At 66.8% G+C, this 450,090-nt stretch carries 426 protein-coding genes, 5 pseudogenes and 2 riboswitches (1 of these 433 only partly in view); of the genes and pseudogenes, 193 read left to right on the forward strand and 238 right to left on the reverse strand.

The features are described 5' to 3' along the window. Nucleotides 1–760 carry the 3' portion of a glycosyltransferase family 2 protein gene (locus ACIBCN_RS21420; RefSeq protein WP_396993371.1) on the forward strand. Its footprint begins 80 nt before the window's first position, so only the last 760 of its 840 coding nucleotides appear in the window; its start codon lies off the left edge, out of view; the stop codon is at nt 758–760. 61 nt (nt 761–821) lie between these two features. Here the strand turns inward: ACIBCN_RS21420 and ACIBCN_RS21425 are convergent, their stop codons facing one another. Beyond that, complete coding sequence (locus ACIBCN_RS21425; RefSeq protein ID WP_396993372.1) at nt 822–1,421, reverse strand: MspA family porin; 600 nt, start codon at nt 1,419–1,421, stop codon at nt 822–824. Nucleotides 1,422–1,655: 234 nt separating this feature from the next. After that, complete coding sequence (locus tag ACIBCN_RS21430) at nt 1,656–2,693, reverse strand: methyltransferase domain-containing protein (RefSeq protein ID WP_396993920.1); 1,038 nt, start codon at nt 2,691–2,693, stop codon at nt 1,656–1,658. Between the two features lie 130 nt (nt 2,694–2,823). Here ACIBCN_RS21430 and ACIBCN_RS21435 point away from each other — a divergent pair, with 130 nt between their 5' ends. Further along, nucleotides 2,824–3,375 carry a dTDP-4-dehydrorhamnose 3,5-epimerase family protein gene (locus ACIBCN_RS21435; protein WP_396993373.1) on the forward strand — a complete coding sequence of 184 codons (552 nt, stop codon included), beginning with the start codon at nt 2,824–2,826 and terminating at the stop codon, nt 3,373–3,375. 13 nt (nt 3,376–3,388) lie between these two features. Here ACIBCN_RS21435 and ACIBCN_RS21440 read toward each other — a convergent pair whose 3' ends face one another. The 4 genes from ACIBCN_RS21440 to ACIBCN_RS21455 are packed head-to-tail and all read right to left on the reverse strand — an operon-like array spanning nt 3,389 to nt 7,144. After that, a complete protein-coding gene (locus tag ACIBCN_RS21440; RefSeq protein WP_396993374.1) occupies nt 3,389–4,435 on the reverse strand; it encodes an NAD-dependent epimerase/dehydratase family protein in 1,047 nt (348 codons plus the stop codon). 2 nt (nt 4,436–4,437) lie between these two features. Then, nucleotides 4,438–5,088 (reverse strand): PIG-L deacetylase family protein, encoded by a 651-nt coding sequence (locus tag ACIBCN_RS21445; protein WP_396993375.1) that lies wholly within the window; start codon nt 5,086–5,088, stop codon nt 4,438–4,440. Next, on the reverse strand, nt 5,085–5,861 hold the full coding sequence (locus tag ACIBCN_RS21450) for a glucose-1-phosphate cytidylyltransferase (protein ID WP_396993376.1): 777 nt from the start codon (nt 5,859–5,861) through the stop codon (nt 5,085–5,087). Before ACIBCN_RS21450 ends, ACIBCN_RS21445 begins: the two co-directional genes overlap by 4 nt. Then, nucleotides 5,858–7,144: a class I SAM-dependent methyltransferase gene (locus tag ACIBCN_RS21455; protein ID WP_396993377.1), complete on the reverse strand. Its 1,287-nt coding sequence runs from the start codon at nt 7,142–7,144 to the stop codon at nt 5,858–5,860. The genes ACIBCN_RS21450 and ACIBCN_RS21455 overlap by 4 nt, the downstream gene beginning before the upstream one ends. 494 nt (nt 7,145–7,638) lie before the next feature. Here ACIBCN_RS21455 and ACIBCN_RS21460 point away from each other — a divergent pair, with 494 nt between their 5' ends. Further along, a complete protein-coding gene (locus ACIBCN_RS21460; RefSeq protein WP_396993378.1) occupies nt 7,639–9,150 on the forward strand; it encodes a sugar transferase in 1,512 nt (503 codons plus the stop codon). Here ACIBCN_RS21460 and ACIBCN_RS21465 read toward each other — a convergent pair. The 3 genes from ACIBCN_RS21465 to ACIBCN_RS21475 all read right to left on the reverse strand — a co-directional run bounded on the left by ACIBCN_RS21465 (nt 9,144) and on the right by ACIBCN_RS21475 (nt 13,203). Then, nucleotides 9,144–9,800 (reverse strand): heme oxygenase (biliverdin-producing), encoded by a 657-nt coding sequence (locus ACIBCN_RS21465; RefSeq protein ID WP_396993379.1) that lies wholly within the window; start codon nt 9,798–9,800, stop codon nt 9,144–9,146. The genes ACIBCN_RS21460 and ACIBCN_RS21465 overlap by 7 nt on opposite strands. A gap of 107 nt (nt 9,801–9,907) precedes the next feature. Next, nucleotides 9,908–11,434 (reverse strand): threonine/serine exporter ThrE family protein, encoded by a 1,527-nt coding sequence (locus tag ACIBCN_RS21470; protein ID WP_396993380.1) that lies wholly within the window; start codon nt 11,432–11,434, stop codon nt 9,908–9,910. Nucleotides 11,435–11,565: 131 nt separating this feature from the next. Next, the gene (locus ACIBCN_RS21475) at nt 11,566–13,203 is read right to left on the reverse strand and encodes an FAD-dependent oxidoreductase (protein ID WP_396993381.1); all 1,638 of its coding nucleotides are present in this window, start codon (nt 13,201–13,203) and stop codon (nt 11,566–11,568) included. Between the two features lie 126 nt (nt 13,204–13,329). Here ACIBCN_RS21475 and ACIBCN_RS21480 point away from each other — a divergent pair, with 126 nt between their 5' ends. Further along, nucleotides 13,330–13,962: a TetR/AcrR family transcriptional regulator gene (locus ACIBCN_RS21480; RefSeq protein ID WP_396993382.1), complete on the forward strand. Its 633-nt coding sequence runs from the start codon at nt 13,330–13,332 to the stop codon at nt 13,960–13,962. Nucleotides 13,963–13,974: 12 nt separating this feature from the next. On the opposite strand, the gene ACIBCN_RS21485 is transcribed toward ACIBCN_RS21480, so the two are convergent. Then, complete coding sequence (locus ACIBCN_RS21485; protein WP_396993383.1) at nt 13,975–15,324, reverse strand: LVIVD repeat-containing protein; 1,350 nt, start codon at nt 15,322–15,324, stop codon at nt 13,975–13,977. A gap of 256 nt (nt 15,325–15,580) precedes the next feature. Here ACIBCN_RS21485 and ACIBCN_RS21490 point away from each other — a divergent pair, with 256 nt between their 5' ends. From ACIBCN_RS21490 to ACIBCN_RS21500, 3 genes are all read left to right on the forward strand, one after another. Next, complete coding sequence (locus tag ACIBCN_RS21490) at nt 15,581–17,059, forward strand: ABC transporter substrate-binding protein (RefSeq protein ID WP_396993384.1); 1,479 nt, start codon at nt 15,581–15,583, stop codon at nt 17,057–17,059. 113 nt (nt 17,060–17,172) lie between these two features. Next, nucleotides 17,173–17,415 carry a hypothetical protein gene (locus ACIBCN_RS21495; protein ID WP_396993385.1) on the forward strand — a complete coding sequence of 81 codons (243 nt, stop codon included), beginning with the start codon at nt 17,173–17,175 and terminating at the stop codon, nt 17,413–17,415. A gap of 143 nt (nt 17,416–17,558) precedes the next feature. Then, nucleotides 17,559–18,917 (forward strand): MFS transporter, encoded by a 1,359-nt coding sequence (locus ACIBCN_RS21500; RefSeq protein WP_396993386.1) that lies wholly within the window; start codon nt 17,559–17,561, stop codon nt 18,915–18,917. 113 nt (nt 18,918–19,030) lie between these two features. Here the strand turns inward: ACIBCN_RS21500 and ACIBCN_RS21505 are convergent, their stop codons facing one another. Further along, nucleotides 19,031–20,962, reverse strand: coding sequence for an acyl-CoA dehydrogenase (locus ACIBCN_RS21505; RefSeq protein WP_396993387.1), 1,932 nt, complete (start codon nt 20,960–20,962; stop codon nt 19,031–19,033). Nucleotides 20,963–21,068: 106 nt separating this feature from the next. Between ACIBCN_RS21505 and ACIBCN_RS21510 the strand changes: the two genes are divergently transcribed. The 3 genes from ACIBCN_RS21510 to ACIBCN_RS21520 all read left to right on the forward strand — a co-directional run bounded on the left by ACIBCN_RS21510 (nt 21,069) and on the right by ACIBCN_RS21520 (nt 24,362). After that, entirely contained in the window at nt 21,069–21,722 is a 654-nt protein-coding gene (locus ACIBCN_RS21510; protein WP_396993389.1) for a TetR family transcriptional regulator, read from the forward strand. After that, nucleotides 21,722–22,654 carry an ATP-binding cassette domain-containing protein gene (locus tag ACIBCN_RS21515; RefSeq protein ID WP_396993390.1) on the forward strand — a complete coding sequence of 311 codons (933 nt, stop codon included), beginning with the start codon at nt 21,722–21,724 and terminating at the stop codon, nt 22,652–22,654. The genes ACIBCN_RS21510 and ACIBCN_RS21515 overlap by 1 nt, the downstream gene beginning before the upstream one ends. 73 nt (nt 22,655–22,727) lie before the next feature. Then, complete coding sequence (locus ACIBCN_RS21520; RefSeq protein ID WP_396993391.1) at nt 22,728–24,362, forward strand: ABC transporter permease; 1,635 nt, start codon at nt 22,728–22,730, stop codon at nt 24,360–24,362. 60 nt (nt 24,363–24,422) lie between these two features. Here ACIBCN_RS21520 and ACIBCN_RS21525 read toward each other — a convergent pair whose 3' ends face one another. Together ACIBCN_RS21525 and ACIBCN_RS21530 are read right to left on the reverse strand one after the other, a co-directional pair. Continuing rightward, nucleotides 24,423–25,271, reverse strand: a complete 849-nt coding sequence (locus ACIBCN_RS21525; RefSeq protein WP_396993921.1) for an LLM class F420-dependent oxidoreductase — start codon at nt 25,269–25,271, stop codon at nt 24,423–24,425. Nucleotides 25,272–25,343: 72 nt separating this feature from the next. Then, a complete protein-coding gene (locus ACIBCN_RS21530; RefSeq protein ID WP_396993392.1) occupies nt 25,344–25,973 on the reverse strand; it encodes a phosphatase PAP2 family protein in 630 nt (209 codons plus the stop codon). A 300-nt stretch (nt 25,974–26,273) separates the two neighbouring features. On the opposite strand from ACIBCN_RS21530, the gene ACIBCN_RS21535 reads away from it, so the two are divergent. Continuing rightward, a complete protein-coding gene (locus tag ACIBCN_RS21535) occupies nt 26,274–28,673 on the forward strand; it encodes an ATP-binding protein (RefSeq protein ID WP_396993393.1) in 2,400 nt (799 codons plus the stop codon). Between the two features lie 6 nt (nt 28,674–28,679). Here ACIBCN_RS21535 and ACIBCN_RS21540 read toward each other — a convergent pair whose 3' ends face one another. The 3 genes from ACIBCN_RS21540 to ACIBCN_RS21550 all read right to left on the reverse strand — a co-directional run bounded on the left by ACIBCN_RS21540 (nt 28,680) and on the right by ACIBCN_RS21550 (nt 32,853). Beyond that, nucleotides 28,680–29,561, reverse strand: a complete 882-nt coding sequence (locus ACIBCN_RS21540) for a nuclease-related domain-containing protein (RefSeq protein ID WP_396993394.1) — start codon at nt 29,559–29,561, stop codon at nt 28,680–28,682. Nucleotides 29,562–29,675: 114 nt separating this feature from the next. Then, the gene (locus ACIBCN_RS21545) at nt 29,676–31,073 is read right to left on the reverse strand and encodes a DUF2252 domain-containing protein (protein ID WP_396993395.1); all 1,398 of its coding nucleotides are present in this window, start codon (nt 31,071–31,073) and stop codon (nt 29,676–29,678) included. 85 nt (nt 31,074–31,158) lie between these two features. Next, nucleotides 31,159–32,853, reverse strand: coding sequence for a GMC oxidoreductase (locus ACIBCN_RS21550; protein ID WP_396993396.1), 1,695 nt, complete (start codon nt 32,851–32,853; stop codon nt 31,159–31,161). Nucleotides 32,854–33,018: 165 nt separating this feature from the next. On the opposite strand from ACIBCN_RS21550, the gene ACIBCN_RS21555 reads away from it, so the two are divergent. The 7 genes from ACIBCN_RS21555 (at nt 33,019) to gcvP (ending at nt 40,562) form a co-directional block, all read left to right on the forward strand. Continuing rightward, nucleotides 33,019–33,657 carry a CDP-alcohol phosphatidyltransferase family protein gene (locus ACIBCN_RS21555; protein WP_396993397.1) on the forward strand — a complete coding sequence of 213 codons (639 nt, stop codon included), beginning with the start codon at nt 33,019–33,021 and terminating at the stop codon, nt 33,655–33,657. Nucleotides 33,658–33,737: 80 nt separating this feature from the next. Then, nucleotides 33,738–34,136 (forward strand): glycine cleavage system protein GcvH, encoded by a 399-nt coding sequence (gene gcvH, locus ACIBCN_RS21560; protein WP_396993398.1) that lies wholly within the window; start codon nt 33,738–33,740, stop codon nt 34,134–34,136. Between the two features lie 168 nt (nt 34,137–34,304). Further along, nucleotides 34,305–34,790: an FHA domain-containing protein gene (locus tag ACIBCN_RS21565; RefSeq protein ID WP_040734653.1), complete on the forward strand. Its 486-nt coding sequence runs from the start codon at nt 34,305–34,307 to the stop codon at nt 34,788–34,790. Nucleotides 34,791–34,902: 112 nt separating this feature from the next. Further along, nucleotides 34,903–35,697: a MerR family transcriptional regulator gene (locus tag ACIBCN_RS21570; RefSeq protein ID WP_396993399.1), complete on the forward strand. Its 795-nt coding sequence runs from the start codon at nt 34,903–34,905 to the stop codon at nt 35,695–35,697. A gap of 263 nt (nt 35,698–35,960) precedes the next feature. Then, nucleotides 35,961–36,434 carry a bifunctional nuclease family protein gene (locus ACIBCN_RS21575; RefSeq protein WP_069160942.1) on the forward strand — a complete coding sequence of 158 codons (474 nt, stop codon included), beginning with the start codon at nt 35,961–35,963 and terminating at the stop codon, nt 36,432–36,434. A 206-nt stretch (nt 36,435–36,640) separates the two neighbouring features. Next, nucleotides 36,641–37,234, forward strand: coding sequence for a MerR family transcriptional regulator (locus ACIBCN_RS21580; protein ID WP_107656386.1), 594 nt, complete (start codon nt 36,641–36,643; stop codon nt 37,232–37,234). Nucleotides 37,235–37,489: 255 nt separating this feature from the next. Then, a riboswitch (glycine riboswitch) is annotated at nt 37,490–37,589 on the forward strand. Between the two features lie 150 nt (nt 37,590–37,739). Next, the gene (gene gcvP / locus ACIBCN_RS21585) at nt 37,740–40,562 is read left to right on the forward strand and encodes an aminomethyl-transferring glycine dehydrogenase (protein WP_396993400.1); all 2,823 of its coding nucleotides are present in this window, start codon (nt 37,740–37,742) and stop codon (nt 40,560–40,562) included. Nucleotides 40,563–40,687: 125 nt separating this feature from the next. On the opposite strand, the gene ACIBCN_RS21590 is transcribed toward gcvP, so the two are convergent. The 6 genes from ACIBCN_RS21590 to ACIBCN_RS21615 all read right to left on the reverse strand — a co-directional run bounded on the left by ACIBCN_RS21590 (nt 40,688) and on the right by ACIBCN_RS21615 (nt 44,998). Further along, the gene (locus ACIBCN_RS21590; RefSeq protein ID WP_396993401.1) at nt 40,688–42,355 is read right to left on the reverse strand and encodes a VWA domain-containing protein; all 1,668 of its coding nucleotides are present in this window, start codon (nt 42,353–42,355) and stop codon (nt 40,688–40,690) included. A gap of 110 nt (nt 42,356–42,465) precedes the next feature. After that, nucleotides 42,466–42,741 carry a WhiB family transcriptional regulator gene (locus ACIBCN_RS21595; RefSeq protein ID WP_396993402.1) on the reverse strand — a complete coding sequence of 92 codons (276 nt, stop codon included), beginning with the start codon at nt 42,739–42,741 and terminating at the stop codon, nt 42,466–42,468. Between the two features lie 25 nt (nt 42,742–42,766). Continuing rightward, nucleotides 42,767–43,312 carry an HNH endonuclease gene (locus ACIBCN_RS21600; protein WP_396993403.1) on the reverse strand — a complete coding sequence of 182 codons (546 nt, stop codon included), beginning with the start codon at nt 43,310–43,312 and terminating at the stop codon, nt 42,767–42,769. A 49-nt stretch (nt 43,313–43,361) separates the two neighbouring features. Further along, nucleotides 43,362–43,487 (reverse strand): hypothetical protein, encoded by a 126-nt coding sequence (locus ACIBCN_RS21605; RefSeq protein ID WP_396993405.1) that lies wholly within the window; start codon nt 43,485–43,487, stop codon nt 43,362–43,364. 98 nt (nt 43,488–43,585) lie between these two features. After that, nucleotides 43,586–43,819, reverse strand: coding sequence for a DM13 domain-containing protein (locus tag ACIBCN_RS21610; protein ID WP_396993922.1), 234 nt, complete (start codon nt 43,817–43,819; stop codon nt 43,586–43,588). Between the two features lie 48 nt (nt 43,820–43,867). Beyond that, nucleotides 43,868–44,998 carry an acyl-CoA dehydrogenase family protein gene (locus ACIBCN_RS21615; protein WP_396993406.1) on the reverse strand — a complete coding sequence of 377 codons (1,131 nt, stop codon included), beginning with the start codon at nt 44,996–44,998 and terminating at the stop codon, nt 43,868–43,870. Between the two features lie 90 nt (nt 44,999–45,088). Between ACIBCN_RS21615 and ACIBCN_RS21620 the strand changes: the two genes are divergently transcribed. Then, nucleotides 45,089–45,778, forward strand: coding sequence for a winged helix-turn-helix transcriptional regulator (locus ACIBCN_RS21620; RefSeq protein ID WP_396993407.1), 690 nt, complete (start codon nt 45,089–45,091; stop codon nt 45,776–45,778). A gap of 28 nt (nt 45,779–45,806) precedes the next feature. Here ACIBCN_RS21620 and ACIBCN_RS21625 read toward each other — a convergent pair whose 3' ends face one another. Genes ACIBCN_RS21625 through ACIBCN_RS21640 form a run of 4 tightly spaced genes read right to left on the reverse strand, consistent with a single transcriptional unit; the run spans nt 45,807 to nt 49,550 of the window. Continuing rightward, nucleotides 45,807–47,096 (reverse strand): acyl-CoA dehydrogenase family protein, encoded by a 1,290-nt coding sequence (locus tag ACIBCN_RS21625; protein WP_396993408.1) that lies wholly within the window; start codon nt 47,094–47,096, stop codon nt 45,807–45,809. Between the two features lie 2 nt (nt 47,097–47,098). Then, nucleotides 47,099–47,767, reverse strand: a complete 669-nt coding sequence (locus tag ACIBCN_RS21630; protein WP_396993409.1) for a TetR/AcrR family transcriptional regulator — start codon at nt 47,765–47,767, stop codon at nt 47,099–47,101. After that, nucleotides 47,764–48,813 (reverse strand): alcohol dehydrogenase catalytic domain-containing protein, encoded by a 1,050-nt coding sequence (locus tag ACIBCN_RS21635; protein ID WP_396993410.1) that lies wholly within the window; start codon nt 48,811–48,813, stop codon nt 47,764–47,766. The genes ACIBCN_RS21630 and ACIBCN_RS21635 overlap by 4 nt, the downstream gene beginning before the upstream one ends. Then, on the reverse strand, nt 48,810–49,550 hold the full coding sequence (locus ACIBCN_RS21640) for an SDR family NAD(P)-dependent oxidoreductase (protein ID WP_396993411.1): 741 nt from the start codon (nt 49,548–49,550) through the stop codon (nt 48,810–48,812). The genes ACIBCN_RS21635 and ACIBCN_RS21640 overlap by 4 nt, the downstream gene beginning before the upstream one ends. A 170-nt stretch (nt 49,551–49,720) precedes the next feature. Between ACIBCN_RS21640 and ACIBCN_RS21645 the strand changes: the two genes are divergently transcribed. The 4 genes from ACIBCN_RS21645 (at nt 49,721) to ACIBCN_RS21660 (ending at nt 55,097) form a co-directional block, all read left to right on the forward strand. Further along, complete coding sequence (locus ACIBCN_RS21645) at nt 49,721–51,898, forward strand: malate synthase G (RefSeq protein WP_396993412.1); 2,178 nt, start codon at nt 49,721–49,723, stop codon at nt 51,896–51,898. Nucleotides 51,899–52,817: 919 nt separating this feature from the next. Then, on the forward strand, nt 52,818–53,369 hold the full coding sequence (locus ACIBCN_RS21650; RefSeq protein WP_396993413.1) for a Chromate resistance protein ChrB: 552 nt from the start codon (nt 52,818–52,820) through the stop codon (nt 53,367–53,369). A 25-nt stretch (nt 53,370–53,394) separates the two neighbouring features. Next, entirely contained in the window at nt 53,395–53,895 is a 501-nt protein-coding gene (locus tag ACIBCN_RS21655) for a UDP-diphosphatase (protein WP_396993414.1), read from the forward strand. Next, on the forward strand, nt 53,892–55,097 hold the full coding sequence (locus ACIBCN_RS21660; RefSeq protein ID WP_396993415.1) for an MFS transporter: 1,206 nt from the start codon (nt 53,892–53,894) through the stop codon (nt 55,095–55,097). Before ACIBCN_RS21655 ends, ACIBCN_RS21660 begins: the two co-directional genes overlap by 4 nt. A 295-nt stretch (nt 55,098–55,392) precedes the next feature. On the opposite strand, the gene ACIBCN_RS21665 is transcribed toward ACIBCN_RS21660, so the two are convergent. Further along, the gene (locus ACIBCN_RS21665) at nt 55,393–55,908 is read right to left on the reverse strand and encodes a barstar family protein (RefSeq protein WP_396993416.1); all 516 of its coding nucleotides are present in this window, start codon (nt 55,906–55,908) and stop codon (nt 55,393–55,395) included. A gap of 158 nt (nt 55,909–56,066) precedes the next feature. Here ACIBCN_RS21665 and mug point away from each other — a divergent pair, with 158 nt between their 5' ends. Further along, entirely contained in the window at nt 56,067–56,630 is a 564-nt protein-coding gene (gene mug / locus ACIBCN_RS21670) for a G/U mismatch-specific DNA glycosylase (protein ID WP_396993417.1), read from the forward strand. Nucleotides 56,631–56,857: 227 nt separating this feature from the next. Here the strand turns inward: mug and ACIBCN_RS21675 are convergent, their stop codons facing one another. Further along, the gene (locus tag ACIBCN_RS21675) at nt 56,858–57,034 is read right to left on the reverse strand and encodes a hypothetical protein (protein ID WP_396993418.1); all 177 of its coding nucleotides are present in this window, start codon (nt 57,032–57,034) and stop codon (nt 56,858–56,860) included. A gap of 25 nt (nt 57,035–57,059) precedes the next feature. On the opposite strand from ACIBCN_RS21675, the gene ACIBCN_RS21680 reads away from it, so the two are divergent. Together ACIBCN_RS21680 and ACIBCN_RS21685 are read left to right on the forward strand one after the other, a co-directional pair. Continuing rightward, nucleotides 57,060–57,290, forward strand: a complete 231-nt coding sequence (locus tag ACIBCN_RS21680; protein WP_396993419.1) for a hypothetical protein — start codon at nt 57,060–57,062, stop codon at nt 57,288–57,290. Between the two features lie 375 nt (nt 57,291–57,665). Then, nucleotides 57,666–58,730, forward strand: a complete 1,065-nt coding sequence (locus ACIBCN_RS21685) for an IS110 family transposase (RefSeq protein WP_396993923.1) — start codon at nt 57,666–57,668, stop codon at nt 58,728–58,730. Nucleotides 58,731–58,811: 81 nt separating this feature from the next. On the opposite strand, the gene ACIBCN_RS21690 is transcribed toward ACIBCN_RS21685, so the two are convergent. Together ACIBCN_RS21690 and ACIBCN_RS21695 are read right to left on the reverse strand one after the other, a co-directional pair. Next, nucleotides 58,812–59,726: a hypothetical protein gene (locus ACIBCN_RS21690; RefSeq protein ID WP_396993420.1), complete on the reverse strand. Its 915-nt coding sequence runs from the start codon at nt 59,724–59,726 to the stop codon at nt 58,812–58,814. A 1-nt stretch (nt 59,727) separates the two neighbouring features. Then, nucleotides 59,728–60,081, reverse strand: coding sequence for a hypothetical protein (locus ACIBCN_RS21695; protein ID WP_396993421.1), 354 nt, complete (start codon nt 60,079–60,081; stop codon nt 59,728–59,730). A 113-nt stretch (nt 60,082–60,194) separates the two neighbouring features. On the opposite strand from ACIBCN_RS21695, the gene ACIBCN_RS21700 reads away from it, so the two are divergent. Continuing rightward, complete coding sequence (locus tag ACIBCN_RS21700) at nt 60,195–63,770, forward strand: CHAT domain-containing protein (RefSeq protein ID WP_396993422.1); 3,576 nt, start codon at nt 60,195–60,197, stop codon at nt 63,768–63,770. Here the strand turns inward: ACIBCN_RS21700 and ACIBCN_RS21705 are convergent. Continuing rightward, entirely contained in the window at nt 63,755–64,234 is a 480-nt protein-coding gene (locus tag ACIBCN_RS21705) for a hypothetical protein (RefSeq protein WP_396993423.1), read from the reverse strand. The two genes, ACIBCN_RS21700 and ACIBCN_RS21705, sit on opposite strands and share 16 nt — an antisense overlap. 1,008 nt (nt 64,235–65,242) lie before the next feature. Between ACIBCN_RS21705 and ACIBCN_RS21710 the strand changes: the two genes are divergently transcribed. The 7 genes from ACIBCN_RS21710 to ACIBCN_RS21740 all read left to right on the forward strand — a co-directional run bounded on the left by ACIBCN_RS21710 (nt 65,243) and on the right by ACIBCN_RS21740 (nt 72,153). Further along, a complete protein-coding gene (locus ACIBCN_RS21710; protein ID WP_396993424.1) occupies nt 65,243–65,890 on the forward strand; it encodes a hypothetical protein in 648 nt (215 codons plus the stop codon). Between the two features lie 2 nt (nt 65,891–65,892). Next, nucleotides 65,893–66,063, forward strand: coding sequence for a hypothetical protein (locus ACIBCN_RS21715; protein WP_396993425.1), 171 nt, complete (start codon nt 65,893–65,895; stop codon nt 66,061–66,063). Nucleotides 66,064–66,065: 2 nt separating this feature from the next. Then, nucleotides 66,066–66,380, forward strand: a complete 315-nt coding sequence (locus tag ACIBCN_RS21720; protein WP_396993426.1) for a threonine/serine exporter family protein — start codon at nt 66,066–66,068, stop codon at nt 66,378–66,380. Between the two features lie 26 nt (nt 66,381–66,406). Beyond that, the gene (locus tag ACIBCN_RS21725) at nt 66,407–66,679 is read left to right on the forward strand and encodes a WD40 repeat domain-containing protein (RefSeq protein WP_396993427.1); all 273 of its coding nucleotides are present in this window, start codon (nt 66,407–66,409) and stop codon (nt 66,677–66,679) included. A gap of 227 nt (nt 66,680–66,906) precedes the next feature. Further along, on the forward strand, nt 66,907–69,408 hold the full coding sequence (locus ACIBCN_RS21730) for a molybdopterin-dependent oxidoreductase (RefSeq protein ID WP_396993428.1): 2,502 nt from the start codon (nt 66,907–66,909) through the stop codon (nt 69,406–69,408). A gap of 127 nt (nt 69,409–69,535) precedes the next feature. Continuing rightward, on the forward strand, nt 69,536–70,213 hold the full coding sequence (locus ACIBCN_RS21735) for an ATP-binding cassette domain-containing protein (protein WP_396993429.1): 678 nt from the start codon (nt 69,536–69,538) through the stop codon (nt 70,211–70,213). Beyond that, nucleotides 70,210–72,153 (forward strand): YhgE/Pip family protein, encoded by a 1,944-nt coding sequence (locus ACIBCN_RS21740; RefSeq protein ID WP_396993430.1) that lies wholly within the window; start codon nt 70,210–70,212, stop codon nt 72,151–72,153. The genes ACIBCN_RS21735 and ACIBCN_RS21740 overlap by 4 nt, the downstream gene beginning before the upstream one ends. Before the next feature lie 16 nt (nt 72,154–72,169). Here ACIBCN_RS21740 and ACIBCN_RS21745 read toward each other — a convergent pair whose 3' ends face one another. Then, nucleotides 72,170–72,991 carry a phytanoyl-CoA dioxygenase family protein gene (locus ACIBCN_RS21745; RefSeq protein ID WP_396993431.1) on the reverse strand — a complete coding sequence of 274 codons (822 nt, stop codon included), beginning with the start codon at nt 72,989–72,991 and terminating at the stop codon, nt 72,170–72,172. A gap of 729 nt (nt 72,992–73,720) precedes the next feature. On the opposite strand from ACIBCN_RS21745, the gene ACIBCN_RS21750 reads away from it, so the two are divergent. Next, entirely contained in the window at nt 73,721–75,133 is a 1,413-nt protein-coding gene (locus ACIBCN_RS21750; protein ID WP_396993432.1) for a threonine/serine exporter ThrE family protein, read from the forward strand. A 55-nt stretch (nt 75,134–75,188) separates the two neighbouring features. Here the strand turns inward: ACIBCN_RS21750 and ACIBCN_RS21755 are convergent, their stop codons facing one another. Further along, on the reverse strand, nt 75,189–76,088 hold the full coding sequence (locus ACIBCN_RS21755) for a YihY/virulence factor BrkB family protein (RefSeq protein WP_396993433.1): 900 nt from the start codon (nt 76,086–76,088) through the stop codon (nt 75,189–75,191). A gap of 296 nt (nt 76,089–76,384) precedes the next feature. Here ACIBCN_RS21755 and ACIBCN_RS21760 point away from each other — a divergent pair, with 296 nt between their 5' ends. Then, on the forward strand, nt 76,385–79,285 hold the full coding sequence (locus ACIBCN_RS21760; RefSeq protein WP_396993434.1) for an ATP-binding protein: 2,901 nt from the start codon (nt 76,385–76,387) through the stop codon (nt 79,283–79,285). Between the two features lie 57 nt (nt 79,286–79,342). Beyond that, on the forward strand, nt 79,343–79,858 hold the full coding sequence (locus ACIBCN_RS21765; RefSeq protein WP_396993435.1) for a hypothetical protein: 516 nt from the start codon (nt 79,343–79,345) through the stop codon (nt 79,856–79,858). 284 nt (nt 79,859–80,142) lie between these two features. Here the strand turns inward: ACIBCN_RS21765 and ACIBCN_RS21770 are convergent, their stop codons facing one another. After that, nucleotides 80,143–80,334, reverse strand: coding sequence for a hypothetical protein (locus tag ACIBCN_RS21770; protein WP_396993436.1), 192 nt, complete (start codon nt 80,332–80,334; stop codon nt 80,143–80,145). 109 nt (nt 80,335–80,443) lie between these two features. On the opposite strand from ACIBCN_RS21770, the gene ACIBCN_RS21775 reads away from it, so the two are divergent. Beyond that, nucleotides 80,444–80,773, forward strand: coding sequence for a plasmid stabilization protein (locus tag ACIBCN_RS21775; protein ID WP_396993437.1), 330 nt, complete (start codon nt 80,444–80,446; stop codon nt 80,771–80,773). A gap of 62 nt (nt 80,774–80,835) precedes the next feature. Here the strand turns inward: ACIBCN_RS21775 and ACIBCN_RS21780 are convergent, their stop codons facing one another. Together ACIBCN_RS21780 and ACIBCN_RS21785 are read right to left on the reverse strand one after the other, a co-directional pair. Beyond that, entirely contained in the window at nt 80,836–81,141 is a 306-nt protein-coding gene (locus ACIBCN_RS21780; protein ID WP_396993438.1) for a hypothetical protein, read from the reverse strand. A gap of 193 nt (nt 81,142–81,334) precedes the next feature. Then, nucleotides 81,335–81,472 carry a hypothetical protein gene (locus ACIBCN_RS21785; RefSeq protein WP_396993439.1) on the reverse strand — a complete coding sequence of 46 codons (138 nt, stop codon included), beginning with the start codon at nt 81,470–81,472 and terminating at the stop codon, nt 81,335–81,337. Nucleotides 81,473–81,615: 143 nt separating this feature from the next. On the opposite strand from ACIBCN_RS21785, the gene ACIBCN_RS21790 reads away from it, so the two are divergent. The 3 genes from ACIBCN_RS21790 to ACIBCN_RS21800 all read left to right on the forward strand — a co-directional run bounded on the left by ACIBCN_RS21790 (nt 81,616) and on the right by ACIBCN_RS21800 (nt 86,840). Continuing rightward, complete coding sequence (locus ACIBCN_RS21790) at nt 81,616–82,032, forward strand: Fur family transcriptional regulator (RefSeq protein ID WP_396993924.1); 417 nt, start codon at nt 81,616–81,618, stop codon at nt 82,030–82,032. A 35-nt stretch (nt 82,033–82,067) separates the two neighbouring features. Further along, nucleotides 82,068–84,296 (forward strand): catalase/peroxidase HPI, encoded by a 2,229-nt coding sequence (gene katG, locus ACIBCN_RS21795; RefSeq protein WP_396993440.1) that lies wholly within the window; start codon nt 82,068–82,070, stop codon nt 84,294–84,296. Between the two features lie 105 nt (nt 84,297–84,401). Further along, nucleotides 84,402–86,840, forward strand: coding sequence for a molybdopterin oxidoreductase family protein (locus ACIBCN_RS21800; RefSeq protein WP_396993441.1), 2,439 nt, complete (start codon nt 84,402–84,404; stop codon nt 86,838–86,840). Between the two features lie 4 nt (nt 86,841–86,844). On the opposite strand, the gene ACIBCN_RS21805 is transcribed toward ACIBCN_RS21800, so the two are convergent. The 4 genes from ACIBCN_RS21805 to ACIBCN_RS21820 are packed head-to-tail and all read right to left on the reverse strand — an operon-like array spanning nt 86,845 to nt 90,882. Beyond that, nucleotides 86,845–87,669, reverse strand: coding sequence for a glycosyltransferase family 2 protein (locus ACIBCN_RS21805; RefSeq protein ID WP_396993925.1), 825 nt, complete (start codon nt 87,667–87,669; stop codon nt 86,845–86,847). After that, entirely contained in the window at nt 87,666–88,682 is a 1,017-nt protein-coding gene (locus ACIBCN_RS21810) for a glycosyltransferase (protein ID WP_396993442.1), read from the reverse strand. Before ACIBCN_RS21810 ends, ACIBCN_RS21805 begins: the two co-directional genes overlap by 4 nt. Then, the gene (locus ACIBCN_RS21815; protein WP_396993443.1) at nt 88,679–89,791 is read right to left on the reverse strand and encodes a glycosyltransferase; all 1,113 of its coding nucleotides are present in this window, start codon (nt 89,789–89,791) and stop codon (nt 88,679–88,681) included. The genes ACIBCN_RS21810 and ACIBCN_RS21815 overlap by 4 nt, the downstream gene beginning before the upstream one ends. Continuing rightward, the gene (locus ACIBCN_RS21820) at nt 89,788–90,882 is read right to left on the reverse strand and encodes a glycosyltransferase family 1 protein (protein ID WP_396993444.1); all 1,095 of its coding nucleotides are present in this window, start codon (nt 90,880–90,882) and stop codon (nt 89,788–89,790) included. Before ACIBCN_RS21820 ends, ACIBCN_RS21815 begins: the two co-directional genes overlap by 4 nt. A 442-nt stretch (nt 90,883–91,324) precedes the next feature. Between ACIBCN_RS21820 and ACIBCN_RS21825 the strand changes: the two genes are divergently transcribed. Next, complete coding sequence (locus ACIBCN_RS21825; RefSeq protein WP_396993445.1) at nt 91,325–92,164, forward strand: SDR family oxidoreductase; 840 nt, start codon at nt 91,325–91,327, stop codon at nt 92,162–92,164. A 42-nt stretch (nt 92,165–92,206) separates the two neighbouring features. After that, nucleotides 92,207–92,818, forward strand: coding sequence for a flavodoxin family protein (locus ACIBCN_RS21830; protein WP_396993446.1), 612 nt, complete (start codon nt 92,207–92,209; stop codon nt 92,816–92,818). 60 nt (nt 92,819–92,878) lie between these two features. Here the strand turns inward: ACIBCN_RS21830 and ACIBCN_RS21835 are convergent, their stop codons facing one another. The 5 genes from ACIBCN_RS21835 to ACIBCN_RS21855 all read right to left on the reverse strand — a co-directional run bounded on the left by ACIBCN_RS21835 (nt 92,879) and on the right by ACIBCN_RS21855 (nt 98,347). Beyond that, nucleotides 92,879–94,183, reverse strand: a complete 1,305-nt coding sequence (locus tag ACIBCN_RS21835) for an APC family permease (RefSeq protein ID WP_396993447.1) — start codon at nt 94,181–94,183, stop codon at nt 92,879–92,881. Between the two features lie 49 nt (nt 94,184–94,232). After that, the gene (locus ACIBCN_RS21840; RefSeq protein ID WP_396993448.1) at nt 94,233–94,442 is read right to left on the reverse strand and encodes a CDGSH iron-sulfur domain-containing protein; all 210 of its coding nucleotides are present in this window, start codon (nt 94,440–94,442) and stop codon (nt 94,233–94,235) included. Beyond that, nucleotides 94,420–95,073, reverse strand: coding sequence for a HemK2/MTQ2 family protein methyltransferase (locus ACIBCN_RS21845; protein ID WP_396993926.1), 654 nt, complete (start codon nt 95,071–95,073; stop codon nt 94,420–94,422). Before ACIBCN_RS21845 ends, ACIBCN_RS21840 begins: the two co-directional genes overlap by 23 nt. A gap of 31 nt (nt 95,074–95,104) precedes the next feature. Then, nucleotides 95,105–96,106, reverse strand: coding sequence for an iron-containing redox enzyme family protein (locus ACIBCN_RS21850; RefSeq protein WP_396993449.1), 1,002 nt, complete (start codon nt 96,104–96,106; stop codon nt 95,105–95,107). A gap of 69 nt (nt 96,107–96,175) precedes the next feature. After that, nucleotides 96,176–98,347: a catalase gene (locus ACIBCN_RS21855; protein ID WP_396993450.1), complete on the reverse strand. Its 2,172-nt coding sequence runs from the start codon at nt 98,345–98,347 to the stop codon at nt 96,176–96,178. Between the two features lie 347 nt (nt 98,348–98,694). On the opposite strand from ACIBCN_RS21855, the gene ACIBCN_RS21860 reads away from it, so the two are divergent. Both ACIBCN_RS21860 and ACIBCN_RS21865 read left to right on the forward strand, forming a co-directional pair. After that, on the forward strand, nt 98,695–99,162 hold the full coding sequence (locus tag ACIBCN_RS21860; RefSeq protein WP_396993451.1) for an SRPBCC family protein: 468 nt from the start codon (nt 98,695–98,697) through the stop codon (nt 99,160–99,162). A gap of 207 nt (nt 99,163–99,369) precedes the next feature. Continuing rightward, nucleotides 99,370–99,759: an ATP-binding protein gene (locus ACIBCN_RS21865; RefSeq protein ID WP_396993452.1), complete on the forward strand. Its 390-nt coding sequence runs from the start codon at nt 99,370–99,372 to the stop codon at nt 99,757–99,759. Nucleotides 99,760–99,913: 154 nt separating this feature from the next. Here ACIBCN_RS21865 and ACIBCN_RS21870 read toward each other — a convergent pair whose 3' ends face one another. Continuing rightward, a complete protein-coding gene (locus ACIBCN_RS21870) occupies nt 99,914–100,876 on the reverse strand; it encodes a ferritin-like domain-containing protein (RefSeq protein ID WP_396993453.1) in 963 nt (320 codons plus the stop codon). Nucleotides 100,877–101,044: 168 nt separating this feature from the next. Between ACIBCN_RS21870 and ACIBCN_RS21875 the strand changes: the two genes are divergently transcribed. Together ACIBCN_RS21875 and ACIBCN_RS21880 are read left to right on the forward strand one after the other, a co-directional pair. Then, entirely contained in the window at nt 101,045–101,605 is a 561-nt protein-coding gene (locus ACIBCN_RS21875; RefSeq protein WP_396993454.1) for an STAS domain-containing protein, read from the forward strand. A 160-nt stretch (nt 101,606–101,765) separates the two neighbouring features. Continuing rightward, a complete protein-coding gene (locus ACIBCN_RS21880; RefSeq protein ID WP_396993455.1) occupies nt 101,766–101,954 on the forward strand; it encodes a hypothetical protein in 189 nt (62 codons plus the stop codon). 345 nt (nt 101,955–102,299) lie between these two features. On the opposite strand, the gene ACIBCN_RS21885 is transcribed toward ACIBCN_RS21880, so the two are convergent. Beyond that, entirely contained in the window at nt 102,300–102,980 is a 681-nt protein-coding gene (locus ACIBCN_RS21885) for a dienelactone hydrolase family protein (protein WP_396993456.1), read from the reverse strand. Between the two features lie 281 nt (nt 102,981–103,261). Further along, nucleotides 103,262–104,170, reverse strand: a complete 909-nt coding sequence (locus ACIBCN_RS21890; RefSeq protein ID WP_396993457.1) for a LysR family transcriptional regulator — start codon at nt 104,168–104,170, stop codon at nt 103,262–103,264. A gap of 71 nt (nt 104,171–104,241) precedes the next feature. Between ACIBCN_RS21890 and ACIBCN_RS21895 the strand changes: the two genes are divergently transcribed. From ACIBCN_RS21895 to ACIBCN_RS21905, 3 genes are all read left to right on the forward strand, one after another. Continuing rightward, the gene (locus ACIBCN_RS21895; RefSeq protein ID WP_396993458.1) at nt 104,242–104,853 is read left to right on the forward strand and encodes a carboxymuconolactone decarboxylase family protein; all 612 of its coding nucleotides are present in this window, start codon (nt 104,242–104,244) and stop codon (nt 104,851–104,853) included. A gap of 40 nt (nt 104,854–104,893) precedes the next feature. After that, nucleotides 104,894–105,313, forward strand: coding sequence for a tautomerase family protein (locus ACIBCN_RS21900; RefSeq protein ID WP_396993459.1), 420 nt, complete (start codon nt 104,894–104,896; stop codon nt 105,311–105,313). A gap of 1,031 nt (nt 105,314–106,344) precedes the next feature. Next, nucleotides 106,345–106,857 (forward strand): hypothetical protein, encoded by a 513-nt coding sequence (locus ACIBCN_RS21905; protein ID WP_396993460.1) that lies wholly within the window; start codon nt 106,345–106,347, stop codon nt 106,855–106,857. Between the two features lie 216 nt (nt 106,858–107,073). Here the strand turns inward: ACIBCN_RS21905 and ACIBCN_RS21910 are convergent, their stop codons facing one another. Further along, nucleotides 107,074–107,832 carry an SDR family NAD(P)-dependent oxidoreductase gene (locus tag ACIBCN_RS21910; protein WP_396993461.1) on the reverse strand — a complete coding sequence of 253 codons (759 nt, stop codon included), beginning with the start codon at nt 107,830–107,832 and terminating at the stop codon, nt 107,074–107,076. 731 nt (nt 107,833–108,563) lie between these two features. On the opposite strand from ACIBCN_RS21910, the gene ACIBCN_RS21915 reads away from it, so the two are divergent. Beyond that, nucleotides 108,564–109,322: an NAD(P)H-dependent oxidoreductase gene (locus tag ACIBCN_RS21915; protein WP_396993462.1), complete on the forward strand. Its 759-nt coding sequence runs from the start codon at nt 108,564–108,566 to the stop codon at nt 109,320–109,322. A gap of 4 nt (nt 109,323–109,326) precedes the next feature. On the opposite strand, the gene ACIBCN_RS21920 is transcribed toward ACIBCN_RS21915, so the two are convergent. The 13 genes from ACIBCN_RS21920 to ACIBCN_RS21980 all read right to left on the reverse strand — a co-directional run bounded on the left by ACIBCN_RS21920 (nt 109,327) and on the right by ACIBCN_RS21980 (nt 124,468). Then, entirely contained in the window at nt 109,327–109,980 is a 654-nt protein-coding gene (locus ACIBCN_RS21920; RefSeq protein ID WP_396993463.1) for a DUF305 domain-containing protein, read from the reverse strand. Nucleotides 109,981–109,982: 2 nt separating this feature from the next. Further along, a complete protein-coding gene (locus ACIBCN_RS21925) occupies nt 109,983–111,557 on the reverse strand; it encodes an LVIVD repeat-containing protein (RefSeq protein WP_396993464.1) in 1,575 nt (524 codons plus the stop codon). Nucleotides 111,558–111,725: 168 nt separating this feature from the next. Next, a complete protein-coding gene (locus ACIBCN_RS21930) occupies nt 111,726–112,688 on the reverse strand; it encodes a 3-methyladenine DNA glycosylase (protein WP_396993465.1) in 963 nt (320 codons plus the stop codon). After that, nucleotides 112,685–113,749: a hemolysin family protein gene (locus tag ACIBCN_RS21935; protein ID WP_396993466.1), complete on the reverse strand. Its 1,065-nt coding sequence runs from the start codon at nt 113,747–113,749 to the stop codon at nt 112,685–112,687. Before ACIBCN_RS21935 ends, ACIBCN_RS21930 begins: the two co-directional genes overlap by 4 nt. Then, the gene (locus ACIBCN_RS21940) at nt 113,742–115,148 is read right to left on the reverse strand and encodes a hemolysin family protein (RefSeq protein WP_396993467.1); all 1,407 of its coding nucleotides are present in this window, start codon (nt 115,146–115,148) and stop codon (nt 113,742–113,744) included. Before ACIBCN_RS21940 ends, ACIBCN_RS21935 begins: the two co-directional genes overlap by 8 nt. A gap of 329 nt (nt 115,149–115,477) precedes the next feature. Next, nucleotides 115,478–116,917 carry a GuaB1 family IMP dehydrogenase-related protein gene (locus ACIBCN_RS21945; RefSeq protein ID WP_396993468.1) on the reverse strand — a complete coding sequence of 480 codons (1,440 nt, stop codon included), beginning with the start codon at nt 116,915–116,917 and terminating at the stop codon, nt 115,478–115,480. Between the two features lie 503 nt (nt 116,918–117,420). Beyond that, on the reverse strand, nt 117,421–118,266 hold the full coding sequence (locus ACIBCN_RS21950; protein WP_396993470.1) for a DMT family transporter: 846 nt from the start codon (nt 118,264–118,266) through the stop codon (nt 117,421–117,423). 5 nt (nt 118,267–118,271) lie between these two features. Further along, nucleotides 118,272–119,843, reverse strand: a complete 1,572-nt coding sequence (locus ACIBCN_RS21955) for a DEAD/DEAH box helicase (protein WP_396993927.1) — start codon at nt 119,841–119,843, stop codon at nt 118,272–118,274. 195 nt (nt 119,844–120,038) lie between these two features. Next, entirely contained in the window at nt 120,039–120,977 is a 939-nt protein-coding gene (locus ACIBCN_RS21960; RefSeq protein ID WP_396993471.1) for a M56 family metallopeptidase, read from the reverse strand. Between the two features lie 40 nt (nt 120,978–121,017). Next, complete coding sequence (locus ACIBCN_RS21965; protein ID WP_150401655.1) at nt 121,018–121,407, reverse strand: BlaI/MecI/CopY family transcriptional regulator; 390 nt, start codon at nt 121,405–121,407, stop codon at nt 121,018–121,020. A 78-nt stretch (nt 121,408–121,485) separates the two neighbouring features. Further along, nucleotides 121,486–122,340 carry an ABC transporter ATP-binding protein gene (locus ACIBCN_RS21970; protein ID WP_396993472.1) on the reverse strand — a complete coding sequence of 285 codons (855 nt, stop codon included), beginning with the start codon at nt 122,338–122,340 and terminating at the stop codon, nt 121,486–121,488. Then, nucleotides 122,337–123,425: a FecCD family ABC transporter permease gene (locus ACIBCN_RS21975; protein WP_396993473.1), complete on the reverse strand. Its 1,089-nt coding sequence runs from the start codon at nt 123,423–123,425 to the stop codon at nt 122,337–122,339. The genes ACIBCN_RS21970 and ACIBCN_RS21975 overlap by 4 nt, the downstream gene beginning before the upstream one ends. Next, a complete protein-coding gene (locus ACIBCN_RS21980; protein WP_396993474.1) occupies nt 123,422–124,468 on the reverse strand; it encodes a FecCD family ABC transporter permease in 1,047 nt (348 codons plus the stop codon). Before ACIBCN_RS21980 ends, ACIBCN_RS21975 begins: the two co-directional genes overlap by 4 nt. Before the next feature lie 107 nt (nt 124,469–124,575). Between ACIBCN_RS21980 and ACIBCN_RS21985 the strand changes: the two genes are divergently transcribed. From ACIBCN_RS21985 to ACIBCN_RS22005, 5 genes are all read left to right on the forward strand, one after another. Continuing rightward, nucleotides 124,576–125,286 (forward strand): hypothetical protein, encoded by a 711-nt coding sequence (locus tag ACIBCN_RS21985; RefSeq protein WP_396993475.1) that lies wholly within the window; start codon nt 124,576–124,578, stop codon nt 125,284–125,286. Between the two features lie 200 nt (nt 125,287–125,486). Beyond that, the gene (locus ACIBCN_RS21990; protein ID WP_396993476.1) at nt 125,487–125,933 is read left to right on the forward strand and encodes a PaaI family thioesterase; all 447 of its coding nucleotides are present in this window, start codon (nt 125,487–125,489) and stop codon (nt 125,931–125,933) included. A 98-nt stretch (nt 125,934–126,031) separates the two neighbouring features. Then, nucleotides 126,032–126,334, forward strand: a complete 303-nt coding sequence (locus tag ACIBCN_RS21995) for an urease subunit gamma (RefSeq protein WP_396993477.1) — start codon at nt 126,032–126,034, stop codon at nt 126,332–126,334. Nucleotides 126,335–126,395: 61 nt separating this feature from the next. After that, the gene (locus tag ACIBCN_RS22000) at nt 126,396–126,713 is read left to right on the forward strand and encodes an urease subunit beta (RefSeq protein ID WP_396993478.1); all 318 of its coding nucleotides are present in this window, start codon (nt 126,396–126,398) and stop codon (nt 126,711–126,713) included. Nucleotides 126,714–126,744: 31 nt separating this feature from the next. Then, nucleotides 126,745–128,466: an urease subunit alpha gene (locus ACIBCN_RS22005; protein ID WP_396993479.1), complete on the forward strand. Its 1,722-nt coding sequence runs from the start codon at nt 126,745–126,747 to the stop codon at nt 128,464–128,466. Nucleotides 128,467–128,469: 3 nt separating this feature from the next. Here ACIBCN_RS22005 and ACIBCN_RS22010 read toward each other — a convergent pair whose 3' ends face one another. Both ACIBCN_RS22010 and ACIBCN_RS22015 read right to left on the reverse strand, forming a co-directional pair. After that, complete coding sequence (locus ACIBCN_RS22010) at nt 128,470–129,000, reverse strand: DUF3558 family protein (protein ID WP_396993480.1); 531 nt, start codon at nt 128,998–129,000, stop codon at nt 128,470–128,472. Between the two features lie 110 nt (nt 129,001–129,110). Beyond that, nucleotides 129,111–129,452: an ArsR/SmtB family transcription factor gene (locus ACIBCN_RS22015; protein WP_396993481.1), complete on the reverse strand. Its 342-nt coding sequence runs from the start codon at nt 129,450–129,452 to the stop codon at nt 129,111–129,113. A gap of 560 nt (nt 129,453–130,012) precedes the next feature. On the opposite strand from ACIBCN_RS22015, the gene ACIBCN_RS22020 reads away from it, so the two are divergent. From ACIBCN_RS22020 to ACIBCN_RS22030, 3 genes are read left to right on the forward strand one after another with little or no spacing between them, the layout of a single operon-like run. Beyond that, entirely contained in the window at nt 130,013–130,201 is a 189-nt protein-coding gene (locus tag ACIBCN_RS22020; RefSeq protein ID WP_396993482.1) for a hypothetical protein, read from the forward strand. A 2-nt stretch (nt 130,202–130,203) separates the two neighbouring features. Then, a complete protein-coding gene (locus ACIBCN_RS22025) occupies nt 130,204–131,148 on the forward strand; it encodes a CorA family divalent cation transporter (RefSeq protein ID WP_396993483.1) in 945 nt (314 codons plus the stop codon). Between the two features lie 55 nt (nt 131,149–131,203). Continuing rightward, complete coding sequence (locus ACIBCN_RS22030) at nt 131,204–131,923, forward strand: TetR/AcrR family transcriptional regulator (protein ID WP_396993484.1); 720 nt, start codon at nt 131,204–131,206, stop codon at nt 131,921–131,923. Here ACIBCN_RS22030 and ACIBCN_RS22035 read toward each other — a convergent pair whose 3' ends face one another. The 6 genes from ACIBCN_RS22035 to ACIBCN_RS22060 form a co-directional block, all read right to left on the reverse strand. Then, entirely contained in the window at nt 131,924–132,973 is a 1,050-nt protein-coding gene (locus ACIBCN_RS22035; protein ID WP_396993485.1) for a 2Fe-2S iron-sulfur cluster-binding protein, read from the reverse strand. It lies immediately after the preceding gene. Between the two features lie 4 nt (nt 132,974–132,977). Then, nucleotides 132,978–133,925, reverse strand: a complete 948-nt coding sequence (locus tag ACIBCN_RS22040) for an SDR family NAD(P)-dependent oxidoreductase (protein ID WP_396993486.1) — start codon at nt 133,923–133,925, stop codon at nt 132,978–132,980. Further along, nucleotides 133,922–135,496 carry a flavin-containing monooxygenase gene (locus tag ACIBCN_RS22045; protein ID WP_396993487.1) on the reverse strand — a complete coding sequence of 525 codons (1,575 nt, stop codon included), beginning with the start codon at nt 135,494–135,496 and terminating at the stop codon, nt 133,922–133,924. Before ACIBCN_RS22045 ends, ACIBCN_RS22040 begins: the two co-directional genes overlap by 4 nt. After that, nucleotides 135,493–136,350, reverse strand: a complete 858-nt coding sequence (locus tag ACIBCN_RS22050) for a metal-dependent hydrolase (RefSeq protein ID WP_396993488.1) — start codon at nt 136,348–136,350, stop codon at nt 135,493–135,495. Before ACIBCN_RS22050 ends, ACIBCN_RS22045 begins: the two co-directional genes overlap by 4 nt. A 44-nt stretch (nt 136,351–136,394) precedes the next feature. Next, nucleotides 136,395–137,273, reverse strand: coding sequence for a metal-dependent hydrolase (locus ACIBCN_RS22055; RefSeq protein ID WP_396993489.1), 879 nt, complete (start codon nt 137,271–137,273; stop codon nt 136,395–136,397). 124 nt (nt 137,274–137,397) lie between these two features. Further along, on the reverse strand, nt 137,398–138,222 hold the full coding sequence (locus ACIBCN_RS22060) for an amino acid-binding protein (RefSeq protein ID WP_396993490.1): 825 nt from the start codon (nt 138,220–138,222) through the stop codon (nt 137,398–137,400). A 418-nt stretch (nt 138,223–138,640) separates the two neighbouring features. Between ACIBCN_RS22060 and ACIBCN_RS22065 the strand changes: the two genes are divergently transcribed. Beyond that, a complete protein-coding gene (locus tag ACIBCN_RS22065) occupies nt 138,641–138,928 on the forward strand; it encodes a hypothetical protein (RefSeq protein WP_396993491.1) in 288 nt (95 codons plus the stop codon). Nucleotides 138,929–139,062: 134 nt separating this feature from the next. After that, a complete protein-coding gene (locus ACIBCN_RS22070) occupies nt 139,063–139,965 on the forward strand; it encodes a S1C family serine protease (RefSeq protein ID WP_396993928.1) in 903 nt (300 codons plus the stop codon). Between the two features lie 2 nt (nt 139,966–139,967). On the opposite strand, the gene ACIBCN_RS22075 is transcribed toward ACIBCN_RS22070, so the two are convergent. Then, nucleotides 139,968–140,648 carry a TVP38/TMEM64 family protein gene (locus tag ACIBCN_RS22075; protein WP_396993493.1) on the reverse strand — a complete coding sequence of 227 codons (681 nt, stop codon included), beginning with the start codon at nt 140,646–140,648 and terminating at the stop codon, nt 139,968–139,970. Nucleotides 140,649–140,830: 182 nt separating this feature from the next. Here ACIBCN_RS22075 and ACIBCN_RS22080 point away from each other — a divergent pair, with 182 nt between their 5' ends. The 3 genes from ACIBCN_RS22080 to meaB are packed head-to-tail and all read left to right on the forward strand — an operon-like array spanning nt 140,831 to nt 146,086. Beyond that, a complete protein-coding gene (locus ACIBCN_RS22080; RefSeq protein WP_396993494.1) occupies nt 140,831–142,708 on the forward strand; it encodes a methylmalonyl-CoA mutase family protein in 1,878 nt (625 codons plus the stop codon). Nucleotide 142,709: 1 nt separating this feature from the next. Next, complete coding sequence (scpA, locus tag ACIBCN_RS22085; RefSeq protein ID WP_396993495.1) at nt 142,710–145,022, forward strand: methylmalonyl-CoA mutase; 2,313 nt, start codon at nt 142,710–142,712, stop codon at nt 145,020–145,022. Continuing rightward, entirely contained in the window at nt 145,019–146,086 is a 1,068-nt protein-coding gene (gene meaB, locus ACIBCN_RS22090) for a methylmalonyl Co-A mutase-associated GTPase MeaB (RefSeq protein WP_396993496.1), read from the forward strand. The genes scpA and meaB overlap by 4 nt, the downstream gene beginning before the upstream one ends. Here the strand turns inward: meaB and ACIBCN_RS22095 are convergent. Continuing rightward, nucleotides 146,083–146,496, reverse strand: a complete 414-nt coding sequence (locus ACIBCN_RS22095; protein ID WP_396993497.1) for a type II toxin-antitoxin system VapC family toxin — start codon at nt 146,494–146,496, stop codon at nt 146,083–146,085. The two genes, meaB and ACIBCN_RS22095, sit on opposite strands and share 4 nt — an antisense overlap. 91 nt (nt 146,497–146,587) lie before the next feature. Then, complete coding sequence (locus tag ACIBCN_RS22100) at nt 146,588–146,911, reverse strand: type II toxin-antitoxin system Phd/YefM family antitoxin (protein WP_396993498.1); 324 nt, start codon at nt 146,909–146,911, stop codon at nt 146,588–146,590. Between the two features lie 307 nt (nt 146,912–147,218). On the opposite strand from ACIBCN_RS22100, the gene ACIBCN_RS22105 reads away from it, so the two are divergent. Beyond that, nucleotides 147,219–147,893 carry an L-2-amino-thiazoline-4-carboxylic acid hydrolase gene (locus ACIBCN_RS22105; RefSeq protein ID WP_396993499.1) on the forward strand — a complete coding sequence of 225 codons (675 nt, stop codon included), beginning with the start codon at nt 147,219–147,221 and terminating at the stop codon, nt 147,891–147,893. A 231-nt stretch (nt 147,894–148,124) separates the two neighbouring features. Continuing rightward, nucleotides 148,125–148,589: a hypothetical protein gene (locus ACIBCN_RS22110; RefSeq protein WP_396993500.1), complete on the forward strand. Its 465-nt coding sequence runs from the start codon at nt 148,125–148,127 to the stop codon at nt 148,587–148,589. 68 nt (nt 148,590–148,657) lie between these two features. Here ACIBCN_RS22110 and ACIBCN_RS22115 read toward each other — a convergent pair whose 3' ends face one another. Further along, nucleotides 148,658–149,152 carry a MarR family winged helix-turn-helix transcriptional regulator gene (locus ACIBCN_RS22115; protein ID WP_396993501.1) on the reverse strand — a complete coding sequence of 165 codons (495 nt, stop codon included), beginning with the start codon at nt 149,150–149,152 and terminating at the stop codon, nt 148,658–148,660. A gap of 114 nt (nt 149,153–149,266) precedes the next feature. Here ACIBCN_RS22115 and ACIBCN_RS22120 point away from each other — a divergent pair, with 114 nt between their 5' ends. After that, nucleotides 149,267–149,908, forward strand: a complete 642-nt coding sequence (locus tag ACIBCN_RS22120; RefSeq protein ID WP_396993502.1) for an NAD(P)-dependent oxidoreductase — start codon at nt 149,267–149,269, stop codon at nt 149,906–149,908. A gap of 15 nt (nt 149,909–149,923) precedes the next feature. Here ACIBCN_RS22120 and ACIBCN_RS22125 read toward each other — a convergent pair whose 3' ends face one another. The 3 genes from ACIBCN_RS22125 to ACIBCN_RS22135 form a co-directional block, all read right to left on the reverse strand. After that, nucleotides 149,924–150,832 carry an amidohydrolase family protein gene (locus tag ACIBCN_RS22125; protein ID WP_396993503.1) on the reverse strand — a complete coding sequence of 303 codons (909 nt, stop codon included), beginning with the start codon at nt 150,830–150,832 and terminating at the stop codon, nt 149,924–149,926. Next, the gene (locus ACIBCN_RS22130; RefSeq protein ID WP_396993504.1) at nt 150,825–151,865 is read right to left on the reverse strand and encodes a nucleoside hydrolase; all 1,041 of its coding nucleotides are present in this window, start codon (nt 151,863–151,865) and stop codon (nt 150,825–150,827) included. The genes ACIBCN_RS22125 and ACIBCN_RS22130 overlap by 8 nt, the downstream gene beginning before the upstream one ends. Nucleotides 151,866–151,945: 80 nt before the next feature. Further along, entirely contained in the window at nt 151,946–153,292 is a 1,347-nt protein-coding gene (locus ACIBCN_RS22135) for a CoA transferase (protein ID WP_396993505.1), read from the reverse strand. A 40-nt stretch (nt 153,293–153,332) separates the two neighbouring features. Here ACIBCN_RS22135 and ACIBCN_RS22140 point away from each other — a divergent pair, with 40 nt between their 5' ends. Further along, entirely contained in the window at nt 153,333–154,106 is a 774-nt protein-coding gene (locus ACIBCN_RS22140) for a thioesterase II family protein (RefSeq protein ID WP_396993506.1), read from the forward strand. A gap of 34 nt (nt 154,107–154,140) precedes the next feature. On the opposite strand, the gene ACIBCN_RS22145 is transcribed toward ACIBCN_RS22140, so the two are convergent. The 7 genes from ACIBCN_RS22145 to ACIBCN_RS22175 all read right to left on the reverse strand — a co-directional run bounded on the left by ACIBCN_RS22145 (nt 154,141) and on the right by ACIBCN_RS22175 (nt 160,444). Next, nucleotides 154,141–154,530, reverse strand: coding sequence for a DUF2784 domain-containing protein (locus tag ACIBCN_RS22145; protein ID WP_396993507.1), 390 nt, complete (start codon nt 154,528–154,530; stop codon nt 154,141–154,143). A 16-nt stretch (nt 154,531–154,546) separates the two neighbouring features. Next, on the reverse strand, nt 154,547–155,326 hold the full coding sequence (locus ACIBCN_RS22150) for an O-methyltransferase (protein WP_396993508.1): 780 nt from the start codon (nt 155,324–155,326) through the stop codon (nt 154,547–154,549). 54 nt (nt 155,327–155,380) lie between these two features. Then, nucleotides 155,381–156,811 (reverse strand): SDR family NAD(P)-dependent oxidoreductase, encoded by a 1,431-nt coding sequence (locus ACIBCN_RS22155; protein ID WP_396993509.1) that lies wholly within the window; start codon nt 156,809–156,811, stop codon nt 155,381–155,383. 95 nt (nt 156,812–156,906) lie between these two features. Continuing rightward, nucleotides 156,907–157,698: a hypothetical protein gene (locus ACIBCN_RS22160; protein ID WP_396993510.1), complete on the reverse strand. Its 792-nt coding sequence runs from the start codon at nt 157,696–157,698 to the stop codon at nt 156,907–156,909. Nucleotides 157,699–157,743: 45 nt separating this feature from the next. Beyond that, complete coding sequence (locus tag ACIBCN_RS22165) at nt 157,744–159,267, reverse strand: hypothetical protein (RefSeq protein ID WP_396993511.1); 1,524 nt, start codon at nt 159,265–159,267, stop codon at nt 157,744–157,746. After that, the gene (locus ACIBCN_RS22170) at nt 159,264–159,479 is read right to left on the reverse strand and encodes a hypothetical protein (RefSeq protein WP_396993512.1); all 216 of its coding nucleotides are present in this window, start codon (nt 159,477–159,479) and stop codon (nt 159,264–159,266) included. The genes ACIBCN_RS22165 and ACIBCN_RS22170 overlap by 4 nt, the downstream gene beginning before the upstream one ends. 35 nt (nt 159,480–159,514) lie before the next feature. Beyond that, a complete protein-coding gene (locus tag ACIBCN_RS22175; RefSeq protein WP_396993513.1) occupies nt 159,515–160,444 on the reverse strand; it encodes an alpha/beta fold hydrolase in 930 nt (309 codons plus the stop codon). A gap of 223 nt (nt 160,445–160,667) precedes the next feature. Between ACIBCN_RS22175 and ACIBCN_RS22180 the strand changes: the two genes are divergently transcribed. The 3 genes from ACIBCN_RS22180 (at nt 160,668) to ACIBCN_RS22190 (ending at nt 163,357) form a co-directional block, all read left to right on the forward strand. Beyond that, on the forward strand, nt 160,668–161,357 hold the full coding sequence (locus ACIBCN_RS22180; protein WP_396993514.1) for a TetR/AcrR family transcriptional regulator: 690 nt from the start codon (nt 160,668–160,670) through the stop codon (nt 161,355–161,357). Nucleotides 161,358–161,550: 193 nt separating this feature from the next. Then, complete coding sequence (locus ACIBCN_RS22185) at nt 161,551–162,696, forward strand: acyl-CoA dehydrogenase family protein (protein WP_396993515.1); 1,146 nt, start codon at nt 161,551–161,553, stop codon at nt 162,694–162,696. Next, on the forward strand, nt 162,680–163,357 hold the full coding sequence (locus ACIBCN_RS22190) for a TetR/AcrR family transcriptional regulator (RefSeq protein WP_396993516.1): 678 nt from the start codon (nt 162,680–162,682) through the stop codon (nt 163,355–163,357). Before ACIBCN_RS22185 ends, ACIBCN_RS22190 begins: the two co-directional genes overlap by 17 nt. 21 nt (nt 163,358–163,378) lie before the next feature. Here ACIBCN_RS22190 and ACIBCN_RS22195 read toward each other — a convergent pair whose 3' ends face one another. Then, complete coding sequence (locus ACIBCN_RS22195) at nt 163,379–163,732, reverse strand: hypothetical protein (protein ID WP_396993517.1); 354 nt, start codon at nt 163,730–163,732, stop codon at nt 163,379–163,381. Between the two features lie 196 nt (nt 163,733–163,928). On the opposite strand from ACIBCN_RS22195, the gene ACIBCN_RS22200 reads away from it, so the two are divergent. Then, nucleotides 163,929–164,690, forward strand: coding sequence for a DUF4190 domain-containing protein (locus tag ACIBCN_RS22200; RefSeq protein ID WP_396993518.1), 762 nt, complete (start codon nt 163,929–163,931; stop codon nt 164,688–164,690). Between the two features lie 9 nt (nt 164,691–164,699). On the opposite strand, the gene ligD (ACIBCN_RS22205) is transcribed toward ACIBCN_RS22200, so the two are convergent. The 5 genes from ligD (ACIBCN_RS22205) to ACIBCN_RS22225 all read right to left on the reverse strand — a co-directional run bounded on the left by ligD (ACIBCN_RS22205) (nt 164,700) and on the right by ACIBCN_RS22225 (nt 168,705). Next, complete coding sequence (gene ligD / locus ACIBCN_RS22205; RefSeq protein ID WP_396993519.1) at nt 164,700–165,701, reverse strand: non-homologous end-joining DNA ligase; 1,002 nt, start codon at nt 165,699–165,701, stop codon at nt 164,700–164,702. Further along, the gene (locus ACIBCN_RS22210) at nt 165,698–166,777 is read right to left on the reverse strand and encodes an ATP-dependent DNA ligase (RefSeq protein ID WP_396993520.1); all 1,080 of its coding nucleotides are present in this window, start codon (nt 166,775–166,777) and stop codon (nt 165,698–165,700) included. Before ACIBCN_RS22210 ends, ligD (ACIBCN_RS22205) begins: the two co-directional genes overlap by 4 nt. Before the next feature lie 135 nt (nt 166,778–166,912). Beyond that, nucleotides 166,913–167,317 (reverse strand): cold-shock protein, encoded by a 405-nt coding sequence (locus tag ACIBCN_RS22215; RefSeq protein WP_396993521.1) that lies wholly within the window; start codon nt 167,315–167,317, stop codon nt 166,913–166,915. 34 nt (nt 167,318–167,351) lie between these two features. Then, nucleotides 167,352–168,452 carry an SPFH domain-containing protein gene (locus tag ACIBCN_RS22220; RefSeq protein WP_396993522.1) on the reverse strand — a complete coding sequence of 367 codons (1,101 nt, stop codon included), beginning with the start codon at nt 168,450–168,452 and terminating at the stop codon, nt 167,352–167,354. Nucleotides 168,453–168,471: 19 nt separating this feature from the next. Further along, complete coding sequence (locus tag ACIBCN_RS22225; protein ID WP_396993523.1) at nt 168,472–168,705, reverse strand: hypothetical protein; 234 nt, start codon at nt 168,703–168,705, stop codon at nt 168,472–168,474. A 166-nt stretch (nt 168,706–168,871) separates the two neighbouring features. Here ACIBCN_RS22225 and ACIBCN_RS22230 point away from each other — a divergent pair, with 166 nt between their 5' ends. Then, nucleotides 168,872–171,901, forward strand: coding sequence for a tetratricopeptide repeat protein (locus ACIBCN_RS22230; RefSeq protein ID WP_396993524.1), 3,030 nt, complete (start codon nt 168,872–168,874; stop codon nt 171,899–171,901). 19 nt (nt 171,902–171,920) lie between these two features. After that, nucleotides 171,921–175,247 (forward strand): tetratricopeptide repeat protein, encoded by a 3,327-nt coding sequence (locus tag ACIBCN_RS22235; protein WP_396993525.1) that lies wholly within the window; start codon nt 171,921–171,923, stop codon nt 175,245–175,247. A gap of 18 nt (nt 175,248–175,265) precedes the next feature. Here ACIBCN_RS22235 and ACIBCN_RS22240 read toward each other — a convergent pair whose 3' ends face one another. Next, entirely contained in the window at nt 175,266–175,982 is a 717-nt protein-coding gene (locus ACIBCN_RS22240; protein WP_396993526.1) for an SDR family oxidoreductase, read from the reverse strand. Between the two features lie 86 nt (nt 175,983–176,068). Between ACIBCN_RS22240 and ACIBCN_RS22245 the strand changes: the two genes are divergently transcribed. Then, a complete protein-coding gene (locus ACIBCN_RS22245; protein WP_396993527.1) occupies nt 176,069–176,950 on the forward strand; it encodes a LysR family transcriptional regulator in 882 nt (293 codons plus the stop codon). 3 nt (nt 176,951–176,953) lie between these two features. Here the strand turns inward: ACIBCN_RS22245 and ACIBCN_RS22250 are convergent, their stop codons facing one another. From ACIBCN_RS22250 to ACIBCN_RS22285, 8 genes are all read right to left on the reverse strand, one after another. Then, nucleotides 176,954–177,349 (reverse strand): hypothetical protein, encoded by a 396-nt coding sequence (locus ACIBCN_RS22250; protein ID WP_396993528.1) that lies wholly within the window; start codon nt 177,347–177,349, stop codon nt 176,954–176,956. 82 nt (nt 177,350–177,431) lie between these two features. After that, nucleotides 177,432–177,809: a hypothetical protein gene (locus ACIBCN_RS22255; protein WP_396993529.1), complete on the reverse strand. Its 378-nt coding sequence runs from the start codon at nt 177,807–177,809 to the stop codon at nt 177,432–177,434. Between the two features lie 378 nt (nt 177,810–178,187). Next, nucleotides 178,188–179,084 (reverse strand): hypothetical protein, encoded by an 897-nt coding sequence (locus ACIBCN_RS22260; protein WP_396993530.1) that lies wholly within the window; start codon nt 179,082–179,084, stop codon nt 178,188–178,190. Further along, the gene (locus tag ACIBCN_RS22265) at nt 179,084–179,425 is read right to left on the reverse strand and encodes a type VII secretion target (RefSeq protein WP_396993531.1); all 342 of its coding nucleotides are present in this window, start codon (nt 179,423–179,425) and stop codon (nt 179,084–179,086) included. Before ACIBCN_RS22265 ends, ACIBCN_RS22260 begins: the two co-directional genes overlap by 1 nt. Nucleotides 179,426–179,427: 2 nt before the next feature. Further along, a complete protein-coding gene (locus ACIBCN_RS22270; protein ID WP_396993532.1) occupies nt 179,428–179,892 on the reverse strand; it encodes a YbaB/EbfC family nucleoid-associated protein in 465 nt (154 codons plus the stop codon). Nucleotides 179,893–180,082: 190 nt separating this feature from the next. After that, on the reverse strand, nt 180,083–181,429 hold the full coding sequence (locus ACIBCN_RS22275; RefSeq protein WP_396993533.1) for an AAA-associated domain-containing protein: 1,347 nt from the start codon (nt 181,427–181,429) through the stop codon (nt 180,083–180,085). A 40-nt stretch (nt 181,430–181,469) separates the two neighbouring features. Continuing rightward, nucleotides 181,470–183,206 carry an ABC transporter permease gene (locus ACIBCN_RS22280; RefSeq protein ID WP_396993534.1) on the reverse strand — a complete coding sequence of 579 codons (1,737 nt, stop codon included), beginning with the start codon at nt 183,204–183,206 and terminating at the stop codon, nt 181,470–181,472. Further along, on the reverse strand, nt 183,203–183,919 hold the full coding sequence (locus tag ACIBCN_RS22285) for an MgtC/SapB family protein (RefSeq protein WP_396993535.1): 717 nt from the start codon (nt 183,917–183,919) through the stop codon (nt 183,203–183,205). Before ACIBCN_RS22285 ends, ACIBCN_RS22280 begins: the two co-directional genes overlap by 4 nt. Between ACIBCN_RS22285 and ACIBCN_RS22290 the strand changes: the two genes are divergently transcribed. Further along, nucleotides 183,918–184,136: a hypothetical protein gene (locus ACIBCN_RS22290; protein ID WP_396993536.1), complete on the forward strand. Its 219-nt coding sequence runs from the start codon at nt 183,918–183,920 to the stop codon at nt 184,134–184,136. The genes ACIBCN_RS22285 and ACIBCN_RS22290 overlap by 2 nt on opposite strands. Nucleotides 184,137–184,179: 43 nt before the next feature. Continuing rightward, a riboswitch (M-box (ykoK) riboswitch) is annotated at nt 184,180–184,349 on the reverse strand. A gap of 107 nt (nt 184,350–184,456) precedes the next feature. On the opposite strand, the gene ACIBCN_RS22295 is transcribed toward ACIBCN_RS22290, so the two are convergent. The 6 genes from ACIBCN_RS22295 to ACIBCN_RS22320 all read right to left on the reverse strand — a co-directional run bounded on the left by ACIBCN_RS22295 (nt 184,457) and on the right by ACIBCN_RS22320 (nt 191,077). Continuing rightward, entirely contained in the window at nt 184,457–185,086 is a 630-nt protein-coding gene (locus ACIBCN_RS22295) for a TetR/AcrR family transcriptional regulator (RefSeq protein ID WP_396993537.1), read from the reverse strand. An 80-nt stretch (nt 185,087–185,166) separates the two neighbouring features. After that, a complete protein-coding gene (locus ACIBCN_RS22300; RefSeq protein WP_396993538.1) occupies nt 185,167–185,574 on the reverse strand; it encodes a hypothetical protein in 408 nt (135 codons plus the stop codon). A gap of 112 nt (nt 185,575–185,686) precedes the next feature. Further along, on the reverse strand, nt 185,687–187,003 hold the full coding sequence (locus tag ACIBCN_RS22305; protein ID WP_396993539.1) for a pyridoxal-phosphate dependent enzyme: 1,317 nt from the start codon (nt 187,001–187,003) through the stop codon (nt 185,687–185,689). Next, nucleotides 187,003–188,487, reverse strand: coding sequence for an alanine racemase (locus tag ACIBCN_RS22310; RefSeq protein ID WP_396993540.1), 1,485 nt, complete (start codon nt 188,485–188,487; stop codon nt 187,003–187,005). Before ACIBCN_RS22310 ends, ACIBCN_RS22305 begins: the two co-directional genes overlap by 1 nt. Further along, on the reverse strand, nt 188,484–189,764 hold the full coding sequence (locus ACIBCN_RS22315; protein ID WP_396993541.1) for a heavy metal-associated domain-containing protein: 1,281 nt from the start codon (nt 189,762–189,764) through the stop codon (nt 188,484–188,486). Before ACIBCN_RS22315 ends, ACIBCN_RS22310 begins: the two co-directional genes overlap by 4 nt. Next, nucleotides 189,761–191,077 carry an aminotransferase class V-fold PLP-dependent enzyme gene (locus ACIBCN_RS22320; protein ID WP_396993542.1) on the reverse strand — a complete coding sequence of 439 codons (1,317 nt, stop codon included), beginning with the start codon at nt 191,075–191,077 and terminating at the stop codon, nt 189,761–189,763. Before ACIBCN_RS22320 ends, ACIBCN_RS22315 begins: the two co-directional genes overlap by 4 nt. A gap of 123 nt (nt 191,078–191,200) precedes the next feature. Between ACIBCN_RS22320 and ACIBCN_RS22325 the strand changes: the two genes are divergently transcribed. Beyond that, a complete protein-coding gene (locus ACIBCN_RS22325; protein ID WP_396993543.1) occupies nt 191,201–191,623 on the forward strand; it encodes a pyridoxamine 5'-phosphate oxidase family protein in 423 nt (140 codons plus the stop codon). 14 nt (nt 191,624–191,637) lie between these two features. On the opposite strand, the gene ACIBCN_RS22330 is transcribed toward ACIBCN_RS22325, so the two are convergent. The 4 genes from ACIBCN_RS22330 to ACIBCN_RS22345 form a co-directional block, all read right to left on the reverse strand. Further along, nucleotides 191,638–192,072 (reverse strand): CBS domain-containing protein, encoded by a 435-nt coding sequence (locus ACIBCN_RS22330; RefSeq protein WP_396993929.1) that lies wholly within the window; start codon nt 192,070–192,072, stop codon nt 191,638–191,640. 78 nt (nt 192,073–192,150) lie between these two features. Continuing rightward, complete coding sequence (locus ACIBCN_RS22335) at nt 192,151–193,413, reverse strand: PucR family transcriptional regulator (protein WP_396993544.1); 1,263 nt, start codon at nt 193,411–193,413, stop codon at nt 192,151–192,153. Nucleotides 193,414–193,651: 238 nt separating this feature from the next. Continuing rightward, nucleotides 193,652–193,882, reverse strand: a complete 231-nt coding sequence (locus tag ACIBCN_RS22340; RefSeq protein ID WP_357388460.1) for a hypothetical protein — start codon at nt 193,880–193,882, stop codon at nt 193,652–193,654. 211 nt (nt 193,883–194,093) lie between these two features. Beyond that, nucleotides 194,094–194,228, reverse strand: a complete 135-nt coding sequence (locus tag ACIBCN_RS22345; RefSeq protein ID WP_396993930.1) for an SAM-dependent methyltransferase — start codon at nt 194,226–194,228, stop codon at nt 194,094–194,096. 729 nt (nt 194,229–194,957) lie between these two features. Between ACIBCN_RS22345 and ACIBCN_RS22350 the strand changes: the two genes are divergently transcribed. Together ACIBCN_RS22350 and ACIBCN_RS22355 are read left to right on the forward strand one after the other, a co-directional pair. Then, nucleotides 194,958–195,179, forward strand: coding sequence for a DUF397 domain-containing protein (locus ACIBCN_RS22350; protein WP_396993545.1), 222 nt, complete (start codon nt 194,958–194,960; stop codon nt 195,177–195,179). Nucleotides 195,180–195,268: 89 nt separating this feature from the next. Further along, nucleotides 195,269–196,162, forward strand: coding sequence for a helix-turn-helix domain-containing protein (locus ACIBCN_RS22355; protein ID WP_396993546.1), 894 nt, complete (start codon nt 195,269–195,271; stop codon nt 196,160–196,162). A 742-nt stretch (nt 196,163–196,904) separates the two neighbouring features. Here the strand turns inward: ACIBCN_RS22355 and ACIBCN_RS22360 are convergent. The 4 genes from ACIBCN_RS22360 to ACIBCN_RS22375 all read right to left on the reverse strand — a co-directional run bounded on the left by ACIBCN_RS22360 (nt 196,905) and on the right by ACIBCN_RS22375 (nt 198,928). After that, the gene (locus ACIBCN_RS22360) at nt 196,905–197,132 is read right to left on the reverse strand and encodes a hypothetical protein (RefSeq protein WP_396993547.1); all 228 of its coding nucleotides are present in this window, start codon (nt 197,130–197,132) and stop codon (nt 196,905–196,907) included. 296 nt (nt 197,133–197,428) lie between these two features. Next, entirely contained in the window at nt 197,429–197,728 is a 300-nt protein-coding gene (locus tag ACIBCN_RS22365; RefSeq protein ID WP_396993548.1) for a putative quinol monooxygenase, read from the reverse strand. A gap of 30 nt (nt 197,729–197,758) precedes the next feature. Then, complete coding sequence (locus ACIBCN_RS22370) at nt 197,759–198,454, reverse strand: SDR family oxidoreductase (protein WP_396993549.1); 696 nt, start codon at nt 198,452–198,454, stop codon at nt 197,759–197,761. Nucleotides 198,455–198,487: 33 nt separating this feature from the next. Then, nucleotides 198,488–198,928, reverse strand: a complete 441-nt coding sequence (locus tag ACIBCN_RS22375; RefSeq protein WP_396993550.1) for a DUF2599 domain-containing protein — start codon at nt 198,926–198,928, stop codon at nt 198,488–198,490. Nucleotides 198,929–199,204: 276 nt separating this feature from the next. On the opposite strand from ACIBCN_RS22375, the gene ACIBCN_RS22380 reads away from it, so the two are divergent. Continuing rightward, complete coding sequence (locus ACIBCN_RS22380) at nt 199,205–200,332, forward strand: lipase family protein (RefSeq protein ID WP_396993551.1); 1,128 nt, start codon at nt 199,205–199,207, stop codon at nt 200,330–200,332. A 98-nt stretch (nt 200,333–200,430) separates the two neighbouring features. On the opposite strand, the gene ACIBCN_RS22385 is transcribed toward ACIBCN_RS22380, so the two are convergent. Then, nucleotides 200,431–200,754, reverse strand: a complete 324-nt coding sequence (locus ACIBCN_RS22385) for a hypothetical protein (protein WP_396993552.1) — start codon at nt 200,752–200,754, stop codon at nt 200,431–200,433. 220 nt (nt 200,755–200,974) lie between these two features. Between ACIBCN_RS22385 and ACIBCN_RS22390 the strand changes: the two genes are divergently transcribed. The 6 genes from ACIBCN_RS22390 to ACIBCN_RS22415 all read left to right on the forward strand — a co-directional run bounded on the left by ACIBCN_RS22390 (nt 200,975) and on the right by ACIBCN_RS22415 (nt 207,569). Next, entirely contained in the window at nt 200,975–202,198 is a 1,224-nt protein-coding gene (locus ACIBCN_RS22390) for a lipase family protein (RefSeq protein ID WP_396993553.1), read from the forward strand. A 192-nt stretch (nt 202,199–202,390) separates the two neighbouring features. After that, nucleotides 202,391–203,824: a lipase family protein gene (locus tag ACIBCN_RS22395; protein WP_396993554.1), complete on the forward strand. Its 1,434-nt coding sequence runs from the start codon at nt 202,391–202,393 to the stop codon at nt 203,822–203,824. 211 nt (nt 203,825–204,035) lie between these two features. Continuing rightward, nucleotides 204,036–205,103: a fused (3R)-hydroxyacyl-ACP dehydratase subunits HadA/HadB gene (locus ACIBCN_RS22400; protein ID WP_396993555.1), complete on the forward strand. Its 1,068-nt coding sequence runs from the start codon at nt 204,036–204,038 to the stop codon at nt 205,101–205,103. 205 nt (nt 205,104–205,308) lie between these two features. Continuing rightward, nucleotides 205,309–206,172, forward strand: coding sequence for a helix-turn-helix domain-containing protein (locus ACIBCN_RS22405; protein WP_396993931.1), 864 nt, complete (start codon nt 205,309–205,311; stop codon nt 206,170–206,172). Nucleotides 206,173–206,343: 171 nt separating this feature from the next. Continuing rightward, complete coding sequence (locus ACIBCN_RS22410; RefSeq protein ID WP_396993556.1) at nt 206,344–206,988, forward strand: TetR family transcriptional regulator; 645 nt, start codon at nt 206,344–206,346, stop codon at nt 206,986–206,988. After that, on the forward strand, nt 206,985–207,569 hold the full coding sequence (locus ACIBCN_RS22415) for a hypothetical protein (RefSeq protein ID WP_396993557.1): 585 nt from the start codon (nt 206,985–206,987) through the stop codon (nt 207,567–207,569). Before ACIBCN_RS22410 ends, ACIBCN_RS22415 begins: the two co-directional genes overlap by 4 nt. A gap of 205 nt (nt 207,570–207,774) precedes the next feature. Here the strand turns inward: ACIBCN_RS22415 and ACIBCN_RS22420 are convergent, their stop codons facing one another. Then, complete coding sequence (locus ACIBCN_RS22420) at nt 207,775–209,340, reverse strand: acyl-CoA carboxylase subunit beta (protein ID WP_396993558.1); 1,566 nt, start codon at nt 209,338–209,340, stop codon at nt 207,775–207,777. A 552-nt stretch (nt 209,341–209,892) separates the two neighbouring features. Between ACIBCN_RS22420 and ACIBCN_RS22425 the strand changes: the two genes are divergently transcribed. The 4 genes from ACIBCN_RS22425 to ACIBCN_RS22440 are packed head-to-tail and all read left to right on the forward strand — an operon-like array spanning nt 209,893 to nt 213,872. Then, nucleotides 209,893–210,810 carry a transcriptional regulator gene (locus ACIBCN_RS22425; protein ID WP_396993559.1) on the forward strand — a complete coding sequence of 306 codons (918 nt, stop codon included), beginning with the start codon at nt 209,893–209,895 and terminating at the stop codon, nt 210,808–210,810. Continuing rightward, nucleotides 210,807–211,757, forward strand: coding sequence for an acyl-ACP desaturase (locus ACIBCN_RS22430; RefSeq protein WP_396993560.1), 951 nt, complete (start codon nt 210,807–210,809; stop codon nt 211,755–211,757). The genes ACIBCN_RS22425 and ACIBCN_RS22430 overlap by 4 nt, the downstream gene beginning before the upstream one ends. A gap of 29 nt (nt 211,758–211,786) precedes the next feature. Then, nucleotides 211,787–212,785 (forward strand): alpha/beta hydrolase, encoded by a 999-nt coding sequence (locus ACIBCN_RS22435; RefSeq protein ID WP_396993932.1) that lies wholly within the window; start codon nt 211,787–211,789, stop codon nt 212,783–212,785. Nucleotides 212,786–212,834: 49 nt separating this feature from the next. Continuing rightward, the gene (locus tag ACIBCN_RS22440) at nt 212,835–213,872 is read left to right on the forward strand and encodes an LLM class flavin-dependent oxidoreductase (protein WP_396993561.1); all 1,038 of its coding nucleotides are present in this window, start codon (nt 212,835–212,837) and stop codon (nt 213,870–213,872) included. Nucleotide 213,873: 1 nt separating this feature from the next. Here the strand turns inward: ACIBCN_RS22440 and ACIBCN_RS22445 are convergent, their stop codons facing one another. Beyond that, a complete protein-coding gene (locus ACIBCN_RS22445) occupies nt 213,874–214,923 on the reverse strand; it encodes a fused (3R)-hydroxyacyl-ACP dehydratase subunits HadA/HadB (protein ID WP_396993562.1) in 1,050 nt (349 codons plus the stop codon). A gap of 11 nt (nt 214,924–214,934) precedes the next feature. Further along, nucleotides 214,935–215,579 (reverse strand): YdcF family protein, encoded by a 645-nt coding sequence (locus ACIBCN_RS22450; protein WP_396993563.1) that lies wholly within the window; start codon nt 215,577–215,579, stop codon nt 214,935–214,937. A gap of 396 nt (nt 215,580–215,975) precedes the next feature. Between ACIBCN_RS22450 and ACIBCN_RS22455 the strand changes: the two genes are divergently transcribed. Both ACIBCN_RS22455 and ACIBCN_RS22460 read left to right on the forward strand, forming a co-directional pair. Beyond that, entirely contained in the window at nt 215,976–217,175 is a 1,200-nt protein-coding gene (locus ACIBCN_RS22455) for an esterase/lipase family protein (protein ID WP_396993564.1), read from the forward strand. Between the two features lie 408 nt (nt 217,176–217,583). After that, nucleotides 217,584–218,702 carry an alpha/beta fold hydrolase gene (locus ACIBCN_RS22460; protein WP_396993565.1) on the forward strand — a complete coding sequence of 373 codons (1,119 nt, stop codon included), beginning with the start codon at nt 217,584–217,586 and terminating at the stop codon, nt 218,700–218,702. 8 nt (nt 218,703–218,710) lie between these two features. Here the strand turns inward: ACIBCN_RS22460 and ACIBCN_RS22465 are convergent, their stop codons facing one another. The 5 genes from ACIBCN_RS22465 to ACIBCN_RS22485 all read right to left on the reverse strand — a co-directional run bounded on the left by ACIBCN_RS22465 (nt 218,711) and on the right by ACIBCN_RS22485 (nt 222,830). Further along, nucleotides 218,711–219,148 carry a hypothetical protein gene (locus tag ACIBCN_RS22465; protein WP_396993566.1) on the reverse strand — a complete coding sequence of 146 codons (438 nt, stop codon included), beginning with the start codon at nt 219,146–219,148 and terminating at the stop codon, nt 218,711–218,713. A gap of 315 nt (nt 219,149–219,463) precedes the next feature. Continuing rightward, on the reverse strand, nt 219,464–219,745 hold the full coding sequence (locus ACIBCN_RS22470; protein ID WP_396993567.1) for a response regulator transcription factor: 282 nt from the start codon (nt 219,743–219,745) through the stop codon (nt 219,464–219,466). Between the two features lie 126 nt (nt 219,746–219,871). After that, the gene (locus tag ACIBCN_RS22475) at nt 219,872–220,954 is read right to left on the reverse strand and encodes a hypothetical protein (RefSeq protein WP_396993568.1); all 1,083 of its coding nucleotides are present in this window, start codon (nt 220,952–220,954) and stop codon (nt 219,872–219,874) included. Next, the gene (locus ACIBCN_RS22480; protein WP_396993570.1) at nt 220,951–222,138 is read right to left on the reverse strand and encodes an ATP-binding protein; all 1,188 of its coding nucleotides are present in this window, start codon (nt 222,136–222,138) and stop codon (nt 220,951–220,953) included. The genes ACIBCN_RS22475 and ACIBCN_RS22480 overlap by 4 nt, the downstream gene beginning before the upstream one ends. Then, nucleotides 222,135–222,830, reverse strand: coding sequence for a response regulator transcription factor (locus ACIBCN_RS22485; RefSeq protein ID WP_396993933.1), 696 nt, complete (start codon nt 222,828–222,830; stop codon nt 222,135–222,137). Before ACIBCN_RS22485 ends, ACIBCN_RS22480 begins: the two co-directional genes overlap by 4 nt. Nucleotides 222,831–223,341: 511 nt before the next feature. On the opposite strand from ACIBCN_RS22485, the gene ACIBCN_RS22490 reads away from it, so the two are divergent. Further along, on the forward strand, nt 223,342–223,968 hold the full coding sequence (locus tag ACIBCN_RS22490; RefSeq protein ID WP_396993571.1) for a 4Fe-4S cluster-binding domain-containing protein: 627 nt from the start codon (nt 223,342–223,344) through the stop codon (nt 223,966–223,968). Here ACIBCN_RS22490 and ACIBCN_RS22495 read toward each other — a convergent pair. Beyond that, the gene (locus ACIBCN_RS22495) at nt 223,886–225,106 is read right to left on the reverse strand and encodes a PucR family transcriptional regulator (RefSeq protein WP_396993572.1); all 1,221 of its coding nucleotides are present in this window, start codon (nt 225,104–225,106) and stop codon (nt 223,886–223,888) included. The genes ACIBCN_RS22490 and ACIBCN_RS22495 overlap by 83 nt on opposite strands. 261 nt (nt 225,107–225,367) lie before the next feature. Continuing rightward, complete coding sequence (locus tag ACIBCN_RS22500) at nt 225,368–226,246, reverse strand: sigma-70 family RNA polymerase sigma factor (protein ID WP_396993573.1); 879 nt, start codon at nt 226,244–226,246, stop codon at nt 225,368–225,370. A gap of 107 nt (nt 226,247–226,353) precedes the next feature. Between ACIBCN_RS22500 and ACIBCN_RS22505 the strand changes: the two genes are divergently transcribed. After that, a complete protein-coding gene (locus ACIBCN_RS22505) occupies nt 226,354–226,701 on the forward strand; it encodes a DoxX family protein (protein ID WP_396993574.1) in 348 nt (115 codons plus the stop codon). Between the two features lie 8 nt (nt 226,702–226,709). Here ACIBCN_RS22505 and ACIBCN_RS22510 read toward each other — a convergent pair whose 3' ends face one another. Beyond that, nucleotides 226,710–228,296 (reverse strand): GMC family oxidoreductase, encoded by a 1,587-nt coding sequence (locus ACIBCN_RS22510; protein ID WP_396993575.1) that lies wholly within the window; start codon nt 228,294–228,296, stop codon nt 226,710–226,712. A gap of 202 nt (nt 228,297–228,498) precedes the next feature. On the opposite strand from ACIBCN_RS22510, the gene ACIBCN_RS22515 reads away from it, so the two are divergent. After that, the gene (locus tag ACIBCN_RS22515) at nt 228,499–228,942 is read left to right on the forward strand and encodes a nuclear transport factor 2 family protein (protein ID WP_396993934.1); all 444 of its coding nucleotides are present in this window, start codon (nt 228,499–228,501) and stop codon (nt 228,940–228,942) included. 51 nt (nt 228,943–228,993) lie between these two features. Here ACIBCN_RS22515 and ACIBCN_RS22520 read toward each other — a convergent pair whose 3' ends face one another. From ACIBCN_RS22520 to ACIBCN_RS22545, 6 genes are read right to left on the reverse strand one after another with little or no spacing between them, the layout of a single operon-like run. After that, nucleotides 228,994–229,572: a TetR/AcrR family transcriptional regulator gene (locus ACIBCN_RS22520; RefSeq protein WP_396993576.1), complete on the reverse strand. Its 579-nt coding sequence runs from the start codon at nt 229,570–229,572 to the stop codon at nt 228,994–228,996. Nucleotides 229,573–229,587: 15 nt separating this feature from the next. Then, nucleotides 229,588–231,057: an FAD-dependent oxidoreductase gene (locus tag ACIBCN_RS22525; RefSeq protein WP_396993577.1), complete on the reverse strand. Its 1,470-nt coding sequence runs from the start codon at nt 231,055–231,057 to the stop codon at nt 229,588–229,590. A gap of 12 nt (nt 231,058–231,069) precedes the next feature. Next, entirely contained in the window at nt 231,070–231,474 is a 405-nt protein-coding gene (locus ACIBCN_RS22530) for a carboxymuconolactone decarboxylase family protein (protein WP_396993578.1), read from the reverse strand. Continuing rightward, complete coding sequence (locus ACIBCN_RS22535) at nt 231,471–232,340, reverse strand: NAD(P)-dependent oxidoreductase (protein ID WP_396993579.1); 870 nt, start codon at nt 232,338–232,340, stop codon at nt 231,471–231,473. Before ACIBCN_RS22535 ends, ACIBCN_RS22530 begins: the two co-directional genes overlap by 4 nt. Beyond that, on the reverse strand, nt 232,337–233,086 hold the full coding sequence (locus ACIBCN_RS22540) for an SDR family oxidoreductase (RefSeq protein ID WP_396993580.1): 750 nt from the start codon (nt 233,084–233,086) through the stop codon (nt 232,337–232,339). Before ACIBCN_RS22540 ends, ACIBCN_RS22535 begins: the two co-directional genes overlap by 4 nt. Nucleotides 233,087–233,101: 15 nt before the next feature. Continuing rightward, a complete protein-coding gene (locus ACIBCN_RS22545; RefSeq protein WP_396993581.1) occupies nt 233,102–234,571 on the reverse strand; it encodes an aldehyde dehydrogenase in 1,470 nt (489 codons plus the stop codon). A gap of 300 nt (nt 234,572–234,871) precedes the next feature. On the opposite strand from ACIBCN_RS22545, the gene ACIBCN_RS22550 reads away from it, so the two are divergent. From ACIBCN_RS22550 to ACIBCN_RS22595, 10 genes are all read left to right on the forward strand, one after another. Further along, entirely contained in the window at nt 234,872–236,074 is a 1,203-nt protein-coding gene (locus ACIBCN_RS22550) for a cytochrome P450 (RefSeq protein WP_396993582.1), read from the forward strand. Then, complete coding sequence (locus tag ACIBCN_RS22555) at nt 236,074–236,880, forward strand: SDR family oxidoreductase (protein WP_396993583.1); 807 nt, start codon at nt 236,074–236,076, stop codon at nt 236,878–236,880. Before ACIBCN_RS22550 ends, ACIBCN_RS22555 begins: the two co-directional genes overlap by 1 nt. Then, nucleotides 236,877–237,083: a ferredoxin gene (locus ACIBCN_RS22560; RefSeq protein ID WP_396993584.1), complete on the forward strand. Its 207-nt coding sequence runs from the start codon at nt 236,877–236,879 to the stop codon at nt 237,081–237,083. Before ACIBCN_RS22555 ends, ACIBCN_RS22560 begins: the two co-directional genes overlap by 4 nt. Next, a complete protein-coding gene (locus ACIBCN_RS22565) occupies nt 237,083–237,631 on the forward strand; it encodes a nuclear transport factor 2 family protein (protein WP_396993585.1) in 549 nt (182 codons plus the stop codon). The genes ACIBCN_RS22560 and ACIBCN_RS22565 overlap by 1 nt, the downstream gene beginning before the upstream one ends. Before the next feature lie 5 nt (nt 237,632–237,636). Next, nucleotides 237,637–238,881, forward strand: a complete 1,245-nt coding sequence (locus ACIBCN_RS22570; RefSeq protein ID WP_396993586.1) for a hypothetical protein — start codon at nt 237,637–237,639, stop codon at nt 238,879–238,881. Between the two features lie 24 nt (nt 238,882–238,905). After that, nucleotides 238,906–240,510, forward strand: a complete 1,605-nt coding sequence (locus tag ACIBCN_RS22575; protein ID WP_396993587.1) for an acyl-CoA synthetase — start codon at nt 238,906–238,908, stop codon at nt 240,508–240,510. A 186-nt stretch (nt 240,511–240,696) separates the two neighbouring features. Then, on the forward strand, nt 240,697–242,283 hold the full coding sequence (locus tag ACIBCN_RS22580; protein ID WP_396993588.1) for a succinic semialdehyde dehydrogenase: 1,587 nt from the start codon (nt 240,697–240,699) through the stop codon (nt 242,281–242,283). A 35-nt stretch (nt 242,284–242,318) separates the two neighbouring features. After that, nucleotides 242,319–243,545, forward strand: coding sequence for a cytochrome P450 (locus ACIBCN_RS22585; protein WP_396993589.1), 1,227 nt, complete (start codon nt 242,319–242,321; stop codon nt 243,543–243,545). Further along, nucleotides 243,542–244,027 carry a glutathione peroxidase gene (locus ACIBCN_RS22590; protein ID WP_396993590.1) on the forward strand — a complete coding sequence of 162 codons (486 nt, stop codon included), beginning with the start codon at nt 243,542–243,544 and terminating at the stop codon, nt 244,025–244,027. Before ACIBCN_RS22585 ends, ACIBCN_RS22590 begins: the two co-directional genes overlap by 4 nt. A gap of 116 nt (nt 244,028–244,143) precedes the next feature. Further along, nucleotides 244,144–244,647 (forward strand): GNAT family N-acetyltransferase, encoded by a 504-nt coding sequence (locus ACIBCN_RS22595; RefSeq protein ID WP_396993591.1) that lies wholly within the window; start codon nt 244,144–244,146, stop codon nt 244,645–244,647. Between the two features lie 134 nt (nt 244,648–244,781). On the opposite strand, the gene ACIBCN_RS22600 is transcribed toward ACIBCN_RS22595, so the two are convergent. After that, on the reverse strand, nt 244,782–246,233 hold the full coding sequence (locus tag ACIBCN_RS22600) for an MFS transporter (RefSeq protein WP_396993592.1): 1,452 nt from the start codon (nt 246,231–246,233) through the stop codon (nt 244,782–244,784). Nucleotides 246,234–246,476: 243 nt separating this feature from the next. Between ACIBCN_RS22600 and car the strand changes: the two genes are divergently transcribed. Then, a complete protein-coding gene (car, locus tag ACIBCN_RS22605; protein ID WP_396993593.1) occupies nt 246,477–249,983 on the forward strand; it encodes a carboxylic acid reductase in 3,507 nt (1,168 codons plus the stop codon). Here the strand turns inward: car and ACIBCN_RS22610 are convergent. The 3 genes from ACIBCN_RS22610 to ACIBCN_RS22620 all read right to left on the reverse strand — a co-directional run bounded on the left by ACIBCN_RS22610 (nt 249,980) and on the right by ACIBCN_RS22620 (nt 253,023). Then, nucleotides 249,980–250,723, reverse strand: a complete 744-nt coding sequence (locus ACIBCN_RS22610; RefSeq protein ID WP_396993594.1) for a nucleotidyltransferase domain-containing protein — start codon at nt 250,721–250,723, stop codon at nt 249,980–249,982. The genes car and ACIBCN_RS22610 overlap by 4 nt on opposite strands. Further along, nucleotides 250,720–251,886 carry a glycosyltransferase 87 family protein gene (locus tag ACIBCN_RS22615; RefSeq protein ID WP_396993595.1) on the reverse strand — a complete coding sequence of 389 codons (1,167 nt, stop codon included), beginning with the start codon at nt 251,884–251,886 and terminating at the stop codon, nt 250,720–250,722. Before ACIBCN_RS22615 ends, ACIBCN_RS22610 begins: the two co-directional genes overlap by 4 nt. 201 nt (nt 251,887–252,087) lie before the next feature. Continuing rightward, on the reverse strand, nt 252,088–253,023 hold the full coding sequence (locus ACIBCN_RS22620; RefSeq protein WP_396993596.1) for a DUF1295 domain-containing protein: 936 nt from the start codon (nt 253,021–253,023) through the stop codon (nt 252,088–252,090). 86 nt (nt 253,024–253,109) lie between these two features. Here ACIBCN_RS22620 and ACIBCN_RS22625 point away from each other — a divergent pair, with 86 nt between their 5' ends. Both ACIBCN_RS22625 and ACIBCN_RS22630 read left to right on the forward strand, forming a co-directional pair. Then, the gene (locus ACIBCN_RS22625; protein ID WP_396993597.1) at nt 253,110–253,739 is read left to right on the forward strand and encodes a TetR/AcrR family transcriptional regulator; all 630 of its coding nucleotides are present in this window, start codon (nt 253,110–253,112) and stop codon (nt 253,737–253,739) included. A 54-nt stretch (nt 253,740–253,793) separates the two neighbouring features. Continuing rightward, complete coding sequence (locus tag ACIBCN_RS22630; RefSeq protein WP_396993598.1) at nt 253,794–254,702, forward strand: helix-turn-helix transcriptional regulator; 909 nt, start codon at nt 253,794–253,796, stop codon at nt 254,700–254,702. Between the two features lie 22 nt (nt 254,703–254,724). On the opposite strand, the gene ACIBCN_RS22635 is transcribed toward ACIBCN_RS22630, so the two are convergent. Continuing rightward, on the reverse strand, nt 254,725–256,296 hold the full coding sequence (locus tag ACIBCN_RS22635; protein WP_396993599.1) for a S10 family peptidase: 1,572 nt from the start codon (nt 256,294–256,296) through the stop codon (nt 254,725–254,727). 295 nt (nt 256,297–256,591) lie between these two features. Between ACIBCN_RS22635 and ACIBCN_RS22640 the strand changes: the two genes are divergently transcribed. Then, a complete protein-coding gene (locus tag ACIBCN_RS22640) occupies nt 256,592–257,284 on the forward strand; it encodes an aquaporin (RefSeq protein ID WP_396993600.1) in 693 nt (230 codons plus the stop codon). 110 nt (nt 257,285–257,394) lie between these two features. On the opposite strand, the gene ACIBCN_RS22645 is transcribed toward ACIBCN_RS22640, so the two are convergent. Next, nucleotides 257,395–259,116 carry a GMC oxidoreductase gene (locus ACIBCN_RS22645; protein ID WP_396993601.1) on the reverse strand — a complete coding sequence of 574 codons (1,722 nt, stop codon included), beginning with the start codon at nt 259,114–259,116 and terminating at the stop codon, nt 257,395–257,397. Nucleotides 259,117–259,319: 203 nt separating this feature from the next. Here ACIBCN_RS22645 and ACIBCN_RS22650 point away from each other — a divergent pair, with 203 nt between their 5' ends. Continuing rightward, nucleotides 259,320–260,018 carry a TetR/AcrR family transcriptional regulator gene (locus ACIBCN_RS22650; protein WP_396993602.1) on the forward strand — a complete coding sequence of 233 codons (699 nt, stop codon included), beginning with the start codon at nt 259,320–259,322 and terminating at the stop codon, nt 260,016–260,018. A 36-nt stretch (nt 260,019–260,054) separates the two neighbouring features. Here the strand turns inward: ACIBCN_RS22650 and ACIBCN_RS22655 are convergent, their stop codons facing one another. The 5 genes from ACIBCN_RS22655 to ACIBCN_RS22675 all read right to left on the reverse strand — a co-directional run bounded on the left by ACIBCN_RS22655 (nt 260,055) and on the right by ACIBCN_RS22675 (nt 265,870). Continuing rightward, nucleotides 260,055–260,267, reverse strand: coding sequence for a hypothetical protein (locus ACIBCN_RS22655; protein WP_396993603.1), 213 nt, complete (start codon nt 260,265–260,267; stop codon nt 260,055–260,057). Then, nucleotides 260,264–261,592, reverse strand: coding sequence for a family 1 glycosylhydrolase (locus ACIBCN_RS22660; protein ID WP_396993604.1), 1,329 nt, complete (start codon nt 261,590–261,592; stop codon nt 260,264–260,266). The genes ACIBCN_RS22655 and ACIBCN_RS22660 overlap by 4 nt, the downstream gene beginning before the upstream one ends. A 382-nt stretch (nt 261,593–261,974) precedes the next feature. Then, nucleotides 261,975–262,913: a TIGR03621 family F420-dependent LLM class oxidoreductase gene (locus ACIBCN_RS22665; protein ID WP_396993605.1), complete on the reverse strand. Its 939-nt coding sequence runs from the start codon at nt 262,911–262,913 to the stop codon at nt 261,975–261,977. 80 nt (nt 262,914–262,993) lie between these two features. Then, nucleotides 262,994–265,273, reverse strand: coding sequence for an MMPL family transporter (locus ACIBCN_RS22670; RefSeq protein WP_396993606.1), 2,280 nt, complete (start codon nt 265,271–265,273; stop codon nt 262,994–262,996). A gap of 153 nt (nt 265,274–265,426) precedes the next feature. After that, a complete protein-coding gene (locus ACIBCN_RS22675; RefSeq protein ID WP_396993607.1) occupies nt 265,427–265,870 on the reverse strand; it encodes a MarR family winged helix-turn-helix transcriptional regulator in 444 nt (147 codons plus the stop codon). A gap of 85 nt (nt 265,871–265,955) precedes the next feature. Here ACIBCN_RS22675 and ACIBCN_RS22680 point away from each other — a divergent pair, with 85 nt between their 5' ends. Then, nucleotides 265,956–266,285: a rhodanese-like domain-containing protein gene (locus tag ACIBCN_RS22680; protein WP_396993608.1), complete on the forward strand. Its 330-nt coding sequence runs from the start codon at nt 265,956–265,958 to the stop codon at nt 266,283–266,285. 83 nt (nt 266,286–266,368) lie between these two features. Here ACIBCN_RS22680 and ACIBCN_RS22685 read toward each other — a convergent pair whose 3' ends face one another. Then, nucleotides 266,369–266,938, reverse strand: a complete 570-nt coding sequence (locus ACIBCN_RS22685; RefSeq protein WP_396993609.1) for a nitroreductase family deazaflavin-dependent oxidoreductase — start codon at nt 266,936–266,938, stop codon at nt 266,369–266,371. Nucleotides 266,939–267,100: 162 nt separating this feature from the next. Here ACIBCN_RS22685 and ACIBCN_RS22690 point away from each other — a divergent pair, with 162 nt between their 5' ends. The 3 genes from ACIBCN_RS22690 (at nt 267,101) to ACIBCN_RS22700 (ending at nt 270,491) form a co-directional block, all read left to right on the forward strand. Continuing rightward, on the forward strand, nt 267,101–267,577 hold the full coding sequence (locus ACIBCN_RS22690) for a nitroreductase family deazaflavin-dependent oxidoreductase (protein WP_396993610.1): 477 nt from the start codon (nt 267,101–267,103) through the stop codon (nt 267,575–267,577). A gap of 87 nt (nt 267,578–267,664) precedes the next feature. Then, nucleotides 267,665–269,959 carry a molybdopterin guanine dinucleotide-containing S/N-oxide reductase gene (locus tag ACIBCN_RS22695; RefSeq protein ID WP_396993611.1) on the forward strand — a complete coding sequence of 765 codons (2,295 nt, stop codon included), beginning with the start codon at nt 267,665–267,667 and terminating at the stop codon, nt 269,957–269,959. Further along, a complete protein-coding gene (locus ACIBCN_RS22700) occupies nt 269,937–270,491 on the forward strand; it encodes an HIT family protein (RefSeq protein ID WP_396993612.1) in 555 nt (184 codons plus the stop codon). Before ACIBCN_RS22695 ends, ACIBCN_RS22700 begins: the two co-directional genes overlap by 23 nt. A 63-nt stretch (nt 270,492–270,554) precedes the next feature. Here the strand turns inward: ACIBCN_RS22700 and ACIBCN_RS22705 are convergent, their stop codons facing one another. The 5 genes from ACIBCN_RS22705 to ACIBCN_RS22725 form a co-directional block, all read right to left on the reverse strand. Then, a complete protein-coding gene (locus ACIBCN_RS22705; protein WP_396993614.1) occupies nt 270,555–271,175 on the reverse strand; it encodes a response regulator in 621 nt (206 codons plus the stop codon). After that, nucleotides 271,172–272,341, reverse strand: coding sequence for a sensor histidine kinase (locus ACIBCN_RS22710; protein ID WP_396993615.1), 1,170 nt, complete (start codon nt 272,339–272,341; stop codon nt 271,172–271,174). Before ACIBCN_RS22710 ends, ACIBCN_RS22705 begins: the two co-directional genes overlap by 4 nt. Further along, nucleotides 272,338–273,150, reverse strand: coding sequence for an ABC transporter permease (locus ACIBCN_RS22715; RefSeq protein ID WP_396993616.1), 813 nt, complete (start codon nt 273,148–273,150; stop codon nt 272,338–272,340). Before ACIBCN_RS22715 ends, ACIBCN_RS22710 begins: the two co-directional genes overlap by 4 nt. Further along, entirely contained in the window at nt 273,147–273,983 is an 837-nt protein-coding gene (locus tag ACIBCN_RS22720; protein ID WP_396993617.1) for an ABC transporter ATP-binding protein, read from the reverse strand. The genes ACIBCN_RS22715 and ACIBCN_RS22720 overlap by 4 nt, the downstream gene beginning before the upstream one ends. 161 nt (nt 273,984–274,144) lie before the next feature. Beyond that, nucleotides 274,145–274,894 (reverse strand): alpha/beta fold hydrolase, encoded by a 750-nt coding sequence (locus ACIBCN_RS22725; protein WP_396993618.1) that lies wholly within the window; start codon nt 274,892–274,894, stop codon nt 274,145–274,147. A 154-nt stretch (nt 274,895–275,048) separates the two neighbouring features. Between ACIBCN_RS22725 and ACIBCN_RS22730 the strand changes: the two genes are divergently transcribed. The 8 genes and pseudogenes from ACIBCN_RS22730 to ACIBCN_RS22765 all read left to right on the forward strand — a co-directional run bounded on the left by ACIBCN_RS22730 (nt 275,049) and on the right by ACIBCN_RS22765 (nt 280,678). Continuing rightward, a complete protein-coding gene (locus tag ACIBCN_RS22730; RefSeq protein ID WP_396993619.1) occupies nt 275,049–275,630 on the forward strand; it encodes a PadR family transcriptional regulator in 582 nt (193 codons plus the stop codon). An 11-nt stretch (nt 275,631–275,641) separates the two neighbouring features. Further along, nucleotides 275,642–276,148, forward strand: a pseudogene (locus tag ACIBCN_RS22735) (FAD-dependent oxidoreductase); the annotation flags it as partial. Nucleotides 276,149–276,425: 277 nt separating this feature from the next. Then, nucleotides 276,426–276,578: pseudogene (locus tag ACIBCN_RS22740) on the forward strand (FAD-dependent monooxygenase); the annotation flags it as partial. 165 nt (nt 276,579–276,743) lie between these two features. After that, nucleotides 276,744–277,124, forward strand: a complete 381-nt coding sequence (locus ACIBCN_RS22745; protein WP_396993620.1) for a hypothetical protein — start codon at nt 276,744–276,746, stop codon at nt 277,122–277,124. 186 nt (nt 277,125–277,310) lie between these two features. Further along, nucleotides 277,311–277,703 (forward strand): VOC family protein, encoded by a 393-nt coding sequence (locus ACIBCN_RS22750; RefSeq protein ID WP_396993621.1) that lies wholly within the window; start codon nt 277,311–277,313, stop codon nt 277,701–277,703. 68 nt (nt 277,704–277,771) lie between these two features. Then, nucleotides 277,772–278,422 carry a transcriptional repressor LexA gene (lexA, locus tag ACIBCN_RS22755; RefSeq protein WP_396993622.1) on the forward strand — a complete coding sequence of 217 codons (651 nt, stop codon included), beginning with the start codon at nt 277,772–277,774 and terminating at the stop codon, nt 278,420–278,422. A gap of 24 nt (nt 278,423–278,446) precedes the next feature. Continuing rightward, nucleotides 278,447–279,310: an NAD-dependent protein deacetylase gene (locus ACIBCN_RS22760; RefSeq protein ID WP_396993623.1), complete on the forward strand. Its 864-nt coding sequence runs from the start codon at nt 278,447–278,449 to the stop codon at nt 279,308–279,310. A 351-nt stretch (nt 279,311–279,661) separates the two neighbouring features. Beyond that, a complete protein-coding gene (locus tag ACIBCN_RS22765; RefSeq protein WP_396993624.1) occupies nt 279,662–280,678 on the forward strand; it encodes an alpha/beta fold hydrolase in 1,017 nt (338 codons plus the stop codon). 64 nt (nt 280,679–280,742) lie between these two features. Here ACIBCN_RS22765 and ACIBCN_RS22770 read toward each other — a convergent pair whose 3' ends face one another. Continuing rightward, a complete protein-coding gene (locus ACIBCN_RS22770) occupies nt 280,743–282,290 on the reverse strand; it encodes an MFS transporter (RefSeq protein ID WP_396993625.1) in 1,548 nt (515 codons plus the stop codon). Between the two features lie 86 nt (nt 282,291–282,376). Here ACIBCN_RS22770 and ACIBCN_RS22775 point away from each other — a divergent pair, with 86 nt between their 5' ends. Both ACIBCN_RS22775 and ACIBCN_RS22780 read left to right on the forward strand, forming a co-directional pair. Beyond that, nucleotides 282,377–282,808 (forward strand): MarR family winged helix-turn-helix transcriptional regulator, encoded by a 432-nt coding sequence (locus tag ACIBCN_RS22775; RefSeq protein ID WP_396993626.1) that lies wholly within the window; start codon nt 282,377–282,379, stop codon nt 282,806–282,808. Between the two features lie 355 nt (nt 282,809–283,163). After that, entirely contained in the window at nt 283,164–284,156 is a 993-nt protein-coding gene (locus ACIBCN_RS22780) for an aldo/keto reductase (protein ID WP_396993627.1), read from the forward strand. Here ACIBCN_RS22780 and ACIBCN_RS22785 read toward each other — a convergent pair. Both ACIBCN_RS22785 and helR read right to left on the reverse strand, forming a co-directional pair. After that, on the reverse strand, nt 284,153–284,488 hold the full coding sequence (locus ACIBCN_RS22785; protein ID WP_396993628.1) for a hypothetical protein: 336 nt from the start codon (nt 284,486–284,488) through the stop codon (nt 284,153–284,155). The genes ACIBCN_RS22780 and ACIBCN_RS22785 overlap by 4 nt on opposite strands. 61 nt (nt 284,489–284,549) lie before the next feature. Then, the gene (helR, locus tag ACIBCN_RS22790) at nt 284,550–286,745 is read right to left on the reverse strand and encodes an RNA polymerase recycling motor ATPase HelR (protein ID WP_396993629.1); all 2,196 of its coding nucleotides are present in this window, start codon (nt 286,743–286,745) and stop codon (nt 284,550–284,552) included. Nucleotides 286,746–287,383: 638 nt separating this feature from the next. Between helR and ACIBCN_RS22795 the strand changes: the two genes are divergently transcribed. Continuing rightward, nucleotides 287,384–289,273: a S9 family peptidase gene (locus tag ACIBCN_RS22795; protein ID WP_396993630.1), complete on the forward strand. Its 1,890-nt coding sequence runs from the start codon at nt 287,384–287,386 to the stop codon at nt 289,271–289,273. Between the two features lie 286 nt (nt 289,274–289,559). On the opposite strand, the gene ACIBCN_RS22800 is transcribed toward ACIBCN_RS22795, so the two are convergent. Then, complete coding sequence (locus ACIBCN_RS22800) at nt 289,560–289,808, reverse strand: helix-turn-helix domain-containing protein (RefSeq protein WP_396993631.1); 249 nt, start codon at nt 289,806–289,808, stop codon at nt 289,560–289,562. On the opposite strand from ACIBCN_RS22800, the gene ACIBCN_RS22805 reads away from it, so the two are divergent. Continuing rightward, nucleotides 289,807–289,935, forward strand: a complete 129-nt coding sequence (locus ACIBCN_RS22805) for a hypothetical protein (protein WP_396993632.1) — start codon at nt 289,807–289,809, stop codon at nt 289,933–289,935. The genes ACIBCN_RS22800 and ACIBCN_RS22805 overlap by 2 nt on opposite strands. Nucleotides 289,936–290,227: 292 nt before the next feature. On the opposite strand, the gene ACIBCN_RS22810 is transcribed toward ACIBCN_RS22805, so the two are convergent. Beyond that, nucleotides 290,228–290,647, reverse strand: a complete 420-nt coding sequence (locus ACIBCN_RS22810) for a heme-binding protein (RefSeq protein ID WP_396993633.1) — start codon at nt 290,645–290,647, stop codon at nt 290,228–290,230. A gap of 96 nt (nt 290,648–290,743) precedes the next feature. Between ACIBCN_RS22810 and ACIBCN_RS22815 the strand changes: the two genes are divergently transcribed. Next, complete coding sequence (locus ACIBCN_RS22815) at nt 290,744–291,175, forward strand: MarR family winged helix-turn-helix transcriptional regulator (RefSeq protein ID WP_396993634.1); 432 nt, start codon at nt 290,744–290,746, stop codon at nt 291,173–291,175. Nucleotides 291,176–291,396: 221 nt separating this feature from the next. Then, nucleotides 291,397–291,942: a Tn3 family transposase gene (locus tag ACIBCN_RS22820; RefSeq protein WP_396993635.1), complete on the forward strand. Its 546-nt coding sequence runs from the start codon at nt 291,397–291,399 to the stop codon at nt 291,940–291,942. A gap of 76 nt (nt 291,943–292,018) precedes the next feature. Here the strand turns inward: ACIBCN_RS22820 and fdxA are convergent, their stop codons facing one another. After that, complete coding sequence (fdxA, locus tag ACIBCN_RS22825) at nt 292,019–292,354, reverse strand: ferredoxin (protein WP_396993636.1); 336 nt, start codon at nt 292,352–292,354, stop codon at nt 292,019–292,021. A gap of 109 nt (nt 292,355–292,463) precedes the next feature. Between fdxA and ACIBCN_RS22830 the strand changes: the two genes are divergently transcribed. Next, nucleotides 292,464–293,402 (forward strand): LysR family transcriptional regulator, encoded by a 939-nt coding sequence (locus ACIBCN_RS22830; RefSeq protein WP_396993637.1) that lies wholly within the window; start codon nt 292,464–292,466, stop codon nt 293,400–293,402. A 136-nt stretch (nt 293,403–293,538) separates the two neighbouring features. On the opposite strand, the gene fabG1 is transcribed toward ACIBCN_RS22830, so the two are convergent. Further along, a complete protein-coding gene (fabG1, locus tag ACIBCN_RS22835) occupies nt 293,539–294,258 on the reverse strand; it encodes a 3-oxoacyl-ACP reductase FabG1 (protein WP_396993638.1) in 720 nt (239 codons plus the stop codon). Nucleotides 294,259–294,583: 325 nt separating this feature from the next. After that, the gene (ligD, locus tag ACIBCN_RS22840) at nt 294,584–295,534 is read right to left on the reverse strand and encodes a non-homologous end-joining DNA ligase (protein ID WP_396993935.1); all 951 of its coding nucleotides are present in this window, start codon (nt 295,532–295,534) and stop codon (nt 294,584–294,586) included. A 250-nt stretch (nt 295,535–295,784) separates the two neighbouring features. Here ligD (ACIBCN_RS22840) and ACIBCN_RS22845 point away from each other — a divergent pair, with 250 nt between their 5' ends. Both ACIBCN_RS22845 and ACIBCN_RS22850 read left to right on the forward strand, forming a co-directional pair. Further along, complete coding sequence (locus ACIBCN_RS22845; RefSeq protein ID WP_396993639.1) at nt 295,785–296,717, forward strand: LLM class flavin-dependent oxidoreductase; 933 nt, start codon at nt 295,785–295,787, stop codon at nt 296,715–296,717. Between the two features lie 187 nt (nt 296,718–296,904). Next, nucleotides 296,905–297,765 (forward strand): hypothetical protein, encoded by an 861-nt coding sequence (locus tag ACIBCN_RS22850; RefSeq protein ID WP_396993640.1) that lies wholly within the window; start codon nt 296,905–296,907, stop codon nt 297,763–297,765. Between the two features lie 179 nt (nt 297,766–297,944). Here the strand turns inward: ACIBCN_RS22850 and ACIBCN_RS22855 are convergent, their stop codons facing one another. The 4 genes from ACIBCN_RS22855 to ACIBCN_RS22870 all read right to left on the reverse strand — a co-directional run bounded on the left by ACIBCN_RS22855 (nt 297,945) and on the right by ACIBCN_RS22870 (nt 302,324). Continuing rightward, entirely contained in the window at nt 297,945–298,838 is an 894-nt protein-coding gene (locus ACIBCN_RS22855; protein ID WP_396993641.1) for a helix-turn-helix transcriptional regulator, read from the reverse strand. 103 nt (nt 298,839–298,941) lie between these two features. After that, entirely contained in the window at nt 298,942–299,748 is an 807-nt protein-coding gene (locus tag ACIBCN_RS22860; RefSeq protein ID WP_396993642.1) for an SDR family oxidoreductase, read from the reverse strand. Nucleotides 299,749–300,134: 386 nt separating this feature from the next. Next, complete coding sequence (locus ACIBCN_RS22865) at nt 300,135–301,340, reverse strand: site-specific integrase (RefSeq protein ID WP_396993643.1); 1,206 nt, start codon at nt 301,338–301,340, stop codon at nt 300,135–300,137. A gap of 369 nt (nt 301,341–301,709) precedes the next feature. After that, nucleotides 301,710–302,324 carry a histidine phosphatase family protein gene (locus tag ACIBCN_RS22870; protein ID WP_396993644.1) on the reverse strand — a complete coding sequence of 205 codons (615 nt, stop codon included), beginning with the start codon at nt 302,322–302,324 and terminating at the stop codon, nt 301,710–301,712. Between the two features lie 274 nt (nt 302,325–302,598). Between ACIBCN_RS22870 and ACIBCN_RS22875 the strand changes: the two genes are divergently transcribed. After that, nucleotides 302,599–303,063 (forward strand): GNAT family N-acetyltransferase, encoded by a 465-nt coding sequence (locus ACIBCN_RS22875; protein ID WP_396993645.1) that lies wholly within the window; start codon nt 302,599–302,601, stop codon nt 303,061–303,063. 30 nt (nt 303,064–303,093) lie between these two features. On the opposite strand, the gene ACIBCN_RS22880 is transcribed toward ACIBCN_RS22875, so the two are convergent. Further along, entirely contained in the window at nt 303,094–304,278 is a 1,185-nt protein-coding gene (locus tag ACIBCN_RS22880; protein WP_396993646.1) for a citrate synthase, read from the reverse strand. 87 nt (nt 304,279–304,365) lie between these two features. On the opposite strand from ACIBCN_RS22880, the gene ACIBCN_RS22885 reads away from it, so the two are divergent. After that, nucleotides 304,366–305,547, forward strand: coding sequence for a citrate synthase (locus ACIBCN_RS22885; RefSeq protein ID WP_396993647.1), 1,182 nt, complete (start codon nt 304,366–304,368; stop codon nt 305,545–305,547). On the opposite strand, the gene ACIBCN_RS22890 is transcribed toward ACIBCN_RS22885, so the two are convergent. Next, nucleotides 305,535–307,013, reverse strand: a complete 1,479-nt coding sequence (locus tag ACIBCN_RS22890; RefSeq protein WP_396993648.1) for a carboxylesterase/lipase family protein — start codon at nt 307,011–307,013, stop codon at nt 305,535–305,537. The two genes, ACIBCN_RS22885 and ACIBCN_RS22890, sit on opposite strands and share 13 nt — an antisense overlap. 496 nt (nt 307,014–307,509) lie before the next feature. Between ACIBCN_RS22890 and ACIBCN_RS22895 the strand changes: the two genes are divergently transcribed. The 3 genes from ACIBCN_RS22895 to ACIBCN_RS22905 all read left to right on the forward strand — a co-directional run bounded on the left by ACIBCN_RS22895 (nt 307,510) and on the right by ACIBCN_RS22905 (nt 310,262). Then, a complete protein-coding gene (locus ACIBCN_RS22895; protein ID WP_396993649.1) occupies nt 307,510–308,466 on the forward strand; it encodes a hypothetical protein in 957 nt (318 codons plus the stop codon). 300 nt (nt 308,467–308,766) lie between these two features. Continuing rightward, a complete protein-coding gene (locus ACIBCN_RS22900) occupies nt 308,767–309,438 on the forward strand; it encodes a 1,4-alpha-glucan branching protein (protein WP_396993650.1) in 672 nt (223 codons plus the stop codon). 263 nt (nt 309,439–309,701) lie between these two features. Further along, nucleotides 309,702–310,262: a DUF4232 domain-containing protein gene (locus ACIBCN_RS22905; RefSeq protein WP_396993651.1), complete on the forward strand. Its 561-nt coding sequence runs from the start codon at nt 309,702–309,704 to the stop codon at nt 310,260–310,262. Between the two features lie 2 nt (nt 310,263–310,264). Here the strand turns inward: ACIBCN_RS22905 and ACIBCN_RS22910 are convergent, their stop codons facing one another. The 3 genes from ACIBCN_RS22910 to ACIBCN_RS22920 are packed head-to-tail and all read right to left on the reverse strand — an operon-like array spanning nt 310,265 to nt 312,385. Beyond that, entirely contained in the window at nt 310,265–311,428 is a 1,164-nt protein-coding gene (locus tag ACIBCN_RS22910) for an RNA polymerase sigma factor (RefSeq protein WP_396993652.1), read from the reverse strand. Continuing rightward, complete coding sequence (locus tag ACIBCN_RS22915; RefSeq protein ID WP_396993653.1) at nt 311,425–311,832, reverse strand: YciI family protein; 408 nt, start codon at nt 311,830–311,832, stop codon at nt 311,425–311,427. Before ACIBCN_RS22915 ends, ACIBCN_RS22910 begins: the two co-directional genes overlap by 4 nt. Before the next feature lie 55 nt (nt 311,833–311,887). Further along, nucleotides 311,888–312,385 (reverse strand): pyridoxamine 5'-phosphate oxidase family protein, encoded by a 498-nt coding sequence (locus ACIBCN_RS22920; protein ID WP_396993654.1) that lies wholly within the window; start codon nt 312,383–312,385, stop codon nt 311,888–311,890. 286 nt (nt 312,386–312,671) lie between these two features. Here ACIBCN_RS22920 and ACIBCN_RS22925 point away from each other — a divergent pair, with 286 nt between their 5' ends. From ACIBCN_RS22925 to ACIBCN_RS22940, 4 genes are all read left to right on the forward strand, one after another. Further along, nucleotides 312,672–313,274: a DUF308 domain-containing protein gene (locus tag ACIBCN_RS22925; protein WP_396993655.1), complete on the forward strand. Its 603-nt coding sequence runs from the start codon at nt 312,672–312,674 to the stop codon at nt 313,272–313,274. A gap of 88 nt (nt 313,275–313,362) precedes the next feature. Continuing rightward, a complete protein-coding gene (locus ACIBCN_RS22930) occupies nt 313,363–314,778 on the forward strand; it encodes a S8 family serine peptidase (protein ID WP_396993656.1) in 1,416 nt (471 codons plus the stop codon). Nucleotides 314,779–315,136: 358 nt separating this feature from the next. Then, nucleotides 315,137–315,898, forward strand: a complete 762-nt coding sequence (locus ACIBCN_RS22935) for a hypothetical protein (protein WP_396993657.1) — start codon at nt 315,137–315,139, stop codon at nt 315,896–315,898. 118 nt (nt 315,899–316,016) lie between these two features. Continuing rightward, complete coding sequence (locus ACIBCN_RS22940; RefSeq protein ID WP_396993658.1) at nt 316,017–317,234, forward strand: DUF418 domain-containing protein; 1,218 nt, start codon at nt 316,017–316,019, stop codon at nt 317,232–317,234. A 69-nt stretch (nt 317,235–317,303) separates the two neighbouring features. On the opposite strand, the gene ACIBCN_RS22945 is transcribed toward ACIBCN_RS22940, so the two are convergent. The 4 genes from ACIBCN_RS22945 to rox form a co-directional block, all read right to left on the reverse strand. Beyond that, nucleotides 317,304–319,217, reverse strand: a complete 1,914-nt coding sequence (locus tag ACIBCN_RS22945; RefSeq protein WP_396993659.1) for a M61 family metallopeptidase — start codon at nt 319,215–319,217, stop codon at nt 317,304–317,306. A 477-nt stretch (nt 319,218–319,694) separates the two neighbouring features. Continuing rightward, nucleotides 319,695–320,534, reverse strand: coding sequence for an alpha/beta fold hydrolase (locus ACIBCN_RS22950; protein WP_396993660.1), 840 nt, complete (start codon nt 320,532–320,534; stop codon nt 319,695–319,697). Next, nucleotides 320,531–321,115: a TetR/AcrR family transcriptional regulator gene (locus ACIBCN_RS22955; protein WP_396993661.1), complete on the reverse strand. Its 585-nt coding sequence runs from the start codon at nt 321,113–321,115 to the stop codon at nt 320,531–320,533. The genes ACIBCN_RS22950 and ACIBCN_RS22955 overlap by 4 nt, the downstream gene beginning before the upstream one ends. Before the next feature lie 211 nt (nt 321,116–321,326). Further along, nucleotides 321,327–322,751: a rifampin monooxygenase gene (gene rox, locus ACIBCN_RS22960; protein ID WP_396993662.1), complete on the reverse strand. Its 1,425-nt coding sequence runs from the start codon at nt 322,749–322,751 to the stop codon at nt 321,327–321,329. A gap of 363 nt (nt 322,752–323,114) precedes the next feature. Here rox and ACIBCN_RS22965 point away from each other — a divergent pair, with 363 nt between their 5' ends. Beyond that, complete coding sequence (locus tag ACIBCN_RS22965; RefSeq protein ID WP_396993663.1) at nt 323,115–323,936, forward strand: alpha/beta fold hydrolase; 822 nt, start codon at nt 323,115–323,117, stop codon at nt 323,934–323,936. 165 nt (nt 323,937–324,101) lie between these two features. Here the strand turns inward: ACIBCN_RS22965 and ACIBCN_RS22970 are convergent, their stop codons facing one another. Next, a complete protein-coding gene (locus ACIBCN_RS22970) occupies nt 324,102–325,826 on the reverse strand; it encodes a hypothetical protein (RefSeq protein WP_396993664.1) in 1,725 nt (574 codons plus the stop codon). Nucleotides 325,827–326,096: 270 nt separating this feature from the next. Between ACIBCN_RS22970 and ACIBCN_RS22975 the strand changes: the two genes are divergently transcribed. Both ACIBCN_RS22975 and ACIBCN_RS22980 read left to right on the forward strand, forming a co-directional pair. Continuing rightward, a complete protein-coding gene (locus ACIBCN_RS22975; RefSeq protein ID WP_396993665.1) occupies nt 326,097–327,071 on the forward strand; it encodes an alpha/beta fold hydrolase in 975 nt (324 codons plus the stop codon). A gap of 41 nt (nt 327,072–327,112) precedes the next feature. Then, nucleotides 327,113–328,549 (forward strand): alpha-amylase family protein, encoded by a 1,437-nt coding sequence (locus ACIBCN_RS22980; RefSeq protein WP_396993666.1) that lies wholly within the window; start codon nt 327,113–327,115, stop codon nt 328,547–328,549. Nucleotides 328,550–328,684: 135 nt separating this feature from the next. Here ACIBCN_RS22980 and nuoN read toward each other — a convergent pair whose 3' ends face one another. From nuoN to ACIBCN_RS23055, 15 genes and pseudogenes are all read right to left on the reverse strand, one after another. Then, nucleotides 328,685–330,310, reverse strand: coding sequence for an NADH-quinone oxidoreductase subunit NuoN (gene nuoN, locus ACIBCN_RS22985; RefSeq protein WP_396993936.1), 1,626 nt, complete (start codon nt 330,308–330,310; stop codon nt 328,685–328,687). Between the two features lie 92 nt (nt 330,311–330,402). Continuing rightward, nucleotides 330,403–332,028, reverse strand: coding sequence for an NADH-quinone oxidoreductase subunit M (locus ACIBCN_RS22990; RefSeq protein WP_396993667.1), 1,626 nt, complete (start codon nt 332,026–332,028; stop codon nt 330,403–330,405). Next, on the reverse strand, nt 332,025–333,911 hold the full coding sequence (gene nuoL, locus ACIBCN_RS22995) for an NADH-quinone oxidoreductase subunit L (protein WP_396993668.1): 1,887 nt from the start codon (nt 333,909–333,911) through the stop codon (nt 332,025–332,027). The genes ACIBCN_RS22990 and nuoL overlap by 4 nt, the downstream gene beginning before the upstream one ends. Nucleotide 333,912: 1 nt before the next feature. After that, entirely contained in the window at nt 333,913–334,212 is a 300-nt protein-coding gene (nuoK, locus tag ACIBCN_RS23000; protein ID WP_357388746.1) for an NADH-quinone oxidoreductase subunit NuoK, read from the reverse strand. Next, entirely contained in the window at nt 334,209–335,045 is an 837-nt protein-coding gene (locus tag ACIBCN_RS23005) for an NADH-quinone oxidoreductase subunit J (RefSeq protein WP_396993669.1), read from the reverse strand. The genes nuoK and ACIBCN_RS23005 overlap by 4 nt, the downstream gene beginning before the upstream one ends. Beyond that, nucleotides 335,042–335,665, reverse strand: coding sequence for an NADH-quinone oxidoreductase subunit NuoI (gene nuoI, locus ACIBCN_RS23010; protein WP_396993937.1), 624 nt, complete (start codon nt 335,663–335,665; stop codon nt 335,042–335,044). Before nuoI ends, ACIBCN_RS23005 begins: the two co-directional genes overlap by 4 nt. Then, a pseudogene (nuoH, locus tag ACIBCN_RS23015) lies at nt 335,654–336,877 on the reverse strand (NADH-quinone oxidoreductase subunit NuoH); the annotation flags it as partial. The gene nuoI and the pseudogene nuoH, both read right to left, overlap by 12 nt. A gap of 69 nt (nt 336,878–336,946) precedes the next feature. Continuing rightward, nucleotides 336,947–339,457, reverse strand: a complete 2,511-nt coding sequence (locus ACIBCN_RS23020) for an NADH-quinone oxidoreductase subunit G (RefSeq protein ID WP_396993938.1) — start codon at nt 339,455–339,457, stop codon at nt 336,947–336,949. Nucleotides 339,458–339,464: 7 nt separating this feature from the next. Continuing rightward, nucleotides 339,465–340,835, reverse strand: coding sequence for an NADH-quinone oxidoreductase subunit NuoF (gene nuoF / locus ACIBCN_RS23025; RefSeq protein WP_396993670.1), 1,371 nt, complete (start codon nt 340,833–340,835; stop codon nt 339,465–339,467). Beyond that, nucleotides 340,836–341,549, reverse strand: a complete 714-nt coding sequence (gene nuoE, locus ACIBCN_RS23030; RefSeq protein ID WP_396993671.1) for an NADH-quinone oxidoreductase subunit NuoE — start codon at nt 341,547–341,549, stop codon at nt 340,836–340,838. After that, nucleotides 341,546–342,934, reverse strand: coding sequence for an NADH dehydrogenase (quinone) subunit D (nuoD, locus tag ACIBCN_RS23035; RefSeq protein ID WP_396993672.1), 1,389 nt, complete (start codon nt 342,932–342,934; stop codon nt 341,546–341,548). The genes nuoE and nuoD overlap by 4 nt, the downstream gene beginning before the upstream one ends. Continuing rightward, nucleotides 342,934–343,710: an NADH-quinone oxidoreductase subunit C gene (locus tag ACIBCN_RS23040; protein WP_396993673.1), complete on the reverse strand. Its 777-nt coding sequence runs from the start codon at nt 343,708–343,710 to the stop codon at nt 342,934–342,936. The genes nuoD and ACIBCN_RS23040 overlap by 1 nt, the downstream gene beginning before the upstream one ends. Then, nucleotides 343,707–344,261, reverse strand: coding sequence for a NuoB/complex I 20 kDa subunit family protein (locus ACIBCN_RS23045; protein WP_396970174.1), 555 nt, complete (start codon nt 344,259–344,261; stop codon nt 343,707–343,709). Before ACIBCN_RS23045 ends, ACIBCN_RS23040 begins: the two co-directional genes overlap by 4 nt. A 50-nt stretch (nt 344,262–344,311) precedes the next feature. After that, complete coding sequence (locus tag ACIBCN_RS23050; protein WP_396993674.1) at nt 344,312–344,680, reverse strand: NADH-quinone oxidoreductase subunit A; 369 nt, start codon at nt 344,678–344,680, stop codon at nt 344,312–344,314. Between the two features lie 538 nt (nt 344,681–345,218). Next, on the reverse strand, nt 345,219–345,629 hold the full coding sequence (locus tag ACIBCN_RS23055) for a hypothetical protein (RefSeq protein ID WP_396993675.1): 411 nt from the start codon (nt 345,627–345,629) through the stop codon (nt 345,219–345,221). 161 nt (nt 345,630–345,790) lie between these two features. Here ACIBCN_RS23055 and ACIBCN_RS23060 point away from each other — a divergent pair, with 161 nt between their 5' ends. The 4 genes from ACIBCN_RS23060 to ACIBCN_RS23075 all read left to right on the forward strand — a co-directional run bounded on the left by ACIBCN_RS23060 (nt 345,791) and on the right by ACIBCN_RS23075 (nt 352,984). After that, nucleotides 345,791–347,332, forward strand: coding sequence for a hypothetical protein (locus tag ACIBCN_RS23060; protein ID WP_396993676.1), 1,542 nt, complete (start codon nt 345,791–345,793; stop codon nt 347,330–347,332). Between the two features lie 4 nt (nt 347,333–347,336). Continuing rightward, entirely contained in the window at nt 347,337–347,780 is a 444-nt protein-coding gene (locus ACIBCN_RS23065; RefSeq protein ID WP_396993677.1) for a hypothetical protein, read from the forward strand. A 3,128-nt stretch (nt 347,781–350,908) separates the two neighbouring features. Further along, nucleotides 350,909–351,493, forward strand: coding sequence for an FHA domain-containing protein (locus ACIBCN_RS23070; RefSeq protein WP_396993678.1), 585 nt, complete (start codon nt 350,909–350,911; stop codon nt 351,491–351,493). A gap of 450 nt (nt 351,494–351,943) precedes the next feature. Continuing rightward, nucleotides 351,944–352,984: a chitinase gene (locus ACIBCN_RS23075; protein ID WP_396993679.1), complete on the forward strand. Its 1,041-nt coding sequence runs from the start codon at nt 351,944–351,946 to the stop codon at nt 352,982–352,984. Between the two features lie 328 nt (nt 352,985–353,312). Here the strand turns inward: ACIBCN_RS23075 and ACIBCN_RS23080 are convergent, their stop codons facing one another. Then, nucleotides 353,313–354,557, reverse strand: a complete 1,245-nt coding sequence (locus ACIBCN_RS23080) for a helix-turn-helix domain-containing protein (protein WP_396993680.1) — start codon at nt 354,555–354,557, stop codon at nt 353,313–353,315. Nucleotides 354,558–355,099: 542 nt separating this feature from the next. Between ACIBCN_RS23080 and ACIBCN_RS23085 the strand changes: the two genes are divergently transcribed. Beyond that, entirely contained in the window at nt 355,100–355,309 is a 210-nt protein-coding gene (locus ACIBCN_RS23085; protein ID WP_396993681.1) for a hypothetical protein, read from the forward strand. 81 nt (nt 355,310–355,390) lie between these two features. On the opposite strand, the gene ACIBCN_RS23090 is transcribed toward ACIBCN_RS23085, so the two are convergent. Continuing rightward, complete coding sequence (locus tag ACIBCN_RS23090) at nt 355,391–356,260, reverse strand: LysR family transcriptional regulator (RefSeq protein ID WP_396993682.1); 870 nt, start codon at nt 356,258–356,260, stop codon at nt 355,391–355,393. A gap of 387 nt (nt 356,261–356,647) precedes the next feature. Here ACIBCN_RS23090 and ACIBCN_RS23095 point away from each other — a divergent pair, with 387 nt between their 5' ends. The 7 genes from ACIBCN_RS23095 to ACIBCN_RS23125 all read left to right on the forward strand — a co-directional run bounded on the left by ACIBCN_RS23095 (nt 356,648) and on the right by ACIBCN_RS23125 (nt 362,857). Further along, entirely contained in the window at nt 356,648–358,090 is a 1,443-nt protein-coding gene (locus ACIBCN_RS23095; protein ID WP_396993683.1) for a form I ribulose bisphosphate carboxylase large subunit, read from the forward strand. 20 nt (nt 358,091–358,110) lie between these two features. After that, complete coding sequence (locus ACIBCN_RS23100) at nt 358,111–358,533, forward strand: ribulose bisphosphate carboxylase small subunit (protein ID WP_396993684.1); 423 nt, start codon at nt 358,111–358,113, stop codon at nt 358,531–358,533. Continuing rightward, on the forward strand, nt 358,523–359,536 hold the full coding sequence (locus tag ACIBCN_RS23105; protein WP_396993685.1) for an AAA family ATPase: 1,014 nt from the start codon (nt 358,523–358,525) through the stop codon (nt 359,534–359,536). The genes ACIBCN_RS23100 and ACIBCN_RS23105 overlap by 11 nt, the downstream gene beginning before the upstream one ends. A 16-nt stretch (nt 359,537–359,552) precedes the next feature. Further along, on the forward strand, nt 359,553–360,758 hold the full coding sequence (locus ACIBCN_RS23110; protein ID WP_396993686.1) for a class 1 fructose-bisphosphatase: 1,206 nt from the start codon (nt 359,553–359,555) through the stop codon (nt 360,756–360,758). A 27-nt stretch (nt 360,759–360,785) separates the two neighbouring features. Further along, a complete protein-coding gene (locus ACIBCN_RS23115) occupies nt 360,786–361,664 on the forward strand; it encodes a phosphoribulokinase (RefSeq protein ID WP_396993687.1) in 879 nt (292 codons plus the stop codon). 97 nt (nt 361,665–361,761) lie between these two features. Continuing rightward, nucleotides 361,762–362,175, forward strand: a complete 414-nt coding sequence (locus ACIBCN_RS23120; protein ID WP_396993688.1) for a nuclear transport factor 2 family protein — start codon at nt 361,762–361,764, stop codon at nt 362,173–362,175. Nucleotides 362,176–362,305: 130 nt separating this feature from the next. Then, on the forward strand, nt 362,306–362,857 hold the full coding sequence (locus ACIBCN_RS23125; RefSeq protein ID WP_396993939.1) for a Uma2 family endonuclease: 552 nt from the start codon (nt 362,306–362,308) through the stop codon (nt 362,855–362,857). 4 nt (nt 362,858–362,861) lie between these two features. On the opposite strand, the gene dinB is transcribed toward ACIBCN_RS23125, so the two are convergent. Further along, on the reverse strand, nt 362,862–364,094 hold the full coding sequence (gene dinB, locus ACIBCN_RS23130) for a DNA polymerase IV (protein ID WP_396993940.1): 1,233 nt from the start codon (nt 364,092–364,094) through the stop codon (nt 362,862–362,864). A 142-nt stretch (nt 364,095–364,236) separates the two neighbouring features. Between dinB and ACIBCN_RS23135 the strand changes: the two genes are divergently transcribed. The 3 genes from ACIBCN_RS23135 to ACIBCN_RS23145 are packed head-to-tail and all read left to right on the forward strand — an operon-like array spanning nt 364,237 to nt 366,702. Beyond that, on the forward strand, nt 364,237–364,632 hold the full coding sequence (locus ACIBCN_RS23135) for a BlaI/MecI/CopY family transcriptional regulator (protein WP_396993689.1): 396 nt from the start codon (nt 364,237–364,239) through the stop codon (nt 364,630–364,632). Beyond that, the gene (locus tag ACIBCN_RS23140) at nt 364,629–365,579 is read left to right on the forward strand and encodes a M56 family metallopeptidase (RefSeq protein WP_396993690.1); all 951 of its coding nucleotides are present in this window, start codon (nt 364,629–364,631) and stop codon (nt 365,577–365,579) included. Before ACIBCN_RS23135 ends, ACIBCN_RS23140 begins: the two co-directional genes overlap by 4 nt. A 16-nt stretch (nt 365,580–365,595) precedes the next feature. Next, nucleotides 365,596–366,702 carry a winged helix DNA-binding domain-containing protein gene (locus ACIBCN_RS23145; protein ID WP_396993691.1) on the forward strand — a complete coding sequence of 369 codons (1,107 nt, stop codon included), beginning with the start codon at nt 365,596–365,598 and terminating at the stop codon, nt 366,700–366,702. A gap of 175 nt (nt 366,703–366,877) precedes the next feature. Here the strand turns inward: ACIBCN_RS23145 and ACIBCN_RS23150 are convergent, their stop codons facing one another. From ACIBCN_RS23150 to ACIBCN_RS23170, 5 genes and pseudogenes are all read right to left on the reverse strand, one after another. Then, nucleotides 366,878–367,507: a recombinase family protein gene (locus ACIBCN_RS23150; protein WP_396993692.1), complete on the reverse strand. Its 630-nt coding sequence runs from the start codon at nt 367,505–367,507 to the stop codon at nt 366,878–366,880. A gap of 207 nt (nt 367,508–367,714) precedes the next feature. Beyond that, nucleotides 367,715–367,833: pseudogene (locus ACIBCN_RS23155) on the reverse strand (transcriptional regulator); the annotation flags it as partial. A 232-nt stretch (nt 367,834–368,065) separates the two neighbouring features. Continuing rightward, nucleotides 368,066–369,058, reverse strand: coding sequence for a zinc-binding dehydrogenase (locus tag ACIBCN_RS23160; RefSeq protein ID WP_396993693.1), 993 nt, complete (start codon nt 369,056–369,058; stop codon nt 368,066–368,068). Between the two features lie 51 nt (nt 369,059–369,109). Beyond that, nucleotides 369,110–369,478, reverse strand: a complete 369-nt coding sequence (locus ACIBCN_RS23165) for an MmcQ/YjbR family DNA-binding protein (RefSeq protein WP_396993694.1) — start codon at nt 369,476–369,478, stop codon at nt 369,110–369,112. Beyond that, on the reverse strand, nt 369,475–369,870 hold the full coding sequence (locus tag ACIBCN_RS23170; protein ID WP_396993695.1) for an MmcQ/YjbR family DNA-binding protein: 396 nt from the start codon (nt 369,868–369,870) through the stop codon (nt 369,475–369,477). Before ACIBCN_RS23170 ends, ACIBCN_RS23165 begins: the two co-directional genes overlap by 4 nt. A gap of 148 nt (nt 369,871–370,018) precedes the next feature. On the opposite strand from ACIBCN_RS23170, the gene ACIBCN_RS23175 reads away from it, so the two are divergent. Together ACIBCN_RS23175 and ACIBCN_RS23180 are read left to right on the forward strand one after the other, a co-directional pair. After that, nucleotides 370,019–370,963 carry a helix-turn-helix domain-containing protein gene (locus tag ACIBCN_RS23175; RefSeq protein ID WP_396993696.1) on the forward strand — a complete coding sequence of 315 codons (945 nt, stop codon included), beginning with the start codon at nt 370,019–370,021 and terminating at the stop codon, nt 370,961–370,963. Between the two features lie 252 nt (nt 370,964–371,215). Next, nucleotides 371,216–372,652, forward strand: coding sequence for a carboxylesterase family protein (locus tag ACIBCN_RS23180; protein WP_396993697.1), 1,437 nt, complete (start codon nt 371,216–371,218; stop codon nt 372,650–372,652). 261 nt (nt 372,653–372,913) lie between these two features. Here the strand turns inward: ACIBCN_RS23180 and ACIBCN_RS23185 are convergent, their stop codons facing one another. Continuing rightward, nucleotides 372,914–375,928: a Tn3 family transposase gene (locus ACIBCN_RS23185; protein ID WP_396993698.1), complete on the reverse strand. Its 3,015-nt coding sequence runs from the start codon at nt 375,926–375,928 to the stop codon at nt 372,914–372,916. 263 nt (nt 375,929–376,191) lie between these two features. Here ACIBCN_RS23185 and ACIBCN_RS23190 point away from each other — a divergent pair, with 263 nt between their 5' ends. Together ACIBCN_RS23190 and ACIBCN_RS23195 are read left to right on the forward strand one after the other, a co-directional pair. Then, nucleotides 376,192–376,587, forward strand: a complete 396-nt coding sequence (locus ACIBCN_RS23190; RefSeq protein WP_396993699.1) for an NUDIX domain-containing protein — start codon at nt 376,192–376,194, stop codon at nt 376,585–376,587. 31 nt (nt 376,588–376,618) lie between these two features. Further along, on the forward strand, nt 376,619–377,113 hold the full coding sequence (locus tag ACIBCN_RS23195) for a hypothetical protein (RefSeq protein WP_396993700.1): 495 nt from the start codon (nt 376,619–376,621) through the stop codon (nt 377,111–377,113). Between the two features lie 2 nt (nt 377,114–377,115). Here the strand turns inward: ACIBCN_RS23195 and ACIBCN_RS23200 are convergent, their stop codons facing one another. The 5 genes from ACIBCN_RS23200 to ACIBCN_RS23220 all read right to left on the reverse strand — a co-directional run bounded on the left by ACIBCN_RS23200 (nt 377,116) and on the right by ACIBCN_RS23220 (nt 381,130). After that, a complete protein-coding gene (locus ACIBCN_RS23200; RefSeq protein WP_396993701.1) occupies nt 377,116–377,325 on the reverse strand; it encodes a hypothetical protein in 210 nt (69 codons plus the stop codon). A gap of 62 nt (nt 377,326–377,387) precedes the next feature. Next, complete coding sequence (locus ACIBCN_RS23205; protein ID WP_396993702.1) at nt 377,388–377,987, reverse strand: GTP-binding protein; 600 nt, start codon at nt 377,985–377,987, stop codon at nt 377,388–377,390. Then, nucleotides 377,968–378,342, reverse strand: a complete 375-nt coding sequence (locus tag ACIBCN_RS23210) for a DUF742 domain-containing protein (RefSeq protein WP_396993703.1) — start codon at nt 378,340–378,342, stop codon at nt 377,968–377,970. Before ACIBCN_RS23210 ends, ACIBCN_RS23205 begins: the two co-directional genes overlap by 20 nt. After that, on the reverse strand, nt 378,339–378,764 hold the full coding sequence (locus ACIBCN_RS23215) for a roadblock/LC7 domain-containing protein (protein WP_357388808.1): 426 nt from the start codon (nt 378,762–378,764) through the stop codon (nt 378,339–378,341). The genes ACIBCN_RS23210 and ACIBCN_RS23215 overlap by 4 nt, the downstream gene beginning before the upstream one ends. A gap of 2 nt (nt 378,765–378,766) precedes the next feature. After that, nucleotides 378,767–381,130, reverse strand: coding sequence for a nitrate- and nitrite sensing domain-containing protein (locus ACIBCN_RS23220; RefSeq protein ID WP_396993704.1), 2,364 nt, complete (start codon nt 381,128–381,130; stop codon nt 378,767–378,769). A 193-nt stretch (nt 381,131–381,323) separates the two neighbouring features. Between ACIBCN_RS23220 and ACIBCN_RS23225 the strand changes: the two genes are divergently transcribed. Next, nucleotides 381,324–382,913 (forward strand): succinic semialdehyde dehydrogenase, encoded by a 1,590-nt coding sequence (locus tag ACIBCN_RS23225; protein WP_396993705.1) that lies wholly within the window; start codon nt 381,324–381,326, stop codon nt 382,911–382,913. A gap of 169 nt (nt 382,914–383,082) precedes the next feature. On the opposite strand, the gene ACIBCN_RS23230 is transcribed toward ACIBCN_RS23225, so the two are convergent. From ACIBCN_RS23230 to ACIBCN_RS23240, 3 genes are all read right to left on the reverse strand, one after another. Then, on the reverse strand, nt 383,083–383,481 hold the full coding sequence (locus ACIBCN_RS23230) for a DUF779 domain-containing protein (protein WP_396993706.1): 399 nt from the start codon (nt 383,479–383,481) through the stop codon (nt 383,083–383,085). Continuing rightward, nucleotides 383,481–384,998, reverse strand: coding sequence for an aldehyde dehydrogenase family protein (locus ACIBCN_RS23235; RefSeq protein ID WP_396993707.1), 1,518 nt, complete (start codon nt 384,996–384,998; stop codon nt 383,481–383,483). Before ACIBCN_RS23235 ends, ACIBCN_RS23230 begins: the two co-directional genes overlap by 1 nt. Nucleotides 384,999–385,175: 177 nt before the next feature. Beyond that, the gene (locus ACIBCN_RS23240) at nt 385,176–386,408 is read right to left on the reverse strand and encodes a transcriptional regulator (RefSeq protein ID WP_396993708.1); all 1,233 of its coding nucleotides are present in this window, start codon (nt 386,406–386,408) and stop codon (nt 385,176–385,178) included. Between the two features lie 289 nt (nt 386,409–386,697). Between ACIBCN_RS23240 and ACIBCN_RS23245 the strand changes: the two genes are divergently transcribed. Then, nucleotides 386,698–387,123, forward strand: coding sequence for an MmcQ/YjbR family DNA-binding protein (locus ACIBCN_RS23245; RefSeq protein WP_396993709.1), 426 nt, complete (start codon nt 386,698–386,700; stop codon nt 387,121–387,123). 228 nt (nt 387,124–387,351) lie between these two features. On the opposite strand, the gene ACIBCN_RS23250 is transcribed toward ACIBCN_RS23245, so the two are convergent. From ACIBCN_RS23250 to ACIBCN_RS23260, 3 genes are all read right to left on the reverse strand, one after another. Further along, nucleotides 387,352–387,675, reverse strand: a complete 324-nt coding sequence (locus ACIBCN_RS23250; RefSeq protein WP_396993710.1) for a hypothetical protein — start codon at nt 387,673–387,675, stop codon at nt 387,352–387,354. Nucleotides 387,676–387,962: 287 nt separating this feature from the next. Next, on the reverse strand, nt 387,963–389,105 hold the full coding sequence (locus tag ACIBCN_RS23255) for an alkaline phosphatase family protein (RefSeq protein WP_396993711.1): 1,143 nt from the start codon (nt 389,103–389,105) through the stop codon (nt 387,963–387,965). Nucleotides 389,106–389,518: 413 nt separating this feature from the next. Further along, nucleotides 389,519–389,827 (reverse strand): nuclear transport factor 2 family protein, encoded by a 309-nt coding sequence (locus ACIBCN_RS23260; protein ID WP_396993712.1) that lies wholly within the window; start codon nt 389,825–389,827, stop codon nt 389,519–389,521. Between the two features lie 140 nt (nt 389,828–389,967). Between ACIBCN_RS23260 and ACIBCN_RS23265 the strand changes: the two genes are divergently transcribed. Together ACIBCN_RS23265 and ACIBCN_RS23270 are read left to right on the forward strand one after the other, a co-directional pair. Further along, nucleotides 389,968–390,852, forward strand: a complete 885-nt coding sequence (locus ACIBCN_RS23265; protein ID WP_396993713.1) for an LLM class F420-dependent oxidoreductase — start codon at nt 389,968–389,970, stop codon at nt 390,850–390,852. A 48-nt stretch (nt 390,853–390,900) separates the two neighbouring features. Beyond that, nucleotides 390,901–391,077, forward strand: a complete 177-nt coding sequence (locus ACIBCN_RS23270; RefSeq protein WP_396993714.1) for a hypothetical protein — start codon at nt 390,901–390,903, stop codon at nt 391,075–391,077. A gap of 115 nt (nt 391,078–391,192) precedes the next feature. Here ACIBCN_RS23270 and ACIBCN_RS23275 read toward each other — a convergent pair whose 3' ends face one another. From ACIBCN_RS23275 to ACIBCN_RS23285, 3 genes are read right to left on the reverse strand one after another with little or no spacing between them, the layout of a single operon-like run. Further along, the gene (locus tag ACIBCN_RS23275) at nt 391,193–391,600 is read right to left on the reverse strand and encodes a hypothetical protein (RefSeq protein ID WP_396993715.1); all 408 of its coding nucleotides are present in this window, start codon (nt 391,598–391,600) and stop codon (nt 391,193–391,195) included. Further along, complete coding sequence (locus ACIBCN_RS23280; protein ID WP_396993716.1) at nt 391,597–391,884, reverse strand: hypothetical protein; 288 nt, start codon at nt 391,882–391,884, stop codon at nt 391,597–391,599. Before ACIBCN_RS23280 ends, ACIBCN_RS23275 begins: the two co-directional genes overlap by 4 nt. 42 nt (nt 391,885–391,926) lie before the next feature. Continuing rightward, nucleotides 391,927–392,505, reverse strand: a complete 579-nt coding sequence (locus tag ACIBCN_RS23285) for a class I SAM-dependent methyltransferase (protein WP_396993717.1) — start codon at nt 392,503–392,505, stop codon at nt 391,927–391,929. Between the two features lie 83 nt (nt 392,506–392,588). Here ACIBCN_RS23285 and ACIBCN_RS23290 point away from each other — a divergent pair, with 83 nt between their 5' ends. Further along, nucleotides 392,589–394,901: an ATP-binding cassette domain-containing protein gene (locus tag ACIBCN_RS23290; protein WP_396993718.1), complete on the forward strand. Its 2,313-nt coding sequence runs from the start codon at nt 392,589–392,591 to the stop codon at nt 394,899–394,901. Between the two features lie 471 nt (nt 394,902–395,372). Here the strand turns inward: ACIBCN_RS23290 and ACIBCN_RS23295 are convergent, their stop codons facing one another. Both ACIBCN_RS23295 and ACIBCN_RS23300 read right to left on the reverse strand, forming a co-directional pair. Continuing rightward, the gene (locus ACIBCN_RS23295) at nt 395,373–396,827 is read right to left on the reverse strand and encodes an MFS transporter (protein ID WP_396993719.1); all 1,455 of its coding nucleotides are present in this window, start codon (nt 396,825–396,827) and stop codon (nt 395,373–395,375) included. A gap of 11 nt (nt 396,828–396,838) precedes the next feature. Beyond that, nucleotides 396,839–397,465, reverse strand: a complete 627-nt coding sequence (locus ACIBCN_RS23300) for an ArsR/SmtB family transcription factor (protein ID WP_396993720.1) — start codon at nt 397,463–397,465, stop codon at nt 396,839–396,841. Between the two features lie 188 nt (nt 397,466–397,653). Here ACIBCN_RS23300 and ACIBCN_RS23305 point away from each other — a divergent pair, with 188 nt between their 5' ends. The 3 genes from ACIBCN_RS23305 to ACIBCN_RS23315 are packed head-to-tail and all read left to right on the forward strand — an operon-like array spanning nt 397,654 to nt 401,019. Then, entirely contained in the window at nt 397,654–398,301 is a 648-nt protein-coding gene (locus tag ACIBCN_RS23305; RefSeq protein WP_396993721.1) for a TetR/AcrR family transcriptional regulator, read from the forward strand. 48 nt (nt 398,302–398,349) lie between these two features. Continuing rightward, on the forward strand, nt 398,350–399,201 hold the full coding sequence (locus ACIBCN_RS23310; protein ID WP_396993722.1) for a 3-hydroxyacyl-CoA dehydrogenase: 852 nt from the start codon (nt 398,350–398,352) through the stop codon (nt 399,199–399,201). A gap of 48 nt (nt 399,202–399,249) precedes the next feature. Continuing rightward, nucleotides 399,250–401,019, forward strand: a complete 1,770-nt coding sequence (locus ACIBCN_RS23315) for an oleate hydratase (RefSeq protein WP_396993723.1) — start codon at nt 399,250–399,252, stop codon at nt 401,017–401,019. A 562-nt stretch (nt 401,020–401,581) separates the two neighbouring features. On the opposite strand, the gene ACIBCN_RS23320 is transcribed toward ACIBCN_RS23315, so the two are convergent. Continuing rightward, nucleotides 401,582–402,430, reverse strand: a complete 849-nt coding sequence (locus tag ACIBCN_RS23320) for a helix-turn-helix transcriptional regulator (RefSeq protein ID WP_396993724.1) — start codon at nt 402,428–402,430, stop codon at nt 401,582–401,584. Between the two features lie 100 nt (nt 402,431–402,530). Between ACIBCN_RS23320 and ACIBCN_RS23325 the strand changes: the two genes are divergently transcribed. Further along, the gene (locus ACIBCN_RS23325; RefSeq protein WP_396993725.1) at nt 402,531–403,250 is read left to right on the forward strand and encodes an SDR family oxidoreductase; all 720 of its coding nucleotides are present in this window, start codon (nt 402,531–402,533) and stop codon (nt 403,248–403,250) included. 170 nt (nt 403,251–403,420) lie between these two features. Here ACIBCN_RS23325 and ACIBCN_RS23330 read toward each other — a convergent pair whose 3' ends face one another. Both ACIBCN_RS23330 and ACIBCN_RS23335 read right to left on the reverse strand, forming a co-directional pair. Continuing rightward, nucleotides 403,421–404,173, reverse strand: a complete 753-nt coding sequence (locus ACIBCN_RS23330) for a beta-ketoacyl-ACP reductase (RefSeq protein ID WP_396993726.1) — start codon at nt 404,171–404,173, stop codon at nt 403,421–403,423. A gap of 309 nt (nt 404,174–404,482) precedes the next feature. Then, on the reverse strand, nt 404,483–405,106 hold the full coding sequence (locus ACIBCN_RS23335) for an HAD family hydrolase (protein WP_396993727.1): 624 nt from the start codon (nt 405,104–405,106) through the stop codon (nt 404,483–404,485). 307 nt (nt 405,107–405,413) lie between these two features. On the opposite strand from ACIBCN_RS23335, the gene ACIBCN_RS23340 reads away from it, so the two are divergent. The 4 genes and pseudogenes from ACIBCN_RS23340 to ACIBCN_RS23355 all read left to right on the forward strand — a co-directional run. Further along, entirely contained in the window at nt 405,414–405,881 is a 468-nt protein-coding gene (locus ACIBCN_RS23340; RefSeq protein WP_396993728.1) for an SRPBCC family protein, read from the forward strand. A gap of 1,064 nt (nt 405,882–406,945) precedes the next feature. Next, the gene (locus ACIBCN_RS23345; protein ID WP_396993729.1) at nt 406,946–407,332 is read left to right on the forward strand and encodes a hypothetical protein; all 387 of its coding nucleotides are present in this window, start codon (nt 406,946–406,948) and stop codon (nt 407,330–407,332) included. 103 nt (nt 407,333–407,435) lie between these two features. Beyond that, complete coding sequence (locus tag ACIBCN_RS23350; RefSeq protein WP_396993941.1) at nt 407,436–408,065, forward strand: histidine phosphatase family protein; 630 nt, start codon at nt 407,436–407,438, stop codon at nt 408,063–408,065. A 133-nt stretch (nt 408,066–408,198) separates the two neighbouring features. After that, nucleotides 408,199–408,327, forward strand: a pseudogene (locus ACIBCN_RS23355) (ATP-binding cassette domain-containing protein); the annotation flags it as partial. A 51-nt stretch (nt 408,328–408,378) separates the two neighbouring features. On the opposite strand, the gene ACIBCN_RS23360 reads toward ACIBCN_RS23355, so the two are convergent. Then, nucleotides 408,379–410,592, reverse strand: coding sequence for a molybdopterin oxidoreductase family protein (locus ACIBCN_RS23360; protein ID WP_396993730.1), 2,214 nt, complete (start codon nt 410,590–410,592; stop codon nt 408,379–408,381). Between the two features lie 485 nt (nt 410,593–411,077). Between ACIBCN_RS23360 and ACIBCN_RS23365 the strand changes: the two genes are divergently transcribed. Beyond that, complete coding sequence (locus ACIBCN_RS23365) at nt 411,078–411,416, forward strand: hypothetical protein (protein ID WP_396993731.1); 339 nt, start codon at nt 411,078–411,080, stop codon at nt 411,414–411,416. Between the two features lie 61 nt (nt 411,417–411,477). Here the strand turns inward: ACIBCN_RS23365 and ACIBCN_RS23370 are convergent, their stop codons facing one another. After that, nucleotides 411,478–412,359, reverse strand: coding sequence for an SGNH/GDSL hydrolase family protein (locus ACIBCN_RS23370; protein ID WP_396993732.1), 882 nt, complete (start codon nt 412,357–412,359; stop codon nt 411,478–411,480). Nucleotides 412,360–412,455: 96 nt separating this feature from the next. On the opposite strand from ACIBCN_RS23370, the gene ACIBCN_RS23375 reads away from it, so the two are divergent. Next, nucleotides 412,456–413,118 (forward strand): hypothetical protein, encoded by a 663-nt coding sequence (locus ACIBCN_RS23375; protein WP_396993733.1) that lies wholly within the window; start codon nt 412,456–412,458, stop codon nt 413,116–413,118. Further along, the gene (locus ACIBCN_RS23380) at nt 413,115–413,540 is read left to right on the forward strand and encodes a hypothetical protein (RefSeq protein ID WP_396993734.1); all 426 of its coding nucleotides are present in this window, start codon (nt 413,115–413,117) and stop codon (nt 413,538–413,540) included. The genes ACIBCN_RS23375 and ACIBCN_RS23380 overlap by 4 nt, the downstream gene beginning before the upstream one ends. A 239-nt stretch (nt 413,541–413,779) precedes the next feature. On the opposite strand, the gene ACIBCN_RS23385 is transcribed toward ACIBCN_RS23380, so the two are convergent. Continuing rightward, nucleotides 413,780–414,409, reverse strand: a complete 630-nt coding sequence (locus ACIBCN_RS23385; protein WP_396993735.1) for a YitT family protein — start codon at nt 414,407–414,409, stop codon at nt 413,780–413,782. A 220-nt stretch (nt 414,410–414,629) separates the two neighbouring features. Here ACIBCN_RS23385 and ACIBCN_RS23390 point away from each other — a divergent pair, with 220 nt between their 5' ends. Together ACIBCN_RS23390 and ACIBCN_RS23395 are read left to right on the forward strand one after the other, a co-directional pair. Continuing rightward, entirely contained in the window at nt 414,630–414,782 is a 153-nt protein-coding gene (locus ACIBCN_RS23390; protein ID WP_396993736.1) for a hypothetical protein, read from the forward strand. 622 nt (nt 414,783–415,404) lie between these two features. Beyond that, entirely contained in the window at nt 415,405–415,746 is a 342-nt protein-coding gene (locus tag ACIBCN_RS23395) for an endonuclease VII domain-containing protein (RefSeq protein ID WP_396993737.1), read from the forward strand. Here ACIBCN_RS23395 and ACIBCN_RS23400 read toward each other — a convergent pair. The 3 genes from ACIBCN_RS23400 to ACIBCN_RS23410 are packed head-to-tail and all read right to left on the reverse strand — an operon-like array spanning nt 415,730 to nt 416,985. After that, nucleotides 415,730–416,173, reverse strand: a complete 444-nt coding sequence (locus tag ACIBCN_RS23400) for an SRPBCC domain-containing protein (RefSeq protein WP_396993738.1) — start codon at nt 416,171–416,173, stop codon at nt 415,730–415,732. The two genes, ACIBCN_RS23395 and ACIBCN_RS23400, sit on opposite strands and share 17 nt — an antisense overlap. Nucleotides 416,174–416,191: 18 nt before the next feature. Then, complete coding sequence (locus ACIBCN_RS23405; protein ID WP_396993739.1) at nt 416,192–416,530, reverse strand: ArsR/SmtB family transcription factor; 339 nt, start codon at nt 416,528–416,530, stop codon at nt 416,192–416,194. After that, on the reverse strand, nt 416,527–416,985 hold the full coding sequence (locus tag ACIBCN_RS23410) for an SRPBCC domain-containing protein (RefSeq protein WP_396993740.1): 459 nt from the start codon (nt 416,983–416,985) through the stop codon (nt 416,527–416,529). The genes ACIBCN_RS23405 and ACIBCN_RS23410 overlap by 4 nt, the downstream gene beginning before the upstream one ends. Nucleotides 416,986–417,198: 213 nt before the next feature. Between ACIBCN_RS23410 and ACIBCN_RS23415 the strand changes: the two genes are divergently transcribed. The 4 genes from ACIBCN_RS23415 (at nt 417,199) to ACIBCN_RS23430 (ending at nt 423,653) form a co-directional block, all read left to right on the forward strand. Further along, on the forward strand, nt 417,199–419,436 hold the full coding sequence (locus tag ACIBCN_RS23415; protein WP_396993942.1) for a serine/threonine-protein kinase: 2,238 nt from the start codon (nt 417,199–417,201) through the stop codon (nt 419,434–419,436). A 720-nt stretch (nt 419,437–420,156) separates the two neighbouring features. Further along, nucleotides 420,157–420,873, forward strand: coding sequence for a metal-dependent hydrolase (locus ACIBCN_RS23420; protein ID WP_396993741.1), 717 nt, complete (start codon nt 420,157–420,159; stop codon nt 420,871–420,873). 502 nt (nt 420,874–421,375) lie between these two features. Then, the gene (locus tag ACIBCN_RS23425; protein WP_396993943.1) at nt 421,376–422,359 is read left to right on the forward strand and encodes an SMP-30/gluconolactonase/LRE family protein; all 984 of its coding nucleotides are present in this window, start codon (nt 421,376–421,378) and stop codon (nt 422,357–422,359) included. A 49-nt stretch (nt 422,360–422,408) separates the two neighbouring features. Beyond that, on the forward strand, nt 422,409–423,653 hold the full coding sequence (locus tag ACIBCN_RS23430) for a lipase family alpha/beta hydrolase (protein WP_396993742.1): 1,245 nt from the start codon (nt 422,409–422,411) through the stop codon (nt 423,651–423,653). A 148-nt stretch (nt 423,654–423,801) separates the two neighbouring features. On the opposite strand, the gene ACIBCN_RS23435 is transcribed toward ACIBCN_RS23430, so the two are convergent. Beyond that, nucleotides 423,802–424,893, reverse strand: a complete 1,092-nt coding sequence (locus ACIBCN_RS23435) for a hypothetical protein (protein WP_396993743.1) — start codon at nt 424,891–424,893, stop codon at nt 423,802–423,804. A gap of 144 nt (nt 424,894–425,037) precedes the next feature. Here ACIBCN_RS23435 and ACIBCN_RS23440 point away from each other — a divergent pair, with 144 nt between their 5' ends. After that, nucleotides 425,038–425,847, forward strand: a complete 810-nt coding sequence (locus ACIBCN_RS23440; RefSeq protein ID WP_396993744.1) for a HugZ family protein — start codon at nt 425,038–425,040, stop codon at nt 425,845–425,847. Here the strand turns inward: ACIBCN_RS23440 and ACIBCN_RS23445 are convergent. Both ACIBCN_RS23445 and ACIBCN_RS23450 read right to left on the reverse strand, forming a co-directional pair. Further along, nucleotides 425,835–426,221, reverse strand: a complete 387-nt coding sequence (locus tag ACIBCN_RS23445; RefSeq protein ID WP_396993745.1) for a VOC family protein — start codon at nt 426,219–426,221, stop codon at nt 425,835–425,837. The two genes, ACIBCN_RS23440 and ACIBCN_RS23445, sit on opposite strands and share 13 nt — an antisense overlap. A gap of 334 nt (nt 426,222–426,555) precedes the next feature. Further along, entirely contained in the window at nt 426,556–427,191 is a 636-nt protein-coding gene (locus ACIBCN_RS23450; RefSeq protein WP_396993746.1) for a TetR/AcrR family transcriptional regulator, read from the reverse strand. A gap of 182 nt (nt 427,192–427,373) precedes the next feature. On the opposite strand from ACIBCN_RS23450, the gene ACIBCN_RS23455 reads away from it, so the two are divergent. Then, nucleotides 427,374–427,877 carry a VOC family protein gene (locus ACIBCN_RS23455; protein WP_396993747.1) on the forward strand — a complete coding sequence of 168 codons (504 nt, stop codon included), beginning with the start codon at nt 427,374–427,376 and terminating at the stop codon, nt 427,875–427,877. 278 nt (nt 427,878–428,155) lie between these two features. On the opposite strand, the gene ACIBCN_RS23460 is transcribed toward ACIBCN_RS23455, so the two are convergent. Beyond that, on the reverse strand, nt 428,156–428,320 hold the full coding sequence (locus ACIBCN_RS23460; protein ID WP_396993748.1) for a hypothetical protein: 165 nt from the start codon (nt 428,318–428,320) through the stop codon (nt 428,156–428,158). Nucleotides 428,321–428,362: 42 nt separating this feature from the next. Between ACIBCN_RS23460 and ACIBCN_RS23465 the strand changes: the two genes are divergently transcribed. After that, nucleotides 428,363–429,238 carry a TIGR03619 family F420-dependent LLM class oxidoreductase gene (locus ACIBCN_RS23465; RefSeq protein ID WP_396993749.1) on the forward strand — a complete coding sequence of 292 codons (876 nt, stop codon included), beginning with the start codon at nt 428,363–428,365 and terminating at the stop codon, nt 429,236–429,238. Nucleotides 429,239–429,537: 299 nt separating this feature from the next. Here ACIBCN_RS23465 and ACIBCN_RS23470 read toward each other — a convergent pair whose 3' ends face one another. The 7 genes from ACIBCN_RS23470 to ACIBCN_RS23500 form a co-directional block, all read right to left on the reverse strand. After that, a complete protein-coding gene (locus ACIBCN_RS23470; RefSeq protein ID WP_396993750.1) occupies nt 429,538–430,389 on the reverse strand; it encodes a fructosamine kinase family protein in 852 nt (283 codons plus the stop codon). After that, a complete protein-coding gene (locus ACIBCN_RS23475; protein ID WP_396993751.1) occupies nt 430,386–431,165 on the reverse strand; it encodes a helix-turn-helix domain-containing protein in 780 nt (259 codons plus the stop codon). Before ACIBCN_RS23475 ends, ACIBCN_RS23470 begins: the two co-directional genes overlap by 4 nt. A gap of 67 nt (nt 431,166–431,232) precedes the next feature. Further along, a complete protein-coding gene (locus ACIBCN_RS23480) occupies nt 431,233–432,918 on the reverse strand; it encodes a molybdopterin-dependent oxidoreductase (protein WP_396993752.1) in 1,686 nt (561 codons plus the stop codon). Between the two features lie 63 nt (nt 432,919–432,981). Next, nucleotides 432,982–433,713 (reverse strand): anti-sigma factor domain-containing protein, encoded by a 732-nt coding sequence (locus tag ACIBCN_RS23485; RefSeq protein WP_396993753.1) that lies wholly within the window; start codon nt 433,711–433,713, stop codon nt 432,982–432,984. Next, nucleotides 433,710–434,375 (reverse strand): ECF RNA polymerase sigma factor SigK, encoded by a 666-nt coding sequence (gene sigK / locus ACIBCN_RS23490; protein WP_396993754.1) that lies wholly within the window; start codon nt 434,373–434,375, stop codon nt 433,710–433,712. The genes ACIBCN_RS23485 and sigK overlap by 4 nt, the downstream gene beginning before the upstream one ends. Before the next feature lie 115 nt (nt 434,376–434,490). Then, entirely contained in the window at nt 434,491–435,126 is a 636-nt protein-coding gene (locus tag ACIBCN_RS23495) for a fasciclin domain-containing protein (protein ID WP_396993755.1), read from the reverse strand. 111 nt (nt 435,127–435,237) lie between these two features. Then, nucleotides 435,238–435,432, reverse strand: coding sequence for a hypothetical protein (locus ACIBCN_RS23500; RefSeq protein WP_379291285.1), 195 nt, complete (start codon nt 435,430–435,432; stop codon nt 435,238–435,240). A 170-nt stretch (nt 435,433–435,602) separates the two neighbouring features. Here ACIBCN_RS23500 and ACIBCN_RS23505 point away from each other — a divergent pair, with 170 nt between their 5' ends. Then, a complete protein-coding gene (locus ACIBCN_RS23505; RefSeq protein ID WP_396993756.1) occupies nt 435,603–436,406 on the forward strand; it encodes a thioesterase family protein in 804 nt (267 codons plus the stop codon). A 20-nt stretch (nt 436,407–436,426) separates the two neighbouring features. Here ACIBCN_RS23505 and ACIBCN_RS23510 read toward each other — a convergent pair whose 3' ends face one another. Continuing rightward, entirely contained in the window at nt 436,427–437,056 is a 630-nt protein-coding gene (locus ACIBCN_RS23510) for a hypothetical protein (protein WP_396993757.1), read from the reverse strand. A 577-nt stretch (nt 437,057–437,633) separates the two neighbouring features. Further along, complete coding sequence (locus tag ACIBCN_RS23515; protein ID WP_396993758.1) at nt 437,634–438,275, reverse strand: FMN-dependent NADH-azoreductase; 642 nt, start codon at nt 438,273–438,275, stop codon at nt 437,634–437,636. A 242-nt stretch (nt 438,276–438,517) separates the two neighbouring features. Between ACIBCN_RS23515 and ACIBCN_RS23520 the strand changes: the two genes are divergently transcribed. Together ACIBCN_RS23520 and ACIBCN_RS23525 are read left to right on the forward strand one after the other, a co-directional pair. Next, on the forward strand, nt 438,518–438,847 hold the full coding sequence (locus ACIBCN_RS23520; protein ID WP_396993944.1) for a winged helix-turn-helix transcriptional regulator: 330 nt from the start codon (nt 438,518–438,520) through the stop codon (nt 438,845–438,847). A gap of 714 nt (nt 438,848–439,561) precedes the next feature. Then, nucleotides 439,562–440,983 (forward strand): alpha/beta fold hydrolase, encoded by a 1,422-nt coding sequence (locus tag ACIBCN_RS23525; RefSeq protein ID WP_396993759.1) that lies wholly within the window; start codon nt 439,562–439,564, stop codon nt 440,981–440,983. Between the two features lie 9 nt (nt 440,984–440,992). On the opposite strand, the gene ACIBCN_RS23530 is transcribed toward ACIBCN_RS23525, so the two are convergent. Beyond that, complete coding sequence (locus ACIBCN_RS23530; RefSeq protein WP_396993760.1) at nt 440,993–441,964, reverse strand: helix-turn-helix transcriptional regulator; 972 nt, start codon at nt 441,962–441,964, stop codon at nt 440,993–440,995. Between the two features lie 62 nt (nt 441,965–442,026). On the opposite strand from ACIBCN_RS23530, the gene ACIBCN_RS23535 reads away from it, so the two are divergent. Then, the gene (locus ACIBCN_RS23535) at nt 442,027–442,614 is read left to right on the forward strand and encodes a DinB family protein (RefSeq protein ID WP_396993761.1); all 588 of its coding nucleotides are present in this window, start codon (nt 442,027–442,029) and stop codon (nt 442,612–442,614) included. Continuing rightward, entirely contained in the window at nt 442,611–443,072 is a 462-nt protein-coding gene (locus ACIBCN_RS23540) for a VOC family protein (protein ID WP_396993762.1), read from the forward strand. Before ACIBCN_RS23535 ends, ACIBCN_RS23540 begins: the two co-directional genes overlap by 4 nt. 220 nt (nt 443,073–443,292) lie before the next feature. On the opposite strand, the gene ACIBCN_RS23545 is transcribed toward ACIBCN_RS23540, so the two are convergent. Further along, nucleotides 443,293–443,898, reverse strand: coding sequence for a nuclear transport factor 2 family protein (locus tag ACIBCN_RS23545; protein WP_396993763.1), 606 nt, complete (start codon nt 443,896–443,898; stop codon nt 443,293–443,295). 102 nt (nt 443,899–444,000) lie between these two features. Between ACIBCN_RS23545 and ACIBCN_RS23550 the strand changes: the two genes are divergently transcribed. Beyond that, complete coding sequence (locus tag ACIBCN_RS23550) at nt 444,001–445,191, forward strand: amidohydrolase family protein (RefSeq protein WP_396993764.1); 1,191 nt, start codon at nt 444,001–444,003, stop codon at nt 445,189–445,191. Here the strand turns inward: ACIBCN_RS23550 and ACIBCN_RS23555 are convergent. From ACIBCN_RS23555 to ACIBCN_RS23570, 4 genes are all read right to left on the reverse strand, one after another. Next, nucleotides 445,151–445,666 (reverse strand): MarR family winged helix-turn-helix transcriptional regulator, encoded by a 516-nt coding sequence (locus tag ACIBCN_RS23555; RefSeq protein ID WP_396993765.1) that lies wholly within the window; start codon nt 445,664–445,666, stop codon nt 445,151–445,153. The two genes, ACIBCN_RS23550 and ACIBCN_RS23555, sit on opposite strands and share 41 nt — an antisense overlap. 144 nt (nt 445,667–445,810) lie before the next feature. Then, on the reverse strand, nt 445,811–448,081 hold the full coding sequence (locus ACIBCN_RS23560; protein ID WP_396993766.1) for a DUF4153 domain-containing protein: 2,271 nt from the start codon (nt 448,079–448,081) through the stop codon (nt 445,811–445,813). 72 nt (nt 448,082–448,153) lie between these two features. After that, complete coding sequence (locus ACIBCN_RS23565; RefSeq protein WP_396993768.1) at nt 448,154–449,254, reverse strand: ATP-binding protein; 1,101 nt, start codon at nt 449,252–449,254, stop codon at nt 448,154–448,156. Then, on the reverse strand, nt 449,251–449,952 hold the full coding sequence (locus tag ACIBCN_RS23570) for a response regulator (protein ID WP_396993769.1): 702 nt from the start codon (nt 449,950–449,952) through the stop codon (nt 449,251–449,253). Before ACIBCN_RS23570 ends, ACIBCN_RS23565 begins: the two co-directional genes overlap by 4 nt. Nucleotides 449,953–450,090: the final 138 nt, after the last annotated feature.

A 450,090-nucleotide genomic window follows, 5' to 3' on the forward strand; every position in this document is an offset into this window, starting at 1 on the left:
GGACGTGGACTTCGAACTCGTGGTGCTCGACAACGCGAGCACCGACGAGACCGGCGCCATCGCGCACGCGATCGACGACCCGCGAATTCGGGTGCTGCGTAACGACTCCGTGCTACCGATCGGCGACAACTGGAACAAGGTGATCGCCGCGTCCACCGGCGATCTGATCAAGGTCGTCTGCGCCGACGACGTGCTACGCCCCGGCGCGCTGGCCACGCAGCTCGCGGTGATGGCCGACGACCCGACCATCGCCATCTCGTCGAGTCGCTTCGAGGTGATCGACGAGGACGGCGCGCTACTGGAGAGCGGGCTCGGGCTGGCCGGACTGCTCGGCAGGCAGAGCGCGCGGGCGCTGGCCAGAGTCATCGTGCGGCGCGGGCCCGCCGATTTCGGGCCGACCGCGGCGGCGATGTTCTACCGCAAGCACTTCGACCTGGTCGGTGGCTTGCGCGGCGACCTGGTGTTCCCGATGGACGTCGACCTTTTCGCGAGGGTCTCCTCGTTCGGGGTGTTCTTCGGCATGCCGGAAATCCTTGCCGCCTGGCGCAATTCGTCGTTCAACCTGTGCAGCCGCACCTCGACGGTGAGCAAGCTGACCGACATGTACCGCTTCCATCACCGCATCGCGGGCGACTACCCGCACCTGGTGAGCCGCGGCGACGTGCTGGCCGGCGATACCCGGTTGGCGCGGGCGGCGCTGTACCGGCTACGGGTTCGCACGGTAGCGACCGTGCGGAACCGCCCGGATCTGCTGGTCTGACCGCACAGACACCGAAGCCGCCCGGACAGTGTCCGGGCGGCTTCGGTGCGTTGGACGGGCTTCAGATGGTCCAGAGCCGCCCGTAGGTGTACACCGTGTCACCGTTGCCGCTGACGACCTTGACGAACGGCCGGATGGTGGTCTGGCCGATCACGCCCGTGACGGTGCCGTGGAAGCCGCCGATCCGGATCAGGCCCCCGGTGCCGGAGACGTCGCCGCCCGCGAATTCGATGGTCTGGATGCCGGGACCGAGGCCGACCTCCAATTCGATGCCCGCGCGCGGAATCAGCCCGTTCAGCTTGAGCAGCGCACCGCTGTCGCCGCCGAGATCCAGCCCGAGATCCGGTGTCGAGTAGCCGAACTTCAACCGTCCGCTCAGCGTCGCCGGATAGCCGACCTGATAGCCGACGGTGATGTGCCCGCGCCAGTCGCTCGCGTTCGGGCCCGCGACCTTGAACGACGCCTCGCCGGTGTGAAACCACTCGCGGGTGAACGGATTTCCGTCCAGCGGCGGCACGAAATCGATCCTCGTGTCGGACTGGATGGCCTCGATCGAACGTTCCTGCTGATCGATGACCTGGTTACTGCTGTCGACGACCGCTCCCGCGGTGCCGGCTCCGAAGGCCAGTCCCGACGCCAACACCGTGGCGATCGCGAACATTCGGACACTTCGGCCGCATTGCTGCGTGTTTTCCCTCATCAGGTTGTCCCCTCTGCACACACACCTGGCCGAGCGTGGTAGTTCGCTCGACGCCCGCTCCCCAACACACGGGAGCGAAGAACTTCATCGATCATCGGGGGCTGTCAGGTGTTCGGTAAACGAAATCATGTCAGAACAAGCGCATAGAGCAAACGGACAACAAACGCGCTGGAGGACAGCGAATTCGAGGCAACTTCATCCTCCCTTGACGGTCGAGTCGGCCGGGTCGTCGACGATCCAGCAACCGTCGAGTTCCGGATAGCGGGCGCGGACCTCGGGCAGCAGATCGGGCAGCGTGAGCAGCACGAGATCCGGTCGGGCCGCGACGAGTTCGGCGGGCGCGATGATGGGCACGTCGGTGCCCGGCATCCGGCGTCCTTGCTTGGCAGGCGAGGCGTCGGCGACGGCGGTGATCAGCCCGCGATCGACACCCGCCAGGCTGAACAACGCTACCGCGCGGGACGCCGCACCGTACGCGAAGACCCGATCACCTTGCGCCGCATGCCTGGTGAGCCAGCGGCGCAACACCTCGGCATGCCCGTCCGCGGCCTGCTGCAGGGTGCGCACGGCGGCGTGCTCGGTATATTCGCTTTCCCGCGTGCGGATCTCGCGCGCCGCGGCATCGGGTTGATGGGTGCCGTGCCGCGCGGCGACGAGCACGGTGCCGCCGTACAGGTCGAACTGCCACGCGGTGGTGACACTCATGCCCGCGGCGGCCAGCAATCGGCTCAGCGCGGACAGCGAGTAGTAGGCGAAGTGGCCGTGCCGCAGCGCGTTCCACTGACTCGCCGCGACGATGGTTGCCAGCGAATGGAACTGGATCAGCAGCAGGCCGTCCGGTGCCGTCGCAGCGGCCCGCTCGGCGAACGCCGCGCGCTGATCCGGCTCGTGCATCAGGCCGAAGCAGTCGAGCACCACGTCGGCGACACCGTCGGTCGGGGAGTAGCCGCGGTCGGTCAGCAACGGCACCCAGGTGCCGCCGTGCGGGCTGCCGAACTCGCGCACCGTGTTGCCCTGCAGCAGACCGGCTTTCGCGACCCTGGCGACCGCGTCGGCGGCCTGGTCGCGCAGCGCCGCCGGTTCGATGCCGCGTGGCTCCTCGGCTCGGGTGTCGTCCTCGGCCAATTGGGCGAGACCGCAAGGGCCGCACCGGTCCATCCGGAGTGGATGGGCGGTCTCGGCGAGGCCGACCGGGGAGGTGGCCGGTGGAAAGTAGTCGGCGGCGGGGACCATGCCGAGATCGAGCACCGGGCTGAGATCGATGCTCGCGCAGCCGCGGCAGCGGCGTGCGTTATCGGAGGGAAGCACGGCAGGCCCCTCCGTTGGGCACCGGAGACGCGGGTGCCCGTGGCACCATGGCGTGGTGCGCATCGAGCAGACCGAGCTTGCCGACGTCCTCGCGTTGATCCCCGAACCGGTCCGCGACGATCGCGGCCTGTTCACCAGAACCTTCGACGCGGCGGAGTTCGACTCCTATCTCGGCGCCGCGGGTGCCGCGGCCGCGTTCCAGCAGGATTCCCAATCCCGTTCCGCCGCAGGCGTTGTCCGCGGCATGCACGGACGCTCCGGGCGCGGTGAGGCGAAGCTGGTGCGCTGTGCGCACGGCGCGGTGCACGACGTGCTGATCGACCTGCGGCGTGGCTCGCCGACGTTCGGCAGGCAGCAGGCGTTCCTGCTCGACGACGTGACGTTCCGGCACCTGTACGTGCCGCCCGGATTCTTGCACGGCTTCCAGGCGCTCACCGACAGCGCCGACGTCTGCTACCGCATCGATCGCCCGCACGACCCCGCCGAGGACATCGGCGTCGCCTATCACGATCCCGACCTGGCCATCGCCTGGCCGCGGCCGGTGACCCTGGTGTCCGCCCGCGACGCCGCCGCGGGCAGTTGGCAGCAGCTGCTCGCGGCGTTGTGACGGCGGCCGGTGCCTAAGTAGCCGGAACACGGGCGGTGCCTGGCTGCACCCGGCGCATCGACTCGTCGAGCACGCCGGAGTCGCGCAGCCTTTCCAGCTGCGGCAACCGGGTGAACTTCTGAAAGAAGTCGTCGTAGGTGAGGCCACGCGCGGTGTACTCCTGGAACAGCTCGTCCGCCCCGGCCTGCACGGTCCACAGCGCGCGAAACCCGATGGCGGCGCGGGCCGCCGAGAAGTCGACTCGATAGGAGCGCGGATCGGCCCCGCTCTCGCCGGTGATGTTCAGCCGCGAGCCGGGCACCGCCTCCACCACCGCGCGGGCGATGTCGGCGACGGTCAGGTTGTTGGCCTCGGTGCCGATGTTGAAGGCGCGGCAGTGAATTGCGGCGGGCGGCGCGGTGAGGCAGTTGGCGAACGCCCACGCGATATCGCGGGCGTGCACCAGCGGCCGCCACGGGGTGCCGTCGGAGAGCACCTTCACCTCGCCGGTCAGCGCGGCATACCCGACCAGGTTGTTGAGCACGATGTCCGCTCGCAAACGTGGTGAGAAGCCGAAAGCCGTTGCGTTGCGCAGGAATACGGGAGTGAAGCCGGAGTCTGCCAGCGCGGCGACGTCGTCCTCGACCCGCACCTTGCTCTCCGCGTACGGGGTGATCGGACGCAGCGGCGCGTCCTCGGTGACGAGGTCCGCGCCTGCGGCGCCGTAGACCGAGCAGGTGGAGGCGTAGAGGAATCGCCGCACGCCCGCCTCCTTGGCGAGCTGGGCCAGCCGCACGGACGCGTGATGATTGATGGCGTAGGTGATTTCAGGCGCCAGCGCGCCGAGCGGATCGTTGGACAGCGCGGCGAGATGGATGACCGCGTCGAAGCCGCGCAGCTCCTCGACAGTCACGTCACGCAGATCCATGGTCAGGCCGGGCGGATCGCCGGGCAGCTCGCCGAGCACGCAGTCGGCGAAGAAGCCTGCGTCGAGCCCGACCACCTCGTGCGCGTTGGCGCGCAGGATCGGCGCCATGACGGTGCCGAGGTACCCCTGGTGACCGGTGAGCAGAACCCGCATGGCTAGGAACCTCCGAAATCGATGACAGCCTTGTCGAGCACGAACGCCTCGGCGTGCCCGCTGTGACACTGCACGCCGCGTAGCCGGGTCAGGGCGCTGAAGGCCTGCTCGTCGAACCAGTCCCGGTGTGCCTGGGACGGATAGTGTTTCAGCAGTAGCCGCGACTTCTCCTCGGCGAGTGCCGCGCTGAGCCGGTGGTACGCGCTGGGCGCGGGAGTGTCGCTCTCCCACTTGAGAATCTCGTAGCCGAGCACCAGATGATCGCGGAACTCGGTCGGCACCAGCTCGGCGAGCAGCCGGTGATCCTGATGCGCGTCACCGCGTTGCGGCGCGAAGACCAGGTCGGGATCGATGCGGGCACGAAAGGTGTTGAGTTCGTTCTTGATTCGATCCCAGTGCGCGGGAGCCCTGCCGTCGGGCAGGTCGAGCACGGTGAGGTCGACCTCGGCGCCGGGGCAGAACGCGTCCAACGCGCCGCTTTCCTCGTCCGCGCGCGCGGTGCCGCCACCGGACAGCACCAGGGCGCGCACCCGCAGCCCCCGGTGCGCGCGGGCCAGGGTCAGCAGCGTGGCCCCCATCCCGATGGCGATGTCGTCGCAATGCGCACCGAGCACGGCGATCTCGGCGACCGCCCCGACGTTGAGCCGGATCACGCGTTTTCCCAGACCATCCACGGCCGGGTGCCGGACTGGTAGCCCGCGTCGAGTTCGGCCCGCTCCTTGAAGGTGTCGGCGGGCTTCCAGAATCCGAGGTGCTGGTAGCCGAAGAGCCGTCCCTGCCCGGCTAGCGTGCCGCACGCGTCGGCGACCAGATCGCCGCCCGGCGGCAGCAGGTCGAAGATCTCCTGGTTGAGCACGAAGTAGCCGCCGTTCTCCCACAGTGGCATTCGCGACACCGGCATGATCTCCTTGACCTCACCGGTGGGTTTCATGTCGACGCAGTGGAATGAGGACTGCGGCGGCACCACCATCATCGAGGCCGCCGCGCCGGAAGCGGTGAACTTGTCGATCATTTCATCCAGGGGTGCGTCGGTGAGTACGTCGGCGTAGTTGGCCAGGAACGTCTCATCGCCCGCGACGTGCTCGCGGACCCGGCGCAGCCGCTCGCCGATGGGCGATTCCCGGCCGGTGTCGACAAAGGTGATCTGCCAGTCGCTGATGTCGGAGCTCAGCATCTCGACCTGGCCGTCCCGGATGACGAAATCGTTGGACACCGACTCCTGGTAGGTCAGGAAGAAGTTCTTGATGTGCAGGCCGCCGTAGCCGAGGCACAGGATGAATTCCTTGTGGCCGTAGTGTGCGTAGTAGCGCATCACGTGCCACAGCAGCGGCCGTGGGCCGACCAGCTGCATGGGTTTCGGGATCATGTCATCGGTGCCATCACGCATCCGCATGCCGTATCCGCCGCAGAACAGCACAACCTTCATCGCGCTCCCCTCCCTGTCATTTCCTTATGTCGTGCGCTGTTCACGTCGTTGTGACTGGTGAGGTCGGCACTGTGCAGTGCCGGGAGCGGGTAGACCAATCGGCCGCCCCACGAGGCGATGTGGCGGAGCTGCTCGGTGATCTCGGTTTCGAGATTCCACGGCAGCACCAGCACGACGTCGGGTTGATCCAGGTCGATCCGGTCGGGCGGGTAGATCGGGATCCGGGTGCCCGGGGTGAATCGTCCGTGCTTGTAAGGGTTTCGGTCGACGGTGTATTCGAGCAGGTCGCTACGGATGCCGCAGTAGTTGAGCAGGGTGTTGCCCTTGCCCGGCGCGCCGTAGCCGACGACGCGCTTGCCCGCGGCGCGCTGGTCGAGCAGGAACCGGAGGAGGTCGTGCCGGACGGCCTCGGTGCGTGGACGCAGCTGGCGATAGCCCTCGACCTGATGCAAGCCGGCTTCCTGTTCCAGTCGGAGCACTTCGTCGACTCGAGTACTGGGGACCGCGCCCACTTCGGTCGGCCTGGCCCACAGCCGGATCGAGCCGCCGTGCGTGTCCAGCAGTTCTACGTCGACGACGGAAAGATTCGCCGCCGCGAGCGCCCGCTGCGCGGAGTGCACGGTGTAGTACTGGAAGTGTTCGTGGTAGATGGTGTCGAACTGGCCGAGCCGCAGCAGGTTCAGCGCGTGGTGCACCTCGATGGAGAGCCAGCCGTCGTCGGCCAGCAGCGTGCGCAGCGAACGGGTGAAGCCGCGGAGGTCGGGCACGTGGGCATAGACGTTGTTGGCCACCACCAGGTCGGCCGGGCGGTGCGTCGCGCGGATCTTCGCCGCGGATTCCTCGTCGAGGAAGGCGGTTTCGGTGGGCACGCCCGCCGCCCGGGCGGCGTTGCCGACGTTCACCGACGGCTCTACACCGAGGCAGGGGATGCCCGCCGCCACCGCGTGCCGAAGCAGGTAGCCGTCGTTGCTGGCCACCTCGACCACGAACGAGTCCGCGCCGAGGTCGAGTCGCTGGATCGCCTGTGCGACAAAGGTTTCGGCGTGCCGGACCCAGCTGTCGGAGTAGGACGAGAAGTACGCGTACTCGGTGAACGTCTCCGCCGGGGTGATCAACGCCGGAATTTGCAGCAGCAGGCAGTCCGCACACAGCCGAAGATGTAGCGGGTACGTTGATTCCGGAAGATCGAGTTCGGCTGCCGTGAGGAACTTCTCGCACGGTGGCGTCGCCCCCAAGTCGAGCACACTGATCAATCGTTCGGAATCACACAGTCGACATAACAACGCAGCCCACCATTCTGCCTAGAGTCGTACCTCCGGCGCATTGCCGGCGCACCCCTGACGTCGACCCGATCCAGTGAGACGTTACAACGAAAGCCCCGCGTGTCGTAGCCGAAAGCGGCTGGCCGGGAAGTAATTTCCGGTACTTTTCAACCGTTTCCGGCGAGTAGCTTCCACGCCGCTACCTAGGTGCTTAGTGGATCGGCCCGCATGGGACGAATTCGCCTGCGGGTAGCGAAAGTTCGCGACCTGGCCTCATATGCGCGCGAGCACCGAAAACATACCGGGGCGGCAAACCGACCGTTCCCTTATCCGCTACCGCGTGGAACACTTTGCCGCTCGGATGATTCGACATGTGAAACGGATTGTGTTCTGTAACAATCGGCTTCTGGGTGCCGACGGATGTGACACCCGACGCGGTCAGGATGGTGCCGCGGGGACCGATCGATGTGGATCGGGGGGCTTCTTTCTTCACTCCCGTGGGTAGGTGCGTTTCCATGAGCTTTGAGCTCGCCGACGACGACGATCTGGACTATCGCCGATCGCCGATCACCCTGCCGCGCTCCGAGCGCGAGCGTTGGCAGGCCGAGTATGTAAGGCGCTTAGGCGCAACGGATTGCGGTGTGATCGTGGCGGCCATGGTGCTCGCCCAGATCATCCGTTTCGGCGGACCCGCCGCGCCACCGCTGGCGTGGCATCTGCCCTATGAAGTCGGGTACACGGTGGTCTCCGGCGCGCTAGCGCTCGCCTGGGCCGCCTTCCTCGCGATCGGTCACACCCGATCGCCGCAGGTGGTCGGCAGCGGCACCGAGGAGTACCGGCGGCTGGTCTCGGCGACGCTGCGATTATTCGGCGTGCTGGCGATCCTGTCGCTGGTCTTCCAGATCGAGTTCGCTCGTGGCTATTTGGCGATTGCGCTACCGCTCGGTCTGTTCGGTTTGATGCTGAGCAGATGGCTCTGGCGGATCTACGCACGACAGCTACGCGGGCGAGGGGAGTACCGGACCTCGGTGCTCGTCGTCGGCTGCGCGGAGGCGGCCCAGGCGATGGCCAATGCCTTCGCGGGCGACCCGGCCTCGGGATACCGGGTGGTCGGTGTGTGTATCCCCAACGGGCTCAACGAGATCACCGAGTACATCCGGGAACCCTCGGGGCACACGTTCTCCGTGGTCGGCAGCGACCGCACCGTGCTCGACGCGGTGCGCCGCAGCGGAGCCGACACGGTCGCGGTGACCGCGACGGATCATCTCGGTCCGATCGAATTGCGCCGGATGGCCTGGGAACTCGACCCGCTCGGCGTCGAGCTGATCGTGGCACCCGGCGTGGTGGATATCGCGGGTACCCGGTTGACGAATCGATTCGTCGCAGGCGTGCCGATGCTGCACATCGCCAAACCGCAATACGATCGCGCCAAGTCGACCGGCAAGGCGGTGTTCGACATGTGCTTCGCGGCCGCGGTGCTGGTGGCGATCGCGCCGACCATGCTGGCCATCGCGATGGCGGTGAAGCTCACCAGTCCGGGTCCGGTGTTCTATCTGTCGGAGCGAATCGGGCGCGGCGGCAAGCCTTTCCGGATGATCAAGTTCCGCAGCATGTACCCCGAGGCGGAGGCGGGCGCCGACGCGCTCATCGTGGGCAACGGGGGCAACCCGGTCTTCTTCAAGATGAAGGACGACCCGCGAATCACGCCCATCGGCAAGGTGATCCGCAAGTTCAGCCTGGATGAGCTGCCACAGTTCTTCAACGTGCTGCGCGGTGAGATGAGCGTGGTCGGCCCGCGCCCGCAGGTGCAGCGCGAAGTCGACAGCTACGACGGCGAGATGCGGCGCAGGCTGCTGGTGAAGCCGGGAGTCACCGGGCTGTGGCAGGTCAGCGGCCGATCGGACCTGTCGCTGGAAGACTCGGTGCGACTTGATCTTTCCTACGTGGAGAACTGGTCCATGGTGCTGGATCTGCTACTCATCGCCAGGACGATCGGGGCGGTGACGCGCGGGGCAGGCGCCTACTGAGCCGCCGGAAATTCCTGAGCCAGTTCCATGAACACCGCGGTGTTCATGGAATAGGCGCGCTGACCTTCGTCGAGCACACGGCGGCGTTCGAGATCGTCGAGCGGCAGCACGTCGAGCATGGCGCGGTATTCGCGCTTGAACGCGGCCGGGTTGGCGACGGCGTCGAAGACGTAGAAGCGGACACCGTCGCCGCGGTGCGGCAGGTTCCACAGCCGCTCGGCGGTGTCGCGGACGATCTGCCCGCCGGACAGGTCGCCCATGTAGCGGGTGTAGTGGTGGGCGATGTAACCGGCGGGCCAGTCGCGGGCGCACTCGTCGATGCGCGCGGTGTAGGCCACGGTCGCGGGCAGTGGCTCGAGCTCGTCGCGCCACCGCGGACCGATGAGGTGGGCGAGGTCGCGCTCGAGCTCGGCGGTGCGGGCCAGCTCGGTGCGGATGAACGGCCCGGCGACCGGGTCGGCGGCGAGGCTGTCCCAGCGGGCCTCGAGCGCGCAATAGACGAACCAGAGTTGGCCGGTGTAGCGCTGATACGAGTCGATGCCGAGCGCGCCGCCGAGCATGTCGGTGATGAATCGCGAGCTCCGCGCGTCGGCGTGCTGCTCCTCGGTGGCACTGCGGATCTGCTTCGAGAACGGTGCTGCCTCTGACATGCCCGAACCACCTCACCTGTCTCGCCTGCGGGCAGCCAGCAAGTATGGCTACCCTAACTAACCTGTCTGACGATACAGGTTTCGAGTGCGGGACGCACCCGCTTGGTTCACTGAATGGGCGGCGGCCTGCGCCAACCCCTCGGCCGGATCCGCCGTACGGTCGGGCGGCGCAGCGAACCGAAGCGACGCATGATGCGCGGCCGCCGAACGGTACGGTCGAACCATTCTCCGAGGGTGACGCCGGCGGCCAGCGCGCAGCCGACGCCGAACGCGGCGAGCAACTGGTTTGCACCGATCACCAACTGATCGTTGAGTAGTGCGTTGAGGCCGCGGTACAGCTTGAGACCGGGCAGCAGCGGCGTGATGCCGGCGACCGCGACGACCAGCGGCGGAGTCAACGCCCGTCGGGCCATCAGGCCACCGGCCATGCCGATCACCGTCGCCGCGACGCCGGAGGACAGCACCGGGCCGAAGCCCGCCTGCTGCACCATCAGGAAACAGATCGTGCCCGCCGCGCCGCTGCCCGCCGCCGCGGCGAGCGCCCGCCGCTCCGCGTAACAGGCCAGCGCGAACGCGAGCGCCGCGACGGCACCGGCGACGATCTTGACGGGCAGGTCGTTCATGGCGCGCGTCGTCAACAGGAACGGCGGCACGGTGGCGCCGAGCATCGAGCCGACACGCAGCGCGATCGCGATGCCCGCGATGATGCCGCCGGTCATCATCATGACCTCGAGCATGCGCGCGGTCGCGGTGATCGGCGCACCGGTTATGCCGTCCTGGACCGCGCCGACTAGTTGTAATCCACTGAGCAGCACGGTGATTCCGGCCGCGATGATCAGTGACGGATCCACGTCGATGCCGAGTGGGCCCGCCAGCGTGGCCAGCACGACGGCGGGCGTCGCGGCGATCACGCCACCCACCATGTGCTGGAAGAAGAACGGCAGGCCGTAGCGATTGAGCACCCGATTCGACCGGTCGATGGCCAGCGTGGTGCCGAAACTGACTGCCGCGACGACGGTTCCGCCGCCGAGCAGCGCGGCGATCGCCGCGGCGAGCAGCGACCAGCCGAAGGTGGCCGTCCAGCGGTGGTAGGGATGCGGCGCCTTGGTGATGGTGTCCAGCGCAGCGCGCGCGTCCTCCGGTGCGACCACCTCGTTGCGGATGCGCCGGGTCAGCCGGTCGACGGCGGCGAGCCGGGTGAAGTCCAGCGATCGGTAGCGCACGATGCGCATGCTGCTGGCCGGCGACAGCCTCGGTCCGCGATCGGTCCAGATCCTGATGGTGTCGTAGGTGACGTCGACGTCACAGCGGACCAGTCCGTAGGTGGCGGCGATGAAGCGGACCTGGGTGGTCGTATCGATCACGCCGGTCCCCGAGGCGAGCACCACCTCGCCGACCCGCACCGCGAGATCCAGCACCTCGGCAACCGCCGCGTCGTCGGTGAGGTCGATCGGTTGCAGCGGTGAGGGTGCCGCGACGATCGTGTCCGCGGTCGCCGGACGATCGGCCACCAGCTTTCCGACCGCTTGACTCACCACCGGGATTCGTCGTCCGCGTCGGAACAGCCGTCGCCGACCGAGATGATCGACCCGCGTCTCCGTGCTGTCGCCTCCCTGCAGCGTGCTTGAATCCATGCACGCGAACGTAGTCACCTTTCGGCGACCTTCGCATCCGGGCTGGCACAACGGCCCGCCGGTCGCGTGTCGAACGCCCGAGCCGACGGTGCGCCCGGACGACGAAGGGCCGCCGTCCGGGCCGGGATCGATCAGACCCGGGCGTCTTCGCGGGCGAGCAATCCGGTCAGTGCGAGCCGCAGTTCGTGCTCCGGCTGCTCGGGCAGATCGGTGGCGCGCCAGGCGACGAATCCGTCCGGCCGGATGAGGCTCGCGCCGGTGGCGGTGATGCCGTATGCCGGGTGGAACCGGTCGTCGACATCGTCGAAATCGGTGCCGATGCGGTAGACGCCGAGATCGAGATCCATTGCGGCGGAGACTTTTTCCGCCGCTGCAAGCCATTCGCTCCCGGCCGCGCCGAGCAGCAGGGTGAACGTGCCGTCGAACAGATCGAGGGTGGACAGCGTCGTCTCGTCCTGGCGCAACCAGAGGTGCGGAGCGCGGACGCCGGGGCGACCGCTGGGGTGGCGGGGGTCTTCGACGGGCTCGTCCGGGGTGCTGGTTTCGGAGTGGATCGCGGCGGAGCGGTACCGATAGCCGAGGATCATGGTGAGGTCGTCGATGGTGGCCGCGTCGTCGCCGGTGCCGCTGTGCCTGCCCTGCAGTCGCTGCATCGCCTGATCCAGTGTGACGAATGCGACAGGACGGCGTTCGTCCTGATAGCTATCCAGAAGCGACTGGCCTGCTTGGCCTTTGAGGACCGCGGCGAGTTTCCAGGCGAGGTTGCCTGCGTCGGCGATGCCGGTGTTCGCACCGAAGGATCCGGTGGGCGGGACGACGTGGGCGGCGTCGCCGACGAAGAAGACGCGCCCGGCCCGGTAGCGGTCCGCGACCCAACCGCCGATTCGTGTGGTGGCGACCTTTCGGTTCGATCCGGCCATCAGCGGCACGAGGGTGAGTTCGAGGTGCGGGTCGCCGATCGCGCGGCGGGCCAATTCGACGCAGCGCTGCTCGGTGAACTCGGCAGCGCTCTGGCCTGTCTCGGGGCTGAAGGGGATGCCGAGTGACCAGCGGCCGAATTCGCGGCCTGGCACGAGCGCGGTGCCCTTCGTCGGCTGGTCGAAATAGCCGAGCAGGAATCGGCGGTCGCGCAGCGCGGCGCCGAGGTCGGCGTCGAAGACGAAGCTGGCGGCGTTGATCAGTTCGCCGGGTCCTTCGGCGCCGATGCCGAGTTGGGTGCGGATGCCCGCGCGATTTCCGTCGGCCGCCACCAGGTAGTCCGCGTGGATCTGCCGCTCGGCGCCGGTCGCGAGATCGCGGACCACGGCGGTGACGCCGTCCGGCGTGGCGTCGAAGGAGATCAGCTCGGTGCCGAATCGGATGTCCGCGCCGTAGTTTTCGGCGTCGGCGCGCACGACGCGCTCGAGTTCGTCCTGGTCGATCATGGCCCAGTCGGTGGGGCTGAGGGTGGCGGGCGGGCGGACCTGGGTGAGGATGTCGACGCGGAAGCGTTCCTGGCCGGCCAGGGTGTCCGCGCCGATCATCTCGGGGAAGTCGGCCAGGATCGACGTCCGGTCGCGGATCGCCTGTTCGAGTCCGAGGGCCCGGTAGATCTCCATCGAGCGCGGGTTGAACGCCCGGGCCTGCGGTTGCAGTGCGGTGGACGAGTGTCGTTCGACAAGGGTGGGGCGGATTCCGGATCTGGCGAGGAACAGTGCGGTGGACAGGCCGGTGATGCCGCCTCCGACGATGAGGACCTTGGTCTGCTGGACATCTGAGGGTGTGTGCACGGCGAGCTTCTCCTGAGCGACGGAACGGTTCGCTCATCATTCAATCGATTGAACTTCTATGTCAACTGTTTGATTGATCAACTCGCTTGGATGACTGAAACTGCTATGCGTATGTAGAATGACGTCGTGCCGTCGCCGAAACCCCGCAGGTCGCCCAAGCCGCAGGAGCGCCAGCGCGACCCCGAACGCACCCGCCAGCTCATCCTGGACGCGGCCGAGGCCGAGTTCGCCGCCCACGGATTCCAGGGCGCGCGGACCGCCGCGATCGCCACCCGCGCCGGGGTCAACCAGCAGCTGATCTCCTACTACTTCGAGGGGAAGGAAGGCCTGTACCAGGCCATGTCGCAGCGCTGGCAAGCGCGCCAGCGCGACCTCGTCCCCCCGGAAACCCCGCTGTCCGAACAGTTACGCCGCTACGCGCTCGAAGCGACACACAACCCCGACGGCGTCCGATTGATGGCCTGGGGTGGACTCCAATACAGCGGCCCCGACAGCGACCCGGACCACGCGCCGCGCGCGAAAATGCTCGAACGCAGCGTCGAGGAATTGCGCACCATGCAGGCCGCGGGCCGACTCCCCGCCGAACTCGACCCGGCCACCCTGCTGGTCATGCTGATGGCCGCCGCCATGGCCCCGACCACGCTGCCGCACGTCATCGAGGGCGTCTGCGGAACCGACCCGCGCACATCGGAATTCATCGACCATTTCGCCGACCAGGTCGCGCTACTCGTCCAAATGCTCGGGCGGGCAAGCGAATAACGCTTCGACGGGTCAGGCCGTGAGCTTCAGGATGTCGATGCCCCGGTTGTTGTCGGCTACGTAGGCGAAACCGCGGTGCCAGTACGGCGCCCAGGCGGCCGCGTCGGCCGGGCGGTAGTAGGCGATTTGCTTGGGGTTGGTCGGGTCGCTGACGTCCAGGAACCGGGTGCCCTGCGCGTAGAACGACTGGACCAGGACCTTGTCCTGAACGTCGAAGTAGTGCGCGGAGCAGTCGGCGGAGGCGGGGTCGCTGCCCTCCTGGCCCGCGACGCCCCAGGTGCCAACGGTGTTGAGGCGGTACGGTTTTTGCGGGGTCGAGCGCCAGCCCTCGCCGCCGTAGGAGCCTTCGAGGGAGGCGATGACCAGGACGCCGTCGCCCGCGCAGCCGTCGACGAAGCTTTCCTCGGTGGCGTAGATGAGATTGCCGTTGTCCCAATGTCCGCTGCCGCCACCGTCTTTCGAGCGGCCACCGACCGGACGGAAGCTATTGTGCATGAACTTGGACGGTGCGGCCGTCTCCTTGATGCCGCCGCCCGCGTAGGGGACCGGTTCGTTCGGTGTCGCCAGCCGCAGTTTGCCGGTCACCGGATCCTTGTGCATACCCGCGGTCCAGTAGCCGCGCACGCCGCCGCGGCCGGAGGCCCAGGCGACGCCGGACTCGTCCACCTGAACGTCGTGCACGTAGTCGGTCTGACCGTCGTTGCGCGCCAACTCGATCGGGTTGGGGGAGACCTTCGGCTTGCGCGGGTCCCTGACGTCGGTGACCCAGATCGGGCGGCCGCCCCAGTCGGCGGGCATATTGTCCGCCTTGGCCGGGCCGCCGGTCCACAGGTACTGGCAGTCGTTGATGCAGGTGGTGGTGTGGCCCGCGGGGACCTTGACGTAGCTGAGCACGGTCGGCTTCTCCGGCTTGGCCAGGTCGACCACGTAGATGCCGGACTCGCCGTTGTGCACATTGCCGCCGAACGCGCGTGGGTCGCGGGACAGGAAGACCCGCTTGCGCACCGGGTCGACCTCGGTGTCCTCGGTTTCCCACATGCCGGGCATGTTGAGCTGGCCGATCAGCTTCGGCGCCGCCGGGTTGGCGGTGAGGTCATAGGTCTTCAGCCCGAACTCGCCAGAGACAACCATGACGTCCCTGGGGCCGTACTGCAGGAACCGCAGCGAAATCGCGCCCTGCGCGTCGGGGACATTGCCGACCGCCTTGACGTTCTTCTCCGCACCGGGCGTCCCGGTGAGTTGCGGAGCCGCGCCGTGCGGGCCGTCCTCCTCCCCGCAGGCAGCGGCGGGCAGCACGGTGGCGGCGAGAGTCGCCGTGACGGTGATCAACAGCAAGGACGACCGGAGCAACAAGCGGCGCACAACTACCTCCCGGCGAGACGCGATCGCTATGTGACCAGGGATTCCTGGTCGTCGAGTTGACCTCACTGTAAGTGCGATGCGGGTGCGCACGATCCCCATATCGCGATAAGTCGAACTGGGGAACAACTTTCGCGTGGTGGGCCGGGAAATACCGGGTATGGCGGTGTTTTTCACGCCACGGAAAGTTAATGATGTTGGTATGCAGGGTGTGCCGCGCCACGAGTCATGGTCAGCTGTCCTTACGCGGTGGAGCCGAATGACCGGTAACACAGTGCCGCGCCTTGTTGTCGTGTTCGCGATGCTCTTGCTCGGCAGCACCGGCTGCGGCGAATCGTCAGCACCCGCACAAGCTGGCGTGCTGACGGTCGGTGTTCGCGAACCGGCCAGCCTGCTTCCCGCGGACTTGCGCGACCAAGCGGGCCGGATGGTGGTCGGCGCGCTGTGGACCCCGCTGGTCGACTACGACGCGGCCAGCGGGAAGAGCACGCCGCGGGCGGCGGAATCGGTGTCCAGTACGGACCAGACGACGTGGGAGATCAAGCTACGCGCGGACGGCCGGTTTCACGACGGGACACCGGTCACCGCGAAATCCTATGTGGACACCTGGCATACGCTCGCGGACGAGCGGTGGGCGGGCGCTGGCGCGCTCACCGAGGTACTGCGGCCCGTGGCGGTCTCCGCGCCGGACGACCACACCGTGCGGATCGTGCTCGATCGACCCTTCGGTCAGGTGCCCGCGGTGCTGGCTTCGCCTGCGCTGCTTCCCCTTCCGGCATCGGTACTGGCCTCCCGGGACTGGGCGGGCTTCGCAGCCAACCCGATCGGCAATGGCCCGTTCCGGATGGCGGAGTCGTGGCGGCCGGGCTCGGGCGGCCGGCTTGTCCGAGTCGCCGAAGCGGCCGGTAAGGCACGCGAGATCCAGTTCCGGGTGGGTGATTCCGCCGCGCAATACGACCAGGTGAAGTCGGGCAAGCTCGACCTGGCCAGCGAGGTGCCCGGCGATCGGCACGACGCCATGCATCACGATTTCGCCGATCGGCACGCGATGTGGGCGCTGCCGGAAGTCAGCTACCTCGCATTCCCCGTGTCCGATAAGCGATTCGACGACGCGCCGGTGCGCTATGCCTTCGCCATGGCGGTGGACCGCGAGGCTATGGCGGCGGATCCCCTTGCACACCAGGTCGATCCGGCGCGCGCGATACTGCCACCCGGCGTGGCCCCTGGCGAACGCTCCGGCCCCTGCCGACCATGCGTGCACGACCAGGCCGCCGCGAAGTCGTTGCTCGGTCAGGTCACCTTCGCCGGCCCGGTCGCGTTGTACTTCGATGCCGGACAAGAGCAATGGGGACGGACACTCGCCGACCAGATCGGCATCGGGCTCGCGGTCGAGGTGACCGCGAAACAGCGCGGCGACGAGACGACGCCACCCGGCGACGGTCCCTTCCTGGTGACCCGTTCGCTGAACACGTCGAGCCCGCACGAACCGCTTGCCGCACTCGCGAAGGCGGTCGGGTACGCCGACGACGGCTTCGCACAGCTGTTGGCCGCCGCCGATTCCGTTGGCGCATCGGCGGACAGCGGTCAGCTGTACCGGCTCGCCGAAAACCAGTTGCTCCGCGATCTTCCGGCAGCGCCGCTGTGGTCCGGCCACGGTCATGCGGTCTGGGCATCGCGCGTGCGTGACGTGGCGGCGATGCCGCTGCGGGGGATAGACCTCGCCTCGATCTCCATGTGAATCGGTCTCGTCTCGGCTGTGATGCAGGCCACATTTGATCTTCGGTGGAACCGTACGCGGTCTCGAGCGTCTAATCCGATGACAGACAACGTCATTCGAAGAGGGGAATTCATATGAGACTTCGCACGGCCGTCGCGTTCGGTTTCGCGGCGATCATGGGCGCGAGCCTGATTGGCGCCGGAGCGGCGGCGGCGAACCCGCCGGTGCCGTCCGACGTGCAGGTATCGGAGAACGGGTGCCCGATTCCGCCGCGAGGTCTGGACGGCAAGCCGCTGCCGCCACCGGCCGGACCGGATGGCAGGCCGCTGCCGCCCCCGTCCGACTACGACGGCAACCCCTGCCCGCCGCCTTCCTGACGGAGGTCGATGGGTAGGCGGGCCCGGACGCGGGGATCCGGGCCCGCCTACGGGGGTGCGTCCCTGGCGAAAACGTCCGATCATGGGCTGTCCCTGCGCGATAGTCGTACCGGGCAATTCGGTACGAGCAAAGGGATACGACGATGGGCAACCCGGACACCCCCACCGGCACGCGTTTCGCGCGGATCGTCGCTGCCAGTGTGGCCGGGACGACGATCGAGTTCTACGACTTCTTCCTCTATGGGCTGGCCGCGGCGCTGGTCTTCAACAAGGTCTTCTTTCCGGTAAGTGATCCGCTGACCGGTGTGCTGCTGGCGATGGTCACCTACGCGGTCGGCTTCCTCGCGCGCCCGCTCGGCGGCGTGCTGTTCGGGCACCTCGGAGATCGGCTCGGGCGGCGTCGCACGCTGTCTGTCACGTTGCTGCTGATGGGCGGCGCGACCGTGGCCATCGGTCTCATACCGTCCTATGCCAGCATCGGGATCGCCGCGCCGATCCTGTTGGTGCTGCTGCGATTGGTGCAGGGCCTCGCGCTCGGCGGGGAATGGGGCGGCGCGGTGCTGCTGGTCGCCGAGCACGGCTCGGCGGCGCACCGCGGGTTCTGGAGCAGTTGGCCGCAGACGGGTGGACCGCTGGGGAACCTGCTGGCCACCGGCGTGCTCGCCGCCCTCGGTCTCGGCGTCTCCACTACCGAATTTCAGGACTGGGGCTGGCGGATCCCGTTCCTGCTCTCGATAGTGCTTGTCGCGGTAGGGATCTGGCTGCGGCACGCGGTGGAAGAATCCCCGATCTTCCTGGAGGCGCAGCGGCGCAACGCAACCCGGGACGGCCAAGCGCCGGTACGGATCGTAGTGCGTCGCTACCGCAAACAGGTGCTGATGGCCGCGCTCGCCGACGTGGGGGAGAAGGCGACGTATTACACGTTCAGCATTTTCCTGCTCGCCTACCTCACTCAAGTCGTGCACGTGCCGAAATCCACGGCACTGACCGCGATTACGATCGCGTCCGTCTTCCAGGCCATCGCCATCGTGCTCGGCGGCGCGGTCGGCGACCGGTACGGACGACGAGTGTCCAGCGTGTTCTTGGCCGTACTGACGGGAGCGTGGGCACTCGCCGCACTACCCTCGGTCAACAGCGGCAATGCGGTGAAAATCACCGTCGTCGTCACCATCGGCCTCACCCTGCACGGCCTGCTGACGGGCGCGCAGGCCCCGTTCTTCGCCGAGCTGTTCCCCAGCGAAGTCCGCTACACCGGAGCATCATTGGGCTACCAACTCGCGACCATCGTCGGCGGCTCACTGACCCCGATCATCGGCGTCGCACTGCTGCACCGTTTTCCGTCGACCGTCCCGATCACGCTGCTCCTCTGCCTGATGCTGGCCTGCACGGCAACCGCATTCCTCTGGGCAGGCGAAACCCGCAACCGCGACTTGCGCACTGTCACACCAGATTCGACGGACAGCGCACCAACCGCCCAGCACCGATCAACACCCGCGCCCTGAGCTTGCCAACCGAGGACTTCGCGCGGTGGTGGCGGAGGGGTGTGGCTCGACTAGTGAGCCTCCGTCAACAGGCGGAGGCTCACTAATATCGAGCTGGCACAACGAGTTTGGAACTACCCGCGCTCGAACACGCTCGCGTCGTCCAGCATGGCCGCGCGCAGCATGGATTCCGGGACACCCATGCCCTCGACGAGGGTGAGGGCCTCCGGGCGGAGGCGGTCGACGAGTTCGTTGACGCCGCGGCGCACCGCCTTGGCCCGCTCGACCGACATGAACCGGTGCATGATGTACCAGTCCAGGTTCTCCTCCAGCGTGGCGTATACGTAGAGGTCGCAGACGGTTTCGGCGAGCTCGCGGGCCTCCTGATCCTGAATGCCCTCGATGCCTTCGATGAACGCTTCCAAGACCAGCCGGTCGATGTGCGCGGTGCCTGCGGTGAGGATGTGGTCCTGGGCGTTGTTGAACGCCTCGAACGGGGTGGTGTCCTTCGCGCGGGCGCGCAGCCGATGACCGGCGGTGCGCACCAGGTATTCCTCGCGGTCGGCGAACAGCTGCAGCTGCACGGCGCGCCGGGCGAGGTCGCCCTCGTCGACGGAGTCGTTCGAACCGTCCCGCAGCCGTTGGATCAGCTGACGTACGCCGGTCACCTTGCGGACCTCGTCGCCGGCCATGGTGGCGGCGAACTTCACCCAGCCCAGCGCGTCGAGGTCGCGCACCTCGTCGGAGTACGCGGTGAGCAGTTCCTTGGCGACCAGCTGGGTGAGCACCACATTGTCGCCCTCGAAGGTGGTGAACACGTCGGTGTCCGCCTTGAGGGTGACGAGCCGGTTCTCGGTCAAATAGCCTGCGCCGCCGCATGCTTCGCGGCATTCCTGGATGCCGCGGGTGGCATGGCGGGTCTGCGCGACCTTCAGGCCTGCGGCCCGCTTCTCCAGTGCCCGTTGCGAACTCGGGTTCAGATCCTGGCCGGTCTGCACGAGGTGCATCCGGCGCACCAGATCGTTCTGCGCGAAGGCCAGCGCGTAGGTCTTGGCGACGAGCGGGAGTAGCCGGCGCTGGTGGCTGCGGTAGTCGAGCAGGACGGTTTCCTGCCCGCTGTCCGGGTCGGAGAACTGCCTGCGCTTCAACGCGTATCGAACGGCGATGCTCAGCGCGACCCTGGTGCCCGCCGCGGCGGCGCCGCCGACGCTGACCCGCCCGCGCACCAGGGTGCCGAGCGTGGTGAAGAAGCGGCGGCTCGGGTTCTCGATCTCGGAGGTGTATGTCCCGTCCGGTTCGACGTCGGCGTACCGGTTGAGCAGGTTCTCCCGCGGGATGCGCACCTGATCGAACACGATGCGCCCGTTGTCGACGCCGGGCAGGCCGCCCTTGAGGCCGTCGTCGAAGGTGGTGACGCCGGGCAGGTCGGCGCCGTTCTCGTCGCGGATCGGCACCAGCAGACAGTGCACGCCACGGCCCTCGCCCTGGGTGATCAACTGCGCGAAAACCGCTGCCATCCTTGCGTGTTCGGCGGCACCGCCGATGTAGTCCTTGCGCGCCGACGGCGTCGGGGAGTGGATCACGAACTCCTGCGTGTCCGGGTCGTAGGTCGCGGTGGTCTCGAGGTGGGCGACATCGCTGCCGTGCCCGGACTCGGTCATCGCGAAACAGCCGAGCAGATCGAGCGAGATCAGCCGCTTGATGTACTCGCGATGCCGCTCGGTGCCGAGGTTTTCCACCGCGCCGCCGAACAAGCCCCACTGCACGCCCGCCTTGACCCACAGCGACAGGTCCGCGTACGCGAGCATCTCCAGCCCGGTCACCGCGGCGCCCGGCTCGCTGGTCCCGCCGTTTTCCCTGCGGAAGCCGCGCTCGGCGTAGCCCATGGTGGCGATGGCCCGCATCTGGTCGAGCACCCGCGCGCGGGCGGCCTTGTAGTCGAGGTAGGAGTCGCCGGCGAAGGTGTCGCCCGCGAGCTGGGTTCGGGCCTGCTCCCGGATCTCGCCCCACGGTCCGTCCAGTGCCGCGCGTAGGTGATCCGCCGTCGTTGCGATGCCGGTTGTCATAACTCGACATTAGCCCGCGCCACGACGGCCAAACCGTGACTGTTGACACGACATTCCGGACGGGGCTCTTGTGGCCGATTGAACGAGTGTTTAGTATATTGAACATGTGTTTAACGAACAGCCCGTACCGCAAGGACCCGCCACGGATCTGACCACGGCAGCGCGAATACGCGACGCCGCCATCGAGGTCTTCGGCGACGAGGGTTTCCAGGTCGGCGTGCGTGCCATCGCGAAGGCGGCGGGCGTCTCACCGGGTCTGGTGAATCATCACTTCGGCTCCAAGGACGGCCTGCGTGCCGCCTGCGACACGCGGGTGCTGCAGCTGATCCGCGACGAGAAGCTCAAGGCCCTCACCGCCAGCAGTGTCGCGAAGGGCATGCTGGCCGCCCTCGCCGAGATCGAAGCGTATGGACCGCTGGTCGGCTACATGGTGCGCAGCCTGCAGGCGGGCGGTCCGATGGCACGGTCGCTGTTCGATCACCTGGCCGAAGACGCCGAGGTCTACATCCAGCAGGGTGTCGACGCCGGTTCGATCAAGCCGAGCCGTGACCCGGCCGCGCGTGCCAGATACCTGATGACGCTCAACGTCGGTGCGACGCTGCTCTGGATGCAGATGCATCAGCAACCCGGCGAAAGGCTCGATTTCCGTAAGGCAATCCGTGAGTTGACCGAAGAGCTCACGGCTCCCGCTCTGGAGTTCTACACCCAGGGCATTCTCACCGACTCCACGCTTTTGGACGCCTTCATCAAGGAGCAATGATGTCCGAGGTCATTCAAATCGAAGATCTCCGTAAGACATTCGGCCACGTCGCCGCACTGGACGGGTTGAATCTCACTGTCAGAGAAGGGGAGATCCACGGCTTCCTTGGACCCAACGGGGCAGGTAAGTCGACGACCATCCGGGTGCTGCTCGGCATCCTGCGCGCCACCTCCGGCCGGCCCGAACTGTTCGGCCGCGACCCGTGGGCCGACGCGGTCGCCCTGCATCACGAACTCGCCTATGTGCCAGGCGATGTCACGCTGTGGCCGTCGCTGTCCGGCGGCGAGACGATCGATCTGCTGGCCAGGATGCGCGGCGGCATCAACAAGGAGCGTCGCGAGGAGCTGATCCAGCGCTTCGATCTGGACCCGCGCAAGAAGGCGCGCACCTACTCGAAGGGCAACCGCCAGAAGGTCGCGCTGATCTCGGCGCTCGCCTCGGACGTGCGGCTGCTGCTGCTCGACGAGCCGACCTCGGGCCTGGATCCGTTGATGGAACAGGTCTTTCGGGAATGCGTCGAGGAGGCCAAGCAGCGCGGCACCACGGTGCTGCTGTCGAGCCACATCCTGTCCGAGGTGGAGGTGCTGTGCGATCGGGTGACCATCATCCGGGCCGGACGTACCGTGGAGAGCGGCTCGCTGTCCGAGATGCGGCACCTGTCGCGAACCTCGATCACCGCCGAATTGGTCGGTGACCCAGGCGATCTCGGCCGGATCGACGGTGTCGACGACATCCAGTGGGACGGTACGACGCTGCGCTGCCAGGTGGACAGCGGACATCTCGGCGAGCTGATCCGGGTGCTCGGCGACACCGGCGTGCGCAGCCTGACCAGTGCGCCGCCTACCCTGGAAGAACTGTTCCTGCGGCACTACCACGTCGACGGCGACGCCTCGGCGCGCGCGGCGAAGAGCGGGGAGAAGGTGCGCGCATGAGCGAGCGAAGCGAGCCATTGAACACAGCACCCCCGGGGGGCATGCCGGAGCCGAGCGTCAGCGAGGCGCAGGCATGACTACCATTGCCGCGGGCCGACACTACGCCGCCCCCGCCGTGCGCGGCGCGGCCGACTTCGCGGGGACCGGCCAACTACTGCGCCTTTACCTGCGCCGCGACCGAATAATCTTGCCGCTGTGGGTGATCGCGTTCGGCATGCTGCCCGCCTTTTACGTCGCGAGCACCAAGAAGGTGTACGGCACACCGGCCGATCTCGCGAACTACGCGAAGACCATCACCGACAGTCCCGCACTCGTCGCCATGTACGGACCGGTGTTCAGCACGGATATCGGCTCCATGGCGTTGTGGAAGGCGGGACCGTACTTCGCGATGATCGGGATCGCGACGATTCTCACGGTGATCCGGCATACCCGGGTCGAGGAGGAGACCGGGCGGGCCGAACTGGTCGGCGCCACCAGCATCGGTCGCTTCGCGGGGCTCACCGCGGCGCTGCTGATGACGGCGACGGGCTGTGTGCTCGTCGGAATCCTTTCTACCGCAATGCTGTACAGCAACGACCTGCCGATCGCCGGTTCGGCGGCGTTCTCCGTGGCGCTCGCCTGTTCCGGCCTGGCGTGGGCCGGGGTCGCCGCGGTGGCCGCCCAGGTGAGCACCGGCGCGCGGATCGCCCGCGGCGTCGCGCTCGGCGCCCTCGCCGCCGCTTTCGCCGTGCGGGCGATCGGTGACGCGGGAAACGGTGTGCTGACCTGGTTTTCGCCGCTCGGCTGGTGTATTCAGATGCGGGCGTTCGCGCAGGAACACTGGTGGGTGCTGATTCCCTTGCTGGCACTCGCGGTGCTCACCGTTGGTGCCGCGTACGGGTTGCTCACCCGGCGCGATACCGGGTCCGGGCTGCTCGCCGAACGGCCTGGCCCACCGGCCGCGGCCGCCGGGCTGTCCGGCCCGACCGGGTTGGCCTGGCGCTTGCAGCGCGGCTCGCTGCTGATCTGGGCCATCGGATTCCTGCTGTACGGGCTGCTGATGGGTGGGGCGATAAAGAGCGTCGGCGACATGCTGGACAACAATTCGTCGATCAAGGACATGCTCACCCGGATGGGTGGATCAGACATGTTGCAGGATTCGTTCGTCACCTTCGCGCTGTCGCTGCTCGCCATGGGCGCGGCCGCGTACTCGCTCTCGGCGACGCTGCGACTGCACGACGAGGAAGCCGGCCAGCGCGCCGAGTCGACGCTGGCCGGTTCGGTCAGCCGGGAGCGATATGCGTTGAGCCACATCGGCTTCGCGCTGCTCGGTCCCGCGCTGCTGCTCCTGCTCGCCGGTCTGGCGATCGGTATCGTCTACGGCGCGACCGATGGTGACCTGGCGGGTAAGTTGGCCGACTCGTTGGGTGCCGCGGCGGTTCAGGTGCCCGCGGTGTGGGTGTTCACCGGCATCGCGGTGGCGATCTATGGGATCGCGCCCCGCTTCACCCCCGTCGTCTGGGGCATTCTCAGCGTCATGCTCGTGATCTTCTTCGCGGGCTCGCTGGACGGGCTGCCGCAGTGGATCGTCGACGTGGTGCCGTTCGTGCATCCGCCGAAGGTGCCCGGCGCGGAATTCCAGGTGGCTCCGGTGCTCTGGCTGCTGGTGATCGCCGCGGCGCTGCTTGCGATAGGCATCGGTGCGTTCCGCAGGCGAGACCTGCGCTAGCGGTGCGAGAGCGGCCCGCGCGTGCTGGGTGCGCGCGGGCCGCTGTCGCGTCCGTATCGCTCAGGCGGTGATGCCGAGCTTTCCGGCGAGCCGGTCGAGGTAGGCGCGCACTTCGTCTGTTGATCGGTCGGGCATGCCGAAAACGGCCTCGGTGACGCCGGCCTCGGCCCACTGCGCCAACTGCGCCGGGTTCGGTTTGCCTGCGAGGGCGATGACCTCGGGCGTGCCTTCGCGGCCTTGCTCGCGCCAGATACGGTGCAGCAGTGCGATCTTGGTGTCCACGCCGTCTTCGGTGGGAGTGGTGATCCAGCCGTCCGCGTTCTTGGCCAGCCAGGTGAACGACTTCTCGGTGCCCGCCGCGCCGAGATGCACCGGGATTCGCTTCTGGATCGGCTTGGGCCATGACCAGCTGGCGCCGAAGTTCACGAACTCGCCTGCGAAGCTGGCCTCCTCGTCGGTCCAGATGGCGCGCATCGCGTCCAGGTGCTCGCGCAGCACCGTGCGGCGTTTGGCCGGGGGCACCCCGTGATGGGCGAGTTCATCGGTGTTCCAACCGAATCCGACGCCGAGGCTGACTCGGCCGCCGGACAGGTGGTCCAGCGAGGCGATGGTTTTCGCGAGGGTGATCGGGTGGTGTTCGGCGGGCAGCGCGACCGCCGTGGACAGGCCGATCCGGCTCGTGACAGCGGCCACGGTCGCCAACGCCACCCACGGATCTAGCGTGCGCAGATACCGGTCGTCCGGCAGGCTCGCGTCACCGGTCTGCGGATGCGCCGCCGCGCGCACCACCGGGATATGCGTGTGCTCCGGCACGTAGAACGTGTCGAAACCGGCACCCTCGGCGGCTACCGCCGCGTCCTGGGGCGTGATGCCTCGATCGCTGGTGAACAACACAATCCCGTACCGCACCGTACGCGCTCCCATCCAGTAAACTAGAACAAGTTCTACCATCTTTCTCGACCGGTACCAAGGGCTTGCGGTTCATCGGCCTGCCGCGTTCGTGTTATCGATGAGTAGTTGAGCCGCCCAGCAGAGCGCGAGCACCATCGCGATGGCCACGGCGGCACCCCCGATGATGTCGGTGGGCAGGTGATAGTCGAGTCCCACCATTCCGACCGCCGCCGCGAGCAGCGCCACCACCGCCACCGCGAACGTGCTGACCCGAGCCCGAACCGAATCGACGAGCAGAATGAACGTGGTCGCGATCGCGACCAGATGCACGGTGTGCCCGCTGGGATAGGCGAGGTAGTCGTGCAGGTGCCGATCCCAGAGCGGCTTCCACAGCGCGGCGTTGAGGCCGGCGGCGAGTTCGGGAACCGCCACCATGATCGCGGCGCGCCGCCAGTGGCCGCGGTAGCCGAACCACGCGCCCGCGAGCAGCAGCAGTGGCACGAGAATGTAGGCGTTGCTGGGAATCACCAGCGCCTGGTAGATGCCGGGCCGGGTGTCGAGTGCCGCGTGGATCGGTGCGGCGAGCGCGCGATCGAACGCCGTCGGGCCGCCGTCGGGCGGGAACGTCAACGGCACCAGCGCCGTGACGGCGCCGCCCAGCGCGATGCCCCCGAGCCGGAGCAAGCCCTCGAGGCTGGTGTCTTGCCGTAGTCCGAACACCGGTCGACGATAGCTACTGACGCGTTCTTGTTATCCGACCGAGGGTCGGCGGAGCAGTCGATGGTCATCCGGCAGCGCACGGTCGGATCGGGGGTGACCTTCGAAATCTTCGCGGCCCCAGGTCAACTCGGAGATTCGGTTAACGCCTCGCGACGCTGCGGGGACTTGGTATCGTCGTATTCGATCGATGAACATTCGGGTTCGTCAATCGAAATTCTCGGCTCGGTCGGCCTGGATGCAACGTGGCTCGGGCGTATTTCGTGCCGTTGTCGCAGCCGTGGCTGTGACTGAGAGGTACCCATGGGCGATGACGTCCGGCCTTCATTGGCCGGAACATATCGGCTACCGGCCATCGTCGGCCGGACCGCCGAGCTGACCGAGCTCGGTCGATTACTCGTCGATCCTCGGGTCCGGCTGCTCACGCTCACCGGAACCGCCGGGGTGGGTAAATCCAGGCTAGCTCGAGAAGCGCTGTCGGACAGCGCATTCCATGGAGAACGTGTCGTCTTTGCCGATCTAGGCGTGGGCACCGATCGAGCAGGCGCGTGGAACGCGGTGCTGGAGAAGGTAAACCGGCGCCCGCTCGCCACCGCACCCCCATGCCTCGACCCGGTCGAAGCATGGGACGCTGTGGCCGACACATTCGGTACCGGCCGGACAATGCTGTTGCTGGACAACTGCGATCGAGTGGTCGAGCGGATTACCGCCGATGTGGCCCGGCTGTTGGAGCACTGCCCGCACCTGGTCCTCGTGGCGACCAGCCGCGTCCCGTTCCACCTGTATCGCGAATGCGTGGTGTGCGTGCGCCCGTTGCGCACCGGCCGCGACGGCGGTGACTATTACGCAGGCTCCGCACCCGCCGCCCAGCTGCTGCTCGACAGCATCGACAGCCATTACCGCGGCACGGCCGCGATGGCCGATCGGCCGGTGCTCGACGAGATCGTGCGGCAACTCGACGGCGTGCCGCTGGCCATCGAGCTCGCGGCGGGTTCGATCGCCAGGATCGGCCCGGTACGCACCCTGGATCGCATCCGGGCGGGCGCGGACCTGCGCTCGCTGTCCTATGTGGATGTGCCCGAGCGGCACCGGACCCTGCACGGCGCGGTCGAGTGGGGCCTGGACGACGTCACCCCCGAGGTGCTCGACCTCCTGCTGCGACTGTCGCTGTACGAGGCGGTGATCGATACCGACATCGCCTGCCTCGCGTCCGGGACGAGCGAGGAGGCGGCGGTCACCGCGATGGCGGAGCTGGTCCAGCGCAGCCTGCTCGAGCACACGTCCAGCGGAACGCATGGACACGGCTATCGGCTCTTCGCCACCGTTCGCGCCTACTGCCGCCAGGTACTCGCCGCTGACCCGTTGCGCGCCACCGCGATCCGTGACGATCACGTGGACCGGCTGTGTCAGCTGGCCGAGGCCATCCGTCCCCGATTCGACCAGCGCGAGCATCGGGCCGCGGCGCTGGCGGCGGCGGGCAAGCAGCTGGCGGACTTCCGCTGGGCGGTGCACCATCTGATCGACATGGGCCGGCCGGAACGGGCCGTGCGCCTCGCTGCCGACCTGGAGTCGGCGTGGATCCAGCACGGCTACCAGGCCGAGCTGGAGTCGGTACTGGCCAAGGCGCTGGAGATGAGCGACCGTGGCACCCGGTCGCACGGCGTGACGGCACCGCTGTGCCTGGAGGTGCTCGGCACCTGGGCGGCCCGGTCGGGGCGGTTACCGCGGGCGACCGAACTGCTGACGAATTCGATTGCGGCGTATCGCCGTTTCGACAGGCACGCGGACGCGACCCGGGTGAGCGTGGTGCTCGCCGCGGTGTTGATCTCGCTAGGAGACCGGGTGGCCGTCAAGGAACTGCTGGACACGGCGGTGCGGTATGCCGACGAGCTCAGTGGGCCGTGGCCGAGCCGACTGCAGGGCGCGCTGATGCTGCTGCGCATCCCGGATCCGCCGACGCGCGACGCCGAGCTTTTGGCCAAGCTGCGCGATCGTGCCAGGTGGCTGGACAGCACGGCGCGGTTGATCGGCCTGAACGCGTTGGCGCGCACGCAGATCGGACGCCGGACCGCGGATCGGGCCCAGTCACTCTACCGCGAGAACTTGGCCGACGCCGATCTGGAAACCCAAGTGCTGCAAGCGATCATCGCGCTGGAGGGCTGCGCGCTGGCGTACGACGCGGCGGGTGCCGAGTTCGCCGAACCGACGCTGACGTTGCTGCTCGCGGCTCGGCGGCTGCGGGTCGCGCACGGCATACCGCCGCTGGGTGGCGGTGATCGGGCACCCCGCGAGTCAGAGCACCGAAACACTGTCGGTGAGAGCAAGTTTCGCGAGATCGTGCGGCGGGCCGGGGAGATGACGATGGCCGACGCGGTGGCCTATGCCAGTACCGGCCCGACGCTGCCCAACCCGGACGTGTCCCCGCTTGCCGCACTGACCAACCGGCAGCGCGAGATCGCCAGACTGGTCGCCACCGGCATGACCAACCGGATGATCGCCACCGAGTTGGGCATCTCGGAGTGGACCGTCGTCAATCACGTGCGTCAGGTGATGCTCAAGCTCGGCTGTCCCTCGCGGCTGCACGTCGCGCTGCTGGTGGAACGCGACTCGCAGCCCGCGCCGGACGACACCGTCCGCGCCGAACCGGTGCTCGACGAGCCGACCACCGAGCTGCCCCGAATCACCGTGGCGCGCAAGGCATGAGGCGGCTCAGGGGCCATAAGTCAAGATCGCGCTGATGACGAACCACAGCATCCAGGCGAAGGCGATCAGCATGCCGATCGCCAGGGTGATCCGCATGAAGGCGCGACCGAAATCCATGTCCCTGGTTTCCCGCGGATACAGCTTCCACGGGCTGTACCAGGGCGCCTCGACCGCGTAGACCGGCCGGTGCGCCTCGCGCTCGGCGTGTGCCAGCTCCTCCGCGTAGGCCTCGGCCTGCGCCTGGTTCGGGCCGCCGTGCCACAGCGTGATGTCGATCGGGCCGAGGAAACCCTCGTTCAGCAGTTCCTGCGGGGCGGGCAGGTAGGGCAGGATGCCGAGGCCGCGGAAGGCGATGGCGACATCGTTGGCCGTCCACAGGTGCTTTTCCTGCTCGGCGAGCGCGTCGAAGTAGTGCCGGAGTGTGCCGGGATCGTCGCCGAGGATCACGTCGAAGCTGGGGTCGCTCCATGCCTGCTTGATCTTCAGCTCGGCACCGCGCAGCGGGACGACCAGCGCGAGCCCGTGCACCGCGCGCTGACCGAGGCCGCGCGCGGCCAGCCAGTTCTGCAGCGCGAAGGTGTGCTCGCGGGACTTCTCCAACGGGGTGCGCCGGTCCCGGCCCTCCATCACGGCGGGGTCGCCGTTGATCGTCCACTGGCCGTTGAGCGGGATCTCCAGCACGCCGTCCTGCCGGGCAACAAGCGCCTCGGCCTCGATCACCACGCAGCTGGTCGGCGTCCACACCACCGCGTCGAACTGGTGCAGCCGATCCTTGTGGAACAGACTGCAGTTGATCGTGGCGACGCCCTTCGGACTGCCCGCGTCTTTCCAGGTGCGTAACCAATCGATCAGCGCCCGCTCGGCATTGGTGCCTGCGGCGTTCTGCACTCGCACGAGCATTAACGACCGCCCTTCACGTCGACACTCGACAGTGCCAAGGATACGAGGTGTGCGGGCGAATTCGCCGCGCTCATGGCAACAGTCGGCGTGTTGGTATCGAGATCACTCCGGTTGTTCGGCCGCGATCTTGCCCGCCTCGACCGCCTCGACCAGTGCGGCGTGGTCGGATTCGGTGCGGTCGGCATAGCGGACCGCGAAATCGGCGACCGCGTCGTCGAACCGCTCGTCGTCGCCGAGATAGCCCGCGAGCAGGCGTGGGTCGAGCGAGCGCGCATGCGCGCGGGCCAGCAGCGCGCCGGCCAGCCTGCCATAGTCGTCGAGGTCGGCGGCGGACAGGCCGGCCGGGTCGATGCTGCCCTTCAGATTGCGGAATTGCCGGACGATGAACGGCAATTCGATGCCGTCGCCGGTCGGGTCGACGCTGGTCCAGCCGAGCAGGATGTCGCTCTCCGACTGAACGAGCCTGGCGCCCCGCACGATTCGCTTGCCCTCGTGCTTCGGCGGCGGCGCGGGCAGGTACGGCGCGAGCGCGGACGGGTTGGCCTGCTTGATCTGCAGGACCAGCGCCTCACCCTCGTTGCCGTGCAGCAGCGCGACATAGGTGTGCAGGCCGACGCTGCCGGTGCCGACGATGCGGAAGGCGATGTCGGACACCGCGAATCGGGCGAGCAGGTGGCGCCGCGACCGCCGCAGCGTATCGGCGTAGCGCTGCAGCCCGTCGGTGATCGCGTTCGTGACGTGTTCGTCGACCGGGGTGAGAATCGGTGGGTCGCTGATGAATCGGTGCTTCTTGATGCCGGTGTTGTGGTCCTCGAGGTGTTCGGTCCACTTGGCGACCACCTTGGCGCTGGTGTTCTTGCGCGCCTTCTTCGCGGCCTTCTTGAAGTCGTCGATCAGGTCGTGCGCCGCGGCCTGGTCGAGCACCGACTCGTCGGGCAGCGCGCTCCACGATTCCAGGAACGGCTGCTCGGCGAGCTGGTCGGCCGCGAGGCGGTAGGCGCGGGCCGCGTCGTGCGCGGCCGCGCGGCAGTCGTCCTCGCCCGCACCGCTTTCCCGGCCCGCCAGTACCAGGCTGGCCGCCAACCGGTCCAGATCCCATTCCCACGGCCCGGCGATGGTCTCGTCGAAATCATTGATGTCCATGATGATTTCGCCGCGCGGCGTGCCGTACAGGCCGAAATTCGCGGCATGCGCGTCGCCGCAGAGTTGCGCGGTGAGTCCGGTGTCCGGTCCGCCGGCCAGATCGGCGGCCATCAGCCCGGCCGCGCCGCGGTAGAAGGTGAACGGGGACGCCATCATCCGGCCGATCCGCAGCGGCACCAGGTGCGGGAGACGGCCCGCGTTGCTCGCCTCGATGAAGTCGAGCACCTCGGGCCGCCGCGCTCCCTCGGCCGCCCGATCGCGAGCGGTGACCGGGACTCGGTCGCGCAGCGCCTTGCCGCGGGCGCGCACCTCCGCCGCGGGGACATAGGAGCGTAGATCGAGAGGACTGTCTGACACGATGCTGACGCTAGCGGGTGCCAGCGCCTGGCACGGTGTCGGTTTCGCCACGTTCGACGCTTACCGGGCATGCCGCCCGGGTGTCTCAGTTCGCGGGCACCGGCGGATCCACCGGGCTGATCGGCAGGCGCAGCGCGCCGGGTGCGGCGGAGGGCACCGTCGGCTGCTTCGGCAGCACGGGGGCGATGCGCTGGTACGCGGCGCCGAGCTCCGGGCGCGGGTCGGCCTCGTTCTTGTTGGGCCAGAACGCCATTGCCCGCTCCGCCTGCGCGGTGATGGTGAGCGACGGATTGACGCCGAGGTTGGCGGTCACCGCCGATCCGTCCGCCACGTGCAGCCCTGGATGGCCGAACACCCGCTGATACGGGTCGACCACACCGGTTTCCGGGGTGTCGCCGATGACACAGCCGCCGATGTAGTGCGCGGTCGCCGGGATGTTGAACACGTCCATCACCAGCCCGTGTGTATCGCCGCGCACCTTCTCGCCGAAGCGGCGTCCGATGTCGTGTGCCATCGGGATCCAGGTCGGGTTCGGCTCGCCGGTGCCCTGTTTCGTCTTGAGCAGCCCGCGCCTGCGGAACGAGGTGAGCGAATTGTCCAGCGACTGCATGACCAGCAGGATCACCGACTTCTCCGACGCGTGCCTGGCATTGAGGCTGCGCAGGAACACCAACGGATGCAACACCATCGCCAGCAAGAAGCGCAGGAACCGGAACGCGCCACCGTCCACGATCGGCACCGACATCGGGAACAGCGCGTTCTGTCCCTTGCCGTAGTGGCATACCTCGATGTGGGTGTCCTCGGCCGGATGGATCGAGGAGGTGATCGCGATGCCTTCGGCGAAGTCGCGGCGCGCGCGGCTCACCACATTGAGGATCGCCTCGGAGTTACTGCGGGTGAGCTCGCCGAGTCGCGGCGACAACTGCGGCAGCACCGCGTCGTCGCGCATCTTGTGCAGCAGCTTCTGGGTGCCGAGCGCGGCACCGGCGAACACCACCTGCTCGGCGGTGAAGGTCTTGCGCTGCTTGCGGATCCACCGGTCCGAGCGTTGCGTCTCGACCGCGTAGCCGCCGTCCGGCAGCGGTCGCACCACTGTCGCGGTGGTCAGCGGGTGCACCTCGGCCCCCGCCTGCTCGGCGAGGTAGAGGTAGTTCGTGGTGGTGGTGTTCTTGGCGTTGTTCGGGCAGCCGGTGAAACACCGCGCGCAGTGCACGCAACCGCGCCTGCGCGGGCCGACTCCGCCGAAATAGGGGTCGTCGACCTCGGTGCCCGGATCGCTCTCGTTGAAGAACACCCCGACATTGGTGGGATGGAAGGTGTCGGCGACGCCGAGGTCGTCGGCGATCTCGCGGATCACCTCGTCGGCCGGGGTCAGCCGCGGGTTCGGCGCGACGCCGAGCATCCGCTGCGCCTGGTCGTAATACGGCGCCAGCTCGGCCCGCCAATCGGTGATGTGCGCCCACTGCTTGTCGGTATAGAAGTTCGACAGGGGCTCATAGAGGGTGTTGCCGTAGATGAGTGAGCCGCCGCCGACGCCGGCACCGGAGAACACCGCGCACTTGCCGAGCACGCTGATCCGTTGTGGCCCGGTCAAACCCAGTCGCGGCGCCCAAATCGACTTACGCACATTCCAATTGGAGCTCGGGATGTCGTCGGCATGCCACCGCCTGCCCGCCTCGAGCACGCCGACCCGATATCCCTTCTCGGTCAACCGGAGCGCGCTCACGCTGCCGCCGAATCCGGAACCGATCACCACCACGTCGTAGTCGAATGCGGGCATGACTTCCTCTCGCTCACCGGACGTTCACCGTACCGACAGATGAGATAATTTCATACTCATTCTGTCACCGCCGGCCTGTGGTGCAAACCATCCTTACCCGTGGATATCGGGAAAACCGGCGTGCCCGGATGGCGTCGACCGGGGTCGGTGCGGTAAGCACGGGGCGTGACAACCGAATCGGGCACTACGGAGCCGGGGGAGCGCGCCGACACCGGCGGCGTCTTCGACGACCGCATCCTCACCGTCCCGAATGTCCTGAGTTTCGTGCGCCTGCTGGGTGTTCCGCTGTTCCTGTGGCTGCTGCTGGTCGAGCACGCCTACGGCTGGGCGTTCGTGCTGGCGTTCGCCAGCGGTCTGACCGACTTCCTGGACGGCAAGCTGGCCCGCCTGCTCGATCAGTCCTCGCGCCTCGGTGCCCTGCTCGACCCGTTCGTGGACCGGCTGTACCTGGTGACGACCCTGGTGGCGTTCGTGATCCGCGGCCTGATCCCGTGGTGGGTCGCGGTACTGCTTGTCGGTCGCGATCTGGTCCTCACCCTCACGCTTTCGGTCTACAAGCGGCGCGATCTGCCGCCGCCCGAGGTCATCTATCTGGGCAAGGCGGCGACCTTCGCGTTGATGTCCGCGTTCGTCTGGCTGCTGGCCGGGGAGATGGATTGGGCGCTCGACGGTTTCGGACGGGCGTTCGGCGGGGCATTACTGGTCTGGGGCACGGCGGTGTATGTATGGACCGGCTTGCTCTACACCGGTAAGGCGATCGCCATCGCTCGCTCGATACCGGCTGTGCCACACCGGACGACCTGACCGGCGGTCGAGTCGAACATTGTCGCAACCCTCGCATAGAGTTGCGCGCACACGATCACAACGGAAAGGACGGACGGCCTGTGACCCAGACCCCCGAAGATCTGCGCTACACCGAAGAGCACGAGTGGGTGCAGCGGATCGGCCCGACCCGGGTTCGGGTGGGCATCACCGACTACGCCCAGTCCCAACTCGGTGACGTGGTGTTCGTGCAGCTGCCCGAGACGGAGAAGGACGTCGCCGTCGGAGACAGCATCGCGGAGGTCGAGTCGACCAAGAGCGTGTCCGACATCTACGCGCCGATCGCGGCGAAAGTTGTTGCGGTGAACGAGGTTCTGGTGCAGGAGCCGGAGACGTTGAACACCGATCCGTACAGTGACGGATGGCTGTTCGAACTCGAGGTCGCGGACGCCGCCGGCCTCGACAAGACCCTTGATGAACTGTTGGATGCGGCAGGTTATCAAGGAGTTATCGGGGGCTGAATCAGCCTTCCCGGTTCTACCTGCACGGGCACGCCCTGGCAGGGTACGGTCAATGCCAACAGATGCGCCGACAGTCATTGTCGGAAATCTAGGGACTCGACGGCAGGTCGTGGTGCCACAGGTATCACCTGCTTGCATGGATAATCAGGTTCGAGGAGGAGAGAAACGGTGAGCGAGAACAAAGACCCGGGTTACGGGGAGACCGCGGCCGAGACGACGTCGGTCTTCCGCGCGGATTTCCTGAACGAGGTCGACGCGTCGCGCTCCGGAGAGCCGACCGGTGAACAGCCGGTCCAAGGGGTCGAGGGTCTGCCCGTTGGTGCGGCCCTCCTGGTCGTCAAGCGCGGCCCGAACGCGGGCTCGCGGTTCCTGCTGGATCAGCCGACTACGTCGGCGGGCCGCCACCCCGACAGTGACATCTTTCTCGACGACGTCACCGTCAGCCGTCGGCATGCCGAGTTCCGTCAGGACGACGATTCGTTCCAGGTTGTCGATGTCGGCAGCCTGAACGGCACCTATGTGAATCGGGAGCCGGTGGACTCCTCGGAACTCCAGAACGGCGACGAGGTACAGATCGGTAAGTTCCGTCTCGTGTTCCTCACCGGACCGCGGGCCCAGGTCAACGAGCCATCTGCGGGTGCAGGGAGCCTATGAGCACGCGGCGCTGGGTTCTTTCTCGACACGAAGGGCTCGGGGTCATGAAGGAGCTCGGTCTGTCGAGGGGCTCGGCGCTGTGACCGGCGCGGCGCAGTGGGCACGCGGAGGCATGTCGATCGGCTCCGTGCTCGACCTGCTGCGCCCGGATTTTCCGGACGTCACCATCTCGAAGATCCGCTTCCTCGAAGCGGAGGGCCTCATTCGGCCGGAGCGCACGCCCTCGGGCTACCGCAGATTCTCCATCGCCGATTGTGAACGGCTTCGGTTCGTGCTGACCGCGCAACGCGATCAGTACCTGCCGCTGAAGGTGATCAAGGAACAACTCGAAGCGATCGACAGCGGTGCGGCGACGCTCGGCGTGCGGGAAGCCCGCGCTCGGGCGCACTCCGGCCGTACGGATGCCTCGGAGTCGGCGGTCGCCGACTCCGAGCACCCGGCCGCGTCTGGCGGGAACCGGAACGGCGCCGCGGTGCCGAGGAGGCTCGGCGTGGTGCCCAGCGAGATTTCCCCCGACGATCTGCGGTTCGACCACGAAATCCGGCTCACCCGCGCGGATCTGCTCGCGCAGGCCGAGATCGATGAGGCGTTCCTCAACGATCTGATCCGGGCCAACCTGATCACCCCCGGCGCCGCCGGATTCTTCGACGGCGACGCCGTGACGCTAGCCAAGACCGCCAAGGCGATGGCCGAATTCGGTTTGGAGGCACGGCATTTGCGTGCGTTCAAGCTGGCCGCCGATCGCGAGGCCGCGCTGGTCGCGCAGATCGCCGCCCCGATCGCGAAGAGCCGCGACGCCGGTGCGCGCGCCAGGGCAGAGGAAACGGTGCGCGAACTCGCGGCGCTGTCGCTGACGTTGCACGCCTGCCTGGTGAAGTCGTCGGTACGGACGTCGCTGGGCGGCTGAACATCCCGTTGAACCGCTGACACGGGATCCGCGTCATGTTTCGGTCATCCAACACGCCGATTTCGGCTGTGCACACGGACCGCTGCACTCGCGCGGGTTCGCCTAGACTCGTGGTACGGCGAGCTCTGCGGTGGTCGTGCCGGGCGGCCGGCGTGCGGCTGGTGTGAAGTAATGGGAGGCAGTGCGATGAGTGAGCGAAGCGAACGAATCATGTCACAGCGTGCATCGCGCATGCCGGAGCCGAGCGTTAGCGAGGCGCAGGCATGAGTGAAATGCGTGTGATCGGCATTCGTGTCGAGCAGCCACAGAATCAGCCCGTGCTGTTGCTCCGTGAGGTTTCGGGGGATCGGTACCTACCAATCTGGATCGGGCAGGCCGAGGCGACCGCGATCGTGCTGGAGCAGGAGGGGGTGACCCCGATTCGCCCGCTGACCCACGATCTGATCAAGATCCTGATCACCGAGCTCGGGCACACCCTCAAGGAAGTGCGCATCGTCGATCTGCAGGAGGGCACCTTCTACGCCGATCTGGTGTTCGAGAACGATCTGCACATCTCGGCGCGGCCGTCCGATTCGGTAGCGATCGCGTTGCGGGTGGGTTGCCCGATCTACGCCGAGGAGCCGGTGCTCGAGGAGGCCGGGCTGGTGATGCCGGACGAGCGCGAGGACGAGGTGGAGAAGTTCAAGGAATTCTTGGAGTCGGTCTCACCCGACGACTTCAAGGCCACAGATAGCTGAACAGGATCTTTCCGGCAATCCGGCGTTTTCGCGGGATGACCGGGGGCTCAGCCCTTAACCAGAGCTTGAGAGTTTAACCGCGCGTCGCGTTTGGCCTGACGATGGTGCTCCCTGGACAATCAGGGGGAGTAATCTCGATAGTTGGGCCACGTCCGTTTTGGCCAGGTCGTCAGCACAGCAGTGGTCGAAACGGAGCCGGGTCATCGATGAGGCTAGCCGTCGGCGAAGCAAGGGAGTGGTCAGTGGCAGAGCAATCGCAGGATGTGGTACAGCCAGGCCTGTTCCCGGACGACTCGGTTCCCGACGATCTGGTCGGCTACCGGGTTCCCAGTGCATGCCAGGTGGCCGGGATCACCTACCGGCAGCTCGACTACTGGGCGCGCACCGGATTGGTCGTGCCCTCCATCCGCAGCGCCGCGGGCTCGGGGAGTCAGCGGCTGTACTCGTTCAAGGACATCCTGGTCCTGAAGATCGTGAAGCGGCTGCTCGACGCGGGCATCTCGCTGCAGAACATCCGGATCGCGGTCGACCATCTACGCAGCAGGGGAGTGCAGGATCTCGCCGGGATCACGCTGTTCTCCGACGGCACCTCGGTGTACGAGTGCACCTCGGCCGAGGAGGTAGTCGATTTACTGCAGGGCGGGCAGGGCGTTTTCGGTATCGCCATCAGCGGTGCCATGCACGAACTCACCGGCGCTATCGCCAATTTCCCCGCCGAACGCGCGTCCGCGGTGACGGAACGGCCGGAGGACGAGCTGTCCTACCGGCGTAAGGCGCGGATGAGCCGCAAGACCGGTTAAAAGTAGACAACTGACATAGCACCCCGCCTCCCCGACATGTCGAGGGTAGCGGGGTGTTGTGCTGGGTGGCACCTGGTTTTCGAGTGCGGGACGGCTTGGTTTGAAACGTATCAAAAACATTGTGTTAAGTAGATATGCGCATCTATATATGTTCCTAGCTGACAGCCCGGCGCACGAGCGTGACCAGCACGACACCCGCAAGGGCGGGACCAGTGACACGTTCCGGCGTGTCGTCGGCTTAAACTGGTGGCGCGCCAACGCCGTGCGGGAGAGTCCCGGGTTCGACAGAGTCCGGGCGCCGAAGGAGCAGCACCTCCCCGTCAATCTCTCAGGCATCAGGGACCGTGCGGGCTTGGGCGCCTCTGGAAAGCGGTGGCTTCGGGCCGCCCGCCCATGGGGAAAGGGGCTCGACCTTCATTACGGTCGCGCGCCCGAATCTCTCAGGCAACACGACAGAGGGGGAGGGCTGGTACCCGTCGACCGCCCGTCGACCCGCCCGACCCACATGGGAGCTGCCGTGACTCGTTCATTCGCCGACCGCCATATCGGACCCGATCGGGGCGAAATCGCCCGGATCCTGGACGTCGTCGGCGTCGACTCGCTCGACGAGCTAGCCACGAAGGCCCTGCCCGCCACCATCATCGACGGATCCGGACTAGCCGGATTGCCGCCTGCCGCAACCGAACACGAGGTGCTGGCCGAACTCGCCGGGCTGGCCCACTCGAACACCGTGGCCACCTCGATGATCGGGCTCGGCTACTACGACACGCTGACCCCGCCGGTGCTGGTGCGCAACCTGCTGGAGAACCCGGCCTGGTACACGGCCTACACGCCGTACCAGCCGGAGATCAGCCAAGGCAGGCTCGAGGCGCTGCTCAACTTCCAGACCATGGTGTCGGAGCTGACCGGCATGGACGTGGCCAACGCGTCCATGCTCGACGAGGCCACCGCGGCCGCCGAGGCGATGACGCTGCTGCAGCGGGCCAGCCGGTCCAAGTCGGCGCGGCTGGTCATCGACACCGACCTGTTCCCGCAGACCAAGACCGTGCTCACCACTCGGGCCTATCCGCTCGGGATCGAACTGGTGCCCGCGGATCTGTCCGCCGGTGAGCTGCCCGAAGGTGAATTCTTCGGTGTGCTCGTGCAGACGCCCGGTGCGTCCGGCCGCGTGGTGGACTGGACGTCGCTGATCGGCGCGGCGCACGAGCGTGGCGCGTTGGTCGCGGTGGGCGCGGACCTGCTGGCGCTGACGCTGATCGCTTCGCCGGGTGACCAGGGCGCGGACGTGTGCTTCGGCACCACCCAGCGTTTCGGTGTTCCGCTCGGGTTCGGCGGCCCGCACGCCGGGTATCTGGCAGTGCGCACGGCGTATGCCAGGCAGCTGCCGGGCAGGCTGGTCGGGGTGTCGGTGGACGCGGACGGCGATGTCGCCTACCGGCTGGCGCTGCAGACTCGTGAGCAGCACATCCGCCGGGAGAAGGCCACCTCCAACATCTGTACCGCGCAGGTGCTGCTCGCCATCGTCGCGGCGATGTACGCGAGCTACCACGGTGCCGACGGCCTGCGCGAGATCGCTCGTCGCGTGCATCGGCATGCCGCCGCCATCGCTGCCGGTCTCGATGGTGCGGTCGTGCACGATACGTTCTTCGACACCGTGCTGGCGCACGTGCCCGGCGGTGCGGAAGCCGTTGTCGCGAAGGCGAAGTCGCGGGGGATCAACCTGCGCCTGGTCGACGCCGATCATGTCGGTATCGCGTGCGACGAAGCGACGACGGAGTCGCACGTCGCGGCCGTGCTCGAATCCTTCGGCACCGCACTGTCTTCCGAGCAGTCCGCACCGGCGCCCGCCGTCGCGATCGAGAACCGGACCTCGGAGTTCCTCGATCACCCGGCGTTCACCAAGTACCACACCGAAACGGCCATGCTGCGCTACCTGCGGTCGCTGTCCGACAAGGACATCGCGTTGGACCGCAGCATGATTCCGCTCGGCTCCTGCACCATGAAGCTCAACGCGACCGCCGAGATGGAGGCCATCACCTGGCCCGGCTTCGCCCGCGTGCACCCGTACGCGCCGGTTGAGGACGCGCCGGGCCTGCTGCAGGTGATCCACGATTTGGAGCGGTGGCTGTCCGACATCACCGGCTACGACTCGGTGAGCCTGCAGCCGAACGCGGGCAGCCAGGGCGAGTACGCCGGCCTGCTGGCGATCCGGCGCTACCACCTGGATCGTGGTGACACACACCGGGATACCTGCCTGATCCCGTCCAGCGCGCACGGCACCAACGCGGCCTCGGCGGCGATGGCCGGGCTGCGCGTCGAGGTGGTCAAGTGCCGCGAGAACGGCGACGTCGACCTGGACGACCTGCGTGCCAAGATCGCCGACCACGCGGATCGGCTGGCCTGCATCATGATCACCTACCCGTCCACGCACGGCGTCTACGAGCACGAGGTCGCCGAACTGTGCGCGCTGGTGCACGACGCGGGTGGTCAGGTGTACGTCGACGGCGCGAACCTGAATGCCCTTGTCGGGCTTGCTCGTCCGGGTCGGTTCGGCGGCGACGTCAGCCACCTGAACCTGCACAAGACGTTCTGCATCCCGCACGGCGGCGGCGGTCCGGGTGTCGGCCCGGTCGCGGTCCGTTCGCACCTGGCGCCCTACCTGCCGGGCGACCCGCTGGTGACCGACTCGCACGCGGTGTCGGCCGCCAACTACGGCTCCGCCTCGATCCTGCCGATCACCTGGGCCTACATCCGGATGATGGGCGCGGACGGCCTGCGCGACGCCACCCTGACGGCCATCGCCTCGGCCAACTACATCGCACGCAAGCTCGATGAATACTTCCCGGTGCTCTACACCGGTGAGCACGGCATGGTCGCGCACGAGTGCATCCTGGATCTGCGGGAGATCACCAAGCGGACCGGCGTGACCGTCGACGATGTCGCGAAGCGGCTGGCGGACTACGGTTTCCACGCGCCGACCATGAGCTTCCCGGTCGCGGGCACGCTGATGGTCGAGCCGACCGAGAGCGAAAACCTGGCCGAGCTGGACGATTTCATCGAGGCGATGATCGCGATCCGCAAGGAGATCGATCAGGTCGCGGCCGGCGTCTGGCCGGTCACCGACAACCCGCTGCGCGGCGCGCCGCACACCGCGGCCTGCCTGGTCGGTGAGTGGGACCACCCGTACACCCGCGAAACCGCCGTGTACCCACGCGGTCTCGGCCACGCACGCGCCAAGGTCTGGCCCCCCGTCCGCCGCATCGACGGCGCGTACGGCGACCGCAACCTGGTCTGCTCCTGCCCCCCGCTGGAGGCGTACGCCGACTGACCAACCCGACCGAAGACGCCCGTCAGCCCCCAACACCGACTGACTGCGCCCTTCGGTCCAGTGGCAACCCGGCATCGACCGAAGGCGCCCTTCATCGGCTGAGGCCGGGCGAGGGGCGCCTTCGGTCAGGGGGTGGTCAGGGATTGGACGATCGCGGAGCCGAAGGCGATGTCGTCGGAGGTGGCGAGGCGGGTGTAGGTGCCGCCGGTCTGCTCGGAGATGCTCTTCAGCGTCTGCGTGCCTTGGCCGCCGATTACGATGATGTCGACTCGGACGGGGTGGTCCTTGTCGATCGCGGCCGCCATGTCGCTGGCGAGTTTGGCGCCGGTGACCGTCGAGTCGTCCTCGGGTCCGTCGGTGATGAGCAGTACCGAATTCGTCCGGCCCGCCGTGTATCCGTTGATGGCGCTCTTGTACGCGGCGATCAGGGTCGGGTACGCCTGATCGGATCGTAGGTCGCTGGCCTTGACGGCTTCGAGTGCGTTGCCGAGTTTCGTGCGCTGATCGTTGGAGAGTGCGGCGGTGGCGGCCTGTACCTTGTAAGGCGATGTGCCATCGAGGTTCTTGCCGTAGGTCCAGAGGCCGAGGCCGAAGTCGGGTGGCATCACGGTCAGCGTGGAGTTCAGTGCGGCAAGGACATTCGCGAGCCGGGTCATCGAACCGTCGGAGGTCGCCATGGACGCCGAGACATCCACCAGGACAGTGGATTGCACACCGAGCACCGGATGGGCCAGGGTGGCACGGACTTTGTCGAGTGCGGCGCGCGGCGGCGCCGGGGTGGCGGCGGGCGCGGTGGTGAAGCCGGCCGCGGTGAAGGCCTGGGCCTGCTCGGGGGCGCGCAGGTAATCGGCGAAGAGGCCGCCGATCAGATTCTGTGTCTTGTCGACCCACGGTCCCGACATCAGCGCGGCCGGGTGATCGGCGGTCGGTGCGGCACCGCCCGGGTGGAAGACGGCAAGTCCCGCTTGGCTTTTCACCTGCTGCTCGGTGGTGGCGACGGCGTGCACGGCGGCGGACTGCGGTGTGCCCGCGATGATGCCGAAGGCCGCGGTGGTATCGGCGGCGTCCGGTGCGTTGGCGGCGAGCCCGGAGACGGCGGAGACGGCCTGCCCGGAATTGGCGGCCTGCTCGCTGAGCGGTTCGGCGCCCGACACCGCGGAGCCGACCGCGACGGCGGCGGCCAGTGCGGAGTCGCCGGGCGGCAGTGCCATGCGCAAGCCGCCCCAGCCTGACAGTCCGACGTCGTTGAGCGAACCTTGTTGCAGGCGTGGCAGATCCGCCCAGGTGGTCTTGGCTTGTTCCAGCGCGCCGCGCAATTCGTCCGGCACCGCGAGCACGATCGGGCTCGCCGCGATAGGCGCGGGCGTGCCTTCGATCAGGCCGGGCACCCGCATGGACTCGATGGAGCGCGTCGAATCGGGGATCCACAGCACCGGCTGCGGGCCGAGGTTCTGATCCCACGGCTTGCCGTCGGTGAACGCGGCGACGATCGCGGCCGACGGCTGCGCGGTCACCACCACCTGCGCGCAGTGGTCACGCACCTTCGGTTTGGTCGCGTTGTACCGGTCCGCCGCGCCGCGGACCTGCGCGGCGATGTCCGGGTCGGCGGTCACATAGAGCGTCGCGGGTCCAGAAACACATTCCGCCGCGGCGGCGCTGTCCTCGTCGGCCGCTCGGTCGCGTAGCTGAAACCACGCGACGACGCCGAGGACCAGCAGCACGATGGCCACCACTGCGATAACCGGACCTTTGCTGACGCCCCGGGTTTTGGTTCCGCTGCGATGAGTACCCACGCCGCACAGTCTATGTTCACCTGCGGTTTGCAGGCTCGGTGAGTCTTGCCTTCGGCGGCGAGCCGTAGCAAAGTTCGCCGCCGTGTCCCGGCGGGACACCGCGGCGGTGCTCACGGGCGGATCAGCTGCCCGCGGTCGAACTCGTGGCCGCCCCACACCCCGGACTGGCCGGTGCGGGCGGCGAACTCGCCGCAGGCCGCGCGGATCGGGCAGTCCGCGCAGATGCCGCGCGCGTAGGCGAAGTCCTGCGACGGGTACGGGAACCACGCCTCGTGATGCGGGTCACCCCGGCAGGCGGCCCGATGCCACTCTCGGGAGTCCGAGAGTGGGAGCAGCTCGGCCAGGGTCAGCTCCACGACCGCGGTGGTCTCGGTGCGAACGGTCATCGCGATCCTCTCCTTTCTCGGATGTTCAGGTTGCCGCGAGCTGCTTCCAGATCCGCCGCTGTTGCTTGGCCTGGTGGTTGGGTGCCTTGGGCTGCCAGAGCAACCGCATGCCCGCTTCCTCGGGGGTGCGGTCGGCCTTGGTCGTATTGCACGGTCCGCAGCAGGCCACGAGGTTGCTCCAGGTGTTCGGGCCACCCCGGCTGCGCGGCCGAATGTGGTCGACGGTGCGGGCCCAGTCGGCGCAGTAGCCGCACCGGTGGGCGTCTCGGCGCAGCACACCGGCCAGGGTGGCCCGGCTCTCGTCGTGTACGCGCGTGGTGTGCTCGAGGTAGACGTAGCGGTGCAGCCGGATGGTTTCGGGCAGCAGTAGCTCGGAGTGCTGGGAGCGGATCGAGAAGTGCGGGGTGCGGTCGGCGATCGACTCCGCCGCGCCTGCCATGAGCAGCACGATGGCCCGGTCAGCGCTGATCTGGGTGAGGGCCTCGTAGGAGGCGTTCAGTACCAGCACTCCGGCGTGTATCCAGTTGTCGGCGGTTAGTGCCGCGGGGTCGGCGGCATGGCGGAATGTCATGGGAATCACCATGTTTCGGGAGGAGTCGAGCGAGGAGGTGGCGGGGCGGTCAGCGACCGGCCGGGAGGTGGCCGTCTTCGCGTCCGCCGCACAGCTGTCGATCGACAGCGGGTTTCCGGGTCGACAATCGTTGTGCCGCCTCGATGTTCGCCCGCATCGGGTTCTTGGGAATCATCGCCACCTCCTCCTTTCCTCGTGCTCGTGGATCACCGCTACCTGGTGATCATCGTCGAATCCCATGGTGACATAACCGACCTACCGCTGTCGGGTCATTTATTTCGTGGTCAGCCGGGCGGCGCCGAAGGAGACGTGGAACCGCTGGCACCAGATGGTGACGCTGGTGAGTGCGGTCAGGTCGGTTCGGAGGACGCGGCCGCCGTCGGGAGCTGCAGGATGCGTACGGTTCCGGAGGTGTCGTGAAGGCCTGTTGCCGGGTGTAGAACTGTGACCAAACGCTGACGGATGTCGTAGGTTTCCGGAGCGAGCGCCGGTGGTGTGTGTGCCGATTCCGCCGTTCCCGAAAGGGTTTCGCCCGCATCGGGGCCGCGGGCGATATCAGCCGATCGGCGTGTGTCCGAGCAGAACTCGGCCGGTGAAGCGGGTCTGCTTGGCGCGCGGCAGCGGGTGGAACAGGCAGCCGTGTATGTCGCGGTAGCGCATCTCCAGCTCGCAGGCGCGCGAAAAGCCGAGCCCGCCAACGGTTTCGATGGCCAGGCGGACGGTATTGATGAGCGCGTCGGCGGCCGCCGTCTTGCGGCTGAGGGTCTTGCTGGCGTGGCTGTCGGTGTTGTCGAAGTGCAGGTTGTCGGAGCCGGTGAACATGGCCTCGATCAGGTCGGCGGCGGTGGTGTGCGCGTTGACCATTTCGCCCGCGAGCTGGAAGGTCGGTGCGTCGGCGCGGTCGGCGACCAGAGCGGTGGCCAGGTCTACCGCACCGTCGGCGATGCCGAGGTAGGCGGCCATGACCAGCGGCATCGCCGCGCCCATCACGACATTCAGCACCGGCGGCCAGGTGTCGGCGCGGCGGAGCAGCGAGACGGCGGCGTCGGGGACGAAGACATCCTCGAATATCACGGTGTGCGATCCGCTCGCCCGCAATCCGAGTGTGTCCCAGGTCGTTTCGATGCGCACGCCGGGAGTGTTCACCGGGATGGCGCAGTGCAGGACGTGCGGGCCGTCGGGTGCGTCATCCCAGCGAATGCTGGTGACCAGCACGGTGCCCGCCTCGACGCCGCTGGCCGGTGCCTTGCGCGCGTGCACCCGGTAGCCGCCGTCGACCTTCTCGGCCCTACCGCTGGAGCCGACCCAGTCGGCCGCGCCGGTGCTGATCAGGATCGCCCCGTCGACCACCTTGCGGAACAGCGGTGTCGCGTCGATGCCGTGCTGGTGCCGCCACACCTGCGCGGCGACGAGATGGGTGTGCATCGCGAACGCGACGGCGGTCGAGGGATCGTGGCGGCCGAGTTCGCGCAGAATCGTGCCCATCTCGCGGTGGGTCGCGCCGCCGCCACCGAATTCGGCGGGCACCATGGCGGCCGAAAGCCCGGTGACGCGCAGTATTTCGAACGCGGTGCGGGAGAATTCGCCGCTGCGGTCGCGGTCGGCGACCTCGGGGCTCAGGGCTTCGCCGACGGTGCGCGCGAGGGTGAGCCAGTCGATGGTGGTGTCAGGGGAGATTGTCGTCATGTTTCGAAGGTAGGAACGGCCGCGATAACCGCATAGTCCAGAAAGTGGACTCTGCCGGTCCACAAAGTGGACCCCGACCACGAGGTGACCATGACGACACCGGGCTACGGCCAATATTGTCCGATCTCGCGGGCGCTCGACGTGCTCGGCGAGCGCTGGTCGCTGCTGATCGTGCGTGATCTGTTCCTGGGCACAACACGTTTCAACGATCTCGCACGCGGTCTACCAGGCTTGTCGCGCAGCCTGCTCGCCAAACGGCTGCGCCAGTTCGAACGGGCGGGGCTGGTCGACAAGATCGGCTCCGAGTACCTGCTCACCGAGGCGGGTCAGGAACTCGAGCCGATCCTGTTCGGCCTCGGCGAGTGGGGCGCCCGCTGGACCTTCGGCGACCCGCAACCGGAGGAGCTCGACCCGGCGGTGCTGGTGTGGTGGATGCACACTCGCCTCGACACCTCATCGTTCCCGGGTAAGCGCCAGGTCCTGGCCGTGCGGTTTTCCGATGTGCCGGACCGATTTTGGATCGTCATCGAATCCGGCGTGCCGTCGGTCTGCGCCGCCGACCCCGGCTACTCGGTCGACGTGGCCATCATTTCCGACGTCAGCTCGCTGTACCTGATTTGGCTCGGCAGATTGTCACTGGCACAAGCGCTTCGGACGGGCAGGTTGAGCTTTTCCGGGCCCTCCGCCCTGACCCGCCGCATGCCGTCGGTGCTTCGACTCAGCCCGATGGCGCCGTACACGAACCCGATCTCGGCTGACTTCGCTACTCGCGCTTCGTGATCGAAGTGGAACCTATCTGTCGCTTGGTCTAGAGGTTGCCGACGATGTGTTCGAGGCGGTCCGCGACGAGCTCGCGGGCCTTTTCGCGGAGTGCGGGGCGGTAGCCACTGGGGTAGACGGGGTCGCCGGGTGCGTAGTCCTTGAGGACTTCCTTGGCGAGGGTGATCTTGTGGACCTCGGTGGGGCCGTCGGCGATCGCCATTACCTCGGCGTAGTTCATCATGTCGACGAAGGGGAGGTCGGTGCTGACGCCGATGGCGCCGTGCAGGTGCAGGGCGCGCTGGGCTATGTCGTGCATGACCTTGGGCATGGCGACCTTGATGGCGGCGATGTCCTTGCGCACCTTGAGGTAGTCCTGTTCCTTGTCGATGCGCCATGCGGTGCGCAGGACCAGCAGGCGGAACTGTTCCATCTCGATCCAGCTGTCCGCGATGCGTTCCTGGGTCATCTGCAGGCCGGCCAGGGGGCCCTTGCGCATCGGACGGGAGACGACGCGTTCGGCCATCATGTCGAAGGCCTTGCGTACCAAGGCGACTGTGCGCATGGCGTGGTGCACGCGGCCGCCACCGAGGCGGGTCTGCGCGACGATGAAGCCCTGGCCCTCGGCGCCGAGCAGGTGGTCGGCGGGTACCCGGACGTTGGTGAAGCGCAGGTGTCCCTCGTGCTCGCTGAAGCCATGCACGTGGAAGTTCTTGACGATCTCGAGGCCGGGGGTGTCGGCGGGCACGATGAACATCGACATGCCCTGGTACGCACTGACATCGGGGTTGGTGACCACCATGACGATGTGGAAGCTGGCGAACTGCGCGTTGGAGTTGAACCACTTCTCGCCGTTGATCACCCAGTGGTCGCCGTCGCGGACCGCGCGCGTTTTGAACGTCGTCGGATCCGAGCCGCCGGTGGGTTCGGTCATCACGTAACAGGAGCCGATCTCACCGGCCAGCAGCGGCGCGAGGTACTCGGCCTTCTGCTCGTCGGTCCCGTAATGCGCGAGAATCTCGGCATTGCCGGAATCCGGTGCCTGGCAACCGAATACCGACGGCGCCCAGAACGACGTGCCGAGTACCTCGTTGAGCAGGGCCAGCTTCATCTGCCCGTAGCCCTGGCCGCCGAGCTCGGGACCGAGGTGGCAGGCCCACAGTCCCTGCTCCTTGACCTGCTCCTTGAGCGGGCGCATCAGCGCCATCGCCTCTTTGTCGGTGCGGTCGTACGGGTTCGGGTAGAGCAGGTCGAGCGGCTCCACCTCGGTGCGGACGAATTCCGCCGCCCAGTCCAGCTTCTGCTGGAAGTCCGGGTCGGTCTCGAAATCCCAAGCCATGGTCAGCCTTTCGTGTGGTTGTCGGTGGTGGTCACCACGCCGTCGAGGAACGTGGTCGCGAGTATGTCGGCGATCTCGGCGGGGGAGTGCCCGCCGTGCGGTCGGTACCAGAAGGTCACCATGTTCAGCATGCCGAGCACGCTGTTGGTGACCACGTGGTCGTCGGTGCGCAGCAGTCCGGCGGCGTGGCCCGCGTCGATCACCCGCTGCCAGCAGTGTTGCACGCGATCACGCAATTGCTGCAGCTGCGCGCCGCGCTCGCCGCTCAGCGCGGTGACATCGCGCAGCTGGATGGCGACCTCGCGGCGGTGGTCGATGATCAAGCCGACGTGACTGTGGATCAGCTTGCGCAGCTTGGTGATCGGGTCGTCGGCGCTTGCCGCGATCTGTTCGGCGTCGACCAGCATCAGCTGAATGTAGTCGTGCAGGATCTGCCAGAGCAGTTCCTCCTTGGAGCCGATGTGGTAGTAGAGCGCGCCGCGCTGGACGTCGGCGCGGTCGCCGATCTCCGCGACACCGGTGCCGTGGAATCCCTTCTCCGCGAACAGCTCCACCGCGGCCCGCACGATCCGCTCGCGGGTGTCGCCCGCCGTGGATTCGGAGGCTGGTGGGCGGCCGCGCCTGCGGGTGGGCGCGATGTCGCCCCGCAGTGAATCACTGCGGGTACTCATCGGGCCGGATCCAGCACTACCTTGCTCACGCCGTCCGCGCGCTCGGCGAACAGCTGGTAGGCGTTCGCACCGTCGGACATCGGGAAGGGATGGGTGACAACGATTTCCGGGCGTAAGCGGCCTGCCGCGGTCAGTTTCAGCAAGGTCGGCAGCTCGTATTGGATCGAGCACAGCCCGATGTGGAATTCGAGCTCCTTGACCTGGGCCAGCGGCATATGGAACGGGTACGCGCGGTTCTGGTTGACGCCGATGACGCTCACCCGCCCGCGATGCCCGACCGCGCTGATGGCCAACTTGATGGTGGCATCGGCGCCGACCGCTTCGATCGCGACATCCGCACCGCCGCCGAGCATGTCGCGGATCGCGAGCTTCGGGTCGTCCGCCTCGATCGGCTCGGCGCCGAGCACGGCGGCCTGCTTGCGTCGTTCGGCGATCAGGTCGACGCCGAGCACCCGCGCCGCACCCATCGCGAACGCCGACTGGATCGCCATCAGGCCGACGGGGCCGAGGCCGATCACCACCACGGTCTCGCCGGGCGCGATACGGGCGCGTCGAGCGCCGTACCAGGCGGTGGGGGCGTTGTCGGTGAGCACGACCGCGGCTTCGTCGCTGACACCCTCGGGTAGGCGAATCAGGTTTCCCTCGGCGTGCGGGACGGCGAGCAGCTGGGCTTGGCCGCCGGGCAGCGAGCCGCCGAGGCCGTAGCAGGCGTCGATCGGTGCGGGCGTCCGCTCGCAGGCGGCGACGATGCCCACCCGGCATTGCGCGCATCGATCGCACCCTGCCGACGCCGACACCAGCACCCGGTCGCCGATCGAGAGACGGCGCACCTCGGGGCCGAGTTCGACGATCTCTCCGACGGCCTCGTGCCCGACGCTGTAACCGACCTTGTCGCTGAACCCGTGTCCGCCGTAGATATGCAGGTCGCTGCCGCAGATGCCGCTCGCGGTGACCCGGATGATCGCGCTGTCCGGCGCGGTGAGTATCGGGTCGGGCACGTCGGAGTACGAGATCTGCCGCGGGCCTTGGTAAGTCAGTGCCTTCATCGCCAGCCGCCGTCCAGTGCGAGGGTGGCGCCGGTGCAGAAGGCAGCGGCGTCGGTGGCGAAGAATAGCGCGGCGCCGACGATCTCGTCGGGTGTGCCGACGCGGCGTTGTGCGTTGAGACTGCTGATCTGGGTGCGCATTTCGTCGGTCCATGCCTTGGAGATGTCGGTGGCGAAGGCGCCGCACTGAATCGTGTTGACCCGCACCGTCGGTCCGAAACTCTGCGCCAGACCCACGGTGAGCGTGTTCAATCCGGCTTTCGCTGCCGCGTAGGGCAGCGCGAACGGCGCGGGGCGGACCGCCTCGATCGAGGAGATGTTGATGATCGAACCGCCGCCGTCGGCGGCCATCCGGGTGCCGATCAGGGCCGAAAGCCGGAACGGCCCTTTGAGATTCACGCCGATCACCTTGTCGAACAAGGCTTCTGATACCTGATCCAGGCTGGGGTAGAGCGGCGAGAGACCGGCGTTGTTCACCAGCACGTCGACCCGGCCGAACTCCGCGTACACCGTCTCCACCAGTGCATCGCACTGCGTCCAGTCGCTGACATTGCATTCCACCGGCAGTGCGCGCCGGCCGTGCGTGTTCTTCACCTCGTCTGCCAGCGCCACGCACCCGTCGAGTTTGCGGCTGGCGATCACCACGTCCGCGCCCGCCGCGGCGAACGCGAGCACCATCTCCTTGCCGAGTCCCCGGCTGCCGCCGGTGACCACGACGACCTTGTCCGTGAGCGACACGCACACTCCTGTCGATGAGAAATGTTCCGATCAGTACATTAATTCCCCACGCCGATAGAATCAAGGAGTTGTCCGGCCGACGCGTTTGACCCGCTACAGGGTGGTATCACTACCCACGGGTAACATGTACGCGTCTTTCCCACCCGGCTTTCTCAGAAGTGAGGCAGTAGATGACAGAGCGGATTCAGGTCGGCGGGCTTGCGGTGGCCAGCGTTCTTCACGAGTTCATCGAGAACGAGGCGCTCCCCGGAACCGGCGTAGATTCCGCCGCGTTCTGGGCCGGAGCCGAGCAGATCATCAACGATCTCGCGCCGCGCAACCGCGCGTTGCTCGCCGAGCGCGACGAGATCCAGGGCAAGGTCGATGCCTGGCATGCCGAACACCCCGGCGCCAACTACGACAAGGCCGCCTACAAGAGCTTCCTCGGCGAAATCGGCTACCTCCGTCCGGAGCCCGCCGATTTCCAGATATCCACCCAGAACGTGGACACCGAGATCGCCACCACCGCGGGCCCGCAGCTCGTGGTGCCGGTGATGAACGCCCGCTTCGCGATCAACGCCGCCAACGCGCGCTGGGGTTCGCTCTACGACGCGCTCTACGGCACCGACGCCATCTCCGAGGCCAACGGCGCGGAAAAGGGCAAGGGCTACAACAAGGTTCGCGGCGACAAGGTCATCGAGTGGGCGCGTAACTTCCTCGACGACTCCGCGACGCTGATCACCGGCTCGCACATCGGCTCGACCGCGTACAAGATCGTCGACGGCGAGCTCGAGGTCGGCCTGGAGGACGGCACCGAGATCGGCCTGGCCGATCCGTCGCAGCTCGTTGGCTACCTCGGTGATCCGGCGTCGCCGACCTCGGTGCTGTTGCGGCACAACGGTTTACACATCGAGATCCAGATCGACCCGTCCTCGCCGGTCGGCAGCACCGACACCGCGGGCGTGAAAGATCTGGTGCTGGAGTCCGCGATCACCACGATCATGGACTTCGAGGACTCGGTCGCCGCGGTGGACGCCGAGGACAAGGTCCTCTGCTACCACAATTGGCTCGGCCTGATGAAGGGCGATCTCACCGAGAAGGTGAGCAAGGGCGACAAGACCTTCACCCGCACCATGAACCCGGACCGCGTCTACACCGCGCTCGACGGCAGTGACCTTGTGCTGCACGGTCGTTCGCTGCTGTTCGTGCGCAACGTCGGTCATCTGATGACCAGCGACGCGATCATCGACAAGGACGGCAACGAGATCCCCGAGGGCATCCTCGACGGCCTCGTCACCTCGCTCATCGCCACCCACGCGCTGCGCGGTGACACCGAACTGAAGAACAGCCGCACCGGCTCGGTCTACATCGTGAAGCCGAAGATGCACGGCCCGGACGAGGTCGCGTTCACCAGCGAGCTGTTCGGCCGGATCGAGGACGTGCTCGGCGTGCCGCGCAACACCCTCAAGGTCGGCATCATGGACGAGGAGCGCCGCACCACGGTGAACCTCAAGGCCTGTATCCAGGCCGCCGCCGAGCGCGTCGTGTTCATCAACACCGGCTTCCTCGACCGCACCGGCGACGAGATCCACACCTCGATGGAGGCCGGGCCGATGGTCCGCAAGGCCGACATGAAGGCCCAGCAGTGGATCAAGTCCTACGAGGACTGGAACGTCGACACCGGCCTGGCCACCGGGCTGCCGGGCAAGGCGCAGATCGGCAAGGGCATGTGGGCCATGCCGGATCTGATGGCCGACATGCTGGTGCAGAAGATCGGCCACCCCAAGGCCGGCGCGAACACCGCCTGGGTGCCGTCGCCGACCGCCGCCACCCTGCACGCGACGCACTACCACCAGGTCAACGTGCTGGAGCGGCAGCAGGAGATCCTGAAGGGCGGCCGCCGCGCCACCGTTGATCAGATCCTGGAGATCCCCCTCGCCGCGACCCCGAACTGGACCGCCGAGGAGAAGAAGCAGGAGCTGGACAACAGCGCGCAGTCGATTCTCGGCTACGTGGTGCGCTGGATCGACCAGGGTGTCGGCTGCTCCAAGGTGCCCGACATCGAGGATGTCGCGTTGATGGAAGACCGTGCCACCCTGCGCATTTCGAGCCAGCTGGTGGCCAACTGGCTGCGCCACGGCATCGTCTCCGCCGACGAAGTGGTGCAGAGCCTGGAGCGGATGGCGCCGGTGGTGGATCGGCAGAACGCGGGCGACGCGAGCTACCGGCCGCTGGCGCCGGACTTCGCGGGCAGCATCGCCTTCCAAGCGGCCAAGGAGCTGATCCTGGAAGGCACCAAGCAGCCCAACGGATACACCGAGCCGATTTTGCATCGGCGTCGGCGGGAAGCGAAGGCGGCCTGCAAGTAGCGTGCCGTTCAGTGCTTGAAAAGTAGCTCCTAGCAGCTCTTTTCGGCTTGAGGCCCCGCACCGGAGACAGCCGGAGCGGGGCCTCTTTCATTACTGGAGATCAGCACGAATAACGGTCCGTCACGCTCAAACGGTCACAAAAGGAGTGCGTAGCCTCAGCTGGCGAAGCCTGCCTACCAGCGGATTTGCGCCCATAGTTGGGTCGCCTCTGTCGGAGAGGCATGCTCTTCACCCCAGACCATCGAGCTGCGGATTCGTAGCTGGTGTCCCCGGGCAGCGATACCCGATGCCTCTACTGCTGCAGTCACAGCAGATGGCCGCTGGATGTCCAGCTTCAGTTTGTTCGGAAAAACGTTCGCAGCGACCCGGGTCTCCGGCGTGTCGTTCAGCGACGCGCCGGAGAAGTTTTTGGACCGGCAACTCTTCAGCGAATGCTTCGAACAAGCAGCAGCAATCCACCAGCGTGGATCGTTCTTCGCGTGCCGTAGCCTCGGGCGGAAAACACCGGGTGACAGATGCCCCCACGATTGGTCCACTGGCCGCGATGCCCCTCGCAACTGGTCACGAAGGTCGGCTTCAAGCCCCTCCTGGTGGGCGGCTTCGTGCTCCTCATCCTCGCCCTGCTCTGGCTCGCTCAGATCGACCTCGCCCGGCTTCGCTCTCCTCGGGTTCCTAACCGCCGCCCTGGTCACAACCAGTACTGCTGGCCAGGCCCTCAACGAAGCGCAACAGATGGCGCGGCATTGGCCAAGCACACGTCCCGCCGGAGGAGAACGCCGAGGCCCCCGCCAGCCCCGCCACACCACTGTGTGGCGAAGCTTCATCCCGAGACAGGCCCGATAGTTACACCTTTAGTTATCTGGACAGTCGCCCTAATCTTGCTACCACGCGAGAGGTAACAGCTGTTACATTTTCCGCCGTGTCAGGAACGCGGAGTGTGGTGCGGTGGCTGGTGCTGGTCGTGCGGATTCCGGCCGAGCCGTCGCGGCATCGGGTGGCGGTGTGGCGGGAGCTGCGCCGGGTCGGGGCGTTGCAGATCGGTCAGGGCGTGTGGGTGGTGCCCGATGTCGCGGTGTTTGCCGACGGGGTCGCCCGGGTCATCGAGCTGGCGCGCCGTGGGGAGGGCGATGTGCTGGTCCTGGACGCGGCGGGGCGCGCTGAGGGCGACGCAGACCGGTTGGAGGGGTTGTTCACCGCCGAGCGTGGCGAGGAGTGGGCGGAGTTCCTCACCGAGTGCTCCCGCTTCGACGCCGAGATCGACAAGGAGATCAGCACCGCCAAGTTCACGATGGCCGAGCTGGAGGAGGAGGAACACAGCCTGGAACGGCTGCGCCGCTGGCATCGCGATATCAAGGCCCGCGACGTCTTCGGTGCCCCGGCCGCCGCCGACGCCGCTGCCCAGCTCGAACACTGTGTCGGCCGGTTGGCCGACTACACCGAACGGGTCTTTGCGGCCCTGCACCAGATGTGACCGCCGAGAGACCAGGAACCAGCCGATGAACCTCGATACGCGAATCTTCCTCGATATCAACGACTTCGCCCGCAACACACCGTGGCTGCACCCGATCATGTCCGGCTACGCGAACTACGGCGTCGCGCTCTTCGCCGGATTGCTGCTGGCCGGGTGGTGGGTCGCCCGTCGGCAGGCGAGCGTGGAGCACATGGTCGCGGCCGTGTGGGCGCCGATCGGTGCGCTCGCCGCGCTGGCGATCAACCAGCCGATCTCGGGCGCGGTGAACGAGACCCGCCCGTGCATCGCGCTGCACGAGATCGTGGTGTTGCACTGCAACAACGACGGGTCGTTCCCCAGCGACCACGCGATAATGGCCGGCGCCGTCGCAACCGGTCTGGTGTTGGGCGCGGTCGTGAGCCTGGCCGGGTTCTGGTTGGCGCGGCCCGCGCTGGGATGGTTGCTCACGCAGATCGCGCGCACTCCGCTGCAGAACCTGGTCACCGCGCCTGCGCAATCGACTGCCGCGCAGGGTAACTCACGATGAGCATGCCCCCGGCGGTGCAGGCTGTCGTGCCACGGGCACGGCTGCTGCCGCTGTATGCGGCTGGGTTCGTCACCGCGTTCGGCGCGCACAGCATCGCAGCCAGTCTCGGCGGCTACACCCGCTCCGAGCATTCGAGCCTGTTGACACTTGGCCTGCTGCTGGCTGTTTACGACGGCGCGGAAGTGCTGCTCAAACCCGCATTCGGCACGTTGGCCGACCGCATCGGCCCGCGCCCGGTATTGCTGGGCGGCCTCATCGCTTTCGCGGTCGCCTCGGCGGCGTTCGTACTGGCAGGCAACCCTGCCCTAGTCGGGTTCGCCCGGTTCGGTCAAGGTGCCGCCGCGGCGGCGTTCTCCCCGGCGGCGGGCGCGATGGTGGCGCGGCTGACCCGCAGCGGCGGTCTCGGCCGCGCGTTCGGCGGGTACGGCGCTTGGAAAGGGCTCGGCTACACCCTGGGCCCCCTCCTCGGCGGTGCCGCGATCACGATGGGCGGCTACAACCTGCTGTTCGCCGTCCTCGCCGTCCTCGCCGTCGTGGTCGCGGGCTGGGCGGCGATCGCCGTTCCCACCGTCCCCGCCCTGCCACGCCCCCGCCAGACCGTGCTGGATCTGGCGCGGCGCCTGGGCAGCGCAAACTTCCTGCGTCCCACCGTCGCCCTCGCCGGAGCGACCGCGGCCCTGGCGGTCGGGATCGGGTTCCTTCCCGTCATCGGGGCCGGTCACGGCCTCGGTCCACTGGCCACCGGTGCGGCAGTATCGTTGCTGGCCGCCACCGCCGCGCTCGTCCAGCCCCGCGTCGGCCGGGCCCGCGACGCCGGAGGGCTGCGCGACGGCGCGACCATGGCGACCGGACTGGTCCTGGCCGGAATCGGCATCGCCGCGGCCACCGTCGTTCCCGGGATCGCGGGAATGATGATGGCGGCGTTCGTGATCGGCGCGGGGACCGGACTGGTGACCCCGATCGGATTCGCGTACCTGGCCGCCACCACGGCACCGGAACGGCTCGGCCAGACCATGGGAGCCGCCGAAATCGGCCGCGAACTCGGTGACGCCGGTGGCCCGCTGCTCGTGGGCGCGATCGCCGTGGCAGCCACCCTCAACGCCGGACTCCTCACACTCGCCGCCCTGCTGGCACTCCTGGCCGTCCTCGTCGCCGTCGCGCTCACACCACCGGACGACCGGAAAACAGACGCCGCAGAATGAACCAGAATCCGTACTGCCACAGTCCTATTGGTGACTGTTCCTCGGGAGGCTGTCGCGTTCGAGGTTGCGGTAGATGGTTTCCCGGGACACGGGGGGTCGAGGAGCATCCAGGAGGAAAGTCACACTCAGCAGACAGGGCAATCCTGTTGTTGTGCTGATGATTTAATGTCGACGTGACTGATGAGGGTAGCCCGGTTCCGGGCGTTTCGGTGTGTTGGCTCGGGGGCCGCCAGTGCCCACTGCTATTGAAAAGGCGAGCGGCGGAACAGAACTCGAAGGCAGACCTTAGACATGCCTAGCTGGGCGGAGCTAGCTTGGTCAGGCGGGCTCCGGCGCGAGTCCAGCAGGCGGCCAGCCGACTCTGCGCGTCGGGTTCGCAATGAAGCATCACCTGAAACCCTCTCGGCGTCGGTGAGACAACACCTGTCTCGGTGGAAACCAGCCCTGACGGCTCCGCTAATTCTTCCTGAATGAACTCCAGGCTTCGAATGAGTGTTTCCAACGCTGTCTTCTCGTTGCACAAGACGGTGTCGGCGTTCCACACTGCTACGGCATATCCCTGCTGGCCCGCCGGCAGCCATTCGTCGAGATCTCTCATGCATTCATCGAAGGCAGCCCAATTATTCCCGAAGTACCAGGGGAACTGGAATGCCGCAGCGAGCTCGGCAAACAGTTCCGATGTAGTGCGCATACGCTGACCTCGGACGTGCACGACCCGGTATCCCGAGTTCAGCCGTTGGATCTCTGCGCGGCCGAAGTCCTTGAGGCTGGAAGCCACCACGTCGAAGCGCAGTCCTTGGGTCTGGTCCATGTGTCGGCTACCTCATCCGTTCGAAGGCAGTCGGGCGTAATGCGCGGCGGCGCGAATAGTCTGGGGTCGAGTGCACGTCAGGTCGGTGCGCACCTGTCGGTACCCGTGCGCCGAGCCCTGCAGCAGATGGTCGCCCGGGCACCCGGCAGACTGAGGGAATGGGTTCTGGTTCGTCAGCTCGGCCGTCGCCCCTGGATCTGGCCGCGGCGCAGGACAAGACTATTCCCGATGTGATCGGGCCCGGCTTGCATGTGCTGTTTTGCGGAATCAATCCGGGCCTGTGGTCCGGGGCCACCGGATATCACTTTGCTCGTCCGGGAAATCGGTTCTGGCCGGCATTGCATCGATCCGGCTTCACGCCGCGCCTACTGCGGCCCGACGAACAGCGAGAACTGCTCGCGCTGAGCTTGGGGATAACGAATGTGGCCGTACGCACGACCGCCAAAGCCGAGCAGCTGACCGCCGACGAACTGCGCGCCGGCGGGCGCGCCCTGGTCGATCGGGTCGAGCAGTATCAACCCCGAGTGCTGGCAGTACTCGGTATCGGTGCCTACCGCACGGCTTTCGGTCGTCCGCGCACCACCATCGGCCCCCAACCCGAGCGGGTCGGTGCTACCGCGGTGTGGGTGCTGCCCAACCCTAGCGGGCTCAACGCCCACTACACACTCGACGCCCTCGCCTCGGAATTCCGCGCGCTGCGTGAAGTGGTCGAAACCGGCTGACCTATTTCCGCGCGAATTCGCGCAGGTGCAGGGCTATTTCGTCGATCGCGTGCTTGGCCTGGGGGAACATGGCGGGGCGAGCCTGGGAGGCATCGATCTGGACAAGGACGGCGGGTGGGGTGGGTGGCCGAAGGACATCCGTGACTCGAGTTGGGTGCGCCGATATTGATGGCCGGGATGATCTCGGATGCGGCGGGACTTCTACAGTGCCGTACACGTGAACGTCCTCATCCGGCCGATTCCACCACACGCCGAAGGAGAGCCAGCGTGGTGCGGCCGTCCGCACCTGCCCTGGTGGCGTTGACGGCGATGGTGATCACCACGTCGGCCTGCGGGCCAGATTCCGCTCCGATTGCTGCGGCCGAGATGACCAAGGTGCCGAGCGAGGCGATCGCCGTGGTCACGGTCGGGCCGTCACAACCTCCGATCATGACCAAGATCGATCACACCTCGGCCTTCGCCATCGACGCCAACGGCAACCTCGTCGGCAAGCTCGAGGGTGGCGCCATCGACTCGGCAAGCATTGTCGGCTGGAACCGCGGATTCACTTTTGCCACAGCTGATTCGGTGACAACCGTCGGTCGATCCGCCCGCACCGTGCTCGCGAACGACGAGGAAGGTGGTGCGGTCAACGGAAGTTTCCGGCTGGTTTCATCATGATGCGCTGCGTCGTATCGAGGACCTTCGTCACGACGAATTCGGCGGTCGTTCCGACCCTTGGCGGATGGTCCGTCCATGTGATCCTGCTCCAGGCTTCGCCGAAGGTGACTGTGTACCAACGGTTTCCTGGAGAAATGCTGGTAACGGTAGCCGTCACCAGCGATCCGACCTGATAGCGCGCCTTGATGGTCGGCCACGCCTCATCGCTGAACCCCCAGTGTGTGGAGATGGGATTTCGGAATCGGGGTTCCAAGGGTCAGAGCCTGACTTGACACACGCCGTCGCGTCGACGGGATATCGTGCCGGAGAACCTCGAACATGGTCACGGAATTGATCAGAAGCCTGCCCGACCCCGTGGCCGCGGGGTCGTGGCCCATTACAGGCCTGCCTCGAAGTACTCCGTCCGGGCCGACGCCGTCCAACGACGTCGCCCAGCACGCGCTATCGGTTGTGGCCACCGCGACTGGTGCCGCCCTCGACCAGGCAAGCTTCCCTGCGAGCACGGCCGGGCTGGATCGAGCCCGAACATGGATCACACGCAGGGCTGGTGAACGAGCCACCCTCGTGGTCATCGAGGGCATCGGCTCCTACGGCGCTGGACTGGCAGAACGCCTGCTCGCGGCGGGGGTGGCGGTGGTCGAACCCTCCGCGATGGCGGCCGCAGACCAGCGTGGAACCGGCAAGACCGACGCGCTCGACGCCGTGCGCATCGCCAGATCGGTGGTGTCCGTCGATGTCGGGCGACTGCGCCGACCACGAGCAGACGGACCCCGTGTCGCTATGCGCGTTCTCGTGATCGCCCGCGAACAGATGACATCCGAACGCACGCGCGCCGTCACTGCGTTGACCGCTCTGGTCCGCACCGTCGAGCTAGGTATCGACGCCCGGAAACCGTTGACGGGCAAGCAGATCGAAGCCATCGCGGCGTGGCGCACGCGCTCCTCCGATGACGTCACTGCTCGGACGTGCCGGGCCGAGGCGGTGCGGATGGCAACCAGAATCCGGGTACTCGACGCCGAGCTGCGTGACAACCGCAAAGCCCTCGACGCGCTCGTCGAAGCCACCGTGCCGACGCTGATCGCGGTGCCAGGCGTCGGTGCCGTCGTCGCTGCGTCCGTCCTGATCGCATGGTCACACCCGGGACGAGTACGTTCCGAGGCCGCGTTCGCGGCACTTGCTGGAACGTGCCCGATCCCTGCACCATCGGGAAACACGGTGCGCCACAGGCTAAACCGCGGTGGCGACCGCCGCCTGAACCGTGCACTGACCACCGTCGTCATCGTGCGGATGCGCATCGACCCTGCCACCCGCGCCTATGTCGCGCGTCGACGATCCCAGGGGCGTACGACCAAGGAGATCATGCGAAGCCTGAAACGCTACATCACCAGGCAACTCTTCCGGACCCTCACCGCAGCCCATCAATCACCGAGTGCGCCTTGACAAATATAGAAGCATCCCGACTTTCCGGCCGGCCGGAAAGTCGGGACGGTACACGCAAACACCGGTGCCTGGCTTTGGCGTTCACCGTCCCTTGCGTACCAGGGCGGTGACTTCGAAACCCTCCGTGAGAGTCAGTGGGCCGGTGCTTTGTTCGCCTGCGACGCCAAGGGCTTTTGCCAGCAGTCGGGCGTGCAGGTCGAGTGCGGATTCGGAGAGTGTGGTCAGGTCGGCCACCGCACTGCGCCCGTGCGCACGCCCGACGAGGGACACGACGACGCCGATCAAGATGGCAGGCCACCAACGTATTCCGAGGAAAAGGTACGGCCAAGCCCAGGTTCCGGTCGCCACTGCCGCGGCGAAAGCTCCATGCGTGGTGGCGATCTCGGTGCGGGTCGCGTCGGGGAGCACCAACCACAGGCGGGGCCAGGTGAACGGGAGGTCGAGTCCATAACGGTTGAGCGCGACGCGTTCGACGGCATGGATCCGGTCGCCCATCCAGGTGGGCCTGCCGGGTTCGGCCATCGCAATTCTGTTCGCGCGACCGGCTGCTACGTCTATCGCATCTTGCTGTTCGGTCGTGCGGGTCGGTCGTGGTGCCGCCTGCTCCAACCGCTGCCGTCGCTGGACATGGCCATGCCAGCGGTGCCGTCGGCGGCGAATCCGCCAGCGCTGCCATGGTGCCAGTACCCGCGGCCACTGTCCGAGCCAGATCAGTCGTGTCCACCCGGCCAGCGCCTGCGTCGCCGCACCGGCACCGGTAGCCGCCAGCAATACCGCGACCACGAGAACAGCCTGGGTTCCCGGTGATTGGCGCGAGATCGACGCCGCCGTTGTGGACACGATGCCGTTCAACCGGGACCAGTCCAGCGCGTGCCGTTGTCCCAATCTGCTACCCGCCCAGGCAATCATCACAAACAGCGCACCCGGCAACATCAGCAGGACAGCCCAGCGTTCGGCCAATTTCTTGGCCAATTCCTGGAAGAAGTTTCCCACCACGTCAGAGCCGCCGCCGCATCGGCTCGCCGGTCAGTGGGCATCGTGGGACCGGGCCCGCTGGCAGTGCGTGACACATCCGGTCACATGCGCCGTCGGAGCAGCCGAAGCGTTCCTCGTCGGCTTGCCCGTGGCTCGACCCCGGCAGGCCTGCGCTCAACACTCGGGCCGTCTCCTCCTGGACTCCGCCGAGCAGCTCACGCAGCAGACCGAGCACAGGGCGCCGGGCGCGCGCCTCGATCTCTATGCGCGTGAGCAGATTTTGGCGCTCCTCGTTTTGGAGCGCGCATTCCGCGCGGAGTTCGGTGATTTCACCGCACAGCACGGTGAGAGCGTGTCGTTCCCTCGCTTCCACCATTCCTCATCTCCGGGCAAGTTTCGTGGGAGTCGATCGGCAACCGTTGACGCTACTCGGGATCGGTCCCGCGTAAATTGAAGTTACCCATCATGATTGGAAACCGAGGTCGAAGGATGCGATTCTGGCGGCGCGCCCCGGAGCCTGCACCGGTCGACCCTGACGAGGATCGGCAGCGCAGCCGCACCGCGGAACAATGGTTCGAGGACGGCAAGAAGAAGTTCAGCGATGAACGCTACGCGCAGGCCGCCCAGGCGTTCGAACGCTCGACCGCGCTGGCTCCGGACACGCCCAATGGCCAATATCTGTTGGGCGCCAGCCATTTCAAACTCGGCGACTACCACCGTGCTTTGCTTCCTATCGCCTACTGTCTCAGTCTCGCGCCCGATCATGTCGACGCCCAGCACGTCTTCGGGGTGACATTGATTCGGCTCGGGCATCACGATCGGGGATACCTGCACCTGGCCAGGGCCGCCTTCCTCGGGCATTGGCAGGCTCGGCAGATGCTGTCCGACGCCGACACCGATTTCTGCAGACAATGCGGCACCGCGGTACTGGCCTCGAACCACGACGAGCCCGTGCAATGCGCATCCTGCGGTGGCACGGGTGTCGTGCTGCGCTGGCGCCAAGCGGCTCAGCACACGCGGACCACCGATCCGGCCCGATTCGGTACCCGGGGCGCGCTGCACGAACTCCGCTCCGTCATCATCGACAGCACCGATCACACCGCGTTCGACGCAACGATCAGCATGTACCAGGTGGTGCTCGACGGCTCGGCCGGGCATCCCGACGAACACCTCCTGCACGCGGATCTCGGCCGAACTTATCTGTTGCGCCACCGTCGCACCGGTGTGCGAACCGATCTGGACGAGGCGATAACTCATCTGGAACACGCGGCGGCTGCGGCAGCCGAGGGCTCCACCGAGCAGGCGCTGACCTCGAGCGATCTCGGCATCGCCTATCGAGAGCGCCATCGACAGACGGGGGCGATCGCCGACCTCGACCGGGCCATCCAGTACCACGAGCAGCGACTGCGCGGTGTCGCACTCGGATCCTCGGACGGCGTCCGGAACTCGAGCAACCTCGGTATGGCGCTACTGAGCCGATACTTGCACGGTGGTGCGGAGGCAGACCTGAGCAGCGCCATCGGTCATCTCGAGCAGGCGGTCATGGGCGCCGAGGATGACGACGTCGCATCGATCTCGGCCAATCTCGGCAGCGCGTACCTGGCACGCTACGAACGATTCGGCGCCGCGAAGGATCTGGATCAGTGCATCGCCCTCCTGGAGCGAGCAGTCGCCGCAACCACTCCCGCCGACGTCATGTACGCGACGCGATCGACGAATTTGGGCAACGCCCTTCGCAGGCGCTTTCAGATCGGCGCGGCAACCGACGACCTCGACCGGGCCACCGACTGCTACCAGCGGGCAGTGGCGGCGACCCCGCACCGACACCACGCACGGCCGATCCGGCTCGCCAACCTCGCCGTCGTCCATCGTGACCGCTTCGGCGTCAGCGGCCTACTCGCCGACCTCGACCAGGCGATCGACTACCACCAGCAGGCGCTCACCGCCATGCCGGACATCCACGCCGAACGCCATGGTTTGCTGTTGTCGCTCGGACACGCCAGACAATCCCGTTTCCATGCGTCCGCTGCACCGGGCGATCTGCGGGCGGCGATCGAAAACTATCGGGAAGCCCGCACTCTGCTGCCCGAGGACCATCCGCACCGATTCGGCGTGACGAACGATCTGGGCAACGCGTACCTCGACCTCTTCAACGCCACCGGAGGATCGGCGACCCAGGTGCTGCGGCAGGCGATCGACCTGCTCGAGAACTCGGTCGCTACCGGCCCCGACGGACACCCGGCCCTCGCGTCGGTGCTGTGCAACCTCGGCTCCGCCTACACCATGCGTTTCGACCACGGCGGTTCGATTGACGATCTGCGGCAAGCGATCTCGATCCTCGAGCGAGCGGCCCGCGACACCGGACCCGGCGGTCCGCGCACTGTGGTGATCGGCAACCTGGCCAGCTCCTACCGGCTCGCCATCGATACCGGCCTATCCATCGGCTCCGACCGATTGCGGGCACTGGTCGATCAACTCGCCGTAGTGAACGAGCTACCGCAGGACCGTGTCCGAGCCCACCGGTCGGTGGGTGTCCTCGCCGATATGCTGAGCGAACACGAGATCGCGGTGAACCAGTTCGACGCGGCGGTCCGGCTGCTGCCATCCGTCATCCCGAAGGCAGCGCCACGGGCAGACCAAGAGCAGCGGTTCCGCCAGCACCTCGGACTGAACCTCGACCTGACCAGTGAGGCGGTCGCCGCGCACTGTGCACTCGACGATCCCATCGGCGCCGTGGAAGCCGCTGAACAAAGCCGTGGCATCCTGCTCGGGAGCGCGCTCGACGCGCGCACCGATCTGTTCGGCCTCGACCGCGATCGCCCGGAACTCGCGGCCGAATTGCGGCGCATCCTCGACTTGGTGAACAGCCCCGACCCGCCTGCGGATACCGCACCGGTCGATGTCATCCAACGCAGCCGGACACGCCAGCGATGGTGGGTCGACCTCGAGGCGCTGCTCGTCGAAATCCGCGGCTATCCAGGCTTGGAACGATTCCTGCTACCGCCCGAACTGACCGAGTTGCGCTGTGCCGCGGCCGGTGGTGCTGTTGTCCTTGTCAATTCGGGTCGGCGACGAAGCGATGCCATCATCGTGCCCGCCGACTCTGACCCCATCCTGATTCCATTGCCCGCGCTCACCGCCGCGGACGTCCGCTCCTATGCGATCGACTTGCACGACGCGACCACCGCGGGTGCGCACGCCGGGCTCACCCGTAGCTTGCGTCGACAGCGCGTCGTCTCAGAGATCTTGGGCTGGCTCTGGGACACGGTCGTCGAACCCATCTCGGCCGTGCTCGCGACGCAATTCGAAGCGGGACAACAGAAGCCACGCGTGTGGTGGTTGCCCACCGGCCTGCTCGGCCTGTTCCCGTTGCATGCCGCCGGTCACGTCGGCGGCGCCTGCGCACTCGACCACTGCGTGTCCTCCTACACGCCGACGCTGCGCGCCCTCGCTCATATCCGATCCCGGCCGCCGTCGAACTACCGGCGGCAACTCACCGTCGCACTCGAACGCACACCCGGCCTGCCCGACCTGCCCGGAACCGTTGCCGAAATCACCCAGCTACTGGCGGGAGACGCCGGCGCGTCGGCGCTGATCGACCAGGACGCCACAATCGGTGGAGTGGTCACCGCGCTGCACACCGTCGACTGGGTCCATTTCGCCTGTCACGCCTACGCCGATCTGACCACCCCATCGCTGAGCGGGCTGCTGCTGCAGGATGGAACTCTTACGGTGACAGACATCAGCAGACTGCGGCTCGACGGTGCCGAACTGGCATATCTGTCGGCCTGCTCCACCGCACATCGGGGCTGGGACCACGTCGAGGAGTCGATTCATTTGGCATCGGCGTTTCATCTGGCGGGGTTCCGGCATGTCGTGGCCAGCCTTTGGCCACTCGATGACGCCGTCGCCGCGCAGGCCGCCACCGACTTCTACCGCCACCTACCGCCTCCCGCCGACGCCACCGAGACCGCAGATGTCCTGAATCGAGTGACCCGCGAGCTACGCGAACGCTTTCCCAACCGGCCGGACATGTGGGCGTCTCTGATTCACAGTGGTCCGTGATCGGTCGGCTCATCCATACCGAGCGAATAGCCGAGCCGATGAGATCGGGCACCCAACCCGGCAAAGCAGGACCGGCAGCACAGCCAACCGCCGATATCGGAGCGCGGCAATGGTTCGGGATTGCACTCGAGAATCCCGTGATCACGGCAGGCCGAAACCACGGCCAACGGCAAGGTCGCCGACAATTCGAAGGACCGAATCGGCTTCCGGCACAGGTCACACCGATCGAGCACCGCGAGCTCGACAAACCCGGACGGCCAGCTACCGTGAACTCGCTGCCATGCTGCGGCCGCGTATCCGGCCGCGAGCGGCACGGTGGCTGGACCGGTGCCGAGTGGGCGCGTGTTCTCGACAGCGTGCTTGCGCGCCAGGTCTCGGTCGAAGACAAACAGCTCGCTGCACTCCTCGCAGATACACCACGGCGTGCGATCATCAATGACGACCCGCACATCATCCTCGAACATCGAAGAGTCGGATTCGACTGAACCGCCGGTTAATTCGGAGAAGGCCGCGCTCATCGCGGCAATCGACCGGAACCGCTTCACCCAATACCCTTCGGATTGCACCACTTCACTGGTCGTCAGGAAATAGCCTGCGACACGCTCGAGGCGGATGCCGCACGAATCGCATACACAGATGACCGCCGCACCGGGCCACTGCCGACGAAAAAGCCTGTCTCGCAACCAGCCCACAGTTCGTCCTCCTCACGGCTGTCATCCCGTCGCGCAGTGCACTGTGGTCAGGAAGTGAGGGCCGAGTCGCACGGATACTCGGCGCGACTCACCGGCACCGCGTCAGTCGCGGCCGAACAGCCACCACCGACGGCGCCTTGGCGCGCTGTCGATGCCGAGCGTCGCGAAAATACTCTGCTGGCTCTGCAGTCTTTTCCGCCGGTAGTCGTCGACGGTGCCCGTGATGAAATCCCAACCGGTGGCCGGACCGCACGTCGGGCATTCCGGTAGCGGGGTGCCCGCCTTGAACCGACCTACACTTTCCTTGTCGGACAGAGGTGTCTTTGCGTTCGGTTTTCCGGAAAGACCCCGCGTGCCGCGAACCAGAGTTTCCCCGAGTCCCCCTGGGCCGCAGTACCCACACACATAAGTACCATCGGCCGGAGCCGGTGTGCCCGGTTGAAGGTTCTCGCGCCCGCCCACGAGCGTCATGGTAGCAGGGCTCGCACCAGCATCGGATGCATTCAGCCAGACTGCACAGGCAGTCGGTCGACGACGAATCCGCCAGCGGGCCAGCGAAATTCAACGAGCGCGCGTCTGACGAACAGCGCGGCGAGTTCCTCCACGGTGCCGATTCGCGGACTGCGCGACCTGGTGGGGGACTCGGTTCGAGGATGTTCCGCCAGTGCGGCAGTTCTCGAGTTTCACGGGACAGAAAGTCTTTCCGGGTCTCCTGCCGCAACGGCCGCTAGTTCGCCCGGATGTGTTGCATTCCAGCGCAACGCTATTGAGAATAAGAGGATGCGGTGGCCGTGGACTGCTCGACGCGAGGCACGAGCGGCGTTGAAGGAGGAACGTCAGCGCCACGAAGTCAAGCGAAACCGCCGTCTCGACGAGGCTCACGCCAAGCTGCTGGCAGAGTTCCTGCGTTCGGTGGAGCCCGGAGAAGAGTTGATCCTCAACATCGAAAACGCTCGATACGTTAGACGGCTGGCCGTCCTCGCCGCGCGGAGCTTGGACGATGCCCTCGAGCCGCTTGCCCGCGAAGCGGCCGAAGCCCTCCGGACCCTCGAGGGTGACAGCGGGCTCTGGAGCCTCGGCGACCCCATCTCCACCGCAGCTGGACTGATGGGACAGTCGCCCAAGCCAACGCCGGATCAGCAGGAGATCGTCGACCGGCTGGCTGACATCAAGGACTCCCTCGGACAGGCCGGTGGCTGGCAGTTGCAGATGTTGGTATCCAAGCGAGCCCGCAACATCGGCAACTACCACGGCGTTAACGGCACAATGTTCGCACCGAACTTCTGGGACGCCATCCAGGCTAGGCAGTTGAAGATCGATGACCCATGGTTGGACGACGAGGCTGTCAGGCACTGGAACACCGACGTGTTGTCCGGGAAGGTCCCCAGTAACGTCGATATCGTCGGTCTCCCGCCATACCCTCATTGACGATGGACGACCACGATGTAGGGGGCGGCGCACGGATTGTGGTGCACTCGGCGAAGGACATCGGGTGGCGCAATGTCGATGTCAATGGTGAACACGCGGAAACCGCGAGCGTCGGCGTCGAAGCCCTGACCGTAGGCGCTGTCACCTGGCTCGCACCACCGGCCGAGCGGTAGAGATGAAAGATCAGCGCCTCGACAAGATCCGTCGCAGGCCGGCTCGCGTGCCGAGATGGGTCACCGACCTCGCCGGGCTGCTGGTCGGTGTGGGGCTGTGCCTATACCTGCAACCGGTGCTGGCCAGTATCATCGTCGCCGGTATCGGCTCGCTGATCGTGATGGCGCTGACCATCGCCGCGCGTCGCAGCGGGCCCCTGCGGGCGCTACTACCGGTCACGTCCAGTTTTCTGGTGGCGGTGATGGTGTTGCTGGCCATCAAGGCGTCGCTGCTCGACGGCGCGTTACGCACCGTCCTGAGTTTCGGTGGCTGCTGACCGGGCACACCGACACCGTCAAATCGGTGGCGTTCAGCCCTGACGGCCACAGGCTAGCTACCGCAAGTTCCGACCACGACGTGCGGCTATGGGACATCATCGCACCGGAACGGAGCCTTCAGGCTCGTATCCTGGCCGGGCACACCGATATCGTGTACGCGGTGGCGTTCAGCCCCGACGGCCGCACCCTTGCCTCAGCCAGCGCAGTCCGCCGCATCTGCGCCACGGTGTCCCCACCCATCAGCGGCGAGGAATGGCACCGGCAAATCCCCGAACTCACCCGCAATCCCCCCTGCTGACCCGAGTCCGCAACCCGCTCGAGTTCGAGGAACGGTCGCCCGCGCGCCGGACCGATCCCACCAAGCGCACCGACCCACGCCAACGCACTGGCAGTGCCGGCGCCACCCGCGTGGACGTCGATCAGCCATGTTATGGTCCCTCTCATAATTAAGAGGTATGGCATAACCCATATCTTGGTTGATGAGATGCCCTCGTAGGCAGCATCAGGCAGGTCACGGAGGTTTCGATGCCCGAGGCAGAGTCCAAGAACACCGCGTGCGTGTTGTGTGAGTGCAACTGCGGCATCTCCGTCGAGCTCGAGGGTCGCCGGTTCGCGAAGATTCGCGGCGACAAGACCCATCCAGCCTCGGCGGGCTATACCTGCGAGAAGGCCATGCGGCTGGACCTCTATCAGAACGGCCCGCATCGACTCACCTCCCCGCTCAAGCGGGCTGCCGATGGCGCCTATGTCGAAATAGATTGGGACACAGCGCTCGACGAGATCGCCGCCAAACTTCTCGACATCAAGACTCGACACGGTGGAGACAAGATCTTCTTCTACGGTGGTGGCGGTCAGGGCAATCACCTGGGGAACGCGAATCAACTCGCTCTGCGCGGTGCGCTGGGATCGGTGTACCAGTCCAATGCGCTCGCACAGGAGAAGACCGGGGAGATGTGGGTCGACGGGCGACTCTACGGCGGTCATACCAAGGGCGACTTCGAACATGCCGAAGTGCTGGTATTCGTCGGCAAGAACCCCTGGCAGTCGCACAGTTTCCCCCGCGCCCGGCCGGTCCTCAAGCAGGTCGCCGCCGACCCGGAGCGGTCCATCATCGTAGTGGATCCGCGGGTGAGCGAGACCGCGGCAATGGCCGATCACCACCTCCAGGTCACCCCGGGCGGCGACGCCTGGCTCATGGCGGCACTGGTCGCGGTTCTGGTGCAGGAGGGCCTCGTCGACCGAGACTTCCTCTCGTCGCATACCGAGGGATACGCCGAGGTGGCTGCCGCGTTCGCGGCCGTAGATATCGCGGCGTTTGCGCACACCAGTGGTGTCCCGGAGCCGCAAATCCGTTCGGCGGCAAGAAGAATCGCTACTGCGGCGAGCGTGTGCGTGTATGAGGATCTAGGAATCCAACAGGCGCCCAACAGCACTTTGGTGTCCTATTTGAACAAATTGCTGTGGATCCTCACCGGCAATTTCGGCCGTCCCGGAACGATGTTCCTGCACTCCTCCTTCGTCGCGCTCGCCACCGGTGGGGCGGGGCAGGCTTCGGGCCCGCGCAAACCGCCGAACGCGTTCGCCAGGGCACGTACCAAGGCTGCGGCACGGGCCTTGCGGACCGGCGCGACCGTCCTGAGCAGGGCATTGCCTGCGGTCGCGAGTATTGCTGCGTTGCGGCCCGCCGTTGCCGCGGGTACTCGACTGACGCTCGAAGCGTTGACCCCTTTCATGGGCGGTGCGCTCGGCGGAATGAACAGCGGCATGCGCGGTGACGGTGGCGGGCGAACCACGCCGGTCACCGGGGCGAAGATCATCGCCGGATTGGTCCCGTGCAATTCCATCGCCGACGAGGTCCTCACCGACCACCCTGATCGATTCCGGGCAATGTGGATCGACAGCTCCAATCCAGCGCATTCACTGGCAGATTCCAAACGGTTCCGCGCCGCTATGCGCGCCCTGGAACTGTCGGTCGTGATCGATGTGGCGTTCACTGAAACCGCCCGCCAAGCCGACTACGTCCTGCCCGCGTCGAGCCAGTTCGAGAAACCGGAAGCCACCTTCTTCAATTTCGAGTTCCCGCGCAATGTGTTCCATCTACGCAAACCCGTTCTCGACCCACTACGGGGGACGCTGTCCGAGCCGGAGATATACGCGCAGTTGCTACGCCGCATGGAAGCCGTCGATCAAGCCACTCTCGACCGGCTCCGGCGGGCCGCACGGGGCGGCCGCGATACCTTCGGTGTCAGTATGTTCGCCGCCGTGGCGGCTCGCCCGGCCCTCGCGAAACTACTGCCCTACCTGCTCTATGAGACCCTCGGCGAAACGCTGCCCCCACGCATGCGCGGTGCTGCGGTGTTGTGGGGTGCCGCGCAGTTGTGCGCGATGGGGAATCCGAAGGCTGTTGCGCGGGCGGGGTTCGGCGGGAAGGGACTCGCGCCGGGCAACAAACTGTTCGACGCGATCCTCGACGCCGATACCGGTGTGGTGTTCACCGAGGACACCTGGGACGACGTCTGGCATTACGTCAAGGGGCGGGATCGCAGGTTCACCATCGCCATCGATCCCCTCCTCGAGCAGGTCCGCGGGTTGGATACCGCCCAATCGGTATGGACCAGCGATGAATTCCCTCTCGTGCTCGCCGCCGGTGAGCGCCGTTCGTTCACCGCCAACGCCATCTTCCGCAACCCTGATTGGCGACGCCGCGACCGCGACGGCCACCTACGCATCAACGGCGAAGATGCCCAGCGCCTGCACATCGCCGACGGGGCTCAGGCCCGCCTGACAACCCATGGGGGCTCGGCACTCGTCACGGTGGAAGTCAGCGACATGATGCGCCCCGGCAATATCGCGTTGCCGAACGGCCTCGGCCTGGACTTCCCCACCGAAGACGGCGGGGTGATCACGGCAGGCATCGCGCCCAACGAATTGACCAGCACACACTTCAAAGACGACTTCGCTGGCACACCCTGGCACAAGTACGTGCCTGCCCGCTTGGAGCCCACCCCGGCCGATACCGCGACGTAGCGCATCGGGGTTCACTGCCCCAGACATTGTCCGGTGGATGCGCCCCTCGAATCGCGGAACCACCGTTGGAATCGCCGGGGTGCGGCATTGCCCCTCGGCGTACGGAACGGTCTCTATGCTCGGTCGGGTGACATGGGTGGGTGTTGATGTCGTTGCCGGCAACCTCGCTGCTCGCGGGTCGGCGGGGTGTGCCTTCGAGAACGTTGACCTCGAGATCGCCGCCGGTGAACTCGCCGTGGTGGTCGGGTCGGCGGGCTCGGGGCGCACGTCACTGCTGTGGGCGCTGGCGGGCCGCTTGCGGCTGGTGACCGGTCGCCTTCTCGTCGGCGGTCGGCGTTACGACGAACAGCCGCGCGCGATCCAGGATCTCGTTGCGGTCGCGCGGCTCGATCCCGGCTGTGCGCTCGATCCGCGGCTTCGGGTCGGCGAGGTGATCGACGAGCGCGTGCTGATCGGGGGACCGCGGTTCACCGAGCCGGACTTGGCCGCGTCCTACGCCGCGATGGGTGCGCCCATGCCCGCCGCGCGGTTGCTGATAGGTGAGCTGGCGCCGGGCGAACAGGTGGTGCTTGCCGTGGCGTTGGCGGCCGCGCAGCAGCCGGGCGTGGTGGTCGTCGACGATGTCGGCGAGGGCTGCACGAGCGGTGAGGCGCGGTGGGTCTGGGAGTGCTTGCGCGCCTTGGCCGAACACGGCTGCACCGTGATCGCCGCCGCGTCGGAGCCGCCACCGCTGGATGGCGTCACCGTGATCACCCTCGCCCACCCCCGCGATGCCGAGTTGCCCGACCTCCAGGAGAATGTGTGAAGGCACTACGTCTGGCGCTGCTCGAATTCCGGCGATTCCGCGGTCCGCTGTTGCGCAGGCTCGTTCCGGTGGGACTCGCGCTGGTGCCGCTGCTGTACGGGTCGCTGTATCTGTGGTCGAACTGGGATCCCTACGGTAAGACCGACCAGATTCCGGTCGCCGTGGTCGTGGAGGACCAGCCGGTCACCGCGAACGGTCAGGTCGTCGACGCGGGCAAACAGTTCGAGCAGCAACTGCGCGCCACCCCGAAGTTCCAGTGGCACTTCGTCGATCGGCACCAGGCCCGGGACGGACTCGTGCACGGACGGTTCTACTTCACCATCACCGTCCCGCCGGATTTCAGTCGGAAACTGATCAGCGCGGAGCACCCGATCCCCGAACGGGCCACTCTCGGAATCACTCTCAATGATGCGAACAACTTCATCGTCGGTGTGGTCGCCGACGTCGCGCGCTCCGAACTGCAGAACCAGGTGAACAGTGCCGCGCACGCGGCCTACGCCAAAGCCATCTACGGCGACCTCACCCTGGTCAAACAACAACTCGATGTCGCGGCGACCGGCGTGCACGCCCTGGTCGACTCGTCGGTGCTCGCGCAGCAGGGCACCACCGCGCTGGCCGCGGGATTGGACGGGTCGACCGCCGGAGCGGCCCAAATCACCGACGGCGTACAGCAACTCGCGCAGGCGAGCAACGAGGTGGACGTCGCGGTGAATCAGCTCGTCGACACCGGCACCGCGACGCTGCCGACGGCGGCCGGGGCGCTGTCGAACGCGACCGGCGCCGCCGCGCAGTCGCTCGAACTCGTCACGGGCGGTGTCGATCTGGTGCGCCAGCAAGCCGGCCAGGGCAACGCCGAGCTGCGTCAACTCGCGGTCGCGCACCCGGAATTACTGGCCGACCCGGTATTCCGGCAAGCGCTCGACCATGCGCAGACGATCGCGACGACCGCGGGCAACGCGGCGGACACGGCCAGGCAGGCCCATGACGCCGCTGTTCAGGCCAGCGACAAGGCCGGCCAGCTCGCGGGCAATGTCGATGTCGTGCAGCAGAATCTGCGTGCCGCCGCGGCGCCACTGCACGCGCTCACCGCGGGTGCCACGGTCGTCTCCGGTGGTGCCGTGCAGATCACCAACAGCCTCGCGTCGTTGCAAGCGAGCAGTCGGACGTTGCAGACCGGTGCGGACCAATTGCATTCCGGCGCAACCAAAGTCGCCGACACCGTCGACATGGCCGTGGCCAAGATTCCCGATACCAGCCCCGAACAGACCGCCGCCGCGGCCGATGTGCTCGGCTCGCCCGTCGGCATCGTCAGCCACAATCTCAACCCGGCCGGGTTGTACGGGCGCGGTTTGACGCCGTTCTTCTTCGCGATCGCGCTGTGGGTCCTCGGACTGCTGGCGTACCTGTTCATTCAACCGCTCAATCAGCGCGCCGTGGCCAGCCGGATCAGCCCGCTGACCGTGGCCGTCGCGGGCTGGCTCCCGGTGGCCGGGCTTGCCGTCGCGGGCGGACTCATCCTCTACGGCGTCGTCCAGGTCGGGTTGCGGCTCAATCCCGTGCACCCGATATGGACGGCTGGATTGATGATCCTCGCGGCCGCCGCGTTCGTCGCGATCGACCACTTCCTGCGGGTCGCGTTCGGCGTTGTCGGAGAGGGCCTTTCGCTGGTATTGCTGATTCTGCAACTGACCTCGTGCGGCGGCCTCTATCCGGTCGAAACGACACCCGCGCCGTTCCGCATGCTGCACCCGCTCTTGCCGATGACCTACCTCGTCGACGGCCTGCGAGTCACCGTCTCCGGCGGACTCACCGGCAATCTGTTGCGCGACATCGCGATTCTGCTCGCCTTCCTGTTGGTGTCCCTCGGCTGCACGACGTTCGCCGTGTACCGGCAACGAATCTGGACCCTCGACCGCCTCCATCCCGCCGTCGAGATCTGAGTGCCTTGCCTTGGGATCAGCCTGTTTGTCGGGTACCGCTCTCGGAGTGGGAAGCGGCCATGTTGACGCCGAGTCCTAGTCTGATGGCTTCCTCGACAGGTGAGTATGCACCGTCGAGGCGATCGAGTTCCAGTGGCACGACCGGTTCCAGGGTGGGGGTCCCCATGAAGCGCGGCGTGGTTCCCCGGTGTGCTTGGGCGGCGTGGATCAGGAACGGGTGACACAGGTAGACATCACCCGCGGCGCCGGTGGCTTGGGTGACCGGCAGTTCGGCGGTCGCCTCGAGGACTCCGGTTTCATCGATCCGGGTAGCGTCGATGCCCTCGTCGCCATAGCGGAGTAGGCGAGGTGGCACGGCCAGATGGGAGCCGACGCGAATTCGGGTGGGCGCGTCGAGGTCGGTGACGTCGGTGAGCAGAACAAACATGAATAGGGCGCGAGCGCGGGAGCGGTAGTTGGTGAACGAGTGACCTGTCCATCCCTCGGGTAGGTAGCTGCCCTCGAAGTGCCAATAGTCATCGCGCGGCGGGTCAGCGTGCGGAAAGCGAACCACGATGGCACCGATGCCGGACCTGCGCACCCACCGGCCGGGCCCGACCAATTGGTCGAAAGCCTGTTCCAGCACTGGCATCTGGGCTGCTGTACGGAACGGCTCGGTGTCGTAGCCGGGCAATCGGATCATGGGCGTTATCCAGCCGGCCCGATCGTCGGGGTCACATCCGGTGTCGGGCCACATGATCTCCAAGCACTGCTGCGCGATCTCACGCGAGAAAACCCCCTCGATGCGGACAAAACCGTCCTCGATGAATCTGCTGATCTGTCCACGATCGAGTGTCACCTTGCCCACCTTTCGCCTGGTGCGGACCGGCGTTCTCTTCCATTCAACGGGTAACTGATTGTTGAAACTGATTTCCTGTTGTCGGGCGGTTGGCGCTGCCTCTATGGTCCAGTCTCCGCGCGATGAGGGGAAGCGCGCGAACCGTCTGACCTTCGGTGACGAGGGAGATTCCGTTTACGGCGGTACCTGTCGTGGGTGTTGGTGACGCCGGACTCCGTCCGGTTGTGATGGGCTATTTGGCTGCCGCTCGGATCGTTGAGCCCTGGTTAGTGTCGTCACAGTTCGAGGTACTTCCATTGCAGAGGGGCAATTCGACGGTAATGCTGGGGACACGCGCGTGGGGCCACTGCTGTCGGGGTTTGGCGCGAGCGGCCGGGTACCCTCGCGGCATCGTCGCTGGTTTCGCCATCGCATCCGTCCAGGCGTGGATTGGAGATCATGCCCAGCGCTATTGATGTGTACCGGGAAATTCGCGCATGCCGTAGCGCAGTCGACGATGGGCAGATCATCGACCACGCTGTGTCGGTAGGCGCACCGAGGCGACGGCGCGGGGCATACGGACGGGCCGAGTAGGCCGGTATGGGACGCATCCGTTTCGGACGCTTTCTTAAACCAGCCGACCGCGTCGAGAACGACGGTCGCGGCTCGGCACGCGCGATAGCACCGGGGCTGCGGCCTCGCAAATCGGTCGCCAAGCACCCTGATGACGTGCGGCAGCGTCGGCCACGGGTGGTGACGGCCGAGCAGCGGCGCGATATCGCGTTGCTGCTGCGTGGGAGCATCTATTCGGATGTCTCGCCTTCACCGACCGCGACCGGGGAAGAATATTCGGCCCGCCAGGTCATCGACTTCTGTCTGGATCTGGGGGAGGTGATGTTGTCGTCGGGAGCTGACGCGCGAAGCGTCGAGGTGGCTATCGTGGCGGTGTCGGCAACCTGGAATCTGGCAGCCGTGGAACTCGACTTTCCCGGCTCATCGATCCATATGGTGTATGCCGTGCCCAATGAGCCGACCATCACCGGATTGCGGGTTGTGCGTGACGCGGGCGCCGACCTACATCGGCTCAATAATGTATACGGGGTTGTCGACGATATTGTCGGCCATGAAACCGATATGACCCAGGCCAGCCAGCGATTGGTCGAGGAGATTCGGTCGGCTCCGCGATGGCCGCCTCGAGTTGTCGCCAGCGCTATGGGAGTTCTCGGTGTTGTCGTCGCACTGCAGGCGGGCGGAACCTACTGGTCGGCCGCTGGCGCATTTGTGCTGATGGTCGTGCTGATGTATGTCGGCAAGGTGCTGGGCAGACGTTATCTTCCGGCATTTTTCGTCGCCGTTGTGCAGATGGCGCTGGCGACGATGGCAGGCAGCCTGGCGATGGCTTACAGCCCGTTCGATCCGGGCGAGGCAGCAAGTATGGTCGCCGCGTGTGTGGTGCTGCTCCTGCCGCATCCGTCGATCGTCGCGACGGCGCAGGACGCAATTTCCGGATTTCGGAGCCTGGCCTTGATACGCGGCCTCGGCATCGGCCTGGTGGTGCTCGGAATGGTCACGGGTATTCAGACGGGCCTGATTTCGACCCGGTGGGCGCACCTCGAGGTCGTTCCGTCGGCGATCCATTTGACCGGCCTGACGCTGTGGTGGGCGCTATTCGCCTCGGCGATCGCTGCCGCAGCGAATGCCTTCGCCCAGGGAGCCACCGCGCGGGTGGTGCCGATTTCTATGGTGGCAGCGATATTCACCCAGATTGTTGTGCAGTTATGTGCACATGCACATATCAATCTGCAGTTGTCTTTGATGCTCGGCGCGGCGATGCTCGGCGCGGTCAGTACGTGGACGGCGGCGCGTATGCGGATTTCGCCGGCGTCGATAGTTGTGCCGGCATTCTGTGGTGCACTACTGCCGTCGCTGACGGTTGCCCATTCGCTACTGCAGTTCATCGGACATGCACCAGGATCAGGGGTTTCGTTCGCGATTTCGGTGCTCACCACGTTGGCGATAGGCGCGGGACTGGTATTGGGCGATATCGTTGCGACCGGCGGGGCGCGTCGTGCGGTCAGCACGCGAACTCGGATACGTTCGGCGAGTCTCGACACCGAGCCTCGCCGGACTGCGTCGGGGCACGACGGGCAGCCGGACTCGTAATTCTCGTCCCCGGAGATCAGCAACTTGCCGTAAGCAGCGATCGACCGTTGCGGACTTACTGCTCGGGAGGCTGGTCGAAGGTGACGGTGATGTCCTCGATGTCCTTGTTGCGCTGGGCCTGTGCCTGGTCGGTGTAGGTGCGTCGGTCCCCGGTGGTGAGGCTGACACTTTCGGTGAACGGCGACAGCAGTGCCCGGGGATAGAGCTTGTCGACCCGAACGACGTTGATCTCCACACACAACACGACGCAGAACGAGGCCAGGTAGAGAAAGCCGAGCAGACCGAGCACCACCGCGAACACGCCGTTGGTGTCCGAGGATTGGTTCACCACCCGGCCGACATAGAGAGCGCCGAACCGCTGCAGCAACTGCCATGCGACGGCGGCGACCACCGCGCCGGGCGCGACCTGCCGCCAGCTCAAGGGGCGCACGGTGGCCCATTTGAACGCCATCGCGAATAACCCCGCGTTGAACATGACCGAGGCCAGCACCAGCAGCCAGGCGAACCCGAAGCCGATCTGCCACGCGGCGCCGATCTGTGACAACACCGTCGATCCGAGGATCAGGGGACCGAGGACGAGCAGTCCGATCAGCCCGCGAACGCGGACCATGAACGGATTCGGACGTTGGTTGACCGGCACCGCCCAGACGACGTTCATCGCGTTCTGCACGGCTACCGATACGCCGAGACCACCGAATGCCGCGACGGTGATTCCGGTAATCAGACCCGCGGTGCCGCCGCTCAGCCGCTCCGGGCGGCTGATCTGGCCGCCGATCACCGGGAATTGGCTCAACGCCGAGTCGAGAATGCGCTGCTGAAGATGCGGGTCGGCCTCGAGGAGCACGCTGAGTACGGTCGTCAGAATCAGCAGCAGCGGAAACAGTGATACGAACGCGTAGTAGGTGATCAGGGCAGCGAGGTACCCGCCCTGATCGTCGACGAACTTATAGATCACTGCCAGCGCAAACCCCGACCCGCGGTGGCGTCGCTGGAACCGATCGACTCTGGCGACCAATTCGGCTACTCATCTCTCGCTCGGCTATTCCAGGGCTCGTGCGGCCTACATAGGAACGCAGGCGTGCGGCGAGTATTGCTGGGATGCTTGGTGTTCGAGCTGATCGATGATGGTATCGGCGTCGAGGCCGGTCTATGCGGCGTTCGCCACGCCTGGTCGGGATCCGGTTGCGGTGTTCCTGCGGACCGTTTCCGGGGCCCCGACCCCAGCAACCGCATCGCAGCCCACTTCGACTCGTGCTGCTCAGCCGTATCCGCATCCCGATGTCGCGGCACCGATATCCTGACGATGTGCTGTCCTGCCGGATCCTCGGCCCGGTGGTAGTCGGGATCGACGGTACCGTCGTGGATCTGGGCGGTCCCACGGGTCGTCGTATGCTGGCAGCCCTGTCATTCGGTGACGGCGCACCGGTCAACGACGGCCGCCTGGCCGAACTGGTGTGGGGAGACGACCAGCCCCAGCACATGGCCAAAGCGTTGAGTGTCGTCATCTCCCGGCTTCGTCTCGCGCTCGGTCCGATCGGGCGGCGATACCTGGAACGCACGACCGCCGGTTACGCGCTGGTGATCCCGCCGGACTGGACCGACCGCGGTCAATTCGTCGCCGCGGTGGCGACGGGGTTGCGACAGCTGGCCGAGGATGACGCGGCCGCCGCGGTACAGACCTTCGAGTCGGCACTGACATTGTGGCGCGGCGATCCGTGGTGCGACCTCGGCGATTCAGTGGCACTGGCGGGCGCCCGGGCCAAGCTTGTCGAACTTCGTGAGGTCGCCGTCGAGGAGCTGCAGGCGGCGCGGTTGGCCTGCGGTGATATCGCCGGGGCGGTCGCGTCGTTGAGCGAGGCGGTCACCGAGGCGCCCTATCGGGAGCGGCGGTGGGAGTTGCTGGCGCTGGGCCTTTATCGCAGTGGGAGACAAAGTCAAGCGCTGGCCGAGCTGCGTCGCGTGCGGGAACTGCTCATCAACGAACTAGGCATCGAGCCGGGGCCGGTGCTGCGCTCGCTGGAACAGCAAATGCTGGCTCATGAACCGCGCCTGCTGGCCGTCGGATCGCCGAAACCGCCACCGGCGCGGCCCGAGTCCGCCACCCCGGCGGTCACCAAGCCGCTGTCGACGTTGATCGGCCGATCACGTGAGCTGCAACGGCTGGCCGAGTCGGTGGCGGAAAGCCGGATGGTGACCCTGCTCGGCCCCGCGGGCGTCGGCAAGACCCGGCTCGCGGTGGAGCACGCCGCTAATTCCGATCGCGAGGTGTGGTTCGTGCGACTGGCCGACGTGCGCACCGCCGAGGCGGTCATCGCTGCCACGGCGGAGGCCGTCGGGGTGGTCCACATCGATGACGCAGCCGTCTCGCAGCTGCGCAGGGTGCTGGAAAACCGCACGGGCCTAATGATTTTCGACAACTGCGAGCACGTCGTCGACGCCGCGGCGCAGCTGGTCCTGCCATTGTTGAACGGCTGTCCCGGGCTACGTATCCTGACCACCAGCCGGCGCGTGCTCGGCGTCGACGGCGAGCACATCATGCCCCTCGACCCCTTACCGATAGTCGACGAGCACGGCGGCGATGGCGCGGCGGTCGAACTGTTCCTCGATCGGGTACGGTCCAACCGCGCACGGTGCGACCTCGCGCCGGTCGAGCTCGACGCGATCCGCGAAATCTGCGGCTTGCTCGATGGTCTCCCGTTGGCGATCGAACTCGCGGCCTCGCGCGCACGAGCCTTCGGACCGCGCGACATCCGCACGCATTTGCGCGATCGCCTCGACGTCCTCGGCGCCACTCCGCTCGGATCGATCTCGCCGCACGCGAGTTTGACCGCCGCGATCAGCTGGAGCGTCGATCGGCTCGCGGCCGCGGACCGGGCATTCTTGTTGCGGCTGTGGCCGTTCGAGGGTGGGTTCACCTGGCAGGCCGCGATGGCGGTGCAGCCACCGGAGCACCGCGATCGCGCCGTCCTCGCGGTGCTTGCCGCACTGGTCGATTGCTCGGTCATCGGCGCCGACGTGACCACTCGGCCGACCCGATATCGCATGCTGGAGACCGTCCGGCGTTACTGCCACGACATCGACAAGGACCCGGCCGCCACCGAAGCCGCACACGCCGCCTGGGTGCGCCGCCTGATCGCCGGGTTCGTCGCGGAGGGGCCGTTTCTGCGGGTCGGCTCGGCGTTCCCGGCCTTGAGCGCCGAGCTGGCCAATATCCGCGTGGGCATCGAATACGACATCGAGCACGACCCGGTCGCGGCAATGTGGACCGCTTCCTCGGTCGAATGGGTCGAGATGGGTCTCGATGCGTTGCCGGGCGGAAAGCACTTGCTCGAGACAGCGCTGACAGCATGCCCGAGTTCCGCCGTCGTGGCGCGGGCTCGCGGGCTGATCGCACTGTCGTCCATCTGCTTCGAACGCGGGTACTCAGCCGAGGCTGTTCGCTTCGCCGATATGGCCATCGTCGAGTTGGGCGACGATCCGGCCGGTGATGAAGCGGGCCGAGTGCTGCTCGTCGCGCTGCTGAGGCGAGTCGGCGGCGCCTTGGTGCTCCGGGATGCGCGGCTCGCGCGAGCCACCGTCGACTGGTTCAAGGCCGAGAGCGCCGATAGGCCTATCGATCCCTGGATGCGGGCGAGTGCGATGCTCTGCGAAGGCTCGACGCTGCTGCTGGAGCGCAAACAGGCCGACGGTGAGGCGATGCTCAGCGCGGCGCGGGAGCACGCCGCGAAATGCGGGTTCACCTGGGTTCAGGGAACCGCCGACGTGGTGCTCGCGCGCAATCTGCTGCGCGCCGACCCGGACCCGGCCCTGGCCAGGACCGCCCTGCTCGCCATCGAACGCGCATGGACGGTCTTCGCGAAGCGAGGCAACGCCTTCGACTTGCTCGGCGTCATCTACGCCGGCGCCCACGCGTTGGCGACGCTGGAGCTGCGCGAACCCGCGATCGCGTTGCGCGCGTGGGTAATCGACCAAGCCATCCGGATCGGCGACGACCCGCAACGGTATGCCCACCTCGCCGGTCACGCGGGCGAGGAGCTTATGCGGTCCCTGCAGCAGGAGCAACACGGCTCCCCGGCCGAGCGAATGGGCCGCGCGTCGACCGCGGCCGAGCTCCACCAGATGTTCAGCGAAGCGGTGCGCAGCGTGCGCTGATTACGACCCGCTGTGGCGTCGGTGCGCATCAACTCTGATGGTGGCATTGTGGATTGGGTGAGCAGCTTGCCCTTTACCACTGACAACGACTTTCGCGTTTGGCGATACGGGGTCGGTCATAGCGAATTACTGTTACGCAGCAATGCCTTTGGGGATCTCGAGTACCGGGATGAGATCTTTTTCGAACGTGTAGAGCGGATGGAACTGGACTGTAATTTCACCGGCGGGTTGACTATCGCGCCCGTGCCCAGCCACGGTGACCTGGATGACGGTGCCGCTGTGCCCTTGTTGCTGCTGGAGCTGATAGGCGGCGTGTTCGGATCCGGTTTCGTCGCAAGTTCCAAGGTCACTGTTCGGCGCTTCCGGCGGGAAGGTGATGACGTCGTGTCCGACAGCGAGCTGTTCTCGGAGTATGCCAGTAACTCGGTGCACGGCGTGGGTGGCCTACCTCCCCGCCCAGGGGAGAAAGTTTTCGGTGTACCGGTGCTACGCAGGTTCGCACCGGAAAAACGCACGACAGCCCGGTACCCGCCGCCGCGGAACGGTCGAGGTCACGAGCCGCATGTCAGCTGAATCGTTCGCCGCCCCGGCTTCGTCGTGCTGCCGCGCCGCTGGTTGGTGGAACGCTCGCTGGCTTGGATCGGCCTGCGCCGCAGATGCATTCGCTACTACCAACGACTTCCCGAACATCCCGAAGAGCTGCCCCGCCCGGCACGCAACACATCGGCGTGGTCGATGCGGTCGGCCCCGGCCGGCATCGCGCTGATCGGCGCGGTCGGCTTGCCGTCCGGCCGAGTGCTCGGCGCAGGACGACCGATCGGAGCAGCATGATCTGACCGTCCCCATGGAATTGCTGGTCAGGAGTGGATGCGGGTCGCGACCGCTAGTCGGAGGTTGGCGCGCTGCAATGCGGCTCGGGCGGCGGCATTTTCGCGATCGGTCGTCAGGCGCTGTGCCGCGTCGGACTGTGCCGCGCGGGCCCTGGTCACATCGATGCGATCGGCGAACTCCAAGGCGTCGGCCAGCAGGCGGACCTCGTCGTCTCGCACTCGCACAATTCCACCAGTTCCGCGGCGGATATCCAGGCGTTTCGGATGCCGCGCCGGGGAAGATTGTGATGAGTTCGCCAGGGTATTCGTGGTCGAGGAGGTGATCGACATGCCGAAAGAATGGACAGCGAAACAGGATCGGCAGTACGAGCACATCAAGGATTCGGAGAAGGAGCAGGGCGCGTCCACCAAGCGGGCGAAGGAGATCGCCGCGCGCACCGTGAACAAGAATCGAGCCCAGGCTGGGCAGACCAAAACAGCCAGCCGCTCCTCGGTGCAAGACAAATCGCCGCAGCAGCGCGGTGGCGAGCGGTCGGGCACGAACAAGCCGAAAGGCCCGACTCGGGACCAGCTCTACAACGAAGCGAAAAAGAAGAACATCGACGGCCGTTCGAAAATGTCGAAGGCGGACTTGGCCCGCGCACTCGGCCGAAACTGAGTGACACACCATCGTCGGCGTACGGAGCCACCCGACGGGCGGCTCCGTACCGATGGGGTAACTCAGTCCGGCGGTTCCTGTACGTCCTCGGGGATGGACCCGGGAATGTTCGCGGCCAAATCATCGCTCCCGTCATAGCTACCGGGACCGAGGTCGCCGGCCGCGCGGCGGACCCCGTCGGGTGGTTGTGGTGCGGCACCGGTACCTGCGAGATCAGGTGACGCGCCGGGGCCGGGATCGGCGTTGTCGATCGCATCGATCGCTGCGCTGAGTTCATCGCGCAGGCGATCGGCCGTCGGCTCGTCTCCGGCGTCGGCGGCGGTGGTGATGTCTTGGCGTAGCTGGGCGATGACGTCGTGGGAAACCATGATGCTCCTCGCTTGTGGGCCTTCGTGGACAGGGGACCTGCCCGCGTCGGCTTCGGACGCGTGCTCATCGGATCGATGAATCCCGATCAGCCGCAGTTACGCGCTACCCACCGCGCTCAGGGGTAACCGGAGGGTCGCGGGAAAGTGGTGTGATCGTCCTCATGGACCAGGCGTGCACGTCCGACCAAGGCGATCAGATCTTGTCGTTACCTTCGTTGGCCGAAGGGTTGCCGGTGGAGAGCGACGTGCCACGCCGTTTGCCCCACCGTTTGCGCGACACCACTACCGCCACGACGAGCACCACCAAGGCGATGATCACGAGTATTTCCATGAGATGGCCCTACCCCGCACACCCATAGTTATTCATTGGGCAACGCCGATCATCGAGGGCGACGTACGCGTGGCGCATGCTTGACTCATTCCAGAACGCGGACAAGACTTTCGTGCGTGCCCACGGCCACGGAATTCCAGCAGATGCTCCGGGGGGTTTCACTGCGCGTCACCGCGCCTCGTGTCGCGGTGCTCAGCGCCGTGCACGAAAACCCGCACGCTGACACGGATTCGATCATCCACGCCGTGCGAGCCCGCCTGTCGGCGGTGTCGCATCAGGCGGTGTACGACTCGTTGCACACCCTCACCGCCGCTGGCCTGCTCCGATGCATCCAGCCGTCCGGCTCGGTATCCCGCTACGAGACGCGGGTCGGCGACAATCACCACCATGTCGTCTGCCGCGCGTGCGGCGTGATCGCCGACGTGGATTGCGCCGTCGGCGAGGCCCCGTGCTTGTCCGCGTCCGACGACAGTGGCTTCACGATCGACGAGGCCGAGGTCATCTACTGGGGTTTTTGCCCCGCCTGCGCGGCAGCACGTGCCGCCCCCACCGCTCCCTGACCACAGCCCGCACCACCCATGTAGGAAGGAATGCCGTGCCATCCGACAGCCGCCCACCCACTCCTGACACCGACACTCGAAGCGCAAGCGAGAGTGAGAATCCGGCGATCCCGTCTCCGACACCGCAGACCGACCATCGCCCCCGCACCAACAAAGACTGGTGGCCCGAGCAGATCGATGTCTCGGTCCTGCATGCTCATTCGTCCAAGTCGAACCCGCTCGGTGCGGACTTCGACTACGCCGCGGAGTTCGGCAAGCTCGACGTCGACGCGCTGAAGGCCGACGTGGCGGCGGTCCTGACCAACTCGCAGGACTGGTGGCCCGCCGACTACGGAAACTACGGCGGCCTGTTCATCCGGATGAGCTGGCACGCGGCGGGCACCTACCGGATGGCCGACGGACGCGGCGGCGGCGGTCAGGGCGCACAGCGCTTCGCACCGCTCAACAGCTGGCCGGACAACGCCAACCTGGACAAGGCGCGCCGCCTGCTGTGGCCGGTCAAGCAGAAATACGGCAACAAGATCTCCTGGGCCGACCTGCTGGTGTTCGCCGGCAACGTAGCCCTCGACTCCATGGGGTTCCAGACCTTCGGCTTCGGCTTCGGCCGCCCCGACATCTGGGAGCCGGAAGAGGTCTTCTGGGGTCCCGAGGACACCTGGCTCGGCGACGAACGCTACAGCGGTGACCGGGAATTGTCCGGCTCGCTCGGTGCCGTCCAGATGGGCTTGATCTATGTGAATCCGGAGGGACCGAACGGCAGGCCGGACCCGGTCGCGTCCGCACGGGATATCCGAGAGACGTTCGGCCGCATGGCGATGAACGACGAGGAGACGGCCGCGCTGATCGTCGGTGGTCACAGCTTCGGTAAGACCCACGGTGCGGGTGACGCCGATCTGGTCGGCGCCGAGCCCGAGGCCGCGCCCATCGAGCAGCAGGGTCTCGGCTGGAAGAGCGGCCACGGCACGGGCAAGGGTAAAGACGCCATCACCAGCGGTCTGGAGGTCGTCTGGACCGCCACCCCGACGCAGTGGAGCAACGGCTTCCTGCAGAACCTGTACGGCTACGAATGGGAGCTGACCAAGAGCCCCGCCGGTGCGTGGCAGTGGCAGCCGAAGGAGGGCGCGGGCGCGGGCACCATCCCGGATCCGTTCGGCGGCCCCGGGCGGGTACCCACCATGCTGACCTCGGACCTCGCGCTGCGCGAGGACCCGATCTACCGCGAGATCACCCACCGCTGGCTGGATCATCCCGAGGAACTGTCCGTGGCGTTCGCCAAGGCCTGGTACAAGTTGCTGCACCGCGACATGGGTCCGGTCAGCCGCTACCTCGGTCCGTGGGTCCCCGAACCGCAGCTGTGGCAGGACCCGGTTCCCGCCGTCGATCACGAACTGATCGACGAACAGGACACCGCGGCGCTGAAGAGCAAGGTGCTCGAGTCCGGCTTGTCGATCTCGCAGCTGGTGAAGACCGCGTGGTCGGCCGCGTCGAGCTTCCGCAGCACCGACAAGCGTGGCGGGGCCAACGGCGCCCGGATCCGCCTGGAGCCCCAAAAGAGCTGGGAGGTCAACGAACCCACCGAGCTCGCCAAGGTGCTGCCGGTCTTGGAGCAGATCCAGCAGGACTTCAACAGCTCGGCGGGCGGCGGGAAGAAGGTGTCGTTGGCGGACTTGATCATCCTCGCGGGATCCGCCGCGGTCGAGAAGGCGGCCAAGGACGCGGGGCACGACGTCACGGTGCCGTTCGCGCCCGGACGCACCGATGCCTCGCAGGAGAGCACCGATGTGGAGTCGTTCGCGGTACTCGAGCCGCGGGCCGACGGGTTCCGCAACTATGTGCGGGCCGGCGAGAAGGCGCCGCTGGAGCGCCTGCTGCTCGAACGGGCATACCTGCTCGACGTGACGGCTCCGGAGCTGACGGTACTGATCGGCGGCCTGCGTGCCCTCGGTGCCAACCACGGCGGCACCGAGCACGGCGTCTTCACCGACCGGCCTGGCACGTTGACCAACGACTTCTTCGTGAACCTGCTCGACCAGAACACCGAATGGAAGGCGTCCGAGTCGGCGGAGAACGTCTATCAGGGTTTCGATCGGTCCGGTAAGTCCACCTGGACCGCCACCGCCAATGACCTTCTCTTCGGGGCACATTCGCAATTGCGTGCTATTTCGGAGGTCTACGCGCAGCAGGACGCCGGCGCGAGGTTCGTGAACGACTTCGTTGCCGCCTGGGTCAAGGTGGTCAACAGCGATCGGTTCGACCTCGCCTGAGCATCGCGACAAGTACCGGGCCGGTCCTTCAGGGCCGGCCCGGTCTCGTTCCGATCAGGCCTGACGTGCGCGATTGCCAGATAGCGGGCCGGGTAAGCGGCGGGTATGGAGCGGCGAGATCGGATAGCGGAGCCTTGGGGTAAGCGCACGCCGTACGGTGCGGGCGACAGCTGGCCTGCCCGTGTGGATTTGTACCTCGCCGCTGGCGTGGACGCTGCCGCTGTTCGGTGGGTGCAGTCGGCATCGGTGTTGCATTCCAACGGTGACGGCTTGGATATCGCGGTCCAGGACGGCGCGATCGTCGGGGTTCGTGGCCGCGTGGCCGATCGGGTGAATCGCGGTCGATTGGGCCCGAAGGATCTGTTCGGCTGGCAGGCGAACGCCGCACCCGATCGCCTTACCCGTCCGCTGATCCGCCGGGACGGCGAACTGGTGGAAACCGATTGGGACACCGCGATGGACCAGATCGTGCGGCGGAGCACCGCGCTATTGGCCGAACGCGGAGCCGAGGCGATCGGTTTCTACACCTCCGGACAGTTGTTCCTCGAGGAGTACTACACCTTGGGCGTGATCGCGCGCGGCGGTATCGGCACCAACCACCTAGACGGCAATACTCGACTGTGCACGGCGACCGCGGCCGAAGCGCTGAAGGAGTCCTTCGGCAGTGACGGCCAGCCCGGCTCCTACTCCGACATCGACCACGCCGACGTGATCGCGTTGTACGGCCACAACGTGGCCGAAACCCAAACTGTGCTCTGGTCGCGAATGCTGGACCGGCTCGCCGGACCGAACCCGCCGCGCCTGATCTGCGTGGATCCGCGGCCGACGCCGGTCGCCGCCCACGCGACGGTGCATCTCGCGCCCTTGCCTGGTACGAACGTGGCGCTGATGAACGGGCTGCTGCACGAGCTACTCGCCAATCACTGGATCGATGACGACTACATCGCCGCGCACACGGTCGGGTTCGCTGAATTGCGCTCGTGCGTGGCGGATTACCCGCCGGAGGCGGTGGCGCGGATCTGTGGCGTCGAAGCCGCCGCACTGCGCGAGGCGGCCCAGATACTCGGTACCGCAAGGCGTCTGCTGTCCACCGTGCTGCAAGGGTTCTATCAGTCGCACCAGGCGACGGCAGCGTCGGTGCAGGTCAACAACATTCATCTGGTTCGGGGGATGCTCGGCAGGCCTGGTTGCGGAGTGCTGCAGATGAACGGCCAGCCGACCGCGCAGAACACCCGTGAGTGCGGCGCCGACGGCGACCTCGCCGGTTTTCGTAACTGGGCCAACGATGCTCACGTCGCCGAGCTGGCCGAGCTGTGGAATGTCGATCGTGCGCACCTGGCCCACGACGAACCGCCGACCCACGCGATGAAAATCTTCGGCAAAGCCGAGGACGGCAGCCTCGGGATGCTGTGGGTCAGCGCGACCAATCCGGCGGTGTCGCTGCCCGAATTGGCCAGGGTCCGTGCGATTCTCGCGAAGGAAAGCCTGTTCCTGGTGGTGCAGGACATCTTCCTGACCGAGACGGCCGAGCTGGCGGACGTGGTCTTGCCCGCAGCGGCCTGGGGTGAGAAAACCGGGACGTTCACCAACGCCGATCGCACAGTTCACCTGTCCGACAAGGCCATCGAACCACCGGGGGAGGCCAGATCCGACCTCGACATCCTGCTGGACTACGCACGCCGGATGGAATTCCGGGACAAGGATGGCGACCCGTTGCCGGCCTGGCACGATCCGGAGTCGGCGTTCGAAGCATGGAAGAAATGTTCGGCGGGGCGGCCGTGTGACTACACCGGGCTGACCTACGCCCTGCTGCGCGGCGGATCGGGCATCCAATGGCCGTGCACGACAGCGCATCCCGAAGGAACCGAGCGTCTGTACGCGGATGGGAAATTCTGGAGTGCGCCGGACTACTGCGAGACCTATGGGAAAGACGTTGTCACCGGCACACCACTGGACGCCGAGGAATACCGTGCGCTGAATCCGGACGCGAAAGCGATAATCAAGGCGGCCGAATACCATCCGGCCAAGGAACGTCCGGGCGCCGAGTTCCCGCTGGCGTTGATCACCGGCCGCACTCTCTATCACTTCCACACCCGCACCAAGACCGCCCGCGCACCGCAGCTCGAGGCCGCCGCTCCGGAAGTGTGGGTGGAGATCTCACGCCACGACGCGGACGAACTCGGCATCGGCGAAGGCGACCTCGTCGAGGTGTCGTCGCCGCGTGGCAGCCTGCACGCCAAGGCGCGGCTCAGCGGGATCCGCCGGGGCGTGCTGTTCGTCCCGTTCCACTACGGCTATTGGGACGGCGATGGCTCCGGCCATCATCGTGCGGCCAACGAACTCACCCCGACGCTGTGGGATCCGGCGTCGAAGCAACCGCTCTTCAAGACCAGCGTGGCCCGCGCGCGACGACTCGAACGTGCCGCCGGGCCGTCGCCGGCGCCGACCACCGCGGCATCGGCGCCGCTCGACCCCGCGATCCCAGCGACCGTAGGCGGCTCGGCCGCCGCGGTTTACGAGGCCTTCCCGGCTGCTGCGCGATAAGCCACTATCGCGGGGCGCCGACCAGGTCCCATCGCTGAGCCGCGTGGTCATAGCTGATGTGCCCGGCCGTGGCGAAATCGTCGAGCCAGCCGCGCATCGGCCAGCGACCCCAGCGGCGATGGAAAGTTGTTGCGTTGGTGAGGATGTCGGCGAGGTGCTCGATCGGCGGGTCGGAGACGGGGTGGTGCTGGTGATAGGCGTCCGCGCCGCCGACCCAGCGCAGGCGTGCGCCCACGGCGGCGGCCTTGTAGGCGAAGTCGGTGTCCTCACCGCCGTAACCGTGATAGCGGGTGCAGAAGCCGCCGATGCGGCGCCAGGTGTCGGCGGTGACGGCGAACGACAGCGACCAGAAGAGGTCGAAATCGGTGCTGTCGCTGTGCGTATGCGGCGGTGGGTCCGGCCGCGCCGGATGTGGGGCCCGCTGACGGCGCAGCGTCGAAAGGTCGTAACCGCCGAGCGGAGCGGGCGGCAGATAGGTCACCGGTCCGCACAGCAGTAGCGATTCGGCGGCCGCGGCGGCCTGGTAGCGGTCGATCAGGCCGGGGTCGGGGATGCAGTCGACGTCGAGGAAGACGAGGAGTTCGGCGCCGCCCCCGATCGCGGTCGTGGCACCCAGGTTGCGGGCTTGCGCCAGCGGCAGTCGCGGTGGCCGCGCGTCCATCCAGACGCCGTGCGCGGCGTGCCGCCGGCAGAGGTCGAGGACTTCGGGATCACCCATGGCGACCACGATGTGCCGAAGCGGCGTCGTCGTGCTCTGGGCGAGCCCGCGGAATTGGTTGCGCAGGTGGTTGATTCGGCCCGACGCCAGGGTGATGACCGTGGTTTTCACGCGACCGGTGCGCACGCGGTGGGCTGGGCACCGGCGCGGGCCACCTGTTCGATGACGGCGGCCGCTCGGGCTGCGGCACCCTGCGTGCGCCACTCGCACCAACGTCGCGCGTCCAGGCGCAGCGCGGATTCGATGAGCGCGGGCCACTCGTGCGGCGCGGGCCATGCGTCGACCGTGACCGCGAGGCCCGCGTCGGCGAGAGCTGTCGCGGTGGCGTGCTGTTCGCCGAAGGGCCGGTCCGCGGGAATGAGGACCGCGGGTTTGGCGGCGGCCGCGATATCGGCGACCGCACCCTGCCCCGCGTGCGCGATGACCACGTCGGCGACACAAAGGCGCGGCCAGAGATCGTCTACCCAGTTGTCCAACCCGGCTGTGCGCCAACGATATTGCGGATGGCGGTCGGCGCATTCGCGAACACTGGCGGCGGTGAAACGGCTCCCGCCGGCGCCGGCGAGGACCAGCACGGTCGGCCGCGCGGGGCGAGCGCGCCGCGCGCTCGGTTGCCGCGCCGCGAATCGGCTGACGCCGCCGAGGTAGTGGGTTTTGTCCGCGTAGGCGTGCAGCCAGGACGGGTCGTAAAGCGCTCGTGGCCAGGCGGCCAGTAGCGCGTCGGCGATGTCGTGCACAAGGTTGTGCGGGGCGTCGGTGCGGGTACCCGGCAGGACCATGGTGATCACGGGCACGCCGTGCAGCCTGGCCAGCAGCGCGACTTCGACAGACACGTCGACCACGATGGCGGCGGGCCGTTCGGCGGCGATCCAGTCCGAGATGGTGGTCATCCGATCACGCAGTCCCGCATCGCCTTTGGGAACCCAGTGCAGGCGGTCGGCGGCGGTGGGGTCCAGCACGTCGGCCGCCGCGTCGTCCGCTGGTAGCACGACGGTCCGAGCGAAAGCCGAGTCGTCGATCGATCGGGACGTGAGGGCGGTGACGGGCGCCGCGAGTTCGGCGCAGATGGTGCGAGCGCGGATGTGATGGCCGGCGCCGTGATGATGGATGTAGTAGCCGATCATGCTGCCCCCTCGCGGGTTTCGCTGTAGTCCGGGGTGGCGATGAGTTGGTGGTAGTGCTGCAGGTAGGTGTCGACCATGGCGGTGATGCCGCACGATGCTTCGGCTCGGTCGCGTGCGTCGGCGCGCGCGAGCGTCGCGGCCTGTGCCGCGCCCGCGGCCAGGGCGTCGATGTCGCCGGGCGCGACGAGCCTGCCGCAGTCCGAATCCACGATCTCCGGAATCCCGCCGCGCTCGAACGCGACGACCGGCGTGCCGCAGGCGAGCGCCTCCGCGACGACCAGGCCGTACGGCTCGTCCCACAGCGGGGTGACGAGCGCGGCAGCGCACGATCCGACCAGACGGGCGAGCGCGGCCTGGTCGAGATGACCGTGATAGCGCGTGTTTTCGTCGAGCTCGGGCTCGATGGTGTCGCGGAAATACCGGGCATCGCTGATCGGGCCTGCCAGGTGCAGCCGCCGCCCGGCCCGGCGCGCCGCGGCGACCGCGAGGTGGGCGCCCTTCTCCGGGGTGAGCCTGCCGAACCACACCAGGTCGACGCCACCGGAACCCATCGGCCACGCGCGCAGGTCGATCCCGTTGGGCACGACGCCGGCGACCCGCACGACCTGGCGCCACGCTTGCGCGGTGTGCTTGCTGACGGCGACGAAAGCCGAGCCGAGCCCTTTGCTGACATCGAGTGCCGATTCCAGCCAGGGTGTCGGCGGCGTATGCAGGGTGGTCAGCATCGGGACGCCCAGCGTGGGGGCCATCGCGACCGGCAGATAGTGCAGGCTGTGGTTGTGGATGACGTCGAACGACGTCGGCCCGATCGCGCTGAGCTCGGTCATCACCGTCAGATAGGCGTGGTGGTCGGCGAGAAACTGTCTCGGCGGCATCGACGAATCGGCGGCCGCGGCGGCACTCGGGCTGAACGCGCGCACCCGCAACGCCGAATCCGCGGCCGCGCCATCGCTGCCGTCGGCGGCGAACAGGGTCACCCGGTGACCGCGCGCCTGCAAGGCGCGGGCCAGGTGCCACACGTGCGCTTCGAGCCCACCGGCGAAGGGTTGCTTGATCGGGTGCCGGTTGGAGGCGAGCAGCGCGACGGACAGACCGCTGGCCGCCGTCATCGGGCCAGTGCCTGTTCATAGATGGCGCGGTGCGCGGCGGCCAACTCGGTACGCTCGGCTCGGCGTGTCGGCCAGTCGGCACGGTCGGCGCTGCCCTCGTACACCGCACGGACCGCGCGCTCCAGCGAACGGGCGTCGAACTGGGCCTCGTCGAAATCGAAGACCGCACAAGGCCGTTGCTCGGCATAGCAGCCGCAGCTCGGCGCGATGACCGCGGTGCCGAGGTCGTAGCAGGCCTCCAGCCACCCCGAATGGGTGCCGAAACGGTACGGCAGCAGAGACGCGGTCAGCGACGAAAGATACTGCCACAGTTGATCATCGGTGAAGTATTCGTGGATGCGGACCTCGACTCCGGTCCGACGGCCGACATCGACGATGGCCGCGCCCGCGTCCGGGTCGTACCAGTGGTTGCCCGGATCGAAGAGTTCGTCGTGCAGGTCGACGCGCAGCACCGCGCCGGGCAGTGTGGCGATGGTGTCGGCGAGCACGTCCAGGATCGGCAGTGGATCCATATTGGCGCGAAGGCTTTTCGCGTGCACGCCGAGCACGAAGGGCTGGGCCGGCCGGGGCAGCTCGACGAGTTCCTGCCGCACGACGTGCGGATGGCGCAGCACGTCCGGTCGCCGACCCCATTGCCGCTCGATCTGCGCCGCCGCGGTAGGGGTGAGGGTGATGATCCGGTCGGCGGCCGGAATGAGCACGTCCAGCTGTTCTCGATGGCCGCGCGGATCGGGTTGGTGCGGGTTGCGGAGGTCGTGCGCGGTGTAGATCAGCGGCTTGCCGTGATCGCGCAATTCGCCGACGATGTCGGCGAGCATCTCGGTCTCGACCGAGTCGAAGCCGAAGTGCACGTGGAACACATCGAAGCTGCGGTGATTGCGGCGGATCCACTGCGGGTCGAGCATGACCGGTGGCCACCAGCCGCCCGGAACCGTGCGGCCGTCGGCCGGTCGCGGATCGGGCAGCCGCACCACGCCGTCGTGCCCGTCGACGGGCGACAGATGCCGGACGTAGACGTGCGACGCGGGCACCGACGCGACCCGCAGTGTCGTAGTGCGCGCGTGCGGTTGCGCGCTGGCGACGGCGGTCATCCCGACAACGATTCGGCGAGAACGACATCGGACTTCCACGGAGCACCGGTGTCGATAGTGGGCCGTTCATCTTCGAGGATCGGCATGGCTTCGCACCCCTTTCCGGATGATCGTGTGGCTCGTTTGCCGCGAGGTTGATCTAGGTGCGCCATTCCACCCTGCCGGGGTGGTTAAACCGTCGAACCGTTTGCGGTGCCGGATGTGTTCGCGCTACGCCGGTGACGGTCCGGGAGGAGCCAGGGCTTGTCCACGTAGCGAGCTCAGGATGCTCCGGGTGCATTTCCGCGGCGGCGGGCCGAGTCATCGAGGGGATCCCTTTTTCGGACTTCGCCGAACCGGCGGTTTGTCGCACTGACACACAAACCCTGGCCTGGTTGGAGCGGCGATCACCGGGTAGGCGGTGCGGGAACAGGAATTGTCTGCCGTCAGGAGGAGATCGACCATGGGTTTTCCCGAACAGCAACAGGAAGTTCCGGGCGTGCAGTCGCGGATGTCGCCCCCGCCGGACTGCGGCGAGGCGAGTTACCGGGGTAGTGGGAAATTGACCGGTAAGGCAACGGTGATCACCGGGGCCGACAGCGGTATCGGCCGTGCGGTTGCCATCGCGTTCGCGCGGGAAGGTGCCGACGTATTGATTTCCTATCTCAATGAGGACGGGGATGCCAAGGAGGTCGCCGAGCTCGTGGAGCAAGCCGGTCGCAAAGCGGTACTGGTCCCCGGTGACATCTCCGATCCCGGCCACTGCCGGGAGGTGGTCGCCCGGGCCGTCGCGGAATTCGGTCGCATCGATGTACTGGTCAGCAATGCCGCCTACCAGATGACGCACGAGACGCTCGAGGAGATCCCGGACGAAGAATTCGACTACACGTTCAAGGTCAACGTGGGGGCCTACTTCTATCTGGTGAAGGCGGCCTTGCCGCACATGGCGTCCGGCGCGTCGATCATCGGTAGCTCGTCGGTGAATTCGGACATGCCCTCGCCGACCTTGGCGCCGTACGCGGCCACCAAGGCGGCCATCGCCAACTTCTCGGCAAGTCTCGCTCAACTGCTGGGGGACAAGGGCATTCGGGTCAACAGTGTCGCGCCCGGGCCGATCTGGACGCCGCTGATTCCGTCGACGATGCCGGTGGAGAAGGTGACCCAGTTCGGCGACGACACGCCCCTCGGACGCGCGGGCCAGCCCGCCGAGCTCGCCCCGGCATACGTGCTGCTGGCCTCGGACGACGGCAGCTACATCTCCGGCGCGCGGATCGCCGTCACTGGCGGCCGCCCGATTCTTTGATCAGTGCATTTCCCCGATCACCCAGTCAGGAGACCGAATATCATGACAAATCCGACCGCCCTCGCGTTGGTGTGTACGTTGCAGAAGTCGCCCGCGGAATCCAGTAGCGACCTCATCGCCCGGCACGCGCTGGACGCGCTGGCCGAGAGCGATATCAAGGGTGAGATCGTGCGCGTGGTGGACTACGACGTGCACCCGGGGGTCCGCACCGACGAAGGTTCCGGCGACCAGTGGCCCGACATCAGGGCACGCATTCTGTCCGCGGACATTCTGCTCATCTCGACGCCGACGTGGGTGGGGCACATGTCGTCGGTCGCCCAGCGGGTGCTCGAACGGCTGGACGCGGAATTATCCGAAACCGGGGACGCGGGAAGGCCTTCCATGGTCGGCAAGGTCGGCATCGCCGCGGTGGTCGGTAACGAGGACGGGGCGCACAAGATCGTCGGCGACCTGTTCCAGGCCCTCAACGACATCGGATTCTCCGTTCCTGCCCAGGGATGTACCTACTGGAACGGGGAAGCGATGGGCGGCACCGATTATCGAGACCTCGACCCGGTGCCGGACCGGATCGTGTCGGCGACAAAAGCCATGGCGCGCAACGCCGCTCATCTCGCACGGCTGCTGGGCGCGGGGGTTTACCCCGCCTACGAATAGCAGTCGCCGATGCCGCTGCGGGGAGGGGTTTTCGGGCCGACACTTCCGCCGGAGGTCGGCTCAACCGACTTCGATCGCGCTCTCCCGCCGGGCGCGCGCCGCGTTCACGACCGCGAGCACGCCGCCCAGGGCGACCAAGATGAGTCCGCGCAGCCAGACTCCGCCGTCGATTCGAGTGAACAGGAAGAGGCAGGAAGCCAAGCCGAGCCACGGAACGACGGTCGGGATCCGGAAGTGGCCGGGTTCGCCCGCTTCGCGACGCAGCACGAGCACCGCCGCGTTGACGCCGGTGAAAACGAACAGCAGCAACAGCACCAAGGTGGCGGCCAGCGAGTCGACCTGTCCGGTCAGCGCCAGGATCAGCGACAGGGTGGCGGTCGTGAGGATCGCCACCCATGGTGTTTGTCGCCGGGGCAAGATTCGCCCGAGGACCGGCGGCAGCAGGCCGTCGTTGGCCATGCCGTACGCCAACCGCGAGGACATGATGCCGGTGAGCAGCGCACCGTTGGCTACAGCAACCAAGGCGATCACGCTGAACAACCATTCCGGTACCGCACCGGCGATCCGGACGACCTCCAAAAGGGGCCCGCTGGACCGGGTCAACTGTTCGGTAGGTACGCAGGCACTGGCGACAACACCGATCAGCACATACGCCGTACCGGCGGTGAGTAGCGCGCCGAACAGCGCGATCGGATAGGACCGCCGTGGATCTTTGACTTCTTCGGCCAGGTTCACCGAGGTCTCGAACCCGACGAACGAATAGAACGCCAATACTGTGCCGGCCAGCACCGCGCCGACCGCGCCGTGCTCCGCGGTGCCCACCTGGGCGAGCCGATCCAGATCGGCGTCGCCTCGCAGTATCACCCACGCACCGAGTCCGATGATCAGGACCAGGCCACTGAGTTCCACCAGCGTGGCCGCCACGTTGGCGCCCAGGGACTCTTTGATGCCGCGGATGTTGAGCGCGGCGAGCAACACCAGGAAGACCACGATGACGACCAGGGTCGGCAACGTGACCAGCTCCTGGAGGTAGTCCCCGGCGAAGGCCCTGGTCAGCGCGCCTACCGAGACGATGCCTGCGGCGAGCATACAGAAACCGATGAAGGAGCCCGCCGCGGGACCGAACGCGGTGGTGACATAGTGCGCCGAGCCGCCCGCCCGCGGATATTTAGTGGCCAGCTCGGCGTAGGAACCGGCGGTGAGCGTGGCCAGCCCGAGGGCGACGAGCAACGGCAGCCAGACCGCGCCACCCGATTCGCGGGCGATCGATCCGACCAGTACGTACACCCCGGCTCCGAGGACGTCCCCGAGAATGAAGAAGTACAGCAGGGGAGTGGTCACCGCGCGCTTCAACCCGACAGTCATGCGGTGTCAATACCCAGCAGTTCTCCGTCGAAGCTGAAACGGCAGCGGATCATTCGCTGCCGCGACTGCGTCGACGGTGACTGGTGTCGCAGAGCGGGTAGTTCTTCGAACGTTTGCACAGGCACAAGGCGACCTGGAATCGGTCGCAGGTCATTCGGGTGCCGTCCGCGCGAATCACTTCGACCGGGCCTTCGATGAGCGCGGGCCCGTCGTCGGTGAATGTTATTCGCCGCCGGTCATTTTCGGGTCTTGTCGGCACGGATCACCACCAATTCCTCGTACTCTTGCCCGGTCTGGATCAGCCCCGACGCGAGCAGGTGGTTCGAGCACCGGCGCATCACCGGTCCGAACGGGATGGTCGCGCGGGCGACCGCGGCGGCTTTCAGCCCGCCGTCGCGCAGTTGGGAAATGGTCAGGTCAGGGTCGGAGACCGTGGAGTGCACGATCAGTGCGGTGCCGTTCGCGGACAGCAGTGTGGGAGTCAGGGCGCAGAGCCGGTCGAGAATCGACCTGCCGTCCTGGCCGGCATGCCAGGCCCGGGTGCGTCCCCGCACCGGCTCTCGATGGTGCGCGGGAACGTAGGGCGGGTTGGCAAGTAATACGTCGAATCGGCGGTGTGCCAAGGTCTTTTCGAAGTCACCGCAGAGTATTTCGGCTTTGATGCCGTGCAGGCGGCAGTTGAGCCAGGTGGCGGCGGCCGCTGCGTGCGAGATATCGACCGCGGTGACCGAGCTCGCCCCGGCCAGGCCGGCGTGCACCGCTAGTGCGCCGGTCCCGGAGCAGATATCCACGGCCCGGCCGCCGCGGGGCAGCGCCGCTTCGGCCAGCGCCTCCGCGAGCAGCCAGGTGTCCGACTGGGGCCGGTAAACGTTTGGGGTGCGGATCAACATCACCTGGCGGAAATGCCCTGACGTTCGAGGTCTAATCACGGTCCCCGAGCGATGTCAGCAATGAGGTGCCGTCCGCGCGCCATCGGCCGAGCACATGATCGGCGAAACGGTCCTCGAGCAGGTTGGTCACCTGAATTCCGAAGACCACGGAGGCCCGCAGCTCGGGTTCGCGAGCCAACAGGTCGTCGATCACGGCGCGCATCACCTGCTCGTGCACCGCGTCGGCTTCGACGTGTTCGTGATAGAACAGCGCGCAGGCCGGGTCGGCGTCCCAGCGGCCCAGTGCCTGGGCCATCCGGGCGGCACCGGGCGGGGAGGTGATCTCGACGGTCGCGAAATGCCCGACCAGCGCGCCCCGCCAGGCGCGATGCAGACCGAACAACGACATCATGTCGACCAGCGCGAGCATCGGCGCTGGCACGATATCGAGATAGTGCAGATAGCCGGGGTGCAGCCCGGCGCCGGCCAGCAGGTCGGCGTAGAGCTGGGCATGTACGCGCTCGCCGCGCCCGCCGCCGAACTCGTCGAACTCCACCGCGACCAGCGATGCTTTGGCTTGACCACGCAACCGGGGAATCACCCACGCGTACGGATCGGCTTCTTTGTGATGGTAGATCGACCGATGCACGAAATACTCACGCAGCTGCCATAGTTCGCCCTCGTCGCGCAGGAACACGCTGAGCCCGGTTTCCTCGGCCGGGACCGTGAGCAATTGCTCGAGCTCGGCGTGCAGGTCGGTCCCGCCGACGACGTCGTCGTGCAACGCGCGCAGATAGTGCTGCTCCATGGCCGCACGCAACGCGAGCAATCCCGGATCCCACTCCCAGCCCTCATCGACCGCGCCGTAGCCGTGGTAATGCAGCTCATAGCAGGTGTGCAGAGCCAGCTGGAAGTCCTCGCCGTAAGGGTCCAGGTCGGGCAGTGGCGGCGGAGTGCTGCCGGGAGCCCGGGACAACACATCGATGACCCCTGCGGACAGCTCACCACGTGGTGCGGGCAAGGTACCGATCTCGGTGACGTGGGAGGTAGTCATAGCGTCGGCGTACCCCAGCGCAGGCGTTCGACGCGGCGAACTCCTGAGACCTTGCCCGCATCCGCGGGATCAGTCGCCGTATTCGGCGGCCCTTGCCCAGACTCGATGCTCCGGCAGGAGAGCGGACAAGGCATCGAAGGCGGTGGCGACGGTGTCGGCCGCTTCGACACCGGCGGAGCCGTCCGCGATCCCGGCGGCGCGTACCGCGTCGGCACCGGCCGGGGTGTAGGCGATGCCCTTGAGGTGGCGGTGTGCCTCCTGAAGGAGCAGGGCCAGCCGAGGGTCGCCGACGGTGCTCGCGATCACGAGCGAGTCGAATTCGACGGAGCGGGCGGTGTCGAGGGTGCGCGACACCACTACCTGCTGTTTGCCCTTCACGAGTTCACCACCGTGCGAGGCGATGACCAACGGTGTCATCGACTGACCGGCGATGGTGACGAGCGTGTCGGACAGGTCCGCGAGGTCGGTGCCTGCGTCGGCGAAAATGCCGATGATCCGGCCCTCGCTCGGCCAGGTGCCACCGATCTGGGAGAGCGCGGGCGAGACCGCCACCTTGATCTTTTTGCCTGCCTTTCCCGGCAGTGGCAGGCCTAGACCCGCTGCCACGGTCTGGGCAAGCTGCTCGTCGATCTGGCGCAGCACGGTCACCGCTCGCTGTTTGATCGCCTTCTCGTAGCATTTGCCCAATTCGAAGGTGTAGGCCTTGGCGACGTGCGCTTGTTCGATTGATGTCAGGCTGGCGTAGAACATTCGAGCCGAGCTGAAGTGGTCGTCGAAACTCTCGGGAGCTTCGCGCACCTTCTTTCCCGCGACCGCTTCGGGATATTCGATCAGCGCGGCGTCCTTGTTGCCTGCCAGGAACGGGCAGCCCCCGTCGAGACTGTTGGGGCGGTACGGCGCGACGCCGGAATGCACTGCGGTCTGGTGCATTCCGTCGCGGAACATGTCGTTGGTGCCGACGTGCGGCCGGTTGATCGGGAGTTGCGCGAAGTTGGGCCCGCCGAGGCGCGAGATCTGGGTGTCGAGATAAGAGAACAGGCGACCTTGCAGCAGTGGGTCGTCGGTGTGGTCGATACCGCGCACGAGGTGGCCCGGGTGAAATGCGACCTGTTCGGTCTGCGCGAAGTAGTTGGCCGGGTTGGCGTTCAGCGTCATCGTGCCGATCACCTGCACCGGCGCCAGCTCTTCCGGGACGAGCTTGGTGGGATCGAGCAGGTCGATCCCCTCGAAGGTCTGCTCCTCGTTGTCGGGAAACACCTGGACGCCCAGATCCCACTGCGGGAACGCGCCGGATTCGATGGCGTCGGCGAGATCGCGGCGGTGCATGTCCGGATCGACGCCCGCGGCGATCTGGGCTTCTTCCCACAGCAAGGAGTGCACGCCCAGTTTCGGCTTCCAGTGGAACTTCACCAGGACGGTCTTGCCCCGGGCGTTGATGAGGCGGAAGGTGTGGACCCCGAAGCCCTCCATCATGCGATACGAGCGCGGGATCCCGCGGTCGGACATGTTCCACAGGGTGTGCGCGGTGGCCTCGGTATGCAGCGTGACGAAATCCCAGAAGGTGTCGTGGGCGCTCTGCGCCTGCGGGATCTCGCGGTCCGGATGCGGTTTCGCCGCATGCACGATGTCGGGGAACTTGATGCCGTCCTGGATGAAGAACACCGGGATGTTGTTGCCGACGAGGTCGAAGACGCCCTCGTCGGTGTAGAACTTGGTCGCGAAGCCGCGGGTGTCGCGTACCGTGTCGGCCGAACCACGGGATCCGAGCACCGTGGAGAAACGCACGAAAACCGGTGTCTCCTTGCCCTTTTCGAAGAGCGAGGCGCAACAGATCTTCGCCGCGGCACCGTTGGCGGTGAACACTCCGTGCGCCGCCGCGCCCCTGGCATGCACGACCCGCTCGGGGATGCGCTCATGATCGAAGTGGGTGATCTTCTCGCGCAAATGGTGATCTTGCAGCAGCAGCGGCCCGCGCGGGCCTGCCTTCAACGAATGATCGGTGTCGGTCAGTCGCGCACCCTGCGCTGTGGTCAGGAAGGCGCCTTGCTGACCCATCGCCTCGGCCGGCGCGTCGACCGGCGCGCCCGTGGGGGTGCTCGGTCGGGGAGCCGCCTGGTCGGGTTTCGGCGGCAACGGCTCGCGGGGCTTGGTCGGCTCGGTGGCCTGCGCCGCCTCGCCGGCAGGTACGCCTGGGGCAAGGGGCTGCGGAGCGGCCTTCGACGGGCGGGTGGATCCGGGCATGTGCTGACACCTCCTGTGCAGAACGGGCTGAAAGGCTCTCATCGGCGGTCGCGAACTCGGCGTACGCAGTCCTGACTGCCGGACCGGCTATGCCCTTCCAGGTGGAAAACAAACAGCTGCGTGCCCGGACAACGACTCTCGGACTTGCATCGTTTTCTCATCGTTTTGTCGCGGCATCGACGGGTATGCACGTAACGTCCACGGCCGCAACACCTCACAACTCGGGCCGTAGTGGTCCCAGACCCCGGCCACACGCCCGCTATGGCGGCGAGCAAATTCCGCGCCGCCGCACGAACGATCAGCTGGATCGTTCACCGGCCGACAATCCGATGCATGGGAGTTGCCTGATGAGCACTATTACCGAATCCGTCGATGTGAAGGCCACCGTCTCCACGGTCTACAACCAGTGGACCCAGTTCGAGTCGTTCCCGCGCTTCATGGAGGGGGTCGAGGAGATCCGCCAGCTCGATGACACCCACACCCACTGGAAGATCAATATCGCTGGCGTGCAGAAGGAATTCGACGCGACGATCACCGAACAGAACCCCGACGAACGGGTCGCGTGGGCGTCGGACACCGGTCCTACGCACGCCGGGGTGATCACCTTTCATCGGCTCGACAACGACACCACCCGGGTAACCGCCCAGCTGGATATCGACCCGGACGGGTTCGTGGAGAACGTCGCGGACAAGCTCGGCATCCTCGACCACCGGGTGAAGGGCGATATGAAGCGATTCAAGACGTTTATCGAGAACCGCGACGGTCACGAGACCGGCGCGTGGCGTGGCGACGTAGGCCGGCCCGCCCAGAACTGAGCACCGTGGTTCGGCCCGTGCACGGCGGGCCGAACCGCCCACGTCAGAAGAGTTTTCGCGATGGCCCGCCAGTCCGGGCGGACGCTGTCGCCCGGTATCGAGCGAATTGATAGTTCACCGTTTTTTCCCAGGTGCGCAAGGGTATTCCGTCAGTAAGCGGATGTGTCTGCGGCAAGGCGGTATTCGGCGAGCGAACGGAGGGTGACGGTGCACGCTGTTACAGGGAGCCCGGCGCACGTGGACAAGCTGGAGTTCGACCTCGAGACAGTAGGTTTGCGGGAGGTCCGGGCGGCGGCGCGGCGCCTGCTGTCCGGTTGTCCCGGTGTAGTGGTCGAGGACGCGGTGCAGGTGTGTGACGAATTGGCCTGCAACGCACTGCGGCACGCCCGCCCCGCCGGCGCCTGCCGGTTACTCATGACCGGCGCCGCGCGGTTCCGGGTGGAAGTCGACGACGCCTCGCCCGTGCGGCCGTGGATCCGCAGGCCCGATCACACGGGTGGTCGCGGGTTGCTCCTGGTCGAGCGGTTGGCCGCGTGCTGGGGTGTCGACTATCACGGCGACGGTAAGACCATGTGGGCCGAACTCGGGGACCGGTGAGCCGCTCGATTATCCGGCTCGCTCGTCGGGAGTCGCTTCGTGAGCGGGCTTTCCGTATGCCTCGGCGATACCCGCTCGACGGCAAATGATGCAGTAGTGATGCGTACGAAGGTGCGGCGTTCGGCGCGCGGACCGCGCGCCGAACGCCTTTCGATCAGTTGAGTCCGGTGACTTCCTGGGCGATCGCCGCGAGCCTGGTCTGCGCGGCCGAGACGACACCCTGCCGGTTCTTGTTCGCCTCCTCATAGGCGAGGATCGCGCGCACCTCGCCGGGATCGGTCAACTCCTTGATCGCGGCCACCGCCGCCGCGACGTTCAGCTCGTCGTAGTCGTCGACCGGCAACTCCCTCGACTCGAGGGTGCCGGTGGCGGTTCGGAAGGAATGCAAGGCGTCGGCGGCGGTGCCTGCCCCTTCGCGGCGGGTGACCTGCTCGGCCCGCTCGAGCGCCGCGTCGCGGGACGCGGTGAGCGTCTTGACGGCGACATCGCCGAGCTGGGCGCCCCGGTCGAGCAGTTCGCCGAGCGCGGGCGGCGCGGCGCGGAACACGTCAAATGCCCGATCCAGGCCGCGCGCGGTCCAGGTGACCGGGATGGTGGCGAACTTGACCACCGTCCCGGTGGCCGTCTGAAATGGCGTGTGGCGCAGGGCAGCCGGGCCGCCGAGCGCCTCCTCAGCCAATACGGTGGTCAGCCAGGCCACGGTCGCCGAGTGCGCGGTGATCAACCGCTCGGCCAGGTCCACCACCTCGGGGCGCTGGGCGGTGGTCGCCAGCGCCTTGATGTAGCGGGCCCGATCGAGCAGCTGATGCTCGAGCGTGAGATCGCCGAGCAGGGCTTCGTCGAAGGGTTGGGCCTGCTCACCTACCGCCTTGACCGCGGCGGCGGCCCGCCCGAGCAGGGGGCCGACCAGCGCGGGGACGGCGCCGAGCTCGCGGACGGCCGCCTCGATGGCTTCGGCCCTGACGCGGGCGTTGTCCGCGTTTTCGGACAGCTCGCGCCGCACGGCCTCGGTCCTGGCCTGGGCGATTCGAGTCTCGGCGATCTGGATTTCGGTGTTGGTCAGATCGCGGACGGCGCGCAATTGCGCCAGCAATGTAGCGGTTTCGGGTGTACTCATGGGGATCTCATCCTTGAATCGACACATCGGATTGATCGGCGCAACAGTGCACCGTTAAAGGTCTACCCAGTGCTGCTGTCTGAAACCTTGCGGCTCAGACAGTTTGGTTGTCGAGGGGCTGAGCGTGCCGCGCAGGCGAGTTGGCGGGGGCGCCGCATCCGTCGTTGCGTGGACCAGCGCCTGCCGCACCATGTTCAGACGTTCCGCGAGAATCGGGGTCGATTGCGCGGGTTGGCCGGGCGGATCGCCGGCACATCGAATATTGTTGATCGGCGCGACGGTCGCCCTCTAAAAGCGCAGGGGTCCGACCCGGCCGCGGCTAGGAATAAGGACGTATTGCGCATGACTTGCGACTACTCCAACGATGCCCGTGCGGTGCGGGCATATTTGCGCGAGGTCGACTTCGCGGCGGTGCTCACGGTCGACGGCGAGGTGGATGCGGCATCGGCGCCGCTGCTGCGGAACGCGATCGACAACGCGCTGGGTAACACACCGTCGGTGCTGGTGGTGGATCTGTCCGGAGTGCGATTTTTCGGTTCTGCCGGGCTGAGCGTGTTGCTGGCCGGGGCGGCGGCAACGGGGGGCGGGTTGCGTGTGGTGGCTTCACCGCCGGTGCGGCGGCCGATCGAGGTGACCGGACTCGGCACTGTCCTCAATGTGTTCGATGACCTAGCGCAAGCGTTGGGGACGCATGACGAGTCGGACGCCCCTTCCGAGGCTGCGATTTAGCCGGGTACGCGTTCGACGATATCTATGCCAGTTGGCATAGGTTATCTGACCGTTTAGAATAAGAACTGTTCGTCGGATTATTTCCGTCGACGGGTGATCCGGGTCGTTCCGGGCTCACCCGGTCTTCGCAGGCCTCGACCATCTGAGGGAGGACACCGTAATGACAACCATCCCGGCCGGCAGCGCCCTCGACCGCGCCGGACAGCGCATGCTCGCCGACGACCGCGATGCCGGGTCGGCCGCCACGCACCAGTTGGCCGAACCCGCACCTACCGGGTTCGCCGATCGCATCGACCAGGTGTGGCTCCCGCCGCCCGGCGATGACGACTACTACTGCCTCGCTTACTGATCACCTCGACCCGCCCGCCCGACCGGCGTCGATGCCCTGCAAGCAGTGCGGACATGGCGCTTGGTCGCATAGTAAAGATCGGAGATTTTCGTGACAACGCCCGACCTCGCCAGCCGTCCGAATCGCGATTCCCGGGCTCCGATAACCCGCCAGAAGTCCACAGCCACAACCGATCCGGCGGACCCGGTCGTGGTGCACTGGCCCGAACCCAGCCACCTGGAGTCGTGGTGGAACAGTGTCATGAAATCCCCCCGCCCCCTCGCCGGTTAGCGATCGGTCGTCGAGCGGGCACTCGTTGCCGCCGTTGACAATTCGAGATCGGCCGGTCGCTGTGAATGCGGCAGGCTATCTCTTGCCGGTCGGTGCCCTCGCCCCGGATTCGAGTTCGTCGAGAAACTCGATAACGCGGTGCCATGTCAATTCGCTGGCCGCGTGGTCGTAGTCCGGCAGGGTGTCGTCGGTGTAGAAATGTCCGGCACCGGGATAGGTGTGGACTGTCGCTGCGGCACCCTTACGGTGAGCGGCATCTTGCCAGGTAGTCAGTTGCTCGGCCGGTGTGAGCGAGTCGGGTGCGGCGATGTGCCCTCGCACCGGCAGACCTGGTCGCGCTCCGGTAGGAAGGTCGGCGAGTGCGTGGAGCAACAGCACGGCCGCCGTGTCCGGTCGAGACGGCAGCAGGTCGTGAATGACCCCGCAGCCCATGGACAAACCAGCCAAGACCGCGGTGCCAGGAAGCTCGGCCAGCACCTGGCCCGCACGACCGGCGACGGTATCCCAGCCTATCCGGTCCTTCAGCGCGAACCCTGCTTCGAGTATCGCCGCGGTCTGCCCCGCATACAGATCCGGAATATGTACTTCATGGCCGAACGCCCGAAGTCGCTGCGCGGCCTGTCTCTCGACCTTCCGCAGACCATAGACGGAACGAAACAGCACGATCATCACCACCCCATCATCGCCGATCAGGACCTGCGGGTCGGATACCCGACGACCGCACCCGCCGCCGAGCGCGCCGCCATCCAGAATCATTGGCCGACAACCCTTCGCACCGCCTGAACCCGCACCGCTGAACGGACGTTCCCGTCGACAGACCCCTGACCGCAACCGCTTCAATCGGACGCCTGCGCCGCCGAGCCCACGAGGCGCTGTTGGTCGGGCGATCACGGGGAACTGGTGTCAGTATCGGTCGAGAGGGCTGTGCCATCAGTTCCTCGTGAGCGACTGTCCAGCAGTACATTTCGGATGTCGTCAGCCGGATGTGCGCACAGTCGATGGGCCCGCACCAGGATGTGCTGAAGGGTGCCCGTGGGTTATTCGGCGAGGTCGGCGGCTTGTTGGCGAAGGGCGTGGATGAGGGCGTCGGTCGCCGCCGTGGTGGGGCCCGGCAGGCGGGCCAGGCTGACGCGGCGCCGCTCCTCGGGGACGCCGTCGATGGCGATGAGGCGGACGCCGGACGGGACCGCGGGCAGGAGCGTCGAGGGCACGGTGGTGATCCCGGCTCCGGCGGCGACCAGGCGCAGTTTGCTCAGCCAGTCGCGGGCCGTGTGCTGAACGCGGGGTCGGCCGGGCAGGCCCGGCCAGATGCCGAGCAGGGGCTCATCAACTCCCGCCGGACTGGCGATCCACGCCTCGCCGGCGAGGTCCTCAGCGGTGAGGTTCGGGCGATCGGCGAGCCGGCTACCGGTCGGCACCGCCAGGACCAGGCGGTCGTCCAGCAGCGGCTCCACGTGCAGGGGTGGATCGTCGGTGTCCGGTGAGCGATGCGGCGGTCGAGAGGTCAACACGGCGAGGTCGAGGGCGCCGGTGCGCAGCGTCCTGACCAGGGACGGGGTGGGCGCCTCCCTGGTGAAAACCTGGACGCGAGGGCGTTCCCGCCGCAGGGTTTCCAGGGCAAGGGCCACCAGGACCGCGCCGGCGACGGGGATGAAACCGAGCCGGACACGCCCGTCGCCGTCCGGTGCGCCGCGCAGTTCCTGGTCGGCCGCCTCCAGCGCGTCGAGCGCGATGACGGCATGGCTCAGTAGAGCGTGTCCCGCGGTGGTCAGCCGGACTCCGCTGGGGTGGCGATCGAACAGCCGGACGCCGGTGGCCTGTTCCAGCGTGGCCATCTGACGGGAGACCGCCGACTGTGTGTAGCCGAGCGCATCCGCCGCGGCCGTGAACGTGCCACGCTCGGCCACTTCGCGCAAGACCCGTAGTCCCACGAGCGTGAAGTCCATGAGTATTCATCATATCGGGTATGCGAGCCATTCGCTGGCCAAATGTCTTGGGCGCTCCTTACGTTGGACCTATGCACGAGCAGACCACCACTGACGATTCCGGCTTGGGTGGCCGGTTACCGCTACTTCCGCCCGCTGTGCTGGATCAGGAGCAAAAGGCGATACACGACGGCCTGCGAGCCACCCGGGTCCGCACCGCGGCCAGCCTCGGCTACCCGGCGATGTTGCCGGACGGGCAGCTCATCGGCCCGTTCAATGTCATGCTGCGCGCACCGCAAATCGCCGGCCCCCTGCTGGAGTGGGCACAGGCCCTCTCCCGGTCCGGCATTCCGAAGGACGTCCGCGAGGTCGTCATTCTCACCGTTGCCGCGCACTGGCGCGCCAAGTACATGTTGTTCGCACATACGGCGGCCGCCGAGCGAATCGGTTTGTCCGAGAGTGTGATTGCGGCACTTCGACAGGGCGAGCCATCGAGCGACCTACGCGCCGAGGCTGATGTCGCGCGCCGTTTGACGCTCGCCTTGGTCCGCGACCGGTCCGTGCCGACCACCCTCTATGACGAGGCCGTCTCGGCATTCGGCGTCGAAATGCTTGTCGCGCTTGTCAATCTCATCGGCCAATACGTCAACACCGCAGCGCTGTTGACCTGTTTCCGGGTACCGGCCCCGCACGGCGCCGCGTAAACCCGACACCACCTCGCAACGCGCCAGAAAGGGAAAGATCATGCCGTTGATCAATATTTACCTGCGCCAGGGAACCACCCCAGAATATCGTCACCTCGTCTCCGAGGCACTGCACAAGTCCATGGTGGACGTGCTGAAGATCCCTCAGGACGATCAGTTCCACGTCTTTCACGAAGTTGCGCCTGGCAACCTCGTCACTCAGCCGGTCGTATTCGGCCTGCGGCGCAGCGAGCGCATCATGTTCATCCAACTGTCTTTCAACCAGCGCACACCGGAGCAGAAGAACGACCTGTTCCAGGCGATCGTGGCCAACCTGCGGCTGTTCGCCGATGTCCCCGAGGAAGATCTCATGCTGGTGATTTTCGAGACAGCCCGCGAAAACTGGTGGGGCGCCGGCCGTGTCGTCAATCCCGACACCGGCTATGACGAACGCATGACCGAGGTCGTTACCGCACCCTGACCGACTGGTGCGAGCCCGCGTGATTCGCCACCGTCGCACTTGCTCACCGATTGTCCCGCCGAGCTCGCTCGAATTCATGTCCACTCGAAGCGGATTCGTCATACAGGGCCAAGGGCATCGACCGGGGCGGTGAGGTGCGGCGATAGCGCGCTGTCGTGCTTGCCAAGCTCTAGAGCTGTCCAGCTGGCGGCCCTCCTGGATTTTGCCGCTGCATGGTGGATAGAACAACCATGGAGCCGTCGCGCCCAAGGAAATGCCATCAGGCGGGGGAGACATGGTGAGGGAGGTGCGGCTGAACCGGCCACACGGCGCGGTATTTCGCGTGACCGCGCAGGTCAGAGGTTTGCGCCGAGTCGATCTTGCGCCGACGGGAGGCCGAGGCGCCCGACCACCTGTGCTGGGTAGTGCGTTAGGCGGCAGAGAATCCGCTGGTCAGCAGGAGCGGATCAAGGGGATCGTCGTCCGCGCCGAGGTCGATGAAATGCCGATCGACTACCCTGGGCGCTGCACTGGAGATTGTCGGATGTGAGGAAGATTTATGGGAAGCGTTGTCCTAGACGTTGTCGCGTTGCTCGCCAATCGTGCGGCGATGTTCTGGAATTGGATGGCCACCGGGTCGTCCGGGTTTCCGCCGCTGTAATGCCGCGATGAAGTGTGCGAACGCCCTGGTCTTCCGGCCGGGGCGTTCGTGTATTCGCCGGGCTTGTCGCACTTTCCAGCGCGGGTGGGCGTCGATGACTACCGTGTTGTCCGACAGCGATGTGTCTGATTGTTAGGAAGATCGATGGGAAGCACCGCCCTCGACGTCGTCAACCTGATCATTCTGCGGGCCGCGGCCTTCTGGAACTGGATGTACACCGGTTCCGCCGGGTTCCCGCCACTGTAGATCCTCGGCTCCGCGCGGCCCGGCGGCTCCTGATCGCAGTCGGGTTAGGGGTTTTCACTGTCGATCGGGGTATGTCCCCCGTATGTTGACCACCGTGAGAACCGCCGGTACTACGCGCCGCACCCCAGGTTGGTTCGTTCTTTGGATGGGCCTGCTGACTGCCCTGATCGTGTTGTGCTGCCTAGGATTATTCTGGCAGTTGGCGGCCGAGGGCACCTTCCCGATCCAGGTCATCCTGTGGGTGGCCATCGGTGTGCTCGGCGCGATCGCGCTGCTCTTCGCGCTGCTCGGCCTGTTCCGCTACCACTCCTTCTTCTACAGCCTCATCGGCCCCCTCGTGATCGGCGTCTTCGTCGTCCTCGTCTGGCAGAACGTCCCCGAAACCACCGGCTGGAAAGTCTCCCGCAACATCCTGCAAAACCAAGCCGCCGACTGCGCCAACCCCGGCCACCGCACCCGCCTCGGCATCTACACCATCACCTACATCACCCGCCGAGACGGCGGCTGCCTCTTCTACACCCAAGGCGGCGAATCGAATTCGTCCCGAGGTTTCGCCTACTTCCCCGACGCCGCCCCGCCCTACATAGGCACCCCAACCTCCGGCATCGGCTACGAGCCCTTCCACGGAAACTGGTACCGCTTCACCGAAGAGTCCTGAGCGGCACCAACATTCACCCGCGTGCTCGGCCGTCGCCACCCAGGCAACGGCCGAGTGCCCGCTTGACCTGAAGCGTCGCTTCTCCACAACCCGCACCCCGACTTGACGTGCGTTGCGTGTCTTGACTGATGTTGCAGCGTGACGTATGTTCCCTGCTCTTGACGCAGGTTGCAGCGTGCGTCAAGAGCAGGGAACGTACGTCAAGTGTGCTTGAGGCTAGGTGGCTAGCATGCCGCCATCTATGGTGATGATTTCGCCGGTTACCCAGGAGTTGGTGGGGTTGGCCAGGTGGGTTATCCAGGGGGTTATGTCGGCGGGGTGGCCTATGCGGGCGGCGGGGGCTTTGGTGGCGTAGTTGGTGCGCCATTGGGTTATTTTTTCGGGGGAGAGGCCGCCGGTGGCGAGGATGGGGGTTTGGACGTTGCCGGGGGCTACGCCGTTTACGCGGATGCCCTTGGGGCCGAGTTCTACTGCGGCGCTTCGGATGAAGCTGTCGATGGCGGCTTTGCTTGCCGCGTATGCGGATTGGTGCGGGGCGGCTAGGCGGGCGGAGATGCTGGAGACTACGACGATGTTGCCGCCGGGGGAGCGTAGGTGCGGAAGTAGTTTGGCGGTCAACAGGATTGGGCCGAAGACGTTGACTTCGAATTGGCGGCGGACGTCGGCCGGGTCGAGGTCGTCGAGTGGCGTGAGGCCGAAGACGCCGGCGTTGTGGACGAGGACGTCGAGTGTGCCGCCGCGCGCTTGGACGGCCGCGGCGATGGCGTCGGTGCCCGCGTCGGTGGCGACATCGGCGACCACCGGGATCACCGCCGGGTGCAGCGCGGCGACCTCGTCGAGTGGTTCGCTGCGCCGCCCGGTGATGGTCACGCTGGCCGCGCCCTGTTCCGCGAACGCCAGTGCTGCCGCCCTGCCGATTCCGGTGCCGCCGCCGGTGACGACAATGTGCTGCTCCGCGAACGTTTTATCGGACAACGCCGTACCTCCCTGTCGCCAATCGGTCAGCCGCGCCGACCCTCGTTGTTGGCAACACGACGTCGTCGCCGCGCATTCCGGGGCACAGATACTCCCCGGTCTCGGGCGGACGGGTGACGAATCATGATCAGATCGTCGTGCGGCCACTCGGACGATGCCGCTTTGTCTCGTTGATCATGAGATGTGTCCGGCGACAGGCCTCTCCGGTCGGTGGGTGACCGGACGATCGCGGACCGAGCGAATCACCATGCCTTGGCGATCAAGTGAACACGGTGGTGACGACGGCCTGCCTCGTCCGGTGCGTGACCGGATCGCGGGTCGCGAATGGCGGGCGGCCGAATCATCAAGCCTTGGTAATCAAGTGGCCGTGGTGGCGACAGGCTCGCCCATCCGGTGCGTGGCCGGATCGCGAATGCGGACGGTCGAATCACCACCCTGGCGATTAAAGGGAAGTGGTGGGGCCCTCATCCTGTCTCGTCGATAACGAATGGGATGTGGTGCCGTGGGTTGCCCGGCGAAGCGCCGAGCGTGCGCGTTGCCGAAAGGTGACGACCCAGACGATGAGCATCGTCGTGCTGATTCAGCAAGGCCACGGTGAGTAGATGGGGCGGGTTGTAGTGGACGGCAAGCCCGCACAGCGCGAGTTCGATACCGGCGGAGTGCCTGGTTGCGGGTGGGTTGGAATGTTGCTGGGTGGTGGCGTGTTGGCAGGGAGTGTGACGAAAGCTGGAATGAACGTACTTGTCGTGTACGCGCACCCGAAGCCCGACTCACTGACCGGGGCGTTGAAAGACGTTGCGGTGGAACAGTTGCGGGCTGACGGGCATCAGGTGCGGATCACGGATCTGTATGCGATGGGGTGGAAGGCGCACGCGGATATCGATGACTTCGGTGCGGTCGAGGAGCCGAATTTCATGTTGGCCTCCGGCGAGGCCTATCGCGAGGGGACGCTCAGCCCCGATATCCGTGCCGAGCAGGAGAAGCTGCTGTGGGCCGACACCGTGCTGCTGCACTTTCCGCTGTGGTGGTTCAGCATGCCCGCGATCATGAAGGGGTGGGTTGATCGGGTCCTCACCTGCGGATTCGCTTACGGGGCAGGCGGGGACGCGATACCGCGATACGGCGCGGGTGTGCTCGCGGGCCGCCGAGCCATGCTGGTGGTGTCGATCGGCGGCAAGGCGCCGTCCTACTCCGATCGCGGCGTCAACGGCCCGGTCGAGGACCTGCTGTTCCCGATCCAGCACGGCATCCTTTACTACCCGGGCATGGACGTGCTGCCGCCGTTTCTGGTGCACGGCACGATCAGGCTCGGCTCCGAGCGCTTCGACGAGGTCGCCGACGACCTGCGCGAACGCCTGTCGAATCTGGAAAAGATCGAGCCGATCCGGTATCGACCGCAGGGTGGCGGCGACTACGACCGCAGCCTGCGACTGGAACCCGGCCGGGAGTCGGTGGACGCGACCGGCTTCGGATTACACGTCACCGGTTGAGGTTTCAGGGCAGCGGTACCGCGCCGCGTTGCGTGAGCAGCACGCCCATCAGCCCCGCCTCTTGCCCTTGCGCGTGGATCATCGAACGCGCCGTCTCCTTCACCGGCCCCGAAGGTAAGAGTTCGTCGGCGGCCTGAGCCATCGCGATCCCACCCTGATGGTGCCGAAACATGAGCTGCAGGAACAGGATTTCGGCATCGCGGCCGTGCGCGGCGGCGAGCGCGTCGAGTTCGGCCATCGTCGCCATTCCCGGCATCAGCGGGTCCTTCTGCTGATCCGACATCGCGACCGGCGCCGAATGCTGATGTGGCAGAGCCTCATCCGTGTGCATCCAGGCCATCGGGTGCGTCGGCACCGGAGACGCGTTCGCCAGTCGTAACCAGCCGAGCATGGTGCCGATCTCGAGGCGCTGCGTGTCGTCGAGCTGATCGGCCAGGCGCACGATCACGGGATCGACGGAACGGTCGAGGCGCTGCACCATGGTCAGCGCCTGCTGATGGTGTGCGGTCATGTCCTGCACGAAGCCGATCTCGACCGCGCTGAGAATCGGTGTGGCCGTGTGTGTTTCCGGCAGCACGAGGGGGCGCAGCGCCGCGCCGAGCACCAGCAGGGCGAAGGCCAGCGAGGTGAGTGCGGCACCGCGCATCCAGGGTGGCATCGTCAGGACCCAACGATCGATTCTTGGTCCGCCGGCGGCGAATACACGTCGTTGTCGAGCTGCAGCACCATGAATCCGTTGTCGGAGCAGGTGACATACAGTTGCGAGCCACGCCATTCCGGCGGCGAGAGGCACCAGTCGGTGGAGACGTCACCGAAGGCAAGCCTGCCGGTGCGCGGGGTGAGCGCGTCCAACGGATTGAACTGTCCCTCCAGCACCGAGCGAATCACCGGCGGCGTGCTCATCAACGGCACGCCGATGATCGACGCGAGCGCGTGCGGCGAATTCCACAGGCTCAGGTTCTGACCCGTGCGGGCGGGCGGGTTGTAGTACGCGATCTCATGGATGTTGAACGGGTCGCGCACATCGAAAACCCTGATGCCGGAGGAGATCCAGCCGCACGCGAGCGCCGTCGGATTGTCCCTGCGGTCGGCGGTGCAGTAATGCGATTCGTAGGCGAAGGCCGAACCACCCATGGACGAACCGATATTGCTGTCGATGTTCTGCGGCAGGTTGATTTCCAGCTTGATCTTCGCGGCGACCTTCGGCTGGGTGTCGTCGGCGATATCGATGAGTTTCACACCGCCGGAACCACCTTCGTCGACGGTGTAGAGGTAGGGCTTGCCGTCGTAGGTGACCGGGATGCTGTGCTGGGTGGCCCAGCCGTCGGTCCAGAAGACCCGTCCGATGTGCAGCACCTGCGGGTTCGGGTCGCGGCGCTGCACCGCGCTGACGTCGAGCACGGTGAAACCGCCGAGCGCGGACAGATACATCCGGTTACCGTCCGCGCTGACGCCGAAGCCGTGCGCCTCGATGCCGGTCAGACCCTGCCACACGACGTGCGGATTGGCCGGGTCGGTGAGATCGACGGCGCTGACGAAACCGGGCGCGATGCCCGAGGCCCAGTAGGTGTTGCCGTCGGGCGAGAAGCCGCCCTCGTGTGTCGTAATCGGCAGGGGCATCAGCATATTCGTGCCAGCACCAGGATTGAGCAGGCGTGGATGCGCGCAGTCGGAGATGTCGTAGACCGACAGGTAGCCGACGCCGGTGCCGACCGGAACCCCGGTGCCGACCAGCAGCTTGCGCGCGGTGTTGACCTTCAGGCTCTCCCAGGTGCCCGCGAGCATGGCGGGTTCGGTGAGGGTGGCGGTCGGTCGCGGGTTGGCCGGGTCCGACACGTCGAGGACCTGCACGCCGCGGCCCTCGCTGATCAGGTCGCCGGGGAAGAAGGAGCCCATGTAGGAGCAGTGCTCGAAGCTGGTGGAGGTGATGCCCGCGCCGCGACCGGCGAAGCCGCCGACGAACGACATATTGCAGCGGTAACCCTGGGTGCTGCGGCCACTGTCCCGGTCGGCGGCCGTGACGTCGCCCTGCATGCCGTTCTCCGGCGACGAGCCTGGCCCGCACTCGGCCCGGGGGACCGCGGTGCGGCCGACGTCCAGGAATTCCTGGACGGCGTTCTGGAGGTCGGACTGTAGATCCGCCGATGCGCTGCTGGGCAGCATCAGCACGGCGGCGAGGCCGACCGTGACCAGGGCCAGCGGCTTGAAACGGCGCAAGCTCGTCAGTGAGCGCATCGGCGGTTACCCAACCTTCATCATTCATTGATCCGTCATCCCTCGGCTGACTGGGACAGCTGAGGAAACTGACTGAATGGTAGTAACTGCCGTTAACTTATGTGAAGGGTTTCGCGGAAATCCGGCAAAGTGGCTGGTCGGCGCGCGTTGTCGTGGTCGCCAGCGTGGTTAGTTGGTAGGTAGTTGCGCGAGGTCGTAGACGAGGAGCTCATCGCAAGCGGCCAGTAGAATCTGGCGTAACCGCGCCGAGCGTTCGGCTAGCGCGGACTGGGTCCGCACGTATTCCGCGCGTCCGGCGGGTGTTTCGATCCGCACCGGTTCGTACCCGTAGTCGGAAAGATCGTAGGGGCTGGCTCGCATATCGAGTTCGCGTGCGGCACAGGCGAGTTCGAAGCAGTCCAGGACCAGCGCCGACGAGATCAGCGGGACCAGTTTGAAAACCCACTTGTACAGGTCCATATTCGCGTGCAGGCAGCCGGGTTGTTCCCGGCTGACCTGGTCGTCGCGGGTCAGCGGCTCGATATTGCGGCCGACCGCCTCAGGGGTGAAGAAGCGGAACGCGTCGAAATGGGTGCAGCGCAGCGACATCGACTCGACGACCGCATCGGTGCCCGACCGACCCAGACGTAGCGGCACCTGCTGATGCCGAACGTCCTCGGTCCGATAGACCATCGCCCATTCGTGCAGCCCGAAGCAGGACAGCTGCGCAGGCCGTGACGCGGTGGCGCGCAACAGTTTCGCGATGAACTCGATGGTGTCGCGGCGACGCGACAGGTAGGCGGGGTCCGCCGTGCAGACGATGGTGGGCTGCTGGTGTGGACCAGAATCCGCACCGGGTGAGATCCGGTGGTACCCGCGCGCCCCGTCGTATTCGCGAGCACCAGCCATCCCGACGCCGAACCCCGGATGCCAGCGCCGCAACTGAGCGGGCTTATGCCCGTAGTAGGTGAACAAAAAGTCGATCACCGGATGCGACGAACCCGCCGCCCGCCGTTCGACATACGGACCGACCAGCCGATCCACCCGAAGAAGGTGGCCCGCCGCCTCCGCGCGCCACTGCTCTTCGGCCAGCACCGCCACCTTCCGCCCGCTCACGCGGATTTCGGGCAGCCGGTTCCCCCGCACGCTCATTCGATGATCCGGTGCGTCCCGTCGCGGACCGTGCCGACGAACTCTTCCACCAGATCTTCCAGCGCCACAATGCCCGTGGTGTTGCCGCGGGTGTCCACGACCCGGCCCAGGTGACTGTTGGTGCGGCGCAGCCTGGCGAGCGCTTCGTACAGCGGGGTGTGCATGCTCACCGTCGGCAGCGGGCGAATGTCGGTGCGCGGGATCGGCGTTCCCGGTCCGGCACTCTCATCGGCGACCTTGTCCAGCACGTCCTTGACGTGCAGGTAGCCGACCAGCGAGCCGTCGCTCGCCTGCACCGGGTAGCGGGAGAAACCCGTTTCGGCGACGGCGGTTTCGATGTCGCCGAGGGTAGTTCCGTTGCCGCGCAACGGAACTGTCCTGGTGGTGTCCAGCGACACCATCACGTCGGCGACCACGCGGTCGCTGGTGCCGAGCGCCTGGGTGAGCCTGCGGTGTTCCTCCTCGTCGAGCAGGCCCTCGGAGCGCGACTCGCCGATCATCTCAGCGAGTTCCACCGAGGAGACGGTGGCCTGCAGTTCGTCCTTCGGCTCGATCCGCAGCAGTCGCAGCGTGAGGTTCGCGGCCAGGTTGTAGAGGGCGATGAGCGGGCGAGCCAGCCGCAACCACATCAGGTGCACCGGAACAAGCAGCAGCGCACTGCGTTCCGGCCCGGCCAGCGCGATGTTCTTCGGGATCATCTCGCCGAACAGGATGTGCAGGACCACCACGATGGCGAGCGCGAGCGCGAACGACACCGGATGCAGCAGCTGTTCGGGCATGCCGAGGACATCGAACGGCCCTGCCAGCAGATGCGCCACCGCGGGTTCGGCGACCCGGCCGAGCAGGATCGAGCAGATGGTGATGCCGAGCTGTGCGGCGGCCAGCATCATCGACAGGTTCTCGCCCGCGCGAATCACCAGGTCGGCGTTGCGCTTTCCCTGCGCGGCCAAGGCCTCGAGGCGGTCGCGGCGAGCCGAGATCAGCGCGAATTCGGCGGCGACGAAGAACGCGTTGCTCAGCAGCAACACCACGGTGAGCAACACGCCGAAGAGGTCACCCATGGCTGTGCTCCTGCTCGGGTTCGACCTGCAGCTGGCGGAACGCGAGATCGTCGGGGGCGACCGGGATCAGGCGAACCCGGTCGATCCGGCGTCCGTCCATCCGGTCCACCCGCGCGATCCAGCCGCCGGTGCTCGGTTGTTCGTTCGAAGACCATTGCTGCGAGCGCGGATTCGGCAGGACGACCTCATCGCCGGCCACCGGGATGCGTCCCAGGCGGGTGAGCACGAGGCCACCGAGCGTCTCGTATTCGCCTTCGGGGGCGTCGTATCCGGTGGCCCTGGAGACCTCGTCGATGCGCAGCAGGCCGGAGCAATCCCAGCCGTCCGAGACCCGGCGCACGTCGAGTTCTTCCTCGTCGTGCTCGTCGCGGACGTCACCGAGGATCTCCTCGATGATGTCCTCCATGGTGACGATGCCCGCGGTGCCGCCGTATTCGTCGACGACCAGCGCGACCTGCATGCCGTCGGCCCTGATTCGCTCGAGTACCTCGTCGCCGTCCAAGCTGGCGGGGACGATCGGCACCGGATGGGCGAGCATCTGCAGCGGGATGGTGCGGCGCACGTTCGCGGGATGGGTGAACGCCTGCTTGATGTGCACCACGCCGAGGGTGTTGTCGAGGTCGCCGTCGATCACCGGGAACCGGGAGTAGCCGGTGCGCCGGGCGGCGTCGATCAGGTCGGCGATGGTGTCGAGCTTGTCGAGCGCCTCGATCTTCACCCGCGGGGTCATCAGTTCCTCGGCACTGCGCTCGCCGAACTGTAGCGACCGATCGATCACCAGGGCGGTGCGCTGGTCGAGCGCGCCGCGCAGCGCGGACGTACGCACCAGCGACCCGAGTTCCTGCGGTGACCGCGCGGAACGCAGTTCCTCGGCCGGTTCCACGCCGAGCCTGCGGACGACCCAGTTGGCGGTGTTGTTGAGGAAGTGGATCAGCCACTTGAAGACGACCGAGAACGCGACCATCGGGGGAGCCGTGGTGCGCGCGGTCGCCAGCGGCTTCGCGATGGCGATGTTCTTCGGCACCAACTCGCCGTAGATCATCGACAGCGACGTGGCCAGTACCAGGGCGAGGGCCAGTGAGATGCCCTGCGCGGCGCCGTCGCTGAGGCCGAGGCCGCTGAACAGTGGGTCCAGCAGCCTGGCCAGCACGGGCTCGGCGATGTAACCGGTGATCAGGGTGGTGATGGTGATGCCGAGCTGGGCGCCGGAGAGCTGGAACGACAGCGTCCGATGCGCTTGCCGCACCATTCTGGCGCGGACGTCACCGTCGCGCGCGTGCGCTTCTACGGTGCTGCGTTCCAGCGCGGTGAGGGAGAATTCGGCGGCGACGAAGAGGGCGGTGCCTGCCGTGAGAGCGACGAATCCCAGCAGGCTGAGCACCGTGAGTGTGACCGACATCGTCAGCACCCGCCGAACGGTACTGGGAACTGGCCGGTGGGATGTGGGGCTGGGGGAAGGAGGACGCCGGGTTTGTCACCCGGCTCGGTAGAGGAGCCCTCCTGTGCTGCGCCCTCGGACGCGGGTGACAACTGGATCCTTTCGCAAGCCGGAGATGTTGGGCCGGAGACCGGCAACCCCTATGCTACCGGCCCACGCGTCGGGTCGCGTGGGCCGGTGGTCGTGCCGTCATGGGCGTGTCGGACGACGATCACTCATGCGGCCGGGGTGTATCGCAGATCGAAGTACCGTCTTGCCGCGAACTCGCAAGTGCGGCAATTGGTTACAGATCACCAACCGCTGGGCAGCGGGCGACCCTCGGCGAAACCGGCAGCCGACTGCACGCCGAGCACGGCCTTGTCGTGCAACTCGGCCAGGCTGCGCGCACCCGCGTAGGTGCACGCGCTGCGCACGCCAGAGCAGATGTGGTCTATGAGGTCCTCGACGCCGGGGCGTTCCGGATCGAGCCGCATGCGCGAGCTGGAGATGCCCTCCTCGAACAGGGCCTTGCGGGCCCGGTCGAAGGCGCTGTCGGTGGCGGTGCGGGCGGCGACGGCGCGCTTGGACGCCATGCCGAAGCTCTCCTTGTAGGCGTTGCCGTCGCGGTCGGTGCGCAGGTCACCGGGGGATTCGTAGGTGCCGGCGAACCACGAGCCGATCATCACGTTGGACGCACCGGCGGCCAGCGCGAGTGCGACGTCGCGCGGGTGCCGCACGCCGCCGTCGGCCCAGATGTGCACGCCGAGTTCCTTGGCCGCGGCGGCGCATTCGGCGACCGCGGAGAACTGCGGGCGGCCGACGCCGGTCATCATCCGGGTGGTGCACATGGCGCCGGGGCCGACGCCGACCTTGATGATGTCGGCGCCCGCGGCGGCCAGGTCGCGAGTGCCCTGCGCGGACACCACATTGCCCGCGACGAGCGGCAGGCCGAGTCCGAGATCGCGGACGGCGCTGAGGGATTCGAGCATCTTGGCCTGGTGGCCGTGCGCGGTGTCCATGACGAGGACGTCGGCGCCCGCGTCGGCGAGGGCCTTGGCCTTGGCGACCACGTCGCCGTTGATGCCGACGGCCGCGGCCACGCGCAACTGGTTCTGATCGTCGACGGCAGGCTGGTAGATCCCGGCGCGGACCGACCCGGTGCGGGTCATCACGCCGGCCAGCGTGCCGTCCTCGGCGGTGAGCACCGCCAGCTGGGTGTGCTTGGCCTCGAGCAGTTCGAAGATGTCGCGCGGCGAGGTGCTGGCGGGGGCCTGCACGAAATCGGTGATCGCGACGTCACGCAGCCGGGCGAACCGGTCGACATCGGTGCACGACGCCTCGGTGACCACACCGATCGGCCGGCCGCCGTCATCCACCACCACAACGGCACCGTGGGCGCGCTTGTGCATCAGGGCGACGGCCTCGGACACCGAGTGCTCCGGGCCGAGAATGACCGGGGTGTCGGCGGTGAGCGAGCGGCTCTTGACGAACGCGATGGTGTCGGCGGCCGCGCTGATCGGCAGATCCTGCGGGAGCACCACGAGGCCACCACGACGGGCGACCGTCTCGGCCATCCGGCGACCCGCGACCGCGGTCATATTGGCCACGACGATGGGAATGGTGGTGCCGGACCCGTCGACGGTGGCGAGGTCGACGTCGAACCTCGAGGCGACATCCGTCCGATTAGGGACGAGGAAGAGGTCGTCGTAGGTCAGGTCATACGGCGGCTGATGGCCAGGGAGAAACTGCACTTAACCGATGATAACCAAGTCCGCCCGGTACCGCGCAATTCTCCAGCACTCAGCGGAGACGAACTTCACAGCCGACCACGACCCCGCTGGCAGCGACAACACCGCCTTCCGGCCCGTCAGTGGACCTTCCGTCCGCAGCTACCATCCGCCGCGCACGAATCCTCCGACGCGCGCAAACCTGCCAGCAATCCGTGCGCAGCGGGCAATTAGGTGCGCGTCGGTAGCCAACCGCATGGCCGCTCGCCAGCGGGCGACGCCGGGCTGCGGATCGGTCGCCGTGCTTGGATTCGCTCGCTGCGCACGAATCTGCCAGCAATTTCATGCGCGGCGGGCAGGTTGGTGCGCGGCGGGTGAGGAGGTGCGCGGCGGGCGATGAGGCGCGCGGCGGGCGATGAGGCGCGCGGCGGGCGATGAGGCGCGCGGCGGGCGATGAGGCGCGCGGCGGGACAGGAGGTTTGCGGCGGGACAGGAGGTTTGCGGCGGGCGAGGAGGCGCGACGTGGATCAGGGGGTGGCTTGGGTGCGGGAGAGGCGGATTGTGGTGGCGCACATGATGATTACCGCGAGGGCGGTTATTGCCAGGCCGAAGGTGTTGGTGCGGAAGCGTTCGTCCAGGACGGTTACGCCGATGAAGGCCGCGGCGAGGGGTTCGGCGATGGTGACGGCGGGTAGGGATGCCGAGAGTGGGCCTGCTTGGAATGCTCGCTGTTGCAGGTAGACGCCGGTGATTCCGGCGACGACCAGTGCCCAGGTTTGCCAACTGCTGAGTACTTCGCCGATGCCGTGGTCGAACAGGGAGGTGACGTAGGAGGTGAGGGCGGCGGCCAGTCCATAGAGCGAACCGCTTGCGGTGCCGAGGAGCAGGGCGCGGCGGCCGGGGTCGGCGCTGCTGATGCCGATGATCGTGGCCGCGCCGATGAGAGCGACCAGGATGATCAGGGGGAGTAGCCAATCACGCAGTGGCGCAGTGGTGTTGCCCTCGGACGGATTGCCGACGAGCAGGAAGCAGACGAGTGCCGCGGTGAGTGCGAGTGCCGTCGCCCAGGTGCGGGCGGTGATGCTGCGGCCGTTGAGCCTTGCGGCAAGGGGGAGCGCGAATACCAACGCGCTCACCAAGATCGGCTGAACCAGTAGGACCGCGCCTAGGGCGAGCGCGGCGACCTGCATCGCGTAGCCGCCGATATCGCCGACGATGCCTGCCCACCAGCGTGGATTGCGGAGCAGCGCGCGGACGAGCGAATCACCCTCGGGAACCGCGGCCGCCGCGCGTTGTTGCGCGACCGCCGCCACCGCGAAGAACAGCGCTGCCAGCAGTGCGCAGGCAATAGCGCCCACTGGATGATTGGACACGACCGTCAGTTTGCCCCACGATTGCGGGTCCCCGGCGCGCGCTCCGGGCGGACGGCGCGTCGACGTGCACTCCCGGGCGTGTCGCCGCTGGCGTTGCGCCCCGAGCCCGACCCGCCCGAGCCACGACCGCCGCCCGCGCCTGTCGCCGTGCTCGATCCGCGAGTGGTGCCCGTCCCGCCCTTCGCTGAACCCGCTCCGCGCGCGCCCGCCGCAGACCGACTCGACGAGCCCGCATCACGCGACGACCCCTTGATGGACCCATCCTTACGACGTTCACTCGCCGAAGCTTCGGCCCGCACCGGAGCACCACCCCCGCGAGTCTCCGTGGTCCGCCGCCCCGAACCACCACGCCGCCGACCGGTCCCCGTCTTCGAACCACTGTCCGCCACCGGCTGTTTCGGCGGCGCCGGCGCCGCGACCGGTATCCCCGACGGTTGCCGCGCCCCGGTGATCTCGATCAACCGACGATCCCCCGGACGCACCTCGACCCCGACGATCTCGACGCCCGCCTTGCGCGTCATCGCCTCGACCTCGCGCCGCTCCTCGTCCATCACCAGCGTGACGACCACACCGTCCTCGCCGGCCCGCGCGGTCCGTCCGGCACGGTGCAGGTACGCCTTGGACTCCGCGGGCGGATCGACGTGCACCACAAGGGAAATGTTGTCCACGTGAATACCGCGCGCCGCGACATCGGTGGTGACCAGCACCGGAATCGATCCATCGGCGAACGCCGCGAGCGTGCGCGTCCGGTTGTTCTGCGCCTTGCCGCCGTGCAGCGCGCCCGTCGCGATTCCCGCGCCGCGCAACTGCTTTGCCAATCGGTCGGCACCGTGCTTGGTGCGCACGAACATGATGGTGAGCCCGTCGCGTGCGGCGATCTCGGCCGCCACGGTCCGCTTCGCCATCTTGTCGCGCACGAAGAGCAGGTGGTGCGTCATCGTCGCGACCGACGCGGACGCGGGCGCGGTGGAATGGGTGACGGGGGAGCGCAGGTAGCGCTTGACGAGCTTGTCCACCTCGCCGTCGAGCGTGGCCGAGAACAGCAGCCGCTGACCATCTTTCGGCGTCTGATCGAGCAACTTGGTGACCTGCGGCAGGAACCCCATGTCGGCCATATGATCGGCCTCGTCCAGCGCGGTGATCCGCACATCGTCCAGCGCCGCCGACCCCTGTGCGATCAGATCGGCGAGTCGTCCTGGCGTGGCGATCAGCAGATCGACGCCACGCGCGAGCCGCTCGGCCTGCCGCCGAATGGGCGCGCCGCCGACCACGGACGCGACCCGCAAACCCATCGCGAGCGCGGGTGTGTCCAGTGCGCGTTCGATCTGCGCGGCCAGTTCGCGAGTGGGCACCAGCACCAAACCCCGTGGCCGGCCGGGCTTCGTCGCGCCGCTGGCCAGCCGGGTCAGCATCGGCAGACCGAAAGCCAGGGTCTTCCCGGATCCGGTCGGCCCGCGCCCGAGCACGTCCTTACCCGCGAGGGCATCGGGCACCGCAGCCGCCTGAATCGGGAACGGTGCCTCGATGCCGTCGTTCCGCAGTGCTTGCACGAGCACGGCGGGCAGGCCGAGGTCCATGAAGGTCACGGGCGCAGCGGCGACGGGGGTCGAGGGGGTCACGGGTGGTGTGTGCCTTTCGTAAGACGACGCGCTCGGGCTCGCGAAACGCGCTGTGCGTTGGATCGGGGCGGCGACCGGTTCGGTGCAGCGCGAAAAAGGCTATGTGGCCGACCGGGTGGCAGGCCAAGTGTTCAGGATACGTCCTACGACTGTCTAGCCGCGGAAGAGTCGGCCCAGCTCAACCAGCCACGGCACCGCGACGGCCATCGTCGGAACGACAAGGATGGCGGCCGAGCCGAGGTAGGCGGCGCTGGCGACCCGAACGTCACCGATCTGCCCGGTGAGGCGTTGGATGCGAATCAGGGTGGTCGGCCCGCCCGCGGCGAGCGCACCCTGTGGCGCGGTGGATTTCGAGCACGCGACGAGCGCGCGGGCCAGCGGCTTGGGCCCGGTCACCTTCACGGCGGAATCGTCGGCGAGCAATTCGATGAGCAGCTTCACCGAGCCGAGCGCGGCCTTGCTACGCACGAATCGCGGAAACGCTTCGTGCACAGCGGTAAACGCCTCGAGCACGAGGTCGTGCCTGGCCCGCAGGTGCGAGCGTTCGTGGCTGACGATCGCGGTGATCTCGGCGTCGTCGAGGTTGGTCAGCGTGCCCTCGCTGATCACCACGCGCTGCCGCAGGCCGGGTAGGCAATACGCGATCGGCTCGGTCGCGGCGAGCACCCGGATGTCGGAGGCGCGGCGGCGCGGCCCGCTTTGATCGAGCAGGTCGACCAGCATCCGATGCCTGGCGCGTCGCCGCCGCGTGTGCACCCCGACCCGGACGATCGCGTAACAGAGCCGCGCTCCGACCAGCAGCGTCAGCGCGAACACAAAGACATACGCCGACCACAGCGGTAGCCCGAGCGCGTCGATCTCGCGGGTGGGTTGGGTGGTCGGCCGGCCGTCGAGGCCGGGCACCAGCAGTTCGGCGGCGATGGCCAGACCGGACCCGAACGCACTGAGCACAGCCGCAAGCGCGATGGCCTGCCAGAGCACAAGTGCGGCGCGGGGCGTCCGGTATGTCCAGGTCGCCCGGCTGAGCAGGGCCGGGGCCGGTCCCGCGAGAAGCAATGCGAGTCCGGCGAATACCGGCGCGGTTGCGTTCATCGACTCAGCTCACTGCGTTGGGGGCAAGGTCGCGAGGAGTCTACTGCGGGGGCGGTGTGTCCTCGGTTGCTTCGAGCTTAGCGAGTGCCTCCCGCAGCGCGTCAGCCTCATCCTTACCGACCTGTTCCACGAAGTGCACCAGCGCGGCGGCGCGGCTGCCCGCGGCGTCGGCCTGTTGCAGTGCGTCCACCATGAGGCTGGCGACCAATTCGTCCCGGGTGTGCACCGGCGCGTAGCGATGAGCACGGTCGTCACGCTGCTGGACCACGAGGTTCTTCTTCGCGAGTCGTTGCAGCACTGTCATCACCGTGGTGTACGCGAGCTCGCGGCGTGCGGCCAATGCCTCGTGCACCTGCCGGACTGTCTGCGGTTCATCGGTCGACCACAACTGGTCCATGACCGCCTTCTCGAGTTCACCAAGTCCTGCCATTCCCTGATTTTACGGACTCAACGACGCGCATGCGTACTACAGGGTGTCGTAACTATGGAATAGCTGGTGTGTCATTTGTCATACGGCGGTGGATTCGGGCATGACGGGCCCGCCTGCTTTGCCGACAACGTGCCGCGTTCCGATGGGAACCACCATCGGCCGGCCGGAGACCGGATCCTCCAGAACCGAGGCGTCGAGGTCGAAAACTTCGCGCAGCAGCTCGACGGTGACGATGTCGGCGGGACGGCCCTGCGCGACGATGCGTCCCTCGCGCATGACGATCAGTTCGTCGCTGTAGCGGATCGCCAGATTGAGGTCGTGCAGCACCATCACCACGGTGCGGCCGAGCTCGGCGTGCAGCCGGTCGACCAGGTCGAGCACGTCCACCGCGTGCGCGAGGTCGAGGTAGGTGGTCGGCTCGTCGAGCAGCAGGATGTCGGTGCCCTGCGCCAGCGCCATGGAGATCCAGGCGCGCTGGCGTTGGCCGCCGGACAGTTCGTCGAGCGCGCGGTCGGCCAGGTCGGCGATCCCGGTCTGCGCGAGCGCGTCCAGCACCTCGTCCTCGTCGGTGGCCGACCACTGCCGGAACCAGGTCTGATGCGGATGACGCCCGCGCGCGACGAGATCGGCGACGGTGAGCCCCTCCGGCGCGACCGGCGACTGCGGCAGCATGCCGATCACCCTGGCCACGTCCTTGGTCTTCATCGTCGAAATGGCCTTGCCGTCCAACAACACTCGTCCACGCTGCGGGCGCAGCAGGCGACCGAGCGAGCGCAGCAGCGTGGACTTACCGCAGCCGTTCGGGCCGATCACGGTGGTGATCACGCCGGGGGCGATGTCGAGGGTGAGCCCGTCGATGATGACCCGGTCCCCGTAGGCGAGCGTGACGTCGTCGGCGGCGAGCCGCGTCGGCTCCGCCTTGGTCGCAGTCATGACAGTGTCGCCTTCCGATTCATTCGCACGAGCAGATAGAGCAGGAACGGTCCGCCGAATGCCGCGGTGACGATGCCGACCGGCAGCTCCGCCGGAAACACCGTGCGCGACGCGACATCCGCCCCGGCAACCAGGATGGCACCGATGAGCGCCGACCCGATCAACGGTTCGCCGGGGGTGCGCAGCAGTCGTCGCGCGATCTGCGGCGCCGCCAGCGCGACGAAACCCACCGGGCCGACGGCCGCGGTCGCCACCGAGGCGCCCACCACCGCGGCGCCGATCAAGATCGCCTGCTGGCTTTGGATCCGCACGCCGAGCGAGCGGGTGGTGTCGGCGCCGAGCCGCAGCGCGGCCAGCGTGCGCGCCGAACCGAGCGCGACCAGCACCACGACGGCCAGCGCGAATGCCGCGGGCAGCAAACCGGATCGACTGGCGTTGTTGAGCGACCCGTTGAGCCACAACTGCGCTCGCTGAGCGTCGAGCAGCGTGGCCCGGGTGAGCAGCCAGCTGATGCCCGCGACCAGCACCGCGTTCACTCCGACGCCGATCAGGACCAGTCGCAAGCCGGTGACGCCCCGATCCCCGGTCGGGCTGCGTCCCCAAGCCAGCAGGTAGATCGCCGCGGCCGTGAGCAGACCACCCGCCAGCGCGGCCAGCGGTGCGCCGAACGTCGCGAGCACGCCGGTGGTCCCGCCGGCGCCGACCACCACCGCGACCGCGCCGAGGCTGGCACCGGAGGTGATGCCGAGCATGTCCGGCGCGGCGAGCGGGTTGTGCAGGATGGACTGGGTGATCGCCCCCGAGAGTCCGAGCGCCGCGCCGACCACCACCGCGGTGAGCGCCCTCGGCAGCCGGGAGTCGAGCACGATGAACCGCTGTGAGCGCGTTCCGCCGCCGGTCAGCACGTCGAGCACCCGACCGAGCGGGATGTGCGATTCGCCGGTAGCCACGTCCAGGCAGAAGCACAGCAGCAGCAGCGCGACCAGGGCGATCACGATCGTCACCATTACCGGCCGGAATACCACCGAGGCGGGCCCGATCCGCAGCGCGGGCCGAACGCCGTCGGTCTTCAGCGACACGGTCACAGGCTCACCAACTTCCGGCGACGGACGAACGCGATGAAGAACGGCGCACCGAGTACGGCCAGCATCACACCCACCTGCAGTTCGCCGGGGCGGGCCACGACGCGGCCGATGATGTCGGCGATCAGCAGCAGCAACCCGCCGATCAAGCCGGAATACGGGACCAGCCAGCGATAGTCCGGCCCAGTGATCACGCGCGCGAGATGCGGCACCACCAGCCCGAGGAACGCGATCGGCCCGACGGCCGCGGTCGACGCACCGGACAGCAGCACGATCGCGGCCAGCCCGAGCGCGCGACTGCGCCCGATGTTCACCCCGAGCCCGCGCGCCACGTCGTCACCGAGGCTCAGCAGGTTCAGTCCGGGCGAGGCGATGAGCGCGAGCAGCACCCCGAACGCCAGGAATGGCAGTACCTGCCAGAACACCGCGGCATCGCGGCCCGCGACCGTGCCGACGACCCAGAACCGGTAGGTGTCCAGCGACGCGGGGTCCAGCAGCACAATGGCATTCGTCATCGCCTGCAAAAATGCGGTGACTGCCGCGCCGGCCAGTACCAGGCTCAGCGGACTCGCCTTGCCGCCGCCGATCGCCGACGCCCCGAACACCACGACGCCCGCGATCAACGCGCCCGCGAACGCGAACCAGATGTACTGCTCCGGCGCGCTGAACGCGAACAGGTAGATGCTCAGCGCCGCAAGGAATGCCGCGCCCGCGTTCAAGCCGAGCAGTCCCGCGTCGGCGAGCGGATTGCGCGTGTAGCCCTGGATCAGCGCGCCCGCCATGCCCAGCGCGATTCCGGTGACCAGCCCCAGCGCCGTGCGCGGTAGCCGAAGTCCACGTACGATCTCCTCGGCGGTGGATCCGGCTGCGCAGCTGAACGGCCCGCCCGCACAGGCGATCGCGTGGTGCACGGCGTCGTAGACGGTGCCCGGCGCCAGCGACCTGGTACCGATCGCGACACTGGCGAGCACGGTGAGCAGGAGCAGAACCGTCAGCGCGAGCAGGCCGGAGAGGCGTCGCCGCCGGGTGTTGCCGAGCATGGTCACGGTGACGAAATACTCCTGAGATTCGTTGTAGCAGAGAACCGATTGGTCTGGTAAGCCTAACCTATCTTGCGGTGTGCACCGCTATGGCCAATCCTCGAGGAGGTTCAATGCCCGAGCTCATGACCACCTGCCCGCCGCGCCATGCCCACATGGCGTTCGATCGCACATGTGACAGGTTGCGTGCACTGCAACCTGAGCATCCGCGTGTGTACGCGGTGGCGGCGATGGTCGAGCAGGGCAAGCGTCGATGGTGGCGGCTCGCCGACGGGGTGCGCGAGGGTCGCATCGAACGGATGTATCGCAGGCATGCCGCGGAGATGATTCGCGCCGACGTCGCCGCGGAGGTGGTGGCCACCGCGTTGATCCACGCGGTGGTCGGCCGGGTGATCGCGCTGCTGGTGGCCGAGGGGCGGGCCTGGGATCCGGGCCTGGAGAACCTGTGGATCCACACCGACAACGACGGCGGCATCGACTGGGCCGGCTTGGGCGACACCACCATTCGCGTGCTCGACGGCGACCCGCTGGCCGACGAGTCCGGTGCGGTGAGCCTGCCGTGCGAGGGCGCGATGTACGTCTGGCTCGCGCATCGCTGCGAGCCCTCGCTGACGCTGATCCAGTCGAGCATGGCCCGCTACTCGGGTCTGAGCGCGCGCCGATTCTGGCTGCTGGTCGGCGAATCCATCGCGGGCGCGTCCACCTACGTGCCCGACCTGGCGGGCACCGACGCGGAGATCGGCACCCGCCGTGGTCAAGGACTCTTGGCGGCGCTCGAGCAGCGTGGATTACCGGTTCGTCGCGCGACGGCCTTGCTAAGTTAGGTAAGCCTGACCTATAGTAATAACCGGCGTTAGGATTGGTCGAGAGTCCCGAGGGCTGCGGTGACCCCCGATCCATTGCCGCGATGGGCTCCACGTCTAGCCGTGGAGCCCATCGCTTTATCTTCTTGCGGCACAAGACGCGACCGGCCGCGCCGAGCCAGCGGTAATCGGGTCCCGGCCACTGTGCAAAAGTGGACCGCATGACAGATCAGGAGACCCGGGCGGCGGATTGGCTCGTGACCATCACGCCGGAGCAGATGACGAAGGTCAGCGAAGGCACGTTCACCGACCTGATCGGCCTGCGCTACACCGAAACGACCGCGGACCGGGTGCGCGGTGAGTGGACCGTCAAGCCGCACCTGTACCAGCCCGCCGGCATCCAGAACGGTGGCGTCTACAGCACCGTCATCGAAACGCTGGCCAGCGTCGCGGGCGGGATCTGGTATGGCGCCAGGGGGACGGTCGTCGGAGTGAACAACAACACCGATTTCCTGCGTGCGGTCCGCGACGGCGATCTCCTCGGTGAGGCGACGCCGATCCATCGGGGCAGGTTGCAGCAGTTGTGGCAGGTGGTGATCACCGATGCGGAGAATCGGGTGGTCGCGCGCGGCCAGGTTCGCCTGCAGAACCTGCCGGCCAGGAACTGACCCGACGGCCCGCCCGGCCAGGCGCTCGTTCCGCGTCGCCGGAACGGGCGTGCCAGAATGACCGTCACCCATCAACCCCGACCCGGTGAGGAGCCCGGATGCGACTGTCGCCGCATGAGCAGGAACGGCTGCTGCTGAGCTACGCGGCCGAGCTGGCCCGGCGCAGGCAGGCGCGCGGACTCAAACTCAACCACCCGGAGGCCGTGGCGCTGATCAGCGATCACGTGCTCGAGGGCGCGCGCGACGGGCGCTCGGTCGCCGAGCTGATGTCTTCTGGGCGAACGGTTCTCGCGCGCGCCGACGTGATGGAGGGCGTGCCGGAGATGATCCATGATGTCCAGATCGAGGCCACCTTTCCGGATGGCACCAAGCTGGTCACCGTCCACCATCCGATCGGTTAGGGGACCGGATGAGAGATCGCTTGGACCGGGTGCGTGCCGATTTCAAGGGGACGTGCGCGGCATGATTCCCGGTGAATACCGCTGTGCCGAGGGCACTATCGAGCTCAACGCGGGTGCGCGGCGGATCGAACTCGACGTCGTCAACACCGGTGATCGTCCCGTGCAGGTCGGCAGCCACGTGCATTTCCCGCAGTCCAATGCCGCGCTGCGCTTCGACCGCGCCGCCGCGCACGGCCACCGGCTCGATATCCCCGCGGGCACCGCGGTCCGCTTCGAACCCGGCCTGGGGCAACGAGTTTCGCTGGTCCCGCTCGGCGGCACCCGCGAGGTGTACGGCATCAGCCTGCCGCCGCCCGGCCACCTGGACAAGACGCAGTGAGTAAGACCAGCGGCCTGCCCGGAGGGACACCATGACTGAGTTGAGCCGCGCCCGTTACGCGGAACTGTTCGGACCGACGACCGGCGACCGAATCCGGCTGGCCGACACCGATCTCTTCGTCGAGATCACCGAGGACCGCAGCGGCGGACCGGGACTCGCGGGCGACGAGGCGGTCTTCGGCGGCGGCAAGGTGCTGCGCGAATCGATGGGCCAGTCCCGCGCAACCCGCGCCGACGGCGCCCCCGACACCGTGATCACCGGTGCGGTGATCATCGACCACTGGGGAATCATCAAGGCCGACATCGGCATTCGCGACGGCCGCATCTGCGCCATCGGCAAGGCGGGCAACCCCGACACCATGAACGGGATCCACCCCGACCTGGTGGTCGGCCCGTCCACCGAGATCATCGCGGGCAACGGCCGCATCCTCACCGCGGGCGCCATCGACTGTCACGTGCACTTCATCTGCCCGCAGCTGATGGACGAGGCGCTCGGTGGCGGCATCACCACCCTGATCGGCGGCGGCACCGGCCCCGCCGAGGGCAGCAAGGCGACCACCGTCACGCCGGGCTCCTGGCACCTGGCCCGCATGCTCGAGGCCACCGACGGCTGGCCGATGAACATCGTGCTGCTCGGCAAGGGCAACACGGTCAGCGCCGAGTCGATGTGGGAACAATTGCGTGCTGGCGCGGCGGGTTTCAAGCTGCACGAGGATTGGGGTTCCACCCCGGCGGCGATCGACGCCTGCCTCACCGTCGCCGACGCGGCGGGCGTCCAGGTGGCGCTGCACTCGGACACGTTGAACGAGGCCGGTTTCGTCGAGGACACCCTCGGCGCCATCGCGGGCCGCGGCATCCACGCCTATCACACCGAGGGCGCGGGCGGCGGCCACGCGCCCGACATCATCACTGTCGCAGCACATCTCAACGTGCTGCCCAGTTCGACCAACCCGACCCGCCCGCACACCGTCAACACCCTCGACGAGCACCTCGACATGCTCATGGTGTGCCACCACCTCAGCGCGGCCATCCCGGAGGACCTCGCGTTCGCGGAGAGCCGGATCCGACCGTCCACCATCGCGGCCGAGGACCTGCTGCACGACCTCGGCGCGATCTCGATGATCGGCAGCGACTCCCAGGCCATGGGCCGCATCGGCGAGGTGGTCATGCGTACCTGGCAGACCGCGCACGTGATGAAGCGCCGGCGCGGCGCGCTGCCCGGCGACGGCGCCGCCGACAACGCCAGGGTCCAGCGTTACATCGCGAAATACACCATCTGCCCGGCCGTCGCGCACGGCCTGGACCACGAGATCGGTTCGGTCGAGGTCGGTAAGCTCGCCGACCTGGTGCTGTGGGAGCCCGCCTTCTTCGGCGTCCGCCCGCACGCGGTGCTCAAGGGCGGCGCCATCGCCTGGGCCGCGATGGGCGACGCCAACGCCTCCATCCCCACCCCGCAGCCGGTGCTGCCCCGCCCCATGTTCGGCGCGGCCCCGCTGGTCGCGGCCGCCACCTCGCTGCACTTCGTGGCCGAGCAAGCCATCGACGACGGCCTCGCCGATCGTCTGCGGATCAACCGAAAACTGGCCCCCGTCAAGAACGTTCGCGACCGCAAGAAGACCGACATGCCGCACAACGACGCCATGCCGCGTATCGAAGTCGACCCCGACACCTTCACCGTCCGCATCGACGGCGAGGTCTGGACCGAACAGCCCGCCACCGAACTCCCGATGGCCCAGCGCTATTTCCTGTTCTGAGGGCTAGGGGGACAGGTCGACCATCATGGTTGCCAGGTCCAGTGCGGCCGCGCAGGGGTCGAGTGTGGTTGTGTGCGAACGCTTCTGGACGCGCCAGGTGATGGCGCCGTTGGCGGCGGCGGTGACGGCGCAGTCGCTGGTGTCGTGTGGGTTGCGGATGTAGAACGCGGTCGCGGTGACCGTGCCGAGGGCGTGCTTGGTGATCACCATGTGCTCGGTCTGGAAGCCATCGGATCTGGCGCGGTCCCACAGCTGCTGCAGCGAGTCCTGCGCGGAGTAGGTGAAGCTGACGGTCGCGTCGCCGTCGCCGACCTGCGCCTCCCAGTAGCAGACCTGCGGCGAGTGGTGCGTGGTGAGGCTGTCCGCCTGGACGGCGTCGCTGATCTGCTGGTTGGTCAGTGGCGCACAGTCGGCGAACGGGTTCGCGGGCGCCGCGGGGGCGGCGTCCGGCGTGCTGGCGGTGCTACATCCCGTCACCAATCCGGCCAGGGCGATAACGGCAAGTCCGGCATTACGGACAGAGAACGGGTTCATCACCGCTCCCTTTCTGGATCATCAACGGGTCAGACCAGGTCACGGTACCCAGCGATCCGCCGACACGCGACCTGAGCAGGCGCGATCTTGCTCTCAGTCGGCCAGGCCGTTCAGTCGCCCAGGCCCTCGGGCAGCTGCCCGCCGTGCAGCCGGTGATGCCGGAAGGCGAGCCGGACGATGTCGGCGATGCCGGGATCGGCGATCGTGTAGACATTGCGCCGACCCTCTTTGCGCATGTGGACCAGACCGGCCAGTTTGAGTTTGGCGAGGTGCTGGCTGACCGCGGGCACGGTTTGGCCGATATCGGTGGCCAGTGTGCCGACATCGCGTTCGCCCTGACCGAGCAGCCAGAGGATCTGCAGCCGGGCGGTGGCCGCGAGCATACCGAAAACCGCTGCCGCGTCCTGTAGTTGAGCCGCCGGGAGGGGGCCCGGTTCGCTGTGCTCGGTCACGTCCGCCTCCAACCGGGAGCGCTGGCGAGCGCGAATTCGCCAGGCCGCTGGGAAGGCTCGCGGAGCGAAGGCGCGAGGCCGCTGGGAGCGAATGCGCGAGGCCGCGTGTCCGTAGCGTGGCACGCAGTCGAATACTTGCGCAACTGATTGACGAACGTACGGCGGCGGGTTTCTAATAATGGGTGCGCAATTCTGCGTAGCTGAACAACCAACGAAGCGGGGTGAGCGGCTGATGCCGGTTGACAGTATCGACGTCTCTAGCCGGACCGCCTTAGCGAAACGGGTTGTGCCGGTTCGTCGTTGATCTGCCCGCGCGATCCGTGGCCGAGCTGAGCGGCCGCCCGATCGCCTGACGCGGCACCAATTCTCAACATCGTTCGACCCGAAGGGCGGCGCGCACGGCGTCGGCCCGGGTAAGTCGGTGCGACCGTCCCGTGACGGCCGTACAGAGCGCTTGCGAAAGCGTGCAGCCGCACCGATCTTCGGGCGCGGCCACGTGCTGCGCCCGTGTGGTAGCGGGCGCTGTCACCACCAGACCTACGAAGCATTGGAGTTCCGCCATGGCGATCATGTTCAAGAGGGCCGAAACATCGCACCGCGCACCGAATTTGGAGCGCCAGTCGATCTGGTTCACGATCGGTCTCTACCTGTTCATCAGCGCGGGACTGCTGACCATGCATTACGCCCATCATCAGGCACCGGTCGGCTCGTCGTCGGTCTCGCCCGCGCACTCGTCCTACGGTCAGTAGCGATGCGCGCACTCACCAGCGCCGTGCCCGGCGACCGGTTCGACACCGAAGTCCTGCAACAACATTGGATTCCGCTGGCGGCCGGCGACGCCGACACCGCCGCGGTGCTTCGCGAGCGGCTCGGCGTCGACTTCGCCGCCGCCCGCAACCGGGTCTGGGAGACCGACAATTTCCTCTACCTGCCGGTCGTGGCCAACTACAAGCGCGGCGACGCCATCGAACGCGAAACCATCGTCTTCGCGCTGGGCGCCGAATTCCTGGTGACGTTGCAGCCGGACGAGCACTTCATCCCGTTCGACAAGGCGATCGCGAAGATGCGCCGCACCCCGACCCTCACCGGTTCCTCGCACGGCGTGATGTACGCGCTGCTCTGGGCGCTGAACGAGGCATCGGAGCGGGTCATCTACTACGCCAGCGACGCGCTGGAGCCGATGAACGACGAGATCGAGATGGCCACCAACGGCTACGACCAGCGCGGCCGCGAGATCGGCGTCGCCGACATGCGCGGCACCATGTCGCGGATGAACGCGGCCGAGGAGATCGTCTCGCGCACCCAGGAGACCCAGCTCCAATTGGCCCGTGCCGCAAGACATCTGATGGCCGACATCACCGTGCGCAGCGCCGAGATGGAGAGCCTGCTCGCCATCCTGATCGCCGACATCGACGGGGTGAAACAGCACGCGGGCTTCGAGCACGACAAGGTCCGCTACCTGCAGCAGTCGGTGATGACCTGGCTCGACGTCAAACAGAATCAGATCGTCAAGGTGTTCACCATCATCACCGCGGTCTTCCTGCCGCCCACCCTGATCGCCACCTTCTACGGCATGAACTTCACCTGGATGCCGGAACTGGAATGGCAGCACGGGTTTCTGGCCACCACCCTCATGACGCTGGTGGCCGCCGTGATCCCGCTCGCCTACATCAAACGGAAGGGCTGGCTGCGCTGAGCGAGGAGCGGCCCGAACGGCGTGGCCGAGGTCGCCATTCAATACCATGACAAGTATGACGGCCGCCGGTAGCAGCTCGCCCGACGCGCCGCGTCCGGATGCCAGGACCGAACGATGGCGTGCGCATCGGGAGCAGGTGCGCGGCGAATTCGTCGACGCCGCCTTCCGCGCGCTCGCCGAGCACGGGCCCGACGTGAGCATGGACGACATCGCGCGCGCCGCGGGCTGCGCCAAGCCCAAGCTGTACCGGCATTTCGCGGACAAGACCGATCTGTACCTGGCGATCCTCGAGCGGGTGCAGAGCGTGCTGTGGGAGCGGGTACTGGCGAAGATCAGTCTGACCACCGATTCGGTGGCCGAGCTGATCCGCACCGCCATCGCGGAGTACGTCGCCGTGGTGGAGGAGCAGCCCGACGTGTTCCGCTTTCTGGTACACAGCAGGCTGGCGCAGCAGGCCGAGCAACCCGAACGCGCCATCGAGGTGGCGCAACGGTCGGCGCTGCTGGCGGCGCAGATGGTCGAGGAGCGGCTCGAAGGACAGAACGTTGACACCGGCAGCCTGGAGTTGACCGCCTACGCCATCTTCGGCGCGGTCGGCTCGGCCACCGACTGGTGGCTCGGCGCGAACCGGGCCAGGGCCGAGGTGATGTCGACCGAGCGGTTCGCCCAGCATGTGAGCATCATCGCCAGGAACATGCTCGACGGGGTCGCCGAGCTCAACAATCTGCCGCTCGACGTGCACAAGCCGGCGCACCTGGCCTTCGAGCCGGAGTAATCACTGGTCGAAGGCGACGTGGATTCGGGGTGACTCCGGGAGGGTTTGGCAGGCGAGGGTCAAACCGAGGGCGAGCTCGTCATCGATGAGTGCCTCGTTCTGCCGCATCCGGGTGCGTCCCTGCTTCACCGAACAGACGCAGGTGCCGCAAGCGGATTCACGGCAGACGTACGGGGCGTCGATTCCGTTGTCCAGCAACACATCCAGTAGGGGAGTGTGTGTGGGCCAGTCCAGGACATGGGTTTCGCCGTCGATGTCCACTTCGACAACGGCCGCGTCACCGAGTGGGGTTGCGGCGGGCGGGCTTGCGTCGACTGTCTCGAATGGATTCGACTGCAGAGACCGGTATTCCTCAGTGTGGATGCGGGATATCGGCACGTGCAGTGCGGTAGCCGCGGCACCGGCCACGTTCATGAATCCAGCTGGCCCGCATAGAAACCAGTCACGGTCGGAATACGGTCGCACCAGTTCCGCGACCGCATCCGAGGTGGGTAGCCCACGCTCCGATTCGAGCCAGTGCAACACCTGTAACCGGCCGGGGTAGCGGTGTGTCCAGTCGTCGAGGGTGTCCGCGAAGATCACCGACCGCCGATCCCGGTTGGCATACAGCACAACGACATTCCCGCCGCCGACCATCATGGATTTGATGATCGACAGGACCGGTGTGATGCCGCTGCCCGCCGCGCACAGCAGCACCTCGGTGTTCAGATCGCGCGGCCCGAACGCGCCGGACGGCTCCAGCACCGTGATCAGGTGACCGACCGCGACGGTGTCGCAGATGAGGTTCGAGGCATAGCCGTCCGCGATCCGCTTGACCGTCACCGCGATCCGATCATCGCAGTGCGGGCTGCTGCACAACGAATAACACCTGGCCACCGAGCCGGTACGCGCGCTGGGCACCCGCAGGGTGAGGAACTGGCCGGGACGGTATCGGAAACGCTCGGTCAGCTCGGCGGGCACCTCGAAAACCACCGTGCGGGCATCGTCGGTCTCCTCGATCACCGCGCCGACCTTCAGCACGTGCCCGCGCGCCCCGCTGTCTTCGCTCAACGTGCTACCTCGGCGCCTCGACCGGCACCGAAACAGGCTGCGCCGCTGCGGGAGTGGCCGACACCGGATCGGTCAGCCGGAGCACCCGACGACCGAGCCGTTCGATTCGCTCGACATCGAACGGCTGGGTGATCCGTCGATTCACGCCCGGCGCGATCCGCAACATGAAGTAGCCAAGCCATGCCTCGGCCCGCACCGGCACGACGGCAAGGTCGTAACGCACCGCGCGCTGTGCCGCCCGTGCCACCAGATCCGGACTCATCGGCGAGAACGGCAGTTTCGCCGCGACGTCCTGCACTCGACGCGCCAGCTCTTTGCCGCGCGCGATCAACTCTTGATCGACACCGACCGTGACGGCGTGCTCGCCGATATTGGTGTTGATCACCCCGGGACAGATCGCGCTGACCCCGATGCCCTTGGGCCCGAACTCGAGTCGCAGGCACTCGGTGAGCATCTTCACCCCGGCCTTGGACACCGAATACGCCGACATCACCGGCGTCGGCGTAAAGGCCGCCGCCGACGCAATATTCACGATGTGGCCGCGCTTGCCGTCGTCGATCATCTGCTGCCCGAACACCCGGCAGCCGTGCACCACGCCGAGCAGGTTGACGCTCAGCTGGCGATCCCAGTCGGCCGGTGTGAGATCCACGAAGGCGCCGCTGACCAGCATGCCGGCATTGTTGACCAGCACATCCGGCACGCCGTAATCCGCGCGCACGTCCCGGCCGAACGCTTCCCACGCGGCCGGATCGGTGACGTCGAGCCGGGCCGCGGCGGCGCGCCGACCGCGCGCGTGGATCATCGCCTCGGTCGCCAGGGCGGAATCCAGATCCAGATCGGAAACCACCACGTGCGCACCCGCCGTGGCGAACCGGATGGCGATGGCCCGGCCGATGCCGCTGCCCGCACCGGTCACCACCACGAGTTCGGGGTGAATATTGGTGAGTTTCATACGGATTCCTCGAGGATCGCGCCGGTCCGCGGTGCGGGCACGGGCTGACGGTAGTGGTAGTCGTCGAGATCGAAATGCCGGTTCTGCCAGTACATCTCGCCGTGCGTCGAGGGACGGAACGGCGAATCACCGTGACTGTTGATGTAATAGGTGTTCGACCCGTCGCAGGCGGAGGTGAACAGGAAGTTCTTCTCCTGGCGGCGCAGGCATTTGGCGAAGTACTCGTCGTGCGCGTGCTGGCTGATCTCGCACACGGTCGCACCGCGCCGCTTGGTCTCGGCGATGGCCCGGCTCAGGTGCGCGGCCGTGGCCTCGATCATCCAGATGTAGGAACCGAGCACGAAACCGTAGGGCCCGGTGATGGTGAACATATTCGGGAACCCGGGCACCGAGACGCCGTGATAGGCCTGGAATCTCTTGCTGTCCCAGAACTCTCCGAGATCGAGCCCGTCGCGGCCGGTCACCGGGAACGGCGGTATCGAATCCTTCTCCCACAGCTTGAATCCGGTAGCGCAGATCAGCACATCGACCGGATGCCGCACCCCGTCCTCGGTGGTGATGTCGTGCTCGCCGATGCGGCCGATCGGCTCGGTGATCAGGCTGACATCCGGCCGATTGAACGTCGACAAATAGTCGTTCGACATCGACGGCCGCTTGCAACCGAGCCCATAGGCCGGAATCAGCTTCTCGCGGATGGCCGGATCGTGTACCTGGGCCCGCATCCACCGCCGCGCCGGAATCTCCGCCAGCCGACGGCCCGCGTCACTGAGCCAGGCGGGACCGGCCACCATGCCGCCCATGCCGATCTCGGTCGCGAGGGTGCCCAGCATCCGGATACCGGAGCGCACCCAGGGCCGCTCCAGCACCGCGCGGCCGAACGGTCCCACGACCGCGTCGGATTTCGGGAACACCCAGATCGGCGTCCGCTGAAACACATTCAGGTGCGCCACTTGGTCCACGATGGCGGGCACCAGCTGCAACGCGGTCGCACCCGTCCCGATCACCGCGACCCGCTTGCCCGTCAGCGCGACATCGTCGTCCCACAGCGCCGTGTGCATCAGGGTGCCCTTGAAGTCTTGCAGGCCCGGAATGTCGGGCATCTTCGGTCGTTCCAGCCCGCCGATCGCCATCACGACATAGCGCGCGGTGAGCGTGCGGCCGCCATCGGTGCCAAGCAGCCAGAGGCTGTTCTCGGCGTCGAACACCGCCGAGACGATCGTCGTGTTCAACCGCAGTTTCGGCCGAAGGCCGTACTTGTCGACCATCCCCTCGGCGTAATCGCGCAACTCGGTGCCTGGCGCGAAGATTCGCGACCAGTCACCGCGCTGCTCATAGGAGAAGCTGTAGATGAACGACGGGATGTCCACGGCGACACCGGGGTAGGTGTTCGCGTGCCAGGTGCCGCCGACGCGATCCCACTTGTCCACGATGACGAAGTCGTGGATGCCCTTGCGTTGCAAGGCGATCGCGGCGCCGATGCCGCCGAACCCCGCCCCGATCACGATCACCTCGTGCGGCCGCGCGCTGTCGCGACTCGCCCGCGTGCCATGGTCGGGCTGTGCCGCGCTCATCGGACGCGATCCACGAGCGCGCCCTGGGCGCCGAATAATTCGGTCTGCCACCGCTGAAGCAGGGCCGCGGTGTCCACCTGGTCCGGGTGGAAGCCCGGCTTCAGGTACACCTGGATCTCGCCGAGCAGGCCGCGCACGATCGGTCCGCGAATCAGCCGGTAGGACTGCCTGGCGACCGTGATCGGCTGCCAGGCAGGGGGATCGGCGATGATCGAGGCGAGCACCCCGAGCCCGACCACCGGAATCGTGAAGAGATACATCACCGACATGATCGCGATCCGCAGCCACTCCGGGCCGTCGATCGATCGATAGACGTCGAAGGTCACCGATTTGTGTTCGAGCTCTTCGAGCGCGTGCCAGTTGAGCAGGTTGCGCACCTCGGGATCGCCCGCGAGGGACTGGATTTCGGGGCTGGACAGCACCCGGGCCGCCAGCACGGCGGTGTAGTGCTCGGCGGCGGCCGTGATGGCGAGATGGGCGGCGGGTGGCGCCAGCCGTTCGGCCCGGCGCACGAGTTCGCCCTGCCTGCTCACGAATCGCGGCAGGGGATAGCCGAGCGCGAACAGCTGCTCGTTCAAGCTGCTGTGCTGCTGACCGTGGACGGCCTCCTGGCCGATGAACGCCGCGACCCGCTTCTTGAGCACCGGATCGGTGATCTGGTCGGCGAATCGGCGCACCGATCGGATGAACGATTCCTCGCCGGGTGGGAAGGCGGCCGAGAGCAGCGCGACCAAGTGGCTGAGCACGATGTCGTCGCCCGCGTAGTACTTGGTCATCGGTTCCGGGTCGCCGAAGCGGAATTTCATCCGGCGCACCTTCGGGTAGCCGCCGGATTTCTGCACACTGGTGGTCATGTGAATCTCCGTTGATTCCAGGGTTGTTCGGGTGAGGGGATCGGCTACTTCAGGTGATCGACGAGGGCGCCTTCGGCGCCGAAGAGCTCTTTCTGCCAGCGCTCCAGCAACTCTCGCGAGTCGATGTCGTCGGGATGGAAGTTGGGCCGTAGATACAGCACCAGCTCGCGGCCGAGGCCGCGGAACACCGGCCCGCGGAACAGCGTGAAGGCTTCCCTGACCAGGCTCAGCGGGTAACGCCGCGCGTCCGGGTCGCGGCTGAGCGACGCGGTGAGTGTGACGGCCGTGAGCGGGAGGGTGAGTGCGACCAACGTCGCCATCGTGAGGATGCGCATCGTCTCCGTGCCGCCGACCGCGCGGTACACGTCGAACGCGACCGACTTGTGCTCGAGTTCCTCGAAAGCATGCCAGTTCAACAGGTTTCGCACTTCTTCGTCACCGGCCAGCGCCTGGATCTCGGGGCTGGACAGCACGCGTTCGGCCAGCACCGCCGTGTAGTGCTCGGCCGCCGCGGTGGCCGCCAGGTGCAGTCGCGCGGGGATGCGCTGTTCGAAACGCTGCTGCCGTTCGACGGCCGCAGGCGCGTCCAGCCATTCGATGGCGTAGCCCATCTCGATCAGCTTCTCGTTGAGGCGCCGGTGTTCCTGGCCGTGCATCGCCTCCTGGCCGATGAAACCGGCGACCCGCTTCTTGAGCACCGGATCGGTGATCTGGTCGGCGAAGCGGCGCACCGATCGGATGAACGACTCCTCGCCGGGCGGGAACGCCGCGGACAGTCCGGCGATGAAATGGCTGAACACCATGTCGCCGCCCGCGTAGTACTTCGACATGGGCACCGGCTCGCCGAAGCGGAATCTGATTCGCCTCGCCCTCGGGTATCCGTTGCCCGTGCGGTCCTTCGTTCGCACACTTTGCTCGGTCATCTCGCACCTCATTGAGCTCGGTACCGTCAGTATGCGGTACTACTAGTACGATACCGTCTCAGACGGATAGGGCAAGGGGTGTTCGAGTTGACGTAGGTAGACGGAATTCTGTTGCGACTGTGGGTCAGCCGTGTCTGGTAACGCTGCGGGCCAGGTCGGTCAATCGATTCGCGCGGGCGTTCTCGGCCGGGGTGAAGGGTTCGTCGGGGCGGACGAAGAGAAGTGGGCGGTCCGGCTGCCATGGCACCACCAGGGTGGTCCCGTCGAACGTGAGGTCGCGGTGAGCGAAGGTGCCGGGGGTCAGGTAGCGGGCGCCGAGCAGTTCGGCGATGGCGAGGGGGAGTTCGTCCGGGTCGGACGCGACGCGGGTCGCGATGCCGAGCGCCTTGGTCTGGCCGTCGATCAGGGCGAATGCCGAGGCGGGCCAGACGCGGACCGCGGATCCGCCCGCGTGTGCGACCGTCGACGACAGGGTATCCGAGGTGATTCCCGCGGGCGCGGCGATGACCAGTTCGTTGAGCACACCCGATTCGAGTTGGTGCACATGGACATTCAAGATGTTGGCACCGCGGCGAGCCAGGTGTCTGGCGAGCGCCTCGAGCCGGCCGGGGCGATCGTCGACGCGGACGCGAATGCGCCACAGGGTAGGGGCGCGGTCGACGTCGTCGCGGCTGCGTAGCTCGGGGCCGTGCAGCCACGCGCCGAGCATGCGCGTTGCCGAGGGCTCGACGACCCAGATGATGAGGGTCGTCGTGCTGATCGTCAGCAGGGCAACGGTGAGCAAATAGGGCGGGTCGAAGTGGACGACAAGCGCGTGCAGCGCCAGTTCCACCGGAAATACCGCGGCCAGCTTGGCCAGCGTCAATCGTGCCCGGCGCGGGTGCGGCAAGCGGCCGCATACCTCACACGCCAGCACATGTACGCGATGTCGAGCACGCATCGGACGCATGCGCACAGCGTCCGGCTCGAACATTTCCGTTCCCGTGCCGAATGTGTAACGCGGCGGTGAAATCGGACGGGAAAGCCGTTGAGCGGCAGGGGTTTCCGTGGTGATGCTGAGCACAGGCGGCGGGGTGCGTGTTCGAGCGCACAGTTACCGGATAAGTCGGCCGACTTCGCGGGTGGCGACCGAGCGCCACCCCGGCTCAATAGTCCGAGCGGACCGGCTGGCGTGGCCCGCAGAGTTGAACCCCGAGCGACCGCCTCGTGACTAAATGTTTGCTCAAATGTTGCGGAGTTGCGCGTGTCGGGCTACGTTCATAGCGAACGGATAGTCGTAAGTGCCCTGCCTGTTGAGTAATACCGGGAGCGTCCGATGAGGAACCGACTTGTAGCTGCAACATTGCTTGTACCGGGTCGTGCGTGACATGACCATGATCATCACCCCCGCCGACGACCTGCTGGCCACCAACGAATTCCTCCGGGACGGCGTCCGAATGAGCGTCGTGATCGGCCGCCCCCAGCCCTATCCCACCGGCACAGGCTGGCGCTGCCGCGTCCGCATCGAATGCGGCACCACCCGCATCGAACAATCCCAGGTCGTAGCCCCCACCGCCCAAGAAGTCCTCCGCCTAGCCCTCGAACTGATCACCAGCCGCCTAGGCATGACCGAATCACAATTCTTCGAAGGCGCCACCATGAGCCCCGCCGCCTAACCCCCCAAGACCCAGTTGATTGTTTGTGCCCCTGGTGAACACGGTGCGCCCTGGGCGGAGTGCGGGCATGCTGGAGGGGGGTTGGTGTGAACGTGTAATCAGGGGTGGTGGTCGACGTGGACGATGACGCTGCGATGGATGCCTATTCGCGCACGGTGACCAGGGTTGCCGCGTCGGTTACGCCGCATGTGGCCAGCGTGCGAACCAGACGGGGTAGCGGGTCGGCGGTTGTGTTCACCGACGACGGTTTCATGCTGACGAACGCGCACGTCGTCGGGTCGGCCAGCGGCGGCGACGTGGTGTTCGCTGATGGGGTGGAAGCCAAGTTCGACGTTGTCGGCGTCGATCCGCTGTCGGATCTCGCGGTGCTGCGCTCCCGTAACGGCGCGCCGGGGGCGGTCACCCTCGGCGACGCGGACGACCTCGTCGTCGGCCAACTGGTCGTCGCCGTCGGTAGCCCGCTCGGTCTTGCTGGTTCGGTCACCGCGGGCGTGGTGAGCGCCCTGGGCCGAGCGGTACCGGTCGCCTCCCGCCGCGCGGGGCGAGTAATCGAGGACGTGATCCAAACCGATGCCGCTCTGAACCCCGGCAATTCCGGTGGCGCCCTGTCGGATTCGGCGGGCCGGGTAGTCGGCATCAACACCGCCGTCGCGGGCATCGGCCTCGGCCTCGCGATCCCGATCAACGCCACCACCCGCCGCATCATCGGCACCCTGCACACCGACGGTCGCGTCCGCCGCGCCTACCTCGGGCTGGTCGGTATGCCCGCCCCGCTGCCCACCACTGTCGCCGCCCGCACCGGTCAGGCCGCCGGGGTCCGCATCATGGAAGTAGTGCGCGGCGGCCCAGCCGAGGCGGCCGGCCTGCGCCGTGGCGACCTGGTGCTCAGCGTCGCCCGCGCCGAAGTCCGTGACGCCCAAGGCATTCAACGCCAACTGTTCGCCGACGCCATCGGCATCCAGCTCCCGGTAACCGTGCTGCGCAACGGGGCGATGGTCGACGTCATCGCCGTCCCCATCGAACTGACCGTGGACTGACGCTATTTGGAGACGATCGCCGGTTCCTCGGTGCGGGGGACGGCGTCGGTACCCCAGCGCGCGTCGACCACCAAGCCGATCACTCCGACGGCGATCAGGACAGCCGAGAAGACGATCAACGCGGGGTGGGTGGTGCCGGTGAGGGCGTCGCCGAGGATGACGGTCCCGATGGTGCCGGGGAGGACGCCGAGGAGGGTGGCGATCATGTACGGCCAGAAGCGGATCGAGGACAGGCCGCAGCAGTAGTTGATCACCGAGAAGGGGACCGCGGCGATCAGCCGCAGTGACCCGACGGCCAGCCACCCGCGACGCTGGAGTCGATCGTCGACGGCGCGCACGGCGGGATGGGTCAGGCGGGACGCGACCTGCTCGCGATCGAGCGCGCGCACCACCAGGATGGCAAGCGCGGCACTGATCGTCGTCGCGCCGACGGCGAGCGCGATGCCGAGCACCGGCCCGAACAGCAGCCCGGCACTCACCGTGAACACCGTCCGCGGAATCGGCGCGACCGTCACCAGCGCGTGCACCACGAAAAACAGCACCGGAAAGATCGGCCCGACGGAGGTCGCCCAGTCTTGGATCTGCCGCGGGCTGGGTAGCGGGACCAGCATCGCCGCCACGAACAACGCGACGACACCCACGATCAACGCGAGCACACGCGGGTCACGGATCAGCCTGGTCACCGGGGCCAGATTACCGGGTGGTAGTGGTACTAGGGGACAACGCGTTGCAGTGTTGCCGCTAGCATCAGAGGAAACGGGACGAATGCTCGTTAACCAAAGTACTCGCTGAACTGGGCGAATACGGCGGTTTCGGCACACAATCACGGGTGCGCCTGCAGTCGAGTGGAAGAGGAAAGCAAGCTATGCCGATTGCTTCAGAGCCCGGACCGGGATCGGCGCCCACGGGCGTGGATCCGGTGCCGCAGTTCGCCGCGTGGCGCAAGGGTGTGGCCGGGGTGCTGGCGAAGGTCCGGCGGGTCGAGATCGCCGAACTGCCGGACGAACCAGAGCACCTGCTCGATGAAACGACCTACGACGGGCTCACCATCGCCCCGCTGTACACCCGGCAGGACGAGCTGCCCGAGCAGCCGCTGCCCGGCGCGTATCCGTTCGTCCGGGGCAGTGACGCCACCCGCGACGTGCACCGTGGCTGGCACGTGAGCGCCCACTTCGGCGGGCCCGACGCCGCCGCGGTCAACCGGGAGATCATGGCTGGTCTCGGCAACGGCATCAGCGCCGTATGGCTCGGCGTCGGCGAGCGCGGTGTGCCCGCGGCCGAGCTGCCCGCCGCGCTGTCCGGTCTGCTGTTCGATCTCGCGCCGCTGACCCTGGACGCGGGCACCGCGACGGCCGACGCGGCCGCGCACCTGTACACCGTGCTCGACGGCTATGACGCGGCCTCCCGCAAGGACATTCAGGTCTGCCTCGGCGCGGCACCGCTCACCAGTAGGTTCGCCGGAACCGCCGACATCGAACTCGCGGAAACGGTGACCGTGGCCGCCACCGCGGTCGCGCGTGCCGAGGCGGTGCGCGCGATCACCGTGGACGGCACCGTATTCCACAACGCGGGCGCCTCCGACGCCCAGGAACTCGGTGCCGCCGTCGCGGCGGGCCTGGCCTACCTGCGCGCCCTCACCGAGGGCCTGGACATCGCGGACGCGTTGGCGCAGCTGACCTTCCGGTTCGCCGCCACCGACGACCAATTCGCCACGATCGCCAAATTCCGTGCCGCCCGCCAACTCTGGGCCCGCGTCGCGCATGCGTGCGGCGCACCGAATTTCGGTGGCGCGCCGCAGCACGCGGTGACCTCCGCGGCCATGATGACCCAGCGCGATCCGTGGGTGAACCTGCTGCGCACCACCCTCGCGGCGTTCGGCGCCGGTGTCGGCGGAGCGGACGCGGTCACCGTGCTGACCTTCGATTCGGCGCTGCCCGCCGGTGAACTCGGCGTCTCGAAATCGTTCGCGGACCGGATGGCGCGCAATACCCAGCTGCTGCTGCTCGAGGAATCCCACCTCGGCTTCGTGCAGGACCCGGGTGCCGGCTCCTGGTACGTCGAGGACCTGACCGGCGCGCTGGCCGCGAAGGCGTGGGCGTTCATGCAGGAAATCGAGGCGGCCGGTGGTTATCTGGCCGCGCTGGATTCCGGGCTGCTGGCCGAGCGCATCGCGGAGACCAAGGCGGCGCGGGATTCCGATGTCGCGCACCGCAAGACGTCCGTCACCGGGGTCAACGAGTTCCCGAACCTGGCCGAGCGCCCGCTGTCCGAGGCGGCGCGCCAGGACGATCGGGTGGCTCGTTACGGTGCCACGTTCGAGGCGCTGCGCAACCGGTCCGACGCCTACCTGGCCGAGCACGGCGCGCGGCCGAAAGCGCTACTGGTGCCGCTCGGTTCGGTCGCCGAACACAACGTTCGAGTGACCTTCATCGCGAACCTGCTGGCCTCCGGTGGTATCGAATCCATCAATCCCGGACCATTGGAGGTGGGCGCGATCGCCACGGCGGCAACCGAATCGGGTGCGCCGATCGCGGTGCTGTGTGGTTCGGACAAGCGGTACGGCGTGGAAGCCGGTGCGGCGGTGGCGCAGTTGCGGGCCGCCGGAGTGGAGACGGTGTTGCTGGCCGGTGCCGCCAAGGCGGTCGCCGAGCTCGATGACGCGCAGCGTCCGGACGGATATCTCGCGGCGAAGATCGATGCGGTCGCCGCGTTGTCCGCCCTGCTGGAGAAGGTGGGAGCCTGAGATGACACTGAGTCATACGCAAAAACAGGGTGAAATCAAGCACGTCATCGGCAGTTTCGCCGAGGTGCCGCTGACCGAGCACGCGCCGGAACCTGCCGCGGTGGACTCCGCGCAGGTCGACGCCTACATCGGCGAGGCCGCGAAGGCCAACCACTACGCCCCCGAACAGCTGATGTGGTCGACACCCGAAGGCATCGACGTGCCACCGGTGTTCACCAAGGCCGATCGGGATGGCGTGGTGGCCGAGGGCTATCCGCTCGACAGCGTGCCCGGTGTCGCGCCGTTCGTGCGCGGCCCGTACCCGACGATGTATGTCAACCAGCCGTGGACCATCCGCCAGTACGCGGGCTTCTCCACCGCCGCGGACTCGAATGCCTTCTACCGGCGCAATCTTCAGGCCGGGCAGAAGGGCCTTTCGGTCGCCTTCGACCTTGCCACCCACCGCGGCTACGACTCCGACCATCCGCGCGTGCAGGGTGACGTCGGGATGGCCGGTGTCGCCATCGATTCCATCCTCGACATGCGCCAGCTGTTCGACCACATCCCGCTCGACCAGGTCAGCGTGTCGATGACGATGAACGGCGCGGTGCTGCCGATCCTGGCGCTGTATGTCGTTGCGGCAGAAGAACAAGGCGTCGGACCGGAGCTGCTGGCCGGAACTATTCAGAACGACATTCTGAAGGAGTTCATGGTCCGCAACACCTACATCTATCCGCCGAAGCCCTCGATGCGGATCATCTCCGACATCTTCGCCTACACCAGCGCCAAGATGCCGAAGTTCAACTCGATCTCCATCTCCGGCTACCACATTCAGGAAGCGGGCGCGACCGCCGACCTGGAGCTGGCCTACACCCTCGCCGACGGCGTCGAGTACATCCGGGCCGGTATCGACGCGGGCATGGAGGTGGACAAGTTCGCGCCGCGGCTGTCGTTCTTCTGGGCCATCGGCATGAACTTCTTCATGGAGGTTGCCAAGCTGCGCGCGGGGCGGCTGCTGTGGAGCGAGCTGGTCGCGAAGTTCGAGCCGAAGAGCTCGAAATCGCTGTCGCTGCGCACTCATTCGCAGACCTCCGGGTGGTCGCTCACCGCGCAGGACGCCTACAATAACGTCGCGCGCACCTGCATCGAGGCGATGGCCGCGACTCAGGGGCATACCCAGTCGCTGCACACCAACGCGCTGGATGAGGCGCTCGCGCTGCCGACGGACTTCTCCGCCCGCATCGCGCGCAATACCCAGCTGCTCATCCAGCAGGAGTCGAAGACCACCCGCCCCGTAGATCCTTGGGGCGGTTCGTATTACGTCGAATGGCTGACCCATCAGCTGGCCAATAGGGCCCGCGCGCATATCGCCGAGGTGGAAGCCCACGGCGGGATGGCGCAGGCGATCGGCGAGGGCATCCCGAAGCTGCGCATCGAGGAGGCCGCCGCGCGCACCCAAGCGCGAATCGACACCGGGCAGCAGCCGGTGATCGGTATCAACAAGTATCAGGCCGAAGAGGACCAGCAGGTCGAGGTCCTCAAGGTCGAGAACTCGCGGGTGCGCGCCGAGCAGATCGAGAAGCTGCGGCAGCTGCGGGCCGACCGTGATTCGGCCGAGGTCGAACGCGCGCTGGCCGAATTGACCCGTGCCGCAAACTCTTCCGCGGGCGGCATGGAGAACAACCTGCTGGCCCTCGCCATCGACGCCGCGCGCGCCAAGGCGACCGTCGGTGAGATCTCCGACGCGCTGGAGCAGGTCTACGGTCGGCATCAGGCCGAGATCCGTACCCTCTCCGGTGTGTACCGCGACGAGGCAGGGAAGGTCAGCAACATCACCAAGGCGAGCGAGCTCGTCGAGGAGTTCGGCGAGGCGGAAGGTCGTCGCCCGCGTATCCTCGTCGCGAAAATGGGGCAGGACGGTCATGACCGCGGCCAGAAGGTGATCGCCACCGCCTTCGCCGACCTCGGCTTCGACGTCGACGTGGGCCCGCTGTTCCAGACCCCCGAAGAGGTGGCGCAGCAGGCGGCGGACAACGACGTGCACGTCGTCGGCGTGTCCTCGCTGGCGGCCGGCCACCTCACGCTGGTGCCCGCCCTGCGGCAGGCACTGGCCGATGCGGGTCGGCCCGACATCATGGTGATCGTCGGCGGCGTCATCCCGCCCGGCGATTTCGACGCGCTCTACGAGGCCGGTGCCTCGGCGATCTTCCCGCCGGGAACCGTCATCGCCGACGCCGCGATCGACCTGCTGAAGAAGCTCGCCACCGAACTCGGCCACCCCGGGCTTGGTTCGGAAAGCGGTAGCGGCGCCGAGGGTTCCGCCGAGGGCGAATGAGCGAGCACAACGCCGCAGGGTCGGTGTCGCGGGCTGACCGTGCACCTCGGTCGGCGGGGCGGAGTCGGACGATCGACGTCGAGGCGATGGCGATGGCGGTGCGGGCGGGGGAGCGGGCCGCCTTGGCGAGGGCGATCACCCTCGTGGAGTCGACGCGTGCCGATCATCGGGAGTCGGCGCAGCAGTTGTTGCTGCGGCTGACGCCGGACAAGCACAGTTCCGAGACCGCGGTGGTGTCGAATCGTGTTGGCATCACCGGTGTTCCGGGTGTCGGCAAGTCGACGTTCATCGATGCGCTCGGGATGGATTTGATCGGGCAGGGGCATCGGGTCGCGGTGCTCGCGGTCGATCCGTCGTCCACCCGGACCGGCGGTTCGATTCTCGGCGACAAGACCCGGATGGCGCGACTGTCGGTGGAGCGCAACGCCTATATCCGTCCGTCGCCGACCGCGGGCACCCTCGGTGGGGTGGCCAAGGCGACCCGCGAGACCATCGTGCTGCTCGAAGCCGCCGGGTATGACGTGATCCTGGTGGAGACCGTCGGCGTCGGCCAATCCGAGGTCACCGTCGCCAATATGGTCGACGTCTTCTGCTTCCTCACGCTGGCGCGCACCGGAGATCAGTTGCAGGGCATCAAGAAAGGCGTGCTGGAACTCGCCGACCTGGTCGCGGTCAACAAGGCCGACGGCAAACACGAACTGGAAGCCAAGTCGGCCGCCCGCGAACTCGCGGGCGCGCTGCGCCTGATCCACCCGCACGACGCCCTGTGGCGCCCACCGGTGCTCACCATGAGCGGCTTGGAAGGCGTTGGCCTCGACAAATTCTGGGCCACCGTCCTCGAACACCGCCGCGTCCTCACCGACGCGGGCGAATTCGACGAGAAACGCCGCCGCCAGCAAATCAACTGGACCTGGACCATGGTGCACGACCAACTGCTGCGCCGCCTAGCCGACAACCCCGACGTGAAAGCCATTCGCGCCCAAGTGGAAAGCCAGGTCCGCGACGGAACCCTCACCGCCGCCCTGGCCGCCGAAGAACTCCTCCGCGCCTTCGACACCCACTAACCCGCACCGAAGGGGTTGATGACCGCGGCCCCGGTCTCCTCGAAGTGCTTCACATTCCGGGTGACCACGGCGAGGCCATGCGTCAACGCGGTCGCCGCGATGAGCCCATCCGCTATGTCGATCGAGTGCACGCTGATGCGCGCCCAGGCCCGGACGACCTCGGTGGTGACCGGGAGTATCCGATCCCCGTGCCTGCTTTCGATGTCGGCGATCGCCTGCTCGAACTTCTCCGCCCGCGCTATCCCGCCTCGATGCCGCAGCAGTGCGACGCCGCGGCGAAGCTCGCCGATCGTGACCACGCTCAGCCACTGGTCGGCGAGGCGAGCCCGCGTGAACCAATCGAGGACCGCGGGCGCGGGCTTGGGCCGCATCACTTCGGACAAGACATTGGTGTCGATGAGGTAGCTCACGACTCCGCCTCGCTAGCGCTCGGCTCCGTCGTGCGCTCCGGCGCGCTGTGTATTTGGTTCGCTCGCTGACGCTCGCTCACGACTCCGCCCGCTACCCTGCGGCGTCGTCGAACAGATCGACATCGCGCGGCAGGCTGTGCTGTCGCTCGCTCTCGACCTCGTCTAGCACGTCGGCGACTTCATCGCCGAGCCCGGAGAACGTCACAAGGAGATGGTCGACAAAGCTGATGTCCGGTCGGGTCAGCCTGCGGTACTCCTCGATATCGATGACCACCGCCACCGCATCGCCGTGCCGGGTGATGGTCTGCGGGCCGTCGGACTCCGCCGCGCGGAGCACCTCCGAGAACCGTTGCTTGGCCTCCTGAACCTGCCATTGCACCGTGTCCGCCTCCTGCTTTACCTGTGGCATCCCCATCTGGACAGTCTAGACAGAATTTCCTGCGGTGTCGACCGTCTGATCGTGGCTGTCCGCCGTGCTGACCAGCTCGCGCCCATCGGACTCGGAGTCACGAAAGAAGCTCGGTGCCAGGACTATTGGACAGGGTGCCGCATGCGTGGGATGCTGCGAATGTTCCGCAGCCGCGGGACTATCCAGGAATATCGTCAGCGCCAGGTAGGTCGGTGGAGCGCGTTGGCGTGCTCGTCGGTGGCGGGCACGGCCGACTCTCCGCTGTGTGGGTTGTGCTGTGTTCGAGACCGGCGATGTCTCGAAGGGACGCAGTATGAACACCGACCGTTTCGGCCTTGCCGGAGACGATTATGTTCCCGATGTGGCGGGCGACTCGACGGCGATCGTCGAGGCCTTTTTCGACCATCTCGCGAGGAGTTTGCGGGACGCGGCCCTGCCCGGTGGTCTGTTCAGCGGTATGCGTGCGTCGCTCGTCGAGCTGACCGCCGCTGATGCGGAGCGCTGCGTGGATGAGCCCGCGCGCTACAACCTGGAAATGACGCTCGCCTTGGTGGTCGCCTACCGGGCGTTGCAACCTCGGCTCGGGCGGGAGGTCACCATCGCCGCGCTGCGGGCGGCCTTCGTCGAACCTCTCGGGGAGGCTGTTCAGGCCGGCACGAGGGCGATGCTCGATGCCGCCGAGGATCCGTTCGCCGCGCTGGTCGCGGTGTCGAAGACCCGCGAGAAGTATGCCTTCGGTGCGGGATTCGGCTTCGCGCGCACGGTGGACGATGCCGAGAGCTACCACCTCGATATCGTGCGCTGCTTCTATCATGAAGTGCTGGTTGCGCATTCGGCGGCCGAGCTGACGCCGGTGATGTGTGAGTTCGACGCGAATTGGATCGGCGCGATTGATCCGGCGAAGCACGGGTTCCGGTTCGATCGAGCTACCACGATCGGACTCGGCGGGACGCACTGTCCGTTCCATTGGGATCGCACCGAGAGCTGATCGGTCGCTGACCTATCGAGTCGGTGGCCTGCCCGCCGCCTCGGTAGGTCGGTCTACCTGCGTAAACATCGCGTCCGATGGATATTTGCGGAAGATCTGCTAGTTGTCGAGCCGTATTGACGAGTAGTAGATTGGAAGGTTCCTCAGCTGGCGATGACGCGGCGACGAGGACTCGCCAGCCGATGTGATGCGGGGGGATCCTGCCCTCCGCAGGGCGAAGGAGGTGCGGCGATGTCCGATGAAGCGATTGCCCGACCGTCCGAACCGCGTTTGGTTCGGCCACAGTGGATTTCCGGGCCGGAACCGCCTCCGCCGCAGTGGAATTCGTTCACGCCGTTGCCGGTTCTGGTGACCGTCGGCGATATCGGGTGCACGGCGACCCAGGTCATGACGCCCTCTGGGCAGCATCCGCTGGCCGGGACCACGTGGATTGTCACCAACCAGACCAGCGTCAACCAGCGCATCCCGTCGTACGCGATCGTGCTCGCGGTGCTGCTGATGGTCTTCTGCCTGCTCGGCCTGTTGTTCCTGGCCGTCAAGGAGGACAAGATCCAGGGCTTTGTGCAGGTCAGTGTTCAGGGGCCCGGTTTCTACTACGCGACCCAGGTCAAGATCGCCGACCGCGCGCAGGTCTTCGACACCGAGCAGCGCGTCAACTACATCCGCGGCCTGGTCGCCGCACTGCCAGCCGCCTGATCCGCGCACCGATCGGCCCGGCGCGCGCCGCACAACTAACGATTTCATGCGCCTCGTGCGACGGCGGATCAGGTTGCGTCGCCGAGGGATTCGAGCAACGTGCGCAACGCGTCGGCGAGTGCGGCGCGCTGTTTCGGGGTGAGTGGACTGAGTAGTCGTTCCTCGGTGGCGACATGATCGGGAAGTGCGGCATCGATGAGCTTGTGCCCGGCGTCGGTGAGGGCGACGTGGATGCCGCGACCATCGGATTCGCTGCGGGACCGGCGCACCAGGCCGCGTTCCTCGAGACGATCCAGGCGCTGGGTGATCGCGCCGGAGGTGACCATCGCCGAACGCATCAGCTCGGTGGGGGTCAGGCTGTGCGGCGGTTCGCCGCGCCGCAACGTGGCCAGCACGTCGAAGGACGCGGCGTCGAGGCCGTGCGCGGCAAAGGTCTTGCGCAGTTCGGCGCCGCTGAGTTGCGTCAGCCTGGACAGCCGCCCGAGCACGGCCATGGGGGAGACGTCCAGGTCGGGGCGCTGGTCCTGCCACTGCGCGAGAACGTGGTCGACGTGATCGGTCACCCACGCACTCTAGCGAATATCTCAACGGTGAGGTATCTCATCCGGGAATTACTCAGCGCTAAGGTAAGTTGCTTAGAGCTAAGCAATCGAAAACGGCACGGAGGAGGACGAATCATGCGCATCACGGTGTTCGGTGCGACAGGTGAGGTGGGTAGCCGGGTGGTGGCGGAGGCGTTGTCGCGCGGCCATGAGGTCGTCGCCGTGATGCGGAACCCGGCCGGTGCGGCCGCCGTGCCGCTCGCGGCCGAGGTCAGGATCGGTGACGCGATGAATCTCGACGACGTCGTATCGCTAAGCGCCGGACAGGATCTCGTGATCACCGCGACCCGGCCCGCGACCGGTCAGGAACGCGAACTGCCCGAGATGACGTCTGTCCTATTGAAAGTGCTGGCGCACAATGGTGTTCGCCTGCTGGTAGTCGGCGGTGCGTCGACGCTTCTGGTGCCGGGCGCCGATGGCATGACGCTGCATGAAACCCCCGACTTTCCCACGGAATTGCGCTCGATCGCGCAGGCATGCGCCGACCAGCTGGCACTGTGCCGGGCCGAAACCGTCGCGGACTGGACTTATCTGAGCCCGCCTGCGCTGCTGGAACCAGGGGAGCGCACCGGCACCTACCAGACCGGCGTCGATGAACTGCTCGCAGGCCCCGACGGCGAATCGGCCATCTCGATGGAGGACTTCGCCGTCGCCCTGCTCGACGAGGCAGAGCGGCCCGCACATCGTCGCACCCGGTTCACCGTCGCGTCGGCGTGAATGCCCCGCAGCGGCCTACTCGATACCGAACAGATCCGCCGCATTGCGGTAGCAGACCTTGCGCAACCATTCGTCGCCGAGCTCTAGACGTTCCAGTGCGAAGACGGCGTGCCCGTAGGTGTAAGGGATGTTCGGGAAGTCGCTGCCGAACAGGATGCGGTCACCGAGGGAACGCAACCTGTCGCGTTCCGCGTCGGGGAACGGATCGACTTCCTCGAAGAAGTCGGTGAACGTCATGGTGGTGTCGAAGCGGATGGCCGGGTATCGCTCGGCCAGGTCGAAGAATTCGGTGTACTCGGGCGCGCCCATGTGCGCGACGATCAACCGCAGGCGGGGAAAGCGCCGCAGCAGTGCGGCAATGGGCCCCGGCCCGGTGAATTCGCCTGCTACGGGACCGGATCCGCAGTGGATCACCACCGGGATGCCCGCGTCCTGAATCGACCCCCAGGCGGGGTCGAGCAGCGGATCGCCGGGATCGAAGCCGCCGACCTGGATATGCACCTTGAACAGCTGGGCGCCGCGCTGAATCGCGGCAGCCACATAGGTTCCGGCGTCCGGCTCCGGATAGAACGTGGCGGTGTGCAGGCAATCCGGTGTGCGCGCGGCGAATTCGGCGGTCCATTCATTCAGCCACGCCGCCATCTCCGGCTTGTGCGGATAGACGAGGGCGCTGAAGGCGCGAACACCGAAGCCGCGCAACGTCTTCAACCTGACCTGCTCGTCCGCCCGGTAAGCGATGGGCCAGGCGCGGGCGGTGAGCGGACCGGCCGAGTCGAAGTAGGCCCATACCTTCCGCATCACCGGCTCCGGCATGAAATGTGTGTGGACGTCGATAATTCCCGGCAGTCCGAGCCGGTCGCGGAACTCGGTGAGATAGGCGTTGTCGTCCTTGTCGCCGAGCACGGCGTCTCCTGTCTCACACATTCGGCGGGTACACCGTCCGCGCGAAATCGCCGATCCTGGTGATCAGCCGGTCGAAGAACAGCTGCTGATCGGTGCCGATCACGATGTCCGCGTTGGGTTCTCGGCCCCACATGCCCGCCCAGTCGGCCACGGTCGTCGCGCGCGTCAAGGTTCCGGTGAGCTCGACGTCGACCGTCGCCGGACGCGTGACGGCCAGGGCCGGGTCGAGCGCCACCGCCGCCGCGAACGGATCGTGCATGTGTGCGAGGTAGCCGAGGTCGTAGAGCTGGTGGAAGTCGAAGTAGAACCGCACCGCGTCGGTGGCATGCCGGACAATGGGATTGCTCGCCGCCGACCTGGCCTCGGGCGGATCGGTCTCCGAAACCGTCTCCACCGGAACGCTGCCCGCGCGTTCGGCCAGTAGTGACAGGTGCTTCGGCCGCATCTCGATGGTCTCGGTGATGTCGAGCGCGCAGACGATCGGCCTGCGATCCGGCGGCGCGGCGGAGAAGGCGTCGAAGACCTCCTTGGCGGCCTCCGGATCCACGTGCACGTTCCACTCGTTGGTGGGTGTGGTGTTGCCGGGATGATTGAACGCGCCACCCATGATCACCAGCCTGCGCAACAGCGTCGGCAGCGCGGGCTCGAGCCGGACTGCCAGGGCTAGATTGGTCAGCGGCCCGGTGCACAACCCGACGATCTCGCCGGGATGCGCGCGCACCAGATCGACCCACATCTGCGCGGCCGACCGCGGCGAAAGGACGCGCGCCGAGAGCGGCAGCTCGGCATACCCGACCCCCTGCGGCCCATGCGTGTCCTCGGTGGTGCGCAACGGAATCGCCAGCGGCTCGGCGGCACCGAGCGCGACCTCGATCTCCGGCGCCGCACACACGTCGAGCCACGCGAGGTTGTTCGCCGCCACCTGCGGCGCGGGCACGTTCCCCGCCGTCGACGCGATCCCGACGATCTCCGCCTCCGGCGACGCCAGCAGGTAGAGCAGCGCAAGAGAATCATCGACCCCGGTATCGACATCCATAATGATCTTCTGCCGCACCCAACGAGACTAACCGCCGGTCTCGCATCGGTTCCGCGCGCACCGTTCGCCATGCCCGCGGCTCACTATGGGCGCGGCGGTCAGTGGGTCTTCAGGGGCCAGGCGGGGCGATCACCGCCGAAGGTGGGGGCGGGCCAGGCGTAGGCGGGATATTCGGCGATGGCGGGGGTGGCGGTGATGACGTCGCCGTGCGACACGACCTCGGTGGGGTCGGGCAGGGCGGCGGGTGGGTGACGGGGGGTGCGGTCGGGGGCGGCGAGGAGCCAGGAGGCGGTGCGCGCCAAGGAGACTCGCACGTCACGGCCGATGCCGTCGGACGCCCGAGCGGCCAGCGCATCGATAACGCCTGCGGCGAGTAGGTAACCGGAGGCGTGGTCGAGCGCTTGTGCGGGCAGCGCGCTCGGCACCGACGGCGCACCCTCGGCGATCGAAATCCCGGACGCCGCTTGCACAATGCTGTCGAAACCACGCCGCTCGGCCCACGGTCCGGCCTCGCCCCAGGCGCTCACCCGACCGTGCACCATTCCCGGCCGCATCGCGGCGGTGAGACCCGCGCGCTCCAGCGAACCCGGCCGATATCCGGTGACCAGCACGTCGGCCGAGGCCAGCAGATCCCGGACCAGCGGCAGTTGCGCCCACAGATCCACCAGCGTCGACCGCTTACCCTGCCCGGTATCCGCGTACTGCCAGGAGATTTCCGGCAGGTGCGGCGGATCCACCCGCAGCACATCCGCGCCGAGCAACGCCAGCGTCCGCGTCGCCACCGGACCGGCGATCACGCGCGTCAAATCGAGCACCCGCAACCCACGCAACGGCTGAAAAGGCGCGGCACCGACCGGCAATCCGGGCTCCCCGCGATCGGCTCGCCGGTCGATCGCGACCAGCGGCCCCATCGTGGCGGCCCACCCCTCGGCGCTACCCAGCCACTCCTGCTCGGTCCGCACCCGCACCGCGATCGCCCCGTGCGCGGCGGCATGATCCTCGATGTCGGCCGCGCGACTCATCGCCATGTGCGCGACAGCGAGATCGAACGGCGCGTCGAGCGGCAGCCCGAGCGCGGTGAGCAGCCGATCACGGTGGTGCGGATAGTTGGCGTGCGTGCGCACCCACCCGTCGAAGGTGGGGAAGAATCCGGAGAGGTCGCCGAACATCGTCGCGGGGCGACCGCCGATGCTGAGTAACCGTTCACTACAGAACGCGGCGGTGATGCGCGCGGGGTCGATGCGGTGCGCGACCGGGTCGAGCCCGCGGACGCCGCGGATCCGGTTGGCGGCGGCGATCAGTGCGGCGACCGACCCGGCCGACAGCGACCAGACCGGCAGTGTCGCAGCCAGATTGCTGCCGGGATCGGGTGCGGGCGTAATGGCAGAGGGGGTGACACCGATTCCGGCTTCGTAGTCGTGGACCAGCCGTGTGTGCGCGTTCACGCGAAAGAGCGTAATAGTTCCGTCTGAGGAGGAGTTATACATGGGCAGATCCATCGAGTCCGGTGACTGGCTGCGGAGCCTGCGTCCCGACGCGACTCCCCGGCACCACCTGCTGTGTTTCCCGCCGGGTGGTGGTCCCGCGACCGCCTATCGAGATTTGGCGAAGCAGTTCGGTGCGGGCATCGCGGTGTCCTCAGTGCAGTATCCCGGACGGCAGGATCGACTCGGCGAGGCGCCGATCACCGAACTCGATACGCTCGCCGAGCGGATTGCCGGGGAAGTGCTGAAGCTCGGAATCATTGACAGGCTAGCGCTATTCGGTCATAGCATGGGTGCAACACTGGCGTTCGAAACCGCGCGTCGGCTGGAGCGCGAGGGGCAGGCGTTGACGGCATTGTTCGTCTCCGGCCGTCCCGCACCGACTTTCGTGGAGACTCAGCGCGTCCATCTCGGCTCCGACAGCGACCTGATCGCCGAGCTGGAGCGGTTGGCCGCCGACCCCGTGCCGATCCAAATGCTGCGCGACGAACCAAGTCTCGCGGAATTGGTGCTACCCGCCGTGCGCGGCGACTACCAGGCCGTCGAGACCTATCGGTACACCCCGGGCGCCCCGCTGGCCGCCGACATCGTCGCGCTCGTCAGCACCCAAGATCCGACGATGACCCCGGACCAAGCGGACGAGTGGCGCGAGTTCACCACCGGAACCTTCGACCGCGCGACGTTCCCCGGCGGTCACTTCTATTTGGACGAGCGCCCCGCCGAGGTGGCGAAGGTCGTCGCCGAGCAGCTCGCGCACAATCGATCGGGTATGTGAAAGCGGCTGTCGGCCAATCTATTCGGATGTGTAACTAGTGGGATGCCGAAAGGCGGGTGGTCGACCCGGCCGCCCGCCGCCGCAGCCACCCATAGCCAACCCACGACACCGCGACACACACCGCGACGAGCACCCGAACCAGCCCGAGCGCGTTCTCCGGATAGATCACGCCGGTGATGTAGTGGTCGATGAACCCGCTCGACGGCAGCCCGGCCTCGCCGGCTCGATGCCGCGCCCAATTCTCCAAATACGTCAGCGGACAATCCAACCCGAACAGCACCGTGCTGAATCCCCAGCCGAACGCGATCAGGTGTAGCCAGATGCCGCGCGGCCAGCGCCACGCCAGGAAACCGCCGACGACCACGTACGCCACGAACACGAAATGCACCGCGGCGGTGGCGTCGGCCAGCAGCCGATACAGCATCCTCCCAGCGTAACCGTCAGCCGAGGTATTCGGATTCGAGTACGAGATCGGCGACCAGGGATTGGTATTCGAGGTGCGTCTTGTGCTCGGTGGTGCGCCAGTTCGTCCCTTCGTGCTCGCGCATGTACCGGCGGTACCCGGGAGCTCCCGGAATTCGGACGTTGTCGGCGACCACGATCGTCCCCGGATGCAGCCAACTCGCGTCCAGCATCGACTTCAGATCCGGCAGATACGCGGTCTTCAGATGGTCGATGAACACGAAATCCAGTGCGCCGGGCCCGAAGTCGTGCTCGATGGCGAGGTGCCGCATGGTCGCGCCGCCGTCGCCGATCTTGCCGATCACCACGCTGATGCGGTCGGCAAGGCCCGCGTGCTCGATCACCGCTCGCGCGATCTCGGCGTTGTCGGGGCTCGCCTCGACCGACACCAGTCGCGCGCTCGACGGCATCGTCCGGCCGGTGCGCACCGCGCTGTACCCGCAGTAGGCGCCCAGTTCGAGCAGCAGCGTCGGCTCGGCCCGCTTGATGGCGTTGTCCAGAAGCAGGCCCTTTTCGTCGCCGATGTTCATCAGCAGGCTGCGATTACGGGCGAAATCGTCGATCGCGGCGAGCACACTGTCCGGATCGCCCGCCGTGGCGGTGGCTCGAACGTGCTCGAGCAGGGCCCGCTCGCGACCGTCACCCACCTGCCCGGTGCGCAGGACGTTGCCCATGCCGAGCCCCATCCGGATAGTCGACCAGCGCAGGAATGGCAGCCGATCGCGCATCCTCGCGCCGAGCCCAGTCTGATTCACCATGCAGCCCCTTAAGCAGGTCGGATTGCGGCCGATTCTGCCCGGGGAGCCGCCGGATTACCAGGGCGAAGGCCGGTAATCCTTCAGGAAGCAGCCGTACAGGTCGGTGCCGTGCTCACCCTGAACGATGGGGTCGTAGACGCGGGCCGCCCCGTCGACCAGGTCGAGCGGCGCGTGGAAGCCCTCCTCGGCGAGCCGGACCTTCGTGTAATGCGGCCGCTCGTCGGTGATCCAGCCGGTGTCCACGGCGGTCATCAAAATGCCGTCGGCTTCGAGCATTTCGCCAGCGCTGGTGCGGGTCAGCATGTTCAGCGCGGCCTTGGCCATGTTGGTGTGCGGGTGCCCCGGTCCCTTGTAGGCGCGGGCGAACTGGCCCTCCATCGCCGACACGTTGACGATGTACTTGCGCCGCGCCGCGGCGGCGGCCATGGCCGGGCGGAGCCGCGATACCAGGATGAACGGCGCGACCGAATTGCACAGCTGCACTTCGAGCAGCTCGGTCGGGTCGACCTCGGCGACGGTCTGCACCCAGCTGTTGGTGTGCGCCAGATCCGGCACCAGGCCGCCGGCATCGATCGCCACGCCACGCGAAATGCGTTCGGGGGTAGCCGATCCCGCGACGAGCGCGAGCTCGGCGACGTCGGCGGCGGTCAGCGTCGGCGTGAGCGAGGCGGTGAGCGCGGTGGGGTGCGCCTGCATCGTCTTACCGAAGGTCACCACATCGGGCAGCGCACCGGCGGGCAGCGCACCGGACTCGGCGTCGACCAGCGCGCTGTACGCACCGGGGGAGCGGCGGACCGTCTGTGCCGCGTTGTTGATCAGGATGTCGAGCGGACCCTGCGCCGCGACGTCGTCCGCGAGGGCGACCACCTGCGCCGGATCGCGCAGGTCGATGCCGACGACGCGCAGCCGGTGCAGCCACTGCGCGCTGTCGTCCATGGCGGCGAACCGGCGGATGGCGTCGTTCGGGAAGCGGGTGGTGATGGTGGTGTGCGCGCCGTCGCGCAGCAGCCGCAGCGCGATGTACATGCCGATCTTGGCGCGCCCGCCGGTCAGCAGCGCGCGCCGGCCCGTCAGATCGGTACGGGCGTCCCGCTTGGTGTGGCTGCGCGCGGCACACTCGGGGCACAGTTGGTGATAGAAGGCGTCGACCTGCGTGTACGGCTGCTTGCAGATGTAGCAGGGACGCGCCCGGATCAGCGTGCCCGCGGTGGCGCCGCGCGCGTTCGAGGCGAGCGGGATGCCCGCGGTCTCGTCATCGATCCGCTGCGGCGATCCGGTGGCCGTCGCGGCGATGACCTCGCGGTCGGCATCGGCCACCGCCGTCCTGGCCTCGATCCGGCGCCGCTGCTTGAGCATCTTGAACATGTGGCCGACCGCGCGCTGCACCGCCACCGAGTCGGGATGTTCTTTCTCCAGCTGTCCGGCCTGGTCCAGTACCCGCAGACAGGTCGCGAGCTCGTCCGGATCGATCATGCTTTCGGCCATCGGTGGTACAGGCATCCTTCGGTGAGCTGGGAAATCGACCGGACCATTGTCGCAAACTCCGCGACCAGGTTGCCGCCCGGTTGCCTCTCGATGGCCTACGCGCGAAGCAGCGCCATCGTGGTGGCGGCGGTTCGCTTCAGTAATTCGATGACCTCCGGCACTTTGATATCGGTGGTCGTGACCACCGAAGGCGGGTGTAACCAGCTGATATCGAAGGTGGTCCAGCCGTCGCGGACGGCCAGGGTGACCCCCGTGTTCGGCGCGTGCTCGGTCTGCTTGCGGACGAGGTACGCCTCGTCGCCGAGACCGCCGATCTTGGTGACGTCGTCGTGCGCGGCGAGGTCGGCCTGCGTCCAGGTCTCGAACCGCGCGGTGAACTCGGGACCGGGATCGGCTCGCTTGTGCACCAACGCGTTGACCACCAGCGTGGTGTCGTCGGCCCGCTCTCTGGATCCCGGCGAAGCGAGACGGATGGTGCACGTCATCGAGTCGAGCGCGGGGTGCAGGCGGGTTTGGTGCAGCGGATACTTCAGCGTCGCCGAACTCGACGGCGCCAAGACGAATCCGGCGTGCAGGTAGGGCGCGGTATCGGTAATCGCGCAGAGATTGTCGACGTAGTGGTAGCCCCGCAGGTCGGGCACCGGATCGGCGGGCCTGCTGTCGGATACCCCGAGCACGCCGACCACCACCAGCGTCGAGACGCCGATTGCGGCGCCGAGCAACCACCATCGCCCCCGGTGACCGCCCGGCTGCCGCCATCGGCCGAGCGGCTGCGGCGGCACCGGGCCGTCCGGGTACGGCCGCATCGCCCCGATCGGCGTCAACGGCTCGTGCAGCCATCCGGCGTTGCTGAGGCTAGGAGGCCTCTGACCAGCCGGTCCCATCATGGGGCGAAAGTATCACTTCACCGGTGGCGCCGCCGGTCGTTCGCGTCAGGCTGGATCCGCGCGCAGGCCGTCGGCGACGGCGGTACGCCCGCAGTGCCGCGCGCGGTCGGCCAGCCGAATGCGCAGCGCGGCGGGGATTTCCGCGTGCACTTCGATCAAGCCCTGCCACACCACCGCTGGCGTGTCCGGCGTCAGCGCGGCGAGGAACTCGTCGAGATCGTCCATCCCGTCGATGATCTCGAGCACTCGGGCCCGGCCCTCGGCGTCCTGCGCGAGCGCGATATCGACGAGGGTGTCGATGTTGTCACTGCGCGTGGCGACGAGCACGGCGGCCAGCATCTGGTCCGTGCTGAGATCGCCGATACACGAGGCCAGGATCGGCGTCGCGGAGTCGGGCAGCGCGTCCACCAAAGGCAGTGCCTGCGACCAGAGTTCGTGCTCGGCGGTGGTGTTGATCACCGCGCGCAGCACGTCCGGGTCCCGCATGATCGGCAGACCGGCCATCCGGCGACGATCGGTCTCGGTCATCGCCAGCGCGATCGGCAACATGGCGCTCCACAGGCCCGCCGTATCCGCTTGGGCGACAAGGTCACCGAGCTCCTCGTCGGACTTGTCGGCCAGGCGCGCGGCGAGAATGGCGAGCTGCGACGGCTGCAGATGCACAACGAGCGGCAGCAGGTCGAGCCAAAACCCTTTGTTCAGCGCGGCATTCATGATCGCGGCGAGCACCGATTCCTCCTGTACCGCAGGCCGTTCGGCGAACGCGCGCAAGCTGTCCGCGTTCATCGCGGCGGTCACCGGGAGCAGTGAGTCCCAGGCGTCGAGCGTCCGGACCGTCTCGATCAGGCCGTCGAGTACCTCGCCACCGAGCCCGGCGGCGATGTCGCCGAGTGCGGCCCGATTCTCGGGTCCGACACTGTCGAGCAGGTCGAGTCCCTCGGCCCACAGGTCTTGTTCGTGCGCGGCGCGGATGACCCCGGCGAGCCGGTCGGTGACCAGGCCCATCAGCCGGTCCAGCGCGGACTTGTCCTCCATCAGGAACCCGACGCGCAGCAGATCCGCGTCCCCGAGCGCGGGCGCCGCGGCCCGCATCGACTCCTCGGGCACCACGCCGACGAAACGGCTCATCGTCACGTGATCGTCCCGGCGCAGCAGCTCGCGGGCCACCTCGACGACCAGCCGCGGCGGCACCGCGGCGATGATGTCGGCGGTGCGCCGCGGGTCGAGCTGAATCGCGGTCTCGGCGAGGAAGCGGGCGGGCAGCGCCTTGGCGATGTCCACCGCGCGGGCGGGTTCGACCGAACCCGCGACGGCCGCGCACAACACCGGGCCGAACGCGCGCTCGGCGGCCTTGGCGCTGATCGCGGCCGGCACCAATTTCGTCGCCGCGGCAACGCGTTTCATGCGGGCGGCGTCGCCGTTGAACAGCAGATCGGTGGCCCGCTCGCGGAATTCCCGAATCGCTTCCGGCGAAAGGCCGTTGAGGAAGTCGAGCTCTGCCGGATCGGAAATGTCAAGCAGGCGGGCGAGTTTGGTGGTCTCGGCACGAGCCATCAGTTGAGCGCTCATAAGCCGAGCGCCCGCTTCACGGTCGGTCGCATCAGCCGGGGAATGAGCTGGAGCGAGGACTCGACCGCCGCGGCGAGGCGCTCGCCGCGCGCGGTGACGGCGTTGCGCAGCAGGCGGTCCAGTTCGGCGAGATCGGAGTCGGTGAGCCGGTCGAATTCGTCGGGCAGTGGGGCGCCAAGGGTGCGGATCAGCGGCTGGGCTGCGTCCGGCATGGGATCTCCGTATCGATGTCGAGTTATCAGGTAGGTCAGCTGCTGCGCGGGGTGATCGCGGCGTGGTCGGCCCGCATGTCGTCGACGAAATTGGCGATCGCCTCGGCGACCAGCAGCGGCTCGGTGACCGGCAGCCAGTGGTCGGCCGGCACGGCACAGCGCCACAGCCGGTCCACCCAGCGCGTCGAGGTGTCGTAGATGGAGGCGGGCACGAACGGGTCGGTGGTGTCGACGAGCAACTGCACCGGCACCGCGGTGCGCCGAACCCTCGGCCGCTGTAGGTGATGCAGCAGGTTGGCCTGCGCGATGCGGGCGCCCGCGAGCAGATCCGTGCGCCAGGTGCGCGCGATCCTGGCCGGCACCGGCGAGAGGCCGCCCAGTCGTTCCACCAGCAGCGTGCGCACCCTCGGCGGATACAGCCTGCGAGCGACGGGCACCGGGCTCAGCGTCCAGCGCGCCCCGCTCAACCACCAGCCGAGATCGCCCGCGTGCAGCCGGGCGTGCGGCGCCATGGCGCGCAACCACAGACCGAGGTGATCGAGATTCGGGCCGGAAATGGCGGTGAACGAGGCGATTCGGGTGTTCGCCCGCGGATCGCAGACCGCCTCCCACAGCTGCACCGCGCCCCAGCCGTGCCCGCAGGTGTGCACCGGTCGCTTCGGGCTCGCCGCGTCGATCACCGCGAAGAAGTCGGCGGCGAGCCGGTCCAGGCGGAAGCCGGAAAGCAGTGGCGGAGTGGCCGATCGACCGTGGCCGCGCACGTCGTAGGTGATCACCCGGAATCCGTCGGTCAGCAGCGCGGCGACGGTGGCCCACACGCGGTGGGTGTCGGTGAGACCGTGCACCAAGACCAGCGGTGCGGCGGCGGGGTCCCCCCATTCGAAGACGGCGAGTTCGGTGCCGTCGGTGGTCACCGTCCACTCTCGATCCGGGCGGGGCGTATCGGTGTCGAGCTCGTTGGTCATTCTTCTTGCCTCGTTCGGGTGCGGGCTGCCGGACGGTCATGCGGTGGTCGGCCGGGCACTGGACACTGGCGACTGCATGCAGTTCGCTGGAACCGGCCCGTACCGGTAGTACGTTTTCCGATACTGACAGTACGAAGAAAACTCCCGGAACGGGAGAGCTAACCGCATAGTATGGCGTACCTCACGCTAATTAACGTACCGCCGGTACGTGTATGCTGCGGTCGTGCCACGTCCCAGCGTCCATGCGACGACCTCCCGTGCGGAGATCGTCGATGCCGCGATCCGGGTGATCGACCGGGACGGGCCGCGGCCGAGCATGGACGACATCGCCCGCGAGGCGGGCATCACCAAGCCCCGCCTGTATCGGCAGTTCGCCGACAAGGCCGATCTCTACACTGAGATCGGCCACCGGATGGCCAAGGCCGCCGCGGCCGCCGCAGGCAACGATCTGACGCTCATGCTGCAACCGCCACGGACCGCGCTGCGGCGGGTGCTCACCGGCTACGCCGACAGTATCCTGCAGCATCCCAACGTTTTTCGCTTCCTGGGCCAGGCGCAGGTGACCCAGCAGTCCGACGGAACGGTGCTGCAGTTCGACCTCGGCCGCGCCGCCTCGGACCGCTTCGCCAGGCAGGCGCGCGACATCGCCGAGTCCATTCCGATCGACACCGCGGGCATCGACTATCTGTCCCGCGCGGTGGTCGGCGTCGTCGTCTCCATCACCGACCTGTGGCTCGCCGATTCGACGCTGCCGCACCCGGATCGCACCGCCGAATTCATCGACCAGGCCACCGAATTCGTCTGGGGCCTGATCGACGGTTTCCTGCGCAGGCAGGGCATCTCGGCCGATCCGGAAACGCCGATCTTCACCTCGCTGGCCGCCGTCAACCAGGCGCAACAACCCGCAAGCTGACCACCGCGGGCGCGGAGTAGGTGTCACGCGTGCCAGGCTTGTTGACAAGCTGCCAATAGTGCGAGAATCTGATGGCGATGACCGGCGTCGACGCCGGAGCGGCGCGAACGGGTCCTGGCGGCGGCAGCTTGCGTCACCACGGACGACCCGGGAGCGCCGACATCAGGCACAGCAGCGAGCAAAGGATCCGATGATGGCACGCGCCGCATGGAGTGACGACGAGGTCGAGGCGGTACGCGACCTGGCGAAGGCGTTCTTCGAGAAGGAGGTCGTCCCGCACGAGGAGAAATTCGTCGCGCAGGGCCACCCCGATCGCGCGCTGTACCACCGGGCCGGCGAGCTCGGCCTGCTCTGCACCGCCATCCCCACTGAATTCGGCGGTGGCGGCGGCACTTTCGCGCATGAGGCCGCCATCATCGAGGAACAGTCCCGGGCGGGCGACGGCTCGATGGGCATGCCGGTGCACACCTCGATCATCGCGCCCTACATCAAGGAGTTCGGTGCCGCGGAACTGAAGCAGCGCGTGCTGCCCAAGGCGGCCAGCGGCGAGATGGTGCTCTCGATCGGCATGACCGAACCGGGCACCGGCTCCGACCTGCAGAACATCAAGACCCGCGCGGTCCGCGAGGGCGACGAGTACGTCATCACCGGCTCGAAGATCTTCATCACCAACGGCTGGCTCTGCGACGGCATCATCATCGCCGCCAAAACCGACCCGACCAAGGGTGCGTCCGGCGTCTCGCTGATCTTCGCCGACGTCTCCGACGACACCCCCGGCTTCAAGCGCGGCCGCATCCTGAACAAGATCGGCGGCAAGGCCCAGGACACCGCCGAGCTGTTCTTCGACGGACTGCGGGTGCCCGCGTCGAACCTGCTCGGCGAGGCCGAGGGCCTCGGCTTCTATCAGATGATGCAGATGCTGGCCCAGGAACGCCTGGTCACCGGCATTATCGCGGTCGCGATGATGGAAAAGGCCGTGCAGCTGACCATCGACTACACCAAGGGCCGCGAAGCCTTCGGCAAGCCGCTGTTCGCGATGCAGAACACCAAATTCGAGCTGGCCGAGTGCGCCACCATCGCGAAGGTCAGCCGCACCTTCCTGGACAACTGCATCATCGAACACCTGCGCGGTGAGCTCGACATTCCCACCGCGGCGATGTCGAAGTACTGGCTCACCGACCAGCTGGGTATCGTGGTTGACCGCTGCCTGCAACTGTTCGGCGGCTACGGCTACATGACGGAGTATCCGATTTCGCAGCTTTACACCGGCGCCCGCGTCTTGCGCATCCTGGCGGGTAGCAACGAGGTGATGAAGGATCTCATTGCCCGGTCTCTCTGATACGACAAGCGAGACCGGCGCGCCGGACGCGCCCGCGCCGCCGGCCGATGCCGCGCCGTCGCGCCGCCGTCGGCTGGAACCCGACGAGCGGCGGGCCGAGATCCTGGCGTGCGCGATCGACATGTTCGGCGAGCGCCCGTACGCGGCGGTCTCGACCGCCGAGCTGGCCCAGCGCGCCGGGGTGGCCCGCGGTCTGATCAACCATTACTTCGGCAACAAGCGCGATCTATACCTCGTGGTGGTGCGCCGGATGGTCACCCTGCCCAGGCTCGACGACATGATCGTGCCCACCGGCACCGAGCGCGAACGTGTCGATGCCAGTGTGCACTGGCTGTTGGATACCATCGCCGAGCACGGCAGCACCTGGGTGAAGGTGACCAGCCACGAGGGCGTCGGCAACGACCCCGAGGTGCAGCAGATCCTCGACCAGGCCGACGACGCGGCCGCCGAACGGCTGCTGCTGATGGTCGGCCTGGCCGATTCCGCACGCAGTGCGGCATTGCGCGCGATGGTCCGCGCCTACGGCGGGCTGGTGAAAGTCGCGGGCCGGGAATGGATCACCCGCGGCACACTGACCCGCCCGCAGGTGCACGAGCTGCTCGCCGACATGCTGATGACACTGGTCACCGAGTCGCTACCGAGGGTGGACCGCCGCCACTGAGCGAGCGGCGGTCCCCGTTCGCTAGGTGAGCGCGTCGGGTGCGGTGTCGCCCGGTTCCATGCTGTAGCGCACCGGCCGCCGATGGCCCGGAGCGTGGCCGAGCCTGCCGTGCTTCAGCTCGATCACTTCCTCGCGGCGATGCTCGACCAGCAGGGCGCCGATGCCGAGAATCCAGAGCGCGGCCGTGACGATCGCGCCGGTCTGGGTCCAGTCGTGGAAGCCGTAGCCCGCGGCGGTGAGCGTGCACGCCAGCGCGACGATGCCGAGCGCACACAAAATGAGGCCGGGAACGTTGTAATTGTCGCCGAGCAGATCGCCGGCCTGAGCGTGCCACGGCCGATTGTCCCGGCCGTCGGAGTTGGTGCTACCGAACATGGATCCTCCTGTGGAGTCAGCGCAAGATCAGTGACACTTTCCGATCATCATGGACCTCCAGCGGGGAAAACGGCTAGTAATTGGACGTTTCAGATGATGTCGCGCCGTTGGGCCCCTATTGTGGGTCGGGATATCGGGGCGGGTCCGGGCAGTCCGAGGTTCCTGCACGGTTTGTTGGTGTGGAGAGGGACCTGGCATGGCACGGGCGGAACGCCGTGAAAGTGAACGTTGGCCTGCGGCAGGGCAGGACGACCGGTGGCCTGCGGCAGGCGAAGAGGAACAGTGGGCCGATCCGGAGCCCGAGGAGCGGTGGCAGGAACCGGTGCCTGCGCGGCGTCGGACCGGTCGGTTGCGGGTGGAGATTCCGCCCATTGTGAATCCGTACGCGATTGTCGCCCTGGTGGCCGCGCTGGTCGGGTTGTTCCCGGTGGCCATTGTTTTCGGCTTCATCGCGTTCTCGCATCCCCGCGGCCGGGTGATGGCGATGTTCGCGCTGCTGATCGGCGTCGCGGAGGTGACGGCGCTGGCCGGGGTCATCGTGGTGTCGGGAAATATGTTGCCGGACTCGCTGACTCGCGCGAACAAGCCCGCAGCGAGCGTCACGGCACCGACGACCGTGGACCAGCTGCCGCAGCCGACGGTCACGGCCGCGCCGCCGGTGGCAACCACGACGGCCAGCCCGTCGACGGCGAATCAGAGCAACCTGAAAAAGGGCGCATCCTGCACCGAGAGCCAGGTCGGGCAGATCGGCAGCGCCGCGGACGGCGGCACGCTGATCTGCCTCGGCGCGGGGAGCACCTATCAGTGGGCGGGCCCGTACACCGTGGCCACGGCGGTCCAGCAGGCCGGGGCGAAATGCGATGGCACTACGGCGAAGACAGGCCGCACCGCGGATGGCCGCGCGCTGGTGTGCGAACCTGCGAGTCGCAGCGGCACCTGGGTGTTATGGACGGAGTAGCCGGGTCGACTACTCCTCTTTCTTGGCACGGCTCGGCTGAACGCGCGGCGGCTCGTTCGGCATCTTCGGATATTGCGGCGGCCACGGCGCGTCCATGAGACCCGACGCCATATCGCGTTCCGACATTTCCAGCAGTGGCGCAATGGATTGCGGTGCGCGATCGGCCCACGGGTCGCCAAGCTCGGCCAGCCGGGCGGGCACGGTGGCGATGGTCAGCTCCTCGGGGGCGACGTTGTCCAATTCGGACCAGGCGATCGGCGTCGACACCTGCGCGCCCACCTTCGGGCGCACACACCACGCCCCGAAAACCGTTTTGTGCGGGGCGTTTTGGTTGAAGTCGACGAACACGCGGTTGCCGCGTTCTTCCTTCCACCACTGCGCGGTGATCTCCTCGGGATGGCGGCGCTCCAGCTCGCGCGCCAGCGCGACGGAGGCGGCGCGCACCTGGTAGCCATCCCAATTCGGTTCCAGCGCAACGTAGATGTGCAGGCCGCGGGAGCCGGAGGTCTTGATCCGCGACTCGATACCCAACTCGACGAACAACTCTCGGGTGAGCACGGCGGCGTGCTCGAGGTCGTCGAATGTGATGCCGGGGGAGGGATCGAGGTCGATGCGCAGTTCGTCGGCGATCTTCAGGTTGTCCGCCCGGTTGGGCCACACGTGAAAACCCAAGCAGCCCTGGTTCACCGCCCACAGAATGTGCGCGAGATCGTGTGCGACCAGCGCGTCGGCGGTGGTGCCGTTCGGGGTGGACACCTCGACGGTGTGCAGCCAGTCCGGCGCCGATTTCGGCACCCGTTTCTGGAACCACGACTTACCGGAGGCGCCGTCGGGATAACGCTCCAGCAGTAGCGGCCTGCCGCCGACCACATTCAGGAACGGTTCGGCCACCGCCTGGTAGTAATGCACGAGGTCGAGTTTCGTGTCGCCGCGCTTGGTGAAATACACCTTGTCGGGATTGCTGATGGTGACGGTCCGGCCGTCGGTCTCGATATCGACTGACGCGGTCACTGTGCCTCACTGAAGATCGCACTCAATTCCGCGGGCGGTGCCTCGTCGAGTTGAGCGTAGGTACACGATTCGGGGGTGCGGTCGGAGCGGAAGCGAACCAGCCTCCCGCCGTGGCGGAGCCGCCCGGACTGCACGTGCTCGTAGCGGACCTCCGCGACCAGTTCGGTGCGCAGCGCCACCCAGGACAGGTCCTTGCCGCCGGTCCAGCGGCTGACCCCGCCGGGCATCTTGCCGTCGGCCTTGGCCTGCGCGGCGGCGTCGGCCCATTCCCGCCACGGATGGTTTTCCAGCGCGTTCTCGCGCAGCGGTGCCAGTTCGTCGACCAGTTCCTTGCGCCGGGCCGCGGTGAAGCTGCTCGCGACGCCGACGTGGTGCAGGTGGCCTTCGTCGTCGAAGAGCCCGAGCAGCAGCGATCCGACGCCCACGCCGTCCTTGTGCCAGCGGAATCCGGCGACCACGCAGTCGGCGGTGCGCTCGTGTTTGACCTTGAGCATCACCCGTTTGTCCTGCAGGTAGGCCAGGCCGTTGGCCTTGACCATGACCCCGTCGAAGCCGGCACCCTCGAACCGGGTGAACCAGTCCTCGGCGACCTCGGGATCCTGGGTGATCGGGGTGAGGTGCACCCGCGCGAGCTCGGTGTCGAGGATGGTTTCCAGCAGTCGCCTGCGTTCGGCGAACGGTTCCTCGGTCAGATCCTGGTCGCCGAGGGCGAGTAGATCGAAGGCGACGAAGCTGGCGGGCGTCTCCACGGCCAGCTTGTTGACCCGGGAGGCGGCCGGATGCAGCCGATTTTGCAGGGTGTCGAAGTCGAGGCCCTCGTCGGTGACCACGACGATCTCGCCGTCCACCACGCACCGCTGCGGCAGCGCCTTCTTCAGTAGCTCGGCGACCTCGGGAAAATACCTGGTCAGCGGACGATCGTTGCGGGAGCCGAGCTCCACCTCGTCGCCATCGCGGAAGACAATGCAGCGGAAGCCGTCCCACTTGGGCTCATAACTCAGCCCGCCCTCGTGTGGCACCCCGGACGTGGTTTTGGCCAGCATCGGTTTAACGGGTGGCATCACCGGTAGGTCCACGTGATCCTCCTCGGATTCGGTTCTCACCGGTACCGACGGACTGACCACGCAGAACTCATCGGTACTTGCCGATGATCGTAAGCGCCGCATCCGACAAGATCATCGAACTCGCGGATGCGGCGGCACGAGGACCGCCTATTCGTCCAGCCAGCCGTGTTGTTCGGCGAAGACGGTCAGCCGGTCGCGGATGGTGAGGATCTCGCCCGCGGTGAGTGCCGGGCTCGCGTCGAGGAGCAGCTCGGTGATCAGTCGTTTGTGCTCGGTGGCGTTGAGCTGACCCGAGTTCGACCTGTGCTTGGTTTTGTGCGGCACCGGCGGCGGACTGGGCTGGCCACCGACCACGCTCAGATTGACCGCCTTCGGCCCACGATCACCCTCTGTCATGTCGAATTCGAACACCCGCCCCTGCCGCAACTCGTCTTCATCCAGACCGATGTCGTTGACGTGCACGAATACGTCCGGCCCGCCGTCCTCCGGTCGAATGAACCCGAATCCCCGAGAGCTATCGAACGACACCAATTTCCCGATGGACACCAACACCCGCTCCTCGTCGCGCCGTCGCTACCCGGCCACCTTAGCCCGCGTTATCGTCACTGTTGGACGAAAGCGCCTTTTGCAATGAATTGAAAACGGTGAGTCCCTGACCCACCATTCCGTTGACGAGTTCGCTCACCCCGTCCGGGCCGTTCAGTACGGTCAGATTCGCGTTCGCCAGCCCGTTCGAGGCCTGCTTGACGATTTCCGGAAGTTGTTCGATCAACAACTGGTCCAACGCGATCCGGTTGTTGGACGCGGCCGCGGCGGCCTGAATCCTGGTGCGGTCGGCCTCGGCCTCGGCCAGGATGCGCACCCGTTCCGCTTCTGCCTGAGCGGGTTTCACCACTTCGGTCTGCAGCTGTTGCTCGCGCAGCTCCGCCGTTTTGCGGGCCTGCTCGGCCTGTGCGGTGAGCACCTCCTGCAGCGCCATCGCCTCGGCGAGCGGACCCGCCTGTGCCGCTTCGGCATTCGCCTTGTCGATGTCGTGCTGATACTGCGCGCGCAGGATCGCGGTCTCCCGCTGATACTCCGCCTGCCTGCGCAGCGACTCCTGCTCGGCCTGCGCGGACAGCTGCGCCGCTTGCGATTGCGCGATCTGCGCGTCGCGCTGGACGGTGGCATTGTGCGGCGCGGCGAGTGCCTGAATGTAGCCGAGGTTGCCGTCGTCGATCGACTGGATCTGGAAGGAATCCACCCAGAGTCCGATATTGCCCATCTCGACTTTCGAGGCGACGAGCACTTCATCGGCCAGTTTCTGGCGTTCCCGGATGATCTCCTCGACCGTCATCGAACCGACGATCGAGCGCAGATGGCCGGAAAAAATGCGGCCGGTCAGGACCGACATCTCCTTTTCCTGCTCGGACAGGAAGCGTTGCGCGGCATTCACGATCGAGGTGGTGTCGTTGGCGACCTTGAACGCGATCACCGCGCGTACCTCGAGCTGGATCGCCTGCTTGGTGACGCAGCGCTCCTTGATCTCGGCCTCGAACATGGCCAGCGAAAGGTAGCTGACCTTGCGGAACAGCGGCACGGCCCAGGTGCCGCGTCCGATCACCACCTTGAACGGCGCGTTGTCTTTGGTCTTGGCGCCGCTGATCAGCATCGCCTCGTCCGGGTCTGGTACGTGGTAGCCCAGCACGGTTGTCTCCCTTACTTTTTCAAATGGTTTCGGCCGGATCCGGCGTCAGCGGTATCCAGGGCACCACATCGACGATGCGTCCCGGACTGACGGCGATGACCAACACGGTGGTGCCCGCTGGGATCGCTTCGACGGCACGTGCGATGTACAGCTCGGTCCCCCCTCGAATTGCCACCAGGACTTCCCCGAGCAGCCCCGCGCCTCGGATCGGCGAGGTGAGCGTACCCGTCAGGCCGACCACGGGGTCGCTCATCGCAACGATCTCCTCCCACTCGTATCCAGGCCCGCCACACTACGTCTCGGATAGCACGTTTCGATATAGGAACGGCTCGGCGAACGTGACGCGATCGTTGTGACGACGGTATGCCCAGGTTGCGGGTGTGTGATCCGTTTCGGTAGCACGCGGGTATGTTGCTTGCATGGGAGGACGACTCGCTTTGGTTGTCGGGTCCGAGTGTGCGGCGCTGGGGGAACTGGGGTTCACCGGCGAACTCGCGACGGGGTTGTACGCGAGTTTGACCGAGGCGGGCGGGTGGCGCTCCGCGACGGAAGACGACGGCCCGGTGCTGAATCCGACTGCGGCGCAGCTGGTCACGGCGGTCGACGCGGCATTCGAGGCGGCCGGGCAGCGGCAGGCGACCTTGCTGCTCGCGTTCATCGGACACGGCGTCGCGACCAACGCCGAGGACTTCTATCTGCTCGGGTATGACTCGCCCGCGGTGCCCAACTCGCACAACGCCTTTCACCTCACTCAGGAGATCAGGGAGCGACTGGATCAGTCGGCCGTCGACGGCCTGGTGGTGCTGGTCGACGCCTGCGAGACCGGGCAGGGGGTGATCGGTGCGGCGCGCCGGTGGACCGATCTGCTCGCGCAGTCGGCGGGCCGGATGGAGATGCTGGTCGCGGCGGGGGACGGGCCCGCGTTCTCCGGGTGCTTCACCAGGACCATGCTGTCCACCTTCGATGACGGGTTGCCGCTGCGTGGTGAGAACCTGCTGCCTGCGGATCTGGTCGACCCGATCGCCGGTGAATGCGTTCATCAACAGCCGCAATACCTTTCGTTCACCTCGGGCGAGGCGTCGGCGGCGCACGGTGCGGATCCGGGACTTTGGCTGGTGCCCAACACCGCTCGGCATCGCGATGCCGTAAGTGGGCGCTCCGCAGCGGGTTTCGTCGACCAGCTGACCCGTGGGCTGCTGGTGACGCCCGATGTCCGTGAGCATCTGGACACGATCGTGGACGCGGGCAGTAATCGCCTGCGGGTGGTGATCGGCCCGGCCGGTGCGGGCAAGTCCACCCTGCTCGCTATGCTGATCCGGCCGAGCCTGGTGGAGGGCCTGGCGGTGACCCCCGAATACATCACCGCCGCAGTGTTTCTCACCGCCGCCAGCTCGATCGAGGCGGTCGCGGCCGAGCTCGCCGCGCAGTTGAGCGCGCGGGTACCCGGTTTCGCGGAGGCGGCGCAGGCGGTGCACGCGCATCTGGCTCGAGACGAGTTCGACATCTTCGACCTGTCGGTGCGGCATCCGCTGGCGCGGCTGTCGACCTCTGGTCGCCGGGTGACGCTCGTGCTGGACGGATTGAACCAGCCGCAGGAAGGCACCAGACGCCTGCTGATCTCGGCCATCGCCGATCTCACCCGCCGCCACGACCTGCGGCATGTGCGGGTCATCGTCGGCATCCGGGACGGCACCGGCATAGAGGACGATCCCGCGCTGGCCCACATGTACCGGATCGACGTGGGCGAACCCGCCGCCGACGACATCGCCACCGTCGTCGGTTCGGCGCGCGGCAGCGGTGCGCCCGCCGATCCGGCGGACTGGGTGAACTGGATCCAGTCGTTGCTCACCGAAACGCCGACGGACGCCGAGGGCCCGCACGTCGTCTCCGGCGGCTGGCTGCTGGCCAGGATGCTGCTGGAGGTGGCGTCGAGCATCACCGACGGCGCGGTGGCGGCCGGTATCGGGCTCGATCGGATCGTCGCGCTGCGGGTCGATGCGGGACTGCGCGGGATGTATCCCGAAACGGCCGGTGCGACAGGCACTTTCCTCAGCATTATGGTCGCGGCCGGTGTCGGGCCGGTGCTGCCGATCGAGCTCCTCGACGCGGCGTTGACGGCGCGCGGATTCGATCTGCACATCGCTCGAATCCGGGACATGACAGTGGCGCTCGGCGCGCTGGTGACCCGCAGCCGTCCCGGCACGCCGCGCGAGTCGCTCGGCGTGACCCACAGCGCCGTCCTACCCGGACTGCGTGCCGAATGCGGAAAGCTGGGCGCGGAACTCGAAGACGCGCACCGGGCCATCGTGACGGCCATCAAGCAGAGTCCCGGTGACCGTGCAGCTGACTATGCACGCGGATCAGCCGTGCGCCATTGCCTCGCGTATCGGGACTCGGCCAGCGCCCTGCATTTCCTCGAATTGCTGCAAACCACGAGAGCCGCGGACAACCGGGATCTGTGGGCCGCCTGGGTGCCCGCCTTCGTCGAAACCCTCGGTCCCGACCACCCCGATACGCTGACCACGCGCAGCCGCGAGGCATACCATCGCGCCGAAAGCGGCGACCTGGTCGGCGCTATCAGCGACTTCGAGCTGTTGCTGGCCGACCGGCTGCGCATCCTCGGCCCCGACCATCCGAAAACCCTTGGCACGCGCACGAATCTGGCCACCTACCGGGCCCGCTGCGGCGATTACATCGGTGCCAGAAGCGAATACAAGCGACTGGTCTCCGACCAGCGCCGCCTCCTCGGCCCGGACGACCCCGATACCCTCCGTACCCGAAATGACCTGGCGTCCAACCGTGCCGACCTCGGCGACCTCGCCGGTGCCATCGCCGACTTCGAACATCTACGCCTCGACCGCTGCCGGGTGCTCGGCGCCGACGACCCGCAGACCCTGCGCACCCGCAACAGCCTGGCCTACTGGCGCGGCGAAAACGGCGATGTCACCGGCGCCCGAACCGAATTCGAACAACTCCTCGCCGACAGCCTGCGCATCTTCGGCCCCGACCACCCGGCCACCCTCGCCGCCCGCAACAGCCTGGCCGCGTTCCGCGCCCGCAGCGGCGACCTCGCGGGCGCCGCCACCGAATTCACCCACCTCCTCGCCGACCGCCTACGCGTCCTTGGCCCCGACCACCCCGACACCCTCACCACCCGAAGCACCCTCGCCGACTACCACGCCGACACCGGCAACCTGCCCGACGCCATCGCCGAACTCGAACAACTCCTGGCCGACCGCCTACGCGTCCTTGGCCCCGACCACCCCGACACCTTCGCCACCCGCAACGACCTGGCCACCCGCCAAGCCGAAAACGGCGACATTTCCCGAGCGATAGCCGACCTGGAAGTCCTGCTGGTAGCCGAACTCCGCGCCCTCGGCCCCACCCACGCCGCCACCATCCGCACCCAAACCACCCTCGCCCACTGGCGAGCCCAACTCGTCAAGTAGGCGCGAGTATCTTTCTTGCATGGGAGGACGGCTCGCGCTGGTGGTGGGATCGGAGTGTGCGGCGCTCGGCGAGCTCGGGTTCACCGACTCGCTGGCCACCGGTCTGTACGCCGGGCTACGGGATAGCGGAGGGTGGGAGTCGGCGACAACGACCGATGGCCCGGTGCTCGATCCGACTGCCGCACAGTTGGTTACGGCGATCGACGAGGCGTTCGACCGTGCGGACGAACAGCGGGCTACCCTGCTGATCGCGTTCGTCGGTCACGGAACTGCCACGAATTCGGGTGATTTCTATCTGATGGCCAGCGATTCGCCGTTGCTGCCCCGCTCGGACAACGCTTTTCACCTGACGCAGGGCATCAGGGAGCGGCTCAACACCTCTGCGCTGGACGGATTGATCGTGCTGATCGACGCCTGCGACACCGAACAAGGTCTCCGAGGCGCGGCCCGCCTGTGGACCGGACCGCTCGCCCGCGCGGCCGGGCGGATGGAGCTGCTCGTGGCCGCGAGTGATGGACCCGCGTATGCGGGATGCTTCACCCGCACAATGCTTTCCACCTTCGGCACCGGCTTGCCCCGGCGCGGTGAGAATCTGTTGCCGTATGACCTGGTCGATCCCGTTGCTCGTGGCTGCACCTTGCAGCAGCCGCTGCATTTGTCCTTCACCGCGGGCTCGGTGTCGACGAGTCCGAGCGGTGACGCCGGACTATGGCTGGTGCCCAATGTGGCTCGGCGCCGGGACGCGCTGACCGGTCGTCCCGCCGCCGGTTTCGTCGATCAGCTGACGCGGCGACTGCTGCTGACCGACCCGATGCGGGTGTGTCTCGCCGAGGTGATCGATGCGGGTGGTCAGCGGTTGCGGGCGGTTGTCGGCCCGCCCGGCTGCGGTAAGTCGACGCTCATGGCATTACTCATTCGTCCGAGCGTGGTCGACGGCCTGTCCATCGCGTCCGAATACGTCACCGCGGCAATATTTCTCACGGTGAGTAGTTCGGTCGAGTCGGTCGCGGCGGAATTGTCCGCCCAGCTGGTCGAGCGGGTCCCCGGCTACGCCAAGGCGCTGCGCGCTGCCCAGGATCGCACCGACGCCGCTGACCTGGACGTCTTCGACATCTATGTTCGGCAACCGCTGGCCGACTTGTCGAGGCCGGGCAGTCGGATCACCCTCGTCTTGGACGGACTGGACCAACCGGAAGCCGGTAGCCGAAAGCTGTTGGTCGCCGCGGTCGCCGAGCTCACTCGTCGCGATGACCTGCGACATGTGCGCGTCATCGCCGGAATCCGCGCGGGCTCCGGCACCGACGAGAGCCCGGATCTCGCCCACATGTACCGCGTCGAACTGTCCGAACCGACCGCTGCGGACATCGCCGCGCTCGTTGGTGCCGGGTACCGCGAACTGGTTCGGCTCGGCCCGCCGACGGATCCTGGCTGGGGCGGTCCAGCGCCGACCGGGCCCAAGCGCAGGCCGAGGCGCGTGCGCGGGATCCCTAAGTGGCTGAGCAATCCGGGGGCAGGCGAGCCGGCGGAAGATCTCGTCGTCGTGGCCGGGGGTTGGCTGCTGGCGCGGTTGCAGAGCGAAGTGGCCCCATTTCTCGTCGAGCGTTCAGTGGTCGGCAAGGAACTGGAGTCCGTTGTTGCCCAGCGTATTCGAACAGCGATGTACGCCGCCGGATCCGCTACCGCGGACGCGATCGGTCCCTTGCTGGCCATCCTCGTCGCGGCAGGTGCGGGACCGGTACTGCCCATCGAGCTGGTCGACGCCGCGATGTCGTTATTTCGGGAGAACATGAGCCAGGTCCGGATTCGCGATATCGCGGTGAGTTTGGGCGCGCTCATCACCCGTAACCGTCCCGGCACCGCCCAAGAATCGCTGGGCATCGCCCACAACGCGCTGCTGCCGGTCCTCACGACCCAGCTCGACCTCGATGTCAAAGACGCGCATCAAGCGATCATCGCGGCCACGATGCGCAGCACCAGCGCCAGGGTGGCCGAGTACGCACGCGGATCGACCGCCCGCCACTATCTCGAATGCGGCGAGAGCGGGCGCGCGGTTGCCTTTCTCGCCACCCTCGAGAGCTCGCGGGCCGCCGACAACCGCGATCTGTGGTCCGCGTGGTTGCCCTCCATCGTGGCAGCGGTCGGTGCGGACCATCCGGATGCGTTGCACGCCAGGGAATACCTCGCGGTACGGCGGATGGAGAGCGGCGATCCGCGCGGTGCGCTCGCCGAGTACGCACGCCTGCTCGACGACCAGATCGGCCTGCTCGGCCCGGACCACCTGAACACCCTCGCAACGCGGCATAATCTCGCCGTATGTCGTGGTGAGACAGGCGATCTGGCGGGCGCCACGACAGAACTGGCCGGCGTGCTCACCGACCTGCGCCGCGTCCTTGGCTCCGAGCACGAGGCGACGCTGGCGACTCGGAGCAGGCTCGTGTCGCTCCAAGCGCTGCGGGGCGACCTGTCCGGTGCGATCGCGTCGGCACAGCATTTGCTGGCTGACCGGCGTCGCATCCTGGGCGCCGACCACGCCGACACATTGGCGACACGCAGCAATCTCGCGGGCTACCGCAGCGATAGCGGGGACCTGTCCGGTGCCATCGCGGATCTGGAAGAGCTACTCGCGCACCAACTGCTGGTGCTCGGCCCAGACGATCGGCGGGTGCTGTTCAATCGGGTGAAGCTCGCGTCCATCCGGGCGCGTAGCGGCGACATCGCGGGGGCGATCGCCGAGTCCGAACCGCTGCTTGCCGATCAGGTTCGCGTGCTCGGTCCCGACGACCCGAGCACGCTGCGCGCGCGCGCGGATCTCGCGGCATTTCGGGCGCACGCGGGCGACCTCGAGCGTGCGCTGATCGACCTGTCCGGCGCACTGGACGACCGAATTCGGGTGCAGGGGCCGGACCATCGCGAAATCCTGTACAACAGAGGCAATCTCGCCTTCTTCCGGGCGCGCGACGGTGACTTGCCCGGCGCGATCGCCGAGGCCGAACAAGTCCTCGCCGATCAGCTACGGGTACTCGGCCAGGACCATCCGGACGCACTGATCACCCGAGGCAACCTCACCTCGTACCGCGAGCAGGCAGGCGACACCACCCGCGCCGTCCGCGAGACCGAGGACCTGCTCACCGACCGCCTGCGGATCCTCGGCCCCGACCACCCCGACACCCTGCTCACCCGCAACAACCTCGCGGCCTACCGCGCCAATTCCGGCGATATATCCACCGCCGTAACCGAATTCGCGCAATTACTCACCGACCGCGAGCGGATCCTCGGCCCGGACCACCCCGACACCACCGTCACCCGAAATCACCTCGCCCACTGGCGCGCCGAGCTCAGCGAGTAGGACCGTGACTGTCCGGGCTCACCACGGGACGACGCCCTCGTCGTCGAAGAAACCGCCGCGTGGGCCGTCGTCCGGCAGGGTGGCGAGTTGGATGGCGATCGCGGCACCTTGGTCGGGGGTGCGCGGTGAGTTGAAGCCGGTGAAGTCGGTCGCGACATAGCCTGGGCAGCAGGCGTTCACGATGATGTTTGTGTCCGAGAGCTGGCGGGCGTACTGGGTCGTGAGGCTGTTGAGCATGGTCTTCGAGGACGCGTAGGCGGCCAGGATCGGGCCGGTCTGCAGGGTCAGTGAGCCCATGTTGCTGGAGATGTTGACTATGCGTGGTGCGGGTGCACGGCGGAGCATCGGGATCATGGCGTTGGTCACCCGGACGGCACCGAAAACGTTGGTGTCGAGGACGGTTCGGACGACGTCGAGGTCGAGCGTGGTCGGATCCTGTGCGCCGCCGTCGATTCGACCGGCGATGCCTGCGTTGTTGACGAGTACGTCGAGTCGTCCTGCCGTCTGCTCGATGGTTGTGACTGCGGCGGTGACGCTGTCGTCCGAGGTGACGTCGAGGGCGACGCCGATCGCGTCGATGCCTGCGGCGCGCAGACGGTCGACGGCTTCCTTGCGCCTGATGTCGTCGCGAGCGCCCACCGCGACTGTGTAGCCGATCGCTCCGAGGCCCTGTGCGATGGCGAAACCGATTCCCTTGTTCGCGCCGGTGATCAGCGCGATCTTCGTGTCGTTCACGCGATCCATCCTCGGCGCGCTCCGTGCTCGGCGTCCAAGACCGACTCAGTACGCCGTGATACTCGAGGGGTATTAGCGTTGGCTCCGTGCCTGATCTCGAGACCCGTGAGCTCCGATACTTCGTCGCCGTCGCCGAGGAGTTGCACTTCGGCCGCGCCGCCGTCCGGCTCGGGATCGCGCAACCGCCACTCTCGCGGGCGATCAGCCAGTTGGAGCGGCGGCTCGGTGTCCAGCTGCTGGACCGGGACCGGCGAGGGGTGGCGCTTACCGAGGCGGGCCGGGTGCTGCTTCGAGAAGCCGGGGCGGCTCTCGACGCGGTTGCGACTGCCGCGCGTCGGACGCAGCGGGCCGGAGATCCGCAGCGGCCGCTGGTGCTGGTGACGAAGGCCGGGGCTTCACACGAACTATTGCGACGCCTCCTCGATGCGCTCGCTAGCGAACCCGATGCCGCGCCGGTCGAAATCCTCCTGTGTGAGGTCGGCGAGCAGGCACACCGGCTGCGCGACGGGCGCGCCGACGTCGCACTCATGCATCGCCCGTACGACGACCTAGCCGGGTTCGACACCGAGGACCTCTACGTCGAAGGCCAGATCGCGCTCCTGCCCGCGGCCCATCCGCTCGCGGCACGCGATCGGCTCACCCTGGCGGAAGTCAGCGATGTGCCGGGCCTGCCGATCGCGCGATGGCCCCGGCTCGACGGCTCCTACCCGGACGGTCCAGGACCGGAGGTGCGGACCCAGTCGCAGCTCGCCCAACTTGTGGCGCTCGGCAAAACACTGCTCGTCATCCCCGCCTCCAGCCGTGCCTGGCAGTGGCCTGAACACGTCGCGGTGCCGGTCGTCGACGCGCCGGCCGTCACCACGGTGATCGCCTGGCCCCCAGGCACACATTCCCCGGCGGTAGCCGCACTCGTCCGCTCGGCATCCGGGCTTCGCGACACCGCGCTGCCTTCGCGCGTACCCCGCTAGCGACTACCGCAGATCGAGGTAGAGCCGTGCCGCGCCGACAGCCATGTAGCCGCCGGTGAATGTCGCCAGCGCGACCGCCGTCGCGCGCGGGACGTCACCACGGGCGACATGAGCGGCCCCGTGGACGGTGTCGATGACGTCGACCATCAGCCCCACCCGCTGCCACCGGGGACGCTCATCGGCGGGAGCCGTCAAATATCCGAGCCCGAGCGCGATCGCCCGGGCTCCGAAAATCCGTGTCAGGTAGGTCAATTCGGGCGTGGAGCGGGTACCGAATGCAGTGATGATAGTCCGCGGCACCGCGATGGCCGCGGCACCCAACACGATTCGCCCAACAGCTAGACCGCGCAGCGCACCGGCCAGCGGGGGATGTGTTGGTGGCGTGATATTGGTTGCCATGGGTCTCAGGCTTCCCGAAATACGATGCTGCGTCGATTACCTCCGAGGTAATAGGTGGGTGGGCACGGGGCGTCGAAATGACCTACCGCCCTGCAATGTTCGAGATGATGGCGTACAGCATGAACCCGACGAACACGGCGAATATCGCCGCGACGATATAGAACCAGCGCATGCCCGGCGACTGCTGCGGTTGTGGGTCGAGCGCTCCGGGCAACATGGCGACGATCGGGGAACGGTAGTAGGTCCGGGTGCTGTGCTCGTGCGGCACGGGGATGAATGCATCGGTAAAGCCGAAGTCGTTGCTCAGCCGCTGCAGGCCGAGGAACTTGGCCCAGCGCAACCCTGCCGTGTACACATGCACGCGATAGATGCCGGGAGCAAGGGGGATGACCGTGTCACCCCAGCGGGCATCAGGCACTTCCTGCCCATTGATGAAGATCCTCGGTCCGGTGAACCCCAACAGATCCACCGGTAGATACATTCGAAAATGGGAAGCAGTAACCGTAATTCCAGTCGGCCCAGGTTCCGGCCGATACCGAGGCATAGGGGCTTGCGGATCGCGACCGCCCCACGGAATACAGAAGTCCGCGGGCAAGTCGACCATGCTGTACGGCGGCAGATCCCCCGACTGAAATGGGTTGGCCAGCAACACCTCAGGCGGTATCAGCGCCGGCCGCCCCGAATGCGCGGGATTCGCCTGCGGCGGGTACCTCTGGGGAGAATACGGCTGCGGCGGATACTGCCGACTGTCGGGCCGAGGTGTCCCTTGCTGGCCGCCGAAAGAATTACTCACGGATCTACCTTCATCTCGAATTGGACAGTCCCGCCCGGTTCCGCGCTAGGCGGGGGCCTCCTCCTTCGGCGCGAGGAGCTTCAGAATCACACCGCCGATCTGCTGGACGTACGGCATCAGGTCAGCGAGAGCGCTGCGGAGCTTGGCGAGCAGCTGAGTGATCTTGAGACCGTCGCGACCGATGCGCTGCAAGACCTGTGCCGCCACCAAAGGCCCTGCGGCGCCGAGGGATAGCGCGAGCTCGAGGGTGTAGGCGATCAATGCGCCCGCGAGGCTGGCCAGAATGTCGCCGACCAGGCCGCGGATGGCGCCCACGATCTCTTTCGCCTTCGCGATGAGCTCGGACATGCTTGCCGCGACACCGCCTGCGGCGCTGATGTGGTCGGTCATTTCGGTGGCTCGGTTGCGATAGGCGGTAGCGGCCGCGCCGGTCCACTTCGCGGTATCGGTCTGCACCGCGGTCTGCCAGTCGGTGCTCACTCCGGTCAATGCCTTGGAGATGTTGGCCCAGGAATCGGCGTAGGCCTTGACCATGTCGGCGTTGCCGGCCAATCCATCGAGCACTTTCCGATACGGCTCGACGTGCTCCAGCATCCATCCGGCGATCTGGCTGCCAACGTAGCCGAAGGGATCGGTGAACATTTCCCAGACGTCGAGCCCGACTCCGCCGGCACCGAGCAGCCCGTCGAGCAGATTCGCGCCGTTCAGGTCCGCGTAGGTCTGCCAGGCGTCACCGGCGGTCGTGCCCTTCAATACCTCGGGTACTCCACTGTCGTCCGTCGACAAGCCGATGTGGTGGTACGGAAACAGCGTTTCCTGGAAGTATTCATCGCGGAAATCGGTGCCATCGGCGATGAGGTCGTTGTCTGCCGGCTTCGCGTCGTCATCCAGTCCGACACCGAGCATGTTCTCGTTGATGTACTTGCCGATTTGCGTGCTCATCAGCGCCCCTGGTGCGTGCGGTCGATGGTGGCGCGCAGCTCGGCGAGTGTGCGAGCCCACGTCTGATCCCATAGGTCGAACTTGTCGGCGCTGGTGCCGAGTTTGCCGGGAAGTTCGGCGGTCTCGCCCGCGGCTTTGCTGATCGCCTCCACCGCGCCCCGATTGTTGTCGTCCGTCAGCGAATGGACCACCGAGCGGATCATCCAGCCGTAGCCGTCGTCGACATTCCCGAGGTACGAGGCGGCTTCGACGGTCTTCGTCAAAGTCCCCATCAGCCCCTGAATGGTCGAGGCGTGTCGGCGTAGGTCATCGGTGATAACCTGAATTTCCGGATTGGTCATCGCTACTCCAGCCAGGTCTTGTTGCGGTAGTACTCGTCCTCGGCTGCGGGATCCATCGGTTCGGCCGGCCGGGACCGCGGATCGGGGGCGACCGAGTCCGACTCACTATCCGGGAAGCGAGCGGTGTACTGCGTCAAGACGCTTGCGCCGATTTCGTCGTCGCCCACAATGTCGTGTACCAGCGCGGTCACCTCGCGGCGCAGCTTTGCCTGGGCCTGTCGCATAGTCGCCATCAGCTCCGCCGACACCTCTGTCGGGTCCATTCCCTTTGTCGCACCGGACAGTTGGATGGCGGTCGGAACGCCGTTGCTGTCGACGGTCACGCTGATGCGGTTACCGTCGGAGGTCGCGGTGACGGTCGTCGCGTCCATCCGGCTCTGCAAGGTCCGGTAGCGCTGTGCCTTGCGTTCCAGATCTTCCGACCATTGAGTGAGGCCGCTGATGGTGCTGTCTAAGGCGTCGGTCATCCATCCCCCTTCGGGCATAACAGTTTTCGCGGTGGCAGTCGAGCACTCTACCCAGGGCGACATTCGCTGCGCCGCAGCTGGTCGTCCTTCGCTACAACTAGATTTGTCCTTCACTCAATCCGACGCACCAACCGACGGATCGGTTCCATCGAGTTCCGGGTTCGCGAATCTTCGTCCACGGCGCTGCGGGCTACGCCGTCCACTTCCCCCGCACACCCGCGAAGACCTGGGCCGCTGGATCGGCGGTGATCTTGTCGGAATCCGTGTCGTAGTCGTACAACTCGGCGTATCGGCCCCAGTCGATGGCGATATCGAGTTGGCGGCGGGCGTCTTCGGGGCCGAAGCCGCGGCGGAGCAGGTCGAGGAAGAAGCCGGCGCGCAGGCTGCCGTCCGAGCTGCCGGTGAGGCCCTTGCAGATGGTGCGGACCAGGGGGGCGCGGTGGCGGGCCTGTTCGGCGAAGATGCGCTTGCTTTCCTGGATGTCGGCGGTGGTGAAGCGGGTGCCGACGTCGGTGAGCAGTACGTCGCCGTCCTCGACGGTGATGAAGCCGAGCATTTCGGCGGCGTCGACGAGCGGGAGCAGGTCGTCGATTTCGAAGTTGAGCTCGTCGGCGATGTCGGGGAGGTCGGCGCGGCCGCCGTTGGCGTAGACGAGCTCGACCAGCCCGGCCAGGCCGCCGACGGAGGCGTCGGGCAGCGGCTGGGCGGTGGGGGTGGCCTTATCTGGTTCGGGGGCAACGGGTTCGGTGTCGCGGCCGGTGAGCAAGCCGTAGATCTCGTCGACCGTGGCCTCGAACCACGGTGTGCGCCGGTCGCGCGGGCGCGGTTGCGGCACTTGGATTTCGGCGATGATGCGACCGGGGTTGGAGCCGAGGACCAAAACGCGGTCGGCCAGCTGCACGGCCTCCTCGATGTTGTGGGTGACGACGCAGATCGCTTTGGTGGGGAAACCATCGGTGGCCCAAAGGTTCACCAGCTCGGTGCGCAGGTTCTCCGCGGTGAGCACGTCGAGCGCCGAGAACGGCTCGTCCATCAACAGCAGGTCCGGTTCGAGCACCAGCGCGCGGGCGAAGCCGACCCGCTGGCGCATGCCGCCGGAAAGCTCCTTGGGGTAGGCGGTTTCGAAGCCGTCCAGGCCGATCATGTCGATGGCGGCCAGTGCTCGCTGCCGCCGCTCGGCGGGCGCCACATTGCGGGCGGCGAGCCCGAGCTCGACATTGTCCTGCACGGTGAGCCACGGCATCAGCGCGAACGACTGAAACACCAGCGCGGCACCGGGATTGCTGCCGTTGAGCGGGGTGCCCCGGTAGGTCACCTCGCCGTCGGAGGGCGCGATGAGCCCGGCGATGATGCGCAGCAGGGTGGATTTGCCGGAGCCGGAACGCCCGAGCAGGGCCACGATTTCGCCGCTGCGCAACTGCAGATCGATACCGTCGAGTACCCGCAACTCGTCGCCCGCGGCGCCGATGAATCGCTTGCCGACTCCCGAGATGTTCAGCAGCACATCGCGGTTGGTCTCGGTGGTGGTCACGGTCATGATCGGTCTCCCGTCGAACGAGTGGAGCAGAAGCGGGCGTTCACAGCGAGTACCGCCGTTCGGCCAGTGCGTAGAGCCGCCGCCAGAACAGCCGGTTGATGCCGACCACGTAGATGCTCATGACCAGCACGCCGATCAGAATCCGTGGTGAGTCACCGACTTTGGTCGCCTCGTGGATGTAGGAGCCGAGCCCCGCCGCCACCAGCGTGATCGATCCGTAGTCGACGACCTCCGAGACGATGGACGCGTTCCACGCGCCACCGGCCGCGGTGATTCCGCCGGTCACATAGCTGGGGAAGATGGCGGGCAGAATCAGCCTGCGCCACCACAGTTTTCGCGGCAGTTGCAGGTTGGCCGCGGCCTCGCGCAGGTCGGTGGGTACCGCGCTGGCACCGGCGATCACGTTGAACAGGATGTACCACTGCGCGCCGAGCGCCATCAGGATGGTGCCCGCCCAGTTCAGGCTGGCTCCACTCCACACGAGCACCGCGGTGATGAACGGGAACAGGAAGTTGGCCGGGAAGCTGGCCAGCACCTGCACCACGGGCTGCGCGAGCCGGGACACCTTGGGGTTCAATCCGATCCACACGCCGATGGGCACCCACACGATGGTCGCGAAGACCAGCAGCACGACCACCCGCAGCAGCGTCAGGAAGCCGAGCCCGAACGCGTGCCCGACCTCGCCGAAGCCTGCGGTGGATTCGATGTAGCCCGCCACGCGATACCCGCCGTAGGCGACCGCCGCCGAGACCACCGCGGCGAACACGAGGTCGCCCGCGCGACGCCGAACCGGCGAAGCGTGCAGCGGGTACTCGGCCAGTCCGAACACGCTCATCAGCCGATCGAGCGGGGACACCAGCGGACCGAGCACCCTGCCGAGCAACAGCGGAATGTGCGAGCGCCGCAACAGATTCAGCACCACGCTGCGCGGCGCGTCGGCCGCCCCGGTGTCCTCCACCCGGAACCGCTCAGCCCACGCGGTGAGGGGCCGCCAGAACAGGAAGTTCACCCCGACGACCATCACGATCATCACGCCGATCGCGACGAACACCTTGCCGAGATCGCCGTCGCCGGTGGCCGTCGCGACGTAGGACCCGATGCCGGGCAACGCGTATTCGTGGTTGTTCACACTGATCGCCTCGGACGCGACCAGGAAGAACCAGCCGCCGCCGAAGCTCATCATCCCGTTCCAGACCAGCGGGATCATGCCGCTCGGCACGTCGACGCGCCAGAACCGTTGCCAGCGTGACAGTCTCAGGTTGCGTGCCGCCTCGTCCAGCTCGCGCGGCTGCGCGGCCAGGCTGTGGTAGAACGCGAACGCCATGTTCCACGCCTGCGAGGTGAAAATCGCGAAGATGGAAGCACTTTCGAGGCCGAGTTGCGAGCCGGGGAACAGCGCGATGAACCCGGCGACGGTGATCGACAGGAATCCGAGGATCGGCACCGACTGCAGGATGTCGAGCAGCGGCAGCAGCACCGTGCGCGCCCGGCGCAGCCGCGCGGCGGCCGTCGCGTAGACGAAGGTGAACAGGATCGACAGCGCGAGCGCGGCGAACATCCGCAGCAGCGACCGCGCCGCATAGTAGGGCAGCTGTGCCGGATCGGTGGACACGGTGGCGGGCGCGTCGGCCTGGTCGAACGGCACGTTCGCACTGGCCGACACCCGCACGACCAGCCAGATCAACACCGCCGCGCCGACGAACACGACGACGTCGGCGAACCGATTGCGCGGCCGGTCGAGCGCACTGCCCGCAGGGTAGGAACGAAGCTGAATCATGCCTGCGGGCCCTTCACATCCGTGGTGGCGATGTGCCAACCGACGCTGGTCACCGACGGTTCCAGGCTGAGCCTGCTCACCGCCGACTCCATCTGGCGATCGTCGCGCTGGTCGCCGAACAGTTCCGCGCGCACCTCGACCCGGCCCGGCGTGCCTGCGTTCGCGCTGGAGATCGAGATCAGCTGAAAGTCGGTGCGGGTCAACGCTTGTACGAGCAGGGCACGCACGTGCGCCTCGTTGTCGTCGTTGGTGACGGCGGCGAACGTGTAGGAGGCGGGCTGTTCGTGGCCGGCCTCGGGCTGCTTGTCCACGGCGCGTCCCGCGGCCCGCAGCGCGACATTGACGCCGACCACCGCGACGGTTCCCGCGGCCGCCGTGCTGTACATGCCCGCCCCGGCGAGCGCGCCGACCGCGGCCGCGCACCACAGGGTGGCCGCGGTGTTGAGGCCGCGCACGTTGAGCCCGTCGCGGATGATCACGCCCGCACCGAGGAAGCCGATGCCGGACACGATCTGTGCCGCGACGCGGGTGGGGTCGGCGTCGCCGCCGGAGAAGCCGTGTGCCGACAACAGCACGAACAGTGTCGCCCCGGCCGCGACGAGCGCGTTGGTGCGCAGGCCCGCCATTCGGGCCCGGTATTGCCGCTCGAAGCCGATGGCCGCGCCGAAGCCGACCCCGGCGAGCAGCCGGAGGATCATTTCCACTGTTGTCATGACCGCACTCCCTGAACTTGTCAGCGCACCGTCGAAAACAGCAGGTTACGGGGTTTTTCCCGAGGTGAAATCAGCTGTTGAGGTGCCGCCGGGTGAATACTTGGCAAACGGGGGATACGGACTATTACCGCCGGGCATCCGGCTCACCTCCTTCGTCCATCAGCGCACGGCGAATACCGCGCGGTACGTACTTGATCGTTGCAGAGCGCAGCAGTGAAATCCGACGCTGGGTCCTCTTTCGTGGAAAGAAAACGCCGGTGAGCACTTCTCCTCGTAAGACCTTTGGCACTTCACGGCGTAAACCCGGGGGCCGGGAGCCAATCGGGATCACCCCTTAAGCCGGGGAGATCTGTCCTGACCCGGGGCGTCTCTCGACGTTCGGGGTCGCTGGCCTGTTTCCGTGAAGGAGCCTCAGCGAACGATCGGCACCTTGCGCTGGTCAGTTAACACCCAGACGGAAACATTGGCAACCCGGATGTGATCGCGATCGCAGCCGGGTTGCGAATTCCGTTGTGCCAGAGCGCAGCACGCGGTGCGTCAGGACCTGTACAGCGAGCGGTACGCGGTGATCACCGCGACGCAGTGGTCGATGATCTCGTCGCGGGTGGCCCGCAGCGAACCGTTGAGCCAGGCGGAGAACATGCCCGCGTTGCCGCTGGCCATGGTCACCGCGGCCAGCCTGCGCTTGACCGGATCGTCGATGTGCGAGAACAGGTGGTCCTGCATCAGCCGGGTGAACACCGGCATCACCGAGATGGTGGTCTGGCCGAGGCCGGTGCTGGAGTACGGCTCGACCAGGAACAGCCGGGATTTGCGCGGGTCGTCGAGCACCTTGTCGACCAGGATCTTGGCCAGTTCGCGGTCGCGGGTCGGCTCGTCGGTCGCGGCGAACGCGGTCATCGGCTGCAGGAACTCCTCGGCCACCTGCCGGTAGAGCACATCGAGGAGCTCGTCGCGGCTGGTGAAGCTCTCATAGAAGTAGCGGTCGGTGAGGTTGGCCCGGCGACAGACCGCGCGCATGGTGACACCGCTGGCGCCCGCCTCGCCGATCAGGTCCAGCGCGGCCTCGAGTAGCGCGGTGCGGCGCGCCTCCCTGCGTTCGGTGAGGGTCGTGCCGCCCCAGATCCGTGGGCCCGCGTCGTCGTCTGAATCCTGGCCTGAGTGCACCGCACCAGACTAGTGCCTGGTGGGCGGTGAGCCCGACGACCTACGGCCGACGGGCCGCTCGGTCTGCCGATGGTTGCCGCTCAGGGCAATACGAGGCAGACCGGGCCGAGGTTGACGCCGTTGCCGACGGTGGCCGCCGTGGAGACGAACGCGCCCGAATTGTGTACCGCGAAGACGGTGTGATTGCCGGGGAGCCGTGGCGTCCACTTCGCGGTTACCGTGCCGGAGCTGGGCACGGTGAGCCAGCCGCCGGGGTCGAAGGTGCCGGTGGCGTCGAAGAATCCGACTACGTCGCCGGGTGCCGCAGTGGCCGTCGCGATGTAGGTGCAGTTCGTGCCGAACGAGGTGGAGCTGCCGAAACTGAGCCCGGGCGCCACGCCGACGGCGGAGACCGCGGCCGGTGCGGCCGGCGCGGTGAGCACCAGGGCCGCGCTGATGGCACCGAACGAGGTCAGTGCGGCGGCGACGGATTTCTTCGACCGGTACATGAGGAATCATCTCTTTCGGGCGTTGACGGACAGCGCTGGGTTGCGCGCTTCGTGTGTAGTCTCCGCGCGACGCGAAAGAGACACGCGCGAAATGGCGGATGGCCCGCGCGCGTCACCCGCCGCTTTCCAGCGGCAGGCCCGCATCCCGCCAGGCGACGATGCCGCCGGCCAGGCTGCTCGCGTCGTAACCCGCCTGCTTGGCCAGGGTGGCGAAGCGCAGCGACAGCTCGCCCACCGGGCAGACGAACACCACCGGCCGGGAGCGGGGGAACGGGATGCCCTGGGCGAACATGTCATCGAGCTGGTCGTCGCGAATGTTGAGCGCGCCGGGCACATGCCCGATCCGGTAGGCCATCGAGCCTCGGGTGTCCACGATGGTCGGCTTGCCGGTGCGCTCCAGCTCGGCCAGCTCGCCGGGTGAAAGGGTCGGCGTGGCAGCCTGTTCCGTGGCGGTCGGCCGCGGCCTGCGGTCGGCGCGGTCGAACAGGTCGGGCCTGCGCTTCTTGATGTAGGACAGGTACGGTTCCAGCCGGTCGCAGACGATGAACACCGCGACTATCGGATCATCCGTAATATCCGACGCGGCAAGGGTTTCCAACGCGGCCGCGTAACTGGCGCCGCTGGTCGGTCCGGCCAGGATGCCGTAACCGGTGGCGAGGCGCAGGGTGGCGTCCACCGCGTGCCCGGCCTCGACGGTCACGATGTCGTCGTAGAAGTCGGCTTGGAACAGGCCGACATCCCACATCTCGCTCTCCGAACGGATCCCGGGAATGAAGTCGGTGCGGTCGGAAACCACGGCGACGGCACGTAATTCGGGATTGTGCTTGCGCAGATAGGTGGCGGTTCCCCTGGTCGACCCCGTCGTCCCGAGGCCGCCGATCAGGTAGTCGACCCGGTTGATGCCGTCGGCGGCGAGGTCCTCGTGGATCTCCCGGCCGGTGCCGTGGTAATGCGCCTCGATGTTCTTCTCGTTGGTGTACTGCGACGGGTGCGCGTAGGCGCCCGGCTGCTGTGCCATCGTCGCCTCGATCACCGAGTACACGTCGTTCGGCGTGGTCGGATCGGGGCACTCGGAAAGGCCGGGCAGCTCGACGATCTCGGTCGCCAGGAGCTGCAACAGATCTCGCACCTCGGCGACCTTGATCCGGTTGGTCACCGCACGCAGCCCGACGCCGTGCATCGCGCCGAGGATCCGCAGCGCCTTGGCGGTATTGCCGCTCGATGCCTCGATGAACGTCTGCCCGTTGGCCACGATGCCGTCGAGTTCGTCGCGGATCATGCCCCAGGCCACCCGGTCCTTGACCGAGCCGAAGGGGTTGCAGGACTCCAGTTTCGCGTACAGCTCGACATTGCGCAGGCCGTGCACCGCGGGGTCGAGTCGCAGCAGGGGAGTGTTGCCGATGAGTTCGGTGATGTGGTCGTAGCGCATCAGGGCGCCTCAGTGGGTATGCGCGGCGAACGCCGCGGCGCGATGTGGTGCGGTGGTGGCCCGAGGGGCAGATCCGGTTCGTAGTCGGCGTCGAGACAGACCTGGAAGTCGCCACCGCGATGCGCGACCGCCAGTTTGATCGGCGGCGGCCGCATCGAGGCCGTGGCCGCGGACAGATCCATGTGGTAGGCACCGGTATTCGGGAACACCACCAGATCGCCGGGACGCGGTCGCTTCGACAGCCACACTTTGTGATTGGTGATCAGATCGCGCTCCAGACAGAGTCGTCCGGCGAAATACACACCGACAGGGGCGGTTTCGGCGTTACCCTGCCGCGGCAGGATGACCGGATCGACCATGACCTCTTGGTCGGCCGGTGTCACCGCGTCACGGCTGAGATCGAGGTTGACCAGCACGGTGCCGTCGGCGACCTCCTTGACGAACTCGACCATGGCCACCGTCACCCCCGCGTGATCGAGCAGCGCCTTGCCCGGCTCCAGCCACATATCGAGGAGATTGTCCGAGACCACCTCGGCGACGGTGCGCCCACCGTGCCGATCCAGCGGCGCGGTGCACAGGTCGGCGAGCATGGTGGTCGCCGGAATCGTGTTGGCGTACTTGTGGAACACCGGTATCCCGTGCACCGCGCCGCCGGCGACGTGATAGCCGAAGGTGTTGCTGCCCCAGCTCATCGGCTCGCCGCGGCCGAGTAGCGATTCGCGCAGCGCGTGCACGTAGCCGTCGAATCGATCGGCGTCGGCGGTGAAGACCTGACGGTAGCCGCCGCCGATATTCAGCACCGAGGGCGCCAGCCCGTACCCGTAGGCCTGCTCGACCAGCGCCAGGCAGGCGTCGATCGCCCGGATCCGCTCGCCCGTGTCACCGGAGTCGAGATGAAACGCGAAGCCTAGGAAGGTGATTCGGTCGCGGTGCGCCGACAGCAGGTCGAAGGCGCGCTCGATCTGCCCGAGCGGCACCCCGAAACGGCTCACCTGTCCCTCGTCGAACCCGGAAACCCGAAGCAGCACCGGCACTTTCGTGCGCTCACCGGCCAGCTCGGGGATGCGCGCCAACTCCCACAGGTTGTCCACGTTGATCGTGATGCCCCGATCGATCAGATCACGCAGGAAAACCTCACCTTTCGGCCCGGTCACCTCGATGCGCCGCGGTCCGAACCCGGCGGCGACCGCGCTGGCCACCTCCTGCGGCGACGCGGCATCGATGGCGATCCCGGCCCTCGCCGCCGTACGGACCACCGACTGAGATTGATTCGCCTTGTGCGCGTAGCAGATTCGGTGCCGCGCCAGCAGGCGATCGAGCACCGCGCGGAACTGCGCGAGGTTCTCCGCGAATACCTGCGGGAACACCAGGTGCACCGGCGAACCGAACCGGTCCAGCGCCGCCGCCACGGCGCCTGGGGTATCGAGGAAGGCGCGCACCAGCGGATCGATCTTCGCGGGCAGCGCCGGAATCGGTGCCGTCATACCGCGGATTCCGACGGCACGGCGCCCTCGGCCGCCACCGCGGGCCGGTCGGCGACCGGGTTGTAGCCGCCGTCCCGAATGGCCTCGAAGGCCCTGGCGCGGTTGCGCGGACTGCGGAACTCGGCGATCACCCGCTTGCTGATCAAATCGATCTCGACCACCCGGATATCCATCGACTCCAGCACCCCACCGATCGTCCGCACACAGTGCTTGCACGTCATATCCGGCACATAGAACACCTGATCCTCGGCGGTGGCCGCTCGATCGGCGGTGTCGCCATCGAGTTCGGCACTCACCTCGACGAGCTCGCACCGCCCGGCGACCTGGGCGAACACCGCGACGAACTGATCGACCAGCAGCGGCAGAATGCTGTAGTGCCCGCCGCCGAGGTGATGCGGCATCGCGGCCAGACAGGCCGGCCTGGTCCCCGCGGGCAGCAGCGCGTACTGGCGGGAGATGAGGTCGAGTTCCTCGTGATACTTGGCCAGCGCCGCCGGAATGCTGAGACCCTCCACGTGGGTGGCCCGGCGCATCACCGTGTGCGCGTCGGCGATGGTGGCGTCCTTCATCGCCCGCAGCGTCGCCACGGTCTCGGCGGAGTAGCGCACGGTGCCGTCGGGCTGCGCGATGAGGGTCACCGGGATCATGCCGCGCCGATAGGTCGAGGCCTGCAGTTCCCAATACCAGCGGGTGGCGACGGCGGCGAACAGCCCGGATTCGTGCATGCCGAGGGCGAATTCGGCGGCGCTGCGATACGGCGTCTGCCTGGCGAGCAACGCGTGCTGCGCCAGCGCCCGCCCCGCGGCCTCGATGCCGACCCGGAAGATATCCATCGGGTCGTGGTCGGTAGTTGTGCCTTCCAACATCGCGTGGTCACGCGGGCCGAGCGCGGAAACCCGTTCGGCGAACGCGGTATTCGCGTCCAGCGCGTGCCACAGCGCCAGCACCGTCTCACGCATCGCGATCGGCACCAGCGGGCCGAGGCCGTCGGCGCGATAGTGTCCGGTGTTGGGGATGCCGTCGCTGTCGGTCCAGGTGATCCGGTGGGTGGCGCTGGTGACCTGATACGACCGGCACGGTCGCATGAAGCGCTCGAGGTACAGCCGCTGGGAGTAGGTGAGGTGACTGTTCGGCTCGGTATGCAGTGCGGTGCAGGTGAATTCGATCCTGCGGCGGCCGGGGGCGGGCACCGGCGCCGCGAACAGACCCGGCTGCGCCAGCCCGGCGAGTACCCGGGACGCGGCCCGCCGGTCGTAGCGCGGAGTGTCCATGGTCATCTGACCTCCTCGGCAATCGTCGTGACGCACTGGGTGAATCGGTCGATCTCGTCGATGGTGTTGTAGATGTGGGTGCTGACGCGCACTGAATCGTCGGCGTCGGCGAGCCGGTGATCGAACGCGCTGTCCTTGACGGCGACGGTGCAGTGCAGGCCGGTGCGGACCAGGAAACCCAGCTCGCTCAGCACGAATCCGAGGTCGGTCGCGGAGATGCCGTCGAGGGTGAAGGAGACGATGCCGTAGCCGTCCGCGCCCGGCGCATGCGCTGGGCCAGGCAGGAATTCGAGCCCGCAGATGGGGCGAAGACCGTCGATGAGCCGCGCGGTGAGCTCTCGATTGTGCGCGGCGATGGCGCCGATATCGAACGACTCCAGCACCTCCAGCGCGCTGCCGAGCGCGAGGATGCCCGGGACATTGTGGGTGCCGCCCTCCAAGAGCGCGGGCATCGCCGCAGGCACCAATCCAGCCTCGCTCACCAGCACCCCCGAGTTACCGCCAGGTAGGAATGGCACCAGCGTATCGTGGACTCGCCTGTGGCAGTACAGGATTCCGGTTCCCGGTGCGCCGAACATCTTGTGCGCGGCGAAGATCGCGAAATCGGCGCCGAGCTCGGTCACGTCCACCGGCACGTGCCCACCGCTCTGGCTGCAGTCGAAGCACAGCAGAATCGACGGGTCGAGCAGGCCGCGCAGCGCGGCGAGCGTAGTCAGGCCGCCGTACACATGATGCAGATGGCTGGTGGTGATCAACCGGGTGCGCGGGGTGACCTTGGCGAGGATGTCGGCGGTGTCGGCCTCGCCGGTGCCGGTCACTCGGTAGGGGACCAGCTCGATCCGGCGCCCGAACCGCGCGAGCAGGCCGCGCAGGTGGTACCAGGGGTGTACATTCGACGCGTGATCGGCTGGGCTGTAAAGGATTTCGTCGCCGTCCTCCAGCACGGCCAACCCCCAGGACAGGGTGACGGCGTTGAGCGCCGCGGTCGCGCCACCGGTGAAAACCACCTCGTCGGGATACTCGGCGCCGATGAAGGCCGCGGTGCGATCCCGGATTCTGCTCAATCGGGTGGTCAGGCTGGTCGCCCACGGGTAGGTCCCACGCCCGGCATTGGCGGTTCGTGAGCTGTGATAACGATGAATGGTCTCGATGACCGGCAGCGGCTTCTGCGTGGTCGCGGCGCTGTCCAGGTAGATTTCGGTGGATTCGGCCAGGGCGGGAAAGAGCTTCCGAATGCCGGCTGGAGTCTGCGTCGACGCTGCCGATAATCGAGCGGCCGATGGCCGCGCGACATGCGACCTCGAGGCATGGGATCGCAACGTGACGCTCCCTCCGCAAAACCCGTTCACAAGCTGCGTTGGACGCCACCCACGATACGCACTTTTGGTAGCGTCTTCGAAGGTTATCGAGGGCAACGGCTTTCACACGCTAAGGTGGAGACCATGGCTTTGACCTTGAAAGAGCGTCAAGAGTTCCTCGCGCAGCCGCATATCGCGGCGTTGTCCGTGGCAGGTGGACCCGGTCGGGGCCCGCTGTCCGTCCCCATCTGGTACCAGTACGAGCCCGGATCCGAGCCGTGGGTGACGACCGGGGCCGACTCGCAAAAAATCCGGTTGATCAAAGAGGCCGGGCGGTTCACCCTGATGGTGCAGCGCACCGAACCGACCACTCGGTACGTCTCGGTGGAGGGCTCGGTGTCCAAGATCGTGCCGCTGACCGACGAACTGCATATAGAGATGGTCAAGCGCTATCTGAGCGGCGACGCCGTCGACAATTACCTGAAGCAGGCGGCAGACTTCGGCGATCAGGTCGCGGTGTACCTGCGGCCCGAGCACTGGCTGTCCGCGGACCTCGGCAGTCTCTGAGGGCCGCGGCAGGCTCAGTACTTACCCTGTAGGTACTCGACCAGGTGCTGCTTCTCGGTGGCCAGCTCGGAGATCGCGCTCTTCACGACATCGCCGATGCTGACGATGCCGATCAACCTGCCCTGATCCACCACCGGCAGGTGCCGAATCCGGTGCTCGGTCATGGTGTTTCGCAGCCCGTCGACCTCGTCGTCGGGCGCACAGGTACGCACGTCGGTGGTCATGATCTCCGATATCGGCGTGTCGAGCAGCTCCGCGCCGCGCGCGTGCAGGTTGCGCACCACGTCGCGTTCGGAGATTATTCCGACGATCCCTTCGCCGTCACGTGACACGACAACAGCACCGATATTGTGCTCGGCCAACGTGGCCAACAGGCTTCGTATTGTCGTGTCGGGTGCGACCGTGGCGACGTCGCTGCCCTTCCTGCGTAAGATCTCGGCTATTCGCATTTTCACCATCCAGATGTCCGCGGCAGTTTCAGGATCCCAAGGTTCCGCTCTGGTGGCTAGTGCCCTGTCACACGACTGTCACAGGCGACGGGTGACGCTGTTGTCCAAATCGCGGGCGAGCAGGGCGATGGCCGCCTGCGAAATCCCGGCCGAAGTGGCCAGGTCGATGGTGGTGAGCTGCGCGATCCGGCGCAGCCGGTAATCGACGGTATTCGGGTGCACATACAGCTGACGGGCGGTGAGCTGGCGATTCATGTCGTTGCCGAGGTAGGCGCGCATGGTCTCGAACAGTTCGGCATGCGCCTCTAGCGGGTCGAGGATGGTGGCGATCCGCCGGGTCGCCGGGCCGCCGCGGGTCAGTTGATATTCCACCGCCAGGTCGGCCATGTGATAGAGGCCAGGGGGCTTGCCACCCACCCGCACCAGATTGAGCAATTCGTGTGCCTGGTCGGCGGATTCGGGAACTTCGTCGGTGCCGCTGGCGACGACCGTCGCGGTGAGCGGCACCTCGGCGGCCTCGGCTAGTCGGGTCAGTGTCTCGGCGGTCATTGTGGTGTCGTCGCTGTCGCCCGCCGGAATGAGCATCGTGCCGCCCTTGGTGCTGAGCAGCGCGAGCGCGCGCGAGGCGAACACGGTGGCCAGCGCGGATTGCAGCCTGCGCAGCTTGCGGCGGGCCGCGACGTGCGCGTCGACCCGCGAATCGCGTTCGTCCGGGTGTTCCGAAAGGGACAGGGCCACCACCTGATACGCGTCGGCGATCGGGATACCAGCCTGCCTGGCGAGCGCCGAACTACCGCGTCCGCTCAACAGCGCGGAGGCCAGGGTCTGCGCCGCGGTCTGGTGTTCCTTGGCGACCAGATGTTGTTCGTCGACGTAGGCATCGGCCACGGCGGCGGTGACCGCCTCCAGCAGTTCCAGCATGAGATCGGTCGCGACCAGCAGTTCGTCGAGGTCATCGGCCCTGGCAGGCGCGGTGACCAGGCCGAACGCGATGCGCACCCCTTCGTGGTAGCCGCGCAGAATGGTGCTGAGCGGCACGCCTTCTCGGGCCCACTGGGCCGCGGCCTCGCGGACCTCGCCGAATTGTTCGTCGCCGGGAACGGTGCGCCGGTCGAACATCTCGGCGACCAAACCCAGGCAGCTGCGGGTGAGTTTGGTGACGTCGCCGCGTAATTGTTCGCCGGGAAGAGAGCGGCACGGTGCCATGCAGGTGGCGAAATATCCCACCATTCGCGAGGCAACTCGGTCGGTGTTCTGCAGGGGCACCGAAGCCGGCTGGCCACCGATTTCGAGCGCCGTGTCGGACGAATCGGCGGGAAGATGCAGCGCGGAGAAGGTCATTCGGTCGCTCCATTGCCACGTCGGGCGTAATAGAACTGTGCCCGAATCGTTCGGCTCACTATACGAAAGGGTGCTGCGCCGGGGGAGTTATCGGCGAGATCCATTGGGAGCCTACGGCATTATGGGGTAATCCGTTCGTGACATCCCACGGTGCCGGGACATCGGCGCGCGCGCACGCTATGCTGCGTGCAATGTTCGGCTGGCTCGAACATCGATGTGTGCCAAAGGGTTCGAACGACTATTCGTCGTCGAGGCCGGCGGAGAGGTAAGCCGCCGCGGCGAGCCACTGCCTGCACTGCGGGCCGTGTACCTCGTGGGCGGACAGGATGTCGCGCGCCAGCCGGTAGGTAAGGCCGGGTGGTTCGACACCGCAGTCGGAGACCTGGACCGGAGCGGGACACTGCCGCAAAGTCTCGACGCCGGTGCCGATGACGGCAACCCGGCGGGGAGTCCGGAATGGCTGGCTCATTCGACCGCCCCTCGCGTGTGGCGTGTGGGAAAGTTGCTGTGTAGGCGCCGCCGGCTCGAATCTCCCTGCGTACCTCCCCGATATGGGTCCGATTCTATGCCGCCGTAGCTTACAGATGCAAGTACATTTGCACAGACGGCCACGATGAACGTGGGCCGACATCGATCGGAACGGCAGTCGTCGCCGGCCACCGTTCGCGTCTCGGATCGAGCTACGCCTTGCGAGCTACTGCGCAGTAGGCAGAGATCGGCCTGGTCAGGGCCTTGTAAGTAGCGTCGGTCAGCCACTGGGTGATCGAAACGGCGCCGGGCTCAACGAGTTCCAGCCCGTCGAAGAAACCGCGGATCTATCGTTCGGGGCGCGAAACATACGGCGCGTCGCCGGGTTCCGGAGTAGTTCTCGCACAGCCTGCACGTACTCGGCGCTGTCGTCCGACCGGCGAGGTAGCTGCCGGATGGCATGGCGTCCATTACCGTCCGCGCGATGCGCGTCGGCTCCGATGCGCGTCGGCTCCGATGCGCATCGGCTCCGATGGGCCGCGGCGTGGCCGAGCACGCCCATGAGCATCGCGCCGATCCGCTTGTCGAGGTCGCGCACGTGCTGCGCCGAGGCAGCGATGCGCTCGGGATCGTTGTAGTCGGCCTTTATATAGGTGGTCGCGCCTTCCCCGTGGTGTTGGTCGGCGATGTCCGCGACTGGACAAGCGCCGCCGGATCTTGCGGGATCACGGGGCTGTTGTCCTCGTCAGGCATGGGGTTCGGCCCCGCAGGACGCCTGTGCGGCGCGTGCCGGAGGTGCGCACCGGGGTGATGTCGCGAATGACTGTTACTTCCAATTCGCTTTGTGACAGTACAAGATTCACCTATGTAGGAAGGTCCCGAACGGCCTCCTGACCAGTCGGTTCTTTGGGCGAAACACTGGCGCCTCAGATCCCGGACCGGATGGTCCGAAATAGTAGAGGCGCGGTGGCGAACTTCGTGCTATCGTCCAAACTGTTGGTGCAAATGCAAGAACGTTTGAGCGTGCAGATGCACGAACCAAATGACCCGAACGGCGTAACCGAGGAGTGGGGAACATGTCGGATACATCCATCAACAAGATCACTGGCACCTGGCGCAAGAGCACCTACAGCAACCCGAGCGGTAACTGCGTCGAGGTCGCCGAGGCGTCCAACGGCGAGGTAGCTATGCGGAACTCGCGCGATCCCGAAGGTGGGACGCTGTTCTATACCCGTCCTGAAATCGATGCGTTCGTTCGCGGCGCGAAGGCCGGGGAGTTCGACTATCTGACGAGTTGAGCGGTAACATAGGCGATCGGTGCGGTGTGTTTCGCGACAGGTGGTTGTGACACACTGTGGGCAACCCCCGAGTATCGGAGACGAACTCAATGATCGCTGAACCCGACGACGATGGTCAGGTGCATCCCGTTGTCGCGGAACGTGGTCCGACAGTGCTTCGCATCGCACTGGGCGGCCAGTTGCGCAGGCTGCGAGAGGCCAAAGGAATCACCCGAGAGGCCGCGGGCGATGCCATTCGTGGCTCGCACGCCAAGATCAGTCGTCTCGAGTTGGGCCGCACCGGTTTCAAGGAACGCGATATCCGGGACCTGCTGTCGCTATACGGCGTCAATGACACCGACGAGCGCGAGCGGTTCCTCGATCTGGCCAGGCAGGCGAACGAGCCCGGTTGGTGGCATCGCTACAGCGACCTGCTGCCGCAGTGGTTCGGCACCTACCTCGGTCTCGAACAGGCAGCGAGCAAGATTCGCACCTACGAGGCGCATCTTGTTCCCGGACTACTGCAAACCCCCGAATACGCCAGGGCGGTAGTGGCGCTCGGGTACGAGGATGCCGACACCGATCGGCGGGTCCAGGTACGTCAACGCAGGCAAGAGATTCTGCATCGCTCGGATCCGCCGATCGTGTGGGCGGTAATCGATGAGGCGGCGTTGCATCGGCCGGTCGGTGGGCCACGGGTGCATCGCGAGCAGATGGAGCACCTGATCCAGCTCGCCGCACTGCCGACGGTCACCGTGCAGGTGTTGCCTTACTCGGCGGGTGAACATGCCGCCGCGGGAAGCTCATTCAGCATTTTGCGCTTCGCTGAGTCCGAGCTACCCGACATCGTGTATCTCGAACACCTGACCAGTGCGCTGTATCTCGATCGGCGGCAAGACCTCGCGCTGTACCTGTCGGTGATGGACCGGCTCAGCGTGCAGGCCGAGCGGCCGGAGAAGTCGGTGGAAATCCTTCGGAAGTATGCCGAGGGTTACGGTAGCTGATCGCCCGCGAGGGGATCATTGTGAAGCGCGTCAGTACAGATAGACCAGAATGCCACGCGTCACGAAGCTGGCCGTGGTGGTCTGGTCTGAGTGCTGTTCGGGGCCAGCTATCGTGCAGGCGTCAGACGGCTGCGTGCGATTCTGCGCGACAAAGACATTCGCCAGACGCACTGCGCTATCCGGCGTGCGCTACGCGGCCATACGCGCGATCAGCCATCAAGAATAGACGGTTACGCGTCACTACACCGTCGCCCGACCGGGCGATGAGCGCCGGTGGCGCAGGGCGATTCGGTGGGGGAGACCGACGCGGTTGTGCGCCCGGCGATTTCATGCCGACACCGACCAATTGCAGGTGGGCACAGTGCCATTCACCGTGGACGCGGCATCATGAGCTGCGGGCGCGGTGTAGCTCAACGCAGGTGCGACGCGATTCTGTACGAAGGCCTCGGAATTCGGCACGGGCGTCTCGGAAATTGGCACGAGTGCCTCGCAATGCGACACGGGCACAATATAATTCGAACTGGGCGCCTGGCAGCTCGTTACCGGCGCGAAGTAATTCTACCCGGGCGCATCATCATGCGGCGCGTGCGTCGTCTGATGGCTCGATCCGGCTCCGCGCCCAATTGTCTTGTGCCGCAAACCCTGCGCCCGAGGGTAGATCATCGCCAGTGGAGCATGTTGGCTCAGCGCTTGCGGTACAAGGCAATTCGGCGTCCGCCGGACATCGGGATGCCCGGAAGTCTTACAGCCTGATGAAGCTGGAGGCAATCCGCCAGAACGTCGAGGGCTGCATGGTGTGGAAGTCCCAGTCGTCGACCACGTCGTGCGCGGTGGTGACGATCCGGTCGATGTCGAAATCGTGCCGGGTGGCCGCACCCTTGGACTCGACGGCATCGATGACGAACGCGACGGCGGTTTCCCGCGAGTACGCGGTGTTCCTTTGGCCGCTACGGGCCGAGGGTGTGCTCATTTTTGTACCGTTCGCTGGCTTGTCGACCAGTGCGGCGGCGGCTATTCCGAGCCGAGCGCCGGAAAGTGGTTGGTTCATTCGAACGCCCCTGACGTTTGGCGGCGGCGGACCCACGGCGATTTCGGCCTTCGGCTCGACCATCCGGCCTCCCCTGGTTGTCCCCTGTAAAGCGTTGCGCGACTGAGTTTAGGTCGCTGCACCTTTCATATGCAAGTACATCTGCACGATCGATTTGCAAGCGCACATGCGGGTTTAGGCGTCTGCAAGTTTGCTGACACGGTGTAGCAATAAGACGGTCAGTTGGCAAAAAGGACGTCTGTGCTGTAGTGAATCTGCGTTCCGGGTTCCACGTACTTGTCCGCGGCGGCCCGCATCGCCAGGAAATGTTCGGTGAAGCGGTGCGCCTCGGCGGCCTCGTCATCGGTATAGAGCTGGTAGAGGAAGAATCGATGCGGGTCGAGGCGGTCGGCGCAGACATCGAAGCGTAGACAACCCGGCTCGTCTCGCAGCGAGGAGACGGCGCTGCGCGAGATGGCGTCGAGGAAGTCGGCGCGCGATCCCTCCCGGATTTTCATGGATACGATGCGGCTGAACAAGGTTGCTCACTCCTAACGAGAAGGTGAACGTCAATCGGTAAGGGGGGCGGCACCCGCGGAATTGGTACCGTCCGCCAGCGCCGCCACCGCCCGGTCGATCGCCGTGTCGCCGGAGACGAGCTCGAGTGTCGCGCCCGCGGTGTGCGTCGCGGGGAGCAGTTCGGCGAGTACGGCGGCAACGTCGGCGCGGGCTATGTCGCCACGCGAAACCGGCGGCGTGGCAAGGGTGACCAGACCGGTAGCCGAGGTATCGACCAGGCGGCCGGGCCGCAGGATCGTCCAATCCAGCGCGCGCTTGCGCAGGTCGTCCTCGGCCTGCGTCTTGGCGTCGATATAGGCGGCCCAGATGTCGTCGCTCCCGGGTGTGGGAGGTTGACCGGCGCCCATCGTGGAGATCTGCACGAAACGCCGTACGCCCGCCCGTTCGGCGGTGTCGGCCAGCCGGACGGAGCCGTCCCGGTCGACAGTGTACTTCCGTTCGGCACTACTGCCCGGTCCCGCGCCCGCCGCGAAAACCACTGCGTCCGAGCCACGCAGCGTGCTGAGCAGGTCCGCCGCGTCGGCGTGTTCCAGGTCGAGCACGGCGGGTTCGGCGCCGACGGCGGTTATGTCGGCGGCCTGATCCGGATTGCGGATGAGCGACACCACCTGGTCGCCGCGGCGGGTCAGCAGTTCGGCGAGCAGCAGCGCGATCTTTCCGTGTCCGCCTGCGATGACAGTGCGCATGGGTCGGTCCTTCCGATCGGGGGTGGTCCGGACTCAGCGTTCGGGGCCACCCGGGTTGCAGCGCGCATCGACGGTGGCCTGGTAGCCGACCGCCGGACGCCAGGGTTCCAGATTCCAACTCGGTTTGTCCGGTTGGACCAGCCGCGCCCAGGTCCAATGGCAGACGAACTGGTCGCGCATGCCGGGGGTGTCCGCGTCCGGTGCTTGTTCGAGCACTTCTTGCCAGGCGCGTTCGTCGGTGCCGGGGAAGCTGGTCTGCCGTCCGGCGGGTGTGGGGTAGACGAGCAGCCGCGGGCCGTCGACGGCTTCGGTCCAGTCGGCGTGGTCGATGAGCGGTAGGCCGGCGAAGGGGTCGACGGTGGGCGCGGTGCGCGGTGCCGCGGACGTCGGCATCGGTGTCGCGGAAATCGTTGTGGTCACGGCGGATACGGCGGCGGGTTCGCTCGACCCGCAGGCCGCCGCCGTCGGCAGCATTGCGGCACAGAGTAGTACGGTCGTTCGGGCGTGGAGTACAACAGGCATGCGAGTCGGCCGGTTCGGGTGTCGCACTCCGGCTCCTTTCGCGTTGGGCTGGGTCGCCCGGCGCTGTCCTTCGAGCCTAGCGACCGGCCGGTACCTTTGACAGTTTTCCTACCCGCAGCCAGCCTAGCTATACCCTGCGGCAGCTACGGAAACGTCGTGCCTGCCCGCCGCATAGGCCACCGATTGTGGTGGCTTGCCCCAAGATCGTGCGGTCGGGATAGTCGGTCGATGATGTGTGCACGGATCATGGCGGGGGCGGCCGGGGTCGTGATCTCGGTGGGTGTCGCATTGGCGCCACCGGCGGTGGCGGGTACGGGCGAGGCACCGGGGACGGTGACGAATCAGGTGGAACTGGCCGGGCGTTTCCGGGTGGACGGCGCCGCGACCGCGGCGCGGCTGACCTACTGGTCGCGCGGGCCACGCGGGCCGATGCAGAGCACCGGAGTCGTCTACGTGCCGCCGGGCCCGGCGCCGGCGGGCGGCTGGCCGATCGTCGCCTATGCGCACGGCACCACCGGCATCGCCGATCAGTGCGCGTTCACCCTGGAACCCCGCGTGTACTACCTGGATTCGCTGTACCCCGAGCTGCTGCGGGCCGGGTACGCGGTGGTGATCTCGGACTACGTCGGGCTCGGCACGCCGGGCACGCATCCCTATCTGGACGGACCTTCGCAGGCGCGCAGCGTGATCGACGGTGTCCGGGCCGCCAGGGCGGTCGCGCCGGAGTTGAGTACCCGATGGGCGGTGCTCGGCCAGTCGCAGGGCGCGCAGGCCGCGCTGTTCACGGCGCACCTCGGGCCCGTCGACGCGCCGGAACTGCAGCTGCGCGGCGCGGCGGCCACCGGCCCGCCGTCGAACCTGGATCTGCTGCTCCCGCTGGCCGGGCCGTGGATTCCGCGCCTGCCGCTGGAGAAGACCCCCGCCTACGTCGCCATGCTGCTGGCGGGATTGCGGGCCAGCGCACCGGAACTCGATGTGGACAGCTACCTGACGCCGATCGGCGAGGACGCGCTGCGGGTGGTGGAGACGGAGTGCGTCACCGAGGCCAACGCCCGTCTTGCCGACGTCCCGATCGGCGCGATGCTGGCCAGATCGCTGAATGATCCGGCGCTGACGTCGGCGGCCAGGGAGATGATGCGAATACCGACCGACGGGTACACGATTCCGCTCTTCGTCGGTCAGGGCGTGACCGACATGGAGGTGCCGCCGCCGCTGACCGCGAAATTGGTCGCCGAGCTGACCGCGTCGGGCACCGACCTCGAAACCCATCTGTACCCGGGCGATCACCTCGGTGCCGCGCGGGCGGCGCTGCCCGACGCGGTTGCCTTCCTACGTCGCGTCCTCGATCCCGTTTAGGTCGTCGGAATGGCACTCGCTGCCGACTGGCGTGCGGTGCTGCTGCGCAGAATGCGCTGAAACGTGGCGACTCTCGCCGCATGTCCGACGAAACCCGCTCAGTGCCAGAGCGATCGGCACGGGAGTCGGCGCAACCCTGGGCGCAGCATGCCGTCCACCGTGACCGTGAGTCCGGCATGCATGGCGGCGGAGGTGAATTCCCATGCCTCGGTGCTGCTTGCCGCGTACTCGAGGACCATCGCGTCGTCGGGGGTCGGGCCGTCGAAGTAGACGGTGACGCGTCGCGTGGGTACCTGGTCGATATCCTCGCGGTAAGCGAGTTTGCGCGCAGTGCCGTCCATGCCACCGTCTCCTTCCGGGCCGGGCGCGGCATCCGCGCCGGTTACCTGTGAAAGGTAGAGCCGCGACATGGAGGAGAACATGTTCCGTCTCGTTGGCTGGACATGTCACAGGGCGGGCTCGCGACGGTGGGGCGGTGTCACGAGCGAATGCGCCGAATCATCACAGACTGGTCGCTCCAAACTTGTGAGTTCTCAACATGATCGCCACGCGATCTGCCGCTCGGTGCCGAAATTGTCGAGGATGAGTCACAACGTTGGACCATTCGAGAGGCACCTATCGATGAGTCAGGCCCTACGTTCGATGAGCAGGGCAGCGACCCGCACACGATTGGCTCGCGCGTTCGGCGCGATGGCGGCCGGGCTGGTGCTCGTCGCCACGATGGCCGGACCAGGCCACAGCGCACCCCTGTATCCCGCACCGGACCCGGATCCCTTCTATGCGACACCGGCGGATATCGCGGACAAGAAGCCGGGCGATGTCCTCGCGACCCGCGTGATGCCGCCGCTGCTGATCTTCCCGGACACCACGGTCACCGTGGTCCGGTTCCGCTCCACCAGCTCCGAGAACCAGCCGATCGCGGCGACCACCACCGTGCTCACCCCGCGGGTGCATGCGAAGGACAGCCCGCTGCTGTCCTTTCAGCACATCATCAACGGACTCGGTGCCGAATGTTCGGTCTCCAAGGTCCTTTACACCGGCGACCCGAACCTGATCGTCCGTGAGGCGCCGGGCTGGAATGTGCTGCTGCAGCGCGGCTGGACCGTCGCACTGCCCGATCATCTCGGCCCGAATTTCGCCTACGGTGCCGCCAAGCTCGGCGGCCAGATTACCCTCGACGGCATCCGCGCGGTCAAACAGGTGGCCGAGCTCGAGGTGGCGAAGAGCAAGGTGGCGATGGTCGGCTACTCCGGCGGCGGCATGGCCACCGCCTGGGCCGCGGCGCTGCAACCGACTTACGCGCCGGATCTGGACATCGCGGGCGCGGCCATGGGTGGCGTGCCGATGAATCTGGTGAAGATGCTGGAGTCGCTCGGCCTCGGTTCGCATCCGGTGTTCGGGTTGGCGCTGGCCGCCGGTCTCGGACTGGAACGCGAGTATCCCGACCGCTTCCCGCTCAGCGAGCAGCTGAATGATCGTGGCCTCGCCGCCCGCGCGCAGATGGCCAACAGCTGCACCAACGACATCCTCTCCGCGGGCGCCGGGCACGGCGCGCTCGACTTCGCGAAGACGACGTCGATGATCAACGACGGCACCGCACGCGGCGTGGTGGAGGAGAACAGCCTCGAGCTCTACGACGGGGTACCGAAAATGCCGGTATTCGAATGGCATTCGCCGATCGACGGGCTGATCCCGGTCGACGCGGTGGTGAATACCGACAAGCGCTGGTGCACCGCCGGTGCGAGGGTGCAGACCGAACAGATCCCGGTGCCCGATCACCTCACCGCTGCGGTGCTCGGCATTCCGGACGCGCTGAATTGGCTCGACGCCCGCTTCCGAGGGGAGGCCGCGCCAAGCAACTGCTGAACGCGAGACGGGGCATTCGGCTCGGTTGTTGCGGTTCGGCCACGTGTCACACACAACTCGGTCGTTTCATCGCGTCGTGGCGGGTACGGCGGGTTAGCCTGACTGTCTGGTACAACAGGGGGCACTTTCGGGGAAAGCCGCATCGTCCTGGGTGCCAGGTGAACCTGACGTCCGCACCCAAAGGCGTGTGCCATGAGATGCTTTCCTGCCATTGCCGTGGCACTCTTGATCATCTGCCCGACAGTGACGGGGCGGGCGGTTGCCGAGCCGCTGCCCGGGCCACCCGCGCTACCGGAACTGCCCGCGCTGCCGCAGTTTCCGGGTCTGTTCCCGCCGCCACCGGACGGCGGTTCGCTGCTACCCGGCCTGCAGAATCTGATCGATCAGGTGATCCCGCCCCCGCCGATCGCGTCCGCGCCGCAGGAGCCGTCGCCGATGTGGGAGGCGGCCAGCATGCCGCCGCCGCTGATCGCGCTGCGCGACGCGGCGCTGCCGGGGAACATCGGTGATCCGATGTTCGATGCCTGGCCGGCGAACCTCGCGGACTTCGCCGAGGGCCAGGTCATAGAGTCACGTGACATTACGGCGACGACCGCGCCACTCATGCTGCTGCCGATCCAGCGCGCGCAGCTGCTGAAATTCCGGACCACCGACGCGCACGGCGAACCGTCCTATGCCACTGCGACACTGGTGGTTCCGGCCGCGGCCTGGCCTGGCGAGGGCCCACGCCCGGTCGTGGTCAACAACCTGCCTATCGACGCGCTCGGCCGCACCTGCACCCCCAGTTACACGCTGTCGCACGGATTCAACCCGGACACCAGCGCCACCGATTTCATTCCGCCCACCACCTACGTCGCGGCGTTGCGCGGATACGCGGTGCTCATTCCGGATCATGAGGGCCCCTGGATGGCCTATGCGGAGCCATACGTCGCCGGGCACGCGGTACTCGATTCGATCCGCGCGGTGCGCGGCCTGCTCCCGGCGGAGTTCGGCGCGAGCAAATTCGGCATGACCGGTTACTCGGGCGGCGCCATCGCCACACACGGTGCGGTGAAACTGATCGATAGTTACGCACCGGAATTGGCGGACGTGATCGTCGGTGCGGCGCTGGGCGGCGTGCCCGCGGACTACGAGATCCTGGCGCGCAGCATGAACGGCAACCTTGCCTCGGCGGTGTTCATGGCGGCGGTCTTCGGCATCGGCCGGGAACGCCCGGAGATCCTGGCTCGGATGAACAATCTGGCCCAGTGGGTGGTGACCTCGCCGGCGAAGGACCTGTGCGGCAGCACCTACGGATTGATCGGAGTGCTCATGCTGCCGATCGATATCGCCGCGAACATCCCCGACCCGCTGCACTCCGGGGTGGCCGACGAGATATTCCGGATAACCAAGATGGCGGATATGAAATCTGGTACGCCCCTCTATATCTATAACGGCGAGCAGGAATTCTGGATCCCGGCCGAGGGCGCTCGCAATCTCTACCTCGAGCAATGCAGGCTCGGCGTGCCCTCGGTATATCGCAGCGTGCTCGGCGAGCACCTTATCGCGGGCGGCCTCGGCTATCCCGAGGCGATGCTGTGGTTGGATCAACGGCTGCAGGGTGTGCCCGCGCCGAATGAGTGCTGACCGTTTGCCATTCACCGGTGTGTCGTCAAGTCCGCTAGATAATTGGTGTTAGCGTTTGCCGCGTTTGCCGCGATCTATCACGGACGACCCTTCTCCCCGATGTCGGTCGGGCCAAGTCCGGACCTGCCGCCCCGGCGGTGCGACTCTGCCGCGTTTCGGTATTGTGGGCCGGTCCGGGCGAGCTCGACGCCAGGATTCGCGAAAGAGGCACATGAACGACATCACGACCACCGCGTCCGAACAGGCACTGGCCTTGGTGGGCCGGCAGTACCGGATGACCGAGCACTACGAGGTAGGGCGCGAGAAGATCCGGGAATTCGCCCGTGCGGTGCACGAGCGGCATCCGGCGCACTGGCACGAGGACGCCGCCGCCGAGCTGGGGTACGACGCCCTGCTCGCGCCGCTGACCTTCACCTCGATCGTGCTGATGTTGATGCAGCGCAACATGTTCGAGTCCGTGCTCACCGCCTACGACATTGGCCAGGTGCTGCAGACCGAACAGTCGATCCAGGTGCACCGCCCGGTGCTGGCCGGCGATCAGCTGCATTGCGTTTCCTACATCGAGTCGTTCCGGCAGTTCGGTGACAAAGACTTCATGGTGACCAAGAACCTGCTCACCAATCAGCACAAGGAACTGCTGCAGACCGCGACCTCCACCGCGGTCGCGCAAACCGGCGTGGATATCGCCACCGACCTGCGGGCCGCGGTCGACGGCGTGATCATGAGCGGGCAGTCGACGGCCGACCGCACCGACGTCGCGACCCAGCGGGTCACCCTCGGCGCGGAGGCGGGCGTTGTCGAGTGCTTCGACGCACCCGCGCAGGCCGACCCGCTCGATCACCGACGGACACCGCGTACCGTGCCGAGCTTCGACGAGCTCGCCGTCGGCATGGAACTGCCCGTGCGTTCGATGCCGTTGTCCCGCGGCGATTTGGTGAATTACGCGGGCGTGTCCGGTGATTCGAATCCGATCCACTTCAGTGATGTGGTCGCCCGCAGCGCGGGCCTGCCCGATGTCGTCTCGCACGGTCTGCTCACCATGGGCCTTGGCGCGGGCTACCTGACCTCGTGGCTGGGCGATCCCGCCGCCGTCACCGGCTACGGCGTGCGGTTCGCCGGTTTCGCGCCGGTCGCGGCGACCAAGGCGAGCGAGATCGAATTCCGGGGCAAGATCAAGTCGCTCGACCCCGAGCGGCGCATGGCTACCGTCGCGCTCACCGCGACCTGCGACGGCAGGAAGCTGTTCGGGCGCGCGACGGCGGATGTCGCGCTGCGCTGACGCGGACCGGTGCTTCCGCCCAGATTTCGCGTTCTGGGCGGGCAGTGGACTCGCGGCCCGATTTCGGCACAGAGTCTTTGGTCAGTAGAAACAGACAAGGTTCGCATGGCAAACTTTAGGAATGCGTCATTTGGCGGCTCGACAACCGGCTGATTCCCCGATAGCCCACGGGGTGAGTCCGGCAGGCGGGCCGACCGTGCTGCGGATGGTGCTCGGCGGCAGGCTGCGCAAACTTCGCGAGAACTGCGGGATGACCCGTGAGGACGCGGGCGAGGCCATTCGCGGCTCGCATTCGAAGATCAGCAGGCTGGAGCTCGGCCGCACCGGATTCCGGGTGCGCGATCTGGTTGATCTGCTCGACCTCTACCAGGTCACCGATCCGATCGAGCGCGAGGAATACCTGGAACTGGCGCGGCAAGGCAACGCGTCGGGCTGGTGGCATCGCGACAACGACTGGCTGCCCAAGTGGTACGACACCTACCTCGGCCTGGAGCAGGCGGCCACGCTGGTGCGCGCCTACGAACCGCGGGCGGTGCCCGAGCTGCTGCAAACCCCCGATTATGCTCGGGCGCTGCTGTCGTTGGCCCACTCCGGCGAGCCGCAACCCTCGATCGAGCGGCGGGTCGCGCTGCGCATGCGCCGCCAGGAGATCCTCGACCGGCCGAACCCGCCGCAACTGTGGGTGGTCGTCGAGGAGGCGGCGCTGTCGCGCCCGATCGGCGGCTCCACCGTGTGGAACGAGCAGATCGATCACCTGCTGCGCGTCGTCGACAAGAAGAACGTCATCGTCCAGGTGCTGGCCGACCATGTCGGCGGGCCCGCGCTCGCCGATGGCGCGTTCACCATCCTGCGCTTCGCCGAGGCCGATCTGCCCGACATCGTCTATTTGCAGCAGCTCACCAGTGCGCTGTATCTGGACAAGCAGGCCGACTTGGACGCGTATCGCGCTGTGGCGAACCAGCTTTCGGTGCACGCCGCGCCGCCGGAATACACCATCTCGCTGCTGAAAGCGCTGCGCCGCCGTCAGCCGCCGATCCTCGATCAGCCGTCGAGCGGCCACCGGGTCTGACTTCCGCTGCGCCACCATGATTCGGCTCGGCCGAATTGGGCATGTGACAGATGAGACGAATGCTCGTATCGCGCTGAGTGCGGGCCCGCCCCGGCTTTGGTAACCCCGACTCGGTCAGCACTGGGCGCGAAGTATTGTCCCAATGGGACAATAAGGTGGTAAACTGAGCACATGAGCGACGATGGTGTCGATCTGGATGGCCGTCGGCTGCGCACCAGGCGCAGCCGGGAAGCGTTGTCGCGCGCGGCCTTCGACCTGCTCACCGAGCGAGGGTTCGGCGCGGTGGCCGTCGAGGACATCGCGGTGCGGGCCGGGGTAACCCGGCGCACCTTCAGCCGCCACTTCACGTCCATCGCGGAGGCGGTCCTCGGCGATGTCGACCAGGACGTCCACCTGTTCAACGAGGCGCTGTGCCGCCGCCCGTCGCACGAATCGCCGCTGCTCGCCTACCGCAACGCCGTCCACGACTGGTTCGCGGTCGAATACGGCGGCGAACGCGCCACGCTGCTCGCCCGGCGCTGGACGCTGTTCCAGCGTTTCGAGGACGAACCCGAACTTTTCGCCGGATATCAGCGTATCCGCATCGAAGGTCAGCGAGAATCGGTGCGGATCATTGCCGCCCGGCTCGACGTCGACCCGGAGCGGGACCTGCGCCCGGCCGCCGCGGTAGCCGCGGGCGCGGGACTGCTCATCTCGGCGCTGCAATCCTGGGCCGCCGGTGACGATCCGAGCGCCCTACCCGACCTCATCGAGGACTATTTCGCCACACTCGTCGCACTCACCACCGAATTCCGGACCGAGGAGTCACCGTCATGACCACAGCGTCGGTGAATATGTATCGCAGGACGTGCCGCCGCGTCGGACTGGACCGAAATCCGATGCGCCGCAGAGAAGATCGCGTGCAGACCATGGTCGCCGCGGCATTGGCGCTGGTGTTCCTGATCATCGTGCCGGTGCTGGTGCTCGTCGTCGGCGTCCGGGTCTATCACACCGAAACCGCTGTGGTGCAAGCGAAAACGGCGCAGCTGCACCAGGTGGACGCGACGGTGACCGAGACCGGTAAGGCGCCGCTGTACGCGCCGATCATGCCGACCAAGGTGCAGTGGAAAGACGCCGACGGCGTCGCGCACCTCGCCGACTATCAATCGACGACCGTGGTGCAACCCGGTCAGTCCGTGACCATTTGGCTGAACGGCGCCGACAAGATCGTCGAGCCGCCGTCGCAAACCCAGGCGCTCAGCAAGGCGGTGCTGCTCACCTCTGGCGCGCTGCTCGGCGTGCTGATCATGGTGGGCGCCTGCTACTTCGCGCTGCGCCGCAGCCTCGACCGTAAGCGCCTGCGGATGTGGGAAATGGAGTGGGCCACCGCGGATCTGCGGTGGGGTAGCCACAGCTGATCGAGAGTGCGACGCACCCGCCGGGCGAGGGTAGGGTTCAGGCCTGGCGGGCACGTCGCGTGCCCGGGTCGCGGCGAACGACGTCCGGGCACGGTCTCGACGTTAAGGTACCGCGCCCGAAGTTGTTCGGCGAGAACGCCGATCACCGGATACGCCACGATCGGTGCCCGGTCGCGTTGTGACTCGGCACAACCGGGCGAGTGGATCAGACCGGCAGCAGGCTGTGCTTGCGCGGATTCGCCTTGGCGGTGTCCTTGTCGCGCAGCAGGCGCAGCGCCTTACGGATCTCCAGACGGGTCTGTGCCGGCTCGATGACCGCATCGACGTAACCGCGCTCGGCCGCGATCCACGGGGTGGCCATGGTCGCGTTGTAGAAGTCGATCATCTGCTGGCGCACCGCGGCCCGCTGATCGACGGGGGTGGCCTCGAGCTGCTTGCGGCCGATGATGCCGACCATGCTCTCCGCGCCCATCACCGCGATGCGCGCGGTCGGCCAGGCGAAGCTGATGTCGGCGCCGAGCTGCTTGCAGCCCATCACCGCGTAGCCGCCGCCGTAGGCCTTGCGGGTCACGATCGTCACGATCGGCACCGTCGCCTCGATCACCGCGCGGAAGAATCGGCCGCCGCGCTTGATCACGCCGTTGCGTTCCTCCTCGATACCGGGCAGCACGCCGGGGGTGTCCACCACGAAGATGATCGGCAGCCCGTAGGCATCGCACAGCCGGATGAAGTGGGTCGCCTTGTCCGAGCACTGCGCGTCGAGCGCGCCGCCGAGCACCTGCGGCTGGTTGGCGACCGCCCCGACGCTGCGGCCGTCCACCCTGGCGAAACCGGTGATCAGGTTCTGCGCGGTGGCCGCGGCCAGCTCGTGGAAGTCGCCGTCGTCGAAGATCCGGAGCAGGATCTCGTGCATGTCGTAGCCGACCTTGTCCGAATCCGGAATGATCGAATTCAGTTCCAGGTCATGGCTGGTCACCTCGGGCTCGAGGCCGGGGTTGACGACCGGCGGCTGCTCCAGGCAGCTGGTGGGCAGGTAGCCGAGATAGTCGCGTACCCAGTCGAAGGCGGCCTGCTCGTCGCGGGCCACATGGTGCAGCGTGCCGTTGCGGGCCTGCACGGCCGCGCCGCCGAGCTCCTCGGCGCTCACCACCTCGCCGGTCACCGCCTTGATCACCTCGGGGCCGGTGACGAACATGTACGACTTGTCCGTCGCGACCAGCACATCCATATTGACCGGGGCGTATACCGATCCGGCCGCGCACTTGCCGAGCATGATCGCCACCTGCGGCACGAAGCCGGACAGATCCTCCTGACGCCGGCACATCAACGCGTACCAGGCCAGCGAGGTCACCGCGTCCTGGATGCGGGCGCCGCCGGAGTCGTTGATCGCCACCACCGGGCAGGCGTTCTCGTAGGCGAACTCCATCGCGGCGGCGACCTTGCGGCCGAACATCTCGCCGACCGAGCCACCGTGCACGGTCTGGTCGTGCGCGATCACCACCACGGGCCTGCCATTGATGTGGCCGCGACCGGTGACCACGCCGTCGCCGTACATCGCGTTGTTCGCGCCGGGCTGCCGGACGAGCGCGCCGATCTCCACGAAGCTGCCCGGGTCGAGCAGGGCGCGTACGCGTTGCCGCGCGCTCGGTATGCCCTTGGCTTTGCGCTTCGCGATGCCGACTTCGCCTGCGGGTTCCGCGGCGAGCTCCAGGATCCCCCGCAGCTCCTCGAGCTTCTCTCGCGACGTGCTTCGCTCACTTCGTTCGTTCATTGTGGTGTGTTGTGCCCTTCGAAACTCTGCCGCGTCGCCGTACGGGGGCGCAGCGCTCGATGTTAACCGTGGTGAGAGCTACTGCACAGTTGTTCGTCACATCCGATGGAACAGCTCACAGGTTTGGGCGTGGCGCTCGTGGTCTAACAGGAGAGCCTGTGTTGCCTGCGAAGGAGCTTGGTTTTTGTGCAACTCAACAGTCGGCCCGCCACGCGCCGATGACAGATCCACAGGATCGCGGAGATGTCTGTTCGAGGGCTGCCAGCTGGCGTTAAGGTGGCCTCGACGCAGCGCCGGAATGCGCGGTCGGCGCTGCGTCACACATTATTTGGGGCCGGGGAACCATGTCGAAGTGACAATCATTGTGCAAGGAATTGCCTCGCCGCCGGAATATTTCTCGTATGGGGCGGTTGACGTAACGAAACTCACTCGGGTGCTTGTGATTTCGCCCAACGAGTGTCCTGATCGCTGATGACTTACCCGATTTCGCGATCGCATCCCGATTTCATCACGATTCGTCGCTAGCCTTTGTGAGTCATGACGGCTATGCGGATGAGTTCGAGTTCCGAGATACTGGCGTCGAAACTTCTCGACTACCTGGCGCCACGGGCGGGTAGCGCGCCGCCCGGTGATGTCGTGACCACCACGCGGGATTGCGTGGCGGCGGCCGTCGAGTCGCTCGCGCCGCGCACGCCGCCGCGGGCCGTCCAGCCACCCGAAATCGCCGGTGCCGCAACGCGATGGGCGCGCGAGGGGGTGTCGCTGGAAACCGTGCTCGCCGCCTATCACGACGAAATTCGGTCCGGCCTGGAATTCGTTGCGGCACATACCGAAGGCGACGATGTGGTCGCCGGTGCGCAGCTGATGCTGCGGGTGCTGGAAATGGTGACCCTCACCTCGTCGACCGCGTATGTCGACGAACATCGCCTGGTCGCACGGGAGCACCAGACCGCGGCGCAGACGCTGGTGTCCGCACTGCTCGGCGGCCACGCGGTGGGTGAGCTGGTGAGCGAGACCGGGATCGCCGTCGCACCGGCGTATCAGGTGGTGGCGCTGAGCATTCCGGCCCATCCCGACGAGCGAAGACCGGGTGCGGGCGCCGCGGCGGCCCGGCGCAAGCTGCGCAGGGTGCAGGCCGCGCTGGCCGATCCGCTCGGCTCGCGCGCGTTGTCGCTGCTGTCCGCCGCGGGCGGCACCGTGCTGGTGCCCACCGACGTGCGGCCTGCGCGCATCGGCGCACCGGCGATGACCGCCGAGGTGCTCGCCATGCTGACCGACGCCGCGGCGGTGCCGCTGACCGCCGTGCTGGCCACCGGGACCACCCCGCGCATCCCGGAACTCGCCGCCCGCACCCACGATCTGCTGGACCGCATCCGCGCCGCGGGCAGGCCTGCCGGTCTCTACCGGGTGGACGAATCGTCGTGTCGAATTCGCCGAGCTGCCCGCGCCGAGCAAAAGGAGCACGTGTGACCACCGCGCTGACCGATCGCGATATTCTCCGCGAACTCGAGCCTGTCGCAGAACGTTTGCTCAACGACCACCTGCGCAAGGCCAAGGCATGGCACCCGCACGACTATGTGCCATGGGACGACGGCCGCAATTTCGCCGCGATGGGCGGAATAGATTGGGAGCCCGGTCAATCGAAGCTCACCGAGGTGGCCAGGACCGCGATGGTGACCAACCTGCTCACCGAGGACAATCTGCCGTCCTATCACCGCGAGATCTCGGAATCGTTCTCCCTGGACGGTGTGTGGGGCGCCTGGGTCGGCCGCTGGACCGCCGAGGAAAACCGCCACGCCATCGTCATGCGCGACTATTTGGTGGTCACCCGCGCGGTCGATCCGGTGCTGCTGGAACAGGCCAGGATGGCGCATATGACCACGGGTGTCGCGAAACCTGTGAAAGGACCGCAGTTTCTGCGTTCGGTCAGCTATGTGACCCTGCAAGAATTGGCCACTAGAATCAGTCATCGGAACACCGGAACAGCGTGCGACGAACCGATCGCCGAGCGTATGCTCCAACGGATCGCCGCCGACGAGAACTTGCACATGATCTTTTATCGCACCCTCGGTGCCGCCGCTCTGGACCTGATGCCGAACGAGACGCTGCGTGCCATCACCGACATCGTCACGCGCTTCCAGATGCCAGGTCTCACCCAGCCGAACTTCCGCCGCAACGCGGTCGTGCTCGCCAAACACGGCATCTACGACCTGCGCCAGCATCTCGATGTGGTGGTGCGGCCGGTGCTGCGGGCCTGGAATGTGTTCGAGCGCACCGATCTATCCGGCGAGGGCGAACGCGCCCGCGACAAGCTCAGCGCCTACGTCGACGAGTTAGCCGAGAAGGCAACCAGATTCGAGGAACAGCGGGATCGGGTGGCGGCCAGGCAGGCAGAACGAGCCGCTGCGGCGCAATGAGATTCCGGGGATCGATCTCAGTGGCGGCGATGACGGTGATCGCCGCGACGGTCGCGGTGCCCGCGGTGGCGGACACCCCCGACGTGCCGAGTGCGCCGCCCGCCGTCGACCCGGCGATGACGCGCACCGGGCTGATCTCGATCGATAGCGTCGACCCGCACCGCGATCACCTGCGGATCGCCTCCGCGGCGATGCGGCGGATCATCGAGGTCGACGTGCTGCGCGGCACCGGTTCGGGACCTCGCCCGACGCTGTATCTGCTCGACGGTGTCGACGGCGAAACTACCTCGGGCTGGCTCAGCAAGGGCGGCGCGGCGGAGTTCTTCGCGGACAAGCCGGTGGACGTGGTGCTTACCAGCGGCGGTACCGGCAGCATGTACAGCGACTGGGACCGGCACGACGCCACCCTCGGCCTCAACCGGTGGGAAACCTTCCTCACCGAGGAGCTGCCGCCGATCGTCGAATCGCTGCTGAAATCGAGCGGGCGGCGCGCCATCGCGGGGGTTTCGATGGGCGCGCAGGCGGCGATGATGCTGGCTCAACGGCATCCGGGACGTTACCGCGCGGTGGCAGGCATGAGCGGGTGCTATTCCACCGCCGACCCGCTCGGTCACGCCGTCACCACGATCACCGTCGCCTCGCGCGGCGGCAATGTCGAAAACCTCTGGGGCCCACCGACTTCGCCGGAATGGACGGAGCACGACAGCCTGCTCGGCGCGGCGGACCTGCGCGGCACCGCGATCTATCTCTCGGCCGCCACCGGCGTGCCGACCGGCGCCGACCTGGTCGCCATCGCGCAGTCGCCGACGGTCGTCGACGCGCTGCGGCTGGCAGGCGGCGGCGCGGCGCTGGAAGCGGGTGCCCGCTCGTGCACCGAACGGTTCGCCGGGCGGCTGACCGAGCTGAACATTCCCGCCACCGTGGAATACGACGCGGCGGGCATGCACTCCTGGCCCGACTTCGAGGCAGAGCTGCCACGAGCCTGGGCCGTGCTCTCGAAGGCGCTGGAGCTGCCCTCCCCGAAGTGACCGTGCCCGCACCGCGGAATCACCGGACGTTCGCCGCGTTGACACAGGTATGACCTCGGCACTTCCCTCCGTCCGGTTGTCCATCCTCGACCGCTCCCGCGTGCGGCGCGGCCAGAGTCATCCTTCGGCGTTGCGCGAGACCGTCGAGTTCGCGCGGCTCGCCGAGGAGTGGGGTTATCACCGGTTCTGGGTGTCCGAGCATCACAGCGTGCCCGGCGTGGCGGGGTCCGCGCCGACGGTGCTCGCCGCGGCCGCCGCCGCGGCGACCGAGCGCATCCGGATCGGGACCGGCGGGGTGATGCTGCCCAACCATCAGCCGTTGATCGTCGCCGAACAGTTCGGCGTGCTGGAATCGCTGTATCCGGGCCGGATCGACATGGGTCTCGGCCGCTCGGTCGGCTTCACCGACGGGGTGCGCCGCGCGCTCGGTCACGACAAGCGGGCCGCCGAGGACTTCGACGCCCAGCTCACCGAACTGCTCGACTACTTCGACCACGGCCGCAACGGCGTGCACGGCTGGCCCGCCGAGGGACTGCGGATTCCGGCGTTTCTGCTGGCGACCGGTTCGGGTGCGGAGCGGGCGGCGCGGTTCGGGCTGCCGTTGGTCATCGCCGCGGTGGGCGGCCAGGACCGGATGATCGAGGCGATCGAGCGTTACCGTGCCGAGTTCACCGTCACGGCGTGGGGTGCCGAACCCTATGTCGTGGTGTCCGGCTCGGTGGTGATCGCCGAGACCACCGAGGAGGCGCACCGGCTGCTGTGGCCGGAGGCCTGGTCGAACGCGTATTCGCGGACCCGCGGCGAGTTTCCGACGTTGCTCCCGCCCGCGGAGATCGAGGCGCTGACCATGACCGATCGGGAGCGCCGGATCTTCGAGGAGTCGCTACGCGGTCACCTGCACGGCACCGAGGACGAGGTCGCCGAGCAGTTGGAGCGATGGGTGACCAGCACCGGCGCGGACGAAATCCTGGTGCACACCAGCACTTACGACCGTGCGGCACGGCTGGACTCGCACCGTCGGCTGGCCCGAGTGGCCGGCCTGCTCGACGCCGCGGGTGCGAGTCGTGCCGCCGCGGGCCGGCGATAGGTCAATCGGCAAGGGGGAAGCGGACTTCCGCCGCGGCGTAGCCGAAGAGCCTGCGGCCGTCCGATCGTGCGTCGATCGCGACGGTGGCGCGGCGACGGCGCGGATCGAGCGAGGTCACCCGGCCGTTGAACTCGATCGCGCTGGTCGCGAGCGGCGGGATCCGCAGGTAGTGCGTGTAATGCGCGAACTGCGCGCGAAACCTGGTGACCGCGGCCGGATCGCCCAGCCGGGAACTCAGAAACGCCGCGGCCATACCGAGTTTCAGCATTCCGGGCGCGACCGCCGACGGTAGCCCGTTCGCCGTCGCGCCATCGTCCTCGCACCGGGCCGGATCGGCATCGCCCACCACCGCGGCGTAATTCACCAGGTCCCCGCGCGACAGCCGCACCGTTCGCCGCAGCAGCTCGGTGCCCACTGCGAGCGAGTCGAAAGCGACTGTCGTGCGCGGCATCCGGCTGCCACACAGTGGTTCGACCCGGCCAGAATCCGCGACGGCGAGTTGGCCGGACCTCGGGCGTGGCCGGGTAGGGGAGTAGCCCGCAATGGCGATGGTGCGGACAGTCTCGGCAAGCTGCGGATCCGCGAGGCCGGTTCTGGCGAGCAGGGCGGTTGAGCCGGTCTGTACCGTTTCGCCGCGCTGATCGATGAGCACGCTCTTGATCGCCAGCACGTCGTAATCGGCGAAATGGCGAAAGGATTCGAAATAGATATCGCAGGTCAGCCGGTCGCCCGCGACTACGGGCCTGCCGATGTCGAGTACTTGATCGGCGTGCAGAATCCGGGTGGATCGATAGCCGGTGAGCACGGTGTCCAGTATTTCCCGCTGCACCCGGTTCAGGATGATAGAGGAGAAGGTGGCCGGTGCGACCAGCCCGGCGAAACCGAGATCGGCGGCCGCGCCCTCGCTCCAATGCGCCGGATGATAATCCTGGACGGCGCGGGCGAATTCGCGAATTTTGCCTCGGCTCACTTCATACGGCGTGGTAGAGCGATACCGGCGATCGACCAATGCTTTGACCTGATCGGACGGATTGACGGAAATGTCGCGCATGATTGCTCCTTTTACCTACCGGGCCCGAATTGCCACACGAGCCGTGGCACCCGATCGGGCGTGACCGCGCCGACCACATCCACCCCGGCATCGATGAAGGTGCCGACGGCCCGGTCGATATGGTCGGCCGAGGTGACCACCACCGCGTCCCGCGCGCCGATCGCCCGCATGATCCGCGCGGAGCGCTCGGCGTTCTGCACGGTCGAGTCGGCGTCCGGTTCCAGATGGATCCGTTCGGCCGGAATGCCGTGCTGGACAAGCCAGTCCGCCATCGCCCTGGCCTCGGTGACCCCGTTGTGCGGGTTGCCGCCGGTGACGATGATCGGCGACGCCGGCGCCAGCAGTGCCTGCACGAATCCGGCGTGCAGGCGATCGATCAGCTCCGGGCGCATCGTGCCGTCGGGCAGCAGGCCGTAGCCGAGCACCACGATCGCGGTGGCCGGACCGTGCAGCGCCGGAAGGGGTTCCGGTGCCTGCGGGACCAGGGTCCGCAGCGCGTCCGGGAACGCGCGGTCGGCCGAGCCGGTGCCCTCGGCGAGGGCGGCCGGTAAATGGACGAGGGTCATCGCGACGGCGACGGCGCCGAAAACGGTGCGGGCTGTGCGCCTTACCGTGCACGCGGTGCCCCGGTAATTCGAAAACAAGGTGGCGAACATGGCGATCTCCGATGGTTAGCCATCGCGTTGTCGCCGATGGCTGGAAAGGATTCACTCATGGTCGGCCACGCCGCTTATTCGCTCCATAATTCCGCCATTTATCTGTAGACCTCACCGTCCGGCCCGCTCGCTGTCTAGTGGAAGACACGTGCCATTGGACGCCGCCCGAAAACCCGGCGATCGCACTGTGACTATTCCTCACCGAGTTGTTCTCCGGCGCCGGACTGTGCCGTTTAACTAACCGCGACAGCGGCTTTGGTGAGCTGTCCAGAAAGCGCGTCGACCGATGGGTTGCCCGGCCGCCCGGTTTTAGCGTTGGCGCAGTTTCAGTGCCGTCTACCTCGCATACCTCGGCACTGTCTCTCGAAATCTGTGCTCGACGTAGGAAGGCATGCAATGAAACGAAGTACCCTCGGCCGGTCGTCGCTCGCGGCGGCGGTGATGACGGGCGTCTCGGTGCTGGTCATGGGCATCGCCGGGCCCGGCGCGAACGCTGACCCCGCGCCGACCGAGCAGACCCTGGCCGACTACATCGCCGCGGGCCGCACGGCGGCACCGGTCGCCGATTCCGGCAGCGCGTCCGGCTCCGCCTGCAATTCGGGCAGCGGCGCCGGGTCGGGCAACGGCTCCGGCGACTGCTACGGCGGTTCCGGCAGCAGTTCCGGGCTGTCCGGCGGATACGCCAGCGACACAGTCGGTTACGGCCCGCCGATGACCTCCTGGCTGGCCGCCTTCGGTTACGGCCTGATGAATCCCGATGTGGCGCCGCCCGGCGCCAACGATTGGAACTGCAAGCCGACCGCCGCGCATCCGCGCCCGGTGGTGCTGCTGCACGGCACCTGGATGAACGCCTACAACGGTTACGCGTTCATGGGCCAGCCGATCAAGGACGCCGGTTTCTGCACCTTCACCTTCAATTACGGCCGGTCCAACCTGATTCAGGGCGGCGGCCTCGGTTCGGTGCTGCCCGGCGTGATGGGCACCGGCTACATCCAGGACTCCGCCGCGCAACTGGCCACCTTCGTCGACCGGGTGCTCGCGGCCACCGGCGCACCGGAGGTCGACATCGTGGCGCACTCGCAGGGTGGCGCGATGGCCAACTGGTACACCAAGTTCAACGGCGGCGCGGACAAGGTGAAGAACCTGGTCACCCTCGGCGCCACGAACCACGGCACGTCGCTGGATGGCATCGGCGCGCTCGGCCGGGCGATCAACAACTTCGGTATCGACATCCTCGGCTTCATCGAGATCTTCGTCGGCCACGCCGGTATCCAGCAGACCATCGGCTCCGATTTCGTCAACAAGCTGAATGCCAATGGCGACACCATTTCCGGTGTCGATTACACGATTGTCGGCACCCGCTATGACGAAGTCACCAATCCCTACGACCTGACATTCCTCAAGCCGGGACCGGGTGCGTCGGTGCAGAACATCACCCTGCAGGACGGCTGCGAACAAGACGTTTCGGACCATTTGACGATGATGTACTCGCCCCGCGCCCTGTCCATCGCGCTGCGCGCCCTCGACCCGGTCGGACACCCCAACCTGGAGTGCACATTCAACCCGTGGGTGATCGGCGGCGGCGGCGGGCTGTAGCACCCGAGAAGAACGTGCATCTCCGCAAACAGGCGAAACCCTAACTCTCCAAGCCTGTTTCGGCGGATGCACCGCTCGCCACGTGATCGGTGCGCAGAACGGGACCTCAACCCCGCCCACTGTTCTGCCGCACCGGGTCCGAGCCGTGGCGAGAGTGCCCACCGGGCCGCGACCGCACGCGTCGCCCGGTGGGCACTGCGCTTTTCACCGAATCTGTAAGAGGTTTACCGCGTCTGGATGAAATTTACGCGCCATTGGCCGCATGGTTATATCCGCTCCATGATGCGCTGTTTGCCTGTAGGTCGTACCGTCCGGCACGGGTTTGTGCGGAGGAGCCTCACCTCCGAACCTGCCCGTGCCGGACGGTGCCGTTTCCGTATATCCCGAACGCCGCCGGAAGGCATATCAATGAAACCAAGGACCTCCAGCCGATCGATGGCAGCGGTGCTGGTCGGCGTCGCGGCGCTGGTCCTCGGCGTCGCGGGCACGGGCGCGAGTGCCGCGCCGCCGGACGAGTCGATCGAGCAGCTCATCGCGGACCGCATCAACGTGGCCGGGCGGGGTGCCGCAGTCGCCGATTACGGCTTCAGCGCGGGACTGTCCGGTGGATTCGCCAGCGACACAGCGGGTTCCGGACCCGTACTGCCTGCGTGGCTGGCCGCTTTCGGCTACGGATTGCTGAACCCGGATGCCGCACCGCCCGGCGCGAACGACTGGAACTGCAAGCCGACCGCCGCGCACCCGCGTCCGGTGGTGCTGCTGCACGGCACCTGGATGAACGCCTACAACAGCTTCGCCTTCATGGGCCAGCCGATCAAGGACGCGGGTTTCTGCACCTTCGCGTTCAACTACGGCCGGTCCGGCCCGGTGCAGGGCGGCGGCCTCCCGCCGGTGCTGCCGGGAGTCATGGGTACCGGCAACATCGAGGATTCGGCCAAGCAGCTCGGCACGTTCGTCGACCGGGTACTCGCGGCGACCGGTGCCCCTGCTGTCGACATCATCGGCTACTCGCAGGGTGGCGCGATGGCGAACTGGTACACCAAGTTCGAGGGCGGCGCGGACAAGGTGCAGCACCTGATCACCTTCGGCGCGACGCATCACGGGTCCACCATCGACGGCATCGCCGCATTGGGCCGGGCCATCAACAACATCGGCGTCGACGTGGTCGGTGCCAGCTCGATCGTGGTCGGGCACGCCGTCGCCGAGCAAACCATCGGCTCGGACTTCGTCAACCGGCTCAACGCCAACGGCGACACCATCCCGGGCATCGACTACACGGTCGTCGGCACCCGCTACGACGAGATCATGACCCCGTACAACCTGACCTTCCTACGGCAAGGCCGGGGCGCCTCCGTCGAGAACGTCACCCTCCAGGACGGCTGCGAACTGGACCTGTCCGACCATCAGACGCTGATGTACTCACCGCGTGCCCTCTCCATCGCGCTGCGTGCCCTCGACCCCGCCGGCCACCCGAACCTCGCGTGCACCTTCAACCCGTGGCTGATCGGCGGCGGTGGGCACCTGTAACGAGCGGTTCAGTCGGTGGTGCTCGCGCAACCGCACGACACACTGGTCGTGACACCGGTGGCGGCGAGCGTCTCCGACGTTTTGCTGACGAGATACTCGGCCCAGGACGTCTCCTGCGTCATGGCGATCTCGGAATTCGGTGTCGCACAGTAGAACTGGGCGCAGGCCAGGGCGCCGTCGAGCGCGAAGATCACGTCGACGGCGACACGGTGGTGCAGCGTGACGGTGATCGCCGCGATGACGCGGCGCTCGACCACATGCTTGGTCTGCACGGTGGCCAGCGCGAGGTCACGCACCCGCGGCGCGCTGATGCCGACGACGTTGCCGAACCGCCACCGGCGCGGCGACCGCCCACCCGTCTGTCCCGCGGCCTCGTGCACCGCCAGTATGAGGTCGTCCAGCGCCGGGGTCGGGACGGTCACCTCATAGGCATATCGACGGTTCACGATCCGTGCCCACACCTTCCGTGTGCGGTCGCGACGTGTCGTATCGGCGACCGAGTCCAGAACAAGCAATGCCCAAGAAACTCGTGGGCGCAACCGATCTGCACGACGGCGGGGTGCTCGCCTAGTGTCGTGGTCTGTTTCGTCCGCGAAATCTGACGATGTCACGATTTCGCATCGTTGTCTGTCGGTCAAATGTCCGACACTGCTGCGCCCGACAGTGGGTCACGCTCGATTCACATCCGTCGTTCGAATGATTTCGGTACTGCTACCACGATGTTAGCGTCGAATCGAGAGAAAGACAGCGGCGCAATGCGACTACAACTCGTCCAGCGTGATCACGCCATCCTGCAGGGCACGGGCCACCAGCGCGGCCTTGGTGTTGGCCGCCCGATCGACCGCCGCGTACTTGGCGCGAATGCGGGTGATGTGGGTGTTGACGGTGCCGATCGACAGGTACAGCTGCATGCCGACCTGCGTTTTCGAATCGCATTTGACCCAGGCGACAAGTACTTCGAGCTCCCGCGCCGACAGGTGGGGGTCGCGCCACAACGGGATCGGGTTCGGTTGTGGTCGGGGATCCGGAACGATCGCAGTCATCAGTTTTTCCCGCTTCATGCAGTGTCAGTCGGCTCCGGTGCCGCACCTCCCCGAAGGTTGCAGACCAATAACCGATGTGCCCACTGAATATATGTTCCGTTTACGGCGCTGGGAATTCCCCAGTGTTCAGCCCGCAGGTCTGGGGTCTTGCTTCGCTTCGCGAACATCTTGCCGACCGTCCAGGTCGGAGCGCACCGCGCCGGACGCCTCGACCTCGATCCGGAGCTCGCCGTTGTCGCGCAGCAGAATCGACGCCAGCGTACCGCGCCCAGGCGGCAGGATCCTGGCGGTGATGGTGCCGCCGTCGGCGTAGTCGAGCGCGTCGCGCAAGACAGTGCGCACCAGCTGCCGTAGGTCGGCGTCGACCTCGTCGAGGCCGCCGCCGTCATCGAGCACCACGGCGACCCCGCGTTGCCGGGCGCAGCGCGCGGCGGCGCCGACCGACGCGTCGATCATCAGTCCGCCGAGAATGTCGTCGCGCAACTCCGACTCGACGAGCCGGCATTCGTTCTGTTCCCGCGCGGTGAGCGGGCGGCCGGAGGCGATGATCTCGAGCAGCGGCCGCGCGGCGCTGCCGAGCCGGGCGACGCGTTCGTCGCGCTCCTGCTGGGCGGCTTGTGCGGCGGCCTCAGCCGCGGCGCGGTCGGTATCTTGTTGGCGCAGCGCGAGAATCGAATGCGCGAGCGGGCGGACCACCCTGGCGAAGAACGTCGCCATGAGCAGCGGGGTCAGGTTGATGAACGAGAAGCCGACCCCGGTGCGCCAGCCCTGACCGGTATGCGTCGTCCACCAGGTGCTGACGACGATCTGGCCGAGCACGCCGGTCCAGGCCCACAGCGGTGCGCCGCGCACGCACAAGAAGTTCAGATACGCCGATCCCGCGCCGAGAAACCAGATTTGGGTGGAGTTGGCCATCGGGACGGGCAGCTGCGAGATGGCCAGCACGGCGGCGAGCGGGGCGGCTACGGCGGCGGGCGCCGCGAACCGAGCGGGCAGCGGATCGCCCGGCGCGAGCAGCATGGCGGATCCGGCGCCGAGGATGAGCAGCACCGCGAGCGCGGTGAACCGGATGTCGCGGATCCCGTCGTCGGCCGCGAACGCCATCGAGCTGATCGCGACGGCGAACAGACCGGACACCAGCCAGGCCGCCCTGGTCCGCATGCCGAGAATGTCGCGTACGTCGTCGCGCACGGTCCGGTTCGCCATCATCGCGCCACCCACCCGGTGCTGACCCGGCAGCCGCGGCCAGGCGCGGCGTCGATGACGGACCACCCGCCGGGCAACTCGGCGAGCCGGTCGGTGATGCTGGCGCGCAGGCCGATTCGGTCCGGCGGGACGGTCGCGGGATCGAATCCGACGCCGTCGTCGACGACATCTACCTGTACCGAGTCCGCGTCGGCGGTGACCAGCACCTCGCAGACCGCTTCGCGGGTGCCCGAACCGGCGTGCCGCTGCCAGTTACGCAATGCCTCGCCGACCGCCGCGGCCAGCGCGGTCGCCACCTCGCTCGGCACCGCGAGGGCGGCGCCCTCGACATGGTCGGTGCGCAGTCGCACCGAGTCGTCGACCTCGGCCGCGGTCGCCCGGATGCTCGCCACCACCTGGTCGAGATCGAGGTTGTCCCGCAGCGGCATGCCGGAGCTCAACCGTTCGAGGTCGCGCAGCGTCACGTCCGCGTGGTGGGTCAGCACGGGGGAGTTGGGTGCGCGCGAGGCCTCGAGCAGTGTCGCGATGACCCAGTCGTGGGCCAGCGCGTCGAAGCGGCGGCGTTCGAAGCGGCGCGCCTCGGCCGCGGCGGCGGTGGTCGCCTTCGCGCGGACCTCGTGTGAGGTCTGATCCAGCACCTGCCCGACCCGCACCAGAACGACGCACGCCGCGCAGGGGAGGGCCGAATAGGCAACGGCGAACAGGAAATCCGGCAGCACCGGGTTGTGCGCGTCCGGTCCACGGGCGTAGGCCGCGTCGATCTGCGCGAGCGCCGCGGCGAGGACGAGATAGGCGAAAGGTATGCGGCGCCAGAAGATACAGAGCGCCACCGCGGGCAGCCCGGGAATCCAGGTGATCCACAACGACTGTTCGGGCGGCACGACGGCATCGGCCCGCACGGCCAGCCAGCTGGCCGCGGCGAACAGATAGCCGAACGCGAAAGTCAGTACCGCGTACCGGGTCAGGTCGAAACGCCAGCGCAGCGCGGCGGCGGCGATGAGCGGCGTGGGCAGATAGATCACGGTGAGCGACAACGGAGTCCACCACGGCGCCGCCAGCGACGACTGGGTCAGCGCGGTCGGCACGGTGAGTGCCGCGTAGAAGAGGCCGCCGGACCCGACGAAAAGGCCCGCGCCGCGGACGAGGCGAGATTCGGCGCTGCGCCGAGGCGCGGCCGCTTCGATCATCGGGGCCGTGGATCGCCGCCGAGGAAACCGTCCCGCTTGGCCTCACGGTAGAGGTCGACCCGCGACCGGACCGGCCGGCCCGCCTCGGCGTACCGGCGGCGAATCCGGCTCAGGTAATCGTTGACCGTGTGCTCGGACAGGCCGAGCTTGTGCGCCACCGAGGCCGCGGTCTCGCCGTTCGCGTAGTGCTCCAACACGTCTCGCTGCCGGGGCGGCAGATCGATGTTGGTCAGCGCCGGGTCGCTGTCGATGGCCGAGGCCCAGGCCATCGTCGCCACCTGCCTGCCCGAGGCGGCCGCGCGGATCATCGCGGTGGTGCGCTCGGCCGGGTCGCTTTTCAGCGCGACGCCGAGCACGCCTGCGCGCGCGGCCGAACGGATCAGGTCGCGCCAATCGCCGGTGGTGTAGACGAGGCAGGGGATGTCGAGGTTGTGCAGCCGCTCGACGTTCTCGCGCGGACTGGAACCGTCGGGCAGGCGCAGATCGAGTACGGCCAGATCGAGATCCGTTGCCTGCTTCAGCAACTCGGGGACGGTGGGCGCGATCGCGACGACGGTGAGGTCCGGCTGGTCGGACAGGATCGCGGCCAGACCGACCGCGACCGCCTGGTGGTCCTCGACGATGCCGATCCGGCGCACCGTGCCCGGCTTGGCGTACGGGCCGGGCAGGTCGGTGACGGCCACCCCCGCCATAGTGAGCAGTCGACGGATCACCATGAATGGAATTAAATCACTCGGTAACGAACGTGCCAAGTCGGCCCCTTCGGTTATTCGAGATTTTGCGCCTGTCCGGGCTGGATCGAATGATGATCGAATGGTGGTCCTGGACAGTGTAAATCGGTATCGACCGGTCGGTTTTATGACTGAAGGCGCGAATCAGGTTGCGGCACTGGTGATCAGCGGCCGGAGCCACCGGGTGACAGAGTGGCGTCGCGGTGTGTGAAACTGCACAGCGTCCCATTGTGAATTTCCGTGCGAAAATATTACGTTAGTTGACGTGATCGGAGTGGCCGCATTATTTCGTGGAAGTTCGTCGAATTACCTATTTTGACTTCGCTGACGCCGGAATGGATGTCGGCGAAATCCTCGATCATGGAGTGGTGTCGTGTGTTCAGCGGACAGACAGCGGGCATCGGCGCCACGAAGCTCATCACTAGGTGAGGACGCGGGGCGCGGCCCCGCCTGGCGGCAAGGCTCAGGAGAGATGGACGTGCACTCGAGTCGGCACCCGGACAGCGCCACGATGCTGTTGTCGCGCCCGCGTTTTCCGGTGGCGAACATCGGATTCGGAATTCGAGCAGGCATGTGGTTGCCGGGCTGCCGGATCTTCTGCCGCGGCTGCCTCGCCGAAAACACCTGGGTATTCGATGAATCGACGCGCTGCGGTGTCGCGGCGATACTCGGCTGGCTGCAGGAGCTGCCCGTCGACCTGATCGACGGCGTCACCATCTATGGCCGCGAGCCGACCGGCCGGCCTGCGGCGCTGCGTGCCCTGCTCGACGGCATCAGCGGGTGGCGCGCGCGGCTCGCCCGCCCCGCCGACATCCTGCTCTACTCCGGTCGCTCGGCCGCCGTGCTGGACGACCGGTTCCCCTGGCTGCGCGCCTCGGTGGACGCACTGGTCACCGAACATCCGGTGGCCGAGGACGGGCGCGATATCGCGCTGCGCGGGGTGGCGAATCGGGAGGTTGTCGCGAGCTCGGCGCTCGGCATCCGACGTTATGCCGCAGCGGAATTCGGCAGCGACCTCATATCGTGCGATAGCTGCGCGCGACCAAGGCCGATCGCAGATACCACAGCCCGGACGGTTGGGACGGGTCGAAGCCGGTGAGCTGACCGATTCGCTTGAGCCGGTAGTCCACGGTGTTGGTGTGCACGTGCAGGACTCGGGCGGTGCGCTGACGGTTGAGGTTGTTGGCGATGTGGCGCTGCAGAGTTTCCAGCAGTTCGGGGTGCTCGTCGAGCGGGTCGAGCAGCTGGCCGAGATATTCACGGCCGGGGCCGGGGCGGGTGAGCTGGTATTCGAGCGCGAGTTCATCGAAGCGGTACAGCCCGGCCACCGCCTCCAGCCGCTGCACCATGTCGAGCAACTCGTGCGCCTGGTCGGCGGCATTGGGAATCTGCTCGGGGGTGGCCTCGACCATGGTCGCGGTGATGCCGACCTGCGCGGCGTGCGACAGCTGGGTCACCAGGGCGTCGTAGCCCGCGTTGTCGAAGGTGGCCGCCGGGATCAGCACGGTGCCGCCGTCGACGCTGAGCAGCGACAGCGCGATGTCGCCGCAGCGGGTGGCGAGTTCGGCCTGCACCCGTCTGAGCTTGCGGCGCGCGACCACCTGACTGTCCAGCATCGGATTGTGCTCCTCCCGATGCGGCGGAATCGCCACGGCGAGCACGGCATACGAGGTCGCGATGGCGATGCCGCATTCGCGCGCCATGGTGGAGGTGCTGTGCCCGCCGAGCAGGGCGGAGGTCAGGGTGTGCACGGCCGTGTGGTGTTCGCTGACCACCGAGCGCAGTTCCCGGATGTAGGCCACCGAGATGGCCGAGCTGATCATGTCCAGCATCTCCAGCACCATCTTGGCGCCGTCGACCAGGCTGTCGTAGTCCTTGATGGACGCGTCCGAGACCACCAGATCCAGGCCCATCTTGAAGCCTTCGTGGATGGAGTGATGGATGGTGTCGATCGGCACGCCCTCGCGGGCCCAGCTCGACGCGGCGTCCTGCAGGCGCTGCAACTTGCCGGGGATGTCCTGCCCGTCCAGCATGCTGACCGCGAATTCGAGACAGACCCTGGTGATGGTGGTGACGTCGCCGGAGATCGCGTCCGCGGGCAAGGTGCCACACGGGATGACGTTTTCGACGAAGTGCCCCACCATCTGGCGCGATAACGCGCGAACGTCCTTGAGTGGGGACGACATCGGCTTGCCTGCCAGAGTCAGGCTTTGCCGTGCAGAGTTGTCGATCGACATTGACGACTTCCTTCCGCCCCCGGGAGATAGCTGTACAGCGCATTCACACTAATCGTTCGATACCCGTCGCGGATCGATTCGCCCGGTTCTGTAGCGGGCATCAGAGACTGGTCGGTTGGTGGTTGTGTTGCGTCACAGCGGTTCCGTGACCGAATGCGACACCGCCGGTCGGGTTCGCCCGGGTGCCCGCGCTATAGCACCGGCCCGCTGCCCGCACACCGTTCGGACGGTGCGCGGGCACGTTTGCGTTGCTGCCAAGAATTATTGCGAGAGTACCGCGAGGTCGAGTTCGCGCAGCCGGGCGGGATCGGCGATCACCTCGTAACCGGCGACCCGATCGTCGCGCACCGTCACCGTGATGGCGAGCAGCAGTGTGCCGCGCGGCGCGACGAGGATGCCGACCGAGCCGTTCACCAGCGCCAGCGTCGCGGCCCGCGAACGGCGTTGCAGCAGTACGGTTTCCTTGGCCACCCTGGTTGCGCCCCGTGCCACCGCCGACAGGCCCGCGGGCAGCACGGCAGGGTCGGCGACCCGGACCACGTCGGGGGCGAGCACGGCGAGCAGGGCGGTGAGATCGCCGCCGCGAGCGGCCGTCAGGAACGCCTCCACGACGTGTCGCTGTTCGGCGAGTTCGGTTGCTGTCGCGGTTGTTTCACCCTGAACCCGATGACGGGCGCGGCTCGCGAGTTTCTTCGTGGTCGCCGTGCTCCGCCCGACGATCGGCGCGATCTGCTCGAACGGCAGGGCGAACAGATCGTGCAGCACGAACGCCACCCGCTCGTCGGGACCGAGCGTATCGAGGACCACCAGTAGGGCCCGGCCGACCGAATCGATCAGGACCGCTTCGTGTTCCGGGTCGCTGTCGAAAGCGGCGTTGCCGAGCTCGGCGAGCAGATCGAGTGGATCCTCGCGCCGCGTCGCGCGAGTCCGCAGCATGTCCAGGCAGATTCGAGACACCACCGTGGTCAACCAGCCGACCAGATTCGCCACGTCGTCGGTGTCGTGTCGCGCGAGCCGGAGCCAGGCCTCCTGCACCGCGTCGTCGGCCTCGCTGACGGATCCGAGCATCCGGTACGCGACCGCCCGCAGGTGGCCGCGATGTGTCTCGAAACGTCGCGCCAGCAGGTCTTGGGCGTGCATCGGTCACCTTTCCGTTCCGTCATCCGTCACACCGTCGACAGATGGCCGATCGGCGTCCGCACACCATCGCAGACCGGCCGCACCACGAAACAGGAGGGTGTTACCCCATGTCCACCGCTTACGTCATCGTCACCGTCGCCGCCGCGGCCGCCGTGCTGATCGCCTCGGGAGTCGATGTGTTCCGTGCGCAATGGGTGCGCGACAACATGAAGAGTTACGGCATACCGGACTGGACGCTGTACCCCCTGGCCGTCATCAAGGCGGCCGGGGCCTTCGGCCTACTCGTCGGCTTGGCGATTCCGCCGCTGGGGTTGGCCGCCGCGATCTGCCTCGTCCTCTACTTCCTCGGCGCGATCATCGCGATCGTCCGAGCCCGCGGCTACGGCGACCTCGCCTATCCCATGCCCTACCTGGGACTGGCCGCCGCGTCGCTAGCCCTGTTCGTCGCGACCTGAACTCGGCGTTACCCGCGCTGGATGAACGTGGCCGCCTGCTCGCCGATGAAAACGGCGGCCGCGTGCGTGTGGCCGCGAACGAGCAGCGGCATCACCGACGCATCGGCCACTCGAAGCCCTTGCACGCCACGGACTTCCAGCTTCGGCGTGACGACGCTGGCCACGTCGGTGCCCATCCGGCAGGTGCCGACCGGGTGATACAGCGTGTGCGAGTAGCCGTTCAGGGTGAGCTCGAGGGTGGCTTCCAATTGCGACGGTGCCTGCGGCGGGTAGATGATCGGACCGAGTACGGCTTGCATGGCCGGCGTCGCCGCAATGTCGGTGCAGGTGCGTAGGCCCGACATCAGGGCGGCCCGGTCGATGCCCGCGCTGTCGGACAGGTAACGCGGGTCGATCAGCGGCTTGGCGGCCGGGTCCGCGGACGCCAGCGCGATGCGGCCGCGGCTGTGCGGGCGCAGCAGCACCGTCGCGAGGATGACGCCGTGTTCGGTCGGATCGACCAGGCCCTCGTAGTAGAACGGCGCGGGGGCGAAGATCATCTCGAGGTCGGGCAGGTCCAGCTCGGGCCTGCTGCGCACGAATCCGTACGCCTCGCCGACATTGGAGGTGAGCATGCCGCGATGCCGGACCAGGTAGTCGAGCAGCTGGCGCGGCTTCTCGGCCGCGAACAACGAGTCGGCGGCCACGCCGTAGCCGATGCCGGTGACCAGATGGTCCTGCAGGTTCGCGCCCACCTCGGGCGCGTGCCGTAGGGCACGAATGCCGTGGCGCGCCAATTCGTCTCGATCGCCGATGCCCGAAAGCATGAGCAGCTGCGGGCTGTTGATCGCGCCACCGCACAGCACCACCTCGCGCCGCGCGGTGACCGTGTGCGGGCCGCCGCCCTGGTGGTATTCGACGCCGACCGCCCGCGTTCCCTCGAACAGCACGCGGGTGGCCAGCGCTTCGCTGCGGATCGTCAGGTTCGGCCGCCGCATCGCGGGCCGCAGGTACCCGTCCGCGGTGCTCCAGCGCTTGCCGCCGTGCTGGGTGACCATGGTCTCGCTGAAGCCTTCCGGCTCCGGCCGATTCGGCGGCTCGACCTGGAAACCCGCCTCCCGCACCGCGGTCAGGTAGGCGGCGGTCAGCGCGCGCGGGCTGCGTTGCCGCGAGATGTGCAAAGGCCCGTTGGCGCCCTCGTCCGGATACTGTGCGTCCTCGACGTTTTCGATCCGCCGGAACTGTTCGACGGCGGCCGCGAAACCCCACTCCTGGCCGGCCAGCAACGCCCACTCGTCGTAGTCGGCGCGGAAACCGCGCACCCACATCATCGCGTTCATCGACGAGGAGCCGCCGAACATCTTGCCGCGCGGCCAATAGATCTGCCGGTTCTTGAGTTCCGGCTGCGGCTCGGTGAGATAATCCCAATCCACCTCGGAGCGGAAGAGTTTCGCGAATCCGGCGGGAATATGCGCGAATTTGTTCTTGTCGGCCGGTCCTGCCTCCAGCAGCACCACCGAGGTATTCGGATCGGCACTGAGCCGATTCGCCAGCACCGCTCCCGCGGATCCGGCGCCGACGATCACGTAGTCCGCGGTAAGGCCACCTGGTTGCACAGTCCCACTCCGATCTATGACGCCTACGGCAAAGATACGAGGCGTGAGTGGGCCGGGGTTCGATTTCGGCGCAACCGGGAAAAGTCGCGGACGGCCGATAGGGCGGCGAATGAGTGGTACCAGTCACAAGACGATCGGTCGGTCGTATTTATTTGGTAGCCTCTATTGAGACCATTCGGTTCCCTTTGATCGAGAGGCTGTGATGGATATGAACGACGAGGGCCGCGAGCGCAAGATCGCGATGATCGAGCAGTTCTACGGGTTCATCTCGGCGACGGAGTACGAGAAGTTGTACGAACTGTGTACCGACGACGTGCGGATGTCGATTCCGTATCAGCTGCCGGGATTCCCGAATCATGGTGCGGGCAAGGAGAATCTGCGCCAATTGAACGGGGCGATGGATCGGTACAGCTCCACCGCGCAAACGGTGGTCAAGGTCGAGCCGATGCTGAATCCGGACAGTTTCCTGGTGCAGGTCAAGGGCGACATGGTCGTTCGGGACACCGGCAGGCCGTACCGCAACGACTATCTCAATATCTTCCGGTTCCGCGACGGCAAGATCGCCGAGTGGGTCAGCTACCACGATCCGGTGCGTCAGCTCGTCGCGTTCGGCTTCACCGAACTGCCGGTACCCGCCGAGCCCTGATCGTCCGACCCGAAGCGGGATGGCGAGGTGCCGTAGCGGTGTCAACTGTGGCTAGTTCAGGATGAGCAGCGCGGACTTCTCGATGCGGTCGGCGATCTCCGAGTAGGACGCGTAGCCCATGCCTGCCCGCACGAGGGCGCCCGCGTAGAGCAACTCGAGTGACTCGACGACATCCGGGTCCGCGTCGGTGCCGAGGGCGCGGATGAGGCGCTTGCGGATCTCGGCGCCGATACGGCCGCGCAGGTGTACGACATCGGGATCGCGGCCGAGCAGTGCGCTGGTCACCGCGCCGGAGAGTTCCTGTTCGTCGGCCACCAGCATGGCGATGGTCCGCAGTTCGGCGACCACCCGCACGGTCGGGTCCGCGTCCTCGCTGACCGGGGACGGCGCGGAAATCAAACGCCGCCAGAAGATCTCGGCGACCAGGTGCTCCTTCGAGGAGAAATAGGTGTACGCGGTCGCCGCGCCGACCCCCGCCGCGGCCGCGACCATCCGGATCGTCAGGCCCGCGAACCCTTCGCGGGCAAGCACTTCCACCGCCGACCTGGTGAGCTTGTCGACGGTGTCGGCCTGTTTCCCGGACAGCCTGCGGCGGGTCGCCTCGAGAATGACGGAATCGGGTTCGGACATGTGTCTGGATACTACTCAGTTCTTCGCCGCGGCGAGGCCGGCCCGTCGGCCGTAGAAGCTGCCGTCACCCAGCGATGCCCCGCTCACGTACCCGCCCGCGCACAGCCCGGAGGTGCAGCGCCCGGCGGCGAACAGGCCGGGGATGGGCTCGCCGGACACGTGCAGTACCCGCGAATCCAGGTCGGTGCGCAGCCCGCCGAGCGTGAAACCCGCGGTGAATCCGCGCATGTCGAACGCTGCCAGGGAACCCCGCAGCGGCCGAACCCATTCCGGCTTCTTGCCGAGCAGCGGGTCCTTGCCGTCGGCGGCGTGCAGGTTGTAGCAGTCGACGGTGGCCTGCAGCGCGAGAGTGGGCAGGCCCATGTCGCTTTCGAGTTCGGCCACCGTTTCGGCGGCCCAGGTGGGTGGCTGCCGGAAGAACGGAGTGGAGGTCTCGGTGGCCAGCCCGGCTTCGTAGGACGCCTCGTCGATGACGAGAAAGGCCTGGTTCTCCTGTTGGATGAGGGTCGCCTGGCCGATGCGGCCCGGGTAGGTGTCCTCGGCGATGAATCGCTGGCCGCGCCCGTTGACCAGGATGCCGCGCGCCAGCAGCTGCGGGTCGCCGAAGAAGGCCACCTCGGTCGCGTCCATGTGCGCCAGCTCCGCGCCGAGGGCCTGCGCGACGCGGATGCCGATGCCGTCGTGTTCCTCGATCGCGGCCGCGGGCCTGCCGATCAGGCGCGGTGCGTAACCCTCGATCATCTGCTGGTGGTAGGCGAAACTGCCGGTGGCCAAGACGATGCCGCGGTCGGCGCGGATCGCCACCTCCTTGCCGTAGCGCTTGGCGATCACCCCGACGACGCGATCGTCGTCGTCCACCACGAGCCGGCCGAGCCGCAGGTCGTATTCGACTCGGACACCGAGGGATTCGGCGGTTTCGGCGAGTGGCTTCATCAGCATGTAGCCGCCGCTCTTACGGCCGATCTTCTTGTCCGCCATCTGCGGAACATGGCCGCGCGGTGCCGGTTTCGCGATCGTGTTGAACGGCGCGGCGTTCTCGCCGCCGGAGTACATCAGCCCCTCGTCGTGCGGCGGCTCCCAGCCGGGCTCGCCCCAGAAGGCCTCGCGGAACGGCACGCCGTTGGCGACGAGCCAGTTGTAGTGTTCGACGCTGCCGCGGGCGTAGTCGCTGATCTTGGCCTTGTCCACGCCGGGGCCGAGGGCGGCCAGGAGGAAGGTCTCCATGTTCTCCGGCGTGTCTTCGAAGCCGAGCGCCTGTTGGAGCGGGGTGCCGCCGCCGAGGTAGATGAAGCCGCCCGCCATCGCGGCCGCGCCGCCCCAGCCGCCGGTGCGTTCCAGGATCAGCACGTCGGCGCCCGCGCGGGCCGCCTCGATCGCGGCGCACACACCGGCGATGCCGTAACCGGCGACGACGACGTCGGCCTGGTGGTCCCACGCGGTGACGCTGCTCGCGCGCAGCGGGCGAAGGGTATTGGCATCAGACATGTTTCGGGTCCTTCACTCGGTGCGATCGGATTGTTGCCCGCGGGCCGCCTTCTTTTGCTGCGCCACAATGGTGCCAACCAAGAGGTCGAGTTTGGTGCCGTTCGGCCAACCTACGTAGTGGCAGAGGAAAACCGCGATCTCGTGCAGCTGCTCCTCGGTCAGTTCCTCGTTGCGCAGCGCGGCGCCGATCTGGATGCCCGCGGTGTCGATGGCGCCCTGGGCGGTGAGCGCGCCGAGCAGGATCAGCCGCCGGTCCCGGATCGTCAGGGCGGGACGCGACCAGATGTCGGCGAAGAGGTGATCGGCAGTGACGGCGAAGTGGCTGCCGGGGTAGTCCTGGAACTCGGTGCCGTACACCTCGGCCATCTTGGCGAGGCCGCGCTCGCGCACGGAATCGGCGGAACCGTTGTCGGTCATGAGTTTTGCCTTTCGGAGGCGCCGACGCCGAGCCCCGGCCCGAGGTGTTCGAGCGCGAGTTCGGCCAGCGGGAGTGCGATGTCGAGCCGGGCGCCGAGGTCGAGGGCCAGGCTCAGGTCCTTTTCGCCGAGGTCACGCACGTGCCGCAGGATCGGCAGCCAGAAGTCGCCCTCCTCGATCGGCGCGGTGCGGTCGCGCAGCATGATGGCGCCGGGACCGCCGGTGACGGCGTCGGAATGGCGGACCACCTTGCCGAGCAGCGTGATATCGAGTCCGGCGGCCTCGGCCAGCCGTTGTGCTTCGGTCGTCGCGGTGAACGCGATGAAGTGGACCAGGTTGCGCGCCAGCTTCATTCGGGTTCCGGCGCCGACCGGTCCGGCGTGCACGACCAGATCGGCGAAGCAGCCGAACGGTGGCCGAACCTGCTCGAACGCTGGGTCGCTGCCGCCGACCATGACCGCCAGGGTGCCTTTTTTCGCGCCCGGCGCGCCGCCGCTGATCGGTGCGTCGACGAATTCGACGCCGTGCGTTGTGCATTCGGCGGCCAGCTGCTCGGCGGTCCGGTCGCTGATCGTCGAGTGCACCGCGACCACGGTTCCCGGTGCGGCGCTGCGCAATAGACCTTCGGGTCCGGTGAGGACGTCGCGCACCTGGGCGTCGTTCACCACCGCGACCGAGATGATCGTGGCGTGTTCGGCGACCTCGGCCGGGGAGGCGGCGGCATCGGCACCGGCTTCGGTATAGCGCTGCATCGCCTCCGCTCGCACGTCACACACCGTCAGGCCGCCCGGCCAGTCGAGCAGGCGTTTGGCCATCGGCGCGCCCATGGCGCCCAGTCCGATGAAGCCGATTCTCGGTTCGGTCATGAGCGGAACACCTGGCCGCCGTCGACATTGAAGATCTGCCCGGTGACCCAGCTCGCCTCGTCGGAGAGCAGGTACAGGCACGCGCCGACCAGGTCGGCCGGTGTCCCCATCCGTTTGAGCGGCAACCGGTTCACCATGTCCTCCACGATGGCAGGCGGCGTCACCGCCTTGGTGGCGTCGGTGTCGATGGGACCCGGTGCGATGGCGTTGATTCGGATGTTGGAGCCGCCGAGCTCGAACGCCAGCTGCTGGGTCAGGCCGTTGATGCCCACTTTGGCCAGGCCGTAGAAGCTGGCGTAGGTCCATGCGGCGGTGGACGATTGGTTGACGATCGAGCCGCCGGCCTTGCGCATGTGCGGCCAGACGGCGCGGGTCATGGTCAACGCGCCGTCCATGTTCACGCTCATGAACTTCTTGTAGTAGTCCCACGGCACGGTGAGCAGCAGGTTGAGCTTCATCTCGCCGTAGATGGCGGCGTTGTTGACGAGGTGGTCGATGCCGCCGAACTCGGCGACCGTCAATTCGGCCAGCGCCGAGGCGGATTCGGGCTCGGACACGTCGACCTGTCCGAACAGCGCGGTGCCGCCGTCGGCGTTGATCTTCGCCACCGTCGCCTGCCCACCCTCGGTATTCTTGTCGGCGACAACGACTTTCGCGCCCTCGGCGGCCAGCGCGGCGGCGTACGCGGCACCGATGCCCTGTGCGGCACCGGTGACGATGACGGATCTTCCCGCGAAACGGGCCATGACGGTGTGCTCCTCTTATCCAGCGGTCGCGATCAGCTTGGTTTCCAGGTATTCCTCGAACCCGGCGATGCCCATCTCCCGGCCGATGCCGGACTGCTTGTAGCCGCCGAAGGGGGCGTCGGCGGCGTACCAGACGCCGCCGTTGACGCTCAACGTCCCGGTGCGGACGCCGTTGGTGACGTGGCGGATTCGCTCAGGGTCGGTGCCCCAGACCGAGCCGGACAGGCCGTAGGGGGAGTCGTTGGCGAGCCGGATGGCGTCGTCGTCGCCGTCGTGGGGGATGACGACCAGTACGGGGCCGAAGATCTCCTCGCGGGCGACGGTGGCGGTGTTGGGCACGTCCGCGATCAGCGTCGGCTCGACGAAGAAGCCGCGCTCCAGGTTCTTCGGCCTACCGCCCCCGACCACGATGCGGCCACCTTCGGACCGCGCGATATCCAGGTAGCGCAGCACCCTGGCACGCTGGCGTTCGGAGATGAGTGGCCCGCACACCGTGCGCGAGCCGGCCGGATCGCCCGGCTTGATCCCGGCGATAGTCGCGGCGGCGGCCTGCACCGCCTCGTCGTAGGCCGCTCGGGGGACGAGCAGCCTGGTGCTGATCGCGCAGCCCTGTCCGGCGTGCACGCACACCGAAAACGCCGCCACCGCACAGGCTCCCGCGATATTCGCGTCGTCGAGCACGATGAAGGCCGACTTGCCACCCAGTTCCAGGAAAGCCTTCTTGAGTGTCGTTGCGGCTCCACGCATCACCGCGCGACCGGTCTGTGTCGAACCCGTGAAGCTGATCAGGTCGACCAGGGGATGCTCGGCGAGTTGGGCACCGAGCCCATGGTCGGCGGAGGTCACGATGTTCACCACACCGGCCGGGATGTCGGTCTCCTCGGCAAGGATCGCGCCCACGGCCGCCGCGCACCACGGTGTATCGGGAGCGGGCTTGAGCACCACCGTGTTTCCGGCCGCCAGCGCGGGTCCGAGCTTGGCGAAGGTGATCTGGTGCGGGAAGTTCCACGGGGTGATCGCCCCGACCACCCCGACGGGCTCGCGGCGCAGCACCCGGCGGGTCTTGATGCCCATCGGCTCCGCGACCCCGAGATCGGTTTCCCAGCTGTAGGTTTCGGCCAGCGCGGCGGAGTACGCGAGGTCGGCTATCGGGCCTTCCAGCTGCGGACCCCTGGTGAACATGGCGGGCGCGCCCGCCTCGGTGATGGTGAGCTCGCGCAGCTCCTCGGTGTGGGATTGCAGTGCGGCGCGCAGCTGTTCGAGGCAGTGCGCGCGGAAGGCGTGGTCGCGGGACCAGTCGGTCGCGTCGAACGCGGTGCGGGCGGCGGCGACGGCCGCGTCCATGTCGGCGGCGTTCGCGTTCGCGGCGTGCCCGAGGACCTCCTCGGTCGCCGGATTCACGGTGGCGAAGACCCCGTCCCCGCCCGCGACGAGCTTGCCGCCGATGAGCAGGCGCGCGCCGTCGGCGGGCAGGAGGTTGGTCATGCGGTTCTCCGATGCTGTCTGGACACGTGTACGGAATATAGTCGCGGGCCGTGATCTATCGCAAGAACAGGTTCTAACTCTGTCAGTTCGAGTGAGCTGCCGCGCGGTCGTGGCGGAATCTCCGTGGTTTCCGGGCGCGTCGGCCGGATTGTCCGCAATGGTGTTGGTAGTCCACTGGAAACGTTGTCGGAGGTGGGTGCCGATGGTACTGTCCAGACACATGTCCAGCTATCTGTCGCCCCCTGGTTCGGTAGGCGTTGTCGCTCGGGGGAACTTGTTCTCGAATGCGGGGTGGGTGCGGTGACGGCCGCGTTGGAACCCTTGACGTTCGATCCCTATGACTATCGGTTCCACGAGGACCCGTATCCGACGTATCACCGGTTACGCACCGAAGCGCCGCTGTACTACAACGCCGACCTGGATTTCTGGGCGTTGTCCCGGCACGCCGACGTCACCAACGGATTCCGGGACAGCGCGAGGCTGTCGAGCGCCAACGGCGTTTCCCTCGATCCGGCGGCGTGGGGTCCGCATGCGCACCGGGTGATGTCGTTCCTCGCCATGGACGATCCGCGGCACCTGCGCATGCGCAGGCTGGTCTACAAGGGGTTCACGCCGAAGCGGGTAGCCGAAATGCAGGGCCGAATCACGGAATTGACCCTGTCCTACCTCGAACCCGCCATCGCCACCGGATCTTTCGACTGGATCGACGAGGTCGCGGGCAAGCTGCCGATGGACGTGATCTCCGAGCTGATGGGCGTGCCCGCGAGCGACCGCGTCGAAATCCGCAGGCTCGCCGACCTTGTCGTGCACCGGGACGACGGGGTGCTCGACATCCCGCAGGCGGCCATCGAGGCGTCGATCAAGCTGCTCACCTACTACACCGAGATGGTGGCCGAGCGCAGGCGCGCGCCGAGCGCCGACCTGACCTCGGCGCTGCTGGACGCCGAAGTCGACGGCGACACACTGTCCGACGAGGAGATCATCGGCTTCCTGTTCCTGATGGTGGTCGCGGGCAACGAGACCACGACGAAGCTGCTCGGCAACGCGCTGTACTGGGGCGCGCGGAATCCGGGGGAGTACGCCAAGGTCGCGGTGGAGCCCGCCCACGTGTCGGATTGGGTGGAGGAGACGCTGCGCTACGACACCTCGAGCCAAGTGATCGCGCGCTCCGCCACCGTCGACCTCGACTATTACGGCGACACCGTGCCCGCGGGCGCCAAGGTGCTGCTGCTGATCGGCTCGGCGAACCGCGATCCCGCCGTGTTCGACGACGGCGACAGCTTCCGGATCGACCGCGCCGACAAGGCCGGGCTGGCGAGTTTCGGTGCGGGCGTGCACTACTGCCTCGGCGCGCACCTGGCTCGGCTGGAGGCCGCGGTCGCGTTGCGCGAATTCGCCTGCCGGGTCCGGTCGTACGCCGTGGTCGAGACGGGCATCGTGCGCGTGCACTCGTCGAACGTGCGCGGCTTTGCCAAGCTGCCGATCGTTGTGGAGGCGAAATAGTGCCCCGATTCGCACCCCATCCGGCCCGCCGGCCCGTGCTGGTCGCCGGCGCGTCGTCGGGCATCGGCGCCGCCACCGCGGCCGCACTGGCCGAACTCGGGTATCCGGTCGCGCTGGGCGCGCGCCGGGCCGATCAGTGCGCGGAACTGGCCGACAAGATTCGCGCCGACGGTGGCGAGGCTTTCGCGCACCGGTTGGATGTCACCGACGCGGCGTCGATCGATGAATTCGTCACCGCGGCAGAAGATGCGCTCGGCCCCATCGAGATTCTGGTCTCCAGTGCCGGGGACATCGAGTTCTCGCCGGTGCACGAGATGGATCCGGAGCGGTTCCTGAATCAGGTTCAGGTGCATCTGGTCGGTGCGCATCGGCTGGTGCACCGGGTGCTGCCGGGCATGCTCGACCGGCAGCGCGGTGACGTCGTGCTGATCAGCTCGGACTGCGCGCCCGAGCCGCGGCCGCGTACCGGTGCCTACAGCGCGGCCAAAGCCGGCCTGGAGGCCATGGCGCTGCAGATGCGAATGGAATTGGAAGGCAGCGGGATCCGGGCCTCCCTGGTGCGTCCCGGCCCGACGCTGACCGGCATGGGGATGAACTCCACCCCCGAGGTCGTCGGGCCGCTGCTGGAGTCGTGGAAAGACTGGGGATTCGCCCGGCATCCGAACATGCTGCGCCCGTCGGACCTTGCCGCCGCGGTGGCCGCGGTGGTGTCCACACCACGCGGCGCGCATCTCGTGCTCGTCGAGGTCCAGCCGGAGGCCCAGGTGCGGGATCGGTCGAAAGAACAAGGCGGGAGCCAACAGTGAGAGTGGTGGCGGATCTGGACCTGTGCCAGGGGCATGCCGTGTGTCAGGACGAGGCGCCGGACGCGTTCCGAGTGCCCAAGCGAGGCAAGGTGGAAATCCTGGTCGACGCGCCGGACCCGGCGAACCGGGCCGACATCGACCGGGCCATCCATTACTGCCCGACGCAAGCACTGTCGATCTCTCCCACGGAAGGTGTCCGGTGATGACAGGTTTCGCGCGTGACGAGCTGGACGAGATGGTCCGGCGCTGGCTGATCGAGAATCAGCGCTGCGAGGAGAAGGGCGACTGGACACCCTTGGCGCAGATGTACACCGAGGACGCCACCTACGGCTGGAACTACGGTCCGACCCAGGAATTCATGGCCGTCGGCCGCGACGAGATCCGCGACCTCGCCCTCGGCCAGGAGATGCGGGGGCTCGACGGGTGGACCTATCCGTACCAGGAGTTCGTCATCGATGACCGCCAAGGCACCGTGATCGGCTTCTGGAAGCAGGTGTCGGAGGTGAAACGGCCGGACGGACGGCACTATTCGCCCGAGGGCATCGGTGGCAGTTGGTTCCGCTACGGCGGCGACTTCCAATGGTCTTGGCAGCGTGACTTTTTCGACTTCGGCAATGTGTCGCACATGTTCATGGAGATGATCACCGGCAAGGTACTGCCCAAGGGCATGCGGCAGCGCATCGAACGGTCGGTCGCCGGGCCGCTGCCGGGATGGTATTCGGTCGGGGAAGCGCCGGCCTCGCTGTGGTGAAAGCCATGTCGGGGAGCAACTTCGGGCAGTTGACGCGGGCACAACTCGCCACACTGCTGCCCGAACTGCTGCTGTGCGGGCACTTGATCGACCGGTCCGGCATGGCGCACACCATCGCGGCGTTCGGCCGCGAAGGGATGACGGCCGTCGCCATCGAGGAGTGGCAGCTCGCCAGTCCGGTCTACACCCGGCGCATGCAGCGGGCGTTCGGGTTCACCGGCGACGACGTGGTCACCATCTTCAAGGGATTGCAGCTGGATATCGGTGCCCCACCGCAATTCATGGACTTCCGGTTCCGCGTCGAGGATCGTGACCACGGCGAATTCTGGCTCGACCACTGCGGCGCGCTCCGCGATGTGGAGCCGATGGGCGACGATTTCGTGGTCGCGATGTGCCACGACATCGAGGATCCGACCTTCGACGCCACCGCCCTGGCCACCAACCCGCACGCGCAGGTCCGGCCGATTCATCGGCCGCCGCGCCGACCGGCGGACCGGAAGCCGATGTGCGCGTGGACGGTCACCATCGACGCGGCGCACGTCCCGCCGCCGGTGCCGCCGAACTCCGGCGCGATGGCGGCTACCGCGGCCGCGCGGCTGGTGCTCGCCGACATCGACCCGGCCGAGGACGGTCAGCACGACTACGCGGGACCGCTACTGAGCGACCTTCGGTTCGCGGACTTCTCGAAGTCGGCGCTGGTGCGGATGGCGGACGAGGTGTGCCTGCAACACCATCTGCTGACGCTCGGTTTCCTGATCGCGCTGGGTTCCCGGCTAGATCCGGCCGCGGCGATCAAGGTGGGCCGCAAGCAATTCGCGGGCATTGCGGGGCTAACCGCCGAACGGCTGTGCAAGGCACTGAAGCTCGGCGATGACATGGCCGCGCTGGCCACTGTGCTTCGCCTGCATCCGGCCTGGAACCCGTTGGCCTACACGGGCATCGGCGTCCTCGAAACCGAGGGCAACGTCCAGCTGACGATCGCCCGCGACAGCGGTGCCGAGTCCGACGGTTCCTGGCCCGCGCTGATCGATGCCGATCACCTCGCGCCCATCGACGCGATGGCCCGCGCGGTGAACCCTCGATTCGCCGCCCACACAGTCGATTCCACCGACGAACAGCTGACCATCGAGATCGGCCGCGCGGAGCAGCCCTTCCGTGAGTCGAACGAGGTCGCACTGACCCGATTCAGCACCGGTGCCGCCTTTGCCTTCACCGACCGCGGCATCCCCCTGCCGCTGACGGTGGTGTGAGAAGCATCGAGAGAGTGAATTACCGTGGCACGTAACTTCGCCGACCTGTTCGAGCATTCCGTCGACGCGATGCCCGACCGCGTGGCACTGCTCGCTGGCGAGCGCCGCCTGAGCTTCGCGGAGGTCGACGCACGCGCGAATCGGCTGGCCGCGCACCTGACGGCCGCGGGTATTCGAGCAGGCTCCCACGTCGGATTTCAGATGCACAACGGCATCGAGACCATGGAGACGCTGCTCGCCTGCTTCAAGGTGCGGGCGGTCCCCATCAATATCAACTATCGCTACGGCGCCGAGGAACTGCGCTATGTCTACGACAACGCCGACCTGCGGGCGCTGATCTACCACGCCGCCTACGCGCCCGCGGTGCACGAGGCGGCGGCGCAGATTCGGTCGTTGCGGCACCGGATCGTGGTGCACGACGACCTCGCCGACATCGAATCGCCGGTCGACGCCGTGCATTACGAGGACGCGCTCGCCGCGGGTTCTCCCGAGCGCGACTTTCCGCGGCGCAGCGCCGACGACCTGTTCATGATGTACACCGGCGGCACCACGGGCCTGCCGAAGGGCGTGATGTGGCGCCAGGAAGACATGTGGCGGGTGCTCGGCGGTGGCATCGACTTCTACACCGGAGTGCCGGTGTCCGACGAATACGAGCAGTCCCGCGTCGGCGCGCAAGGGGCGCAGAGCACCTGGTTCGTGCTGCCGCCGCTGATCCACGCGGCCGCCATGATGCCGACGTTCGCCGCGCTGTGGTCGGGCAATGCGGTGCTGTTCGAGCCGCGATTCGACGCGAATCGGGTGTGGCAGGCGGTGGTTCGGCACCGGCCGCAGGTCATGGTCATCACCGGCGACGCCATGGCGCGGCCGCTGCTCGACGCCTACCGGGCCGCGCCGGTCGATGCCTCGGGGCTGCTCGCCATCGGCTCGGGCGCCGCGCTGCTGTCGCAACCGGTGAAGAACGAACTGCTGGAGCTGTTTCCGTCGGTGGTCGTCACCGACTCGATCGGCTCGTCGGAAACCGGTTTCGGCGGAATGGGTTTCGCGCAGAAAGACGACAACCCCGGTCGCGGGCCCCGGGTGCAGACCGGGCGCGGTTCGATCGTGGTGGACGACGACGGACGGCCGGTGCGGCCCGGCGAGGAAGGGTGGCTGGCGAAGAACGGATCGGTGCCGCTCGGCTACTACAAGGACCCGGTCAAGACCGGCAAGCTGTTCAAGACGGTCGACGGTGTGCGCATCGTGGTCACCGACGATCGCGCGCGGATCGAGCGGGACGGGTCGGTGACGCTGCTCGGTCGCGGCAATATGGTCGTCAATACCGGCGGCGAAAAGGTGTTCGTCGAAGAGGTCGAGGGCGTGGTGAAGGCCCACGACGGGATCTACGACGCGGTGGTGGTCGGCGTCCCGCACGAGCGGTGGGGCTGGCAGGTCGCCGCCGTGGTCTCGGTGGTCGAGCCGATCGATTTCGCGGCTTTGGACAGGCACGTGCGCAAGCATCTCGCCGGGTACAAGGTTCCCAAGCAGGTCTGGCTGGCCGATGTCATCGCCCGAGCGCCCAGCGGCAAACCGGACTATCGCTGGGCCAAGGATTACACGGCGCGGCGTGCGCCGGACTATCACGCGGACTGACCCATGAGACTGCGCGAACGGCCACGCCGGGCAATAGGAACGTGTTCTAATTCGATGCGAGCACCCGGCCCGATACCTGCGGCGATTCCGCACGTCATGGAGGAGTCCCATGCGAGAGCGAAGCGAACCAATCCTGTGCCTGCGTGCGGTGCGCGTGCCGGAACCGAGCATGAGCGAGGGGCGGGCATGAGCACGGAGACCGCGAAAAGTCCGGTGCTGCCCGCGCGGATCACCGGCGCACTGATCGAACGGCTGACCGGACTGATCGCCGCCGACGGGTCCGTCGCACCGTATCCGATGACGGAGGTCTACACCGGCGCTCCGGTCGGCGAGCTCCCGCAGTCGGCGCCGGACGACGTCGTCGCGGCGGTCGCGACTGCCCGTGCGGCCCAACAGGAATGGGCCGCGATGCCGATCCGTGAGCGGCTGCGGGTCTTCGAGCGGATGCACGAATTGGTCCTCACCGAGGTCGAGACCATCGCCGATCTCATCCAGGTCGGCTGCGGCAAGACCCGCCGGATGGCCGTCGAGGAATCGTGCGACGTGCCGATGGTCATCAGCCACTACCTGAAAACCGCACGCCGCGTGCTGCGGTCGAAGCGGCGCGGCGGCGCGATGCCGATCGTGACCACCTCGACCGAGGAACACCGGCCCAAGGGCCTGGTGGCGGTGATCGCGCCGTGGAACTTCCCGTTCGCGATCGCGCTGTCCGACGCGATGCCCGCGCTGATGGCGGGCAACGGGGTAATTCTCAAGCCGGACAACAAGACCGCGCTGTGCGTCCTCTACGGCGTCGAGCTGCTGCATCGTGCCGGGCTGCCGCGCGGGCTGGTGCAGGTGGTATGCGGCGAGGGGCCCGACATCGGCCCCAGCCTGATCGACAACGTGGACTTCGTCATGTTCACCGGCTCGACCGCCACCGGGCGCGTGGTCGGTGAACAGGCTGGGCGCAACCTGATCAGCTGCAGCCTGGAGCTCGGCGGCAAGAATCCGATGCTTGTGCTGGCGGACGCGAACCTGGACGAAGCGATCGCCGGGGCGGCGTTCGCGGTGTTCGCCAACTCGGGGCAGGCGTGTATGCACATCGAGCGGATCTATGTGCAGCGCAGTCGCTTCGACGAGTTCGTGCGCGGATTGGTCGCTGCCGCTGACGAATTGAACAGCAAGATCGGTGCCGCCTACGACTACACGCCGGAATTCGGTTCGCTGGTGTCGGTGCAGCACCGGGATCGGGTCGCCGCGCACGTCGATGACGCCCGCGCCAAGGGTGCCACCGTGCTGACCGGCGGCAAGGTGCGACCCGACATCGGTCCCGCGTTCTACGAGGCCACCGTGCTCACCGGCGTCACTCCGGAGATGACGCACGCGACCCTGGAGACCTTCGGCCCGGTGGTGAGCGTCTACCCGTTCGACGACGAGCAGGAAGCCATCCGGCTCGCCAACGACACCGACTACGGCCTGAACGCGAGCGTGTGGAGCCGAGACCTGGCCCGCGCCAACCGCGTTGCCGCCCAGCTGCAGGCGGGCAATATCAACATCAACGACGGCTTCGTGGCGACCTACGCGGCAAAGGGCACGCCGTCGGGTGGGGTGAAGCAGTCCGGGGTCGGGACGCGGCACGGCGATCAGGGCCTGCTCAAGTACACCGACACGGTCAACGTCGGCGTGCTCAAGCGTCAGGTGATGTCGGCCCGCTCCGGGCAGCCGTACGAGAAGCAATTGAAGATCACGCTGATGTCCCTGCGGCTGATGCGCCGAACAAGGCTGCGCTGAGGCGCGGTTCGCAGTACCCATCTGAGGAGGTAGCCGTGGCGACACCGTCGTTGCCGGCCGGATTCGACTTCACCGATCCGGCGCTCTGGGAGACGCGAAGGCCCATCGAGGAATTCGCGATGCTGCGCCGGACCGCGCCGGTCTGGTGGAACCCGCAGGCCGATGAGCACTCCGGTGGGTTCAGGGACGGCGGCTACTGGGTGGTGAGCACCCTCGCCGACGTCAAGGAGGTCTCGCGCAATTCGGAGCTGTTCTCCTCCGAGCGGAAAGGCTCGATCATCCGGCCGTCCGACGCGACCACGCCGGAGCAGTCCGCGGCGGCGAGCGTGCTGCTGGTGAATATGGATCCGCCGAAGCACTCGAAATTCCGGAAGATCATCACGAAGGGTTTTACGCCGCGCGCGGTCGAAGGACTGCGCGCGGCATTGACCGAACGAGCGCATGCCATTGTGCACGAAGCGAAAAAATCGGGCGGCGGAAACTTCGTCGAACAGGTCGCGTGCGAGCTGCCATTACAGGCGATCGCCGAGCTCATCGGCGTGCCACAGGCCGACCGGCGCAAGCTGTTCGACTGGTCGAATCAGATGCTCAGCTACGACGACCCGGATTACGGCGATCCCGCGCTCGCCTCCGCCGAAATCCTGGGCTACGCCTGGAATATGGCCGAGCAGCGGCGCGGTGCCCCCGCGGGGGATATCGTGTCCGAACTCGTGCACGCCGACGTCGACGGCGAGTCGCTAGGCTCCGACGAATTCGGCTTCTTCGTGATCCTGCTTTCGGTGGCGGGCAACGAAACAACACGCAATGCCATCACGCACGGCATGAAAGCCTTCGTGGACAATCCGGAGCAGTGGGAGCTGTATCAGCAGCGGCGCCCGTGCACCGCGCCCGACGAGATCGTCCGATGGGCCACGCCGGTGACCGCGTTCCAGCGCACCGCCACCGCCGATACCGAGCTCGGCGGCACCCAAATCCGGCAGGGTGAGCGGGTCGGACTGTTCTACGGCTCGGCCAACTTCGACGACGACGCGTTCACCGATCCGTTCACCTTCGACATCGCGCGCGACCCCAACCCGCATGTCGGTTTCGGCGGCACCGGCGCGCACTACTGCGTCGGCGCGAACCTGGCCCGCCTCGAAATCGACCTCATGTTCAACGCCATCGCCGACGCCATGCCCAAGATCACCCAGGTGGCCGATCCGGTACGGTTGCGATCGGGGTGGATCAACGGAATCAAGAATTGGCAGGTCCGATACGAATGAATCTTCGAGACGTACCGCTGCAGACACTGAGCGGCGAATCCGCGACGCTGTCCGAGCTGGTCGGCGACAAGGTAGTACTGCTGGTCAACGTGGCCTCCAAATGTGGGCTGACGCCGCAGTACACCGGACTCGTCGAATTGCAGAAGTCCTACGGCCCGCGCGGTTTCAGCGTGGTCGGCGTGCCGAGTAACCAGTTCATGGGCCAGGAACCCGGCACCGCCGAGGAGATCCAGGAATTCTGCTCGACCACCTACGGCGTCGACTTCCCGCTGCTGGAGAAGACCGATGTCAACGGCGAAAACCAGCACCCGCTGTATGAAACCCTGGTCGAAACCGCCGACGCCGACGGCGCGGCAGGCGACGTCCAATGGAACTTCGAGAAGTTCCTGATCGACCGCGACGGCAAGGTGGCAGGCCGCTTCCGCCCCACCGTCACCCCCGACGCGGCCGCACTCGTCACAGCCATCGAATCTTTGCTCTGAGTGCACACTTTCGAGGCCCGTCCACTCGGACGGGCCTCGAACCATGTTCGGGGCGCTCGAATTCGCCGCGACGGCATGCTGTGCGGGTTTGCACTATGTGCATGCATGATCGAGTCGTGGGGCAGTTGACATTAAGGACCGAAAGACTGACGGTGGTGCCGCTGCGCGCCGAGCACACCGAGGCGGTAGTCGAGGTGTTCGCGCACAAGAGCATGAGCACCTACATCGATATCGACTTCAGCGATCCGGACAACGCGCGCGAGATGGTGCGCGGACGGCTCGCCTTCGATGGTCCGGCGGGAATGGGCCACTGGGCCTTCCTGGAAGGCGACACGGTGGTAGGAATCGGCCACCTTCGCCCGTCCTGGGAGCTCCCCGGCGACCTCCCCGAAATCGGCTGGTACGTGAGCCCGATTTACGGGGGACGTGGACTGGCCACCGAGGCCGCGACCGCCCTACTCCAGCACGGCCTCACCAACCTGGGCTTGTCCTCGGTATGGGCTCTGGTCCACGCCGAGAACAAACCCAGCCTCAACCTCGCCGCGCGCCTGGGCTTCCTGCTCGTCGGCACCGGCTTCCATTACGGCGCCGACCACCGCGTCCACGTAGCCCTGCCCTGACCTCCGGGCCCCATAGAGCGCCCATACCTCTCACAAGGGGTGAACTCTTGTGAAAAGTATGCAGGCTCTGTGAAACCCCCTCGCACAGCACTGATCCCGGGCCAGCGAGGGTCCCGGGATCGGTGTTGTGAGCGCTAGCGCGCGGCGCGGGCCGACAGGGCTGCCGCGACGAGCACCGTCACCCCTTCGGCGATGGCGGTACCGCCGAGCGCGTGCGACGCGGACAGTGCCGTACTGCCCGCGAGACCGAGGAACAGCGTGCCGAAGGAGGCGATGCCGACCACGATGCCGAGCTGCACATTGGTGACCAGGATTCCGCTGGCGTCCGCGGCCAGGCTCATCGGGACCTTGGCCAGTGTCCGCGTCATCAGCGGGCTGAACGCGAGTCCGTTGCCGATTCCGCAGAGCCCGAGCAGTACGAGAACGAGCGGGCCCACGTCCGCACCGTCGCGCAGCAGCGCGCCGATGGCAACCATGCTCATCGCGGCCAGCACGAGGCCGAGCGGAATCATCTTGGCGTGGAAGCGATGTGGGATGCGCTCCCAGTTCAGACCGGCGATCGCGAATGTCACGCCCAACGGGATGAACATCAGACCCGCGTGCAGCGCGCTGTAGCCGAGCGTGCTCTGCAGATGGATGGCCATCACGAACATCCAGCCACCGAACGTCGCCATCACCACGAACAGCGTCGCCGCGGCCAGCAGCAGCCCCGGCGCGGCCAGCACCCGGTGCGAGAACAACGGCTCACCGTCGCGCGCCGCCACCGCCCGCTCGATGCCGACGAACGCCGCGAAGGCGAGCACGCAGGCGCCCAGCGAAATCCAGGACCACACCGGCCAATTCAGCTCCCGGCCGAGCACCAGCGGCAGCACGAGTGCCAGTACCGCCGCCGTCAGCATGGTGAGCCCGGCCAGGTCGAGCTTGCGGTCGAAGCGCTGGGTCACCTTGGGCAGCACCCGCGGCGCGACCACCAGCAAGGCCAGGCCGATCGGCACATTCACCAGGAACACCCCGCGCCAGCTGCTGCCGCCCACGTCGGCGCTGACAATGAGCCCGCCGAGCACCTGCCCGGCGACCATGCCGCCGGAGATGATCGCGGAGTACACGCTGAGCGCCTTGGCCCGCGCGTTACCGGTGAAATTCCGCTGGATGAGCGTCATGATCTGCGGCACCATCGCCGCAGCGCCGACGCCCTGGGCGAATCGGAACACGATGAGCGATATTTCGTTCCACGCCAGTCCGCAGATCAGCGAGGCGAGGGTGAACAGCGCCAGGCCGGCGATGAACATCCGCCGCTGACTGAATCGGTCGCCCAGCCGGGCGCCGGTCACCAGCAAAACGGCGTAGGCGATCACATAACCGGCCACGATCAGCTGCAAAGCCGCGCCGGAGGTGTGCAGGGAACTGCGAATCGAGGGAATCGCGACATTGACGATGGAGGCGTCGAGCACGGCCATGAACTGGCCGGTGAGGATCACTGCGAGGATGGCAAGGGTGCGCCGCGCACCGTACGCGGCGGGTGGAGCTGCCGGGGGCGCGGTAACCGGCTGTGCGGCTGCCGAATCCGGCGACAAGGTCTGCGTCATGCACTGATCTTGCGGGCATTCCGACACCAGTAACAGGAGCCCATTAAAACTGGTATCGGCAACACCTGGATAAGCGCGGGGTTAGTGAGGAATGTCCGCTATACGGCATATTATTCCTGTCAGGTGTGGCGAAGGCCACCGGATTCGTCGCTGGAGCACGCCCTTTTCCGAAATACTTAGGCAGGCTAACCTGTTTTAGAAAGTTACAGGCGTTTCTAACTTTCTCAGCGAGGGAGATTTGCCATGGCGGTTGGGTCACGGGACGAGCGGCTGAAGAGCCGTATCGCGCAGTTGTTCGCCGAAGACGAACAGGTCAAGGCCGCACGACCCCTAGACGCGGTGTCGGACGCGGCGCGGGAACCCGGATTGCGGGTGGCGCAGGTGATCGCCACGGTGATGCAGGGTTACGCGGACCGTCCCGCCCTCGGGCAGCGTGCCATCGAGCTCGTCGCCGACGACGCGACCGGCGCCAAGTCGGTGCGAGTGCTGCCCAGGCTCGAGACCATCACCTACCGCGAGCTGTGGCGGCGAGCCGGGGCGGTGTCCACCGCTTGGCAGCGCGACCCTGAAAACCCTTTGCGCGCTGGCGATTTCGTTGCCCTCCTCGGTTTCACGAGCATCGACTACACGACGCTCGATCTGGCCACCGTCCATCTCGGCGCGGTCACCGTGCCGTTGCAGGCGAGTGCGGCGGTGCCGCAGCTGATGGCGATCCTCACCGAGACTTCGCCGCGGCTGCTCGCCTCGACGCCGGACTACCTGGAGACGGCCGTCGACTGCCTGCTCGCGGGCGCTTCGCCGGAGCGGCTGGTCGTGTTCGATTACCACCCCGAGGATGACGCGCAGCGCGCCGCGTTCGACGCCGCCCGTCAGCGCCTCGCCGACGCGGGCAGCGCGGTGACCGTCGAGACGTTCGGCGACGTGCTCGAACGGGGCAGCGCACAGCCGCAAGCGCCGTTGTTCGTCCCCGCCGACGACGACGATCCGCTGGCGCTGCTCATCTACACCTCGGGCAGCACGGGCACGCCGAAGGGCGCGATGTACACCGAGCGGCTGACGCGGGTGATGTGGCAGGGCCTGCGCGACGGCGTCGGCATCAACCTCAACTACATGCCGATGAGTCACATCGCCGGACGCTTGTCGATGATCGGCGTGCTCGCCCGCGGTGGCACCGCGTATTTCGCGGCGAAGAGCGACATGTCGACGCTGTTCGAGGACATCGCGCTGGTGCGGCCCACCGAGATATTCTTCGTTCCGCGCGTGTGCGACATGATCTTTCAGCGCTATCGCAGCGAGATGGACCGGCGTTCGGTCCCCGGCGTGGACCCGGCGGCGCTCGATCAAGAAGTGAAAGCCGAACTGCGACAGAACTTCCTGGGCGGCCGCTTCCTTGGCGCGATCGTCGGTAGCGCGCCGCTGTCCGCGGAGATGCGCGCGTTCATGGAGTCCGTCCTCGACGTACAACTACACGATGGATACGGCTCGACCGAGGCGGGCGCGGGCATCCTGCTGGACAACCGGGTGCAGCGGCCGCCGGTGACCGATTACAAGCTCGTCGATGTGCCCGAGCTCGGCTACTTCCGCACCGATCAGCCGCATCCGCGCGGTGAGCTGCTGGTGAAGGCGGCGACCCAGATTCCCGGGTACTACAAGCGGCCCGAGGTCACCGCCGAGATCTTCGACGAGGACGGCTTCTACAAGACCGGAGACATCGTGGCCGAGCTCGGTCCCGATGAGCTGGTGTACGTCGACCGTCGCAACAATGTGCTCAAGTTGTCGCAGGGCGAGTTCGTCACCGTCGCCCACCTCGAGGCCGTGTTCGCCAGCAGCCCGTTGATCCGGCAGATCTTCATCTACGGCAGCAGCGAACGCGCTTACCTGGTCGCGGTGATCGTGCCCACCGAGGCCGCGCTGCGCGACTACGACACCGAGGCTTTGAAATCGGCGCTGGCCGAGTCGATTCAGCAGCTGGCCAAGGACGCGGACCTACAGTCCTACGAGATTCCCCGCGACTTCCTGCTCGAATCCGAGCCGTTCACGATGGAGAACGGTCTGCTCTCCGGTATCGCGAAGTTGTTGCGCCCCAAGCTGAAGGAACGCTACGGGGAGCGCCTCGAACAGATCTACGTCGATCACGCCACCCGGCAAAGCGACGAGATGCTGGCGTTGCGGCGCGAAGCCGCCGAACGTCCCGTGCTTGACACGGTGAGTCACGCGGCGCGCGCGATGCTCGGCATCGCCGCCAGTGAGTTGCGCCCCGACGCGCACTTCACCGATCTCGGCGGCGATTCGCTGTCGGCACTGTCGTTTTCGAACCTGCTCAAGGAGACCTTCGGGGTCGAGGTGCCGGTCGGCGTCATCATCAGCCCGGCGAACAACCTCCGCGAGATCGCGAAATACATCGAGGCGGAACGTGATTCGGGCGCGAAGCGGCCCACTGTCACCTCGGTGCACGGTGCCGGATCGCAGATCCGTGCCGCCGATCTCACGCTGGACAAGTTCATCGACGACCGAACCCTGGCCGCCGCCAATACGATTCCGCACGCGCCGGTGCCCGCGCGGACCGTCCTGCTGACCGGCGCGAACGGCTACCTCGGACGCTTCCTCTGCCTGGAATGGCTGGAGCGACTGGACAAGTCGGGCGGCAAGCTGATCTGCATCGTGCGCGGCAGCGACGCGGCCGCGGCACGCAAGCGGCTCGACGCGGCGTTCGACAGCGGCGACCCGAAGCTGGTCACGCACTACCAGGAACTGGCCGACAGGAGCCTGGAAGTGCTCGCGGGCGACATTGGCGATCCGGATCTCGGGCTGGACGAAGCGACATGGCAGCGGCTTGCCGAGACCGTCGACCTGATCATTCATCCGGCCGCGCTGGTCAATCATGTGCTGCCGTACAGCCAGCTGTTCGGCCCGAATGTCGTTGGTACCGCGGAGATCATCCGCCTTGCCATCACCTCGCGGCGCAAGCCGGTCACCTACCTGTCGACCGTGGGGGTGGCCGATCAGATCGATCCGGCGGCTTTCCAGGAGGACAGCGATATCCGTGAGATGAGTGCCGTGCGCGTCGTGCGCGCGGGGTACGCCAACGGCTACGGCAACAGCAAGTGGGCGGGCGAGGTCCTGCTGCGCGAGGCGCATGATCTGTGCGGCCTGCCGGTCGCGGTGTTCCGTTCGGACATGATCCTCGCCGATCGCCGGTACGCCGGTCAGCTCAACGTGTCCGACGTGTTCACCCGGCTCATCCTGAGCCTGGTCGCCACCGGCATCGCGCCGTACTCGTTCTACCGGACCGACGCCGACGGACACCGGCAGCGGGCCCACTACGACGGTCTCCCCGCCGATTTCACCGCCGAGGCGATCACCACCCTCGGCATCCAAGCCATCGAGGGGTTCCAGACCTACGACGTGCTCAACCCGCACGACGACGGCATCTCCATGGACGAATTCGTCGACTGGCTCATCGCATCCGGTCGCCCGATCCAGCGGATCGCCGACTTTGCGGACTGGTTCAGCCGTTTCGAGACAGCGATCCGCGGTTTGCCCGAAAAGCAGCGCCAAGCCTCGGTCCTCCCGTTGCTCGATGCCTACCGGAGCCAGCGGCCGCCGATTCGGGGATCGGTGTTGCCGGCCAAGAAGTTCCAGGCGGCGGTGCAGGCCGCGAGCATCGGCGCGGACAAGGACATTCCGCATTTGACGGAGACGTTGATCGAGAAGTACGTCAGCGATCTGGAACTGCTCCGACTGCTCTAGTACGACAACAGAACTCGAAGCCCGTCCGAGACCAGTCCATGCACTGACTTGGCCCGGCGGACCCGCGACAGCGGCGAGATAGGCACGATGTGCCCGTCTCGTCGCTGTCGTATCTGTTCGATCAGTTCGGCCGGGACATGGAAGCGGTCCAGCCGCGTCAACGCTTCTCGTTTGGTGATCAATTCGTTGGTCGCCAAGGTGACTTCGGCGCGAGCCAGTGTGAACAGGCTGAGGTCGATGTAGGAGTCGCGGAACCAGATCGACGGCCGCCGGAGCGCGGGAACCCAGTATCCGCTGAGGTCGCCGCGGACCGCCGCCGCCAACTCGGCCGCGGTGACCGGAGGAATCACGGCCTCCGGTGGTTCTCCGAATACGGCAAACCCGAAGCGCAACAGCTCTGCTCGGGCGATCCCGGTGAGCGGTCGCTCGAACATCATCTGCGCGGCCCAGGTGACATGCGGCGTCTCGACCTCGTCGAGGTCGTCCACCGGCACGTAGACACAATGCAGTTTGGTGGCTTCGGGATGTCGGCTGATGAACGCACGGTGCAGCTGCGCGACGAGTCGTCGCTGATCATCGGTCAACGGTCGTTCGATCAACGCCACCAGGTCGAAATCGCTTACGCCGGGCTGGAAGTCACCGGTCGCCAGCGAGCCGCCCACCAACAGCGCGACCACGCCGGCAGCGGGTTCGATCTCCGCCGCGAACGCCTCGAGCACGGCTGCTGGCGGCAAGCTCATACCGACGCTCGCGCCTCGTCGCCGACCTCGGCACCCTGGCGCCGGAGTCGAACCAGGACCAGTCCCGCGCTGACGAGCACGATGGCGTACACGATGACGAAACTGTTGATCAGGATCTGGGCGCCCGGCCACCACGGCGGGAACAGGAAGAGGCCGACGACCACGTAATTCGGGTCGTACTCCCAGGTCCACGCGCCGATCGAGGCGAAAAGGGCCGCGGCGACGAGCCACCAGCCCCACCGCCATTGCGCCTTGTGCACCAGGTAGACGAACAGCGGTACGAACCAGACCCAGTGGTGATCCCAGGAGAACGGCGACACCGCGCAGGCGGTGAGACCGGCCAGCGTCACCGCGAGCAGCCGCTCGCCGCGCCGGAACAGGCCTGCGGTGATCGCCAGGCTCACCAGCGTGACAGCGCCCGCGATGAGCAGCCACAGCCATAGCGGCGCTGGCCGATGCGTCAGGTGTGCGATCGCGCCGCGAATCGATTGATTCGACGGGTGCATGTCGTCGGCGATCCGATTGGACTGGAAGAACGTCGACGTCCAGTACTGCTTGGAGTCGGCGGGCAGCACGATCCAGGCGAGCACGATCGAGGTGACGAAGGCCGCGACCGCGGTGACGGCCGACCGCCACTGGCGCAGCACGAGGAACTGCACGACGAAGTAGGCCGGGACGAGTTTGATGCCCGCGGCCAGTCCGACGCCGATGCCGCGCAGCTTGCTCCGGTCGGAGCGGGAGAAGTCCCACAGCACCAGCAGCATCAGCATGAGGTTGATCTGGCCGTAGAACAGCGTGGTGCGGACGGGCTCGATGAACGCCAGGGTGATCGCCAATAACGCGCTGACCGCGGTGAGTTGGGCATTGATCCGATACCCGAGGATGCGCCAGCTCAGCAGTACGCACCCGCAGAGCACGAGCAGGTTCAACACCAGCCAGGTGTCGGCGACCCACGACCACGGGATCGCCACGATGGGTATGAAGGCGATCGTCGAGAAGGGGGTGTAGGTGTACAGGAGCCCAGCAATGGTCGGCTCGGTATAGAGCGGCAGTCCGTGCAGGATGCGCCAGGCGCCGTCCCGATATACGTGCACGTCCAGCCCGCCGTCCAGGATGCCTGCCCGGTCCAGCCACGGATCGACCGTGGTGAACAGCAGGATCACCGCCAGAGCGGCACTTGCGGCCAGTATGAAAAGTGTTGGGCCCGTGCGTGGAGACTCCAGCATCCGGGACTTGGGCACAAGTGATCAACTTACCGAATAACACGAGCAGGAGCACGCCCCGAACTCTCGGGTGCCGGTGCGGTGCTCGAATTGTTACCGCTACCAGGGGATTTGTCCGAGTGTGCGACATGCCACGCCGGCCTATACCCGGGCCGGGCCGGGGAAGAACCGGTTGGTGCGTGCCTGATAGTCGCGGTAGTCGGGACGTTTCTGGACGCTGTAGTACTCGGCGGGGACGGCACCGGTGTAGAAGACCAGGCACCAGTACATGGTCGCCGAGCATCCGACCAGTCCGATGACCAGCCAGACCGCGCTGTACACGTTCGTCCGGCCGAGATGATCGATGAGTTCGGGCAGGCACATGATCGCCACGGCATTCCACTGCATCCATTGGAAGAAGTAGTTCGGGTGGCGGCTGTACTTCCATAGCCCGACATCGCAGCTGCGCTTGAGGCCTGCTCGTTTCGAGGCCGCGCCGAATCGCAGCTTCTGCATGTCCGCAGTGGATTCCAGAATCCAGGAACCCGCCCAGACGACCAGCCCGACGATGGTGAGCGCGCCGAAAGCCGGATGGTCGGTGGAGACGGCGAGCGCGGCGGGCACCGCGAGCACCGTGCAGTTCGCCCAGCCTTGCACGAGGACCTCGGCGACCAGGTCGACGCGTTCGCTGCCGAGCGACGTGCGCCGCCAGCGCAACCGCTGGAATCGATACCGGGGCAGTTCCTTGTCGAATTCGCCGGTGCGCCAGAGGGTCACCGCAGCGAGCCCCATCCGGGCTCCGACGACGAGGTAGAAGCAGGCGATCGCCCCGGCGAACGGCGAAAGGTCGCCGAGTGTCAGGACTTCCACGCCGAGCACGACCAGGCCCCACGGCCAGGCGATGTCGACGTAGGTCATCCGTCGGGTTCGCCACGCCGGAACGCACGCGACGGCGATGAACAACACGAGCTGTGCGACCGCGTTGACGATCGCGAAAGTGCGGATGTTCTCGTCGACCAGCATCGCGATGAACAACGGGACGGCGAACACGGAGGAAAGGAACCGCCGGATCGGTTGTTGGGTCGGGGTGTCGGCCACGGAGCCTCCTGGTTCGGGTGCCCCAGAGGTTATTCCAAGTCGACCGACTTAACAAGTCGGTCGACGGGTTTTGCTATAGTGGGCCGGTGAGCAGTGCGAAACGGACACAAGCGGAACGGCGAGCGGGCACGGTCGCCGCGCTGCTCGACGCCACCGTCGCCAGCCTGATCGAGGTCGGCTACGCGGGCACCTCTACTCGCAGCGTCGCCGAGCGGGCCGGCGTCAGCCAGGGGGCGCAGCAGCACTACTTTCCGTCCAAGGCGACGCTGGTCGACGCGGCCATGGCGCGGCTCGGGGAGCAGATGTTCGGCGAGTTCGTCACCACGCCCGCGCCGGGGGCGAGTGAGCGCGAGATCGCCGTGGTGATGCTGGATCGCCTGTGGCGGTTGCATTGCCTACCCATCACGCCCGCGGTGTTCGAGCTGTTCAACGTGGCCCGCACCGACAGCGAAATCGCGCGCAGCGCAGTCGAATTGACGACCGTCGGGATGGACAGCCTGCGCAGGCAGGCCAGGACGCTGCTGCCCACGTATGCCGCGGCGCCGGGCTTCGACAGCCTGTTGGACATGGCCGTGGCCACCGTTCGCGGCGTGGCACTCGTGGGCGCGATTCCCGGCGCGGCGCCGGAATGGTCCGACTGGACCGCGATTCGCGCGCATCTCATGAACGGCCTCGACGCACTCGTCGAACCGGCCAAAGGAGAACCCTTGGGCTAAAACGGGTACTAGCAGCACCTGGATACCGCTACCGATTTCAGGCACGATCAGTGGATGACCGATGTGCTCGATGTCCGGGCGGTGCGCAAAGCGCGCCGTGCGGAGCTGGGAACCTTCTTGAAGTCGCGGCGGGCCAAGATCTCACCGGACGACGTCGGGTTGCCACCCGGGCCGCGCCGTCGCACGCCTGGCCTGCGCCGCGAGGAGGTCGCGCAGCTGTCCGGCATCGGGGTCACGTGGTACACGTGGCTCGAGCAGGGCCGTCAGATCAACGTCAGCGTGCAGGTACTCGACGCGGTGGCCAGAACGCTGGCGCTCGACGATGCCGAGCGTGGTCACCTCTATCGGCTCGCCGGTGTGCCGACCGTGCCGAGCCCGCACTCGAACAGCGCCCTGCCCGAAGAGATGCAGACCATCCTCGATCATCTGACGCCCCTGCCCGCCGCGGTGCTGAGCGGGCGATACGACGTGTTGGCGTTCAACGACTCCTACGCGGCCCTGTGCCCGGGATTCCTGATGGGGGAGCGCAACGTCGTGCGGCGCGTGTTCCTGACGCCGCCGTGCTGCAACACCTACCGCAGCAGCATGGACGATCTGCGGCGTATGGTCGCCTACCTGCGCGGCGCCTACGCGAAGAACCTCGACGACCCGACCTGGCAGCGATTCATCGAGGAAATGTGCACCGACAGCGCCGATTTCGCCGCGCTATGGGCCCACAACGACGTCGCGGTCCCGTCGAATCGGATCAAACAGCTCCGCAATCTGGCCATCGGCGAACTCGAAATGTTCATCACCAGCATGTCGTTGCCCGCCGTCGCCGGCGCCTGGGTACAGATCTACACCCCGACCGACGAAACCCAGTGGGCCCAACTGCGGCGACTGCTCGCGATGAGCCCGGAGGAGCAGCACGAACCCTGGGACGAGCACCGACGGCAGTACCACGCGGTGCCGACGGCGGTGTGAAATCGACTCGTGCCGTTCGGGTTCAGCCCTTGCTCTGCCACAAGGTGAGTATGCGGCTCATCGCCGCTCTGTCGCTGGTCACTACGTCGTACAGCTGGACAAGATCCTGTTTGAGTGCGGTGCGCGAATGGCCGTCCAGATACACCATGTGGCCTGACTGGTAGAAGCGGATCGACAGGTTCTGCCGAATCGCCGGATCGTCCAGCGGCATCTGTTGCAAGTCGAGCACTGTTTGAAACTGCGGCGTGACGAAATCGTAGTAGCCGTTGGCCGACAGCACTTTCAGATCGACATTGATCGCCATCACCGCGGCCAAATCGCCTGCCGTGTAGAACGAGTCGGGCCCCTGCTTCGCGCCGGTCGGATCGACGTGGCTGTAATCCCAGTGCAGGAACACCTGGTCATTCAGATCGGTGAACGCCGAGTCCGAGGTGAACTGGAGCTGTTCCTCGAGGTACCAATTCCACATCGCCGTGTAGACACCGGAGACGGCCGCCATGGTCGGATCGTTGCCGCCGGAGTTCGGGTCCACCTTGCCCGCGATTCCGGAATCGATCCCGGTGACCCGGCCGTCGTACGCGCCGACCGCGCGGTTGCGATCCTGCAGCAGGGTCGTCAAGAACGGCCAGCCGATGTACAGGCTCCACGAGGTCAAAACGATCTTATCGATACCGGTATACGCCGCGAGCTTGTCGAGCACGGCCGGATCGAACTTCGGAAACGCTTGCAGCGCAGTCAAATAGTCGCCGACGGCGAACTCCTCGACCTCCGCCATGAACGTGTCCAGATCGGCAGGGGGCGGGGTGATCCCGAGACGTTTGTGGTACCACGCGTCGGCGGCGGCCGTCGGCAACAAGCCGATCGGGTTGCCCGACTGCCGGTAGTCAAGGATCGACGACAACAGTGTGACGCCGTTCAGATCGACGCCGTCCTCGTGCAGCTTGTAGGCGAGAACGCAACTGCGCGCGGTGCCATACGATTCGCCGAACAGGAATTTCGGCGAGTTCCACCGGTGGGTCTTCGTCAAGTATCGCTTGATGAACTGCTTCAGCGACTCGGCGTCCTGATCGACACCCCAGAAATCGCGATTCTTGTGTGGCGCGACCGCTGCCGAGTAGCCCGTACCGACGGGATTGACGAATACCAGATCGCTGGTGTCGATCAAGCTATCGGGATTGTCCTCCATGGAATACGGTGCGGGCGGTGTGAAGTCGGGCATCTTGGTCTTGATGCGGCGCGGCGCGAACGAACCGAGCAGCACGAATACCGCCGAGGACCCCGGACCGCCGTTGTAGAAGAACGTGACCGGTCGCGTCTCCTCTTGCTGTGCGTCTTTCGTGAACGCCACATAGAACATCTTCGCGTTCGGCAGCGAGGTGCTCGGATCGACCGTGACCAGGTGACCCGCCGTCGCCGTATACGGGATGTCGTTGCCGTCGATGGTGATCGTGTGATGGGTGACGGCCGCGGTTTCGGCGGTGTCGGTGACGTTGTCATCGGGCCCGTTGCCATACACCACGGGATCGAAGAACGGCTGATCGCTGCCCTCGGCTGGGCTGGTCGAATCGCCACCGGAAACGGAATGCATGCTCATCGTAATTCTCCCCAAGCTTGGACAGCTTGCGATTAACGATACAAGTGGGGCGCCGCCGCCGGACGCGAAACGTTCCGTGTGGCGGAACGCCGACTCTGCCGAAGATCTTCGGCGGCAGAATCTCGTGCCGGGCTGAACCATTGTGGCGGGCAATACGTTTCAACAGGCAGGCGATATCGACCCGATCGGCCGATACCGCGCGCGGACCATGATCGGTGAACGGATCAGCCATGGCCGACGCGTGCGCATAGTTGCCGGAGAACGGCAACCGATGGTTGGAAAATGGAGACAGAGTATGACTACCTCAGCCCCGGATAAGACGGCCGCGCCTACGGCCCTCGATCCACCCCGCTGGAATACCGCTCGCAAGCTCACCGTCGAAGGGATCGGAACGTTCTTTCTTGTCTTCACCGTCGGATCGGCGGTGCGCAGCGGGAGTTCGCTCGCACCGCTGGCCATCGGTGCGGTGCTCATGGTCATGGTCTACGCGGGCGGCCACATTTCCGGCGCGCACTACAATCCTGCGGTGACGTTGGCGGCGCTGGTCCGTGGTCGAATCAAACCCCTTGCGGCCGTTGGCTACTGGATCATCCAGCTAGTGGCAGGCGTGGTCGCGGCGGTGGTCGTCCGCCTCGTCGTCGGCGTCGCACCGGGTCGAGCATTGAGCCCGACGGGTCATCTCCTGGTCGACGCGCTCGTCGCCGAGCTCCTCTTCACCTTCGCCCTCGCTTACGTTGTGCTCAATGTGGCGACCAGCGCCGACCATCCGAACAACTCGTTCTACGGGCTGGCCATCGGATTCACCGTCGCGGCCGGAGCTGTCGCGGTCGGCGGAATATCCGGTGGCGCGTTCAACCCGGCCGTACTGTTCGGCGGCATGGCGATGGGCATCTTCGGCACCTCGACAGTGTTCTACCTGATCGTCGAGTTGCTGGGCGCCGCCGCGGCGGGTTTGGTGTTCCGGATGCTCAACCCCGCGGACGCATAGCCGACGCGCGGAGCGTAGTGGGCACCCCGGTGGCTGGACTGCGCTGCGGATGGAGCGGACGGTTCTGTCCCGCGACCAGCTCAGTATGGTAACCGCTGGGCCAGCGCTGCTCAGCCCGCGGCGGGAGTCTTCCTGATCTCGACGATCGGAAGCACCAGTGCGGCAGGCGCGTTCGCGGGTACCACGGGGGTGACCGGTGCGACTGGTGCGATCTGCTGGTAGGTGGCGCCGAGCGGGGGCCGGGTGTCCACCTCGCCCTTGTTCGGCCAGTAGGCGGCGGCGCGTTCGGCCTGCGCGGTGATGGTGAGGGAGGGGTTCACGCCGAGGTTGGCCGAGACCGCCGCGCCGTCGACGACGCTGAGCGTGGGATAGCCGAAAACGCGGTGGTAGCCGTCGATTACGCCGTGCTCGGGGTCGGCGCCGATGACCGCGCCGCCGAGGAAGTGCGCGGTGAGCGGGATATTGAAGATCTCGCCCCAGCTGCCGCCCGCGATGCCGCCGATCTTGGCGGCCACCCGCCGGGTGACGTCGTTGCCGACCGGGATCCAGGTCGGGTTCGGTTCGCCGTGCCCCTGTTTGCTGGTCAGCTTGCGGCCGAAGAGCCCGCGCTTGGTGTAGGTGGTGATCGAATTGTCCAGGTGCTGCATGACCAGCGAGATGATGGTGCGCTCGCTCCAGTCCTTGGTGCTCAGGAAGCTGAGCAGGTCCATCGGGCGGCGCAGCAGGATGCCGAGGAAACGCAGCCAGCGCGGAATGCGACCGCCGCCGTCCACCATCAGCGTCTGCAGCAGCCCCATGGCGTTGGAGCCCTTGCCGTAGCGGACCGGCTCGATGTGTGTGTCCGGCGTGGGGTGGATGGACGAGGTGATCGCCACGCCCTTGGTGAAATCGACACCGGGCGTGACCTTTTTGGTCGCGGCACCGACGATCGATTCGGAGTTGGTGCGGGTCAGCTGGCCGAGGCGTTCCGAGAGCTCCGGCAGCGCGCCCTTGTCCTTCATCGCGAACAGCAGCTGCTGGGTGCCTCGGGTGCCTGCCGCGAGCACGACGTTCGCCGCGGTGTAGGTCTTGGGCTGCTTACGTAGCCAGGCGCCGGTGCGCGCCGTGGACACGTCCCAGGTGCCATCCGGGTGCGGGCGCAGGCCGGTGACGGTGGTCATCGGAATGACTTGCGCCCCGGCCTGTTCCGCGAGGTAGAGGTAGTTCTTCACGAGCGTGTTCTTGGCGCCGAACTTGCAGCCGACCATGCAGTCACCGCACTCGACGCAGCCGGTGCGCTCGGGCCCGACGCCGCCGAAGTACGGGTCCGCCACCGTCTTTCCCGGCTCGCCGAAGAACACGCCGACGGGGGTCTGCACGAAGGTATCGCCGACGCCGAGGTCGTCGGCGACCTGCTTGAACACCTCGTCGGCCGGGGTCATGTGCGGGTTGCGCACCACGCCGAGCATCTTCTGCGCGCGCTCGTAGTAGGGCGCGAGCTCGGTCTGCCAGTCGGTGATGTCGCGCCACTGCGCGTCCCGGAAGAACGGCTCCGGCGGCACGTACAGCGTGTTGGCGTAGTTCAGCGAGCCGCCGCCGACACCGGCGCCGCCGAGGATGAGGACATCGCGCAGCAGGTGGATGCGCTGGATGCCGTAGCAGCCGAGCTTCGGCGCCCAGAGGAACTTCTTCAGCTCCCAGCTGGTCTTGGGCAACTCGTCGTCGGCGAACCGCTGGCCCGCTTCGAGCACGCCTACCTTGTAGCCCTTCTCGACCAACCGCAGCGCGGTGACGCTGCCACCGAACCCAGAACCGACGATGAGGACGTCGAAATCCGTTGCTCGCTGGTCCATAGGAAGCTCCTCAATAGTGTCGCCAGTGACTCGGGTAACACTACTACCGAGTAGGTTGTGCGCCGAACCAGGGCGGGTGGCGCGGACTTGTGCCGACGCCATTCGGTTTCCCGGTCAGGGTGGCGACTTCCGAGGTGCAGATCCCTTGGAGAGCAATGCTCACTCTTGTTGACAACGCTCTCTCAATATTGCACGGTGGAGGCATGCCGACTACGCCGCGCGCCCGAGCAAGGGCCCAGACCATGGCCGACATAGTCCGCATCGGCCGCGAACATCTGGCCACCGACGGTGCCGCGGCACTGTCGCTGCGCGCGGTCGCCCGTGATCTCGGCGTCGTCTCCTCGGCGGTCTACCGCTACGTCAGCAGTCGCGACGAACTACTCACCCTGCTGGTCATCGACGGATACAACGCGCTCGGCGACGCGGTCGACGCCGCACTCGCCGACGCACCCGACGATCCGATCGAGCAAATGCGCGTGCTGGCCCGCACTGTCCGGCGCTGGGCCACCGCCGAACCCGCCCGGTACGGCCTGCTTTTCGGCACCCCGGTCCCCGGCTACGACGCCCCAGCCGACCAAACCATGGCCCCCGGCACCCGCGTGATCATCGCCCTGCAATCCCTCTTCGCCCGCGCCTACCAGTCCGGCCTACTCTGCGCACCCTCTACTGACCCGCGTATATCTCTCCCTCTCGCAACAAGTTTCGCCGAGATCCGCAACGAAGCCCACATCGATATCCCCGACTGGCTCATCACCCGCGGCGTCACCTTCTGGGCGAGCCTCTTCGGTGCGGTGACCGCCGACGTCTTCGACATGTACGGCACCGAAACCTTCGCCGACCGCGACGAACTCTTCGAACTCCAACTCGACGCCCTGCTGGACATGCTGGGATACCGGCCCTGACTTACCTTGCGGGAGTGGTCATCCCGGCCTTCAATGTCAGTCTTCGTTGCTGAGCCGCTCGCCAAGGAACTGAAGGAGCGCGGGGTCGTCGGAGGTGAAGCGGTCGACTTCCTGGCCGCCGGTGCATTCGTAGAGGCCGATGGTGACGCGGTCCGATCTGCGGGAGAGGACGCGCCAGATGGCGCCGGAGTCCTGCCAGCGTTGCAGAATCGCGGTGGCGCTGGGGGTTCCGGGTTGGGGTGCTGTCATCGCGGCACCGTGACGGGATCGAGGCAGCTGGCCGCGGCGTCTACGAACGAGCATGGCTGCGGTGGCCGGGTGGGGCGATAGTCGGAGGCGACGCCGCCGGCCTGGGTGATCGCGGTGTAGGCGGGGACTGCGTCGGTGGGTTTGCGGGTGAGGGTCGGGTCGGTCAGTACATCCACTGTGTAGAGGCCGAAACGTGGGGTGTAAGAGCCCCATTCGTAATTATCGGTGAGGCTCCAGTAGTTGTAGCCGATGACGTTCATGCCGTCGGATTTGGCGCGCTGTAGCCAGTAGATGGTGTCGCGGAGGTTGTCGGCGCGGGTGTAGCCGTCGGCTCGGGGCGCGCCGTTTTCGGTAGGCGTGCCGTTTTCGACTATGTAGAGCGGCTTTTCGGGGAACTGGCGGGCGTAATGCTGCAGGGCGTAGTAGAGGCCTTCGGGCTGAAGGGGTTGGGTCCATAGCCTTTCGAAGTCGGGCGGACCCGCCAGCAGGGATTCGGGGGAGAGGCCGTAGTAGTAGTCGATGCCGATGTAGTCGAGCCGGGTGCGGATCTTGTCGAGCAGTGGTTTGTTGACGATGTCCTCGCCGGTGGGGATGTAGGCGACGTTGCTCGTGACCAGCGCGCCGGGCTGGACGGCGTGGATGTAGTCGTAGATGCTGTTGTGCGCCTGGGCGATTCGATCGTGCATGGCGGGGATGTCGACGGGGGAGATGCCGCCCTTCCGCAGTTCGTTCACGAGGTAGAACGTCGGCTCGTTGAAGGTGACCCACAGCGGGTCGGCGGGGGCGTAGCGGTCGGCGACGGTGCGGGCGTTGGCGAGCCAGTCCTCGACGATGCTCGCGTTGCGCCAGCCGCCACGGTCCACCTCCCAACCCGGATAGACCCAGTGGTCGATGGTGAGCATTGGTCGCATGCCTGCCGCGGTGATCGCGGCGATGACGTTGTCGTAGAAGCGGAGTCCGTTCTCGTCCCACTCGCCGGGCCTCGGCTGTATTCGTGCCCACTCGAGGCCGATACGATAGACCTTGACGCCGAGCTGGGCGGCCAGCGCGATGTCCGAGCGGTATCGCGTGCAGAAGTCGATCGAATCGCCGTATGGGTCAGGGGTTTTCCCGGCTGCGACGTAGCGAGACCAGTTGCTGTCGGGTGCGTGGCCCTCCGACTGGTATCCGGATGCGGCGACACCCCAGAGAAAATCCGCACCCAGTGGTGCGACCTGCGCGGGAGGTGCTGGACGCGCAGCGGCGATGGTTGTGCTGCCGGCGATCAACGCGGCGGTGGTGGCCGCGAGGGTGAGCAAGACGTGGCGACGGCGCTGTGCTCGCATCGGACTCCTGTTCAGCGGATGACCGGGGCCATGGACCTGGGGGACAGCGTAACTGGTCGTATGTCCGTTTCTGGTGGATCTGGGGCGGTGCGTTGTTCCGGCGATAGGGGAGTCGAGCTTTACCGGTGGGGTAGGGGATCGGTCGCGCCTAGCCGGGGAGTCGGGTTGGGGGACTGCCGTTTCCGGAGTTGCGACGGCTCGAGGTGGAGGTCAGGTGAAGTCGATGGAAGGTATCAATACAGAAAAGACATCTAGTTACGTAGATATGCGCACCTACGCATGCAGAACCATCCACTTAAAACTCACCCACAAATCACCAATCCGAAATCCAACCGTCCCAGCCCTCTCATCAGCCAAGACGAGGAGGGCGGGGCGGCGGGTGCTACTTGTCCGATGCGGCGAGTGCCTCGAGGAGCTCGGCGCCTGCCGCACGGGCCGGGGCGCGCATGACGAATCGGTCGAACCCCCAACGCTTCTGGTGCGCGCGCAGCTCGGCGACCAGCTCGTCCACCGTGCCGATCAATACGTACGGCGCGCTGAGCAACTCGGCGACGCTGGTGGTGGGGATGTCCTCGGCGAAGCGCGCACAGGCGGCTTCGGCGTCGTCGGTGATCTCCACGTGCTGCACGAGCGCCTCGAACGTGGGTGTACGGCCTGCCTGTTGTGCCGCGTCGCGCGCGATCTCGACGTGCGCGTCGATCTGCTCGCGACTCCACCGGGTTTCATGACTGTGCCCGTCGGGCAGGGTCCGGCCGAGTCCGGAGAATCCGACGATATCCGCGGTCGCGGCGGCGTACCGCAGCACGCGAGTCCCGTTGCCGCCGACGAGAAGTGGTATCGGCTCCTGGACGGGCCGCGGTCTGGTCAGCATCGCCTCTCGGAGTTGTACATGCGCACCCGCGAAGGTCACGGTCTCGCCGGCGAGCAACCGCCGCGTGGTATCGGTGACCTCGACCATCCGGTCGACCCGTGCGGCTGCTGACGGATGCTCGCGCCCCTGCATCGTCCACTCGGCAGGAGTGTGCCCGGCGCCGATCCCGAACAGCGCACGCCCACCGGACACGACATCGAGCGTGGCGACCTCGCCCGCGAGCAGGAACGGTTCCCACATCCCGGCGTTCACCACGTTGGTGCCGAGGCGGATCGTCTCGGTGGCCGTCGCGGCCGCGGCGAGGGCCACGAAGGGGGAGACGAACGACCCTGGATGGTCGGGGACCATGAGGGTGTCGAAACCCTCCCGCTCGCACCCTCGGGCGAAGTCCGGCCAGGTGCCGACCTCGATCACATTGGCGGTCATCGAGAACTTGATCGGAGCGTTCATGCTCGCCTCCCTTCGAGCTGCCCACGCTAATTCGGGTCGGCCGTGCGGCGTAAGTGATTCCGCTGAGGGCGAATTCGGCGTCAGCGCCGTGCTTGATCCACGGTGACGACGGGCAGTCGCAGGGTCACCGGATCGGTGACGGGGGTGGTTTCGACGAGGTCGGTCATGTCGCGGGTGGCGTGGTGCTCGTCGGCGAGGATCGGTTCGCTGAGGCCGATGCGTTCGTGCAGGCGTTTCATCCAGGCCGGTGCCCACCAGCAGTCGTCGCCGAGGAGTTTCATGACCGCGGGTACCAGCAGCATGCGCAGGATGGTCGCGTCGATGATCAGTGCGGCGATCATGCCGTAGGCGATGTATTGCATCATCACCAGTTTGGAGAACGCGAACGCGCCGGTGACCACGAGCAGGATGAGGGCGGCGGCGGTGATGATGCGGCCGGTGTGTGCGGTGCCGATCCGAATCGCCTCGGTGGTGGTCGCGCCTTTGGAGCGGGCTTCGACCATGCGAGACAACAGGAATACCTCGTAGTCGGTGGAGAGGCCGTAGATGATGGCGATGATCAGCACGAGAATCGCCGCTTGGATCGGCTGCGGGGTGAAGTTGAGTAGTCCTGAGCCGTTTCCGTCGACGAAGATCCAGGTGAGGATGCCTAGGGTGGAGCCGAGTCCGAGTGCGCTCATCAGGGCGGCCTTGATCGGCAGGATGAGGGAGCCGAAGGTCAGGAACATCAGCATCGTGGTGAGGAAGAGAACCACGGCGACCATGAAGGGGATGCGGCCCAAAAGACCGTCGATCGAATCCTTTTGAATCGCTGGTGTACCGCCGACGAGCATGGTCACGTCGGCGGGTAACTGGATCGAGCGCAGATAGTCGACGGTGGTGTTGGCGTTCTTGACGGCGAGCGCCGCTTCCGTGCGATATACGCCGGGGAGTTTCGTCGAGGAGCTCGGCGTGGCGAAGGGGCCGGTTCCACCCGGCGGAGTGAGCAGACCCGGCGCTCGATTGGCTTGCTTCACGACATCGCCGATGGCGCTCGTGTTGTTGGAAATGAACAGGAGCTGCACGGGGTCGGCTTTGCGGATGGGAAAGGTGGTGTCGAATTCTTGTTGGGCGATCCTGGTCGGGTCGTTCGGTGGCAGATACGTTTCGCTGAATCCGCCGAAGGCGATGTTTTTCACCGGAATGATCAACAGCAGTAGGCCGAGGCAGATCGGGACGGCGATCCGTTTCGGGTGCTGCATCACCCATCGGGTGGAGCGGCCCCAGAAACTGTTCTCCACTTCTTCCGCGGTCTTGGTCTTGCCGAAACGCTTGAGTCCGAGCATGTCCACGCGCGGGCCGAGGACGCTCAGCAGCGCGGGCAGGATGGTGAGTGCCGTCAACGCGGCGAGGGAGACCGATGCGATCGAGGCGTAGGCCATCGATCGGAGGAAGCCCTGCGGGAACATCAGCATGCCGCCGAGGCTGACGATGATCATGGTTGCCGAGAACACCACGGTACGGCCCGCGGTCATCACCGCGCGGCGGACCGCGGTCTTGGTGTCGTAGCCCTCGGCGAGTTCCTCGCGGAATCGGCTCACGATGAACAGGCCGTAGTCGATGGCCAGGCCCACGCCGATCATCGAGACGACGCCGGAGACAAAGGAATTGACGTCGGTGAATTCGGTGAAGGCACGAATGATGCCATTGGCGCCGATGACGGTGAGTCCGCCGACGATCAACGGGAGCGCGGCGGCGACCAATCCGCCGAAGATGAAGAACAGCAGCACGGCCACCACGGGGAAGGCGACCATTTCCATCAGGTGGATGTCCTCGTCGAGCGAGGAGGTCAGTGTTCCCGCGACAGGTTGGAGTCCGGCGACCTGGACGTCGACGCCCGGAATGTAGAAGGCGTCCTTCACTTTCCGGAAGTTGTTCACCATCTCGGTGTCGGTGTTGCCTTTGATGGCGATCGAGGCGAAGGCTCGATTCAGGTCCGCTCGGCCGAACGCGCTTGGTTGCTGTTGGCCGGTCTCGGTCTTCCAATAGGAGCCGTTGACCTTGTCGATTTCGTCGGGGTGCTGGCGTTGCAGGCTGTTCAGGTTGTCGACGATCTGGGCGCTGAACGCCGGATCGTCGAGCGATACCCCCTCGGGGGCGGTGTAGAGCACCAGGACGTCGGCGCGGTGGTCGCGCGCGAATGCCTGGTCGGATAAGCGGGCGGCTTTCGCGGATTCCGAGGTGGGGTCGTCCAACCCGCCGGAGGCCAGATGGTGTGACAGGTCGGATCCGTACCCGCCGAGTGCGAGCAGTGCCGCCCCGACGACGCCGATGACGAGGAATCGGAACCGGTAAACGAAATCTCCCCAGCGCGCGAACATCAGGCGGCTCTTCGGAGGTGCGGACAGGTCGGTCGTGCGGGCAGCGGCCTGAGGGCACCGATCATCAAGAGATTGCTTCCTTCCGGTGGTCGCGCCCGATATGCGCGCTACCCAAAGTACCGGTGCGCCGGAGGGGTCTTCCTGAGAGTTTTGCTAGGAAATATCCGTTGGCCCAAGGATTTTGCCGAGTGTTCGGGTGAGTGTCCGCAGTTCGTCGGGGTCGAGTTTGCCTGCGAAGCGTTGTTCGATGCCCGCGAGGTAGCGCGGGGCGGCCTCGCGGAGGCGGGTGCGTCCGGTCTCGGTGATGGTGACGAAGGCGGACCTGCCGTCGTCGGGGTTGGCTTCGCGGGTGACCAGGCCCGCGGTCTCCAGTTCGGTGACGAGGCGGCTTACCCGGGTGCGGCTGAGGACGACGCGGGCACCGAGGTCGGTCATCCGCAGGGGAGGCACGCCGTCGAGTTCCAGCAGGACGTCGTACCAGGCGAGGGGGAGTCCGACTGAGGTGCGCAGGTCCGCGTCGAGTTGGGGCACCAGCTTGGCGTGCACGCGCAGGAACGCGGACCAGGCGTTGGCTGCCGCGCGGTGGTTGTCGGTCACGGTGCGAGCTTACCCACTTGTGTGCGCCCGCACACATGTAGTAGCGTGCACACGCACATAAATTGTGTTCGAGAAAGGAAATCTCATGACCGATGTCATTGCCCGGGCGGAGCTGGCTGCTGCTATCGAGGCGGGTTCGGTAACGGTGCTCGACACGCTCGGGGCCGGCTATTACGAGAAGGCGCATCTGCCCGGCGCGCGGGTCCTGGTCGAATCCGACGTGGAATCGATTGCCGGACAACTGCTTCCGGATCGCGATGCGGCGATTGTGACCTACTGCGCGAACGAAGCGTGCCGCAACAGTGAGAATGTCGCGGTCAAGCTGCGCGGGCTGGGGTACACGAATGTGCGCGCGTATCGAGCGGGGATTCAGGATTGGGCGGAGGCCGGGCTTCCGGTGGAGGAGGGGGCCTGAGGTGATCGCGTCCCTGGCGCGGTGATCGCGCCGGTGTGAGGTCGCGGCATTGTGCGGTCGATATGGATCGATCGCACAACTCCCTACGGCGCGACCTCGATGACAAGCGGATTGCCGGTGTCGAACCAATAGCGGTGTAGTTCTTGAACTTTGGCTCGGCTCGGTCGCCCGCGCAGGTGCAACACGCATTCGCCGTAGTCCATAGGTGTGACTGTTTCACACAGGATGGTGCGTGCGATCGCGCGTTCGGTGGGGTCGGTGATCTCGCGGGCGGTGCCGTCGAAAGTGCCGTCCGGCAGGCGGATTCGGACGTGGGGGTCGGCGCGGATGTTGAGCAGCCATCCGCTGGCGGCCGCGGGCCTGGTGATCGCGAGGTGCGGTGGGACCAGTTGGACGAGGTAGGCGCGGTTGTCGCGGCGGATCACCCGGACGCATTTCTGGCGCTTCTTGCCGGTCTTTCGGCCGGTGGTGGTGATCACGCCGTAGCCGTCGGGGGCTCGGACCCGGAACCACGGCAGCATCGCGGCGCTGACGATGCGACCGGCCCGCTCGGTGCGGACCAGGCGGGTGTGTTTCTCGGCTTCGGCCGCGGCGGCGATCCGGATCTTGCGCAGTCGTTCGCTGGTCGGCTCGGCGGGCGCTGAGTCCTGCATAGCGTCCATGGTCCGCCGCGCGGGCTTGTGGCGGAACGTTTCGTCGTTTGTGGCGTTGTCTGTCAACGACTTTGCGCGCTCCGCGTGCGTTTCGATGTGACATGCCCCTCGGTCCCGGCCTGGCGGTGCCGCTGACGAACGGCGACGTGTCAGGATTCTGAGATGGTGTCGAATCCGCTGCCGCCGATTGCTCGCAAGCTGGCCCAACAGCGCTGGGTCATGCGCACGGCGCCGGTCGTCATTCCGGTCGAGCGCGTCGTTCGGCGCTGGACCGACGGCCGCAGGGGCGTGCTGGATCTGGTCGGGCTGCCCTCGATCGAGGTCACCGTCGCGGGCCGCAAGACCGGTATCGCGCGAACCACGTCGCTGCTGTACGTGCCGCGCGGTGACGGCTTCCTGGTGCTCGGCTCGAACTGGGGCAGCCCGAAGCATCCGGTGTGGTCGGCCAATTTGCGTGCCGCCGATACCGCGACCGTTCGGCACCGGGGCGAGCAGTTCACGGTGTCGGTGACCGAGCTCACCGGTGTCGATCGCAAATCCGCCTGGGACTTGGCCGTCGAGTTCTGGCCTGGATACGAGATGGAGTACGAGCTGTCCGGCGGGCGTCAGTTCCGGATGTTCGAGCTGCGCCGGGTGTGAGGTTGCGCGAAATGTGTTCGTGGCGGGGATGAGTCGCGCTTTCGAGGTGGCCGCCCGTTTGTCGGAGGTCCGGGTTACGGTGTGGAGATGACCACGCATCTGACGCATTGGGGTGCCTTCGAGGCCGACAGCGATGGTGAGCGGCTGACCGCTGTTCGCCCATGGCGCGGCGATCCGGAACCGATGCGGCTGATCGAGAATGTGGCGTCCGCGCAGCATCATCCGACCCGGATCGATCAGCCTTATGTTCGGCAAGGCTGGTTGGAGCGCGGGCCGGGCGCGACCGGGCGCGGGACAGATCCGTTCGTGCCGGTGTCGTGGGAGACCGTGCTGGATCTGCTGGCCGGTGAGCTGGGGCGGGTGTATCGCGAGCACGGTGCCGAGGCGGTGTTCGGCGGGTCCTATGGGTGGGCGAGCGCGGGGCGTTTTCATCACGCGCAGAGCCAGACGCATCGGTTCCTCAACTGCCTCGGCGGGTATGTGCGGCACGTCAACAGTTACAGCCTCGGGGTGTCGCAGGTATTGATGCCGCATGTGCTCGGTCATCTCGGTTTCGTTATCGAGCGGGCGACGGCGAAGACGGTGCTGGCCCGGCATACGGAGTTGGTGGTGGCGTTCGGCGGGTTGTCGCCGAAGAACTCGGCGGTGTCGCCGGGTGGCGTGTCCCGGCACAACACCCGGGGCTGGATCGGTGCGGCGCGGGCGCGGGGTTGCCGGTTCGTGTCGATCTCGCCGTTGCGTGACGACATTCCGGCCGCGGCCGAGGCGGAGTGGCTCGCGCCGCGGCCGGGCAGCGATACGGCGTTGATGCTGGCGTTGGCGCAGGTGCTGGACGCGGAAGGGTTGGCGGACAAGACATTCCTGGACAAGTGCACCGTCGGCTATGAGCGATTCATCGGCTACGTGCGCGGCTCGACGGATGGGATCGTCAAGTCCCCGGAGTGGGCCGCGGCGCTCACCGGCTTGCCCGCCGAACGGATCCGGGCGCTGGCACGCGAGATGGCGACGGCACGGACCTTTGTGACGGTGAGCTGGTCGTTGCAGCGCGCGCAGTACGGTGAGCAGCCGCTGTGGCTGGGGGTGGTGCTCGCGGCGATGCTCGGCCAGATCGGGTTGCCCGGTGGTGGGTTCGGGCACGGCTACGGGTCGGCGGCGAGCGTGGGTGAGCCCGCGCGGGAATTCTCGCCGCCGCGATTGCCGCAGGGTCTCAACGGAGTCGACACCTTCATTCCGGTCGCGCGCATCGCCGACATGCTGCTCAATCCAGGTCAGTCCTTCGAATACAACGGGCAGCAGCTGATCTACCCCGATATTCGGCTGGTCTACTGGGCCGGCGGGAATCCCTTTCACCACCATCAGGATCTGGCCCGGCTGCGCGCGGCGTTCGCCCGGCCCGAGACGGTGGTGGTGCACGATCCGTTCTGGTCCTCGACCGCCCGGCATGCCGACTTCGTGCTCCCCGCCACCATGACCATCGAACGTGACGACTACGGCGCGGGCGAGAACGACCGCGTGCTGTTCCCGATGAAGGCGATCACCCGCCCGCACGGCAGCGCGCGCGACGACTACGCCATCTTCGGCGAGCTGGCCGAGCGCCTCGGGGTCGGCAAGGAATTCACCGAGGGCCGCACCGCCGACGAGTGGCTGCGCTACCTCTACGAGGAATGGCGAGTCCACCAGGCCGGCCACGAGCTGCCGGACTTCGACACGTTCTGGGCCAGCGAGCACATCGAACTCCCGATCCTCGACGAGGATCAGATCCTCGCTGCCGACTTCCGCGGCGACCCGGACCGCTTTCCGCTCACCACCCCCAGCGGCAAGATCGAGATATTCTCCGAAACCATCGACAGCTTCGGCTACCCGGACTGTCCCGGCCACCCGACGTGGTTCGAACCCGAGGAATGGTTGGGCGCCCCGGCCGCGGCCGAATTCCCGCTGCAGTTGGTCGCCAACCAGCCACGCGCCAAGCTACACAGCCAACTCGACGTCGGCGCCTACAGTCAATCCACCAAAATCGCCGGACGCGAACCGGTGCGCCTGCACCCCACCGACGCCGCCGCCCGCGACCTGCACGATGGCGACACCGTCCGCATCCGCAGCAAACGCGGCAGCTGCCTGGCCGGACTCACCATCGACGACGCCGTGCGCCCAGGCGTAGCCCAGCTATCCACCGGCGCTTGGTACGACCCCGACCCGGCCAACCCCGCCTTCTGCCGTCACGGCAACCCGAATGTTCTGACCCCCGACCGCCCCTCCTCAGCCCTGAGTCAGGGTTGCACAGGCCAGCTATCGCTGGTCGAAGTCGAGCGATACGAAGGAACAGCCCCCGATCTGGCCGTGAACCAGCCACCCGCTATGGTTGCGGCACAACACCTTCCGTGACAGCGAGGATAGCGGCGCCTGCGATTCGGCAGAATCGCTTGCTATGCAACGAATCCCGTTCGACCTCGACGCCTACGCGCAGCGCGTACAGTCCGAGGCCTGCTTCATCTGCGGGATAGTCGCCGCCGAAGACGAGTGGCACCAGGTCATCGCCGAGAACGACGACAACATCGCGTTCCTGTCGAAATACCCCACCCTGCTCGGTCACGTCCTGGTGGCCCCGAAGATTCACCGCGAGCACGTCGTACGCGATCTTGCCGAGGATGCATACCTGCAGTTGATGACATTGGTCTATCGAGTGGCGCGCGCAGTGGAAGCAGTCCTGCCCGTCGAACGTACCTATCTGCTGACTCTGGGCAGCCAACAGGGCAATTCGCACGTGCACTGGCACGTCGCACCTTTGCCCCCGGGCGTTCCCTACCGCGAGCAGCAGTTCCATGCACTGATGGCGGAAAACGGCATCCTGCCGTGGACACCGGAGCAAGCGGAGACGTTGGCCGAACGCCTGCGAACGGCTCTGCGGTCTAGGTGATCCTGTCGGCGGGCGACGTCGAGGAGTAGGTGCGAATCCGCGGTACGTGGCGGCTTTGGCTGGTCAGCCGAGGAGGCCGCGTGCCATGGCGGTGGTGACGGCGGCGGTCCGGTCGGACACGCTGAGCTTTCCGAACACGCGCAGCAGGTGTGTCTTCACCGTGGCCTCGCTGATGTGTAGCGTGCGCCCGATGTCCGCGTTCGTCCCGCCCTTTGCCACAAGCCGCAGCACCTCGGTCTCGCGGGCCGACAACGACGGCGGCTCCGGATTCCGCACCCGGTTCACCAGCTTCCCGGCCACCGATGGCGCCAGCACGGTCTCTCCGCGTGCCGCCGCCCGGATCGCTCCAGCCAGCTCCGTCCGCGACACGTCCTTGAGCAGGTACCCCGACGCGCCCGCCTCGACCGCGCGCAGGATGTCGGCGTCCGTCTCGTAGGTGGTCAGCACGACGACCCGCCGCCCTGGCGTCTGCCGCAGGATCTTCCTGGTCGCGCCGACGCCATCGAGGCCGGGCATTCGCAGATCCATCAGAATTACGTCCGGCTGCTTGACCCGATCGAGCGCGACGGCTTCGTCGCCGGACCCCGCCTCGCCGACCACACTGAAATCTGGTTCTGACTCCAGCATCCCGCGCAGTCCCTCCCGTACCACGGGATGGTCGTCGACCAGCATGATCGTGATCACGCGGGCACCTCCAGTTCTACGTCCGTCCCCTCGGAATATCCACTGCGGATGCTGAGCCGTCCGCCGATCTGCCCCGCCCGCGACCGCATCCCGGACAGCCCGAACCCGTCCGCCGGTGCGCCGGGGTCGAAACCCGCGCCGTCGTCATGCACCAGCAACCGGACCGCGTCGTCTACCACGGACACTCGGACGAGCACCGCCGACGCCGACGCGTGTTTGCGGATGTTGGCCAGTGCTTCCTGCGCGGCACGCAGCAGGACCACCTCGGTCGCCATCGGCAGTGTCGGCAATGGACTGTCCACTTCGTATGCCACCGTGAGGGTGCTTTCCTCGGCGAGCCGGTCGGCGAGGCGTCGCAGCGCCTCCTCCAGTGATCCCGTCGCCAGGTCGGAAGGCGCGAGCGCCGCCACCATCGTCCGTGCCTCGCCGAGGTTTTCCCGCGCGGTGCGGGCGGCGAGGCCGAGATGCCGCTTCGCCGCGGCCGGATCGGTGTCCATTTCGGACTCGATCGCGTGGGTGAGGGTGACGATGCTGATGAATCCCTGCGCCAGCGTGTCGTGGATCTCGCGGGCCAGCCGCTCGCGCTCGGTGGCCGTGCCCGCCTCCCTGGAGAGCCGGGCGACCTCGGCCTGGCTGGCCTCCAACCGCTCGATCAGCCCGGCGCGGGCGTAGCTCTCCTCGATGATCCCGGTGATGTAGCGCCCGGTGAGCAGGCTGAAGACGATCACGATCATCGGCACCAGAATGGCCGGAGCCCCGGCCCCGTTGCGGACGATCGAAGCGACCAGGCTCAGCACGATCGTCAGCGAGGTGAGCACGGCGGCCGGTTTGAAGTCCAGCGTCATGTACACCAGCGGGCAGACGATGAACAGACCGAAGCTCGCCGTGGCTTCGGCGAACATCGCGACGACGATGAGCAGCAGCAGCACCCCGGCGAACAGCCACCGCCGCGCATCGTTGTCCTCGCCGGTGAGGACTCGGCGGCCCTGCAGCAAGTAGACGATCGCGATCCCGGTCAGCGCCGCGACGCTGACCAGTCTGGCCGACATCGCCGTCGTCGGCTCCTGGGTGAGGACGTACGTCACTGTCCCGAGGTACGTCACCCCGAACACCACGTCCCAGACCCAGCGGGAGCGCTGCCACGCGCTCGGCGGTGGTGGGTTCACCGGTCCTCGTTCGTCCAGCGGAACGTCAGCCGCGCCAACAGCAGTCCCGCCACGCACCAGGCGCCGAGTACCAGCGCCACCGTCGAAAGTTCCCATGTCCCCGCCATTTCCTGAGCCGCGGCCGCCGGGGGCAGGAACACCGAGCGGAAACCCTGGCAAACCCACTTCAGCGGAAATACCGACGCAATGTCGACCATAACTTTCGGCAGGTGCGTGATGGGGGTGACGAACACCCCCGACATGAATTGCAACACCAGATAGACCAGGTTGACCAGCGCGACGACCCCGTTCGTGGACCGGGGGACCGAGCCGATCACGATGCCGAGCAGGGTGCAGGACACGGTGCCGAGCACGAACACCCAGGCCAACGTGAGCCACTGCGCCGGCTCGGACGGCAGGTGCAGCTGGAACATGAGCACTGCCACCGCGATCATCAGCGCCGACTGAACCGCGCTGGTCACCGCCACCAGCACCATCTTGCCGACGAAATACGACGCCGCGGGCATCGGTGTCCCGCGAAGCCGTTTGAGCGCGCCGCTCTCGCGGTCGGCGGCCAGGCCGATGCCCATGCTGTTGAACGACGTCGAGACGATGCCGGCACCGATCATGCCTGCGGCGAGCAGTTGCCCCGAGCTGACCGACGACTGCGTGGTCGGACCGTTCAGCATGGACCCGAGCAGGATCATCAGTATCGCGGGCAGGGAGAAGGTGAAGACCACCTGTTCCTTGTTGCGGAAGAACTGGCGCAGCTCCGCGCTGCCGCGGCTGCGGCCCAGCGACAACGTGCCGGGCAGGGCGAGCGTGGTCATGCCGTCTCTCCGATCAGCTCGAGGTAGATGTCCTCCAGGCTGGGCCTGGTCACGGTCAGCTCGCCGAGTTCCCCACGGCCAGCGCAGAGCTCGGCGATGAGCTTCGTCGGATCCGTCGTGTGCTCGACGTGCTCACCGCCCTGGTCCACCCAGCGCACGGTCGCCTCCGCACCGGCACGGCCACCAAGGTCACGCGGGGTGTCCTCGGCGACGACCCGGCCGCGGGCGATCACCGCGACCCGGTCGGCCAGCGCCTCGGCTTCGTCCAGGTAGTGCGTGGTGAGCAGGATCGTGGTGCCCTCCCGCGCGAGCCCGCCGATCAGCGTCCAGCATCGGCGGCGAGCCTCGGGATCGAACCCGGTCGTCGGCTCGTCGAGGAACACCAGCTCGGGACGGCCGATGATGCCCAGCGCGACATCGACCCGCCGCCGCTGCCCACCCGACAGCGACTTCACCCGTGCCCCGGCCTGCTCGGTCAGCCCGACCATGTCGATCACCTCTTCCGGATCACGCGGATCGGGGTAGTACCTCGCGAAATGCCGGACCGTCTCCGCCACCGACAACTCGGCCGCGTCGGCCGCGGTCTGCGCGACGATGCCCAGCCGCGCCCGCCAAGCCCGGCCCGCCCGGCCGGGATCCGCACCGAGGACACTGACCTCACCCGCCGTCCGATCCCGGTGCCCCTCCAAGATTTCCACGGTCGTCGTCTTGCCCGCGCCGTTCGGACCGAGCAACGCGAACACCTCACCCTGCCCGATATCGAAATCGAGCCCGGCCACGGCGACCTGCCCCGGATACTCCTTGCGCAAGCCGCGCACCCGCACTGCTGTCATGACTCGAGTCTGTTGCCGCACTGGACCTCCCGGGACATCCGGGAAGTTGAATTCGGCTGTCCATCGATCGATGGACAGTCCTGACCCCGACGAACTTCTGGACTCACGGTTGGAACCAGCGACAGTCCCTATCCTGCACAGCTGACGAGCCGACCGAGTTTTCACACCGAAGCGAGGAACCGCTCCAAGCGCTCGGCGAAACCTGGTGCCGCCGGGACGAAATGCCCTGCACCCGGTGCGACCACCCGCTGCGCGTCCATGACGTCCGCGAGGCCATCGCATATCCGTTCCAGTGCCGGGGAATGATCGCCCGAGGCCACCAGGGTGGGAATGCCGTGCGCGCGAATCACCTCCAACCGTGGCCGCGCCTCACCGGGCAGTCGCCCGCGATGCGCGCGCCGCACCGCCGCCACGGTCCCAGCGGATAGGGGCTGCCCATCCGCCACTGGTGAGCCTGCGAGAGTGAGGAATTCGCGCAGCTGCGCGGTGCCGGTATCGAGGCCATCCGTGAGCACGGTGTCGCCGAGTTGCCGCAGCCTGGTCACGACCGGATCGTCGCCGGCCACGAAGTACAGCGGCGGTTCGATGATGGTCAGCGAGCGCATGGAGTTCGGGTGTCGGGCGGCCGCGATGAGCGTCCCGAGCGTGCCATACGAATGAGCGACAACGTGCGGACGCAGGTCACCGATCACCGCGACGATATCGTCGGCGTCCACCTCGAAGTCCTGGTTTCCGCCGACCGGCGTCGGGCTGGGCGGAAATCCCCGCCGGTACACCGACGCCAGCGTCCACCGCGCTCGCAACGATTCCAGTCCGGCCCACGTAGTCGTCGGCCCCGCCCCTCCGTGCACCAGCACGACCTCCGGCCCACTGCCCTCCCGCACCACACTGATCGCCTGCTCCAGCATCATCGGCCTCCCCGCCGCCATCGGTTCCCGCCGCAGCGAGATTCACATCGGGAATCCTACGTGCGATCCATTCGGCCACCGCCTCGCTCAGGCGCCGGATCTCACACATCCCGCCGAAGGCGTATAGTCGGATCCGACTAGTAGGAAGCGACTATCTATGGCACGCCGCAAGGTAACCAACACGCTGGCGCTCGCACTGCTCGGGCTGCTACTCGAGCGGCGGATGCATCCGTATGAAATGGCCGCTACGCTGCGGGAACGTCATAAGGGCGACAGTTTTAAAATCAATTCCGGCTCGCTCTATGACACCGTCGAGGCGCTGGCGCGGCACGGCTGGATCGAGCCGGTCGAGACGGTCCGCGATGGCAACCGTCCGGAGCGAACGGTGTACGCGCACACCGAACTCGGGCGCCGGGAATTCGTCGCCTGGCTCGACGAACTGGTGCGAACTCCGGTCGCGGAGTTCCCGAAGTTCCTTGCCGCGGTCAGCTACCTCGGCGCGTTGGGGCCGGTCCGCGCGGCCGAGGCCCTCGACGAGCGCGCTCGCCATCTGGCCGAACGTATTTCCGGTGCGGACAGCACGCTCGAGGAGACCGTCGGCGTGGGAGCGCCACGGCTGTTCATGATCGAAGTCGAGTACCAGCGCCACGCCTGGCAGGCCGAACTGGAGTGGACCCGGCGGACCATCGCCGAGATTCGAGACGGCTCACTTCCGTGGCCTGAGCCCAGCACGTTCTGAGGGGGAACACGATGACCGGCCAGCCGCTGGATACCGATGTCCTGATCGTCGGCGCGGGCCCGGCAGGCTTGATGCTCGCCTACGAGCTCGCGCTTGCCGGGGTGCGCACCACCGTGGTCGAACGTTCGCTGGAACCACTGTGGTGCCGTGGTTACAACCTCAATGCCCGTTCACTCGACCTGCTCGCACGGCGCGGCCTGGCCGCGGAGCTCATCGCCGAAGGCCACCAGGTGCCGAACGTCCCCGCCACGGGGATCTCGCAACCACTGCCGCTGGCCGGGGCGCATACCGATCACCCGTTCTCGTTGGGGATCCCGCAGACCCGCGTCGAAGAGGTGCTCGCCGCGCGGGCCGTCGAACTGGGTGCCACGGTCTTGCGCGGGCGCGAGGTTCGCGGCATCGAGCAGGACGCGGATTCGGTGACCGCGACGGTCCACAACGGGTTCGCTACTCAGCTGACCGCGCGATACCTCGTCGGCTGCGACGGCGGCCGAAGCGTCGTCCGCAAGAGCGCCGGAATCGCGTTTCCCGGCACCGACGCCACCTTCTTCGTCCTGCTCGGCGACGTCGAATGCGATCTGCCGTACGGTGTTTCGGCCGGCCCCGACGGACGCACGGTGTTCGTCATCCCGCGCCCCGGATACGTGCGCGTCATCGTTCGTGAACAGGACCCGCCCCCGGTGAAGGACACCCCGGTGACGCTGGAGTTGCTGCAGTCCCAGGTGTCCGAGGCGCTCGGCCGGCGCACCGAACTGCGCACCACGCTGGCTGACCCGGTTCGGGGACGCGGCGCGCCTGGCCGAGCGCTTCCGCGACGGGCGAGTCCTGCTGGCCGGCGACGCGGCACACATCCATCCGCCCGCGGGCGCCATCGGCGTCAACGTTGCCCTCGACGACGCGTTCAACCTGGGTTGGAAGCTCGCCGCCACCGTCCACGGCAGCGCACCGGAGACCCTGCTCGACACCTACCACGACGAACGGCACGCGACGGGTGCCGCACTCCTGTCGAACCAGCAAGCGCTGGTACTGCTCAGCGAATCCGCGTCGCCGCTGGCAGACCTGGTCCAGCGGGTCGCGGCACACCCCGCGGGCAACCGCGCACTGACCGAGATATTGAGCGGCCTCGACACCTGCTACCTACCCGGCGAGCACCGCTGGCTCGGCCGCCTCGCCCCCGACCTCGCCTTGTCAACCGCCGACGGCGACACGACCCTGGCCAAACTCCTGCACCCCGGTCGTCCGGTATTGCTCGACCTGACTCCCGACCGGGCGTTCTCGAGATGGTTGTCTGCGGTCACCGTGGTCTTCGCGGCCTGTCCGGCGCATCCGGATATCGGCGCACTACTACTGCGCCCGGACGGCCACATCGCCTGGCTGAGCACCACTTTCGTGGACGACGCCGGGCTCGCGGACGCCCTCCATCGCTGGGTAACCCCACCCTCGCTCGACCCGTTGCCGATACCGGTCAGCTCGGCGTGGGAACAGGCGCAGTAGATCCGGGGGTGCGTCGACGCCGGGCAGGGTGACGTCGATATCGATGAGCGGGGCGCGCCGAACCGGCGACTACGCCGCTTCGGTCGAGGGACGAAGCCAGGCACCTGCTATGTGGCGAGCAAACAGGTGCCGAGCGGCAATTTTATTGCGGTGCATCGGCACTCGGGTCCCCGCTACGCTCGCCGCATGATTCTTCGCCACGTCGCCATCGACTGCGCCGACCCGTACAAGCTCGCGTCGTTCTGGAGTGCCGTCACCGGCTGGCCGCTCTCCGCCGAGGACGAGGTGGACGACGATGAGGCGCTGCTCACCGCGCCCGAGCCGCTTCCCGGTTTCCTGTTCATCCGGGTTCCGGAGGGCAAGACAGTGAAGAACCGCATCCACTTCGATTGGGTGCCCACCGAACGCACCCGCGACGAGGAAGTCGAGCGGCTGTTCACGGTGGGCGCGACACTGTACGAGGATCACCGCACCGCCGACGGTCGCGGCTGGGCCACCCTCCTCGACCCCGAAGGGAACGAATTCTGTGTCGAGCGAAGCACCTCCGAACGATCGAAGGCTGAACAAGCCGGAACGTAACCGGTACCGCGACACTCCGTAATGGCCTGTGCGGCCGTGTGATCGGCACTGACCTCTACGATGCCCCGGTGACCTACGACGACCTCGAGCATCTCGACACCTCCCGCCTGCCGGAGCGCCAGCAGAAGATCCTTGCCACCATTCGGGACTGGGTGGTGCGGCAGGGGTACGCGCCGAACTCACGGCAGATCGGGGACGCGGTGGGATTGCGGTCTTCGTCGTCGGTGTCCAAGCACCTGAACAGCCTGGAGGAGAAGGGGTTCCTGCGGCGCAGCGAGACGATGTCGCGGCCGATCGATGTGCGGATGTTCCTGCAGGGTTCGGCGCCGCGGGAAACGAACGAGGATTCGGTGGCGGTGCCGGTGGTCGGTGACATCGCGGCGGGCACGCCGATTCTGGCCGAGGAGCACACCGACGACATGGTGACGATGTCGCGTCAGCTGGTCGGTCGCGGGACGGTGTTCGGGCTGCGGGTGCGCGGGGATTCGATGATCGACGCGGCGATCTGCGACGGAGACATCGTGGTGGTGCGGCAGCAGAACGAGGCGCATTCGGGGGAGATCGTCGCCGCGATGATCGAGGGGGAGGCCACGGTGAAGGTATATCGGCGGCGCAACGGTCATGTGTATCTCGAGCCACGCAACCCCGCGTATGACGTCATCGATGGCGATAAGGCCGCGGTGCTGGGCAAGGTGGTGTCGGTGATGCGTCGCGTCTGAGCGGCGTCGTCGTACCCTGAACTGATGTCGGACATCGCGGAACCGGATTTCGAGCGGCTGGTCGAGGTGCTGGCCGGTCGCCGGGTGCTGGTGCTGACCGGTGCGGGTGTGTCGACCGACAGTGGCATCCCCGACTATCGCGGTCCGTCCTCGCCGCCGCGAAATCCGATGACCTATCAGCAGTTCGTCGGTGACGCGGTGTTCCGGCAGCGGTATTGGGCGCGTAATCACATCGGCTGGCGGCGAATGGATGCGTCGCGGCCGAATCCGGGGCATCGCGCGTTGGCGCGGTTGGAGCGGATGGGTGTGGTGAATGGGCTGATCACCCAGAACGTCGATTTGTTGCATACCAAGGCTGGGCATCGTCGGGTGATCGATCTGCACGGCACCTATGCGCGGGTCCGGTGCTTGAGCTGCGATGCGTTGATTTCGCGGATGGCGTTGGCGGAGCGGTTGGAGGCCGCGAATCCTGGGTTCGCTGAGGGGGCAACGACGAATGGGGTGGAGGTCGCACCCGACGCCGACGCGGTTGTCGCCGATACCGACAGTTTTCGGATGGTCGATTGCGCGGGGTGCGGGGGGATGCTCAAGCCCGACATCGTGTATTTCGGCGAGAACGTGCCGAAAGATCGGGTGGCGGCGGCGTTCGAGCTCGTCGATGAGGCGGATGCGTTGCTGGTCGCGGGGTCGTCGTTGACCGTGATGTCGGGGCTGCGGTTCGTGCGGCACGCGGCGAAGCGTGCGCGGCCGGTGGTGATCGTCAATCGCGGAAATACTCGCGGGGATGAGTTGGCGTCGTTGACTGTTGATGCTGGATGCTCGGATGTTCTTGTCGCGCTGGCCGACGCGCTCGGGGATGCGCACGTTCTGGCCGGGGCAGCGGTGTAGTCGAGTTCTGTTGCGCCGCAATGCTCGCCGTTGCATCGAGTGCGTATTGGCATGCGATGCCGATAATGATTGTGCGGCACGCGTTTACGGCGGGGTTTCGGAAGAAATTGTCAGCCGAACGACTATGCGTCGTCGGGATTGCGGCCGATGCAAACAAGCACGCGATGCCGAACAGGCGCTGTTCGGCGGCCGAAACTCTTCCCCTTTCAACATATATCGCATGGGTTGGCTTGCGGCAAGGCCCCGTCGGTGCCGCATACTCGCAGACCTGAGTCAGGCGACGCCGAATATCGGCTGCCACGCGTGATTCTCAGGCGAGCACGGGTAGCGATGTTTCGAGACGGAGGAACAATGGCCGAGGAAAAGGCCCTGAACGTCGGCCCGTCGAGGCTCGAGATCGCCTACGAACGTTTCGGCGACCCCGCACTGCCGCCGATGCTGCTGATCATGGGTGGCGGCGCGCAGATGATCAACTGGCCCGACGGATTCTGCACCGAACTGGTCGAGCGCGGCCTGCACGTCATCCGCTTCGACAGCCGGGATACCGGTCACTCGTCGCACCTGTCCGACGCGCCGACCGTCGACCTGCCTGCCGCGCTGGCCGGTGACCTCACCACCGCGTCGTACCACCTGTCGGACATGGCCGCCGACACCGTCGGCCTGCTCGGCGCACTCGGCTTCGACAGCGCCCACCTCGTCGGGCTGTCCATGGGCGGAATGATCGCGCAGACCATCGCGATCGAGCACCCCGACCGCATCCGATCATTGACCTCCATCAGCTCCCGCACCGGCGCACCCGGCGTCGGCGACGCCGATTTCGCCGCCATCGGCCCGCTGGGTCCGCAACCGCACGACCGCCAGAGCTACCTCGACTGGCAGGTCCGCGCGTCTCGGGCCATTTGGTCTCCCGGATACGCCTTCGACGAGGCCGCGGTCGCCGAAACGGCCGGACGCGTCTACGACCGAGGGCGCGACCACGAGGCGATGATGCGTCACTTCGTCGCGGTCCTGGCCTCCGGCGACCGGACGGCGCCACTGAAATCGTTGCGGATACCGACCTTGGTCCTGCACGGTGCCAACGACCTCATGTGCGATGTCAGCGGCGCCCGCGCCACCGCCGACGCCATCCCCGGCGCGAAACTGATGATCTTCGACGGCATGGGCCACCACCTGCCCCGCGAACTGTGGCCAACCTTCGCCGACCACATCGCCGAGCTTTCGGCACACCCATCGCGCGATGGTCCTGAGCCTCGACCCGGGCGCTTGCCGATCGAACCAGTGGGGGGTTGCGAGCTCTCAGCCTTGGCCTGGCGTTCTGCATCGCGACTGGCTGCTGGCCGTGACCGCGGTGTCCGGCCCGCGGAATAGCCCGCGGCTGACTTCCCCCGTGTATCGCGGCTTACCGAGCGGCAGGTTACAGAGCTTCGGCAGGTTACAGAGCCTCGGCCTGTTCCGGTACCGCATCGGTCCGAATTCGGTTCGGGCGCAACGTGATCGCCAACACGGCCGCCCCGGTGAGTGCGATGAGCATCGTCCATACCGCGCCCACGTGCATGGCGTGGATGAACGCGGCGTCGGCGGCGCTCGCCAGGTCGGGGCTGTGCATCACCGCCGCGGCGTGTCTGGTTTGCTCGGCGGAGACCTGTGCCCGTTCCCGCACATCGGCGGGCAGGTCGTGCAGTGCCGATCCGATGCCGCGCCGGTACGCGATCGACATGATCGTGCCGCCCACCGCGATGCCGAGCACGCTGCCGGTCTGTCGCACGGTGTTGGTGACCGCGGATCCGGCACCGGCCTGTGTCAACGGAAGGGTGTTCATCAGCGCCGCGGTCGTGCTGCCCATGACTATGCCGATCGACAGGCCCTGGATCAGCAGGACGATCTCGTTCCAGACGAGCGGGGTGTGCAGTCCGAAGAACGCGAAGCTGCCCATCGCCAGTGCCGCAACGGTGAGCGCGGTCGCGGTGACCGGGCGTAGCGACCAGCGGCGCACCAATCGGATGCCGAGCGGCCCGCCGACCATCGCGCCCAGCGCCGCCGGGAACGTGGCGAAACCGGCCTGCAGCGGCGAGAAGCCCCGTGCGCCTTGCAGATAGAACGCGCCGTAGAAACCGGCGGCGGTCATCGCGAAAAGCAGCAGCCCGAGCGCCGCGTTGCCGCCGCCGAACGTGCGCTGCGCGAGGAGGCGGGGATCGAAGCTGGGCTGATGGCTGCGCAGTTCGACGAACACGAACGCGCACAACAGGATCGCCCCCGCGACGATCGGCGCCCAGACATCCACCGGAGTCCAGGAGGCCACCTGTCCCGCGCGAATCAACCCATAGGCCAACGCGGCGAGTCCGCTGATCGAGAGCAGTAGACCGGTCAGGTCGAGCGGGCGCGGGGTGGGGCTGCGGAATTCGGGGATCAGCGCGGCGATCCCGACCAACCCGACCAGCACCGCCGGGACATTGATGAGAAACACCGAGCCCCACCAGAAATGGTCGAGCAGCACACCGGCGAGCAGCGGACCGGCCGCCAATCCGACACCCGCGGAGGCGGAGGAAATGCCGATCGCGGTCGCCCTGGCGGGACCGGTGAAGGTCCAGGTGAGGATGGCCATGGTGGCGGGCATGATCAGCGCGCTGCCCACGCCCATCGCGGCACGGGCGGCGATCAACTGGCCCGCGTCACCGGCGTAGGCGGCCCAGATCGAGGCGGCGGCGAAGGTCGCCATGCCCGTGGCGAGCACGGTCCGGTGACCGAATCGGTCACCCAGCGCGCCCGCGGTGAACATCAGCGCGGCGAAGACCAGGGTGTAGGAGCCGGTCGCCCATTGCAGCTGGGCGGGGGTGGCGCCGAGCCCGCGGACCGGGTCGGCCAGTGTCTGGAAGGTCAGGCTGAGGATGGTGTTGTCCATCCAGATCAGGAACGAGGACAGCACGAGTACGGCGAGGATCAACCGTTGCCTCGGCTTCGGCAACGCGGGAGACGTGATCATGGAAACCTTCGCTAAGATTGGCAAGAACCTGACGATTAACTTCGCATAGTCGTCAGGAACCTGTCAATATCGAGGAGGTCTTTTCGGTGGGTTCCTACCGGAGCGAGGTCGGGTCACTGACCTTCATGGTGCGCAAGGTCTGGCTCAACATGCGGGCGGCAATCGGGGAGGAGCTCAAGGCCTTTGGGCTGTCCACCTCCCAGTACGCCACCCTGATGATGACCGCCGCGCGTCCCGGAATGTCGGTCGCCGACGTCGCCCGCGAGGTCGCCAGCTCCCGCCAGGCCGCCAACGAAATGCTCAGTGGGCTCGAACACGAGGGCCTGATCGAACGCCGCCCGCACCCCTCCGATCGGCGCACCCACCAGATCACCGTCACCGAATCCGGCCGGGCCCGGTTGGCCGAGGCCCGCATCGCCGTCGGTCGCCGCGAAGCCGAACTCGAATCCTCGTTCACCCCCGCCCAGCAGGCCGCGATCCGCGACTGGCTCGAGGGTATCTCCGATGCCTGCCACTGATCGTTCGTAAAGCGCTGTCGGGCAGAGGAATTCGGGACCTGGTAGTCGATAGCGAGTCTGCCTCTTGGTCCGGTTGGCGTGATTACTGGACCGTTGAACGTGATTACTGGACCGTTGAAGTCGGCAGTCGCCCTCGTGCGACATGGGGCGCCGTAGTATCGGCCGAATTTCGGATGGATATGGCGTAGCTGTGAGCCGGTGGACCGTTTCACCCTCACCCGCCCCCGCTGCGCCTGACACGCCGGCGGGCCGGTCCGCCAGCTTGACTTGGAGTGCGCTCCAGGTCCTAGTGTCGGGGGCGTTCGTCAGCCTTCGAGGTACCGCCCGGTCCGCTGGGCAGGAGGAGTATCCGCGCATGATCACCCGAACCACGCTCGGCTCGCCCGGTCTCACCGTCAGCGCGATGGGTCTGGGGTGCATGGGGATGAGCGAGAGCTACGGCGCCGCCGACTGGGACGGCGGCCTGGCCACCATCAACCGCGCCCTGGAGCTGGGCATCACGTTCCTGGACACCGCCGACGCCTACGGCACCGGCCACAACGAGGTGCTGGTGGGCCGGGCCATCCACGGCCGCCGAGACCAGGTGCAGGTGGCCACCAAGTTCGGCATCGACCGCAGCGCCGGAGACCGGGCACGCCGCATCCGCGGTGCCCGGGACTTCGTGCTGCGTTCCTGCGACGCCTCGCTGCTGCGACTGGGTGTCGAGGTGATCGACCTGTACTACGCTCACCGCCCGCCCCAGGACGTGGAGATCGAGGAGACCGTCGGGGCAATGGCCGAGCTGGTCGAGGCGGGAAAGGTCCGCCATCTTGGCCTGTCCGAGGTCGACGCTGAGCTGCTGCGCCGAGCGCACGCGGTGCACCCGATCACCGCGGTGCAGAGCGAGTACTCGCTGTGGACCCGCGACGTCGAGGCCCTCACCCCGGTGATGGCCGAGCTGGGGGTCGGGCTGGTGCCGTACTCGCCGCTGGGGCGGGGGTTCCTGACCGGCGCCCTGGACCGCTCCACGCTGGGCGAGAAGGACTTCCGGCGCACCAACCCCCGCTTCGCCGGCGAGGCGGGCGAGGCCAACGAGAAGATCGCGCAGACCGTGCGCGCGGTGGCCGACCGGCTGGGTGCCACCCCGGCCCAGGTGGCGCTGGCCTGGGTGTACGCCCAGGCCGAGCGGCTCGGGGTGGCGGTGGCGACCATTCCGGGCACCCGCAGCCCGGCCCGGCTGGAGCAGAACGCGGCCGCGCTGGAGCTCACCCTGGACGCCGAGGCGCTGGCCGCGCTGGACCCGCTGAGCGACCAGGTGATGGGCGAGCGCTACACCCCCGCGCACACCGCTGAGGTCGCTCGGGGTTAGCCGGTGGGCTCGACGCGCACGACGTCCAGCTCGACGACGTCGTTGACGTCGCCCCCACCGGCGACCTCGCCGGTCACGACCAGCCGGGGCCGGGCCGGCGGTGCCCCGTCCCGCTCGACGGCCAGGATCGCGCCCCGGTTACCGGAGCCCGGGGGCGATCTCGCCGTAGAAGAGTAGAGCGGCTCGTCGACGAGCCGATTGCGTTGGCGCCGTGTGAGATTGCGTCCAGCCCCTACTGATGCGCTGCCGGTCGGGCGTTCTCGCGGGCGGTTCAGGTCGAACATCACCAGTCGGTTTGTCGGCCGCAACGCCTGCGATGTCGAACGGTTCACCGCGGCGGCAATGCTCTCGGGCTTGTCGCTCGAACAAGTCCGAGGGCACCGACCAGTTGCGTTACCGGTGAACTCCGGCTCGCGCGGGTGCGTCGATTTCCGTGAGTCCGGTCAGCGCTCGCGGCAGGGGACCCTCGTGCAGAACGCCGAGACGTTGGGTTGCGCGAGTGAGGGCGACATAGAGTTCGGCCGCGCCGCGCGGGCCGTCGGCGAGGATCCGTTCGGGGTCCACGACCAGCACGGCGTCGAACTCCAATCCTTTCGTCTCCGACGCCGTCACCGTGCCGGGCACCCCCGCCGGACCGATCACGATGCTGGTGCCCTCGCGATCAGCTTCCGCCCGGACGAATTCTTCGATGGCAGTAGCTAATTCGTCCTCGGTGACCTGTCTGGACCAGGGCTGGACACCGCACGCGCGAACCGACTCCGGTGGCTGCACGCCGGGCGCGAACTCGGCGAGCAGCGCGGCGGCGACGGTCATGATCTCGGCCGGGGTGCGATAGTTCACCGTCAGCGACCGGTAGGCCCAGCGGCCGGGCACATACGGTTGCATCATCGTGTCCCACGAGGTCGCGCCGGCCACCGACCGGCGTTGGGCCAGATCGCCGACCACCGTGCACGATTTGCTCGGGCAGCGGCGCATCAGTATCCGCCAATCCATTTCCGACAGCTCTTGCGCCTCGTCGACCACGACGTGCCGGTAGGTCCAATCCCGATCTGCCGCAGCGCGTTCGGCGAGTTCCCTGGTGTCGCGTTCGAGGAATCGGTCGGCCAGGTCCTCGGCGTAGAGCAGGTCCTGAGCGAACAGGTGGTCCTCGTCGTCCATCATGTCCTCGCGGCTGACCAGCACGTCCAGCACGCCGGCGGCATACTCGGCCTCGGCCTTCCTTTCCCGCTCCGCGGTCTGATCGGCCGGTTTGTCGGGGCCGAGCAGGTCGGCCAGTTCGTCGAGCAGCGGCACGTCCGATACCGTCCATGCCGCGCCGTCCGCCCGTGCCAGCGCCTCGTCGGCGCCCGCCGCGTGCAGTCGTTCGGGAGACGAATACAGCTGTGCCAGTAGAATTTCCGGTGTCAGGATCGGCCACAGTTGGTCGAGTGTGGCGGCGAAGGTGTCGTGACTCGCGAGCTCCTCGACCAGGTCTTCGCGCAGTTGCTCCCATGCCTCGCGGTCGTCTCGGGTCAGCCAGCCGCGGCCGATCCGGGCGATCGCCCGCTCGGTGAGCGCGTAGGTGATGATGTCGCGGAACACCGCTTGCGCCTCGTTGTGTGGCCGTCCGCTCGCGCGGGCCTCCGCTCTGGCCCACTCGGCGGTCTCGGCGTCGATGCGCATAGTGACGTCGGCCAGTTCGATCGTCACCGGATCCTTGGGTAGTCGCTGGCGATCGGCGACCGCCGCGGCGAGCACGTCCAAGATCTTCAGCGAGCCCTTGAGCTTCGCGGCCCGCGGGGTGTCCTCGGCGGTGACCCGCAGGCCAGGCACGAGTTCGCCCGCGGTGGTGAACACCACGTTGGTCTCGCCCAGCGACGGCAGGACGTGGGCGATGTGGTTCAAGAAAGCCGGATTAGGCCCGACCACCAGCACGCCCTGGCGTTCCATCCGCTCCCGCTGGGTGTAGAGCAGGTACGCGACGCGGTGCAGCGCCACCACAGTCTTCCCGGTGCCCGGACCGCCCTCGATCACCAGCACGCCCGGATGGTCGAGTCGGATGATCTCGTCCTGCTCGGCCTGGATCGTCGCGACGATGTCGCGCATCCCCTCGCCACGCGGCGCGTTGACCGCCGCCAGCAGCGCCGCGTCGCCGCGTTCGCCGTCATCGGGACGGCCGAGCACCTCGTCGGTGAAATCGACCACCTGACGTCCACGGGTGTGGAACTGGCGGCGCCTGCGCATGTTCTCCGGCGTCGCGGCGGTGGCCACATAGAACGCACGCGCTGCCGGGGCTCGCCAATCGAGCAGCAGCGGTTCGAACTCGTTCGCCTCGTCGTAGAGACCGATCCGGCCGATATAGGAACGCTCGCCCGACAGAGTGTCCAATCGACCGAAACACAGTCCGTTGTCGGCCACATCCAGCCGCTGCACCGACTTGCCCAGTGCGCGCACCTGGTCCTCACGCTCCATGGCGGAACCGTCTCTGCCGCGCAACGCGGCGCTGTACTGGCCCTTCACTCGCGCGCGCTCGGCGTCCAGGCGCGTGTACAGCTCGGCCACGTAGCTACGCTCGGACTGTAATTCCTCGTCATACTCTCGAGTTGGCATGTGCCCCTTCTTTTTTCGATGACTGTGTCGCTGTGCTCGTGCGGGCACGTTCCCTCATTTACCTGGCGCGATGCGCCTGGTCGACCACTGCCGGCTACGGGTAAACGACGCACACACGTACGCGCCGAGTGCCTGCAACGCCGCCGCGAGCCCCACCATCGACTCGCCATCCCCACGCGACACCCAATCCGTAACTCCCATTTCCGCAGGTTCTGACCTCGGCCAGCGAGTATGCGCCTCGACCGGGGTCTTGCCGCAAGCCCCCGGGTGCGATATATATTGGATACGGAAAGGATTCAGGTCCTTTCCATTTTTGTGTCCGCTGTCGGCAGACTCCCGCCTCGCTCAGCACACGCGCAACATCGCCCACAGCGGTGACGCCCGGCTGAACTCGACGGCCCCCGCAGTCCAAGCATCGGTGTAATCCTCTAGTACACCAGCATGTTCGGTGGTCACGCTGGTGTCCTCCGGCTCTCGGGCGATACCAAGACCAGTTCCCCCTCGATCGAGGTCTGCTCGGGTTGCCCGTGCGGGGAGGAGTCGCGACGGTGTGGCGTGGATCATGCGGGGGCGGCATTGACTGTGCCGTGTCGGCCAACGGTGTCCTGGGGGTACACGCTCAGACCAGGAGGATCACCATGGCGTTGCCGGAATTCATTTCTGTAGAGGACTTTTTCAAGCCGCCGGTGAGTGCGGCGCCGTCGATTTCTCCGGACGGCACCAGGATTGCGTATCTCGCGCCGCGTAAGGATCGGTTGAACGTGTGGGTCCAAGACCTCGACTCCGACACGGAAGCGCGCTGCGTGACCGCGGACGAGCACCGCAACGTGTACAACTTCCGCTGGACCGACGATCCGCGATGGCTGCTCTACACCCAGGACAACGGCGGCGATGAGCAATGGCACCTGTATCGGGTCGATCTGGACGACCCCAACGCGGCGGTGCTCGACCTGACTCCGTTCCCGCGAACGGCGGTCATCGACTTCGAGTTGCCCGCGGGACGGCCGGAGAAAGTGCTGGTACAGCTGAACAACAGGAAGGTCGAGGCGTTCGACCTCTGCGAGATCGACCTCGCCACCGGCGGCCTCACAGTGCTGGCCGAAAACCCCGGCCATATCGGCGCCTGGATGTGCGGCCCCGGCGGCGAAGTGTTCGGTCGCGGCCTGACTGCCACGGGCGATATCGAGCTTTCGCGCTGGGACGCAGGCACTTTGCACCCCATCGCAGTGTTTGACGGCGCCGACTACCCGATGGGTGTGTTGCCGGTCCGGCTGACCCCCGACGGGACCGGCGTGTGGCTCGGGTCCAATCGCGGCACCGACCGGACGCGGCTGGTCCGCCTCGACCTGGCGACTGGGCAGGAGTCCGAGGCCGACAGTCACCCGACGTTCGACCTCGATACCCGCGGCGCCGTGATTCCCACGCTGCCGTCACCGTTGATCCTCGACCGGCGAACCGGAGCGTTGATCGGCGCCCGCTACCTCGGCGAACGGCAGGTGATCCACGCCCTGGATCCGAATTTCGCCGCGGTGCTCGCGAACTTGCAGAAGTTGTCGGAGGGTGACTTGGCCGCAGTGTCCGCCGACCGCACCGGGCAACGCTGGGTCGTCACCTTCACACACGACCGCGACCCCGAAGTCGCGTACTACTACGACCACTCCACGGGGGAGAGCCGACTGCTGTTCCGGCCGTTTCCGCAGCTGAATCCCGAATCGCTTGCCCCGATGACACCGGTGACTATCCCAGCGCGGGATGGACTGAGCCTCCCGTCGTATCTGACACTGCCCGTCGGCATCGAGCCGTCCGGGTTGCCGATGGTGTTGATGGTCCACGGCGGCCCGTGGCTCCGCGACAGCTGGGACTTCGACCCGACCGTGCAACTCTTCGCCAACCGCGGCTACGCCGTGTTGCAGGTCAACTATCGCGGTTCGACCGGATACGGGAAAGCGTTCGTCAAAGCCGCGATCAAACAGTTCGCCGGCGAGATGCACGACGACCTCATCGACGCCGTGCAATGGGCCGTCGACCAGGGCTATGCTGATCCGGCGCGGGTCGCGATCTTCGGCGGCTCCTACGGCGGCTATTCAGCCCTGGTCGGCGTCACCTTCACCCCCGACGTCTTCGCGGCCGCCATCGACTACGTCGGCATCTCCAACCTGGCGAACTTCCTGCGCACCATCCCCGCCTACAGCAAGCCGCACACCGCCAACAACTGGCAGCTCTTCGTCGGCGACCCCGACGATCCGGCACAAGAAGCCGACATGCTCGCCCGCTCACCGATCACCCACGTCGACCGCATCCACACCCCCCTGCTGGTAGTGCAGGGCGCCAACGACATTCGAGTAGTGCGCGCCGAATCCGACAACCTCGTCGAAGCGCTTCGACAGCGCGGCGCCGAGGTCGAATACCTGGTCAAAGACAACGAAGGCCACGGTTTCGCGAACCCAGAAAACCAAATCGAGCTGTTCCACACCATCGAGCGCTTCCTCGCCCGACACCTGGGCGGCCGCGAATCACCCACCCGCTAACCACTTCCCGCCGCCCCGCACCTAGCCTCGCCCGACTCAGGTCTGCCGCGGCATGAGGTTGTTCCGCAACAAACACGCCAACCCGGCGGCTGGACAACGCTTTACGCAATGATCCCGACCGTCGCCAGCGATCTCCCAGCAGGACGGCTTGTCCGCCGCGTCCATCTGTGAGAGGCAGCTTGGGCGTGGTTGGGGTCCCCCGAGTAATCGCCGAAAATCCAACGATGTTCGGAATGTCTCCTGGTAGAAGGTGATTCGGCGGTGCCGTTTGAACCGCCTCGCCGGGTTAGTCCGCAGTTCCGGGCTCGAGGTGGCGGTAGATCGTCTTACGGGAGACGCCGAAGGTCTCGCCGATCTGGGCGACGGTGTACTTGCGCTTGTCGCGCTGGTCGCGTTCGTCGTACATTTCCCCCGCTTTGCGGACCTGTAGCTGTGTCAGGCTCGATGGCCGGCCACCGACGCGGCCGCGTGCCCGCGCGGATTCCAAACCTTCCCGGGTGCCTTCGCTGATCAGGTCGGCGGTCATCTCGTCCATGGCGGCGATGACATGGAACAGGAATCGTCCGGCGGGGGTGGTGGTGTCGATGCCTCATCTGCGACACCGTTTATCGGTGAAAATCAACATCATTGCGGTGGAAGATGTCGGTATCGGCGAATTTTGACATCACCGTAACCTGCGGTTGGGGTTGCGGTGCCAGGATCTGTGTGCTTGTTCCAAAGTGCTTGGGTCGTAGCGGGAGCAGATCCGCCCAATCCGGCGTCAAGCCCGGAAAGTCGAGTGGCATTGGTTTACAGGTTTGATCGCATCGACGAGCCAGTGCAGGAATCCGATGATGAGCGCGTTGCTGCTCGAGTCGACCTGCGCGACCGTTGCTTGGGCACGTTCGCGCACGTCCGAGCGCTGACAAGTGCGGCCCTACTGCCCGACCGGGGTCCGTCGACATGTGGTGCCGACTACGTTGACGCGGTGACCGACAGGGAGTCGTGCCCGACATTGGCGCACTCGTCGTCCTGTTCGAACGTCCCTCCAGCGATTGCGATCGCACCGACGACGACACCCTCTCGCCGGAGCAGCCGAGCGGCCAAGCCTGCGACGATGGGTGTTCCCGCTACCTCAACTATTTGTGCGAACACCGCAGGGTACGCCTGCTGCATACCCATCAGGTCACTGCCGTCGCGATGAAACAGCGCAACGCCGGCTGCCTTCGCCGGGGCGACTCGGGCCGACACGGGATTTGCACCGTCCATGCGATCGAGAACCTGCAGGTGCCCGCCGGCGTCGACGATGGCGATCGTGACCGTCGCGCCGAGTTCGTTGGCGTGTTCGCGGACGCGGTCGCTGACGGCCCGAGCTTCGTCCAATGTGAGTGGCATCGTTCCCACCTTCAATCTCTTGGATCGACCAACCTTGGTCGGACCCAGTGTACATCGATCCGTGGGGTGGACCAAGGGATCGGGTAGACTTCATGCATGCAGGTGCACGAAGTACCAACCCGTTTGCGCTGCAAACCCAGCTGGCTGATCAACAAGGTTTCCACGCAGACGCATCGACAGATCAAAGAAACGATGGCCGCTGCTGGTGGACATGCCTATCACTTCGCGATCCTCGCCGCGCTGGACGAGTTCGGCCCCGACAGCCAGGTGCAGATCGGCCAACGGTGCGGAATCGACCAGAGCGACATGCACACAATGCTCAATGAGCTGGCAGCACTGGGCCACGTCGCGCGCGCCTCAGACCCCGCCGACCGGCGCCGCAACCTGATCACCCTGACCGCCGCCGGGCGACGACGGCTCGAGGAACTGGACACGACGCTCACAGGGGTTCAACACGACATCTTGGCCGCCCTATCGGCCACCGAGCGCGACAAGCTCACCGAGCTGCTCACCCGCATCCTCGACTAGATTGTCACGTCGGACCGACCCGATGCCAGGACGAACCGCTCCAACTCCACCCGCGACAACGACCCGAACCCGGCTGTACCCCGCCACACCCTCATCTCTCACGTCGCTATGAACGCAGCAGGCAGACAAGCCACTTCCGCTGGCCTCCTTAGACCTTGTCTCACGTCGTTGAATTCGGTTTTCGGCGTGTCGTAACTGCCTGTGCCGCATGATGTTCGGCCGTGACAGACGATTTGTCGAAACGGCTGGACGAAATCCTCGGCAACGCAACGGATCTGCCAATCACCGAACACGCGACTGATACTCATGGGGTCACCCTGGTGAACTTCGGATTGTTCGACCTGCTCGGGATGCAGCTCTCTCCTCGAATCCGGGACCTGGGCCGGATCACCCTGTGTCGGCCGGGCCCGCGACCGAGGCCGAGGCCCGGTTCCCGCACGCGGGGGCCGCTGCTGACCCGGCGGACCAATCTGGATCTGATCGCCGAGCATTACGACGACTTGCTCCACTCCCGCAGGCGGGCCAATTCCTCATCCGCGAATACCCGCGTCGCCACTAACGCCAACCTCCGGCACGCCGACCAACCTGATCAGCGTCCAAGCCAAGCACCAACCAGCCCAACCCGCAGCCGGAACCGCCGAATCACCGCCTACCAGGCGACATTTCGAACATCGTTGGATTTTCGGCGATTACTACCGGGACCCCTGGTTGGATCGGCAGGCGAGATATCCTGCGCCGCTGAGCATCTCGCCTGCCGCCGTGCGTAACCGGTTCGGCCGACGATGGGTGCGTCCGGGCAGGGCTGCTCAGCTACCGCCCTACATACCCGAGCTCCAGCTCGGTTCAGGACTGATATTCCTGCACGTAGACCGTATCGACTCCCAGCGCGCCGATCACCGTCCCGCCGCCAGGCTGACCGAGCGGTGTTGTCCGTCCGGGTAGTGGTTCGGTGAAGAAGCGGGCGTTCTCGAGGACGAATTGCTCCTGTCCCGGGGGAATGTCGTCCTCGTAGTAGATCGCCTCGACCGGGCAGACCGGCTCGCAGGCCGCACAGTCGATGCATTCGTCGGGCTGGATGTAGGCCATTCGGTCGCCGACGAAGATGCAGTCGAGCGGGCACTCCTCGATGCAGGCCCGATCCAGGACATCTACGCAGGCGGCGCCGATCACGAACGTCACAATGTTCTCCTCGCTGTCCTCGACCCGCGATTCGGGATGTCTATGATCCTGGCGCCCGCCTGAGCGGTCGGGTAGCGGCCCGATACCGACCACCCCATAAGCTCCCCTTATGACCCTGCCGCCGGGAGCACCCGATCTCGAGGCACTTGATCTGCTCGCATCCGTGGCGGAACTGGGCAGTCTCGGCGCGGCCGCGCGACGGCACGGCATCAGCCAGCCCGCCGCGAGCATGCGGATCAATGCACTCGAGGGGCGACTACACCTGCGGCTACTGGATCGCGGGCCCACCGGCTCGGCGCTGACCGACGCCGGGCACACCGTGGTCGAACTCGGCCGACCGGTGCTGGCGGCAGCGCTGGCACTGACCGAGGGCATCGCGGCCCTGCACCGCGCCGTACGTCCGAGCCTGCGCATCGTGGCGTCGAAAACCATTGCCGACCATCGCATTCCGCATTGGCTGACGGCCCTGCGCAAGATCCGCCCGGAATTGGCGATAGAACTGGACGTCGCGAACTCCCGACAGGTGACCGCGGCGGTGCGTGACCGCGAAACCGAGCTCGGCTTCGTCGAAGGACCGCACCCGCCAACGGGATTGGGCAGCCGCGTCCTCGTCGCCGATGAGCTCGTCGTGGTCGTCGCACCGGCTCATCCGTGGGCCACCCGCCCCCGGCCGGTGACCCTGCGCGAACTCGCCGACACCCCACTGGTGTGGCGCGAGAAGGGCTCCGGAACCCGCGACACGGTCTGGGAGGCACTCGAGATCCACGGCACCCCGGCCCCACCGGCAGCCGAACTCGGCTCGGCCGCAGCGATTCTCGCCACCACCAGGAGTGGCGTCGCGCCCGCGGTGGTCAGCCGTTTGATCGTGGCGCACGAACTGCGCGCAGGCACCCTCCACGAAGTACGCCTGTCCGACGCACTCACCCTGACCCGAAAGTTCCGCGCCATCTGGCACCGCCGAACACCTCCCACCGGCCCCGCCGCCGATCTGGTCGAGCTCGCCGCCCGCATCGAGGCGGCGCGAACGAGTAGACCGCGAGTGCGTTGACGGCGGGCCGTTCACCTAGTGCAGAGCGCCGCGACCACAGTCGGCCACGAGTGGCCGACGGCCACAACAGGCGTCGTGGGGGACGAAACAGTGCCCGGTGATGGAGACGCTCACCGGCAGACGCACAGCGCTCGGGTCAATGGCCCATGCCGAGGCCGCCGTCGACCGGGATGATGGCGCCGGAGATGTAGCTGGATTCGTCGGAGGCGAGGAAGCTGATCACGGCGGCGACTTCCTCGGGGTCGCCGATGCGTTGCATTGGGATGGCTTGCTGGGCGAGCTGGTGGTATTTGTCGTCGAGAGCCTGGGTCATGTCGGTGTCGATGAAGCCGGGAGCGACGACGTTGGCGGTGATGGAGCGGGAGCTGAGTTCGCGGGTGATCGATCGGGCCAGTCCGACCAGACCTGCTTTGGAGGAAGCGTAGTTCGCCTGGCCGGGGGTGCCGAGCATGCCGACCACGGAGCCGAGGAAGATCAGTCGTCCCCAGTGTGCGCGCAGCATGGATCGGCTCGCGCGTTTGGCGACGCGGAACGCGCCGGTGAGGTTGGTGTCCAAGGTGCGTTCGAACTGGTCCTCGCTCATCAGCGTGAACAGCATGTCGTCGGTGATACCGGCGTTGGCGACCACCACTTCGACCGCACCGTGGTGCTCGGCGACTTCGGTGAAGGCCGCATCGATCGATGCGGTGTCGGTGACGTCGCATCGCACGCCGAGTAGTCCGGCGGGGGCGTCGGTGCCGCGGTGGGTGACCGCGACCCGGTGTCCGTCCTCGGCCAGTCGTCGCGCGACGGCCAAACCTATGCCGCGGTTGCCTCCGGTGACCAGGACTGATCGCGGGGTGGTCGGTTTCGGCATGCAGATCCTTACTTCGAGTGGTTCAGTTCGTTGATCCGAAATATTCGGCCCCACTGAGCATTACGGTTCGCAAGGCGATCGGCATCAGCGGGTTCCCCCAATCTCCACGGCGAAATATGAGGGTTCCGTACTAAGCGGTCTTCGCTCCGGTGCAGCACCAGCACGCGAGTTGCCTCAACGACCGTGCCCGTTGCGTCATCTCGGAGCGATCACTGCCACTCAGCACTGTGAGTCACAGTCGGCGGCGCACCGGATATTGCGACATCGGTGCGAATGAGGTGATTGCCCTACCGCCGAGCTCGTATCAGCGCAGTTCAGAGAGGTGTCAGCGCCCGATTTCAGGCACTGTCGCTTCACGCGGTGCCTTGTCCGGTCGCAGGCCACGCCAGCTCGGGTGGCGTAAGCCGTCGGGGCTGGCTTCGCGGAATTCGATGTCGGCGACGAGTTCGGGGTTGACCCAATGGGCGACAGTGGCTACGGGACGTGGCGGTGGGATGTCGAAAGGGCTGTCGGGGCGGGCGATTTCGTTGAGTTGGAGTTGGAGTTGCTTGCGATCGCGCATGGTCCAGCCGGTGCCGACATTGCCGATGTGGACCAGGCGGCCCGTTTCGTCGTAGGCGCCCAACACGAGGGAGCCGAAGATGCCCGCGTAGCGGCCATTGCCGGGGAGCCAGCCCGCGACGACGACCTCGGTCGTTCTGCGCAGCGGGGTTTTGATCCATGCGGGGGAGCGGCGGCCGGGCTGATAGGTGGAGTCGAGGCGCTTGGCGATGATGCCTTCCAACCCGTGATCGCGCGCGACGCCCAGCATGGTGGTGGCGTCGACGTTGGCGTAATAGGGCGGGGTGCGGACCATGGGCAGGTCGATCGCCAATTCGTCTAGTCGGGCGCGCCTTTCGATATAGGGGAGGGCCAGCAGGGACTCTCCGCTGTCGGCGAGCAAATCGAAGATGAGGTATTGGACAGGCACTTGCCGGATGAGTTCGGCGGTGGGTTTCACGACGTGCATCCGACGCTGTAGCCGACGAAAAGAGGGCACGCCGGTGCCCGGCTCAGGGGCCACGATCTCGCCGTCGACCAGCACATCCCTGCCGCCGAGCAAATGGCTGAAGATGCTGGTCAGCTCCGGAAAAGAACCACTCAGATCGCGATTGTTCCGACTATAGAACCGGCATTCTCCGCCGACCGCCCGCCCAATGGCACGAATACCGTCCCATTTCATCTCGATCGCCCACAGACCGGTATCTACCGGTGGCCGCCCAGGGACGGCCAGCATCGGCGCCGGCACTGATTGCACAAGATCAGCATACTGTTAGCTACCGATTTGTCTGATCGCGAACGAGAATGGCTCGGCGGGTTGGCTACGGCAGCGCGTCGGCCTACCGCCGGTTCATGCTCGAATACGGCGAATAACGAGGATCCGGGAGCGTCGAACCGGAAACTCGATCGTGGTGACGCCGATGCGTACGTCAAGTCGGCGCGGGTAACGCCGCCGGAGGCGGGGGTTGGGGGTTTAGCGTTGGTGTATGGGTTACGCGGGTGGGGTTAGCTTTGGGATCAAGACGATTCCGGCGAACGTTGGCTATGCCGATATCTTGCGGGTTTGGCGGGAGGCCGACGAGATTCCCGAAATCGAGCATGCGTGGCTTTATGACCATCTGTTGCCCAGGGTTGGTGCGGGATTTGCGTTGGACGAGGGGTTGTCGGGGCCGGTATATGAGGGGTGGACGTTGCTTACCGCGCTTGCTGCTCAGACTCGGCGGCTACGGCTCGGGCTGCTGGTGACGAACAATCGCGTTCGGCGGCCTGCGGTGCTGGCGAAGATCGGCGCAACCGTCGATGTGATCGCCGGTGGTCGCCTCGATTTCGGCCTCGGCGTCGGTGGCATGCCGAAACGGGATCCGCGGTTCGAGACGCTGGTGGCACCCGAGTACAACGCCTACGGTATTCCGCACGGCAGCTGGCCTGACGCGGTCGCTGATCTCGCCGAAGCCTGCACGATCATTCGGCGGATGTGGACCGAAACGGTCTTCGACTTCGCGGGCGAGCATAACCAACTCACCGGAGTTCGCTGTAATCCCAAGCCGATCCAGCGACCGCATCCCCCGCTGTTGATCGCGGGCACCGGGACCGCCACCTTGCGGGTCGTTGCCGAACACGCGAACATCTGGAACGTCATCGGCCTGCCCCGCAACACCATCGAATATCTGCGGCAGCGCAGCGACGTCCTCGACGAGCACTGTGCCGCGATCGGGCGTGATCCTGGGGAGATCACCCGCTCAGCCCAGATTGTCGTCTCCTACGATGATCCCGCCGAATCGCGGCGGCATCTTCGGCAACTGATCGGCGCGGGATTCACCCACCTGGTGCTCGTGCTACCGGCGCCGTATCCGAACGAGGTCGCACGCTGGGCGACCGATGAGCTCATCTCGCCAACACTCGACCAAGTTGCGTACTGATATTCCTTTTTCTATCAATACCACGTTGCTACGTTCCAATTTGATATTACGTCACTGCAATATTCCAGTTTGCTTCTGACGCAAGGCATTCCGTCGCAGTGTGAGCAGAATGTGTTTCGAAAATCGGTGAGCGGAATTATTGGAGTTTCACCGAAAGTGTCAGTGGCGCACTGTAATCTCCTCGACCATGTCGCCATCATTCATCCACGAGGGTTTTGTGGAACTGTTCCGCAGTCGGCCTGAGCTGGCGGCGGGCTTTCTGCAAGACGTGTTCGGGCTACCGATGCCCGATTCGCACCAGACCCATGCCGAGCCATGCGATTTCACCGACATGGGCCCGAAGGAATTTCGGGGTGATGCGGCCTTCGCGGTCACCGATGAGGCCGGAACCGCGCTGGTCGGAATCGCGGTCGAGGTGCAGCTGGCGCAAGACGGCACGCGGCAGTGGAGCTGGCCGGTGTACCTCGTCACCCTCCGGGCGCGGCTGAAATGCCCGGTGTTTCTGCTCGTGGTGGCTCCGGATTCCGCGGTCGCGCAGTGGGCGAGGCAGCCGATCGAGCTGGGACATCCCGAATTGACGTTGTGCCCATTGGTCCTGGGCCCTGAGCTGGTACCCGCCGTGACCGACAGCGCCGAGGCGGTTGCGATGCCCGAGCGCGCGGTGCTGTCGGCCATCGCCCACGCCGACGGGCCACAGGCCCATGAAGTCCTATCCGCCCTGCTCGCGGGCTTGCAGAAGACCGACGACCAGCAGACGAAAATGTACTATGACATCGTGCGCACGGCTCTGTCCGAGTCTGCGCTACACCACCTGGAGGAGCTGATGACGACGGGATACGAGTACCAGAGCGACTTCGCCCGCAAGTATGTGGCGGAGGGGCGTGCGGCTGAAGCGGCACGGATCATCTTCAGAGTCCTCGATACTCGGGGGATTTCTGTCAGCGCTGACGTTCGTGCGCGGATCTCGAACTGCGAAGATCTGGAGCAGCTCGAGGGTTGGATTGACCGTGCGGTGATCGTCGATACGGCCGACGACCTGTTCACCTGACGTCGGCTTCGTGCTGAGGTTCGCTCCGCGCCAGGCAAGGTAACGGCACTGCATCCCCGCGGGACTCGGCGTCTGCCGGTCGGCTGGTCTCGCCGGATGAGCACATTGCCGCCGCAGAGAGGCGTCGCTTGGATGGCGGCTGAGATGGTCCGCTGACTAGTATGGCTGAAGGGATTGGACTATCTGTTGTGTGCTTCGAGCTCGGTCGCAAGCGTCTGCTGGGTGGCCGCCCACGACGCCAGGAGCGCTAAATTGTCAGCGGTCGGTGTGTCGGCGGGTGCGGTGTAGACGGCGAGGTGGAGGCCGGGTTCGGCGGGCAGTTCCAGGGACTCGACGTCCAAGTCCAGCCGGCCAACGACCGGATGGTGCACCCGCTTGCGTCCGGACCGGCGCAGCCGCACGTCCCGAGATGCCCACCGCTGCCGGAATAGCTCACTGCACGTTGACAGTTCACCGACCAGAGCGATCAGCTCCTCGTCGTGCGGATTGCGGCCGGCTTCCATGCGTAGCTTCGCGGCCACGTCACCGGCAATCTGGTCGTAGTCGACAAAGAAATCCCTGGCCGCCTCGGGAGCCAGATAGACGAACCGCGCTGTGTTCGCGGGCCGTCGCGGGTCGGCCAGCACCGGTGAAAACAGCGCGCGGGCAAGGTGATTCATGGCTAGCACGTCATAACGTCCGTTACAGACCCAGGCTGGCGCATCGGAGATGGCATCGAGCACCTGCTGCAGTGTCGAGCGCACCGTCCCGGCAGGCCTGCGCCGGCGTGGGCCGCTGGGCGCCCCGGATTGGCGCGCGAGGTGAAACAGGTGATCGCGCTCGGCCTCGTCGAGTTGCAAGGCCGAGGCCAACGCGTCGAGCACGCCATCGGAGGCACCAGCGAGGCTGCCGCGCTCCATGCGCACGTAGTAGTCGACGGATACTCCCGCCAGTAGCGCTACCTCCTCGCGACGCAGACCTTTGACCCGCCGATTGCCGCCGTAAGCGGGCAGACCTGCCTGCTCGGGTGTGATACGGGCGCGACGTGAGCTGAGAAACTCCCGTATATCGGTGCGTAGATCCATCGTGGCCATCCCTCCACCGTAGGGCCGTCCAGCAATCCAAGGGAGGCACTGCCGGTACCCCGACGACTGCGTTGAGACCCGGCTTGGAGACCGCCACTGGCAAAGCCGACGCCTAGGGGGTACCCGATGCGGTCGTCGCGATGCCGCCGTCTACCGGGATGATGGCGCCCGTGAGGTAGGACCCGGCCCGGCTAGCGAGAAACACGGCGATACCCGCCATGTCGTCGTCGCGGCCGAGCCGGCGCAGCGGGGCCGCCGCCGCGATCGTGTCGCCGATGGCATCGAGCGTGGACCCCATCATCCGCGACGGGAACACACCCGGTGCTACCGCGTTCACCGTGACGTGCTGTGGGCCCAGTTCTCTGGCAAGCACTCTGGTGAGTTGATGGAGTGCCGCTTTGCTGCTGGCGTACGAGTAGTTGGGCGACTGGGCGACGTGGATGGCGGCGATACTGCCGATGTTGATGATCCGCGCGGGATCATCGGTGGTGCCCGCCCTGCGGAGTGCGGGGAGCAGCGCCTGCACCAGCCAGAACGGCGACTTGAGGTTGAGGTCGAGCACTGTGTCCCAGGCCTCGTCGGGGAACGTCTCCAACGGTTCGCGCCACATCGCTCCCGCGTTGTTGACGAGGATGTCCAGGCGATCTGAGTCGGCCTTGATGAGATCAGCGAGGCGCTGACACTCGTCGTGCCTGGACAGGTCGGCGGGGATTGCTTGAACGTCGCCGAATTCGGACAGTAGACGCTGTGCCTCCGCGCACTTGTCTGCGTTGCGCGAGCTGATGACGACGCGGGCGCCCGCCTGGAGAAGGCCGCGCGCGATCATCATCCCAATGCCACTGGTGCCGCCAGTGACAAGGGCGTACTTCCCACTCAGATCGAAAAGTTCTGTCTGAGTGGTGAATTGATTGTCCGCCATTGTTCTCCATCCGTTCTGTCGTGGAATAATTCGCCGACACGGTCGCGCATTCGGGCAGCTGAATTGAACTGATGGGGGTAAAGCTGCAATGCGTGTCCGTGGAGTGTTGTCGGCGCTATCCGTTCAGGGCGCCGACTCAACCAGGTTGACAGGCTTTTTGGACGCCTGGGAGACCCTGGTGATACAGGTACTGTGAGAGCCACCCTTGCCTGGTGCGCAGAGAAGGCCGCGGCCCGAATTCATATCGAAGGCGGGCGCGTTCCCGAGCAGTTGAAGTCACTGTTCGGCCGCTGACCCGCTCGAATTATGCACCGGCCTCCGGGATCGACATGGTGGAGTTCGACAATGGGGTCAGCCGAATCGTGAAGACCCGGTAGCGGCAGATCTCAAAGCCCGAGTTTGGTAACGGCATTGTCTTCCAAGGGATTTGCTGTACGAATGTAGCCGTGCACGGTGCGCGGATTAGACCAGCGACCTTGGCGCATGATCTCGCGGTCACTGGCGCCACCGAGGGCGGCCTGGGTGGCGAACCCGGCGCGCAGGGAATGGCCGGAGAAGAGGTCGGGGTCGAGACCGGCGCGGGCGGCGTAGCGTTTGACGAGTTCGGCGACGGCGCGGCCGGACATGGGGGTGGCGCCGACCGTACCGTGACGATTTATCGTGGGGCACAAGGGTAGGTCGGGTTGCTCGGCGAGAGCGGTTCCGGTGAAGCCGTGGCAGCGGTGGATGTTCGGGTCGGTCGCGCCCTCAGCGAGATGGGCGCGCAGGCCCGACGTGCCTTCGGCAGTGTGTATTTCGAGCAGGCGCACCCAGTCGGCGAAGGCGCAGACAGGGCAGGTGCGCGGACGTTGACCGCGTGGCAGCGCGACGCGTTGTTCGGCAACACCGGTCGGGTCGGTCTTCGTCGACGGCAGCCGCACCAGCAGCACCGGTTCGCCGGTGGCGTGATCGAGCTGCACCTCGACGTCGGCGATGCGCAGCCCGGCAAGCTCACTGCGACGCAATGCGCCGGCGAACCCGATCAACAAGACAAGAGCATCGCGGCGCCGGGCGGGTTCGGTGGGCCAGCCCGGTTCGGGCAGCCCGGCCAGCAACTGGTCGAGGGTGTGCAACAGCACGGGGCGTTTGCGTTTCGGTTGGGTGCGCCGCGTGCGCCGGATGCCACGCAAGGTCAATCGGACAACGTCGGAGCGGGTGGGGGACGGCAATCCGTTCGCGGCGTGCACCGCCGCGATCGCGGCCGACTTGCGTTCCAGCGTGGCCGCGCTGAACGCCCACTCGCCGGTCTCCCGGCGCGCGTCCGCCGCCGCGGCCAGATAGACGGCGACATCGAGCGGATCGGCGGGCATCGCCTGCCGACTCTCAGCCAGACACCACGCCGACCACGCGATCCAGTCGGTCCGGTAAGCGCGCAACGTATTCGCCGACTGCGACGCTTCGAGATACCGCCGCAGCGACCCCGCCTGATTATCATCGAACCGCTCCCGCACCAACCGCAACGCGGCCGCGTCCACCAGAACGCTCCGCACCCCGCGACGCAGTTCGGTCCGCACCGACTCCGGCATCGCGACGACCGCGGCGCGCTCTTCCATCGACCAGCTCCCTACTCCTAGACCCCCACCATTGTCCTGCTGCCACAGCCCAATTCGCGACATCGACCATCTCCCCGCGCGTCGCCCAACACTTGGTAACTTCGTCGCCCGCAAGGCCTCCGCCTTCTCGGTTCCATCTAGCTCGCTCTGGAGGTCTCGGACGGACGGTGACGTGCACGCCATGATGGGCGCTCCCGTGCGAGGTGGCACCTTCAGTTCGGCGAGCTGACGTCGTCGTGCTCTCGCCGGTTGCCACTCGACGATCCAGAATTCAGCGCCGAGATAGTCAACAAGCTCAACAACCTGCGAGACGATTGACCGGCGCGGGTGGCGTCGACGATCGCCACAGCCGCTGACCGAGCAGAATGGCTAGCCGCGGTCCGATAAGTTGGGCCACCCGTGGCAGTGCCAGGAGCGTCCGTCCCATTCCACAACAAACGGCTCAGCGTGCGGCAACGGCGTACCCCAGACATGAGAGCCGAGCCCACATAGCGATGCGACGGTCAGGGTGAGGCTGGCGACATGGCCGACAACGACAACGGTCTCTTCGGCGTGGGTATCCGCGATGTGTCGAAAGGCGGCGCTCACGCGGGCAAGAACCCGCAGCCCCGACTCACCGTCCGCGACTCGCTGCCCTAGATCACGCTCAATGATCCACGCCCGCAACACCTCGGCCGTCCGCCGCCGCACCGCGGGGTCACTGGTCCCCTCATGCCGTCCGATGCCGACTTCGGCGAGTTCTGCGAGCGCGACGACCCCGGGACCCCTCCCGCCGGCAAAAGCCGCAGCGGTCTGCCGTGCGCGCACCGCAGTACTGCAGTAGATCCGGGCGATCGGCTCCCCGCCCAGCGCGCGGGCAGCAGCCGCAGCTTCGTAACGCCCGAGCGCAGTGAGCGCCGCCGCCGGTACAGCTCCCGCGACGCCCGCGACGACGTTCTCCGATTCCGCATGCCGCAGACACCACACCTTGACGTGGTCACTCATGCCTACCAGTTCTACTGCCACCAGGCTGGCCGTGACTATCTAAACGGTCTACTGCGACGTTGTGCGGACCCGCGACCCAGGCTCGATGCCGTTCGAGCGAAGATGCCGCGCACGATGATTCACCCGAGCATCGAAGTCGCCGTATCGGTGCGCCGTCCTCGGTGACCAGCGCGACTTTCTTCGGCCTGGCCCCACTGAGGCATCGCCGCCGTTGCCGGTCGCATTTGCGGCCGTCGCCTCCTCGGAATCCCCTGTGCTATGCCAGAATTCGCGGATGAGTAACACCGTGATTCATCCAGTGCGGGATGACGAGTTGGTTGGCGTCGCTCGACTTCGTTGGCAGTGGCTCGAGGAAGATCAGGGGGCGCCGTCGACTACCGAGGAGGAGTTCATACGGTCGTTCGTGGGTTGGGCGCGGGACAACAGGTCTTCGCATCGGTGCCTGGTTCTGGTCGACGATGGTGTTGTCGTCGGGATGGCGTGGCTGGCGATCTATCAACGCGTACCGAGCCCGAGCAATCTGCACCGATTTTCCGGTGATTTGCAGAGCATGTATGTGGTGCCCGATCGCCGAGGCGGCGGGCTCGGCAGCCAGCTTATCGATGCGGTCGTGCGTCTGGCCGATGAATTGGGGTTGAAGCCGCTGACCGTCAACTCAAGCGGCAGGGCGATCAGTGCGTATGCCCGCGGTGGCTTTGTGACGTCGCCGGGGCTGCTGAAAGCCGAATTCGCGCGCTGACATCCACGTCTCCATCCACCGCGGCCGACTCTATGGCGCGGGGACCGGAGTTCGGTTGGGGCGGAAGCGCATCGGCGGTTCGGTGTACTCCTCGAGCGTGTGCGCGATCCAGCCGATGGTGCGGGCGACGGCGAAGATCGCCTCTCCGGCATCGGGTCGCATGCGATAGGCGTGCATGAGTACCGCCAGGGCGAGGTCGATGTTCGGTAGGGCGGTGTGGGGTGCGCCGAGTTGGTCGGTGATGGTGTCGATCGCGGTCAGCGCTGGGGTGGCGGCGGGTATGGACCGGAGCATGGCCAGCAGCAGGTCGGCGCGCGGATCGGCGGCGCGATAGATCAGGTGTCCGAAACCTGGCAGCCCGCCGCCGAGGCGGAGCCGTTCGGACGCCGCGCCGAGCGGATCGGTGATGGCATCGCCGAGGAAGCGATACGCGACAGTGCTTGCCGCGCCGTGATATTGGCTGTCCAGCGCCCCGAGACCGGCGGAGACGACACCGTAGGGGTGGACTCGCGCGCTGGCCGCGACGCGGGCGGCCATGGTGGAGATCGCAAGTCCGTGGTCGGCCAGCAGGATCAAGGTCGCGTCGAGTAGTCCGGAGGGCAGGGCTTGGTCGGTCAAGCTGGGCCCTAGCCGTTCAGCCAGCGTCCCGGAATCGCGGTGCGCCTTGCCGAGACAATCGACCTCGACCGCGAGCAGAATGCCGGCCGTACGAAGCACGCCCTGCGGCGACAGGTCGAATCGCCACTGATCGCTCGCGCTGGCAACGGTCACCGCGACGCGCATCCGATCGGTCAGCCGAACATTCGCGGGGAGAGCGGCGACTGCCGCGCGGCAGGTGGTGAGAAGCTCAGCGGGAGCGGTGAATTGCGGTGGTGACGCGGCGAAATCGCCGGTCCACAGCAGTCCTGCCACGGCCTCGACCGGTTGTGTCGTCACCAGATCCGCGACGTGGTGGCCTCGGTAGCGCAGCTGATCGTCCTCGATGCGCGAGATCGTGGAGGCAATGTCGGCCATCGTGTGCTGGCCGCCATGCCGCCGCCCTCGCGCCAACCGGGCTACCTCGTCCTCCCGGAACAGACTGCCTCGACGGCCCGGAGCCGCGACCTTGGTCAACAGTCCACGGCTGACATAGGCGTAGACGGTCTCGGGCTTGATATCGAGACGACTCGCCACCTCGGCGGTGGTGAGGTGGCGTGCGTCACCTTTCGCGTCCATGACCTGCCTCTCCGCATTTACGTTGACTTGATCAATATTGACTCTAGTTGACAGTGCTCGCACAGTTCAGTCAAGGAGGTCTGAACGATGACTATCAATGGTGTCGAGCTCGACGAGCTGATCGACGTGCCCGCCGGACTACGCAATGTGGTGGCGGCCGAGACGCGACTGGGCGATGTTCGCGGGCAGGAAGGCTTCTATCACTATCGCCAGTACTCGGCGATCGAGCTGGCGTCCGCGTGCACCTTCGAAGAGGTGTGGTTTCTGCTGTTCGAGGGACGGTTGCCCGACCGGGACGAGCTGACCGAGTTCACCGGCGAGGTGGCGCAATCGCGCTTGCTGCCAACCGAATTGCTGCCGATCTTGTCGACTATCGCGGCGGGTGGGGATCCGTTCCGTCCGATGGTCGGGCTGCGGACAGCGTTGTCGATGCTGGCCGCGATTCGCGACCTGCAGCCGGTGTGGGACGGCGACCGCGCGTCCCGTAAGGCCGACGCGCTGCTGATCTGCGCGGTCACGCCGACGATCCTGGCCGCACTGCACCGGCTCCATCGTGGCCTGGAACCGGTTGTCCCACGCGCGGATTTGTCGACGGCGTCGAATTGGCTGTACATGCTGACCGGTGAACTGCCGCACCCACAAGCCGTCCGGGCGATCGAGCAGTACCTGATCGCCACGATCGATCACGGGTTCAATCCGTCCACCTTCACCGCGCGGGTCGTCGCGTCCACCGGTGCCGACGTCGCCTCCGCGGTTATCGCGGCGATCGGCGCGTTCTCCGGACCGCTGCACGGCGGCGCCCCGGACCGGGCGCTGGACGGTGTGGATGAGATCGGCAGCGTGGACCGCATCGACGGCTGGGTGCGTGACAAACTCGCCAAGGGCGACCGGGTCATGGGCTTCGGCCACGCCGTGTACCGGACCGCGGATCCTCGTTCGGTGCTGTTGCGCGACATCAGCATTGGACTCGGCGGTGAACTTGTCGAATTCGCGACCACGGTGGAACGACGAGTCACCGAGGTGCTCGCCGAACTCAAACCCGGCCGGGATCTCTATACCAACGTGGAGTTCTACGCCGGGGTCGTGATGGAGCTGTGCGGGATTCCCCGTTCGATGTTCACCCCGACCTTCGCCACCAGCCGTGTCGTCGGCTGGACCGCCAACATTCTCGAACAGGCCGACACCGCGAAGGTCATCCGCCCGTCCGCCCGATACGTCGGACCGCCTGCGCCGCAACCGGTGCCGCCGCGTGCCGGTCAGTCGGTGTGAAGGAGGTCCAGGGTGTCGAACCGGTGGGTGGCCCAGATGCGGCGTGAGCGTTCCTCGGGGTAAGGCTGGGTGGTCGGCTCGGCGGTGTAGACGCGGGTGGAGCGGGTGTCCGGATCGTATGGCGTCCAGCCGGGGGTGCCGGTGGTCGCGAAAGTCAGCCAGTCGGTGCGCATGTGGTGTGCGACGTGAACGGCTTCGGCGGCGGCGTTCGGGAACGCTGACGGATGGTCGCGGACCTCGACGAGGTCGAGGGTACCGAGGACGAGCAGCAGGTCGAGGCTGTGCGAGGCACCCTGGTCCCGGTTGTAGCTCCAGCAGAGTTCGTAATTCCAGACCTGGCCGCCTCCGGCGTGCTGGGCATCGGCCAGATGCAGGCCCGGCATCCGAAACAGCCAGTCGCAGTTGACGAGTTCGTACAGCTGCGCGGAGGTGGCCTCGGTGTAGAGAGCGCGGTAGCCGCCGCTGGCGTCGGAGGCGGGTGCGAAACGGTCGAGCGTGGTGGTGAGCTGCGCGTCGGTCACCTCGCTGCCGAGGAGGGGGTTGAACAGCCGGAATTCGTCGCGGGTGTGTCCCACGAGCAGATCGATGTCGCGTGCGGCACCGTCGGCGAGTGCGGGCCACGGCGCGTGCAGGAGGACGTCGCCGTCGACGACGGGTGAGAACGGGGTCGGGGTCAGCGCTGTCGGTCCCCATGATTCGACGAAGTCCGGCATCTTCCTCATGACTGTCCCGGTGGCGTTGATGAGCTCGCCCGGGGAAAAACGGGCGAGCTCATCGACGGTGGCTTGGGCACCGAGTTCCGCGGCTATCGTTGCTGAGATCTCGGCGGACAGTCTCGGCGAGAAGAAGGTGCCCGGGCAGCTCTGGACTATCGCGCGCCGAAACAGCCCGGCCGCCAACGGCATAGTCGCCAGCGCCGCAGTACAACCCGCGCCGGCGGACTGGCCGAACACGGTGACATTGCCCGGATCGCCACCGAACGCGGCGATATTCTCCTGTACCCACCGCAGCGCGGCAATCTGGTCGAGCATGCCGCGGTTGTTCGGCGCCCCGGCGACGTTGGCGAAGCCTTCCACACCGACGCGGTAGTTCATGCTGACCATCACCACCCCGGCCGCGGCGAGAATCGCACCATCCTGGTGCGGGTTACTGGAGGTGCCCTCCAAGTACCTGCCGCCATGGATGAACACCAGCACCGGCAGCGCGGCGGCACCGAGGTCAGGTGACCAGACGTTGAGGGTCAAGCAGTTTCGATCACTAGATGCCGCGCCGGCTTGGGGAACCGACGGACCGAACTCCAGCGCGTCGCGGACACCGTCCCACGGCTGAGCCGGGACGGGAGCCGCAAACCGTCGTGCGCCGACCGGCGGCTTGGCGTAGGGGATACCCCGGAAGACTCCGACGGTGTTTTCCCACCTGCCACGCACAACTCCCGCGGCCGTGCGGATTTCAGGATCGGTAATCACTGGCGAGTTCGCTTTCGGTCGGTAAGCCAACCTGAGTTCCTCGTGATCATGTGTCCAGTGTTCCTGAAAGTGGTACGTGCGTACAGGGGTGCACAGTTTTCGAAGGGTTTCGTGGCTGTTTCGTTTCGTTGGTTGCTACCAAACGTAAACGTAATAATCCCAACCAGGTTGGGGGAGTTAGTGGAACCGTGATCGAGTCTGACCGCCGATAATGTTCACTTATCGGCGGTCAGGAAACGCGGCAGGCAAATGAGTCTTCCTGCGACACGCCACATTTCGTTTCGTATGAATACGTCAATTGTTACGAAACCAACGCTACGATTCTTCAGTGTCCAACGTCTGCAACTACCCGGGCTGCTCCCGACCGATCACGCGCGGCGGGGGACCCGGCCGCCCGTCCGAATACTGTGATCACCCGGACCACACGAGATGGCGCGCGTGGCGGGAACGTCAACGGCTACAACAGGAGTCAGAGGCACCCCTCGCTAACGTCACTGTGACGCAGCAAGGCCCCGTCACCGTTGCCCGACTCCGGGCAGATGAACTGCTCACCCAGTTCCGTGGGCTCGCAGACCAACTGGGCAACACCCTCAACGCGGCGGTCGCGGAACTGTCCACCCTGGGCGACCCCTCCGTCGCTGAGGCGCAGGTCCAGGCCGTCCAAGCCGATGCCGCCCGGCGGATCGCCGAAGCCGAAATGGCCACCGTCGCCGCCGAACAGGCACGACGCGAGGCAGAGGACGCACGTGCGCTCGCCGAGGAAGCCGCCGACGATGCCGCCAGTGCCGCCGAAAGCGCGGAGGCCGCCGTCGCCGACGCCAACAGCACCCGCGACGACGCGCTACGCGAAGTCGAGCGCGCCACCCGCCAGGCCGCCGACGATGTTTTCGCCGCCCGCAGCGAGGCCGAGGCCGACATCCGCACGGCTCGTCGCGAAGCCGCCGAGGAAATCGAGCGCGTCCGCGCGGAAGCCGCCGAACAGATCGATCGCACCGAACGCCGCGTCGCCACCGAAATCGCGCACGCACAACGCGAATCCGCCGCCCAGGTCGCCGCCGCCCATTCCGAACGCGACCTCGCCGTACAACGCGCCACCGACGCCGAACGCGCCACCGAACGCGCCGAGCAGGCGGCCATGGAACGGATCGAAGCCGCCAACGAGGCCCGCGAGGAATGGCGCCGGGTCCGCGCCGAACTCGACAGCACCCGCACCGAACTCGCCGAGATCCGCCGCACCGCCGCCGCCGACATCGCCGCCGCCCGCGCCGAAGCCGCGGCCACCATCGACAAGTCCCGCACCGAAGCCGCCCACCGCATCGAGGCCCTCGACCAAGCCCGCACCCAAACGCTGGCCCGCGCCGAACGCGCCGAAGCCCAACTCGACGAACTCCTCGCCGAAACCCGCCGCAAACCAACCGCGGTTACCGAGATAGGGAGTCGCACAGGGGCGTAAGCGGTTCACGTTCGGGACCCGACTCGCCGAAACCCGCCGCGACAAGTGAAGGGCGGTCCTGGTTGAATCCGGGACCGCCTCGTCACCTGCCTCGAACAGGCGCCGGTGTCGATGCGTCGTAACACCCTGTGGCGCATGGATTCCGCAGTCGTCCATCTCGATCTGAGCATCGTCAACAGACGATGAGGCGGACATCGGAAAAAGACTGTCTGCTACCGGTATCGCTGGAGTCCGGATCCCATAGACTGCGATGCGCAGCGTCGGCGGCTTGCCTTGGCGTGGCGGAGGGAGGAGTCGGGCATGGCGGTAATCCATGAGACCACAATGGTTCCCACCAAGGTCGAGTTGTTGTCCTCGTGGTTGCCGACGCGGTCGTGGTATCGCGGTGACGTTCAGCCGGTGCTGGACCGGGTCGGTGGGTTTCGGCTCGATGATCCGGACGGGGAGGTCGGGATCGAATTCGTTGCGGTGACCGATAGTTCGGGTGCGGAGTCGGTTACCTATCAGGTGCCGTTCGCGTATCGGGGGGTGCCGCTCGACGGAGCGGAGGACGCGCTCATCGGTACGTCGATGCACGGTGTGCTCGGGCAGCGGTGGCTCTATGACGGGACGCGCGATCCGGTGGTTGTGGCCCAAATTCTGGCGCTGCTCGGTGGAACGGCGCAGCCCCAGGCGCAGCACGACAGTGTGACGGTGGATGAGTCGGTCGCCGTGACGACCCCTGAGATCGCGGTTCCGGCACTTGGATCGGAGCCGGTCACGGCGGAAGACGGATCGTCGGGCACCGACATCATGGTGGGCGCGCGAGTGCCGGGCAGTACCGCGATCGTCCGGATCAACCGGATTCTGCGCCCCGGTGACGAGTCGTCCGAAGACGCCGGTGCGGGTCACGTCACCGCGCCGTGGCGACTGCCGGACGGCTCCTCGGTTCGCGGGGTGTTCCTGACCTTCCACGGTCACGCGGAGAGTTAGCGGGACCAGTGAAAGATGAACGGCCGCAAAGCTGTTCATCGATACGGCGCTCGCTTGGCGAGACACACGACGCCGCGCCTGGGACCATATCCTTATCGGAGTGAACGGTGCACGGACTGTGCGGCAAGCATTCGCCACGACGCAGGCTTTCACACGCCAGGTGTAGCGCGGACAAGGACGAGCACTCGGACCGCGGAAGTCGCTGAGAGACGAGACGCGGTGGCCACCGTGGGGAAGATGGCCCGCTCCGGCGACGAAAGGACGTGATTCCGCTGCCGAAACGATACGCACGAATCATCGTCGGTGCCGCCATACTCGGAGCCGCTGGCTGCACAAGCAGCCCGGCCGCCACCGACGAGCCCCCGAGCGTCGGTAGCAAACAGGTTTCGCCGTGTGCCGCAGGCCAACTCGTGCTCAGCGCCACCGAGGTCTCACCCGGCGCGACCCACCGTGGCGTGCGGATCACCATCGGCCTGACCAACGGCACACCTGCGTGCGAGCTGTCCGGCTACCCGGAGATCGAGGCCGACCAGGGCGGCCCCGTCATCCGCGCCGACCACACGCCGCGCGGCTACCCAGGCGGACTCCCACCCGACCGTGACGCACCACCGGTCGTCATCATGACCGACAGCAGCACACCGCCTTCCGTCTCGGCCTCGGCCATCGTCGAAGGGATGGCGGTCGATGCCAACGGCAATTCCTGCCCGACCTACATCCGATTACGCGTCACCCCACCGAACGCATCCACCGCGCAACCCATCGCCGCCACCATCACCGCGTGCGCGCTGGAAGTCCATCCGCTTCTCGGCCCGGAGATGCACTGACCTCAACCACGCAGCTGCGCGTTGAGCCGGGCCGCCTGCCGCGTGAGGTGGTCGCGTTCGGGAAGGCTTGTCGCCGATTGGGCGGCGTCGTGGTAGAGCCGAGCCGCGGTCACCGGGTCGCCGTCACGCTCGTGCAGGTATGCCGAGACGGCGTCATACCTGGGCAGGGCGGGATCGAGACCCGCGAGTGCGGCCAAACCGGCGCGGGCGCCGTCGGCTTCACCGACCGCGACGGCCCGATTGAGTTGGGCCACTGGGCTCTTGGTGATCCGCAGCAGCTCGTCGTACCACTCGACGATCTGCACCCAGTCGGTCTCCTCGGCTGTCTGTGCGTCGGCGTGCAGCGCGGCGATGGCGGCCTGGGCCTGAAACTCCCCGAGTCGGTCGCGGGCGAGGGCATGCTGGAGTACGTCGACACCTTCGGCAATCAGACGGGTGTCCCATAGGCTGCGGTCCTGTTCGGCGAGCGGCACGAGACTGCCGTCGGCGCGGGTCCGTGCCGGGCGCCGCGCGTGATGGAGCAGCATCAGTGCGAGCAGCCCGGCCACCTCTTCGTGTTCGATCTTGGTCGCCACCTGGCGGGTGAGCCGGATCGCCTCGGCGGCAAGGTCGACGTCGCCGGAGTAGCCCTCGTTGAAGACGAGGTAGAGCACCCGCAGCACCGTGGCGACGTCACCGGATTGATCGAACCGGACGTTCGAAACAGTCCGCTTGGCCCGGCTGATCCGCTGCGCCATCGTCGCCTCGGGCACGAGGTAGGCCTGCGCGATCTGTCGCGTGGTCAGGCCGCCGACCGCGCGCAGCGTCAGCGCGACCGTCGAGGCCGGCGTCAAAGACGGGTGCGCGCACAGGAAGTAGAGCTGCAACGTGTCGTCCGCGGTCTCGGTCGGCCCGGGTGCCGGCTCGGCGTCGATCCGCTGTTCCCGGTCGCGGCGCGCCGCCTCGGCACGGTGCGCGTCGAGGAACTTGCGCCAGGCGACCGTGATCAACCAGCCCTTCGGGTCGGTGGGCCGCTGGTCCGGCCAGGTCAAGGCGGCCTGGAGCAGTGCTTCCTGCACGGCGTCCTCGGCGGTCGCGAAGTCGACGCCGCGATGCACGAGGACGCCGATCACCGCGGGGGTCAACTCCCGTAGCAGCAGTTCGTCGAGCACCTGAGCTCCGCTCACTCGGTGACCGTCGCCGCCGCGCCGAGGAACGGGCGCACCTCGAGCCACTCCTGGACCGGTTTCCCACCCGCACCCGGCGCCGCGGACAACTCGGCGGCCACCTCCAACGCCCGCTGGTAGGTGTCGACGTCGATCACCATCCAGCCCGCGATCAGGTCTTTGGTCTCCGCGAACGGGCCGTCGGTGACCGGTGGCCTGCCCTCGCCGTCGGAGCGGACGAACGTGCCCTTCGGGGACAGCTCCTGGCTTTCCACGAATTCGCCGGTGCGCTCGAGTCGAGCGCCGAGATCCTGCATGTATCGCACGTGCGCCCACACCTCGTCCGGCGTCCACTGATCCATCGGCACGTCGTGCACCGAGGCAGGCGCACCGCGGTAGTGCTTGAGCAGCAAGTACTTGGCCATCGTGTTCTCCTTGATTCGGTACGGCCTATTGTGACCGTCGTTGACAGTGCGGTGCTCAGGCGGCCGAGCGTTCGGCCCGCTGCCGGATCAGTTCCTCGACCGCGCTCGGCAACGTGGTGTCGAAGTCGATGAGCTTCGCCCAGGTCGGGGTCACGACGATCCGGACCATGCCGTCATAGAGCGCACGCACTCCCGCTTCCCACTCGACCCGCTGCTCGGTGGTCATCTCGTAGGAGCCGTTCATCTGGAGATATTCCGCGGGGATGCCATCGACCACGTCCAGCTCGACCCGGCCTCGGATGAGCAGCAGCTTCGGCGGATGCACCTCGGTGTCGATCGTCAGGGCCACCATCGGATTCTCGCGCAGGGCATGCAGTTTCGGGGCGTTCGTCGAGGTGCACAGGACGATCTCGGAACCGTTCCAGGTGAACCCGATCGGGACGTTGCGTGGCGTGCCGTCCTTGGCGACGTAGGCCAAGCGGGTCAGGTCGCGGGCCAGCAGTTCCTGGCTGAGCGGTCGGTTCAGGACTTCGGCGATCTCGTTCTGTTGCACGGTAATGCCTCTCGTTGGTCGACGGTCGTGGCCGCTGATAACCCTGGGACGGAGCCGGGGCGATCTTCTCGACATCGGGTGCGTGCTGAATTTCAGAAATTTTCGCGCTGACCCATTCGCGGATCCGGCAACGGCATGGCAACATTCGCCGACCGTGCCCGGCCGGACCGCGCTGAGGCGTCCGGGAGATGCCGGTAGTCGGTGGTACGTACCGTGCGTCCCACTCGGCGCACCGAGTGAAAGCAAACACGCGGCTATCCGTGGGAACCCGCCATATCATGTAGCTATGCCCGAAAACGAGCTCGAAGGGCGTACGGAACCACTGGCCGGGGGTGCCCGGCAGGCAATATTGGTGGCCGGTGCCTGCTCGATGATCGTGGGTGTGGTCGTAGCGGTGTGGCCACACAAATCGCTGCCGACCGTGGAGCTGCTGTTCGGTCTCTACCTGCTGCTCAACGGCGGATTGCAGATGGTCATTTCGTTCGGCGCGAAGTTCGCGCCCGCCCTGCGGGTGCTCGTTTTCGCCAGCGGCCTGATTTCGATGCTGCTCGCCGTGCTGTGTTTCAGCGGCGGCAATTCGGCACTGCTGCTGTCGTTCTGGATCGGACTGGCCTGGTCGGTGCGCGGGATCTGCCACGCCACGGTCGCGGTCTGGGCCGGCAATCTGGCGGGCGGCGGCAGGCAGGAGGTGTTCGGCCTGGCGACCATGGTGCTCGGCATCCTGGTCGGGGTGCTGCCCTTCGACTCAGTGGACGTGCTCGGCCTGGTGGTCGGCCTGTTCCTCATCGTGATCGGGACCATGGAGGTGCTCAGCGTCGCCGCGGTGCGCCACAGCGTGGTGGATCTGCCCGGTGTTTCGCGAATGCGGGCGGTCCGGCTCGATCCGTGAGCGTCGTCCAGGCAGGTGATGCCGAAATGCGGCCGCTGCGTAACGCATTCCGCTCGTGCCCGGCCCACGTACCGGGTTCACTGAAACCATGGCACCCCACGCGCTCCACCTGCAGCCGGAGCTGATCGTGGTCACCCACGGCGCCGACACCACGCTCACCCGGGGCGCACTCAGCGACAGTCTCAGCACCGCGGCACGATTGACCACGCTGCTGCCCGCGGGCGGTCGCCTCGCCCGCATCTTCGGACCGGCCAACCGGCTGCACGGCCGCGTCGCGGGAACACCACACGAACCCGTCGCCGCGCAGTACCTGCGGTACTTCGCCGTCCGCGGCGTCACCGCCGATCTCGCCGCGATCGCGTCGCGGCTGCGCGAAGACGACGCGGTCGACGGCGCTTACCTCAAACCGCCCGCAGAACCCCCGATCGCCCCCGACGCCACCACCTTTACCGCTGCCGCCGACGCACCACCGGTGACCCCGAATTTCGAAGCGCGCCAGGGCTATCTGGACCCGGCACCGCAAGGCATCGACGCCCGCTGGGCGTGGACCATGCCCGGCGGACGCGGCCAAGGGGTGCGCGTGATCGATATCGAAGGCGCCTGGCGATTCACCCACGAGGACCTGCTCGCCAACCAGGGCGGCGTGATCGGCGGCGACCCCTCCTCCGATCGGGGTTGGCGCGATCACGGCACCGCGGTCGCCGGCGAAATCAGCGGCGACGTGAACACCTTCGGCATCACCGGCATCGCACCCGACGCTCTGCTGCGCGCCGTATCGATCTTCGGACCAGGATCGGCGGCCGCGATCCGCACCGCCGCCGACGCGCTCGATGCAGGCGATGTCATCTTGCTCGAACTGCACCGTCCCGGACCACGATTCAACTACGCGGCCCGCCCGGACCAGGCTGGCTACCTCCCCATCGAATGGTGGTCCGACGACCTCGCCGCGGTTCGTTACGCCGTCGGTCGCGGCGTCATCGTGGTGGCGGCGGGCGGAAACGGTGCCGAAGACCTCGATGCCGCGCTCTACGACACCCGACCCGCGGACTTCCCGACCTCGTGGCGCAACCCGTTCCGCGGTGGGGCCGACGATTCCGGGGCGATCATCGTCGGCGCGGGGGCGCCACCTCCCGGTTTTCACGGCCGCGACTACGGACCCGGTCGAGCACGACTCGACTTCTCCAACTTCGGTTCCCGCGTCGACACCCAAGCCTGGGGGAGGGAAGTCACCACCACCGGCTACGGCGATCTCCAGGGCGGTTCCGACGAAGACCTCTGGTACACCGACGTATTCAGCGGAACATCCAGCGCCACACCGATCATCACCGGCACCGTAGCCAGCTACCAGGGAATCAGCACCGCGGCCGGTCAACGCCGGACACCGGCCGAGGTACGCGCCCGCCTGCGAGCCACCGGCTCACCGCAGACGAGCGCGCCGGGCCGACCGGCCAGTCAGCGAATCGGCAACCTACCGGATTTGCGAGCGATGGCCGCACCCCGCTGATCCGGCCTTCCGAATTCAGTGAGCCCGTCGCTCACGGACTGCCCGGTCGCGGAACCGAAGATCGAGTAGTTCCCGTGTCGCACGCGCCTCTCGGCTCCCGGCGCAGACAGGTTGGCCACCGTCGAGAACATGTAGGGGATCTGACCGACGCGAAACCCAGCCGGTCCGGCGATCGTCTGGCGGCTTGCTCGAGCTGGATATCCACGGCGGGTGTGCGGGCGCCATGTCCCGTCTGCCGTGGCGAGGCGCAGTTCATGGCGCGTGCGGGTAGCCGGGGTCAGGGAATTCGAGTAGTGCGGCACTCGTGGCAGGGAGGGCGATTCTTGGCACTGTGAGGGTGCGAGGAAAGGAGATCAGGATGAGTGCGATTCATATTCGTGCACCTGGACACCACCATCGGCCCGGTTTGGCAGGGGGTGCGGGATTGCACGGGATGGTGGTTTTTGGCACCGGCGTCGAGTGTTATCTGTCGTATCGGCCGACATTTCAGGCGCCCTACAACTTCCAGTTACTGCTGTCCGTCGAGTTCGATGAGCGGGGCAAGCGGGCTCTCGGCGCGGATCGGCGGATCGGGTATACCGATATCCACACCTTCGATCCGGAGGATTTCCCGGTGGCAGAACTGGATCCGGGGAGTGTTCGCCGACGTAGGTCGTTCTGCGGCACCCTGATCCGCGGCAGGCGCGAGCGCGGCGGGGTCGCGATCGCCACCGAGGTGCGTGCGACGGTGCAGCGCGTGGTGTATTTCGGCGAACTCGACCCGCATCGCGAACGCGGCCGCGGTCTGCTCACCCACCTGTCCTTCGGGCGGCCCGATCGGATGTATCTGGCGCACCACATCAATTGCCAACCCAGTTTCGATCAGATCGTCGTGGCCCGGATCATCCCGGGAACCGTGACCGACCTGCTCGGCGAGCCGCTGGACGACGAGATCGCCGGGTCGGGTTTCGCCCAGGCACAGCCGATCATCCTCGGCCAGCGCGAATTCACCGGTGCGCGTTTGCGCGCGGGAGAACTGGCGGTCGCGGCGTTCCCGACGACAGCCGGTGGCGCACAAGGATTCCTGGCCGACATCGCGGTCGAACGGCAGATCTATCTCGAGGTCGCCGACCTGACGTGACCGCCGAACGGCCGATGTCAATACGCCTCAGGTCGCAGTCCCGATGTCCCAAGGTCAGGGCGTCGATCAGCCCGCCGACGGACGCGCAACCCTGGTATCAGTGGCTACTTTCGACACCATGACCGAATCGGTTCTCCCCGCCACCGCTTCGGGTCGGCGGATCGCAGAGGTCGACATTCTGCGTGGTTTCGCCCTGTTCGGCATCCTCATCACCAACGTCGTGTTCGCGACAACGCTGTGGTCGTTCACCGGCGCGAGCGACGATCCGCGGCTGCGCTTCGACGGCCCCATCGACCATCTGGTGAGCGCGGTGGTCGGCGCCTTGTTCGAGGGTCGGTTCTACCTGCTGTTCGCATTCTTGTTCGGCTATTCGTTCACCTTGCAGATCGCGGCGGCGCAGCGCGCGGGTGCCTCGGCCAACAGGCGGCTGCTGCGACGCTGCCTGGCTCTGTTGGTGATCGGGCTCGCGCACGTGTACTTGCTGTGGATCGGTGACATCCTCACCCTCTACGCGTTCCTGTGCTTGATCCTGATCCCGCTGAAGAAGCTGAAGCCGCGCACCGCCGTGCTCATCGGTGCGGTGCTGTACGTGCTGTGGTGCGGCTGGTCGCTCGCGCCGAGCGAGGACGGCGACGGGATGGCCGCGCTGGCCGGCCTTTTCGACCTGCAGCGGATCCACGACGGATACACCGGTACCTTCGGCGACACCTTCGCCGACCAGATGTGGCTCGCGCCCATCTTCATCTTCCTGATCTGGTTCACCCAGGGCGTGACCGCGTTCGGCATGTTCCTGATGGGCATGGCGGCAGGCAAGCGAGAGCTGCTCACCGACCGGGAGACGTTGCGGCGCTGGGCGCCTCGGGTGCTCGTCGGCGGCTTGGCGATCGGGCTGCCGGTGTCGGCGGTGACCTTCGCGGGATCGATCGGTTGGTTTACCCCGCCGTCCAGTTGGGCCGGCGTGCAAGAACTGATCAACCCGCTGATGACGTTCGCCTACATAGCGGGCATCGTGTGCCTGGCGCAATCGCCGCGTACCGCACAGCTGATCGGCCGGCTGGCTCCGGCCGGGCGGATGGCGGCATCCAACTACATCGGGCAGTCCATCGTGCTCATGGTGATCTACACCGGCTACGGGTTCGCACTGGTCGATACGATCCCGCCGGCCGGAGTCGTCGGCATCGCCCTACTCACTTACGCCGCTCAACTGGCGCTGAGCAGCTGGTGGTTGCGTAATCACCGGTACGGACCAGTGGAGTGGGCGCTGCGGGCCGCGACCTATCTGTCGCTTCCGGAGTGGAAGCGTCGTCCGGAACCGGTTCCGGCACAGGTGAATTGACCCCCGGGGTCGCCGAGGGCCAAGTCACCTTGCCGGACCAACTGCGCGCCGACGCTGGACCGCGCAGCGCTAGTTCCGCGCGGCCAGGATCTGGGTGAGGTAGTCCTGGGTGCCGTCGATGCGTTGCAGATGCGGGTAACGGAGGCCGTCGTGATAGTTCAGTTCAACGGTCCGAGTCTGATCGAAGTCTTTCACCTGCAACCGGATCGGTGCGGGGTTTGTCTTGGCCGCCTCGATCGCGGCTTCCATCGTGGCTTGGGAATAGGGGGCGTCGTTGACCGAAACCACCGTCATCCCGGAGCCGACTTTCGCCTTGAATGCGGGTCCTTCCCATCGCACGTCGGTGACCTTGCCTTCGCCGGACACGTTGAGACCGATCGAGTAGGTGTAGTTGACGGCGCCCTCAGCCTCTTTCCGCTGAGCCGTGAGCAAGGCACCCGGGTTGTTGTCGTAGACCAACTTCCACCCCGTCTTCTCGACACTTGTGGCGAACGGTTCTTTTCCGTCGAGGCGATCGCGCAGGTACTTCGCCCAATCGTCGGCTACCACGCCGTTGAGCGTCGAGACGATGTCGTCGAAGTTGTAGGTGTTCTGCGACTCCCACTTACTGTCGTCGACACCGAAGAACGCGCGAGCGAAATCATCGAGTGACTTCGTGTTCCCCGACAGTTCGCGGATACGCGCGTCCACCCCCAGCCACACCAGTTGCCCGCCCTGGTAGTAATCCTCGCTGAGCTGCCACGACCGATACGGCTTCGTACGCCGCTGAGCGACGATGGGATCGTTGGTGGTGTCCTGCAGACTGCGCCAGCTGAGTCCGGGCCGGTTGTCGGTGTATGCGGCGACTACCGAAGCCAGCGCATCACGAGAGAGTTCCGCGGGTCGCAAGCCGGACCGGTTGGTGAGCACGTTGCCCCAATACTGCGTCTGTCCCTCGTAGACCCACAACAAGCTGTCTTGCATCGGAACGTTGTAGTTGGGTGTCCACAGGTCTGCCGGGCGTCGAAACTTGCCGTTCCAGGAATGGGTGTACTCGTGCCCGAGCAGATCGTCGCTACCGATCGCGGGGTCCCACCCGGTGAAATAGGTCGTGGGTTCGCCGTTCTCGCTGGATCGTTGGTGCTCCAATCCGTTGGAGCTGAGCTGATCCGACAACGACAGCAGGAAGTCGTAGTGGTCATAGTGTTGTGAGCCGTACAGTTCCGTAGCCTGTCGCACCAGGGCCTTGTGCAGCTCGATGTGCTCGGGCTTGGCCTCGAGCTGCTCCGGTGCGTCCGCGAATGCTTGCAGCCGCACCGGGGTTTTCGCGCCAGGAGCCAGGTCGAACTCCTTGTGATAGCGCCCCGCGTATACGGGCGAATCGACGAGGATGTCCAGCGGAACGGGCTTGTAATTGACGGTGTCGCCGTTCTTGACAGCGACGTCCAGCGCGGTTCCGGCCTCGAATCCTGGCGGATAGGTGACGCTCGCGTTGAAGGGAATCTCACTGACGGGAGCACCGGCCGGATAGAGGACCACGGCATTCCACTGCAAATTCAGCATATTCGGCGTCATCACCACGCGCCCTTGCCCGGAATCGGTCGGGGTGAGGTATTGGAAGTTCGCGTCGATTGATTGCACGCCGTCGGGCACCGTAACCTTGAACGCATACACGTTCAGCGGATCCCGCTTCCACTCCAGCTTGTTCCCGGCGCCGGTGAAGGTGAGGCCCGCGATCTTGTCGATCGGACCGGACGGAGAGTGGTTGCCGGGCAGCCATTGCGGAAAGCGTAAATCCACCTCGCCCGGCTGAACGGGGATCGTCTGTTTCACCTGAATAATGCGTTGCGGCAGATTGGTCACGTCGACCGCCACCGAGATCGCTTTCTGATTAGCCGGAGCTTCATCCGACTTGTTGCGCAAGCCGAAGTAAAGCGAGGCTGCCAGGAGTATGACGACAACGACTCCAACGGCGCTGATAATACGAATCTTGGACAACGACACTCCCGAATCACACAGACGATCTTGTCGACAGTACGAAATAGACGCCCCGGTAACTTGTGGTCACCGGTCGAGGATAGGACCTACCGATCGCCGATATAAACAATGCTGCTTATATCGGCAACAATTACACGTACGGTGCGGTCGCCGCGACCGCCTGCCCTATCCCCTCCTCCGGCGTCAACGCTTCACATAGTTTGTTCGGGTCGGCGAGCGCCCCTTAGTTGCTGAACTGATTGTCGATCCTACGAGGGTTGGTATCGCCGCGTGCGAGGAGCGAGTGTGGCCTGCGTCATACTGATCGCGAAGTGTGGGCGGTCGTTTGCGACTCGATGAAGGCGAGTGTGGTGTCGAGGGCGAGCTCGAGGGGCGTGGTGTTGCGGTTGAGCTGGGCCATGACCAGTCCACCTTGCAACGAGGCCAGCAGCGCGACCGCCAGTGTCTCCAGATCCTGGCCGCATACGACGCGCTGCGCAAGGTCTAGCGTTCCTTCGCGGCGAGGAGTAGGTCGAGCAGTTGGGCGGCGAATGGAACGGGGGCTTCGGTGAAACCGCTGTGGCCGCCGGGGAATTCGGTGAGGGGGAGGTGGAGGCTGGTGGCGAGGGTGGCGGCTGGGCGGTGGGGGAGGTGGCCGCGGGTCTCTTGGCCTGCGGCGAGGATCAGGCGGTCGGTTCGGGTGGCGAGGGCGGGTTCGTCGGGGAGGTAGGAGGTGATGGGACGGAGTTCGTTGGCCAGCATGAGGGCGGCGTTGGCGTAGAGGCGGCGGGTCATTTCGGCTGCGCGGGGCGGTAATTCGGCGGGGTCGGGCATGGGTTTCATGGTTACGCCGATACCTTCCATGAAGCGGGCGCCCGCGGCTGCGACTCCCTCGGTGCGGAACAGTGTGTACACCTCGTCGACGAATGCCGTCTGCTCGGCTGCGTCGGCGAGTACCGCGAAGCACGGTGGTTCGTGGGCGATGACCAGGCGCAGGCGTTCGGGATGGTGGGTGAGCAGGTCGAGGGCGATGACGGCGCCGCCGCTTCCGCCGAACACGTAAGCGTCTTCGCCTGCGGGGGTGAGGGCTTCGAGTAAGCGGTAGGCGTCGTCGCGCTGTACTGCGACCAGCTGATCGACCGGCTCGGCGGAGTCGAGCACGCTGCGGGAGTAGCCCCGCGGGTCGAGCGTGACGACGGTGAAATGCACGGCCAGGATGTCGGCGATCGGGTCGAAGACTGCCGCGTCACCGCCGCTGCCGGGGAGGAGCAGTAGTACGGGGCCGGTGCCGCGTACCTCGTAGTAGAGGGTGGCGCCGGGGACCTTCAGGGTGCCGGTTCTCATTGCCGTTCCTTGCTGGCAGGCCAGTGCTCGAGGGTGACGTGCAGCGCATCGATGATCCGTTCCCAGGAAGCGGTGGTGTCACGTGAGTGGGCGAAGCCACCGGTGGCCTCGAGAGCGGCATAGCCGTGAAAGGTGCTGCGCAGCAACCGGACCGCGTCGGTGAGGTCGGGTTCGGTGAGACCGTAGGCGCGCAGCATGCTGTAGGTGAGTTCGATGCCGCGCACCGCGCCGGGGTGGGGCTCGACCAGTCCGGACGGCACTGACGATTGGGTGGCGGTGTAGCGCCCCGGATATCGCAGGGCGTATTCGCGCCAGGCGTTGGCGAAGGCGGCGAGCGCGTCGCGGCCCGCTCGTCCCGCGACGGCGCTCGAAATGAGGTCGGTCTTGTCGGCGGCGGCGAGCATGGCGACCCGCGCCCGGAGTTCCTGCAGGTTCTTGACGTGGGAGTAGAGGCTGGCGTCCTTGACGCCGAACTTCTTGGCCAACGCCGACATCGTCACGTTGTCGAAGCCGATCTCATCGGCGAGATCGGCGGCGGCCCGGGTGATCCGCTCGGCGGTCAATCCGGCTCGTGCCATCATCCGCACACCTCCATCAAACTAGGGTGCTTAGTTTATAACCTAGGGCCATTAGGTTTGGCAAGTTCGCCGAATTGCCTGCGCCTCGGAAGTCGCCGACACGGCGCGGGTCGCCGTCCGCCGCAGCGACCCGCACTCGTGATCGACGTTGCCGAGCGGTTAGTGAATCAAGCTGCAGGACATATTGATTGACGCCCACACCGGCGCCGCGCGCTCAGCCGACGGCAGCGCCGAACCACTTAGGCAACTGGCCGAGCAACTCCTGCTGATCCTCACCAACCCACGCCACGTAACCGTCCGGCCGCAGCAACACCGCGGGCGCGTGCAGTTCCTCACTGACATCGACGACGTGATCGACGCGATCCGCCCAGCCCGCCACCGAAAGCCGTCCGGTCTGATCGAGCAGCAGCCCGCGACCCTCATGCATCAGCTCGAAGAGCCGCCCCCGCTTCAACCCCACGTCCCGCAGCCGACGGCCGAGCAGTTCATGGCCCGTGCCGAAGTCGTAACGAACGCCGATCCCGATGATCATCTCGGTCAAATACCGGCTGACGACGTCGAAGTCCATCAGTTTCGCCACCAGCCTGCGCGCCGCCTGCGGCCCCGGCTCGAGCGACACCAACTCCATCTGGGCGCGCGTGTTGTCCAGCACATCGGCGGCGACCGGGTGCCGTTCGGTGTGATAACTGTCCAGCAGACCCTCCGGCGCCCAGCCGTCGATCTCGGCGGCCAACTTCCAGCCGAGGTTGAACGAGTCCTGGACACCGAGGTTCAGCCCCTGCCCACCCATCGGCGGATGGATATGCGCCGCGTCGCCTGCCAGAAACACCCGACCGACCCGGTAGCGCTCGGCCTGCCGAGTGGCATCACCGAAGCGGGAGAGCCAGCGCGGCGAGTGCACGCCGAAGTCGGTGCCCGCGGTCGCCAGTAGCTGGTGCTTCAGCTCGTCCAGGGTCGGCGGGACCGTGCGATCCTCGGCCACCGTCGCGGCAGGCGCGACGACCCGGTACACCCCATTTCCGAGATGCCCGGCGCCGAAACGCAACTGGGTCTTGCGGACTTCGGCGTTCACGGCGTCGATCGTTTCCTGAGGCGCGGTCAGCTCTACCTCGCCGAGCAGCGTATCGACCCTGGTCGGCTCGCCGGGGAAGTCGACTCCGAGCACCTTGCGCACCGTGCTGCGCCCACCGTCGCAGCCGACGAGGTACCGCGCGCGCAGCTGCGTACCGTCGGCCAGTTCGGCGGTCACCCCGTCCGTATCCTGGCTCAGCCCGACCAGCTCGCAGCCGCGGCGGATCTCGACGCCGAGTTCGACAGCGTGCTCGGCCAGCAGGCGATCGGTGGTGGGCTGCGGGATGCTGAGGACGTACGGGTGTGAGGTGTCCAGCTCGGGCGTCGGTGTGCGAATGCCCGCGAAGAAACCATGGAGCTGGTTCTTCGTACCGAGCGCGAGAAACCGCTCGAGCAGTCCACGCTGATCCATGATCTCGATGGTGCGCGCGTGCATGCCGAGCGCACGGACGATCTTGGTCGGCTCCGCATCCTTCTCCAGCACGAGAGCCCGCACGCCGCGCAGCCGCAACTCGCTGGCCAGCATCATGCCGGTCGGTCCGCCGCCGACAACGATCACGTCAATCATCAAAAACTCTCCATTCAACAAGGTTCGACCACCGCGCAGCCCGCCGACGCCAACATGTCCGCAACCGCACCACTGATCCCGGCTCAACGCCCCACACACGCGGTCGCGCGACACCATCATTTCCGCAGGTACCGGCGTCGGCCGATCATTGTGCGGCACGACGGGGGTCTTGCGGCAAGGCCCCCGGTGCGATATATGTTGAAGGGGGACAGGGAGTGAATTCACCTCCTTGCCCTTACTTATTTCTCGTCCGCCGAGGCGGCAGAACCCCGCATCGAGCAATTCCGCTGTCGGCCGATGAGTTTCAGACGCGAAAACCGTCAACAGTCATGAGCACCCAGCACCATCCTCAGAGGAGCACTCATGACCCAGACCTCGGCCGTCTCCACCCACACCCTCGACGTCCCCGGCGCCCACCTGTACTACGAGCTGCGCGGCAGCGGCCCGCTGATCGCCATGGTCGGCGCCCCGATGGCGGCCGCCGCCTTCGCGCCGGCGGCCGATCTGCTCGCCACCGACCACACCGTGCTCACCATGGACCCGCGCGGTCACCGGAGCAGCGTGCTCGACGACCCCGAGCAGGACTCGACTCCCGAACTGCGCGCCGACGACCTGGCCCGCATCATCACCCACCTCGACGCGGGCCCCGCCGTGGTGCTCGGTTCCAGCGGCGGCGCGGTCACCACCCTGGCGCTGGTCCAGGCGCACCCGGAACTCGTCAGCACCGCGATCGCGCACGAGCCGCCGCTGAATCAACTGCTCGACAACCACGACGAATTGCGGATTAGCACAACGGATCTCGTCGCCACCTACGCCAGCGGCGACACGCTCGGCGCCTGGCGGAAGTTCTTCGCCAACGCCAACATTCAGATGCCGGAGCCGGTGTTCGAGCAGATGTTCGGCGGCGACCGCGACCCGATCGATGTGGCCAGCGAACGCTTCTGGTATCTGCACGAGATCGAGGGAACCGGTTGGTGGCAGCCCGATCTCGCGGTACTGCGCGCGACGCCGGTCCGGGTGGTGGCGGGCATCGGAGCTGCCTCGGCGGACCAGTTCTGCGACAAGACGACGCGCGCGCTGGCCGCGCAACTCGGCGTCGAACCCACCATGTTCCCTGGCGGTCACACCGGATTCGTCGAGGACCCGGCCGCTTTCGTCACCCGGCTGCGTGCAGTGCTCAGTTGATTCGCCGGCGCGCGGTCATGCCGACGCCGCGCGGGACACGGTGACGTCCTGGACGGCGGAGCTGCCCACGCCGCCGTCCAGGACGTACACCGGGCGGCCTGATGAGGGTCGAGGTCGCCCGGCGTCACCGCCCACGTGGTCCGGCACGCGGGCACTGACGTTCTGTTAGGTGAGCCCCCTGATGAATTCGGCCAGGTACTGACCGCTGTAGTCGGGCTTACCGTTGTTCTGCACCGCGGCCGCGCCGATCGTGTCGATGTGCGTGTAGCCCGGCAACGTCTCCACCTGCGCGGTCGCCCCGGTAGGCACCCACGTGCCGACGCCGTACTGCACGACACTGTCGCCCGCGTAGGCGATGAAGTTCGGCTTGGTGCGACTCATGTTGTGGTAGCGCAAGTTGACCATGTCGCCAGTGCGCGCGCCGGTCATCCCGGCACCGAGGTCGATGATCATGCGCAGCGGAAAGTAGGTCTCCCAGTAGGCCGTTGGCGCGCCGGTGCCCAATTGCCGGGCCACCTGGTTGATGTCGGAGGTCTCCCGGCTCGGCGCGGTCCACGGCACGCCGACGACGTCGTTGTAGTTGCGCCACGTGTAGAGCGCGTTGCGGTCGGTCGGCGCGACGCGGGTCTGCGGGCCCGCGCTGATCCGCAGGTAGTTGCCCAGCACCGGAATCTGGGTCGCCCCACCGCCGTTCGGGAACGTCTTCTCCTGCACCGGGCCACCGGACAGCGCACCGACCCCTTGCTGCAGCAGCGCGAAGTTGCCGGAGTTGTTGTCGATGAACGTGCCGAGCAGCGCCGCGTTGGTGAACCGGTAGTCGCGAATGGTGCCTTCACCGTCGCCACCGCCGGTCGCCACCGCCGCCCAACTCTGGCCGAACATGGTGGTGAGCGTCGCGTCGACCTCGGGATCGTGCAGATGAGCGAGCAGCTGACTCTCGTCGTTCGGCGCGAGATGCGCGGCGAGTCCGGCGAGCCGGTAGAGCATCATCGCCTTGGTGCCGATCACCGGAACCGGGCCGAACGTGCGCATCGGCAGCACGCCGCTGTCGAAACCCGCCTTCAGCACGTTGTTCGTCGGGCTCATGAGCGCGTCGGTGACATCGTGGAAGAACGGCGTGTTCTGAATGGCGGCCGGATCCGAGGAGACCATCGAGTCCTGCGCGGCGAACGCGGCGCATTGGTTGTAGCCCGCGTCGGCCTGGGTGGCCGGGTTGCCGTCGAAGTCCCAGTCCGAGAAGAACCCGGTGACCATTCCGCCCATCGAAATGCCGGTGCAGACGTATTTACGTTGCCGCTCAGCCTGATCCGGGATCTCGTGCAGCATGATCTCGTACTGGTCCCTGATCACCCGCTCGACGCCGATCGAGTCGAGAATCGGCAGGTCCTGCGAGTTCTTGAAGCCGGGGAAGGTGCGCCCGTCGATCGGCTTGCCGTTGAAGTAGTAGTCGACCGCGTCCAGGTAGTTCCCGGTCTGCAGGGCGTAGTCGAAGCCCGCTGTCTCATCCAAGCAGGCGCCGCGCCGTGCCAGCGACCAGAACTCGATGTTGCGGCCGAGCGTCTTCGCCGAGCGTACGGTGTTACCCGCGACGCCCTCGGAATTGACTGCGCCACCGGCCAATCCCTGCTGCTGCACCACTACCGCATCGGCATCGCGCGAGTTCTCCGGGCCGCCGACCGGCCGATAGCGCAGGTAGCCGGTGCGATCGCAGGCCTCCGGATGTGCGGGGGCGTTGGCGGGCAGCGGCAGCCGGAAGCTGACGTAGGACACTACGATTCCGTCGCGCGTCGCGACCGGCTGCTCCTGCCGATCCGTCGCTACCGATGCCGGCGCTTCGTCGGCCGCCGCCGCCAGCCCCGGTGGGACCAGGCCTGCGGCAACCACCGTCATCACCACCGTTGCCGCCCAACCATTTCGGCGCTCTACGCGCCGCCGCCCCTGTTGTACCGACCGTCCGAGACGCCGCGCCGCTATTCTCACGGTCAGTGACGTTGCCATGCGGAACGGTCCACGTCACTGGGAGATTTGTCAGGAGTTTGCCATGGTGTTCATGCAGTTCGCCAAGATCGACACCGGCGGATTCCGGCCAATGTTGTTCCGGCTCAGACGGACGGGCCGCGCGGATGGTTAGGTGCCAAGTACGGCGAACGGAGGGGCTTCATGTCCGAGGACATCAGGTTGGGGCGTTCGGGCGATGCCGGCCGCCGGAAGCGGAGGCCCGGCGCGATCGTCCTCGGTGCGATCGTTGCCGCGCTTGCGGTGAACACGGTCCTGGCGTCACGGGATACCGCGGCCGCGACGGGCGAGCGGCAGGTGCGGCTGCGGGACGGCGACCTCCACGTCGTCGACGACGGACCACCCGACGCGCCCGCGCTGCTGCTCATCCACGGCAACGCCAGTTCGACGGCCTGGTGGGATCCGGTCGTCCCGGCCCTCGCCGCGCGGTACCGGGTGATCCGCGTCGATCTGCTCGGTCACGGACAGTCCGCGAAACCCATTGCCAGATATGATGTTCCGGCACAGGGCCGCCGATCGGCCGAGCTTTTGGATGAACTCGGCGTCGCCAACGCCACGATCATCGCGCACTCCATGGGCGGCATGGTCGCCACCGCGCTGGCCGAGCGGCGACCCGACCTGGTGACCGCGCTGGCACTCATCGATTCGGCGCCGAGCCCCGGCGCTCCCATCCGGCAGCCGCTGATTCCCCGGCTCGTTCCGGTACCCGTGCTCGGTCAGCTGCTGTGGCGATTGCGCGCCGACGAGCAGATCCGAGCCGGACTGGCCACCGCCTTCACCCGCGATATCGACCTCCCCGCCGCCGTGATCGATGGCGTGCGCGGCATGACCTACCGCTCGTTCACCAAGTCGCCCAAGGAAGCCGGCCGGTTCATCGCCGCGCGGACGCTGCCCGATCGCCTGGCTGTCCTCGACCGTCCCGTCCTGGTCATCTTCGGTAGCGAGGATCGGCGGGTGCGGTCCGCCGCTGCCCAGGAGTACCAGATCGTCCCGGATGCGCGGATCGAGATGGTTCCTGGGGTTGGCCATACTCCGATGCTCGAAGACCCGCAGCGGACCATCGACCTGTTGCTGGATTTCCTCGCGCGGCACAATGCTGCTCCGACGCGCCGGGACTGAGCAGAAGTCTCCCGAATCGCGTCCTCGGTTACAGTCGCCCCATGTTCCGCGTATGGGTGTTCGCGCTGGTTACCGCGGTGACGACGACGTGGGTCGCGGTGCCCGCGCAGGCTTCGGCGGCGGAGCAGGGCGGGCGTGAGGTGATCGCGCAGATGTTCGGCTGGAACTGGCGATCCATCGGCCGCGAATGCCAGTCGACGCTCGGCAGGCTGGGTTACGGCGCCGTGCAGACCTCGCCGCCGGAGGAGCATTCTCTCTTGCCGGAGAAGGGGTTTCCTTGGTGGCAGAGTTACTCCGCGGTGTCGCATAGGTTGGAGAGTCGCTTCGGCACGCGCGATGAGCTGGCGTCGATGGTTCGCAGCTGCCATGCCGCGGGCGTGCAGGTCTATATCGACGCGGTGATCAACAATATGTCCGCGACGACCGGCTGCGGTATCGGCAGCGGCGGCACACCGTACTGCCACTACTGGTATCCCGCGGTGCCGTACAACGATCGCGACTTCCACCATTGCGGAACACCGGACGATGCCGTCACCGACCTGCATGACCGCGCCCAGGTGTTCCACTGCCAGTCGTTCAACGGGGCAGACGTAGCGACCGAGGACGACTCCGTCCGGGACCGGATCGCCGCGTACCTCAACGACCTGCTCGCCCTCGGCGTCGACGGGTTCCGCGTCGACTCGGCCAAATACATTCCGCCCGAGGACCTCGCGGCCATCGAACAGCGCCTGACCCGCCCGGCCTACGTCTATCAGGAAGTCATCTACGGCTGGCAGGAAGCCGTGCAACCCGAGGAGTATCTGGCGACCGGCGCGGTGATGGACCTCCGCTACGCTGGCACCTTGAGCCAGATCTTCCGCCAGGGACGCCTCGCCTGGCTGCGCACCTTCAGCGCGCCGCTGCCATCCGACAACACCGTGGTTTTCGTGGCCAACCACGACACCGAACACAACAATTCCACCCTGACCTACGCCGACGGCGACCGATACACCCTGGCCAACGCGTTCATGCTCGCCTGGCCCTACGGCCGCCCAAAAGTGCTCAGTGGCTACGCATTCAGCTCCTACGACGAGCCGCCGCCCTCCGACCCGCTCGGCCGCGCCATGGACGCCACGTGCGGCGACGGCCACTGGTTGTGCGAACACGCCTGGCCCGGCATCGGCGGCATGGTCGCCTTCCACCAGCAGGTGCACGGTCAGCCGGTCGTCGACTGGTCCGACAATGGTGGCAACCGGATCGCGTTCGGCCGCGGCAACGAGGGATACCTCGTCATCAACGGCGAGGACTTCCCGGCGACCGAAGGCGCCTACCACACCTCGCTTCCCGCAGGCCACTACTGCGACATCCTGCACGGCACGGTTGAGGCGGGAGTTTGCACGGGCCTGACCTACGAAGTCGACAGCACCGGCCTGCTCCACGCCGACGTCGCCGCCCGATCCGGTCTCGCGCTCCACACCGGTGCCACAGTCACCGACTAGCTCCCTCGGTTGCCACCCTCAGCGTCCGGGTGGCGATCCCGAGTCAGGGTGCGGATTTCGATCTGAGCGCACGGCAAAAGGGTCTGCCGCACACCCGATGTGGGTGTGCGGCAGAGGTGAACAGCCAGAGCTACTTCAGCGGACGAACGTTGACGCCCGATCGGCCAAGTCGAGGACCATCTGCGGGAAGATGCCGAGGATAACGGTGGCTCCCGCACCGAAGGTGACGACGGTGGTGGTGAGGAAGGGGGAGACCACAAGAGGAGCGTCGGCGGGTGGGTCGGTGAAGAACATCAGGACAATGACCCGAATGTAGAAGAAGGCGGCGATGGCGCTGCAGATGACGCCGACGATGACCAGGAAGGTGGCGTCGCCGGCGGCGGCTGCTTCGAAAACGGCGAACTTGCTGACGAATCCGCTGGTCAGGGGGAGACCGGCGAAGGAAAGCAGGAACAGGGCGAAGACGCTGGCGAGCCAGGGGGAGCGGCGGCCCAGGCCTGCCCATTGGGAGAGCGCGCTGACTTCCTCACCGGACGCGTCGCGGACCAGGCTGACGACGGCGAACGCGCCGACGGTGCCGACGCCGTAGGCGACGAGATAGAACAGGATCGCCGAGACGCCCTTGTCGTTGGCGGCGACCAGGCCGGTCAGGATGAAACCGGCATGCGCGACAGAGGAATACGCGAGCATCCGTTTGACGTCGGTCTGCGTGATGGCCATGATCGCGCCGACCGCCATGGTGGCGATGGCGATGGCGGCGAGCACCGGACGCCAGTCGTCGCGCAAGCCGGGCACCGCGACCTGCAGCACGCGCAACAACGCACCAACTGCCGCGATCTTGGTCGCGGCCGCCATGAACGCCGTAACCGGTGTCGGCGCACCCTGATACACGTCGGGCACCCACGACTGGAACGGCACCGTCCCGATCTTGAACAGCAGTCCGACGGACAGCAACGCCACCCCGAGCAACGCGAGCATCGCGTTATCCGGATGCAGCGCAATGGCATCGGCGATGCCAGCCAGCTTGACCGTGCCGGCCTGCCCGTACAGCAGCGCGACACCGTAGAGGAAGAACGCCGACGAGAACGCACCGAGCAGGAAGTACTTCAGCGCCGCTTCCTGCGACAGCAACCGCTTGCGCCGGGCGAGCCCGCACAGCAGATACAGCGGCAGCGACAACACCTCGAGCGCGACGAACATGGTGAGCAGATCATTGGACGCCGGGAACAACAGCAACCCGCCGACCGCGAGCAACGTCAACGGGAACACCTCGGTCGTCGCGATCCCGGCCCGCAACGCGGTCCGTTCCATCGCGCTACCCGGCACCGAAGAAGCCTGCGGCGTAAACGCATCCACGCCACGTCCGAGCGTCGCCGCGGCCGCACTCCAGGTGCCGGGGCCACTGCGCGCCTCGACGCGCGGCTCGGCACCGCGCTCGCCCATGAACAGCACGCCGAGGATCGTCACCACCAGGATGGTGCCCTGCAGGAACAGCGTCACGCCGTCGACGGCGACCGCACCGCCGATCGCGGTGGCCTCGGTCCCGGCCAACAGCACCACCGCGACGAGCGCGCCCACCAACCCGGCGACGCTCAGCAGCAGCTGCGTGCCGAACCGGAACCGCCGCCCCATGAACGCTTCCACCAGCACACTGATCACCGCGACACCGAACACGATGAGCATCGGCGAAAGGTGCCCGTATTCGATGTCCGGCGCCGGAATCGCCGCGGCGAGGGTTGTTCCGTAGCCCGAAGAAATCACTGCAGTCACTTAGGCCGTCCTCGAGAAGGAGATCACCGCGGCGAGCAGCCCCGCGACGATGAGAGCGATGGCGACGCGAACACTGGTGCGACTCATTTGTGGACACCTCCGGGATGATCGGCCTTACCGGCCTCGGGCAGCGCGGGCACCGCCGGTGCGGGATCGTGCTTGCCTATGGTCGTCAACGTCTGGCTCACCGCGGGATTGATGAAGTCCAGGATCGGTTTCGGGTACACGCCGAGGAACAGCAGCGCCGCGATCAACGGCACCACCACCGCGAGTTCGCGGGGCACCAGGTCGTAGATGCGTTCGTTGCCGTCCTTGACCGGCCCGGTCATCATCCGCTGGTACATCCACAGCACGTACAGCGCCGCGAGCACCAGCGCGCCGGTCGCGATCACCGCGGCGAACTGGTAGCGGCTGAATGTGCCGACCAGCACCAGGAACTCGCTGACGAACGGCGCGAGCCCGGGCAGCGAGAGCGTCGCCAAGCCCGAGATGAAGAACGTGCCCGCCAGTATCGGCGCCACCTTCTGCACCCCGCCGAAGTCGGCGATGAGCCGAGTACCGCGGCGCGACACCAGGAAGCCCGCGATCAGGAACAGCGCGGCCGTGGAGATGCCGTGGTTGACCATGTACAGCGTCGCGCCGGTCTGCCCCTGACTGGTCATCGCGAAGATGCCGAGAATGATGAAACCGAAGTGCGAGATCGAGGTGTAGGCGATCAGCCGCATCACATCGGTCTGCCCGATGGCGAGCAGCGCGCCGTAGATGATGCCGATCACCGCGAGGGTGATCACCAGCGGCGCATAGGTACTCGACGCGTCCGGGAACAGCATCAGGCAGTAGCGCAGCATGCCGAAGGTGCCGACCTTGTCGACCACCGCCATCATCAGCACCGCACTCGACGGTGTCGCGGCGACGGCGGCGTCCGGCAGCCAGGTGTGCAGCGGCCACAGCGGCGCCTTCACCGCGAACGCGAACATGAACCCGAGGAACAGCGCGTTGAGCACCGCGGGTGCCGCGCCGAGCTGTCCGGAGTTGGCCGCGGTGACCACCGTGCGGAAATCGAAGGTGCCCGCCGATCCCGCGCCGATCCCGTCCCGAGCGGTGACCACGTACAACCCGATCACCGCGGCCAGCATGATCAGCCCGCCGAACAGGTTGTACAGCAGGAACTTCACCGCCGCCCGCGACCGCTGCTGCCGCAATTCCAGGTTCGCCGACCGCGGCCCGAAGCCACCGATGAGGAAGTACATCGGAATCAACATGGCTTCGAAGAACACGTAGAACAGCAGAATGTCGAGCGAGACAAAGGAAATCAGCACCATCGCCTCGACCAGCAAGGTGAGCGCGACGTAGGTATGCGACACCCGCCGCCCGCTGCCCACCTCGCGGTCGTCGTGCCAGCCCGCCAGGATCAGCAACGGCACCAGCACCGTGGTGAGCAGCACCAGCACCAACGCGATCCCGTCGACCCCGACGGTGTACCCGGCACCGAACGCCGGTATCCACTCGTGGTCCTCGACGAACTGATACTGCGCCCCTCCGGGTTCGAAGCGCACCGCCAGCACAATGGCGAACACCAGCACCGCCACCGACACCACCAGCGCCAGGCACCGCGCGAGCACCCTTTGCGCGGCGGGCAGCACCAACACGATGACCGCGCCGATCGCCGGCGCCAACCACAACGTGGTCAACCAGGGAAAGTCCGTCACCACAACCTCACAGCCAGCAGGGCGGCGGCCACCAGGGCCGCGCCGGTGAACATGGACAAGGCGTACGAGCGCACGAAACCGGTTTGGACTCGGCGGATTCGGCCCGACAGGCCGCCGATCAGCGCGGCGGTTCCGTTGACGATGCCGTCGATGCCTCGGTTGTCGAGGAATACCAGCGCGCGGGTCAGGTAGCTGCCCGGGCGCATGAAGGCCGCCTCGTTGAGCGCGTCACCGTAGAGGTCCTTGCGGGCCGCGATGGTCAACGCGGACACCGCTTCCGGTGCGGTCTCGGGGATTTCGCGCTGCGCGTACTGGTAGTAGGCGAAGCCGACGCCGATGGCGACCACCACCAGCGCGAGCGCGGTGACGACGCCCGCGGGGACGGTTTCCTCGCCGTGATGCGCGCCGACCACCGGTGCCAGCCAGTTCTGCAGTGAGGAACCGAACGCGAACAGCGCACCCGCCGCGACCGATCCGATGGCGAGCAGGATCATCGGCCCGGTCATCACCGCGGGGGATTCGTGCGGATGCGTCTCCGGCTTCCAGCGCTTCTCGCCGAAGAACGTCATCATCATGACCCTGGTCATGTAGAACGCGGTGAGTCCCGCACCGAGCAACGTCACCAAGCCCAACGTCAGGCCGCTGGCGCCGCCCTGGTTGAACGCCACCTCGATGATCTTGTCCTTGGAGAAGAACCCGGCGAACGGCGGCACCCCGATGATCGCGAGGTAGCCGAGCCCGAAGGTGACGTAGGTGATCGGCAGCAGTTTGCGCAGTCCGCCGTAGCGGCGCATGTCGGTCTCGTCGTCCATCGCGTGCATCACCGAACCGGCTCCGAGGAACAGTCCGGCCTTGAAGAATCCGTGGGTGAGCAGATGCATGATGGCGAAGGCGTATCCGGCCGGGCCGAGGCCCGCGGCGAGCACCATGTACCCAATCTGGCTCATGGTGGACGCGGCCAGGGCCTTCTTGATGTCGTCCTTCGCGCAACCGACGATCGCACCGAAAAGCAGTGTCACCGCACCGACCAGGACAACGCCCAGTCGCGCGTCGGGTGCCAGGTCGAAGATCGGCCCGGACCGCGCGATCAAGTACACCCCGGCGGTCACCATGGTTGCCGCGTGGATGAGCGCCGACACCGGGGTCGGGCCTTCCATCGCGTCGCCGAGCCAGGACTGCAGCGGCACCTGCGCGGACTTACCGCACGCGGCGAGCAACAGCAGCAACCCGATCGCGGTGAGCGTGCCCTCCCCGGCCTGCGACGCACCCGCGAACACGTCGGTGAAGTTGATCGATCCGAAGGTCGAGAACATGACGAACATGGCGATCGCCAGCCCCATGTCGCCGACCCGGTTGACCACGAACGCCTTCTTGGCCGCCGTGGCCGCCGTCGGCTTGTGGTACCAGAACCCGATCAGCAGGTAGGACGCCAAACCGACGCCCTCCCAGCCCAGGTAGAGCACCAGGTAGTTGTTCGCCAGCACCAGCAGCAGCATGGCCGCGAGGAACAGGTTGAGGTAGGCGAAGAATCGCCGCCGTCCCGGATCGTGGCTCATGTAGCCGATGGAGTAGACGTGGATCAACGACCCGACGCCGGTGATCAGCAACGCGAAACACATCGACAGCTGGTCCAATTGGAGGCTGAAGTCGGCCTGCAGCCCGGCCACCGGCACCCAGCTGAACAGGTCGGTGTGGATGCCGCGCTGCGCGGTGTCGCGCCCGAGCATGTCGAAGAACCCGATCCCGGCGACCACGAAGGCGGCCAGCGCCATCATCGTGCCGACCAGGTGGCCCCACTTGTCGCTGAAACGACCGGTGAGCAGAAGGATTATCGCGCCTGCCAGGGGCAGGGCGGGCAGCAGCCAGAGCGTCGCCGTCTCCATCTCAGAACTTCAACAGGTTGGCGTCGTCGACCGAGGTCGAGCGGCGGGCGCGGAAGATGGTCATGATGATGGCAAGGCCGACAACGACTTCGGCCGCGGCGACCACCATGGTGAAGAACGCGAACACCTGGCCGTCCAGGTTCGAGTGCAGCCTGGCGAAGGTGACGAAGGCCAGGTTCGCCGCGTTGAGCATCAGCTCGATGCACATGAACACCACGATGGCGTTGCGCCGCAACAGCACTCCGGCCGCGCCGATGGTGAACAGCAAGGCGGACAGGAACAGGTAGTTCTCGGGATTCACCGGTTGCCTTCCTCGTCGCTCTGGTTCTCGGTCGCGTGGACGGGCGCCGTGTCCTGCGCCGCTACCGAGATGACGGCCGCTTCGGTGAGCGCCCGGGTGCGGCGGTGCCGCAGAATGGTGCTGACCGACAGTTCCTCGAAGGACCCGTCGGGCAGCCTGGCCGGAATGTCGACCGCGTTGTGCCTGGCGTAGACGCCGGGCGTCGGCAGCGGGGTGGCGCGGTGGCCCGCCTCGCGGAACCGGCGCACCGACATTTCCCGCTGGCCGATCTTCGGACCGAACTGCTCGCGGTGCGCGAGCACCATCGCGCCGATGGTGGCGGTGATGAGCAGCGCGCCGGTGAGCTCGAAGGCCCACACGTAGCGGACGAAGATCAGTTCGGCGAGCTCGCCGATCACGTCGCGTCCGGCGAATCCGGTTGCCGGGAAGGCGATGCCGGATTCACGGATGCCGCGGGCGATGCCGCTGATCAGCAGCAAACCGAACCCGATGCCGACGGCCGCGGCCGCGAGCTGCTGTCCGCGCAGGTTCTCCTTGAGCGATTCGGTGGAGTCGACACCGACCAGCATGAGCACGAACAGGAACAGCATCATGACCGCGCCGGTGTAGACGACGATCTGCACCACACCGAGGAACAGCGCGTCCTGTGCCATGTAGAACACCGCGAGCACGATCATGGTGGCGGCCAGGCAGATCGCGGAATGCACGGCCTTGCGGGCGAATACCATGCCGAGCGCGCCGACCACGGCCAGCGGCGCGAGTACCCAGAAGTCCACCGCTTCGCCGGTGGAGGTCCGGGTGAGCGGCTCGGCAGCGAGGATGAGTTCGTTCACCGCACGCCTCCTTCCACACCCGCCGCGGCGGGCTGTTTCGGACTGTCCGTCACCGGGGTTCCGTTGCCGCCGTTGGTTTCCTGGATGCTGCCGAGCACGTTGCCGAGGTAGTAGTCGGCCTCGTCGGTGCCGGGTTGCATGGCGTGCGGCGGCGCGGTCATGCCCGGCTGCAGCGGAGCGAGCAGCCGGTCCTTCTCGTAGATCAGACCGGCGCGGTTGTCGTCGGTCATCTCGTAGTCGTTGGTCATGGTCAGCGCCCGGGTCGGGCACGCCTCGATGCACAGGCCGCAGCCGATGCAGCGCAGATAGTTGATCTGATAGACCTGCCCGTACCGTTCACCGGGCGAAAAGCGTTCGGTCTCGGTGTTATCCGCGCCTTCGACGAAGATGGCGTCGGCGGGGCAGGCCCAGGCGCACAGCTCGCAGCCGATGCACTTCTCCAGCCCGTCCGGGTGCCGGTTGAGCTGATGACGCCCGTGATAACGCGGCGCGGTCGGCACCTTCTGTTCCGGATAGAACTCGGTGTTCGGCTTCTTGAACATGGTCGCCGCGGTGACCAGAAACCCGGCCAGCGGATCGAACAGGCCCGACTTGGCGACGTCGCGTGGCTGTGCGGGCAGCGGCGGCGTCGGGAACCCGAGGAACACCGCAGTGTCCGCGGTCGCCGCCGCGGGTTCCGGCTCGGCCGGTGGCGCGGCGCCACCCCGGCGCCCGGCGCGCAGGAACGTGCCCACCAGCAGCACCGAGATCACCAGGCCGCCGATGACCAGCGCCGGCGTCTGCACGTAGTAGCCCTCGGCCTGCAGCACCCGAGCGCCGCCGACCAGCATGACCCACAGCAGCGAGGTCGGGATCAGCAGCTTCCAGCCGAGGTTCATGAACTGGTCGTAGCGCAGGCGGGGCAGCGTGCCGCGCAACCAGATGAACACGAACAGGAAGCCCCACACCTTGGCGGTGAACCACAGCACCGGCCACCAGCCGGTGTTCGCACCGGCCCACAGGCTCAACGGCCACGGCGCGTGCCAGCCACCGAGGAACAGGGTGGTGGCGAGCGCGGAAACCGTGGCCATGTTGATGTATTCGGCCATCATGAACATGGCGAACTTCAGCGAGGAGTACTCGGTGTGGAAGCCGCCGACCAGCTCGCCCTCGGCCTCGGGCAGGTCGAACGGTGCCCGGTTGGTCTCACCGACCATGGAGACGCAGTAGATGAGGAACGAGGGCAGCAGCAGGAAGACGTACCAGGTGTCGTGCTGTGCGGACACGATGCCCGAGGTGGACATGGTGCCGCCCAGCAGGAACACGGTGGCGAAGCACAGTGCCATCGCGATCTCGTAGGAGATCACCTGCGCGGTCGAGCGCAGTCCGCCCAGCAGCGGATAGGTGGAACCCGACGACCACCCGGCGAGCACGATGCCGTACACGCCGATCGAGGTGATCGCCAGGATGTAGAGCACCGCCACCGGCATATCGGTGAGCTGCAACGCGGTGTGGTGGCCGAAGACGGAAACCTCGGGGCCGAACGGGATCACCGCGAACGCCATCACCGCCGGGATCAGCGAAATGATCGGCGCCATGATGAAGATCGGCTTGTCCACGATGGCCGGGACGATGTCTTCCTTGAGCGCCATCTTGACGCCGTCGGCGATGCTCTGCAGCATGCCGAACGGGCCGATCCGGTTCGGGCCGATGCGCATCTGCATGCGCGCCACGATCTTTCGCTCCGCGACCACCGCGATCATCGGGATGAGCAGCAGGAAGATGAAGATGGCGACGGACTTACCGATCACCAACCACAGGGGATCGTGGCCGAACAAACTGAGGTCACTCATGCCTGCGCCTCGCTACGCTCGGCTCCGGCACGAGCGACGCACGCTGTGTTGCTGATTCGTTCGCTTCGCTCACTCATGCCTGTGCTCCTTCATCCTCTCGTCGGACCGCCGCAGCTGCACGATGCCGCCGGGCTGGGTGGCCAACTGTTCGGCGATCGAGCTGCCCGGTGAATGCTGCGGCAGCCAAACCACCCGGTCGGGCAGGTCGGTGATCATCAACGGCAGCGTGACGGTGCCGTGCTCGCTGGCGACGGTCACCAGATCGTCTGTCGCGGCGCCGATTTCGGCGGCCGTCGCGGGCGACAGCCGGACCACCGGGGTGCGGGCGATGCCGGCCAGGTTGGGTTCGCCGTCCTGCAGGCGGCCCAGGTCGAGCAGCATCCGCCAGCTGGCCAGCACCGCGGTGCCGGGCCCCGGCTGGGTCAGCGGATGCGGGCGATGCGCGGGCGCCGCGACGGCCGTGCCGTCCCAGGCGCCGAGTTCGGCGAGTTCGGCGCGGGCCGCGTCGGTGTCGGGCAGCCCGAGGCGCACCTTCATCTCGTCGGCGATGGCTTGCAGCACCCGCTGATCCGAGAGCGGGGCGGATTGGCGGCGCACCATGTCGTCGCCCAGCGCGGCGGCGAACGGACGCGGCCTGCCCTCCCAGTTGCGGAAGGTGCCGGACTTCTCCGTCGCCGTGGCGACCGGGAACACGACGTCGGCGCGCTCGGTGACCGCGCTGTGCCGCTGCTCGAGGCTGACGACGAATCGTGCGGCGTCGATGGCGGCCAACGCGCCCTTCGGGTCCGGCAGATCGATGACGTCGACGCCGCCGATCACCAGCGCACCGAGCCCGGGCGCCGCGTCCAGGATGGCCGCGGTGTCGCGACCGGCCGTGACCGGCAGATCCGGCACGTTCCAGACCGCCCGAACCTGTTGGCGGGCAGCGGGATCCGAGACCGGGCGACCGCCGGGCAGCAAGCCCGGCAACGCGCCCGCCTCGACCGCACCGCGCTCACCGGCGCGCCGCGGTACCCACGCCAGCGCCGCTCCGGTCTCGTCCGCGAGCCGGACGGCGGCGGAGAGCGCACCGGGGATTCCGGCCATCCGCTCACCGACCATGATCACCGCGCCGGGTTCGCGAAGCAGCCGTGAGACGTCGGCGATCTGCGTGGGATCGGCTCCCGGCGTTGCTGTTTCGCCATTGCGCACCGCGTCGAGCAAATGCGGCTCGGCGCCGGGCATCGCCTGCATCAGCTTGCCCGACATCCGGTCGAGACCGCGCGAGGAGTACGGCGCCATCGAGTAGATCGGCAACCGACGTTTACGTGCGGCCTTGCGCAGGCGCAGGTAGACGATCGGCGACTCTTCCTCCGGCTCGAACCCGACGAGCAACACGATCGGCGCGGTCTCCAGGTTGTCATAGCTCACCGCCATGCCCTGGCCCGCCACCCGCGCGGCGAGGAAGTCGGCCTCCTCGGCCGAGTGCGCCCGCGCCCGGAAGTCGATATCGTTGGTGCCCAACGCGATTCGCGCGAACTTGGCGTAGGCGTAGGCCTCCTCCTCGGTGACTCGGCCACCGACGAGGACCCCCGCGCTGCCGAACGCGGCAGCCAAACCCTCCGCGGCCGCGGCGAGCGCCTCGGACCACGAGGCCGGTGCGAGGTTGCCGTCCCAGCCGCGCACGAGCGGCGTGCTGAGCCGGTCGCGTTCGGCGGCGTAGGCGAAGGCCCAGCGGCCCTTGTCGCAGTTCCATTCCTCGTTCACCTGCGGGTCGTCCCCGGCCAACCGGCGGAGCACCTTGCCGCGGCGGTGATCGGTGCGCTGCGCGCAACCGGACGCGCAGTGCTCACACACATTCGGGCTCGACACCAGGTCGAACGGGCGGGCGCGGAACCGGTAGCTGGTGCCGGTCAGCGCGCCGACCGGGCACACCTGCACGGTGTTGCCGGAGAAGTAGGAATCCAGCGGCTCGGCCTGCGCGGTGCCGACCTGTTGCAGCGCACCGCGTTCCAGCAGTTCGATGAACGGGTCGCCGGCGATCTGCTGGGAGAAGCGGGTGCAGCGCGCGCACAGCACGCAGCGTTCCCGGTCCAGCAGCACCGCGGTGGACAGCGGAATCGGCTTGGGATAGGTGCGCTTTTCGCCCTCGAAGCGGGTCTCGGCGCGACCGGTGGACATCGCCTGGTTCTGCAGCGGGCATTCACCGCCCTTGTCGCACACCGGGCAGTCGAGGGGGTGATTGATGAGCAGCAGCTCCATCACGCCCTCCTGTGCCTTGTCGGCCACCGGAGAGGTCAGCTGGGTGCGCACCACCATGCCGTCGGTGACGGTCATGGTGCACGAGGCGACCGGCTTGCGCTGGCCCTCGACCTCGACGATGCACTGGCGGCACGCGCCGACCGGGTCGAGCAGCGGGTGATCGCAGAAGCGCGGGATCTGGATACCGATCAGCTCGGCGGCCCGGATCACCAGGGTGCCCGCGGGCACGCTGACGGTGGTGTCGTCGATCGTGACGGACACCAGATCCGCTGGGACGACCCCACTGGTATCGGCGTTCACGGTGGCCGGCCCACCCGTCGCCCGACCGCCACCCCTCATCGAATCGCTACGCGATGCCGTCATCACGCACTCCTTCCGTGTCCTGATCACGCGAATGCGGCTCGGACCCAACGCCGTTCGCCCACGCGGTGGACCGCGCCGGATCGAACGGGCAGCCGCCGGTGGTGATGTGGTCGACGTACTCTTCGCGGAAGTACTTCAGCGACGAGATGATCGGGCTGGCCGCGCCGTCGCCGAGGGCGCAGAACGACTTGCCGTTGATGGTGTCGCTGATATCGAGCAGCTTGTCCAGATCGGACTCGGTGCCCCGGCCCGACTCGATGCGCTGCAGCAGCTGCACCAGCCAGTAGGTGCCTTCCCGGCACGGCGTGCACTTGCCGCAGGATTCGTGCATGTAGAACTCGGTCCAGCGCAGCACGGCGCGCACCACACAGGTGGTGTCGTCGAAGATCTGTAATGCCTTGGTGCCCAACATGGATCCGGCCGTAGCCACACCCTCGTAATCGAGTGGCACGTCCAGATGCGCGGCGGTGAACAGCGGCGTGGACGAGCCGCCCGGGGTCCAGAACTTCACCGTGTGCCCGGCGCGCACGCCACCGGCGTAGCCGAGCAGTTCGCGCAGGGTGACGCCGAGCGGCGCCTCGTACTGCCCGGGCCGATTCACGTGGCCCGACAGCGAATACAGCGTGAAGCCGGGGGACTTCTCGCTGCCCATCGACCGGAACCATTCGGTGCCGTTGAGCAGGATCGCAGGCACGCTGGCAATGGATTCCACGTTGTTCACCACGGTCGGGCAGGCGTACAGGCCCGCGACGGCGGGGAACGGCGGCCGCAGCCGCGGCTGACCGCGACGCCCTTCCAGGGAATCCAGCAGCGCGGTTTCCTCGCCACAAATGTAGGCGCCCGCTCCGGCGTGCACGATGAGTTCGAGGTCGTAACCGGAGCCGAGAATATTGCGGCCCAGGAACCCCGCCTCGTAGGCCTGCGCGACGGCGGCTTGCAGTCGGCGCAACACCGGAACCACTTCACCGCGCACGTAGATGAACGCGTGCGCGGCGCGGATGGCGTAGGAGCCGATGATGATGCCCTCGATGAGCGCGTGCGGGCTCGACAGCATCAACGGAATATCTTTGCACGTACCGGGTTCGGACTCGTCGGCGTTGACCACCATGTAGTGCGGCTTGCTCACACCGTCGGGTCCGGCGCCCTGCGGGATGAAGCTCCACTTCATGCCCGTCGGGAAGCCCGCGCCGCCACGGCCGCGCAGTCCGGCGTCCTTGACGGTCTGGATGACCTGGTCCGGCTCCATCGCCAGCGCCTTGCGCAGCGCCTGGTAGCCGTCGTGGCGGCGGTAGGTGTCCATCGTCCACGACTGCGGGTCATCCCAGTACCTGCTGAGTACAGGGGTCAGCGTCATTTAGGCGCCCTCCGAATCCTGGTGCGGCCCAGCGGTGTTCATGTTCTGCTCGCGCGCGACCCGCAGGCCGGCCAGGGTGGCCTCGCCTACCGCGTGGTCGAGCACGCCGGGACGCTCGTCGGGGAAACCGGCGAGGATGCGCGCGGTCTCCTTGAACGTGCACAGCGGCGCGCCGCGCGTCGGCGTCACCTGTTGTCCCGCGCGCAGCGAATCCACCAGTGCCTGAGCCGATTCCGGGGTCTGGTTGTCGAAGAACTCCCAGTTGACCATGATCACCGGCGCGAAATCGCAGGCCGCGTTGCACTCGACATGCTCGAGGGTGATCTTCCCGTCGGCGGTGGTGTCGCCGTGACCGATGCCGAGATGCCGTTCCAGCGTGGCGAGGATGGCGTCGCCACCCATCACCGCGCACAGCGTGTTGGTGCACACGCCGACGTGAAAGTCGCCGGTCGGGGTGCGCCGGTACATCGAGTAGAACGTGGCCACCGCGGTGACCTCGGCGCCGGTCAAACCCAGCTGGTCGGCACAGAAGTCGATGCCGGTGCCGGTGACACAGCCCTCTTCGGCCTGCACCAGGTGCAGCAGCGGCAGCAGCGCCGATCGCGGTTCCGGGTAGCGGCCGATAATCTCCTTGGCGTCCAATTCGAGTCGTTCACGCACGAACGGCTGGAACGGTTCTGGTCGGGTACTGAGCTTCAGCATGATCTCGGTCATCGGTCCACTCCGCCCATAACCGGGTCGATGCTGGCGACCGCGGCGATCACGTCGGCGACCATGCCGCCCTCGCAGGTCGCCGCTACCGCTTGCAGATTGGTGAACGAGGGGTCGCGGTAATGCACCCGGAAAGGCCGGGTGCCGCCGTCGCTGACCATGTGCACGCCCAGCTCGCCGCGCGGTGACTCGACGGCGGTGTACACCTGCCCGGCCGGCACCCGGATGCCCTCGGTGACCAGCTTGAAGTGGTGGATGAGTCCCTCCATGGACGTGCCCATGATCTTGCCGATGTGCTTGGGGGAGTTGCCGAGTCCGTCCGGCCCGAGCTGCAGGTCGGCGGGCCAGGCGATCTTCTTGTCGTCGACCATCACCGGGCCGGGACGCAGCTTGTCCAGGCACTGTTCGACGATCTTGAGCGATTCCTTCATCTCGTCTACCCGGATCACGTAGCGGCCGTAGCAGTCACAGCCGGTGGTGGTGGGGATGTCGAATTCGTAGTTCTCGTACCCGCAGTACGGCTGGGCCTTGCGCAGGTCGTGCGGCAGGCCGGTGGCGCGCAGCACCGGGCCGGTGATCCCGAGGGCCATGCAGCCCTGCAGGTTCAGGTAGCCGATGTTCTGCGTGCGGGCCTTCCAGATCGGGTTCGAGGTGAGCAGCTGCTCCATGTCCTTGAGCCGCTTGGGCATCAGGGCAAGCAGCTCACGGACTTTCGCGACACCGTCGTCGGGCAGGTCCTGGGCCAGGCCGCCCGGGCGGATGTAGGCGTGGTTCATCCGCAGCCCGGTGATGGTCTCGAACACGTCGAGGATCAGTTCGCGCTCCCGGAAACCGAACAGCATCGGGGTGAGCGCGCCCAGTTCCATGCCGCCGGTGGCCAGCGCCACCAGATGCGAGGAGATGCGGTTCAGCTCCATCAGCATGACCCGAATGATGTTGACCCGCTCCGGGATCGCGTCGGTGATGTCGAGGAGTTTCTCCACGCCGAGGCAGTACGCCGTCTCGTTGAAGAACGGCGAGAGGTAGTCCATCCGGGTGACGAAGGTGACGCCCTGGGTCCAGTTGCGGAACTCCAGGTTCTTCTCGATACCGGTGTGCAGGTAGCCGATGCCGCAACGTGCCTCGGTGACCGTCTCGCCCTCGATTTCGAGGATGAGCCGCAGCACGCCGTGCGTGGACGGGTGCTGCGGGCCCATGTTGACGACGATGCGTTCCTCACCGGCGCCGCGCAGCGAGTCGGAGACCTCTTCCCAGTCCTGACCGGCGACGGTGACAACTGTGGGTTCCGGCCCAGCGTCGCCAGCGACGTCGGGCCGGGTGTCAGTGTCGTTCAGCCCACCCGTCGCCCGACCGCCACCCCTCACGGAATCGCTTCGCGATGCAGTCATTAGTTGTACGCCCTCCGCTCGTCGGGCGGCGGTATCCGCGCGCCCTTGTACTCGACCGGGATGCCGCCCAGCGGGTAGTCCTTGCGCTGGGGGTGGCCGCGCCAGTCATCGGGCATCAGGATTCGAGTGAGCGAGGGGTGCCCGTCGAAGATGATGCCGAAGAAGTCGTAGGTTTCCCGCTCGTGCCAGTCGGTGGTCGGGTACACCTCGTACAGCGACGGAATGTGCGCGTCGGCGTCGGGGGTGGACACCTCGACGCGCAGCCGCCGGTTGTGCGTGATCGACATGAGCGGGTACACCGCGTGCAGTTCGCGGCCCGCGTCGTCGGGGTAGTGCACGCCGCTGACGCCGAGGCTCAGCTCGAAACGCAGTGCGGGATGGTCACGCAACACCTGCGCGACCGGGACCAGGTGCTCGCGGTGCACGTGCAGGGTGAGTTCGCCGCGGAACACGACGATCTTCTCCAGCGCGGTCTCCAGCCGGGTACCTGCCGCGCCGAGCGCGGTGCGCAGAGCGTCGACGACCTCGTCGAAGTAGCCGCCGTAGGGCGCGGGTGTGCTGCCGGGCAGGCTGACCGGGCGGACCAGGCCGCCGTAACCGGAGGTGTCGCCGGAGCCGGTGACGCCGAACATGCCGTGCCGCACGCCGATCACCTCCGCGCCGGCGGCCTGCTGGTCGTCCTCGGTGGGCAGGGTGCCTTCCGGTCCCGCCGTCGCGGCCGCGTCGATCTCGTCGTGCGCGGTGGTGGTGTTGTTGTCGGACGAATCGAACGTCATCGCAGCAGACCCTCCATCCGGATGGTCGGGGTCGAGGCAAGTGCCGCGGCCTCGGCGGCCTTGATGGCCTCTTCGCGATTGACGCCGAGCGGCGTCTCCTGAATCTTGGCGTGCAGCGCCAGGATCGCGTTCAGCAGCATCTCCGGCCGCGGCGGGCAGCCGGGCAGGTAGATGTCGACCGGCACCACGTGGTCGACGCCCTGGACGATGGCGTAGTTGTTGAACATGCCACCCGAGGACGCGCAGACGCCCATGGCGAGCACCCATTTCGGCTCGGTCATCTGGTCGTAGACCTGACGTAGCACCGGGGCCATCTTCTGGCTGACCCGCCCGGCGACGATCATCAGATCGGCCTGCCGCGGCGAGGCGCGGAACGCCTCCATGCCGAAGCGGGCGATGTCGAAACGGCCACCGCCCGTTGCCATCATCTCGATGGCGCAGCAGGCGAGGCCGAAGGTGGCGGGCCACAGCGAGCCCTTACGCATGAACCCGGCGAAATCCTCAACGGTGCTCAGCAGGAATCCGCTGGGCAGTTTTTCCTCTAACCCCATATCCGACTAACCTTCACTTCCACTCGTCGCCCGAACACGTTGCGCGGCAATCACTCCCAGCTGAGCCCACCGCGTCGCCATTCGTAGGCGTATGCCACCGAGACGTTGAAGATGAACAACGCCATCGCGGCGAGACCGAAGAGACCGAGCGCATCGAAGTGGACTGCCCACGGGTAGAGGAACACGATCTCGATGTCGAAGATGATGAACAGCATGGCGGTGAGGTAGTACTTCACCGGAAAGCGTTGGCCCGTCACGTTTCCCGGACCGCCCGCGATGGCGTGCGGTGTCGGTTCGATGCCGCACTCGTACGGCTCGAGCTTGGCCCGGTTGGCCCGTTTCGGCCCGACCAGGGCCGCCATGACGATGGAGAACACCGCGAACGCCGCGGCGATCGCGCCTAAGACCAGAGTGGGCATTTCGATATTCACGACTGCGCTCTCCCTTTAATCTGCGCGAGCCCCTCCTTGCGAGCTGGAGCCTGCGGGTGGGTCGCCCGTTGCCGGACGGCAGCTTCCGAGGCGAGCTGACGTCGTTGTCCGCCTCGGCCAGACACGCCCCATGGCCTGCTCGACGCGAGTAGGGCTGGTACCCGCGCTGGTGTGAGCTAGGGCACAGCCTACAACTGATCGCTCTGAGTGCTACACGTTTGGCCGCAGCGTTTGATCGAATTCGCGACGTCGATTCATGACTGAAACGGGGGTAATCCGGGGGCTTGTCACGTGACGTTGGCTGACCGGTCAGTCTGTGCTGCGGAAATACCGCTGGCGCTGCGGTTTTCGGGGCGTCATTGCAGGGTTCACCGGAATCGATCGCAACGTCGAACGGTTAACTCACCGCTTCCTTCCGGATCGAGCGCGGTGGGTTTGTCCGAATTGGCAGCAGTGCATCCGGTGCAGGTCAAGAGCGATTGATTAATGCACACTCTGCATAAGTGGGTGTGTGGAACCGGACTATTCAGGCTGCCGAACGGTTGCGCAGCAACCCGACGACGGCCTCGGTGAGCCGGATCGGATCGATCGGATGCGACACCGCCGCTTCCGCGCGCGACCAGTTGGCCAGCCAGGCGTCGTCGGGACGCCCGGTGAGCACGAGTACCGGTGGGCAGTGCTCGATTTCGTCCTTGAGTTGCTTGGCGATGCCGAGCCCGCCGGTCGGCGCCGACTCACCGTCGAGGATGACGAGGTCGATGCCGCCCGCGTCCAGGTTCTCGATCACCACGGGGCCGGTGGCCACTTCTAGGTAGTCGAGGGACGGTAGTTCGGGGTGCGGGTGTTTGCCCAGTGCCAGGATCACCTGGCGCCGGGTATCGGCGTCGTTGCTGTATACGAGGACCCGCAGAGGGGTGGAACGAGTCGAGTCGGCCACCAGCGCATGCTACTTCCGCGAGGGTCCCGTCCGTGGCATGTTGGGCCAGATCCGCCTCCGCGCGTCGCGGAGCTCGGTCGATCTCGTGCGTCGCCGGGAGTGCTTGCCGCCGAAGGACGATCGCAAGTTATCCGTAAGAATCGGCCGGTAAAGTGCCCGAAATGCGGGGAGATCTAACCCAGGCGCTCGTCGATACCGACGTGTGGACCGATGAAATGCTGGACAGCACCGGGATTCCGGTGATCGATGTGCCGTTCGTGACGATCGGCAGTGGGATCGGGTCGTTCGTCACCTATGACACGTTGCGGATCTTCGGGGTGCCCGCGCAATCGATGGCGGTGCTCGGGCCGCAGGAGCACCCGTGGTCGTCCTATGAGTATCTGACGCGGGTGTCGCAGATTCCGCGCGGCGAGCGGTTGCGCAGCGACTCGGCGTCGGAGCCGGACAACATGTGGGGGTTCCCGTCCTACGCGGTGCGCGAGGCCATCGCGGACAAGTCGATCAGGCCGCTGTGGAATGTGTTCGTGGAGCCGATCTTCGCGAACTACTACACGCCGCGGGCGGGGGCGGCGTTCGCCGGGATGGAGCGTGAGTTCCGGCGCATCGACTACGCGAGCTCGTTGCATCGTGGGCAGGTTCGCATGGTGCGCAAACGTCAAGGCGGCGGGTACTTCACCGTGCTGACCCCCGCCGAGGGGTCGACGCCGACCAAGCGGGTGGCGTTTCGCAGCACGTATGTGCATGTGGCCGTGGGGTATCCGGGGCTGAAGTTGCTGCCGGATCTGCAGGAGTATCGCGAGACGCATCGGGATCCGACTCGGGTGGTGAACGCGTATGAGCCGCACGAGCACGTCTATCAAGCGTTGCAGCGCAGGCAGGCGACAGTGCTGATCCGCGGTAGCGGGATCGTGGCGAGCCGGGTGTTGCAGCGGCTCATCGATGATCGGGACAGGTTGCAGTTGAACACGCAGATCCTGCACCTGTTCCGGACCTACGTCGCAAGATCGCACGGCAAGAATGTGTTCAACCGGCGCCCGGGGGCCGACGGCTGGGCCTACCAGGGCTTCAACTATCCGAAGTCGGTGTGGGGCGGGCAGCTCAAGCGGAAGATACGTACGTTGCAAGGCGAGCAGCGGGCCGCGGCGTACAAGGAAATCTCCGGGACCAATACGCCGATCCGGTCCTCGTGGCAGGAGCAGTTGAAGCGCGGGCGCAAACAGGGGTGGTATCAGGTGATGGCCGGGACCATGCGCGCACCGCGGCCCGCCGAGGGACGGCAAGGGGTGGTCGCCACGATCATTCCCGACCCCACCGCGGAGCTGCCGACTCCGCCGCCGACGCAACCTTTCGACACCACAGTCGATTACATCATCGACTGCACCGGACTCGAAGCCGACATCCGTGAGCATCGGCTGCTGGCAGACCTGCTCGATCACGCCGGTGCCGGGCGTAATCCGGTGGGGCGCTTGGATGTGGACACCACCTTCGAGTTGATCGGCACGCGAAGTGGCACCGGACGCATCTATGCATCCGGTAGCGCGACGCTGGGTGGGCCGTTCGTCGGAGTCGACACCTTCCTCGGCTTGCAGATCGCCGCGCAGGAGATCGCGGACGATCTGGCGGCGCTGGGATTCTGCCGCCGGATGGGTCCACTGCGCTCGACGCGCCAGTGGTGGTCATGGGTCACCAACAAGAAGATCTGAGCTGATGCTGCCAACTTTGAACGGGCGAATGCAGACCCGCGTCCTTGCGCTGAGCGTGATCGGGTTTTTCGTCGCGCTGATCATCACCCCGTTCCTGCCCACCGGCTCGCTGAGTCTCGGGCAGGCCTACCGGGTGACGTTGTCCGTCCTGCTCGCCATCGTGCTGATCGGGGTGCTGTGGGAGTTGCTCTACCATTTCTTACAACAGTTCCGCTGGGAAAAGGATTGGCCGACCCTGTTCGGCTTCTGCACCATGGTCAACGAGGGGGCGCTCATGTGGGTGCTCATCCGGTACACGACCGTGGTGTTGCCCGAGGCGCTGCATCCGTCGCTGACCGCGTTCCTGATTCAGTTCATCGTCACCTGGATTGTGTTCTGGCTCATCGTCAATGGGCCGATGCGGGTGGTGTTTCATCGGTGGCGTTTTCAAGGTGGCAGGTTCTTGTGAGTAGGCAGATCGAGGTTCTTCCCGGTGGTCACCTGGTGGCCGGTGCCGGCGGTGTTGTGGTGGTGGTCGCGCATCGAGGAGAGCGCGTGGTGACCGCGGATTCGGTGGCGGCGCGGGCAATGACCGAGCTGCTCGACATCGTGCGGCAAGCCGACGCGCGCGAGCCACGGCGTCGGGGGCGGACGGTGGCGCGGTTGGCTACCAACTGGTTGATGGGGTTGGCGAACGGGGATGTTGACGAGGTCGAGTTCGGGGTGATCACGCCGGGGGACGGTGGGATCGCGGTGTTCCTGCACGGTGGGGTGTCAGCGGTGCTGGCCGGGGTGGAGCGGTCGGAGGTGCTGCGAGGGCGCGAGGCGGGGTTCACCGTTGATCGGGTGGTGCTGCCCGCACCGGGGATCGGGGCCGGGTTGTTTGTCGATGAGGTGGGCCGCGAGGTCGAGATGCTGCCTGCGCGAGGAGTTTTCGCGCTCGGGGACGGTACTGCGCCGGGGGCCGGAGCAGTTCTGTGGTTCGATGCGGCCGATCCTGAGTTTGTCGAGGAGGCGGCTCCGCAGGGTGGGGCGTCGACGCAGGCCGTCTCCGACAGTCGCCCGGCGTTCGAACCGTGGCGCGAGTCCCCGCCCCAAGACGCCTTCGATCCGCGGCGAATGCCCGACCCGGAGCACGCTTCCGACCCGGAGCGTCGGTCTGACTCTGACGTGCGGCGGGGGTCTGACTTGCCGCCTGGGTCCGACCCTCGATACGGGGCAGACCCCCAGCGCGGGTCTGACTTCCAGCATGAGCCCGACCTGCAGTATGGGGCAGACCTCCAGCGCGGGTCCGACTTGCAGCACGAACCCGACCTGCAGCGTGACTCTGACTCGCGGCATGAACCCGACTTACAGCAAGGGTCGGACCCGGACCGTTGGTCTGACTTGCGGCGTTACTCTGACGTGCAGCATGGATCTGACCCTTGGCATGAAGCGGACCTACAGCAGGGTTCTGAGTTGCAGCCTGGGCTCGACCCTCAGCATGGGGCAGACCTCCAGCAGGGTTCTGAATTGCAGCGCGGGCCCGACCTGCAACATGGGGCAGATTTCCAGCGCGGGTCCGACTTGCGGCATGGGCCCGACCGGCAGCGTGACTCTGACTCGAGGCATGGGCCCGATTTACAGCGAAAGTCTGACTTGCGGCGCGGGTCTGACTTCCAGCATGAGTCCGAACCGCAACGAGTGGCCGACCTGTGGAAGCGCGATGAATCTCTGGATGCGCCGACGGAAAACTACAGCACGTCGCCGATCTGGCGGGAGCCCGTCGTAGACCCTGCGACTCCGACAGGTGGCGAGCAGGGGCACTATGGCGCATCAGCCCACGCCGCACCGGAGCCCGGGCTCTTCCTCGACACAGCGGTACCACAACACACTGGGGCGCCTGGCGATGAATCATCACCCCTAGCCCGGGAGCCCTCACCCGCAGCGCATTACACCGACACGGCCGAGTCGGCACGCCCCGAGACGCTCGGTGACGAAACATCAGCCCCCGCGCAGGGGCCCTCGCACGCAGCGCAGTACTCCGACATGGCCGTACCAGAACGCACTGGGTCGCCCGGCGACGAATCAACACTCCCCGCGCGGAAGCCTTCGCGCGCAGCGCATTACCCCGGCGCGGCCGCATCAGGACGTCCCGGAGCGCTCGATGAGGAAACGTCACCCCATCCACTGGAGCCCTCGCGCGCACCGCATTACTCTGAGGCGGCCGTACCAGAACGCCCGGCGCCGCCCGGCGACGAATTCTCACCCTCAGCCCGGGAGCCTTCGCGCGCAGCGCATTACCCCGACACGACCGAGTCAGGCCGTCCCGGTGCGCCCGGCGGCGACTCATCGCACCCCGCATGGGAGCCCACGCGCGCGGCGCATTACCCCGACACAGCGGTACCAGAACAGCCAGGGTCGTCCGGCGACGACTCCTCACCTCCCACCCAGGATGCCTCGCGCGCACCGCATTACTCCGATGCGGCCGCATCAGAACCTCCTGGGTCGCTCGATGAAGAAACGTCACCCCACCCGCTGGAGCCTTCGCACGCAGCGCACTTCGCCGATGCGGCGCAGTCAGAACGTACGGGGGCACTCAGCGGAGAAGCGTCGCCGCTTGGCGCAGAACCCTCTAGTGGGCGACGCTTCCAGGATCCGGCCCTACCTGTGAGTCCCGAGGTGCGGCATGAAGACTCGCCACCTCTCGCCGGAGAGCCTTCGAGCGGGTCACACTTCCCCGGCTCTGTCGCGCCGGGCAGCACTGGGCCGGGCAGCGAACAATCGCCATCCGTTGCGGCAGAGTCTTCCGGAGTGCCGCACGACTCTGGCGCGGCGCCGGGGAGGATCGGGGCGGTCGGCTACGAGTCGCAATCTCCTGGCGCGGCCGTGCCTGCGAACACCAAGTCGCCGTACGAAGAATCGTCCCCTGCCGCGGGGCAGCCTGCGAGCGCGCCGCGTTTCCGTGGCGCTACAGAGCCGGGGGACATCGGGGCGGTCAATCATGGCTTGTCCCCGCTGGGGGGAAGCGCGCCGAGCGCGCCGGGTTTCTCGGGCGGAGCTGCAGGCAGCAGTGGATCGTTCGGTGAAGGCTCGGCAGGGGAGCCGCCGAGTGGGCCGCGCCTCTCGGGCGGGGCTGAACCTACGGGTTCCGAGTCGTATGAAGGCTCGCCACCCATCAGTGTGACTCCACCACGCGGAGCGATGACTCCGCCGCATTCGCACCACGCGTATAGCGCCTCGGGTGCTGAGGGACCGAGCGATGACTCGTCTCCGATGGGCGTGGCTCCGCCGCGTCCGCTCGATTATTCGAGCGCGAATCCCGAAGGGCTTAGCCAAGATTCGCCGTTTGTAAGTTCGGCTCCGCCGGACCTTGCGATGCCTGACTCGTACGGCGCCTCGGGTGCCCCCAGGTCGAGCGACGACTCGTCATCGATGGGCCTGACTCCGCCGGATTACTCCAGTGCGCATCCTGAGTGGCCGAGCCAAGAATCGCCGTCGGTGAGTTCGGCTCCGCCGCGCATTGCGATGCCGGCGAACCTGAGGAAGGTGGAGGGGGCGTATGGCGGTGAACAGCTTGGCATTGCACCGCAGGAATCCGGGACGCAGGATCAGGTTTTGGATCAGGGGTTCGTCAGCGATGTCGATCTTCAAGAGACGATGGTCTCGGCCGAGGGGTTGGTTGCCCGGGTTCTGGGCGGCGCTCCGATTCCCGAGGGGGCCCCGCACGGTTTCGTGGTCAAGGGATTCAAATGTGCGCGTGACCATCTCAACGATCCGCGGGTGTCGTTCTGTGCGGTCTGCGGCATCCGAATGGACCAGTTGACCTGCATCCTCACCGATGGTGTCCGCCCACCGCTCGGGCTGCTGCTGCTCGACGACGGCACCTCGTTCGTCCTCGACAACGACTGCGTGCTCGGGCGCGAACCCGAACACGCGGACGCCGTTGCCCGCGGTGCCCGCCCGGTCCGGTTGGAGGACGCGTCGGGCGGAATGTCGCGCGCCCACGCCGAGATTCGCCTCATCGACTGGGACGTCACCGTCGTCGACGGCGGCTCCACCAACGGCACCCACATCCGCCAACCCGGCCACCAGGATTGGACCCGCGCCATCCCCGGCCACCCGGTGAAGCTGACCCCCGGCGCCCAGGTCCAACTCGGCGGCCGCGTCGTCACCTTCGACTCCCAACACGGTCAATTGTAACCAGCACCATCAACTGGACGTGGCGGCAAACCGCAAGCGGTCCCGCCGCCACGTCCGGTTGGCTGCGCACCTCGCCCCGAACGGCCAGCAACATCGAATTCCGCACTCTCTCTTGGGATCCGCACCGTCTTTAGGGGCCCCTAGTCGGTGCGGGTCCCGAGAAAGGGTGCGGATTTCGACGTGGTGGGTCGCGACCAAGATCATGGGGTATTGGTGTCGGCATCGTTCGAGAGAGCACTTGCATCAATTCCCCATGATCATGGAAGCGTCTTTTACGAAGGGAATTCGGGCTCAATTCTCGGGGACGGTGCGGTGGCCAATTTCGGAAACGTGCTGCTCCCCAGTTGTCGCCATTGGAGTTGATCATTCTGGGTGTGGTTCTACTTAGCTATGAATTCCACATGTGGCTCTCGTGGGGTCGGCCATCGCTTGGTGCTGCTCCGGTTTGTGATGGCTTTGCTGGCGGCGATCGGGACGATGGTTGTCGCGGTCGCGCCGGGTGTTTCCGCGGCGGCGAACGACACCACCTGTCCCACTAAGCCGAAGCCGACAGGGAAAGTGCTGCAAGGCTATTGGGAGAACTGGGACGGTGCGTCCAATGGTGTTCATCCGGGTATGGGCTGGATCCCGATCACCGACGCTCGCATCGCCGCGCACGGCCACAATGTCATCAACGCGGCGTTCCCGGTTATCGAATCCGACGGCACCGCGCGCTGGGAGGACGGGATGGACGCGACCGTGAAGGTCGCGACGCCCACGGAGATGTGCCAGGCCAAGGCGGCCGGTGCCACTATCCTGATGTCGATCGGCGGTGCGGCGGCAGGCATCGACCTCAACTCCAGTGCGGTCGCCGACCGGTTCGTCGCGACCATCGTGCCGATCCTGAAGCAGTACAACTTCGACGGCATCGATATCGACCTGGAAACCGGCCTGGTCGGCAGCGGCAACATCAAGACCCTGTCGACCTCCCAGGCCAATCTGGTGCGCATCATCGACGGTGTGCTGGCCCAGATGCCCGCGGGCTTCGGCCTGACCATGGCCCCCGAAACCGCGTACGTCACCGGCGGCAGTGTCACCTACGGTTCGATCTGGGGCGCCTACCTCCCGATCATCAAGAAATACGCCGACAACGGCCGCCTCTGGTGGCTCAACATGCAGTACTACAACGGCAGCATGTACGGCTGCGCGGGCGACTCCTACCAGGCCGGAACCGTTCAGGGCTTCATCGCCCAAACCGACTGCCTGGCAAAGGGTCTCACCGTCCAGGGAACCACCATCACCGTCCCCTATGACAAGCAAGCCCCCGGCCTCCCGGCCCAGCCCGGCGCGGGCGGCGGCTACATGGCCCCGAACCTGGTCGCCCAGGCCTGGAACCATTACGGCACCGGCTCCGCGAATCAGTTGAAGGGCCTGATGACCTGGTCCATCAACTGGGACGGTTCACGCAACTGGACCTTCGGCAACAACGTCAAATCCCTGCAAGGTCGCTAGCAGCCACAGCCGCTACTACACTGCGTAGTGCGACAGCGATTGCCGAGCCGGTGCGTATCGGGTTGGGCCGCAGGGGAGCATGGGCGGCCCTGGTCGCCGGAGTCAGCTTCCTCGGCGTAGTGGGAGGTTTCCGTTCTCCACCTGGACCGCCATCCGCCCCCCGCATCCCTGGCCCGCATCGACCTCACCGAACCAATCCCCGCCCGCACCCAAGGTTGGCGCCGAGTATCACCCCGATCGATCGTGGTCAACGTGGACGACGCCGATCCGTTCCTTTCGGCGCTCGACTCAGCCCGCCGCAACTAGGGCGCAGCGTCGCTCGAGACACTCAGCCCAGACCCATAGCGCGTTCGAGGCCGGCCAGCCCGGCGTCGAACGCAGTCGGTTGGGCGCGACGTAGCAGATGTTCGACAAGGCCGCGGGCAAGAGGGTGGTTGTAGACATAGTGCGGGGCGATAGCGGCGGCCTGGCGCAGCGTCGCTACCGCGACGGCGTCCTGGCTGAGTTGGCTGTAGGCGCGGGCCAGGTCGATGTAGTGGCTGGTGTGACGCTCCTTGGAGGGCACGGCCGCCAGGTCGAATCGGCCCTTTCGCGCCAGCGCGATGTCTGGCTGATCGAGTTCGACCGCGATCTCGGTCGCGTGTATCGCGACGTTGCCCGGGCCGAACACGGTCTGAAAATCGTTGCGGTCCACACCCAAACGGGCAGCGACACGTTGAGCCTCGTCGAGGTGCTGTGCGGCAGTGCCCGCGTCATGGCGTCGCGACGCGGCGACCGCGCAACGGAGGTTGAGCGCACCGTAGAGCGACAACACCTGCGGGGTCGGCGCTTTGAGCAGATCGGCCAGGTCGTTCATCGCGGCTTCGGCGACTGTAAAGACCTCCGAGGGTGACCCGGTATGCAGCAGGACACCGCACCGGTCCCACGCCGAGCATGCCTTGAGCAGGGGATCGTCGACTATCGCCGCCCCGATGGCGGCGTTCTCGACGGCGGTCCACGCGAGGTCGTGGTAGCCGAGCTGATTGAGCGCCATGCGTGCTATGTGGCCCGTCTCGACGATGAGCCCATACACAACGTCTCTCTGCGGCGTTCCCGCGGTGTCGAGTGCTCGGGTATTGAGGGCCTCGACCAACTCGGGTAGCGCGAGCATCACCTCGAGGAGGTTCGCCGCTTGGCGGCGCCGGGTCACCCGGTTCACGCTGTTGCGCAACGCACTCAACGATTGCGGCACGCCGACAGCGTGTATGCGGGGGTGCCCGGACAGGATCAAGCTGGTGCGGCGCAATGCGGTTCGCAGGGTGGGGACTTCGCTATGTCCGGCGTTATGCGCGGGCTCGCCGGGGTGATACGGCTGACCGAGCAGCCACGCGACATCGATGGCGAGGACTTCGGCGAGTCTGTCGATGAGTGAGAACTTCTCCAGGGCAAGCCGGCCATTCTCGATTTTCTCGAGCCACGACTCCGACCGGCCCACCAGTGCGCCTAGCTCTGCCTGGCTGAGGTTCTTCGCCTTCCGCGCCCGGCGTATCCGGGCGCCCACGCTGTCGTTGTTATCCCCACGACCGCTCGTCATAGCGACATTCTATGTTTTTTTGTGACCGAAAACCCGTAACAAGTTACGGGTTTCGAGAGAGTGGCTTTGGCAGGCTGAACAACCCAAGCAGGACCGAACCGGCTTTCTAGATCGCAGCCCAAAGCGATCCATGCCTGGACCTTCCTAGAGAATACGTCAAGGGCTTTGCGCTACATGATCGAATGCAGTAAATCGGAAGGGATCGCCTGTGTCCGCACCCCTGACTCGCAGCGCGGGCCGAGCGCTGATCAGCAAGCTGAAACGCGGTTGCGGCACGTCCGCGACGGTTGCGGGCCGTCGAAATATTCCGCGTGAAGATCTTTTTCAGACTTTCCGAATTGATCTATTTGAGAAGTGCCCACGCGGCTCTCCGTTGCGATTTCATGCTTTAACGATAAACGTTCTCGGACACTGGCACACCCCCTGGCAGTCCAGCGTGATCGCCGGAGTTCTGGAACAAGTACACCCCCGCCTGCTGGAGCAGACGGGGGCGACTGAGCATCCCGAATGTCCATGCTGCGAAACCTGAACAACGGAACACAATGAGAGTAACCAAACGCCCCGCCCATATCATCCCAGGAAACCCGGAACGCCGGATCGGGCACTGGGCCATCGACCTGATCGCACTGACCATGATCGCGGCAACCGTGATCGTTCTAGTGACCGTCGGCAACGCCGGAGTGGCAGTCCTCGCTGGCGCGAGCGGCTTTGTCGTGGCGGTTTACGAGGTCTGGCGGCGCAACAGATCGTAATGAATGGTGTTGAGCAACGGCGCAATAGCGGCTGAGCCGCAACCACATTCACCATGCGGTTCAGCTGATGCGGCGCTGGGATCAGGCCGGGTAGAAGGCGGCGGGGCCTACTTCTTCGGGGTCGAGAATATGAGTGAGGAAGAGGCGGGTGGTGGGGGTGGGGGTGCGGGTGGTGATGGCGTGCCAGGGGCGGTCGAGGGGGGTGCCGGTGACGGGGAGGATGCGCAGGGTGCCGGATTCGAGGTCGTGGGAGACGGCGTCGCTGTGGATGAGGGTGACGCCGAGGCCTTCTCGGGCGGCGGCGAGGACGGCGCCGTGACTGCCGAGGGTGAGGGTGGGTGGGGTGATGTCGAGTTGGTCGAGGAGGGCGAGGGTGGCGTCGCGGGTGCCGGAGCCGCGCCCGCGCAGTAGCCAGGTGGTGCGGAGCGGGTCGTGGTCGGTGGCGCCGACGACGATGAGGTCGCTCGGGCGGCGGGCGCGGATGACCAGGCCGGTGTTGCGGGGTGGCCGGCCCGCGATGACGAGATCCGTTTCGTGGTGCTGCAATTCGAGGAACAGGACGTCGCGAGGGTGCACGGACAGGCTGAGCTCGATGTCGGGGTAGCGGTTGCGGAATGCGGCGAGCGGGCGCAGCAGGACGTATTCACCTGCGGTGGCGACGACGCCGATGCGTAGTCGCCCGGTTTCGGCCTGCTGGACGGCGGCGTGGGCTTCTTTCATCAGGCCGAGGATGCTGCGGCAGTATTCTGCGTAGACGCGGCCCGCTTCGGTGAGCGCGATGCCGCGCCCGGATTTGGCGATGAGCTTGGCGCCGAGCTGTTTTTCGATGTGCGCGACGGCGGCGGAGACGGCGGCCTCGGTGATGTGCAGCTGAGTGGCGGCGCGACGAATGCTGCTGAGGCGGGCGACCACCAGGAATGTTTCCATCCTGGCCGCACTGACCGCTCCCATCTGCCGACGGTAGCAAACGATCGACGGTGACTCTGGTGCCAACGGAATTGACGGCTCCGCGGGTGCGGCGCGGGGGTGGTGATCTGTGGAAACATCGATGATGTCGAGGTCGACCCGACGGCGGCGCGTGAGTCCCTTTCCGCGCCGCGCGTGAACACCCCGGGACGGTGCGCGTCCCGGGGTGTTCGCTGCGGTTTCCGGAAGTTTTCCGCCGCCCGCGAACTCCTTTACCCGATCAGGGTCGCGCGAAACCTGACTATTTCGTTGAGCTTTCGCAGGAACAATCAAATTGTTTGTTGTCGGCGCTGCCGTCATCCTGGAATTCGTAACGCGCACAACCCGACCCCGGCAACGGGCGTCCCGCAGTAACGACTGCCAGGAGGAACAATGGCCGAAGAGACCGAGCGGGACCGGTGGGATCCGGGCGTTCAATCGTATGCGTCTATGGGGTATTACGCGCCGGACTATCAGCCGTCGGATACCGATGTGCTGGCCGTATTCCGGGTGACTCCGCAGCCCGGCGTGGATCCGATCGAGGCCTCGGCGGCGGTGGCGGGTGAATCGTCCACGGCGACATGGACGGTGGTGTGGACCGACCGGCTCACCGCGCACTCGAAGTATCAGGCCAAGTGTTATCGCGTCGACGAGGTGCCGGGGCGCCCAGGGGAGTATTTCGCTTATGTCGCTTACGATCTCGACCTGTTCGAGGAGGGCTCGATCACCAACCTGACGTCCTCGGTGATCGGCAATGTGTTCGGTTTCAAGCCGCTGCTGGCGCTGCGCCTGGAGGACATGCGGATTCCGGTGGCGTATGTGAAGACCTTTCAGGGTCCGCCGCACGGCACGGTGATGGAACGCGAATATCTCACCAAGTACGGCCGGCCGCTGCTGGGGGCCACGGTGAAGCCGAAACTCGGTCTGTCGGCGCGTAATTACGGCCGGGTGGTCTATGAGGCGTGCAAGGGCGGGCTGGATTTCACCAAGGACGACGAAAACATCAACTCCCAGCCGTTCATGCGGTGGCGCGATCGCTATCTGTTCGCGATGGAGGGCGTGAACCGCGCCATGGCCGAGACCGGTGAGATCAAGGGTCACTACCTCAATGTCACCGCGGCGTCGATGGAGGACATGTACGAGCGGGCCGAGTTCGCCAAGGAACTGGGCAGTGTGGTGATCATGATCGACCTGACCGTGGGATACACCGCGATGCAATCGATGTCGCACTGGGCGCGGCGCAACGGGCTGCTGCTGCACCTGCACCGGGCCGGGCATTCCACCTTCACCCGGCAGAAGACACACGGGGTGAGCTTCCGGGTGCTTGCCAAGTGGTGCAGGCTGATCGGGGTCGATCATCTGCACGCGGGCACGGTGGTCGGCAAGCTCGAGGGCGACCCGGCGACGACGCGGGGGTTCTATGACACGTTGCGCGACAACCACATTCCCGCGAACCTCGGCAACGGGATCTTCTTCGACCAGGACTGGGCGAGCCTGCCCGGGGTGATGCCGGTGGCGTCCGGTGGTATTCACGCGGGGCAGATGCATCAGCTGCTCGACCTTTTCGGCGATGACGTGATCCTGCAGTTCGGCGGCGGCACCATCGGGCATCCGCTGGGGATCGCGGCCGGTGCCGAGGCCAATCGGGTGGCATTGGAGGCAGTGGTCAAGGCCCGCAACGAAGGTCGCGATCTGCTCAAAGAAGGCCCGGACGTATTGCGTAAGGCCGCCGAGATCTGCCGTCCGCTCGAGGTCGCGCTGGCGACCTGGGGCGATGTCACCTTCGACTACACCTCCACCGACGCACCGGATGCGGTGCCGACGGCCACGCGCTGAAATCCCCTGGAGCACACATCATGTACCTGCGTCACGGAACCTTTTCGTACCTGCCGGAATTCACCGACGCGGAAATCTCCGCCCAGGTGCGCTACGCGCTGCTCAACAGCTGGCCGGTGTCGATCGAGTACACCGACGACCCACATCCCCGTAACGCCTACTGGGAGATGTGGGGGCTGCCGCTGTTCGATCTGGACGAGCCCGACGGTGTCCTCGCCGAAATCAATGCCTGCCGTTCGACTTTCCCGCGCCACTACGTGCGGGTGCTGGCCTACGACGCCCGCTTCGGCAGGCAGACCACGGCGCTGAGCTTCCTGGTGCAGCGTCCGGCCGACGAACCGGGCTTCCTGCTGACCCGCCTGGAAGGACCGGATCGTCAGCAGAAGTACGGCCTGCGCTCCTACGCCACCGACGATCGCCAGGGACAGCGGTATGGCGGCTGAGGCCAACGGCTTCCGACTACACCGTCCCGGCACGGGCGACGGCAGGCCGGTGCGCGCCGAGCCTGCAGAAGCCGACGCGCCCGATATTCTGGATGACGACGCGGTGCTGGATCTTTCGACCGACATCGCGGGCAACGACGTCGAGGACACGCTGCGCAGGCTCGACGCCGAACTCGTCGGCTTGGCCAACGTCAAACGCCGGGTGCGCGAGATCGCGGCACTGCTGCTGATCGACCGGGCCCGGCAACGTTTCGGCCTGAGTTCCTCGCGGCCCACCATGCACATGAGCTTCACCGGCGGTCCTGGCACCGGCAAGACCACCGTCGCGCTCCGCATGGCCGAAATGCTGCACGCACTTGGCTATATCCGAAAGCCCAAGGTGCACACCGTCACCCGGGATGACCTGGTGGGCCAGTTCATCGGCCACACGGCGCCGAAAACCAAGGAGGCACTGGCCAAGGCGGCAGGCGGGGTGCTGTTCATCGACGAGGCCTACTACCTGTTCCGCCCGGAGAACGAGCGGGACTACGGCCAAGAGGTCATCGAAATCCTGTTGCAGGAGATGGAAAGTGAGCGCGCCAGCCTGGTGGTGATCTTCGCGGGTTACCCGGACCGGATGGAGCGTTTCTTCTCCGCCAATCCCGGCCTGTCCTCACGGGTGGCCCACCATCTGGAGTTCGCCGACTACACCCATGACGAGCTGATGGGTATCGCCGAACTCATGGTGGCGGGGGAGAACTTTCGCTTCGACCCGCCCGCGCATACCGCCTTCGCCGAGTATCTGGAACTGCGGATGACCCGGGCCCGGTTCTCCAACGCGCGCAGCGTGCGCAACGCGCTGGACCGCTGCCGGCTGCGGCAGGCCAAGCGGCTGGTGGAGCTGCACCGGCCGCTGACCAGGACCGATCTGATCACGCTGACCGACCGGGATGTCTACGGCAGCAGCGTGTTCACCGACAGCACCGCACCGCAGGACGGGCCGAGCGCGCGGGCCCCAGCGTGACGAGATCGAGGCGCCCATGCCAGAGGGACTGAAGACGCTCACCCGATACACGATCGAGGAGGAGCATCGGCACCCCGGCTCGTCCGGTGAGTTCTCCGCGTTGCTGAATGTTGTTGCCACCGCGACGAAGATGATCGCCAATCAGGTGACCCGGGGTGCCATTGTCGGATCGCGCTGGGGGACGGCAGGAGGCGAAGCCGACGGGGTGGGTGAACACAGGGGGACGGCAGGAGGCGAAGCCGACGGGGTGGGTGAACACAGGGGGACGGCAGGAGGCGAAGCCGACGGGGTGGGTGAATACCGCGCCGCCGAGCCGGATAATCTGCCACCGACGGTGCACCGCAAGCTCGACGCCATCGCCAACGACATCATGGTGAGCGAGACGCAATGGACCGGGCATCTGGCCGCGCTGGTGTCGGAGCAGATGACGACCAGTCACCCGGTGCCCGACGCGCATCGGCGCGGCAAGTATCTGCTCGCCTTCGATCCCCTCGACGGGTCTTCCAACATCGACGTAAATCTGCCTGTCGGAACGATTTTCAGCGTACTGCGCGCACCGGAGCGCGAGAGCGGCTCGCCCACCGCGGATGATTTCCTGCAGCCCGGCGTGCGTCAGGTGTGTGCCGGGTTCACCCTCTACGGCCCGGCGACCATGCTGGTGATCACCACCGGCAGCGGTGTCGACGGATTCACCCTCGACCGCGAGATCGGCGCGTTCGTGCTGACCCATCCGCGGATGCGCATCCCCGAGGACACCTCCGGGTTCGCGATCAACGCCGCCAACGAGCGGTTCTGGGAGCGGCCGGTGCGCCGCTACGTGCACGAGTGCCTCGACGGGGTGGAGGGGCCGCGCGGGCGCGATTTCAATATGCGCTGGGTTGCCTCGCTGGTCGCGGACACCTTCCACATTCTGACCAGGGGCGGGGTGTATCTGTATCCGCACGACAACCGTCCGCCGGTGCGTCCGGGGCGGGTGTCGTTGCTGTATGGGGCCAATCCGATCGCGTTCATCGTCGAGCAGGCCGGTGGGTGGGCGACCACGGGGGGCGAGCGGGTGCTGGAGGTGCCGCCCGAGCACGTGCACCACCAGGTGCCGTTGATCTTCGGGTCGCGCAACGAGGTCGAGCGGATCGAGCGGTATCACAGCGAGCCCGACGAGGGGCATGTCTTCGACAGCTCGTTGTTCGGGTCGCGGTCGCTGTTTCGCCCGGCGCCGCACTGAAATCTGTTGTGCCATCGAGGAGGTGCCATGTCGGTCAAGCATCCCGTCGTCGCGATCACCGGATCATCCGGTGCGGGAACGACAAGCGTCACGCGGACATTTCAGGAGATATTCCGCAGGGAAGGCATCAATGCCGTTGTGGTGGAGGGTGATTCGTTCCACCGCTACGACCGCAACGAGATGAAGCTTGCGATGGCCGAGGCCGAACAGAACCGCAATCTCACCTTCTCGCATTTCGGCGAGGAGGCGAATCTGCTCAAAGAACTGGAGACGCTGTTTCGTGATTACGGCGAGACCGGGGTCGGGGCGGTGCGCAAGTATCTGCACGATGAGGTCGAGGCCAAGCCGCACGCGCAGCCCGCGGGCACGTTCACGCCATGGCAGGATCTGGTGCCGGGCAGCGATCTGCTGTTCTACGAAGGGCTACACGGTGCCGCCGTCACCGACAGCGTGAATGTCGCGCAGTACGCGGATCTGCTGGTGGGTGTGGTGCCGATCGTGAATCTGGAATGGATTCAGAAGGTGATCCGCGACAAGACCGAACGCGGGTACTCCAGCGAGGCGGTGATCGATACGATCCTGCGGCGCATGCCGGACTACGTGAAATACATCTGCCCGCAGTTCTCGCACACCTACGTCAACTTCCAGCGCGTGCCCACCGTGGACACCTCGAACCCCTTCATCGCACGCAGCATTCCGACCGCCGACGAAAGCTTCGTCGTCATCCGCTTCGCCGACCCCAAGGTCATCGACTTCCCCTACCTGCTGTCGATGCTGCACGACTCGTTCATGTCGCGGCCCAACTGCATCGTGGTGCCCGGCGGCAAAATGGCACTGGCGATGCAGCTGATCTTCACGCCGTTGATCCTGCGGCTCATGGACAAGCGTCCCAAGCGCCCGCACTGATCATCCGCGGCGGGCCCGTGCGCGGGTGCCGCTCGGAAGTTTCTGCGTTACCCTCGAACCGACCCTATTCAACGAGTTGCATATGCGAGGTGCCGTGATGACTACGTTCCGCGAGGCCGTCGAAGCCAGAGACACCGAGGCGGTCGAGGCGCTGCTCGCCGACAACGTCGTCTTCACCAGCCCGGTCGCGTTCAAGCCCTACCCCGGCAAGGCGATCACCGCCGCCATCCTGCGCGGCGTGCTGCGCGTCTTCGAGGACTTCCACTACCTGCGCGAGATCGCCAACCCCGACGGCCGCGACCACGCGCTGATCTTCGAGGCGAAGGTCGACGGCAAGACCGTCAACGGCTGCGACTTCCTGCACTACGACGACAACGGCAAGATCGACAGCCTCACCGTCATGATCCGCCCGCTCTCCGCCGCCCAAGCCCTCTCCGAAGCCATGGCCGCCCAATTCCCCCGCATCCAGGAAGAGGCCTTGGCCGCCGCGCAGGCCCAGTCGACCTCATAACGCCGAAGGCTCTCGGTTGCACGGTCATGCTCCGGCGACATGCTGCGTAGCATGACCGATAACCTTTCTGCGAGCGAGGCAGCCAGTGCGCGTACTACCGGTGTGGGCCGACGATCCTGGCGCCTTGGAGATGACCGAGGCCGACTATGACCAGCTGCCGGGCTATCTGCGCAAGCTGATCGAGGTCATCGACGGCAACATCATTCGCTGCCAGAGCGGTTCGCCCGAATATAGCGATGTGGCACGCCGACTGGCCAACCAGCTGGAGGCCGCCAAGCCCGCCGACCCTTGTACGCGCGTGTCGACCGACGTCGATGTTCATTTCACGCGACGGCGAAACCGCGACGGCGCGTTCTCGTTTCGCCGACCGGATGTCACCGTCTATCGCTGTGTCGAGCGCGGGTCGAAACTGACGACCGGCGCTGCTTTGCTGGTTGGTGAGGTCGTTTCCCCCGGATCCGGCTACACCGACACTGTCGACAAGCTGGCGGAATACGCCTATGAAGGCATCCCCGTATATCTCGTCGTTCACCTGGATGCGAGCTTGTACGTGAAGATGATTCACGAATACCGCCTCGATTGGGCCACTCGCGTCTACCGGTTGGTCGACACGCATCAAGAGGCGGTCGTTCTGGAAAGCCCGTTCCCGGCGACGATTCTGTTTTCGCAGCTCGATGGCTGAGTTGTCAGTCCGGTAGGAGAGGGACCGAGAGGCCCTCGCCGCGGCCGAGTAGGGCGGCGCGGGTGATGGCGGCGGAGCCGAAGCGGTGGCGTAGGTCGTCGAGGGTGGCGTCGAGAGTGTTGGTGGCGCGGGCTTCGAAGGGGAGTGCGAGTTGGCATGGGTCGGCGTCGGCGAGGTTGGTGAGCGCCAGGCCGATGAGGGTGAGGCCGCGTTCCTGGATCGTCGGCATGGCAGTGGCCAGTAGCGACCTCGCGGCGCACAGCAGGGTCTCGGTGTGGTCGGTGGCCTCGGGCAGGGTGTGCGAGCGGGTGGCTCGGGTGAAGTCGTCGAAGCGCATGCGCAGCACCAGGGTTCGGCAGATGCGGTCGGCGGCGCGCAGGCGACGGCCGAGACGGTCGGTCAGGCCGTGCAGGTAGGCCTCGATCTCGTCGGGCGGGTGGGGCCGGCGGCCGAGGGCGCGCTGGGCGCCGATGGAGCGGCGGCGCACACCGGTTTCGACGCGGCGGGGGTCGCGAGCCCAGGACAGGGCGTAGAGGTGGCGGGCGGCGCCCGCGCCGAGCAGGGCGCGCAGCGGGCTTTCGCCGAGGTCGGCGAGCTGACCGACCCGGGTGATGCCGTGATCGTGCAGGGTGCGCGCGGTGACTTCGCCTACGCCCCAGAGCCTTTCGATGGGCAACGGGTGCAGGAAGTCGAGTTCGGCGTCGGGTGGGACGAAGCGCAGGCCGTCGGGCTTGGCGACGGCGCTGGCGACCTTGGCCAGGAATTTGGTGCGGGCGATGCCCACCGAGATCGGTAGTCCGACCTGATCACGCACTTGGCCGCGTAAGCGCTCGGCGATGCCGATCGGTTCGCCCGCGATGCGCCGCAGCCCGCCGACATCGAGAAACGCCTCATCGATGGAGACGCCCTCGACCAACGGCGTGGTGTCGTGGAAGACCTCGAACACCGCCTTGCTCGCCTCGGCATAGGCCGACATGCGCGGCGGCACGACGATCGCGTGCGGGCACAGTCGCCGCGCCTGCCCGCCGTTCATCGGGGTGCGCACCCCGAACGCCTTCGCCTCGTAGCTGGCCGCGAGCACCACCCCGCCGCCCACGATCACCGGTTTGCCGCGCAGCCGGGGATTGTCGCGCTGCTCGACCGAGGCGTAGAACGAGTCGAGGTCGGCGTGCAGGATCGAGGCCTCGGCCCGCGCGACGATCCGCGGGCGGGATGCGGATGCGTCGGACACGAACATATGTTCGCATGGCCCACCGACATCCGGAACCCTGGTCATCGAGGAAATCTGCCAAATCTACGGCTTGGCTACGTAGCAATTCGGACTAACCGGTACGCTGACCCAACAGCAGGACACGTTTTTGGATGAGGGAGTCGGTACTGTGCGCGGATTTGGAGACCTGGAGGCGGTGATCATGGACCGCATCTGGGATCGGGACGCAGAGGACACCACGGTGCGCGAGATCTTCGACGAACTGTCCGCCCAGCGCGACATCGCCTACACCACCGTCATGTCCACCATGGACAACCTGCACCGCAAGGGCTGGCTGGCGCGCGAACGTTCCGGCAAGGCCTACAGGTACTGGCCGACGCTGACCCGCGAGGAGCACAGTGCCCGGCTGATGCTCGAGGCGCTGGGCGCGGGCGGCCGCTCCGATCTGGTGCTGAGCCACTTCGTCGACCGGATCAGCGCCGAGGAATCGGCCGGGCTGCGTGCCGCGCTGCGCAGGCTCACCGCGCACAAGACTCCCGAAGCACCGCCGGGCGCCGCGACGTGACGCTGGCGATCGCGTTGATGGTGTACGGCGCCACGGTGGCCACCCTCGGTCCGCCGGTGCTGCGCAGGTTGACCCGGCGTGGCAACGCGCCGCGACTCGGCATCATCGCCTGGGTGGTCGCGATCGTCGGCACGCTGGGCGCGTGGGCGGCGGCGGCGACCATGCTCACGGTCGAGTTCGCCACCTACTGGGGACATCCGCACGACGCGTTGCGCGCCTGCGTCGCGATCATGTGGAACCCGATGCACGAGGACGGCAGCGGCGCGACCAAGGCGGTCACCTTCGCGATCGGCGCGTTGGTCGCGGCCTGCACGATGGCGGTGGTGGCGCGCGCGGTGTCGGTGGTGCGGGAGATGCGCAGGCGCACCCACGCGCACGCGAAGGCGCTGCGACTGGTCGGGCGCCGGGTGCCAGGGCTCGGCGCGCTGGTGCTGGATTCGCCGGAGCGCCAAGCCTATTGCGTGCCGGGACGACCGGACACGATCGTGGTGACCAGTGCCGCGCTCGAGGCGCTGGCACCCGAGCAGCTCGCCGCGGTGCTGGCGCATGAGCGGGCACATCTGTCCGGCAGGCACGCTCCGTTGACGGCGGTGTTGCGCGCGATCGCGACCACGCTGCCTGGTCTGCGTCTGGTCACCCTCGGCACGGCGGAGATCGCCCGGCTGCTCGAGATGTGTGCCGATGACAAGGCGGCCGACAAGCATGGTTCGGCACCGCTGCTCGGCGGGTTGCTGGTGATCCTCGGTGTGTCCGGGCCGGTGCCCTCGGGTGCGCTGGCCGCGGCGGGGACCGCGGTGCTGGCGCGGGCCGAGCGTCTGGTGGACCCGGTGAGCCCGATGCGGCGGGCCACCACCCGCACCGCGCTGCTCGGCGTGATCGCGGCGACGGTAACCGGATTCGCGGCCGTCGCGGCTACGGTAGCGTTCTGCAGCGCCGTGTTGGGCTGAGTGCTAAGGAGTTCCTATGCGCCTCACCTGGGATCAGGTCTTCGCGTGGCGGTTGCGGCGGCAGTATGTCGTCTCGCGCGCCGCCGGCGTGCCCGAGATCGTCGATCGGTTGTGTGGTGTGCAGGCGCAGGTCACCTCGGCGGCGGAAATGGCGGTGGCGCTGCGCAGCTCGACGCCGGAGGCCGGTGCGCTGGTCGGTGCGCTCAACGACGGCACCCTGATCAAGACCTGGGCGATGCGCGGCACGTTGCACGCGCTCACCCCGGATCTGGCCGCGGCCTGCCTTTCCCTGCTGGCCTCGGCCCGCACCTGGGAGAAACCGGTGTGGCAGCGCAACTTCGGTGCGTCACCGGCCGAGGTCGCCGCCCTGACCGAGGAGGTGCGCCGAGTCCTGGACGGCGCCGTGCTCACCCGCGAGGAACTGGTCCAGACGCTGCTCGCCGACCCCGCATACCACCGGCTCGGTGAACAACTGCGCTCCGGCTGGGGCGCGCTGCTCAAACCCCTTGCCTGGCAAGGCGCTATCTGCCACGGCCCGGCCCAGGGCGCCAAGATCACCTTCGCCGACCCGGCCCAGCTGATCAAGGGCTGGCCAGGTCTGCCCGAACCCGATGTCGCCGCGCCAACAGCCATCACCGCTTACCTCGGCGCGTACGGTCCCGCGACCCCGGAGGCGTTCGACGCGTGGCTCAGCCGCGGCAGCCTGCGCAAAACCGAACTGCGCGGCTGGTTTTCGGAGCTGGGGGACACCCTCACCGAGGTCGAGGTCGACGGCCGCTCCGGCTACCTGCTGAGCGAACACCTCGACGACCTCGCCGCGACCGAGCCCACGGACGCGGTCCACCTGCTCGGCGGCTTCGACCAGTACATCCTGGGTCCCGGCACCGCCGATACCGCCCTGCTGCCTGGCGATCACCGCGCGAAGGTCAGCCGCACCGCGGGCTGGATCTCCCCGATCGTCCTCGCGGGCGGCCGCATCGTGGGCACCTGGGAACTCACCGATGACGCGGTGGCGGTCAGCATGTTCGATGGTGCGCCGTTGCCGAAGAAGGGTTTGGCCGCCGCGCTCGATCATCTCGGCGCGGTTCTCGGTCGCGACGCGCTGACAGTCCGCGCCCTGTAAGCACACTCGGACCCGGTCGAGCACTAAAGGTCCAGTCGCGCTCGACCGAGTGCCCCCCTCGCCCCGCCTATCCGACCGAAGGTCTCCTTCATTCGGGCCGGGCTATCCGGGGTCCCGGTAGTAATCGTGCGAAAAACAACGACAATGGCTTGACCAGCGGTGATGGCGGAATATGTCAGGTCCGGTGAGTTACACCCGAGGTGCGGCGGCGCTGACGATGCTGGATCGTGGATCGGCCGACGCTGTACTCCTCGGCGAGGTCTGCCAGGCTCGCGTCGTCGTCGGGGTCGTGGTAGCGGCGGTAGATCGTTTTCCGTGCTGCGAGAGGCAGTTTCGGCTGTTTCCCCTTGAGTCGGCCTTTGGCGCGGGCCTTGGCCATGCCTTCGCGGGTGCGCAGGTGGTTGAGGTTCGCCTCGAATTCGGCGACCATCGCCAAAGTTTGGAGGAAGAGCTTGCCGAAGGGGTCGTGCCAGTCATGGATCGAGTTGCCCAGCCCGAACAGCACGTCGCGCTTGCGGAGGTCGGTGAGGATCTCCCCGGCTTCGGCCATGTTTCGGGCGAACCGGTCGAACTTGGTCGTGGTCAGGACGACCTGTCGTTCGGTGATGGCCGCGGCGGCGGAGGTGACTGCGGCGAGGGCGTTGTCGAGGCCGGCACGGTTGCGGCGGGTGGTGCCGGAAAAGCCTGTGTCGATGAAGATTCGCTCGCTCGGGACTCCGAGCGCGATCAGCTGGTCGGTCTGGATTTCTACGTCTTGCTCATCGGTGGAGCAGCGGCAGTATCCGACGCGGAACGGCTCGACCATGCCGAAAAGTGTTTCAGATAGCGGGGGTTGACCGGGATGGTTCGTGGAACACCTCTACGGAACACCCGCGACCTGGGGTCGGTTCCGTACACGACGGTGTTCCGTTGCCCGATCGGTTTACGGAACAGTGGGACCACCGAACGGAAGGCCAGTCGTAGCTGTTCCACCTCCGGGACGCCGGAGAGCCGTCGGGCCCGCTCCTCGCAATCAGCGGCAGCAGTCCGGATCGAAGCCATGCACAGCGCGGCGAGGGCGTCGCGGCGGGCGCGGTGGAAGGTGTTCACGCCGCGCCGCTCGGTCTCGACGAGGCCGGCTTTGCGCAGCTGCCCTGGTGCCGCCGGGTAGGTGCAGTGTGAGCATCGCATCGAGCTCTTCCGTCGGGAGGCCGAGGACCTCGCCATAAAACGCTCGAGTGGAGGGGAGATCGAGGACGGAGAATGAGCTGTAGCCGTCGGTGAACAGAGACCTTGAGATTCTCCTAGCGGATAATGGGGGTGGGTGACAGCTGGTGAGGTCGACGCCGCTCGGGAGCTGGAGCCGGGCATCTGCGCTGCGCTGTCAGTCGAGGACGACGACGTGTTTGCCCGGGGTGCCGCCGGCTGCCAGGTCGGTGTGGGCTTGGGCTACCTGGTTGAGGCCGTGGTAGACCTTGGCGATGGCGGGCACGAGGCGGCCTTCGGTGATGGACCGCAGTTGGTGGTCGAAGACGGCGGGCGGCAGGTCTTTGGCGTCGCCGCTGTAGACGGTGAGGCGGACGCCGATGGGGATGACGGCGAAGGCGTTGAAGTCGGGGATGATCCACTGGTCCGAGAGCGAGCCGGTGAAGCAGCCGGTGCCGCCGGGGCGGACCGCGTGCAGGGTGTCGGGCAGGGCCGGTCCGCCGACCAGTTCGAGTGCGGCGTCCACCCCGTCCGGGAACAGCTGGCGCACGCGGTCGGCGATCTTCCCGTCGTCGATGACCGGGTGGTCCACACCGTGGTCGCGCAGTATCTGGGCGCGCTCGGCGCGGCGGGTGGTGGACACGACGGTGGCGCCCAGGTCCTTGGCCAGTGTGGCTGCGGCCAGCCCAACCGTGGAGGTTCCGCCACGGATCAGCAGGGTCTGACCCCGCTGCAGGTCGAGCCCGGTGGTGAGGGATCCGTAGGCGGTCTGAAACATCTCCGGCAGTGCGCCGACAGTTTCCCAGGGCAGGTCCGTGTCGAAGGGAATGAGCTGGTCTTGAGGGACCAAGGTGTATTCGGCGTAGCTGCCGTCGAAGGCGCGGCCCATGCCGCCCATCATGGTGGCCACCTGCTGGCCGGGCTCGAGGTCACTGCCGTCCGGGACGGCGTCGATGATGCCGACGCCCTCGATGCCGAGGATGCGGGGGAAGGAGAAGTCCGGGCTGGACTGACCCTTGGCGCTGGTGACCTCTGATTCGTTGACGCCGAAGGCTTTGACCTGGATCCGGACCCAGCCGGGGCGCACGTCGGGGACCGGCGCGGCGGTGACGGTGAGCTGGTCGGGGGTGACGGGACCGGTGAGGCGGATGGCGCGCATGGTCGGGGGCATAGCGGTGTCTGCTTCCAGTAGTAGGGAGCTGCTGGTGGTGGGGGCGGGCGGTCAGGTTCGCGCTGGCCGCCGGCTCCGGGGCGCCGAGTCCAGTGCCAGGTCGTAGGAATCGGTGACCAGGGCCTCGACCAGGGCCGCGGTGATGGCCCGGTCGGTGCCCACGGAGATCCAGTGCGTCTTGTCGAGATATCGTCCGGCGGTGATCGACGGGTACTCCTCCCGTAGCCGCAGCCCGTGTTCCGGCTCCGCCTTGACCGTGATGATCCGCTCACTGGGATCGTCGGTGACGATCAGGAAGACCTTCCCGGCAACCTTGTAGACATCCAGCTTCTCAGTGAAGGGGCGGCTGCTGCCGACGCCGGGCAGCGCCTTCGCCGCGCGCCGCGCCGCCTGCTGCAGCCGCGCCCCGGTGAGGGTCATCGCGGGGCCCGGTCTCCCCGGGCGTACGAGGCCGGGTCCACCGGCTGCTGTGCTTTCGGGAGTCCCGCGACCACCAGCCGGTAGGAGTCGGTCACCAACTCCTTGACCAGGCCGCGGTCGAGGGTGTCGCCACCGTGCAGGGTGATCCAGTGCCGCTTGTTCATGTGATAGCCGGGGGTGATCTCGGCGTGCTGCTCGCGCAGCGCCGCCGCCTCGTCGGGGGCGGACTTGAGGATCACCAACGGCTCCCCGGTGACGTCGGTCATCAGCATGAAGACTTTGCCGCGCACCTTGTGCACGTCCCACTCCGGACCGAAGGGATGTTCCAGTACGGTGCCGGGCAGGCCCTCGGCGTACTCGGCGGCCATCTGCTGCAGCTTCTTGCCGTTCATCACGTTCAGCTCCTTTGCGTCGTGGTACGACCGGCCCGCCATCGGCGGGCCGCCTGTGACTTCAAGCGCCGACGGCCCGACTGTCCGGGCCTCACCAGCAATGATTCGCCGGGATCGAGTATTTCGGGCCGTAGACTGCGGACACATAATGGTCAGCAGCAGACAGACGGGCAGGGCCGAGGCACCCGTCCCTTCCGCAGGCGCACCCACTCCTCTGTACGGCTTCCAGCCCCCAGTCGGCACCCCGTACAGCCTGGAGGTCACCACCATCGAGGACTTCTTCGCCGACCACGACGACTGGCCGTGGAACCCGCCCCGCCCCGGCCGAGCCACCTTCCACTACCTCATTCACGTGACGTCCGGGGTCCTCGAGCACGACGTCGACCACATCACCCGCACCGTCGCCCCCGGCCAGTGGCTGTGGGTACGCCCCGGCCACGCGCAGTGCTGGCACCCGCCCGGCACCGCCACCGGCCCCTTCATCCTGTTCGAACCGGACGTGCTCCGCGCCGAGACCGCCCGCCTGCTCACCCCCGTCACCGCGCACGACGCGCCCGCCGTCCTGACCCCGCACCCCGACGACGCCCCCTGGACCGAGAACACCGCACTGCAGCTCCTCGACGAACACCGCGCCCTGGGCCGACGCCCCCTCGACCTGCACCACGCCCTGCGCCGCAGCCTCCTGGAGGCCCTGCTGCTGCGCCTCGCCCACGCCCCTGGCACCACAACGGCCACACCGCTGCCCGCCAAGGGCGGCATAGGCCGCAGAGCGGTTGTCCACAAGCGATTCCTCGACGCGCTGGAACTGCACTTTCGTGAGCTGCACCGAGTGGACGACTATGCCCGTCTGCTCGGCTGCTCGGTCCGCACCCTCACCCGCGCCGCCCACGACACCGCGGGGACCGGGGCACGGCAGGTGATCGACGCGCGCCGCCTCCTCGAAGCCCGCCGCCTGCTCGGCCTGCCCGACTGGACAGCCCGTGCCGTCGCCGCTCACTTGGGCTTTCCCGACGCCGCCGACTTCGGCCGCTTCTTCCGCAACCGCACCGGCCTCACCCCCTCCGCCTACGCAGCAGGCCAGAAACCCGGGTAAGCAGCTTCAGCGATACAAATCGGGAAGGCGGTTGACCAATACACCAGTCAAACAGCGTGTCGCGTACCCGCAGCGTCCGGTGGCCGGTCGGACCGAGCGCGGCGCTGGTGAAAGTGTCACCTGGTGACCACCAGGTGACCGGTGTCTGCAGGGCGATTTGCCGAATCCCAGGAAATGATGGGAGAGCGTCACCGTAAGCAACAGCCGCCGACACGCCGCGCGAACACCCGAACCGCGCCGGAAGGACACGTCATGACCGCCACCGCACCCGCGGCCCCGACTGCACCAGGGGTGCGGTCCTGGTGGGGTATTCCGTACGCCACCGCCGAGCGATACCGCCGCCCCGTGCTCGCGGACTTCGACCCGGACCGCCCCTACGACCGCAAGGGCGTCGCGCCCGTCCAGCCCGACACCGGCGACTGGCTCGAAGCGGACAGCGGGACCGGCGAGGACTGCCTGAACCTGAACGTGTGGGCCCCGGCGCAACCGACCGCGAATTCGCTGCCGGTGGCCGTATACGTCCACGGCGGCGGATTCGAGTTCGGCGCGAACACGCAGATCACCTCGAACGCTTCTGGTCTCGCCGCGTCGGGGCGCGTGGTGGGTGTGTCGGTCAATTACCGGCTCGGCGCACTGGGCGCGGTCTCGCTCTCGCAGTACGGCGGGCGACTCGCCGAGGCCAGCAACCTGTGCCTGCAGGACCTCATCGCCGCGCTGACCTGGATCAAGCAGAATATCGCCGACTTCGGCGGCGACCCCGCCAACGTCACCGTCTACGGCCACAGCGGCGGCGCCTATGCCACCTTCGGGCTGCTCGGTGCCTCCTCCGCGAACGGCCTGTACCGGCGCCTGGCCGGATTCTCCGCCGGGCCCTCGCGTCTCCAGCCGGCCTGGTGGGCCGAAGAACTCGCACACCGGTTCGTCACCGAACTCGGCATCGCGGACAACCCCGACAAGCTGACCGACCTCGACACGGGCTCGCTGGTGGCCGCCCTGCACAAGGTCACCCCGACGGACCTCGGAGTCCGCGGCGGGATGGACAGCAAAAGCCTCGGCGTCGTTCTGGACATCGGGCAGCCGGGTGCAGTACTGGACGCCCACCCCATGGACGTCCTCGCCTCGGGCGCACACCGCGATGTCGACGTACTGCTGAGCATGGCCAGCGACGACATGGGCTGGTGGGTGGCGAACGACCTCGACCGGTTCGACCCGCACACCGTCGACCGCATCGTCGACGAGGTCGCGGAATGGCGGATTCCCCGCTCCCACGCCAGAAAGATCGTCGATGCCTACGACCAGGGCGGCCGCACCCCGGCCGAGGTCCGCGCCGCGCTCCTGACGGACTACATCTTCGGGCTCCCCGCAGCCCGCGGTGCCCTGGCCCACGCTGCCGGCGGCGGCAACGCCCATCTCCTTCTGATCGGGCCCGCAGAGGGCGCGCCCGCCGTGCACGGCACCGAGATGTACGCCCTGGTCGGCCAGGAGAAGCCGGGCCGCAGCGCCGAACAGGCCGAGCGTGACACGCGTATCCGCGACATCGTGCTCGACTTCGCCACCGGCGAGCAGTCCCGTCTGTGGTCCGCCGTCACAGACCGGCCCACCTCGGTAAGCGTCGGCAACCCTCCCTTCGCGGCCGACGCCCACTACCAGGCGGCCCTCGACTTGTGGGAGAACATCGACCGCCCCTGACGTTCCCCGGGCGATACCAAGATGCAGAACGGTGCAGGGCACCCACCGACTGATCAACCGGGCATCTCCCGGCAGGCGCCGGGCTTCGACAGCAGACGCTCGTTGATGAGCTCACGCACCTCTTTGCCGGTGGCGTCCTGGGCGGCGCGGCTGAGGGTGCGGACCGAGCAGTTCGGCGTAGCCCGCTATTACGACTCGGCCCTAACGGATCTGGTCGTCGGTTGCGACAGCGAAGGGCAGGTACCGGGGCCTCGGAGCGGGTCAAAACAGCGTGTCGCGGACCCGTAGCGGCCGGTACCCGGTCGGGCCGAGCGCGGCGAGTTCGGCGTCGATGTCGACCTCGATCGCGCCGAAGAAGTTGATGTTCTCGCTGTGGGCCGGGCTGATGTGGGCCAGCACATCGTCGTCGATGCGGCGGCCTTGACGGCGCATCTGCTCGACCGCGAGCCCGTAATACTCTGTCGTCCAGGCGATTACCGCATTGGTGGCGAGGGTCAGGCACCATGCCTGTTCGGTTTGGGCTTCCAGATGCCGCGCCCGGAACGCGCCGTCGTGAGCATAGATGAGGCCGCGTTTGAGGGCATGGATGGACTCGCCCTTGTTGAGCTGGCGGGAGATCTTGCGCCGATAGTCCGGATCCGACAGGTAACGGGCCGCGTAGACCGTCCGGCGCATAGCGCCGTATTCCTTCAGTGCCGCGGCGAGGGCGTTCTGCCGGCCCGACGCCGACAGCTTGCCCACCAGCAGCGACGCGGTGGCGTGCCCGAACTTCAGCGACCCGGCCAGGCGCAGCAGGTCGTCGTAGTGCTCGGCGATCAGGTCCAGATTCAACTTCCGTGTCAGCAGAGGACCCGCGTGCGGAAACCGGGCTTCGGCATCGGCGCGCGGCCCCGGCCGGTAAAGAGTGATCTTGCCCAGGTCCCGGATGCGCGGAGACAACTGCATCCCGAGCAGATCGAACAGCGCGAAGTTCACCAGCGTGATGCCATGGGTATCTGTCGCGTGCTCGGTGATCGGCAGATCGGTTGCGTTGCCCAGGATTTCATCGAGCACGTAATGCGCTTCCCGGCGGGTGGTGACGATGATCTTGGTGCCGTAGGTGGTGTGCTGATCGGTGACGTGGGTATAGGTCGATAATCCCTGGTCAGCGAAAAACTGTGGCACTGTGCGGGCGGTGGTGGACTTTCCGCGCGTCGGGAACCGCTGCCCGTCCGAGGACGACAGTGTCCCGGCACCGAAAATGCTGGTCAACGGCAGTCGCTGGTGGTAGCCGATGATCGCCAGGTTCGCTGCCCGCAGCGTCTCCTCCCGCACATACCACTCCTGTGTCCAGGACAGGATGTCGTAGGAGATACCCGTCGCATCCGCCATCCGGGTCAGGCCGAGATTGGTGGCTCCGGCCAGCAGTATCGCGATCAGGTTGCGTTTGAGTTCCGGTGTGCGGGTTTGTTTACCGCCCGCGTGGGTGAAACAGTCCAGGTAGCCGGTGCGTTTGTCCAGCTCGATCAGCAGCGACACGATCGGCGCGAACGGCAGCATCTCGGTCAGCTCGGCTTTCAACGCGATGGCCTCGGTCGGGATGTCCTCGGCGGTCAGCGGGGAGATCACCAGATCACCGGCCTCATCCAGGCGCACCGGCCCGTCCCCGGCGGCGAGCACCTGCTCCAGCTCGCCGACCGCCGCACCCCACTCGTCGGTGAGCGCGGCCAGCGCTTGGGCGGGATCGGCCGGTTTGCCGACCAGGCGGCAGAATTCGGCGCGCTGGGGCTCCCACTGGTCGGGGGTGAGCAGGTAGGCGGCCGGGTCGGCGTAGCGCCGCGACCCCGGTACGTATACGTCCCCGGTACGCAGCCAGTCCCGTAACCCGAGCAGCACGCACAGCTCCCAATAGTGCCGGTAGGCAACAGCATTCCCGCTCTTGCGCGCCTCCTCGGGATAGCCGCGCCATTTGGTCGGCACGAACCCTGTCGGCGCGTCGTCGAACACCTTGCGGCGCCCGGTCGCGTTCAGCTCGCGCAGCATGTCCACGGCGATCAGCAGCTCGGTCGCGGTGGTACCGCCGGCGAAGCGCACCGCCGACAACACCGCCGGAGTGAACTTGCGCAAATACGAATATGAGGTATCGAGGGCGGCCAGGTGCCCATGATCGCGTGGAAGCCGCGGTTTGGCTTGCGCTTTCGCCGCCCGCAATCGCTCCCACCCGATGCCCTCGCCTCGGATTAATCCGCCGACGTCCTCGTCGGGGATCTGCGGGTCGATGATGATGGATAGGAGCTCATCCAGCAGTGCTTGCCGGTCTTCGCCTGTCTTGCCTCGTTCGGCCAGTTCGGCGAGCATCCGGTTCTCGGCGGCACTGAACTTCGCCGACAGCGATTGGTCGAACAGCGCCACCACCTCATCGAGCACATCGGTGCCCGACTGTGCCAGCACCGTCAACAAGATCGGATACCGGCGCTCCGGATCACGCCGCTCCAAAGCTTGCCCGGTCAGACGGCGGCCCAGCGTGGCCAGGAACCGGCGGCGCTCGGCCGGAAGCACCGACATGTCCAGGGTGTCCGCGCCGAGGCCGCGCAGGAATCCCAGCTTTTCGACCTCGTTGCGCACCGCGGCCGCCGACGCCTCCACCGGGCCAGTGGACAACCACCGCAACCGCGACATCCGGATCGAGGAATCGGTGACCAGCAAGCCGTCCAACTCCGCGCACCGCCCGGGAGTCAGCTCGTGTGCGAGCCGATCGTAGGTCTCCCGTTGCGCCTGCTCGTGAGCATGCACGACACGACGAACGACAGTGTCGGGGCTGGGCCGGATCACCCGCGCCGAGAGCAGGTACTCGCACCCCAAACGGAACAACAATGTCGGCGAATCATGCTCCATCGCCCGCGCCAACAGGATCTCGTCGAGCTCCTTCAACTCCATCGCGGTCCCTGACCGCCAGCCCGGATACTGCGCCGCCAACCGCAGATGCTCGGTGCGCGTCTGCGCCCGCTTGCCGTACGAACGGATCAGCGACGCATCAACTTTCAGCTGTTCGGCCAGCCGTGCCACCGCCACCGCAGGCGTGCCGGCCACCTTGTCCGGCACGAACCCCAACCACGGCAGCGCACACAGCGCCACCGACAAGCCGAGCCGCTCGGCAGGGCCACGCCCCCGCCCCGGCGTCAGGAACGCGATATCGGCCGGGGTGAGCGTGAAGAACCGGAACAACTCCTCGCGGCTGATATCGGGAAACTCCCGCAGACGCGCCAATTCCTCGTCCGCGAACACCTGAATCGCCACGAAACCCGACCTCCAGCACACCGAGCAACCTCATCGGCAGCCAGCCAATCACCAATCACGATGCGCCGCAGCCCGAACCGGAAGCCCGACATCATCGCTGGTCAAGCCATTGTCGTTGTTTTTCGCACGATTACTACCGGAACCCCTATCCGACCGAAGGGGGCCTTCGGTCGGATAGACGGGATGGAGGTCGACTTCAGTCGGGTAGACCTTGGTTGGTGTCGCGTGGGATCGGGGGCTCGGGGGGTGGTTAAGGTGCGGGGGTGGATGGGCAGCTGATCGATACGGTGGCGTGGGTGCGGATCGAGGGTGGGCGGATCCTGTGTGCGCGGCCGCGGGGTAAGGATGTGTTCTACATTCCCGGCGGCAAACGTGAGGGTGTGGAGACCGATCTGCAGACGTTGGTGCGCGAGATCGAGGAGGAGCTCACCGTCGCGTTGCTGCCCGAAACGGTCGCGCATGTCGGCACATACGAGGCGACGCACGCACCGGAGCTGGTGGTGCGGATGAGCTGCTACACCGCCGACTATCGCGGCACCCTCGCGGCCAGTAGTGAGATCGAGGAGATGGCGTGGTTCAGCTACGCCGATCGGGCCTTGGTTCCGCCGGTGGATCAGCTGCTGTTCGACGATCTGGTGGATGCGGGCCGATTGCGTTGAGCCGCAGGCACAACGCGCTACCGTCGGCGGTATGAGTGTGCTGCTGGCATGGCTGCGCGCGGCGGTCTACGCCCTGTGGGCGCTGCCGTTGGCGGTCGGCCCGGTGCCGCCACGGCTGCGGGTGCCCCGGCGGTTGCTCGGCGAATCCGTCAATCCGCGTAGGTATTCGGCACCGCGGGCGATGTGGCATTCGGTGCTCAGTGGCGCGCTCGGCCTGGTGACCTGGTTTTTCGCGTTCCTCGCGGTGCTCGGCGGGGTGCGCGGACTGCTGTATCCGCTGCTCACCGACGGCTACGAGAACGCGTGGGGCGGGCCGACATTGGCCGGTGCCTGGTCGACGCACCTGCTGATCGGTGTCGTCCTGGTGCCGGTGTGGCTGCTGGTGCTCGCCGGACTCGGCACGCTGCAGGTGCACCTCACCCGTGCCGTGCTCGGGCGGCTGGGGCCGCGCTGGCCCGTTGCGATGGTGGTGCTGGTGTGCGCCGCGGGGGTGCTGTTGTTCCTCGGCTGGCTCGTGCGGGTGTGAGCTCAGCAGAGCGGAAACGTCGAACCCGCCAGCTGCCCCTTGAGCAAACACACGAGGAAGAACACGAATTCGCGCGCGTAGGTGGCCGCTCCGGAGTCCTGCACGGTCGAGGCCACCGGCGCGGGCTCGGGTGCGGCGACGGCGGGCGCGGCGGCCGATAACACCAGCGTGCCCGAAACGACCACGGCGGCAAGGGTTCGCTCGATGCGCATAACCCGGCTCCTTTCCAACGGTGGAACCCCGGCAGCCCCGAGTGCTCGGGGCTGCCGGTTGTTCAGGTGGTGACGGCCGGACGCTGCACGCGTTCGATGAGATGTTCCACCAGTGTCGTCAGGACCGTCTTGCACGATCCTCGGTCACGAGCATCACACAGCAGCACCGGGGTGCTCGGATCGAGGTCGAGCGCGTCGCGCACCTCGTCGATCGTGTAGACCGGCGCTCCGTCGAAGCAGTTCACTCCGACGATGAACGGCAGCCGCCGTCGTTCGAAGAAGTCAACGGCGGCAAAGGAATTGCCGAGTCTCCGGGTGTCGGCCAGCACCACCGCGCCGAGCGCGCCGCGGGCCAGCTCGTCCCACAGGAACCAGAAGCGGTCCTGTCCCGGTGTGCCGAACAGATACAGCACCAGGTCCTTGTCGATGGTGAGCCTGCCGAAGTCCAAGGCGACCGTGGTCGTTGTCTTCTGCTCCACGCCGGACAGATCATCGACGCCGGTGCTGACCTCGGTGATCAGTTCCTCGGTGCGCAGGGGCGCGACCTCGCTGATCGCCGACACCATGGTCGTTTTGCCGACGCCGAACCCACCGGCGACGAGGATCTTGACCGAGGCGGCCAGGTGCGGCGTGCCGCTGGGGTCAAATTTTTCGGATTCCATCCAGTACCGCTCGCAATATGTTGAGGTCTTCGGGCCCGGCTTCCGTCGGGACGGGAGCACGGAATATGAGTTGCCCGTCGCCGATTAGGTCGCCGACGAGGATCTTCGTCACCGCGAGCGGTAAACGCAACTGTGCCGATACTTCGGCCACCGTTTGCGAAACACGGCACAGCCGAAGGATATCGGCGTATTCGGGTTCCATCCGGCGGGAGGTGCCCGCCGATTCGTCGGCGACCACCGAGGTGAGCATGTCCAGTTCGGGACCGCCGCCCGCGGTGCGCCCGCGCGTCACCGCGTACGGGCGGACCAGCGGGCCTGCCGCTTCGTCGAACCAGGGCTCACGCGGGTTGGTCATGGCAGCGTCGACTCGCCCTGTCCGACGAGATCGCGCCGCGGCGTGGTGGACAGATAGTTGCCGACGCGTTGGACGGTGAGGTTCATCTCGTAGGCCACCATGCCCAGGTTCGCGGACTCGATCGCTTGCAGCGCAAGGCATGCGTTGTCACCGGCGGAGGTGACGAACAGCACGGCCCGGTCGAGTTCGATGACGGCCTGGCGCACGCCGCCGCCGTCGAATCGGTTGCCCGCGCTACGGGCGAGCCCGTAGAGCGCCGAGGACATCGCGCCGAAGTGTTCGGCGTCTTCACGGGTCATCGCGCTGGAGCGGCCGAGTAAGAGTCCGTCGGTGGACAGCACCACCGCGTGGCGCACCCCGGCCAGCCGGTCGACGAGATCGTCGAGCAGCCAATTGAGATCACCTGTGGGAGAAGAGGACACCCCTAACCTTCCTGTTCGTCCGGGATGACGGCGGAGCGGCGGCCCTGCCTGGTCCCGTTCTCGATGGCGGACATCAGATCGCGTGCCTGTTCGGCCGAGCGGGCGGGCGCCGCGGGGGCGGGCTGCTCGGATGCCGGTTCGGCCAGTTGTGGTGCCAGATTGGTTTGCCTGCTGCGCCGGGGCAGGGCGGGGCGGCCGTCCGCGTCGGGGTGCGGCGCCGGTGGCAGGTGTGGGCGCGGGCTGTAGGGCGCGGGGGATTCGATGGCCAGCGTGGCGACCGCGCCGGTGACCGGCTGCGCGGTTTCGGCGGGTTCGCTCGGCATCGGTGCCGCGAGGCGCCTGCGCCGGCCGGGGTCGGTGAGCTCCGATGGTGTTGGCGCGGGGATGGATTCGGCGGCGATCAGCGCCGACGGGATGAGCACGATCGCTTTGATGCCGCCGTAGTCGGACTCCGACAGGCGCACCGTGACACCGTGGCGGATCGCGAGCTGGGCGACCACGAACAGCCCGAGCCGCGAATCGGCCGACAGCGCGGCGACACCGAAATCCGGTGGGGTGCGCAGCATCTCGTTCAAGCGGGCGAGCTCGGCATCGGGCATGCCCATGCCCTGGTCGCTGATCTCGGTGACCACGCCCTTGCCGACCACGTTGCCGCTGACCTCCACCCGCGACTGCGGCGGGGAGAACGCGGTGGCGTTGTCGACGAGTTCGGCGAGCAGGTGGATGAGGTCGGCGACGACGGTGCCGACGACGTGCACCTCCGGCAGCCGCGAGACCCGCACCCTGGCGTAGTCGAGGGTTTCCCCGACCGAGCTGCGCACCAGGTCCATCAGCGGGACGGGGTTGCGCCACTGGCGGCCGGGCTGGCCGCCGCCGAGGATGGTCAGGTTCTCGGCGTTGCGGCGTTCGCGGGTGGCCAGGTGGTCGAGGCGGAACAGGGTGTCGAGCAGGACCGGATCTTCTTGGCGCTGTTCGGCTTCGTCGAGGATCTCGAGCTGGCGGTGCACCACGATCTGGCTGCGGTGGGCGATGTTGAGGAAGACCGCCTTGACGCCCTCGCGGGTGCGGGCCTCGGCGACCGCGGCACCGATGGCGGCCGCGTGTGCGTGCTGGAAAGCCCTGGCCACCTGGCCGATTTCGTCGTGACCGAAGTCCAGCACCGGGGTTTCGGCGGCGGGGTCGATGGTTTCGCCGGCGTTGAGCCTGCGCATGGTCTCGGGTAGTCGCTCGTCGGCCATGGCGAAGGTTTGCTTGCGTAGTCGCTTGAGCCGGCGAATGATCCGGTTGGCGAGCACGAGGGCGATCAGGAACGCCGCGATGGAGACCAGCAGCACGCCGCCGCCCGCGTAGAGCGAGTTGGCGGCGGAGGTGTTGGCTTTGTCCTCGGCCAGTTCCTGGGAGTGGCGGTTCTGCGAGATCCACACATCGATGAGCGAGCGGTTCACCTCGGCCGCGGCGTGCTGCCAATCGGTGGTGGACAGCGGCAGCACGGGGAGCGACTGCTTGGCGCTGCTCGAGGAACTGCCGTTCGAGGAGGTCGATCCGCTCGACGAGCTGACGGTGGCAGTGGCCTGTTGGGCGAAATAGCGTTGGGCGAGCGCGGTTTCCATCTGCGAGAGCTGCTGCCAGGCGTTGCTTCCGGTGAGCTGCTGGAGCCGGTCGTGCATTGCGCCGGAAGGGAATTCGGCGGAGAGGTTACCGATTTCGTTGTGGTAGAAGCCGACCTGGCGCAGGAACTCCTCGATCGGGATCGGGGTTGGCCCGTTGGTGGTGGCGAGCATGACGCCGAGGGCGTTGCTGCGCGCCATGGCTTCGGCGGCGTTGAGGAAGCGCATGCCTTCGGCGATGGCGACGCCGATCTCGGTGTCGGGCGCGGACTGCTCGGCGATCTCGGTGCCGACGGAGATGACGTCGAGGATCCGGTTGTAGAACATGTACGCGTCGGAGGGCTGCAGCTGGGCGGCGTCGGTGGCCATCCGAACCTGGGTCATCTGGCTGAGCAAAGTGTTGAAGCCCGCGACGTCGTCGCCGATCTTGGAGTCGTCGACCTTGCGCAGGCCGGCGGAGGCCTCGATCAGTCCGCGCATGGCGCCGTCGAGACGGATGCGCGCGGCGGCCAGCGCCGGGGGCGCGGTGTCGTCACCGGCGAGCTGAGCCAGGGTCAGTTTGCGTTCCTGCTGGACCGCCTCCATCAGCTCTCTGGTGTGCGGGATGGCGTTCTGATTCTGGACCGCCCATTCCTTGGCCTTGGTCCCCTCGGCTACCAGATACCCCGCTGCGCCCACGCCGACTACAAGCAGAGTCAAGCTCGGAATGAGCGCGATTGCCAGAATCCGCGTACGAACCCCGAGCCTCGCTCTGAACATCGGCACAACCTAAACCACAAAACGGACCGCTCGGCCGTTGTGTCCCGGTGAGTGGGACTGGAATTGACTTTGCCGCCGCGGCCGCGCTGAGGCCGCGTTTCCGGCCGGATGGGCGACGCATGCGGCCGATGTGAAGAGTGTTGGCTTCTGATCAGGCCCGGCCCGGCGTAGATTGTGTGTATCTCGCGGTTACATGAGATCGCACCCGACACCTACCCAGGAGGCAACGATGCCCGCGCCCGAAGCCGCAGTCTTCGACCGTCTGAGCGCGCTGGCCGCGATCGACCGCCCCGAGGATCGCCCGCGCAAGACGATCGCCGAGACGTTCACCGGCACGGCGCTGGGCAGTGTGCCCGTCGGCACCGTCGAGGATGTGGCGGCCGCCTTCGAGAAGGCCCGCGCCGCGCAGACGCGCTGGGCCGCGCGCCCGGCCGCCGATCGCGCCGCGGTGCTCGAGCGGTACCGGGCGTTGATCGTGGAGAACCGCGAGTTCCTGATGGACGTGGTGCAGGCCGAGACCGGCAAGGCGCGCTGGGCGGCCCAGGAAGAAATCATGGGCCTGATCTTCGCGGCCCGCTATTTCGCCAGGAACGGCGCGAATCTGCTTGCCCCGCACCGCGTTCCGGGGGCATTCCCGCTGCTCAACCGCACCTCGGTACGCACCCAGCCCAAGGGTGTCGTCGGTGTGGTCGCGCCGTGGAACTACCCGATGCTGCTCTCGATCGGCGATTCGATTCCGGCGTTGGTCGCCGGTAACGCCGTGGTCGTCAAGCCCGACAGCCAAACACCGTTCTCCTCGCTGGCCAACGCCGAATTGCTGTACCGCGCGGGGCTGCCGCGCGATCTGCTGGCCGTGGTGCCGGGCCCGGGCACCGTGGTCGGCACGGCCATCGTCGACCAGTGCGACTACCTGATGTTCACCGGCTCCTCCGCGACCGGGCGCACGCTGGCCGAGCAGTGCGGACGACGGCTGATCGGCTTCTCCGCCGAACTCGGCGGCAAAAATCCGATGATCGTGGCCAAGGGCGCGAACTTGGACAAAGTCGCCAAGGCCGCGGTGCGCGCGTGCTTCTCCAACGCCGGGCAGCTGTGCATCTCGATCGAACGGCTCTACGTCGAACGCTCGATCGCCGAGGAATTCACCACCAAGTTCGTTGCCGCCGTCAAGGCCGCGAAACTCGGTGCGACCTACGACTATTCGGCCGATATCGGGTCGCTGATCTCCGAGGCGCAGCTCGAGACGGTGACCAAGCATGTCGCCGACGCCACCTCCAAGGGCGCGAAGGTGCTCGCCGGCGGCAAGGCCCGCCCGGATCTGGGTCCGCTGTTCTTCGAGCCGACGGTGCTCGCGCAGGTGACCGAGGCCATGGAATGCGGACGCAACGAAACCTTCGGGCCGCTGGTCTCGATCTACCCGGTCGACACCGTCGACGAGGCGGTCCGGCTGGCCAACGACACCGAGTACGGGCTCAACGCCAGCGTGTGGGCGTCCAGCAAGTCCGAGGGTGAGCGCATCGCCGCGCAGCTGCACGCGGGCACCGTATGTATCGATGAGGGTTACGCTCCCGCGTGGGGCAGCACGGCCGCGCCGATGGGCGGCATGGGCATTTCCGGGGTCGGGCGCAGGCACGGCCCGGACGGGTTGCTGAAATTCACCGAACCGCAGACCGTGGTGGTCACCCGGTTCCTGAATCTGGATGCGCCGCCGCTGATTTCGCAGGACAAGTGGCAGCGGTTCCTGATGACGGTCACCCGCACCCTGCGCTTCCTACCCGGCCGGTGATACCGGTGTCCGTCAGGTGGTCGTGCGCCACCTGACGGACACCGCCGCCGGTTTCCCCGACGGGAGCCCGATTGCCTCGCCTACGCACATGGCCGCGGCGCAGACGAAGCGGCGCCCGTGCCGCGCGGTCGTCCGGTTCGACCGTACGGACCCGGAGATTCCGGGGGTTCTAGGTCATCCGATCGGCGCCGGTGCGTGGCGGCGGCAGGGTGGCCACCTCCTCGTCGGTGAGCAGCCGCGATCGGATGAGGAAGCGCACGTCGTCGGACGCCTCCAGGGAAAAGCTGCTGCCGCGCCCGCTCACCACGTCCACGGTGATGTGGGTGTGCTTCCACACCTCGTATTGCTCGGCGCTCATCCAGAATTCGGTGTGCCAGGGCAGATAACCGAGCAGGACGTCGGCACCGCCGACCCGGAACTCGCGCACCGGGAAACACATCGGTGAGCTGCCGTCGCAGACGCCACCGGACTGGTGGAACAGCACCGCGCCGTGGCATTCGATCAACTGCCGCAAGACGGTACGGGCCCGTTCGGTGATGGCGACACGATAGGTTCGCGATTGCTGCATCAGAAGAACCCCAGCTTCGTCGGTGCATAACTGACCAGCAGGTTCTTGGTCTGCTGATAGTGATCCAGCATCATTTTGTGGCTCTCCCGGCCGATGCCGGATTTCTTGTAGCCGCCGAACGCGGCGTGCGCGGGATAGGTGTGATAGCAGTTGGTCCAGACCCGGCCCGCTTTGATGCGGCGTCCCATCCGGTAGGCGGTGGCGCCGTCTCGGGTCCACACCCCGGCGCCCAGGCCGTAGAGGGTGTCGTTGGCGATGCGTACCGCTTCCTCGACGGTGTCGAACCGGGTCACCGCGACCACCGGTCCGAAGATCTCCTCCTGGAACACCCGCATGGTGTTGCTGCCCTCGAAGATGGTGGGCTGGATGTAGTAGCCGCCGGGTAGTCCGTCGACCTTGCGTGCCTCCCCGCCGGTGCGCACGCGGGCGCCCTCGTGCCTGCCGATGTCGATGTAGGACAGGATCTTTTCGTACTGGTCGTTGCTGGACTGGGCGCCGATCATGGTGTCCTCGTCGAGCGGGTCGCCGCCGACGATGGCCTCGGTGCGGGCCACGCAGCGGGCCAGGAACTCGTCGTAGATCGAGGAGTGGATCAGCGCGCGCGACGGGCAGGTGTACACCTCACCCTGGTTGAGCGCGAACATCACGAAACCCTCGATCGCCTTGTCCAGGAACGCGTCGTCCTCGGCCAGCACATCGGGCAGGAAGATGTTGGGGCTCTTGCCACCCAGGTCCAGGCTGACCGAGACGACGTTCTCGCTGGCGTACTGCATGATCAGCCGCCCGGTGGTGGTCTCACCGGTGAACGCCAGCTTCGCCACTCGCGGACTGCACGCCAAGGGTTTTCCGGCTTCGACACCGAACCCGTTGACCACGTTGAGCACTCCCGGCGGCAGCAGGTCCGCGATCAACTCGATGACCAGCAGGATCGAGACCGGTGTCTGCTCGGCCGGTTTGAGCACGATGCAGTTGCCCGCCGCCAGGGCGGGCGCGATCTTCCACGCCGCCATCAGGATCGGGAAGTTCCACGGGATGATCTGGCCGACCACGCCGAGCGGTTCGTGGAAGTGGTAGGCCACGGTGTCGCCGTCGATCTCGGCGACGCTGCCCTCCTGGGCGCGGATGGCGGCGGCGAAGTAGCGGAAGTGGTCCACGGCCAACGGCAGGTCGGTGGACAGGGTTTCGCGGATCGGTTTGCCGTTGTCCCAGGTCTCGGCGACGGCCAAGGGGGCGATGCTTGCTTCGATGCGGTCGGCGATCTGATTCAGCACAACGGCACGCTGGGCGGGTGAGGTGGCGGCCCAGCGCTCGGCGGCGGCATGGGCGGCTTCCAGGGCTAGATCGATGTCGGCGGCGCTGGAACGGGCTACCGTGCAGAATGTTTCGCCGTCCACGGGGGAGGCGTTGTCGAAATAGCGGCCTTCGATGGGTGCGGCCCAGTCGCCGTCGATGAAATTGTCGTACCGGGTGGCGTAGCTGACTATGCCGGAGTCGGACCCCGGTCTGGCGTAGATCATGGCTTCGCTCCTCACAGATTTACTCTGAGAGGGCAACTATGGCCGGTGAAGGTTGGTGCGAGGTTGGTGGTGTGAGCGAGCGTACCGAGGACACAGCGCGCCTGCCGCACGACGGAGCCGAGCGTCAGCGAGGCGGAGTCGTGAGGTTCAACCTTCGGACCTGGGGGTCTAGTGCTTTCAGGTGCGCAGTGCGGTGTGCAATCGGGCGGCGACCACGGCGCGGCGCACGTCGTCCAAGGGCAGCAGGCGCAGGGCGTGCTCGTGCACCTCGATGTCGCCCGGTGATCGTTCCCCGAAGGCGACCGCGTGTTCGGCGCGATCGCTGGCCAGCACCGCATTGCGCACGCCGACATCGAGATACGCGCGCCACTGCATAACGCCGGGAGTGTCCGAGCCGGGCAGCAGCGGGCCGCGGTAGAGCCACACCGCCGAGGTGGTGTCACCGGCCGCGACGGCGGCCAGCAAGTCCACCGCATCGCAGGAGACCGGGCCGGTGAGCAGATAGCGGCGGTTGGTGATCTCGCCGCCGGTAGCACGGCGCAGGTGCGAGACATCGGCTTTGAGGGTGCTGGTGGACACCGCGCGATCGCCGTAGACCGCGGCGTGCAGTTGTTCGGGGGTGAAGCCGTCGGGTTCCAGGGCCAGCAGCGCGAGGATCTCGAGTTGGCGTGGCGGCAGCGGGACCGGACGCCCGTCGCGCAACAGCCGTGCGGTGCCCAGACATTCGAGTCGCACGCCCGGGGTGGGCGCCGGTGCGGCGGCGCGCAACATGGTTTCCACCGCGGTCACCAGCGCGCGCACCGAGGTCATCACCGCGGGATGGGAGCGGTCCCAGGAACTGGACAGGTCGAGCACACCGACCTGCCTGCCGTCGGGGGCGTGGATCGGCGCGGAGTAGCACACCCAGCCGTGCAGCGCGGCGACCAAGTGTTCGGCGGAGAACACCGAGCAGGGGCGGTCGTCGTGCAGGGCGAGGGACAATCCGTTGGTGCCCATATGGGTTTCGTCCCAGCAGCCGCCCGGGGCGAAGTTCACGTCCTCGGCTTGTCTGCGCAGGGTGCGGTCGCCGCACGACCACATGATGGTGCCCGCGTCATCGGTGACCACGGCCAGATAGCCCGCGTCCTCGGTGATGCCGCGCAGGTCGGCCGACAGTTCGGTGATCGGGGTGCGCAGCGGCGAGCGCGACCACGTGTCGCCGATATCGTCCAGGCCGGGCGCGACGGTGACGGCCGGGTCGACGGTGTGCAGCGAGCGTTGCCAGGATTGTGCGACGTCGGTGCGCAGCAACGTCGTCCGGGCCGGCGGTGGCGCGATATTCGGAGCCGTAGCCCAGCGCTCCCATTCCTTCTCCAGCTCGGCCCGCTGCTGGGTCAGGGTGCGGAACTGTGCCACTTCGGGGAACCCCATCGTCGTGTGAGCTCACATTCGCTCTCTCATTCTGGCGTACGCACGACCCGCGCGGGAGGGATTGGCGGCAAACCGAACGGTCCCCATGTCAGGAGTTCGGGTCGTATCGGCGTGGCGCGCAGCGTGTTCGCTGCGGAGTCGCGCGGTCTGTTACGGACCCGGGGTGCCGAGGCGTTTTCGCGGTGACCCGCGACGGGAGGGCCCGGCGCATCTCTGGGGCGTCCATGAAGGCTGACGTTCCTCGGCTTACCTGTGGGGCAGGTGCCCTGGGCGCCGTTATGCTGCTGGGATGGCTACCGTTTCGCGGCGCGCCAAGATCGCCGACGTACACGAGCTGGCTACCGGCATGCCGCATGTGACACGGGTCGACGGCCCCGCGGACAACCCGGTGTACCAGGTCGGCGGTAAGTCGTTCGTCTTCTTCCGAACGCCACGCCCGGACGCCTTCGATCCCGACACCGGCGAACGCTACGCCGATGTGATCGTGTTCTGGGTCCCCTCGGACTCCGACAAACAAGCCCTGGTCCAAGACCCCGATCTACCGTTCTTCACCACCGCCCATTTCAACGTCCACCTTTCGGTCCTGGTGCGCGGCAGCCGAATCGGCGAACTCACCCTCGCCGAGCTGTCCGAGGTCGTCCAGGACGCATGGCTGTCCCGCGCCTCCCGGAAACGAGCCGCGGACTGGTTGGCCGCACATCCGCCCAGCGACTGACGCGAGGCTGCGCAAATCGCCGCGACGGGCTGCGCTACACCCGCTGTCGGCAACACCCGCTGTCGGCAACAGCCGCACCTTTTCTCGGGATCCGCACCGACCCTGAGGCCCCATAGCGAGTGCGGATCAACTCTGGACACTCGTGGTGAGTATTGATCGCATCGTGACGTGGACCGGTCGCGCGAGGGTGTGCAGTCGATGCGGTGCCGCATCGACTGCACGTAGGACTCACTTGTTGATGAAAATGCCTGCTACGTCGGCGTTTTTGATGGGGGTCTCGGCGTTGCGCTGGCCACCGCAGAGGACGTCGACCGAGACCATGGTGGCGTCGACGGCGGTGCCCGCGGGTTCGTGGTCGTCGTTGGTTTGCTGCTTGACGAACTTGGTGATCGTCATGCGCTTGTCGTCCTGGTTCTGCTTGACGTACTCGCTGCAGGGGGTGTCACCGCCGCGGTTGAGGGCGCGCTGGACGTCGGTGCACCCGGCGAGCATCAGGGCGACCGCCGCGATCCCGAGGCCGGTCCGTCCGGTCCGTGACAGCGTGGCGTTCATGTGCTCCTCCTGAATGCTTCGTCGCGCGGCGATCCGCGTCGATCGACGTCCAGCCTAAAGCCCCGCGCTCGCCCCCGCGCTCGCCCCCGCGCTCGCCCTATCTCCGGCGGGTCGCGGGTAACCCCAGTTCGGCAACCCTTCTCGGAACTTGCCCCTCTCCAGGCCGATCCGAAGAGTAGGAGCGAATCCCCGCGGCCCCGGCGCGGCAACCATGATCATGGGGAATTGGTGTCGGCATCGCGCGAGAAGCCAACTACACCGGTTCCCCATGATCATGCGTCCAGTGCTCAGGAACGGAACGTGCACAAGGGGATGTCGAGTTCGGCGGGGGTGAGGGAGCCGTGGTGGCCGATCATCATCGACTGGATGGGTTCGGCGCCGCTGCGGATGATGCCGTGTGCGGTGCGGGCGGCGACCACCACGTCGCCGATGCGGTCGGCGATGTGCGGGGCGACGATAGGGCCGAACCAGCCGCGGTCGATCACCTCGGCGCGTGGGAGGACCGCGAAGTCGGTGCCGAGGATTTCGTGCCAGGCCGCGGCGACGTCCTGGGCGGCGCCGGGCTCGGTATAGACGTGGCGCGCACGGGGTTCTCCGCCGAGTTGCTGTACTCCCGCGCGCAGTTCCGAATGGTGGTCGAAGTCGATGCGCTCGTCGAGTTCCACCATGCCGTGGTCGGCCGTGACGAGCAGCGCGGCGTCCGGCGGCAATCGTTCGGCGATCTCGGCGGCGAGGCGGTCGACGTGGGCCAGTTCCAAAAGCCAGGCGTCCGAGGCCGGGCCGCGGGCGTGTCCGGTGGTGTCGAGATCGGCGTGGTAGGCGTAGACCAGCGAGCGGGTGCCGGTGCGCAGGGCGATGCCGATGCCGTCGATGAGGTCGCCGACGGAGAAGCTGTCGCGGAAGGCGCAGCCGCGCAGCGACGCGCGGGTGAGTCCGGAACCGTTCTGATAGCTCGGGGCGACCTGGGTGACGGTGATGCCGTGCGCCGCGGCGCGCTCGAATACCGTTGCGGTGGGCTGGAATTGCTCGGGCACCAGCTCGCTGCGCAGATCGACGCGCGGGCCTTCGCCGTGCGGGCTCCAGCGCAGCGTGTTGATCAGCCGGTCCTGGCCGGGTACCCGCACCAGGTAGCCGATGATGCCGTGCTCACCGGGCGGCACACCGACCCCGAGCGAGCTGAGGCTGGTGGCGGTGGTGCTGGGGAACCCCGCGGTCAGCGTGGCCGAGGCCAGACCCGACAGGAACGGTGCCGCACCGGGATTCGCGGCCAGCGCGCTCGCGCCGAGACCGTCGATGAGCAGCACACAGACCCGGTCGGCGGCGATGCCGAGTCCGAGCCGATCGGTTTCGCCGGGCACCCCGAATCCGGCGAGCACGGAAGGAAGCAGGTCAGCCAGGGAACCCGTACCGTAACGGGGCGCGTTGAACACGAGGCTCAGACTCTCAAGTCCGATGCGGCGCAGGCAAGCTCATAACTCGACCGGAGTGTAGCGGCCGCGGTCTGACCGGCCTGAGCCGTCAGGCGCGCGCCTCGCGGCACAGAGTCGTCCCCTCAGCGGGCCTCGGCGTGGATTCGAGCTGCCGTGCCGATCGCCTCGTCGTCGCACACCTGTGTCAAGTGAGCCGTTCAGGCGTGTGCCTCGCCGCCTACCGGATCCGCTGTGACCGCGAGTGCACGCCGCGTTCGGCCGGCTCAAACCTGGCCGGTCTCGAAGCGGCGACTTTGCCGTCGCGTTCGGCCCGCGAGTGTGCGCCGTGTTCGGCTGGCTCAACACTGACCGGCCCCGAAGCGGCGACTTTGCCCTCCCGTTGTGACCGCGGGTACGCGCCGTGTCCGGCCGGCTCAGGCCTGACCGGTCTCGAAGCGGGCGACCTTGCCGTCGCGCACGGTGAACCGCCAGCTCGTGCGCATCGAACCCCAGCGGGAATTGGTGTAGTCGGCAACGAGTTCGGTGCCGCCGTTGTCGATGGATTCGACGTTCATGTGCCCGTTGCTGCCGAAGACCTCCGAGTCGGTCCACTGCGCGACGTTGCGTTCCACGCCGTCGTCGGACATGGTCGCGTCGTCGGTGAGTGCGGCGAAGAGCCGGTCCTGGTCGTTGGCGTTGAGGGCATCGACGAATTCCTGCACTACGGGATCGAGCTCAGTCATCTGGTTACCTCTCTCGGATCAGGTGGCGGAGCATCAGCGGTAGTTCAGCAAATATATGGCGTCCACTGTAGGGCAGAACGGGAACCCGTGCCGGGATGGCTGTGCTGTTGCCGCGCGCCGCCTGCTGGTAGACAGGAACGGTGACCGCGCAGCGTGCATTTCGGTTCGGTGTCAACATGGTGGCCCCGGACTCCAGGGGTAACTGGATCGAAAAATGCCGCAGGGCCGAGCAACTGGGTTTCGATGTGATCGGGGTGGCCGATCATCTCGGATGCCCGGCGCCGTTTCCGTCGATGGTCGTGGCTGCGGACGCGACCGAGCGGGTGCGGTTGACCACCTTCGTGCTCAATGCGCCGTTCTACAATCCGGTGCTGCTGGCCCGCGATATCGCGGGTGCCGATCAGCTCACCGACGGGCGGGTGGAGATCGGTCTGGGCGCGGGCTATGTGCAGGCCGAATTCGAGGCCGCCGGTATCCCTTTCGAGAGCGGCGCCAAGCGTGTCGCGCAGCTGGAGCACACGGTGTCCACGTTGCGCACTGTGTTCTCCGATCCGGAGTATCAGCCGCGTCCGGCACAACCGTCGGGGCCGCCGCTGTTGATCGCGGGCTGGGGTGACAGGTCGTTGCGCGTGGCCGCCGAACACGCCGACATCATCGCGTTTCCGGGCGCGTCGGCCACCGAGAACGGCGGTCCGCTACATCTGGCCGGGCTCGGCGAAACGAGCGAGAAGATCGAATTCGTCCGTGGCCTGCTGGGCAGCCGCGCCGACAGCGTCGAGTTCAACATCCTGATCCAGCGGGTGGTGCCACCGGAGGAACGCACCGCGGTCCTCGAGCTGTTCGGCCCCGCACTACCCGACGATGTCGCCGACCATCCCGAGGACCTGCCGACGCTGCTGATCGGCACTCCCGAGGAGATCGCCGACCGGGTGCGCGCGCACCGTGATCGCTACGGCTTCAGCTACATCACCGTGCTCGAGCACAGCATGGACCAGTTCGCCCCGGTGATCGAGCTGCTGCGCTGAACGTGCCCCGCCTCGGAAGCCGATGCGGCACAGACCTCGAGCGCCGCGATGCCTACCCCCGACGCGGTCAAGGCGGCGCCACCACCCACCGAGATTGCGTTCGGGACCCCGGTTCCGGATAGCCCGGCGGCGACCGCGGTCAATCGGGCCAGTCGACCTGGGCGCGGGTTCAACTACATCACCGCGCCAGAGCCGTTCACCCCAGGGCTCGAGGCGCTGCGCTGACCTCGGCGAAACACCAGACAGGTCGACGAGCTATCGGGCACGGCGCAAACCTGTTTCCACACAGGGCATCCCATGCCGGAGTGACCGCCGCCACATCGATCGGCCAACTCGGGCGTCAGGGTAGGGGGTCGATGATCACCCGGGAGTCGAGCTGGCGCAGCTTCTTCGGGCGTGCGGTCAGGCATGGCCAATCGCGGGCGATGGCTTCATGGGTGGCGTGCCCGGCGGGCAGCAGCGCCTCGGCGTTGGCGCTGCCCGCGAGCACGATGCCCAGTCGTTCGGCGGCGTCGCGATCGAAGACCGGGACGATGGTGTGCGGCAATTCCAATAACGCCGCGAGGATGTCGAGCCGATCGGCGGCGATGTGGGCGCGTGCGACTCCGAGGACGGTGGCGGGGACGACGATGGTGTTGCCCGCGTTGACCGTGGCCCACACCACGGCCTGGGCGTAGTTGGCCTGGTTGGCGAACCCGATGACGGCGGCGGTGTCGAACACGACACCGCCCAAGGCCGCGGAGATCACGCGGCGCCGGCGTGCGGCCCGCCTGCCTCTTTCTCGGATAACGGCGGTAGGCCTTGCGCGGCGCGTGCCCGGTTGATCAGGTCCAGCGGCGGGCGGCCGCCGAGGACTTGTTCGAGCTTGGCCAGTGACTGCGTGCGATTGATCCGGGCCTGCACGGCCTCGGACACGAACGCCGACACCGATTCGATGCGCCCGCCCGCCCGCCAGGTTTCGAGCATGGCGAGAAGTTCTTCGGGCAGCGTGACGGTGACTTTCCGTGTTTTCTGCTCCCGAGACGACGCCATACCAAGACTGTATCGCGGCGGAGTTTCGCTTGCGAGCGGTCGTTAAGCGGGCTTGTGCCAGCGCAGGGTGTAGCGCAGCAGCGGGCGGCGTCGCAGGTGGGCGCCGGGCAGCAGGTCGGCGGCGGCAGCGCGGATCTCGGGATAGGTGGTGTCGGGGTCGCGCAGTTGAACGTCGGGGCCGCCCAGTCTGGGCCGGTGCAAGGTATCGATCGCGACGATCGCTGGAAGCAGCGCCAGATACGGATAGTCGGTGCGCGCGGCGAACTTCCACAGACCGACGACGGCCAGAGTGCCGCCGGGGGCGACGAGTCGGCGCAGAGCGGTGAGGCCGTCTCGTAGCGGGACGTGGTGCAGGGTCGCGACGGCGGTGACGACGTCGAATGTGCCGGGCAGGTCGCGGAAGTCGCCCTGTTCGAAGGTGACATTCGCGCTGGGTGTTGCCGTGTCGAGGGTGGCGGGGTCGAGGTCGATGCCGCGCACGGTCAGGCCGCGGCGACCCAGCTTGGTGGCGAGAAGGCCGTCGCCGCAACCGATGTCGAGCACTGTGCGGGCCGTATCGGGGACTTGGGCGAGCAGCCAAGGGTGGTAGTGGGTGTTGTGGTTCCAGTAGGGATCACGCACCCCACGACAGTACGGACGGGTGCGGATCCCGGGCCCGCGGACTGCCCAATTTATGTGATCTGCGTCACAATTCACCGCACAAAATGTCGGTGTCAGATGGCATGGTGTTCGGTATGCCTTTCGCCGAATCCCTCGTTTCCGCCGATGTCATCCGAGTACTCGGTGCCAGCGAACACAACCTGCGCAACGTGTCGCTGGAGATCCCCAAGAACAAGATCACCGTGTTCACCGGGGTGTCCGGTTCGGGCAAGTCCTCGATCGTGTTCGACACCATCGCGGTGGAGTCACAGCGTCAGCTCTACGCGACGTTTCCGGCGTTCATCCTCAACTTCCTGCCGCGCTACGAACGCCCGCACGCCGAGGCGATGGAGAATCTGACCGCGCCGGTGATCATCGATCAGCAGCCGGTGGGTGGCGGGCCACGCTCGACGGTCGGGACGATGACCGACATCTTCTCGATGGTGCGGGCGATGTTCGCCCGATTCGGTTCGCCCTCGGCCGGTTTCGTCTACAACTATTCGTTCAACGTGCCCCAGGGCATGTGCCCCGACTGCGACGGCCTCGGCATCACGGTGCGGGCCGATCCGGATCGGCTGCTCGATCGGACCAAGTCGCTCAACGAGGGCGCGATCCTGTTGCCCGGCTACGGCGTCGGCGGCGGTGAGTGGCAGATGTATGGCAGTTCGGGCCGCTTCGATCCGGACAAGAAGCTGGCCGATTACCCGGCCGAGGAGTTCGAGGAACTGCTGCACGGCAGCGGCGGCCAGGTAGAGCTCACCTTCGCCAAGGGCACGTGGAAGGCCAACTACGAGGGCATCGCCACCAAGTTCACCCGCACCCGGTTGCAGCGCGACACCTCCACGTTGAGCGAGAAGACGCGCGAGCAGATGCGTCAGTTCCTGACCGAGGGGATCTGCCCGACCTGCCATGGTGCCCGGCTCAACGCGGCAGCCCTGGCGACGAAGATCAACGACCGCAATATCGCCGACTGGGCCGAGCTGCAGATCACCGATCTGATGGTGGTGCTCGAGGAAATCACCGATCCGGCCGCGGCGGGACTGGCGGCCGCGATCCGGATGTCGCTGCAGCGAGTGGCCGATATCGGGCTGGGCTATCTGAGCTTGGATCGGCCGACCTCGACGTTGTCCGGCGGCGAGGGGCAGCGGTTGAAAATGATCAAGCATCTGTCGAGCACGTTGATCGGGATGACCTACATTTTCGACGAACCCAGCGTCGGATTGCATCCGCGCGATGTCGGCCGGTTGAACGATCTGCTGAAAGCGTTGCGGGACAAGGGCAATACGGTGCTGGTGGTCGAGCACGATCCCGACGTCATCCAGATCGCCGACCACATCGTCGATGTCGGTCCGCGCGCGGGATCACACGGCGGGCAGGTGGTGTTCGAGGGCAGCTTCGCCGAGTTGCGGGCCGCCGACACCCCGACCGGGGCCGGGCTGCGTCGCCCATTCACGGTGAAGGACACCTTCCGTGCGGCCACGGGCGAGCTGCTGATCGAGCATGCCGACGTGCACAACCTCAAGGATGTGACCGTCGCGATCCCCACCGGGATCCTCACCTCGATCACCGGGGTGGCCGGTTCGGGCAAGAGCAGCCTGATCCGGGATGTGTTCGTGGTCGAGCATCCCGAGGCGATCTTCGTCGACCAGTCCGCCATCGCCGCCTCCTCGCGTTCCACACCGGCGACCTACCTGGGGTTGATGGATCCGATCCGCAAACTGTTCGCCAAGGCCACCGGCGAGTCGCCGGGGCTGTTCAGCTTCAACTCCGCCGGCGCGTGCAAGCAGTGCGAGGGCCGCGGGGTGATCATCACCGAGATCGCCTACATGGACCCGGTCACCACCCACTGCGACGCCTGCGACGGCCGCCGCTTCTCCGATGACGTCCTCGCACTCACCTTGCGCGGCAAGTCGATCGCCGACGTGCTGGAGCTGACCGCCGAGGACGCGCTGGCGTTCTTCCCGGAGAAGGCACTCAATGCCAAGTTGCGCACCATGAACGAGGTCGGCTTGGACTATCTGAGCTTGGGCCAAGCCATGAGCACGTTGTCCGGTGGGGAACGTCAACGCATCAAACTCGCCACCCAACTGGGCAACACCGGCTCGGTCTACGTACTCGACGAACCGACGACCGGGCTGCACATGTCCGACGTGGACACCCTGCTGGCCTTGCTCGACGGTCTGGTCGAGCGCGGCAATACCGTGCTCGTCATCGAACACAACCTCGATGTGGTCGCCCATTCCGACTGGGTGATCGACCTGGGGCCCGACGGCGGTAAGGCAGGCGGCGAAGTCGTCTTTACCGGCACCCCCGCCGCGCTCCTGGACGATCCGATCTCGTTGACCGGGCAGTACTTGCGCAAATACAAGGCGGCATAGCGCAATATCCGAGCCCTCGACCGACCCGCCGGAGGTCGCTGCGCGATATCCGAGTGCTCGACCAACCCGCCGGACTGCGGTGAGCGATAGACGAGTCCTCAACCGACCGCCGGACTGCGGGCAGCGAAGGTAGCAGGGATCCAGGTGTCCTCGCTGCCCGCAGTACCCGGATCGGATAGCGGCCGTGGATAGGGCGCGCGCGGCGGTGCGAACACGGTCTGATGATGCCGGGTTCGCGCCACTACTTCAGGGCCGCGCCGGCGAGATTGTTCCCCGCGCTCGCGAACAGTGCGCGGAGTGCCGCGAATCCGAGCCGGTGGCGATCCCGGCGTCGCGCTGCGATCAGCTCGCGGTCTCGTCATCGAGGTAGCAGAACCGCTCGATCTCCCTGCGGGACATCGCACCGAAACGCCCGTACCGGGCAACCTCATCAGTCACACCGACATGAAACCAGCAGCACAGCAACAGGATTCACCCAGTCTGCTCAGCGTGACTTTCCCCCGGATGCTCCTCGACCCCCGTATCCGGGTGGCTGCGCCGCATAGCCGGGCTCGGGACGCAGCCCTGCCCGCGAAGCGGATCTGGGCCGGACCGAGTCGTGGATCCGCGCGGTGGTCCGCTCCTGGTCGACGTGACGCCCTGAGGTGAGCACTGGTTGGCCGTGTGTCCGCGACTTGCCCCCCGCGCACTATCCATCTCGCGCCATTCCGGCCGCAGCCCAGACAAATTCGTGGTGAGGAAGTACGCGGCCCCGCCGACGAGGAGCACCGGAACGAGTCCCGCCGAGGCCACCGCGACCCCCGCTATCAGCCCGCCGAGCGGGATACCGGCCCAGGACAGTGAGTCGCCGAGCGCGCTGACCCGGCCCAATATCCGGCGCGGCACCCGCTCGAAAAGCACGGCTCCCAGCACCGGATTGAGGAAACCCGCACCGAATCCGCTGACCGCGAACACGGCCAGGACCGCCGCCATCGGCGCATCGACGGCGAGAATCAAGAATTTCGGCGCCCCGGCCAGCAGGAACCCGGTGAAGAACACGACCCGGCGCCGCAGCCTGCGCGCGAGCACCGCGGCAATCAGGCTGCCACCGACCACCGCGGCTCCCGACACGGCGTTCAGCAGGCCGATCGCGGTGGGGCCGTTGCCGGATTCCTTGGCCCACACGGGCATGAGCACCGCGACGAACCCGGCGTTGAGCAGGTTGGTGATCCCGGCCGTGACAATGATCGTGAGCAGCAACAGCTCGCCACGAAGGAAGGTGAAGCCCTCGCCGAATCGCCGCCAGTAACCGGTGGCCCCGGCCTGCGCGGCGGCTTCCGAAGCCGCATGGCCCATGCCGCGAGGCAGCGCCAGTCCGATGATCACCGATCCGAGGGCGAAGCAGCCCGCGTTGACGACGAGCCCGGTCAGCGGTCCGAGCAGCGCCACCAGGGCGCCGCCGGCTGCCGGTCCGAGGGTGGAGGCGAGCCCCTCGGTCATGCCGGAAAGGCCGGTGGCTCGTGCCAGCGGTACCCGGCCGCGCTCGGCTGCTTCCGGGACCATGACCTCTTTGGCCAGGTCGCCGGGGCCGCGGACCGCGCCGATCGACGCGACCAGTGCCAGCAGGAGCGGAAAGGACAGCACACCCACGGTGTGCAACAGCGGTACCGCGGCGGCGGCGGTCGCGCTCGCCAGGTCGGTGGTCCACGACACCGTTCGCGGGCCGATCCGGTCGACCACCGGCCCGGTGAACGCCTTGACCAGCACGTAGGGAGTCATCTCGCAGAACATGACCAGCCCGGTCCGGGTGGCGCTGCCCGTGCTGACGAGCACGAACCAGGGCAAAGCGATCGTCGAGATCCGGGTGCCGGTCATCGACACGGCGATCGCCGCCAGCACCCCGCCCAGCGGCAGTAGCGCCCACCGGCTCGGCGCGCTCTCGGTCACGACGGTCGTTCTCACTGCCCCGGCGCGGCGGGGGCGTCGAGTTCGGGCAGGAGGTGGGTGATGACGGCGACTCGTTCGGCCCCGTCGGGGGCACTGGCGGCGGCCTCTGGGGTGTCTCTGCGGTAGCGCGCGATCACTGTCCGCAACTCCGCACTCAGTGCGGCGGTCTCCTCGGGTGTGAGCCGCAGCGCCCAGTCGCTCATGTCGAAGGTGTCGCGCCAGGGGGGCGGCATCGTTTGCAGTTCGTTGAGCGTGTGCTGGGTGCGCAGCGTGTGGATGGCGGCAATGGACTGGAAGTAGGCGAAGACGGCTTCGGGCTCGCGCTCGGCCAACTCCGGGTCGCTGAATTCGGTGACCTGATGCACTGAACACCACCAGCGCTCGCGCGCGTTGCCGCGTTCGGTGTCCTCCTCGACGAATCCGGCCGCACCGAGCTGGCGCAGGTGGTAGCTGGCCGTGCCGGAATGCACGCCCAGCCGTTCCGCGAGGCGGGTAACCGTCGACGGACCGTACTTGCGCAGCAACCCGACCAGTTGCACGCGCACCGGATGGGCCAGGGCGCGCAGACCCTTGGCATCCAGAACAACCACGCCCGCTTCGGTTTTCGGGACATCGGACTTCTCGGTGGAGTCACTCATAGCGGGCACTCTAAACCCCCAACAGTTCTTGGCCAAGAGTTCTTGGCAAAGAAGTCTTGGGGGTTTCGTCGTGCCCGCAGCGATGATCGGCCGGGTAGTGGGTACTGCGGCAGGAGTCCAGGGGTTGCCTCCTGAATAACTAGGAGTACGCTCAGAAATGAGTCCACTCATTATTTGGAGGTGCCGCGATGACCACCACACCCGATGCGGTGCAGGGCGGCCGCAGGCTGCGCAATATGCGGGACAAGCAGTCGCGCATTTTCGAGGCCGCGGCGGCGTTGTTCGCAGAGCACGGTTTCGCGAGCGTCACCACCCAGCAGATCTCCGAGCGCGCGGATGTAGCGGCCGGGACGTTGTTCCGGTACGCGGCATCCAAGGGCGAGCTGCTACTGATGGTCTGCAACGAGGAGTTCCGGGCCGCCCTCGACCAGGGTGAACGGGACGCGAAAGCCGAAAGCGATCCGTCGCGGGCGGTACTGGCCATGACCCGCCCGATCCTCGAAGCCGCCGACCAGCACGTCGAGAACACCGTGGCGTACCAGCGTGAGCTGCTGTTCGGCGCACCCACCGAGCAGTACCGCGCCAAAGGGCTCGCCACGGTCGCGCGACTGGAGTCGATGATCGCCGAGCGGCTCACCGCCGCGGTCACGCTCCGCGATGCCGACCCGAAGGCGGTATTCGCTCGTGCATTGCTGGCGGGACGCAGTGTATTCGCTGTACTGCACCTCATTCTCGCCCGGCCATCGACCGGCGCGCATTCGGGTCGCGACGCGATCGATGATCTGCGCGACCAGATAACCCAGATCGTGGCGGGTTTCTTCGCCTCGGTCGAATGAGTGGACCGTCGAGGGGCGAACCTCGCCTCCGGCAGGAAGGAGAACATCATGAGCATCCGTAAGGTGACCGTCCTTGGCACCGGAGTCCTCGGTTCGCAGATCGCGTTCCAGACCGCGTTCAGCGGCTTCGAGGTCACGGCCTACGACATCAACGACGACGCGGTCAAAGCCGCGCATGATCGTTTCACCAAACTGGTGTCGATCTACCAGGACGAGGTCGACGGCGCCGGTGACGGCAAAGCCGAAAAGGCCGCCGACACCATCACCGTGACCACCGATCTCGCCGCGGCCGTCAAGGAAGCCGACCTGATTATCGAGGCGGTGCCCGAGGTGTTGAAGATCAAGCAGGACACTTACCAGAAGCTGAGCGAACTGGCCCCGCAACGCACCATCTTCGCCACCAATTCCTCCACCCTGCTGCCGAGTGACCTCAAGGATTTCACCGGCCGCCCCGATCGATTCCTGGCGCTGCATTTCGCCAACGACGTGTGGCGCTACAACACCGCCGAGGTGATGGGCACCAAGGACACCGACCCGGAGGTATTCCACGAGGTCGCCGAGTTCGCCGCCGCAATCGGCATGGTCCCGATCGAATTGCACAGGGAGAAGGCCGGTTACGTGGTCAACTCGCTGCTGGTGCCGCTGCTGAACGCGGCGATGGGCCTCAGCGCCGGCGGTTACGCCGAACCGGAGACGGTCGACAAGACCTGGCGCACCGCGACCGGTGCCCCGTTCGGCCCGTTCCAGATGATCGACGTCATCGGCTTGAACACCCCCTACAACATCCTGGTCAACGGCAGCGAGGACGGCAAGAAGCTCGCGGCGTGGCTCAAGGACAACTACATCGACAAGGGCAAGCTCGGCGTTTCCAGCGGTGAGGGATTCTACAAGTACTCGTAATCGCCAGCGCGGCAAGTCATTCCGAACCAGCACCAGGAGAGGAGTCACATGTATTACAGCAGCGGCAACTACGAGGCCTTCGCCCGTCCGCGCAAACCGCAGGGTGTCGAGGACAAGACGGCGTGGTTCGTCGGGGCGGGCCTGGCCTCGCTCTCGGGTGCGGCGTTCTTGATCCGTGACGGGCAGATGTCCGGCGACAAGATCACCGTGTTCGAGCGGTTGAAGCTGCCCGGTGGCGCGCTCGACGGCATCAAGGAGCCGAAAAAGGGCTTCGTGATCCGCGGCGGGCGCGAGATGGAGAACCATTTCGAATGCCTGTGGGATCTGTTCCGGTCGGTGCCCTCGATGGAGATCGACGGGGCCAGTGTGCTCGACGAGTTCTATTGGCTGAACAAGGACGACCCCAATTCCTCGCTGCAGCGCGCCACCGAGAAACGCGGCCAGGACGCGCACACCGACGGCTTGTTCACCCTGAGCAACAAGGCCCAGAAGGACATGATCAAGGTCTTCTTGGCCACGCCCGAGGAGATGGAGAACAAGCGCATCGACGAGGTCTTCGGCGAAGACTTCTTGAACAGCAACTTCTGGATGTACTGGCGCACGATGTTCGCCTTCGAGGAATGGCACAGCGCGCTGGAGATGAAGTTGTATCTGCACCGCTTCATTCACCACATCGGCGGGCTGCCGGACTTCTCGGCGTTGAAGTTCACCAAATACAACCAGTACGAGTCGCTGGTGCTGCCGCTGTATCGGTGGCTGCTCGATCAGGGGGTGAGCTTCCGGTTCGATACCGAGATCACCGATATCGACTTCCACCTCACCAAGGACCGCAAGCAGGCCACGAAACTGCACTGGACAGCCGAGGACGGCGAAGGCACCGTCGAGTTGGGTGAGCATGATCTGGTGTTCACCACGATCGGTTCGCTCACCGAGAATTCCGACGACGGCGATCACCACACACCGGCGAAACTGCTCGACGGTCCGGCACCGGCCTGGGATCTGTGGCGGCGGATCGCGGCCAAGGATCCCGCGTTCGGGCATCCGGATGTGTTCGGCGGGCACATCGAGCAGACGAAATGGGAGTCCGCGACGGTCACCACGCTCGACGAACGGATTCCCGGCTATATCCAGAAGATCTGCAAACGTGACCCGTTCAGCGGGAAGGTGGTCACCGGCGGCATCGTCACGGTGCGCGACTCGAGCTGGCTGATGAGCTGGACGGTGAATCGGCAGCCGCATTTCAAGCAGCAGCCCAAGGATCAGATCGTGGTGTGGGTCTATTCGCTGTTCGTGGACGTGCCCGGCGACTATGTGAAGAAGCCGATGAGCGAATGCACCGGCGAGGAGATCACCCAGGAATGGCTGTACCACATGGGTGTCCCGGAGGCGGAAATCGCTGAGCTGGCAGCGAATTCGGCGAAGTGCGTGCCGGTGATGATGCCGTATGTGACGGCGTTCTTCATGCCGCGAAAGGGTGGCGATCGCCCGGATGTGGTGCCGCAGGGATCGGTGAACTTCGCGTTCATCGGTCAGTTCGCCGAGAGCACCCGCGACTGCATCTTCACCACCGAATACTCGGTCCGCACAGCGATGGAGGCGACCTATCAGCTGCTCGGCATCGAACGTGGCGTTCCCGAGGTCTTCAATTCGACCTATGACGTGCGCAAACTGCTGGCCGCGACGAGTCGACTACGGGACGGGGACGAAATACATATCCCCGGGCCCGACCTGGTGCGCAAGAAGTTGATGGGCAAGCTGGAATCCACCGAGATCGGCGTCATGCTCGAGGAGTACGGGTTGGTCGCCGACAAGAAATAGCGGCCCCGATAGGCAGGCTCGGTCCGGCGGATCGAGCCTGCTTTGTTCGGGTACGGGTGGCACAGGGCCTGCGGTGGTACCGGGGTTTGTGGGGATCGGGGCTGGCGGGGGTCGCTCTTGATCTGGTGGGTGCGCGGTGTTTCGTGGAACCGGCACGATCGGCCTGTCCCCGCTGCTCAGCAGCGCGGCCGTGGTGTCGAGTCCGTCGCGGTATGCGGTCCTGGGCGGGGATTTCGGCAGCCTCATTGCACCCAGATAGCGCGGGTCGCGAGTGAACGTCGGAATCCACGTCCACGCACCAACCAGCGCGGAGACCGGGTGGCGTGGCCGGGGCCGGGCCGGTCGGCCACCGGTCACAGGGCCCGATGATGCAGCAAGGCACGGCGCAGCGGCACCGCAGTCACGATCACGAACGCGCCGAAGCCCGTGAGCTGGATCAATCCGCTCCTCGTCGTCGTTTCCGCTGAGCAGCAGCCCGAGCCGGTTCAGGCCATATCCGCCCAAATTCGGCCGATCTCACCAGTCGGCGACACCTCCGAGGTCCGGCCCGGTGACGTGTCGATCAGGTGTGGTCGCTGAATTGCTGGGTGCCGGTGATGCGCAGCAGGTCCAGGGCGGAGGCGGCGGGGGTGTCGGGGGCGGCGGAGTAGACCACGACGGTTTGGTCGGCGTCGGGGACGAGCAGGGTGTCGCAGTCCAGCACCAGCGTGCCGAGTTCGGGGTGGGCGATCGCCTTGGTGGCGCTGCGCCATTGCGCGGAGGGCCGTTCACGCCACAGTTGTTCGAAATCGGCGCTGCCGGAACGGAGTTCGGCGATGAGCCGATCCAGGTCGGGGTCGGTGGGATAGCGGGCCTTGGCGCTGCGCAGGGTGCCGACACCGTAGGCGGCGACCATCCGGAACTCCTCGGCGGTGAACCGCACCCGGCCCGGTTCCGTGCCGAGGAAACACTCGCGGATGATGTTGCGCCGAGCGGGCGGCAGCGCGGAGAAGTCGCCGAGCAGCGCGGCGGCCATCGGATTCCAGGCCAGCACATCACTTTTCGCCGACATCACCAGTGCAGGCAGGTCCACCATCCGGTCCAGCAGCCGTAACACGCTGGGGCGCACCACCTGTGCGATTCGCCCGGCCTGGGGCGGTGCCGATCCAGCGAGTTGGAACAGCAGGTCGCGGTCGTCGTCGTTCAGCCGCAGCGCCCGCGAGAGGGCGGCCAGCACGGAGGTCGAGGGACGCGGTCCGCGGCCCTGCTCGAGCCGCACCACGTAATCGACGCTGAGACCGGCCAGCTGGGCGACCTCTTCGCGGCGCAGCCCGGGCACCTGCCGGCGCGAACCCGCGGGCAGGCCGACATCGCGTGGCTGTATCCGAGTGCGCGCCTGACGCAGCAGCGCCGCGAGTTCCGAACGGTCCATCTTTCGATCATCCCGCAACCGCGGTGCTCGGGGGTGGTACCACCGATCCCAGGACAAGGCAGTCCTGTTCGGGGGCGGTGTGCACGGTGAAGCTGAGTGCATGAACACAACGACAACGGCTCTGGTGACCGGAGCCAACAAGGGACTCGGTCGCGAGACGGTCCGCAGGCTCGGTGAACTGGGCTGGCAGATTTTCCTCGGTGCCCGCGACGCCGACCGCGGCAAGCAAGCGGCGGCCGAGCTGGCCGAGCAGGGGTTGAACGTCGAATTCGTCCACCTCGACGTCACCTCGGCCGATTCGATCGCCGCGGCCGTGGCGGCGGTGGGCGCGCGGGTCACGGCATTGGATGTGCTGATCAACAATGCCGGAGTCGGCGGCGAGTTCCTTCTGCCGCAAGACACCCAGGCCGCGGATTTCCGTACGGTGTTCGAGACCAACGTGTTCGCGCCGGTCCAGGTGACCCACGCGTTCCTGCCGCTGCTGCGCGCCGCGACCCAGCCGCGCGTCGTGATGGTGTCGAGCGGAATGGGTTCACTGGCCATCACCTCTGATCCGAGCCGCGTCGAGTCGACAATGACGAACCTGCCCTACACCTCGTCCAAGTCGGCCCTGAACATGATCACCTCGCAGTACGCGCGAGCACTGCCCGAGATCCAGATCAACGCCGCCGACCCCGGTTACACCGCCACCGATTTCAACGGCCACGCCGGATATCAAACCCTCACCGAAGGCACCGACGCCATCGTCGAGCTCGCCACCCTCGGCCCCGACGGTCCGACCGGTGGTTACTTCGACCGGCAGGGCACGATCCCGTGGTGAGGTGAGATGCTCGCCGGCCCCCGTGGACTGGCCGGTGGGGATGGTGAAGGTGGCGGCGACGGTGGCCGCGCGCAGTACCCGCAGCCGCCGCGGGCCGCGTCGGTCAGCGCGTCCGGGGCGTCGGAGTTGCGGCATTGCGCGAAAAGGCCACCTTCATGAGCGGGCTGGTGTCAGCGGGCGCCACCGTTGACGTAGAGGGTTTGCCCGCTGACGTAAGAGGATTCATCGCTGGCGAGGAAGGCGATGACGGCGGCGACCTCCTCGGGTTGGCCGACACGGCCGAGTGGGGTGCGTTCGGCGACGGACTGTTGCAGTTGTTCGGGGGCCATGCCGACCCGTTCGGCGGTGGCGTCGGTCATCGCGGTGGCGATGTAACCGGGGGCCACGGCGTTGACGGTGATGTTGTATTGACCGAGTTCGATGGCGAGGGTGGCGGTGAAGCCCTGGATGCCCGCCTTGGCGGCGGCGTAGTTGGCTTGGCCGCGGTTACCGAGCGCCGAGCGGCTCGACAGCGAGACGATCTTTCCGTAGCGCTGGGCGACCATGTATTTCTGGGCGGCCTGCGAGCAGTGGAAGACGCCGGTGAGGTTGACCGACAGCACGGCGTTCCAGTCGTCCTCGGAGAGCCGGAAGAACAGGTCGTCGCGGGTGATGCCCGCGTTGTTCACCAGGATCTGCGGGTCGCCGAGCTCGGTGGCGATCTGATCGAAGATCGACTGCACGGAGTCACGGTCGGTGACGTCGCAGACATAGCCGCGCGCGGTGCCGCCCGCCCGGCTGATCTGTTCGAGGGTGGCGTCGGGGGTGTTGCGGTCGAGCACGGCAACACTGGCCCCCTCGACCGCGAGCCGCAGCGCGGTGGCCGCGCCGATACCCTGCGCCGCACCCGTCACCACGGCAACCTTGTCGGTGAAACGGTCCATGGATTCGTTCTCCTCTCCGAACGCGCTGCGGGCGCGGCCGACTCGTCTGCAGGCTAGCGACCCGGAAACCAGCGGGGCAAGTTTCCGGTGTCTGCACTGAAAGTAGTTCGACAAGGGGCGAATTCGTGGCGCGACGGAGCACACAATGAATTGCCAGTTGTGTACACGCGTTGTCCAGGCTCGCTACGAGCAGCGTACCCAGCCGCGGTCCCGAACCTCGGCATGCGAGGCGGGGGTTCACGGTGCGGGCGTGCGACGTCGCCCAGCCGCATCTGCGTGCGGTCGCGCAGCATGATCGTGCCGCATCCGCTAGCCCGCGTCCGCGATGGGGCCCAGCTCGTCGGCGAGCCACTGCGGGAATTCGGTGAGGTCGTTGAGGATGACGTCCGCTCCCGCGGCACGCAGTTCCTCGGCGTCGCACGGTCCGGTGGTGACTCCGACCGCGAGGACGCCCGCGGTCCGCGCGCCGTGCATGTCGCCGACGTGATCGCCGACGTAGATGCTGGCCCGCTCCTGCCGCAACACGGTGGCTTTGCCCGCGGACCACAGGTCACCGGCGAGATGGTCTATGCGCCAACCGAGTTCATCGATGTGCAACCGCGCGAGCGGTTCGTGCTTGCCGGTGACGACGAGCACCCGCCCACCCCGGGCCGCGATCGCACCCAGTGCCGCGTCCGCGCCCGGCATCGCGGGAATGCTGGACACGATGCTCGGATACAGTTCGCGATACCTGGTGACCAGCGCCGGAACCAGCTCCTCGGGAGCACCGACCTCGACAAGCAGCGTGGCCAGCGGCGGTCCGAGCCGATCGGCGAAATCGGCGCCACGCAGCGGAACGTCGAACTCCGCGGCGAGGATATCGATGGACCGGCTGACGCCCGGTCGCGAGTCGATCAGAGTCATATCCAGGTCGAAGCCCACCGTCCACGTCACCTCTCGACCTTATCGGCCGAGTCGACGCGGGCCGCTCTGAGCGGGGTCGAGCAGTTGCTGTCGGCGGGTAGTTCAAGGCCTGGCGATTCGGCGACCGCGTCCATTGATCCTGAGTTCAACGCCATTGCCGCGCGGTCATCGAAGTACCAGGCGCGCGAGCCCGGCTGGTCTGTCATCGGCTCCTGTCCGGTTGATCATCGATGGCACCGGCGGGTGTAACTGGTTGGCAGGCACGGGACTTCATCGGGGCGAAGATCGCCAGGGTGACCTAGGGTCGAGGGAGGATCGTGGCGGCGGGAGGGCACGCATGGGGCATGTGGAGCACAGTGCGACGTGTGCGGCGCCGGTGGGCTTCGCGTTCAGCTATGTCGGGGATTATCGGAACGTGCCGAGGTGGATGTTCGGGATTCGGGATTTCACGCCGGTGGGGGAGCAGACTTCCGGGGTCGGTGCGGTATTCGACACGGCGCTGCATCTCGGGCCGACCACGCTGCACCTGCGTGCGGACACCACCGAATGGGTGGACGGTTCCCGGGTGACGATGCGGGCGATCAAAGGCATCGAAGGCACGATCCGGTGGGACTTCGAGTCGCTGGGCGAGCAAGTCACAAAGGTCAGCGCTACCGCCGACTATCGGGTACCCGGCGGCCTGGCCGGGCGGGCCCTCGATCGCGTGATCCAGGCGTTCATCGGCCCGGCGATCCGGCACACCGAAAAGCATCTGCGCGAGAAGATCGAGACCAGCTACCGGGACTCGCTGCGCGAGGACAGCTGAGGCCTGAGGATCCGCACTACAGGTGCTGTGGGATTCGCCGACCCCGACGAGGTGCGGTTCGGGCATACGTGCACACCGGAGGACACACCTGTTCCGTTGCGAGTTTCGCGGTTGCATCTCTCCGGTCGCACGCGGAGGATGCGCGCCGCAAGTTTTCCGCGGTTCTGCTGAAGGCTGTTGTGGCACTCGTACGCGAGCGCCGCATCGGTGCGCGCGACCATGCTGATTCACGTGGAACCGCTGGTGCAGTTGATGAATTATGATGCGTGTCAACAGAGTTCGCGGCTCCTCGATGCAGCGTGTGCATGTCTGCATCAACCGCAAGTCACGGGCGAAGACGGCGCCGACGGTGGATTGCCCGACAGACGCGGCCGCGTGGATCGCATCGCGGGGCGTGGCTCATGTTGTGGTAGCGCAACCATGTCGCCCGGTACACCGTCGGTCCGGCCGCTCGAACCCGACGTGCAGCACGATCGGCGCGGTTACCAGGTTCGTCGCTGACCGCCACGGCCCGCCACGCCACGCCACGGCCCGCCACGCCACGCCACGGCCCGCCACCCCCGGCCCGCGGCGCGGTGGCCCACCTCGCGAAACCGGGCACACCGACATTTCCCTCTGGCCGATCTTCGACCGAACTGCTCGCGGTGCGCGAGATGCGAACGGCGACGCATGCCATATAGCACCGGATGTCATGAGCGACCCGCATCAGTAACCGGGTCAACGAAGGAGACCTCCGCGAGGACACCCTCCGCGCACCGAAGTGCTCGGCCCCCACCCCGAGCCGTCCGCTGACTTGACATAGGTTGCATGCGCTTGACGCATGCTGCAACCTGCGTCAAGCGCATGCAACCTACGTCAAGTGTGTTTGGGGTGGTGGGGGGCGCCCGACGGTTCGGGGCTTCGGTATTCGGCGACGAGGTGTCGATGGTCGAGGCGTTTCCGGTCCGGTGCCGGAACAAGTGGCGCCACAGGGCTGTACGGCCGCATCACGTTTGCGTAATCGGGAATCGAGCTGGGGGATTGTCGCGAGGACAGGGGTGATCGGTGACCGTAAAGTTCGGCACATGGCGTTCCAACTCGAGCTGCGGCCGACTCCACCGCTGCCGTTGACGCCGGAATGCTTGGTGCACACCGGAACCGCGCGATTGTTCGTGACCGGCCTGCTGGTCCAGGGCTCCGGTGCTCCCCCCGAACAGTTCGGGTTCTTCATCCCCACCGCGACACCGTTACCTGCCGCCGCTGTCGAGCCGCAGCTATTGGCCGAGGCCTCACTGATGACGGGTATCGCGACGTCGATCTCCGGCAACTTCCCCTTCGGAGTCGAACACGTCCAAGCCGCGTATCTGCCCGATCCGCGCGGCGGCACCGACCGCTGGCTCTACCTCAGCGGGGCCGCGCATATCGGCCGCGAGATCCGCATCGGCTACCGCGTGACCGTGGTGACCGGATAACAGTGCTTCGACAACCCGCTCACCTGTCGACGGTCACGTCTCTCGTGGATGACGCGTATGTCTCATGACGAGGGCAGGAAGAGAGACAGCCGCCGTGCGAACCATGTACGTCATCACCCACCCGGAGTCGACCCATCACGTCGACGGACTGGTCGGCGGATGGTACGACTCGCCCCTCACCGCAACGGGATTGCGCGCGGCGGCCGCGATCGCCGAAACGCTCCGGGCCGCGATCCCCGCGCACGCCGAGGTCGAGTTGTACGCGTCGGATCTGCGACGCACCGCCCAGACCGCCGACGTCATCGGCGAGTTGCTGCGCGTGCCACCGGTCCTCGATCCCCGACTGCGCGAAAAATCCTATGGCGAAGCCGAAGGGAAACCGCAGGAATGGCTGCGGGAACGCTTCCTCACCCCGCCGGCCGTCGGCGAACGGATAGGCCACCATGACGGCATACCGGGCTCGGAAACCATGGGCGAGTTCGGGGAACGCGTCTACGCGGCAATGGCCGCGATCATGGTGAGCGACTGCGCATATCAGATCGTCGTCACCCACGGCGGCGCCCTCACCTTCACCGTGGCATCGTGGACCAAGTTGCCGATCGACGCACTCGCCTATGCCCGATTCCATGGTGCGTCCGGAAGCATCACCGAACTGCGCGAGGACGACTACTTCCGTAACCGCCAGGTCGTCAGGCTCGGCGACACCAGCCACCTGGCAACAACTCTGGGATGAGGCGGATACGCCGGTGAGCATCGTGGGCGCGCCGCAAATCGCATAGCCCGTCGACGGTCTCCGCTGAGCGACATGGCAGAACCGAAACGCACCGCTGCTGTTCCCATGACCTCAACGCGACCAGATTCGCTCCACCGAGACGGCGCTGGTCGGTCCGAGCGGGTCGGGCAAGTCCACGCTCGCCACGTCGCTGCCCCGCTTCTATGACGTCGGCTCCGGACGAATCACCACCGGACGCGACAGTGAGGTCGAGCAATACCGGGCGGCCCGGCTGCAGCATCGGTGTGGCCAGGGTCGTTCACCAGCCGGAAGGTCATGCGCGCTGCACGCTGTCCTTGCCGGATGCCATAGTGTCCGCTGCCGTGTCGACCGGCGCGCGGGTGACGGTCACCCAGGTGTTGTTGACCGCGGAGTTGCCCGAGAACGTATCCGTCAGTGACGGATCGTGCAGCAGATTCACATTAGCTCCGGGCAACGCGGCCGCGACCGACCAGCCGACGCCGGGCTCGCGATGACCCCAGCCGTGCGGGATCGCAATGGTGCCCGCGCGGATGTCGTCGCTGACCTCGAGGGGAACAACGATCGACCCGGTCGGTGAGGTGACCGCGACCGGCTCACCATGGGCGAGCCCGCGCGCGGCGGCGTCGGCGGGATGCATGAGCGCGGTGCAGCGGTCACGGCCCTTCACCATCGCGGGAACGTTGTGCAGCCAGGAGTTGTTGCTGCGCAAGTGGCGTCGACCGATCAGCTTGAGGTCGTAACCGTCCGCAGGTGAGGTGATCGCGTTACCGGCCCGGGCGTCGTCGAGCACGCGGCACGCGGCGGTACGGAAACCCTCGGGCGCCAGGTGCACCTTGTGGTCCTTCGTCCCGATCAGCGCACGCAACCGGGGCCGCAACGGACCCAGATCGATACCGCCGGCCGACGCGCGCGCCTTCGCGACCGTGAGCCCCTTGCGTCCCCGCCGCAGCACCCCGTACGGACCGGCCGCCACCCCGGCGGTCGCCAACCGCACCGGGCTGAACTGCTCGAACAGACCATTGAGCGCCCGCGCCGTGAACCGCCGCGCAGGCAGCGGCACCAGCTCGGTGACCAGCCGCGCCATGATCTGCCAATCCTCGAGCCCCTCGGCAGGCGGCTCGAACACTCGCGCGTCGTAACGCAGGTTGTTGCGCACACTGAACACCGGGAACAAGATGTTGACATCCTCGCGTTCCAGCGGCGAGATCGGCGGCAGGATGATGTCGGCATGCCGGGTGGTCTCGGTGATGTACATGTCCACGGCCACATAGAAATCCAGCGAATCCAACGCCGCGCCGAGTCGACCGCGCTGCGGAGTGGACAGCACCGGGTTGCCCGCATAAGTGATCATCGCCCGGATCTGGCCATCGCCCTCGGTGAGGATCTCCTCGGCCAACACCGCGACCGGCAGTTCGGTGCGGAAGGACTTGTAGGTGCCGGAACGATCCGTCCACGCCCCGTAACCCATCGGCAGATACTTCGCGAACCGTGCCGCGTCGATCGGCGGCGTCGCGAACATCTGCCCACCCGCCCGATCCAAGTTGCCGGTGACCGCGTTGATCGTGTTCACCAGCCAGTGTGTGAGCGTGCCCGTCACCTGCTGGCACACCCCGATCCGCGCGTACAGCACCGCCGACGACGCTGCGGCATGGTCGCGGGCAAGCTGTCGAATGGTGTCGGCGTCGACCCCGGCGTGCGGCGCCATCTGCTCCGGAGTCGCCTCGGCGACCAACCCGCGCAGCTGCTCCCAGCCGGTGCACTGCGCGTCGATCGCCGCTTCGTCACACAGATTCTCGGCCACCAGCACCTGCAGCATCGCCAGCAGCAGATACACATCACCGCCCGGGCTCACCGCCACATGCTGATCGGCCAGCCGCGCCGTCTCGGTCCGCCGCGGATCGATGACCACTACCTGCCCGCCGCGGCCACGCACATCCTTGATGCGCTGCTTGGCATTGGGCATCGTGGTGATCGACCCGTTCGACACCGCCGGATTCGCGCCGAGGATCACCAGCCGATCGGTGCGATCGATATCGATCACCGGCATCAGCACATTCGACCCGAACATCCGCCACGCCACGAACTCCTGCGGAAACTGATCGATCGACGACGCCGAAAAGAAATTCCGCGTCAGCAACACCGCACGCAGCAACGCCCCGTAGATCACCGAGGAACTGTGCGCCGCCGGATTCCCCAGATACATTCCGATCGCACTCGGCCCGTACTCGCTGCGCACCGCGCGCAACCGCTGCCCGATCTCCTGGAACGCCTCATCCCACCCGATCGGCTCGAAACCGTCACCCACCCGCCGCACCGGTGTCCGCAGCCGATCCGGATCATGATGCAACCCACCCATCGCCGTGACCTTCGGGCAGATGTAGCCCTGCGACAACACGTCGTCCGGATTCCCCTCGATCCGCGTCACCTGCGCGTCCTCGACGGTGACCAGGATTCCGCAATGCGCCTCACACAGCGTGCACTGCCGGGCGATGGTGGTAGCACTCATCGGTTTTCACCTTCTGCCGGTTTGCTTGCCACAGGCTACCAAGCGAACCGTAGGTACCACTATGGTCTGCGGGGCAGCGCTCGGGAGCACAACGCGATGCCGGTGGCGTGGATCGGTCGCGAGTGAGTCGCGCAAGCACGTTAACGCGCACCCACCAGATCGTCGCGGCTGACTCGAACGTCATCGGCGGCCCAGGAGTGAGGTCGCGGGGGACTATCTACCCAGCGCCGCCGGCACACTGTGCGCCACCCACGTCGCCGACGCGCCGCCACCACTACGACCTCGCGCAGATACGCGCTGTCGATGGCGGCTGCGACCGTGATCGATGGTCATGGGTGAGCCATGAATCTAGTTGGCTTATCCACAACGATGGAAGCCGTTGCCCCCGTTCACTATGCGCTACGAACTCACGCCGCCGACGATCAGCGACGGTTAGGGTTCGGAAGGAAACATCAACGACATCTTGCGACAAGATCGAGGGATCAATGGGTACAACCGTCACCGACGAACAGATTCGACAGCTGGCCGACACAGCGAAGCCCTACAGTGTGGCCATCCTCAGCTGGGGTCCGCAACGGTACATGGACGGCGCCGAGGCAACGGAGCTGGAGCACCAGCGACGAATGGTGTCGCTGCGCGCCGACGGGGTGATCGCGATCCTGTGCCCGGTTGTCTCCGACACGGTGGCCGGCATCGCGATCATGACCGTGACACCGGAAGAAGCCAAAGAAATCATGGACGCGGACCCGTGCGTACAAACGCAGATGATTCGCTGCGAGGTTCATCCATGCCACAGCTTCCCAGGAGACACCCTGCCCGCATGATCCGAGGCGAGCATCGCCCCCTGCATGATCATGTCAGCGCTTGCGTCGAGCCCACAGGGGACTACCCGCTCAACGCCGCCAATACGCTGCGCGCCTGATGATCGGCACCGAGTTGGTTGGGGTGGAACGGAACTGCCAGGCCGGGCGGGTTGCTCGACCACGGGATCAAGCCCTCCACCCAGCGGGTGCCAGGCGGTCGGCAGCCGTCGTGGCCGCTGCTGGTGGTGTAGGTGTCGACGAGCTCGACGCCCGTCGCCTGGGCCACCCGGGCGAGCATCGCGTTCAACTCGATCAGTTTGCGGCCGAGCCACTCCGCGTCGGCATCCGAGATCGGTACCGTCGGGAAGCAGCCGGGTCCGGTGCTGACGCCTTCGAAATAGTCCAGCAGCAGAATTCGCGCGTGCGGTGCGCGCTCGCGAATTCCAGTGACCGACGCGGTCACCTTCGTTTCGGCGGCCAGGATGTTCGACGACATCCGGTCCGCTCCGCCGACCACCCACGCGTTCAGGCACAGAGACGCCGTGGGATCCGCGGTCAGGCACTGCTGCACGGTCGCCGCCAATCCCGCGTCGTTGCCGCCGATTTCGAGCGTCACCAGATCGGTCGACGGGGTGAGGTGATCGAACTGCGGGGGATTGACCCCCATCGGGGTGTATTGCGGCCCGGCCAGGTTCTTCGTCATGGCACCACCACACGTCGCGTCCCGGAACACCGAGACCGCCAGCGCGGCCGCCACCTGCTTGGCGTAACTACCGCTGCTCTGCGCGCACCCCAACGGGACAAAGTCATCGGTCGCCTGAATCAACGACGCGTCCGCCGCCCACGAATCACCCAGCGCCACATACTCACCGAACTCCGGAGCCGCCGACGCCACCGGAGCGACGGCCAACGGCAACGCCACACCCAAACACGCGATCACAGCCCGCGATGCCTTGCGCACCATTGCCTCCCACGCCAACCAAGCCGGACGTCCAACGCTGGTGAACCTAACATGCGAGCAGCAATCCCCAAGTCACCCAAGCGCTATACGATGCTGCCCATGCCACACCGCCGCCCCTGCCTCGTGGCCCTGTGCGGAGCAGTCCTCATCGCCGTCACCACCACCGGTTGCCTCGGTGCGGTAGACCGCGCCGACTTCGAAAAGGTCATCCAGGCCCGCGGCGGCGGACTCGTCTCGGCACTGCCCAGCGCCGCCATCGACAGCCTCCGACAACGTCTCGGCACCACCGAAATCCACGTCAGCGTCATCGCGCTCACCGCACCCGCGTCGAACAGTTTCCGCCTGAGCATGCTCGACCAGCAGCCACCGGTCACTCGCTTCGTCGACGAGAACCACAACCTCGCCGGCCAGGACCCCGCGGCACACTTACGCATCCAAGTACCCACCCGTCCGGATCAACAAGACGACTACACCTTCGCCAACGGAACCCTGCACGGTCCCACACCGGTCCACGTGTCGGCCGCCGACCACCCCGACGACGAAATGTTCGATGTCGGAGACGTTTCCGGCTTGCTGCGGCTCGAGGAAGTCCTCGACACCGCGGTCACCCGGGCCGCCGTGGACGGCGGCTACGTCACCTCGGTCGTGGTCAACCGCATCGGAGCCGATGTCGTCATGACCGTCAACGTCACCTCGCCACGCACCACGGTGGTCGCCCAATTCGACCGTGCCGGAACATTTCTGCGGATGAGTCAGGTATGAGCGACCAGTACGGTGCCGATGAGAACCTGTCGGACAGTGTCGCGCGCCGATCCCGTCGGATCCTGGCGACCCTGACGGCGATCCTCGCCGGGACCGCGATCCTCGGCTGTGTCCTGCCCATCGCCATCTGGCCCGGCGAGGCGAAATTGACCGCACCGTTGTTCTGCGACGCGCCCTACATCGAGCCGATCGTCGTCTCGGACACCTTTCACGATTCCGAAGGGCAGAGCACGAACTACTCGATGTACTGCGTCGGCGACCGCGGCCAGTACACCGAGGTGGGGTTCCTGCGGCCGTGGCTCGCGTTGTGGGCGCTGCATTCCGCGGCGGTGATAGTTCTGGTGATCGTGGCGCGGGCATGGCGGTGGCGACCCACGCGACCTGCCGAACCGGTGCGACTCGCAAAATCTACGGAACTCTAGGCATCGGTTACCCTCCCTTGAATCGTCACTGTGACGATTCAAGGGAGGGTAACCGATGGCGGCTCGGACGGCGGGGGAGTCGACCCTTGCCGTAGAGGGGTATATGGATGTCGTCGAGCCGACCGCGGCGGTGAAGCCTCCTTGGGTGCTCGCGACGAATCGGCAGAGCTTCGCCACGATTACCGCGGTCCGGCGGGCGCAAGATCAACGCGCCATGGTGGCGACATTTCGCCAGCTGATTACACGGGGACGACCGCCACGGGCCCCTCCGCCGGCCGCACCTGAAAACCGGGCAGGTGCCGACTCACCACCGGAATCAGCAACTGAATCAGCGGACCGATGCCGAACGCATACACGAGCGTCCCGACCCCGATACTGCCACCCAGCAGCCAACCGACCGACAACACCGTCACCTCGATCGCAGTCCGCACCACCCACACCGACACACCAGTCCGGCGAACCAGTCCAGTCATCAATCCGTCCCGCGGACCAGGACCCATCCCGGCTCCGATGTACAGCACCGTAGCGATCGCATTGAGCACCACCGCCGCACCCATCGCACCCACCCGCACCGGGATCATCTCCCACGCGGGCAACAACCACAGCCCGACATCCACCGACACCGCGATGACCACGACATTGCTCACCGTTCCCAGGCCAGGGCGCTGCCGCAACGGAATCCAGGCCAGCAGCACAGCGATCCCGGTCAGTGCCGTCACCGTGCCGAAGCTCATCGGCACATGGCCCGCCACACCCTGATGGAACACATCCCACGGGTCCAACCCGAGCCCGGCACGCACCATCACAGCCATCGAGAACCCGTACAACCACAACCCGACATACAACGCCACCAGGCGACGAATCAACACCCGCCCAGCATGGCCGACAACTGGCCTCCGAAAACAGAGCCAGTCGGCAACAGCTGGCCTCGCAGCTGGCCGCACAGGTGGACCGCAACTCGCGGATCACCGCCACAGAACCTACCCACGGCGTACATCGGACGATACTTGCGACCGATGCGGCGCCCAGCGCGCCCGAACACACTGATAGGCAACAGCAGCCGCCGGACAACGAAGGGTCAGGATCACCATGGGCATCTTCCGCAAAGACACCGACAAGACCGACGAGCAACCCGCCAACGCGACCGACCAGAACACCAAGGACGCCGACGACGCCAAGAAGGACCGCAAGCGCCGCCGCCGCCTGCTCGGTGGCTACTACGGCAGCAACGGCGGAAGTTAACCCGGAACGGCTGACACGCAACAGAATTCAGGTCCACCTACCTACCTTCAAAACGTCACTGTGACGTTTTGAAGGTAGGTAGGTGGACCTAGGGGAGAAGCCCCAAAAACCCAATCCGGAACCAGCTCAAGACTTTCCGTCCAAATCAGGCACAAACCGGAATATTTACACCAGCGGTAAAACCGGCCAAGGGGAGATCAACAACGATCCGCCCACACAACGCCGACATTCCATGAGCCAGGCCGGGGAGCCTCCCGAAGCCAGGAGTCACGGCATACGAGACACCGCACACACCAATATCATCGGACGGCGCAACCTCGATTATCCATGCCCGTTTCTACGCCGATAATCAACACTATGTCAAGTAAATGATCTGTCGGTGGGCCCTGACATACTCCTCCCCATGGCTGAGCCACCGTCTCCCGTCGATCTGGTGCGTTGTTCGCCGACGAACGGCTGCGGCGAACTAAAGCCGAGAAGCCTGATGGCCCAACCAGGTCCGCGTGCTCCGCTCTGCGGGGCGTGTTATCAACGAGCCCGTCGTGCACGCCAAGGACCCGCCGTAGCCCGACGAGCAAACCTCTGGGCCAAGTATCGGATCAGGCCAGAACAATACGACGCCATGCGTGCGGAACAGAACTATCGCTGCGGCATCTGCAGCGTCCATGAAGGTGACGTCGACCTCTCGGGCGTCGGCGGCCGACCGCGGAAAGATGGGCAGCAACTCGGCAAGGTTCCCCTCGCCGTAGACCACGATCACTCCTCCGGCGCCGTCCGAGGATTACTGTGTCCGCGGTGCAACGCGGGGCTCGGCGCATTCGGCGATGACCCCACTCGGATGCTCGCGGCCATCACCTATCTCGAGCGGTTCATAAGGAGTGGCGACCACAACGCCGACAACGCTCTCGCCGCCACCGACTCATCCGTCGAGGTGCTCGACACCTTCCTTAATGCCAGTTGCTGATTTGGACGTCGTGGGGATCGGGTGCGCCCGTTCCGGTTTCGACCAGCTGCTTCAGGCTCAGCAGGTAGCTTGCCCACTTGGTGCTGCAGTGGTACATGAATTCGCCGGGCTCCTTCCATCCTTCGTGCTTGAACAGGATGATCGTGTAGTCGTCCTCGCGCTTCAGGTCCCAGATGACCTCGGTGCCGATCCATTCCTCGGGTCCGTCGACCACCTCCCACACCACCCGCTTCCCGGGCTGCAGGTCGATGACCTTCATGTCGAATCCGCCTGCGGTGAACCGGAACTCGATGACTCCCCCGGGGTCCGCGTCGCCCTTGGTGTCGCTGGCCCACCAGCCGGCCAGTTTGTCGACCGAGGTCAGGGCCGCGTACACGTCGTCCACGGATGGGGAGATGACCCCGACCCGGTGCAGAATGTCTACCATTTCGATTCCTCTCGATTGCTACTGCTGTTTGCCGCGTTGGATGGCTTCGGCGATCCGCTTGATGCGCTGGAGCCTGGCGTCCCAGGTCGAGCCGACCGCGTTGAGTTGCGCTACGGCGCGGGCTAGTTGGGCGCCGTCGACGCGGTAGCGCCGCTCCCGGCCCTCCGGTGACCCGTGCACCAGGCCGACTCGATCGAGGACGCCGAGGTGGCGTGCGACGGCTTGCCGGGTGACGGGTAGTCGCTCACTGAGGCTGGTCGCGGTGCCCTCACCGTCGGCCAAAAGCAGGTCGAGCATGCGTCGCCGGGTCGGGTCACCGATCGCGGACCACAGGTCGTCGTCGACGGTGCTGTTCATCGGCTGGCGATCAGTCCGGTGGCGTAGGTGCCCAGGCGCGGCAGGTAGGCGTCCCAGCCGGAGCTGTGGTCGTTGTACTGTTGCTCCAGAACGGCGATCTCCCAGCCCATTTCGCGGAAACCGGTTTCGGTCATGCGGACCGTGGTGCCGTCTCCGGAGGGTGCGAGTTCGAAGGTGACGAACAGTGAGTTGCCGACGGCCGCGGTGTCGTCGGCGGGATGGGTCCAGCGAAAGGAGAACAGCCGGTGTGGCTCGGCATCGACCACGGTGATCGCGACGACGTCGCGCTGCTCGTCGGTTCCGAAGGTGAGCGTGCCGCTCGCGCCGCGGACGGGTTCGAGGTCGGCGTCGTCGGGCCACCATTCCTTCAGGTGGGTGGGGCTGCTGATCACCTCGTAGACCACCTCGGGGGTGGCTTCGATGTACATCGTGCGTTCGATCTGTCCGTGTTCCATGCCTACTCCTCTGACTCGCAACAACTTGTTGCACATGACGCTAGCCGAGGATGCCGCGACGCGCAACACTTGGTTGCACTTCATTTCGGTGGTGCCTAGCGCAGCTGACCGACCGCAGGACTAGCGGTAGCAGGTAATTCGACGGCCACGGCCGTGATGATCGTTTATTCTCGGGTGGGGGCTCGGGAAGCCATTTTTGATCGGGTGGGCCACATGGAGATGGACCGGGTGGCGGCGACGCAGACTGCGTTGACGCGACTGGTTATTGGATTCGACAGTGCTTGGGAGGACGCGGACGCTCCACCGGACCTGGCGGCGCATCTGCCTGCCGACCGCGGGCTGCGACGCTCGGCGCTGATCGAATTGATCAAGGTGGACCTGCAGCACCGCTGGCAGCACACCCACCACGGCAAGCGCCTCGCCGACTATCGGGCACAATTCCCCGAACTCGACGCCGCCCCACTGCCGCCGGACCTGATCTACGAGGAGATCACCGCACGCAGCCGCGGCGGCGACCCCGCACTCGACCTCAGCGAATACGAGCAGGACTTCGCCGCGCAGATGGCGCAGCTCGCCACCCAGCTCGACACCGACATCATGGCCGCCGAGAACTTCCGCACCACCCTGCTCTCCGACCCGACCGCCATCAACGCGCTCGACACCATCGCACCCGGCGCCACCATCGACGACTTCGACCTGCTGATCGCGCTCGGCCAAGGCGCGTTCGCGCGGGTGTTCCTGGCCAGGCAGCGTTCCATGCAACGGCTTGTCGCGGTGAAGATTTCGCGCGACCGAGGCAGCGAACCACAAACCCTCGCCCAACTCGATCACGAACACATCGTGCGCGTCTTCGACCAACGCCAAATCGAGGAGCAACACCTCAAGCTGATGTACATGCAGTACGTGCCCGGCGGCACCCTGCTCGGCGTACTCCGCCTGGTCCGCAGCACACCGATCGCGCAACGCACCGGCCAGCTGCTGCTCGACGCGGTCGACGCCGCCGTCACCTCCGGCGGCGTACTGACCCCGCAACCCTCCGCCACCCGAGCCGAACTCGCGCGCCTGAGCTGGTCCGAAGCCGTCGCCTGGCTGGGCAGCCGACTCGCCACCGCCCTGGACTACGCCAACCGCGCCGGCGTGCTACACCGCGACATCAAACCGGCCAACGTGCTACTCACCGCCGACGGCCACCCCAAGCTCGCCGACTTCAATATCAGCTTCAGCACCCACATTCCGGGCGCGAGCCCCGTCGCCTATTTCGGCGGGTCACTGGCCTACATGTCCCCCGAACAGCTCGAAGCCTGCCATCCCAACATGGCCACCACGGCCGCCGACCTGGACACCCGCAGCGACCTCTACGCCCTCGCGGTAGTCCTGTGGGAACTGCTCACCGGCCGACTCCCCTTCGCCGACGAACTCGGCATCGGCGAATCCGACACCTCGCTCACCAGAATGATCGAACTGCGCCGCAAGCCGATCGACGAACGCCTGCAAGCCAGCACACCGGCGGACTGCCCGCAGATCCTGCGCCACGCCTTACTGACCTGCCTATCCCCCGACCGCGACGACCGCTACACCACTGGCGCCGACCTCGCCCAGCACCTCGAGCTCACCCTCGACCGAACCGCTCGCGACCTCGTCGACCCGCCCCGACGCAGCCTCCGAGGCAGGCTGCGGATGCGGCCGATGCCGGTGGTGACACTGTCCAGCGCGCTCGGACAGCTGCTCGGCGGGCTGTACCTGGCCGGACACAACACGAAACTGCTCGACCTCGAACTCGGGGCCGCCGGACAGGCGCAAATCACCAAACTCGGATTGATCGCGGCCGCTATCGGCTATCCGGTGGGGATCGCGATCCTGTTGTACTGGTGTCGGCTGGTGTTCCTGGTGCCGCACGGATTGCGACAAGGCAAGCAGTACGACGAGCAGACCCTCGCCAAGGCACGGGCGGACACCCTTGCCTGTAGTGACCGCATCGCGGCCGTGGCGTTCGCGGGGTGGCTGCTCGCGTTGGTGGCGTTCCTCATCAAGTTGCACGCCATCGCGGACCTCTCCGCCGGGCTGTTGTTCAACCTGATCTCCTCGCACTTGGTCGCGGCCGCGCTGGCCGTTGTGTACACCTACTTCCCGGTGACGTTCTTCGTACTCCGTTGGTACTACCCGGGACTGGTGGCCGCGGGGCTCAGCTCCCCCGCCGAGTCGGCTCAGCTGCGACGGCTGGCTCGGCGGAGCCGGATCTACCTCGGGATCGCCGCGTCGGTACCCCTGTTCGGGGTTGCCGCAGGTGTGGCGTTCCTTGATCCCACCCAGCAGCAGACAGTGATCGCGTCGATCGTGGCGTTATGCGTCTGCGGGTTGTTCGCGTTCGTTGGCACGTTGCGGGTGTTCTACACCCTGGAGTCCGACCTGCATGCCCTCGACCGGATCGTCAACCCGCATGCCCGGCCGTGACCGGACAGTTGTTGCAGCCGTTTTGGATTCACGGGCCGAGCAGGAACCTGCCGACGGCGCTCAGACACGCGCGGCCTGGGTAGATCATCGCGTTCGAGAAGGTACTGCGCGACCGGCGTCCCTCGGCCGAGTGCCGGGCCATCGGCCGTATTCGTTTTCGACGCTCCGGGACGCCGACCATTTGCGATCGGTGGGCCGCTGGTCGCGCATTTCGCAGGACATCTGGACGGCAACCACACCCCTCCGCAGCAGGCCCGGTAATCCGGCCGGACAGCACATCGATCGGCTGCGCTATTTGTCGAGCATGTTCGGGCGTTCCTCCCGCTCGTACGTTCACTCGCTCCCCTGGCTTCTGTGCAGTTTGTTGGAGCCGGAACGTTCTCGTGTTGGCGACCCACTAATAGCGTTTATATGCATATATACGCACATCTAGGTATCACAATGTTTTCTTACGACTATCCACGAACCCAACAAGCAACGTTCGCGACCGACGACTTCAGCCGGACAGTGTCTCTCGCGCTCAGCCCGAAGCCGTGCCGCGTCTACTCCCCCCGCCAGATACCAACTCGGCCTCCATAATCCATCCACGCCCCTCCCCTACCCTCTGTGGCACAGCCAATCCCGATCGCCACAAGTTATCCATCCCCCAATTCGACCGCCGCACAAGATCACTGAACCGGCATTCGCTGAACGGTGCTGCGGTGAACTAACCTTCAAGCGGTGCTTGGACATTCACATGCGACCAGTGGCGCTTTGGCCTGGTCGGGGGCAGCAGCGGCGCTGCCCGTCGCGATCTTGACCTACCCGACAATCCAAGGTGTATCAGGACATCTCGGCCCCGTCGATCTGCTCCTCGGAACATTTCTGACGGCGGGTGCGGCGCTGTTGCCAGACGCCGACCACCCGGAGGGAACGATCGCGCATGCGCTCGGTCCGCTCTCCTACTACCTCTGCAAGTTGATCTCGTGGATCTCCGGCGGCCATCGGCACGCCACCCATTCCTTCGCCTTCGTTGCCGCCGTCTCCTACGGCACGTGGGCCGGTGAGCATTGGATCGGGCGGTGGTTCACCCTCGGACTCGTCTTCTTCCTGCTCGCCCTCGCTGTGCGCGCGCTGCACCTGTGCCCGCCCGGTGACGGGGTCGAGGCGTGGGGAACCATCGTGGTGCTCGCGGTCGCGGGGACCTTCGCGATGGACCATTGGATCTCCGACAAACCCGTCTGGTTGCCGTTCTCCGTCGGCCTCGGCGCACTGGTGCACCTCGTCGGCGACTGCCTCACCGACCGCGGCTGCCGGCTGTTCTGGCCATTCAAGCTGCGCACCAGGGTGCCGATCATCGATCGCACCGGGAACAAGCTCGAAACCTGGATCCTTTCACCGCTGTTCGTACTCGGGACGCTGGCGGTGCTGTGGTATTCGATTACGCATCAGCCGTAGAGCACCGGAGATGTAGCCGCCCGGCGCTGCTGTCATGCCAGCAGCGCGGGTTAACGAGCCCTACTTCGCGAGACACCGCCTACGGCATACCCCATGGACGAGCCACCGCCCCTGCCGATCTGGTGTGTTGTTTCGCCGCCATGCGGCTGCAACTCGCCACAGCCGCCTGGCGGCGAGCTGCAGCCAGACCTTGCCCTTGTTCGCCGCGACCTATGCCGCCCCTGGGGCTCTATGCGGTCTTTGATCAGGGGTACGGAGACATCGTGAGATGAGGCTGGATCGGTGTAACATAGTTAGATGCGCATATCTACGTAACACTATGTTATTTGTGAATCACCCTTGGGGACGCAACCCGAGTTGCGCACCCTACCGAGCCAAATCTGCACGCCTGATCAAGCCTCCGCCGCCCGCTCCATGCCCGATTACTCGATCCTGCGAGTCTCCCCTACCCCGCTGTTCAGCCAGGAACTCGGCGCTACCCTGAGTCGTGCCGATCACGACCATGAACCCACAACGCTGGACACCACCGCCCGCTCCCCCGCGAGCGCGCCGAAGTCGCAGTACACCAACGCTTCCCGACGTCACCCGATTCGAACTGCCGGGTACGGGGCCGGAAGATGTTGTGCTCGCCCCCGATGGACGACTGATCGCGGGAATCGCCGATGGATCGGTCTTCAGTATCGATCCGTCCACCGGTGACGTGCGTCAGCTCGTGAATACAGGTGGGCGGCCGCTCGGCTTGCATGCCGATCCCGACGGCACCCTCTTGATCTGCGATTCCGAGCGTGGACTGTTGCAGCTGAGTCCGGACGGCACGCTGGAGGTCCTCGTCGACGAGGTCGATGGCGAGCGGCTTTCCTTCGCCAGCAACGTCGTTCGTGACGAGGACGGGACCATCTACTTCTCGTCCTCGTCGAGCCGTTACCCGTTGGCCGAGTATATGGGCGACATCCTCGAGCATTCGGGAACCGGCCGGCTGTTCCGCCGCGACCCGTCCGGCAAGGTCGACACACTGCTCGATAACCTGGATTTCGCCAACGGGGTGGTGCTCGCCCCCGACCGTTCGTGTGTTCTCGTCGCTGAGACCGGCGGCTACCGGGTCTCGCGCTACTGGCTTACGGGGCCGAAGGCGGGTACTCGCGATTTCCTGATCGAGAACCTTCCTGGATTCCCGGACAATATGGGTCTCGGCAGCGATGGGCTCGTCTGGATCGCGGTGCCTACGGCGCGAAACCCGTTGCTGGACCGGTTGCTTCCGCTGCCGGGAATTCTGCGGCAGATCGTGTGGATGCTGCCCGACTGGGTGCAGCCGAAACCGGCGAAAACGATCTGGGTGATGGCGGTCGACTTCGATGGCACGGTGGTGCACGACTTGCAGATCGAAGGCACGAACTTCTCGATGGTGACCGGGGTCGTGGAGCGCGACGGTGCGTTGTATCTGGGCAGTCTCACCGAGTCGGCGGTCGGCGCGTCGCGGGTTCCGTGAGGTTCCGTTTCGACGGGACGATTTCAGTGCACGCTTGTACACTGAAACGATGACTGAGCAGACGCACCAGCGACAGGCCGAGGTCCGGGCCCTCGCCCGGTTGGCGGGCGACGAGCTCGGCGGGGCGGTGGACGGGATCGCGTCGGTGCACCGGGCGATCGCCGGGCGGGTGTTCGCGGCGGTCCGGTTCGGGGTCGGGCCGGCCGCGGCGCCGGTGGAGGCGGTGCACGATGCGATCGCCGACAGTGTTTATCGGATCGTGAGTGGGACGGCTGTCGCGGCGGGCCGGTTGGCCGAGAAGACGGTGGATCTGCCCGGTGCCGAGGCCCCTTCGCGGACGGTGTTCGGGGCGGGCTTCCTCGGGGCGCTGCAGGGGCTGATCGGCGACGACCTGGAGGACGCGCGGCCCATCCTGGCCGGGCCGATGACGTTGCGGGTGGACGGGGATCCGGTGGCGCCCGAGCAGATCGGGAACTATGTCGCGGCGCCGAGTGCGCGGGTGGTGGTGTTTCTGCACGGGTTGGTGGAGACCGAGCATGCGTGGCGGCTGGGTGGGCGGACGAGTTACGCCGAGGGGATCGAGCAGGATCTGGGTTACAGCACGCTGCAGATCCGGTACAACAGCGGGCTGCACATCTCGGAGAATGCCCGTCAGTTGAGTGAGTTGCTGGAACGGCTTGTCGCGCACTGGCCGGTCGAGATCGAGCAGCTGTCGTTGGTGGGGCATTCGATGGGTGGGTTGATCGCCCGTGGCGCGTGTTTCGAGGCGAGCGAGTCCGGGCTGGCGTGGGTGCACAAGGTTCGCCATCTTGTCTGTCTCGGTTCGCCGCATCTGGGTGCGCCGCTGGAGCAGCTCGTGCACTACGCGTCCGCCGCGTTGGTTCGCGTGCCGGAGACTCGCCCGTTCGGGCAGCTACTACGTCGTCGCAGCGCGGGAATCCGCGATCTGCGGCAGGGCTCCCTGGTGGATGAGGATTGGCGCGGTGCCGACACAGACGCGTTGACCCGCAGAGCCATTCGCGAGGTCCCCCTCCTCGACGGTGTCGCCCACTACTTCGTCACCGCCTGCATCACCCGCAGCCCTCGCCATCCCCTCGGCCGAATCATCGGCGACGGCTTAGTCCTCACCCCGAGCGCCGCAGGGCGAAACCGCGCCCGCCGCATAGGTTTCGACGACTCCAACGGCCTGCACATCTCCGCCGCCAACCACTTCACCCTCCTCAACCACCACGCCGTGTACGAGGGCCTCCGCACCTGGCTGACCACCAACCCCGCAGACCAGGCAGCCAACTAACACCCACCATCTAGCAGGACTTGACTTACAAAGCTCGTTCTTGACGCACGTTGCAATCTGCGTCGAGAACGAGCTTCGTACGTCAAGTCGGCGTAGCGGGCTGGGTCTCGAATCCGAGGCCCTGCCGTCATGTACTGCGTGCGTTGGTTCAGAGGAGATGTTCGGGGTCGGCGTCGGCTTCTAGGCGGACGTCGGCGGTGAAGAGGGTTTCGACGTCGGGGTCGTCGGTGTGGGCTGCGTAGAGGAGGAGGCAGCCGCGGATGCCGTCGAGGAGGTCTTCGAGGAGGTCAAGGGCGGGGCGGGAGGGGTCGAGGCGGCTGATGCGGAAGCCTGCGAGCATGGCTTCGCGGGTGTCGGCGTCGACCTCGAATTTGCGGGCCTGCTCTTCGATTTCGGCGACGCGGCCGACGACGGCCCACGGGGCGGGGACGCGGCCTTCGTGCACGGCCATGGCTTCGGCGATGAGGTCGACGACGACTTCGGTGGGGCTCTCCCCCGCGTCGAGGCGTTCGAGCACGAGGGTGGGGGTCTCGACTTGGAGTGCTTCGATGTCGTCGGCTTCCACGACGACGTCGGTGCATGGCACGCCGGCCATTTCGCCGGCGACCTCGGCGGCGGCGAGCAGCCAGTGGGCGGCGGCGACGGAGGCGGAGGCTGGGTCGAGTTCGGTGAACAGTTCGATGGAGCCGAGCGGGTCGGCGCGTAAGAGGTCGTCGGCGGCTTGCACCTGGGCCGGGGAGACGTCGGGGCGGGACAGTTCGACGGCTTGGCGGGCGCGGCCGGACAGGTCGCCGCGTTCGGCGGATTCGATGGCGGCTTGTTCGTTGCTGACCTCGGCGGCGATGGTGTCGCGCAGGGCGAGGTCGTCGATGTCGTAGAGGGTGCGGCCGACGCGGTGCGCGGATTCGACGACGCCGCTGTAGGAGACGACGAGTCCTTCTTCGGAGGGCAGGTTGGGGGTGCGGATGCCTGCCTCGACCTCCTTGAAGTTCCGGCGTTCTTCGGCGCGGCGCCAGGCTTCGCTGTTGGGGATGTCGGGGTCGCCGGCCGCGCTGGCCGGGTGGGTGTAGGTGCGCCAGTGGAACCGCGACAGCGTGGTCAGGTTCGACGCCAGATTTGTTGCCTGATCTTGGGTTACCGTCCGGGGCAGGGTGGCAACCGTTTGGGCGAGGTCACCTCGGCCGGTCGCCCAGATGGCGACGAGCACGTTGTGGTCGGCGTCGAATGCGTATCGGGTCACCCGGCAAGTCTGGTCTATTCGGGCGCGATCCGCGCGGTCAATCCGATCCATTGGCCGCACTGCGCATGCCGATTCGACCGGGCGGACCGGAAAACGGCCGTACCCGTTGCTCTCTTGTCGGTCGGGCAGGAGAGGATGGATGGCATGACTCTCGACCATGGTGACCCCGGCGACGCTCCTTCGATCCCGCAGCCGACCGGGCCGGTGGCGAATGCGGCTCGGCCGTCGGCCGCCGAGGAGGCGAGAACGGTTGCCGCCTCGACGAATACCGCGACGCTGGGCAGCTTGAGCGAGGACGGCACACCGTGGGCGTCGCTGGTGACGTATGGGCTGCTGGACGGGCAGCCGGTGCTGTGCGTGTCCCGGATGGCCGAGCACGGTCGTAACTTGGCGGGCGATCAGCGGGCCAGTCTCTCGATCGTGGCGCCGGACGCGCCCGCGGATCCGCTGGCGGGGACCAGGATCACACTGGCCGGCGTGGTGGAGCGGCCGACGGGTGCCGAGGCCGATGCCGCGCGGGAGGCGCATCTGGCGGCGGTGCCCGCGGCGAAGTTCTATATCGACTACAGCGATTTCTCGGTGTGGATACTGCGGGTTCGGAGGGTGCGCTGGGTCGGCGGGTATGGGCGGATGGATTCGGCGACCGCGGCGCAGTATGCGGAGATGACGCCGGATCCGATCGTGCCGGTCGCGGCGAGCGCGATTGTGCATCTCAACGACGATCATGCTCCGGCGTTGCTGGCGATGGCGCAGGCGCTGGGTGGGTATCCGGACGCGACCGAGGCGAGCTGTGAGCGCGCCGATCGGTACGGGCTGGATTTGCGGGTGGTGACGCCGCGCGGGGTGGCGCGGACCCGGGTGGGCTACGCCGAGCCGATCGGTGCGATCGATGAGTTACGTGCGGCGACAGTCGAATTGGCGCGGCGGGCGCGGGGAATGAATCAGACTTCGTAAAGTTCCAGCGGCAGGCCGTCGGGGTCGAAGAAGAACGCCATTCGTTTTCCGGTGACCTCGTCGACGCGCAATTCTTCGGTGCGGACACCCTTGGCGGCGAGCTCGTCGAGTGCCGCGGCGACGTCGCGGACCGCGAACGCCAGGTGCCGCAGTCCCGCGGCCTCCGGCCAGCTCGCCCGGTCGGGCGGTTCGGGGAAGGAGAACAGTTCGATGCGGCTGCCGCCGGGAATGGCCAGGTCGAGCTTGTAGGAGCGGCGTTCGGCCCGGTACTGCTCGGCGATGACGGCGAGGCCGAGTGTTTCGGCGTAGAACCGCTTGGAGCGGACATAGTCGGACGCGATGATCGCCACGTGATGAATGCCTAGGAGTTCCACTACGCGACCGTATCCCAGCGCGGGTGCTACTCCTGACAACCCACCGTGCTCTTGGTTGCGGCGCTGGTTCGTCGAGCGGCGCAGGCGATGACCGCGGCCCGATGCAGGCCGGTATCCGGGCGATCACACCGGAGTTGCCGGCAGCGTGCTCGATCGGTATATGCGCGGCGCAGCCTGGCACCGCGAAGGAACGGTTATGACGCGGCAGCGGGGCCGAGATCGCATGTTGGGTCCGGCGGCTGACCCCTGCGCAGTCAGCGCGAGGAGGTATGCCAGCGAGGGGTTCCGAACGGAACGTCCGGCACGGCTTTGTGGTGGAGAGCAGCGCGAGGGTTCAGGGGCGACGTGTCGGTTTCGAGTCGCGGGTGGGCACGGTGAGCATGGCGACGATCATGTCGGTGATTTCGGCGGTGTCGTCGGGGTGGGGTTTGCGCAGGCCGACTTCTAGGGTGCGTTCGTAGTCGGCGATGAGCGCGAACATGACGGTGGCCATGGTTTCTAGGCGTTGGCGGCGTCGGCGTGGGGTGAGTTGGGGTAGGGCGGCGGCTAGGCGGGTGGCGAGGATGCGTACGGCGGCGCGGTCGGTGCCCGCGAGGCGGCGCGGGTCGGCGACGACCGGGTGCGCGCGCACCACCTCGAGGAAGCGGCCGTAGTGGGTGACCTCGTCCTGGGTGATGAGTTCGAGGATCGGCGCGGCGAGCATGGTGACCAGGGTGTTGATCTCGTGGGCGGTGCCGTCGGCCTCGTGGGTGGCGAGCAGCTGCATGCGGCGTTCTTCGAGCCAGTTCATCCGGCGGTCGACGATGGCTTCGATCAGGCCGTGGCGAGAGTCGAAGTAGTAGTGCACCGCGGAGTTGTTGCGGTGGCCCGCGGCCGCGGCGATCTCGCGCAGCGGGACTTCGACGCCGCGTTCGGCGATGAGTCGCTCCCCCGCGTCGAGCAGGGACGCGCGCGAATCGGCGATCAGCATAGGTGGACTGTACTAAACCCTAGGCTTGACTGGGTTAAGCATGCGTGTTTAGTTGAAGAAGTGGGAAGCCAACGGGTGACGGTGATCGCCGATGCGGGGATCGGCACCCAACGCTGCCGAAGCCCTGCGCTGCACAGCGATCCCGCGCGCGGCAGCCGCTTCCGCACGAACGCGCGCCGCCGATGATCGCGGACGGGCCGATCTTTCAGTTGTGCTGGGTGGTGCGGGATATGGCGGCGGCGCAACGGCAGTTCAGCGAGCGGTATGGGGTGGCGAAATGGTTCACCATTCCCGATGTGCACTTCGGGCCGGATCTGTGCGAATTGCGTGGTGCGCCAGCTGATTACACGATCACGGTGGGGCTCGGATACGCGGGCGGGCAGCAGTTGGAGTTGATCGAGCCGCGCGGCGGGGTCAGTTTGTACAGCGAGCATCTCGATCGGGTGGGCCCTGGGCTGCATCACGCGGCATGGGTGCCCGCGGACTACGACGGTGCGCTCGATGAGGCGCGGTCGGCGGGCATCGAGGTGGTCGCGCGGGGCAAGTTCGAGGGGGTCGGGATGGAGTTCGCGTACCTCGATGGTGGGCCGATCGGATCGTGCTTCGAGCTCATGCGGCTGTCGGATGAGATGAAGGCGATGTTCGATGCGCTGATTCCGGAAGGGTTCGCGAATCCGTGGTGGTAGGAACCGAAGTCCCGCAGTTGGTGTCGAGTACGCGCAGTGGGACGACACGGCGCTGGTGGTCGGATTCGGTATCGCCGGAGCGTGCGCGGCGATCAGCGCGGCCGAGGCGGGTGCGGACATGCTGATCCTGGCCATGCCCGTCGGCACGCTGCGGGAGACCCCGGTCAACTACGACGTGGCCGACGAGCACGACCCCGAGCTCGGCAAACATCCGAACTGGATCACATCGTTGACTCAAAGTCCTAGGGCCGCCTTCGATTTGACCCCGGCACGGCCACCTACGGCAGGCTCAGCACCACCGTCGACGGAGCGGTGCTGCGGGCCGACGGATCAACCATCGAGGGGCTGTACGCCGCCGGCGCCTGCCCGCCGAACATCGCGCAGGACACCGGCGGCCATTCGAGTAAAACCGTCCCGGGGCGGGCTCGTTCGTCGAGCGCCACACCGAGCACACCCGGCGCTGCGGCGCCAGAAAGGCGTCTGATATGCGCTTCACCTATGCCGAGACGATGACGGACCCGGCGTACTACGTGCCGTTGGCCCAGGCTGCCGAGGCGGCCGGGTACACGTCGATGGCGGTTGCGGACAGCATCGCCTATCCGCGGGATTCCGACGCGAAGTATCCGTACACGCCCGACGGGAGCCGGGAATTCTTGGAGGACAAGCCGTTCATCGAGGCGTTCGTGCTGAGCGCGGCGATGTCGGCGGCCACCACCACGTTGCGGTTCACGCCGTTCGTGCTGAAGTTGCCGATCCGGCCGCCGGTGCTGGTCGCCAAGCAGACCGCGTCGGTGGCCGCGTTGAGCGGTAATCGGTTCGGGCTCGGCGTCGGGATCAGTCCGTGGCCCGACGATTTCGAGATCATGGATGTGTCGTTCGAGAAGCGTGGCGCGCGGATGGACGAGTGCATCGACATCGTGCGCGGACTCACCGCGGGCGGGTACTTCGAGTTCCACGGCGAGTTCTACGACATTCCGCCGATCAAGATCAGTCCCGTGCCGACCGAACCGGTGCCGATCCTCATCGGCGGGCACAGCAAGCCCGCACTGCGGCGCGCGGCGCAACGTGGCGACGGCTGGATGCACGCGGGCGGCGACGGCGCCGAACTCGACCGGCTGCTGATCGAATTGGCGGAGCTGCGTGCCGAATACGGGACACGGAAGGACTTCGAGGTACATGTGATCTCACTCGACGGATTCACCGTAGACGGCATCAAACGGCTCGAGGACAAGGGTGTCACCGACGTCATCGTCGGCTTCCGCCTCCCCTACACCCTCGAACAGGACACCGAGCCCCTCGACACCAAGATCGCGAATCTCTCCCGCTTCGCCGAGAAGGTCATCGCTCGCAGCGGGAACTGAGCACCTCGCGATCACGGTTCACCCGGGAGGTGTCGCAGCCCCGTGCCGTAAACGGCAATCCGAGGTGTCTTGGACCACCGAGCGGTCCATAACTGCGGGACGCCCCTGACTGCCGGTCGGCATCCAACGAACGGAGCCACCAAGCGCGGCACCAGACGCCTGGCCCAGATCCGCACTCTTTCTCAGGCCACTGCACACCCTGTCCGGCGGCAAAACCAAGTCGAGTCCGTCTCGCAAACGGACGCCGCGCAGGAATTGTGCGCCCTGTCTGCGAGCCGCATGCCCCGGTTCGGTGAGCGCTAGACCTTCAACGCGGCGGTGGCGGCGGTGCAGGTTTGGGAGCGGTAGCTGGGGCCGAACAGGACGACGTGGACGAGCAGGTGGTGGAGTTGGTGTAGGGGGATGCGGGTGCGCCAGCCGTCGGCGAGGGGGTGGGTTTCGTTGTAGGCGGACCGGATTCGGTCCAGGTGTGGTGCGCCGAACAGGGCGAGCATGGCCAGGTCGGTTTCGCGGTGGCCTGCGTGGGCGGCGGGATCGATGAGGATGGCGCGTTCGGGGGTCCAGAGGATGTTGCCGGACCAGAGGTCGCCGTGGATACGGGCGGGTGGTTCTGGCGGGCCTGCCAGAGTGTCGATGCGGTCGATGACCTTCTCCAGCAACCGGGTTCCGTCCGGGCCGAGGTGTGCGGCGGCCTGGGGCAGATAGGGCGCGAGTCGGCGTTCGGCATACCACTGGGCCCATGGGCCGGCGGATGGTGTGTTGTCCAGGGGTAGTTCGGCGATCCATCCTTGCCACGGTGCGCCGAATGTTTCGGGTGAATTCGCGTGCATCGCGGCGAGTTCCCGACCGAACTGCTCGGCGGTGGCGGCTGTTGATCCGGTGTCGTCGAGCCAGGGCAGCACGATGGTGTGGTCGTCGGCGGCGAGCACGTCGGGCAGCAGCGTTCCAGGCGCGAGGCCGGTGGCGAGCCAGCGCAGACCTGCGGCTTCGGCGGCGAAGACCGTGGTCGGCGCGGCAGAGGTTTTGACGAAGACATCGCGGCCGGTCGCCAGCGACGCGCGGTGCAGGCTCCAGGCGTGACTGACACCGAGGTCGGTGACGGCACCGACGGAGGTGTTGAGGAGTGCGCCGAGGCGGTCGGCGAGGGTCATGGGGTTTGGGCGGTGAGGCGCTTCATGGTGTCCTCGTCGGCGGGGAAGAACGATTCGATGGCGAGTTCGGCGACGGTGACGTTCATAGGGGTGCCGAAGACAGTGGTGACACTGATGAAGGACAGTTCGTGACCGTCACGGAGTAGACGGAGCGGGACGACGGTCTGGTCGGGCTCGGGCAGGGCCGGGTCGATTTCACCACCGGGATAGGCGAGCAACTCGTCGCGCAACTCCACCAGCTCGGGTGAACCGGTGACCTCGACCTGGCGGGACAGGCGCGCGAACACATGGCCGCGCCACTCCGCGAGGTTGACGATCTGACCCGCCATGCCGTCGGGGTGCAGGCTCAACCGCAAGGCATTCACCGGCGGGGTCAGCAGGGCGGGATCGATGTCGGCGAGAAACAGCGCCACGCCGGCGTTCGCATCGATCATCGTCCAGCTCTGATCGATGGCCAGTGCCGGGTACGGCTGGTGGCCGATGAGGATCTGCCGCATCGCGCCGCGGACCGCGTCCATCGCGGGAGTATCGAGCGCGGGTTCGGCATAGGCGGGTGCGTAGCCCGCGGCGAGCAGCAGCCGATTGCGTTCGCGCAGTGGGATTTCCAGGTGCTCGCTCAAATGCGCCAGCATGGTCCGGCTCGGCGTCGCGCGACCGGTCTCGATGAAACTCAGATGCCGAGCCGACGTCTCCGCGCGCCCCGCCAACTCCAACTGACTGAGCCTGCGCTCGAGCCGCCAATGCCGCAGCAGATCACCAGCTGTTTGCGTACTCACTCCCCGATCCTACGAACAACCCGACCCCACGACGATTACCTCGCAGGTAATGCCGCCTGGCTCCTGATCAGCGCACGGTGATCACCCTGCTGTGCCAACCGGTGGAACCGTCGGGGAACGGTGGGGTGCGGTGGACGGTTTGGGTGGTGCCGGTGCGGTCGGTAGCGCGGACGCGGAGGGTGTGCGGGCCGGGGGTGGCGGGCCAGCGGTAGGTCCATTGGCGCCAGGTGTCGGTGGAGTATTCGGCTGCGAGGGCGGCTGGTTGCCATGGCTGGTCGTCGATCTGGATTTCGACGGTGTCGATGCCGCGATGTTGGGCCCATGCGACGCCGGCGATGGTGAGGTCGCCGGCGGGGACGGTGACGAATGCGGCGGGGACGTCGATGCGGGATGCGGTTTTGATGGGTGCCTGTGCGCCCCAACCGCGGTCGGTCCAGTAGGCCTTGGCGCGGTCGAAGCGGGTGAGTTCTAGGTCGATGACCCATTTGGTGGCAGAGACGTAGCCGTAGAGGCCTGGGACGATCAGGCGCGCGGGATAGCCGTGGGCGATCGGCAGCGGTTCGCCGTTCATGCCGATCGCCAGTAGCGCGTCACGGCCGTCGGTAACCGCGGAAACCGGTGTGCCCGCGGTGAATCCGTCGATGCTGCGGGACAGCAGCATGTCGGCCTCTGGTCGCACACCCACCTCGGCGAGCAGGTCGGCCAGGGGGTATCCCGTCCAGACCGCGGTGCCCGCCAACTCGCCGCCGACCTCGTTGGATACGCAGGTCATGGTGATCATTCGTTCGACGGGCATCCGACGACGCAGCTCGTCGAAGTCCAATTCCATTGGGCGATCGACCATTCCGTGGATTCGCAGTCGCCAGTCGGCACTGGTGAGCGCCGGAAGTTGCAGCGCCGTGTCGACTCGATAGAAGCGATCGTTGGGAGTGACGAACTCGGCCAGCCCCGGAACCGACGGCCGCACACCAGGTCCGGCGGCCGGCGCCGGTACCGCCACCCGCGGAACCATGAACCCCGCCCGATCGGCCACCACGTCGTGCAGCCGAGCGCCGAGCCACTTCCCCGCGACCCCCGCACCCACCGCGACCGCACCGAAACCCGCTGCCATCGCCAGAAAACGACGTCTCGACGCACCTGCTCCAGCCGCATCGCGAGCCACGGCAGGTCCAGCATTCGACTCTGAACCGATCGATGACGGGCCGCCATCCCGCGCTGACCCCGTCGATGCCAGAGCACCACCTGCCGCCGACTCCCACCGCGCCGCCGACTCGGCACCGAGCGCACGGTCACCCGCACCGATCAGGCCGATGAGCACCCGCAGCACCACCACACCGGCCACCACACCGGCGAGTGTCGGTACCGCGAACCATGGTGTAGCCGTGGGACGTTGGAGTGCGGCTCCGATGACCACGCCACCTAACAGGACGAGCAGTACGCTACCCAGCGGGCGCCGCCGTTCCAGCATGCCGAGGATAGCCGCGAAGACGACCATCACCGCCGCCATCGACGCGAACAGTGCGAGCTTGTCATTGCTGCCGAAACGGCGAATCGCGGCGTCCTTCAACGCATGTGGCGTATGGTCGACCACCGAGGCGCCCATCGCGTAGAACGGCGAGGCGGCCGGATCGATCACCGCGGCGACCAGATGGCCGACGCCCAGCACCGTCAGCGCGGCCAAGACACCACTGAGGGCCGCGGCGGCTACGGTAAAAACCTGCTTCGGGCGTGCTTGTGCCACACCTTGTTTCATCGCAGTCTCCCTGCTTGTCGGGATGGGAAGCTGCGAGATCCGCGGTCGCGGACGGCAGCTGGGTCAGGTGAGATTCACGCTGGCGATCGGCGGAGTCGTCGGCGTCGGTGAACCGGCGGCCGGTTCGACGGTGATGGCCAAGGTGTCGATAGCGTCGAAGCGCGTCACCATGGCGGGCCCGGAGGCCGGCAGCTCGGTCATCACCCGAGCGGAGCGAGCCGTCCCACCGAGCGGGATCAGCCAGACCTGATAGGCGTGACCGGACGGCGGCGCCGACACCGACTCGAAAGATACTGTGGCAGCACCGATTCGAACCGAGGTACGAATAGTGAGCGTGCCACCACCGGTGACCGGCACCGACTTCACCAGCACATCGGGTTGTTCCAGCACCATTTGCGCGGTGAGCTCAGGCGAGCCAGGATCGGCGCTGCGATGCACGAGCACACCCACCCCCGCTCCGATGGCCACCACCACCGCGACCGCCGCGGCGAGCCAGCGTAACCGCTCGAATCGCTTGCGGGACTGGGACTTGACCGATACCCCGGTCGCTTCGTCGAGGGCCCGCAGCAACGCGGTCTCCAAGTCGGGCGGTGGCGCGGTCGCGTCGAGAACGGTGAGCGCGGCCAATGTTTCGCGCACCCCGGAAACGATGGCGGCGAACGCATCCGCGGTGGCCTCGTCGGCATCGCGCAACCGGTGCTCGATGGTGCGGCGCTCGAGCTCGGCAACCGCATCCATCGCGTACGGGTAGGCCAGGTCGAGCAGATCCGTTGCGGCCCGCCCGTTCTCACTCATGCGGTATCACTTCCTGTCAGGCAGTTCTCGAGCCGCTTCAATCCGTCGCGGATGCGGGTCTTGATGGTGGGCAGCGGGACCTCGAGGTGGTCGGCGACCTCGCTGTAGGTCCGGCCGCTGTAGTAGGCCAGCGCGACGGCCTCGCGCTGGATGGCGGTCAAGGTGTCCAGGCAGTCCAGCACCGACTGCTCGGCGAGGAGCTGGCCGACCTCCTCGGCGACGACGTCGTGGTCGCGGCCAAGATTCGCTTGGCCGTAGGCGATGTCGCGGGAGGCGGCGGACTGCTCGCGGCGGACCCGGTCCACCGCCCGCCGGTGGGTCAGCATCATCAGCCAGCCCATCGGACTGGACAGCTTCCGGTCATATCCCGCCGCGAGCGACCAGGCCTGCAGATACACCTCCTGGGTGATCTCCTCGGCCGCCGCGTGCCCACGCAGGATCCGCAGCGCCAAGCCGAACACCCGATGGCTGGTCGCCCGATAGAACTCGGTGAAGGCATCGCGATCGCCGTCCGCGACAGCGTCGAGCAGTTCGACCAGCCGTCGCGACCGCGCGGCCTCCTCCGGATCCGCGCCGGTCGAGCACGACGGCGTCACCGGCGGCCCGCCCCCGCCGGTGTTGCGGCGCAGGCGGATCGCGGCGAGCTTCGGCTCATTCGGCATGCCCACCTCCGCATCGATCGCTGGCGGGGACGGATCTGGAATGGATCTGCGGCAGCAACACGGCGAGCACGACTCCTGAGGGGAAGGACCATTCCGAACTATGGGTGTGGCGAGGTTACGCGGCCGGCGGCATCAGCACGGTATCGATCATGTACACGGTCGCATTTGCCGTCTTCACTCCGCCGCAAATCACCGCAGCGTTGCCCACTTTGATGTCATCGCCGCTGCGGGCGACCGTCACGTCGGCACCTTCGACGGTCTTGTGCGTGCCCGCGATCTTGTCCGGCGCGATCTGGCCCGGCACCACGTGATAGGTGAGGATCTTGGTCAGCGTGGCCGAGTCGGTCTTCAGCGCGTCCACGGTGGCCGGATCGATGTTCACGAACGCCGCGTCGACCGGAGCGAACACCGTGAACGGCGCGCCGTTGAGCGTGTCGACCAGGTTCACCTGCGGATTGAGCTGTCCGGACACCGCGGCGACCAGCGTGGTCAGCAGCGGATTGTGGGAGGCCGCGGTCGCGACCGGATCCTGTGCCATGCCGCTGACCGAACCGGAACCGGTCGGCACCTGCTGGGCGTAGGCCTTGCAACCGGCACCGACCAGATCGCCCGACGCGGCGGTCGAGGTGGTCATCGCCGCGGTCGAGGACGGCGCGGCGGCGTCCTCGGACTTGTCGCTCGAACAGGCCGAGGCACCCACCACCGCGGTCAGCATCATCGCCGCCACGACCGAACGTCGCATTACAGTCATCGTTGTTTCGCTTCCGTCGATACGGCTCGAAGCCGTGCTTGGCATTGGACGGAACGGAATTCGCCTGGCTCGCCGACCCGGATGGGTCTGGGATCGCGCCAATTTTTGGAGCTAACGATCCGCGCGCGGGTCGAGGATCATCGCGCCGGATTGCACGAGGATGCCGCGGGCCCGCCGGCGCACCCGGCAGGTGTCCACCGAGCAGTCCAAATGGATCTGCATCGCCCGGTGTGCCCGCGCCGCCGACATCGGGCCGGGGTCGACCCGGCAATCAGCGATATCGGCATTCATCGCAAACGTCTGCATCTGTTTGTCCCTTTCGCCGGGGCGCTCGACGAGCGCACGTCCAATAGCCGCACTAGTACTTCGCACAGCAACCAGCAACGGACTGGCTAGTCTTTGCCGGGCGGGACACGGTCGCGGCGAACATCGCGTGCGCACTCGCTCATGTCCCGTTCGGCAGGCAGGATCGTGGGATGACTACTACGGCGGATTTCGTGTTCGACAGCGATACGGCCAGTGCACGAGTCGGCGAGCACGAGTTCGGGCTGACGCTGTCGGACCGATGGACCACCTTCATCGGCACAACGAATGGAGGGTATCTGCTGGCCAGCTGTTTACAGGCGTTGCGCCACGACTTGCCGCAGCCGGATCTGCTGTCCGCGTCCGCGCATTTCCTGCGCCCGGGTAGTCCGGGGCCCGCACGGATCACCACCGACGTCGCCCGGGTCGGGCGGCGCACCGCGACCGGGCAGGCGACGCTGCTGCGCGAGGACAAGGAAATCCTGCGCGTGCTGGCCACTTTCACCGATCTGTCAGCCGCCGACGGACCGACCATGGTCAGTGGCAAACCGCCGGCATTGCCCCCGCCGGACCAATGCGTCGACGCGTTCGCCGCGTTCCGGAACCAACGGCCGCCGATCTCGGAACGAACCGAGGCTCGGATGGCGGAGGTGCCCGGCTTCTGGCGTGGCGAGCCCGGCGGGACCTCCTCCACCGAGTTCTGGCTGCGCCTGGCCGACGGGCGGGACGCCGATCCGATCGCGCTGGCGTTCCTGGTCGACTCCGCGGCACCGATCGTGTTCGACCTCGGCATCCCCGGCTCCGCCACCATCGAACTGACAGTTCATATCCGCAACCGGCCGGTCCCCGGCTGGCTGGCCTGCCGGGTCAGCACCAACTATCTGATCGACGGGTTCCACGAGGAAGACTTCGATATCTGGGACAGCACAGGGACTTTGGTCGCACAGTCACGGCAGTTGGCGATCGTCTCGACGTAGGTCGTTGCTCAACAGTCCGATCAGGTCGGTGGTGCGATCTTGGCGATGGACACCACGCCCGGACCTGAAGTGACAGTGACGAACTGGCGATAGGTGCGGACGGCGGCGTCGGGGCGGATCTCGGTGATGACCACGTCGAAGCGGCCGTCGGCCATCGGCGTGATCATCACGCAGTGCTGGGTGCCCGCCGGGACGGATCGGATGCCCGCGCTGATCACATCGACCGGCGGCACGGACGCGTCCGTCGTGGTCACCGCGCGCGCGTCGGACCCCGAGCGGGCCACGTAGTAGGCGTATTGGAAGGCCAGGATGACATCGGGTCCCGAGGTGGTCGATCCGGTTCCGTTGCCGCGCACCAGCTGATCGTTCCTGGTCGGTTCGCAGCCGGGTCCGCCGCCGAGCACCGGATCCGCGTAGGAGGCCGACTGTCGCGGCGCGCTCGCCGACGCCGTGTACACCATCACCACCGCGACCGCGGCCATCGAACCGACCACCGCCGCCGACCCGACCAGCCAAGGTCGATTCCGGCGCTGGGCATGCCAGCGCTGCGGTAGCGACGCCGGAATCATCCCCGGCCACAACGGCGCTACCGCCTTGTGCCGCCCGCGTTGCGCGGCGGAACTCCCCCCGGAAACGTTGGACGACGACATAGTTCCGCCGCACCCCCTTTACCGGTGCCTACTCAGCGCCCTGGGACACCCTCAATGCCGTTGCGTAGTAACAAGATTGCACACCTTTGCCCGGCATGCCGGTCGAATGAATCACAGACCGGACTGCCGGTTTCGGTGCGCCCCTTCGGTTGCCGGCACCGGACGTGAAGAACTGCGCCCCAGCTACTGCCCCGACCGATCCGACCGCGCCCCAAGGGCCTGCCCGACTCGCACACTCCCAGCCACCGCTGTCGGGTGGGACATGGCGGCAACAGTCGAGTAACCCGATCGGATCGAGGTGGCGAGGCGAGTCGCCGCGTGCGGGCCGAGGGAGTGCGGCGAAGCCGAACAGGCGGCGGCTATTGGCCGAAGCCGGGGTGACCGTACTGTGCGGCGGGCGCACCGGCGGTGGCCGAGGGAGCGGGCGGTGCGGGCGGGCTCGTGATCGGGTTGCGCTCTACCAGCACACATCCCGAACCTCGTTGGATTTCCAGCGATTACTACCGAGGCCCCTCGCAGGGTCTGCCCTAGATCAGCTCGACGCTGGCGTGCGCCTGGTGATCGGTCGCCTTGCTGGTCAGGCGGCGGACCGGCCGGATAGGGCCGAGCCCAGGCGGCGGGCCTGGTCGTGCGATTCGAGCATGGACGTCTCATGCAGCGGCAGCAACGGTGCCATCCCCGGGACATGCGCAGCCATGGTGAGTTCGGGGGTGATGATGATGAGGTCCAGGCCCAGGATGGGCTCTCCCAGGATGTGCTCGAGCGTGGGCACCAGATGGTCCATGCCTTCCTTCGGGGTGCCCGGTCCATAGCCGCCGCCACGGGCGGAGACCACCAGGGCGGGGCGACCGGCCGTCGACACAGGTCCGGTGAGGTTCATGGTTCGCCCGACGACCAGAATCTGGTCCAGCCACGCCTTGAACACCGACGGCACGGTGAGGTTGTAGAGCGGCACAGTGAACAGGTAAGCGCCCGCGCCGAGGAACTCCTCGATCAGCTCGTCCTGGATCGTCAGCGCCGCGGCCTCCTCGACAGTGCGGGCGGCCGGGTCGGTGACGCGAGCGGTGACACCCGCCGCGCTCAGATGCGGCACGGGAGTCACGGCCAGGTCGCGATGAACAACCGGCCCCTGCCACTCGTCACGGAAAGACTGGGCGACCTGACGAGAGACCGAGCCCTCGCCGAGTGCGGAAGTATCGATGTGGAGCAGGTACGACATGAGAGGTTCCGGGCCTTTCCAAAGTTGCTCGGGGGCAGTGCCGTTGGGGACTGAATGTCCACCTCGGTCACGTACCTCCAATACGAACGTTTTGTTCGTAGCGCCATGATGGATCAGTATTGGAGGCGTTACAAAAGGCACAGCGGTGTGCGTGACGGAGAGGAATGTGTGCCATGGACCTCAGCGACAGCTCGGGAGCCGCGGCCGCGGCAGGCCCGTGCGCGAATATCCCCGCCGAGCAGATGGATTTCATCCGCAAGGTCCTCGACCGTGTCGGAGACAAGTGGAGCCTGCTCGTCATCGCCGCGCTCGACGCCGGACCCCTGCGCTACACCGACCTGCAATACCGAGTCCCCGGCATCTCCCAGCGCATGCTCACCCTCACCCTGCGCCAACTCCAGCACGACGGCCTCATCACCCGCACCGCCTACGCCGAAGTCCCCCCACGCGTGGAGTACGCCCGCACCCCACTCGGACACGGCCTCCACGAGATCGTCGCGTCCCTGATCGGCTGGGCCGCCGACCACCACAACGAGATCCGCGACCATCATGCACGCGCCACCACACCCTGAGTTGTCAGCAGAACGCGCCGAGCACCGAGTCCGGGGTATACCCCGGTCGATCGTTGATGATTGCTGCTCATGAGTGCGCCCAGCCCGCAATGGTCTCCACCCCACGTCTGCGACCTGTGCCCGCACCCGATCTCCGAACACGCTGTGGACACCGGACCATGAGTGCGGCGGCTGGATGCACTGCCGTGCGGCCGACTGCCAATGCTGGCACGACTGGCCACGCCTAACCCATACCTGATCGGCAGGCTATGGCGCTGGCTGCATATGACGTCGAACAGCGTGACGACGCGGAAGATCAACGGCCGGAATGCCATTACAGTCGCCGCCGGGTTTCCGCTGCGCACCACTGGTCAGTTGATCAGGGGGAACCGGTGGCGGCATCGGCCGAGAGGCCAACTACATCAGTTCCTCCTGATCGATTGTCCAGCAGCATGATTGCCGCTCAACCGGGCAGGTTTGGAGCCAGTTCAGGGATTCGACGAATCGTTGGTGTCGCGTGGGTCGGTCGACGCCGTCTGGTTGCCTTCGGCCGCCCGCTCGTTGCGTGTCAATCACACTGAACGCGATGGTCGTTCGCGCCGGAGTTGCTCGGGGCGCGCGAATCCTTGCCATCTCGACAGAGTTCGGATGCGGGCTCGTCCGATCATGTTGCCCCCTCAAACTTTCTGATCGCGCAATCTTGCGTGGCACGCAAGTTTGACTATCGTCAAGTTCGTGGCATTCGTACTCGGACTGCGTGAGCGGAAGAAACTGGCGACGCGGGAGGCGCTCGGGTTGGCGGCGTTGCGGTTGGCGGTCGAGCGTGGTGTGGACGAGGTGTTGGTCGAGGATATTGCCGCGGCTGCGGGGGTCTCGCCGCGGACGTTCAACAATTACTTCGCCAGCAAGTACGAGGCGGTCTGCTCGGTGGCGGTCGATCGGGCTCGCCGGATCGCGGACAATCTGCGCGAGCGGCCCGACACCGAAATGCTGTGGCCCGCGGTTATTCACGCCACGCTCGAAGAGTTCCGTGATGCCGAAACGCCCGATCCAGCCTGGACGGCGGGGGTACGGCTGATCACCGGCGCGCCGGCGCTGCAGGGTGAATATCGCAAGGCGCAGGCGGTGATGGAGGCGGGGCTCGCCGAAGCCATCGCGGGGCGCACCGGCCACGACCTCGGTGCCGATATGTTCCCGCGAATCATGGCGGGGGCTGTCGCGGCCGCATTGCAAGTCGCCATCGATCGGTGGGTGGATGCCGACCCGCCGGTTCCCGCGCTGCCGGTGATCCGAGAGGCGTTGCGGCAGCTGTCTTTTCTCCCAGGAGTGTTTCCCATGGATGTCCCGACCCAGCACACCCTCGCCGTCCCCGGCGCCTCCCTCTACTATGAGATCCGCGGTACTGGACCGCTGCTGTTGTTGATCACCGGCGGCAACGGCGACGCGGGCGTGTTCGACGCGCTCGCCGAACGCCTCGCCGATCGATACACCGTCGTCGCCTACGACCGGCGCGGCTTCGCGCGCAGCCCCCTCGCCGGACCTCCGGAGGATCGAGTGGTCACCGACGGTGCCGATGCCGCGGCGCTGCTCACCCACCTCGCCGACCGGCCCGCCTACGTCCTCGGCAGCAGTTCAGGTGCGATCGTGGCGCTCGAATTGCTCAGCAGACATCCCGAATTGGTAAGCACGGTCGTGGCGCATGAACCGCCGTTGGCGACGCTGCTGCCCGATTCGGCGACCTGGTTGGAGTTCTTCGACGGTATCTATCGGACCAGCCGGACCGAGGGCAACATGGCGGCCATGGGCGCGTTCGCCGAGGGTATGGGACTTCGGATGCCGACCCGGCAGCACCAGGAACCGCCGCCCGAGAGTGCCCCGATGATGGCCCGCATCCAGAAAAACCTCGAGTTCTGGATGGAATACGAGCTGCGCCAATACGTGCGCTACGCACCGGATCTCGCAGCGCTGCGGCCGTCTGCGGACAAGCTCGTGCTCGGCGTCGGACACGACTCGAAGGGGACGTTCCCCGCCCTCCCCAACGGCGTTCTCGCCGAGGAACTCGGTCGCGAGGTCGTCGAATTCACCGGCAACCACATCGGTTACGTCACCGACGCGACCGAATTCGCCGCACAGTTGGACCAGTTGCTCGTCACATAACCGCCCCGTTCAGCAGTCGGCTGGGCCCGCGGTACCGGCCGACAGCAGCCGCTGGGCCAATTCATGGCAGCGTGCCGCCAGCTCCGGCGGGTCGAGCACCTGGAAGTCATGGCCGAACAAGACAACGCGCAAGAGCACCGCGTCGAGGTTGTCGGCGCCGCTGAGCACTTCGCAGTGCTCGCTGTCGCGCGGCCGGACGACGGCCGCCGACGCTGGGATCTGCGCGCGGACAACGTCGGCCGGTGCGTGCACGAGGAAGCGAGCCTGACGCGAATAGACGCGGCTGGCCACACCCTCCTGCACGTACGCGGCCGCGTCCGGGGTGACGCGTGCGCGGAAATGCCACGTTCGGGCGGCCGCCTCGGTCATCCGGTCGACCCGGAAGGTGCGCCAGTCGTCGCGATCGAGGTCGAAGGCGAACAGGTACCAGCGCCGGTCCGAGGCGACCAGCCGATAGGGCTCGACCCGCCGCGAACGCGCCACGTTCCCGGTCGGGTAGTCGAAGCCGATCTCGACCTCGTCGCGGCAGGCTCTGGCCAGTGTCATCAGGACATCGGAGTCGACCGGGGTGCGGGCGCCGTCGAAGGATTCCACCGAGCCGGACAGTGCGCGCACTTCGTGGCGCAATCGGGTGGGTAGCACCCGGTCGAGTTTGCTGAGCGCCCGGAGTGCGGCGTCGCCCGCGCCGACCGCACCGATCAGCAGCGAGACCGCGGTGACGATCGCCTCTTCGTCGTCGAGCAGCAGCGGCGGCAAATCTTGACCCGGCCCGAGCTGGTAGCCGCCGCCGACTCCCTGACTGGCATGCACCCGATAACCCAGCGTGCGCAGCCGATCGACGTCTCGTCGCACCGTGCGCGGCGTGACCCCGAGCCGGTCGGCGAGATCGGGGCCGGTCCACACCTGACGCTGCTGCAACAAACCGAGCAGGGTGAGCACCCGCTCGGTCGTGCCTCGCTCCGCCGCGCCTGCCACGTCCACCTCACCAACACTGCCAGAGATAGCGGACCGTATCTGTCCGCTAGGCGTGTCAGGGTATCCGCATGGAAGTAGACGACCTGGACTGGAACCGCACGCTGCGTGAACAGTGGGAGTTCCACTGGGATCACCAGATACGCGCGCGGCTGGCCGGCCTCACCGACGACGAGTACTTCTGGTCGCCGGTGCCGGACGGCTGGAGCGTGCGGCCGCGCGGCACCTCCACCGCGCCCGTGCAGGCCGGCGGCGGCGAGTTCACCATCGATTACGCCTTCCCGACGCCAGATCCGGCACCGTTCACCACGATCGCCTGGCGACTGGGTCACGTCATCGTCGGCGTGCTCGCGGCGCGCAACGCGGCCTACTTCGGCACGGACGCCGCGTCATACGACACGTGGGAATACGCCGACGACGCGGCCACCGCACTCCATCAGCTCGAAACCCAGGTCGACACCTGGCTGGTAGGGGTGCGCACGCTCAGCGATGCCAAGCTCGCGATCCCGGTCGGCTCGAAAGAGCCCTATCCCGAGGCGTCCATGGCTGATCTGGTGCTGCACATCCACCGCGAGCTGATCCATCATCTGTCCGAGGTCTGCCTGCTGCGCGACCTCTACCTGCACACCCGACACACCACGAATGGAGCAACCCGATGAGCCGCGAATTCCAGGTCACCTTCGACGCGCACGACCCCGCGGCGGTGTCGACCTTCTGGCGCGACGTGCTCGGCTATGTGCACCCCGGCCCGCCCGGCGTCGACGTGCCCGCCGGCACCGACCCGCTGGGCGCGTGGGACGAGTTCCTCGCGCGTATCGGTGTGCCGCCCGAACAGCGGAACACGCGCTCGGCCATCGAGGATCCCGACGGGCAGGGCCCGCGACTGTTCTTCCAGCAGGTGCCGGAGGACAAGGTCGCCAAGAATCGCGTACACCTCGATGTCCGTGCGGCGCCCGGACTGCAGGGTGCGGAACGAATGGCGGCGCTGGAAGCCGAATGTGACCGGCTGATCGCGTTGGGCGCGAAGCGGATACAGCGCTACGAGCCCGAGCCGCCGATGGGCGCGGGCCACATCGTGATGGCCGATCCGGAGGGCAACGAATTCTGCCTGGACTGACCGCGTAGGACCTGGTTGCGTTTCGGCGCAGCCAGGTTCCGCTGCCTCGTCAGCTGATGTGCGACGTTGCGGATGCGCTCCGAGGTGGCGGTAAGCGCGAATTCTGACACCGCTTATCGGTGAATTTCGGCGTCGCTCGGGGCCGATCCGGGGAGGGTGTATCCGTGAATTTCGACGTCACCCCGGTCGGCGTGTCCGGTCGCTGGGCGTGTCAGAAAGGTCAGCGCGCCAGACCGGCCCAGCCGTAGGCCGCGTCATACAGCGTGGTGAGCTCGGTGGGCCGGTCGATGCCGTAGCGATCGGTGGGGACGGTGTACCCGCGCTCGGTCATCCACAGGCGCAGCATGCGATAGGACGGTCGAGTGCCCCCGAGGTCTTCCGGGCGCAGTGTCGGCGGGGCGGTGGGGAGAGCCGGGGTCAGCGTGTCGTGGTCGAAGATCGCCACCGACGCGGCGAACCGCCACCCGCTGTCCCCCTTCTCGACGCGATGCAGCATCCGCAAATACGAGGTGAGGTCGACCTCGACGCCGCGGAAGGTGTCGCGCATCTCGATGATTATCGGCACCTCGACGATCGCGCGGGTGCCGTTGACGTCGATGACGGGCTGTCCGAGGCGGTGGTTGGAGGGGGTGTGGTCGAACACGCGCTTGGACACCTCGATGTACTCGGCCGCGGTGCCGTCGAACCAGCTCGTCTGGATCGTCGCCTCGGGCGTGTAACACCGCGCGAGGATGGACCACCATCCCCGGTCACGGGCCTGTCGCTCATGGGTGACCAGGGTCAGCACATTCGCCAGGTCGGCGTCATTGTCGGACAGGGGTCGCATCGCGCATTCCTTTGATCGGGCCGAAGTCTTGTCTCATCGCCGGGACGTCACTGCCTCGCCATCTATGGGTTAGTGTATACCAAGTCATATATAGGAGAGATCATGACGAGATATGTCATCGAGGGTGCCCAAGTGTTCGACGGCGAGCAGGCGATCGGCGTGCGGACTGTGGAGGTGGAGGATGCGCGGATCGTCGCAGTCGGCGTACCCGTGCCAGCCGGGGTCGAGCGAATCGACGGCAGCGGCGCCACGCTGCTGCCCGGCCTGATCGACGCGCATACCCACGCCGACCTGGAAATGCTCGGCCAGGCCCTGCGGTTCGGCGTGACCACCGAGCTCGATCTGTTCTCGTTCCCGAGCACGATGAATGCGCTTCGCCGCGCCGCCGCCGAACGGACCGACATCGCAGACGTCCGTTCATCCTCGGTGGGCCTCACGGCGCCCGGCGGGCATCCGACCCAGCTCAGAGGCACCGTGAACGATCCTGAGTTGCCGACGGTCGCCCGGCCCGAGGACGCCGCCGCTTTCGTCGACGAGCGGATCACGGAGGGCGCCGACTACATCAAGGTGATGATCGAAAGCGGCGAGACACTCGGCAAGCAGGTCCCCGTCATCGATGCGAACATCGTCAAGGCGACGGTGGTCGCCGCGCACGACCGCGACCGCATGGTGCTCGCCCACGCGCTGACCATCGAGGCGACCCGGGCGGCGCTGGCCGCCGGCGCCGACGGGTTTACCCACCTGTTCATCGACGGCCCGTGCACGCCCGATCTGGTCGAGGCGTTCACCGCGGGAGGGGTTTTCATGATCCCGACGCTGAACCTGCTCGCCTCGATCACCAACCAGCGCCTGGGTGCCGACCTCGCACGCGACAGCCGGGTCGCCGGGCGCCTGCCGCAGGCCTGGTCGGACAATCTCAGCGCTCAATTCGACACGCTCCCGGCCAGCAACTTCGATGCCGCCCTCGCCGCGGTGGCGGCGTTGCATGCCGCCGGCGTACCGATCCTCGCCGGTTCGGACGCCAATTACCACTTCGGTGCGCGCGGCATGGCACACGGCGTGAGCCTGCACGGCGAACTACAGCTTCTCGTCCGGGCGAGTCTCACCCCGGTCGAGGCGCTGCGGGCCGCCACCAGCCTGCCCGCGACGACATTCGGACTGCGTGACCGCGGCCGGATCACCCCGGGCGCGCGGGCCGATCTGCTACTGGTCGACGGCGACCCCACCCGCACGATCGCCGACACCCTCTCGATCAGGGAGGTGTGGCGGAGCGGATCCAGGACAGCCCGCTGAGCGGATCGCCGGGCGCCCTCCCGGCATCCGACCTGGTTGACGCTGGGAGGGCGGCGTCTGCGATCGACTGCAACGAGTCCTGCAGTGTCCGGAGAGTCTGATCGGTGAGACCGGCGAGCAGCCGGGTCATTACCTCCTCGGCAATGGTGTCGCAGCGTCGCAGGAGCTCCGCACCCTCCGGGGTGATCCTGTGCAGAATCGCCTTACCGGCACCGGGCCTGCGTTCGAGCAGCCCTCGCTGTTCGAGCCGGGCGACCACCGCGCCCGCCGACTGATCGGATTGCCCGATGAACAGGGCCAGCGCGTGGGTCGAGGAATCAGGCTCGGCCGCAACGGCATACAGCATGCCCCACTGCGGCAATGTCACCCCCACCCGAGCGAGCGCGGCCTCGCAGGCCGTCTGCTTGCGCAGCTGCGCCCGCCGCAACAGCATCGCGATATCGACACCGCTGGGCACATTCTGATCGGCTGTCATCCCCGCAGTATATAACAACACGTATATGAGAACCCGGAGAAGCTCGGGCGGCCTCGATGCCGGGCGGTCAGATATCCGCGCCCACAGTCGAACTCGTCCGCGAGAAACTATGACCGAAACCGCCATCGTCGCAACGGCAACTTGTCACCTTCTGGCGTCCGCACGAGACAGGTTCCAGCTGTGCCAGGTGTCGGGGTCGAGGTGGTCACGAATCCTGTTGCGAACCTCGGTGCGCAGCGGTTCGGGAAGCCGGTCGGTCGCGGGCAGGACGTCAGCGGACAATTCGGCCAGGTAGTTGGTGTCGATGGCCTTGCCGTGCTGCCAGCGGTCGATGTTCTTATCGGCGACGAGGCGTTCCGGATTCAGGATGGCCAGCGCGAGCAAGGTGGCCAGGGCGGTGCCGATGACCGCGCGCGACAACCACATCCGGCGCAGACTCAACACCGCGCCGAGCACCAGCAGATAGATCAGGCCGAGCCAGAGTTCGCAGGCCTCGACCAGTAGGCGGAGCACGGTGAAGCCATAGGCCTGCTGATAGGTCCACATGCGGCCGAGGGCCGAGGCGACGATGATCAGCGAAAGCACGCTCACCGCGCACAGCAGCACACGCAACCACAGCCGATCGGCTGCCGAATCCGTCGCGGCCCAGCGCAGCACGACCAGGATCACCGCGAGAGTCAAGACGGTGACCGCTGACAGTTGCCAGAACCCGCTGCGCGCGTATTCGGCGTAGGTGAGTCCGGCCGTGCGCTGCACATAGTCGTCACCGCCGAACAACGCCACGAACTGTGCGCCGACGAACACCGCGAACAGGACGGTCAGCGCGCCGACAGGCAACGCCCACTCCAGGCGGCTCAGCGTTGGCCCTTGGTCTTCCTCGACGAATTCCGAGGCCGGTCTCGGCGGACAGGCCAGCACGTACAGCGCGCCGATCGCGGCGAGCCCGACCACGACGAACAGCACGATCCACTGGAACGTCAGAGCGCCGTCGACCTCCGGTGTCACGGACTCCAGCAGTTTCGCGAACGTCGCGTCCGCACCGCCGAGCAGCGGAACGAATACCGCGAGCAAGACGACAGTGGCGATCACCGACAGTGCGATGCCCCGCTCCCGCTGCGACTTGACCCCGCGCGAACGCTCGAGCCGCGCATACACCCACGGAATACCCGCCAACGCCGCGAGAGGCCAAGCGAGCACGTCGTAGATCACCCCGCTTGCCGACCGACGCCCCACGACCGCGAACGATCCGGCGACACACGCTGCCAGTACGCACAGCGTGAACAACCAGCCCGCCGCGCGGAAAGTGCCCACCGCCAGCAGGGCCAGCAGCATTCCCGCCCACCAGATCTGCGCGGACTTCGCGCCGAACAGGCCCTTCGACTGAATCTCGATGCCGGCAGCGGATTCCTCCGCCGAAATAGACCGGCGATCTCGATCTGTCGCTGACCAGGAATCCTGGCCCGCTACTGCGGAATCCGATCCGTCCGTCTCCGGGTTCCGCTCGCCCTCGACTTCTGAGCTGGCAACTACGGAATCGCCGGACCCACTGGACTCCGGACTCCCTTCGGCCGAACGCTCACCGTTGACGTCGGTCTCGGGCACACGAGATGTCGGATCGTTCGAGGCATTAGCGGCATCAGCCGGGGTACTCGATGCGGGGCCGGACTTCAACTCCAGCGCATCGGGTTTCGACACCCCCGCATCTCGCGGGCCGGGTGCCGCCGAATCTGGGGCTTCCCCGAGTTCATCGGCTCGCGAATTCGCGACGGCCGAGCCCGCTTTTTCAGCGACCTGGATCTTGCCCGCCCGCACGCCGGATGCCGAATCCTCCCCTCCGGGATTCGATGTCGCGGCGGATTTCAGCACGGCACCACGTGTCGAATCCTCCCCTCCGGGATTCGATGTCGCGGTTGGCGGCAGCACGGCACCACGTACTGAATCCGGCGCTGCGGACTCACTGGCCGCAGACCGATCGTTGTCGATCGAGTCCGGTGCGGCGGCTGCGTGCCGAACCGCCTTGCGGGCGTTCCGATCGACCAGGTACACCGCGCCGATGGCGACCGATCCGGTGAGTAACCAGCCGATTCCGGGACGGTCCAACGGAATCAGGGCCGCGCCGGTGAATCCCGCGAGGCATGCGGCAGGCAGCACGCCGGGCGGGCTGGCGACGCGACGCCACTTCGGCGGTTGCGGCGGGGCCATGCGCATCGGCTGCGCGAGCAAGTTCATCACCGGACTCGGAGCATCTGTGGTGGGCGACGGTGCGTATCCCGGTCGGGTGTCGGTACGCGCCGCGTCCGCCAGCAACGTCGCGCCGGTGCCGGGCTTCGAGTACGCCTCTGTGAGTTCGACAGGCCGAGCTGCTCCGTGCCCTGCGGGTCTCGACGGCGGTGGCGTTTCGGGTGTTTCGGACATATTTCCCCTCCTGAGGGTGTGCGGGATTGCCCCCGGGACCTCGTACGGTCCGGGTGAGCGGGTGTAGCTGGGTCAGTGGCCGGGTAGGACCACGCGGATACGGGAGCCGGGGTCGGCGACAGCGATGGTGCCGCCGTGTAGATCGACGATCCAGCGGGAGATGGCGAGGCCGAGACCGGTGCCACCGCCCGCGGTGCGACCGCCGCGGGTGAAACGGTCGAAGACACGGGCGCGTTCGGCCGGTGGTATGCCTGGCCCGTCGTCGGACACCTCGATCACCAATTTGCCTGCGTGCCTGCGCACAGTGACCCGAACCTCGCCGCCTGCCGGGCCGTGTCGTGCCGCGTTGTCGAGCAGGTTGAGCAGCACTTGATGCAAACGTGCACGGTCGGCGAAAACGCCTATGTTGCCGGGTTGTACGTCCGTCGTGAATCGCACACCCCGGCCCAGCGCCGCCGCGGCGACGTCCGCCTCGGCGACGACCTCGGCCAACAGCGGTGCGACGTCTAGGCTTTCGCGGTCCAGCGGGAAGGCACCCGCCTCGATGCTGGACAGGTCGAGTAGTTCGGAGACGAGCAGGCTCAGCCGCTCGGTTTGGGCGAGCGCGGTGCGCAACGTCTTCGGATCCGGCTCGGACACGCCGTCGACGAGGTTCTCCAGCACCGCGCTCAATGCGGTGATGGGCGTGCGCAGTTCGTGCGACACATTCGCGATCAAGTCACGGCGCTGTTGGTCCGCGGCGGCGAGATCCGCGGCCATCTGATTGAACGCCTCCGCCAGCTGCCCGACCTCGTCCCGTGACGTCGCCCGCACCCGCCGCGTGTAATCCCCGTGCGCCATCCGTTTCGCCGCCGCGGTCATCTCACGCAACGGCCTGGTGATCCCATGCGCGAGGAACTGCGAGGTCACCAACGCGATCGCCACCGCGGCCAGCGTCGTTTTAGGCGGCAACCACCCGATCTTGATCCGAAAGAACCCGAACGCGATCCCCCCGGCGCACAACATCAAAATCGCCAGCTTCACCTTGATCGACCGCACCGGATCCAGCGGCCGCGGCAAAACCTCCGCCACCTTGTCCGACAACGCCCGCAGCCGCTCGACGAACCCATGGATTCCAGCCACCCCCTCACCCTCGGGTGGCCCTGGATCGGGTGCCGCGTGCGCGCGCATCATCGCGCCTCCAGTGCGTAGCCGACGCCGTGCACGGTGCGGATCAGGTCGGCGCCTAGTTTGCGGCGCAGGGCTTTGACGTGGCTGTCGACGGCTCGGGTGCCTGCGGCGTCGGCCCAGTCCCAGACTTCTTCGAGGAGGCGTTCGCGGGCGAGGACGACGCGGGGGCGGCGGGCCAGGCGGGTGAGTAGGTCGAATTCGAGTGGGGTGAGCTGGGCTTCGATGTCGGCGCGCCAGACGCGGCGCTGGTCGACGTCGATGCGCAGGTCGCCGACGATGATGGTGTCGCCGTCGCGGTCGGCGGCGCGGTCCATGCGGCGTAGCAGTGCGTGCACGCGGGCGGTGAGGACGCGCAGGGAGAACGGCTTGGTCAGGTAGTCGTCCGCGCCGACGCCGAGTCCGACGAGTTGATCGGTCTCATCGGTCCGGGCGGTCAACATCAGCACCGGCACCGCACGCTCTGCCTGTATCCGCCGACACACCTCGAGGCCATCGAACCCCGGCAACATCACATCGAGCACCACCAGATCAGGCGACAGCGCCGACGCCGCGGCCACCGCTCCCGGCCCGTCATGCGCCAGATCCACGGTGAACCCTTCGGCCCGCAGCCGCACCGCCACCGACTCCGCGATGGTCACTTCGTCATCGACCACCAGAATCCGCCGCGCCAGCTGTCCCCCAGCCGCTCCGCTCTGTTCCATGTCCGGAACCCTAGCCACCCGCTGTGGAGAGGTCCGGCACCAAATGTGGAGATTCCGTGTTGACGGCCCGGTGTCAGGGGGGATCGCTGAACGCGGCCGGTATCCGGACACCTGCCGGGTCGAGCGCGGTGCGCCAGG

It is taken from the genome of Nocardia sp. NPDC051052 (assembly GCF_044456045.1).
Taxonomy (GTDB): domain Bacteria; phylum Actinomycetota; class Actinomycetes; order Mycobacteriales; family Mycobacteriaceae; genus Nocardia.

Excerpts from the sequence above, each read along its gene's own strand:
- ACIBCN_RS21425 (WP_396993372.1), bottom strand. The coding sequence starts at position 1,421 with ATGTTCGCGATCGCCACGGTGTTGGCGTCGGGACTGGCCTTCGGAGCC.
- ACIBCN_RS21430 (WP_396993920.1), bottom strand. The coding sequence starts at position 2,693 with ATGGTCCCCGCCGCCGACTACTTTCCACCGGCCACCTCCCCGGTCGGC.
- ACIBCN_RS21440 (WP_396993374.1), bottom strand. The coding sequence starts at position 4,435 with ATGCGGGTTCTGCTCACCGGTCACCAGGGGTACCTCGGCACCGTCATG.
- ACIBCN_RS21450 (WP_396993376.1), bottom strand. The coding sequence starts at position 5,861 with ATGAAGGTTGTGCTGTTCTGCGGCGGATACGGCATGCGGATGCGTGAT.
- ACIBCN_RS21460 (WP_396993378.1), top strand. The coding sequence starts at position 7,639 with ATGAGCTTTGAGCTCGCCGACGACGACGATCTGGACTATCGCCGATCG.
- ACIBCN_RS21465 (WP_396993379.1), bottom strand. The coding sequence starts at position 9,800 with ATGTCAGAGGCAGCACCGTTCTCGAAGCAGATCCGCAGTGCCACCGAG.
- ACIBCN_RS21470 (WP_396993380.1), bottom strand. The coding sequence starts at position 11,434 with ATGGATTCAAGCACGCTGCAGGGAGGCGACAGCACGGAGACGCGGGTC.
- ACIBCN_RS21490 (WP_396993384.1), top strand. The coding sequence starts at position 15,581 with ATGACCGGTAACACAGTGCCGCGCCTTGTTGTCGTGTTCGCGATGCTC.
- ACIBCN_RS21495 (WP_396993385.1), top strand. The coding sequence starts at position 17,173 with ATGAGACTTCGCACGGCCGTCGCGTTCGGTTTCGCGGCGATCATGGGC.
- ACIBCN_RS21500 (WP_396993386.1), top strand. The coding sequence starts at position 17,559 with ATGGGCAACCCGGACACCCCCACCGGCACGCGTTTCGCGCGGATCGTC.
- ACIBCN_RS21505 (WP_396993387.1), bottom strand. The coding sequence starts at position 20,962 with ATGACAACCGGCATCGCAACGACGGCGGATCACCTACGCGCGGCACTG.
- ACIBCN_RS21515 (WP_396993390.1), top strand. The coding sequence starts at position 21,722 with ATGTCCGAGGTCATTCAAATCGAAGATCTCCGTAAGACATTCGGCCAC.
- ACIBCN_RS21520 (WP_396993391.1), top strand. The coding sequence starts at position 22,728 with ATGACTACCATTGCCGCGGGCCGACACTACGCCGCCCCCGCCGTGCGC.
- ACIBCN_RS21535 (WP_396993393.1), top strand. The coding sequence starts at position 26,274 with ATGGGCGATGACGTCCGGCCTTCATTGGCCGGAACATATCGGCTACCG.
- ACIBCN_RS21550 (WP_396993396.1), bottom strand. The coding sequence starts at position 32,853 with ATGCCCGCATTCGACTACGACGTGGTGGTGATCGGTTCCGGATTCGGC.
- ACIBCN_RS21570 (WP_396993399.1), top strand. The coding sequence starts at position 34,903 with ATGTCGATCGGCTCCGTGCTCGACCTGCTGCGCCCGGATTTTCCGGAC.
- ACIBCN_RS21575 (WP_069160942.1), top strand. The coding sequence starts at position 35,961 with ATGAGTGAAATGCGTGTGATCGGCATTCGTGTCGAGCAGCCACAGAAT.
- ACIBCN_RS21580 (WP_107656386.1), top strand. The coding sequence starts at position 36,641 with ATGAGGCTAGCCGTCGGCGAAGCAAGGGAGTGGTCAGTGGCAGAGCAA.
- gcvP (WP_396993400.1), top strand. The coding sequence starts at position 37,740 with ATGGGAGCTGCCGTGACTCGTTCATTCGCCGACCGCCATATCGGACCC.
- ACIBCN_RS21595 (WP_396993402.1), bottom strand. The coding sequence starts at position 42,741 with ATGACCGTTCGCACCGAGACCACCGCGGTCGTGGAGCTGACCCTGGCC.
- ACIBCN_RS21600 (WP_396993403.1), bottom strand. The coding sequence starts at position 43,312 with ATGACATTCCGCCATGCCGCCGACCCCGCGGCACTAACCGCCGACAAC.
- ACIBCN_RS21605 (WP_396993405.1), bottom strand. The coding sequence starts at position 43,487 with ATGATTCCCAAGAACCCGATGCGGGCGAACATCGAGGCGGCACAACGA.
- ACIBCN_RS21615 (WP_396993406.1), bottom strand. The coding sequence starts at position 44,998 with ATGACGACAATCTCCCCTGACACCACCATCGACTGGCTCACCCTCGCG.
- ACIBCN_RS21620 (WP_396993407.1), top strand. The coding sequence starts at position 45,089 with ATGACGACACCGGGCTACGGCCAATATTGTCCGATCTCGCGGGCGCTC.
- ACIBCN_RS21625 (WP_396993408.1), bottom strand. The coding sequence starts at position 47,096 with ATGGCTTGGGATTTCGAGACCGACCCGGACTTCCAGCAGAAGCTGGAC.
- ACIBCN_RS21630 (WP_396993409.1), bottom strand. The coding sequence starts at position 47,767 with ATGAGTACCCGCAGTGATTCACTGCGGGGCGACATCGCGCCCACCCGC.
- ACIBCN_RS21635 (WP_396993410.1), bottom strand. The coding sequence starts at position 48,813 with ATGAAGGCACTGACTTACCAAGGCCCGCGGCAGATCTCGTACTCCGAC.
- ACIBCN_RS21645 (WP_396993412.1), top strand. The coding sequence starts at position 49,721 with ATGACAGAGCGGATTCAGGTCGGCGGGCTTGCGGTGGCCAGCGTTCTT.
- ACIBCN_RS21655 (WP_396993414.1), top strand. The coding sequence starts at position 53,395 with ATGAACCTCGATACGCGAATCTTCCTCGATATCAACGACTTCGCCCGC.
- ACIBCN_RS21660 (WP_396993415.1), top strand. The coding sequence starts at position 53,892 with ATGAGCATGCCCCCGGCGGTGCAGGCTGTCGTGCCACGGGCACGGCTG.
- ACIBCN_RS21665 (WP_396993416.1), bottom strand. The coding sequence starts at position 55,908 with ATGGACCAGACCCAAGGACTGCGCTTCGACGTGGTGGCTTCCAGCCTC.
- mug (WP_396993417.1), top strand. The coding sequence starts at position 56,067 with ATGGGTTCTGGTTCGTCAGCTCGGCCGTCGCCCCTGGATCTGGCCGCG.
- ACIBCN_RS21680 (WP_396993419.1), top strand. The coding sequence starts at position 57,060 with ATGACCAAGATCGATCACACCTCGGCCTTCGCCATCGACGCCAACGGC.
- ACIBCN_RS21695 (WP_396993421.1), bottom strand. The coding sequence starts at position 60,081 with ATGGTGGAAGCGAGGGAACGACACGCTCTCACCGTGCTGTGCGGTGAA.
- ACIBCN_RS21700 (WP_396993422.1), top strand. The coding sequence starts at position 60,195 with ATGCGATTCTGGCGGCGCGCCCCGGAGCCTGCACCGGTCGACCCTGAC.
- ACIBCN_RS21705 (WP_396993423.1), bottom strand. The coding sequence starts at position 64,234 with ATGTTCGAGGATGATGTGCGGGTCGTCATTGATGATCGCACGCCGTGG.
- ACIBCN_RS21710 (WP_396993424.1), top strand. The coding sequence starts at position 65,243 with ATGCGGTGGCCGTGGACTGCTCGACGCGAGGCACGAGCGGCGTTGAAG.
- ACIBCN_RS21715 (WP_396993425.1), top strand. The coding sequence starts at position 65,893 with ATGGACGACCACGATGTAGGGGGCGGCGCACGGATTGTGGTGCACTCG.
- ACIBCN_RS21720 (WP_396993426.1), top strand. The coding sequence starts at position 66,066 with ATGAAAGATCAGCGCCTCGACAAGATCCGTCGCAGGCCGGCTCGCGTG.
- ACIBCN_RS21730 (WP_396993428.1), top strand. The coding sequence starts at position 66,907 with ATGCCCGAGGCAGAGTCCAAGAACACCGCGTGCGTGTTGTGTGAGTGC.
- ACIBCN_RS21775 (WP_396993437.1), top strand. The coding sequence starts at position 80,444 with ATGCCGAAAGAATGGACAGCGAAACAGGATCGGCAGTACGAGCACATC.
- ACIBCN_RS21780 (WP_396993438.1), bottom strand. The coding sequence starts at position 81,141 with ATGGTTTCCCACGACGTCATCGCCCAGCTACGCCAAGACATCACCACC.
- ACIBCN_RS21785 (WP_396993439.1), bottom strand. The coding sequence starts at position 81,472 with ATGGAAATACTCGTGATCATCGCCTTGGTGGTGCTCGTCGTGGCGGTA.
- ACIBCN_RS21790 (WP_396993924.1), top strand. The coding sequence starts at position 81,616 with ATGCTCCGGGGGGTTTCACTGCGCGTCACCGCGCCTCGTGTCGCGGTG.
- ACIBCN_RS21800 (WP_396993441.1), top strand. The coding sequence starts at position 84,402 with ATGGAGCGGCGAGATCGGATAGCGGAGCCTTGGGGTAAGCGCACGCCG.
- ACIBCN_RS21810 (WP_396993442.1), bottom strand. The coding sequence starts at position 88,682 with ATGATCGGCTACTACATCCATCATCACGGCGCCGGCCATCACATCCGC.
- ACIBCN_RS21815 (WP_396993443.1), bottom strand. The coding sequence starts at position 89,791 with ATGACGGCGGCCAGCGGTCTGTCCGTCGCGCTGCTCGCCTCCAACCGG.
- ACIBCN_RS21820 (WP_396993444.1), bottom strand. The coding sequence starts at position 90,882 with ATGACCGCCGTCGCCAGCGCGCAACCGCACGCGCGCACTACGACACTG.
- ACIBCN_RS21825 (WP_396993445.1), top strand. The coding sequence starts at position 91,325 with ATGGGTTTTCCCGAACAGCAACAGGAAGTTCCGGGCGTGCAGTCGCGG.
- ACIBCN_RS21830 (WP_396993446.1), top strand. The coding sequence starts at position 92,207 with ATGACAAATCCGACCGCCCTCGCGTTGGTGTGTACGTTGCAGAAGTCG.
- ACIBCN_RS21835 (WP_396993447.1), bottom strand. The coding sequence starts at position 94,183 with ATGACTGTCGGGTTGAAGCGCGCGGTGACCACTCCCCTGCTGTACTTC.
- ACIBCN_RS21845 (WP_396993926.1), bottom strand. The coding sequence starts at position 95,073 with ATGTTGATCCGCACCCCAAACGTTTACCGGCCCCAGTCGGACACCTGG.
- ACIBCN_RS21850 (WP_396993449.1), bottom strand. The coding sequence starts at position 96,106 with ATGACTACCTCCCACGTCACCGAGATCGGTACCTTGCCCGCACCACGT.
- ACIBCN_RS21855 (WP_396993450.1), bottom strand. The coding sequence starts at position 98,347 with ATGCCCGGATCCACCCGCCCGTCGAAGGCCGCTCCGCAGCCCCTTGCC.
- ACIBCN_RS21860 (WP_396993451.1), top strand. The coding sequence starts at position 98,695 with ATGAGCACTATTACCGAATCCGTCGATGTGAAGGCCACCGTCTCCACG.
- ACIBCN_RS21870 (WP_396993453.1), bottom strand. The coding sequence starts at position 100,876 with ATGAGTACACCCGAAACCGCTACATTGCTGGCGCAATTGCGCGCCGTC.
- ACIBCN_RS21880 (WP_396993455.1), top strand. The coding sequence starts at position 101,766 with ATGACAACCATCCCGGCCGGCAGCGCCCTCGACCGCGCCGGACAGCGC.
- ACIBCN_RS21885 (WP_396993456.1), bottom strand. The coding sequence starts at position 102,980 with ATGATTCTGGATGGCGGCGCGCTCGGCGGCGGGTGCGGTCGTCGGGTA.
- ACIBCN_RS21890 (WP_396993457.1), bottom strand. The coding sequence starts at position 104,170 with ATGGACTTCACGCTCGTGGGACTACGGGTCTTGCGCGAAGTGGCCGAG.
- ACIBCN_RS21895 (WP_396993458.1), top strand. The coding sequence starts at position 104,242 with ATGCACGAGCAGACCACCACTGACGATTCCGGCTTGGGTGGCCGGTTA.
- ACIBCN_RS21900 (WP_396993459.1), top strand. The coding sequence starts at position 104,894 with ATGCCGTTGATCAATATTTACCTGCGCCAGGGAACCACCCCAGAATAT.
- ACIBCN_RS21905 (WP_396993460.1), top strand. The coding sequence starts at position 106,345 with ATGGGCCTGCTGACTGCCCTGATCGTGTTGTGCTGCCTAGGATTATTC.
- ACIBCN_RS21915 (WP_396993462.1), top strand. The coding sequence starts at position 108,564 with ATGAACGTACTTGTCGTGTACGCGCACCCGAAGCCCGACTCACTGACC.
- ACIBCN_RS21920 (WP_396993463.1), bottom strand. The coding sequence starts at position 109,980 with ATGCCACCCTGGATGCGCGGTGCCGCACTCACCTCGCTGGCCTTCGCC.
- ACIBCN_RS21925 (WP_396993464.1), bottom strand. The coding sequence starts at position 111,557 with ATGCGCTCACTGACGAGCTTGCGCCGTTTCAAGCCGCTGGCCCTGGTC.
- ACIBCN_RS21930 (WP_396993465.1), bottom strand. The coding sequence starts at position 112,688 with ATGAGCGTGCGGGGGAACCGGCTGCCCGAAATCCGCGTGAGCGGGCGG.
- ACIBCN_RS21935 (WP_396993466.1), bottom strand. The coding sequence starts at position 113,749 with ATGGGTGACCTCTTCGGCGTGTTGCTCACCGTGGTGTTGCTGCTGAGC.
- ACIBCN_RS21940 (WP_396993467.1), bottom strand. The coding sequence starts at position 115,148 with ATGTCGGTCACACTCACGGTGCTCAGCCTGCTGGGATTCGTCGCTCTC.
- ACIBCN_RS21955 (WP_396993927.1), bottom strand. The coding sequence starts at position 119,843 with ATGGACCTCGGCCTGCCCGCCGTGCTCGTGCAAGCACTGCGGAACGAC.
- ACIBCN_RS21960 (WP_396993471.1), bottom strand. The coding sequence starts at position 120,977 with ATGAACGCAACCGCGCCGGTATTCGCCGGACTCGCATTGCTTCTCGCG.
- ACIBCN_RS21965 (WP_150401655.1), bottom strand. The coding sequence starts at position 121,407 with ATGGCAGGACTTGGTGAACTCGAGAAGGCGGTCATGGACCAGTTGTGG.
- ACIBCN_RS21970 (WP_396993472.1), bottom strand. The coding sequence starts at position 122,340 with ATGACTGCGACCAAGGCGGAGCCGACGCGGCTCGCCGCCGACGACGTC.
- ACIBCN_RS21985 (WP_396993475.1), top strand. The coding sequence starts at position 124,576 with ATGCCCGAGCTCATGACCACCTGCCCGCCGCGCCATGCCCACATGGCG.
- ACIBCN_RS21990 (WP_396993476.1), top strand. The coding sequence starts at position 125,487 with ATGACAGATCAGGAGACCCGGGCGGCGGATTGGCTCGTGACCATCACG.
- ACIBCN_RS21995 (WP_396993477.1), top strand. The coding sequence starts at position 126,032 with ATGCGACTGTCGCCGCATGAGCAGGAACGGCTGCTGCTGAGCTACGCG.
- ACIBCN_RS22000 (WP_396993478.1), top strand. The coding sequence starts at position 126,396 with ATGATTCCCGGTGAATACCGCTGTGCCGAGGGCACTATCGAGCTCAAC.
- ACIBCN_RS22005 (WP_396993479.1), top strand. The coding sequence starts at position 126,745 with ATGACTGAGTTGAGCCGCGCCCGTTACGCGGAACTGTTCGGACCGACG.
- ACIBCN_RS22010 (WP_396993480.1), bottom strand. The coding sequence starts at position 129,000 with ATGAACCCGTTCTCTGTCCGTAATGCCGGACTTGCCGTTATCGCCCTG.
- ACIBCN_RS22020 (WP_396993482.1), top strand. The coding sequence starts at position 130,013 with ATGGCGATCATGTTCAAGAGGGCCGAAACATCGCACCGCGCACCGAAT.
- ACIBCN_RS22025 (WP_396993483.1), top strand. The coding sequence starts at position 130,204 with ATGCGCGCACTCACCAGCGCCGTGCCCGGCGACCGGTTCGACACCGAA.
- ACIBCN_RS22030 (WP_396993484.1), top strand. The coding sequence starts at position 131,204 with ATGACGGCCGCCGGTAGCAGCTCGCCCGACGCGCCGCGTCCGGATGCC.
- ACIBCN_RS22040 (WP_396993486.1), bottom strand. The coding sequence starts at position 133,925 with ATGAAACTCACCAATATTCACCCCGAACTCGTGGTGGTGACCGGTGCG.
- ACIBCN_RS22045 (WP_396993487.1), bottom strand. The coding sequence starts at position 135,496 with ATGAGCGCGGCACAGCCCGACCATGGCACGCGGGCGAGTCGCGACAGC.
- ACIBCN_RS22050 (WP_396993488.1), bottom strand. The coding sequence starts at position 136,350 with ATGACCACCAGTGTGCAGAAATCCGGCGGCTACCCGAAGGTGCGCCGG.
- ACIBCN_RS22055 (WP_396993489.1), bottom strand. The coding sequence starts at position 137,273 with ATGACCGAGCAAAGTGTGCGAACGAAGGACCGCACGGGCAACGGATAC.
- ACIBCN_RS22060 (WP_396993490.1), bottom strand. The coding sequence starts at position 138,222 with ATGCGTCCGATGCGTGCTCGACATCGCGTACATGTGCTGGCGTGTGAG.
- ACIBCN_RS22065 (WP_396993491.1), top strand. The coding sequence starts at position 138,641 with ATGACCATGATCATCACCCCCGCCGACGACCTGCTGGCCACCAACGAA.
- ACIBCN_RS22070 (WP_396993928.1), top strand. The coding sequence starts at position 139,063 with ATGGATGCCTATTCGCGCACGGTGACCAGGGTTGCCGCGTCGGTTACG.
- ACIBCN_RS22080 (WP_396993494.1), top strand. The coding sequence starts at position 140,831 with ATGCCGATTGCTTCAGAGCCCGGACCGGGATCGGCGCCCACGGGCGTG.
- scpA (WP_396993495.1), top strand. The coding sequence starts at position 142,710 with ATGACACTGAGTCATACGCAAAAACAGGGTGAAATCAAGCACGTCATC.
- meaB (WP_396993496.1), top strand. The coding sequence starts at position 145,019 with ATGAGCGAGCACAACGCCGCAGGGTCGGTGTCGCGGGCTGACCGTGCA.
- ACIBCN_RS22100 (WP_396993498.1), bottom strand. The coding sequence starts at position 146,911 with ATGGGGATGCCACAGGTAAAGCAGGAGGCGGACACGGTGCAATGGCAG.
- ACIBCN_RS22105 (WP_396993499.1), top strand. The coding sequence starts at position 147,219 with ATGAACACCGACCGTTTCGGCCTTGCCGGAGACGATTATGTTCCCGAT.
- ACIBCN_RS22110 (WP_396993500.1), top strand. The coding sequence starts at position 148,125 with ATGTCCGATGAAGCGATTGCCCGACCGTCCGAACCGCGTTTGGTTCGG.
- ACIBCN_RS22120 (WP_396993502.1), top strand. The coding sequence starts at position 149,267 with ATGCGCATCACGGTGTTCGGTGCGACAGGTGAGGTGGGTAGCCGGGTG.
- ACIBCN_RS22125 (WP_396993503.1), bottom strand. The coding sequence starts at position 150,832 with ATGTGTGAGACAGGAGACGCCGTGCTCGGCGACAAGGACGACAACGCC.
- ACIBCN_RS22140 (WP_396993506.1), top strand. The coding sequence starts at position 153,333 with ATGGGCAGATCCATCGAGTCCGGTGACTGGCTGCGGAGCCTGCGTCCC.
- ACIBCN_RS22145 (WP_396993507.1), bottom strand. The coding sequence starts at position 154,530 with ATGCTGTATCGGCTGCTGGCCGACGCCACCGCCGCGGTGCATTTCGTG.
- ACIBCN_RS22150 (WP_396993508.1), bottom strand. The coding sequence starts at position 155,326 with ATGGTGAATCAGACTGGGCTCGGCGCGAGGATGCGCGATCGGCTGCCA.
- ACIBCN_RS22155 (WP_396993509.1), bottom strand. The coding sequence starts at position 156,811 with ATGGCCGAAAGCATGATCGATCCGGACGAGCTCGCGACCTGTCTGCGG.
- ACIBCN_RS22160 (WP_396993510.1), bottom strand. The coding sequence starts at position 157,698 with ATGATGGGACCGGCTGGTCAGAGGCCTCCTAGCCTCAGCAACGCCGGA.
- ACIBCN_RS22165 (WP_396993511.1), bottom strand. The coding sequence starts at position 159,267 with ATGAGCGCTCAACTGATGGCTCGTGCCGAGACCACCAAACTCGCCCGC.
- ACIBCN_RS22170 (WP_396993512.1), bottom strand. The coding sequence starts at position 159,479 with ATGCCGGACGCAGCCCAGCCGCTGATCCGCACCCTTGGCGCCCCACTG.
- ACIBCN_RS22175 (WP_396993513.1), bottom strand. The coding sequence starts at position 160,444 with ATGACCAACGAGCTCGACACCGATACGCCCCGCCCGGATCGAGAGTGG.
- ACIBCN_RS22185 (WP_396993515.1), top strand. The coding sequence starts at position 161,551 with ATGGCACGCGCCGCATGGAGTGACGACGAGGTCGAGGCGGTACGCGAC.
- ACIBCN_RS22195 (WP_396993517.1), bottom strand. The coding sequence starts at position 163,732 with ATGTTCGGTAGCACCAACTCCGACGGCCGGGACAATCGGCCGTGGCAC.
- ACIBCN_RS22200 (WP_396993518.1), top strand. The coding sequence starts at position 163,929 with ATGGCACGGGCGGAACGCCGTGAAAGTGAACGTTGGCCTGCGGCAGGG.
- ACIBCN_RS22225 (WP_396993523.1), bottom strand. The coding sequence starts at position 168,705 with ATGAGCGACCCCGTGGTCGGCCTGACGGGTACGCTCACCTCGCCGATC.
- ACIBCN_RS22230 (WP_396993524.1), top strand. The coding sequence starts at position 168,872 with ATGGGAGGACGACTCGCTTTGGTTGTCGGGTCCGAGTGTGCGGCGCTG.
- ACIBCN_RS22235 (WP_396993525.1), top strand. The coding sequence starts at position 171,921 with ATGGGAGGACGGCTCGCGCTGGTGGTGGGATCGGAGTGTGCGGCGCTC.
- ACIBCN_RS22250 (WP_396993528.1), bottom strand. The coding sequence starts at position 177,349 with ATGGCAACCAATATCACGCCACCAACACATCCCCCGCTGGCCGGTGCG.
- ACIBCN_RS22260 (WP_396993530.1), bottom strand. The coding sequence starts at position 179,084 with ATGAGCACGCAAATCGGCAAGTACATCAACGAGAACATGCTCGGTGTC.
- ACIBCN_RS22265 (WP_396993531.1), bottom strand. The coding sequence starts at position 179,425 with ATGACCAATCCGGAAATTCAGGTTATCACCGATGACCTACGCCGACAC.
- ACIBCN_RS22270 (WP_396993532.1), bottom strand. The coding sequence starts at position 179,892 with ATGACCGACGCCTTAGACAGCACCATCAGCGGCCTCACTCAATGGTCG.
- ACIBCN_RS22275 (WP_396993533.1), bottom strand. The coding sequence starts at position 181,429 with ATGACCGTGACCACCACCGAGACCAACCGCGATGTGCTGCTGAACATC.
- ACIBCN_RS22280 (WP_396993534.1), bottom strand. The coding sequence starts at position 183,206 with ATGATTCAGCTTCGTTCCTACCCTGCGGGCAGTGCGCTCGACCGGCCG.
- ACIBCN_RS22290 (WP_396993536.1), top strand. The coding sequence starts at position 183,918 with ATGACCGCACTCCCTGAACTTGTCAGCGCACCGTCGAAAACAGCAGGT.
- ACIBCN_RS22285 (WP_396993535.1), bottom strand. The coding sequence starts at position 183,919 with ATGACAACAGTGGAAATGATCCTCCGGCTGCTCGCCGGGGTCGGCTTC.
- ACIBCN_RS22300 (WP_396993538.1), bottom strand. The coding sequence starts at position 185,574 with ATGTACCGGTCGAAGAAATCCGTCGCCGCCGCACTGACCTCGTTCGGT.
- ACIBCN_RS22305 (WP_396993539.1), bottom strand. The coding sequence starts at position 187,003 with ATGCGCTACGACCACATCACCGAACTCATCGGCAACACTCCCCTGCTG.
- ACIBCN_RS22310 (WP_396993540.1), bottom strand. The coding sequence starts at position 188,487 with ATGACGGCACCGATTCCGGCGCTGCCCGCGAAGATCGATCCGCTGGTG.
- ACIBCN_RS22315 (WP_396993541.1), bottom strand. The coding sequence starts at position 189,764 with ATGACCATGGACACTCCGCGCTACGACCGGCGGGCCGCGTCCCGGGTA.
- ACIBCN_RS22325 (WP_396993543.1), top strand. The coding sequence starts at position 191,201 with ATGGCTTTGACCTTGAAAGAGCGTCAAGAGTTCCTCGCGCAGCCGCAT.
- ACIBCN_RS22330 (WP_396993929.1), bottom strand. The coding sequence starts at position 192,072 with ATGCGAATAGCCGAGATCTTACGCAGGAAGGGCAGCGACGTCGCCACG.
- ACIBCN_RS22335 (WP_396993544.1), bottom strand. The coding sequence starts at position 193,413 with ATGACCTTCTCCGCGCTGCATCTTCCCGCCGATTCGTCCGACACGGCG.
- ACIBCN_RS22340 (WP_357388460.1), bottom strand. The coding sequence starts at position 193,882 with ATGAGCCAGCCATTCCGGACTCCCCGCCGGGTTGCCGTCATCGGCACC.
- ACIBCN_RS22350 (WP_396993545.1), top strand. The coding sequence starts at position 194,958 with ATGTCGGATACATCCATCAACAAGATCACTGGCACCTGGCGCAAGAGC.
- ACIBCN_RS22355 (WP_396993546.1), top strand. The coding sequence starts at position 195,269 with ATGATCGCTGAACCCGACGACGATGGTCAGGTGCATCCCGTTGTCGCG.
- ACIBCN_RS22360 (WP_396993547.1), bottom strand. The coding sequence starts at position 197,132 with ATGAGCACACCCTCGGCCCGTAGCGGCCAAAGGAACACCGCGTACTCG.
- ACIBCN_RS22370 (WP_396993549.1), bottom strand. The coding sequence starts at position 198,454 with ATGCGCACTGTCATCGCAGGCGGACACGGAAAGATCGCGCTGCTGCTC.
- ACIBCN_RS22375 (WP_396993550.1), bottom strand. The coding sequence starts at position 198,928 with ATGCTGCCGACGGCGGCGGCCTGCGGGTCGAGCGAACCCGCCGCCGTA.
- ACIBCN_RS22380 (WP_396993551.1), top strand. The coding sequence starts at position 199,205 with ATGATGTGTGCACGGATCATGGCGGGGGCGGCCGGGGTCGTGATCTCG.
- ACIBCN_RS22385 (WP_396993552.1), bottom strand. The coding sequence starts at position 200,754 with ATGTTCTCCTCCATGTCGCGGCTCTACCTTTCACAGGTAACCGGCGCG.
- ACIBCN_RS22390 (WP_396993553.1), top strand. The coding sequence starts at position 200,975 with ATGAGCAGGGCAGCGACCCGCACACGATTGGCTCGCGCGTTCGGCGCG.
- ACIBCN_RS22395 (WP_396993554.1), top strand. The coding sequence starts at position 202,391 with ATGAGATGCTTTCCTGCCATTGCCGTGGCACTCTTGATCATCTGCCCG.
- ACIBCN_RS22400 (WP_396993555.1), top strand. The coding sequence starts at position 204,036 with ATGAACGACATCACGACCACCGCGTCCGAACAGGCACTGGCCTTGGTG.
- ACIBCN_RS22405 (WP_396993931.1), top strand. The coding sequence starts at position 205,309 with ATGGTGCTCGGCGGCAGGCTGCGCAAACTTCGCGAGAACTGCGGGATG.
- ACIBCN_RS22410 (WP_396993556.1), top strand. The coding sequence starts at position 206,344 with ATGAGCGACGATGGTGTCGATCTGGATGGCCGTCGGCTGCGCACCAGG.
- ACIBCN_RS22415 (WP_396993557.1), top strand. The coding sequence starts at position 206,985 with ATGACCACAGCGTCGGTGAATATGTATCGCAGGACGTGCCGCCGCGTC.
- ACIBCN_RS22420 (WP_396993558.1), bottom strand. The coding sequence starts at position 209,340 with ATGAACGAACGAAGTGAGCGAAGCACGTCGCGAGAGAAGCTCGAGGAG.
- ACIBCN_RS22425 (WP_396993559.1), top strand. The coding sequence starts at position 209,893 with ATGAGTTCGAGTTCCGAGATACTGGCGTCGAAACTTCTCGACTACCTG.
- ACIBCN_RS22435 (WP_396993932.1), top strand. The coding sequence starts at position 211,787 with ATGACGGTGATCGCCGCGACGGTCGCGGTGCCCGCGGTGGCGGACACC.
- ACIBCN_RS22440 (WP_396993561.1), top strand. The coding sequence starts at position 212,835 with ATGACCTCGGCACTTCCCTCCGTCCGGTTGTCCATCCTCGACCGCTCC.
- ACIBCN_RS22445 (WP_396993562.1), bottom strand. The coding sequence starts at position 214,923 with ATGCGCGACATTTCCGTCAATCCGTCCGATCAGGTCAAAGCATTGGTC.
- ACIBCN_RS22450 (WP_396993563.1), bottom strand. The coding sequence starts at position 215,579 with ATGTTCGCCACCTTGTTTTCGAATTACCGGGGCACCGCGTGCACGGTA.
- ACIBCN_RS22455 (WP_396993564.1), top strand. The coding sequence starts at position 215,976 with ATGAAACGAAGTACCCTCGGCCGGTCGTCGCTCGCGGCGGCGGTGATG.
- ACIBCN_RS22460 (WP_396993565.1), top strand. The coding sequence starts at position 217,584 with ATGAAACCAAGGACCTCCAGCCGATCGATGGCAGCGGTGCTGGTCGGC.
- ACIBCN_RS22470 (WP_396993567.1), bottom strand. The coding sequence starts at position 219,745 with ATGACTGCGATCGTTCCGGATCCCCGACCACAACCGAACCCGATCCCG.
- ACIBCN_RS22475 (WP_396993568.1), bottom strand. The coding sequence starts at position 220,954 with ATGATGGCGAACCGGACCGTGCGCGACGACGTACGCGACATTCTCGGC.
- ACIBCN_RS22480 (WP_396993570.1), bottom strand. The coding sequence starts at position 222,138 with ATGATCGAAGCGGCCGCGCCTCGGCGCAGCGCCGAATCTCGCCTCGTC.
- ACIBCN_RS22485 (WP_396993933.1), bottom strand. The coding sequence starts at position 222,830 with ATGGCGGGGGTGGCCGTCACCGACCTGCCCGGCCCGTACGCCAAGCCG.
- ACIBCN_RS22490 (WP_396993571.1), top strand. The coding sequence starts at position 223,342 with ATGGACGTGCACTCGAGTCGGCACCCGGACAGCGCCACGATGCTGTTG.
- ACIBCN_RS22495 (WP_396993572.1), bottom strand. The coding sequence starts at position 225,106 with ATGTCGATCGACAACTCTGCACGGCAAAGCCTGACTCTGGCAGGCAAG.
- ACIBCN_RS22500 (WP_396993573.1), bottom strand. The coding sequence starts at position 226,246 with ATGCACGCCCAAGACCTGCTGGCGCGACGTTTCGAGACACATCGCGGC.
- ACIBCN_RS22505 (WP_396993574.1), top strand. The coding sequence starts at position 226,354 with ATGTCCACCGCTTACGTCATCGTCACCGTCGCCGCCGCGGCCGCCGTG.
- ACIBCN_RS22515 (WP_396993934.1), top strand. The coding sequence starts at position 228,499 with ATGGATATGAACGACGAGGGCCGCGAGCGCAAGATCGCGATGATCGAG.
- ACIBCN_RS22520 (WP_396993576.1), bottom strand. The coding sequence starts at position 229,572 with ATGTCCGAACCCGATTCCGTCATTCTCGAGGCGACCCGCCGCAGGCTG.
- ACIBCN_RS22525 (WP_396993577.1), bottom strand. The coding sequence starts at position 231,057 with ATGTCTGATGCCAATACCCTTCGCCCGCTGCGCGCGAGCAGCGTCACC.
- ACIBCN_RS22530 (WP_396993578.1), bottom strand. The coding sequence starts at position 231,474 with ATGACCGACAACGGTTCCGCCGATTCCGTGCGCGAGCGCGGCCTCGCC.
- ACIBCN_RS22535 (WP_396993579.1), bottom strand. The coding sequence starts at position 232,340 with ATGACCGAACCGAGAATCGGCTTCATCGGACTGGGCGCCATGGGCGCG.
- ACIBCN_RS22540 (WP_396993580.1), bottom strand. The coding sequence starts at position 233,086 with ATGGCCCGTTTCGCGGGAAGATCCGTCATCGTCACCGGTGCCGCACAG.
- ACIBCN_RS22545 (WP_396993581.1), bottom strand. The coding sequence starts at position 234,571 with ATGACCAACCTCCTGCCCGCCGACGGCGCGCGCCTGCTCATCGGCGGC.
- ACIBCN_RS22565 (WP_396993585.1), top strand. The coding sequence starts at position 237,083 with ATGACAGGTTTCGCGCGTGACGAGCTGGACGAGATGGTCCGGCGCTGG.
- ACIBCN_RS22570 (WP_396993586.1), top strand. The coding sequence starts at position 237,637 with ATGTCGGGGAGCAACTTCGGGCAGTTGACGCGGGCACAACTCGCCACA.
- ACIBCN_RS22580 (WP_396993588.1), top strand. The coding sequence starts at position 240,697 with ATGAGCACGGAGACCGCGAAAAGTCCGGTGCTGCCCGCGCGGATCACC.
- ACIBCN_RS22590 (WP_396993590.1), top strand. The coding sequence starts at position 243,542 with ATGAATCTTCGAGACGTACCGCTGCAGACACTGAGCGGCGAATCCGCG.
- ACIBCN_RS22600 (WP_396993592.1), bottom strand. The coding sequence starts at position 246,233 with ATGACGCAGACCTTGTCGCCGGATTCGGCAGCCGCACAGCCGGTTACC.
- car (WP_396993593.1), top strand. The coding sequence starts at position 246,477 with ATGGCGGTTGGGTCACGGGACGAGCGGCTGAAGAGCCGTATCGCGCAG.
- ACIBCN_RS22610 (WP_396993594.1), bottom strand. The coding sequence starts at position 250,723 with ATGAGCTTGCCGCCAGCAGCCGTGCTCGAGGCGTTCGCGGCGGAGATC.
- ACIBCN_RS22630 (WP_396993598.1), top strand. The coding sequence starts at position 253,794 with ATGACCGATGTGCTCGATGTCCGGGCGGTGCGCAAAGCGCGCCGTGCG.
- ACIBCN_RS22635 (WP_396993599.1), bottom strand. The coding sequence starts at position 256,296 with ATGAGCATGCATTCCGTTTCCGGTGGCGATTCGACCAGCCCAGCCGAG.
- ACIBCN_RS22640 (WP_396993600.1), top strand. The coding sequence starts at position 256,592 with ATGACTACCTCAGCCCCGGATAAGACGGCCGCGCCTACGGCCCTCGAT.
- ACIBCN_RS22645 (WP_396993601.1), bottom strand. The coding sequence starts at position 259,116 with ATGGACCAGCGAGCAACGGATTTCGACGTCCTCATCGTCGGTTCTGGG.
- ACIBCN_RS22650 (WP_396993602.1), top strand. The coding sequence starts at position 259,320 with ATGCCGACTACGCCGCGCGCCCGAGCAAGGGCCCAGACCATGGCCGAC.
- ACIBCN_RS22655 (WP_396993603.1), bottom strand. The coding sequence starts at position 260,267 with ATGACAGCACCCCAACCCGGAACCCCCAGCGCCACCGCGATTCTGCAA.
- ACIBCN_RS22660 (WP_396993604.1), bottom strand. The coding sequence starts at position 261,592 with ATGCGAGCACAGCGCCGTCGCCACGTCTTGCTCACCCTCGCGGCCACC.
- ACIBCN_RS22665 (WP_396993605.1), bottom strand. The coding sequence starts at position 262,913 with ATGAACGCTCCGATCAAGTTCTCGATGACCGCCAATGTGATCGAGGTC.
- ACIBCN_RS22670 (WP_396993606.1), bottom strand. The coding sequence starts at position 265,273 with ATGTTCGCGCGCTGGGGAGATTTCGTTTACCGGTTCCGATTCCTCGTC.
- ACIBCN_RS22680 (WP_396993608.1), top strand. The coding sequence starts at position 265,956 with ATGACCGATGTCATTGCCCGGGCGGAGCTGGCTGCTGCTATCGAGGCG.
- ACIBCN_RS22685 (WP_396993609.1), bottom strand. The coding sequence starts at position 266,938 with ATGCAGGACTCAGCGCCCGCCGAGCCGACCAGCGAACGACTGCGCAAG.
- ACIBCN_RS22690 (WP_396993610.1), top strand. The coding sequence starts at position 267,101 with ATGGTGTCGAATCCGCTGCCGCCGATTGCTCGCAAGCTGGCCCAACAG.
- ACIBCN_RS22695 (WP_396993611.1), top strand. The coding sequence starts at position 267,665 with ATGACCACGCATCTGACGCATTGGGGTGCCTTCGAGGCCGACAGCGAT.
- ACIBCN_RS22715 (WP_396993616.1), bottom strand. The coding sequence starts at position 273,150 with ATGACCACGCTCGCCCTGCCCGGCACGTTGTCGCTGGGCCGCAGCCGC.
- ACIBCN_RS22720 (WP_396993617.1), bottom strand. The coding sequence starts at position 273,983 with ATGACAGCAGTGCGGGTGCGCGGCTTGCGCAAGGAGTATCCGGGGCAG.
- ACIBCN_RS22725 (WP_396993618.1), bottom strand. The coding sequence starts at position 274,894 with ATGATGCTGGAGCAGGCGATCAGTGTGGTGCGGGAGGGCAGTGGGCCG.
- ACIBCN_RS22730 (WP_396993619.1), top strand. The coding sequence starts at position 275,049 with ATGGCACGCCGCAAGGTAACCAACACGCTGGCGCTCGCACTGCTCGGG.
- ACIBCN_RS22750 (WP_396993621.1), top strand. The coding sequence starts at position 277,311 with ATGATTCTTCGCCACGTCGCCATCGACTGCGCCGACCCGTACAAGCTC.
- ACIBCN_RS22760 (WP_396993623.1), top strand. The coding sequence starts at position 278,447 with ATGTCGGACATCGCGGAACCGGATTTCGAGCGGCTGGTCGAGGTGCTG.
- ACIBCN_RS22765 (WP_396993624.1), top strand. The coding sequence starts at position 279,662 with ATGGCCGAGGAAAAGGCCCTGAACGTCGGCCCGTCGAGGCTCGAGATC.
- ACIBCN_RS22770 (WP_396993625.1), bottom strand. The coding sequence starts at position 282,290 with ATGATCACGTCTCCCGCGTTGCCGAAGCCGAGGCAACGGTTGATCCTC.
- ACIBCN_RS22780 (WP_396993627.1), top strand. The coding sequence starts at position 283,164 with ATGATCACCCGAACCACGCTCGGCTCGCCCGGTCTCACCGTCAGCGCG.
- helR (WP_396993629.1), bottom strand. The coding sequence starts at position 286,745 with ATGCCAACTCGAGAGTATGACGAGGAATTACAGTCCGAGCGTAGCTAC.
- ACIBCN_RS22795 (WP_396993630.1), top strand. The coding sequence starts at position 287,384 with ATGGCGTTGCCGGAATTCATTTCTGTAGAGGACTTTTTCAAGCCGCCG.
- ACIBCN_RS22805 (WP_396993632.1), top strand. The coding sequence starts at position 289,807 with ATGGCGGCGATGACATGGAACAGGAATCGTCCGGCGGGGGTGGTGGTG.
- ACIBCN_RS22800 (WP_396993631.1), bottom strand. The coding sequence starts at position 289,808 with ATGGACGAGATGACCGCCGACCTGATCAGCGAAGGCACCCGGGAAGGT.
- ACIBCN_RS22810 (WP_396993633.1), bottom strand. The coding sequence starts at position 290,647 with ATGCCACTCACATTGGACGAAGCTCGGGCCGTCAGCGACCGCGTCCGC.
- ACIBCN_RS22815 (WP_396993634.1), top strand. The coding sequence starts at position 290,744 with ATGCAGGTGCACGAAGTACCAACCCGTTTGCGCTGCAAACCCAGCTGG.
- ACIBCN_RS22830 (WP_396993637.1), top strand. The coding sequence starts at position 292,464 with ATGACCCTGCCGCCGGGAGCACCCGATCTCGAGGCACTTGATCTGCTC.
- fabG1 (WP_396993638.1), bottom strand. The coding sequence starts at position 294,258 with ATGCCGAAACCGACCACCCCGCGATCAGTCCTGGTCACCGGAGGCAAC.
- ligD (WP_396993935.1), bottom strand. The coding sequence starts at position 295,534 with ATGCTGGCCGTCCCTGGGCGGCCACCGGTAGATACCGGTCTGTGGGCG.
- ACIBCN_RS22845 (WP_396993639.1), top strand. The coding sequence starts at position 295,785 with ATGGGTTACGCGGGTGGGGTTAGCTTTGGGATCAAGACGATTCCGGCG.
- ACIBCN_RS22850 (WP_396993640.1), top strand. The coding sequence starts at position 296,905 with ATGTCGCCATCATTCATCCACGAGGGTTTTGTGGAACTGTTCCGCAGT.
- ACIBCN_RS22855 (WP_396993641.1), bottom strand. The coding sequence starts at position 298,838 with ATGGCCACGATGGATCTACGCACCGATATACGGGAGTTTCTCAGCTCA.
- ACIBCN_RS22860 (WP_396993642.1), bottom strand. The coding sequence starts at position 299,748 with ATGGCGGACAATCAATTCACCACTCAGACAGAACTTTTCGATCTGAGT.
- ACIBCN_RS22865 (WP_396993643.1), bottom strand. The coding sequence starts at position 301,340 with ATGGAAGAGCGCGCCGCGGTCGTCGCGATGCCGGAGTCGGTGCGGACC.
- ACIBCN_RS22870 (WP_396993644.1), bottom strand. The coding sequence starts at position 302,324 with ATGAGTGACCACGTCAAGGTGTGGTGTCTGCGGCATGCGGAATCGGAG.
- ACIBCN_RS22875 (WP_396993645.1), top strand. The coding sequence starts at position 302,599 with ATGAGTAACACCGTGATTCATCCAGTGCGGGATGACGAGTTGGTTGGC.
- ACIBCN_RS22880 (WP_396993646.1), bottom strand. The coding sequence starts at position 304,278 with ATGGACGCGAAAGGTGACGCACGCCACCTCACCACCGCCGAGGTGGCG.
- ACIBCN_RS22885 (WP_396993647.1), top strand. The coding sequence starts at position 304,366 with ATGACTATCAATGGTGTCGAGCTCGACGAGCTGATCGACGTGCCCGCC.
- ACIBCN_RS22900 (WP_396993650.1), top strand. The coding sequence starts at position 308,767 with ATGGCGGTAATCCATGAGACCACAATGGTTCCCACCAAGGTCGAGTTG.
- ACIBCN_RS22915 (WP_396993653.1), bottom strand. The coding sequence starts at position 311,832 with ATGGCCAAGTACTTGCTGCTCAAGCACTACCGCGGTGCGCCTGCCTCG.
- ACIBCN_RS22925 (WP_396993655.1), top strand. The coding sequence starts at position 312,672 with ATGCCCGAAAACGAGCTCGAAGGGCGTACGGAACCACTGGCCGGGGGT.
- ACIBCN_RS22930 (WP_396993656.1), top strand. The coding sequence starts at position 313,363 with ATGGCACCCCACGCGCTCCACCTGCAGCCGGAGCTGATCGTGGTCACC.
- ACIBCN_RS22935 (WP_396993657.1), top strand. The coding sequence starts at position 315,137 with ATGAGTGCGATTCATATTCGTGCACCTGGACACCACCATCGGCCCGGT.
- ACIBCN_RS22940 (WP_396993658.1), top strand. The coding sequence starts at position 316,017 with ATGACCGAATCGGTTCTCCCCGCCACCGCTTCGGGTCGGCGGATCGCA.
- ACIBCN_RS22950 (WP_396993660.1), bottom strand. The coding sequence starts at position 320,534 with ATGAGAACCGGCACCCTGAAGGTCCCCGGCGCCACCCTCTACTACGAG.
- ACIBCN_RS22955 (WP_396993661.1), bottom strand. The coding sequence starts at position 321,115 with ATGATGGCACGAGCCGGATTGACCGCCGAGCGGATCACCCGGGCCGCC.
- rox (WP_396993662.1), bottom strand. The coding sequence starts at position 322,751 with ATGATTGACGTGATCGTTGTCGGCGGCGGACCGACCGGCATGATGCTG.
- ACIBCN_RS22965 (WP_396993663.1), top strand. The coding sequence starts at position 323,115 with ATGACCCAGACCTCGGCCGTCTCCACCCACACCCTCGACGTCCCCGGC.
- ACIBCN_RS22970 (WP_396993664.1), bottom strand. The coding sequence starts at position 325,826 with ATGACGGTGGTTGCCGCAGGCCTGGTCCCACCGGGGCTGGCGGCGGCG.
- ACIBCN_RS22975 (WP_396993665.1), top strand. The coding sequence starts at position 326,097 with ATGTCCGAGGACATCAGGTTGGGGCGTTCGGGCGATGCCGGCCGCCGG.
- ACIBCN_RS22980 (WP_396993666.1), top strand. The coding sequence starts at position 327,113 with ATGTTCCGCGTATGGGTGTTCGCGCTGGTTACCGCGGTGACGACGACG.
- nuoL (WP_396993668.1), bottom strand. The coding sequence starts at position 333,911 with ATGGAGACGGCGACGCTCTGGCTGCTGCCCGCCCTGCCCCTGGCAGGC.
- ACIBCN_RS23020 (WP_396993938.1), bottom strand. The coding sequence starts at position 339,457 with ATGAGGGGTGGCGGTCGGGCGACGGGTGGGCCGGCCACCGTGAACGCC.
- nuoF (WP_396993670.1), bottom strand. The coding sequence starts at position 340,835 with ATGACGCTGACCCCTGTACTCAGCAGGTACTGGGATGACCCGCAGTCG.
- nuoE (WP_396993671.1), bottom strand. The coding sequence starts at position 341,549 with ATGACCGAGATCATGCTGAAGCTCAGTACCCGACCAGAACCGTTCCAG.
- nuoD (WP_396993672.1), bottom strand. The coding sequence starts at position 342,934 with ATGACTGCATCGCGAAGCGATTCCGTGAGGGGTGGCGGTCGGGCGACG.
- ACIBCN_RS23040 (WP_396993673.1), bottom strand. The coding sequence starts at position 343,710 with ATGACGTTCGATTCGTCCGACAACAACACCACCACCGCGCACGACGAG.
- ACIBCN_RS23045 (WP_396970174.1), bottom strand. The coding sequence starts at position 344,261 with ATGGGGTTAGAGGAAAAACTGCCCAGCGGATTCCTGCTGAGCACCGTT.
- ACIBCN_RS23050 (WP_396993674.1), bottom strand. The coding sequence starts at position 344,680 with ATGCCCACTCTGGTCTTAGGCGCGATCGCCGCGGCGTTCGCGGTGTTC.
- ACIBCN_RS23060 (WP_396993676.1), top strand. The coding sequence starts at position 345,791 with ATGCGGGGAGATCTAACCCAGGCGCTCGTCGATACCGACGTGTGGACC.
- ACIBCN_RS23065 (WP_396993677.1), top strand. The coding sequence starts at position 347,337 with ATGCTGCCAACTTTGAACGGGCGAATGCAGACCCGCGTCCTTGCGCTG.
- ACIBCN_RS23075 (WP_396993679.1), top strand. The coding sequence starts at position 351,944 with ATGGCTTTGCTGGCGGCGATCGGGACGATGGTTGTCGCGGTCGCGCCG.
- ACIBCN_RS23080 (WP_396993680.1), bottom strand. The coding sequence starts at position 354,557 with ATGACGAGCGGTCGTGGGGATAACAACGACAGCGTGGGCGCCCGGATA.
- ACIBCN_RS23085 (WP_396993681.1), top strand. The coding sequence starts at position 355,100 with ATGAGAGTAACCAAACGCCCCGCCCATATCATCCCAGGAAACCCGGAA.
- ACIBCN_RS23090 (WP_396993682.1), bottom strand. The coding sequence starts at position 356,260 with ATGGGAGCGGTCAGTGCGGCCAGGATGGAAACATTCCTGGTGGTCGCC.
- ACIBCN_RS23095 (WP_396993683.1), top strand. The coding sequence starts at position 356,648 with ATGGCCGAAGAGACCGAGCGGGACCGGTGGGATCCGGGCGTTCAATCG.
- ACIBCN_RS23100 (WP_396993684.1), top strand. The coding sequence starts at position 358,111 with ATGTACCTGCGTCACGGAACCTTTTCGTACCTGCCGGAATTCACCGAC.
- ACIBCN_RS23105 (WP_396993685.1), top strand. The coding sequence starts at position 358,523 with ATGGCGGCTGAGGCCAACGGCTTCCGACTACACCGTCCCGGCACGGGC.
- ACIBCN_RS23110 (WP_396993686.1), top strand. The coding sequence starts at position 359,553 with ATGCCAGAGGGACTGAAGACGCTCACCCGATACACGATCGAGGAGGAG.
- ACIBCN_RS23115 (WP_396993687.1), top strand. The coding sequence starts at position 360,786 with ATGTCGGTCAAGCATCCCGTCGTCGCGATCACCGGATCATCCGGTGCG.
- ACIBCN_RS23120 (WP_396993688.1), top strand. The coding sequence starts at position 361,762 with ATGACTACGTTCCGCGAGGCCGTCGAAGCCAGAGACACCGAGGCGGTC.
- ACIBCN_RS23125 (WP_396993939.1), top strand. The coding sequence starts at position 362,306 with ATGACCGAGGCCGACTATGACCAGCTGCCGGGCTATCTGCGCAAGCTG.
- dinB (WP_396993940.1), bottom strand. The coding sequence starts at position 364,094 with ATGTTCGTGTCCGACGCATCCGCATCCCGCCCGCGGATCGTCGCGCGG.
- ACIBCN_RS23145 (WP_396993691.1), top strand. The coding sequence starts at position 365,596 with ATGCGCCTCACCTGGGATCAGGTCTTCGCGTGGCGGTTGCGGCGGCAG.
- ACIBCN_RS23150 (WP_396993692.1), bottom strand. The coding sequence starts at position 367,507 with ATGGTCGAGCCGTTCCGCGTCGGATACTGCCGCTGCTCCACCGATGAG.
- ACIBCN_RS23160 (WP_396993693.1), bottom strand. The coding sequence starts at position 369,058 with ATGCCCCCGACCATGCGCGCCATCCGCCTCACCGGTCCCGTCACCCCC.
- ACIBCN_RS23165 (WP_396993694.1), bottom strand. The coding sequence starts at position 369,478 with ATGACCCTCACCGGGGCGCGGCTGCAGCAGGCGGCGCGGCGCGCGGCG.
- ACIBCN_RS23170 (WP_396993695.1), bottom strand. The coding sequence starts at position 369,870 with ATGAACGGCAAGAAGCTGCAGCAGATGGCCGCCGAGTACGCCGAGGGC.
- ACIBCN_RS23175 (WP_396993696.1), top strand. The coding sequence starts at position 370,019 with ATGGTCAGCAGCAGACAGACGGGCAGGGCCGAGGCACCCGTCCCTTCC.
- ACIBCN_RS23180 (WP_396993697.1), top strand. The coding sequence starts at position 371,216 with ATGACCGCCACCGCACCCGCGGCCCCGACTGCACCAGGGGTGCGGTCC.
- ACIBCN_RS23195 (WP_396993700.1), top strand. The coding sequence starts at position 376,619 with ATGAGTGTGCTGCTGGCATGGCTGCGCGCGGCGGTCTACGCCCTGTGG.
- ACIBCN_RS23200 (WP_396993701.1), bottom strand. The coding sequence starts at position 377,325 with ATGCGCATCGAGCGAACCCTTGCCGCCGTGGTCGTTTCGGGCACGCTG.
- ACIBCN_RS23205 (WP_396993702.1), bottom strand. The coding sequence starts at position 377,987 with ATGGAATCCGAAAAATTTGACCCCAGCGGCACGCCGCACCTGGCCGCC.
- ACIBCN_RS23210 (WP_396993703.1), bottom strand. The coding sequence starts at position 378,342 with ATGACCAACCCGCGTGAGCCCTGGTTCGACGAAGCGGCAGGCCCGCTG.
- ACIBCN_RS23220 (WP_396993704.1), bottom strand. The coding sequence starts at position 381,130 with ATGTTCAGAGCGAGGCTCGGGGTTCGTACGCGGATTCTGGCAATCGCG.
- ACIBCN_RS23225 (WP_396993705.1), top strand. The coding sequence starts at position 381,324 with ATGAGATCGCACCCGACACCTACCCAGGAGGCAACGATGCCCGCGCCC.
- ACIBCN_RS23230 (WP_396993706.1), bottom strand. The coding sequence starts at position 383,481 with ATGCAGCAATCGCGAACCTATCGTGTCGCCATCACCGAACGGGCCCGT.
- ACIBCN_RS23235 (WP_396993707.1), bottom strand. The coding sequence starts at position 384,998 with ATGATCTACGCCAGACCGGGGTCCGACTCCGGCATAGTCAGCTACGCC.
- ACIBCN_RS23240 (WP_396993708.1), bottom strand. The coding sequence starts at position 386,408 with ATGGGGTTCCCCGAAGTGGCACAGTTCCGCACCCTGACCCAGCAGCGG.
- ACIBCN_RS23245 (WP_396993709.1), top strand. The coding sequence starts at position 386,698 with ATGGCTACCGTTTCGCGGCGCGCCAAGATCGCCGACGTACACGAGCTG.
- ACIBCN_RS23250 (WP_396993710.1), bottom strand. The coding sequence starts at position 387,675 with ATGAACGCCACGCTGTCACGGACCGGACGGACCGGCCTCGGGATCGCG.
- ACIBCN_RS23260 (WP_396993712.1), bottom strand. The coding sequence starts at position 389,827 with ATGACTGAGCTCGATCCCGTAGTGCAGGAATTCGTCGATGCCCTCAAC.
- ACIBCN_RS23270 (WP_396993714.1), top strand. The coding sequence starts at position 390,901 with ATGCCTACCCCCGACGCGGTCAAGGCGGCGCCACCACCCACCGAGATT.
- ACIBCN_RS23280 (WP_396993716.1), bottom strand. The coding sequence starts at position 391,884 with ATGGCGTCGTCTCGGGAGCAGAAAACACGGAAAGTCACCGTCACGCTG.
- ACIBCN_RS23290 (WP_396993718.1), top strand. The coding sequence starts at position 392,589 with ATGTCGGTGTCAGATGGCATGGTGTTCGGTATGCCTTTCGCCGAATCC.
- ACIBCN_RS23300 (WP_396993720.1), bottom strand. The coding sequence starts at position 397,465 with ATGAGTGACTCCACCGAGAAGTCCGATGTCCCGAAAACCGAAGCGGGC.
- ACIBCN_RS23305 (WP_396993721.1), top strand. The coding sequence starts at position 397,654 with ATGACCACCACACCCGATGCGGTGCAGGGCGGCCGCAGGCTGCGCAAT.
- ACIBCN_RS23310 (WP_396993722.1), top strand. The coding sequence starts at position 398,350 with ATGAGCATCCGTAAGGTGACCGTCCTTGGCACCGGAGTCCTCGGTTCG.
- ACIBCN_RS23315 (WP_396993723.1), top strand. The coding sequence starts at position 399,250 with ATGTATTACAGCAGCGGCAACTACGAGGCCTTCGCCCGTCCGCGCAAA.
- ACIBCN_RS23320 (WP_396993724.1), bottom strand. The coding sequence starts at position 402,430 with ATGGACCGTTCGGAACTCGCGGCGCTGCTGCGTCAGGCGCGCACTCGG.
- ACIBCN_RS23325 (WP_396993725.1), top strand. The coding sequence starts at position 402,531 with ATGAACACAACGACAACGGCTCTGGTGACCGGAGCCAACAAGGGACTC.
- ACIBCN_RS23330 (WP_396993726.1), bottom strand. The coding sequence starts at position 404,173 with ATGGACCGTTTCACCGACAAGGTTGCCGTGGTGACGGGTGCGGCGCAG.
- ACIBCN_RS23340 (WP_396993728.1), top strand. The coding sequence starts at position 405,414 with ATGGGGCATGTGGAGCACAGTGCGACGTGTGCGGCGCCGGTGGGCTTC.
- ACIBCN_RS23345 (WP_396993729.1), top strand. The coding sequence starts at position 406,946 with ATGGCGTTCCAACTCGAGCTGCGGCCGACTCCACCGCTGCCGTTGACG.
- ACIBCN_RS23350 (WP_396993941.1), top strand. The coding sequence starts at position 407,436 with ATGTACGTCATCACCCACCCGGAGTCGACCCATCACGTCGACGGACTG.
- ACIBCN_RS23360 (WP_396993730.1), bottom strand. The coding sequence starts at position 410,592 with ATGAGTGCTACCACCATCGCCCGGCAGTGCACGCTGTGTGAGGCGCAT.
- ACIBCN_RS23365 (WP_396993731.1), top strand. The coding sequence starts at position 411,078 with ATGGGTACAACCGTCACCGACGAACAGATTCGACAGCTGGCCGACACA.
- ACIBCN_RS23370 (WP_396993732.1), bottom strand. The coding sequence starts at position 412,359 with ATGGTGCGCAAGGCATCGCGGGCTGTGATCGCGTGTTTGGGTGTGGCG.
- ACIBCN_RS23375 (WP_396993733.1), top strand. The coding sequence starts at position 412,456 with ATGCCACACCGCCGCCCCTGCCTCGTGGCCCTGTGCGGAGCAGTCCTC.
- ACIBCN_RS23380 (WP_396993734.1), top strand. The coding sequence starts at position 413,115 with ATGAGCGACCAGTACGGTGCCGATGAGAACCTGTCGGACAGTGTCGCG.
- ACIBCN_RS23390 (WP_396993736.1), top strand. The coding sequence starts at position 414,630 with ATGGGCATCTTCCGCAAAGACACCGACAAGACCGACGAGCAACCCGCC.
- ACIBCN_RS23395 (WP_396993737.1), top strand. The coding sequence starts at position 415,405 with ATGCGTGCGGAACAGAACTATCGCTGCGGCATCTGCAGCGTCCATGAA.
- ACIBCN_RS23400 (WP_396993738.1), bottom strand. The coding sequence starts at position 416,173 with ATGGTAGACATTCTGCACCGGGTCGGGGTCATCTCCCCATCCGTGGAC.
- ACIBCN_RS23405 (WP_396993739.1), bottom strand. The coding sequence starts at position 416,530 with ATGAACAGCACCGTCGACGACGACCTGTGGTCCGCGATCGGTGACCCG.
- ACIBCN_RS23410 (WP_396993740.1), bottom strand. The coding sequence starts at position 416,985 with ATGGAACACGGACAGATCGAACGCACGATGTACATCGAAGCCACCCCC.
- ACIBCN_RS23415 (WP_396993942.1), top strand. The coding sequence starts at position 417,199 with ATGGAGATGGACCGGGTGGCGGCGACGCAGACTGCGTTGACGCGACTG.
- ACIBCN_RS23425 (WP_396993943.1), top strand. The coding sequence starts at position 421,376 with ATGAACCCACAACGCTGGACACCACCGCCCGCTCCCCCGCGAGCGCGC.
- ACIBCN_RS23430 (WP_396993742.1), top strand. The coding sequence starts at position 422,409 with ATGACTGAGCAGACGCACCAGCGACAGGCCGAGGTCCGGGCCCTCGCC.
- ACIBCN_RS23440 (WP_396993744.1), top strand. The coding sequence starts at position 425,038 with ATGACTCTCGACCATGGTGACCCCGGCGACGCTCCTTCGATCCCGCAG.
- ACIBCN_RS23450 (WP_396993746.1), bottom strand. The coding sequence starts at position 427,191 with ATGCTGATCGCCGATTCGCGCGCGTCCCTGCTCGACGCGGGGGAGCGA.
- ACIBCN_RS23455 (WP_396993747.1), top strand. The coding sequence starts at position 427,374 with ATGATCGCGGACGGGCCGATCTTTCAGTTGTGCTGGGTGGTGCGGGAT.
- ACIBCN_RS23465 (WP_396993749.1), top strand. The coding sequence starts at position 428,363 with ATGCGCTTCACCTATGCCGAGACGATGACGGACCCGGCGTACTACGTG.
- ACIBCN_RS23470 (WP_396993750.1), bottom strand. The coding sequence starts at position 430,389 with ATGACCCTCGCCGACCGCCTCGGCGCACTCCTCAACACCTCCGTCGGT.
- ACIBCN_RS23480 (WP_396993752.1), bottom strand. The coding sequence starts at position 432,918 with ATGAAACAAGGTGTGGCACAAGCACGCCCGAAGCAGGTTTTTACCGTA.
- ACIBCN_RS23485 (WP_396993753.1), bottom strand. The coding sequence starts at position 433,713 with ATGAGTGAGAACGGGCGGGCCGCAACGGATCTGCTCGACCTGGCCTAC.
- sigK (WP_396993754.1), bottom strand. The coding sequence starts at position 434,375 with ATGCCGAATGAGCCGAAGCTCGCCGCGATCCGCCTGCGCCGCAACACC.
- ACIBCN_RS23495 (WP_396993755.1), bottom strand. The coding sequence starts at position 435,126 with ATGACTGTAATGCGACGTTCGGTCGTGGCGGCGATGATGCTGACCGCG.
- ACIBCN_RS23500 (WP_379291285.1), bottom strand. The coding sequence starts at position 435,432 with ATGCAGACGTTTGCGATGAATGCCGATATCGCTGATTGCCGGGTCGAC.
- ACIBCN_RS23505 (WP_396993756.1), top strand. The coding sequence starts at position 435,603 with ATGACTACTACGGCGGATTTCGTGTTCGACAGCGATACGGCCAGTGCA.
- ACIBCN_RS23510 (WP_396993757.1), bottom strand. The coding sequence starts at position 437,056 with ATGTCGTCGTCCAACGTTTCCGGGGGGAGTTCCGCCGCGCAACGCGGG.
- ACIBCN_RS23515 (WP_396993758.1), bottom strand. The coding sequence starts at position 438,275 with ATGTCGTACCTGCTCCACATCGATACTTCCGCACTCGGCGAGGGCTCG.
- ACIBCN_RS23520 (WP_396993944.1), top strand. The coding sequence starts at position 438,518 with ATGGATTTCATCCGCAAGGTCCTCGACCGTGTCGGAGACAAGTGGAGC.
- ACIBCN_RS23535 (WP_396993761.1), top strand. The coding sequence starts at position 442,027 with ATGGAAGTAGACGACCTGGACTGGAACCGCACGCTGCGTGAACAGTGG.
- ACIBCN_RS23540 (WP_396993762.1), top strand. The coding sequence starts at position 442,611 with ATGAGCCGCGAATTCCAGGTCACCTTCGACGCGCACGACCCCGCGGCG.
- ACIBCN_RS23545 (WP_396993763.1), bottom strand. The coding sequence starts at position 443,898 with ATGCGACCCCTGTCCGACAATGACGCCGACCTGGCGAATGTGCTGACC.
- ACIBCN_RS23550 (WP_396993764.1), top strand. The coding sequence starts at position 444,001 with ATGACGAGATATGTCATCGAGGGTGCCCAAGTGTTCGACGGCGAGCAG.
- ACIBCN_RS23555 (WP_396993765.1), bottom strand. The coding sequence starts at position 445,666 with ATGACAGCCGATCAGAATGTGCCCAGCGGTGTCGATATCGCGATGCTG.
- ACIBCN_RS23560 (WP_396993766.1), bottom strand. The coding sequence starts at position 448,081 with ATGTCCGAAACACCCGAAACGCCACCGCCGTCGAGACCCGCAGGGCAC.
- ACIBCN_RS23565 (WP_396993768.1), bottom strand. The coding sequence starts at position 449,254 with ATGATGCGCGCGCACGCGGCACCCGATCCAGGGCCACCCGAGGGTGAG.
- ACIBCN_RS23570 (WP_396993769.1), bottom strand. The coding sequence starts at position 449,952 with ATGGAACAGAGCGGAGCGGCTGGGGGACAGCTGGCGCGGCGGATTCTG.